The sequence below is a fragment of the Spiroplasma clarkii genome, assembly GCF_002795265.1.
GTDB lineage: Bacteria > Bacillota_I > Bacilli_A > Mycoplasmatales > Mycoplasmataceae > Spiroplasma_A > Spiroplasma_A clarkii.
Genome location: NZ_CP024870.1, coordinates 1095756 through 1557128, shown reverse-complemented (window position 1 = coordinate 1557128; position 461373 = coordinate 1095756). Strand labels below are relative to the sequence as shown.

At 29.9% G+C, this 461373-nt stretch carries 395 protein-coding genes, 18 tRNA genes, 2 other RNA genes, 1 riboswitch and 1 other annotated feature (2 of these 417 running past the window's edge); of the genes, 363 read left to right on the top strand and 52 right to left on the bottom strand.

Features of this window, described 5'->3' with window-relative positions:
• Positions 1-1028, top strand: partial view of a tRNA uridine-5-carboxymethylaminomethyl(34) synthesis GTPase MnmE gene (gene mnmE, locus SCLAR_RS07005; protein ID WP_100255235.1) — the 3' portion only. It extends 319 nt beyond the left edge of the window; only the last 1028 of its 1347 coding nucleotides appear in the window; its start codon lies beyond the left edge, outside the window; it ends in the stop codon at positions 1026-1028.
• A gap of 8 nt (positions 1029-1036) precedes the next feature.
• Positions 1037-1828 carry a TatD family hydrolase gene (locus SCLAR_RS07000; RefSeq protein WP_100255202.1) on the top strand — a complete coding sequence of 264 codons (792 nt, stop codon included), beginning with the start codon at positions 1037-1039 and terminating at the stop codon, positions 1826-1828.
• A gap of 22 nt (positions 1829-1850) precedes the next feature.
• Here the strand turns inward: SCLAR_RS07000 and mreB (SCLAR_RS06995) are convergent, their stop codons facing one another.
• The 4 genes from mreB (SCLAR_RS06995) to mreB (SCLAR_RS06980) form a co-directional block, all read right to left on the bottom strand.
• Complete coding sequence (gene mreB, locus SCLAR_RS06995) at positions 1851-2909, bottom strand: rod shape-determining protein (protein WP_100255201.1); 1059 nt, start codon at positions 2907-2909, stop codon at positions 1851-1853.
• A gap of 231 nt (positions 2910-3140) precedes the next feature.
• Positions 3141-4172, bottom strand: coding sequence for a rod shape-determining protein (mreB, locus tag SCLAR_RS06990; protein ID WP_100255200.1), 1032 nt, complete (start codon positions 4170-4172; stop codon positions 3141-3143).
• Positions 4173-4311: 139 nt separating this feature from the next.
• The gene (locus tag SCLAR_RS06985; RefSeq protein ID WP_100255199.1) at positions 4312-5319 is read right to left on the bottom strand and encodes a rod shape-determining protein; all 1008 of its coding nucleotides are present in this window, start codon (positions 5317-5319) and stop codon (positions 4312-4314) included.
• 113 nt (positions 5320-5432) lie between these two features.
• Complete coding sequence (gene mreB, locus SCLAR_RS06980; RefSeq protein WP_100255198.1) at positions 5433-6476, bottom strand: rod shape-determining protein; 1044 nt, start codon at positions 6474-6476, stop codon at positions 5433-5435.
• 96 nt (positions 6477-6572) lie between these two features.
• Here mreB (SCLAR_RS06980) and rnmV point away from each other — a divergent pair, with 96 nt between their 5' ends.
• From rnmV to SCLAR_RS06965, 3 genes are read left to right on the top strand one after another with little or no spacing between them, the layout of a single operon-like run.
• Positions 6573-7106, top strand: coding sequence for a ribonuclease M5 (gene rnmV / locus SCLAR_RS06975; protein WP_100255197.1), 534 nt, complete (start codon positions 6573-6575; stop codon positions 7104-7106).
• A 2-nt stretch (positions 7107-7108) separates the two neighbouring features.
• The gene (rsmA, locus tag SCLAR_RS06970; protein WP_100255196.1) at positions 7109-7906 is read left to right on the top strand and encodes a 16S rRNA (adenine(1518)-N(6)/adenine(1519)-N(6))-dimethyltransferase RsmA; all 798 of its coding nucleotides are present in this window, start codon (positions 7109-7111) and stop codon (positions 7904-7906) included.
• On the top strand, positions 7896-8597 hold the full coding sequence (locus SCLAR_RS06965) for a GHMP family kinase ATP-binding protein (protein ID WP_100255195.1): 702 nt from the start codon (positions 7896-7898) through the stop codon (positions 8595-8597). Before rsmA ends, SCLAR_RS06965 begins: the two co-directional genes overlap by 11 nt.
• Before the next feature lie 15 nt (positions 8598-8612).
• On the opposite strand, the gene SCLAR_RS07145 is transcribed toward SCLAR_RS06965, so the two are convergent.
• Both SCLAR_RS07145 and SCLAR_RS06960 read right to left on the bottom strand, forming a co-directional pair.
• Positions 8613-8765, bottom strand: coding sequence for a hypothetical protein (locus tag SCLAR_RS07145; RefSeq protein ID WP_169921872.1), 153 nt, complete (start codon positions 8763-8765; stop codon positions 8613-8615).
• A gap of 31 nt (positions 8766-8796) precedes the next feature.
• Positions 8797-10329 carry an ABC-F family ATP-binding cassette domain-containing protein gene (locus SCLAR_RS06960; RefSeq protein ID WP_100255194.1) on the bottom strand — a complete coding sequence of 511 codons (1533 nt, stop codon included), beginning with the start codon at positions 10327-10329 and terminating at the stop codon, positions 8797-8799.
• 213 nt (positions 10330-10542) lie between these two features.
• On the opposite strand from SCLAR_RS06960, the gene SCLAR_RS06955 reads away from it, so the two are divergent.
• From SCLAR_RS06955 to SCLAR_RS07140, 33 genes are all read left to right on the top strand, one after another.
• Positions 10543-11577 (top strand): ribose-phosphate diphosphokinase, encoded by a 1035-nt coding sequence (locus tag SCLAR_RS06955; protein ID WP_100255193.1) that lies wholly within the window; start codon positions 10543-10545, stop codon positions 11575-11577.
• A gap of 3 nt (positions 11578-11580) precedes the next feature.
• Positions 11581-12147, top strand: coding sequence for an aminoacyl-tRNA hydrolase (gene pth / locus SCLAR_RS06950; protein ID WP_100255192.1), 567 nt, complete (start codon positions 11581-11583; stop codon positions 12145-12147).
• Between the two features lie 10 nt (positions 12148-12157).
• Positions 12158-13447 carry an adenylosuccinate synthase gene (locus SCLAR_RS06945; protein ID WP_100255191.1) on the top strand — a complete coding sequence of 430 codons (1290 nt, stop codon included), beginning with the start codon at positions 12158-12160 and terminating at the stop codon, positions 13445-13447.
• Between the two features lie 20 nt (positions 13448-13467).
• Positions 13468-14763 carry an adenylosuccinate lyase gene (gene purB, locus SCLAR_RS06940; RefSeq protein ID WP_100255190.1) on the top strand — a complete coding sequence of 432 codons (1296 nt, stop codon included), beginning with the start codon at positions 13468-13470 and terminating at the stop codon, positions 14761-14763.
• 2 nt (positions 14764-14765) lie between these two features.
• Entirely contained in the window at positions 14766-15287 is a 522-nt protein-coding gene (locus SCLAR_RS06935) for a phosphoribosyltransferase (RefSeq protein WP_100255189.1), read from the top strand.
• The gene (gene metG, locus SCLAR_RS06930) at positions 15287-16801 is read left to right on the top strand and encodes a methionine--tRNA ligase (protein WP_100255188.1); all 1515 of its coding nucleotides are present in this window, start codon (positions 15287-15289) and stop codon (positions 16799-16801) included. Before SCLAR_RS06935 ends, metG begins: the two co-directional genes overlap by 1 nt.
• 21 nt (positions 16802-16822) lie before the next feature.
• Positions 16823-18694 carry a tRNA uridine-5-carboxymethylaminomethyl(34) synthesis enzyme MnmG gene (mnmG, locus tag SCLAR_RS06925; RefSeq protein ID WP_100255187.1) on the top strand — a complete coding sequence of 624 codons (1872 nt, stop codon included), beginning with the start codon at positions 16823-16825 and terminating at the stop codon, positions 18692-18694.
• 11 nt (positions 18695-18705) lie between these two features.
• A complete protein-coding gene (locus SCLAR_RS06920) occupies positions 18706-20208 on the top strand; it encodes an amino acid permease (protein ID WP_100255186.1) in 1503 nt (500 codons plus the stop codon).
• Between the two features lie 41 nt (positions 20209-20249).
• On the top strand, positions 20250-21848 hold the full coding sequence (locus SCLAR_RS06915; protein WP_100255185.1) for an APC family permease: 1599 nt from the start codon (positions 20250-20252) through the stop codon (positions 21846-21848).
• A gap of 267 nt (positions 21849-22115) precedes the next feature.
• Positions 22116-22814, top strand: a complete 699-nt coding sequence (gene rsmG, locus SCLAR_RS06910; RefSeq protein ID WP_100255184.1) for a 16S rRNA (guanine(527)-N(7))-methyltransferase RsmG — start codon at positions 22116-22118, stop codon at positions 22812-22814.
• Positions 22815-22831: 17 nt separating this feature from the next.
• Positions 22832-23602, top strand: a complete 771-nt coding sequence (locus SCLAR_RS06905) for a ParA family protein (protein ID WP_100255183.1) — start codon at positions 22832-22834, stop codon at positions 23600-23602.
• Positions 23592-24467 carry a ParB/RepB/Spo0J family partition protein gene (locus SCLAR_RS06900; RefSeq protein WP_100255182.1) on the top strand — a complete coding sequence of 292 codons (876 nt, stop codon included), beginning with the start codon at positions 23592-23594 and terminating at the stop codon, positions 24465-24467. The genes SCLAR_RS06905 and SCLAR_RS06900 overlap by 11 nt, the downstream gene beginning before the upstream one ends.
• A gap of 13 nt (positions 24468-24480) precedes the next feature.
• Positions 24481-25578, top strand: coding sequence for a redox-regulated ATPase YchF (gene ychF / locus SCLAR_RS06895; RefSeq protein WP_100255181.1), 1098 nt, complete (start codon positions 24481-24483; stop codon positions 25576-25578).
• A gap of 172 nt (positions 25579-25750) precedes the next feature.
• The gene (ispF, locus tag SCLAR_RS06890) at positions 25751-26215 is read left to right on the top strand and encodes a 2-C-methyl-D-erythritol 2,4-cyclodiphosphate synthase (RefSeq protein ID WP_100255180.1); all 465 of its coding nucleotides are present in this window, start codon (positions 25751-25753) and stop codon (positions 26213-26215) included.
• Positions 26216-26219: 4 nt separating this feature from the next.
• Positions 26220-27656: a glutamate--tRNA ligase gene (gltX, locus tag SCLAR_RS06885; RefSeq protein WP_100255179.1), complete on the top strand. Its 1437-nt coding sequence runs from the start codon at positions 26220-26222 to the stop codon at positions 27654-27656.
• The gene (locus tag SCLAR_RS06880; RefSeq protein WP_100255178.1) at positions 27657-28838 is read left to right on the top strand and encodes an HD domain-containing protein; all 1182 of its coding nucleotides are present in this window, start codon (positions 27657-27659) and stop codon (positions 28836-28838) included.
• A gap of 37 nt (positions 28839-28875) precedes the next feature.
• Positions 28876-29283 carry a DNA-directed RNA polymerase subunit delta gene (gene rpoE / locus SCLAR_RS06875; RefSeq protein WP_100255177.1) on the top strand — a complete coding sequence of 136 codons (408 nt, stop codon included), beginning with the start codon at positions 28876-28878 and terminating at the stop codon, positions 29281-29283.
• Positions 29284-29343: 60 nt separating this feature from the next.
• Entirely contained in the window at positions 29344-30939 is a 1596-nt protein-coding gene (locus SCLAR_RS06870) for a CTP synthase (protein ID WP_100255176.1), read from the top strand.
• Positions 30940-31120: 181 nt separating this feature from the next.
• Positions 31121-31864, top strand: a complete 744-nt coding sequence (locus SCLAR_RS06865; RefSeq protein ID WP_169921870.1) for an MIP/aquaporin family protein — start codon at positions 31121-31123, stop codon at positions 31862-31864.
• 22 nt (positions 31865-31886) lie between these two features.
• On the top strand, positions 31887-33035 hold the full coding sequence (glpO, locus tag SCLAR_RS06860) for a type 2 glycerol-3-phosphate oxidase (RefSeq protein WP_100255175.1): 1149 nt from the start codon (positions 31887-31889) through the stop codon (positions 33033-33035).
• Between the two features lie 27 nt (positions 33036-33062).
• On the top strand, positions 33063-34565 hold the full coding sequence (gene glpK, locus SCLAR_RS06855) for a glycerol kinase GlpK (protein ID WP_100255174.1): 1503 nt from the start codon (positions 33063-33065) through the stop codon (positions 34563-34565).
• Positions 34566-34746: 181 nt separating this feature from the next.
• Positions 34747-35412 (top strand): lipoprotein, encoded by a 666-nt coding sequence (locus SCLAR_RS06850; RefSeq protein WP_100255173.1) that lies wholly within the window; start codon positions 34747-34749, stop codon positions 35410-35412.
• Positions 35413-35570: 158 nt separating this feature from the next.
• A complete protein-coding gene (fba, locus tag SCLAR_RS06845; protein ID WP_100255172.1) occupies positions 35571-36467 on the top strand; it encodes a class II fructose-1,6-bisphosphate aldolase in 897 nt (298 codons plus the stop codon).
• 149 nt (positions 36468-36616) lie between these two features.
• Positions 36617-37471: an SPE_1075/MLC_0560 family membrane protein gene (locus SCLAR_RS06840; RefSeq protein ID WP_100255171.1), complete on the top strand. Its 855-nt coding sequence runs from the start codon at positions 36617-36619 to the stop codon at positions 37469-37471.
• A 134-nt stretch (positions 37472-37605) separates the two neighbouring features.
• The gene (gene rpmE, locus SCLAR_RS06835; RefSeq protein WP_100255170.1) at positions 37606-37893 is read left to right on the top strand and encodes a 50S ribosomal protein L31; all 288 of its coding nucleotides are present in this window, start codon (positions 37606-37608) and stop codon (positions 37891-37893) included.
• A gap of 93 nt (positions 37894-37986) precedes the next feature.
• A complete protein-coding gene (locus tag SCLAR_RS06830) occupies positions 37987-39831 on the top strand; it encodes a P-loop NTPase family protein (protein WP_100255169.1) in 1845 nt (614 codons plus the stop codon).
• Between the two features lie 8 nt (positions 39832-39839).
• The gene (locus SCLAR_RS06825) at positions 39840-40796 is read left to right on the top strand and encodes a DHH family phosphoesterase (RefSeq protein WP_100255168.1); all 957 of its coding nucleotides are present in this window, start codon (positions 39840-39842) and stop codon (positions 40794-40796) included.
• Between the two features lie 29 nt (positions 40797-40825).
• On the top strand, positions 40826-41422 hold the full coding sequence (locus SCLAR_RS06820; protein ID WP_100255167.1) for a thymidine kinase: 597 nt from the start codon (positions 40826-40828) through the stop codon (positions 41420-41422).
• Positions 41423-41431: 9 nt separating this feature from the next.
• Entirely contained in the window at positions 41432-42523 is a 1092-nt protein-coding gene (gene prfA / locus SCLAR_RS06815; RefSeq protein ID WP_100255166.1) for a peptide chain release factor 1, read from the top strand.
• A complete protein-coding gene (gene prmC / locus SCLAR_RS06810) occupies positions 42523-43338 on the top strand; it encodes a peptide chain release factor N(5)-glutamine methyltransferase (protein WP_100255165.1) in 816 nt (271 codons plus the stop codon). The genes prfA and prmC overlap by 1 nt, the downstream gene beginning before the upstream one ends.
• A gap of 2 nt (positions 43339-43340) precedes the next feature.
• Positions 43341-44663 carry a hypothetical protein gene (locus SCLAR_RS06805; RefSeq protein WP_100255164.1) on the top strand — a complete coding sequence of 441 codons (1323 nt, stop codon included), beginning with the start codon at positions 43341-43343 and terminating at the stop codon, positions 44661-44663.
• Positions 44664-44843: 180 nt separating this feature from the next.
• The gene (locus tag SCLAR_RS06800; protein WP_100255163.1) at positions 44844-46292 is read left to right on the top strand and encodes a lipoprotein; all 1449 of its coding nucleotides are present in this window, start codon (positions 44844-44846) and stop codon (positions 46290-46292) included.
• Positions 46293-46541: 249 nt separating this feature from the next.
• A complete protein-coding gene (locus SCLAR_RS07140) occupies positions 46542-46748 on the top strand; it encodes a hypothetical protein (RefSeq protein ID WP_100255162.1) in 207 nt (68 codons plus the stop codon).
• Positions 46749-46805: 57 nt separating this feature from the next.
• Here SCLAR_RS07140 and SCLAR_RS06790 read toward each other — a convergent pair whose 3' ends face one another.
• The gene (locus SCLAR_RS06790; RefSeq protein ID WP_100255161.1) at positions 46806-47642 is read right to left on the bottom strand and encodes a MurR/RpiR family transcriptional regulator; all 837 of its coding nucleotides are present in this window, start codon (positions 47640-47642) and stop codon (positions 46806-46808) included.
• A 91-nt stretch (positions 47643-47733) separates the two neighbouring features.
• On the opposite strand from SCLAR_RS06790, the gene SCLAR_RS06785 reads away from it, so the two are divergent.
• The 10 genes from SCLAR_RS06785 to SCLAR_RS06745 all read left to right on the top strand — a co-directional run bounded on the left by SCLAR_RS06785 (position 47734) and on the right by SCLAR_RS06745 (position 60630).
• On the top strand, positions 47734-48465 hold the full coding sequence (locus SCLAR_RS06785) for a hypothetical protein (protein ID WP_100255160.1): 732 nt from the start codon (positions 47734-47736) through the stop codon (positions 48463-48465).
• A 3-nt stretch (positions 48466-48468) separates the two neighbouring features.
• Complete coding sequence (locus SCLAR_RS06780; protein ID WP_211277549.1) at positions 48469-50415, top strand: fructose-specific PTS transporter subunit EIIC; 1947 nt, start codon at positions 48469-48471, stop codon at positions 50413-50415.
• 18 nt (positions 50416-50433) lie between these two features.
• A complete protein-coding gene (locus SCLAR_RS06775; RefSeq protein WP_100255159.1) occupies positions 50434-53040 on the top strand; it encodes a glycoside hydrolase family 38 N-terminal domain-containing protein in 2607 nt (868 codons plus the stop codon).
• Complete coding sequence (locus tag SCLAR_RS06770; RefSeq protein ID WP_100255158.1) at positions 53034-53495, top strand: PTS sugar transporter subunit IIA; 462 nt, start codon at positions 53034-53036, stop codon at positions 53493-53495. Before SCLAR_RS06775 ends, SCLAR_RS06770 begins: the two co-directional genes overlap by 7 nt.
• Before the next feature lie 92 nt (positions 53496-53587).
• The gene (locus SCLAR_RS06765; protein ID WP_100255157.1) at positions 53588-56029 is read left to right on the top strand and encodes a PTS fructose transporter subunit IIABC; all 2442 of its coding nucleotides are present in this window, start codon (positions 53588-53590) and stop codon (positions 56027-56029) included.
• A gap of 182 nt (positions 56030-56211) precedes the next feature.
• Complete coding sequence (locus tag SCLAR_RS06760) at positions 56212-56754, top strand: hypothetical protein (RefSeq protein WP_100255156.1); 543 nt, start codon at positions 56212-56214, stop codon at positions 56752-56754.
• A 229-nt stretch (positions 56755-56983) separates the two neighbouring features.
• Positions 56984-57103: a lipoprotein gene (locus SCLAR_RS07135; protein WP_169921869.1), complete on the top strand. Its 120-nt coding sequence runs from the start codon at positions 56984-56986 to the stop codon at positions 57101-57103.
• 74 nt (positions 57104-57177) lie between these two features.
• A complete protein-coding gene (locus SCLAR_RS06755) occupies positions 57178-58869 on the top strand; it encodes a hypothetical protein (protein WP_169921868.1) in 1692 nt (563 codons plus the stop codon).
• 221 nt (positions 58870-59090) lie between these two features.
• Positions 59091-59537, top strand: coding sequence for a GNAT family N-acetyltransferase (locus SCLAR_RS06750; protein WP_100255154.1), 447 nt, complete (start codon positions 59091-59093; stop codon positions 59535-59537).
• Positions 59538-59640: 103 nt separating this feature from the next.
• Positions 59641-60630: an aldo/keto reductase gene (locus tag SCLAR_RS06745; RefSeq protein WP_100255153.1), complete on the top strand. Its 990-nt coding sequence runs from the start codon at positions 59641-59643 to the stop codon at positions 60628-60630.
• Positions 60631-60662: 32 nt separating this feature from the next.
• On the opposite strand, the gene SCLAR_RS06740 is transcribed toward SCLAR_RS06745, so the two are convergent.
• From SCLAR_RS06740 to SCLAR_RS06710, 7 genes are all read right to left on the bottom strand, one after another.
• Positions 60663-61196 (bottom strand): hypothetical protein, encoded by a 534-nt coding sequence (locus SCLAR_RS06740; protein ID WP_100255152.1) that lies wholly within the window; start codon positions 61194-61196, stop codon positions 60663-60665.
• A 321-nt stretch (positions 61197-61517) separates the two neighbouring features.
• The gene (locus SCLAR_RS06735) at positions 61518-62642 is read right to left on the bottom strand and encodes a hypothetical protein (RefSeq protein ID WP_100255151.1); all 1125 of its coding nucleotides are present in this window, start codon (positions 62640-62642) and stop codon (positions 61518-61520) included.
• Between the two features lie 352 nt (positions 62643-62994).
• Positions 62995-63780 (bottom strand): hypothetical protein, encoded by a 786-nt coding sequence (locus SCLAR_RS06730; protein ID WP_100255150.1) that lies wholly within the window; start codon positions 63778-63780, stop codon positions 62995-62997.
• Between the two features lie 100 nt (positions 63781-63880).
• The gene (locus SCLAR_RS06725) at positions 63881-64999 is read right to left on the bottom strand and encodes a hypothetical protein (protein WP_100255149.1); all 1119 of its coding nucleotides are present in this window, start codon (positions 64997-64999) and stop codon (positions 63881-63883) included.
• A 357-nt stretch (positions 65000-65356) separates the two neighbouring features.
• Positions 65357-66142, bottom strand: coding sequence for a hypothetical protein (locus SCLAR_RS06720; RefSeq protein ID WP_100255148.1), 786 nt, complete (start codon positions 66140-66142; stop codon positions 65357-65359).
• Between the two features lie 397 nt (positions 66143-66539).
• Positions 66540-66743 (bottom strand): hypothetical protein, encoded by a 204-nt coding sequence (locus SCLAR_RS06715; RefSeq protein ID WP_100255147.1) that lies wholly within the window; start codon positions 66741-66743, stop codon positions 66540-66542.
• Between the two features lie 332 nt (positions 66744-67075).
• Entirely contained in the window at positions 67076-68956 is a 1881-nt protein-coding gene (locus tag SCLAR_RS06710; protein ID WP_100255146.1) for a hypothetical protein, read from the bottom strand.
• A 317-nt stretch (positions 68957-69273) separates the two neighbouring features.
• Here SCLAR_RS06710 and uvrB point away from each other — a divergent pair, with 317 nt between their 5' ends.
• The 11 genes from uvrB to SCLAR_RS06655 all read left to right on the top strand — a co-directional run bounded on the left by uvrB (position 69274) and on the right by SCLAR_RS06655 (position 84092).
• On the top strand, positions 69274-71253 hold the full coding sequence (uvrB, locus tag SCLAR_RS06705) for an excinuclease ABC subunit UvrB (RefSeq protein ID WP_100255145.1): 1980 nt from the start codon (positions 69274-69276) through the stop codon (positions 71251-71253).
• Positions 71254-71266: 13 nt separating this feature from the next.
• The gene (gene uvrA, locus SCLAR_RS06700; RefSeq protein WP_100255144.1) at positions 71267-74110 is read left to right on the top strand and encodes an excinuclease ABC subunit UvrA; all 2844 of its coding nucleotides are present in this window, start codon (positions 71267-71269) and stop codon (positions 74108-74110) included.
• Entirely contained in the window at positions 74103-75197 is a 1095-nt protein-coding gene (locus SCLAR_RS06695; protein ID WP_100255143.1) for a bifunctional folylpolyglutamate synthase/dihydrofolate synthase, read from the top strand. The genes uvrA and SCLAR_RS06695 overlap by 8 nt, the downstream gene beginning before the upstream one ends.
• Positions 75197-75865, top strand: a complete 669-nt coding sequence (locus tag SCLAR_RS06690) for a folate family ECF transporter S component (RefSeq protein WP_100255142.1) — start codon at positions 75197-75199, stop codon at positions 75863-75865. Before SCLAR_RS06695 ends, SCLAR_RS06690 begins: the two co-directional genes overlap by 1 nt.
• A gap of 195 nt (positions 75866-76060) precedes the next feature.
• Positions 76061-77830: a lipoprotein gene (locus SCLAR_RS06685; protein WP_100255141.1), complete on the top strand. Its 1770-nt coding sequence runs from the start codon at positions 76061-76063 to the stop codon at positions 77828-77830.
• A 299-nt stretch (positions 77831-78129) separates the two neighbouring features.
• On the top strand, positions 78130-79059 hold the full coding sequence (hprK, locus tag SCLAR_RS06680) for an HPr(Ser) kinase/phosphatase (protein WP_100255140.1): 930 nt from the start codon (positions 78130-78132) through the stop codon (positions 79057-79059).
• The gene (locus SCLAR_RS06675) at positions 79049-80446 is read left to right on the top strand and encodes a prolipoprotein diacylglyceryl transferase (RefSeq protein WP_100255139.1); all 1398 of its coding nucleotides are present in this window, start codon (positions 79049-79051) and stop codon (positions 80444-80446) included. Before hprK ends, SCLAR_RS06675 begins: the two co-directional genes overlap by 11 nt.
• On the top strand, positions 80430-81380 hold the full coding sequence (locus SCLAR_RS06670) for an NAD(P)/FAD-dependent oxidoreductase (protein WP_100255138.1): 951 nt from the start codon (positions 80430-80432) through the stop codon (positions 81378-81380). Before SCLAR_RS06675 ends, SCLAR_RS06670 begins: the two co-directional genes overlap by 17 nt.
• Before the next feature lie 97 nt (positions 81381-81477).
• On the top strand, positions 81478-82914 hold the full coding sequence (locus tag SCLAR_RS06665) for a prolipoprotein diacylglyceryl transferase (RefSeq protein ID WP_100255137.1): 1437 nt from the start codon (positions 81478-81480) through the stop codon (positions 82912-82914).
• 18 nt (positions 82915-82932) lie between these two features.
• The gene (gene whiA, locus SCLAR_RS06660; protein ID WP_100255136.1) at positions 82933-83874 is read left to right on the top strand and encodes a DNA-binding protein WhiA; all 942 of its coding nucleotides are present in this window, start codon (positions 82933-82935) and stop codon (positions 83872-83874) included.
• Between the two features lie 2 nt (positions 83875-83876).
• Positions 83877-84092: a helix-turn-helix domain-containing protein gene (locus SCLAR_RS06655; protein ID WP_100255135.1), complete on the top strand. Its 216-nt coding sequence runs from the start codon at positions 83877-83879 to the stop codon at positions 84090-84092.
• Positions 84093-84180: 88 nt separating this feature from the next.
• Here the strand turns inward: SCLAR_RS06655 and SCLAR_RS06650 are convergent, their stop codons facing one another.
• Positions 84181-84576, bottom strand: a complete 396-nt coding sequence (locus tag SCLAR_RS06650) for a rhodanese-like domain-containing protein (RefSeq protein ID WP_100255134.1) — start codon at positions 84574-84576, stop codon at positions 84181-84183.
• A 323-nt stretch (positions 84577-84899) separates the two neighbouring features.
• On the opposite strand from SCLAR_RS06650, the gene secG reads away from it, so the two are divergent.
• The 6 genes from secG to SCLAR_RS06620 all read left to right on the top strand — a co-directional run bounded on the left by secG (position 84900) and on the right by SCLAR_RS06620 (position 91111).
• On the top strand, positions 84900-85199 hold the full coding sequence (secG, locus tag SCLAR_RS06645) for a preprotein translocase subunit SecG (protein WP_100255133.1): 300 nt from the start codon (positions 84900-84902) through the stop codon (positions 85197-85199).
• A 36-nt stretch (positions 85200-85235) separates the two neighbouring features.
• Positions 85236-87329, top strand: coding sequence for a ribonuclease R (gene rnr / locus SCLAR_RS06640; protein WP_100255132.1), 2094 nt, complete (start codon positions 85236-85238; stop codon positions 87327-87329).
• Positions 87330-87349: 20 nt separating this feature from the next.
• The gene (smpB, locus tag SCLAR_RS06635) at positions 87350-87790 is read left to right on the top strand and encodes an SsrA-binding protein SmpB (protein ID WP_100255131.1); all 441 of its coding nucleotides are present in this window, start codon (positions 87350-87352) and stop codon (positions 87788-87790) included.
• An 11-nt stretch (positions 87791-87801) separates the two neighbouring features.
• Positions 87802-88047 carry a hypothetical protein gene (locus SCLAR_RS06630; protein ID WP_100255130.1) on the top strand — a complete coding sequence of 82 codons (246 nt, stop codon included), beginning with the start codon at positions 87802-87804 and terminating at the stop codon, positions 88045-88047.
• 114 nt (positions 88048-88161) lie between these two features.
• A complete protein-coding gene (locus SCLAR_RS06625; protein ID WP_244900138.1) occupies positions 88162-90036 on the top strand; it encodes a PTS transporter subunit EIIC in 1875 nt (624 codons plus the stop codon).
• 121 nt (positions 90037-90157) lie between these two features.
• Entirely contained in the window at positions 90158-91111 is a 954-nt protein-coding gene (locus SCLAR_RS06620; RefSeq protein WP_100255129.1) for an L-lactate dehydrogenase, read from the top strand.
• A gap of 44 nt (positions 91112-91155) precedes the next feature.
• Here the strand turns inward: SCLAR_RS06620 and SCLAR_RS06615 are convergent, their stop codons facing one another.
• From SCLAR_RS06615 to SCLAR_RS06605, 3 genes are all read right to left on the bottom strand, one after another.
• Positions 91156-91728, bottom strand: coding sequence for a hypothetical protein (locus SCLAR_RS06615; protein ID WP_146638238.1), 573 nt, complete (start codon positions 91726-91728; stop codon positions 91156-91158).
• A gap of 212 nt (positions 91729-91940) precedes the next feature.
• Positions 91941-92297 carry a hypothetical protein gene (locus tag SCLAR_RS06610; protein ID WP_100255127.1) on the bottom strand — a complete coding sequence of 119 codons (357 nt, stop codon included), beginning with the start codon at positions 92295-92297 and terminating at the stop codon, positions 91941-91943.
• 124 nt (positions 92298-92421) lie between these two features.
• The gene (locus SCLAR_RS06605) at positions 92422-93177 is read right to left on the bottom strand and encodes a hypothetical protein (RefSeq protein WP_100255126.1); all 756 of its coding nucleotides are present in this window, start codon (positions 93175-93177) and stop codon (positions 92422-92424) included.
• A 114-nt stretch (positions 93178-93291) separates the two neighbouring features.
• On the opposite strand from SCLAR_RS06605, the gene ssrA reads away from it, so the two are divergent.
• From ssrA to trmB, 4 genes are all read left to right on the top strand, one after another.
• Positions 93292-93703: a transfer-messenger RNA gene (gene ssrA / locus SCLAR_RS06600) on the top strand.
• Between the two features lie 45 nt (positions 93704-93748).
• Positions 93749-95695 (top strand): EAL domain-containing protein, encoded by a 1947-nt coding sequence (locus tag SCLAR_RS06595; RefSeq protein WP_100255125.1) that lies wholly within the window; start codon positions 93749-93751, stop codon positions 95693-95695.
• A gap of 18 nt (positions 95696-95713) precedes the next feature.
• A complete protein-coding gene (gene mgtE, locus SCLAR_RS06590) occupies positions 95714-97156 on the top strand; it encodes a magnesium transporter (RefSeq protein WP_100255124.1) in 1443 nt (480 codons plus the stop codon).
• Between the two features lie 12 nt (positions 97157-97168).
• Positions 97169-97816: a tRNA (guanosine(46)-N7)-methyltransferase TrmB gene (gene trmB, locus SCLAR_RS06585; protein WP_100255123.1), complete on the top strand. Its 648-nt coding sequence runs from the start codon at positions 97169-97171 to the stop codon at positions 97814-97816.
• A gap of 2 nt (positions 97817-97818) precedes the next feature.
• Here trmB and SCLAR_RS06580 read toward each other — a convergent pair whose 3' ends face one another.
• Positions 97819-98415 carry a hypothetical protein gene (locus tag SCLAR_RS06580; protein ID WP_100255122.1) on the bottom strand — a complete coding sequence of 199 codons (597 nt, stop codon included), beginning with the start codon at positions 98413-98415 and terminating at the stop codon, positions 97819-97821.
• Between the two features lie 337 nt (positions 98416-98752).
• Here SCLAR_RS06580 and SCLAR_RS06575 point away from each other — a divergent pair, with 337 nt between their 5' ends.
• From SCLAR_RS06575 to SCLAR_RS06445, 27 genes are all read left to right on the top strand, one after another.
• Positions 98753-100153, top strand: a complete 1401-nt coding sequence (locus tag SCLAR_RS06575) for a hypothetical protein (RefSeq protein WP_100255121.1) — start codon at positions 98753-98755, stop codon at positions 100151-100153.
• Between the two features lie 104 nt (positions 100154-100257).
• Positions 100258-101787 (top strand): ABC transporter ATP-binding protein, encoded by a 1530-nt coding sequence (locus SCLAR_RS06570; RefSeq protein ID WP_100255120.1) that lies wholly within the window; start codon positions 100258-100260, stop codon positions 101785-101787.
• A gap of 1 nt (position 101788) precedes the next feature.
• Complete coding sequence (locus SCLAR_RS06565; protein ID WP_100255119.1) at positions 101789-104107, top strand: ABC transporter permease subunit; 2319 nt, start codon at positions 101789-101791, stop codon at positions 104105-104107.
• Positions 104088-105017, top strand: a complete 930-nt coding sequence (locus tag SCLAR_RS06560; RefSeq protein ID WP_169921867.1) for an ABC transporter permease — start codon at positions 104088-104090, stop codon at positions 105015-105017. The genes SCLAR_RS06565 and SCLAR_RS06560 overlap by 20 nt, the downstream gene beginning before the upstream one ends.
• A 229-nt stretch (positions 105018-105246) precedes the next feature.
• Positions 105247-105957 (top strand): purine-nucleoside phosphorylase, encoded by a 711-nt coding sequence (gene deoD / locus SCLAR_RS06555; RefSeq protein ID WP_100255118.1) that lies wholly within the window; start codon positions 105247-105249, stop codon positions 105955-105957.
• Between the two features lie 24 nt (positions 105958-105981).
• Positions 105982-106935, top strand: a complete 954-nt coding sequence (gene tsaD / locus SCLAR_RS06550) for a tRNA (adenosine(37)-N6)-threonylcarbamoyltransferase complex transferase subunit TsaD (protein WP_100255117.1) — start codon at positions 105982-105984, stop codon at positions 106933-106935.
• Positions 106936-106938: 3 nt separating this feature from the next.
• Positions 106939-107724 (top strand): MurR/RpiR family transcriptional regulator, encoded by a 786-nt coding sequence (locus SCLAR_RS06545; protein WP_100255116.1) that lies wholly within the window; start codon positions 106939-106941, stop codon positions 107722-107724.
• A gap of 25 nt (positions 107725-107749) precedes the next feature.
• Positions 107750-108652, top strand: coding sequence for a type I phosphomannose isomerase catalytic subunit (locus tag SCLAR_RS06540; protein WP_100255115.1), 903 nt, complete (start codon positions 107750-107752; stop codon positions 108650-108652).
• Between the two features lie 33 nt (positions 108653-108685).
• A complete protein-coding gene (locus tag SCLAR_RS06535) occupies positions 108686-109756 on the top strand; it encodes an alpha/beta hydrolase (RefSeq protein ID WP_100255114.1) in 1071 nt (356 codons plus the stop codon).
• A 12-nt stretch (positions 109757-109768) separates the two neighbouring features.
• Entirely contained in the window at positions 109769-111133 is a 1365-nt protein-coding gene (gene asnS, locus SCLAR_RS06530) for an asparagine--tRNA ligase (RefSeq protein ID WP_100255113.1), read from the top strand.
• A 236-nt stretch (positions 111134-111369) separates the two neighbouring features.
• A complete protein-coding gene (locus SCLAR_RS06525; RefSeq protein WP_100255112.1) occupies positions 111370-112515 on the top strand; it encodes a hypothetical protein in 1146 nt (381 codons plus the stop codon).
• A gap of 203 nt (positions 112516-112718) precedes the next feature.
• Complete coding sequence (locus SCLAR_RS06520; protein WP_100255111.1) at positions 112719-113849, top strand: hypothetical protein; 1131 nt, start codon at positions 112719-112721, stop codon at positions 113847-113849.
• Between the two features lie 30 nt (positions 113850-113879).
• Complete coding sequence (locus SCLAR_RS06515) at positions 113880-115094, top strand: hypothetical protein (protein ID WP_100255110.1); 1215 nt, start codon at positions 113880-113882, stop codon at positions 115092-115094.
• A 280-nt stretch (positions 115095-115374) separates the two neighbouring features.
• The gene (locus tag SCLAR_RS06510) at positions 115375-116334 is read left to right on the top strand and encodes a glycosyltransferase family 2 protein (protein WP_100255109.1); all 960 of its coding nucleotides are present in this window, start codon (positions 115375-115377) and stop codon (positions 116332-116334) included.
• 17 nt (positions 116335-116351) lie between these two features.
• Positions 116352-117086, top strand: coding sequence for an RDD family protein (locus SCLAR_RS06505; protein ID WP_100255108.1), 735 nt, complete (start codon positions 116352-116354; stop codon positions 117084-117086).
• Positions 117076-119253 (top strand): ATP-dependent helicase, encoded by a 2178-nt coding sequence (locus SCLAR_RS06500; protein ID WP_100255107.1) that lies wholly within the window; start codon positions 117076-117078, stop codon positions 119251-119253. Before SCLAR_RS06505 ends, SCLAR_RS06500 begins: the two co-directional genes overlap by 11 nt.
• 85 nt (positions 119254-119338) lie before the next feature.
• Entirely contained in the window at positions 119339-119602 is a 264-nt protein-coding gene (locus tag SCLAR_RS06495) for an HPr family phosphocarrier protein (protein WP_100255106.1), read from the top strand.
• 110 nt (positions 119603-119712) lie between these two features.
• A complete protein-coding gene (gene ptsP, locus SCLAR_RS06490) occupies positions 119713-121431 on the top strand; it encodes a phosphoenolpyruvate--protein phosphotransferase (RefSeq protein ID WP_100255105.1) in 1719 nt (572 codons plus the stop codon).
• 143 nt (positions 121432-121574) lie between these two features.
• Positions 121575-123311 carry a DUF4209 domain-containing protein gene (locus SCLAR_RS06485; protein ID WP_100255104.1) on the top strand — a complete coding sequence of 579 codons (1737 nt, stop codon included), beginning with the start codon at positions 121575-121577 and terminating at the stop codon, positions 123309-123311.
• Positions 123312-123442: 131 nt separating this feature from the next.
• The gene (locus tag SCLAR_RS06480) at positions 123443-123919 is read left to right on the top strand and encodes a PTS sugar transporter subunit IIA (RefSeq protein ID WP_100255103.1); all 477 of its coding nucleotides are present in this window, start codon (positions 123443-123445) and stop codon (positions 123917-123919) included.
• Positions 123920-124092: 173 nt separating this feature from the next.
• On the top strand, positions 124093-126105 hold the full coding sequence (locus SCLAR_RS06475; RefSeq protein ID WP_100255102.1) for a 2-hydroxycarboxylate transporter family protein: 2013 nt from the start codon (positions 124093-124095) through the stop codon (positions 126103-126105).
• 4 nt (positions 126106-126109) lie between these two features.
• The gene (gene citD, locus SCLAR_RS06470) at positions 126110-126385 is read left to right on the top strand and encodes a citrate lyase acyl carrier protein (protein WP_100255101.1); all 276 of its coding nucleotides are present in this window, start codon (positions 126110-126112) and stop codon (positions 126383-126385) included.
• 28 nt (positions 126386-126413) lie between these two features.
• The gene (locus SCLAR_RS06465; RefSeq protein WP_157795168.1) at positions 126414-127280 is read left to right on the top strand and encodes an aldolase/citrate lyase family protein; all 867 of its coding nucleotides are present in this window, start codon (positions 126414-126416) and stop codon (positions 127278-127280) included.
• Positions 127280-128827: a citrate lyase subunit alpha gene (gene citF, locus SCLAR_RS06460; RefSeq protein WP_100255099.1), complete on the top strand. Its 1548-nt coding sequence runs from the start codon at positions 127280-127282 to the stop codon at positions 128825-128827. The genes SCLAR_RS06465 and citF overlap by 1 nt, the downstream gene beginning before the upstream one ends.
• Positions 128828-128831: 4 nt before the next feature.
• Entirely contained in the window at positions 128832-129956 is a 1125-nt protein-coding gene (locus SCLAR_RS06455) for a citrate lyase holo-[acyl-carrier protein] synthase (protein WP_169921866.1), read from the top strand.
• Positions 129956-130375: a nucleotidyl transferase family protein gene (locus SCLAR_RS06450; protein WP_100255097.1), complete on the top strand. Its 420-nt coding sequence runs from the start codon at positions 129956-129958 to the stop codon at positions 130373-130375. The genes SCLAR_RS06455 and SCLAR_RS06450 overlap by 1 nt, the downstream gene beginning before the upstream one ends.
• A complete protein-coding gene (locus SCLAR_RS06445; RefSeq protein WP_100255096.1) occupies positions 130353-130988 on the top strand; it encodes a nucleotidyl transferase family protein in 636 nt (211 codons plus the stop codon). The genes SCLAR_RS06450 and SCLAR_RS06445 overlap by 23 nt, the downstream gene beginning before the upstream one ends.
• Here the strand turns inward: SCLAR_RS06445 and SCLAR_RS06440 are convergent.
• On the bottom strand, positions 130975-131760 hold the full coding sequence (locus SCLAR_RS06440) for a triphosphoribosyl-dephospho-CoA synthase (RefSeq protein WP_169921865.1): 786 nt from the start codon (positions 131758-131760) through the stop codon (positions 130975-130977). The two genes, SCLAR_RS06445 and SCLAR_RS06440, sit on opposite strands and share 14 nt — an antisense overlap.
• Before the next feature lie 54 nt (positions 131761-131814).
• Here SCLAR_RS06440 and SCLAR_RS06435 point away from each other — a divergent pair, with 54 nt between their 5' ends.
• The 17 genes from SCLAR_RS06435 (at position 131815) to SCLAR_RS06355 (ending at position 152339) form a co-directional block, all read left to right on the top strand.
• Complete coding sequence (locus SCLAR_RS06435; protein WP_100255094.1) at positions 131815-132447, top strand: bifunctional 4-hydroxy-2-oxoglutarate aldolase/2-dehydro-3-deoxy-phosphogluconate aldolase; 633 nt, start codon at positions 131815-131817, stop codon at positions 132445-132447.
• A complete protein-coding gene (locus tag SCLAR_RS06430) occupies positions 132440-133507 on the top strand; it encodes an ATP-binding cassette domain-containing protein (RefSeq protein WP_100255093.1) in 1068 nt (355 codons plus the stop codon). Before SCLAR_RS06435 ends, SCLAR_RS06430 begins: the two co-directional genes overlap by 8 nt.
• A 282-nt stretch (positions 133508-133789) precedes the next feature.
• Positions 133790-134608, top strand: a complete 819-nt coding sequence (locus SCLAR_RS06425; protein ID WP_157795166.1) for a hypothetical protein — start codon at positions 133790-133792, stop codon at positions 134606-134608.
• A complete protein-coding gene (locus tag SCLAR_RS06420; RefSeq protein WP_100255091.1) occupies positions 134598-135554 on the top strand; it encodes an ABC transporter permease in 957 nt (318 codons plus the stop codon). Before SCLAR_RS06425 ends, SCLAR_RS06420 begins: the two co-directional genes overlap by 11 nt.
• 266 nt (positions 135555-135820) lie before the next feature.
• The gene (gene alsS / locus SCLAR_RS06415) at positions 135821-137512 is read left to right on the top strand and encodes an acetolactate synthase AlsS (protein WP_100255090.1); all 1692 of its coding nucleotides are present in this window, start codon (positions 135821-135823) and stop codon (positions 137510-137512) included.
• A 3-nt stretch (positions 137513-137515) separates the two neighbouring features.
• The gene (budA, locus tag SCLAR_RS06410) at positions 137516-138208 is read left to right on the top strand and encodes an acetolactate decarboxylase (protein ID WP_100255089.1); all 693 of its coding nucleotides are present in this window, start codon (positions 137516-137518) and stop codon (positions 138206-138208) included.
• Positions 138209-138280: 72 nt separating this feature from the next.
• Positions 138281-139318 carry a CPBP family intramembrane glutamic endopeptidase gene (locus SCLAR_RS06405; RefSeq protein WP_100255088.1) on the top strand — a complete coding sequence of 346 codons (1038 nt, stop codon included), beginning with the start codon at positions 138281-138283 and terminating at the stop codon, positions 139316-139318.
• Positions 139306-140199 carry a pseudouridine synthase gene (locus SCLAR_RS06400; protein WP_100255087.1) on the top strand — a complete coding sequence of 298 codons (894 nt, stop codon included), beginning with the start codon at positions 139306-139308 and terminating at the stop codon, positions 140197-140199. The genes SCLAR_RS06405 and SCLAR_RS06400 overlap by 13 nt, the downstream gene beginning before the upstream one ends.
• Before the next feature lie 37 nt (positions 140200-140236).
• Entirely contained in the window at positions 140237-142177 is a 1941-nt protein-coding gene (locus tag SCLAR_RS06395; protein WP_100255086.1) for a hypothetical protein, read from the top strand.
• Between the two features lie 94 nt (positions 142178-142271).
• Complete coding sequence (locus SCLAR_RS06390; protein ID WP_100255085.1) at positions 142272-143882, top strand: hypothetical protein; 1611 nt, start codon at positions 142272-142274, stop codon at positions 143880-143882.
• Between the two features lie 11 nt (positions 143883-143893).
• Positions 143894-145888 carry an NAD-dependent DNA ligase LigA gene (ligA, locus tag SCLAR_RS06385; protein ID WP_100255084.1) on the top strand — a complete coding sequence of 665 codons (1995 nt, stop codon included), beginning with the start codon at positions 143894-143896 and terminating at the stop codon, positions 145886-145888.
• 4 nt (positions 145889-145892) lie between these two features.
• Positions 145893-146183: an Asp-tRNA(Asn)/Glu-tRNA(Gln) amidotransferase subunit GatC gene (gene gatC / locus SCLAR_RS06380; protein ID WP_100255083.1), complete on the top strand. Its 291-nt coding sequence runs from the start codon at positions 145893-145895 to the stop codon at positions 146181-146183.
• The gene (locus tag SCLAR_RS06375) at positions 146184-147632 is read left to right on the top strand and encodes an amidase family protein (RefSeq protein ID WP_100255082.1); all 1449 of its coding nucleotides are present in this window, start codon (positions 146184-146186) and stop codon (positions 147630-147632) included. It begins immediately after the preceding gene.
• Positions 147625-149067 (top strand): Asp-tRNA(Asn)/Glu-tRNA(Gln) amidotransferase subunit GatB, encoded by a 1443-nt coding sequence (gene gatB / locus SCLAR_RS06370; protein ID WP_100255081.1) that lies wholly within the window; start codon positions 147625-147627, stop codon positions 149065-149067. Before SCLAR_RS06375 ends, gatB begins: the two co-directional genes overlap by 8 nt.
• 124 nt (positions 149068-149191) lie before the next feature.
• Positions 149192-149962 carry an ABC transporter ATP-binding protein gene (locus tag SCLAR_RS06365; RefSeq protein WP_100255080.1) on the top strand — a complete coding sequence of 257 codons (771 nt, stop codon included), beginning with the start codon at positions 149192-149194 and terminating at the stop codon, positions 149960-149962.
• Positions 149963-150022: 60 nt separating this feature from the next.
• Positions 150023-151663, top strand: coding sequence for an ABC transporter permease (locus tag SCLAR_RS06360; RefSeq protein WP_100255079.1), 1641 nt, complete (start codon positions 150023-150025; stop codon positions 151661-151663).
• Positions 151664-151772: 109 nt separating this feature from the next.
• Complete coding sequence (locus SCLAR_RS06355) at positions 151773-152339, top strand: hypothetical protein (RefSeq protein WP_100255078.1); 567 nt, start codon at positions 151773-151775, stop codon at positions 152337-152339.
• Positions 152340-152398: 59 nt separating this feature from the next.
• On the opposite strand, the gene SCLAR_RS06350 is transcribed toward SCLAR_RS06355, so the two are convergent.
• Entirely contained in the window at positions 152399-153088 is a 690-nt protein-coding gene (locus SCLAR_RS06350; protein WP_100255077.1) for a potassium channel family protein, read from the bottom strand.
• 102 nt (positions 153089-153190) lie between these two features.
• On the opposite strand from SCLAR_RS06350, the gene SCLAR_RS06345 reads away from it, so the two are divergent.
• From SCLAR_RS06345 to potCD, 14 genes are all read left to right on the top strand, one after another.
• Positions 153191-154849 carry a TrkH family potassium uptake protein gene (locus tag SCLAR_RS06345; RefSeq protein WP_100255076.1) on the top strand — a complete coding sequence of 553 codons (1659 nt, stop codon included), beginning with the start codon at positions 153191-153193 and terminating at the stop codon, positions 154847-154849.
• A 259-nt stretch (positions 154850-155108) separates the two neighbouring features.
• Positions 155109-155184 (top strand) — tRNA-Asn (locus SCLAR_RS06340).
• 16 nt (positions 155185-155200) lie between these two features.
• Positions 155201-155276: transfer RNA gene (locus SCLAR_RS06335), tRNA-Glu, on the top strand.
• A gap of 23 nt (positions 155277-155299) precedes the next feature.
• Positions 155300-155375, top strand: a tRNA-Val gene (locus SCLAR_RS06330).
• Between the two features lie 10 nt (positions 155376-155385).
• Positions 155386-155461 (top strand) — tRNA-Thr (locus SCLAR_RS06325).
• Between the two features lie 65 nt (positions 155462-155526).
• Positions 155527-155907: a hypothetical protein gene (locus SCLAR_RS06320; RefSeq protein ID WP_100255075.1), complete on the top strand. Its 381-nt coding sequence runs from the start codon at positions 155527-155529 to the stop codon at positions 155905-155907.
• Positions 155908-155946: 39 nt separating this feature from the next.
• Positions 155947-156022 (top strand) — tRNA-Lys (locus SCLAR_RS06315).
• A 5-nt stretch (positions 156023-156027) separates the two neighbouring features.
• Positions 156028-156112 (top strand) — tRNA-Leu (locus tag SCLAR_RS06310).
• Positions 156113-156193: 81 nt separating this feature from the next.
• Complete coding sequence (locus tag SCLAR_RS06305) at positions 156194-157045, top strand: Cof-type HAD-IIB family hydrolase (RefSeq protein ID WP_100255074.1); 852 nt, start codon at positions 156194-156196, stop codon at positions 157043-157045.
• Between the two features lie 12 nt (positions 157046-157057).
• On the top strand, positions 157058-157360 hold the full coding sequence (gene trxA, locus SCLAR_RS06300; protein ID WP_100255073.1) for a thioredoxin: 303 nt from the start codon (positions 157058-157060) through the stop codon (positions 157358-157360).
• Positions 157361-157374: 14 nt separating this feature from the next.
• A complete protein-coding gene (locus SCLAR_RS06295; RefSeq protein WP_100255072.1) occupies positions 157375-158202 on the top strand; it encodes a Cof-type HAD-IIB family hydrolase in 828 nt (275 codons plus the stop codon).
• Positions 158203-158542: 340 nt separating this feature from the next.
• On the top strand, positions 158543-159601 hold the full coding sequence (gene potA / locus SCLAR_RS06290) for a spermidine/putrescine ABC transporter ATP-binding protein (RefSeq protein WP_100255071.1): 1059 nt from the start codon (positions 158543-158545) through the stop codon (positions 159599-159601).
• Positions 159594-160628, top strand: a complete 1035-nt coding sequence (gene potB / locus SCLAR_RS06285; protein WP_100255070.1) for a spermidine/putrescine ABC transporter permease — start codon at positions 159594-159596, stop codon at positions 160626-160628. The genes potA and potB overlap by 8 nt, the downstream gene beginning before the upstream one ends.
• Positions 160592-163699 (top strand): spermidine/putrescine ABC transporter permease/substrate-binding protein, encoded by a 3108-nt coding sequence (gene potCD, locus SCLAR_RS06280; protein ID WP_100255069.1) that lies wholly within the window; start codon positions 160592-160594, stop codon positions 163697-163699. The genes potB and potCD overlap by 37 nt, the downstream gene beginning before the upstream one ends.
• Before the next feature lie 75 nt (positions 163700-163774).
• On the opposite strand, the gene SCLAR_RS06275 is transcribed toward potCD, so the two are convergent.
• A tRNA-Cys gene (locus tag SCLAR_RS06275) sits at positions 163775-163849 on the bottom strand.
• Positions 163850-164257: 408 nt separating this feature from the next.
• On the opposite strand from SCLAR_RS06275, the gene SCLAR_RS06270 reads away from it, so the two are divergent.
• The 9 genes from SCLAR_RS06270 (at position 164258) to SCLAR_RS06230 (ending at position 165138) form a co-directional block, all read left to right on the top strand.
• Positions 164258-164334: transfer RNA gene (locus tag SCLAR_RS06270), tRNA-Arg, on the top strand.
• Between the two features lie 58 nt (positions 164335-164392).
• Positions 164393-164469: transfer RNA gene (locus SCLAR_RS06265), tRNA-Pro, on the top strand.
• A 28-nt stretch (positions 164470-164497) separates the two neighbouring features.
• Positions 164498-164573, top strand: a tRNA-Ala gene (locus SCLAR_RS06260).
• A gap of 5 nt (positions 164574-164578) precedes the next feature.
• Positions 164579-164655 (top strand) — tRNA-Met (locus SCLAR_RS06255).
• A 13-nt stretch (positions 164656-164668) separates the two neighbouring features.
• A tRNA-Ile gene (locus SCLAR_RS06250) sits at positions 164669-164745 on the top strand.
• A gap of 53 nt (positions 164746-164798) precedes the next feature.
• Positions 164799-164891, top strand: a tRNA-Ser gene (locus tag SCLAR_RS06245).
• A gap of 8 nt (positions 164892-164899) precedes the next feature.
• Positions 164900-164975, top strand: a tRNA-Met gene (locus tag SCLAR_RS06240).
• Between the two features lie 3 nt (positions 164976-164978).
• Positions 164979-165055, top strand: a tRNA-Asp gene (locus tag SCLAR_RS06235).
• 7 nt (positions 165056-165062) lie between these two features.
• Positions 165063-165138, top strand: a tRNA-Phe gene (locus SCLAR_RS06230).
• Between the two features lie 118 nt (positions 165139-165256).
• Here the strand turns inward: SCLAR_RS06230 and SCLAR_RS06225 are convergent.
• A complete protein-coding gene (locus SCLAR_RS06225) occupies positions 165257-166537 on the bottom strand; it encodes a DUF2130 domain-containing protein (protein ID WP_100255068.1) in 1281 nt (426 codons plus the stop codon).
• A gap of 238 nt (positions 166538-166775) precedes the next feature.
• On the opposite strand from SCLAR_RS06225, the gene SCLAR_RS06220 reads away from it, so the two are divergent.
• From SCLAR_RS06220 to SCLAR_RS06105, 25 genes are all read left to right on the top strand, one after another.
• On the top strand, positions 166776-167492 hold the full coding sequence (locus tag SCLAR_RS06220; protein WP_100255067.1) for a hypothetical protein: 717 nt from the start codon (positions 166776-166778) through the stop codon (positions 167490-167492).
• Between the two features lie 95 nt (positions 167493-167587).
• A complete protein-coding gene (locus SCLAR_RS06215) occupies positions 167588-169249 on the top strand; it encodes a hypothetical protein (protein WP_100255066.1) in 1662 nt (553 codons plus the stop codon).
• Between the two features lie 98 nt (positions 169250-169347).
• Entirely contained in the window at positions 169348-170991 is a 1644-nt protein-coding gene (locus tag SCLAR_RS06210; RefSeq protein ID WP_100255065.1) for a lipoprotein, read from the top strand.
• Between the two features lie 95 nt (positions 170992-171086).
• Complete coding sequence (locus SCLAR_RS06205) at positions 171087-175160, top strand: ABC transporter permease (protein ID WP_100255064.1); 4074 nt, start codon at positions 171087-171089, stop codon at positions 175158-175160.
• A gap of 4 nt (positions 175161-175164) precedes the next feature.
• The gene (locus tag SCLAR_RS06200; protein WP_100255063.1) at positions 175165-176202 is read left to right on the top strand and encodes a hypothetical protein; all 1038 of its coding nucleotides are present in this window, start codon (positions 175165-175167) and stop codon (positions 176200-176202) included.
• Between the two features lie 115 nt (positions 176203-176317).
• Entirely contained in the window at positions 176318-177043 is a 726-nt protein-coding gene (locus SCLAR_RS06195; RefSeq protein WP_100255062.1) for a hypothetical protein, read from the top strand.
• 213 nt (positions 177044-177256) lie between these two features.
• The gene (locus SCLAR_RS06190; protein ID WP_100255061.1) at positions 177257-179203 is read left to right on the top strand and encodes a lipoprotein; all 1947 of its coding nucleotides are present in this window, start codon (positions 177257-177259) and stop codon (positions 179201-179203) included.
• Between the two features lie 164 nt (positions 179204-179367).
• Positions 179368-180078, top strand: a complete 711-nt coding sequence (locus SCLAR_RS06185) for a hypothetical protein (protein ID WP_100255060.1) — start codon at positions 179368-179370, stop codon at positions 180076-180078.
• 50 nt (positions 180079-180128) lie between these two features.
• Positions 180129-182246: a hypothetical protein gene (locus tag SCLAR_RS06180; RefSeq protein WP_100255059.1), complete on the top strand. Its 2118-nt coding sequence runs from the start codon at positions 180129-180131 to the stop codon at positions 182244-182246.
• A 1-nt stretch (position 182247) separates the two neighbouring features.
• Positions 182248-186951: an FtsX-like permease family protein gene (locus SCLAR_RS06175; protein ID WP_100255058.1), complete on the top strand. Its 4704-nt coding sequence runs from the start codon at positions 182248-182250 to the stop codon at positions 186949-186951.
• Between the two features lie 13 nt (positions 186952-186964).
• A complete protein-coding gene (locus tag SCLAR_RS06170) occupies positions 186965-189010 on the top strand; it encodes a lipoprotein (RefSeq protein ID WP_100255057.1) in 2046 nt (681 codons plus the stop codon).
• Between the two features lie 356 nt (positions 189011-189366).
• Positions 189367-189443 (top strand) — tRNA-Ile (locus SCLAR_RS06165).
• 67 nt (positions 189444-189510) lie between these two features.
• Positions 189511-191274 carry an MATE family efflux transporter gene (locus SCLAR_RS06160; protein ID WP_100255056.1) on the top strand — a complete coding sequence of 588 codons (1764 nt, stop codon included), beginning with the start codon at positions 189511-189513 and terminating at the stop codon, positions 191272-191274.
• A gap of 263 nt (positions 191275-191537) precedes the next feature.
• Positions 191538-194294, top strand: a complete 2757-nt coding sequence (gene mgtA / locus SCLAR_RS06155) for a magnesium-translocating P-type ATPase (protein WP_100255055.1) — start codon at positions 191538-191540, stop codon at positions 194292-194294.
• A 400-nt stretch (positions 194295-194694) separates the two neighbouring features.
• Positions 194695-195435, top strand: coding sequence for an ATP-binding cassette domain-containing protein (locus SCLAR_RS06150; protein WP_169921863.1), 741 nt, complete (start codon positions 194695-194697; stop codon positions 195433-195435).
• A gap of 88 nt (positions 195436-195523) precedes the next feature.
• The gene (locus SCLAR_RS06145) at positions 195524-197161 is read left to right on the top strand and encodes a hypothetical protein (RefSeq protein ID WP_169921862.1); all 1638 of its coding nucleotides are present in this window, start codon (positions 195524-195526) and stop codon (positions 197159-197161) included.
• Positions 197137-198843, top strand: a complete 1707-nt coding sequence (locus SCLAR_RS06140; RefSeq protein WP_100255052.1) for a hypothetical protein — start codon at positions 197137-197139, stop codon at positions 198841-198843. The genes SCLAR_RS06145 and SCLAR_RS06140 overlap by 25 nt, the downstream gene beginning before the upstream one ends.
• Positions 198844-198951: 108 nt before the next feature.
• The gene (locus tag SCLAR_RS06135) at positions 198952-199275 is read left to right on the top strand and encodes a hypothetical protein (protein WP_100255051.1); all 324 of its coding nucleotides are present in this window, start codon (positions 198952-198954) and stop codon (positions 199273-199275) included.
• A gap of 103 nt (positions 199276-199378) precedes the next feature.
• Positions 199379-200797, top strand: a complete 1419-nt coding sequence (locus SCLAR_RS06130) for a phosphatase PAP2 family protein (protein WP_100255050.1) — start codon at positions 199379-199381, stop codon at positions 200795-200797.
• Between the two features lie 378 nt (positions 200798-201175).
• Positions 201176-201307: a hypothetical protein gene (locus SCLAR_RS07325; RefSeq protein ID WP_257789160.1), complete on the top strand. Its 132-nt coding sequence runs from the start codon at positions 201176-201178 to the stop codon at positions 201305-201307.
• 284 nt (positions 201308-201591) lie between these two features.
• Positions 201592-202341, top strand: a complete 750-nt coding sequence (locus SCLAR_RS06125; RefSeq protein WP_100255049.1) for a hypothetical protein — start codon at positions 201592-201594, stop codon at positions 202339-202341.
• A 179-nt stretch (positions 202342-202520) separates the two neighbouring features.
• Complete coding sequence (locus SCLAR_RS06120; protein WP_100255048.1) at positions 202521-204149, top strand: 1-deoxy-D-xylulose-5-phosphate synthase N-terminal domain-containing protein; 1629 nt, start codon at positions 202521-202523, stop codon at positions 204147-204149.
• 132 nt (positions 204150-204281) lie between these two features.
• Entirely contained in the window at positions 204282-206699 is a 2418-nt protein-coding gene (gene leuS, locus SCLAR_RS06115; RefSeq protein WP_100255047.1) for a leucine--tRNA ligase, read from the top strand.
• Between the two features lie 215 nt (positions 206700-206914).
• The gene (locus tag SCLAR_RS06110) at positions 206915-207100 is read left to right on the top strand and encodes a hypothetical protein (protein ID WP_100255046.1); all 186 of its coding nucleotides are present in this window, start codon (positions 206915-206917) and stop codon (positions 207098-207100) included.
• A gap of 20 nt (positions 207101-207120) precedes the next feature.
• Entirely contained in the window at positions 207121-207822 is a 702-nt protein-coding gene (locus SCLAR_RS06105; protein ID WP_100255045.1) for a hypothetical protein, read from the top strand.
• 221 nt (positions 207823-208043) lie between these two features.
• Here the strand turns inward: SCLAR_RS06105 and SCLAR_RS06100 are convergent, their stop codons facing one another.
• Both SCLAR_RS06100 and SCLAR_RS06095 read right to left on the bottom strand, forming a co-directional pair.
• Positions 208044-208814, bottom strand: a complete 771-nt coding sequence (locus SCLAR_RS06100) for a class I SAM-dependent methyltransferase (protein WP_100255044.1) — start codon at positions 208812-208814, stop codon at positions 208044-208046.
• 21 nt (positions 208815-208835) lie between these two features.
• Complete coding sequence (locus SCLAR_RS06095; protein WP_211277548.1) at positions 208836-209144, bottom strand: cupin domain-containing protein; 309 nt, start codon at positions 209142-209144, stop codon at positions 208836-208838.
• 459 nt (positions 209145-209603) lie between these two features.
• On the opposite strand from SCLAR_RS06095, the gene SCLAR_RS06090 reads away from it, so the two are divergent.
• The 8 genes from SCLAR_RS06090 (at position 209604) to pgmB (ending at position 222962) form a co-directional block, all read left to right on the top strand.
• Positions 209604-213452 (top strand): DEAD/DEAH box helicase, encoded by a 3849-nt coding sequence (locus SCLAR_RS06090; protein WP_100255043.1) that lies wholly within the window; start codon positions 209604-209606, stop codon positions 213450-213452.
• 12 nt (positions 213453-213464) lie between these two features.
• Positions 213465-215702, top strand: coding sequence for a hypothetical protein (locus SCLAR_RS06085; RefSeq protein ID WP_100255042.1), 2238 nt, complete (start codon positions 213465-213467; stop codon positions 215700-215702).
• A gap of 17 nt (positions 215703-215719) precedes the next feature.
• Entirely contained in the window at positions 215720-216811 is a 1092-nt protein-coding gene (locus SCLAR_RS06080) for a hypothetical protein (RefSeq protein WP_100255041.1), read from the top strand.
• Positions 216812-216820: 9 nt separating this feature from the next.
• Entirely contained in the window at positions 216821-218632 is a 1812-nt protein-coding gene (locus tag SCLAR_RS06075) for an AAA family ATPase (protein WP_100255040.1), read from the top strand.
• Complete coding sequence (locus SCLAR_RS06070; RefSeq protein WP_100255231.1) at positions 218625-219221, top strand: 4Fe-4S single cluster domain-containing protein; 597 nt, start codon at positions 218625-218627, stop codon at positions 219219-219221. The genes SCLAR_RS06075 and SCLAR_RS06070 overlap by 8 nt, the downstream gene beginning before the upstream one ends.
• A gap of 48 nt (positions 219222-219269) precedes the next feature.
• Positions 219270-219917, top strand: a complete 648-nt coding sequence (locus SCLAR_RS06065; RefSeq protein WP_100255039.1) for a nitroreductase family protein — start codon at positions 219270-219272, stop codon at positions 219915-219917.
• Positions 219918-220029: 112 nt separating this feature from the next.
• The gene (locus tag SCLAR_RS06060) at positions 220030-222294 is read left to right on the top strand and encodes a glycoside hydrolase family 65 protein (RefSeq protein ID WP_100255038.1); all 2265 of its coding nucleotides are present in this window, start codon (positions 220030-220032) and stop codon (positions 222292-222294) included.
• Positions 222294-222962: a beta-phosphoglucomutase gene (gene pgmB / locus SCLAR_RS06055; protein ID WP_100255037.1), complete on the top strand. Its 669-nt coding sequence runs from the start codon at positions 222294-222296 to the stop codon at positions 222960-222962. The genes SCLAR_RS06060 and pgmB overlap by 1 nt, the downstream gene beginning before the upstream one ends.
• Before the next feature lie 28 nt (positions 222963-222990).
• On the opposite strand, the gene SCLAR_RS06050 is transcribed toward pgmB, so the two are convergent.
• From SCLAR_RS06050 to SCLAR_RS06040, 3 genes are read right to left on the bottom strand one after another with little or no spacing between them, the layout of a single operon-like run.
• A complete protein-coding gene (locus tag SCLAR_RS06050; protein ID WP_100255036.1) occupies positions 222991-223332 on the bottom strand; it encodes a hypothetical protein in 342 nt (113 codons plus the stop codon).
• 29 nt (positions 223333-223361) lie between these two features.
• On the bottom strand, positions 223362-225029 hold the full coding sequence (locus SCLAR_RS06045) for a PTS transporter subunit EIIC (protein WP_100255035.1): 1668 nt from the start codon (positions 225027-225029) through the stop codon (positions 223362-223364).
• A complete protein-coding gene (locus SCLAR_RS06040) occupies positions 225029-225538 on the bottom strand; it encodes a lipoprotein (protein ID WP_146638172.1) in 510 nt (169 codons plus the stop codon). The genes SCLAR_RS06045 and SCLAR_RS06040 overlap by 1 nt, the downstream gene beginning before the upstream one ends.
• A gap of 176 nt (positions 225539-225714) precedes the next feature.
• Here SCLAR_RS06040 and SCLAR_RS06035 point away from each other — a divergent pair, with 176 nt between their 5' ends.
• Positions 225715-227115 (top strand): DDE-type integrase/transposase/recombinase, encoded by a 1401-nt coding sequence (locus SCLAR_RS06035; protein WP_146638171.1) that lies wholly within the window; start codon positions 225715-225717, stop codon positions 227113-227115.
• Between the two features lie 181 nt (positions 227116-227296).
• Here the strand turns inward: SCLAR_RS06035 and SCLAR_RS06030 are convergent, their stop codons facing one another.
• A complete protein-coding gene (locus SCLAR_RS06030) occupies positions 227297-227974 on the bottom strand; it encodes a GntR family transcriptional regulator (protein WP_100255032.1) in 678 nt (225 codons plus the stop codon).
• A gap of 309 nt (positions 227975-228283) precedes the next feature.
• Here SCLAR_RS06030 and SCLAR_RS06025 point away from each other — a divergent pair, with 309 nt between their 5' ends.
• Positions 228284-230146 carry a hypothetical protein gene (locus SCLAR_RS06025; RefSeq protein WP_100255031.1) on the top strand — a complete coding sequence of 621 codons (1863 nt, stop codon included), beginning with the start codon at positions 228284-228286 and terminating at the stop codon, positions 230144-230146.
• A gap of 22 nt (positions 230147-230168) precedes the next feature.
• On the opposite strand, the gene SCLAR_RS06020 is transcribed toward SCLAR_RS06025, so the two are convergent.
• Entirely contained in the window at positions 230169-231026 is an 858-nt protein-coding gene (locus SCLAR_RS06020) for a bifunctional 5,10-methylenetetrahydrofolate dehydrogenase/5,10-methenyltetrahydrofolate cyclohydrolase (RefSeq protein ID WP_100255030.1), read from the bottom strand.
• A 76-nt stretch (positions 231027-231102) separates the two neighbouring features.
• Here SCLAR_RS06020 and SCLAR_RS06015 point away from each other — a divergent pair, with 76 nt between their 5' ends.
• A complete protein-coding gene (locus SCLAR_RS06015; RefSeq protein ID WP_100255029.1) occupies positions 231103-232668 on the top strand; it encodes a formate--tetrahydrofolate ligase in 1566 nt (521 codons plus the stop codon).
• Between the two features lie 32 nt (positions 232669-232700).
• Here SCLAR_RS06015 and SCLAR_RS06010 read toward each other — a convergent pair whose 3' ends face one another.
• Positions 232701-234059 (bottom strand): FAD-dependent oxidoreductase, encoded by a 1359-nt coding sequence (locus SCLAR_RS06010; protein WP_100255028.1) that lies wholly within the window; start codon positions 234057-234059, stop codon positions 232701-232703.
• 80 nt (positions 234060-234139) lie between these two features.
• Between SCLAR_RS06010 and SCLAR_RS06005 the strand changes: the two genes are divergently transcribed.
• From SCLAR_RS06005 to SCLAR_RS05980, 6 genes are all read left to right on the top strand, one after another.
• A complete protein-coding gene (locus SCLAR_RS06005) occupies positions 234140-234916 on the top strand; it encodes a hypothetical protein (protein ID WP_100255027.1) in 777 nt (258 codons plus the stop codon).
• Positions 234917-234996: 80 nt separating this feature from the next.
• Positions 234997-235737 carry a triose-phosphate isomerase gene (gene tpiA, locus SCLAR_RS06000; RefSeq protein ID WP_100255026.1) on the top strand — a complete coding sequence of 247 codons (741 nt, stop codon included), beginning with the start codon at positions 234997-234999 and terminating at the stop codon, positions 235735-235737.
• The gene (locus SCLAR_RS05995; protein WP_100255025.1) at positions 235737-236555 is read left to right on the top strand and encodes an HAD hydrolase family protein; all 819 of its coding nucleotides are present in this window, start codon (positions 235737-235739) and stop codon (positions 236553-236555) included. Before tpiA ends, SCLAR_RS05995 begins: the two co-directional genes overlap by 1 nt.
• A 3-nt stretch (positions 236556-236558) precedes the next feature.
• Positions 236559-238145 carry a 2,3-bisphosphoglycerate-independent phosphoglycerate mutase gene (gpmI, locus tag SCLAR_RS05990; protein ID WP_100255024.1) on the top strand — a complete coding sequence of 529 codons (1587 nt, stop codon included), beginning with the start codon at positions 236559-236561 and terminating at the stop codon, positions 238143-238145.
• A gap of 271 nt (positions 238146-238416) precedes the next feature.
• The gene (locus SCLAR_RS05985; protein WP_100255023.1) at positions 238417-238704 is read left to right on the top strand and encodes a hypothetical protein; all 288 of its coding nucleotides are present in this window, start codon (positions 238417-238419) and stop codon (positions 238702-238704) included.
• A 22-nt stretch (positions 238705-238726) separates the two neighbouring features.
• Complete coding sequence (locus SCLAR_RS05980; RefSeq protein WP_100255022.1) at positions 238727-239209, top strand: hypothetical protein; 483 nt, start codon at positions 238727-238729, stop codon at positions 239207-239209.
• Between the two features lie 395 nt (positions 239210-239604).
• On the opposite strand, the gene SCLAR_RS05975 is transcribed toward SCLAR_RS05980, so the two are convergent.
• Positions 239605-240582 carry an NAD(P)/FAD-dependent oxidoreductase gene (locus SCLAR_RS05975; RefSeq protein ID WP_100255021.1) on the bottom strand — a complete coding sequence of 326 codons (978 nt, stop codon included), beginning with the start codon at positions 240580-240582 and terminating at the stop codon, positions 239605-239607.
• Between the two features lie 65 nt (positions 240583-240647).
• Between SCLAR_RS05975 and tsaE the strand changes: the two genes are divergently transcribed.
• The 16 genes from tsaE (at position 240648) to SCLAR_RS05895 (ending at position 258565) form a co-directional block, all read left to right on the top strand.
• Positions 240648-241058, top strand: coding sequence for a tRNA (adenosine(37)-N6)-threonylcarbamoyltransferase complex ATPase subunit type 1 TsaE (gene tsaE, locus SCLAR_RS05970; protein ID WP_100255020.1), 411 nt, complete (start codon positions 240648-240650; stop codon positions 241056-241058).
• A gap of 1 nt (position 241059) precedes the next feature.
• Entirely contained in the window at positions 241060-241626 is a 567-nt protein-coding gene (gene tsaB / locus SCLAR_RS05965; RefSeq protein ID WP_100255019.1) for a tRNA (adenosine(37)-N6)-threonylcarbamoyltransferase complex dimerization subunit type 1 TsaB, read from the top strand.
• Between the two features lie 283 nt (positions 241627-241909).
• Positions 241910-244453 (top strand): hypothetical protein, encoded by a 2544-nt coding sequence (locus SCLAR_RS05960; protein WP_100255018.1) that lies wholly within the window; start codon positions 241910-241912, stop codon positions 244451-244453.
• A gap of 150 nt (positions 244454-244603) precedes the next feature.
• Complete coding sequence (locus tag SCLAR_RS05955; RefSeq protein ID WP_100255017.1) at positions 244604-245197, top strand: hypothetical protein; 594 nt, start codon at positions 244604-244606, stop codon at positions 245195-245197.
• A gap of 454 nt (positions 245198-245651) precedes the next feature.
• The gene (locus SCLAR_RS05950) at positions 245652-246164 is read left to right on the top strand and encodes a hypothetical protein (RefSeq protein WP_100255016.1); all 513 of its coding nucleotides are present in this window, start codon (positions 245652-245654) and stop codon (positions 246162-246164) included.
• Between the two features lie 272 nt (positions 246165-246436).
• A tRNA-Ser gene (locus tag SCLAR_RS05945) sits at positions 246437-246527 on the top strand.
• A gap of 100 nt (positions 246528-246627) precedes the next feature.
• Positions 246628-247215 carry an acetyltransferase gene (locus SCLAR_RS05940; protein ID WP_100255015.1) on the top strand — a complete coding sequence of 196 codons (588 nt, stop codon included), beginning with the start codon at positions 246628-246630 and terminating at the stop codon, positions 247213-247215.
• Positions 247216-247217: 2 nt separating this feature from the next.
• Entirely contained in the window at positions 247218-248642 is a 1425-nt protein-coding gene (gene proS / locus SCLAR_RS05935) for a proline--tRNA ligase (protein ID WP_100255014.1), read from the top strand.
• Positions 248643-248680: 38 nt separating this feature from the next.
• Positions 248681-249205: a nuclear transport factor 2 family protein gene (locus tag SCLAR_RS05930; RefSeq protein ID WP_100255013.1), complete on the top strand. Its 525-nt coding sequence runs from the start codon at positions 248681-248683 to the stop codon at positions 249203-249205.
• 135 nt (positions 249206-249340) lie between these two features.
• Positions 249341-249886, top strand: a complete 546-nt coding sequence (locus SCLAR_RS05925; RefSeq protein WP_100255012.1) for a DUF402 domain-containing protein — start codon at positions 249341-249343, stop codon at positions 249884-249886.
• A gap of 110 nt (positions 249887-249996) precedes the next feature.
• Positions 249997-251799, top strand: coding sequence for a translation elongation factor 4 (gene lepA / locus SCLAR_RS05920; RefSeq protein WP_100255011.1), 1803 nt, complete (start codon positions 249997-249999; stop codon positions 251797-251799).
• 210 nt (positions 251800-252009) lie between these two features.
• On the top strand, positions 252010-252729 hold the full coding sequence (locus tag SCLAR_RS05915; protein WP_100255010.1) for a hypothetical protein: 720 nt from the start codon (positions 252010-252012) through the stop codon (positions 252727-252729).
• A gap of 291 nt (positions 252730-253020) precedes the next feature.
• A complete protein-coding gene (locus SCLAR_RS05910) occupies positions 253021-255381 on the top strand; it encodes a hypothetical protein (RefSeq protein WP_100255009.1) in 2361 nt (786 codons plus the stop codon).
• 161 nt (positions 255382-255542) lie between these two features.
• Positions 255543-256511 carry a hypothetical protein gene (locus SCLAR_RS05905; protein ID WP_100255008.1) on the top strand — a complete coding sequence of 323 codons (969 nt, stop codon included), beginning with the start codon at positions 255543-255545 and terminating at the stop codon, positions 256509-256511.
• An 18-nt stretch (positions 256512-256529) separates the two neighbouring features.
• Positions 256530-257504 (top strand): hypothetical protein, encoded by a 975-nt coding sequence (locus SCLAR_RS05900; RefSeq protein WP_100255007.1) that lies wholly within the window; start codon positions 256530-256532, stop codon positions 257502-257504.
• A 269-nt stretch (positions 257505-257773) separates the two neighbouring features.
• A complete protein-coding gene (locus SCLAR_RS05895) occupies positions 257774-258565 on the top strand; it encodes a hypothetical protein (protein WP_100255006.1) in 792 nt (263 codons plus the stop codon).
• 35 nt (positions 258566-258600) lie between these two features.
• Here SCLAR_RS05895 and SCLAR_RS05890 read toward each other — a convergent pair whose 3' ends face one another.
• Positions 258601-259419 carry a hypothetical protein gene (locus SCLAR_RS05890; RefSeq protein ID WP_100255005.1) on the bottom strand — a complete coding sequence of 273 codons (819 nt, stop codon included), beginning with the start codon at positions 259417-259419 and terminating at the stop codon, positions 258601-258603.
• Between the two features lie 204 nt (positions 259420-259623).
• On the opposite strand from SCLAR_RS05890, the gene SCLAR_RS05885 reads away from it, so the two are divergent.
• From SCLAR_RS05885 to SCLAR_RS05780, 22 genes are all read left to right on the top strand, one after another.
• Complete coding sequence (locus SCLAR_RS05885) at positions 259624-260388, top strand: MurR/RpiR family transcriptional regulator (RefSeq protein WP_100255004.1); 765 nt, start codon at positions 259624-259626, stop codon at positions 260386-260388.
• Between the two features lie 95 nt (positions 260389-260483).
• Positions 260484-262064, top strand: a complete 1581-nt coding sequence (locus SCLAR_RS05880) for a PTS sugar transporter subunit IIBC family protein (protein WP_100255003.1) — start codon at positions 260484-260486, stop codon at positions 262062-262064.
• Positions 262065-262077: 13 nt separating this feature from the next.
• On the top strand, positions 262078-262512 hold the full coding sequence (locus tag SCLAR_RS05875; protein ID WP_100255002.1) for a PTS mannitol transporter subunit IIA: 435 nt from the start codon (positions 262078-262080) through the stop codon (positions 262510-262512).
• An 18-nt stretch (positions 262513-262530) separates the two neighbouring features.
• A complete protein-coding gene (gnd, locus tag SCLAR_RS05870) occupies positions 262531-263430 on the top strand; it encodes a phosphogluconate dehydrogenase (NAD(+)-dependent, decarboxylating) (protein ID WP_100255001.1) in 900 nt (299 codons plus the stop codon).
• A 208-nt stretch (positions 263431-263638) separates the two neighbouring features.
• The gene (locus SCLAR_RS05865) at positions 263639-264307 is read left to right on the top strand and encodes a hypothetical protein (protein ID WP_169921861.1); all 669 of its coding nucleotides are present in this window, start codon (positions 263639-263641) and stop codon (positions 264305-264307) included.
• Between the two features lie 47 nt (positions 264308-264354).
• Entirely contained in the window at positions 264355-266769 is a 2415-nt protein-coding gene (locus tag SCLAR_RS05860) for a hypothetical protein (protein WP_100254999.1), read from the top strand.
• 46 nt (positions 266770-266815) lie between these two features.
• Positions 266816-271213 carry an ABC transporter permease gene (locus SCLAR_RS05855; RefSeq protein ID WP_100254998.1) on the top strand — a complete coding sequence of 1466 codons (4398 nt, stop codon included), beginning with the start codon at positions 266816-266818 and terminating at the stop codon, positions 271211-271213.
• 349 nt (positions 271214-271562) lie between these two features.
• Positions 271563-272258: a lipoprotein gene (locus SCLAR_RS05850; RefSeq protein WP_100254997.1), complete on the top strand. Its 696-nt coding sequence runs from the start codon at positions 271563-271565 to the stop codon at positions 272256-272258.
• Between the two features lie 250 nt (positions 272259-272508).
• The gene (locus tag SCLAR_RS05845) at positions 272509-273252 is read left to right on the top strand and encodes an ABC transporter ATP-binding protein (RefSeq protein WP_100254996.1); all 744 of its coding nucleotides are present in this window, start codon (positions 272509-272511) and stop codon (positions 273250-273252) included.
• A gap of 199 nt (positions 273253-273451) precedes the next feature.
• Positions 273452-274315, top strand: coding sequence for a hypothetical protein (locus SCLAR_RS05840; RefSeq protein ID WP_100254995.1), 864 nt, complete (start codon positions 273452-273454; stop codon positions 274313-274315).
• Positions 274316-274472: 157 nt separating this feature from the next.
• Positions 274473-275276, top strand: coding sequence for a hypothetical protein (locus tag SCLAR_RS05835; protein ID WP_100254994.1), 804 nt, complete (start codon positions 274473-274475; stop codon positions 275274-275276).
• Between the two features lie 61 nt (positions 275277-275337).
• Positions 275338-276252 carry a hypothetical protein gene (locus tag SCLAR_RS05830; RefSeq protein WP_100254993.1) on the top strand — a complete coding sequence of 305 codons (915 nt, stop codon included), beginning with the start codon at positions 275338-275340 and terminating at the stop codon, positions 276250-276252.
• The gene (locus SCLAR_RS05825; RefSeq protein ID WP_100254992.1) at positions 276221-276886 is read left to right on the top strand and encodes a M48 family metallopeptidase; all 666 of its coding nucleotides are present in this window, start codon (positions 276221-276223) and stop codon (positions 276884-276886) included. The genes SCLAR_RS05830 and SCLAR_RS05825 overlap by 32 nt, the downstream gene beginning before the upstream one ends.
• Positions 276887-276922: 36 nt before the next feature.
• The gene (locus SCLAR_RS05820) at positions 276923-277885 is read left to right on the top strand and encodes a DnaJ domain-containing protein (RefSeq protein ID WP_100254991.1); all 963 of its coding nucleotides are present in this window, start codon (positions 276923-276925) and stop codon (positions 277883-277885) included.
• Positions 277886-277901: 16 nt separating this feature from the next.
• Positions 277902-278726, top strand: coding sequence for a hypothetical protein (locus tag SCLAR_RS05815; RefSeq protein ID WP_100254990.1), 825 nt, complete (start codon positions 277902-277904; stop codon positions 278724-278726).
• An 18-nt stretch (positions 278727-278744) separates the two neighbouring features.
• Complete coding sequence (locus SCLAR_RS05810) at positions 278745-279209, top strand: hypothetical protein (protein WP_100254989.1); 465 nt, start codon at positions 278745-278747, stop codon at positions 279207-279209.
• A 128-nt stretch (positions 279210-279337) separates the two neighbouring features.
• Positions 279338-281161, top strand: coding sequence for a translational GTPase TypA (typA, locus tag SCLAR_RS05805; protein WP_100254988.1), 1824 nt, complete (start codon positions 279338-279340; stop codon positions 281159-281161).
• A 192-nt stretch (positions 281162-281353) separates the two neighbouring features.
• The gene (locus SCLAR_RS05800) at positions 281354-282133 is read left to right on the top strand and encodes a lipoprotein (protein ID WP_100254987.1); all 780 of its coding nucleotides are present in this window, start codon (positions 281354-281356) and stop codon (positions 282131-282133) included.
• A gap of 213 nt (positions 282134-282346) precedes the next feature.
• A complete protein-coding gene (locus tag SCLAR_RS05795; protein ID WP_100254986.1) occupies positions 282347-282580 on the top strand; it encodes a lipoprotein in 234 nt (77 codons plus the stop codon).
• A gap of 98 nt (positions 282581-282678) precedes the next feature.
• Positions 282679-283119 (top strand): hypothetical protein, encoded by a 441-nt coding sequence (locus SCLAR_RS05790; RefSeq protein ID WP_100254985.1) that lies wholly within the window; start codon positions 282679-282681, stop codon positions 283117-283119.
• Between the two features lie 80 nt (positions 283120-283199).
• Positions 283200-285035, top strand: coding sequence for an ATP-binding cassette domain-containing protein (locus tag SCLAR_RS05785; RefSeq protein WP_100254984.1), 1836 nt, complete (start codon positions 283200-283202; stop codon positions 285033-285035).
• 105 nt (positions 285036-285140) lie between these two features.
• A complete protein-coding gene (locus SCLAR_RS05780) occupies positions 285141-285923 on the top strand; it encodes a hypothetical protein (RefSeq protein ID WP_100254983.1) in 783 nt (260 codons plus the stop codon).
• Positions 285924-286074: 151 nt separating this feature from the next.
• Here the strand turns inward: SCLAR_RS05780 and SCLAR_RS05775 are convergent, their stop codons facing one another.
• A complete protein-coding gene (locus SCLAR_RS05775; protein WP_100254164.1) occupies positions 286075-287475 on the bottom strand; it encodes a DDE-type integrase/transposase/recombinase in 1401 nt (466 codons plus the stop codon).
• A 171-nt stretch (positions 287476-287646) separates the two neighbouring features.
• Between SCLAR_RS05775 and eno the strand changes: the two genes are divergently transcribed.
• From eno to SCLAR_RS05680, 19 genes are all read left to right on the top strand, one after another.
• A complete protein-coding gene (gene eno, locus SCLAR_RS05770) occupies positions 287647-288999 on the top strand; it encodes a phosphopyruvate hydratase (RefSeq protein WP_100254982.1) in 1353 nt (450 codons plus the stop codon).
• A 64-nt stretch (positions 289000-289063) separates the two neighbouring features.
• On the top strand, positions 289064-290002 hold the full coding sequence (locus SCLAR_RS05765; protein ID WP_100254981.1) for a phosphatase PAP2 family protein: 939 nt from the start codon (positions 289064-289066) through the stop codon (positions 290000-290002).
• Positions 289995-290417 (top strand): Holliday junction resolvase RuvX, encoded by a 423-nt coding sequence (ruvX, locus tag SCLAR_RS05760; RefSeq protein ID WP_100254980.1) that lies wholly within the window; start codon positions 289995-289997, stop codon positions 290415-290417. Before SCLAR_RS05765 ends, ruvX begins: the two co-directional genes overlap by 8 nt.
• Positions 290418-290435: 18 nt before the next feature.
• Positions 290436-291005 (top strand): hypoxanthine phosphoribosyltransferase, encoded by a 570-nt coding sequence (gene hpt, locus SCLAR_RS05755; RefSeq protein ID WP_100254979.1) that lies wholly within the window; start codon positions 290436-290438, stop codon positions 291003-291005.
• 319 nt (positions 291006-291324) lie between these two features.
• Positions 291325-292293 (top strand): 6-phosphofructokinase, encoded by a 969-nt coding sequence (pfkA, locus tag SCLAR_RS05750; protein ID WP_100254978.1) that lies wholly within the window; start codon positions 291325-291327, stop codon positions 292291-292293.
• A 22-nt stretch (positions 292294-292315) separates the two neighbouring features.
• Positions 292316-293773, top strand: coding sequence for a pyruvate kinase (gene pyk, locus SCLAR_RS05745; RefSeq protein ID WP_100254977.1), 1458 nt, complete (start codon positions 292316-292318; stop codon positions 293771-293773).
• 174 nt (positions 293774-293947) lie between these two features.
• On the top strand, positions 293948-295384 hold the full coding sequence (pyk, locus tag SCLAR_RS05740) for a pyruvate kinase (protein ID WP_100254976.1): 1437 nt from the start codon (positions 293948-293950) through the stop codon (positions 295382-295384).
• A gap of 189 nt (positions 295385-295573) precedes the next feature.
• A complete protein-coding gene (locus tag SCLAR_RS05735; RefSeq protein WP_100254975.1) occupies positions 295574-296665 on the top strand; it encodes a lipoprotein in 1092 nt (363 codons plus the stop codon).
• A 179-nt stretch (positions 296666-296844) separates the two neighbouring features.
• Positions 296845-297939, top strand: a complete 1095-nt coding sequence (locus tag SCLAR_RS05730) for a hypothetical protein (RefSeq protein WP_100254974.1) — start codon at positions 296845-296847, stop codon at positions 297937-297939.
• Positions 297940-298132: 193 nt separating this feature from the next.
• A complete protein-coding gene (locus tag SCLAR_RS05725) occupies positions 298133-299035 on the top strand; it encodes a lipoprotein (RefSeq protein ID WP_100254973.1) in 903 nt (300 codons plus the stop codon).
• A 274-nt stretch (positions 299036-299309) separates the two neighbouring features.
• Complete coding sequence (locus tag SCLAR_RS05720; protein WP_100254972.1) at positions 299310-299657, top strand: hypothetical protein; 348 nt, start codon at positions 299310-299312, stop codon at positions 299655-299657.
• A gap of 277 nt (positions 299658-299934) precedes the next feature.
• Complete coding sequence (locus SCLAR_RS05715; RefSeq protein WP_100254971.1) at positions 299935-301344, top strand: lipoprotein; 1410 nt, start codon at positions 299935-299937, stop codon at positions 301342-301344.
• A 216-nt stretch (positions 301345-301560) separates the two neighbouring features.
• Positions 301561-302205 (top strand): lipoprotein, encoded by a 645-nt coding sequence (locus tag SCLAR_RS05710; RefSeq protein WP_100254970.1) that lies wholly within the window; start codon positions 301561-301563, stop codon positions 302203-302205.
• Between the two features lie 449 nt (positions 302206-302654).
• Complete coding sequence (thrS, locus tag SCLAR_RS05705; protein WP_211277547.1) at positions 302655-304610, top strand: threonine--tRNA ligase; 1956 nt, start codon at positions 302655-302657, stop codon at positions 304608-304610.
• Positions 304611-304635: 25 nt separating this feature from the next.
• Entirely contained in the window at positions 304636-305748 is a 1113-nt protein-coding gene (locus SCLAR_RS05700) for a formate/nitrite transporter family protein (protein WP_169921860.1), read from the top strand.
• A gap of 117 nt (positions 305749-305865) precedes the next feature.
• Positions 305866-307683 (top strand): ABC transporter ATP-binding protein, encoded by a 1818-nt coding sequence (locus tag SCLAR_RS07260; RefSeq protein WP_169921859.1) that lies wholly within the window; start codon positions 305866-305868, stop codon positions 307681-307683.
• Between the two features lie 118 nt (positions 307684-307801).
• Complete coding sequence (locus SCLAR_RS05690; RefSeq protein WP_100254967.1) at positions 307802-309013, top strand: hypothetical protein; 1212 nt, start codon at positions 307802-307804, stop codon at positions 309011-309013.
• Between the two features lie 2 nt (positions 309014-309015).
• Positions 309016-311241 (top strand): PTS transporter subunit EIIC, encoded by a 2226-nt coding sequence (locus tag SCLAR_RS05685; RefSeq protein ID WP_100254966.1) that lies wholly within the window; start codon positions 309016-309018, stop codon positions 311239-311241.
• Between the two features lie 245 nt (positions 311242-311486).
• On the top strand, positions 311487-314384 hold the full coding sequence (locus SCLAR_RS05680; protein ID WP_169921858.1) for a cation-translocating P-type ATPase: 2898 nt from the start codon (positions 311487-311489) through the stop codon (positions 314382-314384).
• A gap of 38 nt (positions 314385-314422) precedes the next feature.
• Here SCLAR_RS05680 and arcC read toward each other — a convergent pair whose 3' ends face one another.
• The 4 genes from arcC to SCLAR_RS05660 are packed head-to-tail and all read right to left on the bottom strand — an operon-like array spanning position 314423 to position 319095.
• Positions 314423-315355: a carbamate kinase gene (gene arcC / locus SCLAR_RS05675; protein ID WP_100254964.1), complete on the bottom strand. Its 933-nt coding sequence runs from the start codon at positions 315353-315355 to the stop codon at positions 314423-314425.
• Positions 315356-315365: 10 nt separating this feature from the next.
• Positions 315366-316859 carry a YfcC family protein gene (locus SCLAR_RS05670; protein ID WP_211277546.1) on the bottom strand — a complete coding sequence of 498 codons (1494 nt, stop codon included), beginning with the start codon at positions 316857-316859 and terminating at the stop codon, positions 315366-315368.
• 37 nt (positions 316860-316896) lie between these two features.
• Positions 316897-317886: an ornithine carbamoyltransferase gene (gene argF, locus SCLAR_RS05665; protein WP_100254963.1), complete on the bottom strand. Its 990-nt coding sequence runs from the start codon at positions 317884-317886 to the stop codon at positions 316897-316899.
• Positions 317887-317910: 24 nt separating this feature from the next.
• On the bottom strand, positions 317911-319095 hold the full coding sequence (locus SCLAR_RS05660) for an arginine deiminase (RefSeq protein WP_100254962.1): 1185 nt from the start codon (positions 319093-319095) through the stop codon (positions 317911-317913).
• 263 nt (positions 319096-319358) lie between these two features.
• Between SCLAR_RS05660 and argS the strand changes: the two genes are divergently transcribed.
• From argS to SCLAR_RS05635, 5 genes are all read left to right on the top strand, one after another.
• Positions 319359-321020 carry an arginine--tRNA ligase gene (gene argS / locus SCLAR_RS05655; protein ID WP_100254961.1) on the top strand — a complete coding sequence of 554 codons (1662 nt, stop codon included), beginning with the start codon at positions 319359-319361 and terminating at the stop codon, positions 321018-321020.
• Between the two features lie 258 nt (positions 321021-321278).
• Complete coding sequence (gene infC / locus SCLAR_RS05650; RefSeq protein WP_100254960.1) at positions 321279-321812, top strand: translation initiation factor IF-3; 534 nt, start codon at positions 321279-321281, stop codon at positions 321810-321812.
• A gap of 24 nt (positions 321813-321836) precedes the next feature.
• A complete protein-coding gene (rpmI, locus tag SCLAR_RS05645) occupies positions 321837-322031 on the top strand; it encodes a 50S ribosomal protein L35 (RefSeq protein WP_100254959.1) in 195 nt (64 codons plus the stop codon).
• Between the two features lie 23 nt (positions 322032-322054).
• On the top strand, positions 322055-322420 hold the full coding sequence (gene rplT, locus SCLAR_RS05640) for a 50S ribosomal protein L20 (RefSeq protein WP_100254958.1): 366 nt from the start codon (positions 322055-322057) through the stop codon (positions 322418-322420).
• A 57-nt stretch (positions 322421-322477) separates the two neighbouring features.
• A complete protein-coding gene (locus SCLAR_RS05635; protein WP_100254957.1) occupies positions 322478-322825 on the top strand; it encodes a hypothetical protein in 348 nt (115 codons plus the stop codon).
• 51 nt (positions 322826-322876) lie between these two features.
• Here SCLAR_RS05635 and trpS read toward each other — a convergent pair whose 3' ends face one another.
• Positions 322877-323890, bottom strand: coding sequence for a tryptophan--tRNA ligase (trpS, locus tag SCLAR_RS05630; RefSeq protein ID WP_100254956.1), 1014 nt, complete (start codon positions 323888-323890; stop codon positions 322877-322879).
• Between the two features lie 150 nt (positions 323891-324040).
• Between trpS and SCLAR_RS05625 the strand changes: the two genes are divergently transcribed.
• Together SCLAR_RS05625 and SCLAR_RS05620 are read left to right on the top strand one after the other, a co-directional pair.
• Positions 324041-324844, top strand: a complete 804-nt coding sequence (locus SCLAR_RS05625) for an NAD(+)/NADH kinase (protein WP_100254955.1) — start codon at positions 324041-324043, stop codon at positions 324842-324844.
• A complete protein-coding gene (locus SCLAR_RS05620) occupies positions 324844-325203 on the top strand; it encodes a hypothetical protein (protein ID WP_100254954.1) in 360 nt (119 codons plus the stop codon). Before SCLAR_RS05625 ends, SCLAR_RS05620 begins: the two co-directional genes overlap by 1 nt.
• A 24-nt stretch (positions 325204-325227) precedes the next feature.
• Here SCLAR_RS05620 and SCLAR_RS05615 read toward each other — a convergent pair whose 3' ends face one another.
• On the bottom strand, positions 325228-325530 hold the full coding sequence (locus SCLAR_RS05615; RefSeq protein ID WP_100254953.1) for a rhodanese-like domain-containing protein: 303 nt from the start codon (positions 325528-325530) through the stop codon (positions 325228-325230).
• 265 nt (positions 325531-325795) lie between these two features.
• Here SCLAR_RS05615 and SCLAR_RS05610 point away from each other — a divergent pair, with 265 nt between their 5' ends.
• The 15 genes from SCLAR_RS05610 (at position 325796) to SCLAR_RS05540 (ending at position 340966) form a co-directional block, all read left to right on the top strand.
• Positions 325796-327508, top strand: coding sequence for a ribonuclease J (locus SCLAR_RS05610; RefSeq protein WP_100254952.1), 1713 nt, complete (start codon positions 325796-325798; stop codon positions 327506-327508).
• A gap of 116 nt (positions 327509-327624) precedes the next feature.
• Positions 327625-328104, top strand: a complete 480-nt coding sequence (locus tag SCLAR_RS05605; protein WP_100254951.1) for a hypothetical protein — start codon at positions 327625-327627, stop codon at positions 328102-328104.
• A 181-nt stretch (positions 328105-328285) separates the two neighbouring features.
• Positions 328286-331399, top strand: a complete 3114-nt coding sequence (locus SCLAR_RS05600; protein WP_244900137.1) for a DNA translocase FtsK — start codon at positions 328286-328288, stop codon at positions 331397-331399.
• A 67-nt stretch (positions 331400-331466) separates the two neighbouring features.
• A complete protein-coding gene (gene uvrC, locus SCLAR_RS05595; RefSeq protein WP_100254950.1) occupies positions 331467-333245 on the top strand; it encodes an excinuclease ABC subunit UvrC in 1779 nt (592 codons plus the stop codon).
• The gene (locus SCLAR_RS05590; protein ID WP_157795163.1) at positions 333235-334698 is read left to right on the top strand and encodes an MATE family efflux transporter; all 1464 of its coding nucleotides are present in this window, start codon (positions 333235-333237) and stop codon (positions 334696-334698) included. The genes uvrC and SCLAR_RS05590 overlap by 11 nt, the downstream gene beginning before the upstream one ends.
• 51 nt (positions 334699-334749) lie before the next feature.
• Complete coding sequence (locus SCLAR_RS05585; RefSeq protein WP_100254044.1) at positions 334750-335046, top strand: transposase; 297 nt, start codon at positions 334750-334752, stop codon at positions 335044-335046.
• 125 nt (positions 335047-335171) lie between these two features.
• The gene (locus tag SCLAR_RS05580; protein WP_146637825.1) at positions 335172-335894 is read left to right on the top strand and encodes a DDE-type integrase/transposase/recombinase; all 723 of its coding nucleotides are present in this window, start codon (positions 335172-335174) and stop codon (positions 335892-335894) included.
• Between the two features lie 123 nt (positions 335895-336017).
• A complete protein-coding gene (greA, locus tag SCLAR_RS05575; RefSeq protein ID WP_100254948.1) occupies positions 336018-336488 on the top strand; it encodes a transcription elongation factor GreA in 471 nt (156 codons plus the stop codon).
• Positions 336489-336529: 41 nt separating this feature from the next.
• Complete coding sequence (gene rsmI / locus SCLAR_RS05570) at positions 336530-337417, top strand: 16S rRNA (cytidine(1402)-2'-O)-methyltransferase (RefSeq protein ID WP_100254947.1); 888 nt, start codon at positions 336530-336532, stop codon at positions 337415-337417.
• A 50-nt stretch (positions 337418-337467) separates the two neighbouring features.
• A complete protein-coding gene (locus tag SCLAR_RS05565; RefSeq protein WP_100254946.1) occupies positions 337468-337731 on the top strand; it encodes a hypothetical protein in 264 nt (87 codons plus the stop codon).
• Positions 337732-337921: 190 nt separating this feature from the next.
• Positions 337922-338002: a sequence feature (ribosomal protein L21 leader region), on the top strand.
• 9 nt (positions 338003-338011) lie between these two features.
• Positions 338012-338362 (top strand): 50S ribosomal protein L21, encoded by a 351-nt coding sequence (rplU, locus tag SCLAR_RS05560; RefSeq protein ID WP_100254945.1) that lies wholly within the window; start codon positions 338012-338014, stop codon positions 338360-338362.
• A gap of 6 nt (positions 338363-338368) precedes the next feature.
• Positions 338369-338680 carry a ribosomal-processing cysteine protease Prp gene (locus SCLAR_RS05555; protein ID WP_100254944.1) on the top strand — a complete coding sequence of 104 codons (312 nt, stop codon included), beginning with the start codon at positions 338369-338371 and terminating at the stop codon, positions 338678-338680.
• A gap of 1 nt (position 338681) precedes the next feature.
• On the top strand, positions 338682-338972 hold the full coding sequence (rpmA, locus tag SCLAR_RS05550) for a 50S ribosomal protein L27 (protein ID WP_100254943.1): 291 nt from the start codon (positions 338682-338684) through the stop codon (positions 338970-338972).
• Between the two features lie 106 nt (positions 338973-339078).
• Entirely contained in the window at positions 339079-340434 is a 1356-nt protein-coding gene (locus SCLAR_RS05545) for a Sapep family Mn(2+)-dependent dipeptidase (protein WP_100254942.1), read from the top strand.
• Between the two features lie 10 nt (positions 340435-340444).
• Positions 340445-340966 carry a ferritin-like domain-containing protein gene (locus SCLAR_RS05540; RefSeq protein ID WP_237243792.1) on the top strand — a complete coding sequence of 174 codons (522 nt, stop codon included), beginning with the start codon at positions 340445-340447 and terminating at the stop codon, positions 340964-340966.
• A 17-nt stretch (positions 340967-340983) separates the two neighbouring features.
• Here the strand turns inward: SCLAR_RS05540 and SCLAR_RS05535 are convergent, their stop codons facing one another.
• Positions 340984-341646 carry a hypothetical protein gene (locus tag SCLAR_RS05535; RefSeq protein ID WP_100254940.1) on the bottom strand — a complete coding sequence of 221 codons (663 nt, stop codon included), beginning with the start codon at positions 341644-341646 and terminating at the stop codon, positions 340984-340986.
• Positions 341647-342128: 482 nt separating this feature from the next.
• Here SCLAR_RS05535 and rpsB point away from each other — a divergent pair, with 482 nt between their 5' ends.
• The 16 genes from rpsB to SCLAR_RS05455 all read left to right on the top strand — a co-directional run bounded on the left by rpsB (position 342129) and on the right by SCLAR_RS05455 (position 354139).
• Positions 342129-342926, top strand: coding sequence for a 30S ribosomal protein S2 (gene rpsB / locus SCLAR_RS05530; protein WP_100254939.1), 798 nt, complete (start codon positions 342129-342131; stop codon positions 342924-342926).
• Between the two features lie 17 nt (positions 342927-342943).
• The gene (gene tsf, locus SCLAR_RS05525; RefSeq protein WP_100254938.1) at positions 342944-343816 is read left to right on the top strand and encodes a translation elongation factor Ts; all 873 of its coding nucleotides are present in this window, start codon (positions 342944-342946) and stop codon (positions 343814-343816) included.
• A gap of 12 nt (positions 343817-343828) precedes the next feature.
• Positions 343829-344620 carry a hypothetical protein gene (locus tag SCLAR_RS05520; protein WP_100254937.1) on the top strand — a complete coding sequence of 264 codons (792 nt, stop codon included), beginning with the start codon at positions 343829-343831 and terminating at the stop codon, positions 344618-344620.
• Between the two features lie 57 nt (positions 344621-344677).
• A riboswitch (TPP riboswitch) is annotated at positions 344678-344768 on the top strand.
• Positions 344769-344799: 31 nt separating this feature from the next.
• Positions 344800-345744 carry an energy-coupled thiamine transporter ThiT gene (locus SCLAR_RS05515; protein WP_100254936.1) on the top strand — a complete coding sequence of 315 codons (945 nt, stop codon included), beginning with the start codon at positions 344800-344802 and terminating at the stop codon, positions 345742-345744.
• A 145-nt stretch (positions 345745-345889) separates the two neighbouring features.
• Complete coding sequence (pyrH, locus tag SCLAR_RS05510) at positions 345890-346615, top strand: UMP kinase (RefSeq protein WP_100254935.1); 726 nt, start codon at positions 345890-345892, stop codon at positions 346613-346615.
• A gap of 3 nt (positions 346616-346618) precedes the next feature.
• A complete protein-coding gene (frr, locus tag SCLAR_RS05505) occupies positions 346619-347167 on the top strand; it encodes a ribosome recycling factor (protein WP_100254934.1) in 549 nt (182 codons plus the stop codon).
• An 11-nt stretch (positions 347168-347178) separates the two neighbouring features.
• On the top strand, positions 347179-347442 hold the full coding sequence (locus SCLAR_RS05500; RefSeq protein WP_100254933.1) for a hypothetical protein: 264 nt from the start codon (positions 347179-347181) through the stop codon (positions 347440-347442).
• The gene (locus SCLAR_RS05495; protein WP_100254932.1) at positions 347427-347702 is read left to right on the top strand and encodes a hypothetical protein; all 276 of its coding nucleotides are present in this window, start codon (positions 347427-347429) and stop codon (positions 347700-347702) included. Before SCLAR_RS05500 ends, SCLAR_RS05495 begins: the two co-directional genes overlap by 16 nt.
• Before the next feature lie 82 nt (positions 347703-347784).
• Positions 347785-348531 (top strand): Pr6Pr family membrane protein, encoded by a 747-nt coding sequence (locus tag SCLAR_RS05490; RefSeq protein ID WP_100254931.1) that lies wholly within the window; start codon positions 347785-347787, stop codon positions 348529-348531.
• A 147-nt stretch (positions 348532-348678) separates the two neighbouring features.
• Entirely contained in the window at positions 348679-349065 is a 387-nt protein-coding gene (gene rpsP, locus SCLAR_RS07330; RefSeq protein ID WP_100254930.1) for a 30S ribosomal protein S16, read from the top strand.
• Positions 349065-349322 (top strand): hypothetical protein, encoded by a 258-nt coding sequence (locus SCLAR_RS05480; RefSeq protein ID WP_100254929.1) that lies wholly within the window; start codon positions 349065-349067, stop codon positions 349320-349322. The genes rpsP and SCLAR_RS05480 overlap by 1 nt, the downstream gene beginning before the upstream one ends.
• Positions 349309-349809 (top strand): ribosome maturation factor RimM, encoded by a 501-nt coding sequence (rimM, locus tag SCLAR_RS05475; RefSeq protein ID WP_100254928.1) that lies wholly within the window; start codon positions 349309-349311, stop codon positions 349807-349809. Before SCLAR_RS05480 ends, rimM begins: the two co-directional genes overlap by 14 nt.
• Positions 349809-350540, top strand: a complete 732-nt coding sequence (trmD, locus tag SCLAR_RS05470) for a tRNA (guanosine(37)-N1)-methyltransferase TrmD (RefSeq protein ID WP_100254927.1) — start codon at positions 349809-349811, stop codon at positions 350538-350540. The genes rimM and trmD overlap by 1 nt, the downstream gene beginning before the upstream one ends.
• A gap of 4 nt (positions 350541-350544) precedes the next feature.
• Entirely contained in the window at positions 350545-350913 is a 369-nt protein-coding gene (gene rplS / locus SCLAR_RS05465; RefSeq protein ID WP_100254926.1) for a 50S ribosomal protein L19, read from the top strand.
• 173 nt (positions 350914-351086) lie between these two features.
• A complete protein-coding gene (locus SCLAR_RS05460; protein ID WP_100254925.1) occupies positions 351087-352616 on the top strand; it encodes a hypothetical protein in 1530 nt (509 codons plus the stop codon).
• A gap of 56 nt (positions 352617-352672) precedes the next feature.
• The gene (locus tag SCLAR_RS05455; RefSeq protein ID WP_100254924.1) at positions 352673-354139 is read left to right on the top strand and encodes a hypothetical protein; all 1467 of its coding nucleotides are present in this window, start codon (positions 352673-352675) and stop codon (positions 354137-354139) included.
• Here the strand turns inward: SCLAR_RS05455 and ispG are convergent.
• The gene (gene ispG / locus SCLAR_RS05450; RefSeq protein WP_100254923.1) at positions 354129-355208 is read right to left on the bottom strand and encodes a flavodoxin-dependent (E)-4-hydroxy-3-methylbut-2-enyl-diphosphate synthase; all 1080 of its coding nucleotides are present in this window, start codon (positions 355206-355208) and stop codon (positions 354129-354131) included. The two genes, SCLAR_RS05455 and ispG, sit on opposite strands and share 11 nt — an antisense overlap.
• Positions 355209-355367: 159 nt before the next feature.
• Here ispG and SCLAR_RS05445 point away from each other — a divergent pair, with 159 nt between their 5' ends.
• From SCLAR_RS05445 to SCLAR_RS05390, 12 genes are all read left to right on the top strand, one after another.
• Complete coding sequence (locus SCLAR_RS05445; protein WP_100254922.1) at positions 355368-356216, top strand: hypothetical protein; 849 nt, start codon at positions 355368-355370, stop codon at positions 356214-356216.
• A gap of 11 nt (positions 356217-356227) precedes the next feature.
• On the top strand, positions 356228-356992 hold the full coding sequence (locus tag SCLAR_RS05440) for a segregation and condensation protein A (RefSeq protein ID WP_100254921.1): 765 nt from the start codon (positions 356228-356230) through the stop codon (positions 356990-356992).
• Positions 356982-357542: an SMC-Scp complex subunit ScpB gene (gene scpB, locus SCLAR_RS05435; protein ID WP_100254920.1), complete on the top strand. Its 561-nt coding sequence runs from the start codon at positions 356982-356984 to the stop codon at positions 357540-357542. The genes SCLAR_RS05440 and scpB overlap by 11 nt, the downstream gene beginning before the upstream one ends.
• 3 nt (positions 357543-357545) lie before the next feature.
• Positions 357546-358292, top strand: coding sequence for a pseudouridine synthase (locus tag SCLAR_RS05430; protein ID WP_100254919.1), 747 nt, complete (start codon positions 357546-357548; stop codon positions 358290-358292).
• Positions 358293-358296: 4 nt separating this feature from the next.
• The gene (locus SCLAR_RS05425) at positions 358297-358917 is read left to right on the top strand and encodes a deoxynucleoside kinase (protein WP_100254918.1); all 621 of its coding nucleotides are present in this window, start codon (positions 358297-358299) and stop codon (positions 358915-358917) included.
• 166 nt (positions 358918-359083) lie between these two features.
• A complete protein-coding gene (gene nagA / locus SCLAR_RS05420; RefSeq protein ID WP_100254917.1) occupies positions 359084-360238 on the top strand; it encodes an N-acetylglucosamine-6-phosphate deacetylase in 1155 nt (384 codons plus the stop codon).
• A gap of 1 nt (position 360239) precedes the next feature.
• Positions 360240-360965, top strand: coding sequence for a glucosamine-6-phosphate deaminase (gene nagB, locus SCLAR_RS05415; protein ID WP_100255227.1), 726 nt, complete (start codon positions 360240-360242; stop codon positions 360963-360965).
• A gap of 12 nt (positions 360966-360977) precedes the next feature.
• The gene (locus SCLAR_RS05410) at positions 360978-361232 is read left to right on the top strand and encodes a hypothetical protein (protein WP_100254916.1); all 255 of its coding nucleotides are present in this window, start codon (positions 360978-360980) and stop codon (positions 361230-361232) included.
• Positions 361233-361412: 180 nt separating this feature from the next.
• Positions 361413-361841 carry a PTS mannitol transporter subunit IIA gene (locus SCLAR_RS05405; RefSeq protein ID WP_100254915.1) on the top strand — a complete coding sequence of 143 codons (429 nt, stop codon included), beginning with the start codon at positions 361413-361415 and terminating at the stop codon, positions 361839-361841.
• Between the two features lie 98 nt (positions 361842-361939).
• On the top strand, positions 361940-362662 hold the full coding sequence (locus SCLAR_RS05400) for a YebC/PmpR family DNA-binding transcriptional regulator (protein ID WP_100254914.1): 723 nt from the start codon (positions 361940-361942) through the stop codon (positions 362660-362662).
• Positions 362663-362665: 3 nt separating this feature from the next.
• Positions 362666-363685 (top strand): fructose-bisphosphatase class II, encoded by a 1020-nt coding sequence (locus tag SCLAR_RS05395; protein ID WP_100254913.1) that lies wholly within the window; start codon positions 362666-362668, stop codon positions 363683-363685.
• A 54-nt stretch (positions 363686-363739) separates the two neighbouring features.
• Positions 363740-364537, top strand: a complete 798-nt coding sequence (locus SCLAR_RS05390; RefSeq protein ID WP_100254912.1) for a hypothetical protein — start codon at positions 363740-363742, stop codon at positions 364535-364537.
• A gap of 28 nt (positions 364538-364565) precedes the next feature.
• Here the strand turns inward: SCLAR_RS05390 and SCLAR_RS05385 are convergent, their stop codons facing one another.
• Entirely contained in the window at positions 364566-365129 is a 564-nt protein-coding gene (locus SCLAR_RS05385) for an inorganic diphosphatase (protein WP_100254911.1), read from the bottom strand.
• 86 nt (positions 365130-365215) lie between these two features.
• Here SCLAR_RS05385 and SCLAR_RS05380 point away from each other — a divergent pair, with 86 nt between their 5' ends.
• Together SCLAR_RS05380 and SCLAR_RS05375 are read left to right on the top strand one after the other, a co-directional pair.
• Positions 365216-365917, top strand: a complete 702-nt coding sequence (locus SCLAR_RS05380; protein ID WP_100254910.1) for a hypothetical protein — start codon at positions 365216-365218, stop codon at positions 365915-365917.
• A gap of 239 nt (positions 365918-366156) precedes the next feature.
• Positions 366157-368316 carry a hypothetical protein gene (locus tag SCLAR_RS05375; protein ID WP_100254909.1) on the top strand — a complete coding sequence of 720 codons (2160 nt, stop codon included), beginning with the start codon at positions 366157-366159 and terminating at the stop codon, positions 368314-368316.
• A 33-nt stretch (positions 368317-368349) separates the two neighbouring features.
• Here SCLAR_RS05375 and SCLAR_RS05370 read toward each other — a convergent pair whose 3' ends face one another.
• The gene (locus SCLAR_RS05370; protein WP_100254908.1) at positions 368350-369750 is read right to left on the bottom strand and encodes a hypothetical protein; all 1401 of its coding nucleotides are present in this window, start codon (positions 369748-369750) and stop codon (positions 368350-368352) included.
• Positions 369751-369927: 177 nt separating this feature from the next.
• Here SCLAR_RS05370 and SCLAR_RS05365 point away from each other — a divergent pair, with 177 nt between their 5' ends.
• The gene (locus SCLAR_RS05365; protein WP_100254907.1) at positions 369928-370797 is read left to right on the top strand and encodes a hypothetical protein; all 870 of its coding nucleotides are present in this window, start codon (positions 369928-369930) and stop codon (positions 370795-370797) included.
• A gap of 112 nt (positions 370798-370909) precedes the next feature.
• Here the strand turns inward: SCLAR_RS05365 and SCLAR_RS05360 are convergent, their stop codons facing one another.
• Positions 370910-371491 (bottom strand): P-loop NTPase family protein, encoded by a 582-nt coding sequence (locus SCLAR_RS05360; protein WP_157795162.1) that lies wholly within the window; start codon positions 371489-371491, stop codon positions 370910-370912.
• Between the two features lie 41 nt (positions 371492-371532).
• Entirely contained in the window at positions 371533-372288 is a 756-nt protein-coding gene (locus SCLAR_RS05355) for a hypothetical protein (protein ID WP_100254905.1), read from the bottom strand.
• A 208-nt stretch (positions 372289-372496) separates the two neighbouring features.
• On the opposite strand from SCLAR_RS05355, the gene SCLAR_RS05350 reads away from it, so the two are divergent.
• Positions 372497-373381, top strand: a complete 885-nt coding sequence (locus SCLAR_RS05350; RefSeq protein WP_100254904.1) for a hypothetical protein — start codon at positions 372497-372499, stop codon at positions 373379-373381.
• Between the two features lie 116 nt (positions 373382-373497).
• Entirely contained in the window at positions 373498-374538 is a 1041-nt protein-coding gene (mreB, locus tag SCLAR_RS05345) for a rod shape-determining protein (protein WP_237243785.1), read from the top strand.
• A 37-nt stretch (positions 374539-374575) separates the two neighbouring features.
• Here mreB (SCLAR_RS05345) and SCLAR_RS05340 read toward each other — a convergent pair whose 3' ends face one another.
• Positions 374576-374758 carry a ferredoxin gene (locus SCLAR_RS05340; RefSeq protein WP_100254903.1) on the bottom strand — a complete coding sequence of 61 codons (183 nt, stop codon included), beginning with the start codon at positions 374756-374758 and terminating at the stop codon, positions 374576-374578.
• Positions 374759-374847: 89 nt separating this feature from the next.
• Here SCLAR_RS05340 and SCLAR_RS05335 point away from each other — a divergent pair, with 89 nt between their 5' ends.
• From SCLAR_RS05335 to SCLAR_RS05310, 6 genes are read left to right on the top strand one after another with little or no spacing between them, the layout of a single operon-like run.
• On the top strand, positions 374848-375525 hold the full coding sequence (locus SCLAR_RS05335) for a hypothetical protein (protein WP_100254902.1): 678 nt from the start codon (positions 374848-374850) through the stop codon (positions 375523-375525).
• A gap of 14 nt (positions 375526-375539) precedes the next feature.
• Entirely contained in the window at positions 375540-376205 is a 666-nt protein-coding gene (gene cmk, locus SCLAR_RS05330) for a (d)CMP kinase (RefSeq protein WP_100254901.1), read from the top strand.
• Positions 376206-376229: 24 nt separating this feature from the next.
• The gene (gene der, locus SCLAR_RS05325; protein ID WP_100254900.1) at positions 376230-377543 is read left to right on the top strand and encodes a ribosome biogenesis GTPase Der; all 1314 of its coding nucleotides are present in this window, start codon (positions 376230-376232) and stop codon (positions 377541-377543) included.
• 7 nt (positions 377544-377550) lie between these two features.
• A complete protein-coding gene (locus SCLAR_RS05320; protein ID WP_100254899.1) occupies positions 377551-378555 on the top strand; it encodes an NAD(P)H-dependent glycerol-3-phosphate dehydrogenase in 1005 nt (334 codons plus the stop codon).
• Positions 378556-378572: 17 nt separating this feature from the next.
• Positions 378573-378848, top strand: coding sequence for an HU family DNA-binding protein (locus SCLAR_RS05315; RefSeq protein WP_100254898.1), 276 nt, complete (start codon positions 378573-378575; stop codon positions 378846-378848).
• Positions 378849-378905: 57 nt separating this feature from the next.
• A complete protein-coding gene (locus SCLAR_RS05310) occupies positions 378906-379460 on the top strand; it encodes a DnaD family protein (RefSeq protein WP_100254897.1) in 555 nt (184 codons plus the stop codon).
• Here the strand turns inward: SCLAR_RS05310 and SCLAR_RS05305 are convergent.
• Together SCLAR_RS05305 and SCLAR_RS05300 are read right to left on the bottom strand one after the other, a co-directional pair.
• Positions 379432-379920, bottom strand: coding sequence for a Holliday junction resolvase RecU (locus tag SCLAR_RS05305; RefSeq protein ID WP_100254896.1), 489 nt, complete (start codon positions 379918-379920; stop codon positions 379432-379434). The two genes, SCLAR_RS05310 and SCLAR_RS05305, sit on opposite strands and share 29 nt — an antisense overlap.
• Before the next feature lie 112 nt (positions 379921-380032).
• Positions 380033-382999 carry a glycoside hydrolase family 18 protein gene (locus SCLAR_RS05300; RefSeq protein WP_100254895.1) on the bottom strand — a complete coding sequence of 989 codons (2967 nt, stop codon included), beginning with the start codon at positions 382997-382999 and terminating at the stop codon, positions 380033-380035.
• Positions 383000-383309: 310 nt separating this feature from the next.
• Between SCLAR_RS05300 and SCLAR_RS05295 the strand changes: the two genes are divergently transcribed.
• The 12 genes from SCLAR_RS05295 to SCLAR_RS05240 all read left to right on the top strand — a co-directional run bounded on the left by SCLAR_RS05295 (position 383310) and on the right by SCLAR_RS05240 (position 394602).
• Positions 383310-383921, top strand: a complete 612-nt coding sequence (locus SCLAR_RS05295; RefSeq protein WP_100254894.1) for a hypothetical protein — start codon at positions 383310-383312, stop codon at positions 383919-383921.
• Between the two features lie 279 nt (positions 383922-384200).
• Positions 384201-384809, top strand: a complete 609-nt coding sequence (locus SCLAR_RS05290) for a hypothetical protein (RefSeq protein ID WP_100254893.1) — start codon at positions 384201-384203, stop codon at positions 384807-384809.
• 141 nt (positions 384810-384950) lie between these two features.
• Positions 384951-385691: an ABC transporter ATP-binding protein gene (locus tag SCLAR_RS05285; protein ID WP_100254892.1), complete on the top strand. Its 741-nt coding sequence runs from the start codon at positions 384951-384953 to the stop codon at positions 385689-385691.
• A gap of 106 nt (positions 385692-385797) precedes the next feature.
• A complete protein-coding gene (locus SCLAR_RS05280; protein WP_169921857.1) occupies positions 385798-387456 on the top strand; it encodes a hypothetical protein in 1659 nt (552 codons plus the stop codon).
• A gap of 26 nt (positions 387457-387482) precedes the next feature.
• Positions 387483-388367 (top strand): hypothetical protein, encoded by an 885-nt coding sequence (locus SCLAR_RS05275; RefSeq protein ID WP_100254890.1) that lies wholly within the window; start codon positions 387483-387485, stop codon positions 388365-388367.
• Positions 388319-389257, top strand: a complete 939-nt coding sequence (locus SCLAR_RS05270; protein ID WP_100254889.1) for a hypothetical protein — start codon at positions 388319-388321, stop codon at positions 389255-389257. The genes SCLAR_RS05275 and SCLAR_RS05270 overlap by 49 nt, the downstream gene beginning before the upstream one ends.
• 128 nt (positions 389258-389385) lie before the next feature.
• Entirely contained in the window at positions 389386-390441 is a 1056-nt protein-coding gene (locus SCLAR_RS05265; protein ID WP_100254888.1) for an AAA family ATPase, read from the top strand.
• 167 nt (positions 390442-390608) lie between these two features.
• Positions 390609-390938: a DivIVA domain-containing protein gene (locus tag SCLAR_RS05260; RefSeq protein ID WP_157795161.1), complete on the top strand. Its 330-nt coding sequence runs from the start codon at positions 390609-390611 to the stop codon at positions 390936-390938.
• Positions 390939-390965: 27 nt separating this feature from the next.
• Positions 390966-391310, top strand: an RNA gene (gene rnpB / locus SCLAR_RS05255) — RNase P RNA component class B.
• A 34-nt stretch (positions 391311-391344) separates the two neighbouring features.
• Positions 391345-391809, top strand: a complete 465-nt coding sequence (locus tag SCLAR_RS05250; protein WP_100254886.1) for a CinA family protein — start codon at positions 391345-391347, stop codon at positions 391807-391809.
• Between the two features lie 37 nt (positions 391810-391846).
• Positions 391847-392884 carry a recombinase RecA gene (recA, locus tag SCLAR_RS05245; RefSeq protein WP_100254885.1) on the top strand — a complete coding sequence of 346 codons (1038 nt, stop codon included), beginning with the start codon at positions 391847-391849 and terminating at the stop codon, positions 392882-392884.
• 179 nt (positions 392885-393063) lie between these two features.
• Positions 393064-394602, top strand: a complete 1539-nt coding sequence (locus SCLAR_RS05240; protein WP_100254884.1) for an Rnase Y domain-containing protein — start codon at positions 393064-393066, stop codon at positions 394600-394602.
• A gap of 29 nt (positions 394603-394631) precedes the next feature.
• Here SCLAR_RS05240 and SCLAR_RS05235 read toward each other — a convergent pair whose 3' ends face one another.
• Positions 394632-395465 carry a DegV family protein gene (locus SCLAR_RS05235; RefSeq protein WP_100254883.1) on the bottom strand — a complete coding sequence of 278 codons (834 nt, stop codon included), beginning with the start codon at positions 395463-395465 and terminating at the stop codon, positions 394632-394634.
• Positions 395466-395850: 385 nt separating this feature from the next.
• On the opposite strand from SCLAR_RS05235, the gene SCLAR_RS05230 reads away from it, so the two are divergent.
• The 3 genes from SCLAR_RS05230 to SCLAR_RS05220 all read left to right on the top strand — a co-directional run bounded on the left by SCLAR_RS05230 (position 395851) and on the right by SCLAR_RS05220 (position 398881).
• Positions 395851-396603 (top strand): hypothetical protein, encoded by a 753-nt coding sequence (locus tag SCLAR_RS05230; RefSeq protein WP_100254882.1) that lies wholly within the window; start codon positions 395851-395853, stop codon positions 396601-396603.
• 212 nt (positions 396604-396815) lie between these two features.
• Positions 396816-398159 carry a signal recognition particle protein gene (gene ffh / locus SCLAR_RS05225; protein ID WP_100254881.1) on the top strand — a complete coding sequence of 448 codons (1344 nt, stop codon included), beginning with the start codon at positions 396816-396818 and terminating at the stop codon, positions 398157-398159.
• The gene (locus SCLAR_RS05220) at positions 398159-398881 is read left to right on the top strand and encodes an SDR family oxidoreductase (RefSeq protein ID WP_100254880.1); all 723 of its coding nucleotides are present in this window, start codon (positions 398159-398161) and stop codon (positions 398879-398881) included. Before ffh ends, SCLAR_RS05220 begins: the two co-directional genes overlap by 1 nt.
• A 36-nt stretch (positions 398882-398917) precedes the next feature.
• Here SCLAR_RS05220 and SCLAR_RS05215 read toward each other — a convergent pair whose 3' ends face one another.
• A complete protein-coding gene (locus tag SCLAR_RS05215; protein ID WP_100254879.1) occupies positions 398918-399793 on the bottom strand; it encodes a hypothetical protein in 876 nt (291 codons plus the stop codon).
• A 172-nt stretch (positions 399794-399965) separates the two neighbouring features.
• Here SCLAR_RS05215 and SCLAR_RS05210 point away from each other — a divergent pair, with 172 nt between their 5' ends.
• The 28 genes from SCLAR_RS05210 (at position 399966) to SCLAR_RS05075 (ending at position 433060) form a co-directional block, all read left to right on the top strand.
• A complete protein-coding gene (locus SCLAR_RS05210) occupies positions 399966-400430 on the top strand; it encodes a 23S rRNA (pseudouridine(1915)-N(3))-methyltransferase RlmH (protein ID WP_100254878.1) in 465 nt (154 codons plus the stop codon).
• Between the two features lie 90 nt (positions 400431-400520).
• Entirely contained in the window at positions 400521-401477 is a 957-nt protein-coding gene (gene ylqF, locus SCLAR_RS05205) for a ribosome biogenesis GTPase YlqF (protein WP_100254877.1), read from the top strand.
• Positions 401471-402091 carry a ribonuclease HII gene (locus SCLAR_RS05200; protein WP_100254876.1) on the top strand — a complete coding sequence of 207 codons (621 nt, stop codon included), beginning with the start codon at positions 401471-401473 and terminating at the stop codon, positions 402089-402091. The genes ylqF and SCLAR_RS05200 overlap by 7 nt, the downstream gene beginning before the upstream one ends.
• A 1-nt stretch (position 402092) precedes the next feature.
• Positions 402093-403772, top strand: a complete 1680-nt coding sequence (locus SCLAR_RS05195) for a phospho-sugar mutase (protein ID WP_100254875.1) — start codon at positions 402093-402095, stop codon at positions 403770-403772.
• 187 nt (positions 403773-403959) lie between these two features.
• Positions 403960-404790, top strand: coding sequence for an HAD-IIB family hydrolase (locus SCLAR_RS05190; RefSeq protein ID WP_100254874.1), 831 nt, complete (start codon positions 403960-403962; stop codon positions 404788-404790).
• Between the two features lie 357 nt (positions 404791-405147).
• On the top strand, positions 405148-406818 hold the full coding sequence (locus SCLAR_RS05185; RefSeq protein ID WP_169921856.1) for a hypothetical protein: 1671 nt from the start codon (positions 405148-405150) through the stop codon (positions 406816-406818).
• A gap of 74 nt (positions 406819-406892) precedes the next feature.
• Positions 406893-409454 (top strand): hypothetical protein, encoded by a 2562-nt coding sequence (locus SCLAR_RS05180; protein WP_100254872.1) that lies wholly within the window; start codon positions 406893-406895, stop codon positions 409452-409454.
• 1 nt (position 409455) lies between these two features.
• On the top strand, positions 409456-411684 hold the full coding sequence (locus SCLAR_RS05175; RefSeq protein WP_100254871.1) for a hypothetical protein: 2229 nt from the start codon (positions 409456-409458) through the stop codon (positions 411682-411684).
• A gap of 14 nt (positions 411685-411698) precedes the next feature.
• Positions 411699-412436 (top strand): lipoprotein, encoded by a 738-nt coding sequence (locus SCLAR_RS05170; RefSeq protein ID WP_100254870.1) that lies wholly within the window; start codon positions 411699-411701, stop codon positions 412434-412436.
• 350 nt (positions 412437-412786) lie between these two features.
• Positions 412787-413566, top strand: a complete 780-nt coding sequence (locus SCLAR_RS05165) for a lipoprotein (RefSeq protein WP_100254869.1) — start codon at positions 412787-412789, stop codon at positions 413564-413566.
• A gap of 274 nt (positions 413567-413840) precedes the next feature.
• Entirely contained in the window at positions 413841-414137 is a 297-nt protein-coding gene (locus SCLAR_RS05160; RefSeq protein ID WP_100254868.1) for a helix-turn-helix domain-containing protein, read from the top strand.
• A gap of 253 nt (positions 414138-414390) precedes the next feature.
• Entirely contained in the window at positions 414391-416931 is a 2541-nt protein-coding gene (locus SCLAR_RS05155) for a hypothetical protein (RefSeq protein WP_100254867.1), read from the top strand.
• On the top strand, positions 416932-419160 hold the full coding sequence (locus SCLAR_RS05150; RefSeq protein ID WP_100254866.1) for a hypothetical protein: 2229 nt from the start codon (positions 416932-416934) through the stop codon (positions 419158-419160).
• Between the two features lie 14 nt (positions 419161-419174).
• Positions 419175-419954: a lipoprotein gene (locus tag SCLAR_RS05145; RefSeq protein WP_100254865.1), complete on the top strand. Its 780-nt coding sequence runs from the start codon at positions 419175-419177 to the stop codon at positions 419952-419954.
• A 352-nt stretch (positions 419955-420306) separates the two neighbouring features.
• Positions 420307-421044 carry a lipoprotein gene (locus SCLAR_RS05140; RefSeq protein WP_100254864.1) on the top strand — a complete coding sequence of 246 codons (738 nt, stop codon included), beginning with the start codon at positions 420307-420309 and terminating at the stop codon, positions 421042-421044.
• Positions 421045-421354: 310 nt separating this feature from the next.
• Positions 421355-422092 (top strand): lipoprotein, encoded by a 738-nt coding sequence (locus SCLAR_RS05135; protein ID WP_100254863.1) that lies wholly within the window; start codon positions 421355-421357, stop codon positions 422090-422092.
• Positions 422093-422435: 343 nt separating this feature from the next.
• Positions 422436-423209 carry a lipoprotein gene (locus tag SCLAR_RS05130; RefSeq protein ID WP_100254862.1) on the top strand — a complete coding sequence of 258 codons (774 nt, stop codon included), beginning with the start codon at positions 422436-422438 and terminating at the stop codon, positions 423207-423209.
• Positions 423210-423456: 247 nt separating this feature from the next.
• Positions 423457-424782: a CoA-disulfide reductase gene (locus SCLAR_RS05125; protein ID WP_100254861.1), complete on the top strand. Its 1326-nt coding sequence runs from the start codon at positions 423457-423459 to the stop codon at positions 424780-424782.
• 16 nt (positions 424783-424798) lie between these two features.
• A complete protein-coding gene (locus SCLAR_RS05120) occupies positions 424799-426532 on the top strand; it encodes a dicarboxylate/amino acid:cation symporter (RefSeq protein WP_100254860.1) in 1734 nt (577 codons plus the stop codon).
• Positions 426533-426718: 186 nt separating this feature from the next.
• A complete protein-coding gene (locus SCLAR_RS05115; protein ID WP_100254859.1) occupies positions 426719-427024 on the top strand; it encodes a single-stranded DNA-binding protein in 306 nt (101 codons plus the stop codon).
• A gap of 1 nt (position 427025) precedes the next feature.
• Positions 427026-427340, top strand: coding sequence for a DNA-processing protein DprA (locus SCLAR_RS05110; RefSeq protein WP_100254858.1), 315 nt, complete (start codon positions 427026-427028; stop codon positions 427338-427340).
• Between the two features lie 15 nt (positions 427341-427355).
• The gene (locus SCLAR_RS05105; protein ID WP_100254857.1) at positions 427356-427772 is read left to right on the top strand and encodes a hypothetical protein; all 417 of its coding nucleotides are present in this window, start codon (positions 427356-427358) and stop codon (positions 427770-427772) included.
• A gap of 113 nt (positions 427773-427885) precedes the next feature.
• Positions 427886-428950, top strand: coding sequence for an aminotransferase class V-fold PLP-dependent enzyme (locus tag SCLAR_RS05100; RefSeq protein WP_100254856.1), 1065 nt, complete (start codon positions 427886-427888; stop codon positions 428948-428950).
• Positions 428951-428972: 22 nt separating this feature from the next.
• Positions 428973-429728 (top strand): DUF3196 family protein, encoded by a 756-nt coding sequence (locus tag SCLAR_RS05095; protein WP_100254855.1) that lies wholly within the window; start codon positions 428973-428975, stop codon positions 429726-429728.
• Between the two features lie 61 nt (positions 429729-429789).
• Positions 429790-430404 carry a hypothetical protein gene (locus tag SCLAR_RS05090; protein ID WP_146638068.1) on the top strand — a complete coding sequence of 205 codons (615 nt, stop codon included), beginning with the start codon at positions 429790-429792 and terminating at the stop codon, positions 430402-430404.
• Between the two features lie 82 nt (positions 430405-430486).
• Positions 430487-430834, top strand: coding sequence for a hypothetical protein (locus tag SCLAR_RS05085; protein WP_100254853.1), 348 nt, complete (start codon positions 430487-430489; stop codon positions 430832-430834).
• Between the two features lie 20 nt (positions 430835-430854).
• A complete protein-coding gene (gene obgE, locus SCLAR_RS05080; RefSeq protein ID WP_100254852.1) occupies positions 430855-432147 on the top strand; it encodes a GTPase ObgE in 1293 nt (430 codons plus the stop codon).
• 79 nt (positions 432148-432226) lie between these two features.
• Positions 432227-433060, top strand: coding sequence for a hypothetical protein (locus SCLAR_RS05075; RefSeq protein ID WP_100254851.1), 834 nt, complete (start codon positions 432227-432229; stop codon positions 433058-433060).
• A 14-nt stretch (positions 433061-433074) separates the two neighbouring features.
• Here SCLAR_RS05075 and SCLAR_RS05070 read toward each other — a convergent pair whose 3' ends face one another.
• The gene (locus tag SCLAR_RS05070) at positions 433075-433581 is read right to left on the bottom strand and encodes a methylated-DNA--[protein]-cysteine S-methyltransferase (protein WP_100254850.1); all 507 of its coding nucleotides are present in this window, start codon (positions 433579-433581) and stop codon (positions 433075-433077) included.
• Positions 433582-433711: 130 nt separating this feature from the next.
• On the opposite strand from SCLAR_RS05070, the gene nadE reads away from it, so the two are divergent.
• From nadE to lon, 24 genes are all read left to right on the top strand, one after another.
• Positions 433712-434449 (top strand): NAD(+) synthase, encoded by a 738-nt coding sequence (gene nadE, locus SCLAR_RS05065; protein WP_416374974.1) that lies wholly within the window; start codon positions 433712-433714, stop codon positions 434447-434449.
• A 124-nt stretch (positions 434450-434573) separates the two neighbouring features.
• Positions 434574-435065 carry a hypothetical protein gene (locus SCLAR_RS05060; RefSeq protein WP_100254848.1) on the top strand — a complete coding sequence of 164 codons (492 nt, stop codon included), beginning with the start codon at positions 434574-434576 and terminating at the stop codon, positions 435063-435065.
• Between the two features lie 256 nt (positions 435066-435321).
• Positions 435322-435594 carry a TIGR04561 family membrane protein gene (locus SCLAR_RS05055; RefSeq protein WP_211277545.1) on the top strand — a complete coding sequence of 91 codons (273 nt, stop codon included), beginning with the start codon at positions 435322-435324 and terminating at the stop codon, positions 435592-435594.
• Positions 435595-435630: 36 nt separating this feature from the next.
• The gene (locus SCLAR_RS05050; RefSeq protein ID WP_100254846.1) at positions 435631-437238 is read left to right on the top strand and encodes an MSC_0882 family membrane protein; all 1608 of its coding nucleotides are present in this window, start codon (positions 435631-435633) and stop codon (positions 437236-437238) included.
• The gene (hemW, locus tag SCLAR_RS05045; RefSeq protein ID WP_100254845.1) at positions 437223-438329 is read left to right on the top strand and encodes a radical SAM family heme chaperone HemW; all 1107 of its coding nucleotides are present in this window, start codon (positions 437223-437225) and stop codon (positions 438327-438329) included. Before SCLAR_RS05050 ends, hemW begins: the two co-directional genes overlap by 16 nt.
• 79 nt (positions 438330-438408) lie before the next feature.
• Positions 438409-439146 carry a hypothetical protein gene (locus SCLAR_RS05040; protein WP_100254844.1) on the top strand — a complete coding sequence of 246 codons (738 nt, stop codon included), beginning with the start codon at positions 438409-438411 and terminating at the stop codon, positions 439144-439146.
• Positions 439147-439305: 159 nt separating this feature from the next.
• Complete coding sequence (locus tag SCLAR_RS05035) at positions 439306-441453, top strand: ATP-dependent Clp protease ATP-binding subunit (protein WP_100254843.1); 2148 nt, start codon at positions 439306-439308, stop codon at positions 441451-441453.
• A 56-nt stretch (positions 441454-441509) separates the two neighbouring features.
• Positions 441510-442529 carry a heat-inducible transcriptional repressor HrcA gene (hrcA, locus tag SCLAR_RS05030; protein WP_100254842.1) on the top strand — a complete coding sequence of 340 codons (1020 nt, stop codon included), beginning with the start codon at positions 441510-441512 and terminating at the stop codon, positions 442527-442529.
• Positions 442530-442531: 2 nt separating this feature from the next.
• A complete protein-coding gene (locus SCLAR_RS05025; RefSeq protein WP_100254841.1) occupies positions 442532-443107 on the top strand; it encodes a nucleotide exchange factor GrpE in 576 nt (191 codons plus the stop codon).
• A 23-nt stretch (positions 443108-443130) separates the two neighbouring features.
• Positions 443131-444915, top strand: a complete 1785-nt coding sequence (gene dnaK, locus SCLAR_RS05020) for a molecular chaperone DnaK (RefSeq protein ID WP_100254840.1) — start codon at positions 443131-443133, stop codon at positions 444913-444915.
• 60 nt (positions 444916-444975) lie between these two features.
• Complete coding sequence (locus tag SCLAR_RS07320) at positions 444976-446124, top strand: DnaJ domain-containing protein (protein ID WP_100254839.1); 1149 nt, start codon at positions 444976-444978, stop codon at positions 446122-446124.
• A gap of 60 nt (positions 446125-446184) precedes the next feature.
• Positions 446185-447435, top strand: a complete 1251-nt coding sequence (locus SCLAR_RS05010; RefSeq protein ID WP_100254838.1) for a hypothetical protein — start codon at positions 446185-446187, stop codon at positions 447433-447435.
• Positions 447436-447441: 6 nt separating this feature from the next.
• Positions 447442-448566, top strand: coding sequence for a tRNA 2-thiouridine(34) synthase MnmA (gene mnmA, locus SCLAR_RS05005; RefSeq protein ID WP_100254837.1), 1125 nt, complete (start codon positions 447442-447444; stop codon positions 448564-448566).
• 59 nt (positions 448567-448625) lie between these two features.
• The gene (locus SCLAR_RS05000; protein ID WP_100254836.1) at positions 448626-449231 is read left to right on the top strand and encodes a hypothetical protein; all 606 of its coding nucleotides are present in this window, start codon (positions 448626-448628) and stop codon (positions 449229-449231) included.
• Between the two features lie 61 nt (positions 449232-449292).
• Positions 449293-451533 (top strand): DUF2779 domain-containing protein, encoded by a 2241-nt coding sequence (locus SCLAR_RS04995; protein ID WP_100254835.1) that lies wholly within the window; start codon positions 449293-449295, stop codon positions 451531-451533.
• Positions 451521-452489 carry a methionyl-tRNA formyltransferase gene (gene fmt / locus SCLAR_RS04990; protein ID WP_100254834.1) on the top strand — a complete coding sequence of 323 codons (969 nt, stop codon included), beginning with the start codon at positions 451521-451523 and terminating at the stop codon, positions 452487-452489. The genes SCLAR_RS04995 and fmt overlap by 13 nt, the downstream gene beginning before the upstream one ends.
• Before the next feature lie 49 nt (positions 452490-452538).
• The gene (gene efp, locus SCLAR_RS04985; protein WP_100254833.1) at positions 452539-453099 is read left to right on the top strand and encodes an elongation factor P; all 561 of its coding nucleotides are present in this window, start codon (positions 452539-452541) and stop codon (positions 453097-453099) included.
• Positions 453100-453131: 32 nt separating this feature from the next.
• The gene (locus SCLAR_RS04980) at positions 453132-453425 is read left to right on the top strand and encodes a hypothetical protein (RefSeq protein WP_100254832.1); all 294 of its coding nucleotides are present in this window, start codon (positions 453132-453134) and stop codon (positions 453423-453425) included.
• A 136-nt stretch (positions 453426-453561) separates the two neighbouring features.
• Positions 453562-455346, top strand: coding sequence for a hypothetical protein (locus tag SCLAR_RS04975; RefSeq protein WP_100254831.1), 1785 nt, complete (start codon positions 453562-453564; stop codon positions 455344-455346).
• A gap of 74 nt (positions 455347-455420) precedes the next feature.
• A complete protein-coding gene (locus SCLAR_RS04970) occupies positions 455421-456608 on the top strand; it encodes a hypothetical protein (RefSeq protein ID WP_100254830.1) in 1188 nt (395 codons plus the stop codon).
• A gap of 29 nt (positions 456609-456637) precedes the next feature.
• Positions 456638-457591 (top strand): hypothetical protein, encoded by a 954-nt coding sequence (locus tag SCLAR_RS04965; RefSeq protein ID WP_100254829.1) that lies wholly within the window; start codon positions 456638-456640, stop codon positions 457589-457591.
• Positions 457592-457844: 253 nt separating this feature from the next.
• A complete protein-coding gene (locus SCLAR_RS04960; protein WP_157795160.1) occupies positions 457845-458360 on the top strand; it encodes a hypothetical protein in 516 nt (171 codons plus the stop codon).
• Between the two features lie 53 nt (positions 458361-458413).
• On the top strand, positions 458414-459697 hold the full coding sequence (gene tig, locus SCLAR_RS04955) for a trigger factor (RefSeq protein WP_100254827.1): 1284 nt from the start codon (positions 458414-458416) through the stop codon (positions 459695-459697).
• Between the two features lie 267 nt (positions 459698-459964).
• On the top strand, positions 459965-461373 hold the 5' portion of the coding sequence (gene lon / locus SCLAR_RS04950) for an endopeptidase La (protein WP_100254826.1). The gene runs 979 nt beyond the window's last position; the window shows 1409 of its 2388 coding nt (coding positions 1-1409); it begins with the start codon at positions 459965-459967; the stop codon falls past the right edge of the window.

Here is a 461373-nt window from a genome sequence, read left to right as displayed (position 1 = left end):
ATGGTGAGTTTTCACAAAGAGCATTTATGAATGGTAAAATAGATTTACTACAAGCAGAGGGAATTAATAATCTAATTGAATCAAGAAACAATTTAGCAATTAAAATTAATGCTTTAAATGCAACAGGTAGTAATAATCAGAATATCTTAAAGATAAAAGAGAATTTAATTGATGTAATTTCAAAAATTCAAACCACAATTGATTACCCTGAGTATGATGATATTGAAGGTCTGTCACCAGCAGAACTGGCAGAGTCATTGGCAAAAACAAAATCTGAAGTTGAAAAGATTATTGAGGTTAGCCAAAGAGTTTTGAAAATAAATGATGGCATTAACACTTTGATTTTGGGTGAACCAAATGTGGGAAAATCATCTCTTTTGAACGCTTTGTTAAATGAGGACAAAGCAATCGTTACTGATATTAAGGGCACTACTCGAGATATTATTGAAGGACAAATAAACTTTGATAACTTTTCACTAAATTTAATTGATACAGCAGGAATAAGAAAAACCACAAATAAAATTGAAAAAATTGGAATTGAAAAGAGCTTAAAACTCATAGATACTGCAGATTTGATTTTGTTAGTTGTTGACTCACTCCTTATTAACCAAGAAATTTATCAAAAAATTCAAAATAAGCAACACATTGTGGTTGTTAATAAGGCTAAATCTTTATCAGATACAGTTAAAACACAAGCCAAAAAAGAGTATAATAATATTGTATTTATCAATGCAATTGATGCAGATATTGAAGAATTGTTGCAAAAAATCAAACAGATATGAGCAAATGATGATATTTTGCAAGCCGAAACAACTATTATTACAAATATAGACAATATTGGTAGTTTAAAAAGAGCAGCAGCAAGTCTTGACACAGCTATTGTAAACTTAAATAGCCAAATTGGCATTGATATTGTAATGGTTGACTTATATGAATCTTTGAATACCATTAATACAATGTTGGGAATTGTAGATACTGATGAGGAAGTAATTAACAACACTTTTAGAAAATATTGTTTAGGAAAGTAGGTAAAAATATGGGTATTTTTGACACACACACACATTTTAGTGATGAAAAGTATAAAAAGGAGGGCATTGAAGTAGTTGACATGATTAGTGAAGCAAAAATAAACGGAGTTTCAAATTTTTGTTGTGTTGGGTATGATGTTAGGTCATCAACTGCAGCGGTTCGTTATGCTTTTAAATATGAAGAGGTTTATTGTGCAGTAGGGATTCACCCCAATGACGCACACCTAATTAAAAACACAGACATCGAACAAATTGAGCTCTTAGCATATTCAGAAAAAGCAGTGGCGATCGGCGAAATTGGATTAGATTACTATTATTCAACTGAACACATTACTCGACAAAAAGAAATTTTTGAAAAACAAATTAAAATTGCTTTAGACAATGATCTTACGGTTATGTTACATATTCGTGATAAGGATGACAGTGACAAGGCCTATCATGACACACTTGAAATTTTAACTAAAATGAAAGTAAAAAAAGCCATTGTTCATTGTTTTACAAGAGGTTATAATATTGCTGAACTATTTATTAAAAAAGGTTATTTAATTTCAATACCAGGTGTTGTGACCTTTGCAAATGCCACAGAATTACAAGATGCTGTTAAAAAAATGTCAATAAACAGTATGTTGGTTGAAACTGATGCCCCATATTTAACACCAGTTCCAAATAGAGGAAAAATTAATACCTCTAAGGAAATTGTTTATACAGTTGAAAAAATTGCAAAATTAAAAAACCTAAGTAAACATGATGTTACAGACATTACAACGCGTAATGCAAAAAAAATCTTTGGAATAATATAAAAAAAACGCTTAAGCGTTTTTTTTAAATAAAGTCTGGTTGAGAACCTTTTTTAACTTTACGAGCACCTTTTCCATAGTAGTCATTTTCAAGACGTTTCAAGATAACTTTTTCTCAAATTTTACATCCTTCAACAACACCAGTTAATGGGTTTGGTGAAACTGTACAAGGTACTGAGAAGATCCCTGTAAAGTATTCTTTGATACCTCTTAATAGGGCACCACCACCACATAAAGTGAATCCATTTGTAATGATATCCCCAGCTAATTCTGGAGGTGTATTTTCCATTAATTCAATTATCATGTTTGTGATTCTTCCGAAGGCATTAACTAAGACGTTTCTTACCTCCTCAGAACTTATTAAAGCTTCTTTGGGTAATCCTGAAACCACATCTCTACCAAAAACAGACATTGTTCTCTCACCTTTGTATTTTGCAAGTGAACCTAATTCAATTTTTACATTTTCAGCAGTTTTTGATCCAATCAGAACATTGTATTCTGAACGAATGTATTTTTTAATTTCTTCATTAAGGGCATTTCCTGCCAATTTTGTAGATCTTGAGATAATGATATCTCCAGCAGAAATGATGGCAATATCAGTAGTTCCTCCACCAATATCAATTACAACATTTCCTTTTGCTAAGTCAATGTTAATACCAGCTCCAACAGCTGCCATTTTAACTTCTTCTTCAACAATAACAATGTCTGCTCCCATATCATAGGCCACTTGTTTTAGGGCAGTTCTTTCTAATTCTGTAACTTCACTTGGACATGCAAGTAAAATAATTGAGTTTTTTCAGTCATTTAACATTTTTAATTTTGAAAAAACATGTTTTAATAAATCTTTGGCCGCATCTAAATCAGTAATAACTCCATCTTTAATTGGTACGATCATTTGGATGTGATCGTGTGTTTTTCCAAACATATCGTATGCTTCATGACCTAAAGCTAACAAAGTGTTTGTTAAAGTATCATAAGCCATAATTGAGGGTTCGTTGTAAACAATCCCCTGCTTTCCAACATAAGCTAAAATATTGCTTGTTCCTAAATCTAGTGCAATAAATGTGCGATCTTCGCTTTTCATATAATTTGTGTCCTCCTATTAATTAGTCCTCTTCACGATTACTATATGTTAATGATACCAAATAATTATAAGAATAGACAAAAATTAGACCTATTTTATACAATTCTTTTCACCTTTTTAACATTATGTTAGTAAATTCTCTTATTGTAGGCAAACTCAAATAGGGGAAAAGGGTAATTTTTACTACTTAAAGAAAAAAACAACCCTAAGGTTGTTTTTTTTTTGATGAAATTATCTTGAAAGTAAGTCATCGTGATGTCTTTGAGCTTTAATAATTTCTCAAATTTCTGCTTCAAATTTTTTAGTTCCATTAATAACAGCTAGTAATGGTTGTTCACCAATTTTTGTTGGTAATTGAAGAGTATCTGCAAAGTATTTATCAATACCTCTAACAAGAGCTCCCCCTCCACAAATTGTGATACCATTTCTGAAGATATCCCCAGCTAATTCTGGTGGTGTGTCTTCTAATACTTGAACTGTTAAGTCAATGATTCTTGAAACAGGAACTTTTAATACTTCACGAATTTCTTCTGGTGTAATTTCGATTTCTCTTGGTAATCCTGAAACTACATCACGTCCATAAACTTTCATACGTCTTTCATCTGGATATTTTGCTAATGAACCAACATTAACTTTAATTGATTCAGCAGTTTTTGATCCAATTTCTAATCCATATTGTGATCTAATGAATTTTTGACATTCATCATTTAAGTAGTTACCAGCAACTTTGATTGATTTTGATAAAACGATGTCTCCTGATGCTAAAACAGCAATATCAGTAGTTCCCCCACCCATATCAACAATTAGGTTTCCAGTTGGAGCATAGATATTAACTCCTCCACCTAATGCAGCCATTTTAACTTCTTCTTCAACGAAGACTTGGTCTGCACCTAAGTTAGTTGCAATTTTTTTCAATGCAGCTTTTTCTAATTCTGTAATAACACTTGGACATGCTAATAAGATAATAGAATGTTTTAATTGTTTTGTAATTCTTAATTTTGTAAAAATGTATCTTAATTGAGATTCAGTTGCTCTAATATCAGTAATAACTCCATCAACCATGGGTCTAACCACACGAATTGTTTTGTTACCTTTCCCAATCATTTTATATGCTTCTTCACCAACAGCAACAATTTTGTTTTCTTTAATTCTATATGCAACAATTGAAGGTTCATTGTAAACAATCCCTTGACCTGCAATATAAACAAGAGTATTTGCTGTTCCTAAGTCCATAGACACGAAAGTAGGTTTTTTACTTGCCATATTTATTTCTCCTTTACTTATTTATTTTTATAACGAATTATATATTTCTATTTAAAAGTAGAATATATAATCTAAAGATATTTTAACACAAAAAAAGATGGCTTTCAATCTAAACCACCAATTAATTGCATTTTGAATACTATATGCTTCCAGCATATGCAAATGAATCTGATTTGTAAGCAATTGCCCCATTAATTACAGCATTACTTGCCCCTTTGGCAACTGTTACTGGAATTTCAAAGTAGTCCTCAAAATAGAACTTAACTCCTGGAATTTGAGCAACTCCACCTGTAATTATTAAACCATTTTTAATAACATCACCAGCAACCTCATTTGGTGCTTCTTCTAAAGCACTTGTGATTAGAGCTGTTAAGTTATTAAATGCACTAACTATAATTTTTGATATGTCATCTTCGTTAATCTCAGTGTTTGTTGGTAGTCCTGAATTCATGTTATAACCATAAACTGCAGTTTTAAGTGGATTTTTGTTTTTGATCAATGAACCCACAGCGTTTTTAAGTGCTTCAGCACTGATTTCACCAACAGCCATTTGTTTTTTTGCTTTTAAATACTTGATAATTTCTAAGTCTATTGAATTACCAGCAATTTTAGATCATTTTGAAATTACTGTCTCATTAAATGATATTATTCCCACTGTTGATTTTCCTGCACCAATGTCTAAGCACAAATATGCATCTGATTTGTGAATATTAAATCCAGCACCTAATACAGCTAACTTAATATCATCTTGAACATCTACGTAATAAACTCCTAAACCTTTAATTGTTGTTATAAGTGAGTCTCTTTCAAATGATGTTACACTAATTGGACATGCAAGTGTTACAATAGAATCTTTGATGTCATTTTTATTTTTTTGTAGGATGTGAGCTAAAAACAATCTTAAAATTGACATATCTGAAATTACCCCACGCTTTAGTGGGTATTTAATTAATATATTTTTTGAAAGCTTTCCAACAAATTTTTTAGCGGCATCACCAACGGCTACAACTTTTTTTGTTTTGTAGTCCATTGCCATAATAGTGGCCTCATCAAAGACCATACCTAATTTTTCAATATAAATTCTTGTTTTGCTAGTACCAATATCTATTGCTACATGGGTTTTTTGCTTAGCTGCATTTTTTGCCATATCTTGTTCCTCTTTTCTTTTAATAACAGATATATTCTATATTATTCTACCAATATGTTAACACTTTTAAAACAAAAAAAAGAAGTTTTTTCTAAAACTTCTTTTTTACAACACTATTTAATGTTGTATTCACGTGCATCTCTAATTGCAACAACTTCTAATCATTTTTCGATTTGTTTTTCATATTCTTTAGCACCCTCAATAACTGTTAATAATGGATCTGAGGCAACAGTAACTTTTAATTGGAAGATTGATTCAAAGTATGTATCAATACCTCTTAATAAAGCTCCTCCACCACAAATTGTAATACCATTTCTAATGATATCCCCAGCTAATTCAGCAGGAGTGTTTTCCATAACTTCAACAATTAAATCTGTGATTTTTGAGAATGGTGATAATAATGCGTTTTTAACTTCATCTGGAGAGATAACAACCTCTCTTGGTAACCCTGAAATCACGTCTCTTCCGAATGCTCGGAAAGTACGTCCGTTATCGATTTTTGTTAATGCACCGATTTCGATTTTGATTTTTTCAGCAGTTTTAATTCCGATTAATACGTTGTATTCTGCACGAATGTATTTTCTAATTTCTTCATCAAAGTGATTTCCAGCAACTTTGATTGATCTTGAGATAATGATATCTCCAGCAGAAATGATGGCAATATCAGTTGTACCCCCACCAATGTCAACTACTAAGTGTCCACTAGCGATTGAGATATTAATTCCTGCACCAATTGCAGATAATTTAACTTCTTCTTCAACTAAAACATTTTTTGCACCCATATCTGCAACAACTTGTTTTAATGCTCCTCTTTCAAGTTCAGTAACCCCTGAAGGGCAGGCTAGGACTACTAAAGCATTCTTTAAGATGTCAGATAATTTGATTCTTGAGAAAATAATTTTGATTAAATCTTTTGCTGCATCTAAGTCAGCAATAACACCATCAACTAATGGAACAACCATTCTTACATCTTGGTTAGTTTTCCCAACCATTTCTGAAGCTTGTTCTCCAGCAGCTATAACTGTGTTTGTGTGTACATCGTATGCCATGGTTGAAGGTTCATTATAAATGACCCCTTGTCCACCTAGGTAAGCAACTACGTTTGCAGTTCCTAAATCTAGAGCAACGAATTCTCTTTTACGATCTCATGATGCCATTCTATTTTCCTCCTTTATAAGAAAAAACCCTTCGTGTATAATTATACTACATTTTTTCATAAAATACCAGTATAATTGATTTGAAGGATATATTTTATGAGAATAAAACAAGTGATAATTGTTGAGGGTAAAACAGATACTGCTAAGTTGCAAACTGTGTTTGGTGCTGAAAATGTGCAGACTTTTGAAACTAGCGGCTTGGGTTTAACCCCAAGAGCATTACAAACCATTGCCAAATTAAACCAAACTCAAGGAGTAATAGTTTTTACAGACCCAGATGCTCCTGGTGTAAAAATCCGTGAACTAATAAATTCCTATTTAGATTATAAATGTTTTAATGCTTTTATTGATAAAAATAAAATAATTAATTCAAAAAAAATTGGAATTGCTGAAGCAGATGAAACCGACATCAGACAAGCACTTGAAAAATTAGTTGAATTTAAGGGTAAGGAAATTAACTCAATCAGTTATGAAGAATTTTTGGATAATGATTTTTATTTAAAACCAGTGCGTCAAAAAATTGCCCAGCACTTTAATTGAAATGAAAAAATTAATGCCAAAACTTTATTTAAGTGATTAAATTTAGTTAATCTAACGGTTGTTGATGTTAGAAAGATTTTAGGAGAATAGTTATGGAATTTGCAAAAAAGAAATTTGGTCAAAACTTTATCACTGATAGAAACTTAATTAAAAAAATCATTAGCATTTTAGATCCTGAACCAAACCAACTTGTAATTGAGATTGGTCCTGGTAGAGGTGCTTTGACTAAAGAGTTGGTTCAAAATTTTAAAAAAGTTGTTGCAATAGAAATCGATAAAGACATGGAGGCGCTTTTAAAAACTGAAATTAATAGTGATAATTTTGAGTTAATCACCCAAGATGTTTTGCAAGTTAATTTAAAAGAGCTAATAAGTTCAGAATATAAAAAAATCTCTTTAATTTCAAATACCCCATATTATATAACTAGTGAAATTATTTTTAGAGCTTTTGATTTAGCAAAAGACTTGGATAAAGCAGTCTTTATGGTTCAAAAAGAGGTGGCTCAAAGAATTTGTGCAAAACAAAATGAAAACAACTATAATAACTTATCAGTGGCTGCTCAATTTTATAGTGATGTAAAATATGAACTTACTGTGAGTAAGAACATGTTTCGCCCAGTTCCAAAAGTTGATTCAGCAGTTATTACATTGACTTTTAAAAATCAAAATTTAATTAAAGTAAATGATGACAAAGAGTTTATTGCTTTTGTTCGTAAACTCTTTAACAATAAAAGGAAAACGATTTTAAATAATCTAAGCAGTGTTTTGGGTGATAAAACTAAAAGTTTAACCATTCTTGAAGACTTGAAAATAGCCACAAACCTGCGCCCCGAAAATATCTCACTTGAAGATTTCATAAAGATCTATAAAGAGGTTCAAAATGAAAATTAAAGCTTATGCAAAAGTTAATTTAAATTTATTTGTTGAGCCATTAGATTCGAATGGCTTACACAAGATTAACTCAACCATGACATTGGTTCAAGATTTTTATGACATTATAAAAATAAAAAAAAGCAAGATAGATAGAGATAGCATCATTTCAAATTCAAGCCTTCTTGAAAAGAGCAATTTTATTTTTGAGGTTCTTGATTTATTAAGGAGCGAAGGTGAGATTGATGGTTTTTATAAAATCAAGTTGAAAAAAAACTTACCTATAGGTTCGGGACTTGGGGGTGGAACAGCTGATGCAATAGCTGTTTATTTAGGACTTGTTAAAAACAGGAATAAGCAACTTGATCAAAAAGTTGCTGCAAAAATTGGTTATGATTCTTACTTTTTTTTAAGTGGCTTTAAAACTGCACAAGTTAGTGGTTACGGAGAAAAGGTTATTGAATTAAATGAACTTAAGGTTGTAAAAAAGGATTTAATTTTACCAAATATTGAGTGTGAAACTAAGAAAGTTTATGAAAAATTTGATGAGGTTGGTTTTGAAGTGAGCAACCAAAACCATCTAACAAAAGCAGCCCTAAGTTTGTACCCAAAATTAACAGAGTATACAAAAATTGGGATAATGTCCGGTAGCGGATCTACCTTTATAAAATTAGCAAAAATTAGCAAAATTAAAAAAGACATTACAAAGTAGTGTCTTTTTATCTAATTAAGAATGTTTTGCACAAACGTAAATGCTATCTAAGTCTTGATTTGCAACACTTTGTTGCATTTTCATTTTTAAGATATTAACTGCCCCACCCTTATTGTCTTTTTGCATTTCTTCAATGCATTTAAAACATTTCATATCATAATCTGCCATAAATATTACCTCCAAAAACTATATTCTTATTTTACACTAATGTTTCAAAATCTATCACTCTATCTGCTCACAAAGTTGAGAAATTAATATCATGAGTTGTTAAAAGAACAGTTCCTTTAAATGCTTGGATGGCTTCTAGCAAAGCTTCTTTTGCTAAGACATCAATATGGTTGGTAGGTTCATCAAGTACCAGTAAGCTACAAGGAACTAAACTTAATGCTGCTAGTCTAACTCTAGTTTGTTCGCCCCCAGATAACTTTTCCATTGGTTGCATCATTAAACCACTTTTAACACCAAATTGACCAATTTTTGCTCGAGCTTCTGATTCTGTAATGGTTGGAAAGTTATTTAACAAGTATTGCACAGGAGAAATCCCATTAACATCTTCAATTTGTTTAAAGTAAGCAACTTCAACCCCGTTTCCCAAGAACAATTCACCTGAAAATGGTTTAATTTCAGTTGAGATTGTTTTTAAAAAAGTAGTTTTCCCAATCCCATTTCTTCCTGTAATAATACATTTTTCACCTTCTCTAATTGAAAAGTTTAAAGCATGCAATAATGGGGTTTCGTAACCAAGCACCAACTCTTTTGCTTCTAAAACAACTGCTGAGGCAGGTCGTTTATAACTAAAATTGAATTTTGGTTTAGTTAAATCTCTTCTCTCAGTAATAACATCCATTTTATCTAATACTTTTTGGCGTGATTGAGCAGATTTGGCAGTACTTGCTCGAGCTTTGTTTTTAGCAACATAGGTTTCAAGCTTTTTGATTTCTTTTTGTTGAGCACTATATGACTTGTCATATTGTTCTCGTAACATTTGTGAATCTGCTAAATATTTATCATAATTTCCAACAAAGCGAGTTAACTTTTTGTTTTCTAAAGCATAAATTATATTACAAGTTTTGTTAATAAATTCATTATCATGAGACACCATAACAAAAGCCTTTTCATAACTTTGTAAAAATTTTGCAAGTCATTCAACTTGTTGAATATCTAAAAAGTTAGTTGGTTCATCAAGTAGTAAAAAGTCATCATCACTTAGTAACAGTTTTGCTAAAATAACTTTTCCTCTTTGTCCTCCAGAAAGAACCCCCATAGTTAAAGATAACTTATCAATACCAATTCCCAAACCATCAACTAAGTTACCAATTTTTTTATCAATTGTGTCAAAGTCATTATGATTTAAGATGTCTTGATATTTTAGTGCTTTTACCAATTCTTCTTCTTTGTATTCAACCACCATATCTTCATAAATTTTGTTCATTCTTGCTTCTAATTCATATAATTCATTAAAAGCATCTTTTAAATACATATCTACTGTTTGGTTTTTATCAACTGCTTGGTGTTGATCTAAATAACCTACCTTAGTTTTTTGGTGAATTTCTAAGGTTCCATGATCGGGAAGAATTTTTTGAGCAATAATATTTAATAAGGTAGTTTTCCCGGCCCCATTTGGTCCAATTAAGGCAATGTGTTCACCCTTATTTACTTTAATATTGGTATCTTGATATAAAAGTTTATCCCCATTTTTGTGGGTTAAGTTTTGTAAATTTGCTAATCCCATGTTATCTTCCTCCTTAAATCACAATAAAAAATACTTGTACTATTATATATGATTTAAAAATATTTTATCGAAATTTCAACATTTAAAAACTGCTATAAAGTTCAAAAACCCTAAAATAAGCCCCTAAAACAAAGGGAAATTTAAATTTATTTTTTTCTGGTTGAGTTAAAAACCATTCGCTTTTTTGGTATCATTAAGTTGGAGACAGAAAAAATGGAAAAAGACAATATTAAAATTTTTGGATTATCAGCTAGCAAAGAGCTGACTGACAAAATTTGTAAAGTACTAGGAGTAGAACCAGCCAAGTTAAACACAAAGAGATTTATGGATGGAGAAACTCTTGTAGAATTAGTGGACTCTGTAAGAGGACAAGAAGTTTATGTAATTCAAGCTACCAACACACCAGTCAATGACAACTATATGGAGTTGCTTATTGCTGTTGACGCTTTTAAGCGTGCTAGTGCCGGCAAAATCAATGTAGTAATACCTTACTATGGATATGCCCGACAAGATCGTAAAGCTAAAGGGAGACAACCAATTACAGCTCGATTAATGGCTAACTTATTAGAAACGGCAGGGGTTGACCGAATCATCACCGTAGACATTCACTCTGCACAAGCAATGGGATTTTTCAATATACCAATGGATAACTTTTCAACAGCCCAAACAGTGGCTTCTGAAATTATTGACACAATTATTGAAGAACAATATTTACCAAGTGAATGTATCTTAGTATCTCCCGATCATGGAGGTTTAAACCGAGTTCATGGGGTTGCTGAATATACAAGGGCCACTATTAGCGGGATTGCTGTTATTGCAAAAAGGAGGCCTGAACCAAATAAATCAGAAGTGGAATTTGTTTTAGGAGACATAGAAAACAAAATTTGTTTTATAGTTGATGACATGATTGACACTGGAGGCACAATCATCAATGGGGCCCGAGCTTTAAAAAAAGCTGGAGCAAAAGAAATTTATATTATTGCATGCCATGGGTTATTTAATGGTGATGCTAAAGCAAAAATGTGTCAAGCAATAGAAGAAAAAATTGTTAAACGAGTAATTGTCACAGACACAGTTGAAATTCCAGAAGAGAGAAGATTTAAAGAACTAAAAATAATCACTGTTTCAAACTTAATTGCCAATATGATTTTAAGTTCTTATGAAAAAGAGTCATTAACAAATGTTTACAATGACTTTAAAAACTCAATTATAAAAAGAGTAGAAAAACATTTAAAAGGATGTAAATAAACAATGCCAAAATTAATTGTAGGTTTGGGAAACCCAGGAAAACAATATGAGCAAACCAGACATAATGCCGGATTTATTGCACTAGATACTTTAATGGACAGTTTTGCAATTTCTAGTCAAAAAACAGCCTTTAAAGCTGAATTGTATTTTGCCAATATTAAGGGTGAAAAAGTTATTTTTGCAAAACCTCAAACTTACATGAACCTTTCAGGAGAAGCCGTTTTACAAATCTTAGCTTTTTATAAAATCCCCATCTCAGATCTTGTAATAATTTATGACGACAAAGATTTACCAATGGGAAAATTGCGTTTTCGTGAATCAGGAAGTGCTGGAGGACATAATGGTATGAAAAGTATCATTCATGTATTAGGAACACAAGACTTTAAACGCTTACGCATTGGTGTTGACATGCCCCCAGAACATTTTAAAATTGTTGACTGAGTTTTAAGTAAAATGTCAGCAGCAGAAATTACAGAAATTAAAGCAAATATCAATCAAGTCAAGGGGTTTGTAGATGATTTTTGCCAAAATCTAGATTTTAAAAAAATAATGAACAATTATAATAAATAGGAGAGAAAACATGAACAAACACAATACCTTAGTGGTGGTTGGAGCTCAATGGGGCGATGAGGGTAAAGGAAAAATCACAGATTACTTCTCGCAAACAACCAATTTAGTAGTAAGATTTTCAGGAGGAGATAATGCTGGACACCAAATTCATTTTAATGGTAAAAAACACAAGGTTCGCATTACCCCATCAGGTATCTTTAATAAAAATGTTGTCAATATTATCGGGAATGGGTGTGTAGTTAATTTAGAACAATTAATTGAAGAAATTGAATTAGTAAAAAAAACTTCACCTGAAATTGGAACCCTATTAGTTTCTAATAGAGCCCAAATTGTTTTACCATACCATATGCAAATTGATGCAGCCCAAGAAGAAGAACGTGGTGAACAAAAAATAGGTACAACAAAAAGAGGAATTGGACCTGCATATCAGGACAAAGTGTCTAGATCTGGAATAAGAATTGGAGACCTAGCTGACCCGGACTTTAAGGCAAAGTTTTTAAAAATCTACACTCATCAACAAAAATTATTAAAGGCAATGTATAATATAGAAATTAATGATTTTGAAAAAACACACTCTAACCTAATAAAGTGCTATGATTATATCAAAGACTATGTTGTTGATTGTGGTGAGTACATTGAGTCAGCAATTAAGGAAGGAAAAAAAGTACTTTTTGAAGGTGCCCAAGGGGCAATGTTAGACATTGATCATGGTACTTATCCTTTTGTAACTAGTTCAAACTGTTCTGCAAGCAATGTGGCAACCGGAACAGGGATTAGTTTTAAATATATTGACACAGTATTGGGTGTGGTAAAAGCCTATTCAACAAGAGTTGGAGCTGGAGGATTCCCAACAGAGTTAGTTAATGAAATTCGTGATGGAATTCGTGAAAGAGGGAATGAATATGGAGCCAATACCAAACGACCACGAAGAGTTGGTTGACTTGATGCAGTGGCATTAAAATATGCAATCCGCACCTCAGGAATTGATAAGATTTTTATTACCTTATTGGATGTTTTGTCTGGAGTTGATGAAATAAAAATTTGTAATAAATATCTTCTTAATGATAGAGAAATACAAACAGTGCCACCAACCACAGGTGAATATGAAAAATGTATTGCTCAATATTTAACTTTACCAGGTTGAACCGAAGACATTACTCAAATTTCATCATTTGACCAATTACCACAAAATGCAAAAAACTATTTAAAAATGATTGAAAAAGTTTGTGAAGTTGATATTATAGGTTTTTCAGTAGGACCAGATCGCAAACAAACAGTAACGTTACAAGAAGTATTTTAAAGAATTTAGGAGGACAAGAAATGATTTCAAGATATGCTAACAAAGAAATAGAACAAATTTGAAGTGACCAAAACAAACTAAACACTTGATTGGAAGTTGAAAAATATGTAGTTGAAGCTTGAAAAGAATTGGCTGTTGTCCCAGAAACTGACTGTAATTTAATTTTTAAAAATGCAAAAATTAATCAAAAGAGAATGTTAGAAATTGAAAATGAAACCAAGCATGATGTGGTGGCTTTCACTCGAGCAGTTTCTGAAACATTGGGGCCCGAAAAACGCTGAATTCATCTGGGATTAACTTCAACAGATGTAGTTGACACTGCCCAAAACAAAATGATTAAGTTATCAAATGAGGTAGTTTTAAATGGAATCATTGGTTTAAAAACTGTTTTGGCAAAAAAAGCAGTTGAATATAAAGACCAAATTATAATGGGGAGAACCCATGGGATTTATGGTGAACCAACATCACTGGGTTTAAAATTTTTACTATGGTATGATGAAATCAACCGACAATTAACGCGCTTTAACTCAGCTCGTGAACAGATTGAAGTTGCAAAAATTTCAGGATCAATGGGAAACTATGCAAACTTAGAGATTCAAGTTGAAATTAAAGTAGCAGAAAAAATGCAGCTTGGTTTAGATTTATTGTCGACTCAAGTAACCCAACGAGATCGCCATGCTAACTTAATTTGTGTTTTTGCAAATTTAGCAAGTACTCTAGAAAAAATAGCAACCGAAATTCGCTTACTACAACGCAGTGAAGTACAAGAATTGTGTGAGGGTTTTGGAAAAGCCCAAAAAGGCTCAAGTTCAATGCCTCACAAGAAAAACCCAATTAGCTCTGAAAACATTTCAGGGCTAGCACGCTATGTACGGGGTTTTGTTAATATAGCACTAGAAAATAATGTTCTTTGACATGAAAGGGATATTTCTCACAGCTCAAATGAGAGAATTATGTTTCCCGATATATTTAATATTGTTGTGTATATTTTAAACCGCACCACTGATACTATTAAAAATTTGGTAGTAAACAAAGAAATGATAGCAAAACACATTGAAGAACATAAAGGTTTATTTTTTAGTCAAAGGGTATTAACTTACATTTTAATGAAGTATAATTATTCTAGAGAAGAAATTTATGATTTTATCCAAAAATGTACTTTAGAAGCACAAACCACTCAAAAAGATTTTAAAGAGGTTTTGCTTGCTAATAAAATTACAGATTGGTTAGAAGACATTGGTGAATTGGATGAATTATTTGATATAAAAATTTTTACCAGACATGTTGACAGCATATTTAGAAGGGTGTTGAAATAACTATGGAGAATCAACAACTGACGACTTTGATTTCTGAAGAAGAAATTAAAGCAGCAATCATAAAGGTTGCATCAGAATACTCAAAAGCTTATGAAAATGAGCAATTAACAATTGTGGCAGATTTATCAAACACATTTATTTTTGTAGCAGATCTAATTAGAGAATTACAAATTGACACAACCATTCAATTTATTGTAAGAGATGGTACTCAAAAACCAAATAGTCTAATTGATTTGGGTTTAAATGAATCATTAAAAGGTAAAAATGTTTTGATAGTTGCAGATGTTTATTATAAGGGGAATACACTAAAAAGAATCAATGATATTGTTACTAGTGAAAACCCCAAAGACATTAAATTACTAACTTTAGTTGATAAAAAAAGCAAAGAAAGAGAATTTGAGTTAGAAATTAATGCCTTATTTAAAATAGAAGATATTTATATTGTGGGTTATGGTTTAACCCATAATGGTAGTTATCGTGGTTTAAAAGGAATTTACAGCATTAATTTGGAGGAAGAAAAATAATGAAAAAGTCATTTTTTGTCTCAACCCCAATTTATTATCCAAGTGGTAAATTACACATTGGACATACTTACACAACAACATTGGCAGACATAATGGCTAGATATAAAAAAGAAAACGGCTATGACGTTTTCTTTTTGACTGGTTCAGATGAACATGGACAAAAAATTGAACAAAAAGCAGCAGAAGCTGGAGTTACTCCACAAAGTTATGTTGATACAATTGTTTCAAGTTTTAAAGACTTGTGAAAAATTTTAGAAATTGATTATGACCGCTTTATTAGAACAACCGATAAAGATCATGTTGCTGCTGTGCAAAAACTTTTTTCTAACTTATTGGCTCAGGATTTAATTTATCCATCGAAATATAAAGGTAAATACTGCATTAGTTGTGAAGAGTTTTTGACAGCCGAACAAATGGATGAAGGTTTTATCCACAAGGTTTGTCAAAAAGAAGCAATTGATTTTGAAGAAGAAACTTATATGTTAAGAGTTTCAAATTTTAAAAAATATTTAACAGAGTTGTTTGAGACAAATTTTTTAGAGCCTGAAGCTCGAAAAAAAGAGATGTTAAACAATTTTATTAATAACAACCTTGAAGATCTTTCGGTTACAAGAGTAAGTTTTGACTGAGGAATCCAAGTGCTTGAAAACCCCAAACATGTAATCTATGTTTGGTTAGATGCACTTTCAAATTACATCACAGCATTAGGGTGGGGTAGTGAAGACAATTCTAAATTAAAACAATTTTGAATTGAAGGAGAAGTACTTCAATATGTCGGAAAAGAAATCACCCGGTTCCATGCAATTTATTGACCAGTGATGCTACAAGCATTGGGTTTAAAAGCACCAGACAAGCTGGTGAGTCACGGTTGAATCTTGAGCAAGGACACTAAAATGTCTAAATCTTTGGGAAATGTGATTGACCCTGTTGAAATTATTGAAACTTATGGTGCTGATGCTTTAAGATTTTATATTGCCAATAATTTACCAACTGAAAAAGATGGTAATTTTACAAATGATTTGTTCATTGAGTCATTTAATACAAATCTAGCAAACAATGTTGGAAACCTGATTTCACGGGTTTCAAATATGATTATCAAATACTTTGATGGTTTATTACCTAGTGTTGAGATTGAACAACACCCTTTGATTAAAAGTGGTGAACAAACAATCAAGGATTATCAAAAATATATGGATCAATACAACATTAGTGAAGCAGTACAAAGTGTTTTAAAGTTGGGAAATGAATGTAATAAATTTATTGAAGATGTAAAACCTTGAGCTTTAGAAAAAGCAGGTCAAATTTCAAAGCTAAATGAAGTTTTAGCAATTTTGCAAAGAAACATTACAATTATAATTTATCTATTAAAACCAATTTTAGTGAAAAGCTTTGAAAAAATGTTTAACCAAATGGGGTTGACTTCAAACACAGTTAACTTTGAAACATTAAAAGCAAAAAAATTTAATTATCAAAAAATATCAAGCAAAGAAGTTTTGTTTGAAAGAATAAAGTAATTTAGAAATGGAGGAGTTGCGATGCAAGCTGACATCGTTGTTGTAGGAGCAGGGCATGCTGGAGTTGAAGCAGCCTTAGCTTGTGCACGTTTAAATAAAAAAACAATTTTAGTTAATCTTTATGAAGATAAAATCGCAACAATGCCATGTAATCCATCAATTGGAGGTCCAGCAAAAGGAATTGTTGTTCGTGAAATTGATGCTTTGGGGGGTGAAATGGGTAAAGCAGCGGATGCAACAGCGTTGCAAATGAAACTGCTGAACTCATCTCGGGGTCCCGGCGTTTGAGCCCTTAGAGCTCAATCAGATAAAATAGAATATTCAAATTACATGAAAAATGTAGTAAATAATCAAAAAAACCTTACTTTAAAAGTAGGAGAAGTTGCAGACATTCTTATTGATAAGAATAATAAAGTAACAGGAGTGTTACTAACAGATGAAACAAAAATTACCTGCCAAGCAGTAATTTTAACAACCGGAACATACTTATCAAGTTTAATTTATCGAGGATCTGAAAAATATCAAGCAGGTCCTAATGATGAAAAAACTGCAACAAGGTTGTCAGAAAGTTTTAAAAAACTGAATATTAATTATTTTAGATTTAAAACTGGGACACCACCAAGAGTGAAAGCAAATTCAGTTGACCTTTCAAAAGCAATTTTGGAACCAGGAACTGATATGCAATTGGCTTTCTCTTTTTCAACAACTAAACCACTACCATTTGCAAAACAACTACCATGTTACTTGTTACACTCAACACCTGAAACAAAAAAAATCATTGAAGCAAATTTAACAAAGTCAGCAATGTATTCAGGGCAAATTGATGCAACTGGACCAAGATACTGCCCAAGTTTTGAGGATAAAATTGTGCGGTTTAATCAAAAAGAAACTCACCAAATTTTTTTAGAACCAGAAGCAAAAGCATTAGATACATTTTATGTGCAAGGTTTTTCAACCTCAATGCCAATTGATGTGCAAGAAAAAATGCTAAAAAGCTTACCAGGATTTGAAAATGTGATTGTGGACAAATGAGCATATGCAATTGAATATGATTGTATTGATCCTCAACAATTATCACTAAGCTTAGAAATGCGTCAAGTGCCCAACCTATTTACTGCAGGTCAAATCAATGGAACTAGTGGCTATGAAGAAGCTGCCGGACAAGGATTAATTGCAGGAATTAATGCAGTGCGGAAACTGAATGTTCAAAACCCATTTATTCTAAAACGGAGTGAGTCATATATTGGAGTTATGATTGATGACATTGTTACAAAAGGTGTTATTGAACCATATCGACTTTTAACAAGTCGTGCTGAAAACCGGTTAACTTTGCGAAATGATAATGCAGAAGTTAGACTAAAGCAATATGGTTATGAATTGGGTTTAGTTAGCCAACAAGAATATGATAAATATTTAGTATTTAAAAAACAAATTGATGAAGCAATTGAGGAATTAAAAAATGTTAGATTCAGTCCCAAATCTGATTTGGCACTTGAGTTAGACCAACTTGGTCAAGCCCACCTGTCACAAGGATTGAGTGGCTATGAAATTTTAAAACAACCTCAAGTTGACATCAATGTCTTAGTAAAATATCTTGACAAATTACAAAACCTTTCAAATAACCAATTACAAAATATTTTAATTAATATTAGATTTGAAGGGTATATCAAAAAAGAAAATGAAACTATTGAAAGATTTAATAAATTGGAGGCCAAACAAATCCCCAATGATGTTGATTATTCAAAAGTTGAAAATATTGCCATTGAGGCAAAACAAATCTTAGAAAGGATTAGACCCACTTCAATTGGGCAAGCATCTAGAATCACAGGTGTCAATCCTGCAGATATTCAGATGTTATTATTCCATTTGAAGAAGAAATATAACACGGTCTAAAATATATCAAAATGATAAATGTTAATAAAAAGAATAAGGTTAAGAACAAGACCTTTGAATTTCTAACCATTTTTTCAATGACCTTTGGAATAGTGGTTGGATCAGGAATTTATTTAAAAAACTCTGGAGATAATGGAGTTTTAGCAAGAGCCAATGACAATCCTTGAGTGGCTATGGCAGTTTGAGTTTTTGTAGGGATCTTTGCATGTATGATGATGTTTACATTTCTTGAAGCATCAAGTGCAGCAAAAAAAGATGACTATAACTCAATGGGAGTTTTAGGAGCTCAGTTTTTAGGAAGAAAATGAGGTTCATTATTCTCAATCTTCTTTATTGTAATTTACACACCACTTTTAACAATCATTGGAGCATTATTTACAATTAATTCACTATTTAGTGCAATTGATGCTTTTATGTTGGCATCAGGTAAAGGATTAAGTGAAGCAATTGGCGGAAATGATGTGAGAATTGTGGTAGAACTTATATTAGGGGCAGTTACCTTAGTAACTTTCCAAGCAATTAATTCAATTTATAAAGATTCAGGAAAATGAATTCAAATTATTTTTTCAATTTTAAAATTTGTACCTTTAATTATTGTAATTGGAGGTGGAATTACATTATATGCAACTGGAAATGTTGAAAATAATACTTTTACAAACCAAGGTGGTTTTAAATTTAACAGCATCTTTGCTTGTTTAATTCCAATCTTGTTTGCTTTTGATGGTTTCTTGGATTCAATCAATATCCAACATGACATTGAACATAAAAAAGTAGTTTCACCAGCAATGTTAACTGGTGTAATTTCTGTAGCAGTATTCTACTTAATTGTTACTGTTTCAATTTTCTTAGTTTCACCAAATGGTAACGTTTTAACAATGTTTGATAAAGCAAGTCCAGGGTTTTCACTAGCCTTTAACTTGATTATCACTTTAACACTGCTAACAACAATTAATGCTTATACAACTTTATATCCAAAAATTGTCCAAGCATCATATGATGAAAAATACTTATACAAAAGAAGTTTTGATGAAAAAATTAAATGAAAAAATGCCACTTGAATCAGTGTTATTATTACTGATGTTGTGATTGTTACTTTTGTAACAACTTCATTATTAATAGATAGCACGGACTATTTCTTAGTTGCAGATTATTCTGCAGATACAGGGATTTTATATGCCTTTACAGTCTATGCACTGATAATGTATGGAGTCATAAGAAATAGAAAGACAAAAAAAGTTGAAGTCAAAGAAATGAAAAACACCCATGTTTTAAATATTATCACCTTGGTTATCCTGGTCTTTATGATAGGGTACATGCACTACATTAGTATCATCGACAGTATTATTGTTTATGCAAAAGAAGGTGATCCATCTAACTTGGTGGTACCAGTAATGTGATTTGGATTTGCCATTATTATGGGATTTGCTTTTTTAATCAATGAAAACTTAATGTTGAGTTGAAAATTAAAACAATTAACAAGCAAACCAGATCAAAAATTAGCAAAAGTTAAATAATAGCAACAAAAGCTATAGGTTAACTAGTAAAGGAGTAATTTATGATCAAAGTAAATAAGGCCAATAAAGCCAGGAACAAGATTTTTGAGTTTTTAACAATCTTTTCAATGACTTTTGGATTAGTTGTGGCCTCTGGAATCTATTTAAAAAACAGAAACCAGTATGGTGGGGTTTTGTATGAAGCCCAAAATAATCCATGATTGGCAATTATGGTTTGAATTTTTATAGGGGTAGTTTGTACTTTAATGATGGTCTCATTTGTGGAAATCACAGGGGCTATGAAGGATGGAGAACACTCAACCTTACAATCATGAACCAAAAAGTTTATTAATCGTAAGTCAGCTTCATGAATTGCTATCTTCTATGTAGCCTTTTATATGCCGGCAATTGGAGCATTGGGTTCAATGTTCTTAATTGATATCTTGTTTGAACAAGGAATCAGACTGCTAATAATTGAAACACAAGGTAAGGACCAATTGGTTATTGCTTTAGGTGTTCCAGGGTATTTAGCAATCAAATTAATTTTATCAACAATTTTATTGGTTGGGTTTCAAGTTATGAATGCTACAACTATAAAACCAGGACGTTGAATCCAAACAATTTTTACATTTGTAAAATTCTTACCACTAATTGTTGTGGTAATTGGGGGAATAGTTTTATATGCCACAACCCCAAATATGTCTAACTCATTTAATAAGAGTGGCACTTTGGTTTGAGGAGCTTCCTCAACATTTGCCACAATGGTGCCTATCTTATTTGCTTTTGATGCTTTTATGTATGCAGCAACTTTACAAAAGGATGTTGAACATAGAGAAGTAGTAGCACCAGCACTACTATCTGCAATTTTAGCTGTTACAATTTTTTATGTACTAATTACTGTGGCAATCTTTTTGGGTGCAGATGATGGAGATATTTTTAAACTCTTTACAAATATCTTTTCAAATAAGCTCAATGCCCCTTGGGTTACCTTTATCTTTAAAGTAATTATTGCAGCAACCTTGTTAACAATGATTAATGGTTATACAACTTTAATTCCTAAAACAGTTCAATCTGCTGTTGAAGAGGAATTACTATATTTAGGTAAAAAAAATGTAGGTAAAATCACAATAATTAAAGCTGCCATTATTGGAGGAACTATTCTTGGAGCAATTTATATAACTTCAATTATTGCTTCAATCATAATTACAGCAAAAGGTGAATCTCAAGTAATTTTTGACAGGACAGGAGTGGGAATAGAAAAATTGTATGTCCCAAACCCTATGGAAGTTCTGGATTTAATTTCTAGTACAACTGCAGTTTATGCTTTTGCAATTTACTTAGTGACAAATATTGCTCAAGTTGTGAATCGCTTTACTAATAAAGTTGAAATTAAAAAAGTTAAAGGTGGCTTGGTTTGTGGAATTCTGGCCTCAGGTTTAGTTTCAATAGTTATGGCATACCTATTATATGCAACATTTATTGGAAAACCATTTGCTCTTGATAGACCCAAAGGTGTTAGTGCTGATGATTGGTGAGATAACCAAAGATCTGCTATTATCAATGGGGTGGCGTCAATTCTAGTCTTGGTTCCAATCTTTACTTGATGAGGAATCAATGAGTACCAATTAAAAAAACATGTTTTGAATAAAGAAGCAGTTTAATAAAAATTTAAGAACACAAAGGGGCTAATGGTTAAATCTTTAACTAGGTTCCTTTTTTATTGGCCTATTTTGCTGCTAAGTGAGAGAGAAAGACCTTACTAAAATGGTACAAAAAGATAACTTTTGTTTTGATAATCATTTATAGTTAAAGATTATGATAGAATAAATGTAGTTTAACTAGCACTTAGTTATAAGCATTTAAAAATCCATTTGAGGTAAATCACAAATTGATTGCATGCTTTTTATTTTGTTAATGGAGGTGTTTTCTTGTTTGATTGAGAAGTTTTTGATGAATATGTTGGTTCAATTGCCGCACAGCAACAAGCAGAACTTATGAGGTTTTTGCAGCTTTTACAAGCAGAAAATCAAAAGTATAACTTGACGACAATTGTTGAAACTGAAGATATTTTTTACAAGCATTTTTTAGATTCAATTTTGTTTGCAAAAGAACTCCAATTAAATAATCAAAAAATATTAGATATAGGTACTGGGGCAGGGTTCCCGGGTATTGTCATCAAAATTTTGTTTCCCCAAACACAAGTTTATCTAATAGAAGCAAATAATAAAAAAATTAATTTTTTAAAATTAGTCATTAAAGAATTGAATTTAAAAAACATCATTCCAGTAAACCAAAGAGCAGAGATTTTTAGTGTTCAACATAAAGAAGAATTTGACATTGTCATTTCAAGAGCAATGGCACCATTAAATGTTTTGTTAGAAGTTGGGGTACAAGCACTAAAGGTTAATGGTACTTTTATCTGTTTAAAAGCTAAGAATGTTGGAGTGGAAATTTTAGATTTAAATGGTAAAGAGAGTGATATTGCTTTAAAATTAGTAGTAGAGCAAAAGCTTTTTGTAGACAATATTGGTGAAAGAGTCAATTTGTTCTTTAACAAAATAAAACCGACAAACTCAATTTACCCAAGACAATATTCACAAATTAAGAAAAAACCACTAGGAAAATAAGCAAAGGAGATTTTAATATGGCAAAAGTAATTTCGGTATCAAACCAAAAAGGTGGAGTTGGTAAAACAACTACAGCAATAAACCTTGCATGTGGACTTGGATTTTCAGGAAGAAAGGTTCTTTTAATTGACTTAGACCCACAATTTAATGCAACTTCAGGAATTGGTTATGAAATTGATGAAAATACAAAAAGTTTATATGAGGTTTTCATTGGTGGGAACACTTTAAAAGAAATTATTGTAAAAGAGGTCAAAAAAAATGTTGATTTAGCACCAAGCTCACTGGATGTGGCAGCAGTTGACTTAATTTTATTAGAACAAAAAAACAGTCAACAAAATGTTTTAAAAGATCAGATTGATAGTGTGAGAGGTGACTATGATTTTATCATTATTGATTGTCCACCAAGTTTAGGTCTAGTTAACAGAAATGGTCTAGCAGCATCTGATTCAATTTTAATCCCAATCCAAGCAGAGCACTATGCAATGCATGGGGTTTCACAATTGCTTAGAACAATTAGAAAAGTTAAAGAAACTCTTAATGGTAACCTAACAATTGAAGGGGTACTAGTAACAATGTTTGATTCAAGAACAAAGTTAGCACATGATGTTTTACAAGAAGTTAACCGTACTTTCAAAAATTCAGTTTATAAAGACTATATTCCCAGAAATATTAAAATATCTGAATCATCAATTGGGGGACAGTCTGTCTTTGAATATGACAGCACTAGTCCAGGTGCAAAAGCATATGCTGCATTTGTAAAAGAGGTGTTAAAAAATAATGGCTACTAAGAAAAAATATCAATTTAAAGGTTTAGATGAACTATTTGGAGATTCAGTTAGTAACATTGTTGAAGGTATTCAAACCAACAATAATGAAGTTAAAGAATTAACTGTTATGATGCAAATAGACAAGTTAACTTCAAATCCCTTTCAACCAAGGAAAATATTTGATGATGAGCAAATCTCAGAACTAGCAGAGTCAATTAAACTTCATGGAGTTATTCAACCAATTATTATCAATAACCAAAATCAAATTGTTGCTGGAGAAAGAAGATGTAAAGCTGCAAAACTTGCTGGTTTAACTGAAGTTCCAGTAGTGGTTTTAGATCTTTCAAGTCAACAAATGGAAGAGTTTGCCATTATTGAAAATATTCAACGTGTTGATTTGCTTGACATTGAGGAAGCGGTTGCCTATAAAAAGCTTGCTAAAAACTTAAATCTTAAACAAGAAGAAATTGCCTCAAGAGTTGGTAAATCAAGATCTCATGTGGCAAACATTATGAGGCTTTTAAACTTGCCCCAAAATGTTCAAGATGGTTTAATGAGTAAAAAGTTAACAATGGGTCAAGCAAAACCACTGTTATCTATCTTAAATAATCCTGAATTGTTAAATCAAATTTATAATAGAATTATCATAGAAGATTTAACAGCAAGAGAAGTTGAGAGCTTAATTAAATTTACAAATCTAGATAGACCGCAAAAAGATGCAAAAATTACAAAAAACTCAAGCGTGGTGGCTACTGAAAATCGTATTATGAGAAAATTGGGAACAAAAGTCACAATTGAAAATCAAAAATTATCAATTCGTTACTCAGATAATAGTGACTTAAATCGTATTTTAGAATTACTTGGTTTAACCGAGGAAGAATTATAGAAAGAGAATATTTATGGCATTAAAAGTAGGAATTGTTGGTTTGCCCAATGTTGGTAAATCAACCTTGTTTAACGCAATCACCAACTCAAAGGTAGAAGCCGCAAATTATCCATTTGCAACAATTGAACCAAATGTTGGAGTTGTTGAGGTACCTGATGAAAGACTAGACAAGTTAGCAAAAATCTTTGGGAGTAAAAAAACCATTTATACTACCATTGAATTTGTTGACATTGCTGGGTTAATTGCTGGAGCAAGTAAAGGTGAAGGTTTGGGTAATGCTTTTTTAGCAAACATTAGAGAAACTGATGCAATTTGTCAAGTTGTTAGATGTTTTGACTCAAAAGACATTACCCATGTTGAAGGCAGTGTTGACCCAGTTAGAGATGCAGAAATTATTGAATTAGAGTTAATTTTAGCAGATGAAGCTAGTGTCAAAAAAAGAATTGCAAAGGTTGAACCTAAGTACAAGGCAGGTAAAGATAAGGTAATTATTGCAGAGTATGAACTCTTAAAAAAATGTGCTCAACAATTAGAAGATGGTAAAATGTTAAACAAACTTGACTTTGGTGATGAAGAAAGAATTTTATTAAAATCTTTTCAACTATTAACTTCAAAAAAAATGATTTATGTTGCCAATGTTGCTGAATATGAAGTTACAAATGACAATGATTATGTTAAGGATTTAAAAAAATATGCCGAACAAAACAATTGTGAAATTGTAAAAATCAGTGCTAGAATCGAAGAAGAATTAAGTGAACTAGAACCTGATGAAAAAGCAACTTTTTTAGCAGATCTTGGAATTACTCAACCAGGGTTAGAAGTATTGATTCAAGCAGCCTACAAAACTTTAGGTCTAAAAACTTATTTTACAGCAGGACCTCAAGAGGCCAGGGGGTGACAGTTTAAAACTGGATCAACTGCACCTCAATGTGCTGGAATCATTCATACTGATTTTGAAAAAGGCTTTATAAAGGCTGATGTTTATGATTGTCAAGATTTATTTTTACTTGGTGATGAACAAAAACTAAAAGCTGCCGGGAAGGTTAGATTAGAAGGTAAAGGCTACATAGTCCAAGACGGAGATGTTTGTCTATTTAAATTCAACAACTAACTACAGACTTTAGTCTCACTAACAACTTAACCACACAAACCTTGTGTGGTTTTTTATTTAAAAGTATAAAACCACATTTTTGCATTTCTAAGCAGAATTGAGTGATTAAAATGATTTATTGGAAACTCCTGCAAAAAATGGTTTATAATCTAATATATTAGAGGTGATTTAAATGTTTAGGGTAGGCCTTTCTAAAGATGCACATATATTTGTGCCAGGGCAAGAAATAATTTTAGGTGGAGTGCACATTCCCCATCATAGTCAAGTTGAGGCTTATAGTGATGGAGATGTCTTACTCCACTCAGTTTGTGAAGCACTTTATGGGGCTATGGGAATGGAAGATCTCGGGACTTATTTTTCACCTAAAAATATGGCAAGCAACTTTGATTCACAAATTATTGTGGAGGATGTCCTTAAACATTTACAACAAAATCAATACCAAATTTCTAACATTGATATTCAGATTGTGGTTGATGAGCCAAATTTGAAAACCTATAAACCAACAATCAAGCAAGCAGTTGCCACCAAATTTGCTTTAGAATTGAACCAGGTTTCAGTCAAAGCCACCAATACAGATAACACAGAATCACACAAAATTGAGGTTTATAGTGTTGTCTTGATTTACAAAGGAGAATAATTTTATGGATAAGATTAGATTAAGATATGCACCTTCACCAACAGGTTTTTTGCACATCGGAAACACAAGAACAGCACTAATGAACTACTTATTTGCAAAACATTATCAAGGAGATTTCATTGTTAGAATTGAAGATACAGACATTGAAAGAAATGTAGAAGGAGCCATTGAATCTCAATTTGACAATTTAAATTGATTGGGGTTAACTCCAGATGAATCATTTCTAACACCAAAAAAAGAATATGGCGAATACATTCAATCAAAAAAACTTGATCGTTATTGTAAACTTGCAGACGAATTAATTGTCAAAGGTTTTGCTTACAAATGTTTTTGCACTAGTGAAGAGTTAGATGCAGAAAAAGAAAGACAAGCAGCACAAGGGATTGTAGCAACTCGTTATAACCGTAAATGCCTTGGTATAAAAGATTTTACCCCTTATGAGGGCAAAGAATATAGCATTAGGTTTAAAGTTCCTGATGATAAAATTTACAAAATTGATGATTTGGTCAGAGGTATGGTTGAGTTCAACTCAAAAGAAATTGGGGACTTTGTTATTATTAAAACCAACAAAATCGCCACTTATAATTTTGCAGTGGTAGTTGATGACTTTGATATGGAAATTACTCATGTTGTTAGAGGAGAAGAACATATCTCAAACACTCCAAGACAGTGTATGATTTATCAAGCATTTGGTTGAAATGAACCCAGATTTTGTCACTTAACTCTAATTGTTGATGACACCAAAAAGAAACTATCTAAACGAAGTGGAAATGCAGTTTTCTTCATTTCACAATATCGTGAAAAAGGATTTTTACCACAAGCTGTGTTTAACTACATTGGTTTACTGGGTTGAAGTCCAAAAGTTGAAAAAGAGATCTTTTCTCAACAAGAGTTTGTTGAAATGTTTGATGAAAAACGCTTCTCAAAATCACCAAGTACTTTTGATATGGTGAAAATGAAATGAATTAATAGTCAATGAATGAAAAAAATGGATGATGTTGAATATTTAAAATTAACAAAACAATTTGTTGATCAAACTAGATTTAAAATAAGCAAAGTTGAAGACAACTGACTTGATGCAGTCTTGTTATTATTTAAAAAAGAGATTGAATTTGGTGCTCAAATTAATGAGCATTTAGATTTGTTCTTCAATGAAATTGAGTATGATGAAGCCACCAAAGCAATTTATGCAGAATTTACTGATGTAAAACCAATGGTTGAAGCTTTAAAAACTAGTTTAGAAAAACTTCAAGACTTTAATGAGGATAACATTAAAGCCATTATTAAAGAGTTAGAAGTCAATTTTAATAAAAAAGGTAAAAATTTATTTATGCCAATCAGAATTGCCTCAACCCTTTCAAGTCATGGACCAGAATTGGCAAAAACAATTGCCTTAATCGGTAAGGAAAAGGTTATTAAAAATATAACAAAGGTGATTTAAATGATTGATAAATATATTAGAGATAATGTTCATGGTGACATTCACATAAAACATGAAGTAGTTAAAGAAATAATTGATAGCCCTGAATTTCAGAGGCTTCGCCGCATTACCCAACTTGGAGGTGGACAATTTGTCTTTCCGGGTGCCAATCACACACGTTTCTCACACTGTATTGGTGTTTACCATATTGTAGGTAAAATACTTGCAAATGAAAAAGTTGCAGCACACTTTACTGATGAAGAGAAATTAATAGTGCAACTAAGTGGCTTATTACATGATATTGGGCATGGTCCCTTTTCACATTCTTTTGAAGCACTTTCAAAGCGAAATCATGAAGAATACACTGTTGATTTCATTTTACATGAAACCAACATTAATCGAATTCTAAAAAAACACCAAATTTCACCCGAAGAGGTTGCAAGTGTAATTCAAGGAAAGCATCCAAATAAAATTTTAAACCTGTTAATCTCAAGCCAAATTGATGCAGATAGATTAGATTACTTACTTCGTGATTCACGCAGTACTGGTGTTGATTATGCTAACTTGGACTTAGATTGAATTATTAGAAATGCTGAGGTTGTTGATAATAAATTGGTTTTTAAAATAAAAACTTTAAATGCAATAGAACATTACTTATTAGGGCGCTACCACATGTTCACCCAAATTTACAATCACAAAACCTCTGTGGCATTTGATCAAACTTACAAAGCTTGATTTCAACGATTAAAAGATCTATATCAAGAAAAGAATTACCAGTTTCAAAATAAGAGGATGCTTGAAGTTTTACAAGATTTTTTAAATGATAAACCTTGTAATTTAGAACGCTATTTAGTCCTAGATGACTACACAATGATTGATTTTATTAAAACTTGCACCACTGAAACAGATGCAATCTTACAAGACCTAGCAACTCGAATTATAAACAGACGTTTTTTAGGAGTAAGTAAATACATAAGTCAAAAAGAATGAGAAAGTTTAAGAAATTCACAAAATTCCCTTAAACAAAAATATTATTTTGATACAATTACAAAGAGTAAATTCAGCATTTACAATGAAGCAATTACAAAAAAAGATGAAAAAATATACATTCTGAATCAAGGAGTAATTAAAAGTATTGGTGAAATATCAGATATTTTAAAAATTGCCCCAAAAGAAGCAGACACTTATGTTTTTATAAAATAATTAGTGTAAAATTAACACTATATATGGGGGTGACCTTATGGCACAAATCAGTACAATTGAAATGGCATACAATTTTTTAAGAACAACTCATGGTGATGCCAGTTTTGAAGACATTTGAAATGCTATTTCAAAAGACATACATGGAAGTAACCATAGAAAAAATGAAATCATTGCAGAACTTTACAGTGACTTAGTCTTAGACAACCGTTTTGCACTTACTGCAGAAGGTAAGTGAGGCTTAAGAGATTACTTAAAATTTGATGACATTAAAAAGCAGTATGATTACATTGACAAATTTGACACAACAGAAGAATTTAGTGACCTTGATAATACTCAGGCACTAGACCCCGATTCATTTGATGAAGATGAAGACGAGGATGACGACGATGACTATGATTCATTAGATGACTTTGAAGTTGACATTGATGAAGACTTTGATGACTAGTTTTAATATCAAGTAGTTTTTAACGACTACTTTTTATTTTTTGAGAGTGAGGAAATATAAATGGCAAAATTTATTTTTATTACAGGTGGAGTAGTTTCTGGGTTAGGAAAAGGAATAACCGGAAGTTCACTTGGAGTTTTATTAAAACAATCAGGATTAAAAGTTTTTATGCAAAAATTTGATCCATATTTAAACATTGACCCAGGAACAATGAATCCCATTGAACATGGAGAAGTTTTTGTAACTGAAGATGGTGGTGAAACAGATTTAGACTTAGGACACTATGAAAGATTCATTGATGAAAACTTATTCAAAGTTTCATCAACAAGTGCCGGAAAAGCCTATGCTGAAGTTTTAGACAATGAGCGTCATGGACGATATAAAGGAAAAACAGTTCAGGTTATCCCCCACATTACCAATTCAATTAAAGAAAAAGTTTATACAGCTGAAGAAATTAGTGGTGCTGACATTGTAATTAGTGAAATTGGAGGAACTGTTGGAGACATAGAATCTCAACCTTTTATTGAAGCAATTCGACAAGTAAGAATGGATAGAGGTTATGAGAACGTTATGTTTATTCATGTGGCACTTTTGCCTTACTTGAGTGTTTCAAGAGAATATAAAACTAAACCAATCCAACATTCAGTTAAAGAAATGCTAAGTTTAGGAATTCAACCTGACGTGATAGTAACTCGTACTGTTGGAGATATTGATAGTAAATTAACTGAAAAAATTTCACTATTTTGTAATATTCCAACTGAAAATGTTATTGTGTGTCCAGATGCAGATACAATTTACAGAGTCCCTTTAATTATTGAAAAATCAAATTTACATAAAATTGTTGCCAAACAATTAAAATTAAATTTAAAAAATACTGATATGTCTGGATGAAAAAAATTTGTCGAAGATATTGAAAAATCAGTTGAGGAAATTAAAATCCACATTGTGGGAAAATATGTTGAACTTAGTGATGCCTACTTGTCAGTAATGGAATCACTAAAAATTGCTGGTTATACATGACACAAGAAGGTAAAATTTGTTTGAGTTAACGCAAGAAACTTGAACGAAAAAAATTTGCTAGATAATTTAGGTGATGCTAAGGGAATTTTAGTTCCTGGCGGATTTGGAGAAGCTGGAATTGCTGGAAAAATGTTAGCTGCAAAATATGCTCGTGAAAACAATATCCCTTACTTGGGAATTTGTTTAGGAATGCAAATTGCTTGTATTGAGTTTGCTCGTAATGTTTTAAATCTACCTGAAGCAAACACAACAGAAGTAGATCCATCAACTCCTGATCCAATTTTTGATATTATTATTGGTAAAAACCGAGAAAAAATTGGTGGAACCTTACGTTTAGGTAAGTATACTACTAAATTGAAAAAAGGAAGTTTAGTTAGTGAATTGTATGGAGGTGAAACAGCAGTTGAGCGTCACCGTCACCGTTATGAATTTAATAATGATTATATTGAAAAATTTGAGCAAGCCGGAATGGTTTTTTCAGGAATTTATGAAGAAAAAAAATTAATTGAAATTGTTGAGTTACCAAATCATAAGTTTTTTGTTGGTTCACAATATCATCCAGAATTTACTTCCCGTCCCAATAAACCAAACCCATTATTTAAAGGGTTTGTTGATGCAGTAATTAAAAATCAATAATTAAAAAACCAGTAGACCTTGCAAGTTAAGACTATTTAACCTTGCAAGGTCTTTTTTGTGTTAAAATAAATTGTCTCCCAAAAATTATTCCAAAAAAAATTTTCATCTTTAAAAAAAATTATCCATAACATTTTATTGTGTTATTATACTTACGGATAGGGAAAAAGAAAGGAAAAAAAATATGGATAATTGATTAACTTATTTTATGACAGAAACTTTAGGAACCATGTTATTGATAGTTTTAGGAAATGGTGTGGTTGCCAATATAGTTTTAAAAAATACAAAAGGTAATAATGGTGGATGAATCGCCATTACTGCAGGGTGATCTTTTGCTGTTATGTTGGGCGCAACAGTATCAGTTGCCTTGGGAGGTGATGCACATTTAAATCCTGCAGTAACAATGGCCATGATTGTGAATGGTTGAGAGTCAAATGTTGGGCATTTTGGACTGATTCCAATTATGTTAGTGGGTCAAATCCTAGGAGCAATTGTTGGTCAAATAATTGTTGACTTATTTTATATTAAACATATTCACCAAACAATCACTGAAAAAGAGGAAGGTTTAGTTTTAGCAATCCACAGTACAGGTCCAACTTACAAAAATACTTTTATTAACTGTTTTTGTGAATTTATTGGAACTAGTGTTTTGCTAGTTGCTATAATGGCAACCTCTGCTCAATTTACAGATGCAGGTTGAATGGGACCAATCTTTGTAGGGTTGGCAGTATTTGCAATTGGACTTTCATTGGGAGGAACTACTGGTTATGCAATTAACCCAGTTAGAGATTTAGCCCCAAGATTAGTTCACCAATTTTTACCAGTAAAAGGTAAAGGAAGCAGTGACTGGAAATATTCATGAATTCCAGTTGTAGCACCATTACTAGCTGGATGTGTTATTGGAGCATTATTTTTAATCAAAACTTAAAAGATAGTGAGGAGTCATTTCTATGAAATATGATGTGTGTATTATTGGAGCAGGAGTTATCGGAGCTTCTGTTGCTAGAGAGCTAGCAAAATATAATTTAAAAACAGTTGTTTTAGAAGCAAACCCAAGTTTTGCTCAAGAAACAAGTCAAGGGAATTCTGGATTAATCCATGGAGGATTTGATCCAAAGCCTGAAAAAATTAACGCAAAATTAAATCAAGAAGGTAAAAAATTATTTGCTGAACATTGATTTAAGGAATTGGACTTTAAACATGCCCCAGTCAATTCAATTGTTTTGGCATTTAATGAAGCTGAAGAAAAAAATTTAGAAGAATTAATTCAAAGGGGAATTAAAAACGGCTGTACTGAACAAGAAATTAAAATTATTAATCAGGATGTTTTACAAAAACTTGAACCAAACATAAATCCCAATGTTAAAAAAGCATTGCTATGTACAAGCTCAGTAGTGTTAGATCCAGTTGAACTAACAGGAGTGCTTTTAAAAAATGCCATTAAAAACGGCACAGAAGTTAAGTTCAGTGAAAAAGTAATTGGAATTGAAAAACCAAGTGATTTTAAAATCACTACCAACAAAGGAGTTTATGAAGCAAAAGTTATCATTAACTGTGCAGGACACTATGCTGATGAAATTGCTAAACTGGCAGGTTATCCAGATTTTGAATTAACCACAAAAAGAGGGGAATACATTGTTTTAAACCAAACCAAAGCAAATTCTGTAAACAATGTGTTATTTATGGTACCGGACATTCATGGTAAGGGTGTAATTGTAGCCCCAACTCTAACTGGGAAAGTGTTGGTAGGACCAACTGCAGTTGATGGAGTACCAAAAGATGAAACCCGTTTAATTACTAGAGAAATGGAAGACCACATTAAAGCAATTGGTTTAAAAATTATCCCTGGTTTAGACATGTCAAAAATTTGTTTAAGATTTTCAGGGTCACGTCCAATCTATAAAGAAACAGATGATTTTTATATAAAAACTGCAAAAGCAGATCAAAACTTTATTAATGTTGCGGGTATGAAATCCCCAGCACTTTCAGCAGCCCCAGCAATTGCAGCAATGGTTGAAAAAATGTTGGGAGCAGTTTTACCATTAGATCCAAAAGCAAATTGAGATCGTTTTGAAAAAAATGTATTTTACAATAGTTAAATTACCATCAAAAGGAGATGAAAGTAAATGGAAAAATATATATTAGCCTTAGATGAGGGAACTACAAGTGCACGTAGCTTACTTGTCAACAAAAAAGGAGAAATTGTGGCTCTAAGCCAAAATGAATTTTCTCAAATTTATCCAAATGCTGGATGAGTTGAACAAGATGCTACTGAAATTTGAAATACTCAAAGAACCACTATGGTTACTGCTTTGAATAATTTTAAAATTGATGCAGCCAGTATTGAAGCAATAGGAATTACAAACCAGCGTGAAACTGTTATTGTCTGAGACAAGGATACAGGAAACCCAATTTACAACGCGATTGTTTGACAAGATCGTCGAACAGATCAATACTGTATTGAGTTAGCAAAAACTCACAAAGAAATTATTAAAGAAAAAACTGGTTTGGTAATTGATGCTTACTTCTCTGCAAGTAAAGTAAAATGAATTTTAGACAATGTTTCAGGAGCTAAAGAAAAAGCCAAAAAAGGTGAACTTTACTTTGGAAATGTTAACAGTTGATTAATTTGAAAATTAACTGGAGGAGAAAAATTCTTAACTGACCACACAAATGCCTCAAGAACTATGTTATATAACATTAACACAAATTCATGAGATCAAGAGTTATTGGATTTATTTGAAATACCAATGTCAATGTTACCTGAAATTAAAAGTAACAGTGAAATTTATGGTCAAACATTTAGAGGGTTATTCTCAAAAAACTCTGAAGCTAGAGTACCAATTTGTTCATCAATTGGGGACCAACAGTCTGCCTTGTTTGGACAAATGTGTCTAGAACCAGGAGAAATTAAAGCAACTTATGGAACTGGAGCATTTATCTTAATGAATACAGGTTCTAAAAAAATTGATTCACCAAACGGATTACTAACAGTTGTTTCTTATGCAATTAAAGACAAAGTAACTTATGGATTAGAAGGATCAGTTATGATGGCTGGTGCTACATTACAATGGTTAAGAGATGAATTAAGAATAATTTATAAAACACCATTAAGTGAATGGTATGCCCAACAAGTAAATGATGATCGTCAAGTCTATTTTGTACCTAGTTTTTCTGGATTAGGTTCACCATACTGAGATCCTTATTCAAGGGGTGCAATATTTGGTTTAGATAGAGGAGTTACTAAAGAACATATTATTAAAGCAGCATTAGAATCTATTGCTTTCCAATCAAATGATGTTTTTGAAGTAATGCGTTTAGATTCAAATATTCCTATTAAAACTATTAAAGTTGACGGGGGTGCTGCTAATAATAACTACTTGTTACAATTCCAAGCAGATATTACTAGTTCTCAAATTATTAAACCAAAAAATACTGAAACTACAGCAATGGGTGCAGCCTATCTTGCAGGATTAGCTACTGGTTTTTGAAAAGACATTGAAGAAATTAAAAAAATCTGAGCAGTTGATAAAAAACTACAAGCTAGTGGTAAAGATGTTAGCAAAATTGTTAAAGGCTGAAAAGAAGCTGTCAGAAGAACAATGGGCTGATTAAAAGACATTGCATAAAAATAGCTAAGTAAAAACTATAAAATTAACAACCTTTTGAATTCTTCAAAAGGTTGTTTTATTGGCATGATTATGTAAACCCGTAATTCTATGGTACACTCATATTGTTATTGGAATTGTGTGAGTTACTATAGTTCCGGGTTTTAACTCATACTCAATGATGTGAAATGAGGATGATTAAATGAAAAAATTATTAGGATTATTAGCAGCCACTGGATTAGTGGTAAGTACAATTGCCCCAGTGGTAGCATGTAGTGAATCAGGAGACTACTTGGAAACAGTGACAATTGATGGTAAAAATGCTTTTGTGTTTTTTGAATTGAAGAATGATAAAATAACTGATGATGATGAAAAAATAATTTCGGGTTTTAGTGCTGGTGGTGAAGCAATTAAAGTCACATCATGAGATAGTGAAGCAGGTAAGGCAAAGGTTGCAGTTATTGCTGATCCTGACCAAGATAAATTTGATAGAAGTAAAGATCAAACAATAATTTTAGATTTGGCAATCTATTTATCAAAAGATATAAGTATTATTGAAAAACCAAGTACACCAGTGAATGAACTTGAGCCACTTGAAGTTATTGGAAAAATTAAAGTTATAATTAAAAAGCTTACAATTGAACGTTTTGTAGATCTAGCAGATCTAAATCTAAACTTAGATTTGGGTGAAATTGCAAAGAATGACAGAGAAAAAATTATTGATGCCTTTAAAGCAGAAAACCCAAGTGTTATTGTTATACAATTAGATGTGCCTAGAATAAGCGCAACTGGTGCAAAAATTAGAGCTACTTCATTTTCAATTGCATATAAAGGTGAAGTTCAAGTGACTTTCACAATTAAAGCATAGTCAACGAGAAAAACCCAATTTAATTGGGTTTTTCTTTGAAAATTTAAAGTAAGCTAAACTTTAATTATTAATTTAGGTTAAATATTATCAAATTTTTTTGAGATTTAGAGGTTTCTTAAAAGCATATAGTTGTATAATATTTATTAGGAGGATTTAATATGTCTAGAATATATCACAAAAGATTAGTTAACGCTACTGAAATGGTTAACGCAGCTCACAAAGGAAAATATGCAATTGGTCATTTTAACATCAATAACTTAGAATGAACAAAAGCTATTTTAGAAGCAGCACAAGAAACAAACACACCAACAATTATTGCAACTTCAGAAGGTGCTTTAAAATATATGGGTGGTGCTAAAGTTGTTGTAGGAATGGTAAATGGTTTACTTGATGAATTAAACATTACTGTGCCAGTTGCATTACACTTAGATCATGGTCAATCAATAGAGATGGCTAAAAAATGTATTGAAGCTGGTTATTCATCAGTTATGTTTGATGGATCACACCTACCTTATGAAGAAAATATTGCTAAAGTAAAAGAGTTAATGGTATTTGCTAAAAATCATGAAATCTCAGTTGAAGCAGAAATTGGTTCAATTGGTGGAGAAGAAGATGGAGTTGTTGGTGAAGGAGAACTTGGTGATCCAAAACAAGCAGCAGAAATGGGTGCTACAGGGATTTCAATGTTAGCAGCCGGAATTGGAAACATTCATGGTAAATATCCTGAATGATGAAAATCATTATCTTTTGAAACATTACAAGCTTTACAAGATGCATGTAAATTACCAATGGTACTACATGGGGGAAGTGGAATACCTCAAGATCAAGTAAAAAAAGCAATTACTTTAGGAATTTCAAAAATCAATGTAAATACAGAATTACAATTAGCATTTAGAGATGCTACTAGAAAATATGTTGAAGATAAAAAAGATCTAGATGATGATGCAAAAGGATTTGATCCTCGTAAATTGCTAGCACCTGGTTACAAAGCATTGAAAGCTACTTTTGTTGAACTAACCACTCTATTTGGTTGTGCAAACAAAGCTGGTAAATAATTTGTAAAACTAAATCATATTCTAAATTAATTAAACACCAACCAAAGCAAGAACTTATTTTCTTGTAGTTACAGGTTGGTGTTTTTTGCTTCTTGAAAACAATTAAATAATTGCATCAATAAGAGATATACTCATATTGAGGTTAAAGTATGAATAAAATAGTTATTAAATTAAAGCAGCATTTCAAAGTTCATTGAAGAAGTATTTTAGTCAGGATTGCATTACTAATGGTTGGTTTTCCAGTTAGTAGTTTTGGAGTAGCACTATACCAAACCACAACTTTTGGTGTAAGTCAGATGGACTTTACAATCTACACAATTGCAGCCTTATGAAAAGGTTATGATCAAACAACTGGAGAAATGTTAAATCAAGTTCTACAAAATCAATATTTAATAATTTTTATTCTGGTTTTACTGTTTATGACAATATTGAGTTTAATTTTTGCTCTTCCAAAAACAATTAAAAGTATTAAAAAAGAGAAAAACTATCAACCTCTATTAATGATGTTGGTTACATTGTTTTCAAATATCATTGTGGCAGTTTTAGCATATTTTTTGATGGATGTCTTTTTGAATGATGTATTACCAGTAGATTTTTTAAAAGAGCAACTTGACCAAAAAGTTAAAAACCTAATTTTTGTTGGTGCCTTTTTAATTTTTTGTTTTGGAATTGCTTTATGAGTTCATGCAAACATAATGTTGGGTCCATTTAATAGCTATTGTTATGAGTTTCAGAAGTTAACCAATAAACCCTATAGTTTTGCAAGAGTTATGATGGACTTAGTAATTTTTGCCCCTGGTTTATGTTTATGATTTTTTCTTCCTGGTGATTGACAAAGTAAAGGGAATTTCTTAATTACAAATTTAGGGGTGGGAACTATTACATTAACAGTGTTAACTGGACCCACAGTTAATCTCTTCTTAATAGTTTTGAAAAAAACTATAAATTTTTCAAAACTTGATTTAATTAAAAATATCCAACACCAAGAAGAACAAGTTTCATAAATCTTGTCAATTTAATGTGAAAAGTCCAAAAAAATTGGTAAAATAATATAGCAAAAAAATATAAATATTGTTAAGAAATATGGTAATATTTATTTTGTATTACTAAATTAATTGATAAAGGAAAGGTGAAAACTATGCCAAGAAAAGACATTCATCCACAATATTTCAATGCTAAGTTTGTTTGTACAACATGCAGCAATGAATTTATGTCAGGATCAACAAAAGCTGAAGAAGTAAGAATTGATACTTGTTCAAATTGTCACCCATACTACACTGGTAAACAATCATTTGCCAATGCTGAGGGAAGAGTTGAAAAATTCAAAGAAAAATTTGCAAAAAAAGATGCTAAGGCAGCTGAAAAAGAAGCAGCAAGCGCAGCACAAAAAGCACTAAATGAACAAGCTGCAAAAGACAATAAGTAAAGTTTGACAAACTACTAACCAGGTGACTGGTTTTTTTGTTTTAATTAAAAAATGTTATACAATAAACACAGCATAAGATGGAGGCTAATTTTTATGAGTATCAAGTTAAAGAATGCAACATTTTTAATTAAAAAACAACTATATCAGGAGTTGAATTTTGAAATCAAGGACCAAGAAACAAAAACCATCTTATATAGTGAAGTGGCTCAAAGTAACAATTTTAAAAAGATTTTACAAGGATACTATCCATTGCAAGCAGGGTCTTTTAAAGTTGATGGTTATGATATGGTTAATAAAAACTGAACTAAACGTAAAGTTGCCAACATTACTCCTGGTGATAAACTTATTAAAAAATGACCTGAAAAATTGTGAATGTATGGAAGTCTATTGGTGAATTCAGCATTTTATGCCAATGCCAAGGAAAACTATTTAGATGCAAAGTACTCTCATTTAAATTTAGCCTCATCAAAAAATAATCAAACTGACCTAGAAATGCGAAATAATGTTGAAGAGATTGTTGACAAATTTGTCAAAACCTCAATTGAGATTGAAACCAATTGACTTGATGAGTTTTTTGAACAAATTAGTGCTTTTAACAATAAGTCAATTGATGAAAGTGGAGATGCCTTTGACCCAAGAATGAAAGTAATTATTAAGGATTATTATAAGCTATCTGAAAAAACTAGAAACTTAGTTTTAATGGAAACATTTTTAGAAAGCCTATGAGATAAGGTTTACTCATTTTTGGATTTAAATTCAGCATGTTCATGTGAATACAATGCTAAAAGAAGTAAGCAAAGAAGTGAAAAAAAACTAGCCAAGGAATTGGCTTTTCACCAGCAAAGTTATGTAATAAGAAAACGCTTGAAAATTATTGACATTCATGTTCGTCAAACAAAAAGACAAATCTATCGTAATAATTTTGTTATCAAGAGTTTAAACAAACAGATTTTAAAAAGTGTTTTTAAATCACATAAACGTAAATTAAAACACATTAATGAGTTATTCCAATGAAATGAAATCTCAAGAGATCAACGTTTTGAATTTAAAAAGAAACAAGAAAAAATGTATTATGATGCATTAAGTGATGAAGCCAATACCATCAGAGGTAAAATTGTTGAAAGAATGCACCGCTATCACAATAACCTTTTGAATGGAGAAATTGAAAAAGGCAATCCACAAGAGTTTAAAGAACAAGTTCAAAGTTTAAAAACAAAAATTCAAACCGTTTATCAACAAGCAGGACAGTGAATTGATGATACAATAAAAGAGTTGCAGATAAGTTTTGGGTTCATTAAAACAACGTTTAAGTGATCAGTGTTAAATACTGTTTACTTTAAATTTTTACAAGCAATGTATTTGAAAAAAGATAATCTAGTTTTTTCTGATATATTTAGTAAGTTATCAAATTCTGAGGCACAAGAATTACTGCAGGCAACCGAAATTTTAAAAAATTGCCAAACAAAAACATCAGTAATCTTTTTAGAAGATGAATTAAGCAATGTACCAAAATTAGAAAAACCTATTTACTTGTTAAGTGCAGGGCAAATTGTCCCAAAAACCCTTGGAGAAATAATAATTCAACATTGAGATGATTTTGGAGCAAAGTTTTTAGCTGGTAAAAATAAGATCAAGTACACTTATGAAAACAAACACCTTAAAATCGGAGATAAAAAAATGAAAATTGAAGACTTTGAACTGGAACCAGCAGGAGTGCTAGTTTTAGACCCAAGTAAACTTTACCTTTCAAAAAAAGATTTCAAGGGTGATTACATAAGCATTGAGGTAACTGAAACCAAAATCAAAAACTATCTTGATAAAAATTTAAGAAGTTTTATTGACCAACAAGGTAATAAATATTTGGTTCTATCATCTGAACCTGTGGATAAAAAAATAAAAATTTATATCACAAAAGCAGCACTGCTTAAATTTAATTAGGAGGAATTATGATTAATTCAAAACAAGCACAACAACTTACAAAAACAATTGAAGCTTACCAAAAAATCATTATTGCAAAACATATTGCACCAGATTGAGATGCTCAAGGCAGTGCTCTTGGTTTAAAGGAAATCATTCTGGCAAATTTCCCTAAGAAAGAAGTCTATGTGGTTGGTAAAGTATTTAATAGTGATAAAAATTTTGTTGATGAAGAAAAATTAAATCCTGAGATTATTGCCCAAGCTTTATTAATTACTGTTGATGTTGCTAATTTTGAAAGAATAGATTTTACTTTCAAAAATGATGTTAAAGAAGTTTTTAAAATTGACCACCACCTTGAGGTTGATGATTTTGCCAGTCACAAACTGGTTGATGATAAAGCAATTGCTTGTACCCAGGTGATAGTTCAATGAGCACAAGCATGCAACTTACAGGTTAATAAGGATGCAGCAACCAATTTATATTTTGGTTTAATAACAGACTCAGGGAGATTTTTATACAATAAAACTAATCAAGAAACATTTAATTGTGCTAGTTTTTTAATGGATTGTGGAATTAATCTACAAGAAATTTATGATAAATTATACTTAAAAAAACTAGATGTTGAAAAATGATTGCATCATGCTTTTGGAATGGCAGTATTTGATACTGCTTACCCAATTGCTTACATTAAAATAACTTTAGCTGATTGAAAAGATCACAATATCACTGAAGAAGAAGTTAAAAGGGCAGTCTCAGTTTTAAGTGGTATAAGAGATATTGAAATTTGATTTATTGCTTATGAAAGTTTAGAGACTGAAAAAATAAAGGTTTCATTGCGTTCAAGGCATTATGAAATTAATAGGGTGGCAGTAAAACACAATGGAGGCGGACATATGCTAGCTTCTGGTGCAAAGCTGAACAATTTTGAAGAAATCGAAAACCTTATGGTTGATTTAAGAAAATTAGTAGATAATAAATTGTAAATAGCAAAAAAATAGGGGAGAAAAATATTATGAGTTATAGAATTAATCCAAGTACAAAACCCGGCTGAATTGAATTAATTACTGGATGTATGTTCTCGGGTAAAACTGAAGAATTTATTAGAAGAATTAGACGTTATCGCTATGCCAAACAAAAGGTCATAGTGTTTAAACCAATAATTGACCAACGTTATTATGAAGATAAAGTAGCTTCACACTCAGGAATGATTGTTGATTCAATTCCTGTAGCAAGCACCAAAGAGATGTTAGACATCATTAACAAGGAAACTGAAAAAATTGATGTTATTGGAATTGATGAAATTCAATTTTTTGATGAGGCAGTTGTTGATGCTGTTTCAGAACTAGCAGATCAAGGAATACTGGTTATTGTAAATGGCTTAGATAAAGATTATCGAAATGATGCATTTAAAAATGTTGATAGGTTATTATTTATGGCAGAATATGTAGACAAACTTGCAGCAATTTGTTATGTATGTGGAGGCAATGCCAACCGTACTCAAAGAATTGTTGATGGAGTACCTGCAAAAAAAGATGAACCTTTGGTTGTGATTTCTGCAAATGAAAAATATGAAGCAAGGTGTCGTCATTGTTATATAAAACCAAGTTAGGAGAAAATTATGAACAAAAAAACTATTGAGGCCTTAGAAACCATTTTAGCTCGAATTAAAAAGATTGACATGGAACTTCTAAAAGAAGAAAACTTAACAGACATCAAGTTGCTGACTGAATTAAATAAAGAGAGAGCCAATCTAGATGAAACTGCAACCAAGTATGAACATTACAAAAAAATTCTTGGTGAAATGAACGAAGCTAAAGAAATGTTAGAAACTGAAAAAGACCCTGAAATGAGGGAACTTGCCAAAGCTCAGTATGAAGAATCTCAAGCTCAAATTCCAAGCTTAGAAGATGAAATTGAAATCATGTTACTTCCTAAAGATCCAAATGATGATAAAAATGTTATTTTTGAAATCAGGGGAGCTGCCGGAGGAGATGAAGCTAACATTTTTGCTGGAGATTTATTTAGAATGTATTTAAAGTATGCAGAAAAAAATGGTTGAAAAATTGATGTTCTTGACCAATATGAATCTACTGTTGGAGGTTTTAGTCAAATTTCTTTTGTGGTTAAAGGGGATAAAGTTTATTCAAAAATGAAATTTGAATCTGGAAGTCACAGAGTTCAAAGGGTTCCAAAGACTGAATCAAAGGGAAGAATTCAAACTTCAACTGCAACCGTTGCTGTGTTACCAGAAGTTTCAGAAGTTGAAGTTGAAATCAAAGCAACTGATTTAAGAATTGATACTTATCGTTCAAGTGGAGCTGGTGGTCAACATGTTAATACTACAGATTCAGCTGTGCGAATTCTCCACATCCCAACTGGGGCAGTGGCAGCTTCACAAGATGGAAGAAGTCAACATGATAATAAAGAAAAAGCTATGACAATGTTGAGAGCAAAAATTTATGAAGCAGAATTAAAAAAACAACAATCTGAAGCTGATAGCATGAGAAAATCTGCAGTTGGAACTGGTGCTAGAAGTGAAAAAATTAGAACTTACAATTATGCGCAAAACCGTGTAACAGATCATCGCATAAACTTAACTTTGAATAAATTAGACCAAGTTATGGAAGGAAATATTGAAGAAATTATTATTGAACTAATTAATAATGAGCAAAAAGAGCTGATTGCTCACCAAATTGAAAGTAATAGCTAATGAAAATCTATGAACTACTTGAGAACAGTAAAGACTTTTTAGATAAAAACACATTTAATGAATTGATACTTTATGTTTTAAAGAACCCAGATGTGCAGCCACTACTAACTGATGAGATATCTGCTGATAAAGTACTTTTGTTTAATGAACTTTGTGAAAAGATAAAGGAGAATCATCCTGTGGCATATGTCATTAACAACAAGTACTTTTATGAAAGTGATTTCTATGTTGATGAAAGGGTTTTGATTCCAAGAATTGAAACAGAACTATTAGTTGAAGCAGCACTTGAATTTGATTTAGCTAACAAAAATGTTTTAGACCTATGTTGTGGATCTGGCTGCATTGGCATCAGTTTGAAGATAAAAGAACCAACCATCAATTTATTTTTATCAGATATTTCAAAACCAGCATTGGCGGTGTGTGAAATTAATTTAAAAAAACACCAAGTGCAAGCTCAAACTCTATGTGAAGATTACTTGGATGCAGTTTTTAAAATTAATAACAAATTAGATTTCATAGTAATTAATCCACCTTATATTGCTCAAAGTGATACTGAAGTTTCTGATCAAGCCATAAGTTTTGAACCAAAACTAGCACTATTTGCAGAATCTGAAGGGCTATATTTTTATGAACAATTATTTGAAAATTTAGAAAAAATTTATAAGCTACATCAACCCATAATTATTTGTGAATTTGGTTACGAGCAAAAACCTGCAATCAAAAATTTATTTGAGAAACATGCAAGCAAATATAAAATTAAGTTTAAAAAAGATTATTTCAATAACCCAAGATATTTTATTTTATGTGAGGTGTAAAGATGAAAGAGAAATTAAATCTAGAAGTCAATTGTCAGATTAAGTTTAAAAAAGAAGCAATTAAGTTATTGATTGTGACTTTTTTAATTTTCATCCCCTCCCTAACTTTTATTGTTATTTTTTACACTAATCCAAATATTAAAATCTACCAAGAAAATTACCAAGTTATTGTAGATAATTTCTCATCAAAAATTTCACCAAGTGTAATACTCATCGAATCATTAATGTGAGTAGGGTTTAGTCTATTTTTAATTTCTTTTATTATTACTGGTTTTATTCCACTACTTTTGAATCAGCAAAAGTTTAAAAAAAATTTACAAAATTTGAGTCTGATTTTGATTATCTCTTTAAAATTATTTGCAATAATTATATTTACAATAAGTCAGTATAATTATTCTAAATTTTTTAACACCTATCAATTTATTGCAGAACTAGAGACCAGCAATGAAGAACTTAAAAGTGTATCACAAAGTTTTATGCAAAGCTTTTCAATTGGTAAAAACTACAATTGAAGTAGCAATATTTTAACTTGATGGGTAAGTTTAATCCAAATTATTTTTATTACAGTTTTTTGATATTTACTTTTAATTAAAATTAATCCTGGTTCAACTCACAATGAAAGCAATGAAAAAATGCGAACCTCATTAATCAAAAAAAGCATTGGACAAAGCAAGTTTCAAGGTTTCCTTGAAAAGTTTTCAACAAGTAGTCTAAAAAACTTTGCAATCTGATTAATAATGTTGTCTGCAGTAATTTTATTACCACACCTTTTTTACATTGTTTCTATTTCAATGGGTAACTCCTTAACTGGTTCAATTTTTGATTGAACCTATAATGCACCATTATTTTATAAAACCATCAACCCTAGTCATTACAATAATATTTCAACTCAAAGCATTTCAGGTTTTGCAGTAATTTATTTACCAATTATTGTTACAGGATTTTTAGTTTCAAGTACATTAATTTTTTTACTAGTTTACATTAGGGACTTAAAAATTAATAAAACAATGTTTTATTGTCAATTTGGTATTTTGTTTTTTGAATTATTATTAACAATCATAGTTAATACAATTTCAATTCACAATGTAAATAGATTAATAGACATGTGAAATGCCAATGACAGAGCACTACTGGAGTTAATTAAAACATTTAATAATACAAATATTTTTAATAACACTATTTTTAAATATATTGATTCAGGAGTGACTTACCCACTGATAAATAAAACTCATTACATATCATTTTGTATCATCAGCACTGTTTTTGTAGTTTGCATTTATGTAATCTTCATAAACCAAATTACAAAAGGAATCAAATACTTTTAAGATCTAGCTGAATTTAAACTAACATAGTTTAAATAAGAAACCAATCCAAAATATCCCTGCTAAAAAATTTACGTTGTAATTCACACTTTTGGTGTATAATGAATTTAGTGTTTGGGAATAATTATGATATCATACTATCATTTTTTTAATGTTCCCAGACATATTTTTGGAGGGAATACAATGAAAAAATTATTAAGTATTATTGGTGTAGTTGGACTAGTTGCAAGTTCTGGCTCTACAGTACTTGCATGTGGTGCTAAACCAGTAAATGAAGGTGAGGGCTCAGGTTTACAAGATTTAATTGCAAAATTTAATGCAAAAATTGCTCAAGTAATAACAGAACATTTTTCAGACCGTACTGAAAAGTTCAATATTGAGGCAAAAGATGGGTCCAATCATCCTTTTTCAAGAACCAAGTTAATGGCAAATGGAATTAATAAAGATGCAGAGGAATCAAACTACCCAGAAATTGATGAAGAACAGCTTGGGGCAATTTCACAAAATTTAAGCACAATTTTAGAAACTAATGATTTAGCAGCTTCTATAAATGATATTTCAAGCAAGTCAAATGAATTTGATATTTTGACAAACAATGGACCAATAGTTTCAAAGATTGAGTTTGATAAAAGTTCAATCAAAATAAATTACACTAGAAGCATTACAGAAAGTGAAGACAACCCTGTAAGTTTATTTTTAGCAGACTTAAATGCAAGCTTAAAAATTTCATATAAATATAATGGAATAAACAGTGAACTGGTGTCTAAAGAATTTACACCAAATTTAACCTTATTAATTTCAGATTCTGATAATATCATTGATCAAATTAATGAAATATACACAGAAATCCAAGAAAGTTATAACAAAGATGAAGAATTAACTTGATGAAAACATAGTACTCTTTATGAACCTGTTGTTGAGAAATATAAAATGTTTGAAATGTATAGTGACGTCACTAGAATTTGAAGACTGCAAGCACATTACCAAGAAAACACTAGGTTTAATGAAGCCTTAAACTCAATCTTAGTAAATCTAGATGGAACATTTAAGGATTCAACATTTTCATTAGATGAAGTTGAGGTTTTAAGTGAAACTCTTAATTCAAAAGTGAGCACCGGAGAAAGTGTTATTGAAACTTATGAAACTGAAACTGGTGGAACCCATCCACTCCACAAACCACTATTTTCAGAGCTATTAATTGATGGGCAAAGTCACAATTTTGTTGATCCTGATGAATCAAGACAAGTTAATGACAGTATTTTTAATTTATTAAATGTAGAAGCAAAAGACCAAATTAATAGTTATCACGAAAACCTTAAAGATTATTATGCTGAGAAACCAAATTTTGATGTGCAAGATGAAGAAATGAAAAGTTTATTAGACAGAGATAACTTCATGAATGGAAGTGTAGCACTACAAAATATTAAACTTAATGTAACTGAAAATTATTCAGTTAAGTTAAATACTATCAACATGGAATGAGTTTTAGCAGTATCTGGGGAGACATGAAATAATGAACCAATTAATGAGTCTCACATTGGAGAAGCAATGTATTGAAATACAGAGTGGGGAATTCAAAGATTTCAATTTATCTGAGGTCTTCAAGAAAGAAAGGGTTCAGTTATTCAATAACCTGAGTAGGGTAATCCGCGAGCCTTTATATCTACTACTGGAGGAGCTACTGGAGAAACTTGAGGTAGAAGCATTTGAGATTACTTAAATTCAAACTGGTGACTTAATGATAAAGCACAACACAAAAATCTTAATGAAATACTTTCATTACAAATTGATGACTTATCTGACAAAAGAGAATGAGTATTAGTCAATGGCTTCCAAGGAACCTTTAATTTAAATATTTGAGGAGTATTACCATCTAATACAGTGCTATTTGATCAATCTGTTAGTCCATATAATATTTCAGGAAACAAGATTCCTGGTGCTCTAGTACAAGGAGATTCTTCTAGCAATGCAAACAGAATTGCCTTTAATTTAAAACTAAATTTCATAGATGTATCTTACATTGTACAATATTCAGATGCTAGTTTAGCTTCAAAAATAAGTAATCAAATACTTATAGAAAAATATTAAACTTGTTAAAATAACTAAAAGCCCTATTTATAGGGCTTTTTATTTAAGTAATTTGAATTAATATTTTTTGATATCAACTCAGGACATCGATTCATTGACAAAGTCTTGATCATTTAGTAAATCAGCTCTATGTTTTTCAAAAACCATAGTTTTTAAAAAAGTATTAAATAAGTAAAATGAAGTTACAGGACTGAGAAAATAAAGATCACCAAAAGTCTCTTGGTATTTAATTGCATTTTCAATTCGATAAATTACACTAATATTTGGATTTTGAACACTTCCATTGGTCACTAAAACTAAGTGACAATTTTTTATTCGATTGAGTTTTTCAATAATATCTGAGTATTTTTTTTGTATAAATCTAACTGAGTAAAAAATCACCAGGGAATTTGGTTTAATGTAGTTTGTAATATCATGGTTAAAATCATAATTAATAGTGTGAACTGATTTTTTACAATGTGTTAAAAATCCCAGAAAATCTTTAACGGCAAGTTCTGAGTAACCAAAACCTAGTCCATAAACATTCTCACACTTATTAATTAATTCAGCAATTATTTCAATCTTTTCATATTGATCAATGGCATTACTATATTCAGTTTTTAGTTCATTAATTGTTGCAATAGTTGGTTTTCAGAGCTTATTGTCGGTTGTTAGCTCTAATAGTTGTTGTTTTTCAAAATCATCAGCACATTTTTCTTCAACCAAGATTTTGACAAAGTCCTTTACTCCTAAAATATTATTTTTTTCAAAAAAACTATAGATAAAACTAACTCCACAGCCAAATTTTTTAGCAACTTCATTTAAGGGTTTATCTATGACTATATCAATGTTCTTACGACAATAATAATAGAAATCCAACTCTTTGGCATTCATATCAGAAATTTTTAAAATCATTAGGCTACCTCCAAGAATATTATTCCAAATCATACGGAAAATAGCAAGGGGTTTCAACAATATATTATCATTATTAAGAGGAGGGATATATATGAGAAAACTGATTTTAAGTTTACTAAGTGGAACATTAATTGGGGCAACTCCCACTAGTTTAGTGAGTTGCTCATGAAAAGTTCCACCAATTTCAGTGGTTCAATTATCAGGAATTTTTAATAGTGTTAATTCACAAGTACTTGCCAGTCCTAGTGAAGCAACTAATGTTGCTAGAGTAACTGCAACAAACTTTAAAATGGTATTTGATGATTCCCCAAAAGAAGAACAAACTGTTGAAAAGTCAAAATTATGAGCAGATGGATTAACAAATCTATTAGCAGGGTATTTAGTTACCAATATTCAAACCAGTAAAAATGTTTTAACAGGTTCAGAAACTGATTATACAGTTGAGAATCAAACTGCAACTGAAGCAATTTTAAAACTAGTTGCAGCACATCACTTTACAGTTAGACTTTCAGATATTTATGCAGTAAGTACAGATACTTGATTATCACAGTTACCTGGAAGTGAACCAGATAAAACCATTGAAAAAACACCAGTTTCAGTAAATGGTGAAGAAGTTGCAATACAAGAGAATAATTTACCAACAATACCATCAAGTGATGAAACTAAATATAGTGCTATTGATACTAGTGCTATTTGAAGTTTACAAACTGAACAAATGACCTCAAATCAGTATTGAGTTCGTTATTTATTTTCATTTGGTCCCAAAAAATCATTTGAAACTGAACCAACCTTATTTTACATAGAAACATTAATGGAGAGATAAAAAATGGCAAAAAATGAAGTTAAAAAAATAGTTGCCATTACAGCATGTGCAGCAGGTGTTGCACATACCTATATGGCAGCAGATAGCTTAAAAAACAAAGCTATTGAATTAGGTTATGACATTCATGTTGAAACCCAAGGAACTATAGGCATTGAAAATGAAATCTCGATTGAACAAATTGCTCAAGCAGATTTAGTTATTATTGTTTCAGATATTAAAATTGACACAACAAGATTTAATGGAAAAAAAGTATATGTTACAAGTATAAAACCAGCAATAAAAGATCCTCAAAATTTAATTGAAGAGGCTATAAAATATGCTGAAGTACTTGGAGGAAAAGGTACAAAAAAAGGTTTTGTAACTTTTGGTAAAACTAAAAAAGCAGGAATATTAAGTCATTTAATGACTGGAATAAGTTGAATGTTACCACTAACAATTGCAAGCGGACTATTAATGGCAATAGCAAATATTTGTGCTTTTCAAACTGAATATGTAGATAATTTAGGAGATTATGGAGAAAATTGAGTTCTTTGAACTAGAATGTTTCCAAATTTCTTAATGCAAATTGGGGGACTAGGATTTAAACTAATGATTCCAATCTTTGCAGGATTTGTAGCCTACTCAATTGCTGATCGTCCAGGATTGGCCCCAGCACTAATTGCTGGTTGAATTATCAATGACAACTCTATGTTGGGAGTTGAAGTTCATGTTTCAGAACAATCAGTTATTGAACCTGGAGCAGGATTTATTGGTGCAATTATTGTGGGTATCTTAACTGGATATTTAGTTAAGTTCTTAAAAAGTATTCACTGACCAAAATTCTTACAACCAATTGTACCAATTATGATCATTCCTATCATTTCAACTTTAGCAATGGCTTGTTTAGTAAAATTTGCAATTGGAGGACCGATTGCTTGAATGGTATTAGGAATGTTTGATGGTTTAAATAATATTCAAAATAAATTTCAAGGTACAGGTATTGTTATTGCAATGGTAATTTCAATTATGATTGCCTTTGACCTTGGAGGACCACTAAACAAAACTGCACTAGTTTTTGGAACAGTAATATTTTACCAAACCTTAGCAGAAGCATTAGCTAATGGACTTGGTTATTGAGATGCAAACTTTGTACCTGGAACAGCTTCACAAGCTGCAATTTCAGTCCCACCATTAGGAATGTGATTGGGTACCGTACTCTTTAAAAATAAATTTACAAAAAATGAAAGAATCATGGGTGGAGCTGCTTTTGGAACAGGAATTGTTGGTATCACTGAAGGTGCCATACCATTTGCAGCATCTGATCCAATTAGAGTAATCTTTGCCAATGTAATTGGGAGTGTTGTGGCCGGTGTTGGAGTTACTTTACTTAATGTAAAATTTGCAGCAGGACTTGGTTCACCAATTGGAGTATTTTTAGGATATATTAAAGGACCATGATGACCTCTATCTTGAATTGCACCAATTTTACTGGGAATAATTGTAACTGCTCTTTTAGTTGGAGTTTTAAAAAGAAAAATTACAGGAGAAGAGTATGAACTTTACTTACAAGAAAGAACAGCAGCTCGTGAAAAAAGAATAATTTTTGCTATAAACTTTAAACTTATGTTTAAAAAACCTGGTTTAGTTTTTAAAAACTTAACCAAAAAGCAAAAAGTATATTGAAGTAAGTTTTGAAAAAACTGAGTCATTTATTGAAAAAATTCATGACAAATGGTTTGTCAATGGGGTATTGGAATTTACACCTTCTTTGCCACCCCAATCATAGTAATTAAAAAAGCATGCAAAAAACTTACTCCTGAAGAAAAAGCTGCAAAACTTGAAAAGAAAGCAGAATATAAACAACAAATAAAAGCTGATAAAGAAAAAACTAAGGCTGAAAAATTAAACTTCAAAGCAAATTATCAAGAAACTTTGCACAGACTTGAAGAGGAAATTAAACAAAAAAAATAACATTTTGGGGGATGGAAAATGACTAAATGAAAAATGCACATTGTGCCTCATACTCATTGGGACAAAGAATGATATTTCACAAAACAAGAAAGTGATATTTTGTTATGTGAATATTTAGATGAAATCTTGAGGATGATGTCTAACAATGAAATTTCAAAATTTACTCTTGATGGTCAAGTCTCAGTAATTGATGATTATTTAAAATATAAAAGTGCCAACCTAGGTTTGGTTAAACATTTTTTAGAAACTGAAAGATTAATAATTGGACCTTGATACACTCAACCTGATCTATTTAATTCAAGTTCAGAAGCCATTGTGCGAAATTTAATTTATGGAATGAACAGGTGTAGAGAATTTGGTGCAGAACCAATGATGGTAGCATATGTTCCAGATTCATTTGGGCACAATAACCAAATGCCCCAAATTTATAAAAGTTTAGGAATTTCTGATTTCATTTATTGAAGAGGAATATCAAAAGAAATGTTGGATGACAAAAAGCTCATTAGTTTTTGAAAAGGAATTGATGGGACAAAAGTATTAGCTTACAACATGATGTATGGTTACTTATCTTTTGGATCAAACTTCAATTATAATTCAGTGAGTGAAAATCAAGTAAAATTAAATGCAAAAAACTTTTTGGAAAACACTAAAGAAATTATTAATGAAATTAAGGAAAAAAGCCAAGGGATTACTAAAGAAATTTTAATTCCACTCGGTGGAGACCAAGCGCCTCCCCCAGCAAATTTAGTAGCATTTGTAAACGAATTAAATTTGAAATCAAAAGATGACTGACTGATTTCAAACTATGAAAAATTTATGAGAGCAATTCATTCAAACTCTCGCAATATTGAAACTATTGAAGGTGAGTTAAAAAAACCTTACCTTTCAAGAATTCATCGAACGATAGGTTCACAAAGACAATATATTAAAAATTTAATTAAAGAAGCAGAGATGGAACTGTTTTATAATTTAGAACCATTAATGGTTTACAATTATTTTTTGACAAGAAGGTATCAAACAATTTTTTATGAGAAGGCATTAAGAAAAATTCTTGAGTGCCAAGCTCATGACAGTCTTGGAGGTTGCAATAGTGACCAGACCAATGCAGATATTAAAAATAGAATTTCTCAAGCACTAGATATTACAAAAACTTTGCAAACAAAAATTCTTAAAAATATTTGTAAGTCAAAAGTAAATTATGATGAAGAATTTATTATCTTTAACCAAGAATTACATGATGTTGTTTATAACAAAAAACTAAAAATATTTTCAAAACATAAAAATATTAATTTGAAAAATTCAAAGGATAAGGAATTTAAATTCACAATTCTCAGTAAAAAATTTCACAATGAAGGTAGTATCACAGTATCAGGAGCAAGTGGAGAAAAATCAATTAAAGCAAATGGATTTTATGAGTTTGATATTTTTATCTATAAGTTAAAGCTTCATGGTTTTGAAATTTTAAGATTTGAAGTTGTAAATGAAGAGGTTCAAATTTTAAATTCAAGTGATCTAGATTTTAAGATTTGCTGTATCAAAAATAAAATTGAAGTGGCAAATCATTTTAAAATTTATTTTGAAGCAGAAAAAGATTGTGGTGACTCATATGATTTTTCTCCAGAACAAAATGAACCAAAAATAATTAGTACTCTTACTTCATTTGAAATTCTTAAAGAAAAAGATTGTGGTAGTAAAATAATTACTTGTAAAATTGTTTACCAAATTTATAAAAATAGTAAAGTTAAAAAAATAGTTAATCAAGAATTTCATTTAAAGTTCCATGTCTTTGATAAAAAAATAGTTGACTTGGAAGTCAACACAATTAATCCAACATCTGAAATTAGATGAAGGATTTTATTTGAGTTTATGAAAAACTCTAATGAATTAATTAGTGATCAATGTTATAGCGTCACCGCCAAAGAAGCAAATCATGAAATTAATTATTGAGAAAAAGAGGGTTGAAAAGAAGCACCAGTTGACATTCATTCATTTGAAAGTTTTATTGCAAAAAAAGATCAATTTGCAATCTACAATAATGGTTTAAATGAATTTCAAAGATTAGATGACTCTACTGTTGCCATAACTTTATATCGCAGTGTAAGTTATTTGGGGAGAAATAATTTACTGTGGAGACCTGGAAGAGCTAGTGGTACTAGTGAATTTAGTATTAAAACACCACAAGCAAAATTAATCAGCACTAAATTTAAGTTTAAATTTAGAATAGATTTAAGAAAAGATATTAATCCTGCACAAAATGCTAAAGAATTTATAACAAGTCCATTGTATTATCAAAAACAAAATTACAATAACTTGTTTAAAAGTTTTGATAGATTCTTATCTAAGGGTGACAAGATTATATATCCAAATAAAAAAATTTTAACAACAACTTGTAAAGATTTTGTAATTAAAGCAATTGTGAAATCAAATCAAGGTAATGAAGTAATTGTCAGGGGGTTTAATCCCCTTGACAAAAATATTGCAGTTAGTTTTTTACTTAATGGTGAATTAATTAATTTTGATCAATGTGATCTTAGAGAAAAGATTTTACACATGAATTGTAGCAAGGTTGTTGTTAAACCAAATGAAATTGTAACATTTAAAATTAAGGAGGTTCAGAAATGATAGATTCAAAAATATTTAATGAAAGTAGTATTATTTTGGGCACTACATTAAAAACCAAGGCAGAAGTTTTTGAAAAATTAGCCAGCTATTTTTACAAAAATAATTATTGTGATGATACTGAAATGATGATTCAGGAATTTTGAAATAGAGAAGCAGAAGGTTCTACTGCCTTTATTAATGGAATTGGAATTCCCCATGCTAAAGCAGAAAAAATAAATTACCCAGGAATTTGTATTTTAAAAAATAATACAGGTATTGAATGGGACTCACTAGATGGTGAAGATACTTCATTGTTCATTGCTTTAGCAATACCTGAAAAAGGTTCAAGTTCAATTCATTTAAAGATGCTAAGTAGTGTGGCTCGTAAATTAGCGGATGCTGAATTTAAAAATAATTTACTAGCAGCAAAAAGCAAGAAACAAATTTATGAATTAATTTCAAGTGTTGAAATTGTTTAACCTAATTTAGGAGTTAAAATTCTTTGTATTGGGGGGAGATATATGTAGAAAACAGTTTAAAGAGTTAATTTGATTTTAAAAGGAGAAATACAATGGATAACATAAAAGTATATTTAGATGTTGACATAACCACTAAAGAAGATCTTTTTGATTTTATTGGTAAAAAAGCTGTAGAGTTAAAATTATTAACAGATGCTAATGCAGTTGTTGAGGGATTTAAAGCCCGTGAAGCAGAAGGTTCTACAGCATTTGAAGATGGTTTTGCAATACCACACACTAAACTTAAAAATTTAATTGAGCCACAAATTATAGTTGTGCGCAGTAACTCACAAATTGAGTGAGAGTCAATGGATGGTAAACCAACAACAATGGCAATTGCTTTGTTAATACCAGACAATTCAGCAGCAAAACACTTAGAAATTCTTAGTGCAATTGCAGTTAAATTAACAAAAACTAAATTTAAAGAAGATTTACAAAAAGCAAAAACCGAACAAAGTGTAATTAAATTATTAGATCTAGTTGATGCTAATAAAGAAGAAAAAAAAGTAACCAAAGAAAAAACTAAGAGTCTTTCAATAGTTGCAGTAACAGCTTGTGTTGTTGGTGTTGCTCACACTTATATGGCCGAAGAAAAACTATTATCTGAATTGACAAATGCAGGTTATCAAATCAGAGTTGAAACACAAGGCTCAAAAGGAGTGGGCACTGAACTAACTGCTGCTGAAATTAAAAATGCTGATCTAGTAATTTTAGCAACAGATACAAATGTTGATAAAAGTAGATTTGTTGGGAAAAGAGTTTATCAAACTCATGTTGCCCGAGCAATTAAAGAACCGCTTAAAGTAGTGGCTGATGCTCAAGCACAAGCAGTCGTTATGAAAGCAGATCAAGATTTTACAACTGAAACTAAAAAAGATAGACAAGGTGTTATTAAACATATTCTTGCCGGAATAAGTTATATGATTCCAATCATTATTGCTGGGGGAGTTTTAATTGCAGCTTCACTGGGAATTGCTAAAGCAATTTGAGGTGCTGGTGCTTCAACTACTGGAGTAAATAATGAATACCCTCACAATCCATTATGAGCAATGGAACAAATTGGAGGGGCAGCCTTTACTTTAATGATTCCAATTTTAGCAGCATTTATTGCTAACTCAATTGGAGGACGTGCTGCAATTGCGCCAGCACTTGTTGGTGGATTTATTGGAAATGATGCTTCAAAATTTGTACCAATGTTTGGTATGAATACTGTTACAACTCCAATGGGATTCATTGGAGCAATCATTGCAGGACTATTGGTAGGGTACTTTACTTTATGAGTAAACTCATGAAGAGTTCCAAAATCATTAAGAGCTGCAATGCCAATTTTCTTTATACCAATTGTAGGAAGCATTGCAATTTGTGTATTATTTATGTATGTACTTGGAGGGCCAATTGGATTTGTTATGGACAAATTGTCTGCTGCAATCGAAAAAGGTTATACTTCAGATCAATTTGGAATAGGTCTTGGACTTGGTCTGGGAATTCTTTTAGGAGCAATGGCTGGTTTTGATATGGGTGGACCTGTAAACAAAATTGCCTTTGTAACTTCTAGTGCCCTAGTTGTACAAAAAATTTACTACCCAATGGGAGCAATGGCTGCAGCCATTCCAGTAGCTCCACTTGGAATGGGGTTAAGTGCTGTCTTATTTAAAAGATTCTTTACCCGTGAAGAAAAAGCTGCTGGAATCTCAGCACTAATTATGGGGATGATTGGTATCTCAGAGGGTGCCATTCCCTTTGCAATTCGTGATCCAAAACGTGCTATTGCATGTAATGTTTTAGGAAGTGCAATTGCTGGGGCAATTGCTGGAGCATTGAAAGTTGAAAACTATGCAGCTCATGGAGGACCCATTGTAGCAATCCTTGGAGCAGTACCATATGGAGTGCAAACTTTCTACTTCTTCTTGGCAATTTTAATTGGAACCACAGTTTCAGTTGTAGTTTATGGTCTATGACTTGTAGCTACTTTAGGAAAACTTGGATCAGTTAAAGAAGCTTATGTAAATTTATGTGTAAATTACAAAACAGATGCAAAGGATAAAAAATATGCCTTAGCTCAACAAATTAAAACTTTAAAAAACAATATTAAAGCATCAACTGATGAAAAAGAAGCTCAGGGGTATCAACAACAAATTGAATCTTTAAAAACACAGTTTGATCCTATTAACAATACTTTAAAAGAACAATTGCTAGGAGCTAAAAAAGCTTATCAAGAAGTTGTTGGTGCAGAAAAAGTTGGGGTTAAAGCAAAAATGGGTGACTTTACAAAATTCATTCAAGAACAAAAAGCAAACAAACAATCTCAACTAAAAGCAATTCAAACAGAGTATCAAACAAATTCTACAAATGCAGACAAATATAAAAAACGTGCTTTGAAAGAAACATATAATAATGAAAAAGAAAAAGCATTGCAAGGGTTTGCAAATAGAATTACTAACTATGAAATTGATATGCGTAAAGAATATGTAAATCAATTTAACAAGCTAATTTAATTTTTTAAAAAATCTCTTTTGAGATTTTTTTTGTTAAAAAAATTAAATTCAAATAAATAATTTTTTTCACTTCATTGCGATAATATAACCTCGTAAGTTTTCTTTTTAAAATTTTAAGTAGTTCATCACAAACTAAAAGTGAAAAGTCAAAAAACTTACAATGCAGATATGAGGAGATAATAATGGATAAAAAAAATTCAGTCAGGGGTTCAATTAAAATAACAACAGATGGTTTAGAAACAAGAGATGAAGATGGGAAAATTATAGGTATGCCCAAGGTCTATGTTTACATTAATGAAAGAGCATTTCTCATGAATGATAGTGTACAAGTCAAACAGTTCTTTAATCATTTTGATGAAACCTTTCCAAGAAATTGTGGTGTATCAAGAAATCTAGTTATTGATATGCTAGATCAAGTTTATAATTCTTTTAAATTAGATTTATTAAATGATGAAGAAATAAATTTGGTTAACCCAATTTATGAAGTGTTTTCAAAAGCTAGAAAAAAAGCTACAGCTTCATGAACAAATTTGGATTCACTTTTAGAAAGCATGACAATTGATAATAAGTATGCACCTGATCTTGAAGTAATCAAAAGTTACATTAAAACAAATTTAATTAACCAAACCAATTTTACAAATAGCTTTTTGCAAATATTGGACTTAGATTTTATAAAAGACTATGATGATTTATACAAAGCCCTTCACATATATGAAGAGTTCTAAAAATAAATTAAGTGGTTAATAAAACCAATTGACCCTTTACCTTTTAAATGAACCAGCACTTCTTAAAAAGAGTGTGTTGGTTTTTTATTTGAACTAAACTTGCACAACCTAGGGGTAGTAAAGTTCAACTTTTAGGTGTATAATATAAAAGATTACTCTTGATTTGATGTGGAACAATTTTATAATAAGCTACAGCTGAAATCAAGTTGATTCTTTTGGAGGGAATAATATGAAAAAACTATTAAGTTTTTTTGGTGTCGCGGGTATTATTGCAAACATTGGTACAAGTGTTTTAGCTTACGCGCCAAAAGCAAGCACCTCAGTTATGAACCAAAGATTAGTGGATTAATTGATGAATTAACCTTGCGTATTGAACAAGTGGTCAGTGAACATCTCTCAAAATATACACATCAATTAAATATTATGACAGAGAGTAAAGGTATATTTTCAAGAAGTGAGTTGCAGACCTATGGAACAACTAGAAAAGACAATCATGAATATCCAGGAATACCACTTACTCAAGAAAAAGCGAATGGTATTATTGAAAGATTTGCTACCATTTTAGAAATTAATGAGTTAATTGATTTGGTTAATAAAATAGTTCTTTCTTCAAATCATTATGATATTTTAATTGTGGATGGTAAAATAGTCAAAGATATTAGCTTTAATAGAAATTCAATTAAAATAAGTTATACAGAAAAGGCTGCAAGCGGTGCTTTGCTTTTTATGTCTGATATAAAAATAGAACTTAATCTTGAATTTCAATTAATAAATGCAAGTAAAGAAATTGTTAATAAAAATATTATTACAAAACAAACTATTTTTGCACTAGATAATAATGATGCAAAAGAATCCCTAGATAACCTTTATGTTCAAATTGAAAGAGCACATGTAACTGGGAATCCAAAAATCAGTTGGTGAAATAGCAGCACATTTGACTATCTTAAAAATGATGAATACAAAATATTTGAAATGTATTATGATAAAACTAGAAGCTGAAGACTTAAAGATCACTATAGAAGTGATAAATTTAAGGATACCTTAAACACTCTTCAAAAAGGTAATGCTGATTGGTTTGTTGACTCAGAGTTTATTGTTGAAAATTTAATAATAGCTAATGAAACTCTTATTTCGCAAGTAGATTTAAAGCAGGGACAATCAAGATACTACGGATTTGATGAAAGTGAAAATGACCTGCTTCACCAACCAATTTTTTCACAATTAAAAGAACTTGATGGACCAATTAATTTTGTAAATCTAGGAGTACAGAAGGTTAATTTGGAATTGTTTTCATTACTAAATGCTACCATTAGAACCCCAATCTTAGATTATCAAAAGAATTTAAAAGATCACTTTAGTAATGAAGTTTTTGAAGAAGATAGGTTTACAGAACTATTTGAAAGAGACAACTTTATGAATGGTAGTGTTGCTTTACAAAATCCCCAGTTTAAAATTACTGATGATTATTCAATTACTTTAAACACTGTGATTATGAATTGGATATTGGCAGTATCAGGTGAAAAATTTGATGGTACTGCTCAGTTAAACAGAACATCAATTGGAACTGCAATTTATTACAATGTCATAAGTGGCATACGAGGTTTTCATAATATTTTTGGTGTGAAACCATCAACCAAAGAGATAAATTATACTGTGGATAATGTTGAGAAAAAGCAAAAAGTATTTTTAACAGCAACTGGGAATGATAATCGAGAAAGTAATTTTTGAAACCTTTTTGGTACATCCAATTTTGTGGTTGGGAATACTTCTTCAGGAGTCAAATTAAATAACATACTCTCACTTAGAAATGATTCTTTATCAAACAAAAGGCATTTACTATTAACTGCTGGCTATCAAGGTATTTTTGATTTATCAATGAATGTTGTGGATGCAAATAATGATCAAATAATACCTCACCCAACATTTAATCATTGATATTCAGTTAAACATGTCCCAGAAAGACAAGAAATTGTGCATAGTAACTCATTTTTTAATTTGAAACTCGCCTTCCACATAAAGCTAAATTTTATTAATATTTATTTCATTTTGCAATATACTTCAAGTAATTTAAGTGAACCAGAAAGAGCTAAAATGTTTTATATATCAAGAGTTTAAAATTAAGAACAAATTAATTAAAGCCCCTATTAACAGGGGCTTTTACTATGGCCATAAATGTCAGCAATATAACTTTGGCTTGTTTGCTAAAGAACAACCAATTTGTGGATTAACATCTCTCAAGTTACATGTCAGAATTAAATACAGCGATGGACCTCTCTTTGTTAAAAATATTATTATAAAAAGCAAAAATTATCTATAAAATAATTGTGAGGTAAATTATGAGTGAAATAAATTTTTTGGTTGATTTTGGTATTGATAACCCAGTGTATGAAACAGCTAAACAAATTAGAGAAAATGTCTTTATCCAAGAACAAAATATTGCACCAGAAATCGAATTAGATGATTTTGATCAAAGTTCATTTCATATTATTGGGTTTGATAATGATCAAAAAACAATTTGTTGTGCTAGATTTTTGCAAATTAACCAACAATGACAAATTGGCAGAGTGGCTGTTTTACAACAGTTTAGAAACAAAGGTTATGCTGCTCAAATGTTAAATTATATTGAAACTTATTTAAAAGAAGTTTTTAAAATTAAGTTTATTCATATTCATGCTCAAAAACCGGTTCAAAAATTTTATGAAAAACTTGGTTATATAGCCTTTGGTGAAACTGATATTGATGCAGGCATTGAGCATATTTGGATGAAAAAAGAAATAGAATAGAATCGAAAAAAATTTAATTTTTTTCGATTTTTACTTGCCTTCAAGTAACTTTAATCAAATACAATAATAGTGCTTAAGCACAATACAGAAGGAAGTTGAAATTATGAAGCAAAGAACTTTAGGGAAAGAATTGCAAGTATCTGAAATTGGTTTAGGATGTATGGGACTTAGTTTTTCTCAACCACCATTTCCCACAAAAGAAGAAGCAATTACCTTTATTAGAGAAGCATACAAAAAGGGTGTTACCTTTTTTGACACTGCTGAAATTTATGGACCTTTTGATAATGAAGAAATTTTAGGAGAAGCTGTCAAAGATTTTAGAGATAAAGTAGTAATTGCTACAAAGTTTGGTTTTAAATATGAGGGAAGAGAAATTAAAGGATTAGATAGTTCTCCAAAAACAATGAGAGAAGCTCTTGAAGGTAGTTTAAAACGTTTGCAAACAGATTACATTGACCTATATTACCAACACCGAGTTGATCCAAAGACCCCAATTGAGGTTGTTGCTACAGAAATGAAAAGCGTGATTGCAAGTGGTAAAGTAAAATATTGAGGTCTTAGTGAAGCTTCACCAAGAACAATACGTAAAGCACACCAAGTATGTTCACTCACTGCATTGCAAAGTGAATACTCAATGTTTTGAAGAGATGCTGAAAAAGAAATAATTCCCACTCTTGAAGAACTTCAGATTGGTTTTGTTCCATTTAGTCCATTAGGAAAAGGGTTTTTAACTGGAACAGTTACTCCTGGACACATTTTCCCAGAAGGTGATTTTAGAAATACTGTCCCAAGGTTTAATAACCCAGAATATTTAGCAGAGAATATGAAGTTAGTAGATTATGTTAAGGAATTAGCAATAAAGAAAAGCACTACTCCTGTTGGAGTAGCACTGGGATGAATCTTGGCCCAAAAACCATGATTTGTGCGAATTCCGGGAACAAAAAAAATTGAACATCTTGAAAAAAATTTAGAAGCAATTACAGTTGAATTTAGTCCTGAAGAACTTAAAGAAATTCAAAAACATTTAGATTCTATTGAATTATTGGGTAACCGTTATAGTGAAGCTAGTGAAAAGCAAATAGATAAATCATAATAAAATCTGGGAATACCCCAGATTTTATTAATCTATTTTTTTAAAGTTATTATCTTTTGAGTTATTTTATCATCAGTAGGATAAATTCAGAGGTTATCAAAAAATACTGCCCCGTGTTCCAGGTGTTTTTTTAAATAAGATTCCTCATCATTTTCATAGACAGCTGTATTGAAGTAATAATTTTCAATATTGTCCACATTAGTTTTCAAATAATCTTTTATGATTCCATCCTCTTTTACAAAATAGAAAAAATTCATATTCAGCTCTAGTAATTTATTGTCTTCATTACAAGTTTCTTGTGTATTCACAATAAGGTATTCATCATTATCATAAGTTTTAAGATGATTTACAATATCTTTAAATAAAGACTCGTCACTAGTTTTAAAATTTGTTGAGAGAATATGTCCATTAAATTTTCAGTCGCTTATTGCCTCTTCTTCGCCACCAACAGCTAAGATGCTAACTATTTCAGGTTTAGTTTTATTGTTGATAGTGTTGTAGAAACTTTGATAATTTTTAAAATATACAAAACTATAGAGACTTGGTCCAAGTTGTGAAAGACTCAATGAGTAAAGGAGAGATCTTATTAAATTTTTAAAATTATAATAGTTTCTTCAAAGTTTTAGAGAATCATTTCTGACACTAAAACTTGCTCCATATTGGTCTTTGACTCTTTCTGGGAACCATCTCGGTCTTTATTCTGCTGGTCTTGTTGGAACATAATCAAAGTTTAGCAATGAACATGATGCTACATTTGAAATCATTAATGTTGGTATTGCTAAGCTTGTAGTTATGCTTAAAATTTTTTTCATATTTTTACCTCCTTATAATTATCAAAATTGATTGTTTTAAATACTCTACTTTGAAAATATCAAGATTATATTGAACTATCTCCCCTCAAATCCTAGGGGAATTACAAATTGTTGAAATTTAAACTGGACACCAGTGCCTGGTGTTCCTTCGGCATCTATCATAGCTTGTACAGTATAAGTAAAAACAAACACTAGAAAATCAACAACTATATCAGGTAGGTATTTATAAAATATATCCATAGTCTCTTCAACAGTGGTAAGAGTTTTTGTAATTTCAGTTATAGAACTAGATAACTCATTATATTTTTGGCTCAGGTCTGTTTTGGGGATATCAAATTTTTTTGCAACCTCAGTTTCAATTACAGATGCTATTTCACTTACTGAGGTTGAATCAGTAACTTGATCATTTGCAATAGCGTTTTCAAGTGAACTAACTAGATTATCTAATGTATCATAAAACTTGGTTGTTATTGGTAAACTAGATTTTGTAAGTTTCTCTTTAAATGTTATAAAATTATTTTTCAACTCATTAACTGTTAATTTTGATTCTCCTGGTTGAAATATGTCTTTAAGATATAAAATACCACTATCAAGTAGATCTTTTAAGTCCTTATATTTAAATCCATAATTGGTATAAATTGTCATTGCGAGTCTCTCAGCATTTATGATGCCACTGCCAAATTCAATTTTTCAACCTCAATCTCAAAGTGCTGTTCATCAATGTGCTGGTCCATAAACACTATAACTTACAGTGAAATCATTTGAATCACTAAATTTTACATCAAGATAATCTCTCAATTTTGATCAGTTAATTTCTTTTCAAAACTTTAAACCTTGTTCTTTTTTATTAATATCAACAACAAATGTATTATACATTGAAAGTATTTCTGCTTGATGGGTTTGTATAAAGTTATTGTTAATATTTTTTAAATATATTACAGCATTTTGAGCAGTCATTGTGTCCATGATATCTAGTTTTGCTGCAATTATTTTCTTATTACTTGTTGATAGATTGCTATAGTCAGAAATCATTGTCTTAAATTTTGCAGGAACAAAATTTGCAGCTAAATCTGAAAACTCTGATTTATATTTTTGTTTGATAAATTCACTTTCATAACTCTTGGTTTGTGAAATGAATGGGGTAGTGGCAGATGCAATTACTGCACCAATTCCAACTATACTTAATAATTTTTTAAACATATTATTTTCTCCTATGCATTATTGATACCCAATACAATTAAAGTATTTTCAGTATTAGTTGATTTTTAATTCATAATTATGAATCTAAATACAAAAATACTTTGGTGTTATATTGTTAGGATTGTTAAAAAATTCTAAGACTTGACCTTCTTTCATGTGAATTACTCATTTAATAATTCATAATTATTATAATAAAAAAATCCATAAAAAAATTATTTGAGAAAATAAAAATTTTAGGATTTTGTCATTGAAAATAAAAAATTTTATGGTTTAATTTGTCCATATGTTCAAACAATAAGTTGATTATATTAAGTAAAGAATCTAGATTAAATCTAGATTCTTGTTCTATATATTATTTAGTTTTTGTAATTACATGATATGAATCTACTGGGTCTACAAATCCATAAAACCACAGGTTATCTATAAATGGTCTGTTTAATTTTTCCATTCAAGATCTAAACATCTCTTTCTCATTATTTCTTGTAGTTTTTAAATAATAGTATGGTTCATTCCCACTTAAACTATTACCAAAAAAATCTCATAGTTGGTTATTGTGCTTTTTAAAGTAAAAATATGATTGGTCCAAACCTGTCAATAGACCATCTTTGTCATTAAACTCAATAGTGTTCACAACTAAATATTCATTGTCATCATAATTTTGTAAAGTGTTTTCTATCTCAGTTAATAAATTTTCATCATTTGATTTAAAGTTTGTGGTAATAAATTTACCAGCAAAATGTCAATCATTTCAATAGTCAAATGTACTAATAATTTCTTCCTTTGCTTCACTAAGATTTTTTTTATTGAAGATTTCACAAAAGTCATTGTAGTTTTCAAGATAAATGAGTTTATGATCTGGTCAATCAAGTGTATAACGTAAATATGACCCCAGAGTCGAATTAACCATTGAGCTGTAATTGTCATAATTTCTTCATAGATCTATTGAATCTTCTTCAACTGAATGTTCAAGTCCATATTGATCTGTCACTTTTTCTGGAAACCATCAAGGTCTCTTTTCATTGTCATCCTTGTTTTCACTAGGTGTTGCATGAAATTCAAATAAGTTGCATGAAACAACACTGTTGGTGGTTAGTGCAAGTATTCCCAACCCACCAAGTACATTTAAAATTTTTCTCATTATTAATTCTCCTCATAAATGTTTAGGTAACTAATTAATATTGTATTGTTGAATTATTTAAAATAACCCAATAATAGAAATTAGTTATAAACTTTTCTATTTATCTTCCCTTAAAGCCTTGTGGAAATATAAATTTTTGAAATTTGATATATACACCATTTCCTGAATGATTCTCTGCAGCTATCATTTGTTTTGCAATTCTTACAAATGAACCAAGTATAAAGTCTACTATAAAATCAGGTAAGTCAGTATACATTTTATCAATTACAAGGGTTATTTGATTTAGTGTATCAGTCATTTCTCAAATTATTTTTGAAATATCATTGTAGGTAGTTCTTAAGTCCTCTACGTTAATTCCAAATTGGTTTGAAACTTCCTCTTGAATATATTCAGCAAGTTCCGTTACTGCCATTTCTCCAGCACCTTGTGATATAAGCATAGAAGTTAGGGCAGATGCAGTATCTATTATTTGATTAAAGTATTTTGTAACTGGTAGTCCAGAATTTGAAATTTGAGTTTGAAATTTTTTAATTAATAAGCTAAATGTATCTATGCTTATGTATGACTCTTTTGGTAAAAACATGTTTCTAAGAATTTCATCACCTACTTTTAGTGTTGATATCAATTGGTCAAAATCAAAGCCGTAGGCATTATAAATTGTTAAAGCAACCCTCTCAATGTTAATGATACCTCCACCAAATTCGAATTTATAGCCTCAATCTCAAAGTGCTGTTCATCAATGTGATGGACCATATGTGCTACTATCAATAGAAAAATCATTTGAGTTTGTGAAGTCGATACTAATGAACCTCTCAATTTGTTTTCAATCAATGTTTGTAAATAATTCTGATTGCAGATCATTATTCCTTGGTTTTATAACAAATGAATTGAACAAGTCCAAAATTTCATTTCTATAATCATGTATAAATTTTATATTAATATTGCTCAAGTAATTTTTTGCAACATCAATAGTCATTGTGTCCATGATATCTAGTTTTGCTGCAATTATTTTCTTATTACTTGTTGATAGACTATTATAGTCAGAAATCATTGCCATAAATTTCGTAGGAACAAAATCTGCAGTAAAGTCTGAAACCTCCGATTTATATTCTTGTTTGATAAACTCACTCTCATAACTCTTGGTTTGTGAAATGAATGGGGTAGTGGCAGATGCAACTACTGCACCCGTTCCAACTATACTTAATAATTTTTTAAACATATTATTCTCTCCTATAAATTATTGATACCCAATACAATTAAAGTATTTTCAGTATTAGTTGATTTTTAATTCATAATTATGAATCTAAATACAAAAATACTTTGGTATTATATTGCTAGGATTGTTAAAAAAATTCTAAGATTTTACCTTCTTTCATGTGAATTACTTACTTAATAATTCATAATTATTATAATAAAAAAATCCATAAAAAACCATTTTAAAAAATAAAAATTTTAGGATTTTGTCATTAAAAATAAAAAATTTTAGGATTTAACATAATTTGTTGGTGTATTCAAACAATAAGTTGGTTATATTAAATAAAGAATCTAGATTAAATCTAGATTCTTGTTTTATATATTATTTAGTTTTTGTAATTACATTATATGAATCTATTGAATCCATATTCCCATAAAACCATAGATAATCTATAAATGGTTTGTTTAATTTTTCCATTCCTCCTCTAAATATCTCTTTTTCATTATTTTTTGCAGTTTTAAAATAATAGTATGGTTCATTGCCATTTAGACTATTACCAAAAAAATCTCATAGTTGGTTGTTGTGCTTTTTAAAGTAAAAATATGATTGGTTCAAACCTGTCAATAGGCCATCTTTATCATTAACTTCAATAGTGTTCACAACTAAATATTCATTGTCTTCATAATTTTGTAAAGTGTTTCCTATCTCAGTTAATAAATTTTCATCATTTGATTTAAAGTTTGTGGTAATAAATTTACCAGCAAAATATCAATCTTTTCAGGTGTCAGTTGTGCCAATAATTTCTTCTTTTGCTTCATTAAGATTTTTTTTGTTGAAGATTTCACAAAAGTCATTGTAGTTTTCAAGATAAATGAGTCTGCGATCTGATCAATCAAGTATATAATCAAAATATGACTCCAGAGTTGAGCTAACCATTGAGTAATAATTGTAATAATTTTTTCATAGATCTATTGAATTATCATCAACTGATTGCTCAAGTCCATGTTGATTTGTCACTTTTTCTGGAAACCATCAAGGTCTTTCTTCTCTGTCATCTTTATTTTCACTAGGTGTTGCTTCAAGTTCAAATAAGTTGCATGAAACAACACTGTTGGTGGTTAGTGCAAGTATTCCCAACCCTCCAAATACATTTAAAATTTTTCTCATTATTAATCCTCCTTATAAATGCTTAGGTAACTAATTGATGTTGTGTTGTTGAATTATTTAAAATAACCCCAACAATGGAAATTAGTTAATTCTCTAATTATTTTTGAAATTCCATTATAGGTAGTTCCTGAATTTCCTTTACTAACTCCAAATTACTTCGAAACTTCTTTTTCAATAATTTCAGTAAATTCTAAATTAGGAACTACTACTTTTCCACCACTAGATGATGCAAGTACAGAAACTAGAGCTAATGCATTATTCATTATTTCATTAAAGTATTTTGTAATTGGTAGTCTAGAATTTAAAATTTCATTTCTATAATCATATATAAATGTTGCTTAAGCAATTTTTGCAGCTTCAATAGTCATTGTGTCTATGATATCAAGATCTGTAGCAATTATTTTTTATTATTTATTGATAGCTTTTTGTAATCAAAAACCATTTCTTTAAATTTTGCAGGAACAAAATTTCTAGTCAAATCTGATCTATTTTTTTGTTTGATAAATTCACTTTCACAACTCTTGGTTTGTGAAATGAATGGGGTAGTGGCAGATGCAGTTACTGCACCAATTCCAACTATACTTAATAATTTTTTAAACATATTATTTTTCCCATGCATTATTGATACCCAATACAATTAAAGTATTTTCAGTATTAGTTGATTTTTAATTCATAATTATGAATCTAAATACAAAAATACTTTGGCATTATATTGTTAGGATTGTTAAAAAATTCTAAGATTTTACCTTCTTTCATGTGAATTACTCATTTAATAATTCATAATTATTATAATAAAAAAACTATTTAAAAAATAAAAATTTTAAGATTTTCACATCATATAATAAAAAATATATTTGACTTTATATCAACCCTATGATTTATTTAAAAACCCACCAATTGGTGGGTTTAGTGTATTTATCTTAGTGTTGAATTCTAATTATCTGTCATAAGAAGTTGATTTCTCAATTTCTGTCCAGGTGATGAGTTGGAATAATCTAGAATAAAAGTCACATCAATAAAGTTTAGTCTCAAATTGAAAGCAACTTTTAGAGGATCTCCTGAAGTGTTTCCAACAGTTAATTGATTGCCTTCATTTTTACCAGTAATTGTGTAGTTAAAGAAATTTGTATTAAAAGTAACTTGACCATCTTTATCCACACCCCAAATTAGTAGTTCAAAAACACCTTGATAGCCTTGAGTCAGTAGCAATTGTCTTTTATCTGATAATTTATCAGTTTTCAATGAAAGAATATTGTGAAGTTCGATATAAGAATTTCTTATTGATAAGTGAATGACTCATCCATTTAAGTCTGTTCAAATATTATTACCCGAACCACTGCCTCCAGTTGCTGTTAAAAAGACTTTTGGATTACCCAGTTCTGCACTTTCAATTGACTTGGTTGAGGGTTTTACACCCAAAACATCTAGATAGGATTTAATTCCCATAGCTGTATTGAAGTACATTGCATCACCAAGTTGAGTTTGATTAAGACTTTTATTTTTATCCCACTTTTCACCTGATACTGCAAGGATTCATTTCATAGTAACAGGATTTAAATCTATTGAGTAGTCTTTGTTAATTTCTAATTTGATCTTTTGTAAAACCACTGAACCATTCATAAAGTTATCTCTTTCAAACAGTTCATTTAATGAACTAACTGCTTTACTTTGCTTGTTTAAATCATTTTTTAATGTATTTTGGTAATTTTGAATGCTAGCTTTAGTGTCATTATTATTTAGTAAGTTGTAGATTTCTTTATTATTTTTTTGTTTACCACTATTTACAAAACTGATTTCAGAATCGTTTTCTTCAAATTTTGAAAATAATGGTTTGTGCAGTGAATCAACTCCACTTGCTCCTTTTTCATAGGTTCTAACTTCTCTTGTATCAGCACCAACTTTTGCATCAATCTGTTCATTTAAAATTTCAACATTTTCTAAAAGAAACTTTGTATTTGTTAATCACTCACCCTCAACTTGGATACTATTGTTTAATAAGGTTTCAAAATTTTTATCTTTATAATAAGTGTTAAGCTTACCAATTCTAATGTTGTCATTATACATTTCAAATATTTTACTTCTATCAGCAACAGCATAATTTAAGGTTTTATCTGTTCATCAACTTAATTCATTTCCTAAAAGATAAGCATTTTCAAGGTCTGTATAAACTTGATCAAGTTCTTCTTTTACTCCTGAATTATTAGTTAAAACCAGACTTAAATTTGAAGAAAGGGTTTTTCCAATTAGTTCATTTTTAAAACCAATATACTGGTATGATACTAAAAGCTTTGTTTTAATATCTGCCATAAACAATGCATCAATAGTGACTTCAGTAGATCTTGTGTAATTAATTTCAATCGAGCTTGTATCAAAACCAATGTCTTTAACAATAACACCATTATTTATAAGAATGTCAAACTGGTTTAAACCTTTGGCTAAGTTCTCAATTTCTTTTTCTAATGTTTGTGTATCTAAAAGTAGGATAAATTTATCAACAATTTTTTTAATTTCTGCTGGACCAAGTGCAGTACTTGGTGCCTTTTCTACACCATCAATAACTGTCTTTCCGTATTTCTCAAGTCCATTAATTGAGAAAATACCAGTAGCTTCAGTCTCAATATTGAATCTTTTAGCTTTTTCAATTATGTGATCAGAAACTATTTTAGAAACAGCTGCATTAAATTCTGTGATTAATTGATTTAAACTTGTATTGTCTGATTCCTTATTTGTGCTTTTTGGCGAGCACGCTAAAACGCTAGCACTAAAGCTAGTAGTTAAACTGATAATTCCTAAAAAAGTTAATAATTTGTTCATGCTATCTCCTCCTAGAACAAATTTTAATTTTCAAACGTTTAGTAATACAAATCTAGTATTACTCATATTATATATAAAAAAACCATTAATTTCTATTGAACTTTGGTTTTCTTGGCTGACAACACTGTTATTGTTAAAACAAAAAAACTGAAAAAATATTTTTAATTCATAGATTTCCAATTTAATCCAAGCAAAAGAGATATAATTAATTAAGATTTATTTCAAGTAACATTTACTTAAAATATGTTGCTTTTTTAACACTAATATTAGACAATGTAAGTGTTTGAATGATTCTAGTTTTTTTGGAGGTGAATTTAATGAAAGAATATAAAGAATTTGAACTTGTTAGTAATTTTACTCCAAGTGGTGATCAACCTCAAGCAATTGTTAAACTTTTACAAGGATTAACTGCTGGAGTAAAGCACCAAGTTTTACTTGGTGCTACAGGTACTGGTAAAACTTTTACAATGGCAAATATTGTTAAAAGTATTAATAAACCAACTTTGGTTTTAGCACATAATAAAACTTTGGCAATGCAATTGTACATTGAGTTAAAAGAACTTTTCCCAAATAATAGGGTTGAATACTATGTTTCTAACTTTGACTTTTTTCAGCCTGAAGCTTATTTACCGGCCCGAGACTTATACATTGATAAAGATGCCCGTATCAACCGTGACTTAGACATGATGAGGTTAAGTGCCTTAAATGCTTTAACTACTAGAAATGATGTTATTGTAGTGGCTTCAGTAGCTGCAATTTATGCTACTCGAAACCCAGATGAATACAGTCAAATCTTTTTTGAACTTAATGTTGGACAAAAAATCTCTAAAAAAGAACTATTGTCTTTTTTAGTGCAAACTGGTTATACAAGAAATGATACAGCCACAGAAATGGGGACTTTTGCCACTAAGGGTGATGTAATTAAAATTTCACCAAGTTGAACTGATGAATATAATTTGCGTATTTCAATGTTTGGTGATGAAATCGAAGCCCTAGATATTGTGGATGTTTTAAATAACACAGTTAAAGAAAAACTAAGATTATTTACAATCTTTCCAGCTTCAGCATATGTAACAGACATGGATTTAATTAAAAAGGTTGTTAAAAATATTGAAGTTGAGCTTGACCTCAGAGTTAAAGAACTATTAGATGAAGGTAAAATGATTGAAGCTGATCGTTTAGAAAAAAGAACCCGCTATGATATGGAGACTTTATCAGAATTTGGAATTTGTGCTGGGATTGAAAACTACTCAGCTCATTTAGACTTTCGAGCACCAGGAGTAGCACCATATAGTTTATTGGATTTTTTTGGTAAGGATTTTTTAACCATTATTGATGAATCACACATGATGATTCCTCAGGTTCGAGGAATGTATAATACAGATCTTAGTCGTAAAGAAACTTTAGTAAAACATGGCTTTCGACTACCAAGTGCCCTTGACAATCGTCCGCTAAATTTTGAAGAATTTAGCAATCGCTTAGATCAAGTAATTTACACATCAGCCACACCAGGTGACTATGAACTAGAACTAACAAACCATGAAGTAGCTGAACAAATTATTCGACCAACTGGGCTACTAGACCCAGTTATTGATATCTTACCAACACACAATCAGATGGAAGTCATCATTGAAAATATCCACCAAATTGTTAAAAAGAGTCAAAAAGTTTTTATTACTGCAATTACAATCAAACAATCTGAAGATATTACAAGTTTTTTACAAGAAAGAAATATTAAAGTGGCCTATTTACATTCAGAATTAAAAACCTTAGAAAGAAACCAAATTCTGTTGGATTTAAGAAGAGGAGTATATGATGTCATTGTTGGGGTAAACTTATTAAGAGAGGGAATTGATATTCCAGAAGTAAGTTTAGTTTGTATTTTAGAAGCAGATAAACAAGGTTTCTTGAGAAATGCTCGTAGTTTAATTCAAACAGTTGGTCGAGCAGCTCGTAATGCTGAAGGAAGAGTTATCTTTTTTGCAGATACAATTTCAAAAGCTATGGAAGAAGCAATTGAAGAAACTAATCGTCGTCGTAGCAAACAAGAAGCTTATAATGTTACAAATAACATTACACCAAAAACTATTATTAAAAAAATTAGTGACTTTGGTTTAAATGCAACTTTAAAAAACAAAGTTGCAGAATTAGCAAAAGGTAAGAAAAAAATTAAGTTAACAGAAAAGGAAAAATTAATAGAAGAATTAAGAGTTGAAATGTTAACTGCTGCTAAAGAACAAAATTATGAAAAAGCTGCAGAATTGCGTGATTTAATTATTGAAGTTTCAGCTGAATAAGGGGGAATATAAAATGATTTTAGACAAAATTATAGTAAAAGGTGCAAGAGAACACAATCTAAAAAATGTTGATATTGAGCTGCCAAAAAATAAATTGATAGTTTTCACTGGACTATCAGGTAGTGGGAAATCATCACTGGCTTTTAATACAATTTATGCTGAAGGAGAAAGAAGATACATTGAATCACTTTCTTCATTTTCACGTCAATTTTTAAAATCAGTAGAAAAACCAGATGTTGATGATATTGAAGGATTAAGTCCAGCAATTTCAATTGATCAAAAAACCACAAGTCATAACCCTAGATCAACTGTGGGAACCACTACAGAAATTCACGATCACTTACGTTTAATGTATGCAAATGTCGGGACTCCATTTTGTATAAATGGGCATGGTGCCATTACTAGTTCTTCACTAAAAGAAATTATTAATGCAATTAAAAGAGAAACCCCTGAAGATGAACAAATTTATATTTTAGCACCAGTTGTGCGAGATAAAAAAGGAACTTTTAAAGATTTATTTATCAAATTAAAAAAAGAAGGTTTTATTAGAGTTCAAATTGATGGACAATTGCGAAGTCTTGAAGAAGATATTGATTTAGAACAAAATAAACGCCACAACATTGAAATTGTAGTTGACCGTCTAGTTTACAAAGCAGAAGATGAAGAACTGCAATCAAGAATTTATTCAGCTATTGAAGTTGGATTAACCTACTCAAATGGGTTAATTTTGGTTTTTTATCCAAATAATGATGCAGCATCAAAACTATATTCAACTAAATATTCATGTAGTAAATGTGGTTTTATAATTCCAAACTTAGAACCAAACTTATTTTCGTTTAATAAGAAATCAGGAGCTTGTGAAATATGTTCAGGACTTGGAGTTAATTTAGAAGCAGATCCAAGCTTAATTATTCCAGACTTAAATCTTTCAATTCGTCAAGGTGGAGTAATATATTATAAAAATTTAGTAGATACTCAAAACATTGAATGACAAAAATTTGAAATTTTATGTAACTATTACAGAATTGATTTAAGTAAACCTCTAAGTGATTTAAATGATCATCAAATTGACATGTTGTTATGAGGTAGTGATGAGAAAATTGAGGTAAAAATTGAAACTTCTGGGGGAAATACAATTCGTTCAAGTGACTATCTTGAAGGAGTTGGCAGCATTATTGAGCGACGTTTTGTTGAAACTAAATCTGAAGAAGCTCGTAAATATTATGGTAAATATATGGCTTCAAAAGTTTGTAAAACTTGTCAAGGTCGTCGTTTAAATGAAACAGCTCTTTGTGTCAAAATAAATGATAAAAATATTGCAGAGTTTGTTGAGATGACTATTGAAGAAAATTTACAATTTTTGTTATCTTTACAATTAACTGAGCAACAAACAAAGATTGCCGCCCTTGTTTTAAACCAATTACTTTCAAGAATTAGTTTTTTAAATGAAGTTGGTTTAAATTATTTAACTTTATCAAGAAGTGCCACCACTTTATCAGGTGGGGAAGCTCAAAGAATCCGTCTTGCCAAACAACTTGGTTCAAAATTATCAGGAGTACTTTATGTACTTGATGAACCATCAATTGGTTTACACCAAAGAGATAATGATAAGTTAATTCATACTTTAAAAAAACTAAGAGATTTAGGTAATACCTTAATTGTGGTTGAGCATGATGAAGATACTATGAAAGAAGCAGATTGAATTGTGGATATTGGTCCAGGAGCTGGATTAAATGGTGGAGAAATAGTGGCACAAGGGAACTTTGACCAAATTTGTGCAGCTCCAAACTCACTAACTGGACAATACCTTTCAAAAAAATTACAAATTCCTGTTCCTAAAAAGAGACGTGGAGGTAATGGTTTAAAGCTTGAAATTGTTGGAGCTGCAGAAAATAATTTAAAAAACATTGATGTCACAATTCCTTTAGGTAAATTTGTGACAATTACAGGAGTTAGTGGTAGTGGTAAGTCAACTTTGGTTGAAGAAATAGTTTACAAAGGTTTGAGAAAATTAATTAATGGTGAGTTAATTAAACCTGGAAAATTTAAAAAAATTAAAGGTTATGAAAATATTGATAAAATTATTTATATTTCTCAAGACCCCATTGGGAAAACTCCACGATCAAATCCTGCAACTTACACATCAGTTTTTGATGACATAAGAGATCTATTTGCTGAAACCACTGAAGCTAAAATTCGTGGTTATAAAAAAGGGAGATTTAGTTTTAATGTTACTGGAGGTCGTTGTGATGCCTGTCAAGGAGATGGATTAGTTAGAGTTGACATGCAATTCTTGGGATTTGTTGAAGTGGTTTGTGAAGTTTGTGAAGGTAAACGTTACAATGATGAAACTTTGCAAGTTAAATTTAAATCAAAAAACATTTGAGATGTTTTAAATATGACAGTTGATGAAGCAGGTCAATTCTTTGAAAATGTACCTAAAATAAAAGAAAAGTTAGACACAATCATTTCAGTAGGTTTAGGTTATATTAAGTTGGGGCAAAATGCCACCACTTTATCAGGTGGAGAAGCCCAAAGGGTAAAACTGTCAACCTTCTTGCTGAAAAGATCAACTGGTAAAACTTTATTTTTACTTGATGAGCCAACAACTGGTTTACATGTTGATGATGTAAAACGTTTAATTGAAGTATTAAATATTTTAGTAGATCAGGGTAATACAGTTCTAACGATTGAACACAACCTTGATTTCATTAAGGTTTCAGATTATTTAATTGATTTAGGTCCAGAAGGTGGAATGGGTGGAGGCCAAATTATGGCTACAGGTACACCTGAACAAGTTGCTACAAGTCAAACTAGCTTTACAGCAAAATATTTGAGAGCAATTTTAAATGATTAGTGTAAAAGATAATTTCATTCCATCTTCTGTTTTGTTTAAAAAAAATTATAATCTTAAAAAATTGTTAGCAAAACTTAATGACCCACAAAATAATTTTCAAGTGATAAATGTTGTTGGTACCAATGGAAAGGGTTCAACAGCCACTTTTATTTATCAAAATTTAGTTGAACATCAATTTAAGGTGGGGTTCTTTTTCTCCCCAGCATTTTTATATCAAAATGAACGCATTCAAGTTAATGGTACAATGATTAGTGATGCTGATTTAGTGGGTTTAATGGAAGAATATCAAGAATTAATTAAAGAATATGAATTAACTTTTTTTGAAATTTGAACTTTTTTAGCTATTGTCTATTTTAATAGATGCAATATCAAAATTGCAATTGTTGAAGCAGGGATTGGCGGAGTGCTTGACAGCACAGATTGCTTTGCAAACCAAATTGCAGTTTGTTTAACATCAATTGGTTTTGACCATGAAGAAATTTTGGGTAAAAATATTGAAAGCATTATTGCTAATAAGATTAAAATCGTAAAAGCAAATTCAAAAATATTTACCTCAACAAACAACCAAAAGTATGATATTCTCTTAAAGAAGTTTACAAATAATGAAATTGTTTACTGCCCAGATTATGTTCCTGAAAGTTCATATCAAAAATACAACAAGGCTATTGCTCAAGAGGTTTTAAAAATATTTGGGATAGAATTTAATCAGCAAACAAAACCACCATTAGGGAGAATGACTCAATTAAGATCTAATCCGGCTTTTATAATTGATGGTTGTCACAATCTCAATGGAGCACAAGAATTGATTAATTCCTTGCCAAACATTCATGATTTTACAATTTTATTTGCTTCTAGTACTGGTAAAGAACAAAGTGAAATGGTTAAACTTCTAAAAAATAGTTGTAAAGATTTTTTTGTAACTACCTTTACTCATCCAAAAGCTTGGGATTTAAGCCTAGTTAATGAAGTTAACAAGGTTGAGAACTGAGAAGAGTTTTTACAAGAAAATTTCAAAAAAAATCTTTTAATTTGTGGGAGTTTATATTTTGTCCCCTTAGTATATGAGTGGTTTGGAGGAAAGAAATAATGATTTATTTAATAACCAATATTGTCGCAGCAATTTTAATTGTTTGTGTTTTTGTAATAGCTTTAGCAATGGAGGACTTTACCTTTAAAAAGATTACCATTAGACACATTACAGTAATCTCTTTATTTGCAGCGGTCAGTGTAATTTTGACCAATCTTATTAGTTATTCAATTCCAATTTTTGGAAATATTCGTTTAGCATTAGGAGATTGAATTATTTTCTTATTAGGAATGATTTTTGGTCCATTATGTGGGGTAATCTCTGCAATTTCAATTGATGCAATGGGGAATTTTATCCCAAATGCCTTTGGTTTTCATGCTGGGTATATGCTAAATAAAGTAATTTTAGGTTTCTTTGGTGCTTTAGTATTCTTTTCAAATAGCAAAAACCGAGTTTTTTTAAAAATTCTAGTTTTGTATGCTCTTCCTTTCACATTCCAAAGTCTTTTGTTTAATCAAATTTGAATGATGTCATATGTAGGTAATGCAGCCTGGTTAGATCTAATTGTTAAATTAATTAAGTTACCAATTGCATTACCAATTTATGTAACTTTAACATATTCTGCATATAAAGCAGTTTTACCATTATTAAAAATGTGACCTGAAGAAATGGTGTGGTGTTTGACTACAAAAAGAAAAAACCACTTTCAAGATGTTCAGTCAATCTAATGTGGTGGTTTAACCTTGAAACTCACTTTTAAAAAGTGAGTTTTTTTGTTTATATTACAAAATTAATTAATGTCAAAATGGAGTGGGAGCCTATATAAAACTTTTATGTGTAAAGCCCTATTTTAGGTGTAAAATAAGAGTGATTGTGTTGGGAATTTTTTTTATTTTTCCCAAACACCGTCGGGAGGGAAATGAATGAGAAAAATATTAAGTATTTTAGGTATAGTGGGTCTTGTTGCAGGTACAAGTTCTACTGTACTTGCGTGTGGCCCTAAAAAACCTATAGTTGAGGGTGAGGATGAAAGTATACATGAACTAATAACAGAATTTAATGCAGAAATTGCCCGTGTAGTTACTGAACACTTTACTTCACGTTCTGAAAAATTTAATTTTAAAGCTGAAGCAAATTCAGCTGACATATTTTCAAGGGACTCATTAGAGAAAAATGGGGTTAATAGGTCTAATACTGAAGCTACAGAACAACCCCCAATTGGAGCAGCTGAACTTGAAAAAATTACAACTAAGTTAAAAGGAATTTTAGAAACTGAAGTATTGACAAGTTCAATCAATAAAATTTCAACTGATTCAAACAAATTTGATGTTCTGACAAATAATGAGTCAATAGTTTCAGAAATTGGATTTGATGAAAATTCTATTAAAGTAAACTACATTATTGAAGAATTAGGAGCTTCAGGTGAAGACAGTAAAAGTGTATTTTTAGCAGACGTAAGAACAAATGTCAAAATCTCTTACAAACACAAGGGTAGTAATGGTGGGCAAGTATCAAAAGATATTAAACCTGGTTTAAGTTTGGTAATTTCTGATTCTGCAGAAATTATTAAGCATCTTGCTGATGTTTACAAAAAAGTTCAAGAAAGTTATAAAAATATAGCTAAGCCAACATTGACCTGATGAAAACATGAGGACTTGTATGCTGGAACTGATGAAAAATCTAAAATGTTTGAAATGTATTACGATATTACTAGAACTGGAAAATTGCAAAGACATTACCAAGGAAGTTCTGAATTTAAGACAAGTTTGGACTCAATTTTAAAAGAATCTGTGGGTCCATTTAGACAGTCAGAATTTGATTTGAAAGATGTTGAAGTTTTAAGTGAAACTCTTGGTTCAAAAGTGAGTACATCAGATAGACTAGTGAAAACATATGAAAATAATGATGCTAGTGGAGTTAACCCTTTGCACCAACCTCTTTTTTCAAAGTTAGAAACTAATGGTGCAAGTTACCATTTTGATGGTAAACCAGGAACCAAGGTTAATGACAGTGTTTACAGTTTATTAAATGACCAAGCAAAAACAGAAATCAACAATTATCAAACTGATCTTAAAACTTATTATCAAACCTTGGATGATTCAGAAAAACTAGCTATGAATGACTTGTTTGAAAGAGACAATTTCATGAATGGTAGTGTGGCACTACAAAACATTGTGCTTAAAGTAACTGATGATTATCAAGTTCAACTAAATACCATTAATATGGAATGAGTTTTAGCAGTATCAGGTGAAAAATTTAATAAAGATCAACAATTGCATGAAACTGCACTTGGATCTGCAATCTACTTTAATACAATTAAAGGGATTAAATCATTTCATAAGGCCTGAGGAGTAATACCCTCAACATATGTAGTTCCAAATCTTCCAGATTTAGGTAATCCAAAAGTCTTTTTAACAGCAACTGGTGATGATGGGACAGGTATTAATCCTTGAGATAGTTTTGGTGGTGTATATTATTGTAAAACACCAACTGAAATCAATAGTTTCAACCAAATACTCTCATTGCAAACTGATAAGTTATCTACTAAAAGACATCTTTTGCTTAATAGTGGTTCTCAAGGAACCTTTGTATTACAAATGTTAGAAGTCGGTACTGATGGAACAGTCTACTTTGATCCACAAAGTGATTCATCTCAAGTGTTTTCCAAATCAGCTAGTAGTGCTCTTGGGTAAATAATAAAGTCTGGTGGATGAACTAGAATTGAGAAAAGGGCAGCAATGAATTTAAAATTGAATTTTATTGATGTAACTTTTATTTTAGAGTATTCAATGGATAAAAATAGAGAGCAAACAGTTGAAAGAAATCCTATTATGAAAGATACTGCAAAATAAAGCAAAAATTTAAGCTCACCCCACCAATTTGGTGGGGTTTTTAAATCACTAAATGGCAAATTCTATCTGCTTTTTTGAAATAGATAGTAGTTATTTTTACAATATTTAAGTTATAATACATTTAGTAGGGGGATAGTGGTTTGAAAAAGTTAACTTTAAATAAAATAGTAAGTACCTTAAATCTTGAAATAATTAGTGGTGCTGACAAAATGGATCAACAAATAGACACTTATGGTTTAAATAGGGCTGGTTTAGAATTAACAGGTTATTTTGAAAAAGGTGAAAAATCCCATCGATTAATTTTAATGTCAACAAAGGAACTAAATTACATAATGCAATTTAATGAACAAGAAAGAAGAGCTCGTTATGAGCAGTTACTTTCAAAAAAATTCCCAGGAATTTTATTAACAACAAAATTTACAGATGAACTTTTCTTTAAAATTGCCAAAGAAAAAAACTTCCCAGTAGTTTTGGGTGGGGATTCAACAGCAATCCTTTCAAAGGCTATTTTAGATATTTTAGATGATTTTTTATCACCTCAAACTGAAATGCATGCCTCATTAATTAATGTTTTTGGTAAAGGTGTAATTTTTATTGGGGAATCAGGAATTGGTAAATCAGAGCTAGCAATGGAATTGGTTAAATCTAACCACTTGTTTGTTGGTGATGACCGTATTGTTATTACCAAAAAGAATGGTAGTTTATTTGGTAGAAGTCATGTAATTTTAAAAAACTTAGTTGAGGTTAGGGGTATTGGTATTATTGATGTTGCTAAAACTAATGGTTATAAAGTAATTATGGATGAGTCACCAATTGACTTAGTAATTGAGTTATCTATTTTCAAAAAAGATGGTGTTGATGATTCAGAGCGTTTAGGTAAATCATTTCAAACTTACCGCATTTTAGATCAAAACATCCCTTATATAAAAATTCCAGTTTCATCTGGACGTAATATTCAAAATATCATTGAAGTGGCTGTTTCAAAACTAAAAATCTCTCAAAGTGGTTTATATAAAGATGATGCAGATTTATTAACTGAAAGGCTGCAACAATTTCGAGATGAAAACTAATATTTTAACAAACAATCCTTATTGAGATCAGTGAATTAATACTGGGAATGGTGAAACCCTTTCTTTTCTATATGGAGTTTTAGCAATTGCAGGAATTTTAACAACCATTGCTGCAGCTGCTACAACTTTTGCTATCAAAAAAGTACCTATGAGAGAATTTATGCACTCAATTTATATTATGATTCCAGCTGCCTTAGTTGGAGGCTCATTATTTGGTAAATTGGGAACAAATATTGTCTGGTATCGGGTTTTTTTCTTTTGAGAACCTGGTTTAAGTATTTTTGCCTCACTCTTATTTGGTAGTTTTGCTGGTTACTTATGATTTTCACGAGTAAAATATCGTCATAACATTTCAATTTGAGTTTATGCAGATGCTATTATTCCACACATGTTTTTGGGACAAGCAATTGGGAGATGAGGTAACTTGTTTAACCATGAACTTTTGGGAAAACCAATTGATATTGAAAAATACCAATGGTTGCCAAATTTTATTTGGCAAAGACTCTTTTACTTTTATGATTCTGCATCAGGAGCACCTGTTGATGCACTAGTTTATCGTCAACCTTTATTTTTATATGAGTCTTTTGCTACACTAACAGCCTGAATTATCATAGTTTTTTTAGTACCATTATTGTTTAAATTAATTAGCAAAAAACCTTGAAAACTTGACCCTCTGGCTTTTCCAACAAGAGCAAAACCATTACCAATAGATGCTATTAAGGTGTTGCCAAATTATTTTGAAGTAATTTATAATCGTAAAAAAACTACAAAACAAAGTGATATGATTAATAAAGAATTACTTTTTTTAAGCAAAAGTAATATATGAAAAAAAGCATATTATGCTTATGAAGTTGATGAGACAGTGGCTCAACAGTTTCAACAAGAAATTAATCAACATAGAGAAAATCGATTAAAGGCCTTAAAAAGGTATAATGATGGTAAAGCTAAGTTGGTTGAAAGTATTGCTACCAAACAAGATAAAGTTACAAAACAAAAATTAAACAAAACAGAATTTAAAAAATTTAAAAATATAGCAAAAAGTGAATTTAAAAGAAATTTTGCAACTGAAAAAAGGGATAAATCTTTGTGAAGAAATCTCTGGACAACTGATTCAAGTAAATTGACCCAAGCTAACAATCCATATCAATTAACTATTTTAAGGATTGGAGCAAAAACAGGACTTTATGTCACAATTTATGGAATTATTCGATCAGTGTTAGATAGTTTTAGAACACCATTTGAATTACCACTAAAAAATGCCCCAATTAGCAATCATGTGGTTTTAGGATTGGCCATTATTTTAGGATTATTATTGTTTAGTTTTGCACAATTTATTGCACCAAATAAATGAAGAGAGGAAAGATGATTGTATGAAAAATCTTATTAATGTAGAAACGGACTTTGATGTTGTTATTGCAGGAGCAGGTCCTGCAGGATTAAGTGCTGGTATTTATATTGGAAGATCAGGCTTAAATGTCTTGATTTTAGAAAAAACTGTTGTTGGTGGTAAGGTTATCTATACTTATGAAATTGAAAATTACCCTGGTTTTAAAAAAGTTGATGGATTTACTTTGGCAAAAAGCTTTGAAGAACAAGCATTGGCATTGGGAGCTAAAATTGAATATTCAGGTTTAAAAAGTTTTGAAAAAACTGACATTTTTAACATTACTCTTGAAAATGGTAGAGTTATCACCAGCAAAGTCTTAATCTTAGCTACAGGTACTAAAGAAAATCATTTAGGAGTTCCTGGTGAAAAAGAATATTATGGTAAAGGGGTGTCATATTGTGCAACTTGTGATGGACCTGGTCCTAGATTTAAAGATAAACCAATAGTTGTTGTTGGGGGTGGGTACTCTGCTATTGAAGAAGGAAATTACTTAACTCGTTTTGGGTCAGTAGTACACATTGTTCATCGTCGTAAACAGTTTAGAGTTGATACAAAATCACTTAAAAAAGCTGAAGAAAACCCAAAAATAGTGTTCCATTATGATAGTGTTGTTGAAGAAATTACTGGTACTGCAAATGAAGGAGTAACTGGGGTTAGAATTAAAAATGTTTTAACTAATGAAGTTTCAGAAATCAAAGCAGTTGGAGTTTTCCCATTTATTGGGCAAAACCCTGTTGTAGATTACATTACAGACACTAATTTATTGAACCAAGACAAGCAAATTGTGGCAGATATTAACATGCAAACAAGCATTGAAGGTCTTTTCACTGCAGGGGATGTCCGCAACACTCCTTTTAGACAAATAGCTACAGCTGTTGCAGATGGTGCATTAGCAGGACAAAATGCAGTTCGTTATATTGAAAACCTTGATTAAATCAAGGTTTTTATTTTAAAAACACAAAAAATCATTGACAAATTCTAAGGTTTAGTAGTTTTTTTATGTTAAACTTAATAAGTTAGGAGTGATAGCAATGGAAACATGAGATGATAATAGCTTTATTACTGTTGAAAGTTTAAGGACAGTTAGTTCTGATTATGGTGGATTTCATGTCTATGCATTTACAATGACAATGGGGGTAATTATTGCCATTTTATTTGCAGCTTATCAATTTAAGAGAAAAGGACTCAAAATTGAAAGACTAATGATGGGAGCAGTTGGAGCAGTTCCGGCCGGACTATTTGGTGGTTCATTTTTTGGAAAACTAGGTTCTTCAAATTCATTTTGAAGTTTATTTGCTTTTTGAGAAGCTGGTATGTCAATTCATGGAGCAATTTTATTTGGAGCAGGGTTTGGAATCCTAGTGTTCTACCTTATGGGGAGAAGAGAGAGAGTCTCAATTTGAGTCTATATGGACTGTATCCTTCCTCAAATTTTAGTTAGTCAAGCCGTTGGTCGTTGAGGAAACTTCTTCAATCATGAAATTTTTGGAAAACCAGCTGGTTTATACAACGAAGGAGCCTTATCTTGATTGCCAGGATTTATTAGAGATAATATGACAAAAGCATTTGTGGGTAAAGATGGAACAGAAATTAATGGAATCTCATTAGTTAGTGGAGAATGGTATGTAATGCAACCAATTTTCTTATATGAATCAATTAGTTTTGTGATTCTTTGAGCGTTAATAGTGTTTTTAATTCCAGCAATTAAATACATGACAAAAAACACACCTTGAAGAAATGATCCTTTGTCATTTCCAGTGAAAGCAACAGCAATTCCATTAGATAAAATTGTGAAAAGTGAAAAATTTGAACCAAAAAAATATAATGTAATTGCAAAATCAAATAAAGATGGAGTAACTAAAGAAGAGTTATTTTATATGAAAAAAACTGATATCTGACAAAAAGCCTATTATAAAAATACTGATTTAGAAGCAGTCGCAGAATATCAAGATAAAATTGATGAAATTAATAACAAACTACCAGAGATAGATGAAAATATCTGGGCTAAAATAAAAAGTATATCAACTATAACAAAATCTCAATGACAAAAAGGGAAAGTTTTAGTTAATACTAATAACCCAAATAATTATCATGTGGTTAAAGCTGGAGTTGAAGCAGGAATGTATTTCTTTGCTTGAAACCTAGTTAGAATGATTATTGAAATTGAAAGACCAATCAATAACTTATTTATTAAAGATCATCATTTACTTTCAGTCTTATTAGTGGCAATGACTGCCCTATTTGGGATAGTTTTAGCAGTTATTGCTCAATTTGTTGCACCATATCTATTTAGAAAACCTGGATTCATTTTTGAAAAACAATACTTTTATACAGAAGATGCAGCTAAAGCAGCTGCTGGAACTAAAGTTGTTAAAAGTGAAGACAACAATGAAAAAATTAGCAAAATTAAGCTAAAAGAACAAAAAGCAAAAGAGAAATTAGATAAAACTTTAAAAAAAGATAAGTAAATTAAGGAGTAGCAGTTCATGTCGTTTGCCAAGGAAGTCAAAGAAGAAATAGTTGCCCATACTTTTTCCCCAGAACAAGCATTAATGTTTATTTCTGGATTTATTAAGCATAATGGCGAATTAATTTACACAAACAATGGATTTCAACTGGTTTTAACTTCAACATCAAATGCCATTATCAGAAACATCTTTATGCTACTTAAAAGTGTCTACAATGGTAAAATTGAAATCTCCATTCTACAAACTCAGATGATAACTCGTAAAAAGATTTTTCAACTAACATTGGTTGATAATATAAAAGAGTTTCTTATTAAAAATTCCTTATATGATTTCGAAAATAGTGATAAAATAATAGAGGTAATAATTAATAATGAAGATATAAATAAGAGTTTGATTAGAGCATATATTTCGGGGGTATTTGTTGCATCAGGGAGTGTTAACTCTCCAGAAACTAGTAATTACCACCTAGAATTTCAATTTAAAGATTTACACTCTGCAGAGTACATCTGTAGAATATTAAATGATTTTGAATTTAACTTTAAAGTAATTGCAAAAAAAAGCAAATACGTTTGTTATGTGAAGAAATCGACACATGTGTCGGACTTCTTAAAATTCGTAGATGCGGGAAAATCTGCAATGAAATTTGAAAATATTAGAATCAGCAGGGATTTAGCAAATAGTATCAACCGGGTTGGAAACATTGACATTTACAACCAACAAAAAACCTCATCAACAGGTCTAAAACAAGTACAACAGATAACATTAATAAAGAACAAGCACTTATTGGGGGAATTATCTGTTAAAGCACAAGTTTTAGCAAATTTACGTTTACAAAACCCTACAGCTTCATATTCAGATTTAGAAGTAAAGATGAATGAAGAAGGGGTTAACATCACAAAGTCGGGAGTTAGTAATTTATTTAAGATTATAACCAAAATAGCAGAAAGCATTGGTGAATAAATATGAAGAAAGATTTAATTGAATTATTTAGCTCAAACATGAAATATATCAGACTTAAAAGCGGTTTAACACAAGAAGAATTAAGCTTTAAAGTTGGTCTACACAGAAATTACATTTCTGACACCGAGAGAGGTAGAAGAAACATTTCATTAAAAGCTGTTGAAAAAATCGCTGAGGGACTTGGAGTACCTGTAGTCGAATTATTTTCACAAAAATAGTTCTTAAAGTGGTCTGGACAATAAGACCCAACTAAGAAAAAGGTGGTAATTATTTACCACCTTTTATTTTTTTCAAATTAATTATGCATTAATAAACAATTACATTAACTAAGCGATCAATTATAGGATCATTCACAAGATCATAGTAGTTTTTGGTTAAGATATAAACTTTAAAACTTTTTTGCTTTAAAATCTTGTAGATATCTAAATCACTATGAAAATCACGATTTAAGATTAAGACCTTTTTAGTGCGGTCAATTTTTTTGTAATAGTTATTTCTAAAAAAGAGCTTTGAAATATTAATAGTCCCACTAATGTGGTTCTCTTGATAACTTAATTCATTTCTTAAATCAATAACTTGTCAATTACTGCTATTTAAGCACTTTAAAAATTTCTTCTCAGGTTTGGTCTTGTACTTTTTTTTAAAAGCATCACTTTTGAAGATTTTTGCTAAAAATTTAAAGACTACATCAAGTCATTGCATTAATAATCACCTAGATTTGATTATAAACTAAATTAGGGGTATTACAAGATACCTAAAACTTGTAAAAATATTTTTTTCCTAAACATTTTTAGGTAAAGTCTTGATACAATTAGATAGTATTAACCAATAACAACCCAAGAATGAAAATTGTTACTTGTATCAAAAACTCAATTTTCATTAGTAACATAATATTTCACATTTAATTTTTAAAAGACCCAAAACCAGGAATTAACCTATCAAATTTAGTTTCTTGGAAATGATAGATATTTTCTAGAAAAAACTAAATAATTATAGTATGATTATAAGGAAATGGAGGCGAAGGTATGTTTAACTTTTTAGCAAGTACAGCAGAAATTAAATCAGCAAATTACATAATTTTTGCATTTGAAATTGTAGCCTTAGTAGTTTCATTGTTGATGATTACAGTGGGTATGATTCAAAATAAAACCTCTCAAACAGGATTAAGTGCATTAAATGGTGGAAATGATGAATTGTTTTCTAATTCAAAAGAAAGAGGAAGCGACAAAACATTGTCAATGTGAATGTTAGGTTTAGGGATCGCTATGTTTATCATTACAATTGTTATTGGTATAATTACAAACGTTGTTATCAGTGCTAGTTAATAGCGTTTTTTTATTAGAAGGATATGTAGTGATCATATGAAGAATTTAATTTTAGAAAAAATTAGTAACAATACACCAATGCAGTTGAATACTTTAATAACAAAATTTAACTTTGACAAAGACCAAGTCACAAATGCTTTGAGAGAATTGCATGATGAACGCATTGTGGCATGAACCAAAGACAATTATATTTTCAAAATTGGTGAAGAATTTCACCTAGGAACCATTCGTATTAATGATAAAGGGTTTGGATTTATTAAGGATTTAAGACTCCCAGAAAATGACTATTTTGTACCCCCAACTTCTTTAAATGGCAGTTTGACAACTGATGAAGTTATTTTTAAGATCGAAAAAGAACAAGATGGAAGAGAAAAAGCTGAAGTCATTAAAGTTGCCAACCGTACAAAAACATCATTAATTGGTGAAATTCAACCCAGCTATGATGGGCGATTTTTAGATTTCATCTCCAATGAGCCAGGATTTAAAAATTACCGCATAGTTATGGTTAATTCAAGAGACTTTGGTGTCAAAAAAGACATGATTGTAAAGCTGAGAATTCTTGAGGTTCGAGATAAGAAACTATTTACAAGAATTCAAAAAGTAATTGGTGATGCCAATAAGGCAGTTGACCGAATTTATTCAATTGCTTATGAATTTAATATTAATCCAGATTTCAATGATTTAACAATTAGTGAAGCCAATGAAGTGGCTCAACCAATTGACTACAATGACCAGTTAGTGACTCGTCGTAAAAAAATTATCAAAGACTTAAATTTAGTGACAATTGATGGATCAGATTCAAAAGATTTAGATGATGCAATTTACGTTGAGCGCACCAAAAATGGTTATAAACTTCTTGTAGCAATTGCAGATGTTAGCTATTATGTTCGTCCATTAAGTTCTTTAGATAATACAGCTCTATTCAGGGGTAACTCAGTTTATTTGGTAAACAAGGTAATTCCAATGTTACCAGAAAAGTTATCTAATGGAGTTTGTAGTTTAAACCCAAATGAGGACAAATTATGTCTAGTGGCAGAAATGGAATTTGATAAAGATGGAGTTATGGTGAATAGCCGAGTTTATGAATCAATTATGAACTCAAAAGCTCGTTTAACTTATAGTGAAGTTAATGAACTATTTGCCTCAAACCAATCAACTAGACAACCTGAAATTATTGAAATGTTATTAGTTGCCAAAGAGTTGCATGAATTAATTGACATGGAAAGAAGTAGTAGAGGTTCAATAGATTTTGATATTCCAGAACCAAAAATTATTTTAGATAGTGAAAGTAATGTCATTGATATTTTGCAAAGAGAACGTGGAACTAGTGAAAAACTAATTGAAAACTTTATGGTTAGTGCCAATGAGTGTGTGGCAAGCATAGTTTTTGAAAAAGAACTACCATTTTTGTATAGAGATCATGGTGAACCAAAAGAAGAAAACCTCCTAGAATGACACCAAATTTTAAGAGCTTTAGGTATTAATGTAAAATTAACTGAACTTGATAAAATTAATCCAAAAACAATCAAAAATGCCTTAGAACAAATTGACAAACAAGTTGCAGACAAGACTGAAAGAGATGTTATTAATGTGACCTTGTTAAAATTTATGGAAAAGGCCAGGTATGACTTAGAAAACATTGGCCATTTTGGATTAGCTAGTGAGTGTTACACTCATTTTACAAGTCCAATTCGTCGATATAGTGATCTAATTGTGCACCGTTACTTAAAGCAATATCTAATTGATAAAGATTTGCGACCATTTCGTTTAGAACAAAATGCTAAGTTTATTCAAAAAGCCTGTACAATAATTAATGATACTGAAAAAAATGCAGTCAATGCTGAACGCGAAGTTAATAAAGTTTGTATGGCAGAATATATGACAAAATATATTGGAGTTGAGTTTGAAGGAATAGTGGCTGCAGTTTTAAAATTTGGTCTTTTTGTCCAACTAGATAATTGTGTGGAAGGTTTAATTCACATTAGTGAATTACCAGATTTTGTCTTTGATGAAAAAATGAATATCATGGTGGATAAACAAAACCGAGTGTTTAGATTGGGTCAAAAAGTCAAGATTAAAGTTAAAAATGCTGATATGAAGAAAAGAGTAATTGACTTTGTTTTAGCATAAAGAATTTTGAGGTGAACTTAATGGGTGAACATGTAATTGTTAAAAATAAAAAAGCGTTTTTTGACTATGAAATTTTAGCAACCTGAGAAGCTGGGATTGTTTTAACTGGTCCTGAAATCAAGTCGATTAGAGCTAAAGAAGTAGCCATTAATGAATCTTTTATTTTAATTCGTCGGGGACAAGTTGAGATTTTGAACATGAATATAAAAAACTATGAATATGCCCACAATATTAAGTTGGATCCCACAAGAAATAGAGTGCTCTTACTGCACAAAGATGAAATTAAAAAAATACTAAAAAGAATTCAATTAGAAAAGTTAACTCTAGTACCTTTAAAATTGTATTTAAAAGGTAATTATGCTAAGCTTGAAATTGGTTTAGCAAAAGGTAAAAAGCTAATTGATAAAAGAGAAACAATTAAGAAAAGAGATGTTGAAAGACGTCTAAACAAAATTAGATAAGTGGTGATTTTATGGACACAAAAGACATAATATATATAGTTAGTGGTAGTGTATTAATTTTAATTGGAGTTATTTTAGCAATTATTAAAATTATTCTCAACAGGCGTGAGATTGTTGACCAAAGAGTTACCCTAAAAGAAGCCCAAGTTGGTGGTTTAACTGGGATTTGATCATTTACCAAGAGACATTTTTTAATGTTTAGTATAGTAGTTTGTTTTGTATTTGGCTTTGCTTGCTTTATGGGGCTTGTAGCTTAATACATTTTTATTTTTTTACGTGTATTACCAAAAAATTTTTAAAAGAATGAATTTTTTCCATTTACGATATAATTAAAATGTACCTTAGTACATAGAAAGTTAAAAGGAAAAATTATGTCAGATAAAGTTTTAAAAACTGAAGGCCAAAAAAAAGTAAAGGCCGAAGGCGTAAAAAATAATGGTTGGGTTACTTTTAGAAACTCAATGTCTGGTATTTTTTCAAAATTAAGCAAGGCATTCTTATTGCCAATTGCTTTACTACCAATTGCCGGTGTTTTCTTAGGGGTTGGGGCAACTATTGCTGCTAACACTGACCAAGGCTCATTTGGTTGATATCTGGGATCTGTTATGAACCAGATGGGTGATGTTTGTTTTGGAAACTTGCCAATTTTATTTGCAATTTCTGTGGCAATTGCCTATACAGAAGATTCTGGAGTTGCTGCAATTACAGCAGTTGTAGGATTCCTAGTTTTAAATGGAATTCAAAGAGGTTTAATTACAACAGATGACTCAGTTACATACAAATTGTTATGATGAAATAGCATACCAGCTGCTTCAATTACACAAAATGTAGGAATTACATCACTAAACACTGGGGTTTTTGCCGCTATCTTTGTTGGAGCAATTTCAGCGATTGTTTACAATAGATTTCACAAAACACAACTACCAGCATTTATTAGTTTCTTCTCAGGAAGTAAATTAGTACCAATTGTTGTATTTGTGGCAGTTATTCCACTTGCATTCATTTTTATGTTTGTGTGACCAGGGATTGCCATTGGATTACAATGATTTGGAGTTAACTCTGGTAAATTACCAGGTGGAGTAGATTCATGAATTTTTGAAATTATTGAACGTTCATTAATTCCATTTGGACTACACCACGTGTTTTATGCACCATTATGATGATCAGAAGCTGGAGGATCAATTTCTGATACATTCTTAGATACATACTTGAATAAAATTGCAGAGAGTGGAGTGATAAATCTTGAAAAATTAAAAGCTGATTTCTCACCATCATTCTTTGCAGCCTTAGGGTTAAGTGATACAGGAACTGCACAACTAAGTGTAGTTCGAAAAGCATTTTATGACACATTTGATTCAAGTAACTTATGGGGAACAATGGGCGACCAAACAATTATGTTTGCAGTTTTAGCCCAAAAAACAGTTAAATTTACTGATATTGCCCAAATGGGTCTAAATTTAGGAAGATTCCAATCAGGAAAATTTGGATTTATGCTACTAGCATTACCTGCAGCAGCAGTTGCAATGTGATTAAATGTACCTAAAGAAAATAGAAAAGCTGTTATGGGAATTTACTTCTCTGCAGCATTCACTTGTTTCTTAACAGGTATTACTGAACCAATAGAGTTTACATTCTTATTCTTAGCTCCATGATTATTCTATGGAGTGCATATGCCATTAGCATCAATTTCATTCTTATTAATGGGATTAATGCAAGTGCATATTACTATGACTGTTTCAGGAGGATTCATTGACTTTATTGTCTTTGGACTAGTTCCTAACCAAATGGGAACAAACTGATACCATGCATTATGAATTGCAGCGTTGATGGCACCATGCTACTTCTTTGCCTTCTACTTTGCTGTTAAATATGGAAAAGTTATGGTTCCAGGAAGAGACACTTCAAGTGGTGAAGCTCAACTATTTAAAAAAGCAGATTTCAAAGCTAAAAAAGGTGGTAAATCTTCAAAATCTGAAGATCAAATTGCTAAAGCTACAAAAATCATTGAATTTTTAGGTGGTGAAGCTAACATTAAAGCTGTTGATTCTTGTGCTTCAAGACTTCGTCTAACAGTGGTTGATTCATCAATAGTAAATAAAGATGGAATCATGTCTCTGGGAGGAGCTACAGGAATTATTGCTAAAGGTGATAGTGTTCATGTAGTATATGGTGGTGAACAAGAAGTTATTAAACCACATATGCGTGAAATCTTGGCAGCTCAAAGAGCAGAAAAGATTCAAAAATAGCAAACAATGCAAAAGCAGGATTTATCCTGCTTTTTTATATTCTTTTAGAGACTAAATTAGGAAAATCTTATTCAGTTAAAAATTAGCAATGACGATACAATAAGGATGAGGAGTGATAAAAATGATAAGTGGTAGAAAAATAGTTTTAATTGGTTGTGGAGCTGTTGGAACAAGTTTTGTTTATTCAGCAATCAACCAGGGAATTGCCCAACATTATGTTTTAATTGATGTAAATGAGGATGTTGCTGAAGGAAATGTAATTGACTTGTCTGATTCTCACTCAGTATTACCTAAACCCTTTAGTTCAATGAAGGTAGGAAATTATCAAGATTGTAGTGATGCAGATGTTGTAGTGATTACAGCAGGAAGACCCCAAAAAACAGGGGAAAGTCGTTTAGATATGATTAAAGATAATGCAAAAATTATGAAAGAAATTGGTCTTCAGGTTAAAGGATCTGGATTTAGTGGTATCACATTAATTGCTTCAAATCCGGTTGATATTTTAATAATGGTTTATCAAAAAGTAACTGGATTTGAACCAAACAAGGTTATTTCATCAGGAACTACACTAGATTCATCAAGATTGAGAAAACTTTTAGGAGAAAAACTTGGAGTTGCTCCAAAGTCAGTTAAAGCTTACCTTTTAGGTGAGCATGGTGATTCATCTGTGGCAATTTGAAGTAGATCTGTTGTGATGGGTAAAACCATTGATGAGTATGTTGAAGAAGGTAAAATTTCAAGAGCAGAACTTGAAAGTGTTCGAGATGAAGCTGCAAACTTGGCTTATGAAATCATTGAGTTAAAAAGAGCTACATATTATGGAATTGGAGCCTGTTTAACTAGAATTGTGGATTCAATTTTAGAGGATTCAAAACTAACTTTAATGGTTGGTGCTTATTTAAATGGTGAGTATGGTCAAAAAGGTATTTACATTAGTGTACCTTGTGTAATTGGTTCTCAGGGAATTGAACAAGTAATTGAATGAAAACTAGAACCAAGTGAACTTGAAGGTATTCAAAAATCATGTGACAAATTAAGACAATTTTACAATGATGCAAAATCAGCATTTGAGTAAAAAAAAGCAGCAATTAATTGCTGTTTTTTTGTGATTTTTAAAAACTAAACTTCTGGATACTTCATTGAGATCAAGTAGAGAATACCTGAAAAAATATTTAAAAAAATTATCATACAAACCCCAAAAACAATATGGTCTTTATCACTATTAATATTTCTTTTTGTATAAATCAGCATGGGAATTACTCAAAGTAGAGGTATGATAAAACATGCCAAAAAGCAGGTGTAGATAATGTTGTTTAGATAAACTATTGTTCTGAGTTCAGAACTAACATTTACTTCAGGACAACTCTCACTATAAACTACCCCAGCATTTTTAATCATAAATATCCCACCAATTAGACCAATGATTGTTGAAGGAAGTAGTAAGGCTGCCCAGACACTTAAATTGTGAAAATAATTCGTACTTATCGCCAAGATATTAACAAAAATAGCAAAAAATAAGATAATAGCAAAAAATGAACTAGTTGCTAAACCAGCAGCTTTCACCACTGAGTAACTTTTTGTTTTAAAAGTTTTAGTAATTCAATAGAAAAGCAAAGCATTTGAACCAATACATACTAATAGTAAAACAAGCTCATAACCCATTATGATTGCAACAAAATTTGGATCAAACATGTTTCATCTCCCAAAATAGTTGGCTGAACCTATATTTTTAAGAGCCTTAATAAAATAAGTGAATCAAAAAATGAAAGCAGAAATAAGAACTAATAAATTTAGTGTTAGTCCAATAATAGAAAAAATTTGGTCTATTTTTAGGCCTTTTTTACTAAAATTCAAATTAATCAACTCCATTTCTTGAGATTGTAAATTTAAAATTTAATTATTTATTAATCTAAATCAACTTCTAGTTCTAGTTCTTCTAGAGGTACTGATTGTTCTGGTGCTGTTCCTCCTCTTGTTGTTGATGGCATTATTAAGATTAGAATCCCAGCAATAAAATTACCAACAATAATTACTAATATGCCAAATATAAGATGTGGACTATCATCGCGAAAAATTTTAATGTTATATGCAATTAATGGCAAGTAGCAAATTGTTGGAACTAGTGTCAGTAATGGTAACAGCATCATTTCAGATGAGACACTTGAAATAAAAAACCATATTGTAAGCAATAAAAAAATAGTTGGCATTATCAAATTTAATAATAGTGCAATAATCAGCATAACTTTTCTATCTTTATTCATTTTTTCCTCCTAATATAACTAAATACATTTTAATTATATTTTAAAAAGTGCAATTTCTATAAAATATTTTAATTAATTAGGTTATTAAGGGTTAATTTAAAAATCCCCCTTAAAAGGGAGATTTTTACTCAATATCAACAATTAATGGTGGTTCAGTAGAACCAGTAGCATCAACACTTGATTGATTTTCATCAGTTGGGATAAGTAACATAATTCCTGAATGGGTATTTACAAAAATCAACATTAAGATTGCAAATGCTAAATGATCTTCTTTATCTTTACTGTATTTATTACAATAAATTGTCATTGGAATCATCCAAATTAGTGGAATGATAAATATTGCACTAAAAATAGTTGTCACTAAACTAAGTACAAAGGCCATTTTAAAAACTTCTTGTCTTGTTGTCTCTTTATCTGGTTCAACATTGACTGGGGCTCCTTTAATATTTATAAGTCCGATAATTGCTCCACCAAAACCTATTCCTGCTGGGATAATCATAAACACTGTTGGTCAAACTCCTCCAACAAAACCAATAAAAGATGAAAATACTGTTAGTCCAAAAATACTAAAACAAATATTTACTAAAGCTCTTGTTTGTTCTCGGTAGTTTGATTTTGCAAGTCGAGCTGCATTTATCAAAACTACAATTGTAGCTACTAAGGAAAAGGCAAGTGTGTAAACTAAAACTATCAAAGCAACTGTTAGCAATAATTCTAATACTAATGTATCATTCAAAATATCAAATTCTCCAAATTTTCAATTTGCTATAGTGGCAAGTAGTACAATTGCAAATATCAATGGAATTGCAACTGCCACAATTTGCAGTGCTAAGCCAGTTATCATCATTGTCTTTCCAACTTTTAATCTTTTTTCAAACATTTTTTTACTCCTTCTAAACTTATTATATACAACACATTAATAGTTTACAAATTTCACTCAGATATTTTTAAAAAACCTATAAAAAGGTTCAAAAATCTTTTATAATTAATGTATGGGGATGTCCTGGCTTCGACAGGATATGTTTAACCCATGACTGCAGTGGTTTGGTAAACCTTAATACTTCTAGGTTTGATAAAATGCAAACAAAAACAAAAACGAATTTGAAATGCCAGCATTTATGATCAATAATGCATCAGCTGGGGTTGCTTTAGCAGCTTAATTAATCTTTAAGATTAATAGCATTCAACGTATTGAATTGTACTTGTGCTTCAATTTAGATACGTATTACCTAGCACAATAGAAATTGTGATTTTGATAATAAGCGATTTTGAAATTTAATTATCAACGCTATGAATTAAATCTAGTTTCTTCTGTTGGTTTATAGTGTAAGTTAGAAGAGACTAAACTGTAGACGTTATGGGTCGGAGTATTTTGGACGCGGGTTCGATTCCCGCCATCTCCACCATTTTTTTATGTTTAATTGTTATTTAAGAAAGGAAAGTGAGCAAAAATGAATATTTTTATTGCTTTAATTGCTTGTCTTTCTTACACAACAATCACCTTTATAGTTTATGTGATTACCTGAGGGCTTTCACGACATATTTTTGAAAAAATTAAAATTTATTATGAATTTTTACTTGGATTTGGTCTAGGAGTGGTTTCTTTATTTGGAATTATTGTTTTAGCAATTTCTTTAAATAATCCTGAGTGGTTAAACCTTACAGTTTTATTACCTATTTTTTTATATTGAGTTTCTTTATTCTTTATTTCAGTTTATTCTTCAGTTGGAGTTGTTGCTTGTAATGTGCTAGGGACAGTTTTGTTTCCCAACCTTTTCCCTCAATATTATGGAGCTATTGAAAACCAAGAACTGATTATTGTGGTTGTAGTAGCCTATCTAGTTCCCTTTATTTTATATTGAATTGGGTTTTTTACTAAAAAGCTTTCAAAGTGGAGTATGTGATCATTGACAACCATTGTCTCACTAGTAGCTGCTTTATTTGCAACAGCTACAAAAATTTATGACATTCAGTACTTTAACTTTTTAATGACAATTTTAGTTTGATTAGCAGTTGGTTATTTAACCTATGGGTGTTTAACAATTGTTGAACAAATTTATGTGCATGCTTTAAGATTACAAACAGTGGTTAAATATGATGATGATTACTTCTTAAATCAATCGTCTGCACATGATGAATTGTTAAAAAAAATTGATGCCGAAAAAATTCGCTATGGAATGTATTTGACCTATTTTATTAAGGGTTATGATACTTTGGAAAACAAAATAAGCAATGTGGTGCGAGAAAAAATCACCACTGAATTTGCTCATGACTCTTATGAAATTTTAAGTCATGAATTTAATGAGGCTTTATTTTTTAAACCAAATTACAAAACTTATGCAATGTTTGTACCAATTGATAGTTTTGAAAAAGTGACTTCAGAAGAAGAAAAAAGATTATTTGCTAGAAAAGTAGAAGACTGTTTAACAGAAATTAAAAAACAATTTATTTTTAAGGACTTTAAAATTTCAATTAAAGTTAATAGTTATGTTTCAATTTATGGAATTAACTCAAATAATTTAGAGCATTTGTTTGAATTAAATCACACAGCTAATCTCAAAAAGCTTAATCATTCTGATGAGACAGTTTACTTTGTAGATCCTTTTGAAGTTTTAAATGAAAAAATTAAGGCAAAAAAACTTTTAACTTTAAATGAATTAGTACCTTTAAATAATGCAACCCCATATTTTGAGTCAATTTATAATACTAAAACCAAGGAGTATTCAGCTTATTTTGTGGGAAGTTTGATTGAAGGAAATGAAGTTTCTTCGCAAAACTTTGAAGTTTATAAAAACCTAGTTGAAGAATATGGTTTGAGTTCATTATTTAAAAGATTTTTAGCAATGAACTCAGTTAAAGATATTAAAAGAAATAGTTTGCAAAAACAATTATGCTTTGTTGAGTATGATGCAAGGTTTTTAGCGAGTTCAGACTTTGATGTTAAAAAGTTTTTAGCTCAATTAAGGTATCATAAAATTAATCCAAATAAATTAGTTTTATGTTTTGATGCCCAAGTTGATGTTGACAATGCAAAAATCATGAGTCAAAATATTAAACTGTTAAAAAATCAAGGTCTTAAAACAGCTTTATTGCAATTTGGAGCTGAAAACACTGAATTTGGATTAATTCCAATTTATAATCCAAATTATTTATTCATTGAACGAAGTATTTGTAATAAAATAAACTTATTAAAACAAAATAAAGACATAGTTCAAAATATAGCAAAAATTGCTGTTAAAATTGAAGCACAAGTTATTGCTCCAGATGTTAACAGTTATATGATCTTTAAAACTCTAAAAAACCTAGGAATTGAATTATTATTTGGCGAATTAATAGGTTTAGGAACAAAACCAAAATTGGTTATTGACAATGAGTTAAGATATTTACTAAACAAGTAGTATGAAAAGAGGAATTTTATGGAAAAAATTGAATCACCAGCATCCAAGATAAAAGAGGAATTTGAAGAACACCTCAAAGTCAACAATATTGCTGGAATTAGAAATATAGCAGAAATGTATTATCCAGCTGATGTGGCTGAAGCTATTAAAGACTTTAAAATTAAGGATTTAATTTTAATCTTGAGGTTTTTACCCACTGAAGATAGTGCTGAAATATTCACTTACTTAGATAATACTGTGCAAGAAGAAATAATTGACCAGTATACAAGTGTTGAAATTAGAGAGTTATTTGATGAAATCTTTACAGATGATGTGGTTGAAATTCTTGAAGAATTACCAGCCAACATTGTTAAAAAAATCTTAAAAGCTACAACTCCTGAATCACGTTTAGATATTAATCATATCTTAAACTATGATGATGACACTGCTGGAAGTATCATGTCAGTTGACTTTTTAATTTTAAATACAGGTCAAACAGTAAAAGAAGCCATTAGTACAATTCAAAAACAAAAAGATGATGTTGAAAATGTAACAGACTTTTTTGTTGTTGATGAACTAAATAACTTAAAGGGTTATGTTGACATTAGAACTTTATTTTTTTCAGATGGTGACAGCAGTGTTGAAACCATTATGAAAGATAGGGTAGTGTATGCTTATACTACTACAGACCAAGAAGAAGTAATTAATCAATTTAAAAAATATGGTTTAAACAACTTACCAATAATTAATTCAGAAAATAAATTGGTAGGAATAATTACAGTTGATGATGTAATTGAAGTAATTGATGAAGAAGTTACTGAAGACATTCACAAAATGGCTGGAATTGCTCCAATTGAAGACACTTACTTTAAAACTAGTGTTTGAAAAATGGTTCGTTCAAGAATCTTTTCTCTCTTATTTTTAATGCTATCAGCAACAATTACACAAGTCATTATTACAGTTTTTATTTCAATTTACATAAAAGCAAGTCCAAGACAAGCAGATGATTGAAACCCAAATGATTTTGTGACAATTTTGCTAGCACCTTTAATTACAGTCTTGTCAAGTACTAGTGGAATTGCTGGAGGTCAATCTTCAACAATGTTGGTGCGAGCAATTTCTTTAAATGAAGTTCAAAGCAGAGATTTTGGTAGAGTCATGTGAAAAGAACTTCGAGTTGGATTAATTTGTGGAACCATAGTTTCAGTCACAAATATTTTGAGAATGATTATTGTTTATGCAATTCAATTTGAAGGTAACTTAGATGAAAAAATCTTATGATTTACTATTTCAACACTAACTGTCTCAATGTTTTTATCAATTGTTGTTTCTAAATTAATTGGGGGAACTTTACCAATTATTGCAAAAGTTTGTAAATTAGATCCAGCTGCTGTTACTACACCAATAGTGACTACCATCATTGATATCTTATCAGCAACAGCTTTCTTCTCAATTGGATTAGCATTTATCAATCAAATATAGTAAAGGAATATTATGAGATTAAGAAATAAAAATTGAACCAAAGATTTTATAGCAGTTAATCAACAATATATGATTTTTAATGAAGGTGTTTTAACACCAAGTAAATTATTTGCTGACCCAAATAAGCCATGTTATTTAGAAATTGGCTGTGGCAAAGGACAGTTTATTATTAATAACTCCCTAACTTATCCTGAACGTAATTTTATTGGTATGGAAAAAGAAACCACTGTAATTGGAGTTGCTTTAAAAAAAGCGCTAACCATTTTACCAAGTGGTTTTAGTAATTTAAAATTTTTAAACTGCTATGCTGAAAACCTTTTAGAGATTTTTGCTCCCAATTCATTGGCTGGAATCTACTTAAATTTTTCAGACCCATGGCCTAAAGCAAGACATGCTAAAAAAAGGTTAACTTTTATTAAGTTTTTAGAAGTTTATTATGAATTATTAAAACCAGGGGGTTTAATTGAAATTAAAACAGATAATGATAAATTATATGTTTCAAGTTTAGAACAAATTAATCACTCAAAATTTGAAATTATTTATAATAACCAAGATATTTATTCAGATCAAAATATCTTAAAAACAAATATTCCTACTGAATATGAAGAAAAATTTCATAATCTAGGGAAAAACATTTACAAGATTATTTTAAAAAAGTAGAACTATTCTTCTGAATTAGGTTCTACTTTTTCTTGCTCTATTTTTTGAGCTGCTTCAAAAGCTGCTTTTTGACTTTTATATTCTTTTAAAAATTCTAAGTAATCTGCTTTAAACTGAGGACTATTATCAAGCAAGTAAACATCAATACTGAAAAATAGGTAAAAATATAAAATGTTTATAACAAAAACTATTAAAAAAACTCACCAGTTATTACGGGCATAAGTGGCAAAACCTATTTTGAGAATTAGCCCACCACTTGTTAGTTGAATAAAAAAAGTTGCAATTGTTAGTAAAAGAATAAAAATGTGAACAAAGTTACTTTTTTTTACAGTAACTTCAACTTCATTTGTAGTTAAATCTGTAGTAGTTTCAATATTTGTAAAAATTGTCAAAGCTGAACGATTAGAATTTAAAACAAAACTCACAAAATACATTATTAAAAAATTTAAGGCAAATTGGGAAGCAAAAATCACTTTATTTTGCTTTGTTAAAGGTAAAACTAAGATTACAATTAAACTAATTGTAATCAAACTGAAAATCACAGCACCCATTCAAAGTAAGTTTTTTCTCAAGTAGGGTTTTATTGTTTTAAATTCCATAATTTTAATCACCTAGAAATTATTATATAGTAATTACTTGTTTTAAGGGCTACCTTTTAAAGAATATATAACTCCACTAATTGGTGGAAATTTTTTAGTTTTTTTTAAAATTTACAACACATTCTTGTTAGATAAGATATAATAAAAATGTAAATAAACGAAACGTACTTTTAAAGGTTGTTTTAGAAATTGTAAATTGGTTTAAAACAATGGGAGGAAATATTGTTATCTTTTAGAGAAAAAGGTGCCTTACTTTCTCTTTTTTTATAAAAAATTTCTTAGTTTATCTACACTCTATTTATAAGAAAAACATAACTCAATAAGGAGACATGAATATATGAAAAAACTATTATCAGCATTGATGGCAACAACAATCGTTGCTTCAAGTTCAGCAAGCGTAATAGCTTGTGGGTCAAATGACAGATTTAACGAAATTTGACTAATTACAGATGCAGGAAAAATCAACGATAAATCATTCAATGAAAGTTCATTTAATGGAGGAAACAAATTTTTAGATGATTTTATTGGAAACAAAGATGACAAAGGCGAAAAAATTTACTCTTCAATTGCTTATTCTGAGCCAAGAGATTTAACAGCATTGGAAAGTGCATACAATAATGCTGCTAAAAAAGGTGCAAAAACACTAATTTTACCAGGGTTTCACCATTCATTTGATGGTAAAAATAAAGCACCAGACATAATGAAAACTGTTGGCGGAAGCACAATTATTTTAGATAATGGCCATGCAGAAAAAGAAAATCAAGTGGGTATTCAATTTAGAGGGGATATCTCAGGATTCTTTGGAGGTCTATCTTCAATTGTTTGATATGCAAACAAAAATCAAGCTGAAGCTAATCCAACTGTTAAGTTAGGAACATATGGTGGACAATCATTCCCAGGTTCAGTTGATAACTTTATGGTTGGTTACTTAGCAGCAGCAGAGTATTGAAACAAATTAGATGATACTAAACAAGCAGCATTAGCACAAATAACACAAGGTTATAAACGCGTAAAAGCTGATTTTGCAAATGAAAGTGCTGTTATTGGGAATAATGCCTGAACAACAACTAGTGAAAGTAGTTCTTGATTTACAAGTAGTTTTGATGCAGGTAAAGGTGCAACAATTTCAAATGACCTAATTAACCGAGGAGCAAATGTTATAATGCCAGTTGCTGGACCGCAAACATATGATACATTAGTGGCTGCAGCATCACCAGTGCATAGTGCTAAGAATGTAAAAGTGGTGGGTGTTGATACTGATCAAGTTGAAGCATACAGCGACTATAGTGATCGTTTTATCACATCAGCAAAAAAAGATCTAGTTGGAGCAACTATTTTAGCACTTGGACATGTAAGTCAGTACAAAGACAATAGTGAAATTCAAGATGCTGTTGAAGAATATTGAAATAAAGAAAATATTGTTTTAACAAGAGATGATGTAGCAGTTAATCCAGCAACAGAAAAAGGAAAATCATGAGAAAATCAAACACTGTTTGCTGGAGGAGCAATGGGTACAAATGAAAAAAACCTGATTGTAAAAGATGGTCTATATACTAAATTATGAGAGTTCATAACTGATAATGAAGGTGGAAGTTCAGTATTATCAAGATTAACTGTAGCATCAAAAGAATTATTTACTGCTATGGGTAAACTTCCAGAGGATCCTCAGGCAAAAGCAACCATTATTGGTGGTGAAAATATTGTGAAATATGCAAATGCTGTTTTAGGTACTGAATAATATTTTAAAAATAATCTAATTATTTTAAATACTTTAGTAATTTAAATAAAGAAGAGTAGATAAGTAAAAATTGAACTCTTTTTTATTTTAGAAAGGAAAAATGAATGGGAAAATACGCTGTTGAAATGGAAGACATTTGAATGGTATTTAACAAAACCATTGTTGCCAATAAAGAAGTAAATTTTAAAGTAAAAAAAGGTGAAATTCATGCTTTGGTTGGTGAAAATGGAGCTGGAAAATCGACATTAATGTCAGTTTTATTTGGTATTTATCAGCAAACAAAAGGAACTATCAAAATTAATGGTAAAGAGGAAATTATCTCAAATCCTGTTAAAGCTAATCGGCTAGGAATTGGGATGGTCCACCAACACTTTAAAATGGTTGACATCTTTACTTTATGAGAAAATATTGCCCTTGGTGCAGAAATGACTACTGCTGGTGAAATCATAAATTCAAGAAAAATTAAAAACAAAATTACTAAAATAATGAATCAATACAATTTAAGAATTGATTTAGACAAAACAACTGCTAATGCTACAGTTGGAATGAAGCAAAAAGCAGAAATATTAAAAATCTTATATAGAGATGCAGATATACTAGTATTTGATGAACCAACTGCTGTGCTAACCCCCCAAGAGATTGACGGGTTATTACAAGTTATGTTGGAATTACAAAAAGATGGAAAGACAATTATTCTAATTACACACAAAATGGCAGAAATTAAAAAGGTAGCAAATTCTGCTACAGTTATTCGCCTTGGAGAAGTAATTGGAACATTTGATATGAAAGAAACTTCAGTTGAACAATTATCTGAAGCAATGGTTGGTAGAAAAGTTGTTGAAACTAAAAATGACTACAGTCCAAGAAGTGAAGAAGTTGTTTTAAAAATTGAAAACTTAACAATGAAAAAAGTTTCAAATACCAAAGTTATTGGTTTAGAAAACTTTAGTTTAGATGTTCATGCTGGAGAAGTTGTAGCAATTGCTGGAGTTGAAGGTAATGGACAACAAGAAATTGCTGAAGCAATTACAGGAATGTCAAAAGTTTATTCAGGAAATGTCAAGATTCACAATCATGATATTACCTATGCTTCAATCGCTTCAAGGTATAGCAAATGAAAAATAAGTCATGTTCCTGAAGATCGTCACAAACACGGATTAGTTTTAGACTTTTCAGTATCACAAAATGTAGTGTTACAAGATATTGACAATCCAAAATTTAGTCAGGCAAAAATTATTAATTCAGGAGCTGTACAAGCTTATGCTCAAACAATTATTCAAAAATTTGATGTAAGAAATGCAGATGCTGGATTTGCAATTGCAAGACAGTTATCTGGAGGAAATCAACAAAAAGTTATTTTGGGTCGAGAAATTACTAGGCCAACAGATTTACTGGTAATTTATCAACCAACCCGTGGATTAGATGTTGGATCAATTGAATTTATCCATGCTCAAATTTTAAAAGCAAAAAAAGACAATCGAGCAATTTTATTAATTTCTTATGAGCTTTCTGAGGTTCTTGCTCTTGCAGATAGAATTGTTGTTTTAAATGCTGGTAAGAAAATTGGAGAACTACCTGGAAAAGGTGCAAAAAGAGAAGAAGTTGGAAAAATGATGTTAGGAAGGGAAGATTAAAATGAAGTTTAATACAAAAACATGAATTGTAAAGCGAAAAACTGCTTTATATCTTAAGTCTCCTGGATTTACAAATAAATTCCACTATATAAAATCTTCAATTATAGCAATCTTAATTGGGTTGGTTTTAGGGTGTATCACAGTGTACATTACTGGTGGAAATGGGATTGCTTACATTACAACAATGTTTGTAGAAGCATTTTCAACCTTTGGTTCAAAAACAGGAAACCAAGTTTCAAGAACAATGAACTACACAACAGTCTTTATCTTTATGGGACTGGGATTAGCGCTAGGGTTCAAAGTAGGACTATTCAATATGGGAGGTTCAGGACAAGCTGTTCTAGGATTTGCAGCATGTTATTTAATTCTGAGAGATATTGCTACAAATAAGGGAGTTGCAGTGACAAGTCTTGATTCATCAATTATGCTTATGGTATTTGTTGTTTTCTTAATTTGTGGTATTGGAGTTTCAGTGCTAACAGGAATATTAAAGGTTTACTTTAATATCCACGAAGTTGCAACATCAATTATGTTAAACTGAACTATTTGATACATTATGAAATGATTAATTAGTGAAAATAATGCTAACTTATTACAACAAAATTGACTAGCAATTAGTGATAACACCTGAATTATTGGTTTAGTTATGGCACTTATATCAGTGGCAATAACTTGATTTGTTTTATCTTACACAACTGTTGGATACAAGTTTAATATGGTTGGTAAGCAAAAAACAGCTGCAAAATATGCAGGTGTGAATGGTAATTTGTTTATTATTATGACTACAGCATTCCAAGGTTTATTTATAAGCCTTGGAGGAATATTTTACTACTTCAATGTTCAAAAGCAGCAGACATTTTATACAGATATGGTGCCAACCATAGGTTTTGATGCAATTTCTGTAGCACTAGTAGCTTTTAATAATGTTATTGGGATAATTCCAGTAGCATTGTTATGAGGAATTATCAACTCAGGAGCACAAGCTGCTGCTGATGAGGCTATGTCCTCTCAAGAAATGAGTTATGTAATTACTGGAGTAATTATGTATTGTGCCACAATTTATATTCTGTTTATGCAATTTAGACCAATATTAATGATGAAAATCCAAAACTACATTAATAAGGATGTTGAATTAAGATTATTAATTGGTCAAAACAATGAAAAAATTAAAGAGAATCGAGCTTTAATTAGTAAAGTAAAAAATGATGAATACATTTTAAACTTAAAAAGACAAACAGAAGAAAAAATTGCACTATTAAATAATGATTTACTAATTGCAGAAGCTAACTATTTAGAATACAAAAAAAGTGAAGCTTATGCACAACTTGTGGCTGCAGGGGTTCAAAAAATAAAAGAACTAAAAGATAGTTTAGTTGCTTTAAAAGCCACAATCAAAGAAGATGTTAAAAAAGTTAAGTTAGAACAAAAAGCTATTTTAACTAAAAAAATTGAAAAAATGGATTCAATCAAAAAAATCAATACTCAATCAATTTTGGATTTAACTAAAGAATTAAAAGAAGTTAAAGTACAAAATGGTTCAAAAGAACAAATCAATGAATTAAAAAATGATATTAAAATCTTAAATGCAAATAAAATTATGTTCAAATCTTCAATTATTGAATATAAGCAAGATTATGCTCACTATATTGAAAATTATGAAGATGGAAAATATGAGTTAGTTGCTGATATGTTGTTTAAAATTAACAATGCAAAATTTGTAATTTCAAATGCTCACTTTGAACATGAAATTACAAAAATTCAAGGTGAAATTAAAACCACTAAACAAATCTTTAAAGAAGAAGTTAGAAATGAGATAACCAAATATGCAAAAATTATTTCTGAGTTAAAGGCTGAAAACAAAGAGTTGAAGGAAAAAGGTTTCAACAAGTACTACAACTCAGGATTGTATGGAATTTCAAAATATTTTAAAAACTTAAATAGAGATCATACAATTGTAATTTTAAACCAAGCAGTTATTGCAGAAAGTGAAGCTAATTTAAAAATTGTAGCACTTAAAAAAGCAGCTAAAGCAAAAGATGCTTCAATTACTATTGAAGAATTTAAAGCACAAGCAAAAGCCATTAAGAATGGACTAAACCAAGAGTTTGGTAAAAAAGTGGCTGAACTTAATGAATACATTAAAGTGCAAAACCAAAAACGTAAAGAAGCATTAGTAAGTGCTAGAAAAAAAATTGGAACTTTTAAAACTGAATGCAAACAACAACTTGCCGAAGGTAAAAACACTGTTGATAAAAACAAAGCAAAAGAAGTACTATTTAATAAAATAGCGGAGGTGCAAAATGACTATATCACTACTTAGTTCAGGAACATTTCCCTATTTAATGGGAACAACATCAAGTTTCTTTGTGGTTTTCCTACTAGCAGCTTTGGCTTCAATGTTTTCTGAAAGATCTGGGGTTGTTAACCTTGGGGTTGAGGGATACATGACAATTGGAGCCTTAACTTTTGCTATTACAACCAATAAACTATATAGTGGTTCAGATTGAACCCAGGTTGTTGGTTTCTTAACAGCATTTATTGTTGCTGGAATATTTTCACTATTACACATTTTTGCTTCATTGAAGCTGAAATGTGATCAAATTATTTCAGGAACTGCCATAAACTTATTGGCACAAGGAATTGGTCTTTTTGTAGTAACTTCAGGAGTTATTGGAGACCCAACAAAAATTGACACCTTTTCATTTAAGATATCATTAGATTCAAATGATATCTTTACAATTTACTTAATTATCTCAATGATAATTATTGCAGTAATGGGAATTTACTTCTCCCTAACAAGGACAGGTAAAAGACATATAGCAGCTGGGGAAAACCCAAATGCATTAGAAGCTGCCGGAATAAGTGTCTTAAAATATAGATTTTGATGTGTAATGCTTTCATCAGCTATTGCTGGGATTGCTGGAGCATTTTATGTTATGAACAGAACCTCAGGATCATTTTATGGATCTGTTAATGGATTTGGATTCTTAGGACTTGCAATTATGATTGCTGGACAATGAAGAATTAAATTTATTACATTATTTTCAGCAATATTTGCCTTATTCTTTGCAATTGCTGATGTATTACCAGTAATGGTTACAAGTTTCCCACAAGGAGACTGAGTTAAAGCTTTACCATTTATCTTCTCATTAATTGCTATGATGGCAATATCAAGAATGTCAAAACCACCAGCAGCATCTGGGGTACCATATGACAAATCAGCCAGATAAATGGACTATTAAAAGACCCTTTAAATAGGGTCTTTTTTATTTAAATTTTTTTCCAAGTTCTTGTAGAAAAGTGCATCATTAAAGAATGGATGATTATTTTAAAAAAACTCTTGAAACCCCCATTTTCTATGTAAAATATATATACAAGTGAAATAAAGTTTCATTTATACAAATAGTTGGAAAATTTTTTGTAAAAAGTGTTAGAATACTAGTATAAGGAGTGAAAAACATGACACCACATATTAATGCAAAAAAAGAAGACATAGCAAATGTAGTCTTAATGCCTGGAGATCCATTAAGAGCTAAAAAAATAGCTGAAACCTATTTAACAGATGTTAAACTGGTAAATGATGTTAGAAATATGTTTATGTACACTGGAACATATAAAGGCAAGAAGATAACCATTGCAGGAAGCGGTATGGGTTGCCCAAGTATTGGGATTTACTCATATGAATTATTTAAATTTTATGATGTTGACTGTATCATAAGGATTGGGTCAGCTGGAAGTTACAAAGCAGGAATAAATGTTTATGACATTTACAATGTTAAAGATGCTTTTGGTGAAAGCAATTATGCAAAAATTGCTGCCAATCTTGATGGTAATATAGTTCCAGCTGGGGAAAAATTATTTAACTTAATTGAACAAACAGCAGCCGAGTTAAATATTAAAACCCATACTGGAACAGCACATTCTTCAGATGTATTTTACAGATATGAAGATTCATTGGCATTTGCAGCAAAAAACAACTTAGATGTTGTTGAAATGGAATCATTTGCTTTATTTGCAAATGCCATAGTTACCAATAAACAAGCTGCTTGTTTATTGACAATTTCTGATAGTTTTATTACTAAAGAAGTTACAACTGCAGAAGAAAGACAAAACAACTTTATGACCATGGTTGAATTGTCTTTACAAACTGGAGTTAAAGTAGCAAGATAAGTTAGCTACTTTTTACCAATCAAAGTGAAAATACTCGCTATTGAATCAAGTTGTGATGAATTTAGTGTTGCCATCATTGTTGAGGGTGTCTTAAGAGCAAACATAGTTTCCTCGCAAGTTGATGAACACAAAGAATATGGGGGAGTTATCCCTGAATTTGCTGCTCGATTACATGTGAAGAACTTTGCTTGAGTGCTGCAAGAAGCTTTAACAACTGCAGCACTTGAAATTGATGCAATTGAAATGATTGCCTACACTGCTTATCCAGGTTTGATAGGTAGTTTAATTGTTGGAAAACTAGTAGCCCAAACTTTGGCTATGTATTTAAATGCGCCTCTGATGCCTTTGGATCACATTCAAGGACATATCTATGCTGCTAAAATTGAAAACAATTTCGACTATCCAGTTATATCATTAGTTGTTAGTGGGGGTCATACCCAAATACAACTACTTAAAAAACCACTAGAATTTGAAATCTTGGGAACAACCCAAGATGACGCTGTTGGAGAATGTTATGACAAAGTTGCCCGAGCACTTGGATTAACTTATCCGGGCGGACCAAAAATTGACAAATTGGCTACACAAGGGGACCCAAATAAATATAAGTTACCACTAGTGTTGCAAGATGGTTCTTATAATTTTTCATTTTCTGGTTTAAAAACTGCTTGTTTAAATTTAATAAACAAGCATAACCAAAATCAAGAAAAAATCAATTTAGCAGACTTTTGTGCAAGTTTTCAAACAACTGCTATTAAAAATTTGCTTATTAAATTAGAGAAGGCCGTAGCTAATTTTCAACCAAAAACATTGTCACTTGCTGGAGGTGTTTCTGCCAATAAGCAATTGAGAGAAACTATCAAAAAATTTGCCAAATTACATCATTTGACTGTAGCATTACCAAGTCTGCAATATTGTACTGATAATGCAGCAATGATGGCCCAATTGGCCCAAGAATATTTACAAAGGAGAGAAAATTAAAAAATGAGATCATTTTTAAGTAAATTAACAACAATTGATGAAAAAGATTTAACAACTAAAGAGTTAAAAATTGTGAATTTCATCAAAACACACCTAAAAGAAATTGTAGAAACAAATATGAAAATTGAAAGAATGGCACAAGAAGCTGGAACTGGTTATAGTGCAATTTATGGTTTATTAAAAAAATTAAATATTAAAGGATTTAGAGACTTTGCCATTTCATTGGCAAATGATGTGGAAAATCAAGAAATTAACATTGCCAAAAATGATGAAAATGTTGTTTCAGGATATATTAACTTAATTAAACAAAACTATGCTTTGATTGAAAAGCGTTCAATCTTTGAATCATTAAACATTTTAAAAGCATGTAATAAAGGAAGAATTTTCTTCTGTTACTGAGAAAACTTATTATCTGGACCAGCTTCAGAGTTATCAAACTTCTTCTATAAAGAAGGATATAATGCCTTTTTACTAGATAGTGATCAAGAGATATTAAAAGATAGAATCAACTCATCATCAGATGATGATGTCTTTGTCTTTTTCACAAGATATGGGAATTCGACTAGATTAGATCAATTTATTGAAAAAATTGGAGAACTAGGGAGAAAAATTATTTATGTTTCTGGAAAAGTAGCATCAAATGATATTACTCAATACCTATCATCAGTTCACACACTGATTGTAGATAATCCAGATCGTGCTATTTACAAAGGACATATTTCACACTCAGTGCCATTCAACTACTTTAATGACTTGTTGATGTATCACTATTTAAATACAGAAGAATAAATTGTAAATTATGAGGTAAAGTAAGATGAACAGTATCTTTAAAATTAAGCCATATTTTTCAGAAAGAATTTGAGGGGGAAGCAAACTCAGAGATTTTGGTTTTGCAATCCCTAATGAAAAAATTGGTGAAGCATGAGTTATATCAGCTCATGAAAATGGAATGGGTTATGTTGACTATTTAGGAAAAACCATTTCTTTAAAAGAATTTTATCAAAATAAAGCTTTATTTGCTGATAGTCGTGCAGAATACCCACTATTAGTAAAAATTATTACAGCAAATGATTACTTATCAGTTCAAGTGCACCCAGATGATGAATATGCTTTAAAACACCATAATTCCTTGGGTAAACCTGAAAGTTGATACATCTTAGACTGTCCAGTTGGAGCTAAATTAATTTATGGTCATAATGCCAAAACCAAAGCAGAAATGACTACTGCCATTGAACAGGGAGCTTGAAAAGAAGTTTTAAAAGAAGTAGACATTGCTCCAGGTGACTTTTTATATGTTGAACCTGGAAAGATTCACGCTATTACACCTGGAGTTACAGTTTACGAATTACAAAGATCAAGTGACATCACTTACCGATTGTATGATTATGATCATTTAGATGATTTAAAAAAACCTAGGGAATTACATATTGAAGACTCACTAAAAAATATTAAAATTCCAGATAGTGCTGATGTAATTGTTAGACAAGCACAAGGGGCAATTTTTGACTCACCATATTTTTCATTATTTTTATATCAACCTGGACAAAACTTTGCAGTAAATCCTGAAATTCCATGATATCAATTAACAGTAATTGCAGGTTCAGGAACAATTAATGGAGTTGACTTTAAGATGGGAGAATCTGCAATCTATCTTAATCAAAATCAAAAATTAGCAATCACAGGAAATCTAAAAGTAATTATTTCTTGAATTAAATAGTTTTAGGCAGAAAGTTAGGAGAATGGTAGGCCTATGGGTAAGGAAGGAAAAACACTGACGAATAATGTTCGAAAGTTTTTATATATATTTTATATGTCATTGGAGAGGCCCTTTAAACCTTCAAGAAGAAAGCGTAAAGGTGTCGACCCAAAAGTACAATCAATTCTAAGAACTAACAATATCGTGAAGAAATTTTATAAACGACCAGAACTAGAAATTACTGATTTTAAAAATATTAAAGTTATTGAGTTTAATACTGAAGATAACTTGAAAATAGTTGGTTATGATTATGAACCAAATCCTGGTAGCAATAAGTGAGTTATTGCTTGCCACTGATTTGCAGGACATAAAAATTGTTCCTTACATCATGCCAAAGTCTTTGCTGAAATGGGTTGAAATATTTTAACCTTTGATTTTCGCGGTCATGGGGATTCACAAAAAGCCACCACCACAGCAATTGATGAATATAAAGATTTATTAGCAGCCATAGCTTGGTTGAAAAAAAATAAAAAGGTTGATGAATTGGCTTTAATGGGAACAAGTATGGGTGCCTTTGTAGTCAACTATGTTTCAGTTCGCTATGCAAATATGTTAAAAGAACTCAATTTAAAATTTGTGATTTCAGATTGTACCTATAATAATATAGGTACTTTGTTTAAACATGTTAAATTGGTTTACTTAAAATTTATTAGAAAAAGAAAAAGTAATGCTTTTGTTGTTAAACAAATTAAAGTTCACCAGAAAAAAAATCCCCATACTGATTATATTAATACTGATGTTTTGAAATTGGTAAATAAAGGATCAGATCCATTAGTACCAACATTTTTTACTCATAGTCTTGATGATGCAGTGACACCACCAACTGATTCTTATGAGTTGATGTTAGCTCGTTCCAAAAAAATAGATTTAGATCATTATAAAATTTATACCAACTCAATGCATACACAAGCAATCAGATTACATTTTAAATCGTTTAATTATGAAATAGCTAGTTTTATTAATAAATTCTCACCTGATGAAAAAAGGTTTAAAGAGTTAGTTGATAAATGAGAATTGCTAACAATAACAGATAAAAAAGATAAAAAATCGCTAGAATTAGAATAAAGAGGAAAATTTATGGATATTAAAGAATTATATGCCAAGCACCAGAAGTTGGTTGGCAAACAAGTGGAGTTAATAGCTCGAGTAAGAAACCATCGTCAAGGAAAAAGTATTGGTTTTTTAGTGCTTAATGATGGAACAAGCATCAATGATGTACAAGTAGTTTATAAAGCTGATGTGGCTGGATTTAGTAAAATTAGTGAAGCCCGAGTTGCTGCAATAGTTGCTGTGACTGGAACAGTAGTGTTAACTCCAGGAAAACCTCAACCATTTGAACTACAAGCCACTAAATGTGAATTGTTAGCTCAATGTGTGGAAGATTACCCGTTGCAAAAAAAAGAACACTCACCAGAGTTTTTAAGAGAAATTGCTCATTTAAGAGCAAGAACAAAAACTTTTCAAGCAATTTTTAAAATAAGAAGTGCTGCTTCATTTGCAATACACCAATTTTTTAATTCGAATGATTTTTTATATGTACAAACACCAATTATTACAGAAAATGATGCAGAAGGTGCTGGAGAAGCATTTATTGTAACAACTCGCACAGATGCAAACTATGCTGAAGATTTTTTTGGTAAAAAAGCTGCTTTATCAGTTTCTGGGCAATTAAATGCAGAAGCATATGCTCAGGCATTTAAAAAAGTTTATACTTTTGGACCAACTTTTAGAGCAGAAAATTCATATACTTCAAGACATGCTTCTGAGTTTTGAATGATTGAACCTGAAGTGGCTTTTAGTGACCTAAAAGATAACATTGAACTAATTGAAGCTATGTTAAAAGCAGTTATTAGGTACTTGTTTGAAAATGTTAGTGAAGAGTTAGAATTTTGTGATAAAAACCTAGAACCAGGTTTAATTGAAAAACTTGAAAAAGTTAGAGATGCAAAATTTGTTGTCACTGAATATGCACAAGTCATTGAAATTTTACAAACAGCCATTGCTAATGGCCATGTTTTTGAAGATAACAATGTTTACTTTGGGTTAGATTTAGGCACTGAACATGAGCGTTATTTGTGTGAAGTAGTTAACAAAGCTCCAACCTTTGTCATAAACTATCCAAAAGAAATTAAAGCATTTTACATGAAATTAAATGCAGATCAAAAAACAGTAGCAGCAGTTGATTTACTAGTTCCAGGAATTGGTGAATTAGTTGGTGGAAGTCAAAGAGAAGATGATTATGATAAACTAATTGCTCGTTGTCATGAAATGAAAATTGATCCAAAAGAGTTGGGTTGATATAATGACTTGAGAAAATTCGGTTATTACAAATCTGCTGGATTTGGTCTTGGTTTTGAAAGATTAATTATGTATGTTACTGGAGCTCAAAATATTCGAGATGTAATTGCTTTCCCTCGAACACCAAAAAATCTATTATTTTAAAGACATTTTTAAAAGAGCTTTTGCTCTTTTTTTGCTTTTAAATTCAAATAATTCTTAAAAATAAAAAACTTTTGTGAATAATGGTGATAAGATAAAAATACTTATAGAAATATAAGCGCTGTATCAATTTAAGAAAGTATGTTTTAAAAAAACAGCTCTGTATTAATCTACCTACTTGAAAATTAAGTGAACTTTGCACCAACAAAGTTCCTTAAAAATAAAGGGGGTACCAAACAATGAACCGATTTAAAAAAAGTAGTTGATTGTTTTTAGTAATAATAATCATGTGTAGCCTTGTAATTGGTTGCGGACCAAAAAGAGATACTGAGGCCAGTTCACCAGCTGAAAGACCTTTGATGGAACTTCCAGATAAAATTGTTGAAAAAATTAGAGATGAAACCAAAGCAAATATAAGTAATTCATTTTATAAACTTTTTGGAGATGATGAAAAACCACAAATCACTTATAGTGCCACTTTTAAAGAAAACTTTTTACCAAACATTGAGTCAATAATTCATGACTCATTCCTTGAAGCACGAATGAGCATATTTGAAGAAAATGACATTGTCCATTATAAAACTGTAAAAGTTACCATGAAACAAGTTGACAAAAAAGTAATAAACAAGTGTGTAACTATCTATGACCAAGAATGTTCACTTTTGAATACTAATCTAAAAAATTCACAAGTAGTGAAAATAGCAGATTATGATATGAGAAGTTATGTGTATGAAGTTTCAACTGAAAAGAGTAAAGTATACAAATTGACCATAAATTTGAAAATTCCAATTTTAAATTTTCGCAGTTATTACTGATTAACTCTAGATGATTACATTGAAGATCACAACTTTTGAAATGAAACTAAAATTTTTGGAAGTCAATATGAGTTATATAGTTATCAGTTAGGTGGATATTATGAATTTCTTAAAACTGAAATCGGACTTGGTGAATTAAAAAATGATTATAAAATTTTTACAAAAATTGAAGATTATATTGCCAAAAAAATTATTAAAATGAGATCAGAATCAATCGGTACTGCTTTCAATCATTTATTTATGCAGTTTGACTCTTTGTTAGAAGATGAGTATGGCAGATACGATTCAAAAATATTTCAAGATAAAGAAGTAGAGAATAAGGAAGGGTTTTGTAAAATAATAAATCCAGAAGCTAAAATTAGTGAAAACCATTTTTGTGGTCAGATTGAACACATCAAGAACAAGTTTTTCCTTGATGAAAATGTTTCAAAAATTGTCTTTACAATTAGTTCCAAGATTGATGAAGGTTGACTTCATTGACCACTAAAAAAAGACTTTGAGTTATACTTTGGTAGTTTTTATAACCACAAAGATTATCTTACTATTGAGTATATGAGTGTTGAAATGTAACTAAATGATAGTTACTAAAATTTTAAAAATAAAAAAACTTTTATAAAAAACAGTGGTAAGATAAAATTACTTATAGAAATATAAGCGCTGTATCAATTTAAGAAAGTATGTTTTAAAAACAGCTCTGTATTAATCTGCCTACTTGAAAGTTAAGTGAACTTTGCAACAACAAAGTTTCTTAAAAATAAAGGGGGTACCGAACAATGAACCGATTTAAAAAAAATAGTTGATTGTTTTTAGTAATAATAATTATGTGTAGTCTTGTAATGGGTTGTGGTGCTAAACCTCCACAACATAGTATCACTAATAAAATTTATGAACTTCCAGATGAGGTTGTTTTAGAAATTAAGAATAAAACTGTAGACAACATTAAATCAAAATTGTATGATACATTTCATTCTCCATCAAAAATGAGGAGTTACACTCAACTAAACAGATGAGATGTACTTAGTAGTTCAAAGTATGATGTTAAGGACTTATTCACCTCAGCTTGAGAAAAAGTCTTGGAAAAAACCGGCTTTGAAAAAACAAACACAGTTAAAGTCTCACTGAAATTTCTTGGTGAAGAGAAGAAGCGTGAATGTTTAAATTTCGAGAATAAAAAATGCACATTGCTAAACACTAGCGTTAATGATGAAAAAATTGTAACAATTGGAGAATATGATTTTGGATGATATGAATATCAAATTTCAACACTAACAAGCACAGTCTATAAATTTAAAATCGACTTAAAAATCCCAGTCTTAAATTTCTACAATACGCCTAATTTAAATCTTGTTAAATATATTGAAAATCACAACTCTGTAAATGATTACAAGATCAAACATGAAGTTTATAGTGATTTGAATAGGTACACATTTCCTGACTATAAGAATTTTTTAGAAACAGAAGTAGGAATTGGTTATATTGAAAATGATAACTCTGTTCTTACAAAAATTGAAGATTATATTGCCAAAAAAATTCTTAAAATGAGAGCAACTTCAATTAGTCCAGCGTTTAACCAGTTGACTAAAAAGTTTGACTCTATGTTAGAAGATGAGTATAACAGATATGACCCAACTCCATTTAAAGAGAAGTCTACAATAACTACCAATTTTTGCAAAGTGGTTGATTCTTCTGCAATGATTAGTGAGAGGCATTTTTGTGGACAGACTGAAATAATTAAAAAGAAACTATTAGAAAATGGAGATACTGGAGTCTTCAATTTACATATTAAAATTTATTTTGACCATAGTTGGTCAAAAAACTTGACAGACCAAGAGAATGAGTATTTAGATATTTATCTTGGTTGATTTATATTTTTTTCTAGTGGTTCTGTTATTGTGGACTTCTAAAAAAATAAATCTAAATAAGGAGGAATGTTTATGAAAACATTATTATCATTATTAACTGCAGTGTCAATGACAGGACCTACAGTAACAAATTTAGTTAGCAAAACTAATGAAAATCAGTCATTTAAAATTGAGGACAAGATTTACTCTCCAGATGAAAAAACTAAAATTAATCTTAACAACATCAAACTAGAACCACAGGAAATTAATTTATTCAACATAATGGATAAGTTAGATGATGAAAAGGTTGTTGCCACTGATATTATGAGTGAACTTTTAAAAAACAATTCAACTAATGCAGAATTTGTTGAAGTTTCAAAATCTTTTACTAAAAGCTATGATAGTTGATTTGTGGCACTACTAGACTTACCTCGACAAGTTGGTGGTGAAACATCAGGAGACTTGATGATGTTCAATATGGATGATGAAAGTAAATTTGAAGGAGTATTGTTGGTCAAGAATTTAAAAATTGTTCTTAAAGATACACAAGCCTTACCAAAATTAAGCAGTATTATTGATGTCAAAGATTTAGGTAAAATTTCTGAAGTAAATACCCAAGAAATTAAAGACAGAGTCTTAAGTAAAAATGAACACACTGATTTAAAGGCCTCAGACTTTTTTGTAAGTGTTCTTAACTATGAATATGCAATAATAAAAGCCACTAGTAATTCTGGATATACTGGTGGGGTGAAAATAACCTTTGACTATGTAATGAGTGAAATATCAGAAATTAGCACTGATGTTGCAAGAAGTGATGCATATGATTCAACACAAAGTGATTTTCAAAGCAACTGAATTATAGTTGATGTTGATCTTGGAAGAGAAGAATTTTTGCAAAAGTACTCAAAAATGGAGTATGAATTATCAGGTTACTATTGAGTGCAAGGTGATTATAAATATAACTTTACAATCAACAAGGATGAAAATCTAGTAAATAAAGTTGAGGATTCAAAAAATGAAAATGGCGACAGCATTGATAACGAAGATTTTGCTGGTGCTAGTCATAATGAACCTAAATACTCAGAAATAAGTTTGAATGGTAGATCAAGTAAATCAGTTTTCAAATTAACATATAAAAATGTTAATGAAGAAGAAACTTGAGGAACATTATCAACTGCTTGAATTGAAGAAGATACTAAGTTATTAATTATGATTTCAGTTGAAACAAAAGTTTGGTCAACTGCTTGAAATGCTTATTGAGCTAGAGCAGAGGCTCAAATGCACATTGGAAATATTAAATTTATTTAAGATGGTAAATTAATTTAAAAGAGCTTAAAAAACAACTTTCATATTACAGCAAATCTAGTTGCTTTGATAATTTAAAGCAACTAGAAAAACCCACCGGTGGTGGGTTTTTAAATTGGTGCTATTTAATAAATTACCTCAAGAAAATACAATAATTTTTTTTGGCTACTTTACTTTAAGATTTAAAACTAATTTAAAAGTAATCACAATCATAGAGGTATTCGCAAATCCTGCTAAATTTACACTCTATTTTTGTTATAATTAAAAAAAGGAGTTGGGTCCAATGTTACTATCATTTATTATTGCAACAAAAGAAAATACACCAGTATTTGAGAAAACCTTTCAAAGCATTTTAAGCCAAAGTAATCAAGATTTTGAAATTATTTTGGTGCTTGATCGCAGCATTGTTGAAAATGCCAAACAAAACTTTGGTAAGGATATTTTTTGAGAACATGAAAATGTTAAATTAGTCTTGAACAATTCAGTACAAGGAATAGCTGCTTCTTACAACACTGCAATTTCTGTTGCAGAAGGTGATTACATAAAATTTGTTAATGAAGGAGATACATTAGAAGATAACTTTGTTCAAACAATTGCACAAAATCTTGCAAAGTACCCAGATGTTAATATTGATGTTTTAGAATATAGTGGTAAGTTATCTGGAATGGTTGATGTGGGTACAGTAACTTATTTACAATTAGATAAACTTTATGCACTCGAACAAGAGCCTGAACCATTAGCATACACAAACTTGATTTTGTTTAACAAATTATTTAGAACTAAGCTTCTACAATTATATAATTTTAAATTCCAAAGGTTTGTAAGATATGATGCTTTATTTACCTACAAGGTTTTAACCCAAACAAAGTACTATCTGCACATTGCAACTGATAAATATATTGAAGAAATTATTATTCAACAACCAGATTACTCTGCTTTTGATACAGTAAATCAGTGGGCACATATTTTTAATTATTATCGCAGAATGGGTAAATTTAAAGTGTATAAAGATGAGCTATATTATGCTTACTATAAATCAGTGTTACACATCTGATTATGAACTATAAAACACTATGATAATAAAGTTCTGTTAAAAAAATCAATTGATTTTGTTAACAAAAAAGTAGTTAATAAAATTGAGGACTTTACACAAGCAAACAAAATTTTCTTACAAAGTAAAGATGCTAAGTTTACAGAAATTTGTAAAAATTATTTAAAATATCTTAAAGATATCCAAAAATAAGTAGTTGGAGATAAATAATGATGAATGAAATCAACACTGATAAATTAGAAGTCAAAAATACTTCTCAAGGGGCAGAACTACCACACTTGGGAAGAATTTTTTTTGCTAGGTTATTTGATGTTGTGATTACAGCAATTCCATCAATAATTTTGTTAATTTTTTACCCAGTTACTGATTGAGTTGGGGCAGTAGTTGTCACTGCTGTTGGGTTATTAGTAATTTTGCTTTACTTTGTTACTATACCAAGTTTTTTTGCAGGAATGACTTTAGGTAAATTAATTTTGGGTTTACGTTTGGATCGACATGAGAAAAAAATTGGTTTTTTAGCACTTTTAGCTAGAGAAACCTATTACCTTTTTATTCCCAGTTTTATCTTATTAATTTGTCAAATTACCACAATAGTGGTTTATAGTGCTATGAGTAAAAACCAAAACATTAGTCAAGAGAATATTTCTGAAACTCTTAATTTAATTCAAAGAATTGGGTATTTAATTTATGTTTGCTGATACTTATTTGTTTGTGTGACAATCTACTTACAAAAAAATCACCAATCAAGTATTGATTATAAATTAAAAATATTTTGTGTAAAAAAACCAGAAAAACAATTTACAATAATAAATGAAGCAGAACCTGTCACATTTCATGTTCATTTAGAGGACAAAAAACCTGGGATTATCCCAGTTGAAGAAATTTTTAAGGAACCAGAAATAGAAGAAGAAACACAAAGATTGGAGGAACAAAATGATGAGTAATATTTTAGCAGATTTAAATGACCAACAACTATCCAGTGTTATTACTAGTGATGTGCCTTTAAGGATAATTGCTGGGGCTGGAAGTGGTAAAACAAGAGTAATTACAACAAAAATTGCTTACTTAATTGCCCATGAAAAAATTAATCCCAGAAAAATTCTAGCAGTTACATTTACAAATAAGGCAGCAAATGAAATGAAGAACAGAGTATATAAACTTACTCAACAAACAACTGTACCATATATTATGACTTTTCATGCCTTTTGTGTGCGGGTATTAAGAGAAGATTTTCAAGCAGCAGGTTTAACACCAAACTTTCAAATTATCGACCATGCAGATCAGGTGCGGATTGTTAAAGATGGTCTAAAGCACCTTGATGCATATGACCCCAAAGCAAAAGAAGAAAGCAGAATTATTGGTAAAATCAGTGTTTGAAAAAATAAGTTTCTTAAACCAAATGAAGCTGAAAAAGAAAGTATTTTGCCAGCAGATAAACGTTATGCAAAAGTTTATCGTTATTATCAAAATCATTTAGAACAAAATGACAAAGTAGATTTTGATGATTTGATTTTAAAAGTTCATGCTGTATTTAAAGATAATCTAGAAATTAGGGGCAAGTGACAAAATCGTTTTGATTATGTTATGGTTGATGAGTTTCAAGATACCAACTATTCTCAATTTGATTTAATTCGTTGAATTGTTGGTGCGCGAAATTGTTTGACAGTGGTGGGGGACCCAGACCAAAACATTTATTCATGAAGAGGTGCAAAATTAAGTATTATTTTGGATTTTGAACAAAACTATAAGAATGCCAAAACAATTATGCTAACTCAAAATTATCGTTCAACAAAAAACATTTTAGATCTTGCTAATAAATTTATTGACAACAATAAAAATAGAGTTAAAAAAGATATTTTTACAGTTAATAGTGAAGGTAGTAAATGTCAAATTAAAGAAGCAGCTTCAAAAAATTTTGAAGCAAAATTTGTAGCCCAAGAAATTAAGAGACTTGTGGACTCAGGTGCATATACTTATGCAGATATTTATGTTTTGTACCGAACTAATGCTTGATCAATTGAATTTGAAAAAGAGTTAGCCAATGCAGGTATTCCTTATGGTTTAGTCGGGGCTTTTCGTTTCTTAGAAAGAAAAGAGATTAAAGATGTTATAGCATTGTTGAAAATGGTTGCCTTGCATGAAGATACTGCTATTGAAAGAGTTTTTAAATTTGTTCCCAAAATAGGAACAGTAACAGCTCAAAAGATTTTTGATGCAGCTCGAATTCAAGAAATTAGTGTTTATGAATTGTTAACCCAAAGAACTGATTTGGTAAATGACATTACCAAACATTTAGCAGAGTTTTGTCAAATGTTAAAATTAGCAGAGACAGCTTACCTAAATGATGAAAGACTTGTTGAAGTTGCTAAAATCTTAATTAATAAGTCAGGTTTAAAAGACAAATTAAACCTTAAAAATAAAGATGACTTTGAAGTAGAGCAAAATATTAAAACTTTTTTAGACCAAATGACCCAATTTGATTTTGACTATGAAAAAGAACCCCAATCAATTGTTAGGGTAAACAAGTTTTTACAAGATATTTCCCTGGTTACAAGCACAGAAAGTGAAACAGAAGTGCCAAATAAAGTTAGCTTATTAACAATTCACTCTGCCAAAGGTCTTGAAAATAAAGTTGTTTTTATTGCAGGATTAAATCAAGAAGTTTTCCCATCTAGAATGAGCCTAAGCTCTATTGCTGGGCTTGAAGAAGAAAGAAGAGCCTTTTATGTTGCCATTACTAGAGCACAAGAACTCTTGTATATCTCTTATGTTGTTGGTGAAAGGTCTTACATTACAGGTGGAAATGAATTAGGACCAAGTCGCTTTATTGGTGAATTAGATCCAGAACTTTATACCATTGAAAAAAACATCTTTTTCCATTCACCAGGAGTTATGACCAGTCAGAAGTTTAGTTCTGGGGTTGTTGAAAAGGAACCTGAAAAACTAGATTCAGGACTTGAAATTGGAGATTGTATTAGCCATTTAATGTTTGGTGATGGCCTGGTTGAGCAAATTTTAGACCGATTTATTAAAGTAGCATTTAAAAACCCTGCTTTTGGGGTGAAAAGCATCCCAATAAAGTCGAGTGTTTGGTCAAAAATTAAGCACTAGAATTTAAAAACAGTGAAAAAAATAGTATTTTTTGTAAAAAAATGCTTGTAAACCTATATAATATAAATGTTAGGAGGAAGATTAAATGACTTCATTCAAAGCAATTATTACCGACCCTGTCGGATTACATGCAAGACCAGCTTCTGTATTATCAAAAGAAGCATCAAAATTTGCTTCTGATATCAAATTAAAATGTGGAGATAAAGAAGCTAACTTAAAATCAATTATGAACGTTATGGCACTTGCAGTAAAAACTGGATCTGAAATAACAGTTGAAGCAGAAGGTGCAGATGAAAAAGAAGCAATTACTGCAATTGAGCAATCAATGAAAGATAATTCAATTATCTAATTTATGATGCAAATACCTGAGAAAAGGTATTTTTTTTCTGTTGAAATGATTTTAATGGTAAGGATTTTGTGTATAATTATAGTTGATTACTTAAGGAGGACATAGATAATATGGCAAATAAAATGATGGGAATTGGTGCTAGTGCTGGTGTGGCAGTAGCAAAAGTTTATATTTTAGATGAACAACCAATTGTAATTCCACAAGATACAGCAAAGGATGTTACAGCTGAATTAGCAAATGTTAGTCAAGCTATTACAAAGGCAAAAGCAGATTTAGAAAATTTGCAAAAAATAGCTCAAGAAAAATTAGGAGCAGAAAAAGCAGCAATTTTTGAAGCTCATGCTTCAATTTTAGAAGACCCAGCCTTGACAGAGGAGTTTGAAACCCTGATTAAAACTCAAAGTTATAATGGTGCAAAAGCAATTGGAGAGGTTGCTGAAAAATACATTGCAATGTTTAGTGCAATGGAAGATGATTATTTCCGCGAAAGAGCTGCAGACGTAAAAGATGTCACAGATCGTTTGATTCGTTATATTTTAAACTTACCAGTAGCTGACTTAGCTTCAATTGCTGAGGAAGTAATTATTGTGGCAGAAGACTTAACTCCAAGTCAAACTGCCCAACTAAATCCAGCTTATGTTAAAGGTTTTGCATGTAATGTTGGGGGTAGAACTTCACATGCAGCCATTATGGCAAGAAGTTTAGAAATTCCAGCAGTTTTAGGTTTAAAAACTATTTTAAGTGCAGTTAGTGCAACTGATGTTTTAGCAATGGATGGGGCAACTGGTGAAATTGAAATTAATCCTCAAAAAACAGATGTTTGAACCAAAAAAGCAGAAACTTTTAAAAAGGAAAAAGCAGAATTAGAACAATTTAAAACTAAAAAAACAGTAACAAAAGATGGTTTCGATGGCTTTGTGTTAGAAGGAAATATTGGTAGCCCCAAAGATGTTGCAGCTGTCTTAGAAAATGGTGGAGAAGGAATTGGATTATTTAGATCAGAGTTTTTATACATGGATAATGATCACTTCCCAACTGAAGAAGAACAATTTGAAGCTTATAAACAAGTAGTTACAGATATGCAAGGTAAAGTAACCATTATTAGAACTTTAGATATTGGTGGGGACAAAAAACTATCTTACTTTAAATTCCCTGAAGAAATGAATCCATTTTTAGGATATCGTGCCATTCGTTTTACTCTTGATCGCAAAGACATTTTTAAAGACCAAATTAGAGCACTATTAAGAGCTAGTGCTTTTGGACCAGTAGGAATTATGTTTCCTATGATTGCTACAGTTGATGAATTTAAGACTGCCAAACAATTTACTTTAGACTGTAAAGCAGAACTTGAAAAAGCTGGAGTAGCAGTAGGAAAAGATTTACAAATTGGAATGATGGTTGAAATTCCAGCAGCAGCAGTGTTGGCAGACCAATTTGCTAAATATGCTGACTTTTTCAGTGTTGGAACCAATGATTTAATTCAATATTCAATGGCTGCTGACCGTATGAGTGAGCATGTGACTTATTTATACCAACCATACAACCCAGCTATTTTAAAACTTTTAAAATTAACAATTGATGGAGCTCACAAACATGGTAAGTGAGCTGGAATGTGTGGAGAAATGGCCGGAGAACCTGAAGCAGTACCATTATTAATGGGGCTAGGACTTGATGCTTACTCTATGTCTGCAACTAGCATCACAAAAGCTAGAAGCATTATGGCTAAATTAACTAGAAAAGAAACAGCAGAACTTGCTAACAAAGCACTTGAATGTGATACTACTGATGAAGTTTTAGCACTTGTACATAAATTAATGCAAACTAAATAATTCATAAATCTCAAATTATTTTGAGATTTTTTAATTTGTGTTTTTAAGGCAGGAAGAATATTTTTTAGTAAATTACGTAAAAAATATTGATAAGTTAATTGAGGTGATATTATTATCTTAATTAAGAAAGTGATGTGATATGCGTGAAAGACAATTGAATAAATAATTTTATTGAAAGTAAGAAGGATCTGTTTTTAGATATTGTAGCCGTAAAAGCATGTGAAGATGTTGTAAATAAAGTTGCTAATGACAAAAATGTTGATAAGGTTTTTCAAGAAAAGCCAAATCAACTATATATTGAAATGGAAAAGATATTTGACACCACAACTGATGACTTTATGATTGCAATTATAGGATTTTCATTCAAAACAGGTATCTTCTTTATGCCAAATGACTTAAACTTTTCAGGTAAACTTGATATTTATAAGGGTAAAGATGGTAAAAGGTTTGTTGAATTTTCAAAAAAATCTTTGGAAGCCTTTTTAAAAATTGTAGATATCTTATTAGAAAACGAGGTGCAGTATACACTTATTTCAGAGATGCTTGGGATGGTACTGGGAACCTCAAATAATGATGAGAAAACTCAAATTAAAGAAAAACTTAAGAAATGGGTTGAGATAACCAATTTTACTGATGATGAAGAATTGTCAGTGAAGAAGTTTTGATTTTTAGTTAAAGCTATAAGCACTTTATTAGACTATAAAGATGTTAATCAAAATCCAGATATATTGTTAAAGATTGACAATATGATTGAATTTTCTAAAGGCCAAGGAGATACTGCAAAATCAAATCGTTCAAAATTTAACCAAATGGGATTTGACTGTATATTTCCTCCTGCCTTTGATTTAAAAATGAAGTATTATCAAAAGAATGGAAATAAAGAAAGTGAAAAAAACACTGCTAGAGAACTAGCAGAATTTTATGAAACAGTTGCCCAAAAGAGAATTGAAGTTTTAGATGCTAATAATCTGCAAGTTGCAATTAAACTTTATGAAGATATTGTTAGACTGTGTCACTCATGTGGCATTCAAGAAAAACTTGCAATTGCCAAAAAGAGACTAGATGATTTAAAAAGACAACTTGAAGAAATACCTAATTCTAGTAAGGTTATTTTTAATGAAAATTTAAAAGATCTATTACCTGAAGAAACAAAGACAATAATCAATAATCTTACTAATGGATTTCCTTGCCTTAGTTTAATTGATCAAATCAGATTTATTATTAAACATTTACCATTAGTAACTAGAAAAGAAATTCAAGCTATAAGAGAGCATAATAAGAAAAATATGCCACTCTTTGAATTCTTTAACAAACGCATTATAAACGAAAATGAACAAACAGTATTCTCAACAAATAGCGAAGAGAGCAAAGAGAGTTATACCTTGTTTCATCATATTAATGAGATTATGATAGTGTTTGGCAGTTTATCAGAAGTGATGTTTGAAAATCATTTTGACGTTGATTTATTAAAATATATGCTTAAAAAGGAATCAATATTAGAGAAGAGACTGTATTTTATAAATAAAGGACTTAAACTATTTTTAAGTGGGGACTTTTATATTGCACTATATGTTATTGTCCCACAGATTGAGTATTGATTTAGAGAAGTGGTATACCAAAATGGTGGACAAACATCAAATTTAAATAGCTTTCCAATAGAACAAACTAAGGCTTTATCATTTATGTTTAAATCACCAGAATTAAAAAGTTATCTCGGAGAAGATGTATGTTGATTGTTTGAAGAGATGATGACAAAAGAACCAATGAATATCAGGAATAAAATTGCTCATGGACTGGATTTAAATGACAATGGATTTTGTGTATACTTCATACTATGTGTAATAAAGTTAATGTTAGAACCAGAATTAAATGAGATGTAAAATAAGAACTTTATCTTAAGTAACATGGACATTTCCCATTATTAATGACACATTGTTGTTCAAATATTTTAAACTTAGGATATTTTTTTAACAAAAATTCTATTATAATATTCCTAGTGGAGGAAATTTAAATGGGATTATTTACAAAAGACAAAGCTTTAGAAATAATGGCACCTGTTGACGGTGAGATTATTGAATTAAGCAAAGTAGAAGATGAAGTATTTGCTGAAGGAATGCTAGGTGAGGGTCTAGCTTTTATACCAGCAAATGGTAAGTTCTATGCACCTATGGATGGAACACTTGTAACAGTCTTTCCATCAGGTCATGCCTATGGAATTAAGAATAAAAGTGGTGTAGAAGCATTGCTACACATTGGAATGGACACAGTTTCACTTGATGGAGAAGGGTTTGATGTAAAAGTCAAACAAGATAAAAAAGTTATGGCCGGAGATTTACTTGTAGAAGTTGATCTAGACTTAATTGCAAAAAAAGTACCTTCAATTCAAACACCACTAGTTTTCACTAGTGAATCAATGAACGGTAAAAAAATTGAAATTCTAAAAACAGGTAAGGTAAAACAGGGAGAAGCTATTGCCAAAATTGTGTAAGAGTTTATTGAACACTTAATTAAATTAGGTGTTTTTTTATGTCAACTTTAAGAAATTGTATACAATTTTCAATTTCTCCTTAAAAATTGTATACAATTTAAGAAAAATAGCGTATAACAATAATGTAGATTCTTGATAAGAATTTCAGAATGGAGGAATAAAAAATAAAGTCATTGCTAACCAATGAAGAAACTAGTTTTTTTAAGGATAAAAAGCAACGCAAACAACTTAAGGTTGAGAAAAGTAAAGAAAAGTTGGATCGCTATGAGGCAAAACAAATCCAAATCCTAGAAAAACAGATTCTAGAAACTCAAGCTAAGTTTGAAAAGAGTAATGAAAAACTTGACAATAAACACCAGGCAAAAATTGCCAAATTAACAGCAAATAATGCTGATCCAAAAGTTATTGAAGAGGTTAAAAATTATTTCATTAATAGAAAGGCTTACTTAAATGAGGGAGTTGAGGTAGCTCTCAAAAACCTTTCATTAGCTAAGCAAGATTTGATTGATGGTCTTGCCAGTGCTCATGAAAATAATATCCGTATAAATTTGACAACCATCGATTATAAAATATCAAAAATTAATTACAAAAGAAGTTGAAAGAATCTCGAAAAAGAAGCAGATTTCTCTCAATATAAAGGAAAAGAAAAACAAGAAAAGGTTCGTACAGCTCAAAAAGAGTTGTTTGCAAGTGGTGATATGCTTTGAAAACCTATGGGATTACGTTGAGAAGACTACTGTTTGAGTTTAAAAAATAGATGAGAATTATGAAAAAGCAATACTCAAATTAAAATTCACCAATGTAGCCAATGATCTTTTAAAGAATGAGTCAATTTAAAAATCTGAACCATTCCCTTATGAATGTATCTATCATTTGTGGGAATTTTAGTGGCAACAATTTTAACTGGAATTGTTGAGGCCAATATGATTTATGGTCCTGCAATTTTACTTACAATTGCAATCATTTCAGGGGTTATTTTTAGTAAAATCCCAATTTGAAAAAAATATTTTGGTGGAGCAGTTATGGGTTCAATGTTTGTTGGAGCATTTCTAGTTTACTTTGGGGTTATTTCAAACCCTGGTAAATTGGCAGGTGTTGAATGAAATGTTGGACACCATGTTTATGCATCAGTTGAAGCTTGATTTAAAAACCAAGATTTCTTGAGTTTATATATTTCAGTTTTACTAGTTGGTGCAGTATTGCTGATACCAAGAAAAATGATTATCAAAGCCACAGGAGGGTTTTTTGTACTAATCCTTGCTGGAACACTTTTAGGGGTTGCTCTGGGATTGGTTGGATCATTAATGACTGGTATGTCAGTTAAAAACTTAATCTTATATTATGCATTACCAATTTTATGTGATGGAAATGGTGGAGGAATCCAACCAATTGGTAAAATTGCTGAGAAATTTGGTTATGACAATGAACTGTGAGTAACTAGAGCATTAGCCATTTCAACTCTGGCTTCAATTATGTCTGTAATTGCTGCAGCAGTAATCAATGGTGTTGGTAAAGCAAAACCTTCTCTATCAGGAAATGGAAAATTAATGCTTCATGATATTCATACAGTTGATCGTAGTGCCAAAGCAAATGATCATACTATTGCATCAGCCTTATTAATGATTTTGATGATTTATATGCTAAGTGATCTATTTGAAAAGGCTATTTTTACAGAAGAAAGAATTAAAATTTTAGTACCGAACTTTGCTTGAATGATTATTATTTGTTTATTATTAAATTTATTCAATGTAATTCCAACTGATATGAAGTTAAGTGCTGAAAAAATTAACAAATTTATTTCAAAACAAACAACTTGATTATTAATGGTTGGGGTTGGAATTATTTACATTCACCTAGATGAATTTATTAAAGCCCTAAACCCTGAAGCATTATTTATTTCATTCTTGTTTGTACTTGGTGCCACAGTTGGACCAATGTTATTTGCAAAAATGTTTAAATTTAATGCTGTTGAAAGTGCAGTTTCTGCTGGACTTTGTATGACAGCCCAAGGTGGATCTGGAGCTATTGCTGTTTTAGGGGCAAGTGAAAGAATGAACTTAATGCCATTTGGACAAATCACTTGTAGAATTGCTGGAAGTATGATTCTAATCTTTGCAGCTATTGCTTTTGCTCAATGACCACCAGAAGGTAATGAAATTGTAACAAATTTAGGAGGAGTTTTATAAAATTATGACAAAAGATAAGAAAATAATTGTGGGTAGTGTTGAAAGTGGAGACATGTTAGTAACTATTACTCCAACCACCACTCAAGAAAATGAAATTATTGTTGATTCAAAATTTATTCAACAATTTGGTGAAGAAATTAAAACAATTGTAGCAGGAATTTTAAAAGATTATAAAGTGAATGGTGTGCTTGTGGAAATAAACGACCAAGGTGCTATTCCAGCAGTAATTAGAGCAAGGGTAAAAACTGGTATAGAAAGATATTTAGCAAAAAATGACTAACTTTTCTCGAACTAAACCTAGAAAACACATGTTATTTTTACCTGCAGATAAACCTGCTCTATACCGAGATGCTGTCTTTTACAAACCTGATACTATTATGTTTGATTTAGAGGATGCAGTGGCTTTTTCAGAAAAAGATGCTGCTCGCATGTTGTTGGTTGAAATTTTAAAAGATATTGATTACAATGCAAGTCAAATAGAAACTTGTGTGCGAATTAATGGAATTGACACTCCCTTCTTTGAGAAAGACATTGAAGCTAGTGTTAGTGCTAGAGTAAACATGATTCGTATGCCAAAAGTAGAAACTGTGGCAGATGTAGAAGCACTAATTGAATTGCTAAAAAAATATGAAACAAAGTACCATAGTACTTGTGAAACTAAAATCTTTTTAGCTTTTGAAAGTGCTTTAGGAATTTTAAATGCTTATGAAATTGCAAAATCTAGTCCCCGCATTGTTGGGGTGGCCCTTGGAGGTATGGATTATTTACTTGATTTAAAAGGAAGTAGACTGCCAAATCGTCAAGAGTTACTGTATGCTCGTCAACACTTGGTACATGTAGCAAGAGCCTTAAAAATAGATGCGTTTGATGTTATTTATGCAAACACAAATGATGTGGAAGGCTTTAATGAAGAATTTAAATTTATCAAAGGGTTAGGATTTAATGGTAAATCAGTAATTCACCCAAATCAAATTAATTTGATTAATAAAATTTATCAACCAACTCCAGCAGAATTAGATTATGCTCTAGAAATGAAAGCAGCTTTTGAAGAAAGTTTAAAAAACAACAAAGGAGTTTTCTTATTTAAAGGAGCTATGGTTGATAAACCTGTTGTTGAAAAACAATTAGAGATCATTGAACTTGCAAAAGAATTTGGAATGGTAGGTGCAGAATAATGAAAAAACCAGAACTGACAAAAGAATACTTACAAAAAATAGGTCAACTCAACTATGAGCTAGAACCTTTTAATAAAAATCAGGCTAAAACCTCAAATTTTAGTTCAATCTTGACTCAACTTCCAAATAAAGGAATTGTGCGAGACAAAGTGGTCGATTTAAAAACTGCAATTAAAAATAGTGGTTTAAAGAATGGGATGACAATTTCATTCCACCATCACTTTAGAAATGGTGACAAAACTGTTAAATTAGTGATGGAAGCAATTAAAGAATTAAAAATCAAAGATTTAACTGTTGCTAGCAGTAGTTTCACAGATGCTCACAACTTTTTAACAAGTTATATTGAAAGTGGAATTGTCACTAGTTTACAAGCAAGTGGGTGTCGAGACACCCTAGGACAGTTTGTTTCTGCAGGTAAATGTAAAAAACCATTAATTATTAGAAGTCATGGGGGCCGTGCTCGAGCAATTGAATCTGGAGATTTAAAAATTGATGTTGCATTTATGGCAGCTAGTGCTAGCGATTGCATGGGAAATGCCAATGGAATGATGGGTAAATCACGTTGCGGTAGTTTGGGTTATGCAATGGTTGATGCCCAATATGCAAAATATACAGTTATTCTAACTGATAATTTAGTAGAATTCCCCAATAAGGTAATTTCAATTCCCCAAACTCATGTTGATGCTGTTGTTTGTGTTGAAGAAATTGGAGATCCAAAAGGAATTATGAGTGGAGCCATTCGTTTAACCACCAACCCCAAAGAAGAAATCATTGCTGAAAGTATTGCAAAAATTATTACTAGCACAGATTTATTTAAAAATGGTTTTTCAATTCAAATGGGAACTGGAGGAGCATCACTATCAGCAGTTAAGCATTTAAAAAAACATATGATTGAAAAGCAAATTAAAGCATCATTTTGTTTGGGAGGAATTACTTCTCATCAAGTTGAACTCTATCAACAAGGTTTAGTGACAAGTATTCTTGACACTCAATGTTTTGATTTAACAGCAGTTGAGTCAATTTATGAAAATGATGACCATCATGAAATTTCTGCCTCAATGTATGCAAACCCACACAACAAATCACCATTTGTTAATAAATTAGACTTTGTTATTTTGAGTGCACTAGAAGTTGATGTTGATTTCAATGTAAACGTTATGACCGGAAGTGATGGAGTAATTCGAGGAGCATCAGGAGGTCATTCTGATACTGCTGAAGGTGCAAAAGTCTCAATAATTTGCTTACCATTAATTCGAGGTCGATTAAGTTGTGTGGTTGATAAAGTAAATTCAATCATTACACCAGGAAATACAGTGGACATTGTTGTTACAGACTTTGGAATTGCGGTAAACCCATTAAGAAAAGATTTAATTGAACAATTGACTACTGCTGGTGTAAAATTAAAGAGTTTACAAGAGATGAAAGAATTTGCCAAAACAATTGTTGGTGAACCAAAACCAATTGATTGAGATTATTCAACACCAGTGGCAATTGTTGAAGCCCGAGATGGTTCAGTTCTTGATGTTATCTATAAAGTGAAAGGATAAAAATATGTTAGAACAAATTTTAGAGGCTAGAAGTAAAAGGACATTACTATTGGAAAGCAAACTAAATTCTCAAAGTTTTATAGTTACTTTTGGGTTAAATATTCCTGGTGATAATAAAACTGGTCCAAAGAAAAAAGAATTTATTAAAAAGTATTTTTTTGAATACCTTTCCTTTATGAGTAAAAGATTTGAAAGTATTAACTATGATTTCATTGAAGATTCGGTAGGATACGTTTATTATATTTGAATGAATGATGCAGATCCATATGAAGTTAAAAAAATGTCTCTTAAATTTGAAGATCTAATTGGAGATAAAAGTGTTTTAATAGATATTGATGTTTACAGAAGTATTTTTGACAAACTATCTCGTCAAGATTTAGCAGAGTTCCCCAGAAAATGTTTTTTGTGTGAACAACCTGCAAAAGTTTGTGCTTACAAACAAACTCATTCTTATGAAGAGTTACTAGATTTTACAGAACAAAAATTAAATGAGGATGTCAAATTTGTCTTACCTCATAAATATATTTTAGAAGATATTGTTAAAGAAATTAGTCAAGGAGATTTACAACCAGGAGATCGTTTGAAAGAAATAGAACTCTCAGAAAAGTATGGAGTTTCTCGCACTAAAATTCGTGAAGTTCTTAAAGAACTTAGTGAGTACGGTGTAATTAATTTAAAAAAATCAATGGGTGCTGAAATCAAAGAGCTTTCCAAAGCAGAAGTTATTGAAATTACTGACTTGAGAATTCAGATTAAGCAAATGCTCTTCTTGGATGTTTTTGAAAACCTTGACAACAGCGGTTTTTATATTATAAAAACCATTCATAGTAAATTAAAAAAAATTGATAAGGCAAATGTTGACTTAGTGAAAACCTGAAATAAAAAGTTTTATGTTTTGGTTTTTGCTTTATCAAATAAAAAATATACAAAAAATCTATTTAGAAATTTAGAGATAATTTTTAGTCACATCTATTATCAAATAGATTTAAAAATTATTGATGGGAGTTTTAATATGGGTCAATATCATTTGAAAATTTGTGAATGCATTATGAATAAAGACAGGAATAATTTTTTAGAAACATTGCAAGTTTATTTTGCTAAGTTAAAGGAAATTATCATTAATCTTTAATGGATCAAGTTCAATTTGAAAAACTGGATTTAAATAATGCAAAAAGAAAAATTCAAGTAACTGATTTTTTAAATCAATTTGATTTAAATTATACTGATGTTGACACTACAATTATTGCTACCATTGAAAATGAAATTGTGGGAGTTTGCAGCAAGTTAAATAACTTAATTAAAAATATTGCCATTGGTGAAGAATATAGTGGTATGAATTTAACAAATTCCTTAATCACAATGATGGTAAAAGAAATTTTTACAAATGGTTATGATAATGCTTTTGTAATTACAAAATTTATTAATAAACAAATTTTTACAAGTTTAAACTTTAAAAAAATTTATGAGAATGATGTAATAGTTTTTCTAGCATTAAAAAACCAAACCTACTTAGATTATAAAAAAAATGATCCAAAGTTTAGAGTATAAAGACAAAACTGCTTTTATAGTTTTAAATGCAAATCCTTTAACTTTGGGACATCTTTACTTAATTAAAACTGCAGCTAGTGAAAATGAACATGTCTATTTAATTCCTGTTGCAGAAGATAATTCTTTCTTTACATATGCAGAAAGAACCAAAATAATTAAGGCAAATATTAATGAATTTGAAAATGTTACTTTATTGCCAGGTACAGAGTACTTGATTTCTAAAAACTTTTTCCCAAGTTATTTTTTACAGTCTAACTTGCAAGCAATTAAAGAGCAATCAAACTTAGATGCAAATTTATTTTGTGATTTACTAGAAGGTAAAAAAAACATCACTCGCTATGTTGGTGATGAACCTTTTTCAGAAACTACAAAATTATACAATGAAACTTTACATAAAGTTTTAGAAGAACATGGTTTAGCGTTAAAACAAATTTCAAGATTAGCGGAAGCAAAAAAAGCAACCAGTGCTTCATTGGTTCGAAAGCTAATTTATGAAAATTATTTTGAAAGCTTGAAGAATTTAGTTTCAACCAAGACCTACAAAATAATTTGTGACCAAAAATATCATCAAAGAGCAATTGCTCATCCTGAATTAATCTTTAAGAATAATTAATGTTATCTAAAAACAAAATTAGAACAAGTATATCAGCACAACCACCAGGTGAAATATTTTGTCTGATAGCTTCGTTGTTGATTTTAATGATTTGAGCCCAAGTTAGCTTTTGCTCTAATAAATCAGAGAAGACTTTTTCATAATTTTGTTTTACTTTTAATCATTCTTGATAACCGATTTTGTTTATCAAAGTTGAGTCATCTAAATGAAGAGTTAATCAAATCAGCATTGTAAAATATTTTAGATTGGTTGATAAATCAAGTTGGGCAATAGCTTTATAGACTTTATAGCCCTCAAAAACAATCTCATAACCTGTTAGGGCATAATCAATTGCATGCTTTAAACTGTAAATTTTACATTGAGACATCGATTTTGAGGCAGGTCTGTGCATATTTCTTAATGGTTTGCAAAAATTTATAATGATACTTTGTAAGTCTTGGCCTGTAGCTTGGTGCAATTTAAAGCAATAATAGAAAATTCCAGCACAAAAAATTAAACCCTTGTGGGTATTGATGTTTTTGGTAAGGTTAAACATTAATTGCTCATACTTATAACCAATTGTTTTTAAGTCATCAAATGATTTAATTTGAGTAAAATTATAATCAATTTCTAAAAAATAGGGTTTGAAAACTTTAAAGCTCTTTAAATAGGTATGATAGTTCATATCTTGATGAGAACCTGAATTCTTTTTAGAAACTAAGCCTAATGAAGGATAAAAACTAAATTCTGTTTTAATAGCTTTTAAAAATTGTTTACTTATTTTATTTTTCATCTGAACCCCACAATTTATTATAAAATAATTATATAACAGAAAGGTAATCAACAAATGAGTCAAATTAAAAACCATATTGCTGCCTTAGAAGCAGCCAAATTATCAACAATTGTAAGAACAAATGACTTTGATCATGCATATAAAATTATCAAAGCCAGTCATGAAGCAGGCATTAAGTTTATTGAAATTACTTTAACTATTCCTAATGCCTTGGAGTTAATTACAAAAACTCGTCGAGATTTTCCTGAACTTTTCATTGGTGCAGGAACAGTCTTAAACACAGATCAAGCCGAAGTCTCGTTAATGGCTGGAGCTCAGTACTTGGTTTCACCAATTGCTAGTGTTGAACTAGTAAAATGAGCAAGAGCAAAAAATGTTTTGTGCATTGCTGGGGCAATTACCCCAACAGAAATGTATAGTTTATGAAAGGCTGGAGCTGATTTAATTAAATTCTTTCCAGCAACTGCAATGCCAACTGACTACATCAAAATTATTCATAACCCACATCCTGAATTTAAATTTATAGCTACTGGAGGAATTGATTTAAGCAACATTAATGACTACTTAAAAGCTGGTTGTATTGCTGCAGGAGTAACTGCAGATCTTGGTGGTGCTCCAATTAAAGCAAGTTATGAAGAAATTGTGGCAATTGCCAAGCAATATGTCAACAAAGTAAAAGATGTCTAAAAAACTTGTTGTAAAAATAACTGATATTGGAGTTTATAATAAGAAAAATCTGCAATTAGCTAATCTAAATTTAAAATTATATGAAAATGACTGTCTAGCTTTAGTTGGACCTCATGGATCTGGGAAAACCACAATTGCTAAGTTAATCACAAATGAGCTCTTACCAAGTAGTGGTTACGTGCAGTATAATTTTGATATTAAAGATATCCATAAACAAATTGGATATCAATTTAGGCATAATAGCTGACCAAATGGTTTTAAAACTAAGGATATTGTTAAACTTTTCAAGTACATTCACAATGTGATTGATGATGAATGATACAATAATTTGATTGAGACTTTTAACTTAGCAGAAATTTGAAATAGACAAATTTCATCATGCAGTTATGTTTGACACCAAATTATCTCAATGTTTTTAGCAGTTTTACGACGTCCCAAGGTTTTAATTGTTGATGCAATTTCTTCAACACATGGGTTAGATGAGAAAATCAAAATTATTAATTTTTTAAAAAAATATCAAGCAGAAAATAATGCTCTCCTAATATTTTTATCAGCTGATGAAATGATTGTCAAAGAACTTTGCAATCGGATTATCAGTTTGGATAGTAAAAATATTGTTGAGGATTTTTACATTAAAGATATGATAGATTTTGATTTTAATACCTACCAGTTAAAATTTATGGCAAGTTTAAATGAACCCACTTTAAAACGTCAACACAATGAACTTGAAGTTTTGTTGAAAGAATTTTTAGAAAGAGAAAAGAAGATTCTAAAGATTGAAAAAAGCATCTTAAAGGAATTAGAAACCAATGAGAAAATTAATAAGAGTGACGTTGATAAGATTGCCTTTAAAAACATCATCTTTCACTCAGGTAATATTAAAAAATTATTAACCTCAATTGGCAATGAGCCTAATATTTCAAAAAAACTTGTTAAGAATATTCGTTATGAAGTTAAAAAAATTCTTAATTATGACAAAGAGATGTCGCAGCACTTACATTTGCATGAAAATATTGCTCAAATTTATAGTGAGTTTGAACTGAATATATTGACTTTCTAAAGAATGATTTTAAAAAGCATTTCAAATGAGACAGAATTAAACTTGGTGAAGGCATTATTAAAATTTATGATTATAAAAAAGATAGAGAACTTAAAAATATTAAAAAACAAATTATCAAAAGGGAATTAGAAAAAATTAAGATGGGATTGATAAATGATGCTGACATTAAATAACCAAAAAATTTTCACTCATCTTTTTAAAATCCAGTGAAACAATTATTGAAAAGACATTTTAAATTTGTTTTCCGGAACCATTTTGATTGTTATTACTTTGTCGATTTGGATGTTAATTAGAAGTGAAAATGGTTTTTTATATGATAATTATATTTTAGGATCTTGTGTTGGGGTTGTTACTGTCAGAACTGGAATGAACAACTTATCAAAAAATATTACTAATGTTAATCAAATTATTAAATTAGAATCAATCAATAGTTTTCGTCAAAGATTACAAGTATATTTGTCACTATTTTTATTCAACCACACAATCAATTTGATTAATGTGGCTGCAGTTGTTGGTTATGCCACTTTGTTTTCGCGCAGTATTTACATAATCTCAAATATAAATTGGGGGATGGTAATTTATGCTTATTTTCTAATTTTATTTACTGCAAATTTATTTGCTTTGTGCTTAAATTTAATTTTCAAAAACCCAGAATTAAATGAAGCTTTAATGGAATTCCATTACTTTACTGGTGTTTACCTACTTGGCCTAGTGATTCCATTTTACTTAATTGCAGATCACAAGTTAACATTAATTGCTAGTTACTTTATTTTTTATCGCTATTCAATAAATATTATTTGTGCTGGATGGATGAATTCTAAAAATTTCATTATTGTCAATCAAGATGGTTCAGCAGTAGACTTAGGTTATCATGAAAATGCCTGGATCCCATATGTAGTTTCTTTACTACTTGTGTTGGTTTTGGGAATAATAATTTTAAGTATTATTTATATTAAACACACTAAAACTAAAAAAAGACAGTTAAGAAGAATTATGCATCGTAGTAAAAAATATTTACAAGCCAAATTTAAAACTATGGAAAATAAAGAGGAACTTAAAAAATATTTACGTGCACAAGAGGATCAACTAAATGAAAAATAGTAAAGTTATAAAACAAATTTTGATATTAGAATTTGGCTTGTATCGGAAATCACCAATGTATATTTTCTTGTCATGAATTTTAGCTTTGTGTTTAGGAATAATTTGGTTAGAAATTAGAGTTGGAGATCCCTTTGTGATTTCTGCTACCATTGCGACCTTAACAATCACCAATACTACAATTGTTTATTTAAAAAGTTTAAATACTCATAAACAAAAACAGTTTTACCAAAGACTTGCATATAACAAAGTAAGTAGTTTTACTTACATTTTTGCAACCATGTTATTTAATTTTCTTATTAACACTATTGGTTCAATATTGTTTTTTGGAGTTGGGTTATTATATACTGAACAACTGCGTTATCTAACTTGGTTTTCACTAACAATCTTTTTTGGTGCTTACCTTCTGTTTTGGCTAACTTGTATTTTATTTACTTACTTTTGTTTTAGTTATATTAAGTCCACAGTCGCTTGTCAAATTTTAATTGTAGCTTTTCATATGATTACTTATAATGCTATGGGGTGCACGTTCCCATTTTATTCAATTGTTAATATTAAAGTTTTAAATAGTTTAAGTTACATTATGCCAAATCGTTTAGCAATGAACTTTTTACAAGCATCATATGTTCAAGCCTGAAATTTTGATTATGTTGATGTTTACTTTGCTGGTAAGTATGATTTGTACTGAAGAATTGGGACAAATCTTGGACTAATTTTAGGACTAATGTTTACAATTATTGGCACTTTAATTATTTTAATTGTTGCAAAAACTTTATATTTAAAAAGACTAAAGTTTAAAAAAATTGATGATATTGCTGGAACCAGAGCTTATTTGAGGAAAATTAAAAATGCTAAATCACTGGCAGAGATTAAGCAATTGCAAAGCAATTGAGCTGAAAAGAGACCAAGTTCACAGCAAAAATCTAATTATGAAAAGAGTCAAGATTAAAAGTTAGATTAAAGCAAACAAATTCTCGAGATTTTCTTCTTTATTTTTTCAAAAGAGCACTAGAAATAGGCTCTTTTGATATTTTTTTTGCACCCTTGTTAGTTGGGGATTTAGTAAAAAACACTGATTAGAGTATAATATAACTAGAGAGAGGTAATTAATTGTATTTTTAGGTTATATTGGGGTTATTGTTAAAAGAAACTTTAAAAATTTTTTTCTTGTAATAGTCATATAATTAAAAGTGCATTAGATAAGAGGTAAATATTATGAAAAAGAAAAACACAGGAGCTTCATTGGTAGCTGATACTTTAATCAACCATGGGGTTGAATATATTTTCACAGTACCTGGAGCTAAAATTGACAAAATTATTGATGAAATTGACAATCGTAAAAATGGTCCCAAACTAATAGTTTGTCGCCATGAACAAAATGCAGCTTTAATTGCACAAGGAATGGGAAGAATTTCAGGAAAACCAGGAGTTGTTTTAGTAACTTCAGGTCCTGGAGTTTCAAACCTGGCCACTGGTTTAGTTACTGCAACCAGTGAATCTGATCCTGTTTTAGCAATTGGGGGAAATGTTAAGAGACAAGACATGACTAAAAGAAGACATCAAGCCATGAACAATGTGGCAGCAATGACTCCGCTAACAAAAGTTGCTGAAGAAGTTTTATCAGCAGCCAATGTTAGTGAATCAATCACAAACCTTTATAAAACAGCAATTTCTGGAAGAAAGGGAGCTACTTTCTTATCTATTCCTGCTGATGTTTCAACTGAGGAAACTGAGTTTGAACCATTAAAACCAACCACTTTGGTAAAATTGGGACATGCCAATCTTGAAATGTTAGAACAATTAGTTTCTGATATTAAACAAGCAAAATTACCTGTTTTACTATTGGGTATGAGAGCTAGCGATGATCCAACTGTGGCTGCAATTCGTGAATTATTATCAGTAATTAAATTACCGGTTGTAGAAACTTTTCAAGGGGCTGGAATCATTCCAAAACATTTAGAAGACACATTTTATGGAAGAGTTGGTCTCTTTAAAAACCAACCAGGTGACTTGTTGCTTGATAAATCAGACCTAGTAATCACTGTTGGTTTTGACCCAATTGAATATGATCCTGAAATTTGAAATAAAGACATTAATAAAAAAATTTACCATATGGATTATGTTATTTCTGAAATTGACAATTATTACCGACCACATATTGAATTAATTGGTAGTATTAAAAGAACCATTAAAAAACTATCTGAACTATTAGAGAAGGAAAATTATCAAATTCCAAAAGAAAATGAAGAATTCTTGACAAAATTAAAAGATAAATTTGAAAATATCACCAAACTATTTAAGTATCATGAAGATATTACTCACCCACTACAATTTATGTGAGAATTACGTCAAATAATTGATGATGAAAAATTCTCAACAGTAGACAATAATACCATTATTACAACAGATGTTGGTTCAATTTATATTTGAATGGCCCGTAACTTTAAGTCATATGAACCAAGAAAACTTTTATTCTCAAATGGAATGCAAACTCTTGGAGTTGCCCTGCCATGAGCAATGGCTGGATCATTTTTAAACCCTGGCAAAAAAGTAATTTCGCTATCTGGAGATGGAGGTTTCTTATTTAGTGGTCAAGAACTTGAAACAGCAGTTCGTGAAAAGCTAAATATTACTCATATAATTTGAAATGACTCAGCCTACAATATGGTTGATTTCCAACAAGTTGCTAAATATGGTAAAGGAGCTGCTACAACTCTTGGAGATGTAGATTTTGCAAAATATGCAGAAGCATTTGGAGCCAAAGGTTTTAAAGTAAATAACCCTGCCCAATTAGGTGAAATTTTAAGAGAAGCTCTTGCATACAAGGGAGTTGCTGTGGTTGATGTACCAATTGACTACGCTGACAACATTATTTTAGGAAACATGTTGTTAGAAGGGGTTGAATAAAAAATGCCTACAAAATTATTTCAGTATTCAACAATTACTTCATTAGTTCAAGGAAATTATGAGGGAGAAATCAACTATGTTGATTTCAAAGATCAAGGTGATTTTGGCTTAGGAACTTTTGATTCTCTTGATGGAGAAATGATTGTTTTAAATGGGGTATTTTACCAACTTTTAGCTGATGGAAGTGTCAATATTGTTGACCAAAATTATCGTTCACCATTTTTGTCAATTTGTAAGTTTACTCCTGAAACGACAGTCAAACTTACAAATCTTAAACAGCCAGAAGTTTTAGACCAAATCTTAAATTCTACAGCTAGTTCAAAAATTATTGCAATTAAAATTGAAGGTGAATTTGAACAAGTTTCTACTAGAACTGTGAGAAAACAAGTAAAACCTTATAAAAAAATGTTTGAAATTAATGATGTTCAAAGTGAAATGCACTTTCAAAATCAAACTGGAACAATAGTGGGATTTTATACACCTCGTTATTTAAACACCATTGGGGTTGAGGGAGTTCATTTTCATTTTTTAACTAGCGATTTAAATAGTGGAGGTCATGTTTTAAACTTTACTTTAAAACAAGGAACAATGAGTCAATGTACTATTGCTGAAATTGCTTTAAAGTTAGGAGCCAAAAATTTTGATCAAACTGATGTTCAAGCAGAAATTAAAAAGCTTGAAGGACATAATGACTAAAAAAATTTAAACTCATTTCATAAGAAATGAGTTTTTTAAGGAAATAAAGTAAAATATATTCAGGTGATTAAAATGGAAGATTTAGGACAGTTCATACCAATTGATGAACAAGAACCAGAAAAAGAACTAAACTCATTTCAAAAATTTCAAAATAAATACTATGGTTTAGAACATAAATTTGAGTTTGATAAGGGCAATTGAAAGGTTAATGGGATGATATTTGTAGTAACAGCCATCATTATCCCATTTACTTTTTCAGTAATTGCTACATTGGTTTTTGGACTTGGTAAAAGTGAAAACCAAAGTGTTGCATCTTATGTGCAAATTTTACAAATTATTTCAATATTTGTAGGGTTTGTTGTTTTGATTGGTAGAGAAAAAAACTATATATACAATGGTAAGGCATGATTATTCTTTTACTCAGTTTTACCAATTGCATTTGCAATTGCTCTGTCAATGGTTATTGGTCAATTATTAAATAAAAATCAATTCCTTGAAGCAATGCTTAATATTTGGATTATGATTATTAGTTGTGGTACTGTTTTGCTTATGGTTTTTATTATTGACAAAAATTTTGTTAAGAATTTCAAAGAATCATTAAGTAAAAGATTTTTACCATTATTTTTAACAGCTCTAGTTGGTGCCTTTGTCTTATTTGTGGCTCAAATTGGGGTTAGCCAGTTAGAGAATTTATGAGCTCCAAGTACTGACTCAAATAATCAAAGTTCAATTATAGGTATTTTAAAGGGTGATGATGCCACCAGAACAGAAAAGACTATTTATGCTCTATCTATTTTTATTTATACGGTTTTAATCGCACCACTTATTGAAGAAATAGTTTATCGCTACTGTTGAAACCTTAATACTTCAAATCGATGATTTGGATTTGTAACTAGTGCCATCGCTTTTGGATTTGTTCATTATGGTATAACTGGTGATTATGCTCATGCTTTATCATATACTGTTGCTGGATTTGTCTTTAGTGGAGTGTTTTTATGAACTAAAGGCAATACTGTGGCATGTTGATGAACCCATCTATTCAATAATGCCTTGTCATTCATAGTAATTATAAATAATGTACTTATAGGGAGAAGTTTATGACAATACTAACTGTGAATAGTAATGATGCAGGTCAAACACTATTCAACTTTATTAAGAAAAATTTTAAAGCCACCAATTTATCAATAATTTATAAATGGTTTCGCACCAATAAAATTAAAGTTAATGGCAAAAGAATTAAAGATCATAAATTAAAACTTGAATTAGGTGATGAAGTCAAGGTTTATGATAGTGAATCTGTGGTCAAACGTCAAACTGAGGAGTTAGTTGATTTTTCAACATTAGAAATTATTTATGAAGATGAAAACCTTTTGATAGTTGATAAACCTACTAACTTAGAAATGCATTCCCCCTATAACATTTGTTTGGACCTTATGGTGCAAAGTTATTTGATAAGTTCAAACCAATATGATATTGCTGCTGAAAATTCATTTGTTATAAGTCATGTTCATCGTTTAGATAAACTAACTCAAGGACTAGTAATTTATGCTAAAAATAAAATTTCATTAGATTCTTTACTTGATGCTATTAAAAATAAGGATAAAATTAAAAAATATTATCTTGTTAAATTAACTAATAACACCATTGAACTGGGTCGCATTCATGGTTACATTGAGTATAGTGAGGCTGAAAAAAGAGGGTTTTTCTCCAAACGAACTAATGGGAAATCAAAAGAATGTATGCAGTTACACAGATGGTTTGATGAGAAAAACAATATTTTAGAAGTGTTATTAATTTCAGGTCGAAAACACCAAATTCGTTGCATTAGTGCTTTTTATGATTGCCCAATAGTTGGGGATTTTAAATATGGAGCACCAAGAAATACAGATAAAAGAATTGGATTAGTGGCTTATAAATTATTGTTTAAAAACTTTACAGATCACTTGAGTTATTTAAATGGGAAAGAATTTCATTCAAAAGCCACCATTTAAATGGTAAAATTAAAAAAGTAAGAAATGGAGAACGGTTATGGTATCTACAAGACAAGGTATATTTAGTACAATTGTTGGAACAATGATCTCACTATTAAATGCAGTGATTCAATTTCTAACTATTTTCTTTGTTTTGTCAACATTTGGTTCTCAATTTAATGGTTTTATCCGCTTGGTATCATCATTTTCAATGATAATAATGACTGCAGATGCAGCTTTAGGAGTTGCTACTACAATTTTATTAGTTAAACCAATTGTTCAAAATGATTGAATTACTGCTAATGAAATTTATTCAACTGCTAAAAAAAATTATCGTAAGGGAGCAATCTCAGGGTTAATTTTAGCAGTACTGGCAAGTTTGGCATATCCATTATATGCTGGGGTAACTGCTAGTGGGCCAATATTTTCACCAGATTCATGAAAAGAAATCGGGATTGTCATTGTTGGTTCAGATATTGGGGGTAACCTTAGTCCAAATGCTGCCTTAGCATCATATTGAGTTTTATTGGGAATTACTCTAACTTTTAGTTTAAAAAATTTCTTTACTGCCTACTTTTTTGCAGTTTATGAAAATATTTTGGCAGCAGAAAACAAAAACACAGTGCGAAGAATTGTGATTTTATTTACTGACATTATTGTTTACTCAATTATGTTTATTTTGTTGGGAGTCACAAACGTCAATCCAGTTATTCCATTTTTATCAATGTTTATTTATGGACCTTTAAAAGGATTAATGATTTATTTTTATGTCAAGAAAAAAAATGTCTGATTAAAATATTATCGGGAATTCAATACCTATCGTTTATCTACTACAAAAAACAAAATTATGATCTCAACTTTGGGGACAAGTATTTTGTTAAATAGCGATATCTTGGTGGCTTCATTAGTGTTGGGACTTAATGTTTCATCAACTTTGTCACTTTATTTGGTGATTGCTGTAAACACTCGCTTAATAATGACTAATTTCATTACCTCTTTTAGAGAATTCTTTGTAACCTTAGTTACCAAGCGGGGGCGTTTGAGTTGAGAAAGCTATGTTAAATATGAACTTTATACATATTTAATTGCAGGCTTTACTTTTATAAATATGGCAGTATTATCACCATACTTTGTTAGTGCTTTATATGGAAATTTAGCAGCAAGTAGTTTAAGTGCTGGAACTGATTCGGCAATAATGGATACTAGGGTTTTTGAGTTTATGTTCTTTAACCCAAGATTTTCAATTCTTTATGCAGCCACAACTGCTTTAATTATTATGTGTGAAGCTCAAACTACAATTATTCAAGCCAAAGGGCGCTATGCAGAAGTTTCAAAATTCCAAAATTACTTAGGATTTAGTTATGTTGTGGCTGCTTTTGTGATAACTTATATTATTAATGCATTACAACTTGGGGGAGAAAACTGTTTAGTCATTGCTTTGGGGGTAATGTATGGTTTAAAAATAATTACTTTATTAATTCGTTACATGTACTTATGGGCATATGTGTGAAAATATGCAACTTATAATTCAAACTTTAAATATGTTGCTAATAATTTTGCAATCTTAATAACTCCAATTATTTTAATAAGTATTTTAAATGTTTACTTATTAAATCCATATTTAGGTGTGGCAGAATATGCCACAGGAGATGCAAAACTAGGACCACTAGTGGCCTTGTTCTTCTCAACAATTGCTATTTCTACAGTTGGTTTACTACTAATGGCATATGCTTTTTCTCCAAAAATGATGAATGGTATCATTCAAAATCTACCAATAATAAGTAGTTTTTTAAGTAAAAAAGCTGAGGCAATGCGCCAACAACGTTTTGAAGAATATGGAATTGACAAACAAGAAATTGTTGACAACTCCAATCAACTTGCTGCAGCTATGTATGCAATTGATGAGAAAAATTTCACAGATACTTTAGATATTGACAATGATCATGTTGAAATTGTTTCCAAAAATGCAAAAATTTATGTACTAAAAGGTAAAGAATAATTGCAACCAAACTTAAAGTTTGGTTTTTTAGATAAAAATAAGTCTTTTTATTGGGGAAGGAGTTAAGATGTTATAATTATTTTAGGTGAATAATATGACAAACATAAACATATGAGTGCCAATTTTGATCTCAACTTTGATGATTTTTATTTTCTATACATCAGGAGCTATCATTTTTGAACTACTACGCTTTAAAATAACAAATCCCTTCTCATATATAGCTGGTGGTTTTTTTGCTTATTTTACCTTTATTTCAATTTTTTCATTCCCGTTACAATTGATATCTGTTATTCCTTATGTTTTCTTTGTCTATTACTTATTTACACTTACAATAATTTACTTGATATTTTGTTTAATTTTTTTAAAGTTTTGAATAACAGCTGGGTTTATTTCACAAAAATCATTAGTATTTTTAATTTGTTTAGCAGTTATTGCAGGAATTAGTTATGCTGGTCATCAATATTTTGCAACAGAAAACTTTGCCAGACACAAAAATGTCCTTTCAATAATTTATTGATTAAGAGATAACCCTGTATCCTTTTTTAATAACTCAACATTTTATAATTTTTTAGGTTTCAAACCTTTTGAAAGTTGACAAACATTCCAAATTTCTGCTGTGATTCTTTCCAGAGCTTCAACTTATCAAATTCAAGATGTTATTATTCCTTTTACTTTTATCATTGAAGCTGTTATTTCAACATCAGTTTTTATTACAATGTATGAATCATTTGCAAAAAAAAGAACAAAATTAATGGAATATGTCACTCTAGTGGTTTCATTAGTATTCTTTGTTTCCACAAAATTAGTTCTTTCAATTTATGGCTTTAGTTTTTGAAGTGGTGAAGTTATGTTTGTTAACCTAATTTTTTATGCCATAGTTTTAACTTTGAATTATACTTCAATGGATTATCGAGAAAGACACAAAGCCACATTTATTGGAATGGTTCTGGGAGGTTATATTTCCTTCTCATGAGATAGTTCTTATCACATTGTCTTTTTAATTTATTGTTTGTTCTTTGTAATTCAAAGAAAATTTACTCGCAACTTTACCAAAGATATTTTAAAAATATCAATGTTTGCTTTAATTGATATTTGTTTTTACAACATTATCTTGAAATTGTACATCCAAGCTATTATTTTTTCAGCTCTACTATTACTATTATTAGTCATTGCAGCAGCAATGACCAACAATTATTCAGTAGTTACTAAGTTTGAGACCTTTGTTGATAGCCGGATTCGCTTAGTAAGTTTGATTTTACCAAGTATTTTTATGGTGATATCTATTGGAATGACTTTGAACTCTGGTACAAGCTTTGTGGATTCAGAAAACAACTACTTAAACTTTATTTATGTGTGAACAACAATTATTAAGTGAGAAAGTGCTCGATATATTACTACTTTTATAATTGCTTTGGCAATACTTGTAGTAGCACTTGTGTGATTTTTTGTGAGAGCAAAATTCAAAAAAGATTTTTTAACAGATAGTGTCGATTTAATGTTAATATCATATTTGACATTTTATAACCCAATTGTTGTAAAATTCATCAACCTTTTTTACCCAAGTATGACTAGTTCCAATGGAATAATTATGATCATTCAAGGAATGGTGGTAGCCAATGTCTTGGTTATTTGGTTGTGTAACAAAGTTGATGCTCGTAAACCAGAGCAATTAAAAATTATCAAAAAATATAACTGAATTAAATAGAGGATTTTTGTATGGACAAGATTGAAAAAAGAATTAAGGAACTAAAAACCCAACTAAACATTTGAGCACATGCTTATTACGTTTTAGATGCTCCTGTTGTTGATGATGCTGAATATGATGCATTATTTTTAGAGTTAAAAGACTTAGAAGCTCAGTATCCACAATTTATAACTGGTGACTCACCAACTCAAAGAGTTGGGGGCATAGTGTTAGAAAAATTTGAAAAATATCAGCATAAAACTCCAATGCTAAGTTTGGATAATGCCTTTAATGATGGAGACTTACTAAATTTTGACAAACAAATTAAAAAAGAGGTAGAACAAAAACCTTATAGTTTTTTTGTTGAACCAAAAATTGATGGTCTATCAATTTCATTAATTTATAAACAAGGAAAACTACAAACTGCAGCAACTAGAGGTGATGGAGTTTATGGAGAAGATGTAACTTCAAACATTAAAACAATCAAAAGTTTGCCACTAATGATAGCAGATTTAGATGATTATGTTGAAATTAGGGGAGAGGTCTTTTTAAATAAAACTGAATTTAACAAAATTAATGCTCAAAGAAAAGCAAAAGATGAACCACTATTTGCCAATCCCCGAAATGCAGCAGCTGGAACTGTGCGTCAATTAGACTCAAGTATTGCTGCAGAAAGAAATTTAGATGCTTTTTTGTATTATTACATGAATCGTGAAAAAATTTCAACTCATAGTCAATCAATGACACACTTGCAATCAATGAATTTCAAAGTGAACAATTTAGGCCAACATTGCCCAGATATTCAAGCTGTAATTGAACATGTTAATTACTTAAACACTTTAAGACATGATTTGGACTATGAAATTGATGGAGTTGTTATTAAGGTTAATGAGTTTGATTTATATGAAGAAATTGGTTACACATCAAAATTTCCCAAGTGAGCTATTGCCTTTAAATTTCCAGCAGAGGTTAAAACCACCAAACTCCTTGATATCTTTCCAACTGTAGGGAGAACTGGGAGAATTACTTATAATGCAGTTCTAGAACCAGTGGGTTTGGCAGGAACTACAGTGCAAGCAGCCACTTTACATAATGCTGATTTTATTGTGGAAAGAGATATTAGAGTTGGAGCAAATGTTAAAGTTAAAAAAGCAGGAGACATTATTCCAGAAATTATTGAACCAATAAAGGATGAAAATTTTGTTAATTTACCTATTTGACAAGAAAGTCAAAACTGTCCAGAGTGTAACTCTCCCTTAGAAAGAACAGTTGGTGAAGTGGATCAATATTGTATTAACAGTTCTTGTCCAAGAAAAATCATCCGTTCATTAGAACATTTTGCCAGTCGTGAAGCTATGAACATTGAGGGTTTAAGTATTAAAATTATTGAAAAACTTTATGAGAATGGTTTTGTTAAAAACATTGCAGATATTTATAAACTAAAAACAGTTAGAACCAATTTACTAGAATTAGATAATATGGGAGAAAAATCAGTTGATAATTTATTGCAAGCCATTGAAAATACTAAACAAAATTCTGCTGAAAAACTTTTCTTTGGTTTAGGAATTAGATATGTTGGTAAAAAAACAGCCCAGTTATTGGTAATAAACTTTAAATCAATTTTAAACTTAAAAAATCAAGATTTTGACACAATTGCCACTATTCATGATATTGGACCAACTGTTTCACAAGCTGTGGTTGACTGATTTAAAGTCCAAGCCAACTTGGACTTAGTTACTGAGTTGCAAAGTTTAGGCTTGAATACTGATTATTTAGGTAATGTTGGTTCAAAATTTAATGAAGAAATTTCAAATAAAAGTTTTGTAATTACTGGAACTTTATCAAAACCTCGGAACCACTTTAAAAGTATTTTAGAAGAACATGGAGCAAAAGTAATTGATAGTGTCAGCAAAAAAACTGATTATTTACTGGCAGGAAGTGAAGCTGGAAGTAAATTAGAAAAGGCCCAAAAATTAAATGTTAAAATAATCAATGAAGAAGAATTTAAAGAACTTATAGGAGAATAAAAATATGAAGATAACTAAGGAATTTGTTCAAGTTTTAGCAGATGATGTTTTAATTGAATTAACTGAACATGAAAAAAATGAAATTTTAAAAACTGAAAATGATATTTTAAGTAAATTTGAAAAGGTTTTTTTAATAGATACTGAAAATGTTCCAGAAAGTCACCATCCTTTTGCCACTGAAAATACTTATTTACGCAGTGATGATGACATCACTACAATTTCAAAAGCACAATTACTAGCAAATGCTCCAGCACAAAAAGATGGGTATGTTGTTATTAGTAAGGTGGTGAAGTAGATGCAACTTTTAGGTTTAACAATAACTGAAATTCATAAATTATACCAATCAAAAACAATTTCAGTGGGAGATTATATTAAAGCAGTTTATCAAGCAATGCAAAAAGATTTTGCTTCAAATTTTTTAGTGACAATTTGTGAGGAACCAGATTACTCAAAATTAGAGCAATACTTTGATAAAGATAATATTTTAAGTGGAATCCCTTATTTAGCAAAAGATAATTTTTGAACCATGGATCTAAGAACAACTGCAGGTTCAAAAATCCTAAGTAATTTTCAACCAACTGAAGATAGTACTGTTATTAAAAAACTAAGAGATAAAAGTACAGTCTTGCTTGGAAAAACCACTCTGGATGAATTAGGAATGGGAGGAACTGGCTTATTTGGGTTTAATGGTAAAGTAGCAAATCCTTTTGATACCACTCGCATTGCTGGAGGTAGTTCAAGTGGGAGTGCTTATGCAGTAGCTAAAGGTTATGTTCCATTCGCTACAGGTTCAGATACAGGTGATTCAATTAGAAAACCTGCAAGTTTTGTAGGAGTTGTTGGTTTTAAACCAACTTATGGTAGTCTATCAAGGTATGGAGTTATTCCTTATGCTCCAAGTTTAGACCATTTAGGATACTTTACTCGTAATGTTGAAGATATGGCCCTAGTTTGTGATGCTACATATGGGTTTGATAAAAAAGATTTTACTTCAATTGCCAATCCAGCAGATTTTGCAAGTCATTTGAATGATTTACATAAAAATGCCAAATTTGGTTACATTAAAGATGTTCAAAAATATATTGATGGAAAGTTAGCAAAAGCTTATGAAAAGCTTTACCAAAAAATCAAAGCTGATGGCCATGAAGTGATAGAAATTGACTTTAGTAAAAAACTACTTGATGCTTTACCGGCTGTTTACATGATGATTTCTTTTTCAGAAGCTGTTTCAACTCACTCAAATTTAGATGGTATTAATTTTGGTGAGCGAGTTGAAGGTAAAGATTACATTGAAACTATTAAAAAAAGTCGTGCAAGTGGTTTTGGAATGAATGTTAAAAAAAGATTTGTTATTGGTAGTTATCAATTAAGAAAAGAAAACCAAGAACTATTGTTAGCAAAATCAAAAAAAGTAAGAACCTTAATTATTAAAGAACTACAAAAAGCATATGAACTTGTAGATATTTTAATTTTACCTCCAGCACTTGATATTGCTCCAAAAATTTCTGAGGTTGTTGGGGTTGATGTTGAAGATCGTCAAGATGATGAAAAAGTTTTCTTACAAGATCTACTAATTTTGGCAAACTTTAATGGAATGCCTTCAATTACTATTCCTTTCATTAAAAAAGAAGAAATGCCCATTGGCATCAATTTAAATGCTAAACCAACAGCAGATTTATTGGTACTACAAGCTGCTAAGTATGTTGAAGGCTTAGTGCAACAAGGAGGATTTGCAAATGACTAATTTTGAAGTGATTATTGGTATTGAAAACCATGTTGAATTAAAAACAAAATCAAAAATGTTTGCCCCTGCTCCTGTGACTTATGGTGAAGAACCAAATACACAAGTAAGTGCAGTAGATTTAGGATACCCTGGAGCACTGCCAACAGTAAATGAAGCTGGAGTTAAATTAGCAATTTTAGCGTGTCATGCTTTAAACATGAAAATTAACCCTTTACTAAGATTTGATCGTAAAAACTATTTTTACCCAGATTTAGTTAAAGGATTTCAAATAACTCAACAATTTCACCCAATTGGTAGTGAAGGTGCTTTGGAAATAACTTTAACTGATGGTAGTAAAAAAACTATTAGTATTGAGAGACTCCACATTGAAGAAGATACTGCCAAACAAAATCATATTGGTGATTTAACCTATATTGATTACAACCGTAGTGGAGTGGGTTTAGTTGAAATTGTTTCAAAACCTGAAATTCGTTCAGCAGAAGAAGCAGTTGAGTATGTGAACAATTTGCGTGAAATCTTATTGTTTTTGGGAGTAAGTGACGTCAAAATGAATGAAGGTTCATTACGTTGTGATATTAATATTTCTTTAAGACCTTATGGAAATCCAACTTTTGGTTCAAAAGTTGAAATTAAAAATTTAAACTCATTAAATAACATTAAAAAAGCAGTTGAATTTGAAATTAGAAGACAAAGTCAAGCCTTGTTGAATGGTGAAACTATTGGTCAAGAAACAAGACGTTTTGATGAAAACACACAAGAAACAGTTTTAATGAGAGTAAAAAGTGATGGCATTGATTATAAATACTTTCGAGAACCAAATCTTGTTCCAATTAGGTTAACACCATCTTGAATTGAAGGAATTATTAAAAGTTCACCTGAATTGGCCGCAACAAAACGCCAACGTTATGTTGAACAATACAAAATGAAACTTGAAGATGTTAATTACATCTTAGCAAGTTTAGAGTTAACAAACTTTTTTGAAGCCACAGTAGCCTTGGGGTGTGATCCGATTAAGGTCTTAAATTACTTGACTGCTGATATTAAGGCCTTGTTAAATAAGGAGAATTTAGCAATTGATAAAACTCAACTCCAACCACAAGATATTTGTGACATTATTAATTTATTAGAACAAGGGGTTATTTCTTCAAAACATGTAAAAACATTGTTACCAATAGTGTTTGCAAGCGATAAGACTGTTTTACAAGTTGTTGAGGAAAATAACTTAAAATTGATAAGTGATGTTAAAGTTATTGAAGATTTATTAATCCCAATTGTTAAACAAAATCAAACTCTAATTGTTGAAAATTATGAAAACAGACCAGAAAGAGTTGAAAAAACTTTAATGGGGCAACTTATGAAAGAAACTGGGGGAAATGTTAACCCTGATGTTGCTTTAACTATCATTAATAAAATGATTAAAAATACTTTGAAGTAAAGAAAACCTGCAGTAGTGCAGGTTTTTAATTTGATTGTGAAAAAAATTTACAGATTTATTTTAATGTCAATTGTCAAAACCCGTGAGTGTTTTTTATGTATAATATTTAAAAGGGAGTAGATTAATGAAATTAGAAGTAAAAAACTTGAAAAAATCTTTTGATGATGTGTTGGTGTTAGATGATATTTCATTTACCTTAAATGAAGGTGATATTGCTGGGTTTGTTGGAACAAATGGGGCTGGGAAAACCACAACTATCAAAGCAATTTTCAATGAATATCGCATTGACGAAGGGGAGATTCTAATTGATGGTGAATCAATTAGCAAAGATAATTTAAAAGAAATGGAGTTCTTCCCAGATCAAAATAACTTCCCCAAAGATTTTAAGATAATAGATTATTGTTGATATAATTATCAACTAACTTTTCCGAAAGCAAAACATGCAGAATTTAAAAATCTATTCAAAGATGTAGTTAAGGCACTATCTTTGGGTCAACAAATGAAATCAAAATTTAGCCAACTTTCAAGTGGAATGCAAAAAAGAGCACTTTTAGCTGCAGTTTTGGTTACGAAACCAAAAATCTTATTTTTGGATGAACCAACATCTAATGTGGACATTAAAGCTAAGAGGGAATTTATTGAACTTTTAAAAGAATTAGCTGGTAACCTAGGTCTAATCATTTTGATAACCACACATCAAATTGAGGAACTAGAAAAGTTTGCTAATTGCTTAATTTTTTTAGAAAAAGGTAAAGTGGTTTATGATGATAAATTTAACTCAGAAACAGAAAATATTTATGAAGTTTATGACAAAGCATTTACAAGTGATAAACCAATAATTAATAAAGATCTATTAAAAGACATGTATAAAAATCAAACTAATTCAAAAAAATAAGAATTTATTTTTTTTGTAATAAAATATACGATTAATTTAGATATTGAGGAGCAATTAACAATGAAAAACAAACTATCCATATTTGATATCACAATCTTTAAGCATTCTTTAGTAAAAAGCATTAAAAATTTTTGGAATTGATTTGTAGTAATCATATTTCTTGCAATTTTAATTGGTTTATCAGTATTATGAGGAGCAGAGGGAGATTTAGCATCTCTGAATAGTCGTAATCAAATTTTTACTTTTTGACTACTACCCCAATTCATTTTCTTACTTACTGATTGTACTTATAATTATATAAATGAAAGACAATATCAAGTTTTAAATATGGAATTACGAAAGGGACGTACTACAAAGCAAATTCTTTTTTCAAGGCTGCTTGCAAGTTTAGTAATTACCACATCGCTAAATTTAATATTCTTAGTAATTAACATTATCTTTCTAGCAGCTTATGAACCACAACAATTGAATAATTTACCATTATTATTTTTCCTAGTTTTTGTCCTTTCACTGATTAATTTGGGGATTTTCTCTTTCTTTTTTGGGTTGGGCTTTAATAAAGTTATTTCAGTAGCTTTGAATATTTACTTGATATTAACAATGCTTGGTTCACTAATTTTTTATATGCTTGCACCAATTTTGTTTAGTAATAAAGAATTAGAAATGTTTGTTCCCCAAAATATCAGAACCAGTTTAATTACTGATAAAGTCTTTGAGTACTATCAAGTTGATGATTCATTAATTAATAAATTGTTGACTGAATCTCATTATTACAATGATTATGTTGTTGCTGAAGATGAAGAAAACCAACTTTCTAAATGATTACCTTTAGCATTGGGTTTATTAAACCAAAGTGATATTGACCATTTGAGCGAACTTCTTGAATTGATTCAGGATTCTGAAAATCCTATTGTTTTAGAATTAAGTGAGGATTTTAAAAATACTGAATTATATAAAATTAATCAAGATTTAATACAAGAGGATACATTATCAAGAGATTATGGTAAATCAATTTATAGTTGAATACCTTCATCAAAAGCAAAAGCTGCTTTTACTTTAGAGGAACTAGATAAAGTTATAGCCTTGATTAACAGCAAATATGGTCAAGACCATCCTGGAGTAGATAACTTCAATCAGTTTGTTAGAGATTTTGTTGTTAGTGAGATGAATTCAAACTTCTATCCAATTAGTTATGATTTATCTAATTTTGATGTTAGAGAATATGGTGTTATAGGATATATTAATAAAAGCTTAAATGAAACCACTGAAACTCCTGTTGGGTTAAAGGTTTGGAACGAGGCTATTGCAAAATTGGTTTATCAAGCCAATTCAGCATATAAAATTGAAATTTATAATACATTAACCTTGGCAAAAGCAAGAACAATTTTGAGTTTATTGCCCTGAATTATGACAGCAGAAATAAGTGCAAATCCAAACCGTTTATTAAATAAACTTGATCATTATGTTGATAATAACTATGGAGCTGGAGTTAATTTTGCAACATATTATCGAGGAAATCGATTCTATAATGAAAATGCCTCAGAAGGTAGTTTCAACCAAATTGCTTTAAATACCACAAAGAACAAGAAAGTTTATGGGACAACATATAGTTCTGTTGCTTATCACATTGCTTTGTTCATAATAGGGATTGTATTATTATGATTAGGTTCAAGATTTTTTGAAAAAAATATTAGAAAATAATGGGTTACCATTATTTTTAACTTATTGTAGAATATTTTAAATATCTATATAATATAACTAAACTTAAAGATAAAGTTCGTACATTATCTGTTATGAAAGAGGAGACAAAATGAAAAAAATCTTGGCAAGTTTAGCAGCAACATCACTACTAATTGCAGTTTCAAATCCAGTCGCTTGTAGTTCTGCTCCAGCAATTTCAAGAGCAAGACCATTTAGATTTCAACCAAATTCTGAAGAAAGTTTATTAGAATTGATACATTATCAAATTGATGAATTGGATGAAGCCAAGGAAATTCATAGTGTTCTGACAGAGTCATATGGAGAGGCCTTAAATTCATGACCTTCAGCTATCAGACTTTCAGCTGATGCGCAATTTTATATGCAAGTGACCTCAAAGGTGTCTGCACTAATTGTGAAATTTAGCATGTTTTTAGATTCTGAAATTGGAGCTGATTTTAATTTTGATCAAATTAAAGGTATTAGCTTTATGCCCAAAAGTGCTGATAGTCAATTAATTGAATCCTCAAAAGCAGCAATTAATGAGTTGGAAGATTTGGTTAAAAAAAATTTTAACAATACTGAACTAAAAGATACGGCCTTAACAAGAACAACATTTGAGTTTTATAAAGCCATTGTTGATTGAACTAGAATAAATGATTTTAAGAATAATGAATAAATCAATAAAACAGCAGTAAAACTGCTGTTTTTTTATCTTAAGTTATTTGCAAGAACATTTTAGAGTTCTTCTTCACCCCTAATTTTAATGGTTAAATCACGAATAATGTTGTTTTTTGCAAAAATAACTAGTAAATCATCTTTTTTTAGAATGGTGTATTCATCAGGAATAACGACTTTTCCACTTCTTTTAATTTGTACAATTGTAAAATCACGATTTGAAGTTAAACCCGATTCACTAATTGAACGTCCAATAACTTTGGCATCATTTACAATGATATTGGTGAAACTATAATCTCCATCAGTTGATTGTACTTGTCCCTCAATGTCAAATAAGGACTTGGTGGCAATAAGTTTTCCTGTAATTTCATCGGGTATTACAATTGAATCCTCTTCAATTCCTAAAGCCATTAAAATTCTTTTATGGTTAAAATCTCGGGCATTAACTATAATATTGTCCACTCCTAAGTCAATTAAGTTTAAAATTGTTAAAATACTTGCTTCCATATTTGAACCAAAACAAACAATTACATAGTCATATTGAATAATCCCATTTTTTTCTAAAGCTACTTTATTGGTAGTATCCATAATGATTCCATCAATTGATTCATATTCAGAAATATAGAGATTTAGTTTTTCTTCATTAATATCAAATAATTTAACTGATTGCTTTTTTTCTTCAAGTTCTTGGGCTACTGCTAAACCAAAACGGTTAGCACCAATAATTGCAAAACTTTTCTTTTTAGCCATATTTTTTACCTCTAATTTCAATATCTCTTAAATTATACAACTCTTTTTTATATTGTTGTATAATTTAAGGTAGGTTTTTATAAAAAGGTAGGAGGTAGAGTTTTGGAAAATAATGAAGCTAAATCCAAGCTTGTTGAAGACAATCAAGATAGTCTTGAGAAAAAAACTGGTTTAAAAGCAAAAAGAAATTTGCGTAAAGCAAAAAAACATAATAAAAGACAAATAAAAAGCCGAACCAAAGCTGAAATTAGACAACAAAAAGTCCAATTAAGCTTCTTTAAAAAACTAAAATCTTGATGACCTTTTTCTAAAGTAAGCGGTAGAATTATTTTTGGTTACTTATTAGCAATCTTAATTGGTGGATTTTTACTAAGTATTCCAGGGGTTGTGGTGGCTAGTGGACAAGAATGAGACATGATAACTGGTATGTTTACAGCATCAAGTGCAATTTCTGACACAGGAATTACAACCTTAGATACACATGTAGATTACAGTATTTGGGGACAAGTTTTTATTTTGATTATGATCAAAATTGGTGGAGTTGGGTTGTTAACCTTGAAAATAGTGCTGCTATCGATGTTAAACAAAAAAGTTTCAGTAGATGATCAAAATGTGGCTGGAACTGAAAGAGGGGCTGGAACCTTAGGAAATACAGTTGAAATGATTAAGGATGCTTTTATTTTCCTAACTGCAGTTGAAATTTTTGGAATGTTTGTCTTGTTCTTTGGATTCTACTTTACACCAATGTCTACAACAGAATTTGTAGTTAATAATCCCTATCATGATTTTGCCAAATCAGGTTGAGCTGCAATTTTTCACTCAATTAGTGCTGTTAATAATGCAGGTTTTGACATTTTAAGTAATGCCTCATTGCAACCCTATAATCAACCAGGTCAAGAATCATACTTTATTCAGGTTATTTTTATGTTTCAATGAATTATTGGTGGTTTAGGTTACCCAACTTATACAGATATTAAGCGAAAAATAAAAGCTCATAAAGAGGGAAAAGAATATCGCTTTTCATTATTTACTAAAATAAACTTTTTAATTTATTCAATTTTACTTGTTCTAGGCCCAATTTTAGTGGTAATTTCAGAAGTGGCCACTTATGAAAAGAGTTTAATTATTTATAATGGTGTTGAAAAAAGAAGTACTTTTGCTTGAGTCTTTGACATTATCTTTAATGTAACTTCTTGTCGTAATGCAGGGTTTTCAACAGTTTCAGTTAATAATTTCACTGCTGGAAGCAAACTAATTATGGCATTTTGGATGTTCATTGGTTCTGCCCCATCATCAACAGCTGGGGGAATTCGTACTACCACTTTTGGGATTTGTGTTTTTGCAATTTTTGCAGTTATGAGAAATAAACAATCAGTAGAATCCTTTCATAAAAAAATCCCAGAAAAAACAGTGCGCCGTAGTTTTGTAGTAGTTTTTATCTCAATTTTTGTAGTAGTAAGTAGTATTTTTGTTGTTTACATTGATTCAAATAAAATGCTCTGAGATTTAGATCCAACAATTGCTGGAACCAACTACACAATTATTGAACTAATAGTTTATGTTTGTAGTGCTTTTGGGACAGTTGGGTTCCAACCATTTGATAATAGTGAAATTTTAGCCATGGGAGTTATTAGCAAGATAATTTTAGTTCTAACAATGTTTATTGGACAACTTGGAATTTCAAACACTCTACTAGCCTTTGTTAAACCTAAAACCAAACACAATTTTGGTTACTTAGAAGAAGATGTGACCATTGGTTAACACTAGTTAAAACTAGTGTTTTTTAATTTGGCTTGAAGACTAAAAACCTTTATTTAAAGGGTATCTTTTAAGATTAACTAGGTAATCATAGCAATTTTGGCATAAAAAAAAGTAATTTTTTTTAAAATATATTGTAATTTAATTAATTTATATATAAAATATTAAAGCATTAAAGTAAATGCAAAAAAAATTAAAATTTGTTGATTTCAAATTAAAAAGTATGCTATTATAAATGAGTATATTTTAACAATTACAAATTGGCTTTTTAGCTCAGTTGGTAGAGCGCTCGGCTGTTAACCGATCGGTCGTAGGTTCGAGTCCTACAAAAGCCGCCATTATTTTTTTATGTATGGCCTGTTGGTGAAGCGGTTAACACACACGGTTTTCATCCGTGCATACACGGGTTCGAACCCCGTACAGGCTACCATATTTTTATATTTCTTTATATGTGGAGTGCTAGCTCAGCTGGGAGAGCTCCTGCCTTACAAGCAGACGGTCGGCGGTTCGATCCCGTCGCACTCCACCATTTTATTTATGCTGATGTGGCTCAATTGGCAGAGCAACTGACTTGTAATCAGTAGGTTGTAGGTTCAAGTCCTATCATCAGCACCATGTGCGAATTTGAAATCTCTTGCCAAAGGGATTTTTTTTGTGTAATAATCTATTTGAGGTGTACTATGAAAAAAACAAAAATAATCTTATTTTGGACTGGTATTGGTCTTTACTTTCTAAATCAAGTTTTAGTCTTAGCACTTTTACATAAAGTTAGGGTTCTTTTGAACTTGGTTGAGGGTGGAAATTATTGAGAAGCTGCCACTGAATATGCAATGATCTTATTGTTATGTGCTGTTTTTGTTGCCATGATTGTTTGTGTTTGCTCTAAAAAACCAATAACCAATCAGGTTGGGGCAATTATTGGTATTGTTACCACTATTTTCATTGTGGCCTTCTCATGATTGATTGTGACCTGAATTTTCTGGTTTATTAACTTTATTGCGTGTATAATTATCTTAATAGCATGTCTATTAATTCTGAAACTAAATAAAGAAATTGTGTAATATTTTGATTTTTTATGTTAATATTATTTTGTTGATTTTGTCTCGTTAGCTCAGTCGGTAGAGCAACTGGCTTTTAACCAGTGGGTCATAAGTTCGAGTCTTATACGGGACACCATCCATCCGGATTTGGCGGAATTGGCAGACGCACCAGACTTAGGATCTGGCGTGGTAACACGTGGGGGTTCAAGTCCCTTAATCCGGACCATTATAGAAACTAACATCACCTAAATAATTTTTTGGGTGATTTTTTATTAATAGGTTATAATTAATAAGTAAAGGTGATGAAATGAAAGACAACATTAGAAAAAAATTAAAAGAGAATATAATAGTTTTCTCAGACTTAGATGGGACAGCCCTATTGTCAAGTCATAAGTTTAGTCAAAAAACAAAAGATATAGTTAAAAAAGTTTATAAATCTGGACACTATTTTATCCCAATTACTGCTCGTAGTACTTTAGATACTTTTGAGCATCAAGCACTATATTTAGGCTTAGATAAATTGGGAGGTATTGCAGTGGCAAATAATGGAACTCATATTTATGACTTTAAGAAAAACCACTGAATTCGTCAAGCTTATGTTAGCCAGACAATGGTGGAACGTGTCTTTAGACACACATATGGTAAGGTTGGCAAGTACAAAGTTCATTATTTTGCAGATAATACCACTTATGTTTATGGAGCTGGTGAGAATTCTCGCTATTGAAGTGATATAATGAATATGGATTATAAGGTTGTCACTGAATTTGGTGAAATAACAGAACCAATCAACCATATGACCATAGTTCTTAAAAAAGGTGTTAGCGAACAAGAAATTAAGGCATTTTATCAAGAATTTGAATTTGTCAATGAAGAGTTAAGTGCTATTCGTTATTATGATCGAGTTCATGAACTAACACCAAAAGGAATTAACAAGGGAGAAGCATTACAGCTAATCTTAGATTATTTAAATTTGAATGAACAAAATACTTCTGTTTTTTGTTTTGGGGATAGTGTTAATGACATTCCAATGTTTGAAGCTGCTCAATATCCAGTAGCTATGGGCAATGCCATTGACCAATTATTTGAAGATGCAGCTTACATTACAAAAACAAATGATGAAAATGGAGTTGCTGATTTTATAGAAAAATACATACTTTAAGGAGAGATAAATATGGCAAAAATTATTAGTACAGTCAAAGAATTTGACAAAATAACAAGCGAAGGAGTTACTTTAGTTGACTTCTATGCTGATTGATGTGGTCCATGTAAAATGTTAGGACCAATTTTTGAACAAGCTTCAACTGAAGTGAGTGGAGTTAACTTTATAAAAGTTGATACTGATGCACTTCCAGAAATTGCAAATAGATTCGAAGTTGCTTCAATCCCAACAATCATAAAAATTGTTGATGGTAAAGAAGAAACTAGAAAAGTTGGAGTTTTAGGTAAAGACCAATTATTAGCATTGGTAAAATAGGGAGCACTAGGGAAATGGTAAAATTAATTGTAGTAGATGTTGATGGAACATTATTGGGCAAAAAAAAGTCAGTTCCAAGTGAAAACATTGCAGCTTTGAATGAAGCAAGAGCCACAGGAATAAAAATAGCAATTGCTACAGGACGTAATCTAAAACGTGCAATTGACATTGCACGAACAATTGGTATTGATAAACATCAAGAATACCTAATTTGTCTTAATGGGGGTGTCACTTATAAATTTGATGCTGCTGGTGAACCTCAATTAATTGAGGAAACCCTTTTTTCTGTTAATGACGTTAAATATATTTATGATACTGCAGTTAAAACAAAAGTTAATTGTTTTTCATATTCTGAAGATCCAAAAATAACTTATGTAATTAAAAATCGTGGAGTGTTTATTTGGTTTATGAAAAAGATCTCAAAACGTAAAGCAAAAATTTATGGTAAAGATGAGATGAACCAAAGAGCTTATAAAATATTGGCTTGTGGCAAAAGAGCTAATATGAACAATTTAGTTGAAAAAGTTAAGCAAAAAAAATATGAAGTTTATTCATGAAGTTATGTCTCAGATAAAACAGTTAATATTGAAATTTCACCAGTTGGTGTTGATAAAAAACATGCCCTAGAAAAGGTTGCCAGAGAATATGCAATTCAACCAAGTGAAGTAATGTACTTTGGTGATGGTCAAAACGATGCTCGTTCAATTAAATGAGCTGGTTTAGGGATTGCTATGGGTAATGCTTCAAGTGAAGTTAAAAAAGTTGCTGATGATGTTACCATTCACCATAAATGTGGAGGAGTAGCCCATAAAATTAGAGAAATAATTTTAAAAGATAATTAACTCACAGTCTAACTGTGAGTTTTTTGATTATTTTGGAACTTTTTTAGGACAACACTCACAAAAGTTTTTTTATTTTTAATAAATTTTTAAAATTCACTTGCACTTGCCAAGTTATTCATTATAATTAAAAAGTAAAAATCAAAAGGAGGTAATGTATGAAACTTTTAACTGTAACAAATATTTCACAATATTTAATTTCAGAATGATTGGATGTAGTACATTCCCTAACTGAATGATTTGAAAAAATACTTGAAACTGAACAGCTCCTCCTGATTGCGTAATGAAATAAGATTACGCGTTAAAATTTAATAACATTTGTCATTTTAAGAGGAGAAAACTAATGAAAAAATCTAATAACATTCTTGAAATTCGTAACCTAACCAAGACTTACGAAGGAAAAGTTGTGTTAAAAGGAGTAAGTTTTAATGTCCATGAAGGTGAATTTATCACTCTTTTAGGACCTTCAGGTTGTGGAAAATCTACAACTTTGAACTTAATTGGAGGACGTGAAAAACCTGATTTAGGAGAGATTCTATTTGAAGGAAAAAATTTAGCACCAATCCCGCCAAATAAGCGCCAAATTAACACAATTTTTCAAAATTATGCTTTATTTCCCCATTATGATGTATATGATAATATTGCTTATGGATTAAGAATTAAAAAACAAAAAGAAGACTTAATCAGAAAAGAAGTAATGAAATACATCAAAAAATTGCAATTAGAGGGACATGAAAATAAACGCATTAGTGAACTTTCAGGAGGACAAAAACAACGTGTGGCAATTGCTCGTGCACTAGTACTAAAACCTAGAATTTTATTACTTGATGAACCAATGTCTGCCCTTGATGTTCAACTGAGAAAGAAAATGCAAGATGAGCTTAAAGCTCTGCAAGAAGAAATCGGCATAACATTTATTTTAGTAACCCACGATCAAGAAGAAGCTTTGACTTTAAGTGATCGTATTGTTGTTATGAATGAAGGTGCTACCCAACAAATTGGTACACCTGAAGAAATTTATAATGAGCCAGAAAATAAATGAGTTTCAAACTTTATTGGTGTATCAAACCTAATTGAAGACGCAGTCTTTGTCGAAGATTTAAAAGTTGCCTTTGATGGTCAAACTTTTGATTGTAATGATAAAGGGTTTGGAACCAATGAAAGCAATATTGATATTGTTTTAAGACCTGAGGATATTGAAATTGTTAAACCAGGCAAAGGATTTTTTGATGGAGTGGTTGAAAATGTAATCTTTAAAGGAGTACATTATGAAATCACCATTAAAACACCACATCGTGATTATATTTCACACACTACTGATTTCCATGACTTTGATACAAAAGTAGCTGTCAAATGAGATCGTGATGATATCCATGTCATGTGAAAGGAAATTGATGAATAATTCAAAAAGTGATGCACTTGATAAAACTATTTTAGAAAACCAAAGTGCAAAAGCAGATCTTGAAATTAATGAAAATATAGATGCTGCAGATATTATTGAATCAATTGAATCAGTAGGAATTGAAAATGATGATATTAAAAAGATTTCATTTAAAACAAAGTTTATGAAATCAAAATTTGCAAATGCATTCATTGGTAAAACTTGACCAATACTAGCACCATTTATTTTTGTGATGATAGTACTTGTAGTCTTACCTTTGATAGGAATCCTAATCTTTTCTGTGGTTCAGACAACCAACAACAGTTATAAGTTTGAATTCTCACTAGCTAACTTTCATAAGTTATTTACAAGCTACCCAATTATGTTGTCTCTAGGATTAACAGTCTTATATGCTTTTGTTGCAAGTATTGTAGCAATTGTCATTGCCTTTCCCATTGCTCATATTTTAAGTACTATGAAATCAAAATTTGCAGCCCAAAACTTGTGAATTATCTTCACAATGCCAATTTGAATCAGTATGATTTTAAAAACAATTGGTTTGAGAAGTTTATTTAGTATTTTATCAGCAAGTTTATTGGGAACCCAAGCAGCCATAATTATTGGTATGATTTACATGTTTTTACCATTTGCAGTGGCACCAATTTACAATGCTTTAGAAGGAGTTGATAAAACTCTTTATGAAGCTGCTTTGGACTTAAAAGCTTCAAGAACACAAGCTTTTTGACATATTATTTTTAGACAATCACTGCCAGGAGTTTTTGCAGCATTCACATTAGTGTTTGTGCAATCAGCTACTAGTTTGTTAATTGTCCAATATATGGGTGATGGTAGAATCACCTTGATTCCAAGTATCATCGAGTCATATTTCTTTAAAGGAAGTGACTTTGGATTTGGAGCCACAATTGCTGCAACTTTAGCAGTACTATTATTTATTGTTATGGGACTTATGAATTTCTTATCAAGAAAATTCGAAATGAAAGGATCTAAAAAATGAAAAGATTCATCAAAAGTAGTTACTTCGCATTAATAATGTTATTCATTTATGTCCCAATCTTTGTTATGATTTTATTTTCATTCAACAATGACACTTCATTGTTTAGCTGACAAGGATTTACTTGAAAATGATATGGTGAATTAGCAAGTAACTCACCATTAATTAAATCACTGATTGTTTCACTGTTTGTTGCCATGGTTTCAACTGTGATTTCAATTATTATTGGAGTGATGGCATGTGTTGGTCTAACCAAAGTTAGACGTAAAACTCGTAACAACTGAGTGCGAATTGCCAATATCCCATTAGTTAATGCAGACGTTATTACTGCAATTGGTTTAATGATTTTCTTTGTTTTGGCTGGAATCCAATTTGGAAGCATTACCTTAATTGCAGCCCATGTCTCATTTAACGTACCTTATGTGATTGTGACTGTCTTACCATTTATGTTGAGAATTGATCAAAACATGATTCAAGCCTCAAGAGATTTGGGAGCAACTCCAAGACAAACATTTTACCGAGTTATTTTACCAACTTTACTGCCATCAATTATTACTGCAACTGGAATTTGTTTTGCAATGAGTTTTGATGATTTTATTATTAGTTACTTTACTGGTGGTTCACAAACCAATGTTTCAACATTTATTTATACACAAAAGAAACTAAAACCAGTAATCAATGCCTTTGGTACTTTATTAGTGCTAATAATTGTTACAGTATTTTTAATTTGAAATGGGGTGTCAATTACTCGTCACCACATTGCCGATACTAAAATGAAAATCAAAAAAAATGAATACAAAATGAAACAAATAGGTAAAATAAATAGCAAAATTGCTTACTTAAATAAATGCTTAGCCACTGATACAGTTATTGTCAAATCTTTAAATCCCCTTAAGTGGATTAAGTTTAAGGTGCTACAAGCAAAAGTAAGACGAATTCAAAATAAAAACACAGATATTAAAATTTCACGTTTAGAATGAAAAAAAGAATTGATTAATCAAGAGATTAAACAAGAAGCACGTTATTTTACTATCTTTAAAAAACTAACAGAAAAAAAAGCTCAGTTTGAAGCTAAATTAGCAAGTTCAAATAATGAGAAAAAATCAAAAAAAATAGAACAAATCATTAATAAATTTGATGCTCGTATTAACAAGTACCAAGCAGAAATTGATTGAATTAATGAAAGAAATGAAATTGACAAAAATAAAGCTGTGGAGTTAGGGCAAGAAATAATTGATCTAACCAATGAAATGGATGCTTTGACTGATCCAAGTCAAAAAGAGTTATTGTGATACAAGAAAAAAATTGCAAAACTTACAGTTGATAAAAACAACTTAGCTTTGGGAAGAAACAATGCTAAGTTACAAACAACAATTGCAAAACTTGCAGAATACAAAAAACAACTTGCAAACAAGTTGGTAACAAGTTATGAAGAGTTACAAATTGCTAAAAGTGCAATTTATCAAATTGTGCCTTTTGCTCATAAAATTATTGCTCAGATTAATGATTTAACTGCTAGTGGTGCTGCTGTTGACCCTACTTTAGTTGCAGCACAAGTTGCTGAAAACGATAAAGTGAAAACTGCAATTGCAGGGCGCTTAGCAAATGAACAAGCAAGATTAGAGGCATTATATGCAGAAATAAAAGCTAAAAAGGAAAAATACTTCCCAGAAGCCAGTGACGATGACAATGATGAAACTATTATTAGAAATAGAAACTGATTTGTTAAAAACTGAAAAAAAATGGGAATGGGAATTATTTTAACAAGTTCTTTTGCCCTAGTTACTTCAGCATATGTGTTAAATAACACATATGATTTAGTAATTGGAAACTGGGGAAATTACATTGACATGAGGTTAATTTCTGAGTTTGAAAAAGAATATGGTGTAAAAGTTAATTACCAACAATATGACTCAAATGAAAGCTTATATAACAAAAACTACACCTTTAACTATGACCTGATGGTTCCTAGTGATTACATGGTCAAAAAACTTGCCCAAGAAGGTTTCTTACAAGAAATTGATTGAGAAGAGTTAAATCGTGAAGTTGAGGGGCATGAAACAATGAAAATTACCCCATATAACGAACCTTTTGCTGAACCAACTTTTGATGATGAAGATGTTCCAGACACTTTAAATGTCTCAGATGGTTTAAAAGATGCTTTACATGCAATTAGTGTTGAAGCACCTGATGGTTCAGCAAATGACCTAACTGATTACTCATTACCTTGAATTTATGGGGATGTTAGAATTGTCTTCAATAAAGATAATGCCAAACTTGTTGAGTGATTGACTGATAAAGGTTTAATTGCTGATGAAGATAAAATTGAAGGATTAAATGTAGGAAACTTGTCTTGAGATATTCTTTGAGAAGCTGCAGAAGCTGGATTTAATTTAGCATTAAACAATGATCCAAAAAATGTCTTTATGTATGCTTTCCAAAAGTTGTTTGGAAATATTCAAATTTCATCTGGTAAAACTGCGAAAGAAGAAATTGATCAAGCAGCTAATGCTTTAAAACTATTATTACAACGTAGAAATGTTGGACTATATGGAGATGAGTTAATTGATGTAGCTCATGAAAGAAACTTTGATATTGCTGCTATGTATAATGGTGATATTGTTTATGCACTTGGAGATGAGTATGCCCCAGAAGCTGAAGAGGATGCTTTTAGCACAAAAGGTGCTACTACATTTGCAGATGAAGAAGAAGATGAAGAAGAATCAACAGATCCAAATATTTTTGTTGGTATTCCTGGAGCACTTGTAGAAAACCAAACTACTGCTGATGGAGCACCAAAATATGAATCAACCAATATTTTTGCAGATAGTGTTGCAATAAGTAAAAATACTAGACATAAAGAGCTTGCCTATCGTTTTATAAACTTTATGTATCGATGAAACTCTCAATGAGCTATTTTAGATGAAACTGGTTCAACTCCAGGTTTTGATGAAATGGTTGATAGAATTATTGATGATGAATACTTTGGAAGTTATTTAACTGACATTATTCAGGTTACAGATAACGGAAGTCTCTTTGATTTAAATGTTTCTTGAGATAATTATTTAGTTGATAAATTTAATGAAATAGTTGCAATGAAACAATAACCAAAACCCTTTGAAAAGGTTTTTTATAAATTTTATAAAGAAAAAACCTGCTTAATTGCAGGTTTTATTTCATTTTGGAGGTACCAGTCGGAGTCGAACCGACGATCAGGGAGTTGCAGTCCCATGCCTTAGCCTCTTGGCTATGGTACCATTACAAAAGTAATTATACCTAATTTACTAAATATTACAACATTAAATTATTTAAACTCCTTTGAAAATAGTTGTTTAAATAAGGAAAAACTAGACTCTAAAATTGTTTTATTACTTAAATGGAGGTGCAATTATTGTTTTGATAACATTTAGTCCTTTTTTGTTTTGATAACAATGTTTTTAATTATTTTTATATTTATTGTTGTAATTAAAGTATAATATTTTATGTGCCTCAAATTCAATAAAAATAGAATTTGGCACACTTTATAATGTTTTTATAATAAAAAAAATAAAAATTTATATACAATTACCAGAATTTTGTTATAATAATAATTGTTGAATTTAGAAATATTCAGCAATTATTTAAAAAATGTATTATAATATCATTAGTTGTTATGTTTTAAACCTGCGCCCTTAGATCAATTGGATAGATCGTTTGACTACGGATCAAAAGGTTGGGGGTTCGAGTCCCTCAGGGCGCGCCATCATAGTAACAACTTATGAATACATGATACATAAGAACATCATTTATTCATACTTCATCGGGAAGTGGCTCAGTTTGGTAGAGCATTCGGTTTGGGACCGAAGGGTCGCAGGTTCGAATCCTGTCTTCCCGACCATTTATAATTTTATATTTTATTTATATATGGGCCCGTAGCTCAGCTGGGAGAGCACCTGCCTTGCACGCAGGGGGTCGACGGTTCGATCCCGTTCGGGTCCACCATATATGGCGGGGTAGCTCAGCTGGTTAGAGCGCTCGGCTCATACCCGGGAGGTCAAGAGTTCAAGTCTCTTCCCCGCTACCATATATTTTATTATGGACCTTTAGCTCAGTTGGTTAGAGCATCCGGCTCATAACCGGACGGTCATTGGTTCAAATCCAATAAGGTCCACCATAATTTGACTCTAGTTTATGCTGAATTATGTGGGCCAAGACAATTTAAATAACGGAAGATTACCCAAGTCTGGCTGAAGGGGTCGGTCTTGAAAACCGAGAGTCGGGGAAACCCGAGCGGGGGTTCGAATCCCTCATCTTCCGCCATTTATCATCGCGGGGTGGAGCAGTTGGTAGCTCGTCGGGCTCATAACCCGAAGGTCGTAGGTTCAAGTCCTGCCCCCGCAACCATGTGGCCCCATAGCGAAGTTGGTTATCGCGCCTCCCTGTCACGGAGGAGATCACGGGTTCGAGTCCCGTTGGGGTCGCCATTATTTTGGTTTTGTAGCTCAGTTGGTAGAGCAGTTGACTGAAGCTCAACGTGTCGGCGGTTCAATTCCGTCCAAAACCACCATTATTGAAACTGCAAGTGCACCAAGATTACTGGTGCATTATTGTTTATATAGGAAAAAACAAACCTGGTCATATAGACCAGGTTTTTACTTTCTTTAGTTGTTTTTAAAAATATAATATTAAATATTTAGACCTTCAATGAAACTTTTAATTAAACTAGTTCAATCACTTCTGATTTTTTCTCTAGCTTTTTTAATAGTTTCAACCTTGCTTAGGATTGAAGCTTCACTAGATTCAATTTTTTCAAATTGTTCTGCAAAGACCTTATTAACTCTTTGAAAAGTGCTTTCTCTTCATTTGTGGAACTCTTGCAGCTTATCTGAAATATCTTTATTTTTATATTTTTCATTAATTCTATTTTCAACTTTAATCATGTTTCTTAAAATATGACCTACAAAGGTAAAACTATCAGGGTCAGTTAAGTAGATGTTAGGACTAAAATCTGATACTTTAAAGGGAATTCCTCTATACTGATCATTAAAACTAGTAGCAACTAGAATCCCATATTTTGCTTCTCGACTTGCCATGTCTTCAACTAATTTTTTTTCTCACCCTTTTTGTCATTGTGCATTTTTAACTTCATAAACAATTTTTCCACAAATCATATCATTTTCTTTTACTGTTTGCAGGTAGTCAGCTTTTTGAACTTGATTTGTAATTTTTTCAATGACATCATCAACAAAAACCTTGCGTAATTCACCCTCAACTTCATGTTCAAAGTTTTCACCTTTTGTTTTGTTTTGAATAACTTTAAATTGAAGATTGGCTTTTTCAAGATCAGTTATTTGTTCTTTTAATTCATTGATTTTTTTATCTTTTTCTTCTTTAATAGCACTAGTTTCATTTAAAACAAGTTCTTTATGTTTACTTTCAGTTTGTTGAAGTTGAGACTGCAATTCTTTAATTTTTAATTGTAAATCACTCATCTGATCTTTTAATTCTAGTTCTTTTTTTTGAACTGCTGTGGTCTTGATTAAGTTTGCTTGCTCTTCTCAGTTTATTTTCTCTTGATTGAAGCTATTGACCTGATTTTGTAATTCATTTAATTCATTCTTTAACTCCATCTCTTTTTTTTGAACTGCCATAGTTTGAGCTAGTTTTGCCTGCTCTTGTAGAGCAGTTTTTTCTTGCTCTTTTTGGTTTTCCAAATTACTTAATTGGCTTTTTAACTCAGTTATTTGGGCAACATATTGATTTTCTATTGATTTTTCTGCCAATTCTATTGCTTGCTTTTGTTTTTGTTCAAATTCCCTAGTAAGTTGATTTTTAATCTCAGTTTTATATTCTAGTTCTTTTTGATTAAAAAACTCCTTTAAATGGGTTAAACTAGATTCACTCTGATTAAAATCTAGTTCAGTAATAGTTTGGTGACATTTGGGACATTGAAAACTTAATTCCATTCTAAAACCCCTTCCTTTTTAATTGTGTCAATCATGAAGCAAATTTAGGTTTATTCACTCAAAATCTATTCATCTAGACTAACAACTTGATTTTAACAAAGACTGCTAAAAGAATTAGCTAAACTTTAAAATTCTAAATCCATTAAAGGAGTGTTAATTTTAAAAAAACTAGCCGTATGTATTTACATTTATTTTTATTCGATATATAGTAACTTATGAGAGTTATAAGGGGAATAAAATGAAAAATTTTATATTATGTAAGAAATTTTTGTTGACTACAATCAATATTTCCTCGCTGCTTTATGTCTTAGTGGCAATTGCTGGGAATATTAACCAGCTATTCAACATAAGAATTAGTATTTTTGAAGGCTATTTTGCTGCAATTGTAAGTATTTTTTTAACATCTGCAGTTGTAATTTTTCTAATTATCCAAACTGCAAAAGTTTTAAGAATTATTGAACAAAATTCATTAATGATTAATATTTTAGCATGACAAAAATTAAATAAAAATATTTGAACAATAAGCAAAGTATTACCAACTCTAGTTTTATTTACAATAATTTATTTATCAACTTTCTTTGCTTTTAATGGGGTAAATCTAAGCTTTTCATTAGATGTTTTTGTGGTTTTAGCTATCACAATTGCTATTACCTTAATTTTGACTTCAGCAATCATGTACTTAACTGTGGCTTACTTAATTGGTAGAAACCACATTGAATTTTTAGAAGATGAAGTTGGTCTTTGTTTTTTATTGATTTCAAGTTTAGTTATTGAATGTAAAAAGGTTGAAACACAAAACAATGTTCAAAATAAAATTGTTGAAAATGAAAAAATTCAAATTTACATCAAAATTGTTAATGAACAACAAATTATGGTTATAAATTGAAACAAACAATTACGTCAAGTTATAAATAAAAAGGCGACTTTACCACCAATAATTCCTTATGTAATTTAAAACTTTATAAACAAAAAGATCTATTACAAATAACTTGTAATAGCAAAATAAAATTATATACAAGCAAATTTTTAAATTTAGGGGAATAAAAAATTATGAAAAAATTATTAGGATTATTAGCCGCAACGGGATTAGTGGCTACAAGTGGTATTACAGCTGTGGTTAGCTGTGGTACTAATGATATTTATAGTAAACCAGATGGAGCATTTAAATTATCAACAAATAAATTTGATATTCACAATTCAACTTCATATTCAAAAGGAGTTGCAATTGAAAATTATAGTATTTTAAATGATGAGGCATTGCCATCATTATTTGAATATTCAGAACCAAATATAATTGAAGTTTCACTTAATAAAGCGCAAAAATCATTAATATTTAGAGTTTTAGAGGCAAATGAGGAGTTAATTGATAAAACTATCACTATCACAATTAAGCAAGCTCAGAACAAACATTCACAAACTGTTGAAGCAACAATTAAAAATCTTACAGAAACTGAGTTTGCATTAGAAAGTAATGATGTTGAATTTAACTCAAACACAATAAATGTCATCAAAATATCAAACTTTGATATTTTACCAGACAATACATATTATCCTTCTACTGTAAGTTTTGATACTCCAGATTTTGCATCGGCAGAAATTGATTTACCAAATAAAGAAATCATTGTAAGAACAAATGGAAAAGCTACAAATAATTTAACACTAACAGTTAGTGATGAAAATAACAATGTCACTAGAAATGTCAAAGTTAAAATTATTAAACAGATAATAGATTTAGGTTCAGATGATGCAGACTATGAAACAAGAATTCTAGCTGGCAATATGAAAGATGGAGTAATTATCCCTGACCAAGTACTTGGTCAGGATGATAGTTATGTAATAACAAAGGAATCTATTATTACATCATTCAATATTGCAAATAACTTAAATTTAACATTAGAGGATATTGATATTAATGTGGTTGATACCGATTTTGAAGGTAAAGGTATGGGTTCTGTTTGAGAAATTAGTTCAAAGAGTAGCTCAGTTACAGGATCAATTGAAGTAATTACAAATCGAGAAATTGCCCCTTCTTCTATTATGAATAAATGAGATGTAGGAGAAGTAAGAATATTTGAAGAGTATTATGATGATCTTGAAGAAATTCTTGAAGCAAATCCTGAATCTGATACAAGACCTCTTGCTCTAATAGCACAGCTTTTAGAAAATGTTGGCTCAAGAAATAAATCAATGGAATATTTAAAACCAATATTTTTTGCACCTCTTGGATTGGCTGAGTCATTGCGTATGAGTTTTGAGTCAAGAATGAGCAAAACAAGCTTTAAGTTAGCATTTCAAGAATTTGGAGGGATTTTTGTAAAAGAAGATTTAGAGTTTACATTCACTTTTGTAAAAGAAGATCGTATTACTTTCTTAGATGGTTGAGATAGTAAAAGTAAGGTTGAAGTTGATCGTGATCTATTAGATGGTGGAATGTTTGATGTTGAAAAACGTGAAGTAATTCAACAAAAGGTTTATGATGAATTAATGTCAGAGGATTTTAGACAAAAGGTGGGATTTGCAACATTTAAAGAGTTTACTAGAATTAAAAAAGCACGTCAGGATTACTACTTTGATATCTTACCTGGTTCTAGTTCACTTTATGGACATGATGCACTTGCATATGGATTTTTCATAGCATCTCAAGATAAAAAATATGAACCAAAAGATAAAAAATATATAGATGCTATAAATATAAGATTTGATATTTTTTAAAGTATAATAATAGAGCAATTAATTAGATTTTAAGTGATGTAAAAATCTATTAGATTTGCAAATTTTAATAATTAAAATAAAGAAATGGAAGTAATGAAATGAAAAAATTATTAGAAATTTTAGCGGCCACAAGTTTGGTTGCAACAACAGGAGTTACAAGCGTTGTGGCTTGTAACAATAGTGGTCAATACAATAACCCAAAAGGGGCATTTAAATTAGCAACATCAAGTTTTGAAATGGATGCTAAAAATCCAAGAGAAGTTGGAATTGAAAACTTTAATATTTTAGATAAAAGTTCATACCCAACAATTCAAGAGAATGTTGATGACTATAAAAACTTTTTAGCTGTTAATCTAGATGAAACAGCAGGAGTTTTAGTCTTCACCTTAATTCAAGATGATTTTCTTGGAGATCTTCAAGTTAAATTAGCATCACAGAATGGTTTTACTGCCACAATTAATATTAAAGTTGTCGAAGCAGTTGTTGAAACAGAGTTTACTTTAGCAAGTACAAATTTAACTTTACAAACCAATGCAATTGTAAAACTTAGAATTACTAATTTTAACTATCTTGCAACTGAAAATTGACCAAGCACAATTACATTTAATAAAGAAAATTTGGCAACTGCATCAATTGATACAGCAACCAAAGAAATTATTATTAGAACAAATAAAGATGCAAGTACTGATTTGACGATGAATGTTGTTTCAAAAAACTCAAATCACAGTGTCTTAGTGCAATTAAAAATAAACCAAAGAACAATTGACTTGGAAAATGACAATTTTGTCACAAATATTTTAGCAGGAAACATGAACAATCAGCTGATTGATCCTACTATAGCAATTGGTAAACCACAAACTGTGGTTTCTGATGAATCAGTTCTTGACTCATTTAATTTAATGAATAATTTAAATTTATCACCTCAAGATGTCACAATCAAACAAAATGGCGGAACAAATGGGATTGGAAAAATAGTGACATTAGCCGCTCAAAGTAATGCTAAAAATATTAAAGGAACTATGAGTTTAGTTTTAAATCAAGATGTTGATGTTAATGACTTGTTCATAAACAAAAATATTGGAGATGTAAAATTGACAAAAGGTACTTTCGAAAGACTGCAAGAGGTAATGGCGGACCCTGATGGTAGAACTGCCTTGGCCTCAATGATTTTTGAAAATATAGGAGCTCGAAATAAAATTTTTGAGTATTTAAAAACCAATGTTTTAACAGATCCAAGTGCAGCATTTAAAATTTTAGGAGGAAATATGCAAATTTCCTCATACACAATTAATGAGTTTCCATCATTTTGTATTCTAACTTCAACTAAACCTTTAGTATTTAACCTAAGATTTAGTTTAGAAGATCGTTTGAGTTTCAGAGATGCTGTTAAAGATATTACAGTCACCCATAAAATTACAAAAGCTGATTATGAGGCTGCCTTAACAAATCGTCAAGCAGCTCAAACTGCTGTGAAGATTATTTATCAAAATCTAAATGAAGATTTTAAAAAAACAGTGTCATTAGAGCACTTTACTGAGTATGCTAGGTTCATTGACAATGAAGATTTCCCTGGTTTATCAATTATTCCAGGTTCAAATATTTTGTATGGACATGATGCAATAGCATGGTTTTTAATGATTAAAGGCTCAATTGAAGATTTTGAAGATGAAAACTTTGAGAACTCAAAATATAACTTTGATGGAGAATTAGGGGTTTATGATTTAAGTAAATTTATTGAATAACAAGAGACAATAAAATTCACTTTAAGTTAATTTTATTTGTTTAAACTATTGCTGACTACTTTAGGAAGCAAAATATATATTTAGGAGGAAAATTGATGAGCCAACAAAGACCATTCTTTAAAAATGCTTTTAAAAACTTAATAAAAAATAAAATTCAACTAGTGGCAATAATTATTTTGGTTTTTATAACTTCATTTATTTTTACACTAGCATATACCTCTTCATCAAGAATTAATCGCTCGTACCAAAACTTTGCTTCACCAGCTGCAAGTAATTTACATGATTTTGTAGTAGACTTAAATGCTACTTCTTACATAAATAATTATAATGCTGATGATTTTAAAGGAATTTCAAACCAAGAAGTGCGAAACAACTTATTATTAAGTTACTTACAAAATCAACTAGCTTCAAAAACAGAAAGCTTTACTTTTGATCGAGTTGAAGCGCGAAACTTTGGTTTGAGTTCAGGAAAAACTTTAAAAGTTTTTGCCTTGAACCCTGAACAAAATATTGACCGAGTTGTAGTGACTAAGGGAATGGAACTTACTTCTTGAAAACAATATAGCTTAGCAAGTAATGATTATACTAAAAAATGAGTTTACGTTAATCAACAATTTGCTGAAGCAAACAATATCAAAATAAACGATGTTATTCGTTTACAAGATGATGATTATGGAACTTCAATTAAAGTTAAGGATTCAGAATACAAACCAGTTGACACTAGCTTGTTTGATAATATGGATATCAACTATATTATTAATAAAACTGAATATGCAAGTCAAAACTGGTTTCAAGTTGTTGGTTATGCTACAAGTGTTGACTTTGCAACCCCAATTGTAGATCAAACCAAACCATTACCAAACACTACAAATGAAGCATTAGTCTATGTTAGTCCCAAAAATTTTGGGTTAAAATACAGTTATTTAGATGTGGTGGCTTCAAGTGATGAAGGCATTAAAAAAATTGCTGACAATGACAAGATGGTTAATACCCAAAATACTCGAATTTGATACACCAATGGAGATCTTGCCAGTGAAGAAACTTTGAAGTTAAGTTCAGATAAAGAAAAAGAAATTTATTATGTTGGTAAATTCAACAACCAAGTGGATGTTGATGTGGCAGCAAAAACAATTAACAGTTATTTAACTGACCTAGATCAAGCAAAAAAAATTTGTTTACATGCTGGATTTGTCAATGTGGTGAATCCACAACAAAATTTAGTAACTCTACAAGGTAGTTTAGACTATCGTTATGGTCAAAGAACAACATTGTTGCAAACTACAATTGTGGCTTACCAAGTTTTTAGTTACATAATTATTGGTGTGGTAATGTCAATTGGTGTGGTAATGCTTGTAGTTATGTTAAATAACCAAATTAAAAAAAGTTTTGGTCAAATGGGAGTTTTAACAGCCCTAGGTTATAAAAAGTCGTCACTAATATGATCTAATAGTTTATATCCATTATTTATTACCTTTACTGGTGGACTTGGTGGTTTTTTAGTGGGATTAGTTTGTCAAGGTATCGTTATTAATATCATTAACAGGTACTTTGCAGTAGCAATGCAGCCCTTTACCTTTACCTGAGAGACATTGTTTGTGACTTTGTTTGGGATTTTTGTTTTCTTAGAGTTAATTACTCTGACAGTTTATTTCTCAGTTTTAAATTCAACCTCACCCTTAAAAATGATAAACTATGAGAACCATAGTGCTACTAATCGTTTCAAGTTAGCAGTTAAAAAAATCTTTACTCGTCGTAAAAGTTTTAATGCTCGTTTTCAAGGAGCAATGCTATCAAGTTCAATTGCCAAACTTGTAGCTGTTTTTAATGTTATGTTAGTTGCCACAGGTTTACTAACAATTGGATCATTGTTAAGTGTCATCTTAACTGAAAATAAGGCTAAATTATATACAGGAAATAACTTTGATAATTTAGTTGAATATGAAAGTCCAGTTTATAACAGTCCTGTTAGTTTTTACAAAACTTATGACCCCACAGCACCACAATTAGATTTTCAAAATTTATCAAGTTCACAATTAATTGATATGTATGTGCAAAATCAAATTTCAGCGCAAGCATATAGTGCTGATACAAATTTAGCAACTTTAGGTAACATGACTTATAAAAGTTTTGGAATTGATTTTTTAAAGAACCCCAATCTAACAATTGGTACAGGTCAAGCAGTTAATAGTAGTTATTACAAAGCAATTGCAATAAACTTATGACAAGATTTAACAGCATATGGTTTAGATACATATTGAGACAAAAATCAATTTGTTGAATTATTAAACAGCAATACACTAGCCAAAGAAAGGGTTGAGGATTTAGAAAAAATCAGACTCTTTTATTTAAAATATAAAAATACAATTGGTATTGCTCGTAGCTTTTGAAGACCAGACTACATTAGTGGAACTATCCTATCACAACAAAATCCAGCATACTTAAGTCGAGCAGATGCAGGAGATTTTCAAAGAACCATTCAATTAAATAATGATGGTTCAATTAAATCTAATGTCAACTTCAATGATTCACTTTATAACTATATTGATGAAGGAGTTAGCGATACTGCTTTTAGACTAAAAAGAATTGAAATTATGGTACCAATTTATAATTGATTTGTAGCTATGTTTTTCAACAATTTACAACAAGCCTTCTTACAAGGAATTTACTCTGCTTCACCACATTTAATCCAAGACCGGATAACTGCAGAATTTGACAAAGAAGTTGGTAACTTCACTATTGGTTTTAATTTAATTCCTTATAGTGCAACCACTGATGATTTAGGAGTTTATTTTGCTGGTGCAACCCATGGTCAAACTTTAAAAATTTATGGGATTGCAGCAGATCACAAAAACCAACAGTTAGTTTCTGCTAAGGGTGAAGATTTAAAACCGAAATTATTTGCTAATGATACAAAAAATGCTATTGTCATTAATCAAAGTTTAGCAAAAAGGTTACATACCAAAGTTGGTGATGAACTTGATATTGATAATGTTTTAAAAGCATTAAAACATCAAGGAGAAGAAATCCAAGTTGACAGTTGAGACACACAACAGTTAAAAGCCCAAGATAGTGCAGGATTCACTAGTTCTAAAAACCTTTATAACAATTCTTTATTAGAAACTCATTCTAATCCAAGTGATTGATTAAATACACAAATCAATGAAACAGGAGGAGTTTATCATTCTCAAGCAGACCCAACCGCAGCAAACCAAACTGCACCAAATGCTATGAGTCAAAAAGTTGACAATGGTGAAGTTACTTTGGGAACAAAAACTGTAACTCAAACTTATAAAGTTGTGGGAATTCATGACCAATATGGTGAAAATAAAGCTTGAATTAATAATGATTTAGCAAAAAGTATTGCTGGGTTTGATCAAACCCAAGCTAAACTATTTGAAGTCTTTAAAAAAGAATGAGAAAAGCCTCAAAAGCAAAGTGATACTGATAGTGAATTTATAAGTAAAATGAATGATCCAGATTTTGATTTTCAAGCATTTAAAGAATGAACTGAGAGTGAACAGTATTCAAAATATTACACTTTGTTTACAAATGAATATCCTCTCTTTAATTACAAAACTTCTCAAAATAGTGATTTTTTAGATATCTCAGCAGGAGTTAGTACAACCCAAGTCTTTGGAGACTTTTCAATGTACGGTTTAAATGGAGGTACTTCATCAAACAATAAAGTTTATTCAGGTTATGCTAAGGCTGCAATTGAAAATGCTTTACAAATTGATGAAGCTTTAAAAGTGATGAGTAGAATTAACCTAACAGTTAATAGTATCATTTACTTTATCATACTAATTGCTTTGGTACTAAGTGCAGTAATTATTTTATTGATTATTAACTTGGTTATTGCTCAAAATGCAAAAGTAATTGCAGCTATGAAAATTTTAGGTTATAAAGAAGGTTATTTAGCAAAACTCTTTATTGGTACCTACATTCCAATAGTGGTGTTAGCTTCAGTAATTGGGTTTGTGGTTGGTTGGTTATCGTTAACCTTGATGCTAACCTCAATTACCAATGTTGTAGTTTTACCATTTACTTTCCAATGATGATTTATTTTACCAGGAATTTTAGTGGCTTGAATATTGTATGCTATTAGTGTTTCAATGTCTTGAGGATCATTAAAAAGAATTAGTCCTTTATTGGCAATTCAAGGAGGTTAAAAAGATGCAAAAATGATTTAAAAAATATCTAGTTTTTTTACAAGGAATTAGTCTTATGGTTGGAGTCAGCCAGGTAGTTGGTTGCGATTTCAGTGATGACTTTTATCGCCCTGACCCAATTTTGCCAATCAGCAAAACAGGATTTGCTAATGTTAGTCTTGATAAAATTGATATTGAAAGATATTCATACAATGTAGATTTATTACATGATTTAGATAAAATCTTGGTCCAAGCAGATTATGATTTACAAAATCTTGATTATCAAGTAAGTAAAGATGGTACTGCAATAACTATGGATGCAGATTTATTTCGCAATGGTAACTACCAGTTTATAATTACCAACAAACAAAATAGTTCTGATCAAATTATTGCTAACTTAACAATTTCAAATTCCAAACATCTTGCAGATAACTTTAGGGTGACACAATTAGGAGCAATTTTTGACTATCGTCCAAAAAGTATTTTAACTGCCTTAATGGAAAAAAACCTAAATTCTTTAGGGAAAATTACTGAGATTGCTGAACAACTTACTGCAGTTGACAATTATGAATATAACTATAATGAAAAAGGTGAAGTAATTGGTGCTACTTTAGCAGTTGATGATGTGGTCCCACAAGAAATTCCTACTAGTTTTTATGGTAGTTTAAATTTAGGATTTTCTGCAAGTGGTGAACCTGTATCTCCAACAGGAACTTGAGGAATTAAACTTGACCAACTAGTTGGAGAGTTAGAAACTGATTTAGCAACAGTGGATAAAAATGATACTTATTCTATTTTGATGTATTTAATTACTCGCAACTTAGGTTTGTACAATTACTTAGGAGTTCTAATCAATGATTTAGATTTAATAACTGTCCAACCTAGTGTAGGGGAAAATAGTAAATATGAGGTTACTTTTAAAACCAAACCATATGAATGACAAAATAGACCTCTAACACCAAAGGAACAAAATGCTGAGTATGATAATTTTGCTCACTATTTAAATGATAGTGATGGAATTACAATTACTTTTAGTTATTTTAATTTTAAAAAGCAATTGTAAAATTGCTTTTTTATTTTTGAAGTTTTGAAAGCAAGAGAGATTAAAACCTTGATTCTAATGGAGTTGCATTTCACATAAAAGTAGGCTAAACTCATAGTGATGAACGAGGTGTGTTATGAGTAAGTCTAAAAATTTTAATTTGCTTTGAAATTGTTTGATAATTTGTATTGTTTTTCATTACACAATTTCATTTATAAATAGAATCCATACTTTAACACCATTGAGTGATTACTTTACTTATGTAAGCAGTTACCCAATGCTGCTTTTCCTTTTTGATACTCTAACTGTTTATTTACTGCTAACTTGCTCTGTGAGTTTTATGCAAATGCTAGATAAAAATCTACTAACAAATAAAAACTTACATTGAGTTTTAAAGTTTAATAATTTAAATTTGATTTTCAAGCTAATTCAATTAACAATTCCCTTTGTACTTTTTAAATCACTAGATACTTACTTTTTCTTAAAATACTACTTGTCAACTTCACTCACAGATGTGTACTACACTTGTTTAGCTGTAATGGTTATGGTGGTGTCAATTGTTTCCTTTCTTTATGTTGCATGTCTAACATTTTCATATCATAAACTTGTAATAACCCAAGATTGTGAAGTTGATTACTTATTTTTTAATATTTATAAAAAACTATTTTACTTAGCAATCTTAATTTTTGATTTTAAAAATTATGAAACTGAATTTGAGAAAAAAATTAATTACTTTATTAAAAAGACAAGTACAAATTATTTAATACGATTTACTTTAATTAAGTCTAATTTTTTAATTAATGTTAGAAAGTCAACAACTCCTCCACTAGTTGTTGAGGTTGAGAACATAAATAATTTTTAAAGCAAATTTTATTTTTACAGAGATCACAAATTGAAAGTGTGTGAATTTTTTGTAATTTTAAATACGACATTAATCAAAACTATAAATTTTTATCAGCAAAAAATAAGTTGATTGAAATTGCCAAAAAACAATTTCAATCACAAGATTAAACACCAAAAAAGAATCTTAACAAAAGTTGATTTTCTTAAAATTATTAGAAGAGGTAAAAAGAATATGAAAAAGTTATTATCATTATTAGGTGCATTAACTATGATTGCTTCAACAACAGCAACAGTTATTGCCTGTGGAGACACTGAATTAAAAGTTAATCAAGCTGAAATGAGTGGAGTTTTAGAAGAAATTGGTAAAGCAGTTTACTTAAACAAAACAAAAGGCTACAATATGGATTATGTTTTACAAGAATACTCATTTAAAAATGAAACAATAAAAACTAATTACAGTAAATATTTTAAAGACAAGTTGATTGGAGACTCAGCAACTTTATCAGGATTTGCTAATGTTGTTGGAAAACAACCAAGTGACTCAGATGAGATTACAGCAATTTTAGCAATCACTGCAAAATTATTAGGACTTGATGCAAGTGGAGATAAAAAAGCCCAAGTTACTAATGCAATTAAAGAAGCATTAGAAATGTATAATGTTAATTTACAAACAGGGGTTACTGCTGAAGCAAAAGCAGAAATGCAAAGTGTTGGAGCTATTTTAAAAAATGTTGGAACTGCATTGGAAACAAATTCATATATTGGAAAATCATATGCAAGTGCAATCAATGAAGCAATGGTTAAATTAGTAAATGAAATAAACAAAGTGGCTGGAGTTAACACAAGTTTTACTGCAACTCAATTTGCACAAGCAATGACTAGTTTAACTAGCACAATTAAAAAACTAAGTACTGCTGGAACTGGATTTGATTTTGCTGCATTATTTGCGACAGCTGAAAGTTCAAAAGCATTCATTGATGTTCTTAAATTGACTTTATTATACATCAACCATATTTTCACATTAGATTTATCAAAAGACTTAGAAAATGATGACTTTATTAAAGCAAGAGAGGCAGTAATTGCAAGCACCACTTTTGATTTAAAAGGTGTTGTTATCAAATTAAATGATGCTTTATTTGGAGCTAGTCAAGATTCAACAGGTCCAGTAGCTATTAAAAATATTTTAAAAGCCCTATTTTTAAATACTAGAGCAGGGTTTTATGATGGGAAATATTTAAATAAAAGTGAAGATTTATTTAAAAACCTAGAAAATTTAAATTCATATGAATATGTAAATGAAGACTTTGGTTTGGGTAGTTTTGTGGCAGCTATTATAAATGGAGCTGTTACAATTGAAGCGGATTTAGGTAAATTCATACCGGGAGCACCATCATCAGGTAACTTGCTTGAAAATGTTGGTTCTATTTCAGTCAATATTTTGGGAATGATTACAACAGGAACCCCACTGCTTGATTCTAGTACATGAACAGTTTTGGGAGGTGCTATTAAAGGATTTACAAGTTTAATACCTGCGATAAGTGACAAGGATGTTGATGAATTGGGAAGTATTTTAACAAATGCTGACCCAATTAAAGAACTATGAAGTAAAAATGCACTGGGGACATTTTTGCGTGTATTTGCTAGTTTGGAGGGAGATTTCAGTCTTAAAGGAATTTTAACAAGTCCTTTAAATGGACTATTTGGACTAAATCAAGCTGGGGGATTAGACCTAATTGATCTTGATACTGGTGCTGATATGTCAATTAAAGATATTTTAAAACTATTAGTTGATTCAATGGGTGCAGATGATGTTAAATTAAACTTTGATAATTTAGCAGCAGTCTTTAAAAACATTGGGGATATCATAGTTGATTTACCTACAAGTGTTGAGGGAATTTCTGCAAAACTTTCTGACCCAGCACTTGAGGCACTATTTAAAATTATTGCTGATGCAAAAGGGCTAAAAGGGATTATGGAAAAAATCCAAGCAATGGGAAAAAATCAAAAAACAAAAATTACCAAAGACATCAAGACAGCTTATGAAGCTATTAAAACATCAGCGATTGTTGCAATCAGTGATACAGAATATAAAGCAACTATTAATAGTAGAATTCAGATAGCTTTTGAAATTGAAGCTGTTAACAAAAGCTTTGTAATTTCAAAAATAGTCTACAATTAAACTTAAATTTTTTAAACATAACTACTTTGTAGTTATGTTTTTATTTTTATCAAAAATTCTTAGATATAAGTTCATTCTGGAAATTAAAAAAGATAGTTTTAGGCAATAGCGTTGATTTTTGTTGTATTCTAGGTTAAACTTTTATAAGAGAAGGATGTGTGATTATGAATTATAATAAAAATGTAAATCTGCTATTAAATGCAGTTCTATTTTACATAATTTTTCATTATACAATTTCATTTGTAAATTATGTTCATACCATCCATGCTTTAAATAGTTACTTTTTGTATTTTTTACATAATCCATTGATTACATTTGCTTTTGATGCAATCATGTTTTGTACCCTAGTAATGACTTATTCTAAGTTTTTACAAATTGTTGATAAAAACTCAATTAGTAGAAATGACTGTAAATGAATTTTTAAAATTAGTAATTTAAAAATTATTATTAAATTAGCAGATTTAACAATTCCTTTTGTAATTTTCAAAGTTTTAGATTCATACTTTTTAATTAAGTATTACTATGGATCTTCTCTAACTGGAGTTTACTTTCCATACTTAGCAATGGCTGTCTTTTTTGTAACAACTTTAACATTAATGTATTTAGTATTTGGTTCACTAATTCACAAACAATTGGTAATTTCTTATGAAGATGAAGTCGATTGAGTAATTTTTAGAATCTACAAACGTTATTTTTACTTAACTTTGTTAGTGTTTGATTTAAAACACTATATTCAAGAATTTGATGACAGAATTAACTTTTTTATCAAAAACACAAAATGACTTTATTTAATTCGTTATCAAGAAATTCAGTCTGGAAAACTAGTTGAAACAAAGAAATCAACAACACCTCCAGAATTGAATATTTTTGCATAATTTGAGATGGTAACCTTTAATATTAAAAATGTTAAAGGGAGAAAAAAAGAATGAAAAAATTAATAATCATATTAGGTTCTATTACTTTAGGAACGACAGCAGTTGCTGTACCCGCAGTTTTTGTAATGCGAGGTTTTAGTAATAGTCTTAATAAAAAAGTCGATCATGCAAACCCACAAGATTCTGACATTGACACCAATGTCAGTTCAAGTAATCAAGGGTTTTTAGATGTAACTACTCTAGACATCACATCAATTCTTGGTGCTATTGAAAGCCCCAGTGAAGAAAATGTAATTGCTAAATTAAAAGAAGTTAATCCCCAGTTAAAAGATTTAAACATCTATATCAAAGGATTAACTTTATCAAAAGTGAGATTTACTGTTGAAAAGTACACAGGTACTGCTGAAGCAGCTTATAAAATTACAAGTTTAGATAGTTTAATTGCTAATAAAGATTTAGGTAAAGTGGCTAAAATCACTGATGAAGCAATTATCAATAAAATTAAAGAAAAGAATAAAATAATTTCAAATACGGATTTGTCAAGTGAAATCAAATTACAAGTTATTTCACTTAATCAAATTGAAATGGATTGAGTTGACGCAAGGCCAGACTCAAATTCAAAAATAACATTGACTTATGAGCCAATGTCATTGGAAGGAATCTTTTTGAACACCAATCTTGGTGACACAAGTGACCTTTCAAGTGAATGAATTAGTAAAACCTTATTGCATGTGAATCCACAAGCAAGTTTTATTGATTTAACAAAAGATTATCAAATAAAAATTTATGATGAAGGTAACCAATCACCAGAAAATGCAAAAATCCAATTATTTTACCAAGATAACTTAGTTAGCTTGGATGCAGGTAATTTCTTGACTGTAACTTACAATGTCAAAGATATTACTTCAATTATTACCAATACAGATTTAGGAGTTTTAGAAAAACTAGATCGAGAAACAATTTTAGCAGCAATTATTGTTAAGAACCCAATTTATGGTAATTTAAGAAATTACCGCAACACCCAAATTGATTTTACTTTGGGTTCTGCAAAAGTTTCTAATCCTGGAGTTTTAACTGATACTGCAACAGTGACTTATCAAATTAGAGATATTAGTGGTATTGTTTCAAAAACACATTTAGGAGAATTAGAATTACTTCCTGCGGATACTGCAACACTTAACCTTATGTTGATTAAAAAAATTAAAGAAGTGAACCCAGTTTTAAGAGAACTTGTTGATTTTAATATTAAACCTGAAGCAGTTGCTTACAATTCATTTGTACCAGCTGATGCATATGTTAGAAACAATAAGTTTGATATTTCAATTGTTGGCTATCAAGGAAAAATCACTATGAGTTTTGATGTTAAGCGTAAAAACATAAGTGAACTATTGAGAACCACAGACCTGAGAACATTTTATTGAACTACAAAGGATGATATTCTTAAAAGAATTAAAAATGAAAATGGTGCAGGTTTTAATGATGAAGAAATTGATTATTCAGAACCAAGTTATACAAATATTGTTTTAACTGCAAAAAACAGTTCAATAAATTATTATGGATCTGTGACAATTACTTTTAACACAAACTTTAAAAAAACCACAGACCACAATATGACAAACTTCAAAGGTGGGACAGGTGATGGAGAACAATTTAATGCTATGCAAACAATTGAATGAGCAGTAATGAGTCAGAACAAGACTGCTACTAATTCAAGTTTTGACTTTTCATATGTGATTCCAAATGGATTGAACAATGCAATTCTTGCCGGTAAGAAAAATATAGTTTTGTCTTACCAACTAAGACCAAATAGCATTTCAACTTTTCAAAGTGTTTCAGCAACTGAACTTGAAAAAGCAAAACAAGTTGGAGATTTACAAACTCCTTTGTCATTGCTTAATGGTGCAGGAATTGAAAATAAAGATTTAGGAACAGCTAAATCAATTTGAGTACCTTTTGAATCTAGAAATTGATGAGGGTCTTGTGGAAAAAATGGTGATGGTTGAAATGTAACCTCATCATTTAAATATAGTGCAAAAATTGCAACTGAGAATGGGCAAAGTATTGTAAAATTTTCAATTGTTATAAGTACTAGTATGGCTGAGCACTCATCTTGTAGTACACTAAAATCAAATTATGCTGTCACAATTAATTCAATAGATATTAATTAATATGAGTAACTATTTTGATCCAGACAAAAACAATTCAGATTCTCTTGACATGGTTGATAATTTTAAATTAACAGATAGAGAAAAGTTTCTTCAAGATAGAGTTGACAGCATTCAAGGAGAAAGTTTAGAAAGTGAAAGTGCTCAGAATTCAAAAAAAACTAGTAAAAAATCACAACCCGATGATAAACCACCAAAATATAAACAATTAATTTTAAAAGCAGGTTTTAAAAACACTTTAAAAAATTTAGGTCAATTAATTGGACTAGGTTTTTTAGTAACTTCTGCCTTAATTTTGGGTTTGTTTTCAATTACAACAGCCTCAAGAATTCAAGCAGGATATAAAGATTTACAAACAGCTTCTGTGCAACATGATTTTGTGGTTGATATGAATAACACTACTCGAATTTATTTTAACCAAGATCAATGAATTGGTGGAGAAAACATTGATAATTATTCAAGTCAAGATTTATTTGAACAGTATTTAATTAATGTTTTATCAAGAAAAGGAATTACAAATGATAATGGACAAATTATTGGAGATAGTTTGTTCACTTGATCAAGAACAGAAGCAAGAACTTTTAGAAATTTAAAAAATGGTGAAAGAGATTTAAATGTTAAAGTAGTTTCAAAAACAGGTCATGTTGATGAAACTTATGCTGATTCAAAAGTTGAAACAGTCAATGTTGACAAAATAGTTTTAAGTAATGAAAGTCAAGATAAAATGTTTTCAACTGATAAAGTCAAAGCAGAACATGAAGTCATCTTACAACCAAACTTTGCCAAAGCCAATGGCATTAAAAGAGGAGACATAGTTAGGTTAACACCTGACAATTATGGAAGTCAATTATTGCTTAACCAAGATATTAAAGACTTACAGTTTGGCGGAAGCACAAGTATAAATGATGATGTCAATGGAATTGACAATTCAATTTATAAAGACCAACCCTGATTTCAAGTTATTGGTTTTGGAACTTCAATTGATTTTACTTATCCAATTACCAATGCCAAAACAAAAATCCCTAGTGCTTACCGAGACTTGGTGGCATATGTAGATCCAGGTGTTTTTGGATTAAAACTTGAAACAATTAAATCTGAACCAAATGAACAATTTAAAATTTATTCATCAGATTTAGCAGCTTCAAAATTAACAGTAGATTCAGAAAGTGACAAAGAGGTTTTTTTCTCTGGTAAATTCAAAAATAAATCTGCTAATTTTGATTCATATTTAAAAGCATTCAATCGTGAATGAGTTCGTTATGGAAATTTAAATACTGAAAATATTAAATTATTTTACAGTATTGATGACACTGAATATCAGTATTATTATCGAATTGCAGCTTACAACCAAGTAATTTGAGCATATTGAGTTTTTTCAATTATGCTAGTTATGCTATTGGCAATTATTGCCACCTTTACAATTGTGTTAATTGTAAAAAAACAAATTGATGAAGCAAAAACAAAATTAGGAACTTTCAAAGCATTAGGCTATTCAAACTTTAAACTAATGTCATACTTTGTTTCACTGCCAATTGTAATTTCGGTGGTAGGATTTGTTATTGCTTACATCTTAATATTAAGTTTACAAAATATTTATGTAAACTTATTTGGAAGTTACTTTAGTGTATTATTTAGGCCATTTGATGCCATTGCTTGGCAAGCATTCTTAGTTTTCTTCTTAGTTTTAGGATTAATGTCTTTAATTACTTTGATAATTGCTTACTTAGTAATTGAACAATCAGCACTAACCCTATTACAAGGAAACCTGGCAAAGAAAAATACTTTTATTGGTAGAGGTGTGAAACGAATTTTTGCTCGTGCAAATCCAAATATAAAATTACATGTAGCTTTATTAATTGGATCGACTGGGAAAATCTTAGCAACTGCTACAACCTTATTGGTTTCAACAGTATTAATTTCTGCAGTAACAATTATGCCAACAGTTATGGAAAAAAATAACCAAGGTGTTTTTGCTGGGTTAGATTATGATGATGTGGTTGAATATACTGAACCAATTTCAAATAATCCTGCTACCTTTATGAAAACTTATAACCCCAACAATGATGAAACTTGAAGTTATAACCAAAATAATAAAGTGACAGATATTAGTGAAGTTACAAATTCAACCCAGCAGTACATGACAGCTTACCCTTTAATTTATAACAGGGATAATTCAAGTTATGAGTATGATTCAAAAACAATTCTTCATGATTTGATGAGTAACAATATTAATAGTAATTACTATTCATACAATATTCCAGTGATTCAAGATGACAACTTCTTGAGTTATTACGAGATTGCTCGTAATAACTACACCAACTGAAAAGTTTTATCAACTGAATACTTACAAAAACTTGATGAATTAGAAATTCCCGATCGTGAAGCCGAAGGGGTTCCTTATAATGCAATTGCTACAATCACAAATCAGTGATTAGACTACAAGTATTTAATGAATGATATTGAAAGATTTGCTATTGCTTTAAATTCTAGAGGAACCACAAGTGGAGTTTTAAATGCTGTTAAAAGTACAGCAAACGAACTTCAAAACTTTTATAAAAAATATGTTAATGGAATTCCAATTCATGTCAATGATAAATACTTAAATACTGGTAAAACTGCACTAGATCTTAACAAAGTTCTAGCTGTGGATTATGATGAACAACTTTATGAGTTATCAACTAACCAAATTTATAGCGATTTAGAAGTTAAAACACCATTAAAATTAGCTAGTGTTGGAAAAGCAAATCAATTTTATGGTTCTTCATTAAGATCAGGTGAAGAGGATAATCAAAAGAGATGAAATTCACTGGTAAGTGAATTTGTAAAAACTAATTTTGATTTTGATTCACATACCTTAGAATTTGGTGGTGAAGATATTGCCAAAATTGACTTAAATGAAAGTTCATTTAGTTTACAAGACTATCAAAATTTTAATACAAATTTAATTTTATGATATTGAATTCATTTTGAATCAAAATTAGGTACAGTGTTAATGGAGGCAACATATCAAAACTCAAACAACACAGTTCAACAAAATATGGTTAGTGCTTTAGAACAAGGAATTAGCTATAACATTTCAACAAACATTGTACCCTATGATGAAACTTATGAAGAACTTGGAACAATGTTGAATGGAACTTTCCATACAAACACCCAGGAATTAAATTTAAAAGTCTATGGACTTGGAGATGAAAGTTCAGCAGTAGAGTTAAAAGACCACTCTGGACAAGATATTAAAGCAAATTTATTTAAAAATTTAGCTGATGGTTATAAAAATTATGTACCCATTATTATCAACCGAACAGTTGCAGAGAAAATGCAAGTTGGTGTTAGAGACACCATGGATATCTCCATTATGAAAAAAGTCTTAGTTGATGGTGAGAACCAAGAAATTGGTTTGGATGATGTTAAAATGGGAGTTCAAAAAAAATACAATTACCAAACTCAAACAACTAACAACATAATTGCAGAAGGACGAAAAAATTATTTTGCTTATAACTCAACAAACAGTGGTTGAAATTCTCAATCGCAAATTCAAACAGCTGCAATTAATGGTCACTCAATAGCATCTAAATCAATAGATGGTATTAACAAAGATAGTGAAATTCAAACAGCAGCAAATGATTCAAAGATTAAAAAAACCTTTATTGGTAAAAATAAAGAGTTTGTAATTGTTGGTATTACTGAGAATTATGGAGAATCTAAGGCTTGAATTTCAAATGACAATGCCAACAAAATTTTAGGATATGATCAAATTAAAAAATATTTCTTTAATAACTTCTTTATTAATGAATGAAGAGATAGTCCAGCCTTACTAGAAGGCTATGATGAAAATATTATGGGAGATATTAGTGAGAAAGAATGAAAAGACTTTAATGTTTACTTAAGCATTATTATGGAACAATGAGAGAATGCAGATTCTGCTAATAAGTACAATTCAACAGCAGATAATCCTTATGATGATTTTAAAAACACATTCTTAAATTTTGCTCCAGGAGATATTGATCCTCAAGCCTATGCCTTATCGGCTCAATATTTTTGAAGTATTTTTGAAAATACTTATCCTGTTTTTAATTATAAATATACAATAGGAAAACATTATGATGATCAAAACATCAATGCTTCAACCACGCAAGCATTTGGTGATTACAGTTCAAATGGTTTAGTGGGGTCAAGTGTTGTAACAATTGATGATACAGGGACTTCAACCATAAACTATACAGTAGGATATGGAGAAAACAGTTTAAAAAATGTTAACTCATTAAGTGACAAAAGAACTTTATTAAGACAAGTGGCAGTTATCTTAAAAGTAATTGTTTACTTTATAACTGCAGTTTCGCTGTTAATTTCCACAATTATTATTGTGATCTCCACAATTTTAATTATCCAAGAAAATTCCCAATTCATTGCTACAATGAAAATCTTAGGTTACACTAACCGGTATGTGATGATTCAAATTTTAGGAATTTACGTTCTTCCATTTATAACAATGTACGGTTTAGGATTTACTTTAGGATGGTTTGGTTTAAAAAAAGTTGTCGGATTTATTTCATCAAATTACACATTTGTAATTCCTTATACTTTTAGTTTTTGGATCCCAATCTCAGTTTTAGGGATTTTAGTGGCAATCTATTTACTAACAATTATTATTTCATTTAAACAATTTGTTAGAATCAAACCAATTGATTCATTAAGTACAAGTACTTAGAAAGGAGCAAATTATGAAAAAATTATTATCGATTATGGGCAGTTTTGCCTTAATTACATCCTCAACAAGTTATGCTGTTAGTTGTGGTTGAAGTGAAAACTATGATGATTTATTTGACACTGAAACCAAAACAAACCAGGGTGAATGAATTGCCCAAGGTTTGACTACAAGTATTGCAGCTTTTGAAAAACTAGCAATCTCTAACATAGTTATTGCAACTCCAATTCGCACAGCAAGAATTCAAAGTATTAATGAAGAACTTGAGTCAAACCGTAAACAAAATATAAGTGCTTTAGAAGCATATATTACCAAGGCATGTAATTTTCAAGGCCCCAATTTATCAATTGAGATTTATAATGATAACAGTTTTCAAATCCCTTTAATTGATGGTTATGATAACAATAATGTTAGTTTACAAGAAATTGATGTTAGAAAAGGAACTGCCACTGTAAATTTAAAGTACTTAAATAAAGTACTTTCAACTCAATCATTGAATTGAAATATTCCTGAATACGAGTTATTAGTTTCAGTTACAAACCTATTAAATACCAACAGTTATGCTGCTGTTGGAGATTATGATGTTAGCAAAATTGATATTCCTATTGTAGATCTTGCAAGTATTGGTTTCCCTTTAAAAATAACACTTGGAACTCTAAGTACAATGTTAACAATGCTAGGAGTAATTAGTGGACCAAATTCTGGGGGAGGAATTCCTGGAATTTCAGATATCATCAAACCAGTGTTAGAACCCATTAAAAATCTAACTAAACTTGATGTTCATGCCCTGGCTCAAGCTGAGCCAGGTGATAACACCTATATAAAGTTCAATCAGGACTTTAGAAATGGTTTAAAAGAAGTCTTGGCAGGAGTGGGAGATGTTTTAAAGAAATTTGGAATGGCAGATACTATTAGTTTACCTGTTGGTGAAGCTGGACAAGAAGTTCTGGTAAAAATTTCAGAAATTTTAGACCAAGATGTTTTTAAATTGGTCTCAATTGACACCAGTGCTTTTAACACTCAAGTAGTTAGTGATAGCACAACTATTGATATAGAGTTAAGTCTTGGTTCAAAAGGTAAAGATGGAGAATTAAAAATTATTGATTTACTTGCTAATGCAGCACCAAATCTAGTTAAAATTTTAGCAAAATTCTTAGATACAGATACTTATGATATCTCAAAGGGTGGTAGCCATAATATGGTATTTTTACTACTAAAAGAGCTATTAATTGATATGGATCCTGATTTAAGAACAATTAATGATAAAAACAATTCTCAAAATAGAAGTGCTGCAGCAGCCTATACAGGTTTAGATTCACTATTATTTAATTTGCTATTAGATTATAATAGTAAAAACAGAGCAAAAGCGGATGTAAATTTATACTTTAACTTAAAACTTTGAGTTACAGTGCCTGCGGTAGGAAAAACCAGAATTTTTGATGATTCACTAGAATCATTGTTAAGTAAAATCAACATAAATCCAGGACAAATTGTTTCAAAAATTATTAATACCATGTTTGAATTGAATGGTGCAGAAACAATTGACCTAAACACTGAATTTATTAGTCCAGATTTAAATATGACATTTATTCAAGAGGATGATTTAAATATGGATGAAATTATTGATGGTACTGATTTAAATGATGCTTTCAAATTCATTTTAAAACAATTTTCTGGAACGATTGCTGGAACAATTGCAACACAAGTAAATTCAGCAATTAATGGGGCACTACCAAGAATTTCATTGCAATCTCTTATTAATCTAAGTCCACAAATGATGTTAAAAGAATTAAACATTCCTGAAAAGTATTTAGATATTGCCTCAATTGAAATTGATAAGGCTAAATTTGTTTTTCAATTTTATAACCAAGATCAAAGTGAATGAGAATCACAAACCAAAGGAATTAGTGGTAATAAGTTTAATATCTATACAGGAATGAAGGTTAAACTAACAAAAGTAAGATTTAAAATTAGTTTTGAAACACCTGAAAATGGAACCTTTGTTTATTACACTAAAGATGATTTAACCTTTGACATTGTTTTTGCAGATACAGATTTATAAAAGTTAATCATTTTTATCAAATTAGATTTTAAAAACTCTACATGGTAGAGTTTTTTTGTGGTTTTGATTCAATAACTTAGATTTAATAAAGGTTAGATTAAGTTGATAAACTTGGTTTATTTAACAGAAAATGTTTAAAATAGTAGAGGATTAGTTTTTAAAATAAACTGATAGTTTTCAATAATAAATTGATTTATTTCAGTAAATACATTGTATTATTTTAAAAATAAGATAAAATAATCTAGTACTAATTTTAAAACCCTTTAAAATTAGGCAATATTTAGGATTGAATTGCAGATTTCTTTTTAAAGTTATTGAAAATTTGTAATAAATCTATATAATTAATATTGTTTTACCGGAGTATAGCTCAGCTGGTTAGAGCGCACCGCTGATAACGGTGAGGTCGGTGGTTCAAGTCCACTTATTCCGACCATTTAGAATATAAAAAGGCACTTCTTTTGAAGTGTCTTTTCTCTTAACACAGACAAGGAGGGGAAGTCATGAATTTACCAAAACAAATGAGTTCTGATAAAGCATTTCAAACAACTGTGGTTAAAAAAAATGGTAAAGTAAAAAGAAAGTTTTTAGCAAATAGATTATGATATAAAATTGCATTAACCATAATTTTATGATCGGTTCTTCAAGAGATTATCATGGCCTCAACTGACCTGATTGATAATATTTTTGTCAATATGCTTTTAGATGTTCATATTGATGGTTATGATGATTTCATAGGTTTTATCAAGAATAGTGGTTGAAATAATATCAGCCATGAACAATTGAAAGTTTTAGGTTTAGAATCACTTTATGGTGATAACATTTATTATTCACCTGGTCAAATTGGAGTGAATGGAGTTTCTGCAAGTAACCAACTTTTCATTTTAATGTTTGCTATGGTATCTGGGTTTTGTTATGGTGCTGGAATCTTTGGTGCACAGTACTATGGGGCTGGAGAATACCAAAAACTTAAACAAATCACTACCTTAAAAATTTATATAGTATTAACAATCACAATAATTTTTGTGATCTTAGGTATGCCTGGAATTGTAGAAAAAATGATTGGTTTCACTACACATCCTAAGTATGCGGAAGCCCCCACAGCTGCTTTAACTAATGGGGCCTCAACTGCAGAAATTCATCAAATGTACCAATACATCCAGTATCGTTTTGCCCAGTTAGCTACTGAGCAAGGTGTAAAATACTACTCAATAGTTTCTTTAAGTTATCCATTATTAACAATAAACTATGTGGCAATCACCGCTTTGCGTGAAACTCGCCGTCCATTTTATTCATTTGCAATGTCATTCATTGCTTTATTTGCAAATTTAATGTGCAATACTTTTTTAACTGCACCAACATTTGCTGGCTATAATGGTTTTGGAATTTTAGGAGTAGCTTTTGGAACAGTGGCATCTAGAACATTACAAACTGTTTTTGTAATTTCATTACTATCTATTAAAAGGTTTGAATTTATTCCAAGTTGGAGACATTTCAAAATTGATAGATTGATAGTGTCAAGTTCATTAAAGAAAACTTTACCAATTTTGGTAAATGAAACCTTATTTGTTTTTGGACAAGTTATGCAAGTTAAATTGAGATCTGAGTATTCAGTGGATTCATTAACTGCTAATGCAATGTATGAAACAGTTTTAATGGCTTTCTTTTCTCCAATGTATCATGGCTTAAATGCAGGTATTTCAACTCTTGTGGGGAATGAATTGGGAGCACAAAGCTTTGACAAAGCAAAATACAATGCCAAACAATTAATGCGTTTGAGTTTTATGATTGCAATTGGATTTATGGCAATCTTTAGTTGGCTTTCATTTTTCATTCCAGGTTTAATTTTTAGAGGTTCTTCAAGTGAAGCAATTCGCATTGGACAGTGAATGATTTTTGCCTATGCTATGACTTATCCATTTATTTTGTTAAACTCATGTGTTTACTCAATTCTGAGAGCTGGGGGCAATGTTTATAGTGCTTTTGCAATGGATTCAGGATTCAATTGAACCTTTCAAATTCCAACTTTAGCAATCTTGATTTTATTTAACTCTCATGTTAATGAAAGTAATGGTTTTGTAAAGTTAGACATCATTTATATTCATGTAATTATTTGTTTGTTTGAAGTGATGAAAACAATTCCAGCTCAAATTTTCTATCATAAGGGTAAATGAGTAAATAATGTAATTGGTGACAATGATCAAGATACTGAACAAACAATCAAAGCAAAACCAGCATTTAAAAACTTTAAACGAGAAAAAGTATAAGTTTTATACTTTTTTTAATCTTCAAGTAAAATTTTAGAAAAAATATAATAAAAAAAACAAAAAAAATTGATTTTCCTTGGTATTTTTCATTAAAAATGTATAATAAAATGGTATTAGAAAAGAGGTGGTAGTTTATGAGTATTCCTTCCGTCAGTTGCCATATATTTCAGAATATAATCAAAGAAAGAAAGGGTGCAAGTAAATTAGCCTCTTTATTTTTAAATGTCTAGTTTATCTGTACCCTTTTATAGAGGGAGATAAAAATGAACAAATTAGAAAATAAAATTGATGACAACAATAATAAAACTAATAAGGTTAGAACACTAAAAACTCCAAAGAAGAATTCTGTTCGAGACAACCTTAAAAACTTTACCAATGCTTCGCAAGAGCAAGTTTTAGAAAAATTCAATATTAAAAACTTTGGGTTGAATGAAGAAACAGTGGAAATCCAAAGAGAAAAATATGGTGACAATACTTTAGCACAAAAAAAGTTTAACTACTTTTTAGTGTTCTTAAAATCATTATTCACACCATTTAATTTAATTTTAATGGTGATTGTAGCTTTTAACTTCTACCAATGAAGTACAGAAGTTGCCAGTTCAACTCCAAAAGAGTGAATCCCAACTTTAGTTGGATGTATTATTATTTTAACAATGATTGTAATTAGTACTACAATTATGTTTGTGCAAGAGGTTCGTTCTCATTTTGTTATGAAAAGAATTTCTTTTGATAACAAGAAAACTTCAAAAGTTATCAGAGATGTTGACTTTAAGGTTGATGACATTGACAATGCTAACTCAATTAAGTTGATAAAACATGCTGAAAGCATTGATTCAGATGAACTAGTACCAGGGGATTTAATTTACTTATCAAATGGTGATTTAGTTCCTGCTGATTTAAAAATAGTGTGATCAAACAACTTGTATATCAACCAAACTTCACTTACAGGGGAATCATTCCCAGTTCAAAAAGGTGATACAAATGAACACACAGATTACTTAGAATACCAAGATATTTGTTATATGGGAACTAATGTAATTTCAGGTTCAGCCTTAGCAGTTATTGTAGCTACTGGTTCAAGAACTTATCTTTCATCAATTAATGAAAGAGTAACTCAAAAAAGACCAAAAAGTTCTTTTGAAAAAGGAGTTAAAAAAATTACTTTGTTACTAATTTCATTTATGTTAGCAGTAACACCAATTGTGCTTTTAATTTTTGTTGGAAGAACTGGAGCATGAAACAATAATGAAGAATGAATTAATGCATTAATGTTTACAGCATCAATTGCTGTTGGTTTAACACCAGAAATGCTACCGATTATTATTACTTCAAACCTTTCAAAAGGTTATGCAAAAATTAAAAAAGAAAATGTAATTGTAAAAAATCTAAATGCTGTTCAGAATATGGGAGCAATTGATATTTTGTGTACAGATAAAACTGGAACAATTACAAGTGGAGAAATTCGATTAGACAAAGTTCTGGACTTTACTAATTCAAAAAATCCACTGGTTGAAAAATTCTTATACTTAAATAGTTACTACCAATCAGGTTTCCACAATCCAATTGACAGTGCAGTAATGTTATCTACAAAAATTAGTGAACCTGCAGATATTGATGATTATGAAAAAGAATGAGAAGTACCTTTTGATTTTGAAAGAAAAATCCTTTCAGTAATTCTTTCAAAAAATGAACAAAAAGAAATCTTCACAAAAGGTGCTGTTGAAGAAGTTTTAGAAATTTGTAATCGTATTTCAATTAATGGAAACATTGAACCGATTACAGATAAACACAAAGAAAAAATTATTCAAAAAGTAAAAGAACTAAATATTGATGGTTACAGAGTTGTGGGGATTGCCCACAACGAGTTAGAACATGAAGATATTGAAGAAGATCTAATATTTTATGGATATGGAGCTTTCTTTGATGAACCAAAATCTACTTCAAAAGAAATTATTAAAAATTTAAAAGCAAAAGGAATTGAAACTAAAGTTTTAACAGGAGATAGTGAAGTTATTACTCGTGCAATTTGTAAAAAAGTTGATTTCACAATTTCAGGTTTATACACCGGAAAAGATATTGATGAAATGAGTGAAGAACAACTTGCAAAAGTTGTTAGAAAAGCTAATGTCTTTGTAAAACTAAGTCCAATTCACAAATCAATGATTATTAAATCTTTAAAAGAACAAGGTCATGTTGTTGGTTTCATGGGGGATGGAATCAATGATGCACCAGTTTTAAGAGAATCAGATGTTGCTATTTCATTTGCTGAAGCATCAAGCATTGCTCAAGATGCAGCAGATATTATTTTAGTTGATGACTCATTGCTGCCTGTTGAAACTGCAGTTCATGAGGGAAGACACTGTTTAGCAAATATCTTAAAATACATTAAAGTTACTATAGTTTCAAACTTTGGGAATGTAATTTCAGTAATTGTAGCTTTATTTATTACAATGGTTGAACCAATGAAACCACTACACTTACTACTACAAAACTTATTATATGATATAGTAATGTTTGCCTTTATCTTTGATAAAGTTGATAAAAAATTCACTGACTCACCTAGACCTTTAAGAACTAAAAATATTATTTGGTTTACAGTCATAAATGGTCCAGTCAGCTCAATCTTTGATATCTCCACATTCTTAGTATTAGTTTATGGCTTTAAAATTGCAGAACCGGTATTTAACGCAGCAGGATACCAGAAAGCAACCAACCAACCAATGTTTAATGCTTCATGATTCTGTGTTGGGTTAGCCACTCAAACTGCAGTTATGCAAATGTATCGTACTGAGAAAATACCATTTATTCAATCAAATGGATCATGGCAAGTTATTGCTTCAACCATTATGATTTGTTTATTTGCAATCTTGATTCCATTTACTCCAATTAGTGAATTTGTGGGTATGGAAACTCCACCATATGTATTCATTCCAATTGCAGTTGGTTTTGTCTTATGCTATATGGTATTGGCACAGACTGTGAAAATGGGATATATCAAAAAATTCAAAGAATGATTATAGTGAGAAAATTAAATATTACTTTAAAATACCTAAATTATGACATTTGGGTATTTTTTTTCAAAAATTTTCAAAAATAATTAAAAAAAACAATGATATAATATAAAAGAAAGGGGTAATTAATGAATATGAAAGTATTAGCATTTAGACTTTTGAATTGAAAAAAGTTTAGTAAATGTTAATGTACAGGGACAATGAAGTAAATTACAAATAGTGAGAGTTTAAGAAAAGACACTATATATTGAAAGTGATTAAATGATTATAAATATTACAGTGCTAAATTTGTGGGGTGGTTACTGTGATTTGAAGTTCTTAAATGAACATTGTCTCACAAGAATATTAATACATTTTGTAATGGTTTAGTATTCACTCATAATTTCATATGAAGTTAGGTATTATTAAGATGTTAAAAATTATAGACTTACAAAAAAAATATAAAGATTTTGCATTAGAAATTGAAAACTTAGAAATTAAAAAAGATTGTATTATAGGACTTGTTGGAATGAATGGTAGTGGTAAAACCATATTAATGAAATCAATTTTTAATTTAATCAGATTTAATAAGGGTCAAATTTTGATTGATGGAGATAATCTTTTTAAGCAACAAAACTTAAAAAGAATTGCTTTTTTCCCAGATCAAAACACAGTTCCATTAGATTTAACAGTCCAAGAATACTGACAATATATTGCAACCTTAGTTAATTTATCAACTAAGGAATTCAAGATTAAAGAAGAAAAATCAATAAAGTTAACAAAGCTTGAAAAATTATATAAAAAGACTATCAAACAATTGTCAAGTGGTGAAAAGAAGAGAGCAATTATGGGTTCAGTCCTACTAACTGAACCAGAGTTAATTTTCTTTGATGAACCAACAGCAAACCTAGACATTAATGCTACTGCAGAAATGTTAGAAATCATTAAGCAATTAAGTAGCATTGGGGTTGGTATTTTTATCACAAGTCATGATGCTGAAGAAATGCAAGATTTAATCAACCATCTAGTTTTGATTAAGGATGGGAAAATTTTATATGATCAAGCTTTTGATAAAGGTAAAGAAAAACTTGTAGACATTTATAAAAGCTTTTACAAAAACCAAGATGCAATAAATCCCGAATATATTAAGGATATTTATGCAAAAAACTAATTCGTGAACTAATTTTAAAACTATTTTTAGTTTAAACTTTAAAGCTACAGTTTTAAAAAGTAAATTATGAATAATTTTATTAGTATTTTTGGGATTAAATTTAATTTGACAAACTACAAATACATTAACAGTAGCAAATGTCCACAACTTTTGAAGCCAAATGACTAGAGCTTGATTCATTTATATTATTTTTGCAAATAACTTTTACTTGTTGTTTGTTGGCATTTTTATGTCTAAAAATCTATTTTTTTCAAGTTACACTAGACACTTAATGGCAATTGAACGTCGCTTGGGTTACTCATTAAATGTTATGTTTTGACCAAGATTTTTAAATATTGTCAGTGTCATTGTTGTTACAAATCTAGTTTTAGCCAGCATTGGGGGTTTGACCTTAATAAATTCAGGCGAACTAACCCAGTTAGTTTTTACCAAAACAACTTTACCATACCTTGTCATAATCTTAACTAGTTTAGTGTTAATTAGTTTTGGATTATTGATCTATAGTTTCTTTAAATTTACTCTTGCAACTTGAACCACAGCATTATTTTGTGTGGCATTACTAATTATTGTTAATGTTACAGCTGTTAGAAGTGAATTCAAAGATGGAAACATAAGTTATAGTTTACATCAAATAGAAAAAGGTAATGAATTTTACCAAGCAGCTAATGCAAGTGGTCTTGATGAAATTTTTAATGCTGAAAACTTTATTAAAACAAGTCAAAAATATTTACTTGGAGAAGAGTCAAGTTATCAGTTTCAATCAATAAATGAAGCTTATAATTCCTTTTTGTTAAAATCAAAAGAACAGTTTTTGCATTTTTACAAAGCTGGTCAAGTGTTAAACTTAACTATGATCTATGAAGAAACTACATTAGAAAAACCAATTTTAGAAACCTTAAATCCAGAGTTGTTTGCTTTTTTTGAAGAATTGCATTTAAATTTAACAGATTATCAGAGTAAATTTACTTTTGAAAATACACCATTTTCATCAACACAATTAAAAAAAGTTGAAATCATGGATTTACAACCAATTTTAAATCACTTGCAAACCAAAACTAGTTTTTGAAGTAAATACCAAAAGCTGTTTGAAGTCTTAACTCAAAATATTAAATTAAACTTTATCTTTGATGCAAACTGAGTTAATGCCAATAATACTTATGTCTTAGAGGATGGAGGTATTAGTACAAGACTTATGAATTTATTTGAAGTAAACCCAACATTTTTACAAACTAAAATTGATGACTTTTACAAGCAAGTACCTGAATTTATGGTTCTGGCCCAAACTTTCATGTCTAATTGAAAAAATTGTATGGAAAATGGAATTATTTTAAATAATATTGAGGCAACAAGTTTTGACGAGATAACTTTCATTGATGAAGTTGAATTAACTAAAAAACTTAATTCAATGAAATTAGCAACAGTTTTTAATGTTTCTACTTTTTGATCATTACTTAATTCAACAAGTAGTTGAACAAATATTTACTTGCCAGTATTTGCAGACCCATATACATTTACTTCAAAAGCCTGAGATTATACAGGATTTGAAAAGATTTATGACAAAGATAATTATCCAGATAAAATTTATCAAGAATCATATCTTAAAGATGCTAAATTAAAAGAGGTGAACTGAAGAAATACTGCTTTAATAATAGTTTATGTACAAATAATTGCTTATGGTCTTATAATGCTAGGGGGATGTTGATGAAAATTCAGAAAAGCTTATTAGTTTCTAAAAGCCAATGTTTTAACTTTTTAAAGTTAATGCTACTAAACTTTAAAAAACTTAGTCGTGATTGAAGGTTTTGAGTAATTCAGTTAATTTGTTTGGCAGCTAATTTTTACTTTTATTGAGCTATTTCAAATAGTTTAAGTAAAATCCCTCGAGTTACAGAATCACAAATCTACATACTTTATTATGTTGTCAATTCAATTTTGTTATTTGCTTGAAGTTTTTGAATATGTTCAAAATTATTTAGCAAAACCAACGCTGAAAATTTAATGCAACTTGAGTTAAGATATGGGTTTAGTGTGAAAGCAATATTTTGGGTGAGACTATTGCTAATTTGAATTATTGGATGAATCTTCTTACTAGTAAGTTCTTTACTTAGTTTAATTTGACTTGCCTCAGCAGGGTGAATGCAACTAGTTTATTTTAATTGAGTTACAAAACATTTGTTAATTTGGTTAATAACTTGACCAACTTTGACTTGCCCTATCTTATTTTTAGTAGTATTTTTTGGAACTAAAATGACAGCCTTGTTTGGAACAATTCTTACAATAATTTTTAATTTAATGGTATTTATTGAACCAAGTATCAATATTAAAAATAGAAATGAAAATAACAAAATTATTGCAACCACAAATTTAAAACTAAATTTTGGTTATGACTTTTACCATAAGTTTGCAACAAGTTTAGCTGACACACAATTATTTACACCAACTGATTTTGCAACCAAAGTTAAACCTTATACTATTGCTGATAAGGCAAGTTTTTATGATTCATATAAAACAGCACCTCAAATTTATGAAGTATTTATGTGTGGTGATGTTTTTAAGCAAAATGCTGCACAAGAATACATCCTACAAGAACTCCACAGACCATTATTTGATGTATTGGATGCTTTTAAAGAACTAGTGCTGACTGCCAGTGAAAAAACACCAGATTATAACCACTGATTTAATGCAGAAGAAACCAAAGAATTGGTTTTACCATCAGCCAACTGATTAAAAACTTTGATTGTAAAAGACCAAGCCTTTTACAATAAATTTGGTTCACTCTTTTTATATTTAGACAGTTTAAAAGAGAGTTTTTATTACTTAGATTATTTTTTTAGACCAGAATGTTCAAGTCAACAAGTTGCAGATGATTTTTATGAAAACTATAGTCAGTTTAGAATTTATAGTAATTTATTAACAAATATTTGAGTTTATGCAATGCAAAATCCCCTAACCAATGCTGAGATTGAAGTTTACAAGGAACCAAGTCTGCCAATCTACCCATATGGTTTGTATCCAATCAACTATAAAGATTATCAACATCATAACAATATTGGATTATTACTTGGTTTTTTAAATCCTTTTGGTTGATCAAAACTAAGAGCACAACCACTTTTAGAAAATAATTTTGTTAGTGAGGCAATTAGTACTCAGTTTTTATATAATTCACCAGTGTTAGAAAGTTTTGATTTGAGTAGTATCCAAAAAGAGATTGATGCCTTTCAAAATGGTGATTACCAAAATGAATTTTTAAATTTTGATTTGCAAAATTCATTTTTTACTAATGATGCTCTCAAACCTAAAAGTAATCTGATTTGAGTTTTAGTAATGGTATATTTATTGCAAGTTGTCATAATCACATGAACAATAATGGTTAGTTATAAGAAATTTAATTATAAATTGCAAAATTAAAAATTAAATTATGACTTAGGTCATAATTTTTAATAATTTTAAAGCACTTACGTATTTTGAGAGTATAATAAGTGCGAATAATGATAATTAATAGTACTGAGGAAAAAAATGAGTAAATTTATTTCAAAATTATGTCAGATGATGTTAGTTTTAATTTGACTACCCCATCATCTACAAGTCAAACACTATTCTACTAGTTTTAAATTTAATTTTGTCATTACTAAAAAAAGACTTAGACAAATGTTTTCAAGATACTTTTTGAAAAGAATTTTAAAAAAACCTAATGTTATTATGACAATAATTTGTACTAGTAAGCCATTTAAAAATTACTATAAAATGAATGCAGATATCAAAGGAATTGCAAAAATAAGAGAAATCAAAACTTTGCAAATCACCAGAATAATGTCAAACCCTCCAAAAGTTCATCAATAATTAATTAACTTAGAAGGGAAAAATATTATGATTTCAAAAATTATATTTATTAAATTTACAAATCAACAAACAATGAGCAAGCAGTTAAAACGGATTTTTAAAAATGACTTTAAAACAAAGTAAAAAGCAAAATATCTACTTTAAAAAAGAAAGTATTAAAAAATTTGTCAATATTTGAATGACAATAATGTTTGTGATTTGTGCAATAGGTTTTATTTTAACTTCATTTAATGATATCGATTTATTAATCAGTGATTGATTGGATCCATTGATGTATATTGAGTTTTTTAGAGCTTGACAAGCATTGATGGAGGTACTAGGAACTCACTTTGCAATTTGAATCTTATTTATTTGCTTGGCAATTTGAGTGGAAAGTTATTACATTCGTCTAAAGCATGGTGTATTTGGAAATAATAAATTTAACAAATACATGAAGCACAATGCTCAATATTATCTTGGTGGAGTTTATGCACTTTATATAATTATTCGAGGTATTTTATACGTTTGATGATTAACTACAATTTGAAACTTAGATATGGGTTGGGGAAAGGGTTATGATGCAAAAAGTATGATGTCAATGTGCTGAAGGTTTAGTTTTCATTGTCTAGCACTTTTAATTGAAATTGCTCTAGTTAGTTTAACTATTTATTGGTTTAGAAAGTCTTTCAGAAATAAAAAATTACTGTTAACTTCAAACCATTGATTTCAAGCCTTAAAGGTATTTATGTTTTTTTTCTATTGTTATGTAATGATTTGATTTGCCAAACATTTTTTTGGTAGGCCATTTTACTTTTCTGTTGAGTATGACCGAATGCATGCACAAATGCTTGAAATGGGTTGACATGAATCAACAAATCCTAGTGCATGACAATGACCAAAATTAGATAACATTCCTAAATATACCCCTTGGTATATTCCCAATAACCTTGGTGCAAATTTAAAGTATTGGTTTGCAGCAACACCATATCATGACCCTAATCAAGATCAGTATTGAAATATGGATTTTCCATCTGGACACACAATTGAAACGGCAATCTTAGTTTCAATGTTTTCATTACTTTGAGGAAACAATGAAAAGACTATGAGAAAAGCAACTTTTTTAACAATATTTTTTGTTTTAATGGTTTTTTGAATTAATATGATGTTTACTATGGTTTACTCACGCTTCCATTGAGCAAGTGATGTATTATTTTCTAGTTTATATGCAATTGTGGTTTGAAAACTAACAGTTTATTCGGTTGAAAAACTTGTCTTAAAAATTAATTACAAAATCAATTACCAAGTTAATCATAAATTTAATCAAGGATTTTTGATTACTTGCAAAAATGGCAAAGATGCTTGATTTGCGGTTTACTTTAATGCAAATTATGTTAAATTAGCAAAAATTAAGAACTTTGAATCTAATGTTTTAAAAATAAGTAAGTTAAAAAAAATTTATTGTGTTGATAAAATGCAAAGAAAGATAACAACCGCTAGTAAAACTAAATTAGTAACTCAAACTAAAAAAGACAAAAATGGCTAAATTAGTATTATTTGAATCTTGGTGAAAATTAATCTTTAATAATCAAGTTTATAGTCTAAAACTTTTATAGCCATTAGAAACTTTAGTAAAATAGTTAATTTTAAGTTTTAGAATCTGTTTTTATTAGTAGAAATCATTAGATTTCTACTTTTATTTATATAGATTAAGTTTTTATAATATTTAATCCACTTCCTATCAATTTTTGACCAAATACTCAAAAAGTTTCAAACTAATATTAATTTATTCATAAGTTTTATTGAATCCATAGAAAAAGTTTTGTATAATTAATGTGTAGTAAGAAATGAATAGTATGAAATAAGAAAAGAGGAAAGACATGTTATTTAAAAAAATGTTAAATTTTTATCGTCTACTTCACTAGTGACATTTTCTGTAATGTTATTTACATCGAATCTAAAAACTGAAGTAGATAGTTATCAACCAACAGTTATAGAGACAAGTGATATTTCAGATATTTCAAAAAAACTTGATGATGCCTTTAGTGAAATGTAAGCAAAAACAATGTATCCAATGAGCTGGTTGATATTTTTGCAACAAATGAATTTTCCAACTCAATAATAGAAGCTGTTAATCAAGGTTTTATTTTGTTAGATGTAACAAAGCTAATACCAAATGATTCATTTATGAATACAAATAAATCTACAAATTTAGTAAATTTCAGTAGGAGCAAACAAACTAAATCAACAAAAGATTTTTGAACCAAAACATATTGAGTATTGATAAAATTAAATTATTTAAAGAAAGAGTCAGGTAAGTTTGTGTAAGGAGTGAAAACAATGAAAAAAATACCAAAAACAAAAATCGAAAAAATTGCAATTACTTATAATATTATCATAATTGTAATTGCTTATATTATTATTGCATATGGTCCACCAATGATTGTCCAACTAATGATTGATCGTCAAGTACCAATTGAAGAAATAATGAATTTAATACTTAGGGTTTTACCATTAATTAGTGTGATATTTATTTATTCAATTGTTGTAACTACTATTTTAACAATAAATATTAGTCGTAAAAGATATGAGAAGATGTATTATGAAGACATCATGAAATGAATTGAAGCATCAGTACTTATAAATTCATCAATTATTTTTATACCTTCATATATGTTGAATCGCAAAATTGTAAAAAACCTTGATAAAAATAATGCAAAACAAAAACCTTGATATTTTTTATCACATTATCATACCAAAGCTTTAGATTTTGTAATTCTTAATCAATTATGATTGATTCTTTTAGGTTTAACAATTTTGGCAATAGTTATTCAATCAAGTTTAGTAGTTGTAAATATTGTTGGCTATGTTATTTTATTTTTAATCTTTTATATTCCATTCACTGTGGGATTGGTAGTTTTTTTGCAAAAATTTAAAGAGTTAACTTTAATGACAGAAGTTAAATTTAATGTACTTTTTACTGTGTTAATTTTTCTGATACCAATTTTTGGTGGAGTTTATTTAATTGTAAAGGTTAAACAAACTGCTAATTGATTAAAATTTAAAGCTCAACAAGAGACACCAGTTTAACTCAACAGTAGGTTTTAGAATTTGAATTTTAAAATACAATCATGTGATTGTATTTTTAGTATAGTAACACTATTTATTAATGTAAAAAGTTTTAAAAACTTACTATTTTTACTTGCATTAAAGTAACTTTAATGCAATATAATTAAAATGGTTTTACATAATAGAAAGAAGCAAAATATATGAAATTAAAAGATTATAAAAATGTACAAAGTTTAGTAAATCTTTCAAAAACAGAGCTAAAAGAATTATCTACTGATGTACGTGAAGCCATACACCAAGAGGTGTTAGCAAATGGGGGACACTTAGGAAGTAATTTAGCAATAGTAGATTTAACAATCTCCTTATTAAAGCATTTTCAAACAGATGCTCATTATCTATTTGATACAGGTTATCAAGCATATGCATTTAAGTTATTAACAGACCGCCAAGATGTTCTACAAAATATGCATAAGCGCATTGGTTATAGTGTTTTTCAAGAAATTAAAGAGGGTGATCCCTATTCAGGGGGGCATACATCTATTTCTGCAGCTTGAGCTAGTGGTTATAAAAAAATCTCAGATAAGTTAGTAATTGAAATAATTGGGGATGGCTCACTAGCTACTAGTGTTGGACTTGGAGGAATGCTTAATTTTGCTGGAGATGATACACATAAAGGTTTGTTCATTTTAAATGATAACAAACAAGGAATAGGTATTAACAAATTTAACTATTTAGATTGAGAAAAAATTGCTAAAGGAATGAATTTTGAATATTTTGAAGTTGTTGATGGTCATGATTTTGATCAACTACAAGCTGCTTGGGAATTCTTTGCCAAAGCAAAAAAAAGTGTTTTTGTTAAAGTAAACACAATTAAAGCCTATGGTTTAAAAGCACCAAATCCAGATCAAGCACTACATTATTATTCACTTTCAAAAACCACACCAGGAATTATTTCACCAGTAAAAGTAATTGTTGAAGAAATGGATAAACTTTTACAGGATAAAAATGCAGTTTTGTTTAGTGCAGGAATGATGTATACTTACAACTTAGTTGAACTACAAAAAAAATTTCCCAATCAGGTTTTTGATACAGGAATTAGTGAAGAAATTGCTTTAATTGAAGCTGCAGCTGCAGCCAATCAAAATAAAACAGTTTACTTTATGGTTTATTCAAGTTTTGCCCAAAGAACTTATGATCAGTTTGTTCATGATGTGGTGCGAAATAATTCAAATATCAATATTATTATTACAGGTGCAGGTCACCAAAGTATTGGGGATAGCCATCATGGAATTTATGATTTAAATATGTATAACATTTTTAAAAATGTAAGAAGCTATCAACCCTCATCAACTGGAGAATTATATGCAGCCATTGCAGATCTTTCAAAACATCAGGGAATTAAATTAATTAGATGTGAAGATGATATTTTGATTGATTCAAAACAACCAAATATTAATCAGTGAGACTATGAAGTTAATCTGGATGCTGTAAAAGTTTTAATAACTTATGGACGAAGTTATTACGATTGAAAAAAATTTATTATTGCCAATAACTTACCTTTAGGATTAGTTAAAGCTACAACCTTGAATCCTATTGATGAAAAACTACTGCAAAAATTAATCGCTGAAAATAAACAGTTATATACTTATGAGTTAGTTATGTACAAAAATAACTTGGCTGCAAACATTCGTGAATGTTTTAAAACAAGTATTATTAAGGACTTTGCTTTTAGTCAAATCACTATTGGTAGAGCAGATCTAAATGAAATCTTAAAAGAAAATCATCTAGATTTGGATTATGTTAGTCAAACTATTTTAGCAGATAAGTAATGTTGCAATTTGCTTTTTCAAAGAAAACTAGTTAAGAAACTAGTTTTTTTGCTTATTTTTATTAAAGTGTCTTATTTCTGAGATTAAAAAGTAAATTTATTGTAAAATATCTAAGTATGAGAGGTGTAAAATATGGAATTTTCACATAAGAAAATAGAAAAAAAATGACAAAAATATTGGGAGGCAAAACAGACTTTTAAAACTACCCAAAACCATGATAAGAAAGCCTATGTTTTGGATATGTTTCCCTATCCAAGTGCTGCAGGTTTGCATGTAGGACACCCTAAAGGTTATACAGCTACTGATGTTTTTGCAAGAATGCGTAGAATGCAAGGTTATGATGTTTTACACCCAATTGGGTGAGATGCTTTTGGTTTACCAGCAGAACAGTTTGCTTTAAAAACTGGAAATGACCCAAGAGAATTTACTGCAAAAAATATTGAAACATTTAGAAAGCAACTAAAAACCTTAGGATTTAGTTATGACTATAATAAAGAAGTTAACACAAGTGATCCAAATTATTATAAAATTACCCAATGAATTTTTGAACAATTGTATAAACAAGGCTTAGCAGAAATTAGAAATGCCAATGTTAATTGATGTGAGGAACTAGGAACAGTTTTAGCCAATGAAGAAGTTATCCAAGTGAATGGGAAAATGGTTTCTGATATTGGTAATTTTGAGGTTGTAAAAAAACCAATGCGCCAATGAGTTTTAAAGATAACAAATTATGCAGATCGTTTGTTGGCTGGACTTGATGGTTTAGATTGACCAAGTTCAGTTAAAGAACTACAAAAAAATTGAATTGGAAGATCTGAGGGTTTGACAATTAACTTTAAAATTAAAGATAGTGAAACTATTGTTCCAGTTTTTACTACAAGAGCTGACACTATTTTTGGAGTTTCATATGTGGTTTTAGCACCAGAAAATGAAAATTTATTAAAAATTACAACTCCAGATAAACTTAAAGTTGTTCAAGAATACATTGACAACACAAAAACAAAAACAGATGTTGAAAGACAAGATAATTCAAAAGAAAAAACTGGGGTTTTTACAGGGGCAATGGCTGCAAACCCAATAAATGGGGAACTAGTTCAGGTTTGAACTGCAGATTATGTTTTAAATGATTATGCCACAGGAGCAGTCATGGCAGTGCCAGCACATGATGATAGAGACTGAAAATTTGCAAACAAGTACAACTTACCAATTAGGTTTGTAATTGCTACAAAAGATGAAAGTAAAGCCTTTGTTGGCGAGGGTCAACACATAAATTCTGATTTCTTGAATGGTTTACAAAGAGTTGAAGCAATTCAAACAGTTTCAAAAAAACTAGTGGCAGAAAAACAAGCAGAAGTTAAAGTTAACTATAAACTTCGTGACTGGTTATTTTCTCGTCAAAGGTTTTATGGTGAACCATTCCCAATTTTGTTCCTAGAAAATGGTGAAATAGCTTTGGTGGATGAAAAGGATTTACCACTAACTTTACCAAAAACTGATTACATCAAACCAAGTGGTACAGGGGAGTCACCCTTGGCAAACATAAAAGAGTGAGTTAATGTTGAGTATAAGGGTCAAAAAGCTGTTAGAGAGACTAATACAATGCCTCAGTGGGCTGGATCATGTTGGTATTATCTAGCCTATATTTTAACCACAAGCCCTAATGAACTAATTGATATTACTTCAACTGAGGCTATGGAATTATTTAAAAAATGATTACCAGTTGACCTATATATTGGTGGTCAAGAACATGCTGTTTTGCATTTATTGTATGCTCGTTTTTGACATCAGGTTTTATTTGATTTAAAAGTAGTTCCAACTCCTGAACCATTTCAAAAGCTAATAAATCAAGGAATGATTTTAGCAGATAATGGTGAGAAAATGTCAAAATCAAAAGGTAATGTTATTAATCCAGATGAAATTATTGACTCACATGGTGCAGACACTTTAAGACTGTATGAAGTCTTTATGGGACCATTAGAAGCATCATTACCTTGAAGTTATAAAGGTTTAGATGGAGCAAGAAAATGACTTGATCGAGTGTTTAGAATGTTTGAAGTAGTGAAGTTAACTACAAAAAACAATCACAATTTAGACTTTGTTTATAATGATGCTGTCAAAAAAGTAACCCAAATGATTGAAGATTGTAAATTCAACACTGCAGTTTCCCAATTAATGGTATTTGTCAATGCAGTTTACAAAGAGACTGAACCAGTTTATGATGTTTACATCAAAAACTTTTTAAAAATGCTTTCAGTTTATGCTCCACACTTAGCAGAGGAGTTGTGGGAAAAAATTGGAGAACAACCAAGTGTTTGTTTACAAGCTTGGCCAATCCATGATGAAGCTAAACTTGTGTTAGATAAGGTAACTATTGCTGTACAAATTAATGGTAAACTTCGAGCAACATTTGAAGCTGTTAAGGGTCTTGATAAAGTGGCAATTTTAAATGAAGCTAAAAAACTTAAAAATGTTGCTGAACAAGTTGAAGGGAAGACTTTATTAAAAGAAATTGTAGTACCTGACAAAATTGTTAACTTTGTTATTAAATAAATGCATAACCAAGTATTAACCATCAACTAATTACTAAAATGATTCTTTAAGTAGATGCTGTGATAGAAATTTAGTCACAAATTATACAAAAAGAATTTTTTTATGCTAAATATTGATTTTTTTTAAAAAAAATTAATATTAATATATATGATGGTTCAGTGATGACATCATATGCAAATATTAATAATTTAAAATATTAGAAAGTGAGTTTTGCAATGAAGAAAAATTTAAGTCTACCCGGCACTACAGTGATTACTTCAACAGAACTAAATTTATCAATTTTAAGTGTATTATTAAGCATAAATATTTCAAAAACAGAGGTTTTACAATTAAAAACTCCAAGAGCTACCAATGCATCATTTCAAGCATCAATGATTTCAGGACTGGACTATTATAAATAGTTTTGTAGGAGGTATATTTTATGTATAGTATAGCTTTTACATTCATACCAGTACTATTGTTATCATTGATTGAAATTTTAATCGTAAACCTTATGCTTAATTTAAAAATTAAATATGTTAAAATTGCATTTAAAAATGAATTAACTGTGGATTTTCCTATAATTTTAGCTGATGAAAAAAAATACCTGTTCACAAATTTTTATGTGATAGGTACTCTAGTAACCATGTTGTATATTGGTCTTTGTTTTATGCCAATGCCAACTTCTACTGACTTTGTCTTGTATATAACAATATTGTCTTGAATCTATTTAATAACAATTATAGTAATTATTTGCTCAGCTGTATTCTTTAATAAAAGATTAAAAAACATTAAATTTTTTAGTAAAGCAGAAGTTGTAGAATTTTTTAAAAATTCAAAAAATTCTGGGGACATAGCACTAAAATACAAGTCATTTAAAGTACTTATTGAAAATCATGATAGTCCATACAACAGAGTATTACAGTTTCATCAAAAAAAATTAATAAAAAAATTAGATGCACTTAGAAATAGTTCAAATGAATATGAAAAATTCAAAATCTTTTTAGATTATTTAAGAATCAACAGTCATTATTTAAATAAACTTCAAGTTATGGATTCAACATTGTTGTTAATTGATGAAAAGGAAACTGCATTATCAAGTTTAGAAAAGGTAATTATTGATAACTTTTGATCACTAGCATAAATATTGTCCTGATAAAAGCAGTTATTTTCTAATTTGAAAATATTAACTTGAAATTGAATAGATTAAAAAGCATTTTTGAATGCTTTTTAATTTGCTTTGTTAATAAATTCTTTGAGTTTTAAATGGATTTTACATTATTATAGAAACTAAGAATAAAAATCCTAGCATTTTTTTGCTAGGGTTAGTTATCTGACAATTTACTTGGAAATGTGAAAGTCAATTTAGTCAGGTTTGTTAATTTGACTAACAACAGCAATAAAACCAATTGCTGCTTTATAATTTTTAAAAACTCGATACATTGCTTTAAACTGCTGCTTGTTTTCTTTTTTGTGTGCCCGAATAATAATTTTTAAAGTATTTAGCAATCCTTCATCTTTAATCATTCCTATTGGATTCAATAATGTGGCTCTACCACTTTTGATTGCTAGGTTATGAAATCCTGCTTTTTTAAAGATTTGTTTTCATTCAGCAATAGTTCTTGGAACAACTTGTAGGTTAATTGCTTTTGACAATTCTGCTGAAATTAGTTTTTGTAATTCTAGATCATCAGTTAAAAAGCAAATATCATGGGTTAATAAGATACCATTATTTTTTAAAACTCTTTGGTACTGTTGCAAAGCCAAGTGTTTACTTTCATCATTTAACATTGTTAACATTGCTTCATTAAGAATTATATCAAATTGATTATCCTTAAAATCTAGCATCAAAGCATTACCTAGAGAAAAAGTTAATTTAGATGCTAAATTGGTTTTTCTTAGTTTTTCTTGTGCTTTTAAAATGGCATTTTTATCTCTATCAATTGCAGTAATGTGGCACTTATATTTTTTTGCTAACATAAAAGAGGTTGTCCCAATATTGCAAGCTACTTCAAGAATTTCTTTATTAATAAAATCTGCTTGTTTTAATAATCAATTAGTTGCTTTTATTCCACCTGGACGTAACCTTTTTTTACCAAGTTTTGCTAAAAAGGTATGTCCAATAATTTTTGCCATTTTATTGGTCAAAACTCACAATTAATAACATTTTAAGATCTTCAGTGGCATGGACAGCATGAACCATTTGAGCTGGTTTACAATACTTTGTTCTTTATGAAGGTGATATTCTTGATCTGCAATAGTAATTTTTGCAGTTCCTTCTAAAACAGTCACCAAAGCATCTCCAACTGAGGTGTGTTCACTTAAACCTTCATTTTTAGCAATAGCAAATAAAGAGATATTTGTTAATTTTGATTCTAAAATTGTTTTACTAACAATTTGACCAGTTGCATTCTCAACTAGATTTTTTAACTCAATGACTTCTTGTAAATTTAAATTTTTTAACATTTTTGTTTAATTCCTTTCTGATACTCACTTGTTATATTCATTTTAACTATTTTTTATAAAAAATAAATATTAATTTGGTAATTTAGTAACTCACTTTTAAAGTGAGTTACTAGGTAAACCTACAGCTTTTAACTGTATGAAATTATTATATATTTTTTAGTCTGAAAATCACCATAATTCCTATTTAGTTTTTAACTGCAATAATTGTTTTAATGACAAAAGACACTAGGTTATTGACTAAAAAATTCTTGACAATAACAAACCACAATGCTATTTTGCATTTAGTTGTAATTGGTGTGAAATTCCCTAAAAATTAATTACAAGATATAACTTGGTTTTAAAACCCAAGTTTTTTTGATAAAAATACAAAAATAACATTAACCTTTAATAGTTGGTGATTTTATTGGGTTTTTAGCAGTTGTGATATAATAAGAGAAATTGGGAATTGGGGGCTAAATTATGGGAAATATTATTGTAAATAATGGCAGTAAAACACTTTTTATAGATTTTTCATATTTGCAAAATGTCTTATTTAAAGATAATTTAGCACAACTTTATCTAATTGTTGAAAAATTAGGTATTGAAGGAGTGAATTCTTTTCAAGAGTTCCAAAATATCTTGCGCAATGCTCTTTGCAAGAGTGCGTTTATTTGTTTAATTGATGACAAAGCTCGTACCTTTTCAAGTAAAAATACAGAAAAACAAGTATTTGACGCCATCATTAGAATTGAATTTAATACAGATACCCAAAGAAAATTGCCAAAAAATACCTTCATTGGTTTCTTTGTAAATATTAATCCAGAAGAACCATATCTAACAGTGGTTTCAATTTTTCAAACTCGTCTAAAACCAGTAGCACAAGATTTTGAAACTATTATTGAAGATTGTCCAATTCAAATTATTAATTATAAAGGTCAAATTGCACCAGAGGAGTTATTGCGTAGAGGAATTATTAACTCTGAAACAATTGGGGAAATTAATAAACTACAATCAAACTTTGAAGCAGAAAAAACTCGCTGATTAAATTATTTAGATTTTTCAATGGATTTTTTAAACTTACAAAGAAAAAACTCATTGCCATATTTAAATTCAAAAGCTCTTGAATTTATTAAAATAGATAAAAGAGATTTAACAGAAACTATTGCAGATAAACAAATGAGTTTTTCTGAGAAAAGTTCTTCAGCATATTTTGAATTAAAATTTGAAGGAATAATTAAAAATTCAAGGATAAAATATGAGGTTGTTTCAGCCATCATGATTGAAATCTTGTGTGATCAAGTTGAAAAGTTAAATAGATTAAAGAAAATGCAAGAGCTTGCTCTGGTACCTTTTGCAATGAATAAAGCATTTCCACCAATTTATAATTTACAAAAAAACATTCATGAAATTTTTGAGTTTAACTTTGAGCGTACTAGGGAAACTACTGAAATTGTTGGTATCAATACTTACATTGCAGCCACAGCTCAAAGTAAAACTTTACAAGAATATTGAAAAGAAAAAGGAGAGATTATTTTTGGTAGTACCAAAGAATTAAGGTATTGTGAAACTGAGTTTAGTAAGGAACTGCAAGAGTGAAAAGTTTATGGGTTATTGTATGAGGTCAATGGGGAACTAGAACCAAGTCTTTTTAATGCACCAAATAATATCAATAAATTAAATTGTGGTTACTTAGCTTATGTCGGTATTGGTGAAGACGTTTTAATTGACAGATGTCGTCAAGTTTTAAAAAGAATTAGTGAGGGAAATATTAAAAACCCATACCTAGTAAATTATTTATTTAATACAAAATTAATTCAACTATCAGATCAATCAAATGAAATTGAAATTGCTGATGAGGAATTTTACTTTAGTTTAAATCGTGAACAAAAAGATGCAGTAATTAAGGCATTGAATTCAAAAGATATTTTCATGTTACAAGGACCGCCAGGTACTGGTAAAACTCAAGTGATTTGTGAAATTATTTATCAGTTATCAAAAATGGATCGCAAGATTTTAGTATCAAGTCAAAACCACCAAGCAATTAATAATGTTATTACTCGTTTACCTTTTGAACCAAATATTAATCGAGTCAGATTAGTTAATCAACTTAATTTAAAAAGTAGTGAGAAGAATAATTTTTCACCAGAAAGAGTTGTTTACAATTATTATAAGTCAATTGCAAAAAGTATTTATGATGACACCCAGGTTGAAGAAACAACAATTATTGAGTTTAATGAAATTGAAAATAAACTTGAAGCACTTTTAAATGCAAATAGAGGTTATCACCAAAGTAGTACTCAATTGCGAACATTAAACAAACAAATTTCAGATATTGATAATGAAATTAGTTCAATCAAAGAACAAGAGATTGCACAAATTAGACAAAAAAATGAACTTGATGATGAAATATTTAATGTTGAAAATTTAATAACAGAGTTCAATGACCTTGAATTTAAAAGCGCTGTGCATATTTCTGAAAATATTTTAAAGACATATGAAACAGAAGTACAATTTTTAATGGATGAATTTACTTTAAATAATTTTGATTATAAAATTAATAAGCAAGATCTATTTTCAGAAATAAAAAAACTGAGCAACAAAGTTTTATTTGAAAATCATATTTTTGCTGGGATTGTTGAAGCTAAAAAAAATATTCAAAAATTTAAGAGAAATGCTGAATTTGAATTGGCAACTCAAGAAGAACAAAGATTAAATGGTTTAGAAAATCTCTTACTAAAAGAAACTCAATTACAAGATTACTTAGAGATTTTAAATAAATTCAAAGGTGCTTTAAAAATTTTAAAAACAGATTTGACATATCAATTACAAAAAGTTGCTGAAAGAAAATCAACCAAAGAAAATATGGCTGCTCTTGAAGTTAGAAAAAATGATTTACAAGTAAGTAGAGCAAAAATTTCAGAACAAACTGGTGCCACTGGCCAAGAACTCCGAGAATTAATTAGATTTGTTAATCATAAATTTGACTTACAAATGCAAATAACTGATGTTGACCTTGAGAATGATATTAAAAATCAATTAAAAAAATATAATGATAAATTACAAAATAGTATCAGAAGGAAAAAAGAATTTAAAAATTTATTTGAGTCAATTTCAGATTATGCACAAACAAGTTATGGAATTACAAATAACTGGGAACAAGAAATCCCAACCAACAAATTTACTAACCAAATGATTCAAGAATCAAAAAAATACACTAGTGGTATCATAAACAAACTTGTCAACATTTATGGAATGACATTAACTTCATCAAATTTATTCAAGTATAACAATGATAACTTTGCAAAAAAAATGGGTCTAGAAGAAATTAGTTTAAAAACAATGGATGTAGATACTGTAATTATTGATGAGGCTTCAAAAGCAACTTTAATTGAAATTTTAATGCCCTTGATTTATGGAAAGTCATTAATTTTGGTTGGTGATTATCGTCAATTACCGCCAATTTTAAAATTACAACAAGCAGATGTAGATCAAGTTAATGAAGTCACAGGTAAAGATTATAGTTACAATCAAATGTTTGAGTTACTTGATAAATCAATTTTTAAAAATTTGATTGCTGCCAATAATAGTAGTTTAACTACTATGTTAAAAACTCAATATCGTAGTCACCAACAAATTATGGATGTTGTTAACAAGTTTTATGATCAAGAATTGAGGGTTGACCAAGAGGTTAGTGAGCAAAAACGTCATGACTTAAATGTATTTAATAAATATAACAATGAGATAATTAATTCAAAAAGTTCAGTGTATTGAATTGATTCAACAAATGATGTTGGTGGAGAAGTTCACTATGAAAAATCTTTAGAAACATCAACAAGTTTATATAATGATTTAGAAATTGATTTAACTGTTGAAGTTATGAAAAGAATTGATGAAACCCTAGCCACAAAAGAATTAAAAACTAAACCATCCCTAGCAGTAATTAGTTTTTATGGATTACATGTCAGCAAATTAAATAGAGAACTTAAAAAAGCAAAGTTTAAAAATTTTGATTTTGTAGTAAGTACTGTTGATGACTTTCAAGGCAAAGAAGCAGATTATGTAATAGTTAATATGGTGCGTAATCCAAAAAACATTTCATCAAAAAGCGGCAGAGATTTTTTAAGGAAATATGAAAGAATTAATGTGGCTTTCAGTAGAGCTAGAGAATTGTTGATAGTCATTGGAGCACAGCGAGCTGTCAAAGACATTAGTGTAAAAATTCCAACAGTTGCAGATATAAATGTTTCTAATACTTTTGAAGTTTATGCAGACATTATTGCTAAGATTGAACATGATGGAGGTCTACTACAGGTTCAAGAAATTTTATAGGAGGTAAGAAAAATGGTATTTGATAAAATTGAAATTATTTATGAAAAGTATTGTTTACCAATAAAAATTAAATATTCTGAAACTAGAAAACCAACATTTATGGAATTTTTAATTTTGTCAATTATTTTAGAATACCCAAATAAAGAAAAATCAATTGCAGATGTTTTAGACAGGGACTTTAAAATCTTAAAACAAGAACTTTTTCAAAAAGCTTTTAATGATTTAGTTAATTTTAAATTAATTAAACTAATCCAAAATTATGCTGGTTGAGACACATTAAAAATAGAAACTAGTCTTAATAAAATTTTAGTAGATGATGAACTTAAGGCAAGATTTGAAAAGAAAGAATATTGAATTTCACAATCAAATAAAAATTTTGATGCTAAATGAATTTATGATCCATTAACAAATCAATATGAAATTGTTAAGGATACTGATTGAGATAAAAAAATAAATAATTCAAAAACTTCAAGCAAATTATCATTAAGTCATTTAGGTTCTAATTATTATACTGAAACATTTATTGATGAAAATACTAAAAAGTTTATAGACAATAATCAAGAGATTTTTGGAGAAAAAGCAACTGTCACTGCAATTGAAATTACCAGTGGAGTTAGTGTCAAAGATTTGTCAATTGCTCAAAAGCAAACAGTAAAAGTTAATTGTGCAATTGAAGCTTGAATTGAATTAGAATCAACTGGGGAATTTAAAATCAAAACTGATGAGAAAAATTTAGAAATATATTTTGCAGTAAATAAAAATAATCCAATTAAAGTATTTACAGAAGTTGTTGAGAAGTATTCAAAAAAAACAAAAAACAAGTTTGTTCCAAAAGTAAAACTTGCAAATGAAAATGAGTTTATAAGAAACCCAGAATTAATTTCAGATATTAATGTTAGGTCAACTTGTAATTTATTACTTGTAAATGGTCAAGATATTTCTTCAGTTGATGACTTTTTAAAAAGCAAAGATCTTATCAACAACATTAAATATTTAATAATTTACAATTCAAAATCAAATGATAAGACTATTGAATATCGTGATGAAAGAATTATTGCCCACACAGATTTTATTTCTGAGCAATTTATGGATACAAATTCATTAATCTATATTGATTCAGATAATAAAATTAGTGCTTATGCATTAGTGAACCGAGAAATTGAATCTGCAAATATTCAAGTGCCACTAGTTTATGCTTATAAATTTAGAGACAAAATTAATTTACAACAACTCTTTAGCAATAATGTTGGTAGAATAAAATTAGTTTTAGAAAGTAAACTTGTTGAAAAAAAATTCACAAGTTGTTCATGAATTTTTAGCCTATTTAGGAGAATTGGTTTACTAAATGAAATCAAACCAATAATTCAAAAACAGCTTTTAGCAAATCTTGAAGATGCAAATTTTTATGAACAAATAATTACCAGTCTAAACAAGCAAGTAAATTCAAAGGCTATGACTTTTATCCAAGATTGTTTAAAAGAGGTCTTATTGAAAGAATTTAAAAATTACAATAATGATGAGATTATCACAATATTGAATAATTATAAATTTAAAGATGAGAAAATTCTTGTAGACTTGTTAGAAGCAATTGATAAAAAAATATTTGCCACTGATTTTAATTTTGTTCTGAGAATCAATCAAATTTTAGCTCGCAATTCGATTGACGGTTGAGAAAAAAATATTTGTGAAAGTAATTTGTGATTGTGAGAGTATACCAAGAATAATTTAAGAGCTGATTTACTTGAAATTGAAAAATTTCATTCCCCAGTTTGAAAAAAACAAGTTACTGTAATTAATCTAATTGGGAAAATAACCAAAGCATGTTTGCAAGCAGATTTTAAAATTGCTAGGGATAATTATAATCAAATGTTAGAACAATTATTTGTTGTTACAAATGATTTAACTGAGATTAAAAACTATGATAAATATTTATTAAATGTTGCTGAATGTCTAAATCAATTCTATCCTGATTTGAATGATTACACCGAGCATGAGATAAATTTAGATCAAACAAGTCAGAAAAAACAAAAAATTAAAGAAGCAATTTCAGACATTAGTAAAGCTAATGCAGTGATGAATGAGTTATTAGAACCTGAGCTACAAACGCTGCCAATTGAAATTAAAATTGCTTGAATCAAATTTGTTTTAAGCAAATCAAAAAAAATTGATGCAACTATTATTACAAAAATATATGAAAAATTAAAATTAATTTATGGTTCAAACTTATCATCTAATATGGTTGTGAAATAAATAAGGAGGTAATTGATATGAGTATGTCTGCAGAAGAAATTTTATTTAACTGTCAAAAGCAGTTTAATTTTATAAAAACTGATATCGAAACATTGTTAGAATATATCAAAGAATTAATTAGTCATTGTCAAGAGATTGACAATTCAAAATTTTATGAGGAACAGCTTTTAAAAATTAAAGAAAGGGTTTTAAATGAAATTAATGATCTAAAATCTTTAGAAAAATCTGCAAATGAGATAAAAAGGGAAACCCATGTTGCAGTTGAAAAATATCATGAATTGCAAAGAATGGCAGAAAAGAAAAGAGAAGCAATTGCTGAGTTTAAAACTCAAATTTATAATTTAAAAAGAGATGTAGTTAAAAAAGAGCAAATGGCAATTACAAAAAAATTGCAAGAACATCTTAGTTTGAACTATAATGATTTAAAAAGTGAAATCTTAAACTTACAAAATAGTATTGATGACAAAGCATTAGTTCAAAAATATTTAGACAGTAATGAGGTTAAGTTTATAAATCTAACCACATCTCAAATCATTAGTAAAGTTAATGATTACCTTGTTGAAACCAAGGAATCAATAGCATATCAAGCAAAAGAAGTTGTAAGACAAGCAATAAAATTATATGAGGCTGATGAAGATTTGGTGAAAGCAATTCAAACAGATGCCAAGGAATTTTTACAAAATACCAATTCAGAAAATTTTAGTAGTGCTACAAAACAGTTTTTAATGAATGCTTCAAAAAAAGCAGAACAAGAGGCAGTTAGAAAAGATGCAGTTATAAAAATAGTTAAAGCAATCTGCGAGGTTGGTTATATTGTGATAGAAGAAAATATTAGAAAAATTGAAGAGAAAAATGTCATTTTAATTCATGGAGAAAAAGTTAGTGGAGAAACTGCAAGTTTTATTGTAAGATTAGATGGAAGTTTTGTTTATAATTATGAAGGCTTTGAGGGTCATGAGCATGATATTGATGCAGATAGTTTCTTAAAAAAATTACATGAACAAGGTGTTCAATCAACAGCTGCATTTAATAAACAGTATCGTGAACCAAAATATATTGCCAAGCGTAGTGAAATATTGAAGAAGAAAAAATCTGATTCACAGAAATAGGAGAGTTTTATGAGTGTAAAAAAAGAATTAAATCAATTAAGAAATTTAATTGGAATTAAAAAAGCAATTATTTTGGAAGGCAATGTTGATGATATCTATGAATTAAATGGGAAGTATGTAAATATTCATGAATATTTAAACTATATTTTTGGTGAAAAAAAATATAGTGATCATTTCATTTATGACAAAAATTCAGGAGTTAAAGGATATAATTTAAAAAACCTAATTTTAACAAAAACCGATCAGGTAAAAACTGGTGAAGCTGCAGGTGATAATTTTGCTGAATTGTTTGGTACTGAAGAGACTGAAACTAATTCAGATGAAACTATTCCTTTAAAAAAACCAATTGAATTTTTCTCATTGCTAAATAAAAATTTAAATAGAGGTGATGAAAGAAAAATGGCTTTTATTGCTGACTACACAGATTTTGTTTTTAGTGACATGTCATTAGATGCAGAAGACAGAGGAGTGCTAACAGAATTTGCAAAGACATTAAAAGAAGCAAAATTTGTAATTTCAAAAATTGATGACTTGATGAATTGTGTAGTTTTAATTACAAAAAAAATTAATCAACTACCTCCAAGTTTATACTTGGATAATCCAGAAATTATAATAGCTACTCTACCTAAACCAAATCGCGCTGAGCGTCAAGAATTTTTAAGTACAGTAAAATCTAGAATTCAAGTAACAGATTTAAGTACTGAATTTGAAAATATTGTTGATGCAACTGAGGGTTGAACCATCAAGGAATTAGCTCACTTTGTAAAATTTTCATGTAATTTTAATCAACCAATTGGTTTTTTAAAACTATTTAATATTTATAAGTTTGGAGAAAAAACCTCACCTTGAGAAGATTTAAGTTATGAAAAAATGTTATCAATTAAAAATGAATTAAAAAAACGTGTAATCGGACAAGATGATGCAGTAGACAAAGTTGCTAAAGTAATTTACAAAGCCTATACAGGTCTAACTGGAATAACATATTCAGCAAAACGTAGTAAACCAAAGGGAACTTTGTTCTTTGTTGGTCCAACAGGAACTGGTAAAACTGAATTAGCAAAAGCGATTGCTCAATTTTTATTCAATGATGAAGCAAGTTTAATTCGTTTTGATATGTCTGAGTATGGTCAAGAAAATGCAGATCAAAAATTAATTGGGGCTCCCCCTGGCTATGTTGGTTTTGAAGGTGGGGGACAATTAACTAATGCAATAAAACAAAAACCCTTTTCAGTAATATTATTTGATGAAATAGAAAAAGCAAGCCCAAAAATCTTTGATAAGTTTTTACAAATTCTAGAGGATGGGCGTTTAACTGATAACACAGGCCAAACAGTAAGCTTTAGTGAAAGTTTTATTATCTTTACTTCAAATATTGGTGCAGCAGACGTGCAACCAAACCCAAATAAAGAACAGGTTTACAAAGAATTTATCAACAAAGTTCAACATCATTTTAATTTTGAATTAAATCGTCCAGAACTGTTAGGGAGATTTGGTAACAATATTGTGCCATTCAATTTTATTAGCGATTTAAAATTAAAATCTCAAATTGTAAAACAAAAAGTAAGACCAATTCAAATTGCTATTTATGAGAAATACAAAGCAGAATTGCACATAGATTTAACTAATGCACAAGTATTGAATGTTTTATTAAAAGATGCCGATGAGAGAAGAGGAGGTAGGGATGTTTTAAACTCATTAGAAACAAACTTAGTTGACCCACTTTCTGAATTTATTTTTACAAACTTGCAAAACTTAAGACCAGGAACTAAAATTTTAACAGCTATTGATCAAAACCAAATCATTTTTAAAATTAATGTCTAATATAAATATTGCCAAATTTTTAACCAATAGCAGCATTGAAGGACCTGGAAGTAGATTTGTGATTTGGTTTCAAGGCTGCAAATTAAATTGCCGCGGTTGCTCTAATCAAGAGATGTTACCACTTGAAAAAAAATTCTTTGTTCCCACTAGTTTAATTCTTGAAAAAATTTTAGAATCAAAAGAAAAATATGATTTAGAGGGAATAACCTTATTGGGTGGGGAGCCATTTTTGCAACCAACTGCCTTAAAAGAAATTATTGATTTTTGTCATAAAATTAATCTCACAATCATTTGCTTCACAGGTTATTTGTATGAAAACATTTATGAAGAATATCAAGAAATTTTAAATAAAATAGATATTCTGATTGATGGACCTTTTTTAATTCGTCAATTAGATAGAACTCGTCGTTTAATTGGTAGCAAAAATCAAAGGGTTTTGAAACTAACTACAACCTACCAGGATAATGATTATTTTGAACAACCCCATTCAGAAGTTGAAGTACAAATTTACAAAAATAGAGTTTACATTAATGGGGATGGGGTTGTTTTTGATAATGAAGTTGGTGAATTCTGATTTAAATTAGATTAATTTTGACAATTCTTGTATAATTTATTTAGCACTGGAGGCTAAAAAAACATGTCAAAAACATTAGATTATATTAAAAAAAGACGTTCACCAAAAAAATATATTGTTGATTACAAATTGACAACAACTGAAGTTGAAGAAATTTTAGAATCAATTAGATGAGCACCTTCATCAGTGGGTTTAGAGCCCTATCGAGTTATCTACTTAGAAAATAAAGCAATTCGTGAAGAATTAAAAGAGTTTTGTTGAAATCAACCAGGAACTGTTGATGCTTCAGCAATGATCATCTGATTAGGTTATAAAGCAGATTTTGTTAAAAACAAAGTTATGCCAGAACAAAATGACCGTAATGTCCCAGTTGATTTTGAAAAAGCAAAGCAATATCGAATAAATGCTTATAACAATGTAATAGAGGGGTATGCAATCACCAATGAAGAGTTTGTAGCTCGTCAGGCCTACATTTCATTGGGTTGTGCACTGGTTACTGCAGAAGAAATTGGAATTGATTTTTGTCCAGTTGAAGGTATGGAACCAAGAAAAATTGAAGCAGTTTTACAAAAACACCAGTTAATTGATTTAAACAATGAATTTGTTTGTGTGGCTGCATTTGTTGGAAAAGTGGATAAAAATCAGAGACATTATCATGCCTTTGATAAAATTCGTCGACCAGAAACAGATGTCTATAAAGTCATTAAGTAAAAAACGACCCTTTTTAGGGTCGTTTTGTATATACAACTAAAACACTTTGGACCTGCTTTCATTCTTATTTTACAAGGTGGCATAATAAAATTATTTTATAGGAGGAAATATCATGAGTATGCAAATAAAATACACAGATTTTAAACCACAAAATCGAAAAGTTGAAGAATCAAACTTGTCAATTTCAAATGGTTACTTGGGAATGAGAGGTTCTTTTGAGGAAGGGATAGTTACAGAAATCCCATCAATTGAAGGAACTTACATTAATGCATTTTATGACTATTTTGACATACAGTATGCAGCAAAATACACTGGTTACCCCGATTTATATCAAAGAATGATGCCAATTGTTAATGTTCAAAATATTGAAATTTTTATAGACCAAAATAGATATTTATTTAGTCCCAACGACATTAAGGACTATGAATTAGTTTTAGATATGTCATCTGGGGAATTAAAACGGAAGTATATCTATCAACTTAATGATCAAGAATCTATAAGTTTCTCTTTCAAAAAAATGTTGAGTCAAACAAATTTTGAGTTGTTTTTACAAAATATTAGTTTTGAATTTAATTTCAAAACAGAAAGACAAGTAACTCTTAAATTCCCATTAATTTTTAAAGAACTTTCATTAGATAAAGGAGTTCCCAACGACCCTAGGGCTGGATTGGTTGATGTTGAGGCATTTAAATTAATTGAAAAACAGGTTAAAGGCCCAGTTGGAGGAATTGTTTATGAAACTCAGAGATCTCATAAAAGTTTTTGTTATGCTACAAAAATAATGGGATTAACAGGTTTCTTAGCGACAAGTGATGCAGAGGGATTAATTTTTACTAAAAAAATTTCAAAACAAACAGTTGAGTTATATAAAGTAAGTGTTGTGAGTGAACAAAATTTCGCCCCAGTGACTTTAGTTGATAGTTTTAAAAAATTAGAAATTTTTAGTCAATTAAGTTATGAGCAACATGTTAAAAACTCAAAAGAATATTTTAGAGACTTTTGAAATCGTGCTGACTCACATTTTGGAGCAAAAAATGTTGCCTTGTTAGAACCAAATAATTTTAATATGTTTCAATTGTACACAAACATAGGTAAATTACCATGAACAAATGTAGCAGCCAAAGGCTTAACAGGGGAAGGGTATGCAGGTCATTATTTTTGAGATTCTGAAATTTACATTATTACAGCACTAACTCTTTTTGATGCCAAACTCGCCAAAGCAATGTTACAGTTCAGATACAACACTTTACCTCAAGCTCGTGAAAGAGCTAAAATAATGGGGCACCCTAAAGGTGCTTTATACCCTTGAAGAACAATTAATGGTGAAGAAACAAGTACATATTATCCTGCTGGAACAGCACAATACCATATTAATGGTGACATTGCTTTTACAGTTGTAAACTATTATAAAGCTACCAAAGATATTGAATTTTTATTTGAAAGTGGTTTAGAAATCTTGATTGAAACTGCTCGCTTATATGAAGATAAAATCGTAGTTTATGAAGGTCAAGCACACATTAATGGGGTTACTGGACCTGATGAATACCAAATTCTAGTTAATGACGATTACTGAACCAACTGTGTTGCTGAATTTAATTTAAATTGAGCACATCAAGCACATCAAGTTTTAAAAACAATCGATGAAAAAAGAGCAAATAAAAAGCTTAAAGCTTTGGGATCAAGTATAGCAGAACTTGAATGTTTCACTCAGTTGGGAGCAAAAATTTATCATGGTTATGACAGTAAGTTAGATTTAAATCCCCAACATGACAATTTTATGAAAAGAAAACCTGTTGATCGAAATTACATTGATAAGTACAAACCATTTTTAAGAACTTTACACCCACTTTCAATTAATACTTTGCGAGTAACAAAACAAGCTGATGTAGTTTTGGCAAACTTGTTCTTTTACAAAAAAAATTCACAACAAACCATGATTAATAATTGAAACTTTTATGACGAAACAGACACTGCCGATTCAAGTTTGTCAAAATGTATTTATGCAATTATGGCAGCCAGATTAAGAATCAAAGATTATGGTTTTGAATACTTTAAAGAAACCATTAATTTAGATCTGTATGATACTCATAAAAACACTGATCGAGGATTACACATGGCAAACATGGGTGGGGCAAGAATGTTTGTGATTTATGGATTACTTGGCATTAACATTGAAGCAGAATATTTAGAAATAAACCCTTGTTACAATGAAATAATTGATGCTTACGATGTTAAAGTTGAGTATCAAGGTGCTTTATTGGATTTTGAACTTAAAGATAAAAAGTTAATAATCAAAAACTTAACAAAACAAACAGTTACTATCAAGTATAATGAACATCTGTATGAAGTCAGTGTAGAGTTGGAGTTGAAAATATAATGAGATATCCAAAATTAGTCATTTTTGATTGTGATGGAATAATTACAGAAACAGCTCATCTCCATTATCAAGCCTGAAAAGCAATTGCCAAATCAGAATTGGGAGTCACTCTTGATGAAACATATTTAGATGCTTTTAGAGGTTTATCAAGAGTTGATAGTTTAAAAATTATTTTAAACTTAATGCCTAGCAAAACAATCCCAGCAATTGAAGTTCAAGAAGAAATAATTAAAAAAAAGAATAATTATTATGTTGAACTAATAACTCACAAAGAAAATGTATTGTTATTGCCAGGGGTGGTTGATTTTATTTTAGAGTTAAGAGCTTTAGGAATTAAAATTGCTATGGCTTCAACAAGCCGTAATTCAAAAAAATTAATGCAATTACATGATATTTTAAATTTATTTGATTTTATAGTTGACCCTGGATCAGTGGCTCATCAAAAACCAGCTCCAGACATCTTCTTAGCAGCCATAAACCATTTTGGTTTGCAACCCAAAGATTGTTGAGGGGTTGAAGATGCAAAAGTTGGAGTGACTTCAATTATTGAATCTGGTGCTTTTGCAATTGGGGTGGGAGATCCCCAACTGGTTGGAGAAGCTAATTTAGTTTTAGCAGATACCAGTTTATTAACGTTAGACAAGATTTTACCAGCATATAACAAATAAAAAGGTTTCTCAAGTGAGAAACCTTTTTTTATAATGTATAATGGGTTTTGCGATAAAACACTCCACCAATTAAACCATATGCAAATAGTGGTATATTTAAGACCAACAATTGCAAAAATGATAGAATAGTTAACATTTTGATATCTTTTTCAAAATTAATAGCATTAATAATTCTTTTTACCAGGACTACATGTCAAACATATAATCCTACATTAATTGGTGCAACAAATAACAGTGCTCACCAATATGGAAACGGGAAAGAGATCCCAATAACTATAATACTCACCACAATAGTAGTTACTCAAATTGCTCCAAGTACATAACTACCACCTGTGATAAAGTCCTTTTTATATTGATTACTTGTTAACATTACTATCACCTTGACTATATTTTAACAAATTATGCACTTACTTTGGCATGTTTTGCACTTTTAGCAGCTAGTTTAGCAGCGTTTTTAGCTTCAATTTTTTTAGCTTCCTCAGCTGTTGGAATGTAATCTGGATCAAATTTTTTAAAGACTGGCATTTTTCCAAAGACCATTGTTAATCCAATTGCAAGGGCTGCATTAGAAACATTGGCAATCATAAATCATAAGTAACCAGTTCCTGGGAATGTTTTTACACCTTCCATTTTTGAGTTAACTTGAATACTTAAAATTCCTAATCAACTACCATTTCCAATTGCTTGTGCTGTAACTCCTGAAATTACACAAATTGTTAATGAACAAGCAGCTGAGATACTTCCTGCAATGAATGGGAATAAGTATTTAACATTAACCCCATAAAGTGCTGGTTCAGTTACACCTAAGTAGGCTGCCACAACTGCTGATGATCCAACTTCTTTCGCTTTTGGATCTTTTCTATTTAAAATCATTCATCCTAAGACTGCACTTCCTTGTCCAATTGCTTGGGCACAAATTCACATAAAGATGAAGTCTCCTCCATACTGGGCTACATTTTGAATCATAATAGCATTCAGTAAGTGATGCATTCCAGTTATAACTAGACCTGCATGTAAGCCCCCAATTATGGCAGCAAAGAAGTACTTGGCAATATAGTTATTTAAAGCTCATTGGAACCCTAAACCAACTGCACTACCCATAACGTAACCAACTGGTCCAATAATAAACATCCCAGCAACATAACTACCTAATAAGGTAACTGTTGGTACTGAAATTTGGTTAATTACATTTGGTGAAACTTTTTTAATTCATAAGTTAAGATAAGCACCCACAACCCCAACTCCAATTGCTGGAATAACTTGGGCTGTATATGCGATTTTTCATGGATATCTCATGAAGCCTCAATCAAAGGCAACATCTTTTCCTGCCTCTTCAAGTGATTTGACTATGTCTCAAATCCAGATACTTTGAAGGCCGGAAGTGTTAAAGACTTCATAAACATTTAGTAGTGGAGAAACTAGTAGAGATAGTCCGACAATAATTCCTAATATCTCATCTGCTCCCATTTTTCTGAAAATACTTCAACAAATATGCACTGGTAGCCACCAGAAACAGACTTGGGCTGGTATCCACAAGAAGGCATTTAACCCATTAATGAAGGTTGAAAGACCAACCATACTCCATCCTAAAATTGGGGTCCCATCTGCAGCAAAACCTATAAAATAAGATTCATTAAAGTTTGCTTCAAATATATTTCTAATCCCCAGAATAATCCCTCCTGAAACCAAAACTGGTACAATTGGAATAAAAATATCTGACATGTAATTTAAAACTTTTTTAAATCAGCTCTCTCTACTATTGATTACTGATTTAATTTCTTCTTTTGATGATCGTTTAATTTTAAACTGAGCCACAAATTTATCATAAATTTTGGCAACATCAGTTCCAAACACAATTTGGAATTGACCAGATGCTGTAAAAGTACCCTTTACACCATCCATTTTTTTGATGCTAGCTTCATCGATTTTTGTTGCATCTTTTACTACAATACGTAATCTTGTTAAACAGTGGGTAAGTAATTCAATATTGTCCTCACCACCCAAGGCATTACATAGTGTAGATAAGTAAGTTGCATCAATCTTATCTAATAATTTTTCTTTAGCCATTATTCTTGGTTAACAATTGCAAAACTTGCAAAATCACTTTCTATGGTACTAATTACTTCTTTATCTCCTGTAAAATCATCTCCTGTGGAATTAAGAATTCCTTGGACAAATTGTTTGATATAAGTAACTTTTATAAAGCGTCGATCGCCTTTCTTACCAAAGTCGTTATCAACTTTTTCATTGGCTCCATTGCTAAGTGTGATTGAGTAACTTGTTTGCTCAAATATTTGTTTAGCATTTAAAAGAGTTTGTTTAATTACTGAAGATTCTTCAGTAGTATTAACTAGAGTAATACTATTTAAATTTTCAATTTTTACTAAAATTGCATCATAGAGTGCTTTAGCTGTTTTGAAATCTTTTAATTGAGTTTCATCTATTGCTAATTTATCTGCTAAAACACCTAAGTCACCATATTTTAGTGCTGTTTCAGTTCCATTGCAAGCTACTGCTGTCGAGACGCTTGATGTAACTAAACCAAAACTTGCTAATAGTCCTAGTATTTTTTTCAAAGCCATTTTTCCTTTCACGGTATTTTTACCTAATCTTATTTAAAAATAATTAGGTGAATAGGTCAACCCCAGCAAAAATGGGAGTTTTTACATTGTTATCAAAACAAAAAAGGACTAAATGTTATCAAAACAAATTTGGACTTGATTATAATAATAAAGGAAATCAGGGAATAAAAATGAAAAGAAATTATAGAGGTAAAAGACAAATGAAAACCAACAAACATATACAAGATATTATTAGGGAGGCTGCTTTATCCAGGGATAAAGCAGCCAAAAGAGAACTTTTGATAAAAAGTGGTGGTAGTAGATCATGGTTTTATGATGCCATTAAAAAATACAAAGAAATTGGTGAGGCCTTCTTTATCCACAAAAATAAAAACAATAAGCATGCTCAAAAGCGAACCCATATGCAAGCACTAGAGATTAGCAGGATTTTTAGGGATGAGTACTTAAACTGTAATTTTAGGGATTTTATGCGCTATTTAAAAGCAGATAAAAGATATGACTATCAGTGGGTGAGTTATTCATATATTTACAATATTTTAAGATCTAAAAATCATTGCTCAAAACTGGCACATAAAAAAACTATCAAATTGTTAGCAAAAGAAGAAGAGTTGAAAAATAGACCTCAAAGTCTACTGGTTCCCTCCTCAGCTACAGAAAGAGCAAAAGAAAATATCCATATTGCAAGGCCAAGAACCCAAAGGCGTGGTCATGTTGTTGAAGCTGATGCTACATTTTGAAGATTCAGTGATGAGGAGATTTGGGCATTGCATGGTTATATTGATGAGGCAAGTGGAGAGGTTTTAGGATTATATTTTGATCATCAAGAAACTACTGAAGGTTATTTCAATGCTTTGAAACCGGTCTTAAAAAATTATGGGACTTTTGAAGTGCTAAGAACTGACAAACGCAGAACTTTTTGGAGTGAAAAAAAAGAATCTTCGCCCGAAGATTCTCGAATTCAGTTTGCATTTGTAGCTAAAAACTTAGGTATTGACATCCAATCATCAATTTCACCACAATTCAAACCAAGGATTGAAAGGCTCTGAAAAACCATTAAAGGTACAATCACTAGCTTTATGGAACAAAATAAAGTCACAAATATTAATGAGGCCAATCTAGTCTTACCAAAATTTGTTGAGTATTTAAATAATCATGTTGTAACCCTTCAAAAAGATTTTACTACAAATTCATTCAAAAAATTTGAGGGAGATCTAAATATTATTTTGGGACACAAATCAATTAGAGTGGTTGCAAGAGATCTAACTGTTACCTATGAAAAGAAAAAGTACTTTATATGCAATTTCACAACACCATTAAATATACCTAGACGAGAGATTATGATAATTCAATGTTGTGATGGTAACCTTATCGCATCACTTGGTGATAACTATTATAGTATGATTGAATTTGATAATGAAATGCTCTACAAATCAAAAGTTGTTCTTGAAAATGAAGGAGTGAAACCTGAAGATATGCCACAAAAAATTAAAAACAACTCTGTCTGAGCTCAATCAAACTTTATCTTTTTTAAGAAAAAATACTCAAGTTGATATAAAAAGCACTCCTATTAAACTAGCAATTTATTAAAAGTTGTATTAAAATTACTAAAAGTCCAAATTTGTTTTGATAGCTACAGGTCAACCCCAGCAAAAATAGGAGTTTTTAAGAAAAAATGAGGAAAAACCCTTTAAATAAAGGGTTTTGAATAAAATATTCATATTTTAAGTTTTAATCTTTGTTGTCTATACAGAATTAGAGCACCTTGGCATAATTTACATTAAAGCCCTCTAGAAGGTACTTTCTTTCAAAAATTTCAACCACTAAGTCATTTTTTGAAATCATAATACCACTAATGGTTGGGGTGAATTCCTGGTCAGTTTTTAAAAATTCACGATCACGTTCAGTAGTTCTTTTGATTTCAACATTATTGATTTGCATATTTAAATCAATGTTATTATACTCAAAAAAATCCATTAAACTTTTTTTAATAATATCCATGTTTATTTCTTTAAACAATGGTTTATAAATGTAAGAATTTTGGTATAAAACAGGTTGATCTTGGTCATTGTAGTAAATTTTGCGAAAGCCAAAGTACTTTGCTACATCTTTTACATTAATAAATTTATTCTCATCCAAGATTTTTAATAACATTTGTTGATCAATTTCAAAGATTTCACGACGTTGATATTTAAACTTATTACCAATGGCAATCAATTTTAAACTATTAACATGGGGGTTGACATAGTACCCACTGCCTTTAACAGCACGGATAAATCCCTTATTTAAGAGTTTTGTCAGCTCAACTCTAGCTGTTTGGCGAGAACATTTAAATTTTGTTGCCAGAAAGTTTTCACTAGGAAGTGGTTCAGTAACATACTTTTTATCTTTTGAAATTAGATCTAGTAGATATTCTTCAATTATTTTTCTCATCTTATTTTCCACCTAGTTAAATTATATAAGCATTTCTCTAAATTTGTTAAGTATTATGCGAAAATAGTATAATACATTGTCTTAGAGTAATCAAACTAGATTTTAATATAAAAATCAAGGTAATTTTGATAAATAGTAGTGTTATCAAGTAGGGCTGACATCTTGCTTCTATTGGCAAAATTCACTATAATTAAATTATCTTTTAAGGAGGAAATTATGAAATATAAGACTTTAACATATTTAATTAAAAATAAAACTAATTTCTTCTCTCAACCCTTAATTTTTTAAAAAAAATTAAGGAGGAAATTAATGAAAATTAAATATAATAATTATCAAAGTATTGCAGACATTTCAGTTTCTGGTTTGTTTACAGCTTTGATAATTGCTGTTAATTTAATTCTAAAAACTATCATTGGTTTTGATGTGGGAGTTTATTTAATCTTAATCTGCACCATCTTTTTTAAACCAGGGATTTCTTTTGGAATTGCAATAGCCTCATCATTTATGTCAATTTTTGTAAACTCAGATGTGTTTTATACCATTGCAGTATTACTGTCAACACTAATTTTTTGGTTATTTTGTACAAAATTTAAAATTGTTTTGTATCGCTACTTTATCTTTGCCTATCTAATCTTAATGATCTTTAGTGTTTTAAAATATGGCATAATTTACGGTTTATGGTATGTAACTTCTGACAAACAAACTGCACTTTCAATGTATATTTTTTATACCTTAGAAATGCACTTTACATTAATTGGTTACATGCTCTTACCGATCTTTATTACCAAAAGAATTTTTAAAATGTTTAAGGGTATAAAAAATATGAATGAGAGTTATTTTAATAATAAGATTTTACAAGAACTAAGAGGAGAATTAATTATGAATACATTTTCGAATGAAAAAAAGCACTACCAAATACAAAAGGCTAGCTTACTAATCTCAATGATGGTCATGATAAGTTTTGTCTGTTATGTACCATATGTTGCTGCAGTTTGGTTTTTAAACTATAAATTTGCAGCATTAATCTTTATCACACCACTAGTGATGAAATTTATCACACCACTATGACTGAAACGAAAAAATAAGATTGGAAATAAAAAACAACTTGAAACCAATTGAATTGGAATTTTACTAGGAATCATTTTAACCTTGATTCCAACTTGTTTTCAACTAAGTCAATATTCAAAAGTTTTGCAAATCCATTTTATAGTTTTATTTGTTTTAGGTTTAATTGTTTTTTCAGTTTTTATTGCCGGGGCAATTCCAATGAACATTGAAATTATTAAAAGTTATAATTTGCGAAATAATAATGTTGAAAAAATCAAAACCACAATGGGGTTCACTTGTTTTTTACTTGTGCCATTTCCAATTATTTTCCACATTTTAAATCTAAATTATTTAAGTATTGTTGTTTTAGCAGTAGCAACATTTGTGGTGATAGTTTTGTTAATGTCTAATAAAAATATTTTGGACAAACCTAATGTTCTTGATGTTGACAAAGGCAATTTTAAATTTATCAAACAAAATAAACACTATTTAACAATAATGTTTATGCAAAGTTATCTTTATGGAATTTCAAAGTTCTTTGAATTTGGAGCTATGTTATTGTTATTTATGCCTTTATTTAAAGATGGTTTAGTTGTGGATGCAAATTCATGAACTTATGGGGCTATGATTTGTGCAATTTATTTAACAAAATATATTCTTCAAGCAATTTTCAGAACAATTAATTGTTCTGAAACAAATGGAGCAAAACTAAATGTTATCAGTTCATTGTTAATTGTTCTTGGAGTTGGTATGTTACTTGGCTTTTGGATATCTACAAAATTTATCAGCCAGTTATTTGTTGATATGGACCTAACAAATTGAAGCTACTTTGGAACTTTATTGATAGCAAGTGCTTTGATTTCAGCTGGTGCAACAATTATGGATAAAACAAAACCAAGTATGTATAAAAAAATTGTTGATCAAAAATACTTTGGAGAAGCAATGTTGTTAGATCATGTCGCTGGAAACTCATTGTTTAATTTGCTAATTAATTTAATATTCTTAACAGTAATTTTAGCAATTCCCAATTCATATAATTCAATGTTGGCATTTTGGAGTTGTGCACTGGGAATCACTTGTGTTGCAGTCTCAATCAATGCTACAGCATTAATTAAAAGTAAATAAAATTAAAATTAGAACCAAGGTTCTAATTTTTTGTTGCTATTTGTTGATTTTTAAATGAAGTTAAGGTGTTTTCTAGTAAGCAAGCAATTGTCATGGGACCAACTCCGCCAGGAACTGGGGTAATATACTTTACAAGTGGTTGAACACTTTCAAAATCAACATCTCCACAATATTTACCATCAACAAAGTTTGCTCCAACATCAATTATAGTCATATTTTCATTTACAAATTTTGGTGTAATTAATTTGGCACTACCAGCTGCAGAGACCAAAATGTTGGCTTTTGCAGCAATCTCTTGTAAATTTTTAGTTTTTGTATTGCAAACTGTGACTGTGGCAGACTTATTAATTAACATATTTGCTAAAGGTTTTCCAACAATGTTACTGCGTCCAATAATTACCACATTAGTACCTGCTAATTCAATGTTTTTTCATTCAAGCAATTTAACAATTCCAGCTGGAGTTGCTGGGAAAATTGTTGAAGTATTTAAAACAACTTTACCTAAAGTTGCTGGATTAAAACCATCAGCATCTTTTGTAACACTAATAATTTCATTGATTCTTTGTTCATCAATTTGTTTGGGTAGGGGCAGTTGCACAATAATGCCATGTACTTGTTCTTCTTGATTTAAAGTAATGATTTGTTTTTCTAAATCGACTTGACTTATGGTTTCGGGAAAAACCAAGTGAGTGCCAATGATACCAGTATATTCACATGCTCTTAGTTTATGTTGAATATATTTGTTACTTGCAGGGTTATTTCCGACTTGGACAATGACAAGTTGGGGTTTCTCCCCAACCATTTTAGTAACTTGGTCTTTAATTTTTGTTAAAATTATTTTGCTGAGTTCTTTTCCTGAAATTAAATTCTGTAATGACATTTTTTGCACTTTCTCCTCGCATTTTGTTAAAATATAAAAGATATTTATAGTATCTCAAAAAAGGAAGAAAAAGTAAATGCAAGTAATAATAAATGAATTGAAAAAATTAAAGATTTCTGAAAGTGATTTTGAATTTTATGGAAGAGATATAGTTAAGATTGATCCCAAACCATATGAAACTTTACCAAAAAAAGGTAAATTAATCTTAATGACTTCAATTAACCCAACAGCAGCTGGAGAAGGAAAGACTACAACAGCAATTGGTCTAACTGATGGTTTAAACTTATTGGGACACCAAACAGTTTTAGCTTTGCGTGAACCAAGTTTAGGACCTGTTTTAGGAAGAAAAGGGACTGCAACAGGTGGAGGAGAAAGTGTAGTTGTGCCTGAAGCTAAAATTAATTTGCATTTTACTGGGGATTTACATGCTATTTCAACTGCTAATAATTTAATTAGTGCTGCAATTGATAATGAAATTTATTGAAAAAGTGATTTAGAAATTGATGAAAATCAAGTTATTTGAAAAAGAACTATTGATTTAAATGATCGTAGTTTAAGAACTATTGAACAAAAGATTTCAAAATCAATTTCAAGAATTGATGAATTTAGTATCACAGCTGCAAGTAATATGATGACTATTCTAACCTTGGCTAAAAATGCCCAAGATCTAAAAGTCAGAATTGATAATGCTATGGTTGCTTATGATAAAAAAGGTAAGCCTGTTTTTGTCAAAGATTTGCAAGTAACTGGAGCTGTTTTAGCTGTTTTAAATGAAGCTGCTAAACCCAATTTTGTATTAACAAAGTATAATTCTCCAACTTTAATCCACTGTGGACCTTTTGCAAATATTTCAATTGGTACAAATTCATTAATTTCAACAAGTCTAGGCTTAAAATTAGCAGACTACACAGTAATTGAATCAGGATTTGGTAGCGATTTAGGATTTGAAAAATTTATGAATTTAGTAAATCTGCAAGCAGATTTGATACCTGATTGTGTTGTAATGGTGGTAACTTTAAGAGCTTTAAAGTTACACAATGATTTTAAAAATGATTTTAAACATTTAGAGCAGCACTTAAAGCATGTCAAACTATATAATTTAAATTTAGTTGTTGCAATCAACTTTATTGATGGGGATAACAAAAAAGAGTTAGAGCAACTTCAAAATTTTTTAACTAAAAATGATTACCAATGAGAAATTAATGAAGCTTACAACAAAGGGCCAAAAGGTGCAGAAAAACTAGCAAAATTAGTTAGCAAAGCAGCTGAACAAAGTTTTTCATACAAACCATTATTGTTTGAAGATGATTTAGTGGAGATAAAAATCAAAAAAATTGTTGAAAATTTTTATTATTTGTCAGAAGTAAATTATGAACCAGCCGTTTTAGAAAAACTAGTACAAATTAAAAACTCACCATATAAAAACTTTCCAGTTTGTTTGGTTAAATCTCAAAACACAATTGATGGTAATGATGCTCAGGTTGAAAACTATCAAATTAAAATTAAGGATATTAGTGTTAATACTGGTGGTAAATTCATCTTAGTTTATACCAATAAAGTTTTTAGTATGCCAGGGCTGAATAAAGAAGCAAATTATAAAACCATAAATGTTAAAAATGGCAAAATTACTGGACTAAAATAAAAAGTTGAATTTAAATTCAACTTTTTTCCCGACTATTTTTTAAAGTAATTTAAACCTAAAACCTCTAATCCAGCAAGGGTAATGAAGTTATATGGTTTGTTAAAGTGCGGTAAGAAGAAAATATCAACTAAAGGTAATTCATCAATAGTTAATTCTTTTTGGATTGCAAGTGCAAACATATAAATTGTTTCTGTATGGTTATTTCTTGAAGCAACTTGTGCACCAATGATTTTACGGTCTTTTTTGTTTCAAACAATTTTAATTGTAACTGGTTCTTGAGTTGACATAAATTCTGGGCGATCTGCATCAGTTAAAGTTATTTCTTCAACATCTATGTTAAATCTTTTGGCATTAGCAACAGTAATTCCAACAGAAGCCATTTTTCAACCAAAAACTTCAATTCCATTAGCCCCAGTAAATCCTGGTGTTGTCAAGGCATTACCTTTAACAATGTTAACTGCAGCCATAATTCCAGTTCTAACAGCAGTTGTTGCTAAACCAATTGGCATATTTTGTTTCATACTTATGTTGTAAACTTCAGCACAGTCTCCAATTGCATAAATATCTGCATTACTTGATTGCATATATTGGTTTGTTTTAACAGCTCCACGTTCATCTAATTCAACCACACCTAATAATTGGCTTGTTTGAGGTTGTACTCCAACAGAAAAGACAACAAAATCTACATCAATTTCACCTTTATCTGTAACAATTTTTTCAACTTTACCATTTTTTCCAGTAAACTTGATTACTTTTTGATTTAAAGCTAAGTTAACTTTATTAGCTTTCATTTCTGTTTCAATATGACTTGTAAATTCTTCATCATAGTAAACTGGCATAATGCGATCTGCTACATCAATTAAAGTTACTTCTTTGCCAGCTTCAACAAAGGCGTCAACTAATTCAACCCCAATGTATCCAGCTCCAACAACAGCCACTTTTTTAAAATTTTTGTCTTCATTGGCAGCTTTAATAGCTTTTGCATGAGCATAATTTTTACAAATTTGAACACCTTCTAAATCAATTCCTTCAATTGGAGGGAAGATTGGTCATGTCCCTGTAGCAATGATTAATTTGTCATAATTATCATCAAATTCTTTTCCTGTTTTTAAATCTTTAACTTTAATAGTTTTTTTCTTTTCATCAATTGCAAGTCATTGGTGTTGCATTTTAACATCAATGCCTTCATTTTTTAAAATTTCAGGCGAAGCATAAAATAGACCATTTGGATCTTTTACTTCTCCTCTAACTCATAAAGCAATTCCACAACCCAAGAATGAGATTACATCATTCATATCATATGTAGTAATCTGCATTTTTGGATCTAATCTTTTTAAGGTACGCACTGCAGTAGTTCCTGCATGGTTGGTTCCAATAACAATTGTTTTCATTTTTTTATTTCTCCTTTGATACAACATTATTTTAATACTTTTCTTGGAGGATTTAACAAAATCTAGAAAAAAAATAAATTATGAAAAAAAATTTTTTTAATAGTAAAATAATAGTTAAGGGAGATGATTGGATGTTTTTGAGAAACCTTGAAGATCTTGGTTCTTACTTTAAAAGAACTGAATATTTAAAATATCTTGATGAAAATAACTTAAATCACAAGTCACGTTGGTATATTAAAAAAATTTCAAGATTAATTCAGGATAAAAAAGCATTAATTGTCTTTAAACATTGACTATTATGGCGATGAATTAACAAAAATTTTGAATTAACTGAAAAATTTAGTGCTCAGTTAAAGCACAATCTTAAGAAATTAAAAATAAGTGCTAATGCAAAAGAAGAAGCATTTCTGTTACAGTTAGAAGAATTGGTTTTCAATTCTTGAAGACCATTAAAAGAGTTACCAGTTAAATTTGAAATAGCAAAAAAAGAGCAAATTAACTTGATTCAGACCAATGTCATAGTTCACCGTTTGGTAATGGGTGAAAAAAACCTTAAACCAAAAATGATTGGCGACTTTGATATTTATTTTTCTAATAAAAAAATGTATTTAACCAATGAAAATCAGGAAATATTTAGTGTTTTAGCTTATGAAGATATTATTGAAGTTAAACAAGAAAGATATGGACTAATTATTAGCACCAAATATGAAAACTTCTTGTATCGAGGAAGAAATCGCTTATTGACTTACCTTTTATTACAAAGAATGGTACCAAGTTTACACTTAGATATTGCCAAACTTGATGATTTGTACCAGTATTTTGATTATTGAAACAAAATTATTAATAAAATTTATTAAGCAAATCATTTTTGCTTATTTTTTTATGTTAATTGTAATATAGTGTTAAAATTAAAATGAAATAAATAGGAGAAATAAAAATGAGAAAACAAATTATTGTGGGAAACTGAAAAATGTTTAAAACAAATGAACAAGGGGTTCAGTTTATTAAAAATGTTGAGGCAAAATTAAAGGCCAACCCAAATATGATTGTTGGAGTTGCAGCTCCAACTGTAATGTTAAGTGATTTAACAAAAGTTGCCAAAAATATTAAAATTGCAGCTCAAAATTGCTATTTTGAAAAAGAAGGGGCATTTACAGGGGAAACTTCAATTCCAATGTTACAAGCTATCAATGTTAACTATGTAGTTATTGGTCATTCTGAAAGAAGAGATATTTTTGGTGAATGTGACCAAATGATTAACTCTAAAGTAAAGGCTTTAGTTGCTGCTAATTTTACTCCAATTTTATGTTGTGGAGAAAGTTTAGAAATTTATGAAGCTAAAAAAACAATGGCTCATGTAGCAGAACAATTAACCCAAGATCTTGCAGGGGTAACTGCTGAACAAATGAGTCAAGTAGTAATTGCTTATGAACCAATTTGAGCAATTGGAACTGGAAAAGTAGCAACTCCAGAAATTGCCCAAGAAATTTGTCAAGGAATTCGTCAACACATTGCTAAATTATACAACCAAGCAGTTGCAAATGAAGTGTTAATCCAGTATGGGGGAAGTGTTAAACCAGAAAACATTAAAGATATTTTATCTCAGCCAGATATTGATGGAGCTTTAGTTGGGGGAGCTTCACTAATTGAAGATTCATACTTAGGCTTAGTTCAATAGTGGCAACGAAAATTAAGTTAATTGCTTTAGACATGGATGGAACTGCTTATGCATCTCTTGGAAACTATGTCGAAGAAAACATTGCCCCAATTAATGAAGCAATAGAAAATGATATCAAAGTAATTTTTGTGACAGGAAGACCTGTTCATGCTAAGTGAAACCGTTTTGAAATTTATAATTTTGATGAAAATGAAGCAATTGTTGCAGGGTTTAATGGTGCTTTAATTTATGACATCATGAATGAAAAGATTTTAGATGCAGTCACAATTCCAAAAGCCATTGTTGAGGCTGCTTTTCAAGCAATTTTTCAATACCCAGAAGCTGAGTTATGAGGATATGGTCAAGATTTTAAACGTTCATTTATCAACAAACCAATCTCAGCCTCAAAAGAATTAGTTCATGAATCTACTTTTTTTGATGGAGAGGTACTTGTTGTCAAGCCTGGTGATGAGTTAGATGATTGCTTTAAACTAATTATGTTCAGTGGTAACACAACTTTAGTACAAACTTTAAGAGATTTAGGCCTTGAAGTGGCTTGAAATCCAGAGACTTTTAGTGCTGAAATTAACTTAAAAGGTATCAATAAAGCACACGCTTTGGATTTTTTAGCAAATTATTATCAAATTGATGCAAGTGAAATGATGGCAATTGGAGATGCTGCCAATGATATTCCTATGCTAAAGTATGCAGGTCTATCAATTGCACCTGCTAATGCCATTGAAAAAGTTAAAAAACTAGTTGATGAGGTATCACCTCATACAAATGTTGAAGGTGCTGTTGCCAAAGCAATTTACAAACATGTATTGGAGGAGAAATAGAAAATGAAAGCAAAAAAACCAGTAGTATTAGCAATTTTAGATGGATGAGGTCTTGCTGAACCTAGTCAAGGTAATGCAGTAGACAGTGCACAAATGGAATTTGTGGAAAGTTTAAAAAAACAATACCCATGAGTAGCAGCACATGCCAGTGGTGAATGAGTTGGTTTACCTGATGGTCAAATGGGAAACTCAGAAGTTGGACATATCCATTTAGGAGCTGGAAGAATTAAGTATGAGTCATTATCACTAATTAATAAAGCTATCAAGGATAAATCTTTTGAAACTAACCCAATCATTAAACAAGCAATTGACAATGCTTTAAAAAACCAAAGTGCTTTTCATATTATGGGGTTGTTTTCAGATGGAGGAGTCCATTCCCACATGAACCATATGTTTGCAACATTTAAAAGTGCTGCAAAAGCAGGAGTAAAAGAAATTTATGTACATTTATTTACTGATGGTAGGGACACCAAACCAACTGTAGCCTTAAATTATTTAAGTGAATTAGAAGACTTATTTAAAGAATATAAAGTAGGTCAAGTTGGTTCAATTTCAGGAAGATTTTACTCAATGGATCGTGATAAAAGAATGGAAAGAACCACAGAAGCTTATAAATCACTTGTGGATCGTACTTGTGAAAATAGTTTTACAGATCCAAAAGCTTATATCCAAAGCCAATATGATCAAGGGAAAGATGATGAGGGAATTTTACCAGCTTTCAATCAAAGTGCTGCTAATGGTTATATCAAACCCAATGATTCAGTTGTGTTTGCAAACTTCAGACCAGATCGTGCCATTCAACTAGCATCAACCTTAACCAATAAAGATTATCAAGCTTGAAGCGATCCTGCCTTTAAAGGCCTAACTTTCTTAGGACAAAAAATTGTTTTTGTTTCAATGATGGAATATGCAGCAACAGTGGCTTCACCACTAGTTGCTTTTAAAGCTATTGAAGTTGTTAATGGTTTAGGAGAATGATTAAGTAAAAAAGGTTATAAACAATTAAGAATTGCAGAAACTGAAAAAATTGCTCATGTTACTTTCTTTTTTGATGGAGGAAAAGATTACTTCAAAAATGGTTTAGCAAAACCTGATGAAATTACTTTACCAAATGCAGCAATTAACTTAATTGCTTCACCAAAAGTAGCCACTTATGATTTAAAACCAGAAATGTCAGCAGTTGAAATTACAGATCAACTAGTTAAACAAATCAAAAGCAATGAATATGATGTCATAGTTTTAAACTATGCAAACTGTGACATGGTCGGGCACACAGGAATTTTACCAGCAACTATTACTGCAGTCAAAACTTTAGATGCTCAATTAAAAAGAGTGTATGAAGCCACTCAAGAAACTGGTGCAGTTATGATTATTACAGCTGATCATGGAAATGCAGAAGTTATGATTGATGCTGAAGGGGGACCAAATAAAAAACATACAAGCCAACCAGTACCAATTATTGTTACTGATAAAACTATCAAGCTAAGAAGTGTTGACGCTGCTATTGCTGATGTAGCTCCAACTATTTTAGAAATAATTGGGGAAAGTGTCCCTGAAGAAATGACCCAACCAAGCTTGATTGAAAAATAATGTTTGATTTTAAAACTTGAATTTTATTCAAGTTTTTTATTTTGAAGATTAGTGTTGGGGAAACCAATGTAGAATTTATGTGTTATTATATTTATAGGGAATAGTTTGATTTGAATAGTAATAAAAAGAATGAAATAATTTTAACAAATAAAACTAAAAATAAAGAATTTAGTTTTTTAGAAACTGTAATTTTAGTGTTCTTAAGTATGCTAATATTTGCATCAGCAATATAAGAAAATAATGAAAATGATTAAAGGTGCAGAAAAACTTTTTGAAAAAACTATATGTATTTTCAAAATCTAAAACTGTTGCAGACTTTGAAACATTAAATGATGAGGTAATAAACCTAATGGTGGATTATCAAAAGCTCTTAAATGATTTTAAAATAAGCAAATTTAGTATTGATGATAACTGCAATTTCAGCAGTTTTTGAAGGATTTTACTAGATCTAATTGAGAATATTATAATTGCTCAGTTAGCTTTTTTTGGTGGAGTTTACTCTGCATTAATTATCTGAAAAAATACACTAGATTCAGATTTATGAAAAATGAAAGTTTAGTTTATAGAAAGTGGTGATTACTATGCTTGATTGCTTTTCATGAAAATATTGAACAGAAAAAGAGATTGATAGAAAACTAGTTACTTGTGTTCCAATTAACAAGTTTTACTTTGTTATTTTTGATGCATTTTTTGGGTTAGCTGCATTAATTTCAGGTATATTACTCTTTATTTATGAAAAAGATTATAATGCCATTATTGTGCTGCCTGTTTTATCACTTTTATGTTTCATATTTATAACAGTAGTATCTGTTATGTTTGTTAACAATATGAAAATCCTAATTAAAAACTTGTCAAATAAAGTGAAACTTGAAAAAGGCAGAAAAATTGTAAAAATTTTTGCCTACATCCCACTGCTAAATGTCTTTGTAGTTTTGTTCTTCTACTTAACAGTAAAAGAGCAATTAGTAAAAGAAAAATATAGGTTTATACGTAAGAAATCAGTTATTAGTGTTCTTAGTTCTGATTCAATAGATGGTCCATGATGACCTGGGGATGATTGATAAACCAAATTAAAGATAAAAATCATCTTATATGTTGCTCAATTTAATATTTATGAAATTAAAAACTCATCAATGATAAAAAAATTCATTTTTCTATTAAAAATATAGTAAATTGGAAATTTTTTGATATAATAAAAATGTAAATAGGTTTAAACTTTTAAAGTAAGAAATCATTTACAATGTTTCAAATGCTACTTTCATATTTGTACGTCTATCAATTAAATAATAAATCTTCTTAGTAGTAACTAATTCACGCTGACTTCCCCCGTTCATATGTCAGCAAGTTTTTACACCTATAGTTAAAAATTGTGTTAATAAAATCTCCCCAAGTGTATATTTCTTGAAACTATTTATGAATGATATGAAAGTAACAAAAAAAAGAGGTCTGACCTCTTTTTTTATCACCCATTATTAAGTACTTTACGGTGGTGAACCACTTTTTCAATATTAATAATAGCATTCATAGCTTCAAAAATGCTTGAAAGAATATTGCGAGTTTTAGTAGGATGAGCACAGCAATCTCCAGCAGCATAAATGCCTGTAATATTTGATTCAAAAGTTTGATCTACAAGAATGCGACTTTGTTCATTCATTGCTAAATCCAAATTTTTATACTTTGTTTTGTTCATCTGTTGTCCATATTGAACTAAAATTATATCAGCTTCAAGTGTTAAAACTTGATCATCATTGGCAACTTGCAATTTCTCAATACAATCATTGCTAGTTTTTGTTATTTCTTGAAAAATATATGGAGCTAATAATTTAACACCTTGTTCTGCAGCCAATTGTAGATTTGCAGGTTTTGCTCTAAATTCATCGCGACGATGAATTACAGTCACTGACTTGGCATTGGTAACAATTTGATTTGCCCAATCAACTGCTGAGTCTCCACCTCCAAAAATCAAAACATTTTTTTTGTCAAATTCTTTTAAATCAGTTACAGTGTAAATGACATTGTCATAATCTTCATCAGTTAAACGAACTGGTGAATAAACTCCAATTCCATCAGCAAATAAAATTCTTTTAAATTCTTCAACTGACTTATCTGAAAATTTAACTTTAAATCAATTTTTTTGTCAATCAGCATCCTCTTTTGGAGTAATGATATCAATACTTTTTATAGTAGTGTTGTATTTTACAGCAATATCAGCATTTTGATTAATAGCAGCATACATATTATCCATAGCATCACTTGCTTTAATTTCTGGAATTGCTGGTAGATTTTTAATGATTTTTTCTGGATAGTTATTGCTAACTTGACCTCCATAACTGGGTTGTCCTTCAACAATAATCCCAGTTAAACCAAGATCTGCAGCCATTTTTCAAGCATAAAGTCCAGCAGGACCACAACCAATTATTAATAAATCTTTTGTCATTTCTTGTTTCACTCCCTTGCAAAAAATTATATCATATATATAGTTTTAAATAAGGAGAGAAGCCCATGATTATAAAAAATTTTGAGCAACTAGATGTTTTGGTAGATTCGATTAAACCCTGAGCTCAAAAAAATACATGTTTAATATTAAATGGGGAAATGGGAGCAGGTAAAACTACTTTTACTAAAAACCTACTAGCAGCACTTGGTGTTCAAGAAATGGTTAATTCCCCAACCTTTATTATTATGAATCAATACCAAATCCCTAATTTAAAAATAAATCATGTTGATGCTTATCGTTTAGCTGGTGGTGAAGAAAGTCAAATGTACTTAGAACAGTTTTTTGATGCATTTAGTGTAATTGAATGAGCACAAAACTTAGAGATTGATTTACAAAAGTATTTTAAAGTGATTGAAATAAGTATTAAAATACTTGGAGAAGATATTCGAGAGTTTCTGATTAAGGAGTTGAATTAAAATGAATTTATTTATTGATACCACAAATGGTTGTTTAGTACTAGTTTTAGAAAATAATAATCAAGTAATTGATACAAAAATTATCAAAGATTTAATTAAAATTAGTGATGTAAGTGTTGAAGAAGTTAAGACACTTTTAACAAAAAATCACTTAACAATTAAAGATATCCACAAACTTTATGTAACTTTGGGACCTGGAAGTTACACTGGAGTTCGAGTAGGGGTGAGTATTGTTAAGACTTTAAAAGCAATTGATGATTGCTTTGAAGTTTATACAATAAGTTCTTTACACTATCAGGCTGGATTAAAAAATGCAATTAGCTTGTTGGATGCTAAGGGTCAAAAGTATTATTTGGGAATTTATGAAAATGGTAAAAATATAATTTGTGATCAAGTTATTTTAGAAGAGTACATTGAGGATTTCACTGAACAATTTTCAACTTTTGAAATACTAAAAGATTATCAAGAACTTGATTTTGTTAATAACTATTTAGATTTAAAATCTGAATTTCAATTACAAACAAATATTAATGACATTGAACCAATTTATATTAAGTCATATGTCTAAAAACCAGACCCAAGTCTGATTTTTTTTATCTACAAATGTCATATTAATGTGTATCATTGCACTATTATTAATGTTATAATTAAGAATGATGGGTATTAATGAAATTAGATTTTAGTTATAAATTATATGAATGAGTAAGAGTAGTAAAAATATAACCAAGTTAAACTATGTGAGTATGCATCATCTGAATTAGACAATGATTTTTATTAATCAATCTAGTTTATTTTTAGCATCCAAAAAAAATTATATTTTTAGTTAAAGAAAGAAAACGGTGATGAAACATATGAAAAAAACTTTAAAATTTTTTGCGTCAACCACTTTAGTGGTTGCCCCAACTGCTGTAACTAGTTGTTCGGTAAAATACGTTCCAAAAAAAGTTGCTGTACCAACTAATGAAAATCCAGATCTTAGTTTACAACACTTTAAAGAATACAACAAATACTTAAATGGTTTTAATAAAGGAGCCAATAATTTGGCATTTAAAAATTATGACAACACTATGTACTTAGATCGAAGATTTAATGCTAGTCAATATGTGCCAACAGATGCCTTTTTACATGAATGTGACTTAGTTGAAGTATATCTTAGCAAAGAAAAAACTTTTGCTGCAGATATTAAATTTATTGAAGAAACTCCTGGAGTTTTTCGACTAGGAATGTCTGGTGATTGAAGTTCAACTCTGGGTAGGTACTTAAATCCAGATCCAAGAGGAGAACAAGAAAATCCCTATCAATCTTACATGAATGATGATGTTATTACATCTTTTAGAGAAACACCTGATGATTATGTGCTTGCTTTTACTGCAACAAATTATGGGCTTTTATTTCACCACATTGCTTCTGAAATAAATATTTCAAGAGTAGTAGTTAATGGGTTAAGATATAGTCCCTCAAGAGGAGCTTTGGTTTACCAAATGCCCACTGATGGAAATATAAAAGATGAAAGTTATAAATTCTTTTGAAAAAAACTTTACTTTATGTTGGATAATTTCATTGGTTCTAATAGTGATGTAAACTATCAGTTAAGACAGTCAATCCCAGTAATAATATTTAAGTCAAAAAAATTCAATATTATTATTGATACTGTTAAAATGTTCCTCTTCTTAGAAACTGCTAGAATTTCAGGTCATGATTTCCGCAACAGTAACCTAAATAATTTCTTAGAAATAATGGATCAAAATTATGCACTTACCAATCAAGTCAATGGGGTGAGTTCAGAAGGAGTTGGTGACTTAAACTTTGAATATGCTTTTCAAAAAGAAAACATCTTTATGAGTGACAAAGGACCAAGTCAATTTCATTGTGGTGAAGATTGTTTGATGATTACTTCAAACCTTGATGGTGAACAATTCTATTTTAAAAATTTCTTAGCAACCAGACCATTTTTCTTCTTAGAAAAACAGTTCACAACAACATTTGCTAACAAAAGAGCACTAGGATATGCAAATTCAAATATAGATGTTAGTGAAGATATGAAAATTTATTATTCACAAGACCTTTGAGACATGTTTGAAGTTCTTGGTGAAACTTATCAAAACAACACTTATACACTTAAAAAGAGATTGCCTGTTACTGCAAAAATTAATCCAATTGGAGTTACAAAACTGCTATACAAAAATGGTTACATGAGTTCTCCTGACAGTAGTTTTATAGATATGATAAAAAGTCATAGTGGTTTTAGAAATGCCAACCCTAGTTTTATAACAGGAGGGATTAGAAAAAATGCTTTATATGAAGACAATGCTCAAGGTAAAAACAATTACTCTGTAACTAACAGAGGTTCAGTTGAACTTATTGGTGATGTTGAAACAATTTTTTGAGCCCAATTAATTTTAGGCTTGAGTGATGGTTTTATTCCTTCACTAAACAATTATTATCGTTATCATAAAGATGATATTACAGTGAAAATTGCAGAGTTAACAAGTTATTATGCAGCTAATAGTGAAAGTTCTTATCAAAACTTTGTTCCTGCTTATCAAGCTTGCTGAGATATTTTATTAGAAGCAATCACTGTGGTTGCTCAAATTAACTTGACTTCATTTTTTGAAAAATGAGGTTTAGAAGTCCCAGCAAGTGTTAAAAATTTAGCAAAATCATTTGGGACAGATCAAGGTCAAAAATTATTTGGCATTATTTTAGATAAAGATTTATCAGGAATTTATGACAGTAAATTATGAGTTAAAAATATGCAAGCTGGTTTTGCTTTAAAAAATTCTGAAACACTTTTAAAACCATTTTCTGAATGGGGAGTTTTGTCTGGAAGTAATCTATTAATGAATCACATTATTGATAATGATGTCTCACCAAGAAATAAATCAACCCAAATAGTTTTAAAAAATGCCTTTGTTAATAGTAAACAAGCTGCAATTCATTATCTTTCAAGTTATGAATTGCAATCAAATTCAAATAGTAGTCAATTTGTTCCGAGTTACTTAAAAATTAGGGGTAATACAATTAATGGTAGTCATTTATGTAACTATAGTTTTCACCTTTGAGTTGACAAGAGAACAAAAAAAATTAAATTTAAAAGTTTTGATAATTGAATTGATGCAAGTGAGACAGATTTTGCAAAAATTTCTTTATTTGATGAAAGTCAAACTAAAGAAATCAACTCTAAATTAATTAGTAAAGAAACCATGACTTTGAATAGTAGTTTTGCTTGAAGTTTTAATTCAGGAAACTATTTAAAAATAGAATTTTTAAATAAAGATTTTAGTCTTGATACTGAAAATGGAGATGGAACTAAAATTTACAATCACAGCAAATGTGCTTTTGAATCTATTTATCCATATACAACTAATGGAATCTTTAGTGTTAAACTAGCATAAGATTATTTAAAAGTCTAACTTAAAACAGGATCTAAAACTCCTGTTTTTGTTTTTGTATTATTTTGAAATTAATTAAATTTGCAAATTTAAAAACCAGGATTTAATTGATAAAATAAAATAGTAAAGAAAAATAAAATGAGGAATGAAAATATGAAAAAACATTTAGAACAAATGAGTGAATCTCAACTTGAAAGAGCAATTCACCGAGAAGTTTATAGAATTAAACAAGCATTAAAAAATTCTGAAGTGGAGAAAAATGATCCAATTCGAGTGAAGTTTATAAAACCTGTGAACAGTGCTAATCTAGCATATAAAAAAGGAGAAATTATCAAGGCTGAAATGTTTGCAATAAAACAAAAGGCAATTGTGGAGATTTGAGAACAGTGAGAAGTTCTTGAATTAATTAAAAAAGAATACATAAAAAACTGAGCAGAATTTGCTGATGAAAATGCCCAAGAAAAGTTTGCTGAGGAGGGAACATCAGTTTTTGATTATGAAGAGGGTATAGATGTTTATTATGTAAAAGCCCTTATGCCTGGTGATGATGAATGAGATAGTAGGTGTTGGGATCGTTCAACTTGTGAGTTAAGAGGAGTCGACTTTGACGAATTTGCTACAGAGTTGGTAAAGGTATATGATGATGCATATGATAAAAAAATAGAAATGATAAAAAATGAATATTTTGGAGAGTTGTCAGAAGAGGAACTAGAAGAGTTGGAAGAATGAGAGAATGAGGAAGAATAGAAATTACTAGATTTTATTATTTGTAATATGAAGATATGCATATTGAAAAATTAACTAATTATTTTAGATACTAGTTTGTTAAGCATTATGAACAACTAAAAAAGTGATGAAAATTATTCTTTAAACAACTTCAATATTTTCAATAATAAAAATCATTGATTCAAACTTAAACAAACTTATTAGAACAAGAAATTATGAAGTTATCCTAGATTTAATAAGTTAATCAAAAAAATACTCAATCATTAGTTGAGTACTTTTTGTTTGACTTTAAATGAAACCAAGTAAAAGCAAAATAAGTTATGTATTTTTTTAAATATAATAAAAGATTTTTTTTAAAAAATTGTACAAATTTTGTTGTTTGCCGACGATTAATTGTAGAACAGAATTGAACTACTTGTTTATAAGATTTACAAATCAAACTATAAACAAACAATTTGAAAGGACATAATTGATTATGAGTTTAAAATTAAAAATAGGAGAGATATTCCTTATTATTGCTGATGCAGATATCAAAATGCAATTTGAAAAATTAATTGATAGGTTAGATGATATACTAGTAAAAGAGTACGAAAGACTTGAGAAAGTTTTGACCAGAAAGGAAAGAAAAATGTTTAAAAAAACTATTGATGCTACCAAAAGGGAGCTAAATGTCTTCAATTTTGATGACATACCAGCAAGCTGCAAGCCATTTGTTGATGAAGCAATAGAAAGAACCAAAAAAGAAATGGAAGAATTGATGTTTAAACAACTTCAATATTTTCAAAAACGTGAAGCTGAATTCGAAGCTCGTGAAGCAGAATTCAAAAAGCGTGAAGCAGAATTCAAAAGACGTGAAGCAGAATTCGAAGCTCGTGAGGCAGAGTTCAAAAGACGTGAAGAGGAATTTAGACAAAAAGAAATAATAATGAAGGCTGAAATAAATCAATTAAAACAAGAAGTTATGGAACTTAAAAGATTAATGAACTAACTTCTGTTTAAATACTCAATTATTAATTGGGTATTTTTTAATTGGTTTGAAATTAGGTTAAATTAAGATCTCGATGAAAATTTTAAAAAACTATGCATCTTCTATCTCTAGTTTATGTTTAACTGCAGAATCAAATTGAACTAGATGTCTATAAAATTAATAAACAAATTATAGGCTAGCAATTTGAAAAGACATAAGTATAAACAGATGATAGTGCATTTTTTTTATTTTTAATAAAATTACCTAAAATCTTTGATATAATTTTTAGGTATGGATTGATACTCAAGTTGGTGAAGAGGGCACCCTGCTAAGGTGTTAGGTCGGGCAACCGGCGCGAGAGTTCGAGTCTCTCTCAATCCGCCATTATAGAATTATAAATCAGGCAATGTTCTGATTTTTTCTTTTTTTTTACAAAAACATACTAAAAAAGTATAAAATAAATATGTTGCAAATGGAGGTATGTATGGCAAAACCAAGTAAAGAAACAGATTATAAAGAAAATAAACCTAAAAAAGGTTTATTTCAAAAACTTTTTAATTCAAAAGCAGGTCGTAATGAGGTTTTAAAAGTTTTAAAGCAAAAAAATATAAAGGACTTATACTTTTACACTGATATAAATAATGTGATGTTGATTTTAGAAAATGGCATTAGGCTAGTTAAAGATCAACGTTTAACAAAAGCAGAAGAATATACAGTGTGAACTTATTTAGAAAATAAAAATTCAATTGGTTTAGAAATGGATAACTCTGTTCGCGCACATTTTTGAAAATGAGTTAGTGAAGCAAAAATTAATGTTGAAATGATTTCAGTAATTGGAATTAATCCAGAAAAGTTAGATAAATTGACAAAACAAGATTGAGCCTATGATGCAAAAGATAATTTAGTTTACATCTATGAAACAATTCCTGTTGAAGCAATTAGTTTTATTATGGTTAAAGACAAGACTAACCTAAAAAGAATTCAAACCTATGTTGAAGCACAAGATATTGCAATTGATGTGTATTTTGGAGAAACAGGCAATATTAAAAATGTAACCAAAGGAGAAAAATAACTATGGCAAAAAAAATGGAAAAGATTACCTCAAGAGACACAGATTTCTCACAGTGATATACTGATGTTGTAAAGAACTCAGGTTTAATTGATTATGGTCCAGTTAAAGGAACAATGATATTTAAACCTTATGGTTATGCAATTTGAGAGAATATCCAAAAAATTTTAGATGCTGAATTTAAAAAATTAAATGTCTCTAATGTTTATTTTCCATTACTAATCCCTGCAAGTTTATTTAATCGTGAAAAAGAACATGTTGAAGGTTTTGCACCAGAATTAGCAACTGTAACTAAGGTTGGTGACAAAATTTTAGGTGAAGAACTATACATTAGACCAACAAGTGAGGTTTTAATTGTAGATCACTTTGCAAAAGAAGTAAAATCTTATCGAGATTTACCGTTAATTTATAATCAATGAACAAGTGTTATGCGTTGAGAAAAAACAACTCGTCCATTTTTGAGAAGTAGTGAATTTTTATGACAAGAAGGTCACACAATTCATGAAAGTGAGCAAGAAGCTAGAGCTATGACACTAAACATCTTAGAAGTTTATAAAAAATTTGCTAGTGAAGTGTTAATGCTTCCAGTAATTAGTGGTCGAAAGACTGAGAGAGAAAAATTTGCTGGAGCTAAAGAAACATACACAATTGAATCATTAATGTATGATGGGCAATCTCTTCAAGCTGGAACTAGTCACTATTTTGGTGATAACTTTTCTAAAGCATTTAATATTAAATTTCAAAATATGAATCAACAAGAAGAATATGGTTACACGACTAGTTGAGGTGTTTCAACACGTCTAATTGGAGCCATTATTATGACTCACTCAGATGATCAGGGCTTGGTTTTACCTGCCAAAATTGCACCAATTCAAGTTCAAATTATTAATATTAATGAGAGCACTGAAGTGCTTGAGGCAAGCCAGCAGTTGCAAGCAAAACTTGCAGATGACTTCCGAGTAGCAATTGATAAAAGCGATAAATCATTTGGTTTTAAAATTGCAGATGCAGAAATTAAGGGAATACCAATTCGTATTGAAATTGGACCAAGAGATTTAGAAAAACAGCAAGTGACAGTTTCGCGAAGAGATATTCGTAGTAAAACCCAAGTAAATATAAGTGAAGTAGAAAAATATGTTCATGAGCAAATCCAAGCCTATGATCAAAATATTTATCAACAAGCTTTGACCAATCGTCAACAAAGAACCTTTAGTGCCAACACAGTTGCTGAATATATGGCTCTTTTAGATAAAAAACAAGGGTTGGTTTTAGTACCATTTTGTGGTAGAATTACTTGTGAACAAGAGGTTAAAGAGAAAACCCAAACAAATTCAAGGTGTATACCTGATGATGTGGTTCAAGAGAAAGCTAAATGCTTTAATTGTCAACAAGAATCAAAATTAAAAGTTTATTTTGCCAGAGCTTACTAAGGCTCTGTGATTTTTTGTGTGATTACAGGAGGATAATAATGAAAAATAAAGAAGTAGTAGTAAAATTTTTTACTGCATTATCAAAAGGTGATTGAAAATTAATGAACAACCTTTATTCAAAAGATGTCGCATTTAGTGACACAGTATTTGGAGAATTAAACTATTCTCAAATTACAAATTTATGAGAAATGCTTCTAACTGAAAACCCAGACCTGAGTGCTAACTTTAAAATTGTTGAAGATGGAGAAGTTGTTAAAGTTCAATGAGTTATGGTTTCAAAATTTGGTCAAAAACACCGCAAAGTTATTTTGAACATTTTGTCTACTTTAGAAGTAAGTAAAGGAAAGATTATTAAACATAATGATCATTTTGACTTTAAAAAATGAGCCAAACAAGCACTAGGTATCATTGGTTGAATGCTTGGCAGCAAGCAAAGTTTTAAAAACCGCATCAAAGAAGAAGCATTTATTAAGTTAAATAGTTTTATTGATGCAAAACAATCAAGTCAATTGGGATCAGTTGCAAGTAAAACTAGTTCAACTAACACACAATTAGAAAAATAATATTTTCTTAAAATATCAATATTTTTTTGAGCATTTGCCTAGTTAAAATGCCATTTTTAAATTATAATTATAGTGTAGTTAGTTTAAATAACAACTTTTAGATGTAGCTATTGAACAGAAGATTGGAGTGGTTTAATGTCGGACATCAAACCAGGAGATAAGGTTATTGTTCATGCATATAAACACAAAGATAAACTTTACCGTTCATGAAGTAATGTAACGTTTTTAGAAGAAACTGATGAATATATCCTGTTAGTAAATGAAGATGTCTTAATTACTGAACTTGGAGGTCGTAAATGAAGAACTAATGAGCCAGCATTATGGTTCTTTGTCAAACAGGCTTGATACAATATCATATGTATGTTCAAAGAACAAGAGATTAACTATTATTGTAATTTAGCATCTCCCTTTGAGATTGTTAATAATGAAATCACTTATGTTGATTATGACTTAGATATTAAGGTCTTTAATGATAATAGTTTCAAAATTCTTGATCTGAAAGAATTTAACCGTAATCGTTTTTTATATAAGTATAGTCGTGAAATGGTTGAAACCATTTGAGAAAATGTTGATGTACTAAAACAAATGATTAAAGCTAGACACAATTTCTTTAATCATAATTATGCAAAGGAAAAATGACAAGATTACATTTTAAAAGTTAAGAGCAAGAAAAAGTATTAATAATTAATATTTTTTTTGACATTATGTAAATTTTTAAGATTAGTTATATACAATAGAAAGGCTTTCAAGTAAAATAATTCAAGCAATAAGTAAGTATAAAGGAGCAAATAATGGACAAAGCAAAAATTAGAAACTTTAGTATTATTGCTCATATTGATCATGGAAAATCAACATTAGCAGATAGAATTTTAGAGTTAACTGGAAGTGTTGGCAAACACCAAATGCAAGCGCAACTGTTAGATTCAATGGACATTGAAAGAGAACGAGGCATTACTATTAAGTTAAACTCAGTACAATTAAGATATACTGCCAAAGATAAGTCTGAATATATTTTTCATTTGATTGACACTCCTGGACATGTCGATTTCACTTATGAAGTTTCAAGAAGTTTGGCAGCTTGTGAAGGTGCTTTACTGGTAGTTGATGCCAGTCAAGGAATTGAAGCCCAAACTTTAGCAAACGTTTACTTGGCCTTAGACAACAATTTAGAAATTATCCCAATCATTAACAAAGTAGATTTACCAGCTGCTGAACCTGAACGAGTTAAAGCAGAAATTGAAAAGGTGATTGGGATTGATTGCAGTGATGCACCAATGATTAGTGCCAAAACTGGTTTGAATGTAATTGATGTTTTAGAAGCTATTGTAAATAAAATACCACCACCTCAGGTAGCTGATGATAATTTACCATTGCAAGCATTAATCTTTGACTCTTATTATGATAAGTATCGAGGAGTTATGGTTTCAATTAGGGTAATGCAAGGAACAGTTAAAGTAGGTCAACAAATTAAAATGATGCAATCAAAAGCAATTTATGAAGTTACTGAGGTCGGAGTAAAAACTCCTTTTGAGCTTAAAAAAACTAGCTTAGAAGCTGGAGAAGTTGGTTGACTGGCAGCTTCAATTAAAACTGTGCGTGATGTTCAGGTTGGAGATACAATCACCACAAAAGAAAATGGTGCTACTGAGCCACTGCCAGGTTATAAAAAATTAAACCCAATGGTGTATTGTGGGATTTATCCAGTTGATAATGCTAAGTATAAGGACTTAAAAGAAGCTTTAGAAAAAATTAGTTTAAGTGATGCAAGTTTGGTTTATGAACCAGAAAGTTCTCAATCATTGGGATTTGGTTTTCGTTGTGGTTTTTTAGGTTTACTACATATGGATGTAATTCAAGAACGTCTGGAAAGAGAATATGATCTAACATTGATTGCAACAGCACCATCAGTAATTTATAAAGTTAACTTAACAGATGGTAATACAATTCAAATTGACAATCCAGCCTTTTTACCTGAACCACAAAAAATTAGTAGTGTAGAAGAACCTTATGTTAAAGTTTCAATTATGACTCCAGATACTTATTTGGGTGATTTAATGGGTTTATGTCAAGATAAAAGAGGGAACTACATAAATATTGAGTATTTAGATGATACTCGAAGAAACTTAATCTATGAAATGCCTTTAAATGAAATTGTTTTTGATTTTTTTAATAAGTTAAAATCAATTTCAAAAGGTTATGCTTCATTTGATTATGAATTTGTGGGTTACAAAGCTGCCAAATTAGTAAAAATGGACATCCTTTTAAATAGTGATATTGTTGATGCATTGTCAACAATAGTTCATAAAGATTTTGCCTACCAAAGAGGAAAAGTTTTGGTTGAAAAACTTAAAGAAATTATCCCTCGTCAAAATTTTGAAGTACCAGTACAAGCAGCCATTGGGAGCAAAATTATTGCTCGTGAAACCATTAAGGCAATGCGTAAAAATGTGCTAGCAAAATGTTATGGGGGAGACATCTCACGTAAGAAAAAACTTTTAGAGAAACAAAAAGAAGGTAAAAAGCGAATGAAAGCAATTGGGTCAGTTGAAGTTCCCCAAGAAGCCTTCATTGCTGTACTAAAATTAGATGATTAAAACTTATTTGGTACAAATTTTTCTAAAACTATGGTTAAAAACCAGACATTAGTCTGGTTTTTTTGTTAATTAATTGAGAAATATAAGAAATTACCACTTAATGTTGACCTTTTTTTACAAAAAAATCCAAAATATAAAATGATTTTTAAAATCTAAAAATTATTTTATGGAATTACGAGTTAAAATTAATTTGTAAATGGAGGAATAACTATGAAATTGCAAAAAAAAGCCTTGTATTTAGGTTTATTTAGTTTAATTTTATTTATTTTTCTATCGGCACTATCAATTTATGATGTAATGAATTTATATTTTAGTTTACGTAATGTACTTGGAAAGGTTTTAACAAGAAAAGCAGTTTTTTATTATTATTTAGTAATAAGTTTGCTGATTTTTTACTTTTGATTCTATAAGTATTGTTTTCCTAATATTTTTAACAAATTCCATAAGAACATTTTGCGTAAACAGAGATTATGCAAGAACAATTTAAAAGCATATGTAGTAGCTCTAGTAGCATTGGTTTATCCATATTTGCTATTTGTTCAATTACTGAACTGAAAGAATTCAGTAATTTACAGTTTTTTATTTCATGACCAAAACTTTAGTATCTTAGAAGATTTTTTTGGTTTTGTAAAATTGTACAAGTGAGTTTATATAGATATTTTATGATACCTAGTAGCTGTAGGTTTAATTGTTTCGGTTTCATATTTTGGTTTTACATTATTTACATTGTTTATTTTTGAATTTGTTAGTTATGAGAGAATCAAAATAACTCAAAAAATTAATCACTATCGTTTTTTAAAACAAATTGAAGATCAAGAAGCAAATTTAAATACAGAAAAAATGTATGAGCAAATTTCTTTCTTTAAAGACTGAGGGGTTTATGTGACTTTAAACATTAATGAGCATATCACTACTCAATTGCGTGCTTAAAAACACAGGTTATTTCCTGGAATTGTTAGTTATTAAAAAATATGAAAGCAACTGAATAACACTTTTCAACCAAATTAGTAATCATGTAGATAACACTACACAAAAATTATTTTTATGACTAATGTGACCATTTTTTGGATCACATCTGGTTTTTTAAAGATAATTATCAATTGAAAATTTTAATTGTCGTCAAAAAAATACCGACTTTTTTTGATGTACCTAAGGGAATTTTTGAAAGTTAAATTATCTCAAGTTGATAATTTAATCAAATGTAAAAAGGAGACAAAAAAAATGAAAAAGCTTATAAGTATTTTAGGGACAGTTTCTTTAGCTAGTTCCATAATTATGCCAGTGGTTGCTTGTCGCAAAATTGAAGGCGATAAAGATACCACTCCCACAAATTTACAAAATGAAATGTCAATTGGGGCAGAATTTATGTCAAGATTAATTATTGCTGCAAGACATGAGAATTTGAATTTTAACGTTAATGAATTATTATCAAGTTTAATTACACCAGAAGGTAACCAAATGCGTTTACCACAATCATATAACTACAATAATCAACAAATAAGTATTGTAGAAGAAGTTACAAACTATAAAAAATTCTTAGCACCAAGCTTAGAATCATTAGACCAAGATAGAGCTGCTACTACTATGGCAAGTTATGTGATGGGGATGTATGATGATGAATTTTACAAACCTATGATAAGTGGTGAAAAAACCTTCTATGACACAGTTGGTCTTGATGGGGAATACAAGTTTAACCAACCAAATGTTAATAATGCTATGGGTTATTTAGCAGGACTAAATAAAAATTTAAATTTAGCAAAAGAAGATTCACGTAAAGCTCTTGCTTGGGGAATTCAAGATACTGGACCATTAACCAATTACTTGCTTTACCATAACTTAGATGGAGATACTCCTGGGGGGAATAGAGCTCAAGCAGGAGGTTTACTACCCCCATGAACTCCATTAATAGATAATTGAGGAACAAATTCATCAGGTTATAGTTTTTATAATTCTATAATGCAAATTGGAAAAGCTGGCCCTACTAATCCAAATGTAGCAGCTGGTGATAAAACTCTTTTTTCTCTGAAAGAAAAAATTGCTAAAAATAACTTGGATGTCAATTATACCCCAGGTTCAACAACAGCAAAACCAAGTGTAGAAATTGGTGGTAAACAGGTTGAATTTAACCAAGCTGGTGGTGAAATTGCTCAAAATGCACAAGACAATAATCTAAATGGTGCTTTTGCTCTATTTGGTTCATTACTTGGCTCAGTTAGTAATTCCGCAAGTGGCTCACTAATTTTAGCAGAATTAGCAAACTACTTTATGCCAGTAATTATAAGTAATACCTCAACAGAACTATTTATGCAAGGAGTCATTATGACTTTGATTACAAATGTTTGAAAAGCAATTAACTTGCTAAAAACAGATAGTAGTGCAAAAGCGCTTTATGGTGCAGATAGTGAAATTTTAAGATTTGCCAATGACTTAACCACAGCTCCTGAACCACTAAAAGATGCTTTAATTCCATCAACTACTGATGTAAACACAGAGCAAGTCGGGTTTGAAATACTTGGGAAATTTTCAAGTGCTAGCAATGGTCAAGTGGTTTTAAATGAAAATTTTCAAAATGCAAAAAACTTAATTGAAATTTTAGATTTAATTATCAAAGACTTTGAAAATAAAGATAGTGCTGCTCAGGCTAAAGTAATTACTACTTTATTTGATTCAGAAACTTCAACTAAATCAGTTTTTGAAAAAGCTTACAAATTGCCAATTACTTTCTTAAGACCTGAAACTTGAAAAACCATTATGCATGATGATAACAATAATGGTGCTATTAACTTAATCAAGTTTGCAAAATTAGCCTTTGAATTTGCTTGTGACCCAACAATTAATGAACAAGTCACAAAAGCAAAAAACAAATACCAAAGCAAGAATTCATTTAGAAACTTAACTAGTGGTGAAAAACAAGACTTTATTAAAATCCTGGGTTATAATGGTGCTGGTTTTGAAGAAAAAAGCTTCTTAAATGGTTTTTACAGTGCTTTTACAGATACAAACATTAAAGGTAACAAAGAGTTTACTACAATGGTTATGTCTTTGAAAAAAATTGTTGATACAGGAATGAAAAAAGCACATGAAAATGTTTATCAATATATTTTTGATGATAAATATTGAAAAAAATCTAACTTTGAAATAAATACAACTTCAAATTTAGATCTAAATGGAAAAATGAGTTTCACTTTAAACTATACTGGTTTTGGAGATCATTCTTCAACTGCAAGTACTCAAACCAAAAAAGTAGACGTGCCAGATAACTTTAACCCTTATCAAACAATTTGACAGCACCAAGAGGGTGAACTAAACAAAGATGGAGACAAGATGTCTGCTAAATCATGAGATTTAATTGATAAAACCAAAGTTTCAGGAAAAGTTTTAGGTGTAGAACAAAATGTTATTAGTCCAGATGCCTTAGTAGCATATGACGGAACTGGTTTATATGAAAATTACAAGCCGGTTGAGTTTCAATATAATGTTGAATGACAAAATATAAGTAGTGATGTTAATAATCCATATTGAGTTATTAGCAAAATTGATTGCTTCAACAAAGAAGGAACACAATTTTATAACATTTATTAAAAGCTTTAAAAACCAAACACTTGTTTGGTTTTTTATTAGTAAATATATTAAAAAACCAAAATTTATCATAAATTATTATGTAAAGAAAGCAACTTAGGGTAATTCCATTTTTTATATATTGGAGTATAATAAATATTAATATATTTATGGAAGGGATTGTTATGAAAAGATTCAATTTTAAACTAAAACAACTGTTAATAATTTTAACAGTTGTAGCCTTTTGAACGGCTTTAATAGCAATTTACGCCACTAATTATCATTTGTATACAGATTATTTGTGAATGTTAAGGTTGGGAGAATATCGTACACCCGAACAAAAACAATGACAAGAACAGATTGTTGATGAATACCAAAATGATACTTTAAACCATGAGAAGAAAGTAATTTTAATTTCTTTATGTGGAGTGGTGTGAGACAAGTTTTATCAAGACACTTTGAATGACGAGTACCAACAAAAAATCATTAGTCAAGAAATTTATAGTTTACGTTATGAGATTCCCAGTTATGAATCAATTTTTGGGAACAGACATATTTTAACTGGTTATAAAGAAAAATCATTTGAAAATATTTTTAATCTAGTTGAACACTCTAAAAGTGAACTAAAAACATCAGCATTATTTTATTGAGAAAATTTTGCTACTAAAGTATTGCACTACGATACAAAGATTTCAAATTTAAAGAATTATTATGCAGATAAAACTTTAAAATCAGAATATTTAAGTGCTAACTTGAACCAAGCTTTGAAATTCTTAGATATTCAAAATGCTGACTTTGCAGAACAATATACAAACCCAAACATCAACTTCTCATTTTGATTCGATTTTTTAGCAGATAATGCTGGGCATTATCGTTACAGTTTGAATTCAAACTTTGTAACTACAATTTATGAGGCATATTTTGAAACTTTTGATGATTTGTTCACAAAATATGCCAATGACCCAGATACTTTGGTGATTTATGTTGCCGATCATGGTAGAGATGCAGATGGACTTCAACACAACGTTTGAGATAGAAGTTCATATCACTCATTTATGATTTCAAATCATAATCTTAACCAAATTATTGATCGAGTAGTAGTTAATTTTTTAGACATTAAGGAAATAGCATACAAATTTTTAAAAGCAAGTTAAATAAAATAAGGAGTATCAATGAAAATATCAAAAATCCATTTTAAATTAAAGCACTTACTAATCATTATTTCGATTCTAGTTTTACCAGTCTCATTTTTAGCCATCTTTATTGTTAACTTTCAACTATATTCAGCATCATTGTGGATGCTTCATGTGGGAGAGTATCGTACACCTGAACAAAAAGCTTGGCAAAAAGAGATTGAAGCTGACTATCAAAATCGCAAGTTAGATGCCCGGAAGAATGTAATTTTGTTTTCTTTTGATGGTATTGTCTGAGAACATTTTTTAGAATGAACATTGAATGATGAATATCGAGAAAAAATAAAAAATAAAGAGATTTATAGTGCAGAGTACGAAATTCCATCTTTTGAATCAGTTATGGGATATCGTAATATTTTGGGAGGTTATTGAAACAAAAATTGATATAACATTTTTAACCTAATTGAAAATTCAAAAGATGGTGGTTTAAGAACCTCAGCCTTGCTTTCATGACACCATTTTATCACCACAGTTTTAAATTATAAGACAACTATTTCAGATTTGCTTAATTATACACTTGGTGAAAATTTAGCAGCTCGTTATATAAATGATAATTTAGCTGATGCAAAAACATTCTTAGATATTCAGTATCAAGATTTTAAAGATCAACTCAACTCACATGAGTATAATTTCTCATTTTTCTATGATTTTTTAGCAGATAATGCCGGTCATTTGGGAATGACTTATGACTCAGAGTATGTTCAGGAAGTTTACAAATATTACTATTTTTTATTTGATTATTTGTTTTCAAGTTATGGAGATGATCCAAACACATTATTATTGCTAGTGACCGATCATGGAAGAGCAGTTAATGGTAAAAACCATAATATGTGAGATAGAACAGCTTTTCGCTCATTTATGGTAGCAAACCATAATTTAGCAGAAATTATCTCAAGACCTGTTGTTAATTTTGTTGATGTTAAAGAAATAGTTTACAAGTTTTTAGAAGTTTAACAAACCAATAAAGCATTAAAACCCTATAAAATATAGGGTTTTTTTGTATTTAAATAATAAAAGAATTAATGAATTTATTTGAGTTTTGAATAATTTATGGGTGAATATGGTGATTAATAACATTATTGGTGTTATTTTGAGATATTTTCTAGCAAATATTTAATTTTAAACAAAACATTCTTAAAAAAAACCAAGATTTTGAAATATTTTGATAGTAAAATATTAGTGTAATTTATATCAAAATAAAAAAATAGGAGGTACAAAATATTATGAAAAAATTACTTAGTTTATTAGGAACTGCTACATTAGTTTCAACAAGTGCAAGTGCTGTTGCTTGTTGCTCACCAAGTGTTGGAACACCAGATGAAGGGAACAACAATACAGACAATGGAAGTATAGACAATGGAAACACTGATGGAGGAGATGAAACACCTGCATTAAATAACCCCATAACAATTGATGTTGCATCAATTTCAAATGAAATTACTTTAGAAGCAAAACAAACCAAATATGGTGATGTTAAAGATGATGTTGTTCAATGAATTAACAAAAAAATTGATGATGCAAATGCAAAAAATGATACGAAATTAGAAAAGGTTACAGAAAATGATATTGATTTTGTGGTAACTAGAGCCTGAGGTTCAAAAGCAGGTGTGCTAGAACATGTGGATGACAAAACTATTTTATTGTCATCAGATACAATTGCTTTTACTGTAAATAAAGCTAGTGATTTATTTAAATCATTAAAAGGAAGTTTGACAATTGAAAAGCAGGATTTGTCAAAATCGCCATTTTCACCACATAAAGATGAAAATGTGGATTCGTTTGTCACTAGAATAAAAGGTGAATATATTAAAATCTTTGGGACAGATGTAAAAGAGATTGACTTTTATAAAGAAATGAATTTTATTTACCACCCAGCAGATGGTTCACCAGAAATAACAGTTCTTGATGATGACCAGGCGCTAGTATTATTTTTTGATGATGGTTGAACAATTGGTGATGCAACAGATGTCAAGTATTTATTGTTCACAGGTTATAAAGAATTTAAACCTGAATAAATAAGCTTAAAAAAAATCGCAAATTTGCGATTTTTTTATCTTTTAGATCTACTTTCAATTGCAATGTGAGTAAGTAGTGAATAACCAACTAATAAGCCTCCACAGATTAAAATAACAAAAACAAACCAAATAGCTCCATACATTCCAAAAAGATTGTTGTTAAATATCTCTAAGAAGAAATATCTAAACCCATGGTGGTTTCTTGTGGCATTGACTCTTAAACCATATTGGTAGTGAATTAAGAGAATTCGGCCAAATTCTGTTCCTAAGTAAACTGCTGGATAAACAAATACTCAAGGTAGTTGTTTTTTAAAGTAGTCTTCTAGGTAAACTTTTTCATAACTTACTGTATTAATAAAGTAAACATAAGTTACTAAACCAATGGTTGGGACAGTGTTAATTAGAACATCTCCAATTAAGTATAAAATTGAGTATGGTGCAAATTTATCTTGAACTAAGTAAACTGGCAAATTTACAAATAAGTAAATAGTAGTATTTAACAGAGCACAAGTTGCAATCAAGACTGTAACCAGTCTTGAAATCCAAAAACTTCTTTCTCAACGACCAAAGATAATATTGTGTTTAATGATTGCCACTAGCAATCACATAAAAATAAAGATTGTGGTAATAAAGGTAAAACTTGTAACATAATAAATGTTAAAGCCTAAATAGTCATAAGCTATAATTTTGTCTGAATCAGCTCCATAAATTGCCCATTCTGTTCCCGACATGAAACAAGCACCAATTAATTTTTGAGAATAATCTAATACTAAAAATGTTAAAACTAAAGTAATTGCAATTAATTTAAATCAAAGTCTTCAATCATCTCTAAAATCTCATTTTCTGACATACATGTTTTCATCTCCTCTTACAAATATGTTGACTGATATTATTTTGACCTTAATATTTTATCATAAATTAGCACTATTTTAAAGTAGATATAGTACTAAATGGTTTTAAATAGATTATTTTGATTTTTCAAATAAAGTAGATTAAAAAACTGTTAAACAAATTGTGTTAAAAAAGTATATGATTAAGTTAGGTAACAGGAAGTAACAATGAGAAAGATAAATATAATTACAGTTTTGCAAAACATAATTCAAGAAGACAATAATTCAATTGCCAACTTAATTGCTAAGGTCATTTTAAAAAACTTAGATCACATTGACACATTAACAATTAATCAGTTGGCTGAACAAAGTTTTTGTTCAAAAGCCACAATTGTCAAATTTTGTAAACAACTTGGTTTGGAAGGTTACAAAGACCTAATTCGTCGAGTTTACTTAGAACATCATATTTATAAAAATGTGGATATTGATGAAAACCAAGATTTAGATAAAAGTATGCTTGAATACAGTCAAGTATTATTAGAAAACATTGCCCATATTGATTTACACAAAATTAAAGCAATTTGTGAAATTATTAAAGCTAGTAAAACTATTCAATTGTTTGGTAAAGGACCAAACACAATGATTTGTAATTTATTAAATAACTATTTAATTAAGTTGGGTTACAATAGTCAAACTTCTTTTGATGTTGATGTCCAAGAAAAAATAATTGCCAATGCAGATCAAAATTATGTGACAATATTTTTCACATATTCAGGGATGACCCCTAGTATTGCAAAAATTTTAAATCAAGCTGTTGAAAAAAACACCAAGATAATTTTAATCACAGCAAATCCAGATTCAAGCTTTGTCCCACATGCAGATGTTGTTTTGTTTGCTTTAAATAATGAAGAAATTTTAAGTCATCAACAAAGTTGTGTGGTAACTTTTACAGCCATAACTATGAAACTAGTTCACTGCTTAAGTTTAAAGTAGTGAACTATTTTACTTTTTGCTAACTAATTTACAATGCCTTAAAAACAATATTAAATAATTTCATTTGTCCTATACTCAAAGTGGAGGACAGCTTAATGAAAAAAGAAAAAAACCAAGACAATTTAAAATTAAAAGCTGATGTTGATAAGAGTTTAATTATTGACAAAGCAAAAAACTCAAAAGTAGTTTGAAAAAAATATATCCAAAAGGCTGGAAGTTTTATGGCAGGTATGATTATGCCCACTGTTGGAATCCTTATTGCCTGAGGATTATTAGCAGCTGCTTTTTTAGGAAAAATGGAAAATGATGTTTGAGTCAAAACCGGATGAATTACTTTTGAACCAATGGGGGTATTAATTGCTCCAATGATGAAGTGATTAATTCCTGTTTTGATTGGTTATACTGCAGGTCACATGATTTATGGAGCTAGAGGTGCTATGATCGGAGCTACATTTACATTTGCAGCAATTGTTGGGAATGACTTCATCTATGCAAACTATGCAGCAGACTGAAGAATGGGAGCAGACATTGTTAAAAATGTGGCAGCTCCAAACCAAATAGTTGGAGCAATGGTTGTGGCACCACTTTTAACTTTTATGGTTAAAAAAATTGAAAGTTATTATATAAATCGTATTAAACCAGGGTACGAAATGCTAGTGAGAAACTTCTCACAAGCTGGGTTAGTAATTTTAGGAATCTTTTTAGTCTTTTTCACTTGAGGATTTATTATGTATGGTATTAGTTTTGTAATGGTTGAAATTATTGAACTATTTACTCGAGCACCTTGAGCCTTTCCCTTTATGGCAATATTTACTGAACCATTGCGTGCAATTTTCTTAAATAATGCTCTTAATTGAGGGGTAATGATCCCATTAGGGTTACAAGAAGTAGAAATGAGTAGTAAAGGATTTTCAGCCTTCTTTATGGTTGGGGGGAATCCTGGACCTGGATTTGGATTATTAATAGCTTACACAGTTTGAAGAAAACAACAAAGAGCAGCAGCTGGAGGAAGTAGTATTATCCAGCTAATTGGAGGAATCCATGAAGTTCATTACGTTTACATTTTAACTGAACCAATCATGGTTCCAGCTACAATTTCAGGAGCATTTGTTTCTTTATCAATTGTAAAAATCTTTGCAGGAGGAGCCATTGCTGCAATTTCACCAGGTAGTTTAATTTCAGTAATTGCAATGTCAGGTAGTGGAATGAGAATTTTAGTTAATGTAATTGCAGTTTTTGCAGGAGCTTTGGCAAGTTTTGGAGTAGCATCAGTTATTATGATGTTTAAAAGAAAAGCAAATGTTGCTGTAACTGGGGTTCAAGTAACTGAAGAAGGATTATCATTTAGTGAAGCACCAGTTTTAAACCAAACTCTTGATTTTAAAACTGCAAAAAAACTAATGGTGGCATGCGATGCTGGTGTTGGTTCAAGTGCTATGGCTGCAGGAATTATAAAAAAATGGTGTCAACAAAATAACATTGACATTGAAGTTAAAAACTGTGCAGTTAAGGACTTAGATCCAAGCATAGATATTGTGGTAACAATGACAAATTTTGCAGAATTTGCCCAAGAAAAATCACCACATGCTTACATTTACCCAGTGAAACAATTTTTGGGAAAAAACATTTTTGATGATTTATATGCAAAATTATTAGTTAAAGTCAAAACAGAGTAAGAAGGTGATGAAATTGAAAATTTCACAAGAAAATGTTTTAGTAGATTTAAATTTTGCCAATAAAAATGAAGTTTTAAACTTTATTGGAGCAGAGTTTAGTAAAAGAAATTGAACAAAACCAGAGTACACACAGTCTTTAATAAATAGAGACCAAGCAGATAGTGTTGCAATTGGCAGTTACTTAGCTTTGGTGCATGGTCAACAACAAGACTGTGACTTAATTTTACAAGAAGGAGTTTTAGTGATTCGACTTGCCAACTCCTTACAATGAGATCAACAGGTTGTTAAATGAGTGATTGGTTTAGCATTAAAAGGTGATAACCAATTAGAGTTTTTACAAAACATTGCAATAGCATTTAGTGATGAAGCTGATGCTTTAAAAGTATATCAAGAAAATACTAGTGTAAAGCAAATTTGTGATTATTTTAACAATTTAGACTTTGAATAGAAAAAGGAGAAAAAAACTATGATTGGATTAATTGGCTTAGGAAAAATGGGCTTAAATTTAATTAAAAATATGGCAAAACAACAATTAGACCCTGTTGGTTTTGACATTGATCAAAAAACTTACCCAAAGTTAACACAAGCAAATATCAAAACTGCAAGTAGTTTAGTTAGGTTAATTGAAATCTTACCAAAACCCAGAACAGTAATGCTATTACTGCCAAGTGGTGCAATAACTCAAAATTGTTTTGAAGAATTATTAACTTTATTAGAACCTGGAGATGTAATTATTGATGCAGGAAATTCACACTATCAAGATTCAATAAAACGTTACCAAGCAGCACAAACTAAAAAAATTGATTTTATGGATTGTGGAACTAGTGGTGGTCAAAGTGGAGCTTTAAATGGAGCTTGTCTTATGGTTGGAGGAGACTTAAAAGTCGTCCAAAAATATGAAGAAATCTTTAAAAAACTTGCAGTTACCAATGGTTATTTGCATACTGGTGCAGCAGGAAGTGGACATTATTGTAAAATGATTCATAATGGAATTGAGTATGGAATGATGCAAGCAATTGCAGAAGGGTATGAATTATTACAAAACTCAGAATTTGATTTTGATCTAGCACAAGTTAGCAAAATGTGAAACCATGGGAGTGTCATTAGAAGTTGATTAATTGAATTAGCTCAAGCAGCCTTTGAAAATAACAATGCTTTAGACAACATCAGCGGTGTTGTTAATATGAATGGTGAAGGACTTTGAACTGTTGAAGAAGCTATGAAACAAGGAACTCCTGCTCCAGTAATTGCTTTATCAGTAATTATGAGACAAAGAAGCAAGCAACAAGACACCTTTGCTGGTAAGGTTTTAGCGGCTTTAAGAAATGGCTTTGGTGGACATGAAATTCAGTATACCAAAAAGTAAACAAGTTTTGCTAGAATTTAAAAATATTAAGTGAATTATGAAAATAATTCACTTTTATTTTGAAAAATAATATATTTTTAACACTTTAAGTGTATAATAACTTTGATATTAAATCAAAGGGAATAAAATTATGTTTAAAAACAAGTATCTTTGGCTGCTTTTGTGTACGATATTTTTTAGTAGTCTTTTTTCACTACTGCAATTTTTATTGCTTGAAAATTATTCAGTTACAGAGCGCTTCAATGTCATCATTTTAATAACTAAACAAAAGCTAATTTTTTTGTCTGCCTTAGCTTTTGGTTTTTTAGTTGGCAAAGAACTAGTTGTAAACATTGATTATTTCTTAAGCAAAAAAATTAGTGATAAACACTATCAAAAATTAGTGACAACTTCAAAATTGATTTTAAAATTTGTTTTTATTGCTGGTTTAGTTCCAAGTTTAATTTATTTTTGAAGCATTAACCTAAACTCAATAGTTAATCACCAACTTTACGAAACTGTAGTTTCAATTGATCTGTTACAAGCAAAAATAAATAACATTGTTGACTTAATGACCTTAAGAGCAAACTTACTTTACCTATCTTTTACATCATTAATATTAGTACTTATTGCTGGTTTTGTAAGTTACTTAATAAATTTGTTGTCTTTGAAATACGCACAAGAATTACGTAGACAAAAGTTAGAACCAATTGTGGTTGCTGCAAGTTTTGAAAAAAATGAAACTGAGCAAGAACTTAGTGCAAACCAAAGTGACTACTTTGGTTTTGAAGTTAGTACTTGTTGATTTTTAAAAATCATTTTAAAAATAGCCCATAATAAAACAAATAATTTAAGAAATTATAAAAAAAGGTTGTTCCCTAAAATTGTTCTTATTTAATTATAAAACTAAATAACATTTAAAAAACAAATTAGGAGAAAAACTATATGAAAAAATTATTAAGCGTTTTAAGCGTTTTAACTTTAACATCTTCAATTGTAGCCCCAGTAGCTGCTTGTGGTAAAAAGTTAAAACCTCAAGAATCAAATACTACTGATATTCAATCAGAAATGGTTGCTGGAGCAGAATTTATGACAAGATTAATTCTTGCAGCCAGACATGAAAATCTTAACTTTAATGTAAATGAACTATTGTCAATGTTTCTAACACCAGAAGCTATGGTAAGTCGTTTTCCAACTGAATATGAATTTAATGATAATGGTGAAATTAAAAGTATAAATACTCAAAAATATTTCAACCTTTATAAAAAACTTTTAGCACCTTCAATTGAGTCTCTAGATCAAGATATGGGTGCTGGAGCAATGGCAAGTTATGTTATGGGAATGTATAGTGATGACTTTTATCAAAATATAATTAATGGTGAAAAAACTTTCTATGACACAATGAACCAAGATGGAAGTAAACTTTCTTTCAACAACCCTGATCGTAATGGAGCTAAAGGTTACTTGGCAGGACTTCACAAAGACTTGAGTTTGGCAAGTGATTACGATCGTCGTCAATTAGCATGAGGAATTCAAGATACAGGTGCTTTAACAAACTACTTATTAAATAAAGGTTTTGATGGAGGATACCCAGGAGACACTCGTGCAAGAATGGACCAAGGAACTTTATTTCAAAATGTAGGGCCAGGAACTTGAGATTACGATAGCAATGGAGGGGGTTATGCATGATATAACTCTTTAATGTATACAGGTAAATCAGCAATAAATTTCAATTTTGAAGATAAAGATAATCAGTGAAATAATAGTGGATGAGATGCTAACCGAAAGTTAGGTAAAAGTAATCTAGAATTAGCACCAGGTTATACTAATGATAAACCTGGTAATGAAAAATGATCAACTCTAAAAGATGGTGACCAAAAGATTGAATTTAATGAAGTTGGGGGAAGAATGGCTCAGGCTGGTCAAAGTAATAACTTTGGAGCAGGAGTTTCATTTTATGGTTCTTTACTACAAAACCTTTCAACAACTTCATCAGGAGCTATGTTTACAGGTGAACTTGCAAACTACTTAATGCCAATTGTAGTAAGTGATGTACCCAATGATAGATTCTTACAAGGAATCTCATTTTCACTAATCACTAATGTTTGACATGCATTTAATTATATAGTTCAACCAAATTACCTTGGAGAAATGCGAGAACATTTCACAGATGACTTATTAGATAAAATAAAAGAACTTCCTAAGGCACCAGATCCTTTAGGAACAGTTTCACAACTTGGTGCAGACACAGTAAAACCAAGTCACATTGGATTTGATGTTTTAAGAAAATATCAAGGTAATTCTGAGGAAATTACTAATCCTATTACTGGTAAACCATCAATTGAATTAATTTTAGATGACAAAGAAAGTACTAATGCAAAACTTATGGTTGAAATAGTTGGTCAAATGATTGCTGAAATTAAAGCAAAAACTGGTGCTGAAAGAAAAGCTGCCACTGCTTTATTTACAACAACAGGTTCATTTGGAAGACCAGCTTCAGGGTTATTATCTCTTTTTGAGAATGCAGGTGATGCATGAAATGACCAAGTTTTATCAAAAAATGGTGAGGGAGCACTAAATTTATTAGAAGTATATAAACGTTGTTTTGAAATTACTCTTGATGAAGACGTAGTTGCCTCAGTTGAAGCAATAAAATCAAAATTTTCAGGTGCTTTTAGAAATTTAACAAACTTACAAAAACAAGATTATTTAAGAATTTTAGGATTTAATGGTAGTGGTTATAACCCTGGTTCATACTTAGAACGTGTTTATACAACTTTGACAGATTCAGAAAAAAAAGGTAGCAATGAATTTATAAAAATCTTTAATTCATTAAAAGCCAATGTCAACCAAGGAATGTATGCAACACATGGAATGATTTACCAATACATTTTTGATGATAACTACTGAGAAAGAACTGATGTAAATTTAAACACAACTTCAAATGAAGAACTTGGTGGTGAAATGCAATTTACTTTAAAATACACAGGTAGAGGTGATACTTCTTCAACAGCAAGTAAGCAAACTAAAAAAGTTGAAGTGCCACATAACTTTAACCCATACCAAACAATTGTTGAAAATCAAACAACTTTAGATGAAAAAGCTCCAACACAAAGTGCTTTAGCTTTAGTTGATCCAGACAGAATCTCAGGAAAAGTTCTTGGTGTTGAACAAGGAATAATTGACGAAACTGATTTACTTGACTATGATGGAACAGGTTTAGTTAAAAACTTGAAACCTGTTAACTTTGAATATAAAGTAAAATGAGCAAATATTAGTGGAGATGTAAATAACCCATACTGAGTCATAAGTGGAATTGATTGCTTCAAAGATGGAGTACAATTTTACAATATTTACTAGTCTATTAATTTTAAATTTTTGTAACTCATTAAGGGGGAAGTAACAAATGTTATTATTTAAAAATGGGTTTATGAAGTTCATTAAGGACTATGTACAATTTATTATTTTTATCTTGTTAATTTTATTAAGTGTGGTTTTTACTTCCACTTTTGGAATCTCAGCTTCAAACTTAATTAGAACCAAAGATAGGATTACTCAAAATTATGTACCTTATGATTATTCATTTCGTTATACCACAAGTGGTTATGATGCAAATGATGTTCAAACTTTAAACCCATGGTTTGCCTTTAACTTAGATGTTTTAAGTGCCAACCAAACCAGTTATGCAACTTTAATAATTGGCGCTAACGATGCTGTTTTAAAACCATATGAATTTAAAATTGCAAAAAACCAAAAGGGTGAATTTACATATGATTCAGCAATTTATGAAATTTATGGAACATATTATGTTAATTTTGGTTTTGGTGATACTGAATCAAAGTATGATCCAGCAAATATCAGACCATATCAACCTAGTCAAGGTGAGGTGGTCAGTAGATTCAACTTACAACAAAAGTTAGCAATTGTACAAAGTGGTGAATTTGGACGTTTTTATCGTTTTAACTTTGAAAATGCTGCCTTTAAAAATTCATTATTTGGGCAATTGTACCAAAAGTTTAATTACTTTCAAGGAAACTTGTCAACTAGTGATCTAACTGTTGCTAGCAACTTGTTTGATTACATGTTTTATGTAAACAACTCTGCAATAACCTCAACAATCAAAAATGTTATTGCCCAAATTTACAAAGTTGAACAAGATGCGACAATTGTTGAAACCAGAATCAATTTTCAATCAGCAGAAAATGAGCCTGAAAGTCTTGAAGAAATTAAAACTAAAGGTTTTAATGGAAGAATTGGAAGAGTATTTACAAGTTTAGATGAAGATTCAGCAAAATCTCAATACTATCTTGCAGACCGTTCAACAATTGCAGAAGTTTTTGATAATAAAAATCAAAGATCTTATGGAATTGAGCAACTGTACAAAAATGGAACTTATGCAATTAAGGACTTTGAGGCTCGAAATCTCTTTTGATCACCTCAAGAACCTGCAGGTTTTATTATTGATCAAAAAAACATCACAAGTCGTAATTTATTTGAAACATATTTTAAAATCTTGGGGAACTTAACAAACTTTACAGTTGAATTAACTAGTGAAGTTGTTATGTGAAATAAAGAAGGACAAAAATTCCGCTTTATTTCATCATTTTATAACACAACAACAATAACAAGTAATAATCAAAAAATTGATGAAACACACTTCTATTATCCTGAAAGTTACACAATTTATGATCAATTACAAGGAAATGATGTTTTAACTCGTAATAGTTTTATGGCATCAAGTGGATGGGTTGAAGAAAATCAGTGAGAATTGGGAAAAATTTATAAAATATTTCCTGAATTCAATACAAAAGCAGATGAATTCCGTTTAGATGCTATTGGAACAGATTACTATAACACTTATCCAACAATTTATGAAGAAGATTTAATTTCAAATCAAAGTAATGAAGCAGTCTTTTATACTAACTCAATAACTTTCGAAAAATACTTTAACTATTTAGAGAGCAGGGCCCCATTAGTGCCAAGTTCTAATTATCAAGATGTGAGTCGTACTTATATGCGCTATTTTGGAGAGCAAAATAGCCTAGTTGATAATGTTAAATTGTTTCAGCTGTATCTTGCAGATAACATGGTAACACTTCCAGATGCAATTGAAGCTTTAACTACAAATACTTTTAATGATGATTTAAGATATGCTCGAGCAAATTTAGAAGCTAAAGATGCAACTTCAACTTTAGCTTTAAGAAGTGAATTAATTATGACTGTATCTTCACTATTTTTAGCTATTTTAATAATTTTTTGTCTAATCTTTATGTTATGTATTGCCTTTATGATTTACACAATTGTTAAAAAGGTCATGGTGAGTCAAAGAGGACAAATTGGTAATCTAAAATCATTGGGTTATTCAAATGGGAAAATCTTAATAAATTATTTAGCTTATATGGGCTTACCTTTACTTGTAATTGTCCCAATTGGGTGAGCATTAAGTATCTTTTTACAAACACCAGTTATGAAGGTTTTTGAAAATTACTTTAATATTCCAGTTTTGTTTACAATCGATTGACAAATATTAATTTTCTTATTATTGGGATTTTTAATTTTAAATACAATTGTTGTTGGAATTGTAGCCTATGCTACAATTCGTCAAAACCCATTGGCCTTACTAGCACCAAGTAAAAGTCACCAACCAAACTTAACTTTAACTAGACTTATTTATAAGTTCAAGTACCAACGTTTTACAAGTAAGTTAAGAATGATTTTGGTTTCAACTTCAGTTAGCAGTTTATTCACTTTTTTAGGAGTAATTACTTTTTCAAGTTTAATTTTAACTTTTGCAAGTATTTTGCCTTCTTCAATGACAAAAATGAAAGAAGAGTATTTTACTAGAATTGATTATAACAATGATTACAGTTATGCAAACCAAGTGACTAATAATCCACTAACTCGACCAGCCTTTTATCAGGTAACTGCTGATAGGCAAGCATCAAATGCAGCTGTTTCAATCTTTAACACTTATGTTAAAAGAAACTTATCAGAAACATCAGGTTCAGCTTACTATAACTTATTAGCAGATGCCGAAGTTTTAGGGAATCAATATTTTGCTCAAAGTTTTGAAGATGTTGTTTACAACAACTTATTAACATTTAAGGGAATAACAATTTCTCCACAAACTTTACATGATGTAATTGCTGCTGGAAATTTAGCAAGTCCAGAAGCTGGAAAAGCTGTGACAACCACAGTTAATAACTTTGCTTGTCAAGTGTTACCAACATTATTTGCTCAAGAACCAATTTCGGGTATTGATAATGTTGATGGATGTATTAAAAATATTTCAAACAATATTTTACCTTCAACAATTAAACAATTATGAGAAGCTGATGAAACTAATTACTTAAATTTTGCCTTTAACTTTGGGGCAATTCCAGTTAATTTAGATTTTGATGAACTTTATACTAGATTGCAAGCAAATGACTTTAAATCTGGTTTAAATTTAGAAGGGTTTGGTTTAGATCTAACTAGAACAGATCACCAAATTCAATTTAGTAATTTACAAACCATTAAGTACCAAAGTAACTTAGATTATATCCCAGTTTTAATTAACGAAAAATTAAAAGTAAGGGGATATCAAGTTGGACAAGAGTTTACCATAAAAACACCAACCAATAAACTTGCTGTAAAAGAAATTGACAAAAGTCAATTTCTTGATACAAGTGCTTGAAGTTACAAAGTTAATGGAAAAAGCATTGATTTAGCAACTATGAAGTTAGATAAATTTAGTTACTTAATACCAGATGCAGAACAAGAAGGTGGATTTTACTATCGTGATGAAGCTGGTGACATGGTTGAGTACTATAACTTAAAAGACATTACTTTACAGTTAGATGTTAAAAATGTTGATGTTGAATTGTTAAATAAAGTTAACAATGACTATGAAGCATATTCTGGACAAAAGTTAGCAGCAGATAGTAATGGTATACTAACAGTGAATCCATTTGATATCTACACTTATGAAGATAATCGTCATGTCCCAATTGATTTATTTCAAATTGCTATGACAGGAACAAATTCATGACTTAACATTGCTCTAAAAGAAGGGTTATTACACAACCAAATTTTTGAAGAAGAATCAAAACCTTTAAAAATTGTGGGTATTGAAAAAGTTTATAATGGTGACCGCTTCTTTATGGACCAAATTTATGCCAACGAATTCCTAGGTTATCAAGAACCTGAAACCCGTCAAATCTTTGCTGATGGTAGTTCAATTAACATCTATAGTAATGCAAAACTAAGTGCAAGTGCTGTTGCTACAGATCATTTTGAAAATTACTTATTAACTCCATCAAACATGAACAATACTACAGATGGCTTTGCAGCCTTTATGAAACCAACAATTGGGCAAACTGATTTTATTAAAATTAGAGAAGCTGCAGTTGAAGACTTAATTGCTTCAACCTTAGCAATTGTGATTGTTTTGATTTTAATTTGTATTATCACAAGCATTATAGTTATTTACTTAATGACAGATATGTTTGTTGGACATTACAAAACTTTTATGAGCTATATGCGAATTCAAGGTTACTTTATGAAAGAAATTAATTCAGTTGTAATGTGGATCTTCTTACCTTTAACATTAGTTGGGGCAGCATTGGGAATTGGAATTGTCTTATTGACTTTATATACAATAGTTCCAGCAGCCCTGTTGATTTTGAATGTGGCAGTAGGGTTTTTACTAAACTGATGACTATTGCCAATGGTTTTAGTATTAACTATACTAATATTTGGTATTTCATACACAATAATTTTAAAAAGTTTAGCTAATGTACAATTAGCCAAGATTCTTGGTTAAAACTAACTTAAAAAACACCTAAAATAAATGAGATAGTAAAAGATGAGTATTTTATTGTCGAAACTTTGCAAAAGGTGTTTTTTTATTTTGTTTTTTGAATCAAATATTTTGAGTATTTTGAATGTTTTATTGCTTGTCAAACAATTCAATTGCGTTTTTTAACCAAAAATTGCTTCTAAATGATTTTTTAGAGGCATTTTTTTTAAGAATTTGAAAATATTTTTCGTAATTTGGAAAATTTGCGATATGCTATTAGTAGATTCTAGAACAGGGAATGATATGAATAAATATTAGTACGGAAATCTAGGATTGGTATATAAATAATTAATTATCGAAAGGAAAAAATTGAATGAAAAAATTATTAGGATTATTAGCAGCTACTGGATTAGTTGCTAGCACAGGGGCAACTGTTGTTGCCTGTGGAGACAAAGTTGATGAATTAGGAAAAGTTGCCTTAACAAAAGACAAATTAGAAGACACTGTTAAAGATGTTAAAATTGCTGCCTTTGTTGACAAAAAAACTAAATTAGAATTTGCATCAGATAAAGCTGACAAATCAATTGTAACTACTCAACAAGTTACTGAATTTACTAAAGATGTTTTAAAAACTGATGTTAAAATTGGTTTAAAAGCAGAAACTGCAGCATTAACAGCTGAAGTTAAAGAAGTTATTACTGTAAAATATGATGGTAAAGAAATTGGTAAAATCAATGTTACTATTGCAAAAGATACTACAAATGTTGCACCTGCACCAGCTCCAGAACAAGAAGCAGGTACAATTACTGCACCAGCTAATCTAACTGGAAAAGTTGGAGATGCTGACAAAACTATTACAGTTGAAGTTAAAGGTGAAGTAGGAAAACTAACAGTTAAATCAGACAAAGAAGCAGTTGCTACTGCTAAAATTGATGACAAAACTATTACAATTAAATTTGTTGCTGTTGGGGAATCAAAAATCACAATTAAATCAGAAAAAAAAGATGTTAAATCAGTTGAATTTAATGTAACAGTTGAAGCAGCTGCAGCCACTGAAGGTGGAGAATAGTCTCACAAATAATTATAAATTTTAATAGTTTATAAAATTAAGTATTTTAAAATTATCCTAAACCTTTTGGTTTAGGATTTTATTTTGAACTAGTTAGCAATTAATTTTACCATGGAGTTTTCCATCAATTTATAAATAAATGAAATTTTATGGTAAAAATGTGTTTTAATTTAAATATACAAGAACTTCAGTCAGACGGGAATTTAATTAGTTTATAAAATAAGACAACCTTCAAAAAAGGAGTCACATTATGATTACAATTAATAATTTATCAAAAGTCTTTAAAAATGGTGCTGGGATTAAAGGCATTAATTTAGAGATAAAACCAGGTAAAATTTTTACTCTACTAGGACCTAATGGGGCTGGAAAATCAACGCTATTAAAAACTATTTTTAATGAATATAAAGCAGATAGTGGAACTGTAACATATAACAATGAGACTAAAGATTTTTTTAAAAAATTTAGTTTTTTTACAGACCAAAGTCTATTTCCTAGAGGAATTGGCATCTACTTTTTTTGTTTATATGGTGCTGAATTGGCTGGAGTTGACCCAAAAGAAGCTAAAAAAAGAGCTAAATTTTTATTAGAAAAATTAGAATTAGATAAATATGCTAAAAAAACATTTTCAGAACTATCAGCTGGAATGCAAAAGCGTGCCATGTTGGCAGCAACTTTAATAAATGACCCTGAATGTATTTTCTTAGATGAACCAACTTCAAATTTAGATATTGAATCACGTCGTGCCATGATTAGTTTACTAGAACAAATGAAAGCTGAAGGAAAAACTATTGTGATTACAAGTCATATTATTGATGAATTACAAAATATTTCAGACCATGTTGCAATAATTGATCAAGGTGAGATTAAATATAGTCAAGATTTTGATAAAAATACTCAAAGTTTAGAAAAAATCTACTTTGAGAGCATCATCCTTAAGACAGGGCAATCAAAATTTAGTGGTTTAACAAACTTTGCAAATAAGGAGTCAAAATAATTTGAGCTATTTAAAAAGAAAATATTAAATTTGTTTTTTTCTATAAAACTTTGTTTATAATCATATAGTATTTGTTTTATTTGGGTTTATTAAAGTAATAATAAAGGTTATACCTTTTTTTGCTTTAATTATTGGAAATCTAGTTCAGATACTAAAATATCACTTGTTTTATATGAATTTATTAGAGGAGACTTAGTTTATGGAATTTACTGAAAAAATGTTTAATGAGAATGCTGATTGGACAGCTATTACTGCATTAAGTAAAAAAAATAAAAAGGGGTATTATCGATGGAATCGCTGTTTGCAAATGGCAATATTTGCTTGTGTTACAATTGGAATAATTATTGCAATGCCATTTTTGTTAAATATTAATTGAAACCCTGAAAATACACCCTTAAGTACAGTGGATGTAGTATTTATAATTATAGTAATATCAATTTGTGTAGTTCTTTGATTATCGTTATGAGTAACACTAATAATTTTTCTAGTTACCCCAGCAATTGGAGTTCCATTAACCGATCAAGAATTAAAACAAAAATTAAATGAAATTAACTATGTAGAAATCTACAACCAAATCTTAAAAGAAGAGCATCAAGGAGTAGAACCTGAGTTTATTTCTTCAGAGTTAAATTCTAAGGAAACCTATTTTAGAGGGCAACTTTCACAAAAAGATAGCTACACCATTAAATACCAAGAAAAAACCTATAACTATTATGTAAAATGAGTTGGGAAAAAGTTTAACTTTTTTTGGATAGTTTTACTTACAATTTTGATTTCTTTAAATATATTGCTTTTAATTTGTTCAAGTGGATTTTATCCAGGTCCATTTATTGGACAACTTGGCCTTGAAGATTTACTGGATGCAGTTAGAATTAAAGTTGTTGTTGCCATAAAAGAAGTTGGAGGCAATGAAGAAGAAAGAATTCTTGATTCTTCTAAGTCATTAAATAGTTTTGGGTTTGGTGTTCGCTTTGATCCAAACAAAACTCCCCCAAAAATTATGGAAAAAATGGGAGAAAACATTAAAGATATAATTCATGTACTTGAATGAAACCAAAATTAATCAAAACCTGAATTTTTAACAACTCTCAACTTAATTTCTTTTATCACCCTATATTTTACCAGTTTTGAGTTTACCAACTGATTTTTGATAAATCTATAAATTTAGATGTAAAAAAAGATATAATTATATAAAGTATACAGAAATTGGGGGCGTAAATATGGGGTTTAAAATTTGAAAAATAGCAATCGGATTTATATTAACAGTAGCAATTGTGGTTATGTTACCATTTGTTTATATTAGCTGAATTGATAGTCTACAGGTCGTGTTTCTTAAAGAAATTGCACTTGTTCCAATAATTGTTTGAGCAATTATTGGTTTCCAAGTACTTAATTTCATTTTTGTGCTTTTGTCACTGAATAAAAATGAGCAAGTTAAAAAAATTACTACAATATTTAATGTTTCATTCTCAGTTCTATTATTATTTTTAGTGCCATTAGTTATTTTTAAAACAGGACTAACACAATTGCCAATAATTATCTCAATTGTTACCTTATTGGGTGGAGATCTCGGTGTCACAGTTAGTGCTGCCGTCATTAAAGCAAAAGTTATTAACAACCAAGTTTACAACACTGCTAATGCAGTTGTAAATAGTCCAGTTTCAGACATAGCTATGGGTTCTGCTACAAGTGATCCAACTGAATTGAGAACAAGAATTCAGAATATGCAATCTGGTTTGAGTAAAAGTTTTGAAGAAGCAATTGATGAAATTGAAAAAACTGGTACTTTAAGTGGTATTAAAATTGGTAAAATTACAGATGATGACATTGACAACAATAAAATTGTGCCGGTATCTTTAGCTGAAATTGAGAAAAAACCTGAGGCATTAGGTCAAGTTGAAACCAATGGGGGTTTAGTAAATAATTTAGATTATGAAAGTATTCATGAAACCTCATTATCTCGTAAGTCTGATGATAAGGACTTTCTTTCCAAACGCGAATTTGATGATTGGGATTCTCATTAAAATTTAGTTTCTACTAAATTTTTTTATAAAATGGTAAAATCAAGTAAGTTAGAGGTGGACTATGACAAAGGAAAAAAAACAAAAGTTAGCTAAGAAAAAAAGAATCAATTTTTGAAATTTTCAAACTACTAATCCGGCAACTAAAATTTTTATCATTCTTTTAAGAATGGCAATGATTTTCTTTTGAATTTTAGCACCAATTTTTATGGCTATATCATACTTTTATGATGATGGAATGAAAAACTTTACTGGTTATGCCATTGCCTCAGTTTTTTCTGGGCAAGTAATTGCAGGTGGAGAAATAAATTTTGATAATGTTGTTGGTGATGTAGAATTGGCAAGAAAAATTATTGCTCCCATAATTTGAATTGTAGTTTTTTTAGTTTCAACCTTTACTGGACTACTCCCATATTTTTCAAAAACCCTTTATCATGAAAGAATTAAAGTTGTTGTCTCTCAATTTATCTGCCCGCTATTTTTTATTGGAGTTTTGTGATTGTTGTGATACACATCTCAGTGGTTTCCCACTGGACCTGAATCAGAATTAAATGGAGTCATTTACCCAAAATATCAATACTGAGTTGCCTTACAACAAACCTTTAAACCTTGATCAAATTGACTAATAGTTTATCAAATTGCTCTGGGTGGTTGAGTTGTTTTTGGATGTTTTACAATTGTTGAAGTTATTTTATTAAAGAAAAAAAGACTTGATTTTCTAGATTTTTTCTCTGAAAAACCAGCTGTCAACTCACTAGTTGATAGTGTTGTTGAAGGAAGAATTGTTTTTGGGGAAAATTCAGCAAGAGATGTTAATGCTGAATTAAAAGCTATAAAAAAAGAAGCAAAAGAAAAACAAAGAGAAAACCGCATTAAGGCTTTAGAAGAGCGAAGTAAAAAGGTAGAGAAACCAAAAAAAGCAAAAAAAGTAAAAGGAGTAAAAAATAATGCAAAAGTTCAAGAAGAAATTGAGCTATAAAGGTGAAACAGTTGAATATAATTTAACATTAAGAGATAATCAAAGGTCATTTAGAATTAGAAATGATAATGATAAAATTGAAGTCTCTGCTCCAAGTCACTCAAGTGAGTGAGAAATTGAATTATTTATCTATAAATATATTGAAAAGTTCATCAAAATGTTGAATTTAAGAAAGCAATATATTAAATTTGCAATTGGCAATCCAGGGTTTGTTAAGATTTTTGACAAAGAAGTTGCAGTCAAATTCACTGATGCAGTTGAAAGCAAAAATGACCTAGTTTTCAAACTTTATCCTGAACTTGAGGACACTGTTAAACATATGTATAAAAAACTAGCATTATTATATAGTGGTGAATTCAAAAAACGTGTTGATCACTGAAAAGCAATTATGCAATTAGACTTTAAAAACCTTTCAATTAAAGAAATGAAAAGAAAATGAGGTGTTTGCTACCCTCAAAAGAGTAAAATTGTATTAAACATCCGTTTACTACACTATCCAATTGAGTGTCTAGATTCAGTAATAATTCATGAGCTAGCCCACTTAGTTTACCCCAATCATTCAAAAGACTTTAAATACTATGTTTTAAAATTTTGTCCAAAGTATAAAACTTATAACGAATTATTAAAAGTCTAGTTGGATGAAGTATAATTATTGTAGGAGTTTAATATAATGGGATGAAAAAAAGAATTTAAAAAACTAAAAAAAGAGCAAAATATCAAAAAAAGCATCTTTGACTATTCAGATGGAGTAACCAGTTTTATCTTATGGGAACGTTCTTTTGAAACTGAAAGTTTTTGAGATGTAAATAATCTCGTCCAAATCATTGATAAGTACAATGATGCTATTGAAGAACTTACTCGTTTTCAAGATCTACCTGAAGATTATGCTCATGGTTTTGAGTGACAATTTGCAAGACCAAGTTTTAGAGAGACTTTTTTTGCTTACCCTTGTGCTAGTGATTTTAAAGGACTTTATCAAAACCTATTACCAGTAGTTGGTAACTTTACAGCAACATTAATTGTAGCTAGTGTTGTTAAATTTTGTTATTTTACAACTGAAAAGTTTTGAAAGGTTATGAATTACACATTCTCTGCAGTTCAAAAACAATTAATCCCAGTTTATCGAATTTATGATGTGATGCAAAGAACTTGTACAGATGCCATTGAAGGTATTGTTGAAAAAAACCTCTTATTATGCAACAAAACAGAGGTAATCCCTTATAAAAATCATTTATTAATTGAAGAAATGATTGATGTTGGTGATGAATTTACCTTTCACTGAAGTAAAATGTTAGATCAAGTGATTGAACTAACCACTGAAACAATAAGATTTGAAGAAACCTATGGGGGTAGTTCTAGTAGTCAAGAGTACCACTATAACACCACCAATGATTATGATGATTTCTTTGAAAAAACTAAAACAATGGTTTTAAATGATGAAATTGATGATGCTTTTGACTATTTTGAAATTTCAAAATTGTCAACTTTAGATAATTTTAAAAAAGTCTATCGAAAGTTTGCCAAAAAATACCACCCAGATGTTAATCCAGAACCAAGTGCAGCAATTGAAATGAAAAAAATTAATGTTTACAAAAATGTTGTGGAAAAATACATTCTTGAAAATAATGGATAGAAAAGGAGAACATTAAATGAAAAAAGTCTTAAAAACAAAAAAAGAATTTGAAGAATATGGACAAATTCTCAAAGAAATAATTACCAATGAAATTTTCATTATTCTTTCATTTTTTGGCACTTCATTTAAGTTTCTAAAAGATGTTCAAAACAACTGGTTTGCTTCAAGAGATATTGATGAATTTCAAGGTTTTTTAGATGATTTATTTGCTGATGGTTGTCTTTTTGAAGAAGAAACCGAAAGAGATGAAATCACTTTTACTCTAAGATTATCAGCACTTTGTGATGTTTTTTCAAATTTTAAAAGAATATATAATACTTTTCAAATGTTTAATGAGCTCCCAATTGAATCACCTTGATCACAAATGGGCATTATTAGAAGCAGTGCCATGTCATTTTTTAAGAGTGTTGGGGTTAGTTTTCGTGAAGAACAAAAATCATTAAAAATACCTCAAAAATACAAAACTAGCATTAATAATATTTTAAAAACCATTGGGGAATACTTACCAAGCAAAGATTTTAACCTAGTTATTGATCATTTTTACTTAATTAATGAAATGATCAGTGATTTATTAGAGACTTTAGAAGAAGATCCCGATAACCTAGGAAAATTTACTTCAGAAAGTGAAGTTTTACTCTACAATTTAGCCATTAGTTTTTCAACGACTTACTATTTTGGCTTATTATTGTATGAAAAGATTCTGGCCTGTGAAGAAGCTGAAGGGTACTTTGGTAGAATCATTGATAAACCAATTTCAGAAGAAAATGATGCCCGTGTGGCAGAAGCTCAAGTTGTTGGTTCAGAAGGTGAAGATATTTATTATAAAACACTAAAAAATTAAGAGATAGTGGGTGAAAAGATGACTCATAATTACCAAGATTATCCATTTTGTTGTGCATTAGATAAAAACAATTTTTTAGTTTTATTTCAAAATTACTTAGATAATTGTGAAACTAATCAAGGTTTTAAGTTAATTAATGCAGATTATGACTTATACAAACCCCTTAGTTTTGTAGATATTGTGGGGATTTTTGCCAAATTAGCACCCCAAATTATGAAGTATCAAGCTGAGTTAATTGATGAAGTTGAAGAAAAGTATGAAAAAGTAGCAACTTTATTGTTTTTGTATTACATTAAAGTCTTATTTAAAAATTTACCAAAAAACTTTGAAAGAGAGTTATTCTTAGAATTTTTAACAGCTCAAAGCTTGGAGTCGATGCACTCAGTCTCAACCACCACTAGTGATGCCACTTTATTGATTATTAGACAATTATTTGCCGATATCAAAATGGCAGAACAAATCACCAACTCATATGATCAATAATTATTTTAAAAATATTTGCAAAGCTGCAAAAAACAAAGATATATTTAATCATTAGCATTTTTTTGTATCTTTTAGTATTAAAATTTGGTATGATTTTTTTGTTATCAAATTTTTAGGAGAAGTAACTTATGAATAGAAAAATTATAAATATTGCTGTAATTGCCCATGTTGATGCAGGTAAATCAACATTGGTTGATGCTTTTTTAGGTCAATCTGGAGTATTTAGAGCAAATGAAGAAGTAAAAGAACAAGTCATGGATAGTAATGACCAAGAAAGAGAACGTGGAATCACAATTTACTCAAAAAACTGTGCTATTGAGTATGGGGAATACAAAATTAATATTGTAGATACCCCAGGCCATGCTGATTTTTCAAGTGAAGTGGAAAGAATTATGAAAACTGTTGACACAGTTATTTTACTTGTTGATTCAGCTGAAGGACCAATGCCCCAGACTCGTTTTGTTTTGTCAAAAGCCTTAGAACTTGGTTTAAAACCAATTTTATTAATTAATAAAATTGATAAAAAAGATCAAAGAGCACTTGATGTTGTTGATGAAGTTTTAGAACTATTTATGGAACTAGATGCCAACGACCAACAATTAGAGTTCCCCACTTTATTTGGGACTGCTAGAGAAGGAAAAGTTCAATATTCAATGACTGAACCTAGCAATGATTTAGCACCATTGTTTGAAACAATTATCAAACAAGTAGGTAATTACCCATTAGAGTTAGTGGCAGAACCAACTCAGTTGCAAATTTCTTCACTAGCCTATGATTCATTTATTGGGAGACTAGGAATTGGAAGATTATTTAAAGGTGTTTTAAAAGATGGTCAACAAGTAGCAATTTCAAAAAATGATGGAACAGTCACTAGAGGAAAAATCTCAGGGTTGTTTATTTATCAAGGTTTAAAACGAGTCGCAGTTAAAGAAGCACAAGCTGGTGAAATTGTGGTTATTTCAGGAATTAGTGATTTAACAATTGGTGATACAGTTTGTGATCCAAATAATGTACAACCCTTACCACCAATCATTATTGAAGAACCAACCATGAGTATGAACTTCTTAGTAAACACTTCACCATTTGCAGGTAAAGTTGGTAAATATGTTACTACTCGAAATATCAAAGAGCGCTTAGATAAAGAACTAGAAGTAAATGTTGGTTTAAAAGTGGAAGCACTAACAGATTCATCTGCTGATGGTTTTAAAGTTTTAGGTCGTGGTGAGTTACACCTTTCAGTTTTAATTGAAACAATGAGAAGAGAGGGGTTTGAATTAGGAATTTCTCGTCCAGAAGTTGTCTTTAAAGTTGATGAAAAAGGCAACAAATTAGAACCAATGGAAAAAGTCATTGTTGATGTTCCTTCTGAATATGCTGGAACAGTAATTAACAAACTAAATTTAAGAAAAGGAATCATGACAGATATGCACAGTGATGGAGTTAGAGATAAAGTAACTTACATTGTGCCCACAAGAGGTTTAATTGGTTTTAAATCAGAGTTTATCAATGACACTAGAGGTGAAGGGGTTATGGTTAAATCTCTATTAGGTTATGAAGACTATAAAGGTAAAATTGATGGTCGTATCAATGGAGTTTTAATTTCTATGGCAAATGGAGTTACCTTACCTTATGCTTTAAATAACCTTGAAGAAAGAGGAATTTTGTTTGTTGGCCCTCAAGTTAATGTGTATGATGGAATGATTGTGGGGTTACATTCAAGAGATAACGACTTAGAAGTGAACCCAACTACTGGTAAAAAACTTACAAATACTCGTGCCTCAGGAAGTGATGATTCAGTTAAGTTAACTCCACCAAGAAAATTCACTTTAGAAGAAGCCCTAGAATTTATTGAGTGAGATGAACTGGTTGAGGTTACACCTGATGATGTTCGTTTAAGAAAAAAATGATTAAGTACAAATGAAAGAAAACAACACAGAAATGACCCACACTAGTTGGGTCATTTTTTTTAATTGAAAGTATTATACTTTTGAAGCTAACATTATAAATTTCACCTTTAAAGGTCAAATAAAGCACAATTACTCAAAGCAATTTAGCAATTTAATGAAAATACTAGGATTATTAATAATCTCTCTTGATATAACACGAAAAACTTATTATAATTTAATTGAAAGTAGGAGAAAGATATGAAAAAATTACTAGCATTTTTTGCTGCAACTGGTTTTGTAGCTTCCACAAGCACTAATGTCATTGCTTGTGGTGATAAATTGACAGAAGAAGAAAAAGAATGAGAAAAATACTCTAGCATAGCTATGTTATTTAAAGATAAAGTGATAACTGAAATGGAGAGTTTTGTTAAAAGTGAAACTTTAAGCAATGCTTTTCAAAAAGTCTTTGAATATAATGATGAGACTGGGAAACTTAATGTTAACAATAATGCTAATTTAGATACTGTTGAAAAAGTTGAGTTGACAGATGGAGCTAAATTTGTTCTCTCTAAACAAACATTTGCCAAGTATTTATTAAATAGAGTAAAGACTAAATTTACAGACTATAAAATCGCAGAAGACAAACAAACTTTTAGCAATCAAGGAAAAATGTTTTCTGAAGAACTTTCAAATCATAGTGATTGAGTTAAAAACACTGATTATTATAAAAGTCTTCAAAATCAAATTGGGAATGGGGATGATTCAGAAATTTATGTTAAATTAAGTGAACTAGATGATTTTGATCCATTGTCATTTGATTTTATAAATAACTCAGATTGACCACAAGAAATAAAGGATAAAAAACTTCAGCTAAATGATAACTATTTGGTACTTACTATGCCAATAAATTTAGCCTATGTGTATGTAATTTCAGATGGAATTACTAAACTTGACTTTTTAAGTTCACTTAGAGATGAAGCAGCCAATTTTAAGGATCTTACTTCTAAATGAAGAGGAACCTTTGCATGACGTTTATAGTAAAAATTTCACCAATTAATCACTTGTTAGCACAAGTGATTTTTTATGAATGTTTAGTGTATCTATTAAAACCTAATAATTATAGGTTTTAAACCAAATATAATATAGTTGTTTTAAGACAACTATTAATTATATAAAAATATTAGAAAAAAATTAAATTATCTTGAAAACTAACGAAATTATTATAATAAAAAAGGAAACAGGAGAAAATATATGAAAAAATTATTAACATTTATTGCTGAAATTGGACTAGTAGCATCCACAAGTGCTAATGCAATTGCATGTGGTCCAACAGAAAAATCAGAAGAAGAAAAAGCATGGGATCAATATTCAAGTGTAGCTTTACTGGCTAAAGAACATTTTCTTAATGAATTTCATGAACTTATTAAGAGTGAGGCACTTGGAGATGCATTTGAAAAGGTATTTATAATGACGATAACACTATAACTATTAATAATGATGTTGAACTAAGTCAAGATGAGCAAACTGAACTTATTAGAGGTACTGAGTTTATTCTTTCAAAATACTCATTTGTTGAGTATTTAGTGAATAAAATAGATACTAAATTTACAGATTTTAAACTAGCAGAAAGTGAAGAAATTTTTGTTGAACAAATTGAAAAATTTGATGATATGGTTGTTGATTATAGTGAATGAGTTGTTGAAACTAGTTATTATAAAGAATTACTAGCTTCATATGAAGAAAACAATGATGTCAATCAAGAATTAGAAGAATTGAAATACTTTGTGCCAATGTCATTTAAGTTTATGGATTATGAGAATTGACCACAAGAAATAGTAGATAGAAGATTAGAATTAAATGACTATTATTTTGTGTCATCTTTACCAGCTAATTTATCACTTGCAAATTATGTTTCAGATGGAATTACTAAACTTGACTTTTTAAGTCAATTTAAAGACCAAGCAACTAAGTTTAAAAATCTTACTTCTAAATGAAGCAAAGCCATTGAATGAGACATTAAATAATTTCATTCACTATCACCTGTGCTAACAGGTGATTTTTAATATAAGATTTAAAAATTCTTAAACTGAATCAAGGAGTGATCATGAATAAATTTAAAACAAGTAAAAATTTAATAAATAATTTTTTGTGGTTCAGTTTAAAAAGTAAATCAATTTATTTAGTGTTTATTTTTCAGTTAATTTCATGTTTATCTCTAATCTTTATCCCAATTTTTACAGCAGAAATGATTAAACTAATCTTTGCCCCAAATATTGCTAAGATAATTTTATTAAGCACACATGAAAAATCTTTTAGTTCATATTTTCTAAATGTTGTTTTAGAAGAACAAGAATGAATTAATAACTTACAGTACACTGGACCAAGTTTTAAAGCAAATAGTCCCGGAATAGAAGATTTGATTGCAAATTCCTTAAATTTTCAAACAACTTTTCTAGGTTTAAAATTTAATTGGATAGGTACAATTTATGTTATTGTTGGTTTATTTGTAATTACTTGTATTTTTCATTATTTTCAAAATTATTTTTTAACAATTCTAGCTAAAAAATATGAATTAAATTTGCGTCAACAAGGTTTGACTTATTTGTTAAATCAAAATTATTACTTCTATTCTAAAAATAATCTACAACTTGAGGTTCTCAAAATAATCAATGAGTCAAATAAAATTGCTCAAGTAGTTGATCAAGTAGTGACAAGTATAATTTCTTTTTCTCTAATTTTTATTGGTAGTGCAGTTTATTTATTCTTCATAAAAACAAAATTAACTCTCTACTTACTGCTTGCAAGTGTTGTGTTTATTATTCCATTAGGCTTGTTGCTCTTTTATACTTTGAAATCTAAAAGAAGACTGATTGATAAAACCTATTTGAAAAACCATAATTTAGTTAATCATTTAAATAATTTTAACTTGATTAAAGCTAATGGAACTGAAAATTTTGAGCTTCAAAATTTTCAACAAACTAAACTTTCATCAGAGGATAAAAAAACAGTCTCTGTATCAGCACTGTTAATGACTGTAGTAATTTTGCTCTTAATGACTTTACAAATTTCAATTATTATTTTAGTGGCATTTTTATACCCAAATGATTATATTTTCTTAAATTTAATCTTACCAATTTATCTGATGGTGGTAATTAATTTACTAACTCCAATTATTCAAACAATCAGAATTATTCCACATTACTTGGATGCTGTCACTGGATTTAACAAATTAAGTTTTTACTTAAACAAACAAGAACCAGCAGATTTAAGTTTTGGAGAAAAAACTATTGCTGCAATTGCTTCCATTGAATTTAAAAATGTTAGTTTTACTTATCAAGATGAAGTTAACACCAAAGTATTAACTGATTTAAATCTTAAATTTGAAAAGAATAACTTATACATAATTAATGAACAAAATGCTTATGGAAAATCAACAATATTTAAATTATTGCTTAATTTTGTTAAACCCGATACTGGGCAGATACTTGTCAACCAGCAATTTTTGATAAAAGATCTAGACAAGTCGAGTTATCTCTCAAAAGTGGCTTACTTAGATCAAAATAAACTTCTCTTTAATTGTTCAGTCCTTGAAAATATTTTGTATACAAGTTTAGCAATTAACCAAACTAGTCTACTAGAAGCTTTAACATTCATTGATTTTTTACCAAAAAATTTACAAGTTGAACAAATTGAAGACTTTTTATTACAGCTTCAAGTTGCCAATCTAAGTGGTGGTCAACGTCAACAAGTTCTATTAGCAAAAACTTTCTATCAGGAGGCAAATTTAGTGTTATTAGATGAACCAACCAGCAACTTGGATAACAATTATATCTCTGCAATTTATGAAAAGTTTAAAAGTTTTAATACTGATAAAATAATAGTTTTAATAACTCATAATTTAACACTATTAACAAAACAAAGGTCAGAGTTAAATAGTTAAAAATTTTTAATAATTAAAGAAAAAAATGAGAGTAATTTTAAATAATCAGGTTTTAACTGGGTATTTTTTATATAATATAAATGTACCCCTAAGGGAGGAATGAAAGTGAAAAAGATTTTAGCAAGTTTTTCTAGTATTGGTTTCATAGCAGCTGGCACTTCAAGTGTGCTAGCATGTAAACCAGATACTAGTGAACTGTTTTTTAGTAACCCAGATATTAAATTAGAGCTGTTAGCAGCAATTAAACAAATTAATTATGAAGAAATTACAACTTTAAAAGACTTGGATTCAAAAATTGAAGCAATTTTAGAAGAGGCAGTCAAAAACAATAATGTTAAACACATAATTCCAGGAACAATTTCAGTGCGAGATTACTATTATTTCTATGATGATTCAAGAAATAATGAAGTAATCCGCACAATTGATGAAGACAAGGATGGAGTTAATGATTTTAAAACCATCAACTATGTTATCAAAGTAGACTTTGAAGAAAAAGATGGTTTTGAAACAGATTATGAAGATGAATTAATTTATGTTTACAACACTCCAATTGATGCAAACAACCAACAAGTAAGTGAAGCATTTGAAAATTCAACTCGTCAAACTTTAGTAGTTGAATATGAGAAATATTATAGTGAACAAAAACTTTATCAAGAAGTTATTGAAGAATTAAGTGAAAGATTGGTAGTTTACATTAATAACAATGTGAACAGAGTTGGTTTTAATGGAGGCTTTTTAAATGGGGTTGATGTTAACTTGAAAATTGACCAAGTCACAAATGGAAAAAGTGTTGTAAATCGTCAAAAATATGCAGCTCTTTTAGAATCTGGACAAGGTTTGTCTAGTCAAGATCCAATAACTGTTGATCTTACTTTTGATTTGGATTAAGGTAGCAATTAAAGGAACTTTTTAAATAGACTATTAGCAAAATAGTCTATTTTTTGTGTTTAAATTAATAAAATTTAACAAAAATATTGTAGCTATCAAAACAAATTTGGACTTTTAGTAATTTTAATACAACTTTTAATAAATTGCTAGTTTAATAGGAGTGCTTTTTATATCAACTTGAGTATTTTTTCTTAAAAAAGATAAAGTTTGATTGAGCTCAGACAGAGTTGTTTTTAATTTTTTGTGGCATATCTTCAGGTTTCACTCCTTCATTTTCAAGAACAACTTTTGATTTGTAGAGCATTTCATTATCAAATTCAATCATACTATAATAGTTATCACCAAGTGATGCGATAAGGTTACCATCACAACATTGAATTATCATAATCTCTCGTCTAGGTATATTTAATGGTGTTGTGAAATTGCATATAAAGTACTTTTTCTTTTCATAGGTAACAGTTAGATCTCTTGCAACCACTCTAATTGATTTGTGTCCCAAAATAATATTTAGATCTCCCTCAAATTTTTTGAATGAATTTGTAGTAAAATCTTTTTGAAGGGTTACAACATGATTATTTAAATACTCAACAAATTTTGGTAAGACTAGATTGGCCTCATTAATATTTGTGACTTTATTTTGTTCCATAAAGGTAGTGATTGTACCTTTAATGGTTTTTCAGAGCCTTTCAATCCTTGGTTTGAATTGTGGTGAAATTGATGATTGGATGTCAATACCTAAGTTTTTAGCTACAAATGCAAACTGAATTCGAGAATCTTCGGGCGAAGATTCTTTTTTTTCACTCCAAAAAGTTCTGCGTTTGTCAGTTCTTAGCACTTCAAAAGTCCCATAATTTTTTAAGACCGGTTTCAAAGCATTGAAATAACCTTCAGTAGTTTCTTGATGATCAAAATATAATCCTAAAACCTCTCCACTTGCCTCATCAATATAACCATGCAATGCCCAAATCTCCTCATCACTGAATCTTCAAAATGTAGCATCAGCTTCAACAACATGACCACGCCTTTGGGTTCTTGGCCTTGCAATATGGATATTTTCTTTTGCTCTTTCTGTAGCTGAGGAGGGAACCAGTAGACTTTGAGGTCTATTTTTCAACTCTTCTTCTTTTGCTAACAATTTGATAGTTTTTTTATGTGCCAGTTTTGAGCAATGATTTTTAGATCTTAAAATATTGTAAATATATGAATAACTCACCCACTGATAGTCATATCTTTTATCTGCTTTTAAATAGCGCATAAAATCCCTAAAATTACAGTTTAAGTACTCATCCCTAAAAATCCTGCTAATCTCTAGTGCTTGCATATGGGTTCGCTTTTGAGCATGCTTATTGTTTTTATTTTTGTGGATAAAGAAGGCCTCACCAATTTCTTTGTATTTTTTAATGGCATCATAAAACCATGATCTACTACCACCACTTTTTATCAAAAGTTCTCTTTTGGCTGCTTTATCCCTGGATAAAGCAGCCTCCCTAATAATATCTTGTATATGTTTGTTGGTTTTCATTTGTCTTTTACCTCTATAATTTCTTTTCATTTTTATTCCCTGATTTCCTTTATTATTATAATCAAGTCCAAATTTGTTTTGATAACATTTAGTCCTTTTTTGTTTTGATAACAATGGTTTAAATTAATAAAATTTAACAAAAATATAGAAACTAAATAAAATAAGAGTTATTATATAAAAGTAAAAGGAGATTATACAAATATGTCAAAAATTATTAACGTTGTTGCACGTGAAGTGTTAGATTCACGTGGTTTCCCAACAGTTCAAGTAGAAGTACAAACTGAATTTGGTGGGTTTGGATCAGCAAAAGTTCCTTCAGGAGCATCAACTGGTTCAAGAGAAGCATTAGAACTTAGAGACGGTGACAAAAAAAGATTTAATGGTAAAGGTGTTTTAAAAGCCGTTGCTAATGTAAATGAAAAACTTGCACCAGAAGTAATTGGAATGGAAGTTACTGAACAAGTTGCTATTGATACATTAATGTGTAAATTAGATGGTGATGATTTCAAAAAAAACCTAGGAGCAAATGCTATTTTAGGAGTTTCACTTGCAGTTGCAAAAGCAGCAGCAAATGAATTAGAATTACCATTATACAGATATATTGGTGGAACAAACTCAAGAAGATTACCTGTACCAATGCTAAACGTAATTAATGGAGGAGAACATGCAGATAGTGCAATTGACTTCCAAGAATTTATGATTATGCCTGTTGGAGCACCAAGTTTTTCAGAAGCTTTAAGATGAGCATCAGAAACTTTCCAAGCCTTGAAAAAATTATTACATGATAAACATGATATTACTGCAGTTGGAGATGAAGGTGGATTTGCTCCTCACTTTAACTGAGCTTACAAAGAACAAACATTAGAAGCTTTCAAAGCAAAATCACCAGCAGAAATAGCTTTAGATTTAATGGTTGAAGCTATTAAAAATGCAGGTTACAAACCAGGTAAAGATGGAATTATGATTGCAATGGATTGTGCCAACTCAGAATTATACAAAAATGGTAAATACAACTTCAAAAAAATTGAAGCAATTACTGGTAAAGAATTTTCAATGTCAACTGATGAAATGGTTAAATACTTAGATAAATTAGTTGATACATACCCAATTATTTCAATTGAAGATGGATTAGCAGAATCTGATTGAGATGGATTCCAAAACCAAGTAAAAACAATGGGACACAAAATCCAAATTGTTGGAGATGACTTATTCGTGACAAATCCAAAAATTACAGCAGAAGGTATTGAGAAAAAAGCTGCCAACTCAGTGTTAATTAAATTAAACCAAATTGGTACTCTTACTGAAACTATTGAAACAATTCAAATGGCTCAAAAAGCTGGTTGAACTGCAGTTGTTTCACACCGTTCAGGTGAAACTGAAGATACAACAATTGCTGATTTAGCAGTTGCTCTAAATACTGGACAAATTAAAACTGGTTCAATGTCAAGATCTGATAGAATTTCAAAATACAATAGATTAATTGAAATTGAAGCTGAATTAGGTGTTGCAGCAATTTATGATGGATTAAAATCATTTTATAACTTAAAAAAATAAATACTTAATGAAACTCTGCCACAATGGCAGAGTTTTTTAATGTAAAATATAAACAGGTGAAGTCATGATTTTCAAACAACGCAAAAACAATTTAATATTTTGAATTATTTTTGGAGTGGGCTTTACATGCATTTTTACCTTAGCAATTGTTTTTGATTTAGCTATTTCAAAGTTCATAGTTGCAAAAGAAATTAATCATAGCACTAGTGTCTTAAATGAAATTTTTGCAATTTATGGGAGTTATATTGTTGCTGTGCCAATTTATGTTGGTTTATTAGCCTTAATAAAACTTGCTTTTAGCAAACAAACAGATCTTGCCAGAGGTTTAAAAATTACTATTATTATCTTTTATAACCTGGTTTTCTTGGGGGCATCAGTTTATTTAACAATTGACAGAGTTTGGTTTTATAAAGCAGTTACTGATTTTTTAACTGAACTAATTGCTGCAATCACTATGTATTTAGTGACAATAATCACAATCATTCTCACAAGCTTAACTTTATTTACTAGTAAAATAATTAAACAACCTTTGGATGAAGTTCGTTTACTAGAAAAAACCTTATTTTGTTTAACATTTGTTATTCTCTCACTTGCAACCATTGGTTTATGTAAGATAGTTTTTGGAAGACCAAGACCATTACAAGTATTTAATGAGGGCTATGACTTTAAATATACTTTTCAAATTAATTTTAGTACAAAGCGAGGTACTAGTTTTCCATCTGGACATACAATGGGATCAATTTCTTGCTTTGGCTTGATGTTTTATTTAAAAAAAGACACCAAAAAACAAAAAATTTACTTTCTAACATTACAAATCATTATTGGAGTACTTGCAACCATTACGGGGTTGTCGCGCCTTTTGTATTTAAGACATTTTTTATCAGATGTGTTATTTGCAACTTTGATTTGTAGTTTATATGTTATATTCACAAAATCAATTGTAAGAAAAATCTTTTATCAAGTAAAGACCAATAAAAGATTAAAAGAGGTAGAGAATGGCTAAATTCATTGGACTAGATGTTGGGAGCAAGACTATTGGGATTGCAGTTAGTGAGGGGTATTTTGCCAAAACTCACTCGACCATAAATTTTACAGAGAACAATTTTCTTGAAGCTTCTGAAAAATTTAATGAATTTTTAAAAAATAATAGTTATAAAAAAATAATAGTTGGATATCCAAAAAATATGGATGGTTCAATTGGTCATAGAGTAAAAATGGTTGAAGAGTTTTTAACTCAACTCTATGAAATTTGCCAAGTTTCAACTGAAAAGGTGGTAAAAATTGATGAGCGCTTAACAACAAGATTTGCACGAGCAATCTTGATTGAAGCAAATTTAAGTCGTAAAAAACAAAAAGCAAATAAAGATCAATTGGCAGCACAATTGATTTTAGAAACATTTTTACAACAAAACAAGTAAAATAAGGAGAAAATAATAATGAACAAACACCCACTTGTAAAAGAAATTTTACACAATGAAACAGAAATTGATAAAAGAAGTAAAGAACTTGCTGAAGAAATTTCAGAATACTATCGTGGTCAAGAAGTTAAAGAAAACGCAGTGGTTTTAATTGGACTTCTAAAAGGTTGCATTCCTTTTATGGCAAATTTTTTAAAGTACATGACTTATGAATGTATGACTGAATATATGGTGGTTTCATCATATTTGGGAGGAACCAAACAATCTGAAGAACCAAAAATTAATTTGGATTTAGATATCTCAGTTAAAGGAAGAAGCATCTTAATTGTTGAAGATATTATTGATTCAGGTAACACCCTAGATTATGTAAAAAAATATTTATTATTTAAAGGTGCTAGAGATGTTAAAGTAGTCACTTTATTAGATAAACCAGAAGGTAGACAAGTTCCAATTGAAGCAGACTGATATGGATTTTCAGTTAAAAATGAATTTTTAATTGGTTTTGGTTTAGATTACCAAGAACGCTTGCGTAATCTACCATATGTTGCAGTTTGTGATACTTCAAAATTAAAAGACTGAAAATGATAGTTAAAGTAAGTTAAATACAGTTTAAAAATGAAAACTAGTACCATTTGTTGGTACTAGTTTTTTAAACCTTGCTTAAGGCAAGCCAAGTAAATTAAACTAGGATAATTTTAGCCATTTAATCGATTTTCATTTAAAATAAATTTGTAAATTATCATAAGATTCTTGTAAAAGCTCTATTTTGTAGCAAGCAATCTTTAGTTATGGGCTTTTTTAGTGAAAAATCTTCACAAAAACTATACAAGTTTGCTGAATTTCTTTGAATATTTTTAAAGAAAAAATAAGAATGTTATATAATCAATGTATATGGAGGCATTTAAATATGATTAAAAAAATTGGAGTCTTGACTTCTGGGGGAGATGCACCTGGAATGAACGCTGCAGTAGCTGCTGTAATTAAAGCAGCTATCTCAAAAGGAATTACACCATATGTAATTCGTGAAGGATACAAGGGATTAGTTAACAACTGAATTGAAGAAGTTAACATTAAATTTGCATCTGAAATTATGGCACGGGGAGGGACAGTAATTGGATCTGCTCGTTTTGTTGAATTTAAAGATGAAAAGGTTCGCCAAGTTGGTGTTGATAACTTAAAAAAACTAGGTATTGAAGCACTAGTAGTTATTGGTGGAGATGGCAGTTACCAAGGAGCTGAAAAACTAACCAAAATGGGAATCAACTGTATTGGTTTACCAGGAACCATTGACAACGACATAGTTTCATCAGATTATACAATTGGTTTTGATACTGCACTAAATACTGTGGTACGCTCAATTGATGCAATTAGAGACACAATGAACTCACACAACCGTTGTGCAGTAGTAGAAATTATGGGAAATGGTTGCGGAGACTTAACTCTTTATGCAGCAACAGCCACTGGGGCTGAGGTATTTTCTACTAGTGAAAGTTTATTATCAGAAGAAGAAATTGCACAAGAAGTTAAACGTTTAGCAGAAGCTGGCAAGAGAAGTGTAATTGTAGCAATTGCTGAAAAAATTTATCCAAGTGCTCATGAATTGGCTAAGAAAATTGAAGCAGCTTCAGGTTATGTGACTAGAGCTACAGTTTTAGGTCATGTCCAAAGAGGAGGGACCCCATCAGCTATGGATCGCTATTTAGCAGTTACTGCTGGAATGTTTGCAGTAGAACAAATCATTGCAGGTAAAGGTGGTCTTTACATTGGAATGAGTGAAAACAAATTAGTAGCACGTGATATCGATTCAACTTTAAATACACCAAGAGTAGATAAAACTAAAGAATATCTAGCACTTAGAGCTATTAATAAAGCTTAAGAAATATGAAAGAGGAATATTTATGGAAAAGAAACAATTTGAATTTTATGAACCAAGTGAATTGGAACAAAAAATTAAAAGAACAAAGATTATTACCACAATTGGACCAAGTACAAATTCAAAAGAAGCAATTAGAAAATTATATGAATCAGGAATGAATGTTGTACGTTTAAACTTTTCACACGGTTCTCAAGAAGAACATTTAACAAAAATTGATTTTACAAAAGAATTAAGAGAAGAACTAAAAAAACCAATTTCAATTATGTCGGATACAAAAGGTCCAGAAATTAGAATTGGAAAAATGTTTGATGGTTCTCAAAAAATCCAAGCCGGAGCTGAAATCAAAATCTTTACCACTCCAAATGATTATACCAATCGTGAATGTAGGGAGGGTGAATTAACTGTTTCTTATGACATGAGTGTTGACTTAAAACCAGGAAATGTTGTTTTAGTTGATGATGGTAAACTTACTTTAAATGTCTCTAATGTTGAAAGTGGTTTAATTATTTGTCGTGCCTTTAACAGTCATGTGGTTAAAACAAACAAAAGAGTTAACTTACCAGGAGTCGACTTTTCATTACCATTCTTGAGTGAAAAAGACATCTCAGACATTCGTTTTGGGGCCAAAGTTAAAGTTGACTATATTGCAGCTTCATTTGTAAACACTGCACAAAATGTTTTAGATATTAAAAAAATTTTAGATGAGGAAAAAGCAAGCCATATTCAAGTTATTTCAAAAATTGAATCAAAAATTGGTTTACTAAATATTGCTGAAATTATTGATGTTTCAGATGGAATTATGATTGCTCGAGGAGATTTAGGGTTAGAAATTCCATATTACGAAGTACCTTATTGAGAAAAACAAATTATTAGAAAATGTCGTGAAAAAGGTAAACTAGTAATTGTAGCAACCCAAATGCTAGAATCAATGACAGATAACCCGCAACCAACTCGTGCTGAAGTAACTGATGTGTATTATGCTACAGAATTGGGAAGTGATGCTACAATGTTAAGTGGAGAATCAGCAGCTGGAATTTACCCATATATTACAACTGCTACAATGGCCACTATTAACAAAAGAGCAGAAGTAAGTTTTTATGGAAAAGTTTATTATGATCGTGCCTTAGAAATGGCTCGCCAAAACTCTTCAGGTAAAAGAGCAGAAATTGCTGATGAACTAGCCAATGTAACCAGAAATGGAAAATATGAGTATGCACTTGTTGCTTCAAGAACTGGAGAATTGTTAAAAACTATTTCAAAATTCAGACCAAATGTTACTATTTTGGGAGTTTGTGAAGATGAAAAATTGTGAACCGCATTTGGTTCATGACATTCGATCTTTATGGATCGTACCCAAAAAATTGATGCAGTTTGAGGTGATCAACAACTAGCTGCTGAAATTGCTCGCTCATGAGGAGCTAAAAAAGGCGAAGAAATTTTAATGGTTAAAAATGATGAAATTAAAGTTATTAAAGTTTAGAAAATAAGGTTTAAAACCTTATTTTTTTTAAAATAATTTTGAGATTTGAAATTTTTCCCTAAATTCTTTTAATCTAGCTAAATAAAGTACTTGAAAACACTTTTTTTTCTAGATTTGGATGTATTCAAATAGAGGAAATGATATAATTTTTTTGAATATTAAAGGAGACAAATTATGAAGATTTATAACTTAAAAGACAAAGTGAAAAGAACCAAATTAATCACAACAATTGGTCCTTCAGTGCACTCAAAAGAGGCAATTAAAGAACTATTTGATAAAGGAATGACAACAGTTAGATTAAACTTTTCTCATGCAGATTTTGAAGAACATGGAGCAAGATTTACTTGAGTAAAAGAACTTAGAGAAGAAATCAAAAAACCAATTTCAATTCTATTAGATACAAAAGGTCCTGAAATTAGAGTTGGAAAAATGAAAGATGGTAAACAAGAAATTAAAGCAGGAACAGAAGTAAAGGTTTACACAAATCCAGCTGACTTTGCTAGCAGAGAATGTGGAGCAGATGAACTACAAATGTCATATGACATGTCTCAAGACGTTAAAGTTGGGGACACTGTTTTAGTTGATGATGGAAAACTAACTATGTATGTTACAAATGTTAAACCAGGGTTAGTTTTATGTAAAGCTTTTAACACTAATTTAGTAAAAACTAATAAACGTGTTAACTTACCTGGAGTTGATTTTACTCTACCTTTCTTAGCAGAAAAAGACTACAACGATATTAAATTTGGAATTAAAGAAGGTATTGATTACATTGCAGTTTCATTTGTTAACTCAGCTGACAATGTTAATGAAATTAGAAAAATTTTAAAAGAAAACAATGCTGAGCACATCCAAATTATTTCAAAAATTGAATCTCAAATTGGGATTGATAACATTGATTCAATTATTGATGCTTCAGATGGAATTATGGTAGCTCGTGGAGACTTAGGGTTAGAAATCCCTTACTTTGAAGTACCTTACTGAGAAAAACAAATTATTAGAAAATGTCGTGAAAAAGGTAAACAAGTAATTGTAGCAACCCAAATGCTAGAATCAATGACAGACAACCCCCAACCAACTCGTGCCGAAGTAACTGATGTGTATTATGCCACAGAATTGGGAAGTGATGCTACAATGTTAAGTGGAGAATCAGCAAATGGTGAATACCCATTTATCACTACTGAAACTATGTCAACAATTAACAAACGTGCTGAAATTGAATTTTATGGTAAATTATACTATGAAAAACAACTAGAAATTGCTCGTAAAACTACAAGTGGTAAAAGAGCTAATATTGCAGATTTACTTGCTACTTCAACAAAAGATGGTAAATATGAATATGCAGTGGTAGCTTCAAGAACTGGAGAACTGTTAAAAACTATTTCAAAATTTAGACCAAATGTTACTATTTTAGGAGTAAGTGCAGATCCAAAATTATGAACAAGTTTTGGGATTTGACACTCAATCTTTATGAATAGAGTTACTGATTTTGATAAATTCCTTGGAGATGAAAAAGCAATTTGTGAAGTTGCTAAATCATGAGGAGCTAAAAAAGGTGACAAAATTTTATTTGTGAGAAATGAAGAAATCAAAGAAATCACAATTATTTAATTTTAATTACATCTCAACTAAATTGTTTTTAGATAAGATCTAACAATTTGGTTAGATGTTTTTTTGTATTTTTTTAAAACCCCCAGTGTCTACAATAACGAAAATTCTTAAATATTACTCATTTCACTAAATAAGTGTTATAATCTTTGAGTACTTAAATTTGTACGAATAATATCGGGGATAAAAAATATGAAAAAATTATTAGGGCTGTTAGCTGCTACTGGGTTAGTGGCATCAACCTCAAGTGTTGTTGTGGCATGTGGGGAAGAACAAGATACAACAATTACAAAAGATTCAATTATTGCTGCAACTGCACAAGTTAAAGATCTTGATGATCTAGAAGCAGTAAATGCAGCATTAGCTAAGATTGAAATTGAGGGGTTAGAAAGTCTAACTGCTGTTTTAAAAGGTGAACCTACCACAGATGTAGTTGTAACAATTTCACTAGTTGAAGGCTATGCTCTTGATGAAGAAAATGATACTTTTGAGATAGAAAATGCAATTGACAGTAAAATTGTTTCAAAAGATATGATCATTGCAAAAGTAGAAGTACTTGAAATATCAAGAGACTTAGATGAAGTTAATGAGAAATTAGGTTCAATAACACATAAAGGGTTAGAAAGTCTAACTGCTGTTTTAAAAGCTGATTCTACCACAGATGTAGTTGTAACAATTTCATTAGTTGAAGATTACACTCTTAATGAAGGAATTGATACTTTTGAGGTAGAAAATGCAATTATTTTATTTGTTGATAGTGAAGAATTGGAAACAACAATTAAAGATGGTGAAACTGAATTTGAAAGTTTCAGTGCAGCCAGAGTTTATTTTTCAGATTTAGCATCGAATTTTGATTCAGTAAAAACTATATTATTAACAGAAGATAGTGAAAAGTATACAATTAAAATCACTTTAAATGATTATAGTGAATTTATTGATATAGAAGATGTAAAAAACCATTCATTTGAAATTGCTCTTACAATTAATTCAGTGACAATTATACATGCAGACCTGCAGAGTTGACTTATTACAGAACTTAAAGGATATGAACTAACAAGTGTTGAAGAAGTTGAAGCAAAACTAAATGAAATTTTAGGAGAAAATTCAACAATAACTTCACCACCTGAATTTCATTTAAACAAAGTGGATGACTTTTCACTTTCAATTCATCCACAGGTTCCTAATTTAGTTCAGCTGGAGTTAATTTTTGCTGATGGTTATGTAAAGAATACACCTTCACCACTTGCATTACAAGGTGTATTCACTAGTTCAACTAATAAGTAAAGTTAATCACATAATTTCATTTTACACACTTTTGTAATAAAAAAATTATAGCAAATAGATATATTTGCTACCTAAAAACCTCACATTATGTGAGGTTTTTTCTATCTAAATTTTTCACAAGAGAAGTGTTATAATCTATTGGTATTTAAATAAATACGAATGAAGTGAGGATAAAAGATATGAAAAAATTATTAGGATTGCTTGCAACCTCAGGTTTAGTGACCTCAGGTTTAAATTTTGTTACTGCATGTGAACAAGTAACAGCATCAGCAATTACCAAGAACACAATAGTTACTGCAGTTAAGGAACTACAAAAATCTAAAAATTTAGCAGAAGTAAATAGCAGATTAAAATCTGTAAAACTTACTGGTTTGGAAGACCTGACTGCAGTTTTAAAGGAAGGTTCATTAACAGATGTAGTTGTAACAATTTCACTAGTTGAAGGTTACACTCTTGATGAAGAAGACAAGACTTTTGAAATAAAAGATGCAATTACAAATTATTTTGTTGATAGTCAAAGTCTTGAAAATGCAATTAAAACCAGTTTAACTACATTTGCAAGTTTCAATGAGGCTAGAAACTATTTTGCTGATTTAAAATCTAATTTTGACTCAGTAAAATCAATTATATTAAATAATAAGGCTGATGATTATGAAATTGTTATAACTTTAAATAATGAATATCAATTTATTGAGACAGGGATAATTACCCACAGATTTGTTATAGAAATTGAGATTCAATCAGTTACAATTAGAGCCAGTGAATTTAGAGCTTGACTAGAAGAAGAATTTGAAAAAGATGCTTTAACTGGCTTTTTTGGGGTGACATTAATGTTAACTGAAATTTTAGGTACTGAACCAATGATACAGTCTCCAGATCAATTTCATCTAGACAAAGTTATTGATTGGGATGTTAAAGTAGGGTCTGCGGCTGGAATGATAACCTTAACTATTGATTTTGAACAAGGTTATATGTTTGATGGTAATAACATTTTTATTATGTTTAATGTATATAGTCCAATAACACTTGAAACTGATGATGTGGAAATTGTTGTCTTAGAAATTTTAGCACAAGAAAAGTTTGCTTCAATAGACTTATTGCAAGAGAAACTTAATGAAGTAAAATCTTTAATTGTTGGGGTCTTTGGTTTTTTTGCAGAAGCTGAAATGGGGACAAATAATGCAAAGATTGTCATTGATGTTGATGAAAACTATTGAATTTCCCCAGATTTTAATTCATTTGAACTAGTTGATATATTAATTAATAGCAATTAGAGTTTTTTAAAAATACTAGTAAAATGCCTCAAACCCAATGAGGCATTTTTCATTTAATATCACTTAGTTTCAAACAAATGAGTATAATTTTAAAGTTAACACTTTTTTGTGTTGCAAATAACGGAAATTAATGTAATAATACTTTTAAGCATAAATTAAAATTATGCTACATGTATGAAAGGGAATAAAATATATGAAAAAATTATTAGGATTACTTGCAGCAACAGGGTTAGTTGCAAGTACAGGATCTGTAGTAGTTGCCTGTGGAGAAAACACTCCAGATGTTGTTACCATTGATTTAGATCTTACATCAAATACAGTAACACTAGATATTAGTACTGCAGTGGATGCAGGAGAAAATGAAAAAGAAGTTACTATTGTAAACTTTGCAGACTTAGGAGAACTAAATATTGCACAAGCAAATCCAGCTGTTGTTTTAGTAAATCAAGTTAAAGTTAGTGAAGAAGGTAAATTTACATTAATAGCAGTTCAAGAAGGTAACACAGTTGTTACTATTACTTCTGATATTGAAGATGTTGAGTCTGTAGAAATTACAGTAAATGTAATTGACTCATCAAAAGAACAAATTTCAAGTGAAAGCATTGAAGCAGCTGTTAAAGCAGAACTTGAAGGTGAAGATGAGTTCGCTGATCTTACATTGTTAAATGCAGCACTAGCAGCAATTGAAATTGATGGAGTTACTAGTTTAGTTGCAGTAGCAGACACAACACCAGGGAATGCAATTGTTACTATAACAGTTGCAAGTACTCACACTTTAGTTGGTTCTACAACTTTTACACTTGAAGGTGTATTAGAAGTAACTGAACCAAGTAATAAAATTGAAATTTCATCTGAGGATATTAGTGCAGAAGTTGTTGGACAAATTGATGGTGCAAAATTTGCTACTATTGAATTGCTAAATGAAGAACTAGCAAGTATAACTATTGATGGAGTTGAAAGCTTAATTGCAGTAGAAGATGAAATATCAGGAGATGCAATTGTTACCATTACAATTGATGAAGAAAACTATGTATTAGTTGGAGCACTAACATTTACACTTGAAGGTGTTTTAGATACTGATATTGAAGCTGATTAATACAATTAAATAATGTATTAATTTTATAGTAAACATTTTTTAAACTGTCCAAATTTATTTGGGCAGTTTTTTATTATTTTAAAACACCTAGTTTAATCCAGACTTTTATACATCACCTTAATTAAACCAAGCATTGTAAAGAAAACTGTTTTATTTTATAAATTTATTAGCTGACAATCGTCAACTTCTTACTTTTTGAATATGTTGAAAAATGCACAAAAAAAGTGTATAATATTAAAGATAATTAATTATAACATATATGGAGGGTGAATATATGAAAAAATTATTAGAATTACCTGCAACAATAGGGCTAGTTGCAAGTACAGGAGTTAAACAAACTTTATGTGAAAGTAATGAAGTAAAGGGGGCAATTTCAATTAGTGAGCTAAGTTTGCTTGAAAAGGGACTTGCATTAGGGTTAACTAAAGAACATAGTTTAAATCCTTTACTTTCAAGATCAGTGAATTTTGATAAGATCTCAATAGGTTTAGAAGATAGAACTCTTGAAACAACATGTATTATTAATACAAAGATCATCAAAACAGCCTTAATTGATGCTAGTGAAGACTATGATAATTTTGCAAGAAGCATTGAAAATGAATTAAAGAGTTTAATAACTTAAAGTTATTAAATGTATTTAAAACAGCTATTTTAGTAAGTTATAGTTTCAACAACCTTTAACAACTGCATATTTTGTAAGCAGAAACAGTTATGTTTCTGCTTTTTACTTAATGACTTGTTATTTAGAGTTTTAATGTGAGTAAGGCATAAATTAATCTTTAATAAGATATAAACAAAATTTTTACAATTAATTATAACACTTATTTGTTGTAAAATACACAAAAAAGTGTATAATATATGTAGGTAAAAAAACGAAAACATATATGGAGGGCAAATATATGAAAAAATTATTAGGATTACTGGGAGCAACAGGGTTAGTTGCTGGTTCAGGATCTGCTGTTGTTGCATGCAACAACAATTTAGGGCAAGTTGCTGGAGGTATTGCAGAAATTGAATTAGATTTTTCTGAAGAAACAGTAAGATTGGGTGTAACTGCTATGGATAACTCAAAAGCAGTTACAATTGCAAATTTAGTTAATCTTGGTGAAACCCAAATTCATTCAAATGATGAGGAGGTAGCTGCAGTAAGTAGTGTTGATGCTAATGGGCGTTTTGTAATAACTGGGTTAACTGCAGGACGAACATGAATTGAAGTAGCTTCATTTGGTGATAGAATTGGTATTAATGTGGAAGTCTTTGCAGAAGTTAGTACAGCAAGTATTCAAACAGCTTTAGTTGAAGCAAGTAAAAATTATGAAGTTTTTACTAATGACTTTGAAACACAGTTAAATAACTTATTAACTTTGGTTCAAGCAAATATTGAGGGAATTGCTAGTTTAACTGCTACAATTGACAAAACAGATCCAACAACTGCCACTGTGGCAGTTGAGGTTTTAGATTTTTATAAATTAGTTGGAGCACCAACATTTACAGTTACTGATCTTTTCAATAACTCAATTCCGGACACAGAAGATTTTAAAATCAACAGTGACACTGTTAGAAATAGTGTTTTAGAACAAATTGGTTCAAAAAAGTTTGAAAATACTACTAAATTACAAGAATTTTTAAGTAACTTAAATATTTTTGGAGTGCAAGATTTGATAGTAAGTGAACAAACATTAAAATCGATGGTTGTCAATGCTGTTATTATCCTTAAACCAGGCTATATTTTAGTGGGTGAACCTACTTTTAGACTTGAAAACATTTTAATAGTAGAAGAAACTATTGAACCAGAACCAGAAGAAATTACTATTGATTTTATTAAAACTATTACTTCACTTGCAATTAACAACAACAAATTCAATGACATTGATGAACTACAATGACGATTAGATAACATAACTATTTCTGGAGTGGAAAGGTTGGAAGTAAGTGAACAAGCACCAAAATCAACTGATGTAAACATAACCATTATTCTTAAACCAGGGTACGTTTTAGTTGGTGAAGCAACTTTTAGTCTTGAAAATGTCTTAACAGTCAAAGAGACTCAAACAGGACAAGAAATTGCATCTTCAGGTCTTAAAACAATTATTGATAAAAGACTTGTTTTTAGCTCTGGGTTTAGTGACATAAACTCATTTCAAGAATACTTAGATGACACTTTCCATTTTATAGGAGTGGCTAGTTTAACTGCTAGCGAAAAAGGTCTTGGATTAGCTGATGTTTTGGTAACTGTTAAATTAAGACCAGGCTACGTTTTAAAAGGAGAAGATACTTTTACTCTGAAAAATGTCTTAATAGTAGAATAAGTAAATGAAACACTTATCTTTGCAAATTCAATTTAAAGGAGAGATATTTGAAACTATTCAAAGCAATTTGAATAGTTTTTATTTATTCCAGTTAACTTAGAACACACGGATTTATTTTCAACTTTAACACTTTTTGTGTTGTAAACAACGAAAATATATGTATAATAATTTTTAGGCATAATATTATGCTACATGTATGAAAGGGAATAAAAATATATGAAAAAATTATTAGGATTACTAGCAGCAACTGGCTTAGTTGCCAGCACAGGATCTGCTGTAGTTGCTTGTGGAGAAGATGAAAAAACAGATACCACAGTTACTACTGATAGCATCAAAGGCAAAGTTGATGCTTTATTAGATGGTAAACCATCAATGGCAGTTGCTGCATTACAATCATTATTAAATGGTGATGAAACAATTGTTGAGGTTGCTACTTGAACAGTATCTAGAGATACTACCATAGAAACAACTGCAAACATTGGATTCACTCTTGCAGAAGGATATACTCTAGTTACTGGTGATGATGCAGAATTTACAGTTGCAGACATTTTAACTCCATTAGATACCCTTGTTATTGAATTAGATGATAGTGATGTAGAATTAGACTTAAATGGTACTTCAACAAAAGAATTTACTATTGCAAACTTTGCAGAACTTGATTCAATTGCTGTTGCTATCACTTCAGGTGATAATGCAGTAGAAATTTCAGCAGACACAACTCAAACTGATGGTAAATTTACAATTGTTGCAGTAGCTGAAGGTGATGCAACAATTACAGTTTCATCTGATGTTGCTGATGTTCAACCTGTTACAATTGATGTAGATGTTATTGACAGCACTGAATTATTTGAAATAATATAAGCAAGTTTAAATAGAAAAAGGTTAAATATCTGCTATTTTTGATGATAGTAGCTAGATTTCCTAAATTTATTTATTTTTAAAATTTAAATTTCAACCTCTAAACAGGAGCTTTTAAGTTTCTGTTTTTTTGCATACCACTTAAGAATTTTTGAAGTAAGTTTTTAAGTAAAACTAGATTATTAGAGAAATGAATTGAGGCATTAAGATTAGCTTTTTAATCTAATCATTTTAGTTTTATGTTTTAAGAGATCTTAAAATGAATAAGAACTTGACTTAGTTAAATAAGTTTTTTGTCTTGATTTATGAAAAAAAAATGAATTTCTTCTAAAAACTGTCTATTTTTAGAGCATTTATCTAAAATTTTTTCTATTCAAGATAATTTTGTTGTATAATCTAATAGTTATTTTAGATAAAAAAAGTAAAATCTATATTATTGAAAGGAACTATTAATGATGAAAATAACATTACTAGATGGACAAGTTAAAGAATTCAAACAACCAATGACAGTTTTAGCTATTGCTGAAAGTATTGCAGTCAGTTTAAAAAAGAATTGTATTGGAGCTGTAATCAATAATAAAAAAATTGTTCCTAATGGAGCAGTTTTAAGTAAAGATTGCAAACTAGAAATAATCACAGAAAGACATGCCCTTTACAAAACAGCAATTAACTATACTGCTAAAGTACTAACAACTTTTGCTTTAAAAACAGTTTTCCCTGAAGGTTACCCAATGATGCCTGATGATGACTTAACTGAACATGAGTTTAGTGCCTATTTTAAATCTCCCAAGGGAATTAAATTTGAAGACTTAAAAAAAATTGAAGAAATAGCAAACTCTTTCATTGGTTTAGGTTATGATTTTAAATACTTTTATCCAGGTGATGCCAATGAAGCAGAGTACATGAAACAAGTCAAAGCAGATGGCTGTGTTAATGTTGATACAAAAGTTGATATGAATTCTAAAGATTATATTAAAATGCCAACAGTTTTAGTGAGAGATGTAATCTTTTTGGCAAGAAATGCTTTGTTACCAAGTACAAAAAGTTTATTCAAAATTGAGTTAACTCAACTTTCTGGTTTACAACTTGAAGATGATGCCAGTGGGGAAATCACTTACCGAATTCATGGAATTGCTGAAACTAGTGAAACTCGTTTAAACCAGTTAAAAGCAGAACTAGAAGAAATTAAAGCAAGTGACCACAAGTTCATTGCCAAAAACCTTGAAATATATCATTTAGATCCTATTATTGGCGCTGGTTTACCAATTTGATTACCTAATGGAGCTATTTTAAAACAAGAAATTAAAAAGTATCTAATGGAAAAAGAGTTTGATTATGATTTTATTCAAATTGAAACCCCAGTTATTGGTACCTCTCAACTTTATAAAATTTCAGGACACTGAGATCATTACCGAGAAGATATGTTTGCCCCGATGGCATTACCAAAAGAAGAAATGGTTTTAAAACCAATGAGTTGTCCGCACCATATTTCAGTTTATAATTACAAACAAAGAAGTTACAAAGACTTACCGTTAAGATTTGCAGAACATGCCTTACAACACCGTTACGAGTCATCAGGTAGTTTAACAGGATTAGAGAGAGTTAGAGCAATGGAATTGACTGATTCACATATATTTGTGAGACCAAATCAAGTTAAAGTTGAGTTTGCTCGTTGTTTTAACTTAATTCAAGAGGTTTTAGCAACATTTAATATTAAAATAGATTATTTATCTTTATCTTTGCGTGATCCAAAAAACAAAGAAAAATACTTTGATGATGATAAAATGTGAAATCATGCTGAGGCTGAACTTGAAGAAGTTTTAAAAGAAATGAAACTTGACTATAAAAAAATGCCTGGAGAAGCTGCATTTTATGGTCCAAAACTTGACATCCAAGCTAGAACTGCTATTGGTCATGAAATTACAGTTTCTACAATTCAATTAGATTTCTTACTACCACAAAAATTTGAGTTAGCATTTATTAATGCACTTGGAGAAAAAGAAAGACCAATTATGATTCACAGAGGATTGATTGGAACTTATGAACGTTTTATTGCTGTTTTATTAGAACAAACCAAAGGAGTTTTACCATTATGATGTGCTCCAAAACAAGTAGAAATCATCCCAGTTAATGAAGAATTAAATGCAGCCTATGCTGATGAAGTTTGAAAAGCATTAAAACAAGCAAAAATTAGAGCTGGAATTGACAATCGTGATGAAAGATTAAGTTACAAAATTCGAGATGCTCAAGTTAAAAAAATACCTTTCCAATTAGTTTTAGGAAAAAAAGAACAAGAAGAAAAAACTGTCACTTACCGAAAATATGGTAGTGAAGAACAAATTACAGTTTCACTAACTGAATTTATTAAAATATTGACAAACAAAATAATCAACAAAACATATGATTAAACATTGAAAGAGGAGCTTTATAGTTATGGATAATCAAAATATCAAAAAAATTGAGGCAGAAATTGCTCAATTGAGGAGTGAGGATTATGAATTATTAGATGAACGTCATGGATTCATGGTTGATGGATTACTTGGAGGTTTCAAAGCTGCAATTCATAAAATGCACTACACATTTTTTAACCAAATTCTTTTAGGAATTTTGGGTGGAGTAATTTTAGCCTTTGGATATACTGCTTGTATTGTTGCAGTTAATTCCACACCCTTTGGTAGTGGATTTGCCAATGTCTTATTAGGATTATTTTTCCCAGGTTGTTTGATCTTAATCACATATTTGGGAGGAGGACTATTTACTTCTCATGTAGTTTCAACAATTCCAATGTTTAAAAAGACCATAAAAGTCAGTGATTACTTAAAAGGTATTTTTGGAGTTTTATTAGGAAACTGAGTCGGAACTTTATTATTTATTATTGTTTTCATTTTAGCTGGTGGTTTAGAAATGAAAATTGGGGGCAAATCAGTTGTAGTTCAAGCCTACTATTTAGGAATGCACAAGATGTATGGTGTTGGAGATAGTTTACTAGAAGGTCATGCACTAACATTTAAAGTCATTCTGATTGCTGCAATAGCAGCTTTTGCTTCTGGAATGCTATGTAACTTTATGGTTTCATCAACTTTACCACTAACAAATTCATCAAAACACCCAGTTGTTGCTTTGATGGTTATCTTTTTCCCAATAGTTTTCTTTGCAATGAGTGGTTACCAACATTCACCTGCAAACTCATATTTTATGTGGATTATCTTTATTGTGGATATTATGAAGGATAACGTCTTTGCATCAGGAGAGACAACTCCTTTATTGGGTGGTGGAGCAGGAGCACTAGCAACTGCTGAAATTTATAACTCAATTAATGGAGCTACAGGATTTATCTTCTTTGCAGTTAACTTAGTACCTTCAGTACTTGGAAACTGAGTTTCAGGGGCAATTTTACTACCAGGAATTTTACACTTAATTAATAAAAAATACACTGAACCTTTCTTTAAAAGAGAACGCATCTTATTTTTAGAAGAAAAATTGCACAAAGCAAATTTAAAAGCAAAAGGTAAAGAACCAAGTTTAAAAAAACCTGACAAAAAATAATTTCAATAAAATTGCCAATTTGGCAATTTTTTCTTATAAAACTTATATAGTATGAAGTTTATTTTGTTAAAATATAATTAAAGTTAATTAGAAATACATAAGTGAGTGTAAGTACCAATGAAAAGAGAAAAATTTGCTTCCGAGAAGGCTTTTAGTGTTGAAAAATTTAAAGATGTTTTAAAGACCATAAATGGTGGGATTAAAAGACATCCTTATGTTTTTACTTGCCTAATTCTTATAAATATTGTGGATTCAATGTTATTCTCTTCACTAGTTATTGTTGTTAAAGGGATTACCACAGCAGTAGTTGAGCAAGAAACAAATGGTGGTATTGCAAGTTTTTGAGGTCTTAGTTTATCTTGAGTTGGTTGAGCCTTTGCTGGATTGGGTGTTTTTTGTGCAATGTTACTTTCTGGGTTCTTAACAAACTTACTTTCAATGTTGTTTGCAAAAAAAGTTGAAATCTACTTACGTCAAAAAGCCTTAATTCACTTAGTTAAAATTGATATTAGTTATTATTCAAAAAACCAACTTGGCTTAATAATGTCAAGAGTTATCAATGATAGTCAATGATTTGGTGATGCTTTTAATGAATTTTTTACCAATTTTGTTTATACTATTGCCACAACAGTTGTGACCACTAGTATAGTTTTTGGAATTGATGTCACTATTGGTTACATTGCTTTAGGACTTTTATTTGCCTTAATGTGTGCCATTTGAGTTATGTTTATTTTTTATCGTCGAGCAATCTTAATTGCTGTGGACCAACGTCAAGAAATTGATGCAGACATTATTGATAGAATTATTAACATTAGATTAATTAAAGCTACTGGAACTGAAGAACGAGAAACCAAAAGAAATCAAGAATTACACAAAAAGTATGATGTGAAACAAATGCGTTCAGTTCGTTTTCAATCATGAATGCTAATTTTAAATGGAGTTTTTGCCACAGCATTTCCAGTTTTTATGTTAATGATTACAATTGTGTTGTATCGATCAAGTACAGATCCAGCAACTCTTGCTAGTTTATGCGTTGCTGTAATTAGTGCAGCTTCAAGCTTGATGCCCAATATTTTATTACTAACTCAATCACTGCGTGGAATGACTAGAATGGCAAACTGTGTTATGAGGTTAAATTTAATCTATAAAGCCAAAACCCTTTTAGATATTCCAGATGATGGACGTAAAATTTGTTCAATTGATTCAATCTTGTTTAGAAATGTCTCTTTTAGTTATCCTGAATCTCCAATGAAACAAATTCTCCCTTGCATTAATCTTGAATTAGAGAAAGGTAAAAGTTATGCTTTTGTTGGTGAAACTGGAGTGGGAAAATCTACAATTGCTAAAATGCTTTTAAGGTTTTATGACACTACAGAAGGTGAGTTATTAATAAATGGGATCAATATTAAAGAACTAGATTTACCCCAATACCTTTCGATGGTTGGTTATGTTGAACAAGAACCTCAGATAATTTATGGAACAGTTATTGAAAATTTAGCTTATGGATTAACAAATGTAACTGATGAAGAAGTTAAGGCAGCTGCTCAAAAAGCTAATTTACATGACATCATAATGACTTTACCTCAAGGTTATCACACCATTTTAGGAGAAAGAGGATTTATGTTTTCTGGTGGGCAAAAGCAAAGGTTAATAATTGCTCGTTTATTTTTAAAAAACCCCCAATTGTTAATTCTTGATGAAGCCACAAGTGCACTTGACAACATTGTGGAAGCAGAAATCCAAGCAGAACTTAATAATTTAATGCAAGGTAGAACCACAGTAGTAATTGCTCACCGTCTAAGTACTATTAAAAATGTTGATAGAGTAATTGTGTTGGATAAAACTTTGGGAATTTCACAAATAGGGACATTTGATGAACTCAAAAAAGCCCCAGGAAGATTTAAAAAACTATATGAATATGGGTTATTAAAGTAGAAAAACTATTTTTTAAGTACATTAGTGGATATTTTGGGTTGGAAACAAGATTAGTGTATAAATTAATAGTTTTTTTTGTTAAAATATATTCAATCCACAAAGAAATAGGAGTAAATTTATGAAAAGGCTGTTAACACTGATTTCTTCTTTGACAATGTCAGCAACACTAGTTGCTTCTTCAATTCTAACAGTTGCTTGTGAGGGTGTTTCAACTAGAAAAATTAGAGACATCTTAGATCTAGAAAAGGAAAGTTTTTTTAATTTGCCCGAATTTCATTACAATAATCTTTGTACCCCAATTTATTATAAGGGTGAACTAACTAGTTCAGTTTGTGATAAAGATCGAGAAGAAGGGGAAGCTGAAGAAAACTTGCTAGATACTTACTTTAAAACTAACTATCATTTGGCAAATTATGTCACAAATTCTGATGATATTCAAGAGTATAATATGGCTTATTACTTTGGAAAAGCTGCAGTTGATATGTATGTGCAATTAAATGCCTGATTTGAGGCTTTAATTAATAATAATTTAAGTGCTTGATACCAAATAGTTTATCAAGATATTAATACTGTTGCTAATGCAGAACCAGGTGAACATGAAAACAACCAATTAGAAAGTATTTGGTTTTATTATGACACAAAAGATGATAAAAGAAATTTATCAACACATTTGGCAGCAAATACACGAAGATCACTATTAACTTTTTTGGGAGATCTAATTACCAACATTGAATTCCAAAGAAATGTTGCTCGCTATGCAGTTTTGCGTAAAAACCTGAACCTTTTATATGAAGGTTGAATCCAAGCCAACCATTACTATGAAGAGTTGCGTGAAACTGATGGCAACAGCAGTCAAGTTGTTGATCTTGGAATCTTTGTGAATGATTTAAGAAGTCTAATTGTTGAAGTAACTCGTGGAAGGATGATCCCACTTTTAAAACTTGTTGGTGAGGGTACAGCCCGTTCAATGGGTAATTCTCAGGTTAGTGTTCGTTTTGAAAAAAACTTAATTAACTATTTGAATGTTGGAACAATGACTCAAACAGGGATTTTTAACTACTTTGAAAAGTTTCCAAGTCGAATTTTAAACACAGCAGCAGATGGTGAGACCACTTCATATGAAAAACCAACAAGACAAGAAATTATTCGGTTTGCCCAAACTTATCGTGAGGATGAAGGTACAACAGACAGTTCACTAAATATTGAAAAATATATTGCTGATTTTAATTTAAGAAATAGAGCACAACTTTATTTATATGGTTGAGATTTTAGAGAGCAAGTTATCAACACAGTAGGGAGTTCAAAAACTTCCCAAGGAGATGAGGTGTAATCATGCAAAAATATGAAAAATTCCCTGAAGTTTTTAGTATTTATAAACAAGTCATTCGAGATAAGCAAAGACTTAAAGAGATGAAAAAAGATTTGCATGAATACAAATGGTTGGTTGGAAAGAAAAAAAATGAGTTTCCTCAAATTAAACCTGAAATGAAAATCTTATTAAATAAAAAATTGTTTGCCTTGGAAACTGAATTTGAAAATGAAGTTGCTAGAGCAAAATATGAGTACAAAGACGTTAACACCTTATATGAAGAGTATGCTTTAAACAGAGATGAATTGAATTCAGAATTTAAAGCAAAAATCACAATTCGTTTAGATAAAGCAAAAGATGAAATCAAGTCAATTGAATCAGCATATAAATTAAGAATTAAAAAAATCAAAGAATTGGCAAAAGAAATCAAAAAAAATAATCGTCAAATTAAAGAAAAATGAAAAGATTCAAAATTTAAAAGAATTGCTAATGAAATTATTTATAGAGATACTTTTCTTGAAGTTCAAAAAGAGGCCAATCAATTGATTGAAGAGTACCACCAAGAGTTTCAAAAGAACATTAATCATCTGTATCAAGAATTTGAAGAGCAACACCCACAAATTAAAAGGTATAAATATAAAGTGAGAAAGTTTATTAACCATAAACTAAAACCGTTTAAGAATGATAATGAACGTTCAATCTATGAACTTTCAATTGAAGTTTTATTTTTAGCAAACCAATTAAAAAGTAAGATTGAGTACCAACACAAAAGGGTTGTTAATGCAAAATTAGAATTGCGTTACAATAAGGGGAAAACAGATGTTTTACCATTTAAAGTCTATTTAGAAAGATTTGCCAAAGATGTCAATAAGTTTTCAAATTGAAAATTTATTGCAGCCTTAAGAAATGGTTTTTTTGCCTTGATGCCCTTAATTATTGCAGGAGCAATCTTTGTAATTATTAACAATACCTTTATTTCACCAGAATACGGTGGGTTTTTAAATCTTTTCTCATTTTCAGTAGATACCTTAGAGAACCTTCAAAAGGTTCGTGATATTGGAGAAAACATTTACAATGCAGGGTTTGCTTTTTATGCCCTTTTACTTGCAGGAGCCATTGCCTATAATTTAGCACCTCATTATAATTCATCTAGGTGATCGATGATGCTACTAGCAATGGGTTGTTATATTGTTGTCAACCCAATTTTCATTACAGACATCAAAGTTATGGGGACTTCTGGACTTTTAACTGCTGTTTTAGTTTCAATTTTTTCATCAGTAATTTATGGTAACTTATCAAAAAATGAACGTTTAAAAATAAACTTAGACAAAAACAGTGTTCCTGATGGGGTAATTAGGTCATTTAATGTCTTGGTACCATTTGCCATAACTTTAATAGTTTTTGCCTTGATTGAGTTTATCATTTCTTTTGTTGGTTATAATGTTGGAGAAATCCAAATCCAAGGAAGTTATGTTTCTGTCAACTCTTTAAACCAAATTGTAGTTATTGTTTTACAATTGCCTTTAACTGAAGCAATTACTGGGTTATGAGGAATGACTACTGTTGTTAGTGTCTGACAATTTTGTTGATTTTTAGGAGTTAACCCTCATGGAATTATTTCTCCAATAATTGAACCATTACAGCTAGATGGTTTGTTACAAAATCAAGCAGCAATTGCTGCTGGGAATGCTCCCCAATATGTCTTTACTAATTCATTCATGTTTTCTTTTATACAAATTGGAGGAAGTGGAGGAACTATTGGTTTAGTTCTAGCAATCTTTATGTTCTCAAAAAGAGCAGAGTGACGTAACACCACAAAACTATCAATTATAGCAATATTGTTTAGTGTTAATGAACCAATTTTATTTGGGATTCCTATTGTTTTAAACCCAATTCTATTTATTCCATTTATGCTTGGACCAATCTTTGTGGGGATTTTAACTTACATGGCTACAGTTAATGGTTTCTTGGGATACACAACAGTGTTTGTCCCACAAAATACTATTCCAATTTTTGGAGGCTTTGCCTCAACCAGAGACAACATGGCTTTCTTAATTATTTTTATTAATATTGTTATCTTAACAACACTTTATTCACCATTTGTTTTATTTGCTAACTATACTAAAAAAATAGATCAAATGCGTAACTTTAAATTAAATGAATTACCCAATTTAATTATTAAAAAAGGACTTGGAAAGAAAAATCCAAAGGATAAACCATCTGAGACGCAAAAAACATCAACAGCTTAAACATTTCTTTAAATCAGTACAAAGTACTGTGTTTTTTGCTTTAAATCAATAAACCACATAGTTTTAATTTTAATTTTATTTTAAAATAATGGTAGAACCCCTATTTAAAAGGTTTTTTTGCGAGTGTTAAATTTGCAAAAATATTTTAAAGTCCTATAATTGTGTGGTACAAGATGTTTTCAAGAATAGGTTGCGTTTACAGACCTAAATCAGCATCTTTTACAAATGTAAACAAAGGAGACGTTATGGAAAATCAAAATAAGAATGACATTAGAAATTATAAGAGATGATTTGCAATGTCCAACCAAGAAATTTTTGATAAGCTAAAAACAAATCCAGAAACTGGTTTAAGTTCTGAACTTGCCAAAAAGAAACTACTTGATGAAGGTGAAAATAAATTAGCTGAAGCCAAAAGAGAGCCAGGCTGATTAATTTTTTTAAAAACTTTAGCTGACCCTCTAGCAATCATTATGCTGATTGCAGGATTCTTGTCAATAATTCTACCAATAATTTTAATTGGTAGAATTGAGCATGAACAAATCCCGGGAATTATTGTGATTTTTGGTGTTGTATTAATTAACTCAATTATTGCAACCACTCAGGAGAGTAAAGCCCAAAAATCATTAACAGCTTTAAAATCATTAGCTGAACCAAAAGCAGTAGTTTTACGTGATGGAGTACAGAGCGAAATTAGTGTTGAACAAATTGTAAGAGGAGACATGGTTTTTTTAGACACAGGTAAATTTATCCCTGCAGATATTAGAATTGTTGAGTCACCTAAATTACGAGTTGATGAATCAGCACTAACTGGTGAAAGTTTACCAGTAGATAAACATGCAGATAAACTTGCAGATTCAGAAATGATGTTAGGTGATCAAAAAAATATGGGATTTATGTCTACATATATTACTGATGGTAGAGCTGTTGGGGTTGTTGTGGCAACTGGTGAATACTCAGCTATGGGTAAAATTGCTAAATCAATTTCTGAAACAAAAACTAAAAGAACACCATTACAAAAAAAATTAACTCAATTAGCAATTTGAATTTCAACCATTGCTTTGGTAATGGGAATTGGAATTTTCTTATTAAGTTATTTAACTGGTGGTGAAAAAAATAATGTTGAATTAATTGCAGCAATCATTTTTTCAATTTCTGCTGGAATTGCTTTAATTCCAGAGTCAATTATGATTATTGTTACAATCTCACTATCTGTTTCTGCAAAAAAAATGGCTTCAAGAAATGTTATTGTGAAAACTTTTAATGCCATTGAAACTTTAGGAACAGTTAATGTTATTTGTTCAGATAAAACGGGAACTTTAACTCAAAACAAAATGACCATTGAAAAACTCTTTTTAGATAAAAACATTGTTGAATTAAAAAACTTTAAATATGATCCAAAAGAGCAAGAACAATGACATTTTGTTAATGGATTGGTTTTATGTAGTGATGCTATTTCAATAGGTAATGCTCGACTAGGAGACCCAACTGAAATTGCTCTTACAGATTGAGGACACACATTAAACATTAATGAACTTGAATTGCGTGATACTTATAAAAGAATTGATGAGATTCCTTTTGATAGTGAACGTAAACTGATGACAACAGTTAATCAAGTTGATGATAAACAAGTGGCTTATGTAAAAGGAGCACTTGATAACTTATTAAAAATTTGTAAAAAGATTTATTTAAATGGTAAGGTGGTGCCATTAACTGAAACTATCAAAACTGAAATATCTCAAAATGTTGAACCACTATTACAAGATGCACTAAGAGTTTTAGGATTAGCTTATAAAATTATTGAGACTGGCCAAGAGTTTGCCCAAGATAATTATGAAAAAGATTTAATATTTTTAGGTGGGGTTGCTATGATGGACCCCCCAAGAAAAGAAGCAAAGTTTGCAGTTGCTCGTGCTAATGATTCAGGTATAAGAGTAATTATGATTACTGGAGACCACAAAATTACTGCAATGGCCATTGCTAAAAAAATTGGAATTGCTTCTCCAAAGTATAATGAAGCTTTAACTGGTTTAGAAATTGATGCCTTAAATGATGAAGAATTTAAAGAAAAACTAAAAACAGTTAATGTCTTTGCTAGGGTTAACCCTGAACATAAAACTAGAATTGTTGAAACCCTACAAAGTCAAAACAAAATTGTGGCAATGACTGGTGATGGGGTTAATGATGCACCCTCTCTAACAAAAGCAGATATTGGAATTGCAATGGGGATTACTGGAACTGATGTTGCCAAGGAATCTGCAAAAGCAATTCTAACAGATGACAATTTTGCCACAATAATTTCAGGAGTTAGAGAAGGACGAAATGTTTATGAAAAAATTAAAAGAGCAATTGCCTTCTTATTAGGAGCAAACTTTTCTCAAATGTTAGTAATTTTATTTATCCTTTCTTTTTGAGCTATTGTTGGTCATACAGGTAAAATTATTGCTCTAGGAGACATAAATGTTTTATGACATATTGTTTCTGTTGAAACTATTTTAGCAATTCCATATGGACTAGCTCACTCAAAAGAGCAGGTGATGATGTATGAACCAAGAAGTCCACATGAATCAGTTTTTAAATGAATTTTTGTTGAAATTATTTCAATAACATTCTTTAATACTATTTTTGCCATTATTGCTTTTTGTATTGCTTATTATGGTTATAAAGATAAAATTGAAAGTCCTGATCAATTAATGGCTATAACTTCATCTGCTGCATATATTGTGATAATTTTTGCTCCAATCTTTTATGTTTGAATTGTACAAATTAGAAACAATACAGTAAAAATTGCTAAAGAAAAATCAGAGAAAGCCACTTTAAATGAATGAATGTTAGGAGCAATGATTATTGCCTTCCTTTTAAATATCATTACAATTTTCATTCCTGGTTTAAATGATTTCTTCAATGTTCCAAACACTTTAGAAGAAACTATCGTAACAATTTTATTAATTTCTGTGGGACTATCTGTATTGCCATTTGTTTTTATCTTTATTGAAACACTAATCTTTAAAGCAATCTATCAAAAAATCCATAAAGATGATTTGAAAATAGCTAAGTTTAATTTTGCCAAAAAACAAAAAATAGATAAAATTAAACGCTTTAAAAGAAAAATGAACATTAAAATAGAAAAAATGAAAGAAGAATAAAAAAAGACCAATGCATTGCATTGGTCTTTTTAGTCACTTTAAGCTTTACAAATTCTTGTACCACTTAGTCCCTGAATTACTTTTTCAGATTCTTCAAGTGAACCAATTATTGATTCTTGGCCACCATTTTGAATAAATGAAACTGCAGCTTGTACTTTTGGCAACATACTTCCTTCACCAAATTGTTTTTCAGCAATTAATTTTTCAACTTCAGTTACTGTTAATTTTTCAAGAGCTTCTTCATTTTCAGTGTTGTAATTTATCATAACTCTATCAACAGCAGTTAAAATTATTAACTTATCTGCTTTAATAATCTCTGCAATTTTTGCGGCTGCAAAATCTTTATCGATTACTGCAGCAATTCCTTGATAGCTTGCTTGGTTTAAGTAGACTGGAATTCCACCTCCACCTGCAGCAATAATTGTAGTATTTGCTTCTAAAAGTGTTGTAATTACTTTCTTTTCAACAATGTCAATTGGTTTTGGTGAAGCAATAACTCTTCTTCAACCTCGACCAGAATCTTCTTTCATATCCCATTGTTGAGTTTTACTTAAAATTTCAGCTTGTTGTTGGTCATAAAACATTCCAATTGGTTTTGTTGGATTTTTAAAAGCAGAATCTTTTTTATCAACAATTGTTTGGGTAACGATTGTTGCTACATCATTGGTCATTTTTCTCTTTTTAAACTCATTAACTAGAGCATTTGTTAAATGAAAACCAATGTAACCTTGACTCATACTTCCACATTCAGGAAAATCTACAACTGGTGAATTTTTATCATGGGCATTTGCTATGCTAAAGGCCTGATTGATCATTCCAACTTGAGGTCCATTTCCATGGACAATCACAAGGTTGTGACCATTTTCCACCATATCAACAAGATTTTTTGCAGTTATTTTGACAATCTCTTTTTGCTCTTCAGGATTATTACCTAAGGCATTGCCTCCAACTGCAACTACTATTTTAGCCATTTTTTTCCTCCTAAAATACTGATGCTGGTAATGCAGAACCTAATAATAATAGGGCAAGTGCAGTTCCAGTCATAACTAGAATGAATTTTCATGACCCTTTCATAAATGTTCCATAATCCATTTTTGCAATTCCTAAAGCACCCATAACAACTCCACTTGTTGGAGTGAATAGGTTTAAGATCCCACTTGCAAAACTAAATGCAAGAATTGATCCACTAGCTACTCCTGTGGCTCCAGTTCCAATTGAAGCTGCAAGTGGCCCTCAAACTGGGAAGATTGCTGCTGCAAACCCACTTGTTGAAGGAATTAGGAATGATAAAGGTAAGAAAATAATAAATGATAATAATAAGAAGACAACTGAGTTTAGTCCGTCCATTCCTTTTGAAAGACCATCAACTACTAGACTTTGGATACCACTACTGTCCATAATAATTCCAACTCCACCAGCTGTGGCAATTACTAAACATACTCCTAATAAATCTCTAGCTCCATCAATCATGGCGTTAACATAATGTTCTTCACCACTTCAACCAATTAGAGCAATGATTAAGGCACTAACAAAGAAGAAGACTGATACTTCAACTAAGTATCCCATTCCAAATCCAGGAATTAAAGCAGTTAGATAAGGAATATTTGTATTTACTCATTCTCCTGCATTTCCCATTGCTGTGCTGTTGGTAATGTCATCTCAAGCCACTAAGTAAACAACCATAATAACAAATGTCATTAAGAAAATTACTAGTGTGGCAATTCTTCTTTTTGTAAATTTAACTTCTTCTTGTTGTTCTCCTAAGAAGAAAGTTTTATCACCTTCAAGTGTTGCGAAAGTGTATGATTTTTGTGGATTTTTTTTAACTTTAACTGCATATAATGTAACCATTGTAATAGCAGCACCAGTAATAATAACTCAAGAAATTCATCTTCAAGCCATACCATTACTTGATGATAAGCCTTCAACTTTAGCAGCATCAACAGCAACAGCAATCACAAAGGGGTTAACTGTTGAAGTTAATACTCCAGCTCCAGCTCCAAATAAAACAATCATTAATCCAGTGAATTTATCATATCCCATTGAAAGGACAAGGGGAATTAAGATCATATAAAATCCTAATGTTTCTTCAGCCATTCCATAAGTTGAACCACAGAAACTGAAGAAGAACATCATTATTGGTATTAAGAAAATTGATCTATTTCCTAATTTTTTTGAAACTGATTGGGTAAAGGCTTCAAGTGCTTTAGTTTCTAAAACAATGAAGATAAATCCTCCTAGTACTAAGATAAAAATTATAATCTCAGCTCTATCAACGAAACCTTGACAGATAGACCAGAAGATATCTAGGATACCCATAGCTCCAATTTTTGTAGCTCCATCTGCACCATCATAAGTGACACCACTTCAATGCAGAATTCAAGACATTATTACCAAGAAGGCAATAATGAAAAACAAAATTGTAAAGGCTGTAGGCATTTTAAATTTTCATTTTTTCTTTTCTTTTACTTCCATTTTATTTTTCCTTTCTTTATAAACTTGTTTTTAGAATTTATCGCATCATAGCAACCATTATTGCTTTAATTGAATGCATTCTGTTTTCTGCTTCCTCAAAAACTTTTGATTTTTTAGATTCAAAGACTTCGTCAGTTACTTCCATTTCTTTTAATCCATATTTTTCATGAATTTTTTTCCCAATATCTGTTTTTAGATCGTGGTATGAAGGTAAGCAGTGTAAGAAAATTGCATCCTTGCGGGCACTTTTCATTACATTACTATTTACTTGGTAAGGACTTAATAGTTTGATTCTTTCATCTCAAACTGAGTCAGGTTCACCCATTGATACTCAAATGTCTGTATAAATTACATGAGCATCTTTGGCTGCTTTGATAATATCTTCATCAAATTCTAAAATTGCACCTGTTTCTTTAGCAATTTTTTTGCATTGATCAATTAATTTTTCTTCAGGTCATAAGTGTTTTGGAGCAGCTGCTACAAAATGCATTCCCATTTTGGCACTGGCCACCATTAGTGAGTTAGCCACATTGTTATGGGCATCACCACAAAACACCATTTTAATTCCTTTTAATGTTTTAAATTCTTCAATTATTGTCATTAAGTCTGCAATCATTTGAGTTGGGTGAAATAAATCAGACAACCCATTAAAGACTGGAACTCCAGCATATTTATCTAATTCTAAAACATCTTCATGTCTAAAACATCTAAATTGAATTCCGTCATACATTCTACCCAAAACTCGAGCAGTATCTGCGATTGATTCTTTAATTCCCATTTGTGATCCATCGGCTCCAATGTAGGTAACGTGAGCTCCTTGGTCATGGGCTGCTACTTCAAAAGCACATCGCGTTCTGGTACTAGTTTTTTGAAATAATAGGGCAATATTTTTACCCACTAATTTTGGAACTTCAGTTCCTGCATATTTGGCTCTTTTTAAATCTCTTGATAAGTCTAAAAGATATTGGATTTCTCTGGGTGAAAAATCTAATAACGTCATTAAACTTCTTCCTTTTAAATTTAACATAGTTAATTTCTCCCTTTATAATTATTATTTTTTGTGTTTTCTAACAAGTGGCATTGACATACATCTAGGTCCACCACGTCCTCTTGAAAGTTCACTACTTGGCATTAGTAATACTTCAACTCCTGCTTTTTTTAGTAGATCAATTGTCACTCAGTTACGGTCATAAGCTATAACTTTCCCTGGGGCAATGGTTAGAACATTGGTTCCATCGTTTCATTGTTCCCGACCTGCAGCAATAGGATCTTCTCCTCCACATTTGATTAAAGTAACTTTTTTACCTGTTAGTTCTCCAAGTACATCAATTAAACCTTTATTAATGTCTTTGATTCCTTCACGAGTAATTTCATGTAGTTTAAAAGCATCAATATTGTCAAAAATTAATGGGTGGACAATGAATTTGTCATAGTCAATATTTGTAAAGACTGTGTCTAAATGCATAAAGCTACGAGTTTTTGGCAAGTCAATTGCTAAGATTTTTTGGTAATTGCTGTTGGCAAATAAGCGCTCTGCCATTTTTTTAACAGCTTCTAGTTCAGTACGTTGTGAAATACCTATAATTAGTGTATTATCATTAAGTACTAGTACGTCACCACCTTCAATTGGGTGAGTTTCATCACGGTCATATCAGAAAAATAAGTCCCCTGCAAAGTCTTTGTGGTTGTGGAAAACAAAGTTTGGGAAGAGTGTTTCACGATTTCTTGTGACACTTCACATTCTGTTTAAAATAATTCCTTCTCCAACTGATGCAAATGGATCTCTTTGAAAGAGAATATTTGGCAGTGGATCTGCAATAAATGGATAATCTGATTTATCTTTAGGGTCTAAATCTATTTTTTTAGTACCACCAATCATTTCATTAACCATTGTTTGGTTATCCATTCTCATTAAAAATTCTTTATAACGAGCTGCTCATTTACTTTCAATGTTAGCTTCACTTATAAATTGATCAACAAATTTTTCACGCAAATTTGGATTTTGGTCTAATGTTTCTGCTACAAGTTTTTCAATGTATAAAACTTTAACACCATTGTCTGTTAAGTGTTTTGCAAAAGCATCATGCTCAGCTTGAGCTACTTTTAAGAAAGGAATGTCATCAAATAGCAACCTTTCTAATAGATCTGGAGTTAAACTTTCGACTTCTTTTCCGGGTCTATGTAAGAGAACCACTTCTAGAGGTTCAATCTCTGAAAAAACATTTATTTTGCTCATATTTTTTTCTCCTTTGTAACAATTAGAATTGCTATCTTATTCAGTTGTAAACTTTTTAACTAAGTTTTTTGGTTGTAGGGATATTTTGAGGCACTCCTTTCACTTGGTGCCTACAAATTAATTAAATACCTAAATCTATTAAAAAGCAACGGATTTCCAAAAAAACTTTTTGTTTATAAAATATATTCTAAGAAATTTTTTTGAAAAAAAATTAGCAGTTAAACAATTAGTGGTTATAATAAATTTGTAAAGGAGAAAATAAAATGAGTTTATTAGTAGAAAAAATAACTTCAGCATTTGAAGAAATAAAAAAGAAGCATAAGCTCCAAGGAGAGGTTTTAATTGAAAAACCAAGAGAAGAAAACAATGGTGATTTTGCAACTAATTTTGCCATGATTAATTCAAAATTAAACAGCAAGAACCCTAGAGATCTTGCTCAGTTGGTGGTGAATGACTTACGTAACTTAGATATTTTCTCAAGTGTTGATATTGCTGGTCCTGGATTCATTAATATGAAATTAAATGATGCTTTATTTAAAGATATTTTGAGTGAAGTGATAGCAAAAAAACAAAACTATGGGAAATCTCAACCAAAAAAATATAAATATAATTTAGAGTTAGTTTCAGCTAACCCAACTGGATATTTACATATTGGTCATGCTAGAAATGGAGCCATTGGAGATTCAGTGGCAAGAATTTTAAGGTTTGCAGGTTATGAAGTAGAAACTGAATACTACACTAATGATGCTGGAAATCAAATTAACATTGCTGCTTCAACTTTGTTTTACCACTACAAACAATTGTTGGGCAAAGAAGTAACCAAACCAGAAGAAATGTATGGTGGGGACATGTATGCTGAAGTTGCCAAGAAATTGATTGATGAATATGGTGATAAATATCAAGATTTAGATATTGTTGAAAACAAAATTTCAGATCCAGAAGTTCATGAAATTTTTAAACAAAAATCTATCACTTTATTTATGAAAGAAATCAAACAACAATTAATTGATTTAGGAGTACAAATTGACTTGTATACTAGTGAAGCTGAAATGTACAGCAATCATGCAATTGAAGATATGTTAGCAATCTATAAAAAATTAGGTAAAGCCTATGATAAAGATGGAGCTATTTGATTAAAAACCACAGAATTTGGGGACGACAAAGATAGAGTTTTAGTAAAATCTAATGGAGATTTTACTTACATAACTCCTGATTTAGCTTGTCATAATATTAGATTTAACAGAAGTAAATCAGATAAATACATTAACTTCTGAGGTGGAGATCACCATGGTTACATTATTAGAATGAATGCTGGATTAGCATTATTGGGTCACAAACTTGGTTTATTAGATATTGATATGATTCAGATGGTTAGACTAATGAAAGATGGCCAAGAGTATAAAATGTCAAAAAGAAAAGGAACTGCTGTTTGATTAATTGACTTAATGGAAATGGTGGGGAAAGATTCAATTAGATACATGTTAGTTTCAAAAACTCCATCAAGTCATATGGACTTTGATTTAGATGTAGCAGTGCAAAAAAACAGCACCAATCCAGTTTACTATGCTCAATATGCAACTGCAAGATGTAGTAAAATCATTAATAAAGCCAAAGCTGATGGTTTATATGATGAAAAAATTAGTTTTGATTTATTAACAAGTGTTAAAGAAAGACAACTTCTAATTTTATTAGATTCATTTAATAAAACAGTGGAATATGCAGCAAGTTCAAGATTACCAAATATAATTTGTGATTTTATTCAAAACCTAGCAAAAAGATTTCACTCATATTATGCTGATGTAAAATTCTTTGATATTGCAGATGAAAAATTAACTAAACAAAGAGTGCAATTAGTGAGTGCAATTTACCAAGTTTTGGCAAATGCCTTTGATTTAGTTGGTATTGAAGTAATTAATGAAATGTAAGCTATAAATTAGATAAAGGTCAAAAAAGTGGAATACTCCACTTTTTTTGCTAGGGAGTTTTTAAAAGTTAAAAAAATTTGTATTTTTCTAAAAAATTGGTATATAATTATTTTGTTTAAAAGAAGAAGCGCACAGCTCACCGTCACTTATGGAAAACGGTTAATTTGAATTTGTTTTTACCAATTATTTTAGGTAAATTAATGAATAATTTATGTGTGCTCTTAACCTTTTAAGGCACACTTTTATTTTGGAGGAAAAATGGCGTTAGAAAACAAAAATACAAAAACAGAATTTGTTAATCGTGAAATTAGAGCAAGACAGATTTTAGTTATAAATGATGATGGAACCAAAGTTGGTCCATTAAATAAATTTGAAGCAATAAAAATGGCTGAAGATGAAGGATTAGACCTATTTCAAGTTGGAATGCAAGATAAAAACACTGCAATTGCTAAAATTCTTGATTATGGAAAATTTAAGTATGAACAAAAACGTAAACTTAGAGAAAACAAAAAAAATCAAGTTAAGGTTGAAAACAAAGAAATTAGACTAACAGTAGGGATTGGGGATCATGACCTTGAAACTAAAGCCAGAAAAGCCAGAGAATTTTTAGAAGCTGGTGATAGATTGAAAATATCATTGAAGTTTAAAGGAAGAGAAATTGCCTTCCAAGAATTTGGACTGGAAACATTAAAAAAATTCTATTCAAAAATTGAAGATATAGCAAAAATCGAAAAAGAAGCAAAGTTAAATACCCGTTTCTTAGATATGTATGTAGTGCCCAAAAAAGGTTAGTTAGCAAGAAAAAGGAGAGATATTATGCCGAAAATGAAAACAAAAAGTTCTTTAGCTAAAAGAGTTAAAAAAACTGGTAGTGGAAAACTTAAAAGAGGTTGTGCTTATCGTTCACATTTAGCACAAAATAAATCAACTAAGCAAAAAAGACAATTGAAAAAAGCAAGATTCATTTCAGATGGAGATATGAAAAGACTAAAAGGATTATTACAATTCTAATTAAAGAAAGCAGGTAGGAAAAAATGGCAAGAGTAAAATTTGGTAAAGTAACAAGAGCAAGAAGAAAACGTTGAATTAAAAGAGCAAAAGGTTACTATGGAACTAAAAAAGCTAACTACAAAAAAGCCCATGAGCAAGTAGTTCGTTCAATGCATTATGCATTTGTAGGACGTAAATTAAGAAAACGTGACTTTAGAAAATTATGAATTGTACGTATCAATGCAGCAGTTAGACCACTAGGATTAAGTTATTCAAAATTTATGAATGGTTTAAAAAAAGCAAATATTGAAATGAACAGAAAAATGTTATCAGAATTAGCAATTCATGAACCTCAACAGTTCTCTCAAATTGTTGAAGTAAGTAAAAAAGCATTAGCTTCAAAAAAATAGATTTATTATAGTGCAAGAATTTTGATTCTTGCATTTTTAGAAACCTGAGGAAAAAAGATGGCAAAGTTATTGAGTGATAATTCTGTAGAATTTAGTGCTGCTGACATTTTACAAGCTTGAGAAAATGCACCAATTTTGATTAATAAAGAACCAGAATTAGTGAGAATGTGCTATATTTGTAAATTTCATATGTTGCAAGAAAAATTTAATCACCAAGAAATTGGTGAACTTGGTTGAGTCATTGATTTAATTAATGCAAAAAAACCAGAATTAATCAGCAGTAACTTTGTGGCTATTCATCCTTATTGTTTGGAATATAAAGCAAAATCTGATAATTCAAAAGTTCTTAAAAAAATTAAGAGTCAAATTTGAAAATTTGATGAAGAAGCATTTAAAGAACAATAAAAATTTAAAAAAATGAGTAGCTTAGTTACAATAACTAAGGTTTACTCATTTTTATTTTCGCTTGTAGTTTAAACCTGTTAGGTTTAAAACTTTGGTCATTTTCTTTTGAGCAATATGACGAGCCTTTTTGGCACCAAGTTCTAATCACTCTTCAAGTTGTTGAGAATTATAAAGTTGATGGTATTTTTCTTGGATTTTTGACAATAATGTCACTACAACTTCACTTACTTCTGCTTTTAAGACACCATAATCTTGGTTTGAAAAGAACTTTTCAACCTCTGACATTGGTTTTTCAGTTAAAGCAGCATAAATTGTTAATAAATTACTAACCCCAGGTTTGTTTTCTGGGTCATATTTAATAAGATTTTCACTGTCTGTAACTGCTGCTTTAATTTTATTGCGAACAATATTTAAATCATCAAGTAACCAAATAAATGATTTGGGATTAGTACTTGATTTTGACATTTTTTTGCTAGGATCTTGTAAATCCATTATTTTTGAACCTACTTTTGGAGTGTAATCTTGAGGAATAGCAAACATTGTGCCAAATTTATTATTCAAACGTTCAGCAATGTTTCTAGTCAATTCAACATGTTGTTTTTGATCTTTACCCACAGGAACAAATTCAGGATCATATAATAAAATATCTGCAGCCATTAGGGTTGGATAAGTTAAAATTCCTGTGGGAATAAATTCAGTTCCATTTTCTGCTTTGACTTTTGTTGATTTATCCTTAAATTGGGTCATTCTTTGTAATTCACCCAAAGTAGTATGACATTGTAAAATTCATGCCAATTGAGTGTGTTCTAAAACATCACTTTGTAAAAACACTGTAGCTTTATTGGGGTCTAAACCGCAAGCAAAATATAAAGCCACCATACTTTTAATATTATTTCTTAATGTATCTTTGGCAATTGGTGTAGTAATGCCATGCAAATTTGCAATAAAAACAAACATTTCAAACTCATCTTGTAGATTAACAAAATTGCGTAAAGCCCCAATATAATTACCTAGGGTCAATTGACCAGTGGTGGTAATTCCTGAGAGCATTCTTTTTTTCTCCATAATAGTTCTCCTTTAAAAGATTTTAACAAAATAATTATACAATTTTTTAGTTGTGGTTGGGTAAAATAGTGCTAAAAACTACTGGGAAATAAAAAATATCACTCAGTCTAGTTAATCTGTTGTAAAATATAATAGTTAAGAGGTAGAGAAATGTTTAAATTTTTCATTGTTAAAAATGATTATAAAGTGACTGCTAAACTGATTGCAGAACTAGAAAAGCAGCTGTTAGAACAAGGTAATCTTCTTGATGACAAGAATCCAGATTATGTTTTTGTCATTGGTGGAGATGGAACTTTCTTAAAAGCAGTGCACTTGTTTCAAAATTGTTTAGATCAAGTCAAATTTATACCATTTAAATCTGGAGGGATTGGTTTTTATACTAATCGAAACAATATTCAAGATATTCAAAAAATTATTGCTGCTATCAAAAACCAACAAATGCAATTAAGCACCTATGAAGTTTTAGAAATTAGCAACAAAAATCAAGTCCATTATTGTTGTAATGAGGTTAAGATTTTAAATGAAAAAAATCTAGTTTACATTAAGATTTTTTTAAATGATGAGTTTTTTGAAACCTTTCATGGCACTGGTTTGGTTATTTCCACTGCCAATGGTAGCACAGGTTATATGAAATCAACAGGTGGAGCTGTTATTTTTCCAAAAAATGCCAAGATTTATCAATTACAAGAACTGGTTCCTGTAAGTACCAATAAATATCGCACTTTAAATGCACCTCTGATTTTAAATAATGATGTTAAGTTAAAATTAGAGTTAAGTTCCCTAACTGAAACTCTTTTATGCGATACTCAGGAAAGAAAAATCATGGGGAAAGAATTGACAATAAAAATCAGTGATAAAAAAATTAATATCTTGAGTTTAAAAAACCATGATTATAAAAGTGAAATCCAGGTTTTACGTGAAATTTTTATTAAAGATAAAGAGGTTATTGAATAATGGGGAGTATGTTGTGAAGTGTTTTAGGAATCTTAGCAATAATTTTAGCTATTGTTTTTTTAATTTACATGACTACTTCAAAATCAATCACAACAATTTTTAAAAGAAAAAATAACCTTAATTTTAAACACAGTTTTACTTATGAACATGTTTTGCAAGGTTTGGGAACAATTCAAAATATCAAAGAAGTGGAAAATGAGTGAATTTCAGTTTTTGCAGTAAATTTAGTTAATGAAAAATACCTTAAAAGAATTGGTGTCAAAGTAACTTGAAAAGACAACCAATTGAGTTTGATGGTAAAAGGTTTTAATTTAACAAATTTTTACAAAAGACTAGCAAAAGATATAAAAGACCTTTAAAATAAAAAAGGTTTATTAGACCTTTTACAATTTAAACTTATGTTTGTAACCATAAATTCCACCTCGCAGCACAAAAGCATTGTAGCCATGGCGATTTAAGAATTCTGCAGCTTGACCACTACGGTTTCCTGCATTGCAAACTGTTACAATAACACTACTGGTGTGGTCTTTTAAAATATTTTGGTAATTGCTCAACAATTCATCAATTTCAACATTGATTGATCCAGGAATTTTTGGTAGGGTTTTGTATTCAATTGCAGAACGAACATCTAAAATGAGTACTTCATCTTTGATATGGTTAAATTCCTCAGCACTAATTGATTTCATAACATCATCCTCACTTCTATATTATTATAATTATAAAATATTTCTCCGCAAGATATAAGACTATTTAGAATTTTTTTAAAAAAACCACTACCTCTGCTTAATTCCCACCCTTATAAGTTTTCAACTTTATATCAAAACCTAGTATTTTTGAGTGAATTTCAACTATAATATAGTTATCTGTATCTGAAAAAAACCGGTCACAAACTGAATAAGCGTGACTAGAAATATATAAAAATAAAAATCAATAAAAGGAGTATTATAGAAAATGGCAGAAATAAAATTTGTAGCACTTGGAGGCCAAGATGAGCGTGGTAAAAACACCTTTGTCATCAGTGTTGATGATGAATTATTTGTTTTTGATGCTGGAATTAAGTTTCCAGAAAGAAGTATTTTAGGAATTGATGTAGTTATTCCTAGCTTTGATTACTTGAAAGCAAATGCAAAAAAAGTAAAAGGAATTTTTTTATCGAATCCAAGTAGTCAAAATGCAGGAGCAGTTAGTTATATTTTAAGAGAAATTGATGCACCAGTTTACTGCAATAAATTGACAACCACAATTTTAAAGTATCGAAATATGAAGTATCGTATAAAAAATCGTGAAAACAACTTTAAAGTAGTTAACGATAAAGATATTATTGATTTTGGTAAAAATAAAGTGGAAGTTTTTCGCACCACAGCAAGTTTCCCATCAACTTTTGGGTTTGCTTTACATACTGAATCTGGAACAATAGTTTATGCAGGAGACTACATCATTGATGGTAATGAACAATCATGATTTTCAACTGACCTGAATCACTTATCAGACATTTCAAAAAAAGGTGTTTTAGCGTTAATTAGTGATTCAGAATATGCCTCAAGAATTGGCTACACAGTCCCAAATCATCGCATTGATAAATTTATTGTGGGACCAATGAAAGATATGAAAAAACGTCTAGTTATTGGAATGTTTGAAGAAAATGTTTTTAAATTCTTTGAAATTGTTTTACAAGCAAAAGAACAAGGACGTAAAATCTCAATTTATGGTAAAACTTTAACCAAGGTTGTTGAATCAAAAATCATCCAAGATGCTCTTGGTTTAAAACCAGCAGATATTGTTGAAGTTTCAGAATTTAACAAATCAACTGATGGTATTTTAATTCTAACTGGAGCTGGTGATTTACTATATTCAAGATTAGCAAAAATAGCATCAGGTAATGATGATAATGTTGAATTTACAGAAAATGATATTATTGTTTTAGCAACTCCTCCTGCAGCTGGAGTTGAGAAAAGACATGCAGAAGTACTTGATGAACTTGCCCGAACCCCTGCAAAATTAGTCTCACTAAGTGATCGAAATATTTGATCAATGCGAGCAAGTTATGAAGATATTAAATTAATGACTAGAATTATGAAACCAAAATGTTTTATTCCAATTAAAGGACTTTACAAGGACTTTTTAATGGCAGAAAAAGCTGCTTTAGAAGCAGGAGTAGAACCAAGAAATATTCAGTTAGTTAATAATGGTCAAGTCTTGAAATTTACCAATGATGAAAAATTGGTAATTTCAAGTGAAGTTGTTAAAACAGCAGATATTTATGTTGATGGTATCGGGGTTGGTGATATTGGAGCAATTGTTTTAAATGAAAGAAAACAACTGGCAACTGATGGAGCAGTAATTATTGGAGCAAATATTGATGACAAAACAAAAGAACTAGTTTCTTTGATTGATATTCAAATGCGTGGAGTTATTTATATTCAAGAAGATAACCCAATTTTCAAATTGATGCAAAAGCAAATTACCGATATTTTAGAAAGAGCTAAAGTTGACGGTAAGTTAAACCCAAATGCTTATGATTTAGCAGAAATTAAAAAAGAGATTGTTTCAAGAATCAGAACAACAATTAAACAAGATACAGGTAAACAACCAATAGTTTTAGTAATTATTAATGAAATTAGTTTGAGTTCATTTTATGAACCAAAGCTAAGTCGTACTAAATAGAAACTCAAATGATCTCATATTTAACATGTGAGATTTTTCTATGTCTATTTTAAGTTTTGCCTGTTTCTCATTTAAAAAACTTGTTATGTTATAATAATTTTATGAGGTGATGATTAATGGAGTATATTTTATATCCACTTTTATTTTTAATACCAGTTATGGTCTATGAAGAGAGTGATATTGATGCTAAAAAAATTGATAGTAGTGTTTTCTTTTGTTACATTTTCTTTGGCTTCATTCAGTTTTTATTTCTAGGATTAATTTCAACAGGCATTTTTTATAAATTTTCAGATAGGTTTAGTTGAATAAATGAAATTAAAGTTATTTTATGAATTGCTTTTATATTTTTTATTTTAATTATTATGGGAGAAGCTATTTGGTTTTGTGTGACACTTAATAAATTAACTAAAAAATTGAGTCAGACTGAGGAGATTTTTAAAAACAAAAATAGAACTGTTCTTGTTTTATTTTCAATAATCCCAATAGTTGGTTATTTGTTAGCTTGAATTTATTACTTGGTAGTGGCTCATAGTTTAAAAAAACATGATTTCGACTTTTGTTTTTTATGAAGAAAATTTGGTTCTAAGATAATGTAGTCTTAAGAACTTTAACAAATTTGTAAAAATATTAAAAGAAAAACAAACACTTGTTTTCTAGACTTTTTTGATAAAACTAAAATAAACTATATTTGTAAAATGCTATGAAAAAGAATGAATTTATATTAAAATAATAGATAAAGGGCATAAACTAAAAAACATAAATGATAGGGTGGGACATATGCAAGATTATGAAAATTTTAATATAGCCCCTGAGGATGACAACAACAGGACAAAGGCTTTTAAAATAGAAAAAAAAGAACGTCGACCAGATTCTGTACTCTGAATTGTTGCAGGATTGGTGATTTTCTTTTTAAATGTTATTTCTTTAGCAAGAATTACTATAATTGGTCAATTTTTAGATGACGTTATTTTTACTTTACCATTTGGTTGGTTTAAATATTTTTTATACTTGCTATTTTTCATAATTGACTTTGCCATTTATTTTGGAATTAAGTTTAAACCCAAAAAAAGATTTCTAGCAATGCTTTTTATAACCTGAGTAGTTTTATGTTGAATCATTTCAGCCATAATGTTAATTATCATTCATTATTCTTATAATGCAACTGATCGGACAGTAGATATTTTTACCAAAACTATTTTCAAAGATACAGTTTCTTGGTTTTGAGAAGATTGAAAAAATCATTCAGTCTTTAATGGTCAAACACAAAACTGGTTAATTTCACCAAAAGAAAACTACATCACTCCTTTTGCTGGTGGCGGAATGATTGGGGCTCTTTTAGCAGGAATCAGTGCCTATTTATCTATTTTTGGAGGTTTAGCTTTAGCTGTCATTGGTTTTTTTATCAACATGATTTGAATTTTTACAGGAGATCCTTTTTATTTATTTAAACCAAAAAATAAAAGGAAACCAAAACGTTTGAGAATTCTTTCACTAAAAAGCAAATCAACCAATTACCAAAATGCAAATCTTAATCAACAGGTTTTAAATAAAAAAGAAAAAAAAGAGAAAAAAAGGAAAAAAGGTTTTGGTTCATTTATTCAATCAATGACTTTAAGTGAACAAGGTGGTATTAATGATAATGCCATAATTCAAAGTATGAGAGATTCAGATATTACAATTGAATTACCAAGCTTTGTTAAAGCAGCTAAAAATGAAAATTTTTATGTTGAAAAACCAAGTGATTTTTACAATGGTGAGTTTAAGGTTCCAGAAAATCCGCAAATCACAACTGATTATCCCCAAAATTACCAACAAGAAAGAAACTATCAAGTGGGTCCAAGGGGCTATATTAATGTTGGGGTGGATCAAAAACCAACTCAAAACAATCAGGGAGTTGACCCAATTTATAGACAAGCAAATCAAAGTATTTATGAAACTCAAACTGAACAAAACAATTACCAACCCCAACCAACCCCAAATATTTATGAAAACCCAGTTAATGTTGACTTTAATAATCCCAACCAACCCCAAATGTTTGTTCCAAAACGTTATTCTGAAAAGCAAACTGTAAATTATGATGAAGCAAATCCAAATAAGTTTGAATTTAAAGATGAATATATTGGTGATGCCCTTATTGGTAAGGACATGAGTCAAGAAGAAGCTCAAAAGCGCTATGATTTTGAACGCAATATTACCCCATATGGAGCTGGAGGTAAAACCATAGAAATGGTTAATGATTTAAAAGCTACAGAAAATGCCAAACAAATTACTATTGAACAAATGATTGAACAAAGTGAAAATGAAAAACAAATTCGTGAAGCAAAACGTAAGCAATTTGATGAGTATGTTAATCCAATTGAAGATACTTTTTCAAAAACCATGATTTTACAAAATAATGGTTTTCAACCCATACCAAGTCACACAACAAGACAAGTTAACCAGGTTAATCAGTTAGAAAAAGAAGTCTTTGTTAATAAAAATTATTTGTTACCATCAGATGATTTATTAAATGAAATTGATATTGATCAAAAAAGCATTGATTTAGCCAATAGTGTTGCCAATAAAAAAGCCAAAGACATTAATGAAGTTTTTCAACAGTTTGGAGTTAATGCCAAAGTTGCAAAAATTAATGTGGGACCAAGTGTAACAAAGTTTGAAGTTTTACCTGAACCAGGAACCAAAGTTAATGCTATTACTAGTTTAGAAAATGATTTAAAATTTAAACTAGCAACTAAAAATGTCTTAATTGAAGCTCCAATTCAAGGAAAAGCTGCAATTGGTATTGAAGTCCCAAATGACAATCCAACTGATGTCCCACTAAAAGCAGTGCTAGAACGTATTCCTTTTAACAAAATGAATGCAAAACTATTTTTTGGGATTGGAAAAAATGTCTTAGGCGAGGTAGTTTTTACAGAACTTGATAAAGCACCCCATTTACTAGTGGCAGGTTCAACTGGGAGTGGTAAATCAGTAATGATTAATGCCATTATTTGTTCAATCTTGATGAGAGCAAAACCTCATGAAGTTAAATTTTTAATGATTGATCCAAAAAAAGTTGAATTAGCAGTCTATGCTCCAATTCCACACCTTTTAGCACCAGTAATTAGTGATATGGCTCAGGCAAATAGTGCTCTTAAAAAAGTTGTTAATGAAATGGATAGACGTTATGTTTTATTTGAAAAATTTGGAGTAAAAAATATGAGTGGTTATAACTCAAAAGTTTCAGATCCAAGAAAACAGTTACCATATTATGTTATTGTCATTGATGAATTAGCTGACTTGATGATGACTGGAAACAAAAAAGATGTGGAAGACTCAATTATGCGATTAACCCAGATGGCTCGTGCTGCTGGAATTCACTTGATTGTAGCAACACAAAGACCTTCAACAGATGTTATTACTGGTGTGATTAAAACCAATATTCCAACCAGAATTAGTTTTGCAGTAGCTTCATCAATTGATTCTAGAACTATTTTAGATAGTGGAGGGGCTGAAAAATTAAATGGAAGAGGAGATTTACTTTTCCAATTCCCAGGTTCAAATACATTAGTTCGTGCCCAAGGTGCTTTTATTAGTGATGAAGAAATTCACAACCTAGTTGATTTTGTTTCAAGACAACAAGAACAAATTTTTGATGAAGAATTCTTAAAAACTGAAACTGAAGTTCATGAAGGACTTGGGAGTTTTGCAAAAGATCCAATGTTTGATGAAATTAAAGAATATGTGATTCGAGAACAAAAAGCTTCAACGAGTTTGATTCAACGAAGATTTTCAATTGGCTATAATAGAGCTGCCAAAATAATTGATGAATTAGAATTAGCAGGTATTATTGGACCACAAAATGGAGCTAAACCAAGAGAAGTTTTTGTAAAAAACCAAGAAATTTATTAAAAACAAATTTAAGTCCACTTAAATTTGTTTTTTTATTTATAATTAATTTATAAATAAGGGGTTAAGTATGACAATAGAAAATCAGTTAAAAATTATTCCTGAAAAACCAGGTTGTTATCTTTATTATAATGCTGCTCAAAAAGTGATTTATGTTGGGAAAGCAAAGAATTTAAAGAAGCGAGTTAATTCTTACTTTAATAAAGTTCATAATTTTAAAACTACAAAATTAGTGCGAGATATTGTCAAAGTTGAAACTATTGTCACCCTTAATGAAAAAGAGTCACTCTTATTAGAACAAAATTTAATTAAAAAGTATAAACCAAGATACAATGTTGTTTTAAATGATGATAAAAAATATCCTTATATTGTGATCACTGCTGAAAAAGATCCTCAATACTTGTATGTGAGAAATTATCATAGTAAATACCAGCTCTCGTTTGGTCCATTTCCAGAAGGAACAAGTGCTCGTAATATTTTAAGAACCTTAGAAAGAATTTATCCTTTACGAAGATGCCAAGGTAATTTAAAAAAACCCTGCTTGTACTGACACATTAACCAATGTAGTGGTGCTTGTTTTCAAGAAGTTGCTCCCAGTTACTATGCAGAGCAAATTAAAAATATTAAAGACTTTTTTTTAGGAAGAACTACAGACTTGAAAGATAAGTTAGAACAAAAAATGTTACAAGCAGCTCAAAATTTGCAATTTGAAGAAGCACAAAGAATTAAAGAAATTATTAGTCACTTATCTTTCACAACCACCCAACAAGATGTAGATTTAAATGATGAGTTGAATCGAGATGTCTTTAATTATTTTCAATATGAAGATTACCTTTGTTTTATTGTCTTGTTTTATCGAAATGGTAAATTGACCTTTAAAAATACAGAAGTAATTAAAAATGAAGGACAAGACATCATTGAATTATTTAAAAGTTTTATTTTACAAATTTATGCAAAAAATATTTTGCCTGATTACATTATTGTTCCTTCAGAAGTTGAAAGTGATGATTTGCAAGTATTTTTTGGAGAAAAAATTGTTGACAATAGTCAAACAATTAATCAAAGACTTTTAGATTTAGCAAGCAGCAATGCTCAAGAATATTTATATCAAGAAATTCACTACAAAAATAAAGAGGTAACCAAAGAAGAATTGCTAACTGAGTTACAACAACTATTACAATTGTCAGTGTTTCCCTACCAAATTGAAATGTATGATATTGCTAATATTATGGATGAGTTTGTAACTGGTGCTATGGTAGTATATAAAAATGGCTTTGCAAGTCATAATGATTTTAGAAGATACAATATTAATATTGACCAACGAGGGGATTACCACAGAATGATTGAATTGATTACTCGCCGCTACAAAAAAGATCAAAATAATCAAAAAAACTATGCAGATTTGATTATAATGGATGGAGGTATTCAACAAGTTAGGGCTGCTAAAATTGCTTTACAAGAATTACAAATCAAAATCCCAGTGGTAAGTTTAGTAAAAAATGATAAACACCGCACAGATTATCTACTGGGTTTAAATGAAGAAAAGATTCAACTTGAAAAAAGTTCACAACTGTTTAGATTTTTAGAAGCACTACAATTGCGAGTTCACAATTTTGTAATTTCAGGATTTAGAAATCGTTATGCCAAAGCTTTTACAAATGATGCTATACTAAACAATGTAAGTGGTATTGGCACCACAACAATAAAAAAATTGTATGAAAAATTTGAATCTATTGGGGGAATGCGTCAAGCATCAACAGAAGAATTAAGTACAATTATTAAAAATAAAAAAACATTAGAAAGGTTAGAAAAATATCTGCAAGATATGTCAAATGATTATGGAAAATAAAAATAACTTGGACAATCCTAAATCTAATTTGGATTATAAATTGAGTAAAGCTCATTTTGCTCCATTTCAAAAAATTCAAACTCCTTGATATAAAGCAAATGATGTTAAAGAAATTTTAAATATGGGTTTGCCAATTTTTGCACAACTATTATTTAATATTTTAATTGCAATTATCAACTTGATTGCAGTGAATAACTTTGATGGAGGTCATTATAAAGCACCAGTTGCTAAGGCTGTTGTGATGTACAACACATTGCAATTTATCCCTTCACTTATTTCTACTGGAACAATTATAGTTTGTGGAAATTTATTAGGGCAAGGTAAAAAAGAGGAACTGTCAAAAGTTATTTTGACAGGCTTATTAATTAATGCCTCAATCACAGGGCTGATTTTTGCTCTCACTGAAGGTTTCAGTGAGGGTTTAGCTCGTTTTTTAGAATCAAGTGATGATGTGGCTACTGATAATTCTTGGACTGATACTGCAAAATTTAATTTCCTAGTAAAATACTATCGACTTTTAAATATAAATTTAATTTTATTATCATTTACTCAAGTTTTTGTTGCTGGCTTGCAGTCTATCAAAAAAAGCAAACATGTAATGATAGGCACTATCATTACAGATGCAATTAATTTAGTATTGGTTTATACAATTTTATACTCAAGACTTATTAATCCAGTTTATTCAGCACTAACAATACCTATTGCTGGAATTTTTCAAATGTGTTATATGTTGTTTATGTGTTTGCGATTTATTGACTTTAAAATTAATAAAAAGCAGCAGCTAAATAAAATCTATGCCATTGAAACTTTAAAAACAGGTCTACCGATTACTATTGAAATGGGAGTGTGAAATATTTGTAATTTCTTTACAAGTTCAGCAATTGGGAGTCTACATGATGACAGTTTATTTGTTTTGCACAGGAATGCCACAAACATTGGACAAATTTCCTCTGCTTTTGTGCAAGCTCTAGGAACAGTAACCTCAGTATTTGTTGCAAGAAAAGTTGGTGAACAAGATACTCAAGGTGCTTATGAAACTGCATTAAATTGTTGAAAAGTAGCAATTTATGGAACTGTTATTGTTAATATAATGATGGTAGCTCTTAGCTGACCAATTTTAGTTCTCTTTGGATCTCGCGATGTGGCATGACCGATTGAGGTTATTTTATTGCTGATTTTTGCTGTGAAACTGCTCTTTGATACAGTTAACATGACACTTTTGCGGGCCCTGTGAGCAGTGGGAGATTTATGGTTTCCAATAATTATTTCCTTCTTTACAATGGGAATTGGGATGGTAGCACTACCGTTTTTAGTAGTAAAAGGCTTTAACATTATTGGTGGTTGAGGTTTAATTTTAATTTATTTAGTCTTAGTCAGTGATCCTTTGAGCCATTCTATTGTATACACAATTATGTGAATTTGTACTTCCACCTTTTTCCGGACAAAAAATTAAATTACATTTATATTGAATGTAAAATAATATTGTTAGGAAAGAGGTTTTTTTATGGGACATTACTCAGCAAAGCAAAAAGAAAAAATAATTTTAAAATTTAGAGAGAGCAAGACAAAGGCCAAGAATTTTGTTAAAAGTTATGGCATCTCAGATCAAACACTTTTAAATTGGTGTAAAAAGTATGATCAATCTGGAATTGATGGTCTTGGGGCACCAAATTCAGCTGATAAAGAAGAACTAATAATTTTAAGAAATGAAGTTAAAGAACTGAAGAAGAAAAATGCCGAATTAGAAACTAGAAATGAAATGTGAAAAAGAATTGAGGCCCTGATAAGTAAAAAAAAGTAGTTAAATGGGAGCTTAATATAATTAAATGCTTAGTTGTTGAGGAATTTATCTACAATGAATTCAAAATACCTAAAAATGGCTTATTAAAAATTGCTCAACTTCCAAAAAGTACATACTATGAATGAGTGAAGCAAGGGAAACCTAGGGTAAGATATTATGATCATGATTTTTATTTAAATATTGAGCAGAGCTTTATTGATTCAGGAAAAACCTATGGTTGTAAAAGAATTGCAATAGATTTGCTCACTAAGGGGATAGCTAAGTCATCACATAAAAAAATATTGAGATACTTTAAAATGAGAAGCATCTCCACCAATAATCATGTGAAATGAAAAAATAAGGTAGCAAAACCTGAAAAGGTTGGTAAATACCCAAACTTGTTAACTGATCCTGAAAATTTTGATAAGTATGGTGATGTTTTTTCAGTAGACATAACAGAAAAGGAATTCAATGGTGAAAGATACTATACCTGTGGTTTTTATCATATTAAAATGAAAAAAATCTTTGGTTTAGTAACAGAAAAAAATAAAGGGAATCAACTTGTAGAAAAATCATTTCTAAAAATGACTGATGAATTTGGTGTCTTCTTGCCAAACAGTGTAATACACTCAGATAATGGTTCTGAATTTAAAGCATATAATTATAAGTTGATGCTAATGTACTTTAATTTGATTCCAAGCATGTCAAGAATAGCCAAGTCTACAGATAATGGTTGGATTGAAGGGTTTTGATCAGTTTTTAAAAGAGAATGCTTAAAAGAAAATTACTGTTATAAAGGACTTGCTGAGTATCAGCTAAATGCAAGTTTATATCAAAAATTTTACAATTATGTGAGAATAAAGTTGTAAAATATGTGTGTCCGGAAAAAGGTTACCTGTCACAATTATGTGAATTAAAGGAAAATGGCAAAAATATTTACATATTATTAAATAAAAGAGTATAATATATTAGTTAACAAAGGGGTTTACATTATGGACAAAGAAATTATTTTAACGAATGAAGGTTTAGAAAAACTACAAAATGAGTTACAACACTTACTTAATATCGTTAGACCACAAGTAATCCAAGAGCTTGTGGAAGCACGTGCACAAGGTGACTTATCTGAAAATGCTGATTATGATGCTGCTAGAAATAGACAAGCTGAAGTTGAAGCAAGAATTAAAGAAATTGAAACAATGCTTTCAAAAGTAAAAATTATTGATGAAAAAGATAAAAAAACATTTGGAGCCAAAATTGGAAGTACTGTATCATTTACTAACTTAAAAACTAATAAAGAATTTGCTGTAAAAATAGTTGGAGCTATTGAAGCAGATCCATTTGAAAATAAAATTTCAAATGAATCACCACTAGCAAAAGCTATGATTGGGTATGATGTTAATGAAACTGTTGAAGTTAGGGAATTAAAAGAACCTTATAAAATTAAAATTACTTCATTAAAATAGGCCTAATTTAAGTTAGGTTTTTTTATTCGGAGGTGCAAATAATGCTACAAATTAAAAAAACATTTAAGGACAAAAGCCCAATAATTTATGTTGTTGGAACGCCAATCGGGAATTTAAGTGACTTTTCACCAAGAGCTGTAGAAACTTTAAAAACTGTGACTAAAATCTATTGTGAAGACACCAGAACTAGTAAAAAATTGCTAGATCACTTTCAAATCAAGAACCATCTAGTTTCTTTACATAAATTTAATGAGTTAGAAAAGGTCTCTGAGTTAAGTTTTGATTTAAAACAAGGTAAAGATGTTGCAATTATCACAGATGCAGGGGTCCCTTGTGTTAGTGATCCAGGAGCCAAAGTACTTAATTGTTTGATGAACTCAGAAATAAATTTTGCGATTTGTCCAATTAATTGTGGTCCAGCATTTATACATGCTCAAATAATGTCAGGTTTTGAAGCAAAAGGACTTGAATTTCTAGGTTTTTTAGATAAGAAACCTCAACAATTAAAGAACCAATTTTTAAACTTGACTAACCTGACAGATAAATTAGTTATTTTTTATGAATCAGTGCATCGCATTCAAACTACAATTAATATTTTAAGTGCCTTGTTTGCAAAAAACTGTCAAGTGGCAGTAGTGCGAGAGATTACTAAACTCAATGAAGAAATCATTGTTGGTGATTTAAAAGAAGTAAGTGCTTATATTAATTCACCAGAATTTGTTCAAAAAGGTGAGTTTTGTGTAGTTTTAGATAAAAACCTCCAGCCCCAAAGCAATGCAGCAACAAGTGTTGATTATTTGAAATTACTAGATGAGTTAATTTTGCAAGGAGTTTCAAGAAAAGAAGCAGTAAAAGAAATTGCAAAAAAATATGGTTTAAATAAGAATGAGCTTTATCAAAAAAGCTTAAACTTTTTGGCAAAAACATAAATTATCATTCGATTAAGTAATTGGGAGGTGATTTTATCAGAGAACTAAGCATGGAAGAAAAATGTGAAGTTGTTGGTGGCGCTGGAGTTTCTGGTGCATTGCTAAATGGTATTGGTGACATTTTAAAAGTTGGTTTTTCATTCATTAATGACATCATATCAACAGTAGCAACAACAGTTTTTCTTTTTCAACACCCAAATGATTATGACAAACTAGATGTTAAAATTGGTGACAATTCAGTTAAATATGATCGTTCAATTCAAGCTAAAAGTGCTGCTGCAAATCAAGATTTTGCTGCTAAATCATTTTTTTAAAAGTAATTAAACTTGTTTTGCACTAAGCCTAGTCCAATTCAAGATTGCAAGATAAATTATTAATTAACCTCATTGTTAGTAAGGAGTGATTATTTCCAAGTAAACAATGGGGTTTTTCTTTACTCTGACTTGCAAAAAAAATTAAAAAAATACAAATTTTGAGTGCAATTTAGGGTAAAATTATTTAGGTTGCTAGTTTCAACCGCTCTTTTGTGTGTCTACAAGTAGTGAATAAACTTCACTCACATACAAGGCGAGTCTAGACTGGAGGAAAGAATAGATGTATGCAATTATTAAAACTGGTGGTAAACAAATTAAAGTACAACCAGGGGATGAAATTTTTATCGAAAAAACATTAATTGAGGAAGGTAAAAAAATCACTTTTTCTGAAGTTATTGCCACTGATAAAGAAATTGGTGCTCCTTTTGTAAAGGGTGCTAAAGTTGAAGGAACTGTCCTAAAACAAGGTAAAGAAAAGAAATTACGAGTGGTAAGATACCATCCAAAGAAAAATGTTAACAAAGTCTATGGTCACAGACAACCATACACAAAAGTTAAAATTGATAAAATCTCAACAGGTGCTGCTGCAAAACCTGCAGCAGCAAAACCAGCTGAAACTAATGAGGCATAGTTTAAAGTGGTTCAAGCAAAAGTAACTTTTCGAGAACAAACTATTCAACTCATTGAGATTACTGGTCATGCTGAGGCTGGTGAATTTGGGAATGACCTTGTCTGTGCTGGTATCACCGCAATTGTTAGTGGTGCTTTAAATGGTTTAGATCTACTACATCACAGCAAGGTAAAATTAACAGTTTTAGAAAACCAAATAATCATCAAAGTTATAAAACAAGATAGTGATTTGCAAAAACTATTACAATTCTTGTTAATTCAATTACAAACAATAAATGTTCAGTATCCAAAAAATTTTGCAATAGAGGAGGTGCTTTAGGATGCGTTTCTTATTAGGATTACAATATTTTGCTTCTAAAAAAGGAGTTGGGTCTACAAAAAATGGTAGAGACTCAGAATCAAAACGTTTAGGAGCTAAAAAATCAGATGGAGAATTTGCGAATGCAGGTTCAATTATTTTTAGACAAAGAGGAACAAAAATTCACCAAGGTGCTAATGTTGGTCGTGGTGGAGATGATACATTATTTGCTTTAGTGTCAGGTATTGTTAAGTTCCAAAAATTTGGGAAAAATAGAACAAGAGCAGTTGTTATTCCCCAAGAAAAAAAATAATTAATATTTTCAGACAACCATATGGTTGTTTTTTTTGTGCATTTGTAAAAAATCATTAAAAATTAAAAATTTAAAGAGTATGATTAAAGTAGATGGAGGATTTCGTATGAATGTAGATAAAAAAAACTTATTAAATGATTACTTTCCAATAGCATTGGAAAAAACAAAAGAGCTAGTTAAAATACCTTCTTTCAGAAAAGACCCTAAAAAAGGTGAAGCAGTTCCCCAAGCAATTCAAGCTGCACTAACATATTGTGTTAATTTGTGTCAAGAATTTGGAATGAAAACTTTTATTGCTCCTGATTTTATGTATGGTTATGCCGATTACGGGACTGGTGACAAATTATTTGGTATCATCTGTCACTTAGATGTAGTTCCACCAGGAAATTTAGATGAGTGAAAAACTAAACCTTTTGAACCAGTTGAGATTGATGGAAAGTTATATGGAAGAGGATCATTTGATGACAAAGGTCCAACCCTAATGAACTTATATGCTTTTAAATACCTAATTGACAATGGTTTCAAACCAGATTACACAATTAGATTTATTTTTGGAACAAGTGAGGAAACTACTTGAGAATGTATGGAAGCATACAAAAAACATGAAAAACTATGCGATTTAGGTTATGTACCTGATGGTCATTTCCCAGTAGTTTATGCTGAAAAATGAATTAGTGATGTAGATTTAGTTGGTAAATTCACCAGTGAGTTTGAAATTACTGGCGGGGAAGTTTACAATGCTGTTAATGACTTAGTGAAATATAAAGGTCCAAAAGTAGAAGAGATTAAAAAGTTCTTAGATCAAAACAAAATTGAGCAATATATGAAAGATAATGACTTATATGTTAAAGGTGTCTCGGCTCATGGTAGCTTACCATTTAAAGGGGTAAATGCAGCCAACTGATTGTTGACAGCAATTAATAGTGTTGGTTTAAAACATCCCCTAGCAGAGTTTGTAAGCAAACATGTTAATGCTGATTTTGAGATGAAAAGTGTCTTTGGAGATTTGAAAGATGAGACAGGAAACTTAACAGCAAATAACGGTATAATAAAAATAACTCCCACAGATTTTCGTTATACATTTAATTTTAGAGTACCATGTACTCGTGACCCAAAAGTTGATGTAAATGCTGTTTTGACAAAAGCTTGTCAGCCATTTGGCATTAATGTGGAAGTTCAAGATATTGAAGATAGTGTCTACTTTGACAAAAATGGTGATGTAGTTAAAAATATAATGTTAGTTTACCAAGAAGTAACTGGGGATTTAACTAGTGAGCCAATTGCAATTGGAGGTGGTACTTTTGCAAAATCAATGCCAAATATGATTGCCTTTGGAGCTGAATTTGACTTAAATGATTCAACAATGCATGCTTATAATGAGTATGTTAAAATTGAGGATTTGAAAAAAATGATGGAAATTTATGCAAAGTCAATTGTTAAATTAACCACTATCAAGAAATAGGAGAAGTATTATGAAACCAGAAATTTTAAAAGATTTACAACAATATATTGATGAACATTTAAAAATGCAATTAATTTGTTTTAATTTAAGTGAAGCTTGTGATAAACTTGGTTACCCAGGATTTAAACATTTCTTTCAAGTCCAATCACAAGATGAAATGTTACACCAACGAAGAATTATGAATTACTTAATGGATCGTGATGCAACATATAAAATGAGTGGAATCAAAGTAGAAACAAAGACATTTAAAAACATTATTGAAATTTTGAATGAATATGTGGCTTTAAGAAGTTATTTTGCAAAAATTTCAGATGACTTTTCTGCAAATGCTTTGAAAGTTAATGACTTTCAAACTGCAAAATTCTATGAATGATTTATTATTGATTTCTTTGAAGAAATTTCAGAAACAAATGATTTAATTGCTTGACTTGAAATGTCTAATGGTAATCACTATGACATTGACAAGAGAGTTGCAAAAAGAACTGAACCTGATACTGAAGCAGTAATTGATCCATTTGCACCACACAAATAAAAATAAAAACTTGACAATTAGGTCAAGTTTTTTTCCGCATCACTTTCAACTAAATTTACATTATTTTTTAAAGAAGTTAAGGTTAGTTTTTCAAAAACCAGGTAACTTCAACCAGCCATGAAACCTGTTCAGGCAATTTTCTTAAATGTTTTATTGTTACCAAAATTTAAACAAAGAGCAATTATATTACCTAAAAAATAGATGCTAATGATTGTATAGACAAAGAGTGACTTTGGTCTATGTTCATCAAAAAGGAATAGTATAATTATTGCTCAAGAATTAAATAGTCACACAAAGGTAAAACTAAAAATAAGTAAACTAACAATAAAAGCAATTTTAGTTGAACACTTGTAATAACAGTCAATAGTTTCTTGATCAACAGTTATTTTTTTCTTTGCCACTTGGTAAGCTAGAATTAGATATGGTAAAGAAATTGGAAAAAATCAATAACTTATAAAAAAGCAAAAACGAGGAATTTTTGGGAAAGCTAGTTCAAGAAAATTCATCAATAAAGCTAAGGTGAAAAAACCAAGTCAAGCAAGTTGATAGTCAATTTCATCTTTAAAATCCATATCTAAAAAATGCTGAGTTAAAATTTTAAATAGTACAAAAGTAACCAATAAATTATTTAGAATAAAAATTACTGTAAACAAGATATTTTTTTGATTTATTTTTTTCATTACTCCTCCTTCTAAATAAATTTTATCACTTTTTTGTTAAAAAGGTCTTGGTGGTAATTAATGACAGTCAAATATTTTTGTTAGACATAATTTTTAGAGTTATGATTAATTTGTAAAATAAAGTGAGTGAGTTTTCTGGTGTTGGTGTTTCACCATTACTTGAAGAAATAGTTTAAAATTATGCAGATATTAGCAATAATTATTTATAAAAACAAGGCTGGTACAATTAATTGACAAAAATACTAAGAAAGAAGTGTGCAAAATTGTCAAAATCTTCTCAATAAAACCAAGATAATGGATTGCAATTGCAGGCAAATATCTTTATACTAATTATGTTGTATAAACTTTATTTTAGGGTATGCAATCACATTTGGGAATTCAACCACCTAGTGCTATTGGTTTAATTAAATAGTGGTGGTTGTTTGAACCATTTGGAAGTCTAACAAATTACAATTTTATAAAAACAATAAGGAGTAGAAAAAATGGCAAAAGATTTAACAAGAGATCAGCTGTGAGATGCAGGTGCACATTATGGACATCAAACAAAGAGATGAAACCCCAAAATGAAACCTTACATTTATGGAGCTAAAAATAAAAATCACATTATTGATTTACAACAAACATTATGAAGGTTAGAAGATGTTAAAAAGTTTGTAACTTCAATTGGTGAAAAAAAAGGAAAAATTATTTTTGTTGGTACAAAAAGGTCATCAAAAAATGCAGTAAAAGAAGCTGCATTAAGAAGTCAAAACTTCTACATTAACTCAAGATGATTGGGTGGAACTTTGACAAATATGAAGACAATTTCTTCAAGAATTAAAACACTATTAGATATTGAAATTGAAGAAAAAACAGGAAAAATTAATCTAAGACCAAAAAAAGAGCAAATTAAAATCAAAAAAGAAAAAGCAAAATTAGAAAAAACATTAGGTGGAATCAAACATATGCGTAAATTACCAAATGCAATGTTTGTGGTAGACCCAAAAACTGATGAAATTGCAGTTAAAGAAGCTAGAAAGTTAAACATTCCAATTATTGCAATTTGCGATACTAATGTTGATCCAGATATGGTAGATTACATTATTCCAGCAAATGATGACATTCAAGAATCAGTTAACTTAATCACTAACTTCATTGTTGATGTTTATGCTGATGCAGCAGGATTGAAATTACAACCAAGTAATTTAAAAGTTGTAGCACAGAAAAAAGAAGAACGTCCAGCTGGTGGACCAAGAAATTACACACCAAATAGTGATTCAAAACTAGTAGATACTAAATAAGAAAAGGAGAGAATAAAATGGCTGTAACACCACAATTAATTAAAGAATTAAGAGAAATGACTTCAGCAGGTATGATGGACTGTAAAAAAGCTTTAGAAGCTACAAATGGTAACATTGATGATGCTGTGGTTTGATTGAGAGAAAATGGATTAGCAAAAGCTGCTAAAAAAGCAGACCGTGTTGCTGCAGAAGGTGTCGCTTTTGCAAAATCAAATGGTAAACGAGGAATTATTTTTGAAATTAATTCAGAAACAGACTTTGTTTCAAAAAATGAAAAATTTATGACCCTAGTTAATGAAATTGGGGAAGCATTATTAGAATCAAATGCCAAAACACTTGAAGAAGCATTAAAAGTAAAACTTAAATCTGGGGAAACTGTTGAACAAGCATGTATCTCAGCTACTGCCACAATTGGGGAAAAAATTGAGGTTAGAAGATTTGATGTTGTTGATGGAAACACAATTTCATTCTACAATCACGCAAATAGCCGTATCTCAGTTTTACTACAATTTAGTGGTAACATTGCAGAAGAAGATGCTTACAACTTATGTATGCATGTTGCTGCTATGGCACCAAAATACTTATCAAAAGATGATGTTCCAGAAGACTTTAAAGCAACTGAAATGCACATCATTAAGGAAACAACTGACTTAACAGGTAAACCTGAAAAAGTTGCTGAAGGAATTTTACAAGGAAAACTAAGCAAAAAACTTGCCGAAGTAACTTTACTAGAACAAGGTTTTGTTATGGATGAAAAAGTAAAAGTTAGTGAATTTGTTAAGCAAAAAGGTGCAAGCCTAGTAACAATGTATCGTTTTGAAGTTGGAGAAGGAATCGAAAAAGTAGTAACTGACTTCGCAGCTGAAGTAGCTGCTCAATTGAAAGGTTAAGTGAGTAGAAAAATGATATTTGCAAATTATGATTTCATCGATGGAGCACTATCTAAAGATGGAGCACTTTTTACCAATTTTGTTATTTTATTAGGAATTGGTTTAGTGGTAACATTAATACCAACATTATATGCCTTATACTTATTTGTTGGATTCAAAAAAAGTGAAGGTAAAAAATTCTTAAGTAAACCATGGTTTGCTGGAATATTAATAGCAGAAGTGCTAAGTATTATCTTTTGTTGTTTAGGATGAATGTTCTTTTTTGGAGAATTCATCTTAGGAACAGGTAGTGAGGCTGGAAACAAAGCCTTTACTTTAGTACTTACTTTTACAATTTTAACTTATGTAACAGCAGTTGGATGATATGCTATTTTATTATTTTGAGCACATTACATTTGAATTCAAATTGAAGAAAACCAAATTGTAACAATTTCATCAACTATTAAAAAAGAAAAAATTGTTAAAGTTATCAAAGATGAAAATAAAGGAAAAGTATATATCAATTTTACTGAAAGTAAAACTAGTTTGAAAAAATTAAGTTTTAGAATTGGATCTACAATGACTCAGTTTATTATTGAAAATCTTTCTGCTTCTGGAATCAAAGTTGAAGTTGGGAATCAAGAAGAATTTTACCAAAATAAAGTTGTTGAATTGAAATCAGTTCCAGCTGAAAAGCTAAGAACTGCAGCAAGTAAAAAAGATGATTCAAAAGCAAAACCAAAATCTGAATCTGCTAAAACAGAATCAGAACCAAAAACTAAAACTGAACCAGAAACAAAAACAAGTGAAGATACTGAAAAGTAAATTTCAAATTCTTAAAAATCTCATTTTATGAGATTTTTTTTAGTTTATGATTAAATTGTAAAAAGGCAGAGGTAGTTGCAAGACTTGAGAAATACTCTTTGAACTTGATCTAGTTAATACTAGCGGAGGAAGTCCTATAAAATTATTAAGATTCTGTTTTTTTATGAAGGGAGAACTTCATGAAAAAAAATACATGAAACATTTTAACGATAACATTAGCAAGCCTAAGAAGCATTCTTCTCTTGGGTTTATTAACTTGACTTGCTATTGTTGTGGCATCTAAAAATAAAGTTGATGCCAATCCACTTACAGCAAATGAAAAAACTCTAATTATTTTTTGTTTTATTTTTGCTTTTTTAGCATTTAGTTTACTTACTACAAATATTGTACTGCTATTTATTTATGACCTTAATGTTTTTAACATTAAAGTAGTAATTCTGGCAGTAATTACTTTAAATATTGAACTTTTAGTTTATTTAGTTATCAACTGAGCAGAAGTTTTTAGAACTATTAGGTGGTCAAAACCTCAAAAATGATCAATTTTTGACATTACAACTATGGGATTATTATTAGGAATTTACTTGATAATTGATTATGTTTCAAGTTTTGTGCCAGTAATGCCATTTTGAATTACACCATCTTTTAAATATGTAGTTTTATTTTTTGCAGCTTACATACTAACATTCAGCTGTACTTTTTCTCTTTGTATCATTATTGGTTTTATTACAATTATTATGCCAGGAACTGCAGTTATGTCACCAGTTCAGTATATTTTTGATTACTTTGTACCAATTATGGCATTTTCATTGGCAAGTTTCTTTAGACCAATTGAAAAAATAGATAACAAGGTTGTGCAAATTCTCCAATGAAACTTGTATGTTTTTGTACCAATGCTAATTGTTTATTTATCTAGAGTAATTAGCGGGATTGCTTTTTGGTTAAATCCTGCAGTTTATGATGGAGTCAGTTATGAATTCAACTGAAATGGAGCATTTACATATTCACTAATTTTTAATGCTTTCAATAGCATTGTTGATTACTTTGTTTTGGTAATCTTAACTCCAATGATTTGTATTCCTTTAACTGTTATCAAACACAAGCAAGAAATTAATCGTCAACAATAAAATGGTATGTTTTTTTGCAAGATTTATTTTAAAAAAGCAAGATCTTGTAAATATTTTTATGGTCTTTGCAAAAAAACTCTAAAAATAAAAGGTTATTTATCATTAAATAACCTTTTTTGTTATAATCAATTTAAGTGAGGTAAATATGGAATTAAAGTTTAAACGTGTTCTATTAAAAATATCTGGAGAAGCACTCAAAAGCGGTGCAGATGATATTTATGAGAAGGACAAATTAGATGATGTTGCAAGACAAATTATTGAATTAACAAATGAGGGTTTGCAAATCGGACTTGTTATTGGTGGAGGAAACATTTGAAGAGGTAAATTAGCTGGGTCTCTTGGATTACATCGCATTGAAGCAGATTACATGGGAATGTTAGCAACAATAATGAATGCATTGGCACTTGAAGCTTCCTTAAAGAAAATGGATTTTGACAAGGTAAAAGTCTACTCATCATTGGAAATCAAAACAGTAACAACTGCTTATAATTATCGTGAAGCACGAGAAAAATTAGAGCAAGGTTATGTTACAATTTTTGCAGGAGGAACAGGTTTCAGTTATTTCACCACAGATACTGGAGCTTCAATCCGGGCAATTGAAATTGAAGCAGATGCATTACTAATGGCAAAAAATGGAACCAAGGGAGTTTATGATAGTGATCCAAACATTAATCCCAAGGCTAAGTTTTACAAGCACTTGTCATTTGATGACCTAGTTTCAAAAAAATTACAAGTAATGGACTCGACAGCAGCCACTCTCTCAAGAGATGGAAACCTAAATGTTGTTGTGTTTGACATGAATGGCCACAACAATATCAAAAAAATGGCTTATGGAGAATTAGAAGCCACATATATAAATACGGAGGAATAAAAAATGATAAATGTTTTATTAGAACAAACAAAAAAAGAAATGCAAGGAACAGTTGCTGCATTTGAAGACTACTTAACAAAGGTTAGAACTGGTAGAGCAAATGCAAATATGCTAAAAGGAGTTATGGTTGACTTTTATGGAACACCAACTCCAATTGACCAAACTTCTCAAATTTCTGCACCTGAACCACAACAACTTGTTATCAAACCTTATGATCCAAGTCAAATTGGGGTAATTATTGCAGGAATTAATAAAGCAGATTTGGGTTTGCATTCACTAGCAGAAGCAAACCTAATTAGAATTAACATCCCAGCTTTAACTGAAGAAGTTAGAAAAGATTTAGTTAAAAAAATGTCAAAGGAACTTGAAAGTTTTAAAGTTAGAATTAGAAATACACGTCGAGATGTTAATGAAAAAATTAAAAAAAGTTCAGACTTAGCAGAAGATATCAAAAAAGATGGAGAAAATAGCGTCCAAAAATTAACTGATGAATTCATTGCTAAACTAGATGCAATGGCAAAAGCAAAAGAAAAAGATTTAATGACAATCTAGAGGAAAAAAATGTGATTTGTAAAATTTGTAAACAGGTAATTTCACAAGAACAAGAATTCGTTAAAGATTATTTTGATGAAAAGGTTGAAACTTACCATTGTTCTTGTCATTTAGAACAATTTGGTGATATCAAAGAAATTGAAGAAGCTAATACTTTGCAGTATAAAAAAACCTATGAACAAAATGTTGGTCAATTTTCAAATTTTGTATTCTTAATAATTTTAGCAGTTTCAATAATTTTAGGATTGGTGGGAATTATATGGATACTAGTTTAAAAGAAGTTTGTTATTACTGTAAAGAAGTTTTGTTAGAAAACCAACCCACAATTAAAATCAAAATTATTGAAACTGGACCACTTAATTTATATCATCTTGAGTGTGGTAAAAAAAGGAAAAAAGATTACAAGTACACATTGTTAGCTACAAATTCAAAACCCCAATCAAAAAATTGGTATTTCAAAACCATAATTGCTCTTTTTGCAGTTTTTGTAATTGAAATGATTATTTTAATTACATTAATTGTAATTAAGTCTTAAGAAAAATTTTATCTAACAAAAGTTGTTTTTTTTGAAAAACGACTTTTGAATTTTTGAACCAATATTTGAAGGAGTGTATCTTATGAATAAGATTAGAATGGCATATAAATTAACCTTTGCAATTTGAGGATTGGCAAGTATTTTAGCTGCTTATTTATTTAAAATAATTGATGGGACTGAAATTAAAACTACTTATCTAGGCAATTATGAGATCTTTACTATTGACTTTTTATCAACTTTTACAATACTTTCAAATTTTTTAGTATTATTTTGATTGCTATTTGCTGCAATTTTTTATAAAAAAGAAGGAGAAGCAAAGTTGCTTTCACAAACAAGTGGCTTAATTGCAAGTGTTTACATCTCAGTGACTCTAGTAATTTACAACTTTGTCTTAGTGCCACTAGACTCTGCTTTTCCTAAAGATTCATTTAACCAATATGTTTCAATTATGAACCATGTTATTAATCCACTTGCTTTTGTTTTTTATTTCTTGGTATTAATGCCAAAAAAAGAGCATATTAATTTAAATGAATTTTTCTTAAAAAGATTTTACATTATTTTTTGTTTGATTTTAGCATATTGTATTTATGCAATGCTAAGGGGAGAAATGCGTTTTCAATCAAGTGGAGATTTGTATGAAAGTCACAACCTCTTCTACCCATATTTCTTTTTAAATGTCCACAAAACTGGACCACTTAATTTAGCAGGGGGAGTTTGGTTTGCAATTGCTTTCTTTGCAATTATTGCTTGTTTAATTGGATTTTGCTACTTGTACAATTTTAGTAGCAACTTAATAATTAAAACAAAGTTTTATCAAAATCTTAATTAAGTTTAAAATACCTGAGAAAGGTATTTTTTTAGTTGTAATTGCTTAAAAATAGTTAAGAAATTAAGGAAGTTAAGTTAAAGTACTTGACTTTAATTTTAAATAATATATGATTAAAAGGATCTTAACAGAGTATAAAGGAGGAAAAACATGGTAAAACTAAGATTGAAAAGAGCTGGTAAAAAAAGAGCTGCATTTTACAGAATTGTAGCTTCTGATTCACGTGTTAAACGTGACGGTGAGTACATTGAATTAGTTGGTACTTACAATCCAATCAATGGAGCAGTTGACCTTAAAAATGAAATTGCTTTAAAATGATTACAACAAGGTGCTCAACCAACAGATACAGTTAGAAATATCCTTTCAAAAGCTGGGGTTATGACTGATTTACACAACTCTAAATTAGATGCTAAAAAAGCAGCTGCACCAAAAGCAAAAGTTAAAAAAGCTGCTGCCCCAAAAGCAGCAACTAAAAAAGCAGCCGCACCAAAAGCTACTGCAAAAGCAGCCGAACCAGCTGCAACTACTGAAGAATAATGGACTTTGCATTTCAAACCATTAAACAAATTTTAACTGATGTCTTGCCAGAGAGTGTGAATTATATTTTTCAACCAAAAGCGGAATTTGAGGATTATTATAGCTTTATCCTGGTTATTGATAATAATGCCAAAAGCATTGAACTTATTAACAAAACTCCATTAATACCTACCATCCAAAATGCTTTAAATTTGGATATCTCAACTATTGGTAAAAAAGTTGAGATTGAAGTGGAAATCTTTGATGAGTCTGCTTAAACAACTAACAGAAATAGGGGTTCTAAAAGCAACTCATGGTATTAAAGGTGAATTTAAGTTATGGATTAATGATGACATTATTTTTGAACACAGTCCAATTGGTAACCAACTCTTTTTACAAGATAAAAAGAATAATTTTGATGTTTATACAGTTGAAAAATTCTACTCAGTAAAGGTTAAACAAATTGTTAAATTTAAAGAAATCAATACTATTGACCAAGCTAAAGGATTGGTGGGTCAACAAGTTTTTGTTAAAACTGATCAAAATTTAATAACAGTAAAAACAACATTATTAGGTTTTGCAGTCTATTGTCAAGAAAAATTGTGAGGTCATGTGATTGAATTGATGAATAATGGTGCTTATGAACTTATTAAGGTAAAAAACAACCAAGTGGAATTTTGAGTTCCATGTGTTGATAAATATATTGTAAAAATTGATAAAGCTACAAATTCAATTTATGCAATAGATTTAGAAATGCTTCAATAGTGAAATTTTCTATTATTACCCTATTTCCAAATTTAATAAGTTCTTACATAAGTGAATCAATTATTAAAAGAGCAATTGATAAACAAAAAATTGAGATTGATATTATTGATTTGCGTCAGCACACAACATATTCTCACAATCAAGTTGATGACTACCAATTTGGTGGTGGCAAAGGTATGGTTTTGATGGTTGAACCTGTGGTTAATGCCATTAACAGTTGTAAAACCAAAGATTCAGTGGTGCTATTAACAAGCCCACAAGGAAAAACCTGAAGTCAAAATTTAGTTAAAACTTTTAAAAACAATTACCAACACTTAATTATAGTTTGTGGTCATTATGAAGGCTTTGATGAAAGAATTTTAGATTACATTGACTTTGAAGTTTCAGTTGGTGATTATGTTATTACTGGTGGTGAACTGGCAAGTTTAATTGTGGTGGATTCAATCACCCGGTTAATTGAGGGAGTTATTGCTAATGAATCTCATCAAAATGATAGTTTTGAGAACAATTTATTAGACCATCCAGTTTACACAAAACCAGTTGAGTTTGATGGCAAAAAAGTACCAGAAGTCCTATTGAGTGGACATCATGCTAATATTGAAAAATTCAGACAACAAGGCAGAATTAAAAATACTTATGATAAAAGGCCAGATTTATTAGAAACAAATAATTGGTCTGCAGATGATCTAGATTATTTAAAAAAATTACAAAAAAAATTGAAAGGGGACTAATTTTATGAACATGTTAACAAAGAAAACTAAAGAAATTGTTGATGAACAATTAAACCAAAATTTACCTGATTTTTCATCAGGTGACACCATTAAAGTTAATGTTAAAATTCAAGAAGGAGATAACTACCGTATTCAAGTTTTTGAAGGAGTTGTTATCAAAACTCAAGGTAGTGGTATTTCATACTCTGTTATTGTGAGAAAAAATTCAAATGGTGTTTTTGTTGAAAGAACTTTCTTGGTTCATTCACCACTAATTGATTCAATTGAAGTTGTCAAACGTGGACGAGTAAGAAGAGCAAGAATTTATTACATCAGAAAACTATCTGGAAAAGCTGCTCGTATTAAAGAAATTGTGACAAAAAAGGCTAAATAAATCGAATGCATCACCTGATGCATTTTTTATTTCTTAATTTCATTCAAAATTTATTAAAAGTGATATAAATTTGTTAAAAAACTTTCAAATTCAACTTAATTCTAGCATTTCTTGTCAATTACAGTTGAAAAAAAATTACTTATATATATACTTAAAAATAGGAGAGGGTTATTATGGGATTCAAAAAAGGGGCACTAGTAATTTACCATGACCAAAATTGGGTTGTGAACAACATTGAAGATAGCACCACACCAAGTGGTTTTTTGACGTTGTTGACTATCAAGAACATAATTACCAATGAAATTAGACAAGTTCGAGCACAAGATGTTCAAAAATTTGTTGTTAATGAAAAAAAAGTTAACTCCTCAGACACTAGAATTATTAATGACCTTTTTAATGATGGTGTTAGTGCAAAGGATAGATTCCATGAAGATTCAGGAGATTTTGACCATTTTCATTTAAATGAAAATGAAACTAGTTATGGTGTTGATGAAATTGAGGTTGAAAAAGCCCCAAGTTTTGAAACTCAACCCCTAAATCAGCCAAAAACTCAAGAAGTATTTAGCAATATTGTTCAAGAAAGAGCAAATAAAAAGCCAGATTATGCAAGTGACTTTAAACCCTTATCAATTGTTGATGAAACCATTTCAGATATGACCCCAATTGGTGAGTTAAGCACTTATGAGTTTATTCCAACTCGATTAAAAAAGAACACAGCAACTCAAACAGCACCACAACCTGAGCTTATCACACCAAAAAGCAAACAGGTTTCTATGACTGATCCCACTATTGTGGTTCAAAAACCACAAAACTCAAATACTATTAAAACTGAAAGAATTTTAACTGGGCATATGACAGGAAATTCAAAAGTTAAGTACTTGGATGATAATGTATTTGAAACTGCTAAAACTCAACCTTCAATTGAAAGACCAAAAACTGCACCATTACAGTCAAAACCAGAGTACAAAAACACAACTCAAACTGATAAAATGATGTTAGAAGGAATTACAAATAAGTTTCCAGAAAATGATCTAACTAAATCAAAAACTTTTGGCCCACTAAATACTCGCCGTTTAATTGAGGAATATGAAAACCAACAAGAATTTATTAAAAATAAAGGTAATTTGATTGATAGCGAAGAAGAGTTGACAGGATTAGTGTATCAAGATGCAAATTCTTTAAAAAATAATCTCTTTAAGAATTCAAAAATTTACAAAACCTTTAAAAAACAATCATTAGGTTTAATATTAATTTTTGTCTTTATGCTTTTGGTGCCAATGATTGGAATTTTTATGAAATTAGCAACATTTTGATTAACAGCAAAGATGTTTAATCTTACCATTTTAACTATAATTAACTTTAGTCTTACTGAGGTCACTTTTTCTAACATAATTTACTTAGTTTCTGATATTTTGTTAATAATTATTACACCAATTTTGATTTTGACATTTATGATTTATTTAGTGTGCTATTTGGTGAGCACCAACAGCCGTCAATTACAAAAACTTGCAATGTTTAACCAATTTGTTCGTGCCAAAGATCATGTCATTGAAGGTATTCAAGACTATAATAGCCAAACTAGCCGATATTTTGTTAAAATTCACAATGAAATGAAGGAAATAAAAAAAGAAATTTCAGACTTAAAAAAAGTTACAACAGCAGATAGCACTGAAGTTCCAAAAACTGTAAAAGTTGCACATTAATAGTGCAATTTTTTTTATTTTCCAATAAAATATAAATATTAAAAGTAGGAGAGATTATGAAAAACTGGGACTTACAAATTGCTTCACCAATTTTTTTACTAATTGCTATTATAAATCTTGGTTGAATTGTTCATAAAGAAAAAATTAAGAGTAAATCATTAATTTGTTTAGTTGAAATTGCTTTATTCTGAATGTTGTTGGGATACATGTTTTTTAAAATTACACAGTACACACAAGCAAATTTAGATTTTTTATATGCAAATACAAATACTAATAGCTATTGAATTGGAAGTTTATTTTTAGGATTAATTTTTTTAATTGGTCAACCACTTGGGGTATTTTTAACCACAATTTGTAAAAACCGCAAAATTTGAATTTGCTCAGCCTATGCTTTAACAATTATGTGATTTGTCTTAGATTCTAGTGTGACTAGTTCATTAACTCTGAATTTAGTTTTAATTGCTTTGTTTTTCTTAATAAGTACAGCAGTCCCAATTTTGGTGTTGGACATAAATGAACAGTATTTTTACAAGATCAATACCTATGCATTGGTTTGAGTTTTAATTTCATTTTGTGCAACCTCACTACTAATAGCTCATGTTTATTATGAGTTTGACTTTGTTTATTTAAAAAAAGTTAGATGAATTTTTCCGGCAATTACAGGTTCAATTGCAATCCTTTTGCTAATTTTAGGATTTGTAAGAAGAAGCAATCAACAAAGTATTGGTCCGTTTGAATTAGTTATTCGAGAACAATTACCTCAAATTAACCTAAAAACAATGCTCTTTTTATATAGTTTAGGTTTTTTAGTAACACTTGCATTTATTTTGAGCAATTCAGTCTTTGTAAAAGCTCAAATTATCACTAATTTAACAAGCATTGGTTTTGCTGAAGGGCAAATTTCATTATTAAATAGAATTGGAACAGGGTGATTTTTAATCCCAACTTTTCTTTTGACATACATATTAAATAAGACAATTATAAATTCAATTGGTCAAAAAAACTTAATTTTTATCGCTTTATTTACATTATTTGGCCTTTATGCTGGGATGTCATTTATTAGTAATGGGATTGCTTTACTAATCTTTAGTATTTTAGCAGGATTTTGTTATGTACAAATTATCTTTTCATTATTTTCAATTGCACTATTTTGAAATTGTCGAACTGTAAAACAACCAGTAGTTGGTTATTTTTGTAGTGCCAGTTACTTTGCAGTGTTTTTAGTTAAGTTAATTAATGGTCTTTTGTTAGCTTCAAAATCAGATTTAATGCAAGCAATTGGTTTACAAGAAAACCTAATAAATTATCAAGAGCAAATTAATGAGATTGGTTCAATAATTTTAGCATGTGCTGCAAGTGTTGTGCTAGTTGCCGCAGTGGTTTTCAACTTTAGTTCTAAATACTTATTAGCTGACTTTAGAAATTATAAGTTTGCTATTCAAAATCTAAAAGCTATTATTAAAAATTCAATTAAACAAAAAACTAAAACCCAAATTGATTTTAAAAACCAAACTACTGATTAGTTTGGTTTTTTCAAATTTCAAAATATTCCAAGATTAATGCTTTTAATTCTGGGATTAACTCTGCTTGTTTTGCAGTTTTAAACAATTTCCCTTTTTTAAAGATGATTCCACCATCTTTTCCTCCAGCAATCCCAATATCTGCTTGAGCTGCTTCACCAGGACCATTAACAACACAACCTAAAATTGCAATTTTTAAAGGAAAGTGTAAATCTTCAACAAATTCTTCAATTTCTTGAACAACTTTTGCTAAACCAAATTCAAGTCGTCCACAAGTTGGACAAGCAATTACTTCAACTAAGTTTTCATATAAACCCATTGCATTTAAAAGTCTTTTAGCAACTTTGATTTCCATAACTGGATCTTCACTAAGGCTAATACGAATTGTACTACCAATACCTTGATAAAGTAAGTGACCAATTCCAAAGCTTGATTTGATGGCACCATTTAATAAACTCCCAGCTTCAGTAATACCAAGATGAGCTGGATAATCTCAGTTTTTGCTTGCTAAGGTGTAGGCTTCAATTGCCATTAATGGGTCAGTTGATTTCAGTGAGTAAATTATGTCATAAAAGTCATACTTTTCTAAAATTTCAATATGTTCTCTCAATGCTTCTACCATACATTCAGCAGTTCAACCATATTTAGCCACTAATTTTTTTGGTAAGCTTCCTGAATTAATTCCAATTCTAATGGGGATTTGTTTTTCCTTACATTTTTCAACCACAGCAATTGTGTTTTCTTCAATCCCTATGTTTCCAGGGTTAATTCTAATTTTTGCACAACCTGCATCAGCAGCAATTAAGGCAAATTTGTAATTAAAATGAATATCTGCCACAATTGGTACCGGACTTTGAGCTACAATTTCAGATAGGGCATTAGCATCATTAATACCCAAAACTGCAACCCTAACAATTGCACAGCCCTCTTTATGCAATTGGTTAATTTGTGTCAGTGTTGCTGCAACATCATGAGTTTTTGTTGTTGTCATTGATTGGATGATGACTTGATTGTTTCCTCCAATTTGAATGTCATTCACAAAAACAGCTCTTGTATTTTTTCTGTGTGTCATAACAAATCTACCTCTTCTTTTAAAATGATACATCATTTTTAGTGGGTTTTTTCAAGTAAGTTTTAGATATTTACTTGTTATCCAAGATTGGTAAAATAACTCACCAATTGTGAAAAAAACCAACTTAAAATTAAGTATAATAAGTTTAGGAGGATTGCTATGAGTGTCAAAATAACCCTAAGAGACATTGTGGAAATCAATAAGGTCTTAACCCAAAAAAATTATGCTTCACAAGTGGAATTTAATGCCTATTTAGATGTAATTGGTGATTATTTAGATGTTACCTTTTTTGAAAACAGTGCAATCACTGAGAAATTAACTCAATATGCTGAACAAAGTGAAAGAAACTTAGATATGAAGTTTTTTGTGAAAACAGATGTTGATTTATCTGTTAACCAACTAAATGACTATATGTTAAATTGCAAAAGAGCCTTAGAAAAAGCACTTTATGGTGACTGAACTACTTTTAAGTTTTACATTTTTGCTGAAGTAAAAAGCATTGTGCGTTATTACTTAGAAAAAACTTATGAATATGAAGCCTTAATGGATTTTGAAACTTTATATGGTATTAAAACTATAGAATTTCACCAGCAGAATGAAACTTTTAAGTACCTTTACTCAGTGTTTGATAAATTTACTTATATTGCTCGTTATTTAAATGATCGCTATGTTAAAAACCAAAAAAACGACCTTAATGAACTTACTTTAAAATTTTATAATGATTTTGTAAATTATATAAATTTTTTAACTAAGGACGAAGAAGCCAATAATGTGTTAAAATCAACATTAGACAAAATCACAAGCTCAAAAGCCTGACACTTTATTCGTCGTTTGCGTAATAACTTAGAGCATGATTTTTCTAATCCATCAAGAAAATACAATATATCCTTTTCATTACAACTTTTATTTATTATAATTGGAAGGATAATGCTAGTTTTGCGTAAAACCTTAAAAACTGATTTAGAAATGAAGCAAATTTTTGAAGTCTTAAAAAACAAGGAAAAATAAAGGAGTTATTAATGGAACGTTGACAAGAACTAAAATTGCATAATTTTACTGGGCCATTAGATTTGCTCTTATACATGATCAAAGAAAAACAGCTAAGTATTTTTGAAGTTAATTTATTAGAGTTATCGAATCAATACCTTGCTTACATTAACTCTTTGTCACAACTTGATATTGAAATTGCTAGTGAATACTTGATTATGGCTGCCTACTTAATTGAGTTAAAATCAAAACTTTTAATCCCAAAATTGGAAGTCGAAATTGATTCAAATTATGAAGCTGATCAAAGAGAGGAATTATTAGCAAGGTTATTAGAATATCATAAAATTAAAGAAGTTACTGCTTTTTTTAAAGAACAACAACTTGAGGGATTAAAACTTTATAGCAAACCAAAATCTGTGTTTAAAATCACTAAAATTGATGATGACAGTTTGCCTTTAGCTCCTGCTCATATTGATATCGATAAGTTTGCCCAAATCTTTTTAAAAGTTATTGAAAAAAATCGTTTTAAAACAATGCAAACCAATACTGTAACAAGTGTGGAAATCTCTCCTGAAGAAGTGGCTAGAGACATTCAACAGTACTTAGAAGAACATAAAATTGAAAAAATTAGTTTGGAAGACTTAATTGCTGAAAAGGAATTTTCAATTAGAATGTTAGTAGCAACTTTTTTAGCAATTTTAGACTTAGCAGCAAAAGGAAAAATTGACATTTTTCAAGCAGATGATCACGTGATGGTGCAAAATTTATTAAAGGAGGAGATAACAAATGGAATTTAAGAAACAAGTTGCTGTAACTGAAGGATTATTATTTGTTAATGGGGATGAAGGGGTTTCAATTGATGACTTGAAATTCATTTTAGAAACAAATGATGAAACCTTAATTAACCAAATTATCAACACCTTAATAGAAAATTATGAAAACAACGAAATGTCTGGTTTAACAATTCAAAAGTTTAATAAAGTCAAATTTCGTTTAGTAACAAAACGAGAAAATGCTGAATATTTTCAAAAGCTTTCAAATGTTAAGACTGAAACTCGTTTGTCTACTGCAAGCATTGAAACAGTTTCAATCATTGCCTATCGAGGACCAATCACAAAAGCTCAGGTTGAGGAATTACGTGGAGTAAATTGTGATACTATTTTTTACAAGTTAAAGTTAAGGAATTTAATTCAAGAAGTTGGTAAATCTGAAGAAGTTGGTAAACCCACACTTTACAACATTACTGAAGATTTTTTAAAGTACTTTAATTTAAGCAGTTTAGACGATCTCCCAAAACTAAAAGAGATCATAGAAGAAGATGAAAAAGACATCTTCAATCGAGGTTAAAGTATGGAAAGACTCCAAAAAATAATTGCCAGTCGCGGTTATTGTTCAAGAAGAAATGCAGAAAAATTAATTGTTGAAGGTAGAGTTAAAGTAAATGGTAAAATTATTATGACTCTAGGGGAACAATTTGATGAAAATGTTGAAATTTTAATAAATAATAAACCTTTAATGAAAACCGATGAGAAAGTTTATTATTTATTTAATAAACCAAGAATGGTTGTCACAACCATGTATGATCCAAAAAAAAGAAGAACAGTTGCTGATTTTTTTAAGGACTCAGATTTAAGAGTTTATCCAGTTGGTAGACTTGACTTTGATGTTAGTGGTGCTTTGATTATGACAAATGATGGTGAATTAGCAAACTTTATTATGCACCCTCGCTATGAATTTAGAAAAACCTACCAAGCTTTGTGCCAAGGTAAAGTTAGCAAATATCAAATTAAAGAACTTATGACTGGGGTAAAAATTGATGATGAGTACTTAACCAAAGCAATTTATGCAAATTTAATTAAATATGACCCCGATAAAGATGAGTCAATTATTGAATTAACAATTGCAGAGGGGCGTAAACACCATGTTAAAAAAATGTTAATAGCAGCAGATATTTATTTACAAAAACTAAAAAGAACTCAAATTGAGTTCTTAACAATCAATGATATTGAAGTTGGTAAATTTAGAGAACTAAAAACCCATGAAGTAAGGCAACTTTATGGAATGTATAAATCAACAAAAACTAAAGAAAAGGGGTAAAAAAATGAGAATTGCACTATTTGGGACAGTTGGTGCAGGTAAATCTACAATTTCATCTGAAATTTCAAAGCGACTAGGTTATGAAATCTTTCCTGAACCAATTGATAACAACCCATACTTTGATGATTACTACAAAGATATGGAGGCAAATGTTTTTAAAATGCAAATTTATATGTTGACAGCAAGAAGCAAGCAGTTAATTGATGCTAGAAAAATCAAAGATGTAATTTTTGACCGATCAATCTTAGAAGATCCAATCTTTGTAGCTGTTAATCATGATTTAAAAACAATGAATGATGTGGACTTTAAAACTTATACAGATTTTTATGAGCATGTTGTTATTCCAAATTTAGCACATCGTGCTGAGTTTGATTTGGTGATTTATTTAAAAGTATCAACAGATAAAGCAATTGAAAGAATTAGAAGTCGAGGTAGATTTCAAGAGTTAGACACACCAAGAGAGTATTGAGAAAAATTAAATGCTCGCTATGATGATTTTTATAATCGCCGCAAACATATGTTTGATTCAATTGTGATTGATGCAGATACAGATGATATTGAGGCTAAAATGGAACAAATTATGGCAAAAATCTATGAAAAAGACCCTCAGTTGAAAGCAAAATAAACTTATTAAATCATTTTCTACTGAAATGCAGGAGTTTTAATTGTTAACAGTCAAATTAGTTGGAACTTGCACTAAATAAATGGATTTTTTTTGATAGATAAAATAAAAATCATAATTCTTATTAAAAACAAAAAAAATTGTTTAGAATAAGTATAGGGAGAAATATATGATAGTAAAAAATGGAAAAATAGTCTTAGAAGACAAAGTTATTGAACAAGGGTGAATCAAAATTGAAGATTCAAAAATTGTTCAAATTGAGGCAGGCACAACCGATTTGCCAGGTCTTGATGTTGAAGGAAAATGAATCCTACCTGGTTTTATAGACTGTCATGTTCATGGTGGTTATGGAGTTGACTTTGAGTTTGGTGATGCCAAGAGATTTGAGCATTTTTCAAAAAACATTGTTCAAGAAGGAGTAACAACCTATGTTCAAGCAAGTGTGACAAATTCAACAGCAAATAATTTAAAATACTTGACTGAATTTCAAAATTTTATGCAGCAAAAAGATTCTCAGGTAGGAAAATGTTTAGGTGCACATTTTGAAGGTCCTTTTATTTCGCCAGATAAAAAAGGAGCACATGAACTTAGTTTATTACAAAAACCAACCATTGCTGAATTACAAAAACTTATGGAAGTTAACCCACAATTGGTAAAAATCATTACCTATGCTCCTGAATTGCAAAATGGGGAATTTACAGAATCTTTATTAGCAAACCAAATTCTACCATCAGCAGGACACTCAAATATTCTTTTTAAAGACTTTGAGATGCACCACAAGCAAGGTATCAAGCACTTAACTCACCTTTATAATGGAATGTCAGGTATCTCTCAAAGAGATCCAGGTTTAGCAGCTGCTGGGTTGTATTATGATGATGTTTTATGTGAATTAATCACTGATGGAATTCATGTTGATGTAGAAACAATTAAACTAACCTATAAAATTAAGGGTTATCAAGGAATTTGCATTATCACTGATGCAGTTAATGCTAAAGGTTTACCAGATGGAAATTACAAATTAGGTAATTTAAATGTCACTAAAACAGGTATCAAAGTGTTTTTAAGTGATAGCGGTACTTTAGCAGGGGCTGGGGCCACTTATGACCATAATGTTAGGGTAATGTTAAAAACAATTAGTAATTTAAAAATGAATGAATTAATTTATATGACCTCAATAAATATTGCAAAACAACTTGGTATTTTTGAACAAACTGGAAGTATTACAGTAGGAAAAAAAGCAGATTTAGTTATTTTAGACAAAAATTTCGAAGTTGTGAAGACTTTTGTTGATGGAGATATTAAATTTGAAAGGGAGAAAAAATAAAATGGAATTAGTAATTTTAAAAGATGATAAGGAAATAGCAAAAAAAGTTGGAGACATTATCATAGATCTTGTCAAAACCAATAAAGCTGCAGTTTTGGGGTTAGCTACAGGAAGTTCACCTGAATCAACATATCAATATGTGATTGAAAAAACTGCAGCAGAAAAAATTGATTGAAAAGAAGTTGTAACTTTTAATCTTGATGAATATATTGGTTTATCAGAAACTGATGAGCAATCATATTGTTATTATATGAATAAAAAATTATTTGAAAACATAAATATTAATATCAAAAATACTTTTGTGCCAAGTGGTTTGGTAAAAAATGACTTAGAAGCACAAAAGTATGATGAAGAAATTAAAAAACATGGAGGTATTGATTTGCAAATTCTTGGGATTGGAACTAATGGGCACATTGGTTTTAATGAACCAAAAACTAGTTTTGATTCACTAACAAGAATTGTTGACTTGACACCAAGTACTATTGCAGCCAATGCTAGATTTTTTGATAATGAAGCAGATGTACCAAAGCAAGCTGTTTCTATGGGTCTTAAATCAATTATGAATGCAAAAAAAATCATTCTAATTGCTATGGGAGCAACAAAAGCTGAAGCTATCAAAGCATTAATTGAAGGTAACCAGTCTACTGAATGACCATGTACAGTTTTACAAGATCACTCTGATATATTGGTGGTTGTTGATGAGGCTGCAGCAAGTTTACTAAGTTAAGGTAAATAAACAATGATTTTAAGTAAAAATTTAGCATACATTCTACTAGCAGTAGGAATTGTCTTAATGTTTGTAGGGATATTTTTAACTTATATTCTTTTAAAAGTTAAAAGTTTTAAAAATGCTAATAAAAATAATTTTAATATTGTTGCCAAACAAACCAAGGAATTTAAAATTTGACAGCACTATGCTTTTATTGCTCTAATGTTTTTGGTATATGTTTGTGCAATTGTCTTAATTTGTCTTGCTTTACAAACTGTTTCATAATTTTTACAATAAAAAACTCATATTTATGGGTTTTTTTGTTTGAAATAAAGACATCTTGACTTTTTATAAATAATTAGCAATTTCAAAACTAACTTGTAAAAAATAATGCTATACTTTTTGTGAAGAGAAAGGCAAATTAGATAACAATTACATGTTATCTAAAAATAAAGGTGAAGAATAATGTATGATGAAAAAAACATTTTTATGAACTGCAAATTTGCAGATAAAGAAACTGCATTAAATCAAGTTCTTGAAGTAATGCTAGCTGGTGGATGTGATCAAGAATATGTTGATTCAATTTTAGAACGTCAAAAAATTGCTTCATTTAATTTAGGGAACCTTGTTGCAGCACCTCATGGTACATATGAAATTTCAAAAAAAGTTAAAAAACCAAAGATATTTATTTGACATTTAAAAGAAGAGTTGCTTTGAGATGGAGAACCTATTCGATTAATTTTAGGACTTTATTTACAACCAAATAATCAACTTGAAGCATTACAAACAGTTGCTATCAATACAATTGATGAAATACTTTTTAACAACCTTTTAGCAAAACCAACCTTAAATAAACTAATTAAATTTACTAGTGAAACACAATTACTATATTAAAAAATCTTTGCAAACTACCACTCAGGTAGTTTTAATTTACTTAAAAATATTGTAAAATTTTTAAGTATTGCAAGAAATAGAAACTGAGGTAAGCAATTATGGGAAGAGCACATGAAGTTAGAAAGCAAAGTATGGCAAAAACGGCTGCAATGAAGTCGGCAATTTATGGGCGGGCATCTAAAGAAATTTATATGGCAGCAAAAAATGGAAGTTCAGATCCAGAAGCAAATTTAGCACTTAGAAGTGCAATTGATAAAGCAAAATCAAAACAAGTTCCAACTGAAGTAATTCAAAGAGCTATTAAAAAAGCTGAAGGTGGGGATGCAGAAAGTTATTCTGCAAACCGCTATGAAGGTTATGGACCAGGAAATTCAATGCTAATTGTAGATTCATTGACAAATAATGTGAACCGAGCAATTGCAGAAATTAGAGATGCTTTCAATAAGAATGGGGGAAAAATTGGTCAAACAGGAGCAGTTTCTCACTCATTTCAAGCAGTAAGTATTTTTGCTTTCACTGGTAAAACTGTTGAAGAAATTTTAGAGTTATTAATGGAAGCAGATGTTGAAGTTAGTGATGTGGTTGATGATGAGGATGGTGTTGAGGTCATTGCACCATTTCAATCATTTAATGGAGTAAAAACTGCCTTAGATCAAGCTGGAATTAAAGAATACAAAATAGCACAAACCACAATGTTAGCAGATAGTTTAATTACTATTCAAGACCTAGAAGCAAAAAAACAATTTGAAAAATTAATTGATAGACTAAATGAACTAGAGGATGTTCAAGATGTTTATCATAATGTAGAATTAGAGGCATAAATAATGAATAAAGATATGATCTTATTAAGATCAGTTGAAGTAGCAGCTATTGCTACTTACAAATATATTGGAAAAAAAGATAAAAATTTAGTAGATAAAGCAGCAGTGGAAGCTTTACAAGTTATGTTAAAAAACGAAAAAGGTTTTCAATTAAAAATTGTTAATGGTGAAGGGGAACTAGATAATGCCCCAATGCTGTTTGTTGGTGAAATGCTGGGTGACACCTCAAATCCAGAAGCTCCAATTTTTGATGTTGCTGTTGACCCAGTTGAAGGAACAAATCCTGCAGCTTATAATTTTGCTGGGAGTATTGCAGCTATTGCCTTATCTCGAGAAAATACAATGTTACAATTACCAGAAATGTATATGGAAAAACTGTTCATTAGTGATGAATTCACAAACAACATAACTATGGGTGAAGATATCATTGAGACAGTTAAAGAAATGCAAATTTTTGCCAAACGTAAAGACTTAAAATGTATTGTTTTAGATAAACCCCGCCACCAGGATGTCATTGAAAAACTTGGAGGAATGGGAGTTGTTGTGAGAACAATTCAAGATGGAGATGTTTTAGCAGCAATTGATGTTGTTAATAAAGAAGCCGATTTTGTTTATGGAGTTGGAGGAGCTCCTGAAGGAGGTTTGATGGCAGCACTTGCTATTGCTAGTGGCTCAAAAATGTTTTGTCGTTTAGTTCCATATAGTCAAGTTTGACCAAATGAAGTTGAAACTGAATCACGAACAATAAAAGAAAATGCTTGAATTAGCAAGCACAAAATTGATTTTGAAACAATTTTAACAGATTTAGATTTAATCAGTGATCATCGGACTCGCTTTTTTGCAGCAGGAATCACTGCTGGGGGAACTTTGAGACCAATTAATTATAAAAATGGTAAATTCTTTGTAAATGCATTTATTGCAAGCCATGGTATTGTGAGAAATATTTTTACAGTTTATGATGTTAAGAAAGTTAATGAACTAAAACCAGATATAAAGTACTTATTTGAAAAATATAAACGTTAATATTAAAAAATGCTCGGGTTTTAAACTATAATAATAAATAAAGTAGGTGATTTTTTGAGTAACTTAGATATAATATTTTATGTAGCAATTGGAGGTTCTTTGCTAACTATATTTTGTAAAAAGATTTTTAATTTTTTTGACTATTCTAAAGTAGAAGTTGCAGAAATCAACTCTGCAGATAAAAATATTTCATCAGCAAGAGTTGAAGAAATTATCAAAGCATTTATGAACTACTTGGGAATTACCCAAGATCAATTGAAAATTAATTATGAAACTGGTGAATCTTATACAAAAATTTTCACAATGCTAAATAGAAGAAAGAAAGTCATTAATATTCCTAAATGAGTTATGCCAAGTGTTGGTTATGAACTTGATTATCTTTTGGCTAGTATTTGGTACAATGCCAAATTATTTAAAAAAGATAAAGGTATCAGAAGAATGCAAATTATAGCTCATACTTTGCCCCTAGTGGCTGGATGTATTTATGTATTAGCACTATGTTTGGCAATAACCTTATTGTTTGTTAAAGTTTTAATAATGAATGAAATTGACTTTGAAAGCTCATTTTTAAGTATTATTTATAAAATTAAAATTCTGGAAACCATCTGTTTGGTATTTTATGCTATTTACCTACTTTGTGAAGTTAATTCTTTACAAATAAAGTTCTTATTGGAAAGTAATTATGAGAGAAATATTGTAAAGTTTGTTGATGAAGAGTTAACAGGTTATAAGTCAGATATAACTGCAGCAAGACTTTATGCAGTTCAAATAAAAAAAATGCATTTTGATTCTTTTCGATTTAACAGTAAAACTTCAAACTTGAAATTTCTTGGTCCTTTTGTCTGTTTATAAAAAAACTATGTTTATTAACATAGTTTTTTTAAGCTTGACCTAAGCCTTTTGCTTTTCATTCAGCTAAAATTTCTTCTTTGCCACCTGGTTTTAGGTATCTATCTTTGTATTCAACAAATCTTGCTTGACACTCTTCAATTTCATGAGCAGCTTCTTTGACATCGCCTCAACCCTCAATACGAACTTCTTTTTTTTGTAAAGCTTTATATTGTAAGAAGAAATTTTCAATTTCATCTTTTAGATGTTGGGGTACATCACTTAATTTTTGGTAGCTAGCAAATCTTGGATCATCTGCAAAAACTCCAAATAATTTTGTATCAATTTCACCAGCATCAATCATACGAATTGTTCCCAAAAGACGCACATTAACTCTAACTCCTGGTAAAGTTGGGTAGGTTACTAATGAAATTACATCAAGTGGATCCCCATCTCAATCTAAGGTTTCATCAATAAATCCATATTCACCTGGGTAAAAATTAGCACCATATAAAACTCTATCTAGTGCAATTGTCCCTGATTTAATATCATATTCATATTTGTTTGAACTTCCTTTAGGAATTTCCACAATCATTTCCATAACATTGTTTTTCATAATATACTCTCCTTATACATATAAATTTTATAGTAAAATATAATAGTATTGCTAAAAAATTTAAAAATTTGGAGGATAGAAAAACTATGAAAAACATCAAAAATCAAGATAAATTAACAATTAGCGAAGTTGATTTAGAGGATGAAGCTCAACTTGTACTTCATCTAAAACAAATTAAACGACAAGAATTGCAACAATACTTTGGTTTAAGTATTTTTAGAATTACCTTGTTGGGGATGTTAACTGCTATTAACATCATCTTGGCACTAATTAGTTTTTATGTGCTAGGTTTATTTCCTATTTTCACTGATTTTTTAAAGCTTGAAATTACTTTTTTATCATATCTTATTATTTGGGTTTGTGTTAATGGCTTTTATGCCTTAATCTTAATCACGCCTTTAACTTGATTTAGACTTACTTTTATGCCAACAAATGAAGTCATTGGACTACTGGCACTAAACTTAGGAGATATCGTTACACTTGCAGTTTTTATTTTAGTTATGTTTATTTTAAAACTGGTCTTTAACCGTCAAGATACCAAGTCAATGTATTGACAATTGGCTGTGGCAAGTGTTATTACCATAATCATAGCAAACTTATGAAATATCTTTGCTAATTTTACCTTTATTTTCCGCTTATATGGAGATGATGGAAGTTATAACACCTGAGAAATGGCTGGATTTTTGCTAGCCTTTAACACCACGAAGTTAGCAATTGTTTTTGCACTATTTATGGCTATGTTTGGTCCATTGCGATTAGCTTTAAGACCATATGTTGAAAAAATCTAAATTATAAATAAATACCAAGTGGATGTCTCCACTTTTTATTTTGAAATTATCTTTTTAAAATACCTTGGTTTTAACCAAACCTATGTGATAATAGTGTAAGATAAAAGTGTTGTAGGAAAGAGCAATGAGTAAATATTTTTAGGTACTTTTTAGCAGTGGTAATTTTAACAATAACTAAATAATAACGAAAGATATGCTAAAAAACATCTTTATTTAAAAATAAAAGAATAGGAGAAAAAATGGTTAAATTTAAAAAACTAATTTTAACAACCTGTTTGTTAGTGGCAAGCAGTTTTGGAGTTATAAATTTTAATAAGTCCAGTAATAAAACTGAGTCACAAAGCACTGAATCAATTTTAAAAAGTGATAAATTATTTAGAAACACAGATGAAGCCTCAGATGCATTAGTTCACTATTTTAATTCAAGAATAGATCTATCAAAATCTCCTGAATTTGATAGTTCCATAAAGGCAATAATGAAAAGAAACAATATTTCTATGGACAATTTTGCATTGATTAAAACAGAATTTGTAGGTAGATATATGGGAGGTACTGAGTATTCAGGCAAAAACCCGAAAGAGTTTTTTGCAGAAACCTATACTAACTATGTAAGTCAAATTTTTTATGATAACCCAACGGTTTTTACAAAGCTAGTTGATGATTTTTTTTGGATTAAATTACCTGTTATAGCAAAAATGGTTTCTAATGGAAATTCTCAAACTAAAATAAATACTTATATTTCAACTATTTTAAATCAAAAAGATATAGTAGACCCATATTTATTGGGAAGGTTTCATTATAGTGAAACTGCTACTGCTCGTGATAAAGATGACAGTTTCATAGTAAAATTTTATGAAAATATAATGAGTGATATTGGTTATAATAATCCAAGAGGATTATGTCAATCAGAAATCAAGTTAATCAATGAACAGTTTTCAGTACTAGATAATATTTTTCATACTCCATATTTTGAAGATGATTTAAATTTTAAAAATAAAGAACTGTGATATTGGAAAGATTTTGATGAAATGGATAGAAAATACGTTAAAAAAACTAAGTTTACTAAAGCAAACGGTAGTGGTTTAATGTTTAAAGACATGATTCAGGCAGCTCTGAACTGAAGTAATGGCCTTGCTAATAAGAGTCACTTTTATGATTACACTTATGAGAATGAAGTTTTGAAAACACAACAATTATTATTAATGTCAATGAATATTTTTTATAATATCCATAAAATAGACTTTTGAGTTACAAATCCAATACTGATTTTCTTTTCCAAGGACCCAGCAGGTTTCAAATCTTATGGTGTATTCAGTACTATTTCTAATCGAGGTGATATAAAAACTAGAATTTGGATATCAAGTGAAATTGCAACTGATTTACGTGAAAAACATGTTGGAGTTAGTTACACCATATACAATGAATTGAAATTTTCCACAATCTATCATAAAATTGCACATTCAATGAGCCACTGTGCTAGCATTTCTGCAAGTAGTCTTATTAGATTTTTTGATGAGTCAGCAATTCAATATTTTTTAGAGTGATATGGGTGTAGCGAGAACATGAAATTTGGTATTGAAACATACCCTGCACCAGCTGAAATAATTCCTTCAGCAGATGATGATTACAAATATTTTGATAAACTTGAAGTTTTTGTTTTAAAAAATAGTTCAATTCTTGATATATATTTTGCAGTAAATGAAAGATCAGCTCTTGAGGGAAAATTAATTAATAAATTAGAAGCTAGGGAGATTTATGGTTCGCTTTATAAATATGCTGTTTATCGTACAACTGAAGGCACCGATTTAAATAAATATCAAAAGTATTGGAAATTAATAAAAAGCAACACAAGTTTTAAATTATTTGGAGTCATTAAAAAATATGCAAGCAAAATTGAATTTCAGATTAACTTTGTTGAACAGATTCCCAAATCACTTCAAGGTGATTTATTGGATTACTTTGAGTTAAATATTGTAAATAAAGATTTTAATGCCTTGTTTGTTGAAGTGGATGTGCATTTTAAGAAGAGTTTTAAACTGTGACAAAGTGATTTAACTTTTGATCAAGTTGACTGATATTTGGGTTATAGCAAAAAAAATATTCTTTGAAATGAAACTAATTTCAAAGCTATTTATGAAAACAACCAATCACAAGACTTGTTGATAAAGTTATTTGGAGTAATAAAACCTAGTAGTAATTTTCAAGGTAATTTTGAAATAGATGCATGATTTCATTTAGATGACACTGAACACAATCAAGATATAGATTTTGAACCAGATGACACAAATCCAATTAACCATGATCATATTGTTGATGGTAGAATACCAGAGTGGTTAATAATTGCAATTGCAACAGGCATGGCAACAGGTGTAGCTATCAAAACAAATTTGGGCTTTTAGTAATTTTAATACAACTTTTAATAAATTGCTAGTTTAATAGGAGTGCTTTTTATATCAACTTGAGTATTTTTTCTTAAAAAATATAAAGTTTGATTGAGCTCAGACAGAGTTGCTTTTAATTTTTTGTGGCATATCTTCAGGTTTCACTCCTTCATTTTCAAGAACAACTTTTGATTTGTAGAGCATTTCATTATCAAATTCAATCATACTATAATAGTTATCACCAAGTGATGCGATAAGGTTACCATCACAACATTGAATTATCATAATCTCTCGTCTAGGTATATTTAATGGTGTTGTAAAATTGCATATAAAGTACTTTTTCTTTTCATAGGTAACGGTTAGATCTCTTGCAACCACTCTAATTGATTTGTGTCCCAAAATAATATTTAGATCTCCCTCAAATTTTTTGAATGAATTTGTAGTAAAATCTTTTTGAAGGGTTACAACATGATTATTTAAATACTCAACAAATTTTGGTAAGACTAGATTGGCCTCATTAATATTTGTGACTTTATTTTGTTCCATAAAGGTAGTGATTGTACCTTTAATGGTTTTTCAGAGCCTTTCAATCCTTGGTTTGAATTGTGGTGAAATTGATGATTGGATGTCAATACCTAAGTTTTTAGCTACAAATGCAAACTGAATTCGAGAATCTTCGGGCGAAGATTCTTTTTTTTCACTCCAAAAAGTTCTGCGTTTGTCAATTCTTAGCACTTCAAAAGTCCCATAATTTTTTAAGACCGGTTTCAAAGCATTGAAATAACCTTCAGTAGTTTCTTGATGATCAAAATATAATCCTAAAACCTCTCCACTTGCCTCATCAATATAACCATGCAATGCCCAAATCTCCTCATCACTGAATCTTCAAAATGTAGCATCAGCTTCAACAACATGACCACGCCTTTGGGTTCTTGGCCTTGCAATATGGATATTTTCTTTTGCTCTTTCTGTAGCTGAGGAGGGAACCAGTAGACTTTGAGGTCTATTTTTCAACTCTTCTTCTTTTGCTAACAATTTGATAGTTTTTTTATGTGCCAGTTTTGAGCAATGATTTTTAGATCTTAAAATATTGTAAATATATGAATAACTCACCCACTGATAGTCATATCTTTTATCTGCTTTTAAATAGCGCATAAAATCCCTAAAATTACAGTTTAAGTACTCATCCCTAAAAATCCCGCTAATCTCTAGTGCTTGCATATGGGTTCGCTTTTGAGCATGCTTATTGTTTCTATTTTTGTGGATAAAGAAGGCCTCACCAATTTCTTTGTATTTTTTAATGGCATCATAAAACCATGATCTACTGCCACCACTTTTTATCAAAAGTTCTCTTTTGGCTGCTTTATCCCTGGATAAAGCAGCCTCCCTAATAATATCTTGTATATGTTTGTTGGTTTTCATTTGTCTTTTACCTCTATAATTTCTTTTCATTTTTATTCCCTGATTTCCTTTATTATTATAATAAAGTCCAGTTTTGTTTTGATAACATTTAGTCCTTTTTTGTTTTGATAACAATGCACTATTGAAAAAAATCTTTTAAATTTATTTATAATTTTTATAAGTAAAGCGTATAATCAATTTGTAAAAATTATAAATAAGGAGAAAGAAATGAAAAACAACTTAGACGATGATATATCATCAAATCCAGAGCATGCAGTTCTAGAGCATGATATTCAAGGAGACAAACTTAAGCGAGATCACTACCATGGTACTCATCACTTTGACAAGAGGGGCAATCATGATGATGTGGCTGAAGGTGACTTCCATTTTAAAGAAAGTATTTATACAAGTCAAAGAAACTTGATTTATAGAATAACATTAACAGGAGTTTTTTTAGCATTAGCAATTGGGGGAACATCATTTGACATATTCTTAGAATTTGTTAGAGTTCCTGTTGCTGGGGTTAATATAAACTTTAGATACTTTGATTTATTATTCATACTATTATCAATTGGAAGCATAGGTCCATTTTTTACAAGCATTATTGCTGCAGTAGTTCCTTGAATGCATATCTTAATTGATAATGTTCATGGACATACAGTGTATGATGCCTTAATTGATTTGGGTGGGTATGTAACAATTACTTGAATTTTGTGAATCTTTTATTATGTACTATTTAGAAATTCATACACTCACAAAGATCCAAATCGAAAAAGAGATTTATTTAAAAGGTGATCACCAATGCCTTTCTTTGTAATTGCTTGTGCACTACTTTACACAGGTTTAATTATTGGAGTTTTCCATTTGAATGGCGCATTTGCAAATTACAATCATGCAACAAACCACCAATCAATTGAAAGTAAAATGGTTTCACCACACTCAGATGAACATGAACATGAAATGGGTGAGTTCAATGGTAAATGGGGAATTCTAATTATTGGAGTGTTTGGTTTTGAAGCATTAAGGTTCTCAGCTTGCTTTGCAGTCTTTGCAATGATTGAACCACAAGTTAAAAAACTTAACCACAGATATAAGTAAGAATTAGAAATTTTAAATTAAATTAAAAACATATGAATGAATAACTTTATGAATGAAAGATAAAACACCAAGTTCTAAACAAAAGACTTGGTGTTTTTATTAGTCTTAAGTTTTATTCAAAATCATTAGTTTTTTTGATCACATCATTAATATCTTTGAAGAGTTCATCATCAAAGTTGCTACTATCAATTACAATTTTTCCTGCATCAAATACTAAAACACGATTACAAAAACTTTTTATGAATTCTAAGTCATGACTTACTAATAAAATTGCTGAATAAGCTGTTTTTCAATTTTCAAGTTGAGCATGAATTTTTTCCTTTCAATCTAAATCAATAAAATTAAAAACTTCATATAATATCAAAAGATTATTTTTATCAAACAATTCTAAAAGCATAAACTTAAATCTTTGTTGTTGTCCTGGTGACAGTTTTGAAAAATATTGTGTTTTAAAATCTTGTAAACTATATTTTGTGAATAAGTTGTTGATATCAAGGTTTGCTTGATTAAGTTTGGTAAGCAATGTTACTAAGTTTATTAATTTAACATTTCCATAGTTTGCAATTTGAGGTAGTAAATTATAGGTAAAATTTGTATCACAGGTAAAATCCCTTTTTGGTGAAAAAGGATTAGTTAAAGTTTCAATAAATGTAGTTTTTCCTGGAACCATTGGCACCGAGAATTGCAATGACATCAAAGGGGTTGATAACTAGATTAGTAACTTCTAAAGTAAAATTACTTGATATTAACCTTAACATTGAAAGTTTCATTCTTTTTCACCTCCTTAGTTTTTAAAAAAATAACTAATAATACCAGTAAACCAAAGCATGTGTTAACTATTACAGGAACTCAAAAATAATTATAGTGGCTTTCTAGTAAGAAAAGATTTAGTAGTGGTAAAACCATCAAACTCCATACCATCCACTTTTCAAGTGTTAGTGTTCAAACCGTCATGCGCAGAGCACTTATAATAATTGAGATTAAACCCAAGATGAAGACTTCAAGAGACATATCTTTGGGAAAATAACAAAAAATACAACAAGCAATTAAAATAAAAACCAAGGTTGTTAGTGTTGGTAAAACCCAGAAGTCAAAAATGATGTTAAATCAAATTCCGTAATCTGAGATTGTTTTTGCATAAATAGCACTAACCAGTAACAAGATAATTAAAAGAATGCATTGACTTAAGATTAGGGCACTCAAAAAATAACCTAAGATTATTTTTAATTTACTAGCTTTTGAAGTAAATAATAGTTTTCAAAGACCAGACTTGTAATCAAAATATAAATAGAATGATGTCATTAAAATTATTATTAAGTTGCTGCTCATTATAAAGTTTTGTACAAAACTACTAGAAGTTTTAACTGTAGTTATAAAATCAAAACCTCCAAATCAGGGCATAATTCAAAAAGTTGCATAACCAATAAAAGCAATAATAAAATATCATCTTTGGATAAGTCTTTGATAATTAAAAATAATTATGTTTAACATTAAAATAACCTCCTTTAATGTAAATACTGGTTTTGATCAGCATTATATAAAAATTATAACAAGTATCAAAGTATAAAAAAATTAGTTTTAAATTCACTGCTACATTTTTTACATTTTAGTTAAGTATTATAAAAATTTTAAATTTGTTTATAATTTTTATAAATTAGGTGTATAATTAAATTATAAAAATTATAAATAAGGAGAAACTATGGAAAATAACAAAGACAAAGACATTAATGATGTCGAACATGCTGACCATGAAGTTGCTGAGCATAGCGAACAGGGTAGTAAAGCTAAAAAAGATCACTATCATGATATTCACCACTTTGATGCAAGTGGAAATCATGATGATGTGATTCTTAATGACTTTCATTTCAAGAACAGCATTTATACTAGTCAAAAAAACTTAATTTATCGTATTACTTTAACTGGAGTATTTCTGGCATTAGCAATTGGAGGAACTGCTTTTGACATATTCTTAGAATTCATTCACATTCCAATTGCAGGGATAAATATAAGTTTTAGATTTTTTGATATACTTTTTATCCTACTTTCAATTGGAAGTATTGGACCAATTTTTGCCTCACTAATTGCAGCAGTAGTACCTTGAATGCACTTGGTAATTGATAGTGCTCATGCTCACACTTGAATTGATGCAATGATGGATTTTGGAGGTTACTTATTAGCAGTTTGAGTATTATGACTTTTTTACTATGTAATTTTTAGAAACTCATACATTCACAAGGATCCAAATCGAAAAAAAGATTTGTTTAAAAGATGGTTACCAATGCCATTTTATGTAATTATTTTGACATTATTTTACACAACTTTAATTACATTATTAATTAGATTTTCAGTTGATACAATCTTTGTGGCACACGAACATGAGCACGAACATGAAGAACATGTTCATGAAATTTTTAAAATGATTAATGCTTTAGAAGAACATCATGAACACTCAGAATTTGAAGGTAAATGAGCAGTCTTAATATTTGGTCTATTTGGATTTGAACTTTTAAGATTTTCAGCTTGTTATGCAGCCTTTGCAGTTGTTGAACCTCAAGTTAAAAAGTTAAACCACAGATATAGATAAATGACTTTAAACACAGCAACTTTGATGCTGTGTTTTTAAGTAAATTAAGAAAATTACTAAAAAAATGACACACTTTTTTGGTAAAATTAGAATATGTTTTGAAAGGAATTATGACCATGAAAAAACCACAATTTGTTTCAATGGACTTAGGAACTTCATATACACTAGTTTATATCGAAGGTCAAGGTGTAGTTTATAATGAACCAGCAATTGTTGCTTACAATACAAGAGAACAAAGAATTGTTGCTGTTGGTACAGATGCATATAACATGATTGGTAAAGGTAATAGAACCTTAAAAGTAATTAGACCAATGATGAATGGTGTAATTACAGATATTAAAGCAACACTTGGTCAATTAAGACATATTTTTAATAAACTAAGAATTGACAAACAACTGCAAGGTTGTGTTATGCTGCTGGCCTGTCCTTCAAAAATTACAGCCCTAGAAAAAAGAGCTTTAGAAAAAATAGGTTTAAGTTTTGGTGCTTCAAGAGTCTTTATTGAAGAAGAAGCCAAAATGGCAGCATTGGGTGGTGGAATTAATATTGATGCTCCCAAGGGTTCTTTAATTGTTGATATGGGTGGAGGTACTAGTGATGTGGCAGTCATTGCCTCTGGAGACATTGTTTTAAGTGATTCCATTCAAGTTGCTGGAAATGTTTTAAATGAAGAAGTTTTAAAATTAATTAGATCTGAACATGGTTTAGAAATTGGAATTAAAACAGCAGAAGCTATTAAAATCAAAATTGGTTCAATTGGTAGATATAATGATGAAAATTCTTTAAAAGTTCATGGTCGAGACTTGGTTTCTGGCTTACCAAGAGAAATTATAGTTTATCCAGATGAAATTCGTGACACCCTCAGAGCTGTTGTTGTTAAAATTATTGATTTAGTTGTAACAGTTTTAGAAAAAACACCTCCAGAATTAGCTGGTGATATTTATACAAGTGGAATTTTGCTTTGTGGAGGAACTGCTTTACTAAAAGGAATGGATAAATACTTTTCTGAAAGTTTAGGGCTACCAGTTCGAATAGCTCAACAACCACTTTTAGCAGTAATTAATGGAACAAAAAAATATCAAAGTTACTTGTTAGATTTAATGAAAAGAGAAAAGGAATTAAAAGCCTTAAAAAATGATGAAACCTTAAAATTATAAAAAAGCACTATCTAATAGTGCTGTTTTTAAGTGAGAACTATTCTTCACCAATCTTGACTGCACCTGTGGGGCAAACCATTTGGCATTCACTTAGTTCTAAATCATTTTCTTTGGCTTCTGCTAAACCATCACTATCTTCAAAAAGAGTGTCGGTTTCATCAATTTCCACACATGCCATACATCCAATACACATTGGTTTGTCGATTCAAGTTTTTTTCATAAAATCACCTCTATTAATATAATCATAACAAAATTTTTAATTTATTAAGTTTTAATTTATAATATAAGAGTTTAGGAGTGTTTTTAGATATGGCAATTAAAAGAATGCAAAGGTTACAAAGTTTACACCAAGAAATTAATCGGGAGAATGCAATCAAACGACAAGTTTTTGATCAAAAGTCATTAATTAGTGCAGTCTTTGAACGTATTAAAATTTTTGATAAAAATGATTACTTTAGAAGCAAAATTAAAGCTTTTGATCGTTTGCATGAAACTGAAAAGCCATATTTTGATAAAGATCGTGAAAAAAGATTGATCCCAGACCGTTTTGTTCCAAATTTAAAAGAGGCAGAAACAGAAATCTTAAAAATAGAAGAAAATGTTCAAATTATTACCAAAACTAAAACAGAAGATACTAACAATCTGAGATTTGAAACACCAAGGTATGAGACAATTGCAAAAAATTGCACTGAAGCTACTAATAGTTTTAATAAACAACTGCAAGATTTAACCTCAATAAAAGCTAAAGAGAACTCTTTTTGAACTAATGAGGAAACAAAAGAGTACTTAGCAAGTGATAAAGACAGCTTTATTGTTTTTAACATAGAATTTGACAAAAATTTAGTGAATTACAAAGATAAATTGAAAAAAAGTTGGAAAGGATCAAAATTACACATTAAAACCAAAGGTTTTATGGTAACAACTTGTTTCTTATTGTTAACTGCTTTAATTTGTTTAGTGTTGTTAATAGTTTTTAATTTTGCATAAAGGGGGAAAATATTGTGAATAAACAAATAAATGTGGCAGTTGATGGCACTGCTGGAAGTGGTAAGAGCTCAGTTATGAGTCAAATTGCCCAAGAATTTGGCTTTGATTTTATTGATACAGGTTTAATGTATCGAGCTTATACAAAATTGTGCTTAGAAAAAAACTTAGATTTTACAGACCCACAAGCAGTAGCAAGCTTAGTTCCTGATTTTAATTGTAGTTATGATCAAAATGGGGCCATCTACATTGGAACAACTGATTACACACCGTTTTTAATAGATTATAATGTGGCTGAAAACATTAAGTATGTGGCTGCAAATCCTCAGGTGCGAGCAAAAATGGTTGAACTACAACAAGAGTTTGCAGCAAATAAGGGCAAAATCATGGTTGGAAGAGATATTACAACAGTTGTTTTACCCGAAGCAGAGTTAAAAATTTATTTTGACTCTTCTCCAGAAGCCAGAGCAATGCGTCGTTTTATTCAAAATGAACAACAGGGAGTTAATCCCAATCAATATCAAGACATTTTACGTCAAATCCAACAAAGGGACCAATGAGATCAAAATCGCAGTGTGGGGGCACTAAAAAGAGCTGCTGATGCTTGGTATTTGGATACAAGCATGTTAACGCTTGAGGAAGTTATTGATAAGGTCAGGGAAAAGTTAAAAGCTGTTGTATAATCAATTAGTAAGGGGTGTAGGTTTATGGCAAGAAAAGGTATTGTAGCAATTGTGGGGCGACCCAATGTTGGTAAATCTACATTATTTAATCGAATTATTGGTGAAAAAAAAGCAATTGTTGAAGACAAACCCGGGGTTACTCGTGACCGAATGTATGGTAATACTGAATGATTAACAAGAAAATTCATTGTGGTTGATACTGGGGGAATTACTCTGAAAGAAGAAACTTTTGCCAAAGAAATTAAAATGCAAGCAGAAATTGCTATTCAAGAGGCTGATGTTGTCGTATTTGTAGTTAGTTTTAAAGATGGGCTTACTCCTGAAGATGAAAGTATTGCTCGAATTTTATACAAAACTAAAAAACCAGTCATATTAGCAGTTAATAAATATGACAAAAAAGAGTTGTATGATGATGCTTATGAGTATATGAGTATTGGCTTTGGAGATTACTGTTTAGTCTCTTCAACTCACGGGATTGGAGTTGGTGATTTACTTGACCAAATGGTTGCTAAATTACCAAGTTTTAATAAAGATGAAGAAGATAACACAACCAAGTTAGCAATTATTGGAAAACCAAATGTGGGAAAATCAAGTCTAGTTAATGCACTGGTTGGGGAAGAGCGCATGATAGTTTCAGAAATTGCAGGCACCACAGTTGATAGTGTGGACTCAAAGTTAAAAGTTGATGGTAATGAGTACATCATTATTGATACAGCAGGAATGAGAAAAAGAGGAAGAATTTATGAAAATTTAGAAAGATACAGTTACTTACGGTCAATGACTAGTATCAATAAAGCAGATATTGTACTGCTAATGATTGATGTTTCTCAAACAGTTAGTGATCAAGATACAAATATTGGTGGTTTTGCTTTTGAGGAAAATAAACCCATTATTATCATTGCTAATAAATGGGATTTGATTGCCAATAAAGAAACAAATACAATGGTTAAAAAAACTGAAGAAATTCGCACTTATTTTAAGTATCTAAATTATGCAAGTGTTTTGTTTATTTCTGCCAAAGAAAACCAAAGGGTTCAAAAAATCTTTGAAGCAGTGGAACTTGTGAAAACAAACATTAAAAAAAGAATTAGAACAAGTCTTTTAAATGAAATTTTTAACAAAGCACAATTAATCAATCCAGCTCCAAATCATAATGGGGGTAGATTAAAAATATATTATGGTTCACAAGTAGAGGCTTACTTACCAACTTTTGTGTTGTTTGTTAATAATCCAAACTATGTCCATTTTTCATATAAGAGGTTCTTAGAAAATCAAATTCGTTCACATTTTGATTTTAGTGGAGTACCAATTACAATTATTTTCAGAGAAAGGAAGTAAAAAAAGTATGAATACAAGAAGAATAGCAATTATTGGAACAGGTGCTTATGGAACAGCCCTGGCAAATGTTTTGACAGATAATGGACATAAAGTGTTGATGTATGGTATTGAAGAAAAACAGGTTAATGACATTAATGAAAATCATTTAAACCAAGCCTTTTTTCAAGATTTATTATTAAATGAAAATATTCAAGCCACAACTGAGTTAGCAGTGGCTTTAGAAAAAGCAGAAATAGTAATTTTATCAGTGCCAACTTTTGCAGTTGACAATGTTTTAGATGGTATTTTAAAATATGGTAAGCGAGAAATGCACATTATTAACACAGCAAAAGGTTTAGATGAGGAAAACCTCGACGTGTTAAGTAAAAAAATCATTAAAAAACTAGCAAATCATCAAGTAATGAAGTCATTTGGAGCAATTTATGGTCCCTCAGTAGCTATTGAAGTTGTAATGAGAAAGCCAACTTGTGTTATGAGTTGTAATGAAAACCTGCAAATTGCCCAAGAAATTGCTCAAATTTTTACAAATGAGTATTTTATTGTTAAACCAACTACTGATTTAGTGGGTTGTGAAATTGCAGCCTCACTAAAAAACACAGTAGCTATTGCTAGTGGGATTCTAGCAGGATTTGGTGGAGCTGATAATGCTAAAGCTTCATTAATAACCATTGGAAACTCTGAAATTTATAAAATTGCTCAGAGATTTGGGGCAAAAATTGAAACTTTTATGAATTTTGCAGCATTAGGTGATTTAATCTTGACTGCATCAAGCAATAAATCGAGAAATTATGGTCTTGGATTGCAAATTGCTGAGCGAGATGATGCAAAAATAGTGCTAAAATCTCATAAAAATACTGTTGAAGGGGTTTATGCTTGCAAATTAGCATACAAAATATGTAAAAAACTTGAAATTTCTTCACCTTTTTTTGAAATAATGCACAAAATATTATACAATAAGGGTAGACCTAGCGCATTAATAAATGATTTATTTAAAAACGCTGAGGTGGTATAGACGAGGGGTAATTAACCATGACAAAAAAAGATCTAGCAGATAAATTAGCTATTAAAGGTGATTTTTCAAAAACAGATGCTGAATCATACGTAAACTTCCTTTTTGATGAAATCACAGGATGTTTAGTTGCAAACGAAGAAGTTTCAATTGCAGGATTTGGTAAATTTGTGGCAGCACCAAGAGCAGCACGTGAAGGAATTAATCCTAAAACAAAAGAAAAAATTCAAATAGCAGCAACTACTGTTGCAAAATTCAAACCAGCTAAACAATTAAAAGAAGCTGTTGCTAAATAGTTCTATTTGAAATAAAAGTTGCCCTAGCAACTTTTATTTTTTTCGAGGAGTAAAAAAATGTTTGAACTTTTTAATAAAGGATTGATTAATAAAAAATCACTTTTAATCTTAAATTATGCAAAACTAAACATTACTGAAAAGCAGCTTGCCATAATCTTGCTAATTTTAGAACTGTCTAATGATGAAGCTAAAAGTTTCACCCCATCACAATTATCTGAGTATATGACAATGGATCGAGATGCCATTGAAAAAGAAATGTCATATTTAGTTAATAAAAATTTGGTAAGTATTGAACAAAAAAACCGACGCAGTGTTCTGAATTTTACCCCACTTTTTACAAGAATTTTAATTGCTTTAGAAGAAGAACTTAGCAAGAACTCAACTCAGGACAATTTTGATTACATTAGCAAAATTGTAGCTCAAAAATTGACTACAGCTCAAGTTGATGAGTTAAATGAGTTTCTTGATAAGGGGATTTCTCAACAAAAAGTTAAAGCTTTAATTATTGAAAAACAAATTAAAAACTATCCAGATTTAATTAAAGAACTTAATTTATTATTAAAAACTAATAAGCCATTAAAAATTACAAAGTATAATTGATTAAATGATTAAGGTAATCACATAATTGCAAGGTTAAGTTTGCAAAGTGAATTTCAGTACCATATTGAACAAACCATTCAAGTGGTATTTTTTTTGTTTGAAATTGGGTAATTTCTTTGTAAGTCAATCCAAAGTACTTATCAATTTTATGAAAATAAACTACTATAAAAGCTAAACCAGATAGTTCAGCAACAGTCTTTAGTTTTTCTAATTGCTTTGTTTTGATATTACTTAGTGAAAAATAGTTAAGTTCAGTTTCCTTAGCATCAAATTCTAAGTAATGACCATGGAAAAGACCTACATAATCACAAAATGTGTGTTTGGTTAATCTTGCCTTAATAACACTGTTATTAACCTCAAAAATTGATCCACTGAGTGGCATTTTTTGAATCAAGAGATGTTTACTGGCATTTACAGAGATACTATTATTAATAATTGTCTCTAAATACATGCCTTTGTTTTTTAAAATCATTGTTTAAGACTTCCTTTCAAAGATATAATCGTAATTTAAAAGCTAAGTTCGCCACTAATTTTAAAATTTTTGATAAAAAAATACAAGTAATTTTACTTGTATTTAAAATAATTTATTGACTAACACTGTCTTTTGGATTTGTAACTCCAGCATCTCATTTACCATATAATGCTTTGGCAAAGTCATATTCATTTAAGTAAGCTAGTCCATGTGATAATAATGATTTGTTTCCAGGTTTACCTGTGTAGAAGTCATTTCCACGGTCATCATTCATTGATCACATTGATAAGTAGGCTAAACCAACTTCATGACCAAAGTTATATAATTCTTTAGCATCTTCTAATGTAAAGACTCCATAAACTGTATCATTAACCCCAATCATTGGAGTTGCTCCAATTTTGTTTAATAGGGCATTATCACCAGTAACTTTTTGACCATAGTTGTTGAAAATTGAAGTTGCTAAGTTGTCTCTGGTATTAACAATGGCATCATAAGCAAGATCAAAGTTTGTTTTACCATTAGCCATAGCAGTTTGGTAAATTGGGTCTCCATAGTCCATTAACATTAAGTTAACTACTGGTAAGTCATTGATACTTAAACCAGCTGCTTGGTATTCTTTGACAAAAATATCCATAACTTTGTAACCTGTACTTGTTAAACCAGTAGGTAAAACAGGTAATGTTACTGAGAAGTCTCAACTTGAATCTGCTTTTTTCATTTTTGCAAGAGTTTTTGCTAAAACTCGGTTAGCATCATCTCTATCTTGGGCATGTCCTTCAATATCAAAGTCAATTGCTTTTGGCATTGTGACATTGGTAGCACCTTTTCTTTTTGCAAGGTTGACTAAGTCTTGTTGGAAGTCAACAAGACCTTTTTCAAGCATTGCCACAGCTTCTGCATCATTGTTAGTTCTTGTTTGAGCAAAGTCTCATGGGTTTTTATCAACAAAACCACCTGTAATTGCTCCTCCATATGCAGTTTTAATATTTTTGAAGTTTCCAGATTCAGCAAGAGGTTTTAACATTTGTCCTCATAATTGACTGTCTTCTCATCAAGTATAAGCTTCTCCACCTCTACTTGTTCCAGCAATTGATAGTTCCATTGTATCATTGTTTGCATTTGCTTGTTGAACAAAGGCTAATGTTAAATGGTCTAATCCTGATTTATCATTAATTGATTTTATATCATTTCCACTGTATAGTCCTGCATCCAAATATGGAGAGAAGTAAACATTGCTGTTTGCATTTGCTTGTTTTGAAATTTTGTTTGTTCTGTTTGGGTTTGCATCAGCTCATGAAGTAAATAAACTTTTTCCAAATCCTGTAGGGATTTTATCTGGAAGTGATGGGTTTGTAATAGCACCATCTCCGTTATTTCCAGCTCCACCACCTGGGTTAGGTGTTGATTCACCTGGAATAGTTCAATCTCAATCACCTTCATCAGGTGTAAAGTTAATTGAGTTTAAAGTTTCATGGTAGTCAATTCCACCAATAGCTTTAATGTCTGTTAATGTTGTTTTCTCACTAATGTCATCAACATTAGTTGTTTTTCCACTTAAAACATCTGCATATGTGTACTGTTTATATCCTGCACCACTTCTGATGTTTTGGTCTAGTGCATTTTGATCTGCTAGACTATCAACTGTTCCACCATTTGATTCAAATAAACTTGGGACATCTCTTGAAATATAAAACATTGAAATGTTTCCCAGTTTTTTATCTTTTGCAAATTGTCTTAATTTTAATGCATCTTGTGGAGTAAAACTATATGTTGCTGCTTCTGCTCTTCTTCCAATTCAAGGTGTAACACCCATTCTTTTATAAGTGTTTTGTTCATTTACAGTTTCACTACCATTAAGTCTGGTTTGGATTGATCTTCAAGTTGCATTTGTAGTTTCAATTGCTTTTGTGATTGCTGGTAGTTCTCAATCTGTTTCAGGTTTTGCAATATTGTAATCAGATATTGTTAAGTAGGGAACTAAGTTTAATCTAAAGTTCATTCCTAGATATTTTGTAAATGAATACAATGCACTTGCTTCATCACCAATATTCATTGCATTGGCATCTCCAACTGCTGCAACTCCATCTTTTGTGGATACCACTAATGCTAGAGTGAAATCAAAATGTTTATCTCTCTCCATTAAGATTTTTAAAGCACTTGCTAATAAGATTTGAGAATCAAAGTAATCTCCATCTCTTGCACTTAAATAAGGTGCTGCAAAGTAGAATTCAAATTTTTGAGTCTTGTATCTTTCACCAATTTTTTGAATTGATTCAGCTAATTGCTCAGGAGTACGGTTATTTTGTCATGCTACATGTCAAAATGAATTTGCAAATGGTCCAAATGAAATAGTTACATCTTTTTCTTTTGCATTTTCTTCATTTAGTCAACCATCAATTCTTTCATTGAATCAGTCAGCATATTCAGCACCTTTTCCAGTTTCTGCTAAGATACCATTAGAATCAATGGTAGTTCCAACTTGAGCAGGAGTCGCATTTCACATCGGCATCAATTCACCAGTATCTGAAGCATTTTGCATAAATCCAAGTTTTACACCTTTGTAGTCATTACCTGCATGTTTTGCATATCCTTTGATGCTGTAATCAATGTTTTTTTCTCCTAATTGTGCTTCTGCTTCACCTCTGTGTGAACCTCCAACACCTTTTTGTTTCATCATGTATTCAGCAGTATCTTCAACAATTCCTGCATCTGCATATGGAGTGAATTTAGTTTCTTCACTTACATTTTGACTAAATATATCTTTACCAGCAAGAGTTGATTTTGGATTACTTGGTCCAGTAATTTGGATTTTTGATTCAATATTTAATCCAAAATTTCTTGTTGATGGTTTTGAATAATCAGTAGTTAATGCCTGATCAATTACTAATCTGTTTTTTTGTTGATTTTGTTTCATTGAGAACTGATCTGTTTCTGCTTCAACATTGTCAGCTCCATCCTTGTCATAATTTGGTTTGGGAACTTTCATTCCACCAAAGCGACCAAGGTCACATGCTTGAACAGTTGCAGCTAAAGGAGCTGCAACTGTTAGCACTGATAACATAGTTAGTATTTTCTTCATATTATCAATTTCCCTTACTAATTAATTATATAAAACCGTTTCGTATTATGCAAACTTTTCGGTTGTTTAAAGTAAACTAAATGATTAGTAAAACACCCTATTTTAAAGCAAATAGGGGTAGGGGAAAGATAAATTTAAATTTCTTAAAATTAATCATTTAACTAATTAAATTTATCAAATATGTTATTTTTGCTTTAATTTAGTGAACAATTTTAGTCTTTTTCTAGTTTATTCAATTCAAAAAATAACCATTTTTTGAAAGCAAGGTTGAAATAGTGCTAAAATTAAATCAAAGAGAGAAGGCTAAAATATGAAAAAAGCAGTTATTCAAGATGCTGAAGACACACTTGAGTTTGTAGACCAAACTACTACGTTAAAAAACTCAACACCTAGCAATTTTAGTGACCAATTTGTGATTACAAAAAAATTTAATTTAGTAAAAGAAATGAGAGTAGAGTCAAGGGTTGGTTTTGAAGAAATTGATTATTCAAACCACCGAATTTACATGACTCCTGAATTAATAATTGATTTTAAAAAAATAGCAGTTAAATATCCTTATGTTTTTGAAAGAATGACAGTGGCCTTTGATTTAACAGGTTCACTAGTAGATATTTATCACAATAAATTAGATTTGGATCAACCAGTTGTTCTGGTGACTTATAGCGATTTTGAACATCAAGATCCAGGGGAATGATCTACAATAACTATTGGTACAGTTCGTTCACAAGTAAATGAAGATTTTATTGAAGGTAAATATAGTTTAAGATATAAATATTTTGCTTATAACCAAAGATTAGTTTTTAATGTGATGTTAGAGTCCAAAGCATTTAATAATGGTAATAAAAATTTAGTAACTGCAGGTAAAGGTACAAATCGTTTAGTGTTAAAGTGTGTAAATATTTATTGTGGCTCTTATAAGTAAAATTTAGTTTGCAATTAAAAATATTTACTCAAACTTTTTGCTAACTTTTAAAATTATAAACAAATAAGTCTACATGTAAGTATTTTTTAGTTACTTTGAGTTTGCAAACTTAAAGTAAGAGCAATAAAAAAACTTTTAAATTATAAAAATTGTTTTATTTACAATAACTACGTAAAAATAGCGTTAGAATATTTGCGAGTGGAGTTGAATAAGATATAGTTTTATAAAGCATGCTTTTTCAACCTATTTCACAAATTTAGTTTAAAAGGGGGAAGAAAAATGAAAAAATTATTGTTACCGATTGCAATAACTGCATTTGGAATCACACCAATCACTCAACTTTCAACTGAAAGCTGAAAAGAGAAAGACTATGTTAGAATAGTCCTTACCAAGAATTATAATTATGATGAAACCGATAGAGTAGATGCAGGTACTGGTGACTGGGCTTGAAATAAAACATCTCAGGCACATACAATATTTACTAATAATTATACAATTGATTTTCAAAAAGAACAAGAAGAATATCCAAGTATCTTTCAAAATATGGTTGTAGAATTTGACATTTCAGGCTCAATGGTGGATATATATTACAAAAAATTAATACCAAGTGGATCGATTGTATCTATAAGCTATAGTGAATTTGGTTATCGTGATGAAGGTAAGGAAGTTGCAAAAACTATAGGATATGCAAGATCTCAGGTTGATGGAGACTTTGTTGAAGCAACATATAGTGTCAAGTATATGTATACTGCATACAACAAACAGCTAAATTTCCATATTGTTATGGACTCATATGCTGTTAATGGTGGGAATGGAGCTATAAACACTGCAGGTAAAGGTACAAATAGGTTAATGTTTAATTCAGCAAAAATTGCTTTTGATATGTAAAAACAAGTTCTTTGCAGAATTACAAAAATTTTAAATTAAATAGCACTAAAGAGTCAAGTTCTTTAGTTGCTATTTTTTGTTATTATGCAAAAACAGAAAAGTGAACAAGGTTCATTAACCAAAAGGAAAGGATAATAAATTATGATTGAAGTAATAAATCTCTCAAAAACATACAAAAATAGCACATTTGGCATCACAAAAATTAATTTTACCATTAAACCTAGTGATGTGGTTGCTTTTGTTGGAAACAATGGAGCTGGGAAAACCACAACAATTAAAGCTATCTTTAATGAATTAAAGATATCTGAAGGTGAAGTTTTATTTGATGGAGAAAGCATCTTTGAAAATGAAAATTTAAAAAAAGTTGCTTTCTTTCCAGATAGCAATAACATAGGTTTAAGTGTTAAGGCTAAAGATTATATTTTTTATCATGGTTATGTTATGTGCATGAAAAAAAATGATATCCAAGAAAGATTAAATCAGATTGCAAAATCTTTAAATATCGAAAATCTTTTAAATAATAAAATAATAAATCTTTCAGCTGGGCAAAAAAAGCAGATAATTTTAGCAAGTGTTTTGATTCAAAAACCACAATACATCTTTTTTGATGAACCAACAGCAAATCTAGATGTAGAAAGTAAAATTGAGTTTATGAAAACAATTGAAGAGATTCACCAAGCAGGAATTGGAATACTAATTGCAAGTCATGTACTTGAAGAGCTTCAACAAGTTGCAAACAAATTAGTTTTAATAGATCAAGGTAAAATAGTTTTTAGTCAAGAAATTGATAAAAGTAAAGATGATATTTTACAAATTTACTTAAAACATCACACCAAAAAAGAAGGAAACATCAAATTAGAAGATGTTTTAAGACCTAGATAATATGAAATCTAGATGACAACAAGGGTGATACCTATTTAGAATTAATTTAATTGCAAGCATTTTTAACAAAAGTGTTTGAATCTCTGCCTTAGTATTTTGTCTTTTTATGTTATTAATTCAAAAACTTTATCTTAACTCAGGTGCTGAAAACTTATTACAGTTTTCAAAAGGAATGGTAACAACATTTTGCCTTTCAATTTCAGCATTGTCAGTTTTTAATATAATATTGTTTAATGCAATTTTTCAAAATCATAAAAAAAGTGGTTTCATTAAAACCGAACAAAGAAAAGGAATTCCTTTAGCTACATCATATTATCTAAGATTTTTAGTATCACTAACAATCAATTATATTTGCATAACAGTAGTATTAATTTTTGCAAGCTTTTATTGATTAACTCCAAACCTTGGCAAATACACTGTAAATTTAATTTACTTTCCAGTGCTGTCACTGTACTTTTTTGGTTTTGTGATTTGTGTCACAACAACATTTGTGGTTGTGCTCTTTAAAGGTGCTCCAGCAATTCTTATTTTGTTATTGATAACTTTAACCACAGTAGTTAGTCCAATAATTTCTCCACTTTCAGGAGAGATTAATAAAAAGTCAATTTACAATCAAGATAGAGTTGGTGAATTTTACAAGACAAGTGAAAAATTAATTTATTCAGGACAAAGTTACCAAGCTTTTGGAGGCATTCAAGAAGATGATAATCTTCTGACAAAACTAAATCAAAACTTAAATACTTTAAATAAATTCTTAAATGTTAGTGAAACAGTTCCTGAAGTTAATTTTGAAGACCTAAGCTTTTATAATCCCTTGAAAAATCAACAAAATAATCATTCAAAAGCTTATGTTAATAATCTTGATATAGGAATAATCTCTTACTTTGAAAATGAACAAGGTGAATTGCAAAACATTTTTGCAAATACAGAACTTGGAACTAAACTTGATTGATTTATTGAACAGTGTTTGAAAAATCAAGCTGATTTACCTAAAGTAAGTCCTGAAACATCAATTAATATTCAGTATTATGATAGAAGTACATTTTTATCAGGCAGTACTATTGAGTATGACTTTCAAGGGTTTTTAAAAGCAATTAAACCATTATTTAAAAATCAACAACCTGAATTGTTTGATTATTTAAAAAATACTTATCAAAAATATGTGCTTGATTTAGAAACTAATGGCATAGAAACTGAGGATGTAATTTTTCGAGGAAAATTGAGTGGTTCAAGCTGACAAGAAGCAATTGAGAACCCCATTTGAGAAGAAGGATTAAACTTAAAAGTAGATCAAAAAAATAAAGCAGTTTATGATCTTTATTTAAAAGTTCCTGGAGTTGTAATGGTCAACAGTATGTTAATGAGTGGAATGAGAAGTGTATATTACATTGATAATGTTTATACAGGTGAAAATGCAAATTTAAGCGGCTTTTTGAAAGATGCCAAAACTAGTAACATTTTAAACAAAATTAATCTACTAAATCACGGATTAGAGATTTACATAAATAATTTAAATAATAATCAAAAAATTAAGTGAAACAAAATTGTCGCAGGAAGCATATTACCGATAGATGTACCCAAAATATCTGCAACAGATGCTAATTTATTGGTAACTCCTACAAATCAAACAGTTTATTGAACCAAACATAAGCTAAAAATAACACAAAACTATAATCATTATGTTGCAATAACTGTTTATCTAATAATCGCAACTGGTTTTTTATTACTGGGTCAATATATTTTTACAAGAAAAAATAGACAATAAGATTTATTGTAAAGAAAGGAAGATTTATGGTGTTCACATCAAAAAAAATAGTAACTGCTAAAAACTTACTTTTACTTAATTTAAAGTTTACACTTAGGGATTGAAAAGTTATCGTTTTAGGATTAACTTTTGTAGTTTTAATTAGTTTATTAAATATTGCTTATTTTATCAATGATTTGCAACCAGGTAGTAGGATAATATTAAGTTTAATGATAGCTTTTGTTTTTATCTGTCAAATTATAGGGTTATTAGGATTTCAAATTATAGTCATTAACTATTTATTTTATGACCAAAAAAAACTTGGTTATCATAATATTGAACAAAGAAAAGGGGTTAATTCCCAAACAACATTTTACCTTCGTTTAATAATTTTATTAATTGTAAGTTATTTGTTTGTAACAATTGTTCTAGTTTTTACTAGCCTGCTTTCACTTGGAACTACTTCAAGTATTATTCGTTTGAATTATTTAATTTTACCAACACTAAGTTTATATTTTTTTGCCACCTTCTTTGCCACCACTTGTCCACTAATGGCAATTTTGTTTAAAGAAATAATTGGCACATTAGGCATTTGTTTAATTGGAATCTTAGTCATTTTAGGGCCAATAGTTAACAAAACTCAAATTTTAGGGAAAAATAAAAATCAAATTTTAATTGAAAACATCCAGGTTGCTAGCTTTAATAACAAATTGCATTTGGCACAAGCAGGTTTTGAAATTTTTAAGGATTTTACACCTAAAACAGATGTGTTAACAAGCTTAAATCAAAATTTTGCCAAATTTAATGATTTTTTGAATCAAACAAATCAGCAACCAACAAAAATTGATTTTACTAGTGAATTTTTTTTGATAAAGACATTAGTATGGCTGCTTATTCAAAAGGGGTTGGATCATTTAATGTTTTGGGACTAATTTATCAGTTTGGCAAATCATCAACTGATCTACAAACCTTTTATCATTGTTCAGTTCTTGGCGATATTATTGAAAACTTTATTAACAAATGCCTAACCAATGCAGAGGCAATTGAAAACCTGACAAAAGATGCAAAAAGTTTAAAAGTTGCTTACTTTGATTTTGACCACAGAAGACCATCAGAAAAGAATATTGCTACAGAATATGATTTTGATGCATTTATTGATTTGGTGACAAGTTTTTATGAGGGTGAAGAAAAAAATATCTTTAGTACTATAAAAAAAATCTATGATGAATATTTATTAGTAGCTAGAGCTACAGTTGATGATAGCCAGGGTCTCTATCGAGATTTTACTATTAATTGAATTCAGGATTTCGAACCATTTTTAAACGTTCGTTTTAATACAAGTGGCAGTGAATATGCCGATCAATTTAATGAAAAATTAAAAACCTTATATATAAAAGCACCAGGAGTTGCAATTGTAAATAATATCTTAATTAACTTGTTTCGTTGACAATTTTATCTTGGTGAACCCGATGAAGTCACAAGTTATATTAATAATGAAAAAAAATTAGCCACAATGAATAAATTTAATATTTTAAATCATTTTGCCTTACTTTATCAAAATAACCTTAACCAAAATAAATTAACTACTAACGAAGGAATTAATACAGTCCCTAGTTTTGGTCCAACAAAAAATTTGGTTCTTGGTGATATTGATGTAAGCAAATTTACAAATCCTAAGAATACTGAGATCCTTTGAAAAGATTTTGAGTTTAATGAAAATTATAGTTTCAATCATTATTTGGCAGTTTGTGTCTATTTAACTTTATTTGCTTTAAATACACTTGTAATTGCCAGAATCTATCAAGTTAGAGTTAAAGATTAAGATTTGAGTTCTTAAACATTGCAATTACACACTTTATCTTTTTAATTACATTTTTTACATTTCCAATGACATTTTATATCTTTTTAATTACATTATGGTAAGATTGAATTACAAAAGGAGAATAGATTATGCACAATCAAAAAGTATATAGGATAATTGAAGCATATGTTAACAAAGAGGATGATAAAAAAATTTATAAATTTATAGAAGAGTATGCAAGAGAACTCTCAGACAGTGGTGATGCTTTTGAAGCAGCAAATATTTTTAACTTAATTGGTGTTAATAAAAACAAAATTACATACTCCAATTCCAAAAAAACATTTAACCTAAAAATTTTAAATGAATATAAAGAAATTGATAAAAACTTATTAAAAAATTTTGAAAATCAATTTACAGAAAAAGAAGTTCAAAACCTAATTTCTGGTTTAAAAAGAAACATGAGAGAAAGACTAAGACCCATAAAAATTCTAGTTGAAGGTAGACCTGGAACTGGAAAAACAACATTTGTACAATATTTATCATTAAAACTTAAGACAAATACATTTAGTGTTATGGCATCTAGTTTAGTGTCATCTTTTTTGGGGGACACTCAAAAAAATATTGATTACTTATTATCAGATATAAAAGCTACAAATGGTCATTCAATAATCATTATTGATGAATTTGACTCAATTGTAGGTAATCGTGAAAATAGTACCAATGATGAGTACAAAAGAATGATTGGAACATTTAACTTGATGCTTGATGATATTCCAAATGGAGCAATAGTATTTGCAATTACAAATAAGGTGGATCAGTTAGATTCAGCAATTTTAAGAAGATTTAATCTAACAATAAGACTTGATACTGTAAAAATTGAGCATTTTATCAATCTTCTTAGAAAAAAATGTGAACTTAATAATATAGACATTGATGTTAAATTAATTGAGAAAATTTTTAAAAGCTCAAATTTAAGTAAAGATGAAATTGAAGGTAATTTTTTAACTTTGTCACTAGTTGACAGTTTAGTTGATAATAATATCTTTTTCAATAAAAACATATATCAATGTTTATTTGAAAAAATTAATAGTGAAATAAGTGCAATTCAATTATATGATAATGGATTTAATTATTCTGAAATCGGTAAGATAATTGATAAAGATCAAAGAACTGTTAAAAAAATAATTGAAATGGAGAAACAATAAAGTATGGATTTGTATAAAGTTAATAATTTTGAAAATAGGGGTTCTAAAAGAATTGCAGCTTCAATTACTTTAAACTTTTAATATAACAAACAAAACCAAAATCATTTGGTTTTTTTAAACATTTTTGTCTAAAAAAACTATAAAATAATATCATGGAGGTAGGGCAAATGGCTGGATATATTAGATATACTTCAAAACATATTTTAGAAGAAGACTTTGAGATTGAATATAAAGGGTATAAATGTGAAGAGGTTGACAATTTCTTAGATGGAATTGCAGAAGATTATAAACTTTTTGAAGATAAGTTAAAAGTTTTACAAAAAGAAAATGAACGTTTAAATGCAGAATTAAAAGCCACAAATGAAAAATTATCAGTGGTTGAAAGTGCAATTACTGAAAAAGATGAAAAAGTTAGGGAACTTTCTTCATCAAGTGGACCTTATGTAAAACTTCATGAAAGACTTTCTGAAGTAGAAAAAAAGACATTTAAAAAGTAAATATTAGTATACAATAAATATGGGATAATTTTGAATCAATCGCTGTATCTGAAAAATGATATAGAGGAAACTCCATGCATACACATCCTGTGATGGATGTAGTGTTTGTGCTAGAGGAAAAGATAACTCTAGGCATTAGCAATAGTGACGACAGAGTGGTAACCTAAGTGCTTGCATAAGGTGAAACTCATAAAGTGCCACAGGGACGATTAGCTTGAAAAAGTGAAATGGAACGGGTAAACTCCACAAGTATGAAACTCAAATTTTGGTAGAGGAACTAGAAAGTTAGGAATCAAGAACTGATTTTTTGGATTGCATTTGCAATAGATAGATGATTGATGTGCTTCGGTAAACAGAACATGGGTTATGATAAATTATCTCACTATTTTTTTTAAGGACTTGACAGATGAAAAAGTTATTTGATTTTTTAAAAACAAACAATTACACTTTAGCAACCTGTGAATCATTTACTGGTGGTTTTTTTGCCAGTGAATTTACAAACATTCCAGGAAGTAGTAGTGTTTTTGTTGGTGGCTTTGTGTGCTACACTAACGCCTTTAAAATCAAGCAAGTTGGAGTACCTGAACAAGTAATTAAAAATTTTAGTGAGGTTAGCAAAGAAGCTCTGGGGGCAATGTTAGAACAGACTCAAAGTAAATTACAAGCTGATGTTTGCTTTGCTTTTACAGGATTTGCTCCTCCAATTGATAAAAGCAATAAAGCTAGTGGGTTAAGTTATTTAGGGTTTAAGATTGGTCAACAGCAATACATTTATGAGTTTTACTGTACCAAAAATATTGCAAGACTAAAATACAAAAAACTTGCCCTCAAATTTATTTTAAAAAAATTTGAAAATATTGTGCGAAAATAGGATTTGTCATACGATTATATAATTGGAGGCAAATAATATGTTAAAAGAAAAAAAATCAGAAACTAACACAGGGATGGTGATTAATTTGGCAGAAAATATTTATGAAGACCCAGAGTTTTTAAATGTCATTAAAGAAATTGAAAAAACCTTTGGTAAAGGTTCAATTATGCGTCTTGGTGATAAAGCCAATGCTTTAATTGAAGCAATCCCATCAGGAAGTTTTTTAATTGATAGAGCCATCGGAATTGGTGGTTACCCTAAAGGTAGAATTATTGAAATTTTTGGACCTGAATCAAGTGGTAAAACTACTTTATCATTACATGCAGTTGCAGAAACTCAAAAGTTTGGGGGCAGAGCTGCATTTATTGATGCAGAACATGCACTAGATCCCAAATATGCAAAAAATCTTGGAGTTGATATTGAAAACTTGGTGGTGGCCCAACCTGATTCAGGTGAGCAAGCACTAGATATTTTAGAAATGCTAGTTAAATCAAAAACTATTTCACTAGTTGTTGTGGATTCAGTGGCAGCATTAGTACCACAAACTGAATTGGATGGTGAAATGGGTGACCAAAATATTGGTTTACAGGCCCGATTAATGTCAAAAGCATTAAGAAAATTAAATGGGATAATTTCAAAAACCAACACAACTGTAATTTTTATTAACCAATTACGTGAAAAAGTAGGAGTAGTTTTTGGAAACCCAGAAATCACCCCTGGGGGTAGAGCCTTGCGCTTTTACTCATCAGTGCGTTTAGAAGTTAGAAAAGGTGAAACCATAACTAGTAATGGTGAAGCCAGTGCTAATAAAATTAAAATTAAGGTTGTTAAAAACAAAGTATCACCACCATTTAAAACTTGTCAAATTACCATTGCCTACAATAAAGGTATTGATAAAGAACAAGAAATCATTGAGTTAGCATCACTGTATAATATCTTAACCAAAGCAGGAGTCTGATATTCATATTTAGATGAAAAAATTGGTCAAGGTAAAGAAGCTGTTAAAGAGTGATTTTTAACAAACCCTGAAAAATACAATGAAATCCAAACAAAACTAATTGAAATTATGAAATAAAGACAAAATCCTTAAATAATTTAAGGATTTTTTTTGTTTAGTATTTTGAATCTAGTAAAAGGAAATTCCATTTTTTTGCTTTAAAATGGTTAACATTTTCCTAGTGTCTTATTCTAGAAAGGTGGTATAATAAGTATGTTGTAAGCAACACCATAGCCACTTAGAAAGTGGGAACATTTATGAAAGAATTCTCAGAAAACAATAGCCATTATAGTTTGGTAGTTGCAATTGCAGTATTAACTGTCGTTTCAATTATGCTATTGTTGACAAGTTTATATCTATTTTTCAGTGGTAGAAGAAAATTAGTAATTAAAAAAGCTAAAAATGATGCTAAAAAAATACTAATGCAAGCTACAGCTGATGCTAAAACTGAAATCGCAGTACTAAAAAGTACTGTTGACAATGAAATAAAACTGAAGAAACAAGAACTGGAAACAGAAGTTAAAGTTCTTGAAGATAAAAGAAAAAAATACTTAATAGACCTAGAGGAATTAAGTATTAAAGAGGAAAAAAACCTAAATGCAAAATTAGAAAACAACAAATTAAAAAATAAACTAAATCGTGAAATTGACCAAGCTGTAGAAGTTCTTGAGAAAATCTCAGAAATGAGCAGTGAGGAAGCCAAAGAAAAACTAATTATGTTTGTAGAAAACACCTATATGGATCAATTAAGTAAAGAATTAAATGAACATGAGGAGAAACTAAGGTTAAAATCAGATGATTTAGCAAAGCAAATATTAATTGATGCTATGGAAAGATGTCATGTTGAGGTTGCAAATGATAAAAATACAACCATATTTAAATTTGATGATGATTCTTTAAAAGGAAAAATCATTGGAAGGGAAGGTAGAAATATAAAAGCCTTTCAACAGTATGGTGGAGTAGACATTATCATTGATGAAGTACCTAACCGTGCATTAATTTCTTCTTTTAATCCAATTAGAAGAGAAATTGCTTATAATACATTAAGTTCTTTATTGCAATCTGGAAGATTGCAACCAGCTCTAATTGAAGAATCACTTTTGATTGAACAAACCAAAATGGAAGAAAGATTCTACAAAATTGGTGCTGATGTTGTTAGTGAACTTGAAATTTTTGATTTCCCTGATGAAATTATTTCAAACCTTGGGAAATTGCAATTTAGACACAGTTATGGTCAAAATGTTTTACAACATTCAATTGAAGTTGCCAAACTTTCAAGATCAATAGCTCAAATTTTAAAGTTAGATGAAAAAACTGCTTTGGTTTGTGGTTTACTCCATGACATTGGTAAGGCATCAGACTTTGAAAATTCTGGAAGTCATGTTACTTTAGGTAAAAAAATTGCTCTGGCTTGTGGTTTGGACGCAATTGTGGTCAATGCAATTGAAGCTCACCATGGTGATACACAAAAAAACAGTGTCTATGCAGCAATTGTAGCGATTGCAGATGCAATTAGCGCTTCAAGAAGAGGTGCTAGAAACCAAAATGCAGAAGAATTCCTATCAAGAATGAAGGAAATTGAAGAAGTTTGTCTTGGTTTTGATGGAGTTATGAGTGCTTATGCACTACAATCAGGCCGTCAAATTCGAGTAATTTTAGACCCAGAAGTTGTTAATGATTACGAAATGAAGAAACTTATTTTTGAAATCAAACAAAAAATTCAAGCAATCAACAAAACCCCAGGGGAAATTGTTATCACCTTAATTCGTGAAAAGCGTGAATATGAAAGAATCTAAAAACCTCCACTCAAATCAAGTGGAGGTTTTTAATTTTCAAAATGAGGTATAAGGGCAAAAGTTTCTCTTCCAGTATGACAAACTATAACATTGGGCATATCATAGATTAACCCAATTTTAAATCCAGCATCCTTAACTAGTTGTAAAACTTCATCCAAAACTTCTTGCGGACTTCTTGAATAAGCCACATCAATTACATAATCACCTGTATATTGCTCTTTTATTTTTGTAATTGCTAAATTAATGGCCTTTTTAAAGGTTCTAGTTTTATCTTCTTTGTCAATAATTCCATTATACTTTAACACTGGTGTTATTTTTAAAATTTTTGCTAACCCAGCAGCAGCACGACTGATTCTACCTCCACGAACTAATTGAGTAAGTGATTTTGGAATAATGTAGCCAACTTTATTTGCATATAAAGTTTCAATAGTTTGCATAACTTCTTGAGGTGTTTTGCCTTCATTTAATAACTTGATTGCTAAATCAAGTTGTCTTTTTCCAACAACTGCCACTCCATTAGTATCAACAACAAAAACCCTATCCATATATTGCTCTTCATTTGCAAGCATTTTGTATGTGGCATATTGACCACTTAGTCCTTTTGAAAGTAAAAGACAAATTACATTATCATATTCTTTTAAAATATCATCTCAAAGTGCATACATGTCACCAACAACTGTTTGAGATGTTTTTAATAAATCTTTATCATTTAAACTATAAAATTCATCACTTGTTAAAAGTAGATCATCTTTAAAGGCATCACCTTCAGAATTGATGATCATTAATGGTGCTAAAAATACATTAGGGTAACCTGATAAGTCTTTAATCCCAGTTGATGAATCAATAATTATTGCTGTTTTCATAAATTCTTCCCTCCATATTGATTAGTATATAGGTTTTTTGGCAGTTAGTGATTAAATTCTTTAATTTAAAACAACTTTTAAAATTTAAAAAAATTTTTATAATTTCAGTTTGTCATTGACAGTTAATTATAAAACTGTCATTAAATAAACCTTTTTCACACTAAAATGAGGGTTTAAACAAACATTTAATGTTTTTTTGTAAATTTTATTAAATTTTTAAAAATGCAGTGCACATAAGATATAATAAATATATTGTTGAAAGAATTGATTCAATTTCAGAGCTTAGCAGATATTATTGGTTCTACAGTTTTGACAAAATACGTAACCGTTTTTTGCTTGAACCTTTTTAAAGTGGAATAATCAATTCAATAGTCAGGAGAAAAAAATGAAAAGAAAAGTTTGAATTGACATCACTTTCTGTTCAGTTATGATTTTTTTTATTGCAACCGCTTACATGCTATCTTATATCTCAACAACAATGGGTATAATGGGTGAAAAAGTTGTGGTAAGTATCGAAGCTAGAATTTTTGAAGATGTCACTTTTTTATCAGTTTGATGTACAACCTTTGCTTTAATTTATTTTATTGTCAAGTTGTTCTTAACAATAACAAGAAAAACCCCAATATATTTTAAATATATTGAAATATCTGTTTGTACTTTTGCAGTTGTGACAATGATTGTGACAACTGCAGGATTTATTTTAAAAATAACTCCACCATTTCCATCAGGAATATCAAAGTACAGAATGACTGTAAATCACTATATCATCCCACTTGGTTTATTGCTTTACTTATGTGTTTTTCAAATCAACTATCTATACAGTTTAAAAGAAATTTTATTATCAAGTATACCAAACATGTTGATTGTGACAGGTTATATTCTTTGAATAAGTTATGTTTTTTCAGATAGAATTATCAGAAATGAACATATTCCCTTCCCATATAAAGGTATGGATGTTCGTTCAATTGGCCTTGTAGTGTATATTTCTTTAAATATTTTAAGTATCTTTATTTTTGGATTTACTACAAGTCTTGCATTAGGACTTAATAATTTAATAATTTGAAAATTTCACAACCAAAAGTATGGATATCTATACTTCAAACAAAATATTTTCTTGAATTATGAAAACTATGACTAAAAATTTGGTCTTGATCTAAAATTTAGTTAAAAACTAACCCAACCAGTAAATTATGTTGACACTAGTGTTGCACATAGTTCTGGTTGTTTTTAATAAAATTAAACTTTAAAATAGGGGTCAATAATTGAAAATTTAGATTAATAATAACTAATTCTCAAATTTGAAAAATTTAAAATATGTTATAATGGAAATGATGATTGGAGTTGACAACTATGGGATTTGGAGATTTTTTAGCCAATAGAATGAAGAAATCTATTGAAAAAAACCTAAAGAAAAGTACCCTAACTGAGGATAATATTAATGAGGTCTTACGTGAAATAAGACTTGCTTTACTTGAAGCTGACGTCAATGTTGATGTTGTAAAAAAATTCATTAAAAAAATAGAAGAAAAAGCACTTGGAGAGTTCATTGAACAAGGGGTAAGAGCAGACCAACAAATGGTTAAAATCGTGCACCAAGAGCTGGTTGAAATACTTGGAAAAGTTAATCAACCTCTTGAAATCAATAAAAAACCATCAATTATTATGATGGTTGGATTACAAGGAGCTGGTAAAACTACTACAGTTGGGAAACTTGCCCACTTGTTAACAAATAAGTATAAGAAAAAACCATTAATGGTTGGGTTAGATATTTATCGTCCAGGAGCCATTGACCAATTAGTAGAACTTGGTGAAAAAAATGGTTTGTCTAGCTTTGAAAAAGGAAAACAAGATCCTGTTAAAACTTCAAAACAAGCAGTTGATTTTGCAGACCAAAATGGTTATGATGTAGTAATTTTAGATACTGCTGGTCGTTTACAAATTGATAAAGATTTAATGAAAGAGTTAAATAACATCAGAAAAGCTGTATCACCTCAAGAAATTATTTTAACTGTTGATGGAATGACAGGGCAAGATATTATCAATGTTACTCAAGAATTTGATAAATTATTAAAACTTTCTGGAGTAATTGTTACAAAGTTAGATGGAGATGCTCGTGGGGGGGCCACTCTATCAATTACAGATATTACAAAACTTCCAATTAAATTCATTGGTGAAGGTGAAGGAATTGGTGCCTTGGCAGAATTCCACCCAAAACGTATGGCAGACAGAATTTTGGGAATGGGAGATGTTGATACTTTATTTGAAAAAGCAGCCAGTGTTGTTGACCAAAGAACTATGGAAAAAACCATGAAAAGAATGTTTGCTGGTCAATTTGATTTAGAAGACTTACGTAACCAGTTAGGGCAAGTTGCAAAAATGGGTAATCTTGGTGGTCTTATGAAAATGATGCCAGGATTAGGTAATAAAGTAAGTGATGCCCAAATTGAACAAGCTCAACAAAGGTTATTTGTAGCAAATGTCTTAATGGACTCAATGACTTTAAAAGAGCGAAGAGATCCCAGGGTTTTAAAAGCAATTAAGCGAAAAGAAAGAATTATCAAAGGTTCAGGCAGAACAGAAAAAGAGTATAATGATTTATTAAACCAATTCGATAAAGGTAAAAAACAAGTTGCAGAAATGACTAAACAACTAAAACAAGGAAGAATGCCAAATCTTGGAGGACTGAAACTATAATGAAAAATAAATTAGTAGTCATTACTGGGGCTAGCTCAGGAATTGGAAAAGAATTAGCTATCACATTTTCGCAACATGGTTATGCATTATTGTTATTAGCTCGTCGAGTAAACTTATTAGAAGAATTAAATTTACCAAATTCAATGTGCCGTGCTCTTGATGTCAGAGATTATGCAAGTTTTCAAAAATTTGTTTCTGAAGCTGAGGCAAAATATGGACCAACTCAATGTTTAATAAATAATGCTGGAATTATGCCACTTGATAAAATTTATAATTTAGACTTAGATGTACAAAATGACATGGTGGACATTAATATCAAAGGTGTTTTAAATGGTATGAAAACTGTTATGAACCAAATGAAAGCAGCTCAAACTGGAACAATAATCAACATTAGTAGTGTTGCTGGGCGCTGAACTGGGGAAAATCGAGCAGTTTATAATGGAACTAAGTTTGCAGTTCATGCAATTAGTGAGCAAACTCGTCGAGAACTTGCACCATTTAATGTCAGAGTCTTAACTGTGGCACCAGGTTTAGTGGATACAGACTTAATTTCAACAACCACAAACTCTGAAGTTATTAAAAATTATGGTGTTTGAAAAGAAAACTTGGCAGGGGGTTTATCAGCAAAAGAAGTGGCAGAAGTAATTTATTATGCTTTCACATTACCTCAAAATGTTGCTTTAAAAGAAATTGTAATTGCTGCTACTAAACAACCAATTTAAAAAACCGCTAATACTAGCGGTTTTTTAGCCTGAATTTTAATTTTCTTTGCTTTCAATTAATAAGATTTTCTTCTCTGCTTCAGCAATAGTTGCTTTGGCTTTGGCAATTTCACGCTTGCGGTTTTCTTCATCTTGAATTTTCTTTCAAACTCCTGCAAGTTTAGAATCTGAAAGCATTAACAAGATAATCATTCCAATGCTGAAAGTTTCTGCAATTGATCCTTTAACATAAGCTTTTTCTTTTTCTGACATTTTATCAGGGTTAAGTGCTTTTAATTTTTCAATCTCTGCAAAGAAATTGTCCCCAAATTTCTTATCAAATTTTTGATAAACAATGGGTTCTCCTTCTTTTAAGAAAACATATAATTGGTTAAATAATGCCAACCTCACACCAACTTCTTCTTCTGGTGTTTTTCTAAAATGAGTATAGAGTGCATCAAATTTATCTTCATGGTGAATTTCTGAAATTTCTTCAGCCAATGAACGACTTTTTTCACTAACTAATTTTAATACTCGTTTTTGTTGTGGAGTGGTAATTTCTTCAAACTTATACCCTAAGGCATGAATATACTTGTCAATTCTAATTGGTAAAATATAGATATCATAGGCAATGTACTCTGAGTATCTTAGTTTACGATCAACAATTTGTTTAAGTACATTATAAACTATTTCTAAAACTGTTAAATTGATGGTTTTTTCATCAACTTTAAATTCCAAGCCATTTAATCTTAAGATTTGGTAATATTCATAACCATATAATTCCATTGAGATCATATTAAAGTAGGTTTGAATAGATGAGTTGTTCATAATGGCATAGTATGAAAACTGAATATCAGGTACTAAAGCATCAAGAACATTTTTAACTTGTAACTTATAATCTAAAATTGATTTGAACTGAATTTTATTTGACATTGTTATTTCCTCCAAAAACTAAATATATTTTATCACAATTTAACACACTTTTGTAGATAAATCCGCACTTGACATTTACAGGTGTCAATGGCGTGAACTAAATTAAGAAAAACTGGTGAAAGGGTTTAAGTTATTGATAAATTCTTTTAAACTTAAATCAGAGGTAAAAATTATGAAAATAAAAATAATTTGTTTTAATAAACTGCAACAAGAATTTATTGCTGTTTGCAACCATTATGTTGCAAAAATTAAAAAATTTCAAACCCTTGAGGTGCTTGAAATTCCTGAATTTGTGAGTAGAGATTTAAAATCAAATCAGGTGCGCAATGAAGAACTATTGGCAAAAAAACTTGAAGAATTTAAGGATTTTGAAGTATTTTTACTTGAAATTCAGGGTAAACAGTGGGCAAGTCTGGAATTTGCCCAAGCATTACAAGCCAATCAAGATTATAAAGGGGGTAAAATTTTGTTTTTAATTGGTCCAAGTGATGGTTTTAGTGAACAATTTGTAAAAAAATACCCCAATCAAATCAGTTTTGGCTTGGTCACTTTTCCTTATAATTTGGTTCGCTTAATCTTATTAGAACAAATTTATCGAGCAATTAAAATTAATCGTCAAGAACCTTATCATAAATAAAGGCAAAAAAGATTTGCAAATCTTGTAATAAGTCTAGGAATTTGGTTAAAATATCTATAAAATTAATTAAGATGTTTTAGAGGTGAATTTATGGCAGATAAGTCAACATTCAATTGGTTCCCCGGCCATATGAATAAAAGCATAAAAGCAATTGAGGAAATGATTTCAATTGTTGATTTGGTGATTGAAATTGTTGATGCTCGAGCACCATTTTCAACTCAAAATCCCATCTTCAAAAAGCTTTTAACAAAAAGTCCAAAATTAGTTTTGTTGTCAAAAGGGGATCTAGCAGATTCAGCAGTGACTAGTATTTGAATTGATTATTTTAAAAAGCAAGGCGATAATCCATATTTAATAAAAAACAAACAACATGATATTTACAATGACATTTTAAAACTAATTAATCAAATGACAAAGCCAAAACAAGAAAAACAAAAGCAAAAAGGGATTGAAAAACCACAGTTAAACATTTTAGTGGTGGGGATCCCCAATGTGGGGAAGTCAACTGTAATTGGTAAATTGTGTAAAGGTAAGCAACTTAAAATTGCCAATCGTCCAGGGGTTACTGTTGGGTTACATCGTATCAAGATGACGGATCAAATCACCTTGATTGATTCTCCAGGAATTTTGCCAACAAAATTTGAGAATGAAACCACTGCTTGTAATTGTGCAGCAGTGAATTCCATTCGTTTAGATGTGGTTCCAAAGGAGCGCTTTGCTACAAAGTTAATGCGCTATCTTTACAACAGTTATCCAAATTTAATTGAAAATAAGTACAAAATTAGCCATAAAATACTCAGACCAATTGACTATGATGATACTTTTAAAATCTTTGAAGAAATTGCCAAGGTTCGTAAGTTTACTGTTTTTGATGAAGTTTTAGACTTTGACAAAGCAATTAACTTATTTATCACAGATTTAATGGCCCACAATTTTGGTCCAGTTTCTTTTGAAAAGCCAATTGAAATTGACAAAACCAGTTCTTTTTCAATTGATAAGAAAGATATTGACAAAATTATTGAAAGTGATTTAACAGTAGAATGGTAGATACTAGCAGATATGATTTTGATCAAAACCTCAAAAAGCAATATCAAGTAAAAGTCATTTCAGGAAGTGATGAAGTTGGTCGAGGAGCTATGGCAGGACCAATTGTGGTAGCAACAGTTATTTTAAAACCCGATTACTGTAACCCCCAGATTAAAGATTCAAAGTTATTGACTGCAGCCAAAAGAGAGCAATTGTATACTGAAATAATTGCAAACACAGTTGCTTATTCAATTAAAGAGTACAGTGCTCTAATTGTTGACAAATTAAACCCCAAAGCTACAAGTGTTTTGGGAATGTGTGAATCAATTCAAGACTTACAAGAAAAACCCCAGCTTTGTTTAACTGATGGAGAAAAAGTAAATCTCCAAGGTTATCAGACCTTGCAGGTAATTAAAGGTGACTTTAAAAGTCAAAGCATTGCAGCAGCTAGTATCTTGGCAAAAGTTTATCGAGATAAAATTATGATAAATTATGATGTAAAATATAAGGGGTATAAGTTTTCCCAACACAAGGGTTATTGTACAAAAGAACATATTAAATTAGTTGAAAGCTTGGGTATTTTAGATGTACACCGATTGAGTTACAAACCAATAGCCAAGTTACAGGAGAAATAAGATGAAGTTTGATAAATTAAATGAAAAATATTTAGAATGAGTTAATGCCAAAACATTGGATAGTGAATTAAGTACATTGTTAGCTTCTGCAAGTGATGAGGAACTAACTGCAGCATTTGGTTTACAATTAGAATTTGGAACTGCAGGAATTAGAGGTATTTTAGGACCAGGACCAGGAAGGTTTAATGTCTATACTATTAAAAAAGTCACAATTAGTTATGCTAAATTGTTGATTTCAAAATACCCAGATAGTTTAAATAGAGGAGTTGTGATTGGACATGACAATCGTCACAACTCAACTAAGTTTGCTCAACTAGCAGCAGAAATTTTAACAAGTTTTGGTATCAAAGCCTATTTATTTAAAGGCAATAAAATGAAACCAACACCAGTGGTTTCATTTGCAACAAAAGATTTAAATGCCATTGGGGGAATTGTAATTACTGCCAGTCATAACCCTGCAAATTATAATGGTTATAAAATTTATGATGAATTTGGTTGTCAATTAACCGATGAAGACACCAGTGTCATTGCTGAAACTATTGCTGCAACTGAAGATATCTTAAACTGAGAGTATAAGATTGATGAAACTTTACTAGCAACAGTTGGTAAAAAAACACTTGATAACTATAAAACTATGATTGCTAATTTACAGTTTTATCCAGATCAATCTCGAGATGGTTTTAAAATGATTTATTCAGCAGTTAATGGTACAGGAACAGAGTTCACACCACCATTATTAAGAAAATTTGGTTATGAAGTTATTGAAGTTGAAGAACATGCTTTTGAGGATGCAACCTTTAAAAATGTTGTTAATCCTAATCCAGAGTTTGATCCAGCTTGAAAAATACCATTTGAGTATGGTAAAAAACATCCAGATGCTGCAATTATGATTTTACAAGATCCAGATGCAGACCGAATTGGTTGTGCAATAAACCACAAAGGAAAATGAATTCGCCTTGACGGTAACCAAACAGGACCAATTTTAATTGAGTGAAAACTAAGTCAAATGAAAAAAACAGATTCAATTCCTGAAAATCCAGCACTTTATTCAAGTTTTGTAACTAGTGATTTAGGAGATCGAATTGCTAGTGAAACTTATGGAGTTAAAGTAATTAAAACTTTAACTGGATTTAAGTGAATGGGTTCAGAAATTTTAAAAGAACCCCAAAGAGGTTTAAACTTTGTTTTTGCATATGAAGAAAGTTATGGTTATGTTATTGATGCTTCCACAAAAGACAAAGATGGAATCCAAGCAACCACAATGTTAGTGGAAGCTGCTTGATATTATGCTCAACAAGGTAAGACTTTAATTGATGTGTTGAATGAAATTTTTGCAAAATATGGTTATTACTATACTTATACAGAAAACTTAAACTTCAAACCTGAAGAGATTAAGTCAAAAGTAGAACCAATTATGGAAAAATTAAGAGATGATAGTTTTTCAAGATTTGGTGACTTAGAATTGAAATATGCAGAAGATTACATTGATGGGCTTTACAACATGCCAGGACAAAATTTAATGAAATTTTATTTTACAGATGGTAGTTGATTTGCTGTCCGTCCAAGTGGAACTGAACCAAAGATAAAAATTTACTTTGTAACTGTTGGTAAAGATGAAAAAACTGCCAAAGCTAAGTGTGATACTTTGTTTGCAGAACTAAAAGAATTCTTAGGATTATAAAAAGATGTCGACAAACTAACCCCCAATAATTATTGGGGTTTTTTAATCTAGATATTCTTCAACAATACCTTTAAATCAAGGTAAAATATAAATAGTTAAAAATAATTTAAAGCAGTAATGTAAGTGAATTTAAAGAACTACCAGCACTTTAAATAATGTAAGAGTGCAAGGTTAAAAGGAGAAGTTTATGGGAAAAATTGTTTATCTAGATTTGGATGGAACTATTTTAAATAGTCGTAAAGAAATAGGGCCAGTAACCAAACAAGCAATTATTGAGATTCAAAAGCAAGGTATTAAAGTTGCTTTTGCTACAGGAAGAAACTTTGAAGAAATTAAAACCTTTGCCAAAATATTAGAACTAGATAAAAATTTAAACTATGCAATTTGTAGCAATGGAGCTTACATAACAACCACTGATGTTTTCAATCCTTTTAATTTAAATTTAATTACAGTCTTTGCTGCAAAAAAAGTTTATGAGCTTTTAACAGCAAAGCAAATACCAATTTACATCAGTAGTTACTTGAATCAAGGTTTTTATTTTACAAACCATCATACTTTAAATATTGAGTTTGATGCAACCAAAACAGTTGGAGTTAAAATTAAACCAATTGACCAGGATTTTGACTGGGAAACCGTTGCCATGATTACTTTTGAATGTTTAAGAAGTGAAGTTGATTATTTTCAAAGTTACTTTCAACAAAATGATTTTAAAATTGAAGCAATTTACTCTGCTGCAATTTATCGAGACAAACCACTGTTTATGTTAACAGCTGCAAATGTTTCTAAGGCATCTGCAATTGCAGCATTAAATCAAAAGTTGGCAATTAAGGATAATGATGTTTATATTTTTGGAGATGGAGTAAATGACTTAACTATGATCCAAAAATATTACAATCAAGCTTATGTACCAAATAGTGCTCCTAAATGTGTTCAAGCAGAAGCCAAGAACATTATTGGTTCAGCAGAAGCAGATTGTGTTGGTGAAATTTTAATTGAAATATTTAATTTAAGCAAGTAAAACTACAACAAAACCTCTCTAAGAGAGGTTTTTTAATTTCTATTTAAAATTACCAACCATTGATTTATTTTAGGAAAAATAATTAACCTCAAGAATTTGTTGGATTTAGGAGTTATTTAAAAAATAATCTTGAAAAAAATTTATTTTCAGAAATTTTGTTATAATAGAAATGTTATTAAAAAGCAAAGCAAAAATTATTTTTAAAATTAAATTATGCATTAAATATCAAACTTCAAGATTGAAAGATGGGTGAATAAAATGCTTGTTAACTTTAAATTAAGATTAAAGAAATGAAAAAGATACACCATAATTACAATAATTTTTATAGCATTTGCTATAGCAAATTGTCTTATAAATTTGCATAGAAATGACAGCAGTGAATTTTTGAATTTAGTTGCAGCTAATTTAAGAATTTATAGTCCCTTTTTGTTTTTATTCTTAATCCCATGATTAACATTTGATGAAGCCAGAGAGTATATCTTTAAAAATTACAAAGCAAAATATTATGATGAATTAAAAAGTGGTTGAACAAGATTTCTCACCACATTATATGACTATCTTTTTTCAATTGTTTTTATAGTGGCCATTATAGCAATACTAGGATTTTTTAATTTCTTGTTACAATTTAGTATTACAACAAATGGTCTAAATAATTTCATTTATTATTTAACAACAATTGCCATTGCAGTTATAGTAATTTTGATTTACTTGCCAATATTATGTTTAGTAGTTTATTTATTTAGAAAACAAAAATTTTTATCATTTACACCAATGTTTGTAATTTTTGTTTTATTTGTAACAAATTTAATAATGACTTCAGTTTCATTGTCAAATTTTTCATTAAATAAGGACCAAATTTACTTTCAGATTAATGATGATTCATATGATTATAAAGAAGTTAAAAATCTACTTAGCATTAAAAACTCAAAAATCTATAAAGATAACTTTTCAACATTATCAGTTAATAATGATTCATTAGCAATCTTGACAAAAATTTTAAGTAATTTTAATATTGACTATAAATTACTTAATAATCACAATGAACAATTATTGGCTTTTGAAAAAATCAATCCAAATAATATAGCAAATATTTTACAAGATCAAAAATTAGACAAACTAGTTAACAATATGTTATATAACAAAGATAATTTTGTTAATTTAGATAAACTAATAACTTGAGTTAAAGGATCTGATCTACTTTATGATTTACAAAAAGATTTTCAACAATTTACAGAATTAGAATTTGATAAAATCCCAGTTAATTTATTTGATTATTGGTCAATAAATATGGATGGCTTTATGGTAAAAGTTGATGAAATCAGAGGTGTTTATATTTTAGCACTATCAAAACAATTGTTAAAAGAAGTATTTGTTTGTACCATTTATAAATCATGAACTGATGAAGAATTTTTACAAACATACCAAGAGTATGTATTATTGTTTTTCCAAGGTGAGAGTATAAAAAAGGCAAATTTAAATTACTTTGACTCAGTCTTTAACTTGTCTGATAATAAGTTATTAAGTGATTTTAAAAAAAGATATGGTTATCAAAGTCTTAATCAATTTATTAATATCCCATTTTCAAATATATTAAAAGTTAATCTAATGTCTACAGCAAAAATTACTGAAGCAGAGGTTTTGAAATTAAGAGTCAATGAAGAAAACAATAAACTATACAACTCCTTAAATGTTTTAGATTATTTTAATAAGTTATTTTACATTTATCAAAACCAAAACCAGGATAGATCAAATCTTGATGTGAAACTCCAAAATATTGAAACCCTATATCTTTTTGATGGGGTGACAAACATTGGTTTTAGAAAAATTAATAATGAAATCAGTCTTGATAAATTAGAAAGTTACCAAGAAAATTATGTTTTACTGGTGTCACTAACACTAAGTTGTCTGATGATCATTACAAATTTTGTCTTAATTATTATTAAAAATAAATTTGTAGCTGACGTTTCAAATATCTATACACTAGATGACCTATTAGAGGACTTATTTAAAAAAACCATTAAATTTTAAAAAAATAGTATTTTTTTTAAAAAAAAGTTGCTTTTTTGGAGGAAAAGCGTTATTGTAGAGGCGGAGGTGATTTAGTGAAAAAATTACTACTAACACTTGCAAGTGTTATGATGATTACATCATCTAGTATATCTGTAGTTGCATGTGGAACAAAAAATATTCCAAACTTGGATAACTGAAATGATGATAGTACAAAATATGAGTTATTTGGAGAAACATTTAACTCAAAAGCAGAAGCTGTTGATTACTTTGTGTCTCAAAAGACTGTGGTAAACAAAAATGAAAGTTACAAAAATGAAATAACATTAGGAAATCAAGATTTTACATCAATTTCAGAAATGTTAAATCATATTGAAAGTAAAGCTAGCATTACAAAGGTAAAAACCTACAAGAACCCCCAAATGTATTTAACAGATTCTTTGGGTTCAATTTCAGCAGATGGAGTTGTAAATAAAGAAGACATTGTAAATGTCTATAAAGATTCAAATGGTAATGCAGTTTACTCTGGAAGTGATGAAAAAAGTAAAACTGAAGTACTTAATTCATACACCAACAAAATTCAAAGTGGTTTTGAAGCAGATGGTTTGCTCTTTCAAAGCAAAGAGCAGCTAACTGCATATTATCAAAATAAATTTGAAGGAGATGAAATTAAGTTAGATCAAAAAGAGTATCACAAACTTGGTAATCTTTGGTATGACAAAGTAACTTTTGAAGAAAACTTAGAAAAAAGTATTGTAAAATCAGTTGAATACAATAACCAGGTTATTAGTGAAGAAAATAAATTTAACCTATCAGGTTTTAAAGTAAAAGACAGTGATCTTGATAAAATCTTAGAACTTGAGAAAAAACCTGGAATGTATTATTTAGAAGCAAATGCCAGTGATGGTGGAACATTGCAAATTGAAGGTGGTAATTATCAAAAAACCACCCAAAATGTTTCAGAACTAATTTTAGATAAAAACAATTGAAGCTTGGTCTCAAAATCTTCATCAGGTTTAGCAGATGAAGTGTTTAACACAGTTTCAAGCAACTTGGTGTCTGCTCTAGGTTCTATGAGCTACTATGATGGTGTAACTTTAACTGCAGGGGCATCACTCTTTAATGATTTTATGGAAACAATTGAAATTTATTTTGACAAACTAGTTAAATTCTTTGAAAACCAACAAAATCTTGGAGCATCAAAATACGGAAAACAAAGTTATGCAAAAGTTGTTTCAAAAACTAGAAGTGATTTAAAAAAATCAAGTTTAGACTTTAAAGAGGTCCTTAAAAAATATCAACTAGATCAAGAAATTGAAGCCCTTTGAAATGGTTTGACACCATTACAAGAAATGGAACAAAACAAAAAAGTAATTGTGGCTTTATATAACATAAGAGAACTATTGAGAAGTGTTGATGTTGCAAGTGATGATGCTCAAGTAATGGAAGAGTTTATGTATAATAGTTTATTATCACTAAACATAAACTACTTTGGTTCAGACTCAAAAGATACAAATCATGGGGAAATTGAACTTAGTGATAAATGAATTGAAGTTGTAGAAACTGCAAAAAGTAATGGCCAAGTTTATGAAATATTAGATTTACTTATGGATCCAAATTACTTATCTTCTACTAACAGAAATTTTTTAGGTGATATTTATAAAATTTATAGTGATTACCTTGTCTATGCTGCTACTTCTTTGGAAGAAGTCCAGTACTGAGCAGAAAAAATTTATGACATAAGAGACTCATTAGAAAATGTAACAGAGGCTTTTGAAGAATTAACAAAAAAACTAAACAAAGTCTTAATATGGGTTGATATAGCAGTTACATTAATTAATCTGATTCCTGGAAAAACAACTGAAAATTGAGAATTTGTTATTCCAGATACTAAAAATAAAGTAACTTACCAAAGATCTTCATGATTTTGAGATGTTAAAGAATTCAATCCTAAAAATATTATTCAGACACTAGAAATTTCAAAACCAAAAGATACTATAACATATTTATATAATGAAAAATACTTTACAAGTTATAATGATGCTTTATACAGATTAAAAAGAGACATTATTGATGATCTTTTTGCAGATCCAAGTAAAGTAAGATATGTTTCAAAATATTTTGATTATATTTATGATACAGATAAAAATAAATTAATCAGTTTATTAATACAACAAACTGATAAAAAAGATGCATACAGTGATGGTTTTGGAGAAACTTTTTCAAACCAAAGTGAAGCTGTAAATAGTGCAATTAGAAAAATTGCAAGTCAAGAATATATTGCAGCATTTATATACAATTTCCAAGGTAATTATATTTATGGTTATGATTATGATGAAGTTTACACTAGAGTTGTTGAAACTGTTGATCTACAAGGCAAAGCAGTTGAATTTACAGATTACTTGTCAACCAACAATTTTGAAAAATTAGAAAATGTTGACAACGATGGTTATGACTTATATAAATTCTTCTTTAATGGTAAAAACTATTATTTTGACAACTACAATGGTGCAATAGTCAAATATATGCAACTAAATGACTTTAGAAACTCATTAATTCAAATTGACACATCAACTTATGAGTTAAACGGCATTGTATTTTACAACATTAATCAGTTAACTGATTACTTGTTAAACAATGTGAAGGAGGTGGCTTAAAATGCTTAAAACAAAATTATTAGCATCACTGTGTTTTACTAGTTTTGCAGTACCAACTGCAGCAGCAGTTCCGGTGGGAATTAATTATAATGAAAAAATTCAAGCCATATATGAAGAAGTTAAATATAATTCTCAATTTTTAAGAGAAGGAAGTACTTATAAATATAATGGAAAAGAATACAAAAGTGAAAATGAAATTTTAAAAGAACTTTTAGCACAAAATCCCATTAGTGAAATTACCACATCAAGTGATCCACAAAAAATATTATTAGATTATGCAACTGGAAAAATTGATGGAGATAGAATTTATGGCACTAATCAAAAAGACTTTATTCAAGTTGCTCGAAACTTTTATGGGAAAACAATTTTACCAAATTGCGTTGAAAGCGATGGAGTTGGAGGTTGTATTCAAAGTGAGAAAACAGCTTATGAAAGAGCTTTGGATAGTTATATAAATCCTGGATTAACAAGATTTAAATATAGTTATGATAACTCATTATTTTATGATTCAACTGAAGAAGCAAAAATTGCTTATAAAAATACAAGTTTTAATCAACCTCAAAAAGCCTTAATGTACTATTACAATGGTCGCTACTATAACGCATTTAACAAAAATGATTTTGAAAAAATGAAAGCTTCAATGACAAAAGCTTATTATTATGATGCAAGTAGCTTAGATAATGGCAATGAAAAATTAAATTTAAACAAATCATTTGCAGTAAGTCGAGAAGATTTCGCTGAAGTTTATGCAAATAAACTTGAAGCAGATCTGAATGAAGTTTTTTCAACCAAGAAAGGTGAAAATATTGTTGAAAATGCAAATCAAAGTGTTTACACAATTGAAATTGAAATTGGTGAGGATAAAGATTATTTTACAGTAAATGGTAAAGGTTCAGACATATACACAATAGATGAAGGTACCATTAAAATCTCATCAGCAACAAATGGTAAATCAATTGATAAGAGAAAAGATGTTTTAACTATTGAAATATCTGGAAATAAATTAATGAAAAAATTTGATCCAGCTGCATTTTACAGTGATTTTACAAGTTATGCAACATGAGAAAAAGGTATTGAATATGGTTATGATCCAGACTGAGGTGATGATAAGTTATTTGATTGATATAAAAAAACATTTTCAATTTGTGGTGAAAGCTTCACATTGAAAGCTGCCACTTATGAAAAATGAAGACCAGGCTATGCAAGAACAAATTTAAAAGATAGCACTTTTAAAAAAAACGAATTAGCCAATAATGTTCAATTTAGATTAAACAGCAATATACCTAAAAGTGTTGGTTATGTTTTAAATAAATACATTAACAATACTGGAAAAGATTTAATTGATAACTTTAAAGATCAATTAATATTTAAGTCATATATAGCAATGAATTATGAAGTAAAATTAAGACTTAAAGATGAAATCAAAAAATATCTCACTGATAATCCATTTGATACATTTGATAGTAAAGTCTTAGTTGAAGATTGAATTTACAGCAATAGCAATATAAGCAACTTTTCAGTTTATACTAGTAAGTTAATACAAGAAGAACTATTAAGTGAATACAAAAGCATCGATCCAAATGAAAAATTTGTTTTACTTGATGGGTATAACATCAGTATGACTTATGATGAATGAAAAAATAATTTTTATCTACTAGATGATACAAATAATGGAAGTGTCAACTTGCAAGAAAAATGATTTGTAAGTGATACAAAAACAACTCTTGAAGATTTTAGTGATTTACAAGGATACAATTTATCAAATACTATTGAAGGTGCAAAACAAATTCAGTTTGACAAACAAAACCCAGTATTATATAAAAAAGTATTTTTATATAATCCAAATGGAGAGTTGATTGCTGAAGACTACAATGAAAATGATGCAGTTAATTATTTAAAATCAGTTTTAAATATTAAAAAAAGTTATGTTCATAAAGCTGAAATTAAAAACATTGAAAATTCATTTACAGATTTTACAGATTTAATTTCAAATGGAAAATACAATGTTTACACATACAAAACCAATGGGCAAAATTTATATTTTAATAGTTATGAAAATGCAATTTTATCATATAAAAACAATATAAATTTAATAGCATCAGTAACAACAATCTATAAAAAAGAATTTGTTTATGTTTATAAAGACAACAACATTACAAAAAACTTCTATTGATCAAATGACCAAGATCTTGAACAAGTTGTTCAAGAAATTTATCAATTAATATATTAAGGAGAAAAAAGAAAATGAGAAAAGTATTATCAATATTAGGAGCTATCTCAGTTAGCTCCATTGGTGTAGTAAATGTGGTGTCATGTACTCCAAGAAGATATATCCCCAAAGAAGAGGAGGAAATCACTGAAGTTAAAGAACTTGCTAAATTCGATAGCTTTGTAGATTTTTTAAAAATGCAAATGGAAAAAAGCGATATAGTTTGATTTGATACATATAGTTTTTGATCAAATGATGGCACAGAGGAATCATTTTTAGAAAATCTTGAATTAATGCGAGATGGTGTTAAAAAATCAATAAATATTTCATATTGAAGTCTTTGGGGAGACAGTAGTAAAGTTAATACTGAAGCTTTCATGGACAAAGATGGAGATGAAACATATACTTATTTAAGTAAAACCTTAGGAAAAAAAATGGAAGAAATATTTATTGACTATTATGGCATTATTTATCCTCAGATTAGAGTTCAATCTGATGAAAATGAAGCAGATTGGACAATTGTACCTGATGATTATACAAAGTCTAAAGCTCTTGTAATTGATCTAAACCATGATACATTTCTAACTTATCAAAGTTTTGGTTATGTTGAAATAAAAGTACTTGAGTCATCAATTTTTTGAAATCTCAAACCCAATGAGAATGGTTATGAAAGTTTCTTTATCACCAAGAAAGATGTTGTAAATAATGATGGTTATCCCATTTGATTTGATAGAGATGAAATCCCAACCCCAGAAGATAATCAAGATGATTAAAGTTAAAATCAGTTTTAAATATTAAAACAAGTTATGTTCATAAAGCTGAAATTAAAAACATTGAAAATTCATTTACAGATTTTACAGATTTAATTTCAAATGGAAAATACGATGTTTACACATACAAAACCAATGGGCAAAATTTATATTTTAATAGTTATGAAAATGCAATTTTATCATATAAAAACAATATAAATTTAATAGCATCAGTAACAACAATTTATAAAAAGTGTTTGTTTATGTCTATAAAGATAACAACATTATAAAAAACTTCTATTGATCAAATGATCAAGACCTTGAACAAGTTGTTCAAGAAATTTATCAATTAATATATTAAGGAGAAAAAGAAAATGAGAAAAATATTATCAATATTAGGAGCTATCTCAGTTAGCACCATTGGTGTAGTAAATGTGGTGTCATGTACTCCAAGAGGATATATCCCCAAAGAAGAGGAAGAAATCCCTGAAGTTAAAGAACTTGCTAAATTCGATAGCTTTACAGACTTTTTAAAAATGCAGATGGAAAAAAGTGAAATATTTTATGACTTAAAGGACCTGTACCAGTTACCTTCCAGAAAAGGATGGCTAGAAAGTGATAAAGATGAAAATATAAGCAACTTTTGAAAAGGTATAAGTTACAATATGCAATATAGAACTGCTAGCACCCTTAGTTATGCAAGATCTATGTTTGAAAGAGATTATAATGAAGATAAAACAGTAAATGACTGAATTTTTAAAGACAAAGACGGTGATGAAACATTCTCATATTTAAAATCTCAGTTTCCTACTTCTTCTGTATCAAGTATTTTTGAAAATTATACACTTATTTATCCAAAAATAAGATATGAATCTAAGGGTGAAGATGATGAATGAATTTTGGAAGATAATGATAATACAAAATTCAATGGAATGGTAGTTGATGAAACTCAAAGAACATATGATATATTTATTCAAAAAGGTTATGTTGAAATAAAAGTACTTGAATCATCAATCTTTTGAAATCTCAAACCAAATGAAAATGGTTATGAAAGTTTCTTTATTACTGAAAAAGGAGTTTTAAATGAAAACGGCTACTCCATCTGACTTGATAGAGAAAAAATACCAACCTCAGAAATTGGTCAAGATGATTAGAGTTAAAATCAGTTTTAAATATTAAAAAAAGTTATGTTCATAAAGCTGAAATTAAGAACATTGAAAATTCATTTAAAGATTTAATTAAATCAGACATAAAACTACTAGTAAAATATTTTGATGCACTTTCATAAGAAGTGCATTTTTTATTAAAACTATTTTGTAATTGCATCAGATTAGCTATTAAATTATATAAAAGCCACTTTTTCTAGACAAAAAATTTAATTATATTTATATTAAATGTAAAATAATATTGTCAGGAAGGAGACTGTTTATGGGAAATTATTCACCAAAACAAAAAGAAAAAATAATTTTAAAATTTAGACAAGATAAAGTGAGTGTTAAGTGATTTGTTAAGAGTTATGGCATAACAGGTCAAACTCTATTAAATTGGTGCAAAAAATATGATCAATTTGGAATTGATGGTTTAGGTTTGCAAGATTCAGCCAATAAAGAAGAATTAATAAACTTAAGAAATGAGAATAAGGAGTTAAAGAAAAAGAATGCTAAGTTAGAACTAAGAGATGAAGTTTGAAAGAAAATTGAGTTACTGATAAGCAAGAAAAAATAATCAAATTAGAACTTTAGATGATTAAATATTTAATTTTTTAAAAGCATATATTATGAATGAGTTAAGTAAGTGAAAATAATTTATAAGCACCACAAGTTGTAAAATCATGCTAAAACTTTTACAACTAGATAAGAATTTAATTGTAAAACTAATTTTGTAAAAAGTTACCTGCCAAATTAACTAATGAAATTTTTTTCAAAAAAAATTTGCCTTTTTGGAAAAAAAGCGTTAGGGTTGATTTGGAGGTGATTTTATGAAAAAATTACTGCTAACACTTGCAAGTGTTATGCTTATCACATCAACTAGTGTATCTGTGGTTTCTTGTGGAACAAAAAATGTTCCAACTTTAGAAAACTGAGAAGACGATAATATTAAATATGAATTATTTGGTGAAACATTTGATTCAAAAATAGCGGCTGTGGAATACTTTGTATCAAAAAAGACTACAGTAAACAAAAGTGAAAATTACAAAAACGAAATAATATTAGGAAATAAGGATTTTACATCAATTTCAGGAATGTTAAATCACATTGAGAGTGAGTCCAGTATTACAAAGGTAAAAACCTACAAAGACCCAAAAATGTATTTGACAGATTCTTTGGGTTCAATTTCAGCAGATGGAGTTGTAAATAAAGAAGATATTGTAAATGCCTACAAGGATTCAAACGGTAATGCAGTTTATTCTGGAAGTGATGAAAAAAGTAAAATTGATGTACTTAATTCATATACAAACAAAATTCAAAATGGTTTTGAAGCAGATGGTAAATTCTTTCAAAGCAAAGAGCAACTAGTTGCATACTATCAAAATAAATTTGAAGGAGAAAAAATTAAATTAAGCAAAAAACAATACCATAAACTTGGTAATTTTTGATATGAAAAAGGAGTATTTGAAAAAAGTCTAGAGAAAAGTATTGTAAAATCAGTCGAATACAATAACCAGGTTATTAGTGAAGAAAATAAATTTAATTTATCAGGTTTTAAGGTAAAAGACAGTGATCTTGACAAGATTTTAAAACTTGAGAAAAAACCTGGAATGTATTATTTAGAGGCAGATCCTAATGATGATGGTACATTGCAAATTGAAGGTGGTAATTACCAAAAAACTACCAACAATGTTTCAGAATTAATTAAAGATAAAAACAATTGAACGTTGATATCTAAGTCTACATCAGGCTTGGCTGATGAGGTGTTTAACACAGTTTCAAATAATTTGGTATCAGCACTAGGATCTATGAGTTATTATGACAATATGCTTAGTAGTTCAGGTGGTTCTCTCTTGAATAATTTTGCTTCAACAGTAGAAGTTTATTTTGATAAACTGGCTAAGTTTCTTGAAGTTTCAAAAAATGATAGTGTTGTAACTTATGGAATGACTAATTATTTAAAAAATAGCAGTAGTTTAAAAAAATCAAGTTCAGGTTTTAAAGGTGTACTTGAAAAGTACCAATTAGATCAAGAAATTGATGCACTTTGAAATGGATTGGCTCCAATGAAAGAAATGGAACAAAACAAAAAAGTAATTGTAGTTTTGTACAACATAAGAGAGCTATTGAGAAGTGTAGATATTTCAAAACCTGATGCAAAAATAATGGAAGAGTTTATGTATAATAGTTTATTATCTTTAAATATAAATTTCTTTGGTTCAGATTCAAAAAGAACAAATCATGGAGAAATTGAACTTAGTGATAAGTGAGTTGAAGTTATAGAGACAGCAAAAGCTAGTGGTAAAATCTATGAAGTACTAGATTTGTTGATGAATCCAAACAATTTATCTTCTGTAAAAAGCAAGGGCTTGGCTCAAACTTATAATAATTATTTAAAAGATGCAGTTATTTCATTAAAAGATGTTCAATATTGAGCAAAAAAGATACATGATATAAGAGACACTATGAATGATGTATCAGAAAATTTTAAAAAATTGACTAAAAAACTAAAGAAAGCATTGGTATGAGTTGACCTTGCAATTAATTTAATTAATATGATTCCTGGAAAAACAACAGAAAATTGAGAATTTGTTATTCCGGATACTAAAAATAAAGTAACTTATCAAAGATCTTCATGATTTTGAGATGTTAAAGAGTTCAATCCTAAAAATATTGTTCAGACATTAGAAATTTCAAAACCAAAAGATACAATTACATATTTATACAATGAAAAATACTTTACAAGTTATAATGATGCTTTATACAGATTAAAAAGAGACATTATTGATGATCTTTTTGCAGATCCAAGTAAAGTAAGATATGTTTCAAAATATTTTGAACACATGTATAACATAGATAAAAATAAATTAATCAGTTTATTGATGCAACAAACTGATAAAAAAAATGCATATAGTGATGGTTTTGGAGAAACTTTTTCAAACCAAAGTGAAGCTGTAAATAGTGCAATTAGAAAAATTGCAAGTCAAAAATATATTGCAGTATTTAAATACGATTTTCAAGGTAATTATATCTATGGCTATGATTACAATGAAGTTTATGATAGAGTTGTTGAAACTGTTGATCTACAAGGTAAAGCAGTTGAGTTTACAGATTACTTATCAACCAATAATTTTGAAAAATTAGAAAATGTTGACAACGATGGTTATGACTTATATAAATTCTTCTTCAATGGTAAAAACTATTATTTTGACGACTACAATGGTGCAATTGTCAAATATATGCAACTAAATGACTTTAGAAACTCATTGATTCAAATTAATGCATCAACTTATGAGTTAAATGGCATTATATTTTACAATATTAACCAATTAACTGATTACTTATTAAATAATGTGAAGGAGGTGGCTTAAATGCTTAAAACAAAATTATTAGCATCACTGTGTTTTACTAGTTTTGCAGTACCAACTGCAGCAGCAATACCAGTGGGAATTAATTATAATGAAAAAATTAAAGCCATATATGAAGAAGTTAAATATAATTCTCAATTTTTAAGAGAAGGAAGTACTTATGAATATAATGGAAAAGAATATAAAAGTGAAAATGAAATTTTAAAAGAACTTTTAGCACAAAATCCCATTAGTGAAATTACCACATCAAGTGATCCACAAAAAATATCATTAGATTATGCAACCGGAAAAATTGATGGAGATAGAATTTATGGAACTAATCAAAAAGATTTTACCCAAGTTGCTCGAAATTTTTATGGTAAAACAATTTTACCAAATTGTATGGAAAGTGATGGAGTTGGAGGCTGCATTCAAAGTAATAAAACAGCTTATGAGAGAGTCTTAGAGAGTTACATAAATCCTGGACTAACAAGAGTTAAATATAGTTATGATAACTCATTATTTTATGATTCAACTGAAGAAGCAAAAATTGCTTATAAAAATACAAGTTTTAATCAACCTCAAAAAGCTCTAATGTACTATTACAATGGTCGCTACTATAACGCATTTAACAAAAATGATTTTGAAAGAATGAAAGCATCAATGACAAAAGCATATTATTATGATGCAAGTAGCTTAGATAATGGCAATAAAAAATTAAATCTAAACAAATCATTTGCTGTAAGTCGAGAAAATTTTGCTGATGTTTATGTAAACAAACTTGAAGCAGATCTTAATGAAATCTTTTCAGGCAAACAAGTTGAAAATATTGTTGAAAATGTAAATCAAAGTGTTTACACAATTAAAATTGAAATTGGTGAGGATATGGATTATTTTACAGTAAATGGTAAAGGTTCAGACATATACACAACAAATGAAGGTACTATTAAAATCTCATCAGCAACAAATGGTAAATCAGTTAATAATAGAAAAGATGTTTTAACTATTGAAATATCTGGAAATAAATTAATGAAAAAATTTGATCCAGCTGCATTTTACAATGATTTTACAAGTTATGCAACATGAAAAAAAGGTATAGAACAAGGTAAACATTGATGATGGGGTGATGATGATTTATTTGATTGATATCAGAAAACATTTACAATTTGTGGTAAAAGTTTCACAATAAAATCTGCCACTTATGAAAAATGAGGAGAAGAATATGCAAAAACAAATTTAAAAGATAGCACTTTCAAAAAGAGTGAATTAGCCAATAATGTTCAATTTAGATTAAACAGTAGCATACCTAAAAGTGTTGGTTATGTTTTAAATAAATATATTTACAATGCTGGAAAAAAATTGATTGACAATTTTAAAGATCAATTAATATTTAAGTCATATATAGCAATGAGTTATGAAGTAAAATTGAGACTTAAAGATGAAATTAAAAAATATCTTTCTGATAACCCAACTGCTATTTTTGACAGTAAAGTTTTAGTTGAAGATTGAATTTACAGCAATAGCAATATAAGCAACTTTTCAGTTTATACTAGTAAGTTAATACAAGAAGAACTATTAAATGAATATAAAAGCATTGATCCAAATGAAAAATTTGTTTTACTTGATGGGTATAATATCAGTATGACTTATGATGAATGAAAAAACAATTTTTATTTACTAGACGATACAAATAATGGAAGTGTCAACTTACAAGAAAAATGATTTGTAAGTGATACAAAAACAACCCTTGAAGATTTTAGTGATTTACAAGGATACAATTTGTCAAATACTATTGAGGGTGCAAAGCAAATTCAGTTTGACAAACAAAACCCAATATTATATAAAAAAGTATTTTTATATAATCCAAATGGAGAATTGATTGCTGAGGACTACAATGAAAATGATGCAGTTAATTATTTAAAATCAATTTTAAATATTAAAACAAGCTATGTTCACAAAGCTGAAATTAAAAACATTGAAAATTCATTTACAGATTTTACAGATTTAATTTCAAACGGAAAATACAATGTTTACACATACAAAACTAATGGACAAAATTTATATTTTAACAGTTATGAAAATGCAATTTTATCATATAAAAACAATATAAATTTAATAGCATCAGTAACAACAATCTATAAAAAAGAGTTTGTTTATGTTTATAAAGATAACAACATTACAAAAAACTTCTATTGATCAAATGATCAAGATCTTGAACAAGTTGTTCAAGAAATTTATCAATTAATATATTAAGGAGAAAAAAGAAAATGAGAAAAATATTATCAATATTAGGAGCAGTCTCAGTTAGCACCATTGGTGTAGTAAATGTTGTTTCATGTAATCCAAGAAGATATATCCCCAAAGAAGAGGAAGAAATACCTGAAGTTAAAGAATTTGCTAAATTCGATAGCTTTACAGATTTTTTAAAAATGCAAATGGAAAAAAGTGAAATATTTTATGACTTGAAGGACCTGTACCAAATATCTCCTAGAAAAGGATGGTTAGGAAGTGATAGAGATGAAAATATAGGGAAGTTTTGAACTAGGGTAAGTTATTATATGCGAAGTAGAATTGCTGACACCATTGAATATGCAAGGTCTATGTTTGAAAATGATTATAAAGAAAATAACAGAATAAATGACTGAGTTTTTAAAGACAAAGATGGTAATGAAACATACTCATATTTAGATTATAAATTCCCAAATACTACCCCATCAGGCATATTTGAAATGTATAGGCTTATTTATCCAAAAATGAGATATGAATCTAAAGACGGAAATGGTGAATGAATCATAGAAGATCATAGTTTTTCAGAATTCAAAGGGATGGTAATTGATGAAATCAATAGTGCATATGATACATTTACTCAAAAAGGTTATATTGAAGTAAAAGTATTTGAATCATCTATCTTTTGAGATCTTAAACCTAATGAAAATGGTTATGAAAGTTTCTTTTTTACTGAACAAGGAGTTCTAAATGAAAATGGTTATCCCATTTGATTTGACAGAAAAGAAATCCCAACCCCAGAAGATAATCAAGATGATTAAAGTTAAAATCAATTTTAAATATTAAAACAAGTTATGTTCATAAGGCTGAAATTAAAAATATTGAAAATTCATTTACAGATTTTACAGATTTAATTTCAAATGGAAAATACAATGTTTACACATACAAAACTAATGGACAAAATTTATATTTTAATAGTTATGAAAACGCAATTTTATCATATAAAAACAATATAAATTTAATAGCCTCAGTGACAACAATCTATAAAAAGGAATTTGTTTATGTTTATAAAGACAACAACATTACAAAAAACTTCTATTGATCAAATGACCAAGATCTTGAACAAGTCGTTCGAGAAATTTATCAATTAATATATTAAGGAGAAAAAAGAAAATGAGAAAAATATTATCAATATTAGGAGCAGTCTCAGTTAGCACTATTGGTGTAATAAATGCAGTTTCATGTACTCCAAGAAGATATATCCCCAAAGAAGAGGAAGAAATCCCCGAAGTTAAAGAATTTGCTAAATTCGATAGTTTTATAGATTTTTTAAAAATGCAAATGGAAAAAAGTGATGTAGTTCGATTTAACACATATAATTTTTGATCAAATGATGGCACAGAGAAGTCATTTTTAGAGAGACTCGAATTAATGCGAGATGGCGTTAAAAATTCAATAAATACTTCACATTGAAGTCTTTGGAGAAATTACAATAGCAGTGGTAAAGTTAATAATGATGTCTTCATGGATAAAGATGGAGATGAAACATATACTTATTTAAATAAAACTTTAGGAAAAGAAATGGAAGAGATATTTATTGACTATTATGGCATTATTTATCCTCAGATTAGAGTTCAATCTGGTGAAAATGGAGCAGATTGGACAATTGTGCCTGACAATTATACAAAGTCAAAAGCTCTTGTAATTGATCAAAACTATGATACATTTCGAACTTATCAAAGGTCTGGTTATGTTGAAATAAAAGTACTTGAGTCATCAATTTTTTGAAATCTCAAACCAAATGAAAATGGTTATGAAAGTTTTTATGTTTCTGAATATGGGTTAGTGAATGATGATGGTTTTCGAATTTGGTTTGATACAAATGATATTCCACCACGAAAAAATGATTAGGAAGTTAAATACTAGATGATAATTAAAACAATAAATAACAATAAGGGGTTATAATCTTGCTTCAGAGATTATTAATTTGATAAGAATAATGTTGGTAAACTATAAATAATTTCAAATGGAAAATACAATGTTTACACATATAAAAACAATATAAATTTAATAGCATCAGTAACAACAATCTATAAAAAAGAGTTTGTTTATGTTTATAAAGACAACAACATTACAAAAAACTTCTATTGATCAAATGATCAAGAGCTTGAACAAGTTGTTCGAGAAATTTATCAATTAATATATTAAGGAGAAAAAGAAAATGAGAAAAATATTATCAATATTAGGAGCTATCTCAGTTAGTACGATTGGTATAGTGAATGTGGTGTCATGTACTCCAAGAAGATATATCCCTGAAGAAGAGGAAGAAATTCCTGAAGTTAAAGAACTTGCTAAATTTGATAGCTTTGTAGACTTTTTAAAAATGCAAATGGAAAAAAGTGACATAGTTTGATTTGATACATATAGTTTTCGATCAAATGATGGCACAGAGAAGTCATTTTTAGAGAAACTTGATTTAATGCGAGATGGTGTTAAAAAATCAATAAATATTTCACGTTGAAGTCTTTGGAGAGACAGTGGTAAAGTTAATACTGAAGTTTTCATGGATAAAGATGGAGATGAAACATATACTTATTTAAATAAAACTTTAGGAAAAGAAATGGAAGAGATATTTATTGACTATTATGGCATTATTTATCCTCAGATTAGAGTTCAATCTGATGAAAATGAAGCAGATTGGACAATTGTACCTGACGATTATACAAAGTCAAAAGCTCTTGTAATTGATCTAAACACTGATACATTTTTAACTTATCAAAGGTTTGGTTATGTTGAAATAAAAGTGCTTGAATCATCAATTTTTTGAAACCTCAAACCCAATGAGAACGGTTATGAAAGTTTCTTTATCACCAAGAAAGATGTTGTAAATAATGATGGTTATCCCATTTGATTTGATAGAGAAGAAATCCCAACCCCAGAAGATAATCAAGATGATTAAAGTTAAAATCAATTTTAAATATTAAAACAAGTTATGTTCACAAAGCTGAAATTAAGAATATTAAAAATTCATTTACAGATTTAATTTCAAACGGAAAATACAATGTTTACACATATAAAACCAGTGGACAAAATTTATACTTTAACAGTTATGAAAATGCAATTCTATCATACAAAACAAATATAAATTTAATAGCATCAGTAACAACAATTTATAAAAAAGAACTTGTTTATGTTTATAAAGACAACAACATTACAAAAAACTTCTATTGATCAAATGATCAAGATCTTGAACAAGTTGTTCGAGAAATTTATCAATTAATATATTAAGGAGAAAAAAGAAAATGAGAAAAATATTATCAATATTAGGAGCAATCTCAGTTAGTGCCATTGGTGTAATAAATGTGGTTTCATGTACTCCAAGAAGATATATCCCCGAAGAAGAGGAAGAAATCCCTAAAGTTAAAGAACTTGTTAAATTTGATAGTTTTAAAGAGTTTTTGAAAATGCAAATGGAAAAAAGTGAAATATTCTATGACTTAAAGGATCTGTATCAAATATCATCTAGAAAAAACTGGTCGGGCCATAATCAAGATGAAAACATGTGGCAATTTTGAGCAAAAATAGAATATTCTATGAGAAACAGAATTGCCAGCCCTCTTAGATATGCAGTGTCTAAGTTTGAAAGAGATTATAGTGAAAATAAAACAATAAATGACTGAGTTTTTAAAGACAAAGATGGAGATGAAACATACTCATATTTAGATTATAAATTCCCAAATAATGCCCCATCAGGCATATTTGAAATGTATAAACTTATTTTTCCAAAAATGAGATATGAATCTAAAAATGGATATGATGAATGAACCTTAGAAGATCATAGCTTTTCAGAATTTAATGGACTAGTGATTGATGAAATTAAAAGTGCATATGATACATTTATTCAATATGGTTATGTTGAAGTAAAAGTACTTGAATCATCAATCTTTTGAGACCTTAATCCTAATGAAAACAAATATGAAAGTTTCTTTATTACTGAAAAAGGAGTTTTAAATGCAAATGGTTATTCCATTTGATTTGATAGAAAAGAAATCCCTAAACCTAATCAAAGTTCTTAAAGCTTTTAGATAGTTATAGACCATTTAATACACTTCTATAGGGAAGTGTATTTTTTATAAATTATTTATTCTATTAGTAAAAATTTACTTTTTAAAACACCAATTAAATAAACTATTTTTTTAATAAATCCTTTGTTATTGGTTTCAAGTAAGTCAAAAAATTATTAAAAAATGAAAATTATTTGTTAACTTATCAATTTATATTAGCGTATAATATTTTTGGAATAGAAATATGAGGATCTTTAATGTGAAAACAATCATTGTTGGTGGTAGTGCTACTGGAATGGGAGTGGCTGCTAGACTTAAGAGAAATGATCCCAATGCCACTATTGTGGTTTATCAAGAAAAAAGTTATGTTTCATTAGGAGCTTGTGGTTTGCCATACTTTGTGGCTGGAAACTTTAGTGACCCAAATAATTTAATTGCTCGTTCAATCACAGCATTTGAAGAAAATGGTATCATCATTGTTCCAAATACACAAGTTTTTAAAATAGATTTTGAAAATAAATTAGTCTATTTTGATAATAAAACAGATAGTTATGATAACTTGGTAATTGCTACAGGTGCAACACCATATATTCCTCCACTAGTAGGGGTAGAGTTAAAAAATGTTTATACTTTAACAACCCTTGAAGATGGAATTGAGTTAAAAAAAGCAATGCAAAACCCAAACATAAAAAACGTTGCTGTAATTGGAGCAGGATTTATTGGTTTGGAAATGAGTGAAACTCTTAGTGAATTAAACAAAAATGTTCATTTATTTGAACTTGAAGAACGTATCTCTCCCAATGCTTTTGACCCAGAGTTTTCACAGTTTATTAAAGAAAATCTAGAAAAAAACAAGATTAATGTTCATTTGAGCACAAAAGTTACTGAAATTAAGGGTACTGACCAAGTTCAGGCAGTAGTTTTAGCAGATAATTCGCTTATTGAAGTTGATGCAGTGGTTTTAGCACTTGGTTTTAGACCAAATACTGAAATTTTAAGAAACACAAAACTAGCATTGGCAGAAAATGGTGCCATCATTATTGATGAAACTGGACATACAAATATTGATCATGTCTATTCTGGGGGTGATGCTGCAACATCATCAAACTATATTACTGGTGAGTTAATTTACTCACCACTAGCAACTGTAGCAAGTAAAATTGCAAGAGTAATTGCAGATAATATTGCAAATAAGCCAGCAAAATTTGTTGGTTCAATCCGTAGTGCAGTTGTTAGAGTTTTTGATTTAGGTTATGCAAGGACAGGATTGGGGGAATTTGAAGCCAAAAAGCAAGGTTATCAAATTAGAACAGTATTAATTAAAGACAAAGATCAAACCAATTATGTTAATGGGCAAACAGATCTTTATTTAAAAATTATTATGGATATAAAATCACGTCAGATTTTAGGAGCCCAAATGAGTGGTGCTGTTAAAGCTATGCAAAGAATTAATACTTTAGCAGCTTTAATTTGAAGCAAAGTTCCAGTTGATGAAGCTTTAGAGCAAATTGACTTAATTTATGCACCTCCATTTGCTCGAACAACAGATATCTTGCATATTGCATTAGCTAAATTAAATAAATAAGAAATGAGGGAATCTAATGTTAGCAAACACAATGCTACGTGACTTTGTTGGGATAAGTCAATGGCAATCACTAGTTGCAATCACGTTGTTTATTGCAACTCAGATTGGTTTTTGATTCTTTTTAAAGAAGATTAAATTACAATTCATGTATCGTGTTATTATTGGTTTTGGAATCGGATTGGTTTACGGAATCATCATCCAAGCCATTATTGGTTTTTTACCCACTGAATATTTCAATGGTAGTGAAGAACTGGGAATATTAAAGTTTAGTGATCCAGATAGTAAACTTTATTGAGTTTATGAATTAAATAACTGAGCTCAATTCTTCAAACGTATCTTTATTAATGGAATCACTTTATTAACAATTCCAATTGTTTTTATAGCTATTTTTAAAGTAACTTCAAAACCTGGTGAAAAAGGTGTTGGACGTATTAGTATTAAAGGGATTGCCCTATTGTTATCAAATGTGGCTTTTGCTTTTACAGTAACTTTTATTTTAGGATACTTTTTAAATGCTGGGGGAGGGTTGAACCTACAACCAAACCTTGATGGTGCTATTGCAAATAATGAACGTTACCAAGCAGTAGTAATTCCTAACCTAATTTCAGGTTATTTTCCAACCAACATTTTTGCAACCTTAGCAGGGTCATCAATTATTCCAGTAATGGTAATTAGTGCTTTAGCTGGAAGTTCAGTAAAAATTTTAAGTAAAAGAAAAGCTGTGCAAATGCAAGCAATCAGAAATGCCATGGATACAGGTTGAGATGTTTCAATGTCAATTTTGATGACATTTATGAAATTTATGCCTTTAGCAGTTATGTCAATGATTACAGTGTCAATAACTTCTCGTCCAATTGGTGCCCTAGCAACTTTAGGAAAAATAATTGGAATTGGTTATTTAGGAATATTTATTTCAATTTTATGATTAACTTTATTGGTTAGAATTTCAGGATTAAAAATTGGAGCTTGATGAAAAAAAGCTTGAAGACCATTATTACAAGGTTTTGCAACGCAATCATCAAATGCAACTTTACCAACAACAATCGACACAATCCGCAATGATTTAAAGATTAGTGATGCAGTTACTAGTACAGTAGCTCCACTATCAACTACAATGGGATTAATGGCTTGTGCTGGAGTTCAATCAGGATTAGTTACAAGCATCCTTTGAACTGGAACTGGTCCAGGTACTATAGTGCATGATTTAAACATTTGAGTGTTCTTTATTATGGGGCTAGTAGTTACTTTAATTGCCTCACTAGGAATTGCTGGGATTCCTGGAACTGCAACAGTTGTAACTGTTGGGGTTCTTGGTGGACTTGGTTTTGTAGGTTATGTTGATGCAGTTTTAGCAGTTATAGCTCCACTTGATGGGTTATTTGATATGGGAAGAACGGGAAACAACGTTTTAGCGGCTGTTGCAGCCGCCCCAATTGTGGCAAAATCTGAAGGTATGATTGAAGAGGGTTCCCCTTTATTAAATGATCGTGCCATAATTAAACAAAATCAGATTTTACAACTTAAAGAAAATAAATATCAATATTTAGATGAACTTGCCAATGTTACTAAGACTTTTGAAAAAGCTAGCAGAAATAATGAACTGTCAGCAACTGATAAAAAAGACTTAAAACAGAAATTTGTTGAACAAAAATCTGGTTTCAAAGAGCAATATTTAAGTCAAAAAGAACAAATTAAACAAAATTTTAGTGAACAATTAAGTAAAATGCCAACAAAAACTACTAAAAAGTAGAAGGCTATTTAAAAATGAACATAAGCGTTCATTTTTTTATAATTAATTTTAGCTGCCATTTTACTAAATGATATTAATAACAAACTCCAAATTGTTTGATTAAATTAAAAAATAAAATAAAAAAAAGTTCATTATTTTTGGCGAAATTGCCTCAAAAATAGCGATAGTATTATTGGAGGTAAAAAAATGAATAATGTAACAATAATCGGACAAATTGAAGGTGCCCCACAATTGATTTATAGTTCAAAAGATGGAAATAAAAAATTATATAAATTTGTCTTAAGAGTGCCTAGATGATCTAAGGCCAAAGAAAATACAGTTGTAAATGATTATATCAATGTCAAAATTTGAAATAGCGTGTTAGGTGATGAGGATGATTATTTTGATCAAGCTTACATTGCAATTGAAGGCAGATTAGTCTCATTTGGAATTACTGACTCACAAAACTATGGAAATGAGTTAGTTGCAAATAAAATTATGCAACTAAATTAAAATGGAATCAATTTTATTGTATTTGACATTAAAATATGAAGGTCAATGAGATGATATTTATCAAGCCTTACTAAACAAAGAACGTGTCACAGTTAGTGAATTGCATCGAGCAATTACCAAAGTTACTTGTAATTACATTACAATCTTAAGTCCATATTACCCAAATTGCTTTAAAAGTACCAATAAACCGCCATTTGTGATCTTTTACCAAGGTGAAATTAGCTTGTTAAATTCAAACAAACAAATTATTGGTATTGTTGGGGGTAAAAATGTTGATTTAGCCACACAAGAAAAAGTTGTAAAACTTATAAGCTAACTTCATCAAGAAGATATGGTCATAGCTACATTTGAAAACGAAGGCTTAAATAATGAAATTATTAACTATTGTCGTCAAAAACAAATCCCCTATATTGATATTCTAAAACAAAGTATAAATAGTTTTATAGTACAAACTAATGAACTTGAAGTGTCAGACCAAGCATTGGTTATTAGTGAGATCTACAATTTTAATGTCTGTGCTAATCGGGATTTAACTGATCGCTTAGTTAGTTCAATGTGTGCTGGAGTTTTATTTACCCAATTTGTTTTAGATGATAGGTATGAAAATCTATTAAACTTTTGCTTAAATCAAGGTAAAGAAATTTTTGTCACAACTTTTAATGAAAAAGTTTCTGATAGCACTGAATTATGGTTAAAAAATGGAGCAAAAATTGTAAATACTGCCAAAGATATTATCCACGAACTGTAATTTTTATCTCTAACCAAGGTTAGAGATTTTATTTCCCAGAGTGTGCAAAATAAATATTTCTTAAAAATTACACTAAATAATAGAGTATAATATTTTAAAAATGGAGGCAAGTCATGAATACCAAATCAGTGATTTTTACACCTGGACCACAAAAGGTTGAAGGAATTTTAGATAAAGAAAGAGCAGTTTTTCACCGTTCATATGAAATGCAAAACCTAATTGCAGAATTGGTTGCAGAAATGAAAACATATTTTAAAAAGCAACATGCTTACTTGTATCCAATTCCAGGAACAGATGTAATTGACCTCTTTATAAGAAGTGTTGATAAAAAGCAACAAAAATGTGCAGGATTGATCAACACAGGTTATTGAGCACATAACATTGCAAATGTTTTGGAAGGTAACAACATCAAAGTTAATGAATATGCTCGTGATATTTTTAATAAATCAGAGGCTGAATTAGTAGAAATTTTTAGTCAAGAACCAGCAACAGTTTTTTATGCAATTGCTTCAGAAACCAGTACAGGTGAGTTTTTTAATTATAAAAACATCTACAAGGCATTGAAAAAAACAGGTAAATATTTATTTATGGATGCAATTAGCTTGCCAGTTTTTTATTTTGAAGGTAATGATAAATATAATTTTGATGCAGATTTTACAATTTATAGTTCTGCTAAAACTTTTCATGCTATGCCTGGATTTAATTTCATTGTTACAGATATTGATGTAGCAACTGAACCATTATTTAGTAATGCCAGTTACTCATCACTAAAGTTATATGCAGATTTTTTGAAGAAAAATCAATTTCCAAACACTATCAACACATTATTATTTATGGATTTTAAAAAATGTTTTGAATACACAATCTTTAATATTCCCCAAATTAAAGCTAAAATTAAAAATTTGCGAGAACATCTATTGCAGAAATTAAATGACAAAGAAATTATTTATTTAAATCAAGAACATGATGCTGTTACTAATTTAATGGCATTAAAATTACCTGATTACATGGTTTCTGATGAGTTTATGAAATTTACTGAGGCTCAAAATTTATTTGTTGGCCGAGATTTAATGGGTCAAAACTCAATAAGGGTTTGCTTTAATTCTTACAACACAATTGCTGAAGTTGATTTTTTAATAAAACTTATTAAAGATTTTAAAAAAATTAGTTTAAAATAAATTATGAATTGAGGTAATGACAATGGCAGATAATTATTATGAAACATTACTAAAAGATATCCAAATTTTCATTGACAACCAAGAATACAATAATGCTGCAAAACTTATTACCAATGAATTGGCAGCTCCCTACATTCCAGGTGACATTGAGGTTAAACTCTATGAGTATAACCAAATCATTAATCAACATTTAGTGAATGATTTAGATGATTCAATGTTAACTTGAAATGTCGACAAGGTGGCCCAAATAATGCAACAAAGTTTAAATCAAGAAATGCATTTGTTAGCATTTGAAGCATTAAGAGGGTTAAATGCTCGCCAAATCATCCCACTGATTAAAACCTACTTACAAGATAAGGCAATTAAAAATGAATACAAAACTTTTTTAATGATGATTTTAATTGAGCAGAAAGTTGATGAAGATTTTTTAGTATATAAAAATGATAATAAAATTGAGATTATTTTTAATCCAGCAACTTTTGATGTTTCTGAATCACAAAAATTTTTAGCAGATTTAGAAATGCAATTAGAACTGTTAGTAAATTCAAAAAACCCTAGTCTATATACTGTTTGTAAAAACTATGCAAGTGCCTACTTTTACAATGTTTTTCCAATTTTCAGACTTGATCAATTTGAACTTAATGATGTTTTAGCTTTTATTATTATGCACTCAAAAAAAGCTTTGGGGTTAGAGTGAGAAAAACCATTAACAAATTTATTAACATACAATCATGATAAAGCCTTGATGCTTTTGGAAAAATATCAAGCTAGCTTTTAACTACAACATTTAGAGATTATTTGGCTTTTTGGTATAATAAATTACAAGTCCAGGAGGTAAAATGATGTTAGCAGTGCATTGAACAGAGTACATAAATGTAATTGGAGGTTTGCTTGGAGCAATTGCAGCCATTATATCTATTTTATTTGCTTGATACATTTATCGTTCAGATTCAAAGTTTTTTGTCAAAAAGCACAAAGATAGAGAACTTTATAATTTAAATATTGATTTAGATAGTTGTTTAAATAAAATTGATGATCTACTTGGTGATGAACCAAGTAGTGATGAAATTTCAAAAGTTGAGCAATTAAATACTAAAGCAATTGGTGGATTACAAAAATACATTAGTCGTTCAAAAGTATCAGCAATTAAATGCTCTAACATTATTAATGAAATCTTTCGTTACAGTGCCTTGCAACTTGAAGATATTGACAGTGAATTTGAAAAAGAGTTCACTTATTGAAAAGAACAAGCAGAAGCAGTAGCAAAATATGTGAAACAGTTTAATGCTTTGTGCAATCAGTTTGATCACCAATTAAGTGAAATAATTGATAATGGTGTTAAAGCTATTGACACTAATTATATTGATAAGATTGTTACTATACTAACAAATCTGCGAGAAAAAATGGTTCACTTTAAAGATTATTTATATGAATTAAAAGCCATCAAAGAATAACTAACTAGGTTATTCTTTTTAATTAGTGTATTTATAACTAACTATGTTAATATTATAAGAGTTTAGTGTAAAGGAAAATAGTATGAAAAAAACAGAATTCAAACAAGAGGACTTTAAAAAATTTGAAGATCCTAGAAATATTATGATTCAATTATTTGGGATTGCCTGTTCAGTTTGTGGTATTGATGAAATTGGTTATGTTGTTACCAATGCTCCAAAAACTGTAGGAACCTTAGCACAAGAGATATTGGCATCGCAACCCAACATTGAAGATGATGATTTAGAAGCAAGTTTAACACCATTAATTGATGCTTGACAAGAGTTTGATGATTATAATGCTTCAATTGGTGTACCAACATTTGCTTGTGATAATTGTTATCAGCAATTAATTGATGGAGAGATTCAAATTTCAACAGTTGCAGAGCAATAACACAGAGATGAGGAAGTAAAATGAAATTTGTAGATTTAGCTTATTTTAATATCAAATCAGGCAAAGGCGGCGATGGAGCTGTCTCATTTCGTCATGAACTTTATGTTCCAGATGGAGGTCCGAATGGAGGAGATGGCGGCAAAGGCGGCGATGTCATTTTTGTAGCTGATGAAGGTAAATCATCACTTTTGGATTTAAAGTTGCAAAAATTTTATGCAGCTCAAGATGGTTTTAAAGGTGATATTAAAAATATGCATGGGAAAAATGGTAAAGATGTCATCATTAAAGTTCCTGTTGGAACAGTTTTGTATGATGCTCAGTCTAATAAATTACTAGCAGATTTTATTGAAAATGATCAAACCCAAGTGTTAGCAATTGGTGGTAGAGGGGGCAGAGGGAATGCTCGCTTTGCTAATTCAAGAAATAAGGCTCCAACAATTTTTGAAGCAGGTGATCCAGCAATTGAAATTAACATAAAAGCTGAGTTAAAAGTCTTAGCAGATGTTGGGTTTGTTGGTTTACCAAATGCTGGAAAATCAACACTTCTGAGAGCTATTTCAAATTCAAAACCAGAAGTGGCAGATTATCCATTTACAACAATTAACCCACAATTAGGTGTCAGTCGTGATAAAAGTGGGCGAACTTTTACTGTGGCAGATTTACCTGGATTGATTGCTGGGGCAAGTTTAGGGAAAGGGTTAGGGCATGAGTTTTTAAGACATATTGAAAGGTGTCGCATTATTTGTCATGTTATTGATATGTCAGGAAATTATGGAACTGAAGATGTGGTCCAAAATTATGAATTAATTAAACATGAATTAAAAGAATATAATTTAAACTTAGACAAAAGATTTGAAATAATTGTGGCTAATAAAATTGACTTAGATGAAGCTCAAATCAATGTGCTTTATTTTAAAGAAAAGTATCCAAACAAATTGATTGTAGAAATCTCTGGTTTAAAAAAACAAAATATTGAAAAATTATTGTTAACCATTGGTGATGCTTTAGAACAAGTTAAAGATGAACCTTTATGACTAATTAATGATGATGTGGCAATTGGTTATAAAGTTTACAAATTTGAAGGTGATACTAAAGATGTCCAGGTTAAAAACTTGGGTAATGGTCGTTGAAGTGTTAGTGGAGCTGATGTTTTAAAAGTTTATCAAAAAACACCAATTTCAACTGATGACAATTTGCTATTGTTTAATGAAAAGTTAAAAAAACTTGGTGTCTATGATACCTTACGTGAAAAAGGTGCACAAAAAGGTGATTATGTGCGTATCTTTGATATTGAATTGGAATGAATGGACTAAGTCATTTTCACTCAAAATTATTTGCAATATTTTAGTGTTAAAACAAAAATTTGATATAATTTTTAGAAGGGGGAATGAAATGTATAAATTGTCAAGTTATAAAAAGAGTATTAAAATCTCATTATTGGTTTTAATGGGACTATTAATCTTCTTTCCAATTAGTGGGATTATTTTTGATGCCACTGATCGTTTGATGCACTATGATTACTTTAAACCAACTGCTGCTGGACCAAGTTTATATACAGTAGATCAATTGTTTGCTTGAATGTTTGTGGCGTTTACTAATTGGTATGCATTGTATTGCGTACTTTACGGAATTGTCTTTTTGGGGAGACTTGCATTTAAAAATGAAAAGTCTGAATTTGAAAAGTACTTTTTCAATATTATTAACTTAGCTACTTACAGTGTTGTGGTGGCACTTGTCTTTTGACCAGATGTTTTTTTACAACTAGTAAAAGGGGAAGGGTTTATTTTTACTAATTCTTGAATGAAAAATATAGTAACTGTAAATATTCACCTAATTGCTCCAGCAATTGTCTTTGTATTATTAGGTTTCTTTGCCAAATATGAGAAAATTGATTTTAAAAACTACTTAATTTATAAGAGTTATTATGTGTTAATTTTACCAATGGCATGAGTAATTTATGGTTGAATTCGTCTAGCAATTTATGTTGAAGTGCATGGTTTTGCTTTTGATTCAGGAACATTAGTTTGATGAAATTCATATAAGGTTTTAAATCCTTATGTAAATCCAGGATTGGCATGATCATTGTTATTTGTGGCTATTATTGTAATTTATGGGATTGCCATTGGAGTTACACAATTATGCTTATTAACCAAAAAACTTGATTCTAAAAAAGCAGCAAACCAAGGTGAAAAAACTATCGAACAAAACAGCAAATCTCCAACTTAATGGTTGGAGATTTCTTATTTTGACAGAAAGACACCCTCATTATTTAAAAGTTGTAATTTTAAGGCACTACCACCCCTAAATTTTAGTTGACTTTGTTTCCCAATAATTCTGTGGCAAGGAATTAACAAAAAAATTGGATTTTTACCAACTGCACTAGCAACTGCTCGCACAGCCTTGGGTTTTTGGATGCTGGCTGCTAATTCCCCATAAGTTTGAGTTTTTCCTCAACTTAATCTTGCTAAAGTTCTTCAAACTTTTTGTTGAAAGGGAGTACCAATTAACATAAACTCAGTTACATACTTATCAACAGGTTGCCCTTGAAAGAACTGATTTAAAATATTTAAAATCTGAGTTAAATCCAGATGGGGATCTTCATTAAAAACATAATTTTTCTTGGCAAAGAGTTGCTTTAAATCTGAGCTATGATCTCCTAAGTAAATTACTTTGTTTTCACAATAACCAACACAAAGATTTAAGTTATTAGTTTGAAATGATTTGTAGTTTATAATTTTTGTTTGCATTTAAATAACCCGACTTTCACTTCAATTATATCTAAAAATAAACTTTTATGAGTGATTTACCATTTTTTTTAGTTTTTTTATGATTGCTTCTTGATTAGAGATATAATTAATTTAAGTTTTTAAAGGAGAAATAAGTATGAGTTTAGCAAAATATTTAGATTATTTAGTTGAATGGTTACAAGTAGAAGTGAAAAAAAGTGGTCAAACTGGAGTCATTGTTGGGGTTAGCGGTGGAATTGATTCAGCTGTTGTGGCAGCCTTGGCAAAAAAAGCCTTCCCAAATAGTTACTTAACAGTATGAATGCCCTGTGAATCAAGTGATTTGGACAATACTTGTAAAGAACAATTAGTAGAACAACTGCAATTAAAAAACTTAGTGGTTGATTTAAAAGCACCATTTGCAGCTATGGTTGCAACTTTAAAAGCAAGTGGTAGCAAGCTAACTCAACTTGCATTAGCAAATACTAAGGCTCGTTTACGTATGACTTCTTTATATGCCTTAGCTCAATCAAATAATGCTTTGGTTTTAGGTACAGATAATGCTGATGAATGACACATTGGGTATTTTACTAAATTTGGAGATGGAGGAGTTGATTTATTACCACTAGTACATCTGTTAAAATCTCAAGTTCGTGAAGCTGCTAAACTATTAAATGTTCCTGAAATTATCATTAACCGTGCTCCAACTGCAGGGTTATGGTCTGATCAAACTGATGAAAGTGAAATTGGTTTTAGTTATGATTTAATTGATGATTATTTAAGTGGTAAAGCTGTAGCTGTTGATGTAAAAGTTAGAATTGAGCACTTACATAAAATTTCTGAGCACAAAAGAACATCAGCTCCAATGCCAAAAAAATATCAAAGTTAAATAGATTTAATAAAGATATTTGTAAAAATTAATGTGAATTATTCTTAATTTATTAATCTTTTTAAGAAATCAATTTAGATTGGGGTATACTCATATTAGGAAAAATTAAAGAGGAGACATAATTATGACAGATAAACAAGCCAAAGACATTTCTGATTACCTTGATAATGCTGCAGATGAAGTTGTTGACCTAATGTTTGAGGAACTAATTTCAGGGATGAGTGTTTACTTTGCCGTTTTATTATTTGGTGAAGAAATTGAAAAAGCATTTGAAAATCCTGCAAATAAAGAATTGGAACCAAAAGCAATTGCACAAATAGTTAAAAAAGCTGATATTGGTAAAGAAGAAATCTTTACAACCTTATTAGGTGCTTTAGAAAGTGAAGACAATGCTATTGATTTTGCAGAAGATTGTGTTGAATCTATTGCCTTTAATCCAAGTTACCCTCAACCATTGTTGGAAAAAATTAATGAGTTAGATATTGACAGTAAAGAATTCTCAATAGAATTAATAATTACTTTTAGAGATCAATTTATTGACTTCTTTTCAAATGATTTAGATGTGCTTGAATGGAAAAATGACATTATTGATGCACTTGTTGCAAACTGAATGTAAAATAACTAGTCAAACTAGTTATTTTTTATTGATTTAAAAAACAGATAAAATCATTGACTTATTAGGGTAAAATATAGCAAGTCAGTGAATTCGAACAGATATTTTTTTACTTCTTAACCACTTATTGTTATTTTTATTTAGATAAAAGTGGAGAATTCTAATCAAAAATGTAGAAATTACAGTTGAGTTTGTGGTATTATATCTTTGAATAGTAGATGGGGCAAAAATTTACATTCACATATGGGCAAAAAGTTAGGTGATTTTCGTGCTTGCAGTTTCAGATCTTAAATTCATAGTTTTAGATGTGGAGATACCATTATGAAGCATTCTTTTGGTATTTATGTTTATTGCACTAATTGCTTTTACAATTTACATTTTGATTTTCTTAAATAAGGGCAAAAATTATATTTTTGATAATCAAGAAGTTGACAGCAAAGAATTTTTAAGGTTAGAAAAGTTTGAAGACCTAAGAAATGACTTTGAAGTTGAAATTGGGCAAATTAAAAAAATTAGGAAATCAACCAAGTAAATAGCTATTTTGTCCCTATTAAGGGAGGCAAGTAATATGGCATTTTTTGGATTATTAGGAAAAGACAATAAGACAAACAGTCAACCTCAGGGTGACAATTTTGGTGTTCAAAACATTCAGAATTTACCAAATCATCAAAATAATAATATGATGCAAGCAAGTCATGTCAATAACTTGCAACCAGGGTATCAACCTCAACCTCAACAACAAATGCCTCAACAACAACAAATAAATTTTGCACAAGATGAGAGATTAAGTTACCAAAGAGATATTTTAAGAGAAAAAAATGAAATCTATAGAGATAATCAAACTCCTAGACTTGATAATGTTCCCACAAATTCCTATCAAACAAATTATGCACCCCAACGAGGTCAACAGCAAAATGTTTATCAAAATCAATACCAACCTCAACAACAAGTGCAACAACAAAGTTTAAGTAATTATGTACCCCAACAACAATTATATAACCCAGGTTTAGCAAACAATGCACCAAATCAAGGGTATTATCAACCCAATCCGCATATTTATCAAAATCAACCTGTTGAAAACCAGCAACCAGCTGGTAATGAATTTTATTACCAGAATGCAGGGGTGGTTTATGAAAATCCACCAACAATGCCAGCTGATTATGATAATAGTTTTTATGCAAATAATTATCAACAAGCAAGTCCTTATCAAGGCAACCAATATCAACAATTTTACCAAAACCAAGTTTATCAAAATTATGGTCAACCACAAGGGTATGTTGTTAATGGTGCTTATGGTTATGAAGAAAATGTTAATTATGCACCAAATCCATACAACAATTACCAACACAATAATGGTGATAGCTATGCTTCTCAGTATAAAAAAGCCAAGGTAATTGAAAAACCAATGGTTAGAGAAATTAGAAGTGAGAAATTCAGAAACATTTTTCTAATGTTTGCAGGAATTATTGGTATTGTGGCAACTTCACTGATGTTGGCAGTTTATTATAATGCTAATGAAGCTGGAGTATTTATGGGCATCAAAAAAGAGAGTGTAATGTATCCATTTGCCTCAATTTTCTTTTTACTATTAGCAATTGCTTGTTTTGGTTGAGCAACAACAGATCTGGCATTGCTAACAAATGGAGTTTCAAAATTCTTATATGAACAAAAATCTGGTTATGAAACAATTCCCTATTTTATTATCCGAAACTACAAAAACATGATTGCTCGAGAAGTTTATGTTAACTGAATTGCTTTTGCAACCTACATTGTAGGATCAATTTGTTTAGGAATCTTGTATTTTTTACAAGGACAGTATCAAGGTTCAATTGATAGAGGAGTACTGCCTGAAGTTAAATTCTTCTTTTGAACCATTGGAACATTAAAATCATTCAAAACAGACATTACCATCAATATCATTATTCTCTTTGCAATGTTTGGTTTCCATATTTTTAACGTTGTTTCAACAAGAAGTAGAAAAAACAATATTGCAGGGTACTATAACCATGAACCAATTAGTCCAACTGAAATCAGAGAAATTAAAAAGAGAGCAAATCGAACTTGTTTAATTATTATGCTTGTGATTTTAGCATTAATTCTGATTGCTATTATTATTCCTTGACTAATCATTAGGAAGAAACAAGGTAAACCATTAAGACCATGAAGTCTAACTTAGAAACAAAACAAATTAAGAGTCTTTATGTTCACATTCCATATTGTGAACATATTTGCTTTTATTGTGACTTTGTCAAGGTTATTAAACCAAAAAAAGCAGAATCTATTGATCAGTATTTGGATTTACTAGCAGCAGAATTGCAAAACTATGGTTCGCGCTTGGATGAACTTGAATCAATTTACATTGGCGGAGGAACTCCAAGTTGTTTGGATATTAAACAATCAACAAGATTATGTGAAATGTTGAGCCAGTATGTAAAAAAAACTGGGTTTGAATTTACAATTGAACTAAATCCTGAGTCAATTACCAAAGAAAAATTAGAGTTGTACCAAAAATACCATATCAATAGGTTAAGTATTGGAGTGCAAACTTTTTCAAATCCTCTGCTTAAAAAAATTGGTCGAGTTCATGATAACACCCAAGCCATTGAGATGTATTTGCTAGCAAGAAGTCTAGGTTTTAAAAATATTAGTCTAGACTTAATGTATAACTTATTTGATCAAACTTCTGCAGATATTGCAGTAGATTTACAAATGATTGAAAAATTATGTCCAGATCATATTTCTTGGTATTCATTGATTATGAAAGAAAGTTCAGTGTGGGGAAAACGTAAACTAAATTTACCAGGCAATGATGAACTTTTTGATGATTTAGTAAATACTGGTTTAGAAAAACTAGGTTACCAACGTTATGAAATTTCAAATTATGCTAGAGCAAATAAGCAATCAGTCCACAATCTGTCATATTGAAATAACTCTTTGTTTGCAGGAGTTGGAGTTGGAGCCAGTGGATTTGAGTATCTTGATGGACAGTATTATTTAACTTCAAATAAGGGTAATGTTTTAAATTACAAAAAAGAATTTGAAAAATTAAGCACAGCTGACTACTATTTTCAAATTTTGATGATGGGCTTAAGATTGGTTGATGGGATTGATTTAACCCAAACTGATAATAAAAAAATGTTTGATTTTTATGAGGCAAAAATCACTGAACAAGTCAAACTGGGTTTTTTAGAAATTTCTGCAAAGAGATTAAGGTGTACTAAGAGGGGTTTTAACATTATGAATGAGATTTTAATCACTTTTTTATAAAAAAATTTAAAATTAATGGCGAATTCTTTAAAATGACTACGATTAATTAAATGTAGATTAAATTAAAGGAGTTGTCTCAATGATATCAAAACTTCAAATAAGTAATTCTATGCATTCTCTAATAACGAACCGCAGAGCAAGAAAGGTTAAACCCATTTTAGGTTTAATAAACGCCAGTCAACAGCAATCGCAGCCACAGACAGGTATTTTAACTAGATATTCACAATTGCTTAATTCAGCAATTAGAGAAGCAAATTTTTATGAAATCAAAAAACAATGTTCTCTTGAATTTGCCAGAGATCCTGTTTTACTATATGAGTTAGTTGTCTTAGAAAATCTGACTCAAAAAATCTTAAAATTACAGCAATTAAACCTTGGTAGCTGTTTTGAAAAAAATCAATTAAAAATTGTGCAAGGTTTATTTCTGAATCAAATTCGTTTTGATGCAAGTATCTGATTTAACTTGTCAGACAAACAAAGACAAGTTATTAATTCAGAAGAAAATGTCTTAGTAAAACATTTAAATCTAGATTTAATCAATGTTGAGGATAATAGATTTAAACTGAGTTATAAACAAAAACAGCTAATTATAAAAATTTCCCAATCTAAACTTTATGATGATCTTGACTTGGGTGCTTTTGAACCAGAAAGCTACAAGAGTGTTCAAAACATTATTGCAATGTTTAAACTCTATAAAGAAACCATTAAGTTTGAAGCAACCGGCCAAAAATATCATTTTAAAAAACTTAAACAAGCCACTGTTAGCCAGATTATTTCTAGGTTAATTAGACAAAACATTATTGAAAACCAAGTTTAACTTGGTTTTTTTATTATCTACTGTCCTGAGTTCAAAGCCAATTTTCAGTCAGATTTTTTAATTTTTAGCGCTTAAAAGTTGACTTTGCTATTTTTTTTTATATAATAAAATTATTAGCAATTAAACATTGAGAGTGCTAATTATAAAGGGGGTACAATTATGGAATTTAATCAAAAACCAGATCCAAGCAACGATCCAGATATTTTGGCAAAATATACAAGAGATTTAACTAAGGTAGCCAAAGATGGAAAGATGGACCCAATTATTGGTAGAGATGATGAAATTATGAGAGTGATTCGTATTTTGAGCCGAAAAACCAAAAACAATCCTGTCTTAATTGGAGAACCAGGAGTTGGTAAAACTGCAATTGCAGAAGGTTTAGCTCAAAGAATTGTTAAAGGAGATGTTCCAAGTAACTTAAAAAACAAAAAAATCCTAGAATTAGATATGGGAAGTGTTATGGCTGGAGCTAGTTATTTAGGAGAGTATGAAGGTAGGGTAAAAGGAATTGTCAATGCCATTCAAAAAGAACAAGGTGAAATCATCTTATTTATTGATGAATTACACCTGATTGTTGGTGCTGGTAAAACTGGTGCTGGTGGAGGAATGGATGTTTCTAATCTATTAAAACCTGCCCTTGCTCGAGGTGGTTTAAAAGCAATTGGAGCTACAACCCTAAATGAATATCGAGAATTTATTGAAAAAGATGCTGCTTTAGAAAGACGTTTTCAAAAAGTGCTAATTTCTGAACCAACAGTTAGTGAAACAATTTCAATATTAAGGGGTTTGAAAGAAAAATATGAGGCCTACCATGGAGTGAGAATTCATGATAATGCTTTGGTGGCTGCAGCCCAATTAAGTGATCGTTACATTTCAGACCGTTTTTTACCAGATAAAGCAATTGATTTAGTTGATGAAGCTAGTGCTACTATTAAAACTGAGCTTGCCTCAGTCCCAACTGAGTTAGATCACATCAATAGAAAAGTTATGCAACTTGAAATTGAGCGTGCTGCTTTGAGTAAAGAAACTGATGAAAAGTCAAAAGATCGTTTGAAATTAAATGAAGCAGAACTATCAAAACTAAAGGTGAAACAATCTGATTTGAATACCCGTTGAGAAAATGAAAAAAATGAACATGATAAAGTAAATAAATTACGTTCATCATTAAATCAACTAAAAATTGAGTTAGATTCTGCTCAATCAAATGGTAAGTATGAAAGAGCTGGAGAAATTCAGTATTCACTATTACCTGCTATTGAAAAAAAATTAAAAGAGGAAGAAAAGAAAAGTCATAACAAATTAATGTCAGAAGAAGTTACTGAAAAAGAAATCACAACAATTATAGGTAGATGAACTGGTATTCCAGTAGAAAACCTAATGGAATCAGATCGTGAACGACTAATGGGATTAGGCACAAACTTGAAAAAAATGGTTAAAGGTCAACCTGAAGCTATCAGTGTAGTGTCAGATGCAATTTTAAGAAGTAGAAGTGGAATTAAAGATCCATCTAAACCAATTGGAAGTTTCTTATTCTTAGGACCAACAGGGGTTGGAAAAACTGAAGTGGCTCGTAGTTTAGCAAGAGCATTATTCAGTAGTGAGAAAAAAATGATTCGCTTTGATATGAGCGAATACATGGAACGTCAATCAGTTTCTAAACTAATTGGTTCTCCTCCTGGTTATGTTGGTTATGAAAAAGGTGGTAGATTAACTGAAGCAGTTCGTCGCCAACCTTATGCCATTGTCTTGTTTGATGAGGTTGAAAAAGCACATCCAGATGTGTTTAATGTATTATTACAAATTCTAGATGATGGAAGAATTACAGATTCTTTGGGAAAAACCATTGACTTTAAAAACACCATTATTATTATGACTTCAAATATTGCAGCAGAGTACTTGTCATCAACTGAGCCAGAATTAATTGATGAATCAGTTATTACTGAAACTTTGAAAAAATTCTTTAGACCAGAGTTTTTAAATAGAATTGACAACATTGTTAAGTTCAACCCACTTTCAAAAGAAGTGGTATATGAAATTATTGAAAAAACCTTAGAAGAATTAAAAACTAGAATCTTTGAAGCAAATGAGTATATCATTAACTTTACAGAAGCAACTCTAGAGAAGATTTTAAATGAAGGTTATAACCGTGAATATGGTGCTAGACCAATTAAGCGTTATATTGAGAAAAACATTGAAACCCTAATTGCGAGAGCAATTGTTAGTGAAGAGATTGAGAAAAAAAGAAATTATGTTCTTGATGTGGAAAAAGATCACTTTATTATCACAAGTGCAAAAAAATTGAATTAGCACTTGACCAATAAGAGTGCCAGTGTTAAACTAAATAGGGTAAGGGAGTGAGCTATATGACCAGTAGACAAAGTGCTATTTTAAAAGCTATTACTGAAGAATATATTAAAACAGCTTCTCCTGTGGGTTCAAAAAGAATCCAAGAGGTGTTGGAGATTGAAATATCTTCGGCCACAATCAGAAACGAGTCAGCGTTTTTAGAAGAAAAAGGCTATTTAGAAAAAGCACATACCTCTTCAGGGAGAGTACCATCTTCAAAAGGTTATCGTTATTATGTTGATAACCTGATGAGCAGTAACAATATTGAGGATTATAAGTCTCAAATTGAAGATATCTTCAAAAGAAGGGGTTCCACAATTGATGAAATTTTAGAACAAACTTCAGCAATTTTAAGTGAAATGACAAATCTAGCAACAGTAGTTTCAAAATCAAACTACTCAGATGAATTATTGCTTGCCAAGGTAGAATTGGTGAGACTTGATGAAAGAAATGCAGTTGTGTTATTTGTTCTATCTAATGGAAAAATTGAAAACAAAATTATTGATTTAGATAATGTCACTTTTGAGGAATTGCAAATTGCCATTGAATTGTTTAATGACAGATTAATTAATTCTAAGATTTCTGAAATTGAGTACAAATCACAAGCCATTTTACCTGTTTTAAAACAACAGATCAAAAAATATGAATTTGTACTGCAAACCTTTATAAATGCAATCTTGCATGCAAATTCTTCTCAATCAAAAACAAGTGGAATGTCAAACTTGTTACAAAATCCAGAATTTAATGACCCAGAAAAAATTAAAACCTTAATTGGGTTCATTGAAAATGCATCACCATTTGCTTGGTTTAAAACTCAATCAACAAACATTAGTAAACCAGCAGTTGCAATTGGTTTTGAAACTGGTATTGGCAATGATGATTTTGCAGTAATTGGTACAAATTTTTTGACAAATCGGGGTGAGCAAGGGTCTTTGGCCCTTGTGGGCCCCAAACGAATTGAATACAATAAAGTATCAAAACTGCTTGAGTGGATAAGTCAGATGATTGAAGAAAGGTTTAACGAGGAAGAAAAATAACTATGGATAAAAAACAACAAAAAAAAGTATTAGACTTATTTGAACAAATCAAAAAAGAACTGCAAATTGAACCAAAACCAGAAACTACAGATGAAAATGTGGAGTTAAGTCCAATTGAACAGTTAGAATTAGAATTTGCAGCATTGCTTGATGACAATGCTAAATTAGCTGAGGCAAAGCTGATGGCTGTTGCTGATAACCAAAACACAGTGAAGCTTTTTCAAAAAGAGGCAATACTTGTACGCAAGTATGGTGGGGAAAAGTTGGCAAGTGAAATGCTACCAGCAATTGATATGTTTAAAAGTGTGTTTAACTCACTTGAAGACAAGCCTGAAATCAAAAATTACTTAATGGGATTTGAGATGGTGGTCAACCAAATTGATCAAGCCCTAAGTAATTCAGGGGTAACCCAAATAACTACAAATATTGGGGATGAATTAAATCCAGAAATACATTATGCAATTGAACAAATTGAAACTGACCAGGTTAAACCAGGTCAGATTGCAGTTGTAGTCTCAAATGGATACAAACTATATGATCGAGTTATCAAACATGTAATAGTAAAAGTAGCAAAATAGTTTTAAGAAAAGAGGAGAACATTATGGCAAAGGAAAAAATTATAGGAATAGATTTAGGAACAACTAACTCAGTTGTAGCAGTGATGGAGGGTGGACAACCCATTGTTTTAGAAAATCCTGAAGGACAACGAACAACGCCATCAGTAGTGGCATTTAAAAATAGTGACATTATTGTTGGGGGAGCTGCTAAAAGACAAGCAGTAACAAACCCAAACACAGCAATTTCAATTAAACGTGAAATGGGAACAAGTCACAAAGTAAATTTAGAAGGTAAAGATTATACTCCTGAACAAATTTCTGCAGAAATTTTAAGATATTTAAAAAAATATGCAGAAGATAAGTTAGGGCAAAAAATTTCAAAAGCAGTAATTACAGTGCCTGCTTACTTTAATGATGCACAACGTAAAGCAACAAAAGACGCTGGAAAAATTGCAGGACTAGATGTTGAACGTATTATCAACGAACCAACTGCTGCAGCATTAGCATATGGAATTGATAAACAAGATAAAGAACAAAAAGTTTTAGTTTATGACTTAGGAGGGGGAACATTTGACGTTTCTATTCTAGAATTAGCTGATGGAACTTATGATGTTTTATCAACTTCAGGGGATAACAAACTTGGTGGAGATGACTTTGACCAAAAAATTATGAACTGAATTGGTGAGCAAATTAAAAAAGAATTCAATATTGACTTGTCAAAAGATAAAATGGCTTTACAAAGATTTAAAGATGAAGCTGAAAAAGCAAAAATTAACTTATCAAGTCAAGTTGAAACTGAAATCAACTTGCCATTTATTGCCATGAATGAAAATGGTCCAGTTAACTTTAGTACTAAACTTTCAAGAAGTGAATTTGAAAAAATTACCAAAGATCTTGTTGAAAGAACTAGAAAACCAGTTGAAGATGCTTTAAAAGAAGCTAAATTAAAAGCTATTGATATTAATGAAGTTTTATTAGTTGGAGGTTCAACAAGAATTCCAGCTGTTCAAGTTTTAGTAAAATCATTATTGGGAAAAGAACCAAACCGTACTATTAACCCAGATGAAGTTGTGGGAATGGGAGCTGCAATTCAAGGTGGTGTTTTAGCTGGTGATGTAACTGATGTTTTATTACTTGATGTAACTCCATTGACTTTAGGAATTGAAACAATGGGTGGAGTTATGACACCATTAATTCAAAGAAATACAACAATTCCAACTGAAAAATCTCAAATTTTTTCAACAGCTGCTGACAATCAACCTTCAGTTGATATTAATGTTCTACAAGGTGAAAGATCAATGGCTGGTGACAATAAATCATTAGGTCGTTTTGAATTATCAGGAATTAAACCAGCTCCAAGAGGAGTACCTCAAATTGAAGTAACATTTAAAATTGATGTTAATGGGATTGTTTCAGTTACTGCAAAAGATAAAGCAACTAATGAAGAAAAAACAATTACAATTTCAAACTCAGGAAGTTTAACTGATGCTGAAATTGATAAAATGGTTAAAGAAGCTGAACAAAATGCAGAAGCAGACAGCAAAAAACGCAAAAATATTGAATTAAGAAATAAAGCTGAATCATACTTGAACATTATTGAAGACTCACTAAAAGAGGGTGGAGATAAAGTCAGTCCAGAACAAAAAACTCAATCTGAAGCACTGGCAAAAGATATTCGTGAATTAATTGCCAAAGAAGATTATGAAGCATTAGAGAAAAAAATGACTGAATTAGAGCAAGCAATGAAAATGGCTGCAGAAATGGTGCAAGCACAAAACCCAGAAGCAAATACTGACCAAATTGATGATAAAGATAAAGATGAAAAATAATTGCATTAAAAACAACTATGCTAAAATAGTTGTTTTTATTGATAAGAGAGGTGTAAACTAATGGCCAAAAAAAAAGATTTTTATGAAGTGCTGGGAGTCAGTAAATCCGCAACTGAAGATGAGATTAAAAAAGCTTATCGTAAATTAGCAAAGCAGTATCACCCTGATGTTAGCAAAGAACCTGATGCAGAAGAAAAATTCAAAGAAGCATCTGAAGCTGCTGAAGTTCTATTAGATCCAGAAAAAAGAAAATTATATGACCAGTTTGGTCATGAAGGAGTAAGCGGTGCCGGACAAGGCTTTAGTGGTTTTGGTGGCTTTAGTGATTTCTTCTCAAAAATGTCTGGTGATGGCGATGATTTTTTCTCAGATATCTTTGGATCGTTTTTTGGAGGATCTGGCAGAAGCAATCAAGGTTTTGGTGGCTTTAGAGGTGGTAAAAAAAGTCAAAGAGGAAGCGACATTGTAGTTGAACTTTATTTAACTTTAAATGAAATTATGTTTGGTGTTGAAAAAGAAATTGAAATTGACTTAATTACTAAGTGTGAAACTTGTGATGGTTATGGAGCCTTAGACAAAAATGATGTAAAAACTTGTGATATGTGTAATGGCCATGGTTCAGTCACTGTGTTACAAGATATGGGAATTGCTAAATTTCAAACTCAACAAATTTGTCCAAAATGTAAAGGGGCTGGGAAAATAGTTGTGAACCCATGTAAAAAATGTAAGGGTGATGGAGAGTTAAAAAGTCGTGAGAAAGTGACTCTCCCAATTCCCAAAGGTCTTTCACCTGGTCAACAAATTGTGCTGAGAAACTCTGGGCACTTTAACAGTGAAACCAAAACCAAAGGAAATATTTATGGAAATATTAATTTAAAAGTTTCTAAAAAAATTAATATTGTTAACTCTTATGACATTAGAACTACAATTAATGTCTCTTATTTAGACGCAATTTTAGAAAATGAAATTATTCTTGATACACTTGATGGACAAGTGGCTGTTAAATTACCAAAAAAAGTAAAAAATGGTGATGTCATTACTTTACACAACCATGGGCTGTACCAAGGTGTGAAGTCACACAAACGGGGAAATTTATTATTAGTTGTAAACCTTGTTATACCAGACAAAATCAATGACAAGGAAAAAACTGCTTTAAAAGATGTTTTAGAAAAAACTGATTTTAAAGTTACAAATGAAATTAAAGAGTAGCCAAGTCGGCTATTTTTTTGTAAATAGTTTATAATATAAATAAATAATGGAGGGGCAATTATGGCTGATAAAATTAAAATTTTAAAAATTAATCGTCAAGACCAAGATGAAATTAATGCAGTTACTGATAAAAAACATTTTAGTCCAATTGCTGAACCATGATTTGAAGAAGAAACAGAAACTTCATTAACAATGGATTTTGATGAGACACAAGTTTTTGATTTGGCTAAGAAAAAAACTTTAAACAATGAGCCAAAAATTACTTTAATTCAAAATGCCAATTCTCATTTTTTAAAGTATGGTGAAGATTTTGAATTTAACCTAAATCGTGCAGATCTTGATGTCAAACAATTTGCCTCAATTAAAGTACTTGATGGTCAAAATATTAAACAACAATCAAAATTACCAGAAAACATTTTAAATTTGAGAATGAATTCTTATGCAAAAGAACAATCTCAAAAAGATGAGTTGCTTGACAAAATTAATAATGAACCAAATTGTGAAGTTCATTTAAAAAACTATGTTTTAACAAAGCAAAATTCAGGATTAGCAAAAGAAAGAATTGATGAAATTCGTCAGAGTTTAATTGGTAATACTCCAGTTAGTGAGAATTTAATCAAACCAGCTCCAACCAAAAACTTTAAGGTTGAAGAGGCATCAACAATCAAACCAGTTTCAGAATTTGAAAATTCAGCAACTTTAGAAGCAATCCCAACCCTGGCACCAACTCCAAGCATTAAGCCCAAAGCAGTTGCCAATGAACAGACTACTAATACAGGTGATATTAAAGATATTTTTTCAAACTTTGAGAAAAAAATCAGCAATAACCCTAAAAAGGGGCAAACTCAAACTCATGAGGTTGATTTATTAAACACAACCACAACAGACACTTTGCAAGTGCAGCCAAAACCAATTAGTGAGGAACTATTTCAAAAAATTGAAACTGAATTATCTTCAGAACTTGCAAATAAAAACAAAAGCACAAATGATAATTTTAAATCTCAAACTTCACACCGTCTAAACACAAGTTTTTTAGATTACACAGTTTCAGATAAAACAGATGATATGGAGCGTGAAGTTGCTAAAAGAACAAAAAGCAAGAAAAAACAACGCTTTGAATCAAGTGGGGAAACAACTGTTATGCTAAATAACATTGTTTCTGCTGCTGAAAAAAACCAAAAGAAAGCAAAAAAGGCTTTTGATTTTAGTGACTATGAAGCTTGATTTGGTGAGTCAAAAGAAATTGATAAACTAGGAAAATTGACAAAAAAAGATAAAAAAAGAATGTTAAAAAAACAAAAAGGAAAGTAATAAGCTATGAAGAAACAAAAAGTGATTGTTGGTATGAGTGGTGGGGTTGATTCCTCTGTGGCTGCTGCGATTTTATTAGAGCAAGGTTATGAAGTTGAAGGGCTGTTTATGCGAAATTGAGACAGTAACCTTAACAATGACATTTTAGGAAATAAACTTGAAGCTGAAATTTGTCCTCAAGAGCAAGACTATTTAGATGCTCAAGCAGTTGCTAAAAAATTACAAATAAAACTTCACAGAATAGACTTTATTGAAGAATACTGAAACTATGTTTTTCAATATTTTATTGAAGAATACCAAAAGGGTCGCACACCAAACCCAGATATTTTATGTAATAAATTTATAAAGTTTGATAAGTTTTTAAATTATGCCCTTGAAAATTTACAAGCAGATTTTATTGCTATGGGTCATTATGCAGGGGTAAGATTTAATGAAAAGTTACAAACTTTTGAATTGATCAGAGCAGTTGATGTTGAAAAAGATCAAACTTACTTTTTATGTCAATTAACGCAAACCATGTTAGCAAAAACTCTTTTTCCCTTGCAACCCTATCAAAAGGCTGAAATTAGAGCCTTGGCAAAAAAATATCAGTTAACTACAGCTGATAAAAAGGACTCTACAGGGATTTGTTTTATTGGGGAGAGAAATTTTACAAAATTCTTGCAAAATTACATTCCCAATCAACCAGGAAAAATCATTGATATTAACACTAATGAAGTTTTAGGAGAACACATTGGGGTTATGTATTATACAATTGGTCAAAGAAAAGGTTTAAATCTTGGTGGACAAAAAGAACCCTATTATGTTGCTAAAAAAGATATAGAACAAAAAATTCTTTATGTCTCAAAATTAAGTGATGAAAGTTATTTAAAATCAAGCCAATGTTTGGTTACTGAATTTAATTTTATTAGTGACATTGGCAAGTATTTTTCAGGAAAAGAATTTACTTGTCAAGCCAAATTTCGCTATCGTCAACCAGATGTGCAAGTCAAAGTAAACCTAATTGATGCACACACTTTGCAATTGACCTATTTAGAAGAAGTTAGAGCAGTCACTGAAGGTCAAGAAGCAGTATTATACTTAAATGAGGTTTGTTTAGGTGGGGGAATTATTGACAAAGTAAACATTTAATTTTTGTAAAAAATCTTAAAAATAAGTTAAAATCATAATGGAAACAAGGAGTGAAATTAATGCAATATGTAATTATTGTGGCAGTTGTTGTTGTATTAGCATTTATTATTATTGCTCAAATAACAAGTAAAAAAAGTCAAAAAAAAGAACAAGCAAAACGTAAAAAAGTAGTTAAAGAGGAAATTAAAAACTACTTGGCAGCAAATTTTAATCAAAAAAACCTAAGAATTGAATATGAAAAAGTATTTGCCCGCAAAGGACCTGAATACAAATATCGAGATGTTTTTGATGTAATTGTGCAAATGTATGATGCTAAAACCAATAAATTAATGGATATTAAAGCCTTTGAAATTGAAGGAATTACCACAAGAGCAGATCGTAAAACAGTTACTACCACTTGAAATGTTAATGGTGAGTCAGATATTGAAGATACCAAAAGAAGAATTGCTATTGCAGAGAAAAAGGTTAAGTTAACAAAAGAAGAAAAAAAAGCACTAAAAGCTGATGAAGTTCACAGAGCAAAACTTGAGGCTCAAAAAGTTAAAGAAAAACAAAAAGAACTTAAAGCCCTAAGAATTGAAGCTAAAAAAACTCCTGTTAGCAATGTTATTGATCCTGAAAAAAAAGCTGGTACAGTCAAATTTGTACCTCGTCGTAGTAAATAATCAAAACATATTTTAAGAAATATGTTTTTTTATTTATAATAACAAGTAGTATTCGAGGTGAATGATGAAAGATTTAGTCTTAACTAATAAGGTGTCAAAAGAAGATTTCAAAAGATATTTTGTCAAGTGTCCAAAAGAGGCTTGGATATTTTATAGTCTTCAAAATTTTAAAACTGCTTTAAAATTAAAAACCAATGTTAATTTAAGAGCAGTTTGAAAAGATGCTTTAATCAAGAAAAAAATCAAACATCATAATGACACTGTGCGATTAACAACAAGACGAACATGACAAAACAATTTACAAATTAAGCATCACTTTCAAAGAATTGAAACACATCTGAAAGTAGTTTTTGATAGTGCTGAGGATTTTGATACAAGTACTGGGTTTGATCCATTTGCAATTTATGAAAGACTATTAACTGCAGCTGATTTAACTCCAGAAGAACAAATGCAAAAAGAAGTGCTGCAAACTCAGTTTGCCAATATTGATGGTTTAGATATGCACAATGTTGATGCTGAAACTATTGTTGACGGAAACTTGGTTGGTAGTGAGGCCAGGGCATATTTACGTTCTCAATTGAAGTTAGAAAACAATTTAAATAAAACAGATTTTGGTTGATTTTCATTTGAAAGTTTACCTTACTATGAAGCTTTAGAAAAAACCCAAAAAATTTTAGAACAAAAAAAATATAAGCTCCTATTTGAACCAACCTTTGAATATCAAGCAGGTAAAATGAGGGTCAAATGTGATGCTTTAATTAATTATGGCAATAAACAAGTTGAAATCATTGAGGTTAAGGCCTCAAGTCACCACAAACCCGAACATTTTTATGACCTAATGTACCAATGATATGTGCTGACAAAGCTTGGTTATAATGTAATTAAGACTTCATTGTGCTTGATCAATCCTGATTATTATCGCGGAATGGGCATCCTTGATGCTGATGATATTAATTTTAATTCTGACTTTGAAGAAATTGACTTTCAAACTGAGATTTATGAACCATTTTTAGAAAAAGAATTTGCAAGCACCAGCAAACCTGGAATACCTGATGATATTGCTATTAATTCACTTTTTTATGTGAGTGAGTGTTATATGGGTTCTAAAACCAAACATATAAATTTTGTTGAAATGTTTAAAAACATTAACAAAACCATTAACTTAGATTTAATTATCAATAAAATGCAATTAGAATTAAATAACATTGAGACCTTATTGCAACCAATTTGCCCCAAATATAAATTTGATTACAAAAATGAAAATCTCAAATTTGATCAAGTTGTTTGTCAAACAGTGGTCAGACATTATGAAAAAACTCGTCCAAATCTTTTTCAATTAACACGTTTCAAAAAAGATGCAGCTGAAATCTATTACAACACTGGTTTGGTGTATTTGACAGATGTTTATGAGAAAATTGACTTTGATGATTTTTATAAACCAAATGGTAAACTTTATTTCAATGAGAATTCACAAAGAATTGTCAAGGTCACAGTCAATTATGAGCAAAATAATCATCAAAAAAATCCAACTGACATTGTAAAAATGTCAAAAATGAAAGATATTTTAGAATTACTTAAAGATTATTATAAATTCCCTGTTTACATGTATGATTTTGAAACAGCAAAATGAGCAATTCCAAATTTTAATCGCTCAAAAACATATCAACAGATTCCATTTCAATACTCAATCCACGTCTTAACTGATGAAAATTATGATTTTAATCACCCCAATGAAACTATGAAGCATTTCAATTTCATTGCTAATGAATTAATAGATCCACGAGTTGATTTCATTCAAAATTTTATCAAAGATAGTTTTAGTTGTGGACCTGGGGTTTATGTGGCATATAATGTGGCTTTTGAGAAAATGGTTTTAAAACAGTTGATGTGACAATTTCCTGAGTATTATAAACCTTTAAAATGAATTTATCAAAACACAATTGATTTAATGAGTTTTTTTAATCTAAAAGAAAACAACTGACTAATTTATGACCCAGAGTTTTGTGGGAGTTACTCAATTAAAAAAACTCAACCAGCACTTGATTCAACTTTAAGTTATCAAGACCTAAAAATTAACAAAGGTGATAAAGCTAGTGCAACCTTTAGGCAATTTATGGATAAAGTTATTGCTCCTGAAATTTGGACCAATATTATTAGAGAAGACATGTTAAAATATTGTGATCGAGATACTTTGGCTATGGTTGTGGTACTGCAAAGTGTAGTAAAATTAATAAAAGAAGTTAAACCTGATTTTAAAGAAACAGTAGAAAGACTTAATGGTGAAGAAGAATGTATAAAGTAATATTTTGTGGTACACCCCAAATTGCAGTAGAGATTTTACAAGCACTTGAACAATTAGATTTAAAAATTGTTGGGGTAATTAGTCAACCAGATCGAATTCAAGGCAGAAAAAAACAAATAGTTCCAACTCCAGTTAAAGTATATGCAGAGCAACAAGGATATCAAGTTTTTCAACCAGAAAAAGTTGGTGCAATTTATGATGAACTTGCAGCATTAAAACCAGATTTTTTAATTACTTGTGCTTTTGGGCAGTTTATCCCTGAAAAAGTTTTAAATTTATTTGAAAATGCTATTAATGTTCATGCCTCATTATTACCAAAATATCGTGGAGGTAGTCCTATCCAATATGCAATTAAAAATGGTGATGCCAAAACTGGTATTTCATTAATGAAAATGGTTAAAAAAATGGATGCTGGTGAAGTCTATGCACAAGAAGAAATTGCAATTGCTCCAAGTGATGATGCAGGAAGTTTATTTGAAAAATTAGGTAAACTTGGACAAAGTATGCTAGCAAAATACTTGTTAGCAATTTTTCAAAAAACAATTGTGGGAACTCCCCAAGATGAAACCAAAGTTTCCTTTGCTTATAATTTAACCAATGACCAAGAGGTTATTAATTGAGAGCAAGATTCTACAAGTGTTGTTAACTTTATTAGATGTTTAAGCCCTAAACCAGTGGCTTACACATATTTATTTGAAGAAAGAATTAAAATAAAACAAGCCAGAGTGGTTAGTAGTGATGAAAAGGTTAGTGCTTTAAATATTACTTCAAGTCCTGGAATGATTATAAATGTTGATAAAGAGGGAATCACAGTCAAAGTTAAGGATGGTTACATCAAAATTTTAGAACTACAAAGAGCTGGTAAAAGTATGACAAGTGCTGGAAGTTTTGATTTTCCAAATTCACCTTTTCGCATCACTTGAATGTTTTGTGAAAAACCATATAAAAAGGTCTAATTTTGTTATAATATTCATAGAACTTAATCAATATTAAAGGAGAAAACTTATGTTAGTAAACGATTTAAGACCTGGTAGTACCTTCTTATATGATGGAAACATTTTTGTGGTACTAGAAAATTCATTTTCTAAATCAGGTCGTCAACAAGGTAAAGTTACAGTTAAAGTAAAAAACCTAAGAACTGGTGCTCGTGTGGAGATGACCTTTACTGGTGGAGATAAAGTGGATAAAGCCATGATTGAAAAAAAAGACATGCAATATTTATACAATGATGGTGAAAATTGTGTCTTTATGAACACTGAAACTTATGACCAAATTGAAATTCCAGTTAATAAACTTGATTGAGAATTAAAATTTATAACTGATGGAATTATGGTTAAAGTCACTGAATATGATAGTGAAATTTTAGGTATTAGTATTCCTGAAAAAATGGAATTAGCAATCAGAGAAGCAGAACCCGCAGTTAAAGGCGATACAACTAGTGGGGCTCAAAAACGTGCTATTTTAGAGACTGGATTAGAAATAATGGTGCCACTTTTCATTAAAGAAGGTGACAAGGTAATTATCAACACAAATGATGGTAAATACTTTGGGAGAGCTAATAGTTAAACAATTATTTATCTAATAAAGGGGTTGAGAAAATGTATATTTTATTAGAAAGAAATGCTCGTGGTAATTTAGAGGTTGACCAACGTATTCTTAATAAAGTTATTGAATTTGTTGTTATGAATAATGTGAGAGATTTAGAGAAATTCGAAATCGAAACTAATTTACTTCATGATGATCATTTATTTGTTTTGGTAAAACTTTTTGCCAACATCCACAAGAAATTAGAAATTGATGAGTTAAAATTAAATAACTCAATTGTTTTTGCAATTGAAAATGCAATTGGGCTTAAGCCTAAAAATATTGCTTTTGTTTATATTAAAAATTAAGAAAATATGTCAAACAAAACTTAGTTTTGTTTTTTTTATCTAGAAATTACATATGATTATAACATAGGTATGCAAAAAAGTGAAAAATAGTGTATAATATTTATAAATTAAAATAAATTTTTTAGGAGGTAGAACTATGGCTTCGGGAAAAAAAGCAACCACAGTAACAAAAAATTCAAGTGAATCTACAAGTGAAAAAGGGTATGTGTGACAACATTTCACCCCAAAATCACTAGCCTTGGTGCATAAATATAATTTACAAAATGATGAAAACTACAAAAAGTTGCTTTCATCATATGACCGCATTGAATCACTTCCAGATAGTGATTCAAGAAAAATTAATTTAGTAGAATTATGAGAAGTTGAATTTAACAGACTGTTTAAACATTTTTGAAAAAACTACTCATCTGAATCTAAAAAAATTGACAAAGGAATCAGTGGTTGAAAAGATAGACTTGATGTCAGACAAGAACCAACAACCCCTGATGCTAAACGTCAAGTTTTTATGTCTAGACTTTCAACATCTCAATCAAGTAACCGTAATACAAGAGAAGAAATTTTAAATCGTGCAGGTTACAAAACAGATATTGATGTTGAGCAATTTAATTTCACAGCCCAACCAAAAACTGGTAAAAATATAATGGAAATTGAAAATTTATTAAATGATGCTGAAAGCAATGGTCTTGGAATGCCAGAAAGTATCTTGTCAAATAAAGCTAGCACTGACACTTCATCAACACTTAGATATAATGAAGTACCTGAAACTGATAATTTAACTAGCAGTCCAGTACCTGATCCAAGTTTAGAGGATTTTGTCAATGACACTGATTCATTTGTCAGAGAGGCTGCAACCTTGACAGACACTACACCAAAACATGGTTTTGTGATTGATGAAGATATGACTCGTGAAGAGTTCAACACAGTGAACAACATTGATTTTGATGAAGCAGAAATTGAACAAGTGCCAACCTCAGAATTAGCTGAACCAGAAGTAACTTTGGGAATTGATTTTTTCCAATCAGCTTTAAATCCTGAAGCACAAACCACAGAATACCAATATGTTAATTCACCAATTAACAAATATATGTATGAAGGTGATTTAGGAATTGATCCAAGCAAACGAAACATTCACTCAAAAGAAGGTTTTGAAATTACCACAAATCCAGACAAAATGCCTGCAGTGGGGCAAGCATTTGAAAGTGAAGTTTCAGTTGGTTCAAAACCTTATCATGAAATTAAACCAATTGGGAACTACCAAGTTTCTGTTGATTTAAGCAAACGACCAGCAATGCAAGAAATTTTAGATAATAATCAACAAGAAATTAAAACTCTTGATGAAATGACTGAAAAAATTGAATTCTTAAGAGAATTAAGAAATGAACGTCGCCACCGTATTACTATGATGAAGTTAGAAAGATCTAATAGTTACATTGTGGCTCGTGCACGAAGAATGGCTGAGGCTAGGGAACTAAATCGTGCTAAAAAACGTGAAGATATTAACTTAAAAGCTATTGAAAAAGCAGATCGTTTAAGAAGATTGCATGAACGTCAAAGATTAATTGAATTAATGAAAGAACGTCAAATTAAAAGGGCAGAAGAAAAACGTGTGGCATCAGTCTTACGTTTAGAAAGGCAAAGACGTTTTGAAAGAGATGCAAAATACAGATCAGAAATTGCTTCAATTGATGCACAGATAAGACATGAACAAGAAATGATCAAGAGAACTGAATTGAAAATGAAAGCCTACTTTACCAAAGCAAATGATGACCGAGTTTTTGATGAATCACTAGTTGCTGCTAAAAAAACTTATAAATTTATTGAGTTAGAAAAGAGAGCAGAAACAGTGGCAAAAATTGAAAATGAGAAACGTAAGAATAGAATTGAAAAAATTAGTAGAAAATTCACAAAAAATATAAAATAATCAAATGATGGGCAAGTTTGAGTTAACTAGTCCATTTTTTGCTAAAATTATCTGAATATATGGAGGAATATGACATGGGAACAATTAAAAAAACTTCGAAGGATTTTAAATTAATTTCAAACATAACCAAGGCTAGGATTAAAGGCCTAATTGAAAAACGTTTAACAACTCAAACAATTGCATTATTTGCTCAAGAATATGAATCATATGATGCTGCTGTACGCTTAGAAATTTTAGAATACATTTTCTTTTTACTAGAAAATGAAGAAGAACAACTAAATGCCCAAGCAGTTAAAGCAGATGATGTGAGAAACAAAATTTTGATGGATCGCCGCAAAATGGAGTTTAATGAAAAAAAATCAAATGTTTTAAAAATTCAACAAATTTTAGTAGAAAATACTGATACTAAAAAAATAAATCTCGGTGCTACAAAAGCAAATCGAGTAAAGTTTGAAAATACTGAAAAAAGACTTGAATTAGGAACACCAGTTGCTATGGTAAATAAATCAACAACTTCAGGTACTAAAAAACCAAAAGTAGTTAAAGAGAAAGAAACAAATTTTACTAAAATGATAAAAGAAGCAGAAGAAAGAGAAAGACAAGCAATTAAAGAGGCACAAAAAAAAGAAGCTGAAGCAAAAGCATTAAAAGCTCAACTTGCCAAACAAAAAGCTGCTGAAGCAAAAGCGCTAAAAGAAGCTAAGGCAAAAAAACAAGCAGAACTTGCTGCTAAAAAAGCAGCCTCAGCTAAGGCAAAAAGTGATGCCAAAGAAAATGCCAAAACTAAAGCAAAAGCTCAAGATAAAGACATTAAAATTACTGCAGTTGATCGAGATTATGAAAAAGAACAAAGAGAAAAAGAACGTTTATGATTGGAATTATATGGTAAAACAAGAACTGAATCATTAGTTGAAAGAGACCAAAAGAAAGCATCTGAATTCAAACCAACAGGAGAAGATGACAAACGCCCATCAATGCAGTTTGAAATTGATCCAACTGATTTTAGAATTGGCAATGATATTTATTTGGTTGAAGAACTTACAAATCCAAAAAACCGTTGCTATTCATTTTGAAATACAATTAAAGCAAAATATGGGGTTCCAAGTATTTATGTTTTAATTCATGAAAAACCTCAAGGGGTTTTGAAAAAAGTTAATAGACAAAGAAAAAAATATGAAAAAAAATTGAGAAGAAAAGGTGGAACAACACCAAAAGCTGAAACAATTAAAAAAATGGCTAATGCTAAAAATGAAGCAAAGTAAGATAGTTTTATAAAAGGAGGTCCTCTTAAATGACTAATCAAATCCTTATATTTATTGCTAGTTTTAGTGGCTTTTTAGCAGTAGTTCTTATATTAATTTGAGTACTTGTTTTGATTATTAAGAAAAAACAGCAAAAAAGAAAAGCTAGTTTTGCAATTGCTGGGATTACTTCTGAAAATAACAGCACAAAGAAGGCAAAATGGTGAATTTCTGCAGCTGGAGAGCTTGAAAAACTTTGAATGAATGGTCAAGTTGATGATTACCAAATGAGATTCTTTGGTTATCAAGAAAATTTTGCAATTGGTTTTTTCCACTCTAACTTTGTCAATACAAATAAGTTTATTTTTGACAAAACAAGCTATGCTAGTAGCAAGCAAATTATGGCAAATTTAAAAAAATACAATAACATTTTGGAGAACTTATGATGAAATAAGTATAAAAAAATCGCTCAGACTTGTTATGCTAAGATTTTTAAGTTAACAAATGAACCTGAATACTTTTTTTACAAATACTTTTTCATTTTTGTGCGAGAAATGCGCAATATTCTTTCCCATTATGGTTTAAATTATATTTTCCCATATACAATTGCTGCAGTTTTAGATGAAGAGCAAAAATCACTTTATAAAATTGAACCAAATCAAGAATTTGAGACCTTAATTAATAATGCTTTTAAACTAGCTTTTGATGAGGTGGCAGAACTTTACCAAGCTGTTTTAAAATCTGGTATGGCTGAAATTGCAAGTAAAGGTAAAGACTGAAAAATTGATGCAGTTAGTCGTCAAGAATATATGAAAATGTTTATTTATGATGATTTTTTAAAAAAACTCTTTTTAAGACAAAAATATGAATATTTAATTAAGAAAATGAATGTTAAAAAGTTAAAAAATAATCATCAGGTCTTGTCAATATTACAAAAAAAATTAAAAAACATGGAAGAGATTGATGAAGCAAGTCTTCACAATTTAATTCAACAAAGTCAATAATGATCATTAATGCTTTTTGGCATTTTTTTTATTAGGCTATCTATTAGATAATTGGGTCATTTTTTGTTTTACTACATCTTTTTGATTTATAATAGATTCATAACTCACTAATGAAAACTAGAAAGAAGGCAAACACATGTGTTGTAGTTGTGAAACTCCTAATCGTCAAAACTGTTCTTGTGCAATTTATAAAACAATTTGTTTAGAACAAAGTTGCTGTTGGTGCTGTTTTTTTCACTTGTGAAGCAAAGAATTGGCAAAATATGATTTTTATAATGCAATGTTTAGTGCTATTTTTGAGCTATTTAAAACAGAAAAACATTTGCGAGTATTGAAAAAGATTATAAAAAAAATTAATAGTGATTTAATTGAGAGTCGATATAATTTTAAAAAGCTACAAAGTGTTGACTTTACAGTAGAACTAAATGATCCAAACACTAGTGAACCTGATTTATTTGAAGCAATTGAACAAAACTTGATCTATAAAATTCGTCACCAAACTAATGAATGGCAACTAATTTTAGAATTAGGTTTAGTACTGTTAGATTTACAAAAAACTTACTTTACAAGATCTTTGTATGAAAATTTGGTGCAATTAACAAAAAGTATTTCTGAAAGTTTGTACCAAATTACTAGATTGTTTATCACTGTAACCCGAACAGAGTATAATCTCAGTCTACATACTTCCACAAAAGAGAAGATTTTAGACCTGGAAGCTAATTTATCTGTATTTGAAGACAAGTTAGCAAACAAATTGCAAAAAAACTAAGTTTATTTTGCTATAATAAGAATTGTATGAAATATATAGGAGGCAAATATTAAATGAAATTTAATGCTAAGAAATTAACTCAAAAAGGTCAAGGAGTTTGAACAGTTGAAATTAATGGCGATGATTGAAAAAATGCTATTAAAAAAGGAAAAAGTAAGGTTGCCGCAGATATTGAAATCCCTGGATTTAGAAAGGGTAAAGTTCCAAAAGCAAAAGTTGAACAATTTCTAACCCCGGCCAAATACTTAAAAGCAGCAATCCAAGTGATTTTAGAAGATGCTTGAGAATTTGCAAGTGCTCAAAAGTCAGAAATTCAACCATTTACTTCACCAGTGCCAACCCCAGTAAAAATAAGTGAAGAGTCATGTACAATTGACTTTGTCTTTGATTTAAAACCAGAAATTGAAATTGGTAAATACACAGGAATTAAAGCAAAAGAATTGGTAAAACAAACTTTTGAAGCAACTGCTGAAGAAATTGATGGAGCAATTGAACAGTACCAATCTCGTTTTGCACTAGAAAAAGATAAAGAAGACCTAACAGTAGCAGTTGGTGATGTTGTTGTCTTTGACTTTGAAGGATTTATTGATGACAAGCCCTTTAAAGGTGGAAAAGGTTTAGACTTTAGATTAGTAATTGGTTCAAAACAAATGATTCCAGGTTTTGAAGATGCTATGATTGGTAAAAAAATTGGAGAATCAACAATTGCTGTGACTTTCCCAGAAGATTACACTCCTGAATTAAGTGGTAAGAAAGCTAAATTTATTTTAGATATTAAAACAATTAAACAAAGAGAATTACCTGCCAAAGATGATGAATTGGCAAAAGATTTAAATCTGCCTAACATCAACACTTACAAAGAATTAGTTGACTTTGTAACATCTGAAATTATTAAGCAAAAAACTACTAACCTAAAAAATCAATTTGTTAACCAAGTAATTGACATAATTATTGCAAATTCAAAAATTGAATTACCAAAAATTGCTATTGATAAAGAAGTTGAGAATTTATATAAAGAATTTGAAGCCCGAGTAGCTTCACAAAAATTAACTATGAAAGATTACAAAAAACAAACTGGTTTAACAGATGCAGCCATTAAAGAGGAATTAGTGGATGATGCAAAACGTCGTATTTCAAGTCACTTAGTAACTGATAAAGTTAGAAATAATGAGAAATTTGAATTTACTCCTGAAGAAGTTGCAGCAAAATATGAAGTGTTGGCAAAACAATTTGGTGTTGAAGCTGAAATGATTAAAGGATTTTTACCTGAAGATCAAGTTAAAGAAGATCTAATTAAAGAAAAAATCATTGATTTCTTGTACCAAAACAATGGTTAGATTTTAATACAAACCCCTGGGTTTGTATTTTTATTACTTTGTTGAATTTGCCTTTATAATTATAGAAATTAACAATTTTTAATAAAAACTTAGAATTTGGACTCAAGTTTTGCTAAAATCATTTTAATTAATAAAATTTACCAATTGCATTTGAGCCCCTAAATATAAGGGTTTAACACTTATTTTTTTAAAATTTTTAGCACTTAGCACTTGAAAGTGCTAAAAAATATGGTATTATAATCTTGTACCAACAGGAGGGGGATTATTATGAGCACACAAAATAGGTTACCAGTGCTTGTTACAAGGGGAAGTTATATTTTTCCTACTTTTGAACAAGTGCTTGAAATCGGGCGTGAAAAAACAACTACTGCAGTAAAAGAGGCAGTAGAAAAGAATGAGGGTTTGGTGCTAATTGTTTCTCAAAAAAAACCATTAGATGATGAACCAGACATTAAAGAATTATTTAACTTTGGGGTTTTAGCTAAAGTTAATGTAAAAAAAGAATGAAAAGACGGTACTTTAACTGTAAACATCAATTCACTTGAAAGAGCAGAACTTAAAAATTTTGAATTAGGGGAATTTTATTCAGCAGAATATACTGAAAAAAAACCTAATGAAAAAAACAATAAGGAAAACTTGACAAAAGTTACAAAACTGATGAAGGCTATGATTACTAGTCAAGATGAATTTCCATCAGAAATGGATTCAATTTTAAAAGATTGAAAGGTAGAAGGTAATGCTAGTGTCTTAGTTGATAATGCAGCTACTTTAATGCCATTTATGCCAATTGATAAAAAACAAGCAATTTTAGAGGAGTTAGATCCAGTTAAAAGAATTGCAATTATCAATGATTTCTTAGATGAAAAAAGACAATCAGCAGATATAGAATCATCAATTAGTAAGAAAATTAAATCAAGAGTAGATGAACAACAAAGAGAGTACTATTTAAGAGAAAAATTAAAAGCCATTAAAGAAGAATTGGGAGATCTTGATGGTGAAGGCGACGATATTAAAAAATACAAAAAACGTTTAGAAATTGAACCATTCCCAGAAAACATCAAAAAACGTATTTTACAAGAAATTGAAAGATATGAAACTATGCCTTCTGCATCATCAGAAGCAAACATCATTAGAACATATATTGATTGAATGATGGACACACCATGATGAAAAAAAACAGAAGAGAAAACCAATTTAACTTATGCTAGAAAAGTGTTAGATGAACATCACTATGGTCTAGACAAAGTTAAAGAAAGAATTATTGAGTATCTTGCTGTAAAACAAAATACCAACAAAATTAAAGGTCAAATTATTACTTTAGTTGGGCCTCCAGGAGTTGGGAAAACTTCATTGGCAAAATCAATTTCTGAGGCAATGGGGAGAGAATTTGTAAAAATTTCTCTTGGTGGAATTCGCGATGAAGCAGAAATTAGAGGACACAGAAAAACTTATGTTGGAGCAATGCCAGGACGTATAATTCAAGGTATGAAAAAAGTTGGAGTTACCAACCCAGTGTTCCTACTTGATGAAATTGACAAAATGGCTAGTGATTACAAAGGTGATCCAGCATCTGCAATGTTAGAAGTATTAGACCCAGAGCAAAACTCAAAATTCTCAGATCACTACTTAGAAGAGGAATATGATTTAAGCAATGTTGTGTTTATTGCAACTGCAAA